This is a genomic window from Frigoribacterium sp. NPDC087798 (assembly GCF_044742985.1).
In the GTDB taxonomy this organism is placed as follows: Bacteria; Actinomycetota; Actinomycetes; order Actinomycetales; family Microbacteriaceae; genus Frigoribacterium.
On the sequence record NZ_JBIUVP010000001.1, the window covers coordinates 549,708 to 961,669 of the forward strand.

Annotated in this window: 356 protein-coding genes, 5 tRNA genes, 2 other RNA genes and 3 pseudogenes (1 of these 366 only partly in view); 139 read left to right on the forward strand and 227 right to left on the reverse strand. The window is 71.1% G+C overall.

What is annotated here, in order from left to right; translation table 11 throughout:
- The 3 genes in view from ACIOSR_RS02580 to ACIOSR_RS02590 are tightly spaced (at most 13 nt apart) and all read left to right on the forward strand, a layout consistent with a single transcriptional unit that may run on beyond the window.
- Nucleotides 1–964, forward strand: the 3' portion of a protein-coding gene (locus tag ACIOSR_RS02580; RefSeq protein ID WP_402751753.1) for a DUF418 domain-containing protein. 143 nt of this gene lie to the left of the window's left edge; the window shows 964 of its 1,107 coding nt (coding positions 144–1,107); its start codon lies off the left edge, out of view; its stop codon occupies nt 962–964.
- Nucleotides 965–977: 13 nt separating this feature from the next.
- Nucleotides 978–1,805, forward strand: a complete 828-nt coding sequence (locus tag ACIOSR_RS02585) for an arginase family protein (protein ID WP_402751754.1) — start codon at nt 978–980, stop codon at nt 1,803–1,805.
- A complete protein-coding gene (locus ACIOSR_RS02590; protein WP_402751755.1) occupies nt 1,802–2,638 on the forward strand; it encodes a crotonase/enoyl-CoA hydratase family protein in 837 nt (278 codons plus the stop codon). The genes ACIOSR_RS02585 and ACIOSR_RS02590 overlap by 4 nt, the downstream gene beginning before the upstream one ends.
- Before the next feature lie 81 nt (nt 2,639–2,719).
- On the opposite strand, the gene ACIOSR_RS02595 is transcribed toward ACIOSR_RS02590, so the two are convergent.
- Nucleotides 2,720–2,890 carry a CsbD family protein gene (locus ACIOSR_RS02595; protein WP_043595102.1) on the reverse strand — a complete coding sequence of 57 codons (171 nt, stop codon included), beginning with the start codon at nt 2,888–2,890 and terminating at the stop codon, nt 2,720–2,722.
- Nucleotides 2,891–3,082: 192 nt separating this feature from the next.
- On the opposite strand from ACIOSR_RS02595, the gene ACIOSR_RS02600 reads away from it, so the two are divergent.
- Genes ACIOSR_RS02600 through ACIOSR_RS02610 form a run of 3 tightly spaced genes read left to right on the forward strand, consistent with a single transcriptional unit; the run spans nt 3,083 to nt 5,654 of the window.
- Nucleotides 3,083–4,483: a dihydrolipoyl dehydrogenase family protein gene (locus ACIOSR_RS02600; RefSeq protein ID WP_402751756.1), complete on the forward strand. Its 1,401-nt coding sequence runs from the start codon at nt 3,083–3,085 to the stop codon at nt 4,481–4,483.
- Complete coding sequence (locus tag ACIOSR_RS02605) at nt 4,480–4,836, forward strand: Fe-S oxidoreductase (RefSeq protein ID WP_402751757.1); 357 nt, start codon at nt 4,480–4,482, stop codon at nt 4,834–4,836. Before ACIOSR_RS02600 ends, ACIOSR_RS02605 begins: the two co-directional genes overlap by 4 nt.
- Complete coding sequence (locus tag ACIOSR_RS02610) at nt 4,833–5,654, forward strand: SDR family NAD(P)-dependent oxidoreductase (protein ID WP_267658653.1); 822 nt, start codon at nt 4,833–4,835, stop codon at nt 5,652–5,654. The genes ACIOSR_RS02605 and ACIOSR_RS02610 overlap by 4 nt, the downstream gene beginning before the upstream one ends.
- 73 nt (nt 5,655–5,727) lie before the next feature.
- Here ACIOSR_RS02610 and ACIOSR_RS02615 read toward each other — a convergent pair whose 3' ends face one another.
- Together ACIOSR_RS02615 and ACIOSR_RS02620 are read right to left on the reverse strand one after the other, a co-directional pair.
- On the reverse strand, nt 5,728–6,684 hold the full coding sequence (locus ACIOSR_RS02615) for a siderophore-interacting protein (protein WP_056045971.1): 957 nt from the start codon (nt 6,682–6,684) through the stop codon (nt 5,728–5,730).
- Nucleotides 6,685–6,696: 12 nt separating this feature from the next.
- Complete coding sequence (locus ACIOSR_RS02620; RefSeq protein WP_123570261.1) at nt 6,697–7,125, reverse strand: SIP domain-containing protein; 429 nt, start codon at nt 7,123–7,125, stop codon at nt 6,697–6,699.
- Between the two features lie 285 nt (nt 7,126–7,410).
- Between ACIOSR_RS02620 and ACIOSR_RS02625 the strand changes: the two genes are divergently transcribed.
- Genes ACIOSR_RS02625 through ACIOSR_RS02645 form a run of 5 tightly spaced genes read left to right on the forward strand, consistent with a single transcriptional unit; the run spans nt 7,411 to nt 12,389 of the window.
- A complete protein-coding gene (locus tag ACIOSR_RS02625; RefSeq protein ID WP_402751758.1) occupies nt 7,411–8,910 on the forward strand; it encodes an ABC transporter substrate-binding protein in 1,500 nt (499 codons plus the stop codon).
- A complete protein-coding gene (locus ACIOSR_RS02630; protein ID WP_402751759.1) occupies nt 8,907–9,860 on the forward strand; it encodes an ABC transporter permease in 954 nt (317 codons plus the stop codon). The genes ACIOSR_RS02625 and ACIOSR_RS02630 overlap by 4 nt, the downstream gene beginning before the upstream one ends.
- Nucleotides 9,857–10,810: an ABC transporter permease gene (locus ACIOSR_RS02635; RefSeq protein ID WP_402751760.1), complete on the forward strand. Its 954-nt coding sequence runs from the start codon at nt 9,857–9,859 to the stop codon at nt 10,808–10,810. Before ACIOSR_RS02630 ends, ACIOSR_RS02635 begins: the two co-directional genes overlap by 4 nt.
- Nucleotides 10,807–11,586, forward strand: coding sequence for an ABC transporter ATP-binding protein (locus tag ACIOSR_RS02640; RefSeq protein WP_402751761.1), 780 nt, complete (start codon nt 10,807–10,809; stop codon nt 11,584–11,586). The genes ACIOSR_RS02635 and ACIOSR_RS02640 overlap by 4 nt, the downstream gene beginning before the upstream one ends.
- The gene (locus tag ACIOSR_RS02645; protein ID WP_402751762.1) at nt 11,583–12,389 is read left to right on the forward strand and encodes an ABC transporter ATP-binding protein; all 807 of its coding nucleotides are present in this window, start codon (nt 11,583–11,585) and stop codon (nt 12,387–12,389) included. The genes ACIOSR_RS02640 and ACIOSR_RS02645 overlap by 4 nt, the downstream gene beginning before the upstream one ends.
- A 30-nt stretch (nt 12,390–12,419) precedes the next feature.
- On the opposite strand, the gene ACIOSR_RS02650 is transcribed toward ACIOSR_RS02645, so the two are convergent.
- The gene (locus tag ACIOSR_RS02650) at nt 12,420–13,844 is read right to left on the reverse strand and encodes an amidase (RefSeq protein WP_402751763.1); all 1,425 of its coding nucleotides are present in this window, start codon (nt 13,842–13,844) and stop codon (nt 12,420–12,422) included.
- A 121-nt stretch (nt 13,845–13,965) separates the two neighbouring features.
- Here ACIOSR_RS02650 and ACIOSR_RS02655 point away from each other — a divergent pair, with 121 nt between their 5' ends.
- Both ACIOSR_RS02655 and ACIOSR_RS02660 read left to right on the forward strand, forming a co-directional pair.
- Complete coding sequence (locus ACIOSR_RS02655) at nt 13,966–14,304, forward strand: multidrug efflux SMR transporter (protein ID WP_056045992.1); 339 nt, start codon at nt 13,966–13,968, stop codon at nt 14,302–14,304.
- A gap of 4 nt (nt 14,305–14,308) precedes the next feature.
- Nucleotides 14,309–14,968, forward strand: coding sequence for a TetR/AcrR family transcriptional regulator (locus tag ACIOSR_RS02660; RefSeq protein ID WP_402751764.1), 660 nt, complete (start codon nt 14,309–14,311; stop codon nt 14,966–14,968).
- A 3-nt stretch (nt 14,969–14,971) separates the two neighbouring features.
- Here ACIOSR_RS02660 and ACIOSR_RS02665 read toward each other — a convergent pair whose 3' ends face one another.
- From ACIOSR_RS02665 to ACIOSR_RS02695, 7 genes are all read right to left on the reverse strand, one after another.
- Entirely contained in the window at nt 14,972–15,565 is a 594-nt protein-coding gene (locus tag ACIOSR_RS02665) for a GNAT family N-acetyltransferase (RefSeq protein ID WP_173151016.1), read from the reverse strand.
- A 32-nt stretch (nt 15,566–15,597) separates the two neighbouring features.
- Complete coding sequence (locus tag ACIOSR_RS02670; RefSeq protein WP_173151017.1) at nt 15,598–16,302, reverse strand: uracil-DNA glycosylase; 705 nt, start codon at nt 16,300–16,302, stop codon at nt 15,598–15,600.
- On the reverse strand, nt 16,299–17,042 hold the full coding sequence (locus ACIOSR_RS02675; RefSeq protein WP_371740329.1) for a Type 1 glutamine amidotransferase-like domain-containing protein: 744 nt from the start codon (nt 17,040–17,042) through the stop codon (nt 16,299–16,301). The genes ACIOSR_RS02670 and ACIOSR_RS02675 overlap by 4 nt, the downstream gene beginning before the upstream one ends.
- Nucleotides 17,039–17,587 (reverse strand): phosphoribosyltransferase, encoded by a 549-nt coding sequence (locus ACIOSR_RS02680; protein WP_402751765.1) that lies wholly within the window; start codon nt 17,585–17,587, stop codon nt 17,039–17,041. Before ACIOSR_RS02680 ends, ACIOSR_RS02675 begins: the two co-directional genes overlap by 4 nt.
- Before the next feature lie 34 nt (nt 17,588–17,621).
- The gene (locus ACIOSR_RS02685) at nt 17,622–18,386 is read right to left on the reverse strand and encodes a YqjF family protein (protein WP_402751766.1); all 765 of its coding nucleotides are present in this window, start codon (nt 18,384–18,386) and stop codon (nt 17,622–17,624) included.
- A gap of 79 nt (nt 18,387–18,465) precedes the next feature.
- Nucleotides 18,466–19,662 (reverse strand): FAD-binding domain-containing protein, encoded by a 1,197-nt coding sequence (locus ACIOSR_RS02690; protein ID WP_402751767.1) that lies wholly within the window; start codon nt 19,660–19,662, stop codon nt 18,466–18,468.
- 62 nt (nt 19,663–19,724) lie between these two features.
- Nucleotides 19,725–20,717: a glycosyltransferase family 2 protein gene (locus ACIOSR_RS02695; protein WP_402751768.1), complete on the reverse strand. Its 993-nt coding sequence runs from the start codon at nt 20,715–20,717 to the stop codon at nt 19,725–19,727.
- A 557-nt stretch (nt 20,718–21,274) separates the two neighbouring features.
- Between ACIOSR_RS02695 and ACIOSR_RS02700 the strand changes: the two genes are divergently transcribed.
- Nucleotides 21,275–21,865, forward strand: a complete 591-nt coding sequence (locus tag ACIOSR_RS02700) for a hypothetical protein (RefSeq protein WP_402751769.1) — start codon at nt 21,275–21,277, stop codon at nt 21,863–21,865.
- On the opposite strand, the gene ACIOSR_RS02705 is transcribed toward ACIOSR_RS02700, so the two are convergent.
- Nucleotides 21,852–22,628 carry an SDR family oxidoreductase gene (locus ACIOSR_RS02705; RefSeq protein WP_402751770.1) on the reverse strand — a complete coding sequence of 259 codons (777 nt, stop codon included), beginning with the start codon at nt 22,626–22,628 and terminating at the stop codon, nt 21,852–21,854. The two genes, ACIOSR_RS02700 and ACIOSR_RS02705, sit on opposite strands and share 14 nt — an antisense overlap.
- A 185-nt stretch (nt 22,629–22,813) precedes the next feature.
- Between ACIOSR_RS02705 and ACIOSR_RS02710 the strand changes: the two genes are divergently transcribed.
- The 5 genes from ACIOSR_RS02710 to ACIOSR_RS02730 all read left to right on the forward strand — a co-directional run bounded on the left by ACIOSR_RS02710 (nt 22,814) and on the right by ACIOSR_RS02730 (nt 28,791).
- Nucleotides 22,814–24,145 (forward strand): bifunctional o-acetylhomoserine/o-acetylserine sulfhydrylase, encoded by a 1,332-nt coding sequence (locus ACIOSR_RS02710; protein ID WP_159825286.1) that lies wholly within the window; start codon nt 22,814–22,816, stop codon nt 24,143–24,145.
- A 102-nt stretch (nt 24,146–24,247) separates the two neighbouring features.
- A complete protein-coding gene (locus tag ACIOSR_RS02715; RefSeq protein ID WP_402752199.1) occupies nt 24,248–25,447 on the forward strand; it encodes a homoserine O-acetyltransferase in 1,200 nt (399 codons plus the stop codon).
- Between the two features lie 175 nt (nt 25,448–25,622).
- Nucleotides 25,623–26,780, forward strand: a complete 1,158-nt coding sequence (locus ACIOSR_RS02720) for a sensor histidine kinase (RefSeq protein WP_056046025.1) — start codon at nt 25,623–25,625, stop codon at nt 26,778–26,780.
- A complete protein-coding gene (locus ACIOSR_RS02725) occupies nt 26,777–28,027 on the forward strand; it encodes a hypothetical protein (RefSeq protein ID WP_056046027.1) in 1,251 nt (416 codons plus the stop codon). The genes ACIOSR_RS02720 and ACIOSR_RS02725 overlap by 4 nt, the downstream gene beginning before the upstream one ends.
- A gap of 86 nt (nt 28,028–28,113) precedes the next feature.
- On the forward strand, nt 28,114–28,791 hold the full coding sequence (locus tag ACIOSR_RS02730; RefSeq protein ID WP_043593728.1) for a response regulator transcription factor: 678 nt from the start codon (nt 28,114–28,116) through the stop codon (nt 28,789–28,791).
- Nucleotides 28,792–28,946: 155 nt separating this feature from the next.
- Here ACIOSR_RS02730 and ACIOSR_RS02735 read toward each other — a convergent pair whose 3' ends face one another.
- On the reverse strand, nt 28,947–30,197 hold the full coding sequence (locus ACIOSR_RS02735; RefSeq protein WP_236556851.1) for an MFS transporter: 1,251 nt from the start codon (nt 30,195–30,197) through the stop codon (nt 28,947–28,949).
- A gap of 252 nt (nt 30,198–30,449) precedes the next feature.
- On the opposite strand from ACIOSR_RS02735, the gene ACIOSR_RS02740 reads away from it, so the two are divergent.
- Nucleotides 30,450–32,510, forward strand: a complete 2,061-nt coding sequence (locus tag ACIOSR_RS02740; RefSeq protein ID WP_402751771.1) for a cell wall-binding repeat-containing protein — start codon at nt 30,450–30,452, stop codon at nt 32,508–32,510.
- 62 nt (nt 32,511–32,572) lie between these two features.
- Here the strand turns inward: ACIOSR_RS02740 and ACIOSR_RS02745 are convergent, their stop codons facing one another.
- Both ACIOSR_RS02745 and ACIOSR_RS02750 read right to left on the reverse strand, forming a co-directional pair.
- A complete protein-coding gene (locus ACIOSR_RS02745) occupies nt 32,573–32,902 on the reverse strand; it encodes a thiamine-binding protein (protein ID WP_056046030.1) in 330 nt (109 codons plus the stop codon).
- Nucleotides 32,899–34,230 (reverse strand): hypothetical protein, encoded by a 1,332-nt coding sequence (locus tag ACIOSR_RS02750; protein WP_402751772.1) that lies wholly within the window; start codon nt 34,228–34,230, stop codon nt 32,899–32,901. Before ACIOSR_RS02750 ends, ACIOSR_RS02745 begins: the two co-directional genes overlap by 4 nt.
- Before the next feature lie 79 nt (nt 34,231–34,309).
- On the opposite strand from ACIOSR_RS02750, the gene ACIOSR_RS02755 reads away from it, so the two are divergent.
- The 4 genes from ACIOSR_RS02755 to ACIOSR_RS02770 all read left to right on the forward strand — a co-directional run bounded on the left by ACIOSR_RS02755 (nt 34,310) and on the right by ACIOSR_RS02770 (nt 37,715).
- Nucleotides 34,310–35,140: an ABC transporter substrate-binding protein gene (locus ACIOSR_RS02755; RefSeq protein WP_402751773.1), complete on the forward strand. Its 831-nt coding sequence runs from the start codon at nt 34,310–34,312 to the stop codon at nt 35,138–35,140.
- 26 nt (nt 35,141–35,166) lie between these two features.
- Nucleotides 35,167–36,009: an amino acid ABC transporter permease gene (locus ACIOSR_RS02760; RefSeq protein ID WP_056046032.1), complete on the forward strand. Its 843-nt coding sequence runs from the start codon at nt 35,167–35,169 to the stop codon at nt 36,007–36,009.
- Nucleotides 36,006–36,809, forward strand: a complete 804-nt coding sequence (locus tag ACIOSR_RS02765) for an amino acid ABC transporter ATP-binding protein (protein ID WP_402751774.1) — start codon at nt 36,006–36,008, stop codon at nt 36,807–36,809. The genes ACIOSR_RS02760 and ACIOSR_RS02765 overlap by 4 nt, the downstream gene beginning before the upstream one ends.
- 213 nt (nt 36,810–37,022) lie before the next feature.
- Nucleotides 37,023–37,715: a YceI family protein gene (locus ACIOSR_RS02770; RefSeq protein WP_123570289.1), complete on the forward strand. Its 693-nt coding sequence runs from the start codon at nt 37,023–37,025 to the stop codon at nt 37,713–37,715.
- A gap of 104 nt (nt 37,716–37,819) precedes the next feature.
- Here ACIOSR_RS02770 and ACIOSR_RS02775 read toward each other — a convergent pair whose 3' ends face one another.
- The gene (locus ACIOSR_RS02775; protein WP_123570290.1) at nt 37,820–38,653 is read right to left on the reverse strand and encodes an ADP/ATP-dependent (S)-NAD(P)H-hydrate dehydratase; all 834 of its coding nucleotides are present in this window, start codon (nt 38,651–38,653) and stop codon (nt 37,820–37,822) included.
- Nucleotides 38,654–38,803: 150 nt separating this feature from the next.
- On the opposite strand from ACIOSR_RS02775, the gene ACIOSR_RS02780 reads away from it, so the two are divergent.
- Both ACIOSR_RS02780 and ACIOSR_RS02785 read left to right on the forward strand, forming a co-directional pair.
- Nucleotides 38,804–39,439 carry an HAD family phosphatase gene (locus ACIOSR_RS02780; protein ID WP_123570291.1) on the forward strand — a complete coding sequence of 212 codons (636 nt, stop codon included), beginning with the start codon at nt 38,804–38,806 and terminating at the stop codon, nt 39,437–39,439.
- Nucleotides 39,436–40,581, forward strand: a complete 1,146-nt coding sequence (locus ACIOSR_RS02785; RefSeq protein WP_267658665.1) for an NADH:flavin oxidoreductase/NADH oxidase — start codon at nt 39,436–39,438, stop codon at nt 40,579–40,581. The genes ACIOSR_RS02780 and ACIOSR_RS02785 overlap by 4 nt, the downstream gene beginning before the upstream one ends.
- A 125-nt stretch (nt 40,582–40,706) precedes the next feature.
- Here the strand turns inward: ACIOSR_RS02785 and ACIOSR_RS02790 are convergent, their stop codons facing one another.
- From ACIOSR_RS02790 to ACIOSR_RS02800, 3 genes are all read right to left on the reverse strand, one after another.
- On the reverse strand, nt 40,707–41,747 hold the full coding sequence (locus ACIOSR_RS02790; protein WP_056046041.1) for a hemolysin family protein: 1,041 nt from the start codon (nt 41,745–41,747) through the stop codon (nt 40,707–40,709).
- Nucleotides 41,744–43,195 (reverse strand): hemolysin family protein, encoded by a 1,452-nt coding sequence (locus ACIOSR_RS02795; protein WP_173151029.1) that lies wholly within the window; start codon nt 43,193–43,195, stop codon nt 41,744–41,746. The genes ACIOSR_RS02790 and ACIOSR_RS02795 overlap by 4 nt, the downstream gene beginning before the upstream one ends.
- Nucleotides 43,196–43,352: 157 nt before the next feature.
- A complete protein-coding gene (locus ACIOSR_RS02800) occupies nt 43,353–44,789 on the reverse strand; it encodes a GuaB1 family IMP dehydrogenase-related protein (RefSeq protein ID WP_402751775.1) in 1,437 nt (478 codons plus the stop codon).
- Between the two features lie 122 nt (nt 44,790–44,911).
- Here ACIOSR_RS02800 and ACIOSR_RS02805 point away from each other — a divergent pair, with 122 nt between their 5' ends.
- The gene (locus ACIOSR_RS02805; RefSeq protein ID WP_402751776.1) at nt 44,912–48,685 is read left to right on the forward strand and encodes a multifunctional oxoglutarate decarboxylase/oxoglutarate dehydrogenase thiamine pyrophosphate-binding subunit/dihydrolipoyllysine-residue succinyltransferase subunit; all 3,774 of its coding nucleotides are present in this window, start codon (nt 44,912–44,914) and stop codon (nt 48,683–48,685) included.
- 675 nt (nt 48,686–49,360) lie between these two features.
- Here the strand turns inward: ACIOSR_RS02805 and ACIOSR_RS02810 are convergent.
- Nucleotides 49,361–49,801, reverse strand: a complete 441-nt coding sequence (locus ACIOSR_RS02810) for a GNAT family N-acetyltransferase (RefSeq protein WP_173151032.1) — start codon at nt 49,799–49,801, stop codon at nt 49,361–49,363.
- Nucleotides 49,802–49,931: 130 nt separating this feature from the next.
- On the opposite strand from ACIOSR_RS02810, the gene ACIOSR_RS02815 reads away from it, so the two are divergent.
- Nucleotides 49,932–50,510, forward strand: coding sequence for a hypothetical protein (locus ACIOSR_RS02815; protein WP_402751777.1), 579 nt, complete (start codon nt 49,932–49,934; stop codon nt 50,508–50,510).
- Nucleotides 50,511–50,574: 64 nt separating this feature from the next.
- Nucleotides 50,575–51,963: a LamG-like jellyroll fold domain-containing protein gene (locus tag ACIOSR_RS02820; protein WP_402751778.1), complete on the forward strand. Its 1,389-nt coding sequence runs from the start codon at nt 50,575–50,577 to the stop codon at nt 51,961–51,963.
- 120 nt (nt 51,964–52,083) lie between these two features.
- Here ACIOSR_RS02820 and ACIOSR_RS02825 read toward each other — a convergent pair whose 3' ends face one another.
- Both ACIOSR_RS02825 and ACIOSR_RS02830 read right to left on the reverse strand, forming a co-directional pair.
- Nucleotides 52,084–52,329, reverse strand: coding sequence for a zf-HC2 domain-containing protein (locus ACIOSR_RS02825; RefSeq protein ID WP_043593711.1), 246 nt, complete (start codon nt 52,327–52,329; stop codon nt 52,084–52,086).
- Complete coding sequence (locus ACIOSR_RS02830; protein WP_082460271.1) at nt 52,326–53,012, reverse strand: sigma-70 family RNA polymerase sigma factor; 687 nt, start codon at nt 53,010–53,012, stop codon at nt 52,326–52,328. The genes ACIOSR_RS02825 and ACIOSR_RS02830 overlap by 4 nt, the downstream gene beginning before the upstream one ends.
- A gap of 96 nt (nt 53,013–53,108) precedes the next feature.
- Between ACIOSR_RS02830 and aroA the strand changes: the two genes are divergently transcribed.
- From aroA to ACIOSR_RS02850, 4 genes are all read left to right on the forward strand, one after another.
- Complete coding sequence (gene aroA / locus ACIOSR_RS02835; protein WP_402751779.1) at nt 53,109–54,524, forward strand: 3-phosphoshikimate 1-carboxyvinyltransferase; 1,416 nt, start codon at nt 53,109–53,111, stop codon at nt 54,522–54,524.
- Between the two features lie 73 nt (nt 54,525–54,597).
- Complete coding sequence (gene rsgA, locus ACIOSR_RS02840) at nt 54,598–55,728, forward strand: ribosome small subunit-dependent GTPase A (RefSeq protein WP_402751780.1); 1,131 nt, start codon at nt 54,598–54,600, stop codon at nt 55,726–55,728.
- Between the two features lie 393 nt (nt 55,729–56,121).
- Entirely contained in the window at nt 56,122–56,883 is a 762-nt protein-coding gene (locus ACIOSR_RS02845; RefSeq protein ID WP_207114183.1) for an inositol monophosphatase family protein, read from the forward strand.
- A gap of 235 nt (nt 56,884–57,118) precedes the next feature.
- A complete protein-coding gene (locus tag ACIOSR_RS02850) occupies nt 57,119–57,259 on the forward strand; it encodes a hypothetical protein (RefSeq protein ID WP_402751781.1) in 141 nt (46 codons plus the stop codon).
- A 130-nt stretch (nt 57,260–57,389) separates the two neighbouring features.
- Here ACIOSR_RS02850 and ACIOSR_RS02855 read toward each other — a convergent pair whose 3' ends face one another.
- Nucleotides 57,390–58,919 carry an MFS transporter gene (locus tag ACIOSR_RS02855; protein WP_402751782.1) on the reverse strand — a complete coding sequence of 510 codons (1,530 nt, stop codon included), beginning with the start codon at nt 58,917–58,919 and terminating at the stop codon, nt 57,390–57,392.
- Nucleotides 58,920–59,065: 146 nt separating this feature from the next.
- On the reverse strand, nt 59,066–60,286 hold the full coding sequence (gene fdhA / locus ACIOSR_RS02860) for a formaldehyde dehydrogenase, glutathione-independent (RefSeq protein ID WP_056046055.1): 1,221 nt from the start codon (nt 60,284–60,286) through the stop codon (nt 59,066–59,068).
- A 329-nt stretch (nt 60,287–60,615) separates the two neighbouring features.
- Between fdhA and ACIOSR_RS02865 the strand changes: the two genes are divergently transcribed.
- The 14 genes from ACIOSR_RS02865 to ACIOSR_RS02930 are packed head-to-tail and all read left to right on the forward strand — an operon-like array spanning nt 60,616 to nt 76,398.
- Nucleotides 60,616–62,055, forward strand: a complete 1,440-nt coding sequence (locus ACIOSR_RS02865; RefSeq protein WP_056046057.1) for a polysaccharide biosynthesis tyrosine autokinase — start codon at nt 60,616–60,618, stop codon at nt 62,053–62,055.
- Nucleotides 62,056–62,063: 8 nt separating this feature from the next.
- Nucleotides 62,064–62,702: a low molecular weight phosphatase family protein gene (locus ACIOSR_RS02870; protein ID WP_277959991.1), complete on the forward strand. Its 639-nt coding sequence runs from the start codon at nt 62,064–62,066 to the stop codon at nt 62,700–62,702.
- The gene (locus tag ACIOSR_RS02875) at nt 62,702–63,676 is read left to right on the forward strand and encodes a hypothetical protein (RefSeq protein WP_402751783.1); all 975 of its coding nucleotides are present in this window, start codon (nt 62,702–62,704) and stop codon (nt 63,674–63,676) included. Before ACIOSR_RS02870 ends, ACIOSR_RS02875 begins: the two co-directional genes overlap by 1 nt.
- Entirely contained in the window at nt 63,673–65,493 is a 1,821-nt protein-coding gene (locus ACIOSR_RS02880) for a polysaccharide biosynthesis protein (RefSeq protein ID WP_402751784.1), read from the forward strand. The genes ACIOSR_RS02875 and ACIOSR_RS02880 overlap by 4 nt, the downstream gene beginning before the upstream one ends.
- Nucleotides 65,490–66,503, forward strand: coding sequence for a glycosyltransferase family 4 protein (locus tag ACIOSR_RS02885; protein ID WP_402751785.1), 1,014 nt, complete (start codon nt 65,490–65,492; stop codon nt 66,501–66,503). The genes ACIOSR_RS02880 and ACIOSR_RS02885 overlap by 4 nt, the downstream gene beginning before the upstream one ends.
- Nucleotides 66,496–67,461 carry an NAD-dependent epimerase/dehydratase family protein gene (locus ACIOSR_RS02890; protein WP_402751786.1) on the forward strand — a complete coding sequence of 322 codons (966 nt, stop codon included), beginning with the start codon at nt 66,496–66,498 and terminating at the stop codon, nt 67,459–67,461. Before ACIOSR_RS02885 ends, ACIOSR_RS02890 begins: the two co-directional genes overlap by 8 nt.
- A gap of 11 nt (nt 67,462–67,472) precedes the next feature.
- Nucleotides 67,473–68,714: a glycosyltransferase family 4 protein gene (locus tag ACIOSR_RS02895; RefSeq protein WP_402751787.1), complete on the forward strand. Its 1,242-nt coding sequence runs from the start codon at nt 67,473–67,475 to the stop codon at nt 68,712–68,714.
- The gene (locus ACIOSR_RS02900) at nt 68,711–69,772 is read left to right on the forward strand and encodes an SDR family NAD(P)-dependent oxidoreductase (RefSeq protein ID WP_402751788.1); all 1,062 of its coding nucleotides are present in this window, start codon (nt 68,711–68,713) and stop codon (nt 69,770–69,772) included. Before ACIOSR_RS02895 ends, ACIOSR_RS02900 begins: the two co-directional genes overlap by 4 nt.
- Nucleotides 69,769–70,863 (forward strand): NAD-dependent epimerase/dehydratase family protein, encoded by a 1,095-nt coding sequence (locus ACIOSR_RS02905; RefSeq protein ID WP_402751789.1) that lies wholly within the window; start codon nt 69,769–69,771, stop codon nt 70,861–70,863. Before ACIOSR_RS02900 ends, ACIOSR_RS02905 begins: the two co-directional genes overlap by 4 nt.
- Nucleotides 70,860–72,011 (forward strand): non-hydrolyzing UDP-N-acetylglucosamine 2-epimerase, encoded by a 1,152-nt coding sequence (gene wecB, locus ACIOSR_RS02910; RefSeq protein ID WP_402751790.1) that lies wholly within the window; start codon nt 70,860–70,862, stop codon nt 72,009–72,011. Before ACIOSR_RS02905 ends, wecB begins: the two co-directional genes overlap by 4 nt.
- Entirely contained in the window at nt 72,011–73,138 is a 1,128-nt protein-coding gene (locus tag ACIOSR_RS02915) for a glycosyltransferase (RefSeq protein ID WP_402751791.1), read from the forward strand. Before wecB ends, ACIOSR_RS02915 begins: the two co-directional genes overlap by 1 nt.
- Entirely contained in the window at nt 73,135–74,370 is a 1,236-nt protein-coding gene (locus ACIOSR_RS02920) for a lipopolysaccharide biosynthesis protein (protein WP_402751792.1), read from the forward strand. Before ACIOSR_RS02915 ends, ACIOSR_RS02920 begins: the two co-directional genes overlap by 4 nt.
- A gap of 29 nt (nt 74,371–74,399) precedes the next feature.
- On the forward strand, nt 74,400–75,125 hold the full coding sequence (locus ACIOSR_RS02925; RefSeq protein ID WP_402751793.1) for a glycosyltransferase: 726 nt from the start codon (nt 74,400–74,402) through the stop codon (nt 75,123–75,125).
- Between the two features lies 1 nt (nt 75,126).
- Complete coding sequence (locus ACIOSR_RS02930; RefSeq protein WP_402751794.1) at nt 75,127–76,398, forward strand: O-antigen ligase family protein; 1,272 nt, start codon at nt 75,127–75,129, stop codon at nt 76,396–76,398.
- A 79-nt stretch (nt 76,399–76,477) separates the two neighbouring features.
- Here the strand turns inward: ACIOSR_RS02930 and ACIOSR_RS02935 are convergent, their stop codons facing one another.
- The 10 genes from ACIOSR_RS02935 to ACIOSR_RS02980 all read right to left on the reverse strand — a co-directional run bounded on the left by ACIOSR_RS02935 (nt 76,478) and on the right by ACIOSR_RS02980 (nt 90,192).
- A complete protein-coding gene (locus ACIOSR_RS02935; protein WP_402751795.1) occupies nt 76,478–77,575 on the reverse strand; it encodes an acyltransferase family protein in 1,098 nt (365 codons plus the stop codon).
- A 45-nt stretch (nt 77,576–77,620) separates the two neighbouring features.
- A complete protein-coding gene (locus ACIOSR_RS02940) occupies nt 77,621–78,874 on the reverse strand; it encodes a nucleotide sugar dehydrogenase (RefSeq protein WP_402751796.1) in 1,254 nt (417 codons plus the stop codon).
- Between the two features lie 75 nt (nt 78,875–78,949).
- Nucleotides 78,950–79,999 (reverse strand): LCP family protein, encoded by a 1,050-nt coding sequence (locus ACIOSR_RS02945; RefSeq protein WP_402751797.1) that lies wholly within the window; start codon nt 79,997–79,999, stop codon nt 78,950–78,952.
- Nucleotides 80,000–80,110: 111 nt separating this feature from the next.
- Nucleotides 80,111–82,711 carry a glycosyl hydrolase 2 galactose-binding domain-containing protein gene (locus ACIOSR_RS02950; protein WP_402751798.1) on the reverse strand — a complete coding sequence of 867 codons (2,601 nt, stop codon included), beginning with the start codon at nt 82,709–82,711 and terminating at the stop codon, nt 80,111–80,113.
- A gap of 159 nt (nt 82,712–82,870) precedes the next feature.
- Nucleotides 82,871–83,686, reverse strand: coding sequence for an ABC transporter ATP-binding protein (locus ACIOSR_RS02955; protein WP_056046094.1), 816 nt, complete (start codon nt 83,684–83,686; stop codon nt 82,871–82,873).
- A complete protein-coding gene (locus ACIOSR_RS02960) occupies nt 83,683–84,600 on the reverse strand; it encodes an ABC transporter ATP-binding protein (protein WP_402751799.1) in 918 nt (305 codons plus the stop codon). The genes ACIOSR_RS02955 and ACIOSR_RS02960 overlap by 4 nt, the downstream gene beginning before the upstream one ends.
- Nucleotides 84,597–85,592, reverse strand: a complete 996-nt coding sequence (locus tag ACIOSR_RS02965; RefSeq protein WP_402751800.1) for an ABC transporter permease — start codon at nt 85,590–85,592, stop codon at nt 84,597–84,599. The genes ACIOSR_RS02960 and ACIOSR_RS02965 overlap by 4 nt, the downstream gene beginning before the upstream one ends.
- Nucleotides 85,593–85,602: 10 nt before the next feature.
- Nucleotides 85,603–86,592 carry an ABC transporter permease gene (locus tag ACIOSR_RS02970; RefSeq protein WP_123570318.1) on the reverse strand — a complete coding sequence of 330 codons (990 nt, stop codon included), beginning with the start codon at nt 86,590–86,592 and terminating at the stop codon, nt 85,603–85,605.
- 34 nt (nt 86,593–86,626) lie between these two features.
- Nucleotides 86,627–88,291, reverse strand: a complete 1,665-nt coding sequence (locus tag ACIOSR_RS02975; protein WP_402751801.1) for an ABC transporter substrate-binding protein — start codon at nt 88,289–88,291, stop codon at nt 86,627–86,629.
- Between the two features lie 587 nt (nt 88,292–88,878).
- Nucleotides 88,879–90,192 carry an ROK family protein gene (locus tag ACIOSR_RS02980; RefSeq protein WP_402751802.1) on the reverse strand — a complete coding sequence of 438 codons (1,314 nt, stop codon included), beginning with the start codon at nt 90,190–90,192 and terminating at the stop codon, nt 88,879–88,881.
- Nucleotides 90,193–90,233: 41 nt separating this feature from the next.
- On the opposite strand from ACIOSR_RS02980, the gene ACIOSR_RS02985 reads away from it, so the two are divergent.
- Entirely contained in the window at nt 90,234–91,118 is an 885-nt protein-coding gene (locus tag ACIOSR_RS02985; RefSeq protein WP_192123291.1) for a LacI family DNA-binding transcriptional regulator, read from the forward strand.
- Nucleotides 91,119–91,348: 230 nt separating this feature from the next.
- Nucleotides 91,349–92,926 (forward strand): hypothetical protein, encoded by a 1,578-nt coding sequence (locus ACIOSR_RS02990; protein WP_402751803.1) that lies wholly within the window; start codon nt 91,349–91,351, stop codon nt 92,924–92,926.
- 281 nt (nt 92,927–93,207) lie between these two features.
- Here the strand turns inward: ACIOSR_RS02990 and ssrA are convergent.
- From ssrA to ACIOSR_RS03045, 11 genes are all read right to left on the reverse strand, one after another.
- Nucleotides 93,208–93,585: a transfer-messenger RNA gene (gene ssrA, locus ACIOSR_RS02995) on the reverse strand.
- A 129-nt stretch (nt 93,586–93,714) separates the two neighbouring features.
- Nucleotides 93,715–94,191, reverse strand: coding sequence for an SsrA-binding protein SmpB (gene smpB, locus ACIOSR_RS03000; RefSeq protein ID WP_056046102.1), 477 nt, complete (start codon nt 94,189–94,191; stop codon nt 93,715–93,717).
- Nucleotides 94,192–94,307: 116 nt separating this feature from the next.
- Nucleotides 94,308–95,222 carry a permease-like cell division protein FtsX gene (gene ftsX, locus ACIOSR_RS03005; protein WP_056046104.1) on the reverse strand — a complete coding sequence of 305 codons (915 nt, stop codon included), beginning with the start codon at nt 95,220–95,222 and terminating at the stop codon, nt 94,308–94,310.
- Nucleotides 95,219–95,962 carry a cell division ATP-binding protein FtsE gene (gene ftsE, locus ACIOSR_RS03010; RefSeq protein WP_043593759.1) on the reverse strand — a complete coding sequence of 248 codons (744 nt, stop codon included), beginning with the start codon at nt 95,960–95,962 and terminating at the stop codon, nt 95,219–95,221. Before ftsE ends, ftsX begins: the two co-directional genes overlap by 4 nt.
- Nucleotides 95,963–96,065: 103 nt before the next feature.
- Complete coding sequence (prfB, locus tag ACIOSR_RS03015; RefSeq protein ID WP_056046106.1) at nt 96,066–97,175, reverse strand: peptide chain release factor 2; 1,110 nt, start codon at nt 97,173–97,175, stop codon at nt 96,066–96,068.
- A gap of 70 nt (nt 97,176–97,245) precedes the next feature.
- On the reverse strand, nt 97,246–97,848 hold the full coding sequence (locus ACIOSR_RS03020; protein WP_267658691.1) for a hypothetical protein: 603 nt from the start codon (nt 97,846–97,848) through the stop codon (nt 97,246–97,248).
- Nucleotides 97,849–97,914: 66 nt separating this feature from the next.
- Complete coding sequence (locus ACIOSR_RS03025) at nt 97,915–99,741, reverse strand: choice-of-anchor G family protein (protein ID WP_402751804.1); 1,827 nt, start codon at nt 99,739–99,741, stop codon at nt 97,915–97,917.
- Nucleotides 99,738–100,715: a hypothetical protein gene (locus ACIOSR_RS03030; protein ID WP_402751805.1), complete on the reverse strand. Its 978-nt coding sequence runs from the start codon at nt 100,713–100,715 to the stop codon at nt 99,738–99,740. The genes ACIOSR_RS03025 and ACIOSR_RS03030 overlap by 4 nt, the downstream gene beginning before the upstream one ends.
- Before the next feature lie 8 nt (nt 100,716–100,723).
- Nucleotides 100,724–101,332 carry a signal peptidase I gene (locus tag ACIOSR_RS03035; RefSeq protein ID WP_402751806.1) on the reverse strand — a complete coding sequence of 203 codons (609 nt, stop codon included), beginning with the start codon at nt 101,330–101,332 and terminating at the stop codon, nt 100,724–100,726.
- Between the two features lie 11 nt (nt 101,333–101,343).
- Complete coding sequence (locus ACIOSR_RS03040) at nt 101,344–102,099, reverse strand: acyl-CoA dehydrogenase (RefSeq protein ID WP_277960124.1); 756 nt, start codon at nt 102,097–102,099, stop codon at nt 101,344–101,346.
- A 228-nt stretch (nt 102,100–102,327) separates the two neighbouring features.
- Nucleotides 102,328–103,494, reverse strand: coding sequence for a cysteine desulfurase family protein (locus ACIOSR_RS03045; protein WP_056046118.1), 1,167 nt, complete (start codon nt 103,492–103,494; stop codon nt 102,328–102,330).
- Nucleotides 103,495–103,572: 78 nt separating this feature from the next.
- On the opposite strand from ACIOSR_RS03045, the gene glgX reads away from it, so the two are divergent.
- The 3 genes from glgX (at nt 103,573) to ACIOSR_RS03060 (ending at nt 106,897) form a co-directional block, all read left to right on the forward strand.
- On the forward strand, nt 103,573–105,618 hold the full coding sequence (glgX, locus tag ACIOSR_RS03050; RefSeq protein WP_402751807.1) for a glycogen debranching protein GlgX: 2,046 nt from the start codon (nt 103,573–103,575) through the stop codon (nt 105,616–105,618).
- The gene (ybaK, locus tag ACIOSR_RS03055) at nt 105,615–106,118 is read left to right on the forward strand and encodes a Cys-tRNA(Pro) deacylase (protein ID WP_402751808.1); all 504 of its coding nucleotides are present in this window, start codon (nt 105,615–105,617) and stop codon (nt 106,116–106,118) included. The genes glgX and ybaK overlap by 4 nt, the downstream gene beginning before the upstream one ends.
- A gap of 137 nt (nt 106,119–106,255) precedes the next feature.
- On the forward strand, nt 106,256–106,897 hold the full coding sequence (locus ACIOSR_RS03060; RefSeq protein ID WP_402751809.1) for a DUF1294 domain-containing protein: 642 nt from the start codon (nt 106,256–106,258) through the stop codon (nt 106,895–106,897).
- Nucleotides 106,898–106,907: 10 nt separating this feature from the next.
- Here ACIOSR_RS03060 and ACIOSR_RS03065 read toward each other — a convergent pair whose 3' ends face one another.
- The 3 genes from ACIOSR_RS03065 to ACIOSR_RS03075 are packed head-to-tail and all read right to left on the reverse strand — an operon-like array spanning nt 106,908 to nt 111,115.
- Nucleotides 106,908–109,025, reverse strand: a complete 2,118-nt coding sequence (locus tag ACIOSR_RS03065; RefSeq protein ID WP_056046127.1) for an ABC transporter ATP-binding protein — start codon at nt 109,023–109,025, stop codon at nt 106,908–106,910.
- Nucleotides 109,022–110,119: an ABC transporter permease gene (locus ACIOSR_RS03070; protein WP_402751810.1), complete on the reverse strand. Its 1,098-nt coding sequence runs from the start codon at nt 110,117–110,119 to the stop codon at nt 109,022–109,024. The genes ACIOSR_RS03065 and ACIOSR_RS03070 overlap by 4 nt, the downstream gene beginning before the upstream one ends.
- 9 nt (nt 110,120–110,128) lie before the next feature.
- Complete coding sequence (locus ACIOSR_RS03075; RefSeq protein WP_402751811.1) at nt 110,129–111,115, reverse strand: ABC transporter permease; 987 nt, start codon at nt 111,113–111,115, stop codon at nt 110,129–110,131.
- A 219-nt stretch (nt 111,116–111,334) separates the two neighbouring features.
- Here ACIOSR_RS03075 and ACIOSR_RS03080 point away from each other — a divergent pair, with 219 nt between their 5' ends.
- Nucleotides 111,335–113,008 carry an ABC transporter family substrate-binding protein gene (locus ACIOSR_RS03080; RefSeq protein WP_159826322.1) on the forward strand — a complete coding sequence of 558 codons (1,674 nt, stop codon included), beginning with the start codon at nt 111,335–111,337 and terminating at the stop codon, nt 113,006–113,008.
- A gap of 30 nt (nt 113,009–113,038) precedes the next feature.
- On the opposite strand, the gene ACIOSR_RS03085 is transcribed toward ACIOSR_RS03080, so the two are convergent.
- The 5 genes from ACIOSR_RS03085 to ACIOSR_RS03105 all read right to left on the reverse strand — a co-directional run bounded on the left by ACIOSR_RS03085 (nt 113,039) and on the right by ACIOSR_RS03105 (nt 116,827).
- Nucleotides 113,039–113,644, reverse strand: a complete 606-nt coding sequence (locus ACIOSR_RS03085) for a signal peptidase I (RefSeq protein WP_402751812.1) — start codon at nt 113,642–113,644, stop codon at nt 113,039–113,041.
- Complete coding sequence (locus ACIOSR_RS03090; RefSeq protein WP_402751813.1) at nt 113,641–114,549, reverse strand: hypothetical protein; 909 nt, start codon at nt 114,547–114,549, stop codon at nt 113,641–113,643. The genes ACIOSR_RS03085 and ACIOSR_RS03090 overlap by 4 nt, the downstream gene beginning before the upstream one ends.
- The gene (locus ACIOSR_RS03095; RefSeq protein WP_402751814.1) at nt 114,540–115,499 is read right to left on the reverse strand and encodes a hypothetical protein; all 960 of its coding nucleotides are present in this window, start codon (nt 115,497–115,499) and stop codon (nt 114,540–114,542) included. Before ACIOSR_RS03095 ends, ACIOSR_RS03090 begins: the two co-directional genes overlap by 10 nt.
- Nucleotides 115,496–116,095, reverse strand: coding sequence for a TasA family protein (locus tag ACIOSR_RS03100; RefSeq protein WP_056046140.1), 600 nt, complete (start codon nt 116,093–116,095; stop codon nt 115,496–115,498). Before ACIOSR_RS03100 ends, ACIOSR_RS03095 begins: the two co-directional genes overlap by 4 nt.
- A gap of 153 nt (nt 116,096–116,248) precedes the next feature.
- Nucleotides 116,249–116,827 (reverse strand): alternate-type signal peptide domain-containing protein, encoded by a 579-nt coding sequence (locus ACIOSR_RS03105; protein WP_173151069.1) that lies wholly within the window; start codon nt 116,825–116,827, stop codon nt 116,249–116,251.
- A gap of 260 nt (nt 116,828–117,087) precedes the next feature.
- On the opposite strand from ACIOSR_RS03105, the gene ACIOSR_RS03110 reads away from it, so the two are divergent.
- Nucleotides 117,088–119,229 carry an alpha-1,4-glucan--maltose-1-phosphate maltosyltransferase gene (locus ACIOSR_RS03110; protein WP_402751815.1) on the forward strand — a complete coding sequence of 714 codons (2,142 nt, stop codon included), beginning with the start codon at nt 117,088–117,090 and terminating at the stop codon, nt 119,227–119,229.
- Nucleotides 119,230–119,239: 10 nt separating this feature from the next.
- Nucleotides 119,240–121,420: a 1,4-alpha-glucan branching protein GlgB gene (gene glgB / locus ACIOSR_RS03115; RefSeq protein WP_402751816.1), complete on the forward strand. Its 2,181-nt coding sequence runs from the start codon at nt 119,240–119,242 to the stop codon at nt 121,418–121,420.
- Between the two features lie 78 nt (nt 121,421–121,498).
- Here the strand turns inward: glgB and ACIOSR_RS03120 are convergent, their stop codons facing one another.
- Nucleotides 121,499–122,506 (reverse strand): tetratricopeptide repeat protein, encoded by a 1,008-nt coding sequence (locus ACIOSR_RS03120; protein ID WP_402751817.1) that lies wholly within the window; start codon nt 122,504–122,506, stop codon nt 121,499–121,501.
- Complete coding sequence (locus ACIOSR_RS03125) at nt 122,503–124,305, reverse strand: hypothetical protein (RefSeq protein WP_402751818.1); 1,803 nt, start codon at nt 124,303–124,305, stop codon at nt 122,503–122,505. The genes ACIOSR_RS03120 and ACIOSR_RS03125 overlap by 4 nt, the downstream gene beginning before the upstream one ends.
- Nucleotides 124,306–124,546: 241 nt before the next feature.
- On the opposite strand from ACIOSR_RS03125, the gene ACIOSR_RS03130 reads away from it, so the two are divergent.
- A complete protein-coding gene (locus ACIOSR_RS03130) occupies nt 124,547–126,430 on the forward strand; it encodes a hypothetical protein (protein ID WP_402751819.1) in 1,884 nt (627 codons plus the stop codon).
- A 73-nt stretch (nt 126,431–126,503) separates the two neighbouring features.
- Nucleotides 126,504–127,562 carry an AI-2E family transporter gene (locus ACIOSR_RS03135; protein WP_123570340.1) on the forward strand — a complete coding sequence of 353 codons (1,059 nt, stop codon included), beginning with the start codon at nt 126,504–126,506 and terminating at the stop codon, nt 127,560–127,562.
- Nucleotides 127,563–127,628: 66 nt separating this feature from the next.
- On the opposite strand, the gene ACIOSR_RS03140 is transcribed toward ACIOSR_RS03135, so the two are convergent.
- The 10 genes from ACIOSR_RS03140 to ACIOSR_RS03185 all read right to left on the reverse strand — a co-directional run bounded on the left by ACIOSR_RS03140 (nt 127,629) and on the right by ACIOSR_RS03185 (nt 136,332).
- Nucleotides 127,629–128,372 carry an alpha/beta hydrolase gene (locus ACIOSR_RS03140; protein ID WP_371740338.1) on the reverse strand — a complete coding sequence of 248 codons (744 nt, stop codon included), beginning with the start codon at nt 128,370–128,372 and terminating at the stop codon, nt 127,629–127,631.
- Entirely contained in the window at nt 128,369–128,668 is a 300-nt protein-coding gene (locus ACIOSR_RS03145; RefSeq protein WP_056046157.1) for a hypothetical protein, read from the reverse strand. The genes ACIOSR_RS03140 and ACIOSR_RS03145 overlap by 4 nt, the downstream gene beginning before the upstream one ends.
- 48 nt (nt 128,669–128,716) lie before the next feature.
- The gene (locus ACIOSR_RS03150; RefSeq protein ID WP_402751820.1) at nt 128,717–129,337 is read right to left on the reverse strand and encodes a lytic transglycosylase domain-containing protein; all 621 of its coding nucleotides are present in this window, start codon (nt 129,335–129,337) and stop codon (nt 128,717–128,719) included.
- 302 nt (nt 129,338–129,639) lie between these two features.
- On the reverse strand, nt 129,640–130,194 hold the full coding sequence (locus ACIOSR_RS03155) for a DivIVA domain-containing protein (protein WP_056047652.1): 555 nt from the start codon (nt 130,192–130,194) through the stop codon (nt 129,640–129,642).
- Nucleotides 130,195–130,257: 63 nt separating this feature from the next.
- Nucleotides 130,258–131,256 carry a phosphatidate cytidylyltransferase gene (locus ACIOSR_RS03160; RefSeq protein ID WP_402751821.1) on the reverse strand — a complete coding sequence of 333 codons (999 nt, stop codon included), beginning with the start codon at nt 131,254–131,256 and terminating at the stop codon, nt 130,258–130,260.
- Complete coding sequence (frr, locus tag ACIOSR_RS03165; protein WP_054145670.1) at nt 131,256–131,774, reverse strand: ribosome recycling factor; 519 nt, start codon at nt 131,772–131,774, stop codon at nt 131,256–131,258. Before frr ends, ACIOSR_RS03160 begins: the two co-directional genes overlap by 1 nt.
- A gap of 77 nt (nt 131,775–131,851) precedes the next feature.
- Nucleotides 131,852–132,571 (reverse strand): UMP kinase, encoded by a 720-nt coding sequence (gene pyrH, locus ACIOSR_RS03170; RefSeq protein ID WP_056046162.1) that lies wholly within the window; start codon nt 132,569–132,571, stop codon nt 131,852–131,854.
- A 151-nt stretch (nt 132,572–132,722) separates the two neighbouring features.
- The gene (gene tsf, locus ACIOSR_RS03175; RefSeq protein ID WP_402751822.1) at nt 132,723–133,550 is read right to left on the reverse strand and encodes a translation elongation factor Ts; all 828 of its coding nucleotides are present in this window, start codon (nt 133,548–133,550) and stop codon (nt 132,723–132,725) included.
- 44 nt (nt 133,551–133,594) lie between these two features.
- Nucleotides 133,595–134,527 carry a 30S ribosomal protein S2 gene (gene rpsB, locus ACIOSR_RS03180; RefSeq protein WP_173151079.1) on the reverse strand — a complete coding sequence of 311 codons (933 nt, stop codon included), beginning with the start codon at nt 134,525–134,527 and terminating at the stop codon, nt 133,595–133,597.
- A 356-nt stretch (nt 134,528–134,883) separates the two neighbouring features.
- Nucleotides 134,884–136,332, reverse strand: coding sequence for a sugar porter family MFS transporter (locus tag ACIOSR_RS03185; protein WP_402751823.1), 1,449 nt, complete (start codon nt 136,330–136,332; stop codon nt 134,884–134,886).
- Nucleotides 136,333–136,465: 133 nt separating this feature from the next.
- Between ACIOSR_RS03185 and ACIOSR_RS03190 the strand changes: the two genes are divergently transcribed.
- Nucleotides 136,466–137,026 (forward strand): murein hydrolase activator EnvC family protein, encoded by a 561-nt coding sequence (locus ACIOSR_RS03190; RefSeq protein WP_402751824.1) that lies wholly within the window; start codon nt 136,466–136,468, stop codon nt 137,024–137,026.
- A gap of 93 nt (nt 137,027–137,119) precedes the next feature.
- Here the strand turns inward: ACIOSR_RS03190 and ACIOSR_RS03195 are convergent, their stop codons facing one another.
- The 9 genes from ACIOSR_RS03195 to ACIOSR_RS03235 form a co-directional block, all read right to left on the reverse strand.
- Nucleotides 137,120–138,034 (reverse strand): tyrosine recombinase XerC, encoded by a 915-nt coding sequence (locus ACIOSR_RS03195; protein ID WP_402751825.1) that lies wholly within the window; start codon nt 138,032–138,034, stop codon nt 137,120–137,122.
- Between the two features lie 50 nt (nt 138,035–138,084).
- Complete coding sequence (gene dprA, locus ACIOSR_RS03200; protein WP_199736206.1) at nt 138,085–139,347, reverse strand: DNA-processing protein DprA; 1,263 nt, start codon at nt 139,345–139,347, stop codon at nt 138,085–138,087.
- Entirely contained in the window at nt 139,344–140,873 is a 1,530-nt protein-coding gene (locus tag ACIOSR_RS03205) for a YifB family Mg chelatase-like AAA ATPase (RefSeq protein WP_402751826.1), read from the reverse strand. The genes dprA and ACIOSR_RS03205 overlap by 4 nt, the downstream gene beginning before the upstream one ends.
- On the reverse strand, nt 140,870–141,235 hold the full coding sequence (locus ACIOSR_RS03210; RefSeq protein ID WP_173151084.1) for a YraN family protein: 366 nt from the start codon (nt 141,233–141,235) through the stop codon (nt 140,870–140,872). The genes ACIOSR_RS03205 and ACIOSR_RS03210 overlap by 4 nt, the downstream gene beginning before the upstream one ends.
- A gap of 153 nt (nt 141,236–141,388) precedes the next feature.
- Entirely contained in the window at nt 141,389–141,712 is a 324-nt protein-coding gene (locus ACIOSR_RS03215; protein ID WP_056046179.1) for a DUF2469 domain-containing protein, read from the reverse strand.
- Nucleotides 141,713–141,785: 73 nt separating this feature from the next.
- Nucleotides 141,786–142,424, reverse strand: coding sequence for a ribonuclease HII (locus tag ACIOSR_RS03220; protein WP_123570348.1), 639 nt, complete (start codon nt 142,422–142,424; stop codon nt 141,786–141,788).
- Nucleotides 142,421–143,170: a signal peptidase I gene (gene lepB, locus ACIOSR_RS03225; RefSeq protein WP_056046184.1), complete on the reverse strand. Its 750-nt coding sequence runs from the start codon at nt 143,168–143,170 to the stop codon at nt 142,421–142,423. Before lepB ends, ACIOSR_RS03220 begins: the two co-directional genes overlap by 4 nt.
- A gap of 67 nt (nt 143,171–143,237) precedes the next feature.
- On the reverse strand, nt 143,238–143,585 hold the full coding sequence (gene rplS, locus ACIOSR_RS03230) for a 50S ribosomal protein L19 (RefSeq protein ID WP_043596315.1): 348 nt from the start codon (nt 143,583–143,585) through the stop codon (nt 143,238–143,240).
- Between the two features lie 160 nt (nt 143,586–143,745).
- Nucleotides 143,746–144,315 carry a hypothetical protein gene (locus tag ACIOSR_RS03235; protein WP_402751827.1) on the reverse strand — a complete coding sequence of 190 codons (570 nt, stop codon included), beginning with the start codon at nt 144,313–144,315 and terminating at the stop codon, nt 143,746–143,748.
- A gap of 38 nt (nt 144,316–144,353) precedes the next feature.
- On the opposite strand from ACIOSR_RS03235, the gene map reads away from it, so the two are divergent.
- On the forward strand, nt 144,354–145,124 hold the full coding sequence (map, locus tag ACIOSR_RS03240; protein ID WP_402751828.1) for a type I methionyl aminopeptidase: 771 nt from the start codon (nt 144,354–144,356) through the stop codon (nt 145,122–145,124).
- A gap of 76 nt (nt 145,125–145,200) precedes the next feature.
- On the opposite strand, the gene trmD is transcribed toward map, so the two are convergent.
- From trmD to rpsP, 4 genes are read right to left on the reverse strand one after another with little or no spacing between them, the layout of a single operon-like run.
- The gene (trmD, locus tag ACIOSR_RS03245; RefSeq protein WP_054145618.1) at nt 145,201–145,893 is read right to left on the reverse strand and encodes a tRNA (guanosine(37)-N1)-methyltransferase TrmD; all 693 of its coding nucleotides are present in this window, start codon (nt 145,891–145,893) and stop codon (nt 145,201–145,203) included.
- Between the two features lie 3 nt (nt 145,894–145,896).
- Complete coding sequence (rimM, locus tag ACIOSR_RS03250) at nt 145,897–146,544, reverse strand: ribosome maturation factor RimM (protein ID WP_402751829.1); 648 nt, start codon at nt 146,542–146,544, stop codon at nt 145,897–145,899.
- Between the two features lie 4 nt (nt 146,545–146,548).
- Nucleotides 146,549–146,785 carry an RNA-binding protein gene (locus tag ACIOSR_RS03255; RefSeq protein ID WP_043596309.1) on the reverse strand — a complete coding sequence of 79 codons (237 nt, stop codon included), beginning with the start codon at nt 146,783–146,785 and terminating at the stop codon, nt 146,549–146,551.
- A 3-nt stretch (nt 146,786–146,788) separates the two neighbouring features.
- On the reverse strand, nt 146,789–147,205 hold the full coding sequence (gene rpsP / locus ACIOSR_RS03260) for a 30S ribosomal protein S16 (protein WP_123570351.1): 417 nt from the start codon (nt 147,203–147,205) through the stop codon (nt 146,789–146,791).
- 303 nt (nt 147,206–147,508) lie between these two features.
- Between rpsP and ACIOSR_RS03265 the strand changes: the two genes are divergently transcribed.
- Nucleotides 147,509–148,654, forward strand: coding sequence for a glutamate--cysteine ligase (locus ACIOSR_RS03265; protein WP_123570352.1), 1,146 nt, complete (start codon nt 147,509–147,511; stop codon nt 148,652–148,654).
- Between the two features lie 91 nt (nt 148,655–148,745).
- Here the strand turns inward: ACIOSR_RS03265 and ffh are convergent, their stop codons facing one another.
- Nucleotides 148,746–150,317 (reverse strand): signal recognition particle protein, encoded by a 1,572-nt coding sequence (gene ffh / locus ACIOSR_RS03270; protein WP_173151088.1) that lies wholly within the window; start codon nt 150,315–150,317, stop codon nt 148,746–148,748.
- Between the two features lie 104 nt (nt 150,318–150,421).
- Between ffh and lipB the strand changes: the two genes are divergently transcribed.
- Nucleotides 150,422–151,105, forward strand: a complete 684-nt coding sequence (gene lipB, locus ACIOSR_RS03275) for a lipoyl(octanoyl) transferase LipB (protein WP_402751830.1) — start codon at nt 150,422–150,424, stop codon at nt 151,103–151,105.
- Nucleotides 151,102–152,088: a lipoyl synthase gene (gene lipA, locus ACIOSR_RS03280; protein WP_173151092.1), complete on the forward strand. Its 987-nt coding sequence runs from the start codon at nt 151,102–151,104 to the stop codon at nt 152,086–152,088. The genes lipB and lipA overlap by 4 nt, the downstream gene beginning before the upstream one ends.
- A gap of 20 nt (nt 152,089–152,108) precedes the next feature.
- Here the strand turns inward: lipA and ftsY are convergent, their stop codons facing one another.
- Nucleotides 152,109–152,990, reverse strand: a complete 882-nt coding sequence (gene ftsY, locus ACIOSR_RS03285) for a signal recognition particle-docking protein FtsY (protein WP_369794381.1) — start codon at nt 152,988–152,990, stop codon at nt 152,109–152,111.
- A 197-nt stretch (nt 152,991–153,187) separates the two neighbouring features.
- Between ftsY and ACIOSR_RS03290 the strand changes: the two genes are divergently transcribed.
- Nucleotides 153,188–154,204 (forward strand): TerC family protein, encoded by a 1,017-nt coding sequence (locus tag ACIOSR_RS03290; protein ID WP_173151094.1) that lies wholly within the window; start codon nt 153,188–153,190, stop codon nt 154,202–154,204.
- Between the two features lie 88 nt (nt 154,205–154,292).
- Nucleotides 154,293–154,874, forward strand: a complete 582-nt coding sequence (locus ACIOSR_RS03295) for a histidine phosphatase family protein (protein ID WP_056046205.1) — start codon at nt 154,293–154,295, stop codon at nt 154,872–154,874.
- 87 nt (nt 154,875–154,961) lie between these two features.
- Here the strand turns inward: ACIOSR_RS03295 and ACIOSR_RS03300 are convergent, their stop codons facing one another.
- The 11 genes from ACIOSR_RS03300 to ACIOSR_RS03350 form a co-directional block, all read right to left on the reverse strand.
- Nucleotides 154,962–158,714, reverse strand: a complete 3,753-nt coding sequence (locus tag ACIOSR_RS03300) for a chromosome segregation SMC family protein (RefSeq protein WP_402751831.1) — start codon at nt 158,712–158,714, stop codon at nt 154,962–154,964.
- Between the two features lie 103 nt (nt 158,715–158,817).
- Nucleotides 158,818–159,831, reverse strand: coding sequence for an Fpg/Nei family DNA glycosylase (locus ACIOSR_RS03305; RefSeq protein ID WP_123570358.1), 1,014 nt, complete (start codon nt 159,829–159,831; stop codon nt 158,818–158,820).
- A gap of 2 nt (nt 159,832–159,833) precedes the next feature.
- Complete coding sequence (gene rnc, locus ACIOSR_RS03310; RefSeq protein ID WP_056046210.1) at nt 159,834–160,586, reverse strand: ribonuclease III; 753 nt, start codon at nt 160,584–160,586, stop codon at nt 159,834–159,836.
- Nucleotides 160,587–160,623: 37 nt separating this feature from the next.
- A complete protein-coding gene (rpmF, locus tag ACIOSR_RS03315) occupies nt 160,624–160,827 on the reverse strand; it encodes a 50S ribosomal protein L32 (protein WP_043593937.1) in 204 nt (67 codons plus the stop codon).
- A gap of 71 nt (nt 160,828–160,898) precedes the next feature.
- A complete protein-coding gene (locus ACIOSR_RS03320) occupies nt 160,899–161,420 on the reverse strand; it encodes a DUF177 domain-containing protein (RefSeq protein ID WP_082452364.1) in 522 nt (173 codons plus the stop codon).
- A gap of 77 nt (nt 161,421–161,497) precedes the next feature.
- Nucleotides 161,498–163,813 carry a transglutaminaseTgpA domain-containing protein gene (locus ACIOSR_RS03325; protein ID WP_402751832.1) on the reverse strand — a complete coding sequence of 772 codons (2,316 nt, stop codon included), beginning with the start codon at nt 163,811–163,813 and terminating at the stop codon, nt 161,498–161,500.
- Nucleotides 163,806–165,134, reverse strand: coding sequence for a DUF58 domain-containing protein (locus ACIOSR_RS03330; protein WP_402751833.1), 1,329 nt, complete (start codon nt 165,132–165,134; stop codon nt 163,806–163,808). The genes ACIOSR_RS03325 and ACIOSR_RS03330 overlap by 8 nt, the downstream gene beginning before the upstream one ends.
- 2 nt (nt 165,135–165,136) lie before the next feature.
- Nucleotides 165,137–166,168, reverse strand: coding sequence for a MoxR family ATPase (locus tag ACIOSR_RS03335; RefSeq protein WP_369794384.1), 1,032 nt, complete (start codon nt 166,166–166,168; stop codon nt 165,137–165,139).
- Nucleotides 166,169–166,197: 29 nt separating this feature from the next.
- Nucleotides 166,198–166,680 carry a pantetheine-phosphate adenylyltransferase gene (gene coaD, locus ACIOSR_RS03340; protein ID WP_056046215.1) on the reverse strand — a complete coding sequence of 161 codons (483 nt, stop codon included), beginning with the start codon at nt 166,678–166,680 and terminating at the stop codon, nt 166,198–166,200.
- Nucleotides 166,681–166,761: 81 nt separating this feature from the next.
- Complete coding sequence (locus tag ACIOSR_RS03345) at nt 166,762–168,972, reverse strand: ATP-dependent DNA helicase RecG (RefSeq protein ID WP_402751834.1); 2,211 nt, start codon at nt 168,970–168,972, stop codon at nt 166,762–166,764.
- A gap of 61 nt (nt 168,973–169,033) precedes the next feature.
- Nucleotides 169,034–170,740 (reverse strand): acyl-CoA dehydrogenase family protein, encoded by a 1,707-nt coding sequence (locus ACIOSR_RS03350; protein ID WP_159826261.1) that lies wholly within the window; start codon nt 170,738–170,740, stop codon nt 169,034–169,036.
- A gap of 150 nt (nt 170,741–170,890) precedes the next feature.
- Between ACIOSR_RS03350 and rsmD the strand changes: the two genes are divergently transcribed.
- Entirely contained in the window at nt 170,891–171,466 is a 576-nt protein-coding gene (gene rsmD / locus ACIOSR_RS03355; RefSeq protein ID WP_173151107.1) for a 16S rRNA (guanine(966)-N(2))-methyltransferase RsmD, read from the forward strand.
- Between the two features lie 28 nt (nt 171,467–171,494).
- Here rsmD and thiL read toward each other — a convergent pair whose 3' ends face one another.
- Nucleotides 171,495–172,514, reverse strand: coding sequence for a thiamine-phosphate kinase (thiL, locus tag ACIOSR_RS03360; RefSeq protein WP_402751835.1), 1,020 nt, complete (start codon nt 172,512–172,514; stop codon nt 171,495–171,497).
- A 24-nt stretch (nt 172,515–172,538) separates the two neighbouring features.
- On the opposite strand from thiL, the gene ACIOSR_RS03365 reads away from it, so the two are divergent.
- Nucleotides 172,539–173,102, forward strand: a complete 564-nt coding sequence (locus ACIOSR_RS03365) for a DUF3515 family protein (RefSeq protein WP_056046223.1) — start codon at nt 172,539–172,541, stop codon at nt 173,100–173,102.
- Between the two features lie 28 nt (nt 173,103–173,130).
- Here the strand turns inward: ACIOSR_RS03365 and ACIOSR_RS03370 are convergent, their stop codons facing one another.
- From ACIOSR_RS03370 to leuC, 6 genes are all read right to left on the reverse strand, one after another.
- Nucleotides 173,131–174,222: a D-alanine--D-alanine ligase family protein gene (locus ACIOSR_RS03370; RefSeq protein ID WP_056047669.1), complete on the reverse strand. Its 1,092-nt coding sequence runs from the start codon at nt 174,220–174,222 to the stop codon at nt 173,131–173,133.
- A gap of 168 nt (nt 174,223–174,390) precedes the next feature.
- A complete protein-coding gene (locus ACIOSR_RS03375; RefSeq protein ID WP_043594016.1) occupies nt 174,391–175,404 on the reverse strand; it encodes an NAD(P)H-dependent glycerol-3-phosphate dehydrogenase in 1,014 nt (337 codons plus the stop codon).
- 73 nt (nt 175,405–175,477) lie between these two features.
- Entirely contained in the window at nt 175,478–176,260 is a 783-nt protein-coding gene (locus ACIOSR_RS03380; protein ID WP_402751836.1) for a lysophospholipid acyltransferase family protein, read from the reverse strand.
- 7 nt (nt 176,261–176,267) lie between these two features.
- The gene (gene murA, locus ACIOSR_RS03385) at nt 176,268–177,635 is read right to left on the reverse strand and encodes a UDP-N-acetylglucosamine 1-carboxyvinyltransferase (protein ID WP_043593953.1); all 1,368 of its coding nucleotides are present in this window, start codon (nt 177,633–177,635) and stop codon (nt 176,268–176,270) included.
- Nucleotides 177,636–178,232, reverse strand: a complete 597-nt coding sequence (gene leuD / locus ACIOSR_RS03390; RefSeq protein WP_402751837.1) for a 3-isopropylmalate dehydratase small subunit — start codon at nt 178,230–178,232, stop codon at nt 177,636–177,638.
- Nucleotides 178,232–179,722, reverse strand: coding sequence for a 3-isopropylmalate dehydratase large subunit (leuC, locus tag ACIOSR_RS03395; protein ID WP_159828509.1), 1,491 nt, complete (start codon nt 179,720–179,722; stop codon nt 178,232–178,234). The genes leuD and leuC overlap by 1 nt, the downstream gene beginning before the upstream one ends.
- A gap of 218 nt (nt 179,723–179,940) precedes the next feature.
- Here leuC and ACIOSR_RS03400 point away from each other — a divergent pair, with 218 nt between their 5' ends.
- The 7 genes from ACIOSR_RS03400 (at nt 179,941) to ACIOSR_RS03430 (ending at nt 188,438) form a co-directional block, all read left to right on the forward strand.
- Nucleotides 179,941–181,440 (forward strand): PQQ-binding-like beta-propeller repeat protein, encoded by a 1,500-nt coding sequence (locus ACIOSR_RS03400; protein WP_402751838.1) that lies wholly within the window; start codon nt 179,941–179,943, stop codon nt 181,438–181,440.
- The gene (locus ACIOSR_RS03405; protein ID WP_402751839.1) at nt 181,437–182,882 is read left to right on the forward strand and encodes a hypothetical protein; all 1,446 of its coding nucleotides are present in this window, start codon (nt 181,437–181,439) and stop codon (nt 182,880–182,882) included. Before ACIOSR_RS03400 ends, ACIOSR_RS03405 begins: the two co-directional genes overlap by 4 nt.
- A 53-nt stretch (nt 182,883–182,935) precedes the next feature.
- The gene (locus ACIOSR_RS03410; protein WP_056046233.1) at nt 182,936–183,580 is read left to right on the forward strand and encodes an alpha-ketoglutarate-dependent dioxygenase AlkB; all 645 of its coding nucleotides are present in this window, start codon (nt 182,936–182,938) and stop codon (nt 183,578–183,580) included.
- 87 nt (nt 183,581–183,667) lie between these two features.
- Entirely contained in the window at nt 183,668–184,699 is a 1,032-nt protein-coding gene (locus ACIOSR_RS03415; RefSeq protein ID WP_402751840.1) for a LacI family DNA-binding transcriptional regulator, read from the forward strand.
- A 129-nt stretch (nt 184,700–184,828) separates the two neighbouring features.
- Nucleotides 184,829–186,187: an ABC transporter substrate-binding protein gene (locus ACIOSR_RS03420; RefSeq protein WP_402751841.1), complete on the forward strand. Its 1,359-nt coding sequence runs from the start codon at nt 184,829–184,831 to the stop codon at nt 186,185–186,187.
- Between the two features lie 131 nt (nt 186,188–186,318).
- A complete protein-coding gene (locus ACIOSR_RS03425) occupies nt 186,319–187,458 on the forward strand; it encodes a carbohydrate ABC transporter permease (RefSeq protein WP_056046238.1) in 1,140 nt (379 codons plus the stop codon).
- Nucleotides 187,455–188,438: a carbohydrate ABC transporter permease gene (locus ACIOSR_RS03430; RefSeq protein ID WP_043593968.1), complete on the forward strand. Its 984-nt coding sequence runs from the start codon at nt 187,455–187,457 to the stop codon at nt 188,436–188,438. Before ACIOSR_RS03425 ends, ACIOSR_RS03430 begins: the two co-directional genes overlap by 4 nt.
- A 231-nt stretch (nt 188,439–188,669) precedes the next feature.
- Here ACIOSR_RS03430 and ACIOSR_RS03435 read toward each other — a convergent pair.
- Nucleotides 188,670–188,745, reverse strand: a tRNA-Glu gene (locus tag ACIOSR_RS03435).
- Nucleotides 188,746–188,847: 102 nt separating this feature from the next.
- Between ACIOSR_RS03435 and ACIOSR_RS03440 the strand changes: the two genes are divergently transcribed.
- A complete protein-coding gene (locus tag ACIOSR_RS03440; protein ID WP_267658710.1) occupies nt 188,848–189,483 on the forward strand; it encodes an MBL fold metallo-hydrolase in 636 nt (211 codons plus the stop codon).
- A gap of 88 nt (nt 189,484–189,571) precedes the next feature.
- Here the strand turns inward: ACIOSR_RS03440 and serA are convergent, their stop codons facing one another.
- The 17 genes from serA to ACIOSR_RS03525 form a co-directional block, all read right to left on the reverse strand.
- Complete coding sequence (gene serA, locus ACIOSR_RS03445; RefSeq protein ID WP_402751842.1) at nt 189,572–191,161, reverse strand: phosphoglycerate dehydrogenase; 1,590 nt, start codon at nt 191,159–191,161, stop codon at nt 189,572–189,574.
- Between the two features lie 160 nt (nt 191,162–191,321).
- Nucleotides 191,322–191,741: a hypothetical protein gene (locus ACIOSR_RS03450; protein WP_402751843.1), complete on the reverse strand. Its 420-nt coding sequence runs from the start codon at nt 191,739–191,741 to the stop codon at nt 191,322–191,324.
- Nucleotides 191,738–192,241, reverse strand: a complete 504-nt coding sequence (locus ACIOSR_RS03455) for a hypothetical protein (protein ID WP_159826235.1) — start codon at nt 192,239–192,241, stop codon at nt 191,738–191,740. The genes ACIOSR_RS03450 and ACIOSR_RS03455 overlap by 4 nt, the downstream gene beginning before the upstream one ends.
- Nucleotides 192,238–193,377 (reverse strand): mannitol-1-phosphate 5-dehydrogenase, encoded by a 1,140-nt coding sequence (locus ACIOSR_RS03460; RefSeq protein WP_123570815.1) that lies wholly within the window; start codon nt 193,375–193,377, stop codon nt 192,238–192,240. The genes ACIOSR_RS03455 and ACIOSR_RS03460 overlap by 4 nt, the downstream gene beginning before the upstream one ends.
- 102 nt (nt 193,378–193,479) lie before the next feature.
- A complete protein-coding gene (ilvC, locus tag ACIOSR_RS03465; RefSeq protein WP_056046250.1) occupies nt 193,480–194,505 on the reverse strand; it encodes a ketol-acid reductoisomerase in 1,026 nt (341 codons plus the stop codon).
- Between the two features lie 72 nt (nt 194,506–194,577).
- Nucleotides 194,578–195,084: an acetolactate synthase small subunit gene (ilvN, locus tag ACIOSR_RS03470; RefSeq protein WP_043593980.1), complete on the reverse strand. Its 507-nt coding sequence runs from the start codon at nt 195,082–195,084 to the stop codon at nt 194,578–194,580.
- Nucleotides 195,081–196,973 (reverse strand): acetolactate synthase large subunit, encoded by a 1,893-nt coding sequence (locus ACIOSR_RS03475; protein WP_402751844.1) that lies wholly within the window; start codon nt 196,971–196,973, stop codon nt 195,081–195,083. Before ACIOSR_RS03475 ends, ilvN begins: the two co-directional genes overlap by 4 nt.
- Before the next feature lie 104 nt (nt 196,974–197,077).
- On the reverse strand, nt 197,078–198,790 hold the full coding sequence (gene ilvD / locus ACIOSR_RS03480) for a dihydroxy-acid dehydratase (RefSeq protein ID WP_056046252.1): 1,713 nt from the start codon (nt 198,788–198,790) through the stop codon (nt 197,078–197,080).
- Nucleotides 198,791–198,843: 53 nt separating this feature from the next.
- Nucleotides 198,844–199,404: a monovalent cation/H(+) antiporter subunit G gene (gene mnhG / locus ACIOSR_RS03485; protein ID WP_371740345.1), complete on the reverse strand. Its 561-nt coding sequence runs from the start codon at nt 199,402–199,404 to the stop codon at nt 198,844–198,846.
- Nucleotides 199,401–199,664: a monovalent cation/H+ antiporter complex subunit F gene (locus tag ACIOSR_RS03490; RefSeq protein WP_054145652.1), complete on the reverse strand. Its 264-nt coding sequence runs from the start codon at nt 199,662–199,664 to the stop codon at nt 199,401–199,403. The genes mnhG and ACIOSR_RS03490 overlap by 4 nt, the downstream gene beginning before the upstream one ends.
- Nucleotides 199,661–200,281 (reverse strand): Na+/H+ antiporter subunit E, encoded by a 621-nt coding sequence (locus ACIOSR_RS03495; protein WP_056046254.1) that lies wholly within the window; start codon nt 200,279–200,281, stop codon nt 199,661–199,663. Before ACIOSR_RS03495 ends, ACIOSR_RS03490 begins: the two co-directional genes overlap by 4 nt.
- Nucleotides 200,278–201,915 carry a Na+/H+ antiporter subunit D gene (locus tag ACIOSR_RS03500; RefSeq protein ID WP_173151128.1) on the reverse strand — a complete coding sequence of 546 codons (1,638 nt, stop codon included), beginning with the start codon at nt 201,913–201,915 and terminating at the stop codon, nt 200,278–200,280. The genes ACIOSR_RS03495 and ACIOSR_RS03500 overlap by 4 nt, the downstream gene beginning before the upstream one ends.
- Nucleotides 201,912–202,424: a Na(+)/H(+) antiporter subunit C gene (locus ACIOSR_RS03505; RefSeq protein ID WP_173151130.1), complete on the reverse strand. Its 513-nt coding sequence runs from the start codon at nt 202,422–202,424 to the stop codon at nt 201,912–201,914. Before ACIOSR_RS03505 ends, ACIOSR_RS03500 begins: the two co-directional genes overlap by 4 nt.
- Nucleotides 202,421–205,423: a Na+/H+ antiporter subunit A gene (locus ACIOSR_RS03510; RefSeq protein WP_402751845.1), complete on the reverse strand. Its 3,003-nt coding sequence runs from the start codon at nt 205,421–205,423 to the stop codon at nt 202,421–202,423. The genes ACIOSR_RS03505 and ACIOSR_RS03510 overlap by 4 nt, the downstream gene beginning before the upstream one ends.
- A 141-nt stretch (nt 205,424–205,564) precedes the next feature.
- Nucleotides 205,565–206,344 (reverse strand): trehalose-phosphatase, encoded by a 780-nt coding sequence (gene otsB / locus ACIOSR_RS03515; protein WP_159826223.1) that lies wholly within the window; start codon nt 206,342–206,344, stop codon nt 205,565–205,567.
- Complete coding sequence (gene otsA, locus ACIOSR_RS03520; protein WP_173151134.1) at nt 206,341–207,840, reverse strand: alpha,alpha-trehalose-phosphate synthase (UDP-forming); 1,500 nt, start codon at nt 207,838–207,840, stop codon at nt 206,341–206,343. The genes otsB and otsA overlap by 4 nt, the downstream gene beginning before the upstream one ends.
- 108 nt (nt 207,841–207,948) lie before the next feature.
- Nucleotides 207,949–208,719 (reverse strand): fructosamine kinase family protein, encoded by a 771-nt coding sequence (locus ACIOSR_RS03525; protein ID WP_123570379.1) that lies wholly within the window; start codon nt 208,717–208,719, stop codon nt 207,949–207,951.
- 18 nt (nt 208,720–208,737) lie between these two features.
- On the opposite strand from ACIOSR_RS03525, the gene ACIOSR_RS03530 reads away from it, so the two are divergent.
- Complete coding sequence (locus tag ACIOSR_RS03530; protein WP_402751846.1) at nt 208,738–209,778, forward strand: magnesium transporter CorA family protein; 1,041 nt, start codon at nt 208,738–208,740, stop codon at nt 209,776–209,778.
- 83 nt (nt 209,779–209,861) lie between these two features.
- Nucleotides 209,862–210,590 (forward strand): annotated as a pseudogene (locus ACIOSR_RS03535) (sugar phosphate isomerase/epimerase family protein); the annotation flags it as partial.
- A gap of 71 nt (nt 210,591–210,661) precedes the next feature.
- Here ACIOSR_RS03535 and ACIOSR_RS03540 read toward each other — a convergent pair.
- Complete coding sequence (locus ACIOSR_RS03540; RefSeq protein WP_173151140.1) at nt 210,662–211,816, reverse strand: SLC13 family permease; 1,155 nt, start codon at nt 211,814–211,816, stop codon at nt 210,662–210,664.
- A 122-nt stretch (nt 211,817–211,938) separates the two neighbouring features.
- Between ACIOSR_RS03540 and ACIOSR_RS03545 the strand changes: the two genes are divergently transcribed.
- A complete protein-coding gene (locus ACIOSR_RS03545; protein ID WP_043593989.1) occupies nt 211,939–212,118 on the forward strand; it encodes a hypothetical protein in 180 nt (59 codons plus the stop codon).
- Between the two features lie 69 nt (nt 212,119–212,187).
- Here ACIOSR_RS03545 and ACIOSR_RS03550 read toward each other — a convergent pair whose 3' ends face one another.
- The gene (locus ACIOSR_RS03550; protein ID WP_082460288.1) at nt 212,188–213,480 is read right to left on the reverse strand and encodes a mechanosensitive ion channel family protein; all 1,293 of its coding nucleotides are present in this window, start codon (nt 213,478–213,480) and stop codon (nt 212,188–212,190) included.
- Nucleotides 213,481–213,619: 139 nt separating this feature from the next.
- Between ACIOSR_RS03550 and ACIOSR_RS03555 the strand changes: the two genes are divergently transcribed.
- Complete coding sequence (locus tag ACIOSR_RS03555; RefSeq protein WP_402751847.1) at nt 213,620–214,357, forward strand: alpha/beta hydrolase; 738 nt, start codon at nt 213,620–213,622, stop codon at nt 214,355–214,357.
- A gap of 62 nt (nt 214,358–214,419) precedes the next feature.
- On the opposite strand, the gene ACIOSR_RS03560 is transcribed toward ACIOSR_RS03555, so the two are convergent.
- The 4 genes from ACIOSR_RS03560 to ACIOSR_RS03575 all read right to left on the reverse strand — a co-directional run bounded on the left by ACIOSR_RS03560 (nt 214,420) and on the right by ACIOSR_RS03575 (nt 218,124).
- Nucleotides 214,420–214,659 (reverse strand): hypothetical protein, encoded by a 240-nt coding sequence (locus ACIOSR_RS03560; protein WP_148053626.1) that lies wholly within the window; start codon nt 214,657–214,659, stop codon nt 214,420–214,422.
- Between the two features lie 250 nt (nt 214,660–214,909).
- Complete coding sequence (locus tag ACIOSR_RS03565; RefSeq protein WP_056046265.1) at nt 214,910–215,824, reverse strand: glycine betaine ABC transporter substrate-binding protein; 915 nt, start codon at nt 215,822–215,824, stop codon at nt 214,910–214,912.
- A 75-nt stretch (nt 215,825–215,899) separates the two neighbouring features.
- The gene (locus ACIOSR_RS03570; RefSeq protein ID WP_200412241.1) at nt 215,900–216,856 is read right to left on the reverse strand and encodes a proline/glycine betaine ABC transporter permease; all 957 of its coding nucleotides are present in this window, start codon (nt 216,854–216,856) and stop codon (nt 215,900–215,902) included.
- A complete protein-coding gene (locus tag ACIOSR_RS03575; protein WP_200412242.1) occupies nt 216,853–218,124 on the reverse strand; it encodes a glycine betaine/L-proline ABC transporter ATP-binding protein in 1,272 nt (423 codons plus the stop codon). Before ACIOSR_RS03575 ends, ACIOSR_RS03570 begins: the two co-directional genes overlap by 4 nt.
- 490 nt (nt 218,125–218,614) lie before the next feature.
- On the opposite strand from ACIOSR_RS03575, the gene ACIOSR_RS03580 reads away from it, so the two are divergent.
- Nucleotides 218,615–220,153, forward strand: coding sequence for an amino acid permease (locus ACIOSR_RS03580; RefSeq protein WP_123570384.1), 1,539 nt, complete (start codon nt 218,615–218,617; stop codon nt 220,151–220,153).
- A 431-nt stretch (nt 220,154–220,584) separates the two neighbouring features.
- Here the strand turns inward: ACIOSR_RS03580 and ACIOSR_RS03585 are convergent.
- Nucleotides 220,585–220,657: transfer RNA gene (locus tag ACIOSR_RS03585), tRNA-Lys, on the reverse strand.
- A gap of 97 nt (nt 220,658–220,754) precedes the next feature.
- On the opposite strand from ACIOSR_RS03585, the gene bcp reads away from it, so the two are divergent.
- Entirely contained in the window at nt 220,755–221,225 is a 471-nt protein-coding gene (gene bcp, locus ACIOSR_RS03590; RefSeq protein ID WP_123570409.1) for a thioredoxin-dependent thiol peroxidase, read from the forward strand.
- Between the two features lie 99 nt (nt 221,226–221,324).
- On the opposite strand, the gene ACIOSR_RS03595 is transcribed toward bcp, so the two are convergent.
- The gene (locus ACIOSR_RS03595) at nt 221,325–221,780 is read right to left on the reverse strand and encodes a hypothetical protein (RefSeq protein WP_402751848.1); all 456 of its coding nucleotides are present in this window, start codon (nt 221,778–221,780) and stop codon (nt 221,325–221,327) included.
- 168 nt (nt 221,781–221,948) lie between these two features.
- Between ACIOSR_RS03595 and ACIOSR_RS03600 the strand changes: the two genes are divergently transcribed.
- Nucleotides 221,949–222,197 carry a WhiB family transcriptional regulator gene (locus tag ACIOSR_RS03600; protein WP_043594001.1) on the forward strand — a complete coding sequence of 83 codons (249 nt, stop codon included), beginning with the start codon at nt 221,949–221,951 and terminating at the stop codon, nt 222,195–222,197.
- Nucleotides 222,198–222,324: 127 nt separating this feature from the next.
- On the opposite strand, the gene ACIOSR_RS03605 is transcribed toward ACIOSR_RS03600, so the two are convergent.
- On the reverse strand, nt 222,325–223,818 hold the full coding sequence (locus ACIOSR_RS03605) for a sensor histidine kinase (RefSeq protein ID WP_173151150.1): 1,494 nt from the start codon (nt 223,816–223,818) through the stop codon (nt 222,325–222,327).
- Between the two features lie 334 nt (nt 223,819–224,152).
- Between ACIOSR_RS03605 and ACIOSR_RS03610 the strand changes: the two genes are divergently transcribed.
- Entirely contained in the window at nt 224,153–224,530 is a 378-nt protein-coding gene (locus ACIOSR_RS03610) for an Rv3235 family protein (RefSeq protein WP_402751849.1), read from the forward strand.
- 82 nt (nt 224,531–224,612) lie between these two features.
- Here the strand turns inward: ACIOSR_RS03610 and secA are convergent, their stop codons facing one another.
- The 6 genes from secA to mtrA all read right to left on the reverse strand — a co-directional run bounded on the left by secA (nt 224,613) and on the right by mtrA (nt 233,482).
- Nucleotides 224,613–227,459, reverse strand: a complete 2,847-nt coding sequence (secA, locus tag ACIOSR_RS03615) for a preprotein translocase subunit SecA (protein ID WP_056046274.1) — start codon at nt 227,457–227,459, stop codon at nt 224,613–224,615.
- Nucleotides 227,460–227,659: 200 nt separating this feature from the next.
- A complete protein-coding gene (gene hpf / locus ACIOSR_RS03620; RefSeq protein WP_056046276.1) occupies nt 227,660–228,364 on the reverse strand; it encodes a ribosome hibernation-promoting factor, HPF/YfiA family in 705 nt (234 codons plus the stop codon).
- Nucleotides 228,365–228,481: 117 nt separating this feature from the next.
- Nucleotides 228,482–229,225, reverse strand: coding sequence for a ComF family protein (locus tag ACIOSR_RS03625; protein ID WP_371740347.1), 744 nt, complete (start codon nt 229,223–229,225; stop codon nt 228,482–228,484).
- 101 nt (nt 229,226–229,326) lie between these two features.
- Nucleotides 229,327–231,027, reverse strand: coding sequence for an LpqB family beta-propeller domain-containing protein (locus tag ACIOSR_RS03630; RefSeq protein ID WP_402751850.1), 1,701 nt, complete (start codon nt 231,025–231,027; stop codon nt 229,327–229,329).
- Nucleotides 231,020–232,783 carry an MtrAB system histidine kinase MtrB gene (mtrB, locus tag ACIOSR_RS03635; protein WP_402752200.1) on the reverse strand — a complete coding sequence of 588 codons (1,764 nt, stop codon included), beginning with the start codon at nt 232,781–232,783 and terminating at the stop codon, nt 231,020–231,022. The genes ACIOSR_RS03630 and mtrB overlap by 8 nt, the downstream gene beginning before the upstream one ends.
- An 18-nt stretch (nt 232,784–232,801) precedes the next feature.
- A complete protein-coding gene (mtrA, locus tag ACIOSR_RS03640; protein WP_056046282.1) occupies nt 232,802–233,482 on the reverse strand; it encodes an MtrAB system response regulator MtrA in 681 nt (226 codons plus the stop codon).
- A 149-nt stretch (nt 233,483–233,631) separates the two neighbouring features.
- Between mtrA and ACIOSR_RS03645 the strand changes: the two genes are divergently transcribed.
- From ACIOSR_RS03645 to ACIOSR_RS03665, 5 genes are all read left to right on the forward strand, one after another.
- Complete coding sequence (locus tag ACIOSR_RS03645; RefSeq protein WP_173151153.1) at nt 233,632–234,846, forward strand: hypothetical protein; 1,215 nt, start codon at nt 233,632–233,634, stop codon at nt 234,844–234,846.
- Nucleotides 234,843–235,481, forward strand: a complete 639-nt coding sequence (locus ACIOSR_RS03650; protein WP_402751851.1) for a DUF4129 domain-containing protein — start codon at nt 234,843–234,845, stop codon at nt 235,479–235,481. Before ACIOSR_RS03645 ends, ACIOSR_RS03650 begins: the two co-directional genes overlap by 4 nt.
- A complete protein-coding gene (locus ACIOSR_RS03655) occupies nt 235,478–236,662 on the forward strand; it encodes a DUF4350 domain-containing protein (RefSeq protein ID WP_402751852.1) in 1,185 nt (394 codons plus the stop codon). Before ACIOSR_RS03650 ends, ACIOSR_RS03655 begins: the two co-directional genes overlap by 4 nt.
- A gap of 70 nt (nt 236,663–236,732) precedes the next feature.
- Nucleotides 236,733–237,686, forward strand: coding sequence for a MoxR family ATPase (locus tag ACIOSR_RS03660; RefSeq protein ID WP_056046296.1), 954 nt, complete (start codon nt 236,733–236,735; stop codon nt 237,684–237,686).
- 2 nt (nt 237,687–237,688) lie between these two features.
- Nucleotides 237,689–238,981: a DUF58 domain-containing protein gene (locus ACIOSR_RS03665; RefSeq protein WP_402751853.1), complete on the forward strand. Its 1,293-nt coding sequence runs from the start codon at nt 237,689–237,691 to the stop codon at nt 238,979–238,981.
- Nucleotides 238,982–239,009: 28 nt separating this feature from the next.
- On the opposite strand, the gene ACIOSR_RS03670 is transcribed toward ACIOSR_RS03665, so the two are convergent.
- Nucleotides 239,010–240,005, reverse strand: coding sequence for a stage II sporulation protein M (locus tag ACIOSR_RS03670; protein ID WP_123570417.1), 996 nt, complete (start codon nt 240,003–240,005; stop codon nt 239,010–239,012).
- A gap of 18 nt (nt 240,006–240,023) precedes the next feature.
- On the opposite strand from ACIOSR_RS03670, the gene ACIOSR_RS03675 reads away from it, so the two are divergent.
- On the forward strand, nt 240,024–240,908 hold the full coding sequence (locus ACIOSR_RS03675) for an RDD family protein (RefSeq protein WP_082460291.1): 885 nt from the start codon (nt 240,024–240,026) through the stop codon (nt 240,906–240,908).
- 30 nt (nt 240,909–240,938) lie between these two features.
- On the opposite strand, the gene ACIOSR_RS03680 is transcribed toward ACIOSR_RS03675, so the two are convergent.
- From ACIOSR_RS03680 to ACIOSR_RS03690, 3 genes are all read right to left on the reverse strand, one after another.
- Nucleotides 240,939–241,190 (reverse strand): metal-sensitive transcriptional regulator, encoded by a 252-nt coding sequence (locus ACIOSR_RS03680; protein WP_233568399.1) that lies wholly within the window; start codon nt 241,188–241,190, stop codon nt 240,939–240,941.
- A 167-nt stretch (nt 241,191–241,357) separates the two neighbouring features.
- Nucleotides 241,358–242,779, reverse strand: a complete 1,422-nt coding sequence (locus ACIOSR_RS03685; RefSeq protein WP_173151163.1) for a phosphomannomutase/phosphoglucomutase — start codon at nt 242,777–242,779, stop codon at nt 241,358–241,360.
- Nucleotides 242,769–242,981: a DUF3499 family protein gene (locus tag ACIOSR_RS03690; RefSeq protein ID WP_056046306.1), complete on the reverse strand. Its 213-nt coding sequence runs from the start codon at nt 242,979–242,981 to the stop codon at nt 242,769–242,771. Before ACIOSR_RS03690 ends, ACIOSR_RS03685 begins: the two co-directional genes overlap by 11 nt.
- A gap of 71 nt (nt 242,982–243,052) precedes the next feature.
- On the opposite strand from ACIOSR_RS03690, the gene ACIOSR_RS03695 reads away from it, so the two are divergent.
- Entirely contained in the window at nt 243,053–243,502 is a 450-nt protein-coding gene (locus ACIOSR_RS03695; protein ID WP_056046308.1) for a metallopeptidase family protein, read from the forward strand.
- 45 nt (nt 243,503–243,547) lie between these two features.
- On the opposite strand, the gene ACIOSR_RS03700 is transcribed toward ACIOSR_RS03695, so the two are convergent.
- The 5 genes from ACIOSR_RS03700 to manA all read right to left on the reverse strand — a co-directional run bounded on the left by ACIOSR_RS03700 (nt 243,548) and on the right by manA (nt 250,715).
- Nucleotides 243,548–244,963, reverse strand: coding sequence for a DUF5719 family protein (locus tag ACIOSR_RS03700; RefSeq protein WP_159825352.1), 1,416 nt, complete (start codon nt 244,961–244,963; stop codon nt 243,548–243,550).
- Nucleotides 244,956–247,787: a glycosyltransferase family 2 protein gene (locus tag ACIOSR_RS03705; protein ID WP_402751854.1), complete on the reverse strand. Its 2,832-nt coding sequence runs from the start codon at nt 247,785–247,787 to the stop codon at nt 244,956–244,958. The genes ACIOSR_RS03700 and ACIOSR_RS03705 overlap by 8 nt, the downstream gene beginning before the upstream one ends.
- Before the next feature lie 167 nt (nt 247,788–247,954).
- The gene (locus ACIOSR_RS03710) at nt 247,955–248,287 is read right to left on the reverse strand and encodes a WhiB family transcriptional regulator (protein WP_173151170.1); all 333 of its coding nucleotides are present in this window, start codon (nt 248,285–248,287) and stop codon (nt 247,955–247,957) included.
- A gap of 185 nt (nt 248,288–248,472) precedes the next feature.
- A complete protein-coding gene (gene galE / locus ACIOSR_RS03715; RefSeq protein ID WP_402751855.1) occupies nt 248,473–249,432 on the reverse strand; it encodes a UDP-glucose 4-epimerase GalE in 960 nt (319 codons plus the stop codon).
- 116 nt (nt 249,433–249,548) lie between these two features.
- Nucleotides 249,549–250,715, reverse strand: a complete 1,167-nt coding sequence (gene manA, locus ACIOSR_RS03720) for a mannose-6-phosphate isomerase, class I (protein WP_402751856.1) — start codon at nt 250,713–250,715, stop codon at nt 249,549–249,551.
- Between the two features lie 155 nt (nt 250,716–250,870).
- Between manA and ACIOSR_RS03725 the strand changes: the two genes are divergently transcribed.
- From ACIOSR_RS03725 to ACIOSR_RS03735, 3 genes are all read left to right on the forward strand, one after another.
- Nucleotides 250,871–252,067 carry an acyl-CoA dehydrogenase family protein gene (locus ACIOSR_RS03725; RefSeq protein ID WP_056046317.1) on the forward strand — a complete coding sequence of 399 codons (1,197 nt, stop codon included), beginning with the start codon at nt 250,871–250,873 and terminating at the stop codon, nt 252,065–252,067.
- A gap of 61 nt (nt 252,068–252,128) precedes the next feature.
- A complete protein-coding gene (locus ACIOSR_RS03730; RefSeq protein WP_402751857.1) occupies nt 252,129–253,448 on the forward strand; it encodes an O-antigen ligase family protein in 1,320 nt (439 codons plus the stop codon).
- Entirely contained in the window at nt 253,445–254,764 is a 1,320-nt protein-coding gene (locus tag ACIOSR_RS03735; RefSeq protein ID WP_402751858.1) for an exopolysaccharide production protein, read from the forward strand. The genes ACIOSR_RS03730 and ACIOSR_RS03735 overlap by 4 nt, the downstream gene beginning before the upstream one ends.
- A 64-nt stretch (nt 254,765–254,828) precedes the next feature.
- Here the strand turns inward: ACIOSR_RS03735 and ACIOSR_RS03740 are convergent, their stop codons facing one another.
- Both ACIOSR_RS03740 and ACIOSR_RS03745 read right to left on the reverse strand, forming a co-directional pair.
- Nucleotides 254,829–255,620, reverse strand: a complete 792-nt coding sequence (locus ACIOSR_RS03740; protein WP_402751859.1) for a polyprenol monophosphomannose synthase — start codon at nt 255,618–255,620, stop codon at nt 254,829–254,831.
- Nucleotides 255,621–255,687: 67 nt separating this feature from the next.
- Entirely contained in the window at nt 255,688–257,070 is a 1,383-nt protein-coding gene (locus ACIOSR_RS03745) for a hypothetical protein (protein ID WP_402751860.1), read from the reverse strand.
- 82 nt (nt 257,071–257,152) lie between these two features.
- Between ACIOSR_RS03745 and ACIOSR_RS03750 the strand changes: the two genes are divergently transcribed.
- Genes ACIOSR_RS03750 through ACIOSR_RS03760 form a run of 3 tightly spaced genes read left to right on the forward strand, consistent with a single transcriptional unit; the run spans nt 257,153 to nt 259,397 of the window.
- Entirely contained in the window at nt 257,153–257,890 is a 738-nt protein-coding gene (locus tag ACIOSR_RS03750) for a glycosyltransferase family 2 protein (RefSeq protein WP_192123187.1), read from the forward strand.
- The gene (locus ACIOSR_RS03755; protein WP_082460294.1) at nt 257,887–258,378 is read left to right on the forward strand and encodes a DUF2304 domain-containing protein; all 492 of its coding nucleotides are present in this window, start codon (nt 257,887–257,889) and stop codon (nt 258,376–258,378) included. Before ACIOSR_RS03750 ends, ACIOSR_RS03755 begins: the two co-directional genes overlap by 4 nt.
- Nucleotides 258,375–259,397 carry a glycosyltransferase family 2 protein gene (locus tag ACIOSR_RS03760; protein ID WP_402751861.1) on the forward strand — a complete coding sequence of 341 codons (1,023 nt, stop codon included), beginning with the start codon at nt 258,375–258,377 and terminating at the stop codon, nt 259,395–259,397. The genes ACIOSR_RS03755 and ACIOSR_RS03760 overlap by 4 nt, the downstream gene beginning before the upstream one ends.
- Here ACIOSR_RS03760 and ACIOSR_RS03765 read toward each other — a convergent pair.
- Nucleotides 259,367–260,656 (reverse strand): lipopolysaccharide biosynthesis protein, encoded by a 1,290-nt coding sequence (locus ACIOSR_RS03765; protein WP_402751862.1) that lies wholly within the window; start codon nt 260,654–260,656, stop codon nt 259,367–259,369. The two genes, ACIOSR_RS03760 and ACIOSR_RS03765, sit on opposite strands and share 31 nt — an antisense overlap.
- A 117-nt stretch (nt 260,657–260,773) precedes the next feature.
- Between ACIOSR_RS03765 and ACIOSR_RS03770 the strand changes: the two genes are divergently transcribed.
- Nucleotides 260,774–262,402, forward strand: coding sequence for a DUF2142 domain-containing protein (locus ACIOSR_RS03770; protein ID WP_402751863.1), 1,629 nt, complete (start codon nt 260,774–260,776; stop codon nt 262,400–262,402).
- A gap of 101 nt (nt 262,403–262,503) precedes the next feature.
- On the opposite strand, the gene ACIOSR_RS03775 is transcribed toward ACIOSR_RS03770, so the two are convergent.
- The gene (locus ACIOSR_RS03775; RefSeq protein WP_402751864.1) at nt 262,504–264,555 is read right to left on the reverse strand and encodes a hypothetical protein; all 2,052 of its coding nucleotides are present in this window, start codon (nt 264,553–264,555) and stop codon (nt 262,504–262,506) included.
- Between the two features lie 181 nt (nt 264,556–264,736).
- Nucleotides 264,737–265,771 (reverse strand): glycosyltransferase family 2 protein, encoded by a 1,035-nt coding sequence (locus ACIOSR_RS03780; RefSeq protein WP_402751865.1) that lies wholly within the window; start codon nt 265,769–265,771, stop codon nt 264,737–264,739.
- A gap of 108 nt (nt 265,772–265,879) precedes the next feature.
- Here ACIOSR_RS03780 and ACIOSR_RS03785 point away from each other — a divergent pair, with 108 nt between their 5' ends.
- The 7 genes from ACIOSR_RS03785 (at nt 265,880) to ACIOSR_RS03815 (ending at nt 274,821) form a co-directional block, all read left to right on the forward strand.
- Nucleotides 265,880–268,435: a glycosyltransferase gene (locus ACIOSR_RS03785; protein WP_056046341.1), complete on the forward strand. Its 2,556-nt coding sequence runs from the start codon at nt 265,880–265,882 to the stop codon at nt 268,433–268,435.
- Nucleotides 268,436–268,517: 82 nt separating this feature from the next.
- Nucleotides 268,518–269,444 carry an ABC transporter permease gene (locus tag ACIOSR_RS03790; RefSeq protein WP_192123173.1) on the forward strand — a complete coding sequence of 309 codons (927 nt, stop codon included), beginning with the start codon at nt 268,518–268,520 and terminating at the stop codon, nt 269,442–269,444.
- Between the two features lie 23 nt (nt 269,445–269,467).
- Nucleotides 269,468–270,712 (forward strand): ABC transporter ATP-binding protein, encoded by a 1,245-nt coding sequence (locus ACIOSR_RS03795; RefSeq protein WP_402751866.1) that lies wholly within the window; start codon nt 269,468–269,470, stop codon nt 270,710–270,712.
- Between the two features lie 41 nt (nt 270,713–270,753).
- Nucleotides 270,754–271,839: a glycosyltransferase family 4 protein gene (locus ACIOSR_RS03800; RefSeq protein ID WP_402752201.1), complete on the forward strand. Its 1,086-nt coding sequence runs from the start codon at nt 270,754–270,756 to the stop codon at nt 271,837–271,839.
- Nucleotides 271,836–272,738 carry a glycosyltransferase family 2 protein gene (locus tag ACIOSR_RS03805; protein ID WP_192123171.1) on the forward strand — a complete coding sequence of 301 codons (903 nt, stop codon included), beginning with the start codon at nt 271,836–271,838 and terminating at the stop codon, nt 272,736–272,738. The genes ACIOSR_RS03800 and ACIOSR_RS03805 overlap by 4 nt, the downstream gene beginning before the upstream one ends.
- Nucleotides 272,735–273,865 (forward strand): glycosyltransferase family 2 protein, encoded by a 1,131-nt coding sequence (locus ACIOSR_RS03810; RefSeq protein WP_402751867.1) that lies wholly within the window; start codon nt 272,735–272,737, stop codon nt 273,863–273,865. The genes ACIOSR_RS03805 and ACIOSR_RS03810 overlap by 4 nt, the downstream gene beginning before the upstream one ends.
- Entirely contained in the window at nt 273,862–274,821 is a 960-nt protein-coding gene (locus tag ACIOSR_RS03815) for a hypothetical protein (protein ID WP_402751868.1), read from the forward strand. Before ACIOSR_RS03810 ends, ACIOSR_RS03815 begins: the two co-directional genes overlap by 4 nt.
- Before the next feature lie 91 nt (nt 274,822–274,912).
- Here the strand turns inward: ACIOSR_RS03815 and rfbA are convergent, their stop codons facing one another.
- The 4 genes from rfbA to ACIOSR_RS03835 form a co-directional block, all read right to left on the reverse strand.
- A complete protein-coding gene (rfbA, locus tag ACIOSR_RS03820) occupies nt 274,913–275,776 on the reverse strand; it encodes a glucose-1-phosphate thymidylyltransferase RfbA (RefSeq protein WP_056046351.1) in 864 nt (287 codons plus the stop codon).
- Between the two features lies 1 nt (nt 275,777).
- A complete protein-coding gene (locus ACIOSR_RS03825; RefSeq protein WP_056046354.1) occupies nt 275,778–276,404 on the reverse strand; it encodes a dTDP-4-dehydrorhamnose 3,5-epimerase family protein in 627 nt (208 codons plus the stop codon).
- 70 nt (nt 276,405–276,474) lie between these two features.
- Entirely contained in the window at nt 276,475–276,705 is a 231-nt protein-coding gene (locus ACIOSR_RS03830; RefSeq protein WP_056046357.1) for a hypothetical protein, read from the reverse strand.
- Nucleotides 276,706–276,720: 15 nt separating this feature from the next.
- The gene (locus tag ACIOSR_RS03835; protein ID WP_402751869.1) at nt 276,721–277,611 is read right to left on the reverse strand and encodes a D-alanyl-D-alanine carboxypeptidase family protein; all 891 of its coding nucleotides are present in this window, start codon (nt 277,609–277,611) and stop codon (nt 276,721–276,723) included.
- 148 nt (nt 277,612–277,759) lie between these two features.
- Between ACIOSR_RS03835 and rfbB the strand changes: the two genes are divergently transcribed.
- From rfbB to ACIOSR_RS03850, 3 genes are read left to right on the forward strand one after another with little or no spacing between them, the layout of a single operon-like run.
- Nucleotides 277,760–278,743, forward strand: a complete 984-nt coding sequence (gene rfbB, locus ACIOSR_RS03840; RefSeq protein WP_402751870.1) for a dTDP-glucose 4,6-dehydratase — start codon at nt 277,760–277,762, stop codon at nt 278,741–278,743.
- A complete protein-coding gene (gene rfbD, locus ACIOSR_RS03845) occupies nt 278,743–279,633 on the forward strand; it encodes a dTDP-4-dehydrorhamnose reductase (RefSeq protein WP_056046364.1) in 891 nt (296 codons plus the stop codon). Before rfbB ends, rfbD begins: the two co-directional genes overlap by 1 nt.
- Nucleotides 279,608–280,747, forward strand: coding sequence for a glycosyltransferase family 4 protein (locus ACIOSR_RS03850; RefSeq protein WP_402751871.1), 1,140 nt, complete (start codon nt 279,608–279,610; stop codon nt 280,745–280,747). The genes rfbD and ACIOSR_RS03850 overlap by 26 nt, the downstream gene beginning before the upstream one ends.
- A gap of 110 nt (nt 280,748–280,857) precedes the next feature.
- Here ACIOSR_RS03850 and ACIOSR_RS03855 read toward each other — a convergent pair whose 3' ends face one another.
- The 7 genes from ACIOSR_RS03855 to ACIOSR_RS03885 form a co-directional block, all read right to left on the reverse strand.
- Complete coding sequence (locus ACIOSR_RS03855; RefSeq protein WP_402751872.1) at nt 280,858–282,150, reverse strand: LCP family protein; 1,293 nt, start codon at nt 282,148–282,150, stop codon at nt 280,858–280,860.
- A gap of 47 nt (nt 282,151–282,197) precedes the next feature.
- Nucleotides 282,198–282,665: a 5-(carboxyamino)imidazole ribonucleotide mutase gene (gene purE / locus ACIOSR_RS03860; protein WP_200412284.1), complete on the reverse strand. Its 468-nt coding sequence runs from the start codon at nt 282,663–282,665 to the stop codon at nt 282,198–282,200.
- Between the two features lie 86 nt (nt 282,666–282,751).
- A complete protein-coding gene (locus tag ACIOSR_RS03865) occupies nt 282,752–283,891 on the reverse strand; it encodes a 5-(carboxyamino)imidazole ribonucleotide synthase (RefSeq protein ID WP_402751873.1) in 1,140 nt (379 codons plus the stop codon).
- Complete coding sequence (locus ACIOSR_RS03870; protein ID WP_056046371.1) at nt 283,888–284,364, reverse strand: hypothetical protein; 477 nt, start codon at nt 284,362–284,364, stop codon at nt 283,888–283,890. Before ACIOSR_RS03870 ends, ACIOSR_RS03865 begins: the two co-directional genes overlap by 4 nt.
- 98 nt (nt 284,365–284,462) lie before the next feature.
- A complete protein-coding gene (locus ACIOSR_RS03875; protein ID WP_402751874.1) occupies nt 284,463–285,767 on the reverse strand; it encodes a UDP-glucose dehydrogenase family protein in 1,305 nt (434 codons plus the stop codon).
- A gap of 28 nt (nt 285,768–285,795) precedes the next feature.
- On the reverse strand, nt 285,796–286,344 hold the full coding sequence (locus ACIOSR_RS03880; protein WP_285062925.1) for a PH domain-containing protein: 549 nt from the start codon (nt 286,342–286,344) through the stop codon (nt 285,796–285,798).
- A 4-nt stretch (nt 286,345–286,348) separates the two neighbouring features.
- A complete protein-coding gene (locus tag ACIOSR_RS03885; RefSeq protein WP_402751875.1) occupies nt 286,349–287,128 on the reverse strand; it encodes a biotin--[acetyl-CoA-carboxylase] ligase in 780 nt (259 codons plus the stop codon).
- A 107-nt stretch (nt 287,129–287,235) separates the two neighbouring features.
- Between ACIOSR_RS03885 and ACIOSR_RS03890 the strand changes: the two genes are divergently transcribed.
- Both ACIOSR_RS03890 and ACIOSR_RS03895 read left to right on the forward strand, forming a co-directional pair.
- Entirely contained in the window at nt 287,236–288,849 is a 1,614-nt protein-coding gene (locus ACIOSR_RS03890) for an acyl-CoA carboxylase subunit beta (protein ID WP_200412272.1), read from the forward strand.
- A complete protein-coding gene (locus ACIOSR_RS03895) occupies nt 288,846–289,127 on the forward strand; it encodes an acyl-CoA carboxylase epsilon subunit (protein WP_402751876.1) in 282 nt (93 codons plus the stop codon). Before ACIOSR_RS03890 ends, ACIOSR_RS03895 begins: the two co-directional genes overlap by 4 nt.
- Nucleotides 289,128–289,401: 274 nt before the next feature.
- On the opposite strand, the gene ACIOSR_RS03900 is transcribed toward ACIOSR_RS03895, so the two are convergent.
- The 4 genes from ACIOSR_RS03900 to ACIOSR_RS03915 all read right to left on the reverse strand — a co-directional run bounded on the left by ACIOSR_RS03900 (nt 289,402) and on the right by ACIOSR_RS03915 (nt 293,765).
- Nucleotides 289,402–290,448, reverse strand: coding sequence for a hypothetical protein (locus tag ACIOSR_RS03900; RefSeq protein WP_173151218.1), 1,047 nt, complete (start codon nt 290,446–290,448; stop codon nt 289,402–289,404).
- Nucleotides 290,445–291,752 carry a sensor histidine kinase gene (locus ACIOSR_RS03905; protein ID WP_402751877.1) on the reverse strand — a complete coding sequence of 436 codons (1,308 nt, stop codon included), beginning with the start codon at nt 291,750–291,752 and terminating at the stop codon, nt 290,445–290,447. Before ACIOSR_RS03905 ends, ACIOSR_RS03900 begins: the two co-directional genes overlap by 4 nt.
- Nucleotides 291,742–292,446, reverse strand: coding sequence for a response regulator transcription factor (locus tag ACIOSR_RS03910; protein ID WP_123570456.1), 705 nt, complete (start codon nt 292,444–292,446; stop codon nt 291,742–291,744). Before ACIOSR_RS03910 ends, ACIOSR_RS03905 begins: the two co-directional genes overlap by 11 nt.
- Nucleotides 292,447–292,523: 77 nt before the next feature.
- Complete coding sequence (locus tag ACIOSR_RS03915; RefSeq protein WP_402751878.1) at nt 292,524–293,765, reverse strand: class I SAM-dependent RNA methyltransferase; 1,242 nt, start codon at nt 293,763–293,765, stop codon at nt 292,524–292,526.
- Between the two features lie 26 nt (nt 293,766–293,791).
- Here ACIOSR_RS03915 and ACIOSR_RS03920 point away from each other — a divergent pair, with 26 nt between their 5' ends.
- The 4 genes from ACIOSR_RS03920 to ACIOSR_RS03935 all read left to right on the forward strand — a co-directional run bounded on the left by ACIOSR_RS03920 (nt 293,792) and on the right by ACIOSR_RS03935 (nt 298,925).
- Nucleotides 293,792–294,481, forward strand: a complete 690-nt coding sequence (locus ACIOSR_RS03920) for a Maf family protein (protein WP_402751879.1) — start codon at nt 293,792–293,794, stop codon at nt 294,479–294,481.
- A 79-nt stretch (nt 294,482–294,560) separates the two neighbouring features.
- Complete coding sequence (locus ACIOSR_RS03925; RefSeq protein ID WP_056046390.1) at nt 294,561–296,318, forward strand: biotin carboxylase N-terminal domain-containing protein; 1,758 nt, start codon at nt 294,561–294,563, stop codon at nt 296,316–296,318.
- Between the two features lie 61 nt (nt 296,319–296,379).
- Nucleotides 296,380–297,213: a purine-nucleoside phosphorylase gene (locus tag ACIOSR_RS03930; RefSeq protein ID WP_123570460.1), complete on the forward strand. Its 834-nt coding sequence runs from the start codon at nt 296,380–296,382 to the stop codon at nt 297,211–297,213.
- 8 nt (nt 297,214–297,221) lie between these two features.
- Nucleotides 297,222–298,925: a phospho-sugar mutase gene (locus ACIOSR_RS03935; protein WP_173152168.1), complete on the forward strand. Its 1,704-nt coding sequence runs from the start codon at nt 297,222–297,224 to the stop codon at nt 298,923–298,925.
- 114 nt (nt 298,926–299,039) lie between these two features.
- Here the strand turns inward: ACIOSR_RS03935 and ACIOSR_RS03940 are convergent, their stop codons facing one another.
- From ACIOSR_RS03940 to ACIOSR_RS03985, 10 genes are all read right to left on the reverse strand, one after another.
- Nucleotides 299,040–299,312 (reverse strand): PTS sugar transporter subunit IIB, encoded by a 273-nt coding sequence (locus tag ACIOSR_RS03940; RefSeq protein WP_402751880.1) that lies wholly within the window; start codon nt 299,310–299,312, stop codon nt 299,040–299,042.
- Nucleotides 299,313–299,343: 31 nt separating this feature from the next.
- Nucleotides 299,344–299,790: a PTS sugar transporter subunit IIA gene (locus tag ACIOSR_RS03945; protein WP_056046397.1), complete on the reverse strand. Its 447-nt coding sequence runs from the start codon at nt 299,788–299,790 to the stop codon at nt 299,344–299,346.
- A gap of 2 nt (nt 299,791–299,792) precedes the next feature.
- Entirely contained in the window at nt 299,793–300,914 is a 1,122-nt protein-coding gene (locus ACIOSR_RS03950; RefSeq protein WP_285062930.1) for an adenosine deaminase, read from the reverse strand.
- A 132-nt stretch (nt 300,915–301,046) separates the two neighbouring features.
- The gene (locus tag ACIOSR_RS03955) at nt 301,047–302,342 is read right to left on the reverse strand and encodes a thymidine phosphorylase (RefSeq protein WP_402751881.1); all 1,296 of its coding nucleotides are present in this window, start codon (nt 302,340–302,342) and stop codon (nt 301,047–301,049) included.
- Nucleotides 302,343–302,424: 82 nt separating this feature from the next.
- Nucleotides 302,425–302,862 carry a cytidine deaminase gene (locus ACIOSR_RS03960; protein ID WP_233568359.1) on the reverse strand — a complete coding sequence of 146 codons (438 nt, stop codon included), beginning with the start codon at nt 302,860–302,862 and terminating at the stop codon, nt 302,425–302,427.
- Nucleotides 302,859–304,148: an ABC transporter permease gene (locus ACIOSR_RS03965; protein ID WP_056046404.1), complete on the reverse strand. Its 1,290-nt coding sequence runs from the start codon at nt 304,146–304,148 to the stop codon at nt 302,859–302,861. The genes ACIOSR_RS03960 and ACIOSR_RS03965 overlap by 4 nt, the downstream gene beginning before the upstream one ends.
- A complete protein-coding gene (locus ACIOSR_RS03970) occupies nt 304,145–305,419 on the reverse strand; it encodes an ABC transporter permease (protein ID WP_402751882.1) in 1,275 nt (424 codons plus the stop codon). The genes ACIOSR_RS03965 and ACIOSR_RS03970 overlap by 4 nt, the downstream gene beginning before the upstream one ends.
- On the reverse strand, nt 305,416–306,936 hold the full coding sequence (locus ACIOSR_RS03975; protein ID WP_402751883.1) for an ABC transporter ATP-binding protein: 1,521 nt from the start codon (nt 306,934–306,936) through the stop codon (nt 305,416–305,418). Before ACIOSR_RS03975 ends, ACIOSR_RS03970 begins: the two co-directional genes overlap by 4 nt.
- A gap of 157 nt (nt 306,937–307,093) precedes the next feature.
- Nucleotides 307,094–308,179, reverse strand: coding sequence for a BMP family protein (locus ACIOSR_RS03980; RefSeq protein WP_159825424.1), 1,086 nt, complete (start codon nt 308,177–308,179; stop codon nt 307,094–307,096).
- A gap of 167 nt (nt 308,180–308,346) precedes the next feature.
- Entirely contained in the window at nt 308,347–309,465 is a 1,119-nt protein-coding gene (locus tag ACIOSR_RS03985) for a mannose-1-phosphate guanylyltransferase (protein ID WP_123570462.1), read from the reverse strand.
- 96 nt (nt 309,466–309,561) lie between these two features.
- On the opposite strand from ACIOSR_RS03985, the gene ACIOSR_RS03990 reads away from it, so the two are divergent.
- The 5 genes from ACIOSR_RS03990 to ACIOSR_RS04010 all read left to right on the forward strand — a co-directional run bounded on the left by ACIOSR_RS03990 (nt 309,562) and on the right by ACIOSR_RS04010 (nt 314,421).
- Entirely contained in the window at nt 309,562–310,704 is a 1,143-nt protein-coding gene (locus ACIOSR_RS03990; protein ID WP_402751884.1) for a glycosyltransferase family 4 protein, read from the forward strand.
- 186 nt (nt 310,705–310,890) lie between these two features.
- Nucleotides 310,891–311,343, forward strand: coding sequence for a succinate dehydrogenase, cytochrome b556 subunit (sdhC, locus tag ACIOSR_RS03995; RefSeq protein ID WP_082460414.1), 453 nt, complete (start codon nt 310,891–310,893; stop codon nt 311,341–311,343).
- Nucleotides 311,344–311,347: 4 nt separating this feature from the next.
- Nucleotides 311,348–311,797, forward strand: a complete 450-nt coding sequence (sdhD, locus tag ACIOSR_RS04000; RefSeq protein WP_056046415.1) for a succinate dehydrogenase, hydrophobic membrane anchor protein — start codon at nt 311,348–311,350, stop codon at nt 311,795–311,797.
- Nucleotides 311,798–311,855: 58 nt separating this feature from the next.
- Complete coding sequence (gene sdhA / locus ACIOSR_RS04005) at nt 311,856–313,664, forward strand: succinate dehydrogenase flavoprotein subunit (protein WP_056046417.1); 1,809 nt, start codon at nt 311,856–311,858, stop codon at nt 313,662–313,664.
- Nucleotide 313,665: 1 nt separating this feature from the next.
- Nucleotides 313,666–314,421 carry a succinate dehydrogenase iron-sulfur subunit gene (locus ACIOSR_RS04010; protein WP_056046419.1) on the forward strand — a complete coding sequence of 252 codons (756 nt, stop codon included), beginning with the start codon at nt 313,666–313,668 and terminating at the stop codon, nt 314,419–314,421.
- Nucleotides 314,422–314,522: 101 nt separating this feature from the next.
- On the opposite strand, the gene ACIOSR_RS04015 is transcribed toward ACIOSR_RS04010, so the two are convergent.
- Both ACIOSR_RS04015 and ACIOSR_RS04020 read right to left on the reverse strand, forming a co-directional pair.
- On the reverse strand, nt 314,523–314,870 hold the full coding sequence (locus ACIOSR_RS04015) for a hypothetical protein (protein WP_056046421.1): 348 nt from the start codon (nt 314,868–314,870) through the stop codon (nt 314,523–314,525).
- Nucleotides 314,870–316,069, reverse strand: a complete 1,200-nt coding sequence (locus tag ACIOSR_RS04020; protein ID WP_200412281.1) for a DUF6177 family protein — start codon at nt 316,067–316,069, stop codon at nt 314,870–314,872. The genes ACIOSR_RS04015 and ACIOSR_RS04020 overlap by 1 nt, the downstream gene beginning before the upstream one ends.
- A gap of 189 nt (nt 316,070–316,258) precedes the next feature.
- Between ACIOSR_RS04020 and ACIOSR_RS04025 the strand changes: the two genes are divergently transcribed.
- Nucleotides 316,259–317,002 carry a hypothetical protein gene (locus ACIOSR_RS04025; protein ID WP_123570465.1) on the forward strand — a complete coding sequence of 248 codons (744 nt, stop codon included), beginning with the start codon at nt 316,259–316,261 and terminating at the stop codon, nt 317,000–317,002.
- A 136-nt stretch (nt 317,003–317,138) separates the two neighbouring features.
- On the opposite strand, the gene ptsP is transcribed toward ACIOSR_RS04025, so the two are convergent.
- Nucleotides 317,139–318,788, reverse strand: a complete 1,650-nt coding sequence (ptsP, locus tag ACIOSR_RS04030; protein WP_082460298.1) for a phosphoenolpyruvate--protein phosphotransferase — start codon at nt 318,786–318,788, stop codon at nt 317,139–317,141.
- A gap of 164 nt (nt 318,789–318,952) precedes the next feature.
- Here ptsP and ACIOSR_RS04035 point away from each other — a divergent pair, with 164 nt between their 5' ends.
- The 9 genes and pseudogenes from ACIOSR_RS04035 to ACIOSR_RS04075 all read left to right on the forward strand — a co-directional run bounded on the left by ACIOSR_RS04035 (nt 318,953) and on the right by ACIOSR_RS04075 (nt 329,204).
- The gene (locus tag ACIOSR_RS04035) at nt 318,953–320,113 is read left to right on the forward strand and encodes a YihY/virulence factor BrkB family protein (RefSeq protein WP_123570466.1); all 1,161 of its coding nucleotides are present in this window, start codon (nt 318,953–318,955) and stop codon (nt 320,111–320,113) included.
- Nucleotides 320,114–320,123: 10 nt separating this feature from the next.
- Nucleotides 320,124–320,969 (forward strand): exodeoxyribonuclease III, encoded by an 846-nt coding sequence (locus ACIOSR_RS04040; RefSeq protein WP_056046429.1) that lies wholly within the window; start codon nt 320,124–320,126, stop codon nt 320,967–320,969.
- A gap of 48 nt (nt 320,970–321,017) precedes the next feature.
- A complete protein-coding gene (gene trpS, locus ACIOSR_RS04045) occupies nt 321,018–322,022 on the forward strand; it encodes a tryptophan--tRNA ligase (RefSeq protein ID WP_082460299.1) in 1,005 nt (334 codons plus the stop codon).
- 2 nt (nt 322,023–322,024) lie between these two features.
- A complete protein-coding gene (locus ACIOSR_RS04050; protein WP_192124730.1) occupies nt 322,025–322,729 on the forward strand; it encodes a GNAT family N-acetyltransferase in 705 nt (234 codons plus the stop codon).
- 38 nt (nt 322,730–322,767) lie between these two features.
- Nucleotides 322,768–323,769 carry a bifunctional diaminohydroxyphosphoribosylaminopyrimidine deaminase/5-amino-6-(5-phosphoribosylamino)uracil reductase RibD gene (ribD, locus tag ACIOSR_RS04055; protein WP_402752202.1) on the forward strand — a complete coding sequence of 334 codons (1,002 nt, stop codon included), beginning with the start codon at nt 322,768–322,770 and terminating at the stop codon, nt 323,767–323,769.
- 17 nt (nt 323,770–323,786) lie between these two features.
- Nucleotides 323,787–324,407: pseudogene (ribA, locus tag ACIOSR_RS04060) on the forward strand (GTP cyclohydrolase II); the annotation flags it as partial.
- A gap of 236 nt (nt 324,408–324,643) precedes the next feature.
- The gene (locus ACIOSR_RS04065; protein ID WP_056046434.1) at nt 324,644–325,990 is read left to right on the forward strand and encodes an MFS transporter; all 1,347 of its coding nucleotides are present in this window, start codon (nt 324,644–324,646) and stop codon (nt 325,988–325,990) included.
- Nucleotides 325,991–326,164: 174 nt separating this feature from the next.
- On the forward strand, nt 326,165–328,114 hold the full coding sequence (locus tag ACIOSR_RS04070) for an ABC transporter ATP-binding protein (RefSeq protein WP_402751885.1): 1,950 nt from the start codon (nt 326,165–326,167) through the stop codon (nt 328,112–328,114).
- A gap of 55 nt (nt 328,115–328,169) precedes the next feature.
- A complete protein-coding gene (locus tag ACIOSR_RS04075) occupies nt 328,170–329,204 on the forward strand; it encodes an enoyl-CoA hydratase/isomerase family protein (protein WP_056046437.1) in 1,035 nt (344 codons plus the stop codon).
- 69 nt (nt 329,205–329,273) lie between these two features.
- On the opposite strand, the gene ACIOSR_RS04080 is transcribed toward ACIOSR_RS04075, so the two are convergent.
- From ACIOSR_RS04080 to ACIOSR_RS04175, 20 genes and pseudogenes are all read right to left on the reverse strand, one after another.
- Nucleotides 329,274–330,326, reverse strand: a complete 1,053-nt coding sequence (locus ACIOSR_RS04080) for a Gfo/Idh/MocA family oxidoreductase (RefSeq protein WP_402751886.1) — start codon at nt 330,324–330,326, stop codon at nt 329,274–329,276.
- Nucleotides 330,323–331,816, reverse strand: a complete 1,494-nt coding sequence (locus ACIOSR_RS04085; RefSeq protein ID WP_402751887.1) for an NAD-dependent succinate-semialdehyde dehydrogenase — start codon at nt 331,814–331,816, stop codon at nt 330,323–330,325. Before ACIOSR_RS04085 ends, ACIOSR_RS04080 begins: the two co-directional genes overlap by 4 nt.
- A complete protein-coding gene (locus tag ACIOSR_RS04090) occupies nt 331,813–332,421 on the reverse strand; it encodes an isochorismatase family protein (RefSeq protein ID WP_159825450.1) in 609 nt (202 codons plus the stop codon). The genes ACIOSR_RS04085 and ACIOSR_RS04090 overlap by 4 nt, the downstream gene beginning before the upstream one ends.
- Before the next feature lie 38 nt (nt 332,422–332,459).
- On the reverse strand, nt 332,460–333,986 hold the full coding sequence (dacB, locus tag ACIOSR_RS04095; RefSeq protein WP_402751888.1) for a D-alanyl-D-alanine carboxypeptidase/D-alanyl-D-alanine-endopeptidase: 1,527 nt from the start codon (nt 333,984–333,986) through the stop codon (nt 332,460–332,462).
- 31 nt (nt 333,987–334,017) lie between these two features.
- Nucleotides 334,018–335,001: a Gfo/Idh/MocA family protein gene (locus tag ACIOSR_RS04100; protein ID WP_285062947.1), complete on the reverse strand. Its 984-nt coding sequence runs from the start codon at nt 334,999–335,001 to the stop codon at nt 334,018–334,020.
- A 68-nt stretch (nt 335,002–335,069) separates the two neighbouring features.
- The gene (locus ACIOSR_RS04105) at nt 335,070–335,798 is read right to left on the reverse strand and encodes a hypothetical protein (RefSeq protein ID WP_402751889.1); all 729 of its coding nucleotides are present in this window, start codon (nt 335,796–335,798) and stop codon (nt 335,070–335,072) included.
- A gap of 197 nt (nt 335,799–335,995) precedes the next feature.
- Nucleotides 335,996–336,071, reverse strand: a tRNA-Thr gene (locus ACIOSR_RS04110).
- 57 nt (nt 336,072–336,128) lie between these two features.
- Complete coding sequence (locus ACIOSR_RS04115; protein ID WP_055971509.1) at nt 336,129–336,791, reverse strand: TetR/AcrR family transcriptional regulator; 663 nt, start codon at nt 336,789–336,791, stop codon at nt 336,129–336,131.
- Nucleotides 336,792–336,919: 128 nt separating this feature from the next.
- Nucleotides 336,920–338,068 (reverse strand): DNA polymerase III subunit delta', encoded by a 1,149-nt coding sequence (locus ACIOSR_RS04120; RefSeq protein ID WP_192124717.1) that lies wholly within the window; start codon nt 338,066–338,068, stop codon nt 336,920–336,922.
- Nucleotides 338,069–338,108: 40 nt separating this feature from the next.
- The gene (topA, locus tag ACIOSR_RS04125; RefSeq protein WP_402751890.1) at nt 338,109–341,030 is read right to left on the reverse strand and encodes a type I DNA topoisomerase; all 2,922 of its coding nucleotides are present in this window, start codon (nt 341,028–341,030) and stop codon (nt 338,109–338,111) included.
- Between the two features lie 159 nt (nt 341,031–341,189).
- Nucleotides 341,190–341,570: an Rv3654c family TadE-like protein gene (locus ACIOSR_RS04130; RefSeq protein ID WP_402751891.1), complete on the reverse strand. Its 381-nt coding sequence runs from the start codon at nt 341,568–341,570 to the stop codon at nt 341,190–341,192.
- Nucleotides 341,567–341,896 (reverse strand): TadE family type IV pilus minor pilin, encoded by a 330-nt coding sequence (locus tag ACIOSR_RS04135; protein WP_402751892.1) that lies wholly within the window; start codon nt 341,894–341,896, stop codon nt 341,567–341,569. The genes ACIOSR_RS04130 and ACIOSR_RS04135 overlap by 4 nt, the downstream gene beginning before the upstream one ends.
- A 50-nt stretch (nt 341,897–341,946) precedes the next feature.
- Nucleotides 341,947–342,051: pseudogene (locus tag ACIOSR_RS04140) on the reverse strand (DUF4244 domain-containing protein); the annotation flags it as partial.
- Nucleotides 342,009–343,700, reverse strand: a complete 1,692-nt coding sequence (locus tag ACIOSR_RS04145; protein WP_402751893.1) for a recombinase family protein — start codon at nt 343,698–343,700, stop codon at nt 342,009–342,011. The gene ACIOSR_RS04145 and the pseudogene ACIOSR_RS04140, both read right to left, overlap by 43 nt.
- Nucleotides 343,697–343,972 carry a hypothetical protein gene (locus tag ACIOSR_RS04150; RefSeq protein ID WP_402751894.1) on the reverse strand — a complete coding sequence of 92 codons (276 nt, stop codon included), beginning with the start codon at nt 343,970–343,972 and terminating at the stop codon, nt 343,697–343,699. Before ACIOSR_RS04150 ends, ACIOSR_RS04145 begins: the two co-directional genes overlap by 4 nt.
- A gap of 84 nt (nt 343,973–344,056) precedes the next feature.
- Complete coding sequence (locus ACIOSR_RS04155) at nt 344,057–344,407, reverse strand: WhiB family transcriptional regulator (protein WP_402751895.1); 351 nt, start codon at nt 344,405–344,407, stop codon at nt 344,057–344,059.
- Nucleotides 344,407–344,967, reverse strand: coding sequence for a hypothetical protein (locus ACIOSR_RS04160; protein ID WP_402751896.1), 561 nt, complete (start codon nt 344,965–344,967; stop codon nt 344,407–344,409). The genes ACIOSR_RS04155 and ACIOSR_RS04160 overlap by 1 nt, the downstream gene beginning before the upstream one ends.
- A 498-nt stretch (nt 344,968–345,465) precedes the next feature.
- Nucleotides 345,466–347,781: an AAA family ATPase gene (locus ACIOSR_RS04165; protein WP_402751897.1), complete on the reverse strand. Its 2,316-nt coding sequence runs from the start codon at nt 347,779–347,781 to the stop codon at nt 345,466–345,468.
- Between the two features lie 1,214 nt (nt 347,782–348,995).
- Entirely contained in the window at nt 348,996–350,102 is a 1,107-nt protein-coding gene (locus tag ACIOSR_RS04170) for a hypothetical protein (protein WP_402751898.1), read from the reverse strand.
- Nucleotides 350,103–350,334: 232 nt separating this feature from the next.
- Nucleotides 350,335–350,940 carry a hypothetical protein gene (locus ACIOSR_RS04175; protein WP_402751899.1) on the reverse strand — a complete coding sequence of 202 codons (606 nt, stop codon included), beginning with the start codon at nt 350,938–350,940 and terminating at the stop codon, nt 350,335–350,337.
- A gap of 116 nt (nt 350,941–351,056) precedes the next feature.
- Here ACIOSR_RS04175 and ACIOSR_RS04180 point away from each other — a divergent pair, with 116 nt between their 5' ends.
- Nucleotides 351,057–351,902, forward strand: a complete 846-nt coding sequence (locus ACIOSR_RS04180; protein WP_402751900.1) for an AbiJ-NTD4 domain-containing protein — start codon at nt 351,057–351,059, stop codon at nt 351,900–351,902.
- 52 nt (nt 351,903–351,954) lie between these two features.
- Here ACIOSR_RS04180 and ACIOSR_RS04185 read toward each other — a convergent pair whose 3' ends face one another.
- From ACIOSR_RS04185 to ACIOSR_RS04200, 4 genes are all read right to left on the reverse strand, one after another.
- Nucleotides 351,955–352,440, reverse strand: a complete 486-nt coding sequence (locus ACIOSR_RS04185) for a hypothetical protein (protein WP_402751901.1) — start codon at nt 352,438–352,440, stop codon at nt 351,955–351,957.
- A complete protein-coding gene (locus tag ACIOSR_RS04190) occupies nt 352,440–353,129 on the reverse strand; it encodes a hypothetical protein (RefSeq protein WP_402751902.1) in 690 nt (229 codons plus the stop codon). Before ACIOSR_RS04190 ends, ACIOSR_RS04185 begins: the two co-directional genes overlap by 1 nt.
- Nucleotides 353,130–353,526: 397 nt before the next feature.
- A complete protein-coding gene (locus ACIOSR_RS04195) occupies nt 353,527–354,579 on the reverse strand; it encodes a type II secretion system F family protein (RefSeq protein WP_402751903.1) in 1,053 nt (350 codons plus the stop codon).
- Nucleotides 354,576–355,658, reverse strand: a complete 1,083-nt coding sequence (locus ACIOSR_RS04200) for a TadA family conjugal transfer-associated ATPase (protein ID WP_402751904.1) — start codon at nt 355,656–355,658, stop codon at nt 354,576–354,578. The genes ACIOSR_RS04195 and ACIOSR_RS04200 overlap by 4 nt, the downstream gene beginning before the upstream one ends.
- Nucleotides 355,659–356,027: 369 nt before the next feature.
- On the opposite strand from ACIOSR_RS04200, the gene acs reads away from it, so the two are divergent.
- Nucleotides 356,028–357,980 (forward strand): acetate--CoA ligase, encoded by a 1,953-nt coding sequence (gene acs / locus ACIOSR_RS04205; RefSeq protein WP_056046458.1) that lies wholly within the window; start codon nt 356,028–356,030, stop codon nt 357,978–357,980.
- 69 nt (nt 357,981–358,049) lie between these two features.
- On the opposite strand, the gene ACIOSR_RS04210 is transcribed toward acs, so the two are convergent.
- Both ACIOSR_RS04210 and ACIOSR_RS04215 read right to left on the reverse strand, forming a co-directional pair.
- Nucleotides 358,050–358,520 carry a RidA family protein gene (locus ACIOSR_RS04210; RefSeq protein ID WP_402751905.1) on the reverse strand — a complete coding sequence of 157 codons (471 nt, stop codon included), beginning with the start codon at nt 358,518–358,520 and terminating at the stop codon, nt 358,050–358,052.
- The gene (locus ACIOSR_RS04215; RefSeq protein ID WP_167599048.1) at nt 358,520–358,678 is read right to left on the reverse strand and encodes a hypothetical protein; all 159 of its coding nucleotides are present in this window, start codon (nt 358,676–358,678) and stop codon (nt 358,520–358,522) included. The genes ACIOSR_RS04210 and ACIOSR_RS04215 overlap by 1 nt, the downstream gene beginning before the upstream one ends.
- A gap of 50 nt (nt 358,679–358,728) precedes the next feature.
- Here ACIOSR_RS04215 and ACIOSR_RS04220 point away from each other — a divergent pair, with 50 nt between their 5' ends.
- The 3 genes from ACIOSR_RS04220 to ACIOSR_RS04230 all read left to right on the forward strand — a co-directional run bounded on the left by ACIOSR_RS04220 (nt 358,729) and on the right by ACIOSR_RS04230 (nt 362,407).
- Complete coding sequence (locus ACIOSR_RS04220) at nt 358,729–361,287, forward strand: transglycosylase domain-containing protein (protein WP_402751906.1); 2,559 nt, start codon at nt 358,729–358,731, stop codon at nt 361,285–361,287.
- Nucleotides 361,288–361,331: 44 nt separating this feature from the next.
- Nucleotides 361,332–362,252, forward strand: a complete 921-nt coding sequence (locus ACIOSR_RS04225; protein ID WP_402751907.1) for a metallophosphoesterase — start codon at nt 361,332–361,334, stop codon at nt 362,250–362,252.
- Between the two features lie 78 nt (nt 362,253–362,330).
- Nucleotides 362,331–362,407, forward strand: a tRNA-Pro gene (locus ACIOSR_RS04230).
- Nucleotides 362,408–362,557: 150 nt separating this feature from the next.
- On the opposite strand, the gene ACIOSR_RS04235 is transcribed toward ACIOSR_RS04230, so the two are convergent.
- The 8 genes from ACIOSR_RS04235 to ACIOSR_RS04270 all read right to left on the reverse strand — a co-directional run bounded on the left by ACIOSR_RS04235 (nt 362,558) and on the right by ACIOSR_RS04270 (nt 371,812).
- Nucleotides 362,558–363,163 carry a thymidine kinase gene (locus ACIOSR_RS04235; RefSeq protein WP_056046465.1) on the reverse strand — a complete coding sequence of 202 codons (606 nt, stop codon included), beginning with the start codon at nt 363,161–363,163 and terminating at the stop codon, nt 362,558–362,560.
- Nucleotides 363,163–363,912 (reverse strand): response regulator, encoded by a 750-nt coding sequence (locus ACIOSR_RS04240; RefSeq protein ID WP_082460304.1) that lies wholly within the window; start codon nt 363,910–363,912, stop codon nt 363,163–363,165. Before ACIOSR_RS04240 ends, ACIOSR_RS04235 begins: the two co-directional genes overlap by 1 nt.
- Nucleotides 363,899–365,071 (reverse strand): hypothetical protein, encoded by a 1,173-nt coding sequence (locus ACIOSR_RS04245; RefSeq protein WP_402751908.1) that lies wholly within the window; start codon nt 365,069–365,071, stop codon nt 363,899–363,901. The genes ACIOSR_RS04240 and ACIOSR_RS04245 overlap by 14 nt, the downstream gene beginning before the upstream one ends.
- Nucleotides 365,068–366,309, reverse strand: coding sequence for a sensor histidine kinase (locus ACIOSR_RS04250; protein ID WP_402751909.1), 1,242 nt, complete (start codon nt 366,307–366,309; stop codon nt 365,068–365,070). The genes ACIOSR_RS04245 and ACIOSR_RS04250 overlap by 4 nt, the downstream gene beginning before the upstream one ends.
- Before the next feature lie 177 nt (nt 366,310–366,486).
- Nucleotides 366,487–367,686, reverse strand: a complete 1,200-nt coding sequence (locus ACIOSR_RS04255; protein WP_402751910.1) for an Rv2578c family radical SAM protein — start codon at nt 367,684–367,686, stop codon at nt 366,487–366,489.
- Nucleotides 367,687–367,764: 78 nt separating this feature from the next.
- On the reverse strand, nt 367,765–369,246 hold the full coding sequence (locus ACIOSR_RS04260) for a malate:quinone oxidoreductase (protein WP_123570488.1): 1,482 nt from the start codon (nt 369,244–369,246) through the stop codon (nt 367,765–367,767).
- 129 nt (nt 369,247–369,375) lie between these two features.
- Nucleotides 369,376–370,428, reverse strand: a complete 1,053-nt coding sequence (locus tag ACIOSR_RS04265; RefSeq protein WP_402751911.1) for an aspartate-semialdehyde dehydrogenase — start codon at nt 370,426–370,428, stop codon at nt 369,376–369,378.
- A 118-nt stretch (nt 370,429–370,546) separates the two neighbouring features.
- Nucleotides 370,547–371,812, reverse strand: a complete 1,266-nt coding sequence (locus tag ACIOSR_RS04270; protein WP_055971466.1) for an aspartate kinase — start codon at nt 371,810–371,812, stop codon at nt 370,547–370,549.
- Between the two features lie 137 nt (nt 371,813–371,949).
- Between ACIOSR_RS04270 and ACIOSR_RS04275 the strand changes: the two genes are divergently transcribed.
- Entirely contained in the window at nt 371,950–372,759 is an 810-nt protein-coding gene (locus ACIOSR_RS04275) for a DUF1206 domain-containing protein (RefSeq protein WP_402751912.1), read from the forward strand.
- Between the two features lie 41 nt (nt 372,760–372,800).
- Here the strand turns inward: ACIOSR_RS04275 and recR are convergent, their stop codons facing one another.
- From recR to ffs, 4 genes are all read right to left on the reverse strand, one after another.
- Entirely contained in the window at nt 372,801–373,400 is a 600-nt protein-coding gene (gene recR, locus ACIOSR_RS04280) for a recombination mediator RecR (protein ID WP_043595550.1), read from the reverse strand.
- 3 nt (nt 373,401–373,403) lie between these two features.
- The gene (locus ACIOSR_RS04285; protein WP_402751913.1) at nt 373,404–375,941 is read right to left on the reverse strand and encodes a DNA polymerase III subunit gamma and tau; all 2,538 of its coding nucleotides are present in this window, start codon (nt 375,939–375,941) and stop codon (nt 373,404–373,406) included.
- Between the two features lie 136 nt (nt 375,942–376,077).
- Nucleotides 376,078–385,041, reverse strand: coding sequence for a choice-of-anchor G family protein (locus ACIOSR_RS04290; RefSeq protein WP_402751914.1), 8,964 nt, complete (start codon nt 385,039–385,041; stop codon nt 376,078–376,080).
- A gap of 401 nt (nt 385,042–385,442) precedes the next feature.
- Nucleotides 385,443–385,539, reverse strand: an RNA gene (gene ffs, locus ACIOSR_RS04295) — signal recognition particle sRNA small type.
- A gap of 54 nt (nt 385,540–385,593) precedes the next feature.
- Between ffs and ACIOSR_RS04300 the strand changes: the two genes are divergently transcribed.
- Complete coding sequence (locus ACIOSR_RS04300) at nt 385,594–386,274, forward strand: SDR family oxidoreductase (RefSeq protein WP_402751915.1); 681 nt, start codon at nt 385,594–385,596, stop codon at nt 386,272–386,274.
- Between the two features lie 120 nt (nt 386,275–386,394).
- Here ACIOSR_RS04300 and ACIOSR_RS04305 read toward each other — a convergent pair whose 3' ends face one another.
- A complete protein-coding gene (locus ACIOSR_RS04305; protein WP_159826145.1) occupies nt 386,395–387,588 on the reverse strand; it encodes an acetate/propionate family kinase in 1,194 nt (397 codons plus the stop codon).
- Entirely contained in the window at nt 387,585–389,726 is a 2,142-nt protein-coding gene (gene pta, locus ACIOSR_RS04310) for a phosphate acetyltransferase (RefSeq protein WP_173151283.1), read from the reverse strand. The genes ACIOSR_RS04305 and pta overlap by 4 nt, the downstream gene beginning before the upstream one ends.
- 85 nt (nt 389,727–389,811) lie before the next feature.
- On the opposite strand from pta, the gene ACIOSR_RS04315 reads away from it, so the two are divergent.
- Nucleotides 389,812–390,303 (forward strand): GNAT family N-acetyltransferase, encoded by a 492-nt coding sequence (locus tag ACIOSR_RS04315; protein ID WP_402751916.1) that lies wholly within the window; start codon nt 389,812–389,814, stop codon nt 390,301–390,303.
- Nucleotides 390,304–390,392: 89 nt separating this feature from the next.
- Here the strand turns inward: ACIOSR_RS04315 and ACIOSR_RS04320 are convergent, their stop codons facing one another.
- From ACIOSR_RS04320 to ACIOSR_RS04335, 4 genes are all read right to left on the reverse strand, one after another.
- The gene (locus tag ACIOSR_RS04320) at nt 390,393–392,252 is read right to left on the reverse strand and encodes a BCCT family transporter (protein ID WP_402751917.1); all 1,860 of its coding nucleotides are present in this window, start codon (nt 392,250–392,252) and stop codon (nt 390,393–390,395) included.
- A gap of 54 nt (nt 392,253–392,306) precedes the next feature.
- Nucleotides 392,307–393,602, reverse strand: a complete 1,296-nt coding sequence (gene nhaA / locus ACIOSR_RS04325; RefSeq protein WP_402751918.1) for a Na+/H+ antiporter NhaA — start codon at nt 393,600–393,602, stop codon at nt 392,307–392,309.
- 59 nt (nt 393,603–393,661) lie between these two features.
- Entirely contained in the window at nt 393,662–394,975 is a 1,314-nt protein-coding gene (locus ACIOSR_RS04330; RefSeq protein ID WP_402751919.1) for a PP2C family protein-serine/threonine phosphatase, read from the reverse strand.
- Nucleotides 394,976–395,084: 109 nt separating this feature from the next.
- A tRNA-Ser gene (locus ACIOSR_RS04335) sits at nt 395,085–395,169 on the reverse strand.
- A gap of 120 nt (nt 395,170–395,289) precedes the next feature.
- Here ACIOSR_RS04335 and ACIOSR_RS04340 point away from each other — a divergent pair.
- From ACIOSR_RS04340 to ACIOSR_RS04350, 3 genes are all read left to right on the forward strand, one after another.
- On the forward strand, nt 395,290–395,811 hold the full coding sequence (locus ACIOSR_RS04340; RefSeq protein ID WP_402751920.1) for a YbaK/EbsC family protein: 522 nt from the start codon (nt 395,290–395,292) through the stop codon (nt 395,809–395,811).
- Between the two features lie 50 nt (nt 395,812–395,861).
- Nucleotides 395,862–396,242 (forward strand): RNA-binding S4 domain-containing protein, encoded by a 381-nt coding sequence (locus ACIOSR_RS04345; protein ID WP_402751921.1) that lies wholly within the window; start codon nt 395,862–395,864, stop codon nt 396,240–396,242.
- A gap of 158 nt (nt 396,243–396,400) precedes the next feature.
- Nucleotides 396,401–397,039: a hypothetical protein gene (locus ACIOSR_RS04350; RefSeq protein WP_402751922.1), complete on the forward strand. Its 639-nt coding sequence runs from the start codon at nt 396,401–396,403 to the stop codon at nt 397,037–397,039.
- Nucleotides 397,040–397,112: 73 nt separating this feature from the next.
- Here the strand turns inward: ACIOSR_RS04350 and ACIOSR_RS04355 are convergent, their stop codons facing one another.
- The 3 genes from ACIOSR_RS04355 to ACIOSR_RS04365 all read right to left on the reverse strand — a co-directional run bounded on the left by ACIOSR_RS04355 (nt 397,113) and on the right by ACIOSR_RS04365 (nt 401,219).
- Nucleotides 397,113–399,035, reverse strand: a complete 1,923-nt coding sequence (locus tag ACIOSR_RS04355; protein ID WP_402751923.1) for a helicase HerA-like domain-containing protein — start codon at nt 399,033–399,035, stop codon at nt 397,113–397,115.
- A 151-nt stretch (nt 399,036–399,186) separates the two neighbouring features.
- On the reverse strand, nt 399,187–399,897 hold the full coding sequence (locus tag ACIOSR_RS04360; RefSeq protein WP_402751924.1) for a phosphatase PAP2 family protein: 711 nt from the start codon (nt 399,895–399,897) through the stop codon (nt 399,187–399,189).
- Nucleotides 399,898–399,989: 92 nt separating this feature from the next.
- The gene (locus tag ACIOSR_RS04365) at nt 399,990–401,219 is read right to left on the reverse strand and encodes a multidrug effflux MFS transporter (protein ID WP_056046500.1); all 1,230 of its coding nucleotides are present in this window, start codon (nt 401,217–401,219) and stop codon (nt 399,990–399,992) included.
- Nucleotides 401,220–401,579: 360 nt separating this feature from the next.
- Between ACIOSR_RS04365 and ACIOSR_RS04370 the strand changes: the two genes are divergently transcribed.
- Complete coding sequence (locus ACIOSR_RS04370) at nt 401,580–402,146, forward strand: TetR/AcrR family transcriptional regulator (protein WP_043592905.1); 567 nt, start codon at nt 401,580–401,582, stop codon at nt 402,144–402,146.
- Between the two features lie 46 nt (nt 402,147–402,192).
- Here ACIOSR_RS04370 and ACIOSR_RS04375 read toward each other — a convergent pair whose 3' ends face one another.
- The 7 genes from ACIOSR_RS04375 to ACIOSR_RS04405 form a co-directional block, all read right to left on the reverse strand.
- A complete protein-coding gene (locus ACIOSR_RS04375) occupies nt 402,193–402,750 on the reverse strand; it encodes an MOSC domain-containing protein (RefSeq protein WP_402751925.1) in 558 nt (185 codons plus the stop codon).
- Between the two features lie 93 nt (nt 402,751–402,843).
- Complete coding sequence (locus ACIOSR_RS04380) at nt 402,844–403,941, reverse strand: sugar-binding protein (RefSeq protein WP_056046504.1); 1,098 nt, start codon at nt 403,939–403,941, stop codon at nt 402,844–402,846.
- Nucleotides 403,942–404,051: 110 nt separating this feature from the next.
- Nucleotides 404,052–405,419: a multiple monosaccharide ABC transporter permease gene (mmsB, locus tag ACIOSR_RS04385; protein ID WP_043592911.1), complete on the reverse strand. Its 1,368-nt coding sequence runs from the start codon at nt 405,417–405,419 to the stop codon at nt 404,052–404,054.
- Nucleotides 405,416–406,966, reverse strand: coding sequence for a multiple monosaccharide ABC transporter ATP-binding protein (mmsA, locus tag ACIOSR_RS04390; protein ID WP_056046505.1), 1,551 nt, complete (start codon nt 406,964–406,966; stop codon nt 405,416–405,418). The genes mmsB and mmsA overlap by 4 nt, the downstream gene beginning before the upstream one ends.
- A 332-nt stretch (nt 406,967–407,298) precedes the next feature.
- Nucleotides 407,299–408,318 (reverse strand): LacI family DNA-binding transcriptional regulator, encoded by a 1,020-nt coding sequence (locus tag ACIOSR_RS04395; protein ID WP_233568360.1) that lies wholly within the window; start codon nt 408,316–408,318, stop codon nt 407,299–407,301.
- A gap of 178 nt (nt 408,319–408,496) precedes the next feature.
- Nucleotides 408,497–409,879, reverse strand: coding sequence for an MFS transporter (locus ACIOSR_RS04400; RefSeq protein ID WP_402751926.1), 1,383 nt, complete (start codon nt 409,877–409,879; stop codon nt 408,497–408,499).
- A 51-nt stretch (nt 409,880–409,930) separates the two neighbouring features.
- Complete coding sequence (locus ACIOSR_RS04405) at nt 409,931–411,754, reverse strand: cell wall-binding repeat-containing protein (RefSeq protein ID WP_402751927.1); 1,824 nt, start codon at nt 411,752–411,754, stop codon at nt 409,931–409,933.
- Between the last annotated feature and the right edge of the window lie 208 nt (nt 411,755–411,962).

Consider the following 411,962-nt stretch of genomic DNA (forward strand, 5'->3'; position numbering starts at 1 on the left):
GTCGGCGATCCTCTTCGCGACCCTCGCCGGCGTCTCGCTCGGTCTGATGTCGGGAGGCGCCCGGCCGACGCCCCGTGGCGGTCGAGGGCGGGTCGTCGGCGGGATCGCCATCCGGGCGGGCCTGCTCGTCGTGCTGGGCCTCGCGTTGCAGGCCTGGAACCCGTACCTCCTGGTGATCCTGCCCTACTACGGTGTGATGTTCGTCCTGGCACTGGGTCTGCTCTTCGCCCCCCGGGCCGTACTGTTGGCGGCCGCCGCCATGCTCGCCGTCGTGGCCCCGTGGCTGGCCTCGTCCGTCCCCGTCGACGCCTACGGCGACACCGCGGTGTCCGGCGCCGCCGGCCTGGCGACCCAGGCCCTGCTCGTCGGCGCCTACCCGGCGCTGGTCTGGACGCCCTTCCTGCTCGTCGGTCTCGTCGCGGCTCGTTCCGACCTGATCCGCACCCGGACCCAGGTCACGCTGATCGTCGCCGGGACGTCGGCCGCGATCGTGGGGTACGCGGCGCGCTTCCTGCCCGGCGCCTCCTCGATCCCCTGGTTCGACCCGGCCGACCACGAAGGCATGCCTGCCGAGATCGTCGGCTCGGGCGGCGTCGCCGCCGCCGTGCTCGGACTGCTCCTGCTCGCCACCACCCCGCGTCGTCCCCTGACGCCCGAGGGTCGGGGACGAGGAGGCGCGGCTGCGGTCGTCCGCACCGTCCTCCGACCCCTCGCGGCCACGGGCGCGCAACCGCTCACCGTCTACACGGCCCACGTGCTGATCACCGCGCCGCTGTTCACCGTGTACCGACTGTCCGACCCGACGGCCGCCTACGGTCTGCCCCTGGGCCACCTGGTCGTCGCCGTCGTCCTCACGCTCGTCTACGCCACCCTCTGGCAACGGTACGTCGGGCGCGGGCCGCTGGAGCGCGCCGTCGGGGCGCTGAGTCGTCCCTGGGCCTGGAGCACGGGCCCCCGCCCGTGACAGACTGACGCCCGTGAGGTTCGTCGTGGTTCCACAGTGGCAGGGTTCTCCGTCGTCGCGCGCGATGCGGCTCGCCGAGGGTGCGTACGCCATCCTGGGAGACCTGCCGTCGACGGCCACCACCCTGGTCGAGGTCCCGGTGGGTGCGGGCGACTCGCTCGGCACGCGGGTGCACCGGCTCTCGTCGGTGCTGACGATCGCCGAGTCGGTCGGACGCGAGCTGCGGACCGACGACTCCCCCGCGATCGTGGTGGGCGGCGACTGCGGCGTCGAGTTCGCGGCGGTCCGCCACGCGGTCACCCCCCGCACCGCCGTGGTCTGGTTCGACGCGCACCCCGACCTCCACAGCCCGCGCAGCAGCGAGAGCGGTGCCTTCAGCGGCATGGTCCTGCGGGCCCTCATCGGTGACGCCACCGAGGACCTCCCGACCATCGGCCCCGGCCCGACGCCCGAGCCGCTCGACCCCGCCCGGGTCGTGCTCGCCGGGGCTCGCAGCTACGACGACGCGGAAGACCGCTACATCGAGAGCCGCCACGTCCCCACGGTGTCGTCGTTGGACTTCGACCCGGCCGAGGTGGTCGCCGCCGTCGAGGCGTCCGGCGCCACCGAGGTGTACCTCCACGTCGACCTCGACGTGCTGGACCCGGGGGTGATCGCGGGCCTGCTCGACCCGCAGCCGTTCGGTCTCGAGCTCGGGGTGCTGATCGAGACGATCACGGCCCTGAAAGAGCGCTTCTCCCTGGTCGGCGCGGGCCTGTGCTCGTTCGCGCCGGTCGACGCCGAGGCCGCCTCCGACGACATGGGCCCGATCCTGCGCATCCTCGGAGCCCTGTCCCGATGAGTGCGGGCCCCCCGAGCGCCGCCCCGGCCGACCCCGCCGCCTCCGCCGCCGACCGTCCGCGCGTCACGGTGGAGCGGGACGGCCACGTGCTGCTGATCGGCCTCGACCGGCCCGAGAAGCGCAACGCGGCCGACCTGCGGATGCTGCGCGAACTGGCCCTGGCCTACGGCGAACTCGACCGCGACCCCGACCTGCGGGTGGGACTGCTCTTCGCCAACGGCGACCACTTCACCGCGGGACTCGACCTCGGCGACGTCGTGCCCGCGGTCACCGCGGAGGGCCTCGACGTGGTCCCCGAGGGTGGTCTCGATCCGTGGCAGGTCCACGGTCGCCAGGTGGGCAAGCCCGTGGTGATGGCCGTGCAGGGGACCTGCCTGACCCTCGGGGTCGAGCTCGCCCTGGCGAGCGACGTCGTGGTGGCGAGCCGGGACGCCCGCTTCGGTCAGATCGAGGTGAGCCGCGCCATCCTCCCCTTCGGTGGCGCGACGATCCGCCTGCCACGACGGATCGGCTGGGGCGACGCGATGCGGTACCTGCTGACCGGCGACCTCCTCGACGCCGAGGAGGCGCGGCGCATCGGACTCGTGCAGGACCTGGTGGACGTCGGGTCGGCATTCGACCACGCCCTCGACCTCGCCCGTCGCATCGCCGCCCAGGCACCCCTGGCCGTGCAGGCCACCCTGGCGAACGCCCGGCTCGCGGTCCGTGACGGCGACGCCGCGGCCGAGGCCCGCCTGCAGCCCGAGCTCGTGCGGCTGCTCGCCTCGGACGACGCCCGGATCGGGTTCGAGACCTTCGTCTCGCGGACCGCTGCCGAGTTCACGGGACGCTGACCGCGCCTCCTCGGTCGTGGGCACACGAAAGAGCCCGCCCACCCCGAGGGGTGGACGGGCCCGAGAACGAGGCGGATCGGCCTACTTGAAGACGTCCTTGACGTCTTCGCCGACCTTCTTGGCGGAGGCACCGGCCTGGTCCTTCTGACCTTCGGCCTTCAGCTCGTCGTCGCCCTTGCGGTCGCCGAGAGCTTCTTTCGCCTTGCCGGCGATGTCCTGAGCGGCGTTCTTGATCTTGTCGTCGAGTCCCATGTGTGCCTCCTCGTAGGTTGACGCGCTCCCCCGCAACGATCGCGGTGGTGCGCTGATGTGAGGGACGCTACCCGTGCCTCCCGGATCTCGCTCGTGCCGTTCAGGAAAGACCCAGCAGGTTTCACGAAACGGCCACGCCCGCCCGGGGACCCGCCTGAGAACGCCGGGCCCCGGGCGACTAGCGTCGGGGCCATGACGACTTATGACCTCATCGTGATCGGAGCCGGCGCTGTCGGCGAGAACGTGGCCGACTACGCCACCCGCAACGGGCTCAAGGTGGGGCTCGTGGAAGCCGAGCTCGTCGGGGGCGAGTGTTCGTACTGGGCCTGCATGCCGTCGAAGGCGCTGCTCCGCTCGAGCGCGGTCGTCCGTGCGGCGAAGTCGCTCGACGGGGCCAAGCAGGCCGTGACCGGTGACGTCGACGTCGCCGCCGTGCTGCGTCGCCGCGACTCGTTCACCAGCAACTGGGACGACTCGGGCCAGGCCGACTGGGTCGAGGGCGCCGGCATCGACCTGATCCGCGGGCACGCCACCATCACCGGCGTCAAGGAGGTGACGGTGAACGGCGAGGTGCACCACGCGACGTACGCCGTCGCCGCGGTGACCGGTTCATCGGCGCTCCTGCCCGACATCCCCGGCCTCGCCGAGGCGAAGCCCTGGACCAGCCGTGAGGCCACGAGCGTCGAGTCGATGCCGCAGAGCGTCGTCATCGTCGGCGGTGGCGTCGTCGCCGCCGAGATGGCCACGGCGTACCAGCAGCTCGGCTCGACCGTCACCCTGGTCGCCCGCAGTGGTCTGCTCGGCGGCCAGGAGCCCTTCGCCGGCGAACTCGTGGCCGACTCGCTGCGGGGTCTCGGCGTCGACGTGCGCCTCGGGGTCTCGCCCTCGACCGTGCTGCGCACCGAGCACGACACGGTCGAGGTCACCCTCGACGACGACTCCACCGTCATCGCCGACGAGATCATCGTCGCGACCGGCCGTGTCCCCCGCACCTCCGACCTCGGCCTCGAGAACGTCGGGCTCACCCCGGGCGACTGGCTCGACGTCGACGACACCATGCTCGTCAAGGGCACCGACTGGCTCTACGGCGTGGGCGACGTCAACCACCGCGCCCTGCTCACCCACCAGGGCAAGTACCAGGCCCGCGCCGCCGGCGAGGTCATCGCCGCCCGCGCCTTCGGAAAGCCCGTGCACGCCGAGCCGTGGGGCGCCCACGTCGCCACCGCCGACGACGCGGCCGTGCCGCAGGTCACCTTCACCGACCCCGAGGTCGCGAGCGTCGGCCTCACGGCCGACGCCGCCGGCAAGCGAGGCATCGACGTCAAGGTCGTGGACTACGACCTCGCCGCGGTCGCCGGTTCGGCGATCCACTCGGACGAGTACAAGGGCCAGGCGCGGCTGGTCGTCGACGAGTCCCGCGGCGTGATCGTGGGCGCGACCTTCGTCGGCCCGGACGTCAGCGACCTGCTGCACGCCGCCACGATCGCCGTCGTCGCCGAGGTGCCGATCGACCGGCTGTGGCACGCCGTCCCGTCGTACCCGACGGTGAGCGAAGTCTGGCTGCGCCTGCTCGACGCCTACGGCCGTCCGTGAAGAACCCCCTGCTCGACTCCCCGATCTCGAGACTCGGCTGCGCCTGGGCGACGGCCGTCGGTCTCGCGGTCGGGGTGCCGCTCAGCGTGGGGCGGGTCCGCATGGTCGGTGACCTGATCGTGTGCAGCGGTCTGCCCCGCTGGGCGTTCAAGCGGGGAGGCACCTGTGTCGGTCGGGTCTACCTGACCCGGGACAACGACGGGCCACGCGTCCTCGAACACGAGGCCGTGCACGTCCGTCAGTGGCGGAGGTACGGCATGCTGATGCCCGTACTGTACTTCCTGGCCGGCAGCGACCCGCTGTCGAACAGATTCGAGATCGAGGCCGGCCTCGAGAAGGGCGGATATCGATGACCCGCACCGTGATCATCACCGGGGCGAGCAGCGGCATCGGCCGCGAGGCCGCCCGCGAGCTCGCGAAGGGCGGCGCCGAGATCGGCGTCGTCGGACGTAACCCGGAACGCACCCAGGCGGTCGCCGACGAGGTGGGCGGGACGGCCTTCCTGGTCGACTACGACCGGCTCGACGACGTCCGGTCGTTGGCCGACCGGTTGCTGGAGCGCTATCCCCGCATCGACGCCCTCGCCAACAACGCCGGAGGTCTCGTCAGCGAACGAGGCCTCACCGCGGACGGGTTCGAGCGCACCCTCCAGTCGAACCACCTCGCACCGTTCCTCCTGACCAGGCTCCTCCTGCCCCGCCTCGTCGAGAGCGGTGGCCGGGTCGTGTCGACGGCCAGCGCGGCCAACCTGCTCGGGCACGTCCGACTCGACGACCTCAACTGGTCGAAGCGTCGATGGGCCGGGGGCTGGCGTCAGTACGGCACGACCAAGATCGAGACCGTCCTGTTCATCCGTGAACTGGCGAAGCGCACGGGCCTCGACGCGTTCTCGTTCCACCCGGGCATCGTGATGACCGGCTTCGGCTCGGATTCACGCTCGATGCGGGTCGCGAACGTCCTGACCAACGGCAACTACGGCATCTCGGCGTCGGCCGGCGCCGTGCCGTTGATCCAGCTCGCCGGGCCCACGACGATCTCGGTCGAGAGCGGCACCTACTTCGACCAGCTGTCGCCGCACGGTCGCCTGCACCGCCAGGCCACCGATCCCCTGCTCGCCGAGGCCCTCTGGGAGCGCACCTCCGAGCTCGTCGGTGTGCCCGCCGAGGTCTAGGCGCGACCACGATACGAGACGAAGGAGGCGCGACCGACGTGGTCGCGCCTCCTTCGTCGTCGAGGGCCTCGCCTCAGGACTCGGACTTGCCGACCCGCCAGTAGCCCATGAAGGCGACCTGGCGCCGGTCGATGCCGACCTCGCTGACGAGGAAGCGTCGGAGCGTCTTGATCGCCCCCGCCTCGCCGGCGAACCAGGCGTACAGGTCGGAGCTGACGGCGGTGCCGCGCGGATCGTCGCCCTGCGGGACGTCCCAGAGGATGTCGTGCTCGATGTCGACCTCGCTCACCTCGACGCCGTGGTGCCAGGCGGTCACGTAGCGGGCGGTCCAGCGGCGGACGGCGACCACCAGGGCCTCGCCGTGACCGGACGTGGCGTCTCGCCTCGGCAGCCAGTGGACGTCGACCCCGGGAGGCGCGACGAGGTCGAGCTCGTCGGCCGCGGTCGGGATCTCGATGAAGACGCACCCCCGGGCGTCGACCGGCAGGGCCTCGACGATGGAGCAGATGGCCGGGGCCGCCGTCTCGTCGCCGGCCAGCAGCACGGTGCGCGCGTCACCCGGTGACCACTCGACGCCGCTGCCGGTGACGCCGCTCGTCGCGTCGGGCCCGATGAGCATGAGCTCGTCACCGACGCGTGCGCGCCCGGCCCAGGCCGAGGCGGGGCCGGTGTCGCCGTGGCAGACGAAGTCGACGTCGACCTCGCGCCTCTCGGGGCGGGCGGCCCGGGCCGTGTAGGTGCGGAAGGCGTTCTGCTGCTCGGGCGGCAGGGCGCGCCACGAGGCGTACCAGTCGTCGGTCGGGAACGTGTCGTAGCCGGTGGCCTCGAGGGGCAGGACGACCTTGATGCGCTGGTCGAGGCCGTCGACGCCGAAGTCGCCCAGGTCGTCACCGGTGAACGTGATGCGCACGAACGACGGAGCGAGGCGACGCACGGCCGCGACCCGGACGCGGTAGGGGCGGTGGGCCGGCTTCGCCGGTCGCTCGACGGTGGCGGCGGACGTGGACGTACCCGGGGACGTGATCGTCATCGAGGGAGCCGGTCAGGCCGCGGCGGGGGTGCCGACGTGGAAGAGCTGGTGCAGGTCGTGCCGCAGGTCGTAGGCGAACGAGGGCGGGCCGCCGATCCAGACGACGTGGTCACCCGTCGCGACGGTCTCGGGTTCGACGTACATCTCGCCGAGCCACGCACGGACCGCCCGCTCGAGGGCCTGGCCGGGGGCGCAGGCGGTGCCGGTGCCGGGCACGCCCGAGCGGCGGTCCCGCGCGAGCCAGGTGACCGTGACGCGACCCGGCGAGGCGAGCGGCACGACGTCGGCAGCGCTCTCGACCTCGACGAACACCTGGCCCCTCGCGCAGATCGGAAGGACCGAGAGCATCTCTCGCAGGACGGGGATCGAGGTCGCGTCGGCGGCGAACAGGACGCGCAGGGCGTCGTGCGGCAGGGGCGGGTTCTGGTCTACGAGGAGCATGACCCCTTCAATATAGGTAAGGCTTGCCTCATCCGCCACACGGGTCTCTCGATTGACAGCGACCTCGCTGCCGTGATGGTAAGTTCTGACGGGTTCGGGAGTCCGTCAGCGACGCCCGGCGCAAGGGGCCGTGCCGTGTCCGACAGCAACACGGTGACGGATCGCGTGGACCGGTTCAGCAGCGACCGGGACTCCCCCGCCGAACGACCGAGGGGCTCTCCCGCGCCCCCGGTCCCTCGTCGCCGTGGACGATCCGCCACGGCCATCCCCGGAAGGCCCCACCAGGTGCGCACCCTCCCCCTCTCCGCCGCCGTCGCCGCGCTGTTGCTGCTCGCGACGGGTTGCTCGTCCGCCTCGTCCCCCGACGGGTCGGGCACCCCCGACCCCGACGCGACCGTCACGGTCGGCCTCGTGCTCGAGCCGAGCGACCTCGACATCCGCACCACGGCCGGCATCGCGCTCGACCAGGTGCTGATCGACAACGTCTACCAGGGCCTCGTCGGCCGCACGCAGGACAACGAGATCCGCGACGTGTTGGCCGCGAGCCACACGGTCAGCGACGACGGCCTGACCTACACGTTCACGCTGCACGACGGCGTGACCTTCCACGACGGGGCCACGATGACGGCCGACGACGTCGTCTGGTCGCTGTCCCAGGTCAAGGACGACGCCTCGCTCGCGAGCCATTCCGACCTCGCCGCGGTCTCGACCATCACGGCGCCCGCCGCCGACACCGTCGTGCTGACGCTCTCGCGACCCGACTCGTCCCTGCTGTTCGACCTCACCGGTCGCGCGGGCCTCGTGCTGCAGGAGTCCGCGACGAACGACCTCTCGACGACGGCGAACGGCACCGGCCCCTTCGAGCTGACGAGCTGGCGACAGGGCGACAACCTGCAGCTCGGGCGCTTCGACGACTACTGGGGCACCCCGGCGAAGGTCGCGGGCGTGACCTTCCGCTACGTGACCGACCCGTCCGCGGCGATCAACGCCTCGATCTCGGGTGACGTCGACGTGCAGACCGCGGTCGACGCGACCCTGTCGACCCAGCTCGACGGCGTGGACGGCATCACCCTCGAGAAGGGCAAGACGACCGACAAGTACACCCTCGCGTTCAACAACGCCGTCGCCCCCTTCACCGACGCGAAGGTCCGCAAAGCCCTGCGCCTCGCGATCGACAACGATGCCCTGATCGCCGCCGTCGGCGGGTCGGCGGTGGACCAGGGGGGCCCGATCCCCGAGCTCGACCCCGGCTACGAGGACCTCACGAGCGTCGACTCCTACGACCCCGACGAGGCGAAGGACCTGCTGGCCGAGGCCGGTCACGACGGTGACCTCTCACTCACCCTCGAGTACCCCAACGTCTACCCGGCCGCCATCGGCGACGTGCTGACGACGCAACTCAAGGCGGTCGGCGTCACGTTGACGGTGCAGCAGGTCGACTTCAGCACCTGGCTCGACGACGTCTACGTGAACAAGGACTTCGAGCTCAGCATGGTCAACCACGCCGAGACGCACGACTTCGCGAACTGGGCGAACCCGGACTACTACTGGGGCTACGACAGCGCCCCCGTGCAACAGCTCTACGCCGAGTCGATCGCGGCGACCGACCCGGAGGTGGCCGACGAGAAGCTCGCCGAGGCGGCGACGATCGTCTCGGAGGACGCACCGGCCGAATGGCTCTACACGGCCACGACGCTGACGGCGATCCACGACGGCGTCACCGGGTTCCCGACGAGCTCGACCACGACCCGCCTCGACCTGGCTGACCTGGCCACGACGGAGTGACCCGCTTCGTCGTCGGCCGCCTGCTCCTCTTCGTCGGGGGGCTGGTCGTCGCCAGCGTGCTGATCTTCGCGACGCTGCGGTTGCTGCCGGGCGACGTCGCCCAGACGATCGCCGGCACGACCGGCTCACCCGAGCAGGTCGCCGCCCTCCGTCAGCAGCTCGGCCTCGATCGTCCCGTCGTCGTGCAGTACCTCGACTGGGCCGGCGGGCTGCTGAGGCTCGACCTGGGCGAATCGCTCGTCACGGGGACGCCGGTGGTCGACGAGGTGCTCGACAAGCTGGCCGTCACCCTGCCCCTCGCGGGGCTCTCCCTGGTCTTCGGATTGCTGATCGGCGTCCCGCTCGGCGTGACGAGCGCGCTCCGCCGTGGCCGCGCCTCCGGGGTCGTCCTCGGCACCGGGGCCCAGCTGCTCGCGGCCGTGCCGGTCGTCTGGGCGGGCATGCTGCTGATCGGCGTCTTCGCCGTGACGCTGCGGTTGCTGCCGACGCAGGGGTTCCCGGCCGACGGCTGGAGCGAGCCCGGGCGGGCCTTGCGCTCGCTCGTGCTGCCGGCCCTCACCATCGGCATCGTCGAGGGGGCCGTGTTGTTGCGCTTCACCCGGTCGGCGGCGCTCGGGGCCCTGGACCAGGACTACGTGCGGACGGCCGCCGCCAACGGCATGACCCGGTCGCGCGCCCTCGTGCGACACGGGCTGCCCAACGTGATGCTCAGCATCGTGTCGATCCTCGGCCTGCAGGTGGCCGGCCTGATCGTGTCGGCCGTCGTCGTCGAGCAGTTGTTCACGCTGCCCGGGCTCGGCCGCATGCTGGTGACCGACGTCGGCCGCCGCGACCTGACCAAGGTGCAGGGTGAACTGATGACGCTGACCACGCTCGTGCTGTTCATCGGCCTCGTGATCGACGTCGTGCACCGGCGGCTCGACCCGCGCCTCCGCGAGGGCGACCGATGAGGCGCGGCGCGTTCGTCCGCGAGCTGCTGCGTCGACCGCAGGGCGCGTTCGGCGCCGGCTGGCTGACCCTGATCGTCCTGTCCGCCGTGGTCAGCCGGTTCTGGACCCCGCTCGACCCCTTCGACACCGACCCCTACTCGGCCTGGCTGACGCCCTCGCTCGGTCACCCCTTCGGCACCGACTCGATCGGCCGCGACATCTTCAGCTACGTCGTCGCGGCGACCGGCACGACGGTCGTGGTCGCCGTCGCCTCGGGCGTGGTCGCCACCGTGGTGGGGGTGGGGCTGGCCGCCCTCGGCTCGTTGACGTCCCGCTGGGTGCGCGAGTCGGTCGCCGTGCTGATCGACGTGCTCGTGGCGTTCCCGACGCTCCTGATCGCCATGGCCCTCGCGGCAGCGTTCGGCGGGTCCCTCACCGTCGTGGTCGTCGCCGTGGGGATCGGCTACGGCGTGACGATCGCCCGGGTCAGCCGGTCCGAGATCCGTCAGGTGGCGCGGACCGACTACGTGCTCGCCGCCCGGGCGAACGGGCTCGGCACCGGGGCCGTGCTGCGTCGCCACGTGCTGCCGAACATCGCGCCCGTCTTCGTCGTCCAGCTCTCGCTGTCGATGGCCACGAGCGTGCTCGCCGAGGCCGGACTGTCGTTCCTCGGCTACGGTGCCCCGGCCGACACCGCCTCGTGGGGGCGTCTGCTGAGCGACCTGCAGAAGTTCATCGGCGTGCACCCGGGGTCGGTCGTCTGGCCCGGGCTCGCCATCACGCTGACCGTCCTGGCGCTCAACCTGCTGGGCGACGCCGTGCGCGACGCCTCCGATCCCCGGTTGCGGTCCCGGCGGACGGGACGTGGCACCCCGGGCTCCCCCACGACGCCGGCTCCGTCCACCACTCCCCCGCGGGCCACCGCCCCGGGCGCCGCAGGCACCCCGACCACCCCGGGGGTCGTCTCGTGAGCCTGGTGATCGACGACCTCACCGTGACCGTCGGCGGCCGCCGCGTCGTCGACGGCCTTTCCCTCGACGTGCCCGACGGTGCGCGGGTCGGACTGATCGGCGAGTCCGGTTCGGGCAAGTCGATGACGACGCTGGCCGTGCTCGGCCTCCTGCCCGACGGTGCCCGCGCGACGGGCAGCATCCGGCTCGACGGACGCGAACTGCTCGGGGCGTCGGAGCGCGACCTCGCCGGCCTGCGCGGCCGCGTCGTCGGCACGGTCTTCCAGGACCCCCGCACGGCCCTCGACCCCGTCGTGACCGTCGGGCGACAGATCGCCGAGCCCCTCCGCCTGCACGGCAGCATCGGTCGCCGGGACGCCCGCTCGCGAGCGGTGGCCGCGGCCGCCGAGGTCGGCCTGCCCGACCCCGAGACCGTCGTGGACCTCTACCCGCACCAGCTCTCGGGTGGTCAGCGGCAGCGCGTCGGCATCGCCATGGCGCTGATCAACAGGCCGGGGCTCGTCCTCGCCGACGAGCCGACCACCGCGCTGGACGTCACCACGCAGGCCGAGGTGCTCGCGCTCTTCCAGCGCCTGGTCGACGAGCAGCGGACGTCGCTGCTCTTCGTCACGCACGACCTCGCCGTGCTCTCGCGCATCACCGACCACGCGGCGGTGCTGTCGCACGGGCGCGTCGTCGAGCGGGGGCCCGTCGAGCAGCTGCTGCACCGCCCCGGGCACGAGGTCACCCGCGGGCTCGTCGAGGCCACGAGGGCGACGACCTGGAGGGCCTCGTGAGCGACCCGACCACCGCACCCGCGCCTCCTCTGCTCGTCGCCCGGGGCCTCACTCGCACCTTCACCCTGCCGCGCCGGTCGCCCTTCCGACCGGGCCCGGTGCGCCACGCCCTGGTCGACGCCGACCTCGAGGTCGCCGCCGGCGAGAGCGTCGCGCTGATCGGCGAGTCCGGCTCGGGCAAGTCCACGCTCGTGCGCCTGCTGCTGGCCCTCGACGGGGCGACGTCCGGCACGGTGACCTTCGACGGGCGCACGGTCGCCCCCGACCGCGCCTCGCGCCTGCGCTGGCTGCGGCGGCAGACGGGCATCGTCCTGCAGGACCCCTACGCCTCGCTGGACCCCCGCATGCGCGTGGGCGACACCGTGGCCGAGCCGTTGCGCGCCCTGCGCGTCGAGGGCGACCACGACCGCCTGGTGGCCGAGATGCTCGAACGGGTGGGCCTCTCGGCCCACGACGCCGAGGCCTGGCCCCATGAGTTCAGCGGGGGCCAACGGCAGCGCATCGCCCTGGCCCGGGCCCTCGTGCACCGGCCGCGGCTGCTGATCGGCGACGAGCCGATGAGTGCGCTCGACGTGACCGTGCGGGCGCAGATCCTCGACCTGCTGCGCGAGCTGCGCGACGAACGCGGGCTGTCGCTGCTGCTCGTGTCGCACGACATCGGACTCGTGCAGCACCTCGCCGACCGGGTCGCCGTGCTGCGAGACGGTCACATCGTCGAGCAGGGCCTCACCGACGACGTGCTGCGTCGACCGCGGCACGACTACACGCGGACGCTGGTCGACTCGGTGCCGACGCTCGACTGAGCCCCGGCTCGTCAGCGGTGCCCACGCGGCTCACCACATCGGCGGGTGCCGACGCTGCCACCGCAGCCGCCGCTCGAGCTGGGCGCCGAGCGCGAGCAGGACGTCCTCGCGCCCCGGTCGCCCGATCAGCTGCACGCCCGCGGGGACGCCGTCGACCTCGCCCACCGGGAGGCTGATCGCGGGCAGCCCGGCCACGTTGACGAACGACGTGAACGGCGAGTACAGGCACTGCTGCTCGAAGTTGCGCTCGGCGTCCTCGGCGTCGTACCAGCCGAGCGGGCGGGGCAGCATCGCCAGGGTCGGCGTCAGGACGGCGTCGAAGGCCGAGAACCGCTCGACGACGGCGCGCTCGAACGACGCGAGCCCGACGAGCGCCGCCGACAGCTCGCGCGCCGTGACGCGTCGCCCCTGCTCGACCAGCCACCGGGTGACGGGCTCGAGCAGCGCCAGGTCGGCCTCGGTCTCGGCCGGGATGCCCGCCGCCCCCGCCTGCCAGATCGTGCGGAACAGCGCCGGGTAGTCGGACGCCGGCAGGGTGGTCTCGTCCACGCCGTGCCCCATCGTCGTGAGCAGGTCGGCGGTCTCGCCGAGGACCCCCAGGAGGCGCGGGTCGACCCGGACGTCGAACGCGTCGTCCCACGGGCTCGTCGTCATGACGGCGACCTGGAAGCGTCCCTCGCCCCGCACGGCCGTGCCGAGGTAGGCGCCGTCGGGTGACGGAGATGCCCAGAGGGCCTGGTGGTGGCGCGGTTCGCGCCCGTCGGGCGACACCATCGCGTCGAGCAGCAGGGCGGCGTCGGCCACCGACCGGGCCAGGGCTCCACCGACCGGCAGGCCCGCGAGGCTCGTCAGACCCGACTGCGCCGGCACGCGTCCCCGGGAGGGCTTCAGCCCGACGAGACCCGTGGCGGCGGCCGGGATGCGGATGCTGCCCCCGCCGTCGGACCCGGGCGCGAAGGGCAACAACCCCGCGGCGACGGCGGCCGCGGCGCCGCCGCTCGACCCGCCCGCGCCCGTCTCGGGCGCCCACGGGTTGCGCGTCGGAGGGCCCACGAGCGTCTCGGTGTACGCGGTCAACCCGTACTCGGGCGTGGCCGTCTTGCCCACGCTGATCGCGCCGGCCTCGTCGAGCGCCTCGGTGATCTCGGCCGACGTCTCGGGCACCCGCCCCCTGCTGAGGCGCGAGCCCGACCAGGTCGGCACGCCCGCGCGGTCGCTGAGGTCCTTGTCGGCCAGGGGCAGCCCCCAGAGCGGCGCGACCGAGGGGCCTCCGGCGGCCAGGGCGTCGGCCCGCGCGAGGGCGGCCTCGCCGGTCACCGTCACGAACGCGCCGACGTCGCCGTCGAGGCGGGCGATGCGCTCCAGGTAGTGGGTGGTCAGCTCACGGGGCGAGACCTCGCCGCGACGCAGCCAGTCCCACTGCTCGTGGGCGCTCAGGTGGTGGAGTTCGAACACCCGTCGAGCCTAGGCCGCGGCTCCGACCACGGATCTCGCTTTCTGGTACATTTGTCCCATTCGTGCTCCCCCGGCCGCAGGTCGCCTCCGGGACCGTCGCACGTCTCGACAGGACACCGTCATGGGTTACCTCTTCCTCGCGCTCGCCATCGTCGGCGAGGTCTTCGCCACGAGCTTCCTCAAGGTCACCAGCGGCCCCGACGCCAAGTGGTGGCAGTACGCGGCGGTCGTGGTCGGCTACGTCTTCGCGTTCGCGATGCTCTCGCAGTCGCTGAGCAAGGGCGTGCCGCTCGGCATCGCCTATGCGATCTGGGCCGGCGTCGGCGTCGTCCTCGTCGCCCTCATCAGCTGGATCTTCTTCAAGGAGCCCCTGACCCTCGTCCAGCTCGGCGGCATCGTCCTCGTCATCGGCGGCGTCACCATGCTCGAGCTCGGCGGTCGCCACGAGGCCGCGGCCTGACCCCGTGACGGACACCACGTCGGGTGACCGTCCAGCCCCGGACGCCGCGGACGCCCCTGCCCCGGACACCTCGGGCGCGCGGGCGTCGGTCGCCCCGGGGCCGGGCGAGCGGTCCGTCGGCCCCGGTGGCCAGGCCCTGACCCCGAAGGGCGAGACCAGGAGGCGCGCCCTGCTCGACGGCGTCCTGGCCGTCCTCGAGGCGGGCGGCCCCTCGGCCGTGACGCACCGCGCGGTGGCCCGCGCGGCCGGCGTCCCGGTCTCGGCGGCCACGTACTACTTCGCCGGACGCGACGACCTGCTGCGGGCGGCGCTGCGCCACGCGACCACGGACTGGGTGCGGTCGTTCGACCGACTCGAGCGCGCCTCCTCGGCGGACCTGGCCGAGACGCTCGTCCGGTACGCGATCACCGAGCGCGGGTCGGCCCGGGCGCAGTACGAGCTGCTCTTCACCGCCATGCGGGACGAGTCGCTGCGCGAGGACGCGGACCTCTGGTACTCGTCGCTCGAGCACGTGCTGAGGCGGACCGGCGTGCCGAGCGAGCGGCTCGACGTCGTGGCCCTCGCCGTCGACGGCCTGATCGTCCGCATGCTCTGGCGCGGCGAGCCCGGCACCGTGGACGCGACCGAACGGGTATTGCGGGAGATCGTCGGCCCGCTGCCCTGAGGTTCAGGCGCGGCGACGCTTCTTGAGCGACTTCTGCATCGTGATCGTGCCGAGCCAGCGGCCGAACTTGAAGCCGACCCGGCCCATGCGACCGACCTCGGTGAAGCCGAGTCGCGCGTGCAGGCCGATCGACGCCTCGGCGTTCTTGTCGGCGATGACCGCGATCATCTCGCGGATGCCCGCGTCCCGGCAGGCCTCGACGAGCGCCTCGAGCAGGGCACGGCCGAGGCCCTTGCCGGTCGAGGCGGCCCGCAGGTAGATCGAGCTCTCGACGGTGTAGCGGTAGGCCGCCTTGCCGCCCCACGGGGTCGCGAGCGCATAGCCGAGGGCCTCGCCGGACGGGTTCACCGCGACGAGGAACGGCATGCCGAGCGTCGTGACGAAGGCGAACTTGCGGCGCCACTCGGCGAGGGTCATCGCGTCCTCGTCGAAGGTGACGGACGAGTTCGCCACGTAGTGGTTGTAGATCTCCTGGACGTAGGGCAGGTCGGCGGGCGTCGCGGGTCGGATCTCGAACGTGAAGCCGGGCTCGACCGGGGCCGGGGGCCGGAGGGCTCGGGGAAGCCGACGCCGGGGCTGGTATTCCTCTTCGAGCACGGGATCACTCTGCCACGCCGGGTGCGGGACCGTCAGGCGGCGGGCGGGAGCGTCCAGTCGACGGGGTCGCCGCCCTGGGCGACGAGCAGCTCGTTCGCCCGGCTGAACGGCCGCGAGCCGAAGAACCCGCGCGACGCCGACAGGGGGCTCGGGTGCGGCGACTCGATCGAGGGGACGTCGCCGAGCATCGGCTTGAGCGCCGACGCGTCACGGCCCCAGAGGATGGCCACGAGGGGCCCTCCCCGCGCCGCGAGCACCTCGATCGCGCGCTGCGTGACCGGTTCCCAGCCCTTGCCGCGGTGCGACGCCGTCTCGCCCGGACGCACCGTGAGCACCCGGTTGAGCAGCAGCACGCCGTGGCGCGACCACGAGGTCAGGTCACCGTGCTCGACGACGGGGACGCCGAGGTCGTCGTGCAGCTCGCGATAGATGTTCGCGAGGCTGCGCGGCACCGGGCGCACGTGCGGGTCGACGGCGAACGACAGCCCGATCGGGTGGCCGGGCGTCGGATAGGGGTCCTGACCGACGATCAGGACGCGCACCTCGTCGAGCGGCTGTCGGAAGGCGCGCAGCACGTCCTCGCCGGCGGGCAGGTAACCGCGCCCCGCGCGCACCTCGGCTCGCAGGTACTCGCCCATGTCGGTGATGCGGTCGGCCACGGGTTCGAGCGCGGTCGCCCACGAGGGGTCGATCTGCTCCGAGAGCGGTCGACGGTGGTCGTGCGCCTCGACGGTCACTCGACCCCGAGCGTGCCGACCGAGACGCCGACGATCTCGCCGTCGTCGTCGAGCTGCGGTTCGACCCGCCAGACGCTGCCGGTGCCGAGCACCGCGAGGGCGCCCTCGCCGACGACCAGGGCGGTGTTCTCGTCGATGGCGACGCCACCACGGACGAGTCCCGCCTCGGTGGCGGCGATGAGCCTGGTCAGGGTGCCCCACTGGGCGGCGTGCACGTCGATGGCGAGGTCGACGAGGCCGAGTCCGTCGGCGAGGGTGACCTCGTCCAGGTCTTCTGCCGCGTCCTCGGGGCAGACCGGGACGTCGCCGATCAACCAGCCGCCGAGCAGGGCGCGGTCCGCGGCGATCATGGCGCCGGCCGAGAAACCGAGGTAGGGCAGCCCGTCGGCCACCAGGAGGCGCACCTGGTCGATCAACGGAGCGACCGCGTCGAGGTAGGCGGGGGTGAGCCCACCCGCCACCAGCAGGCCGTCGACGTCGCTCAGCACGCGGGTGTCGAACTCGTCCCCGGCGGAGACGATGGTGGTCAGGGCCTCACAGCGCCCCCCGGCGGCCAGCATGGCGGGGTAGCCGTCACGGAACTCGGCGGACGGCGAGTCGTCGGCCACGACGATCAGCACGGCGATGCGCGGCACGCTCCGACCGACGGCGGCACCGCGGACGGCGGCCTCGGCGACGAAGAGGTCGTACAGCTCGGTGTCGTCGGGCGACCAGCCGCCGCCCACCAGGTGGATGCTCACTCGCCCGCCCCCGCTCCGACCTCACGCGTGACGGGCGGCAGTGCGCTCCACGGGAAGGTGATCCACTGGTCGGTGCGCTTCCAGACGAAGTCGGGCTCGAGCACGGTGCGGGGCTTGCTGTAGAGGCAGACCGTGCGGACCTCGGAGGCCACCTCGGCGAGCAGGTCGCGCACGAGCACGAGGGTGCGCCCCGAGTCGGACACGTCGTCGACGACGAGGACCTTCTTGCCCCCGAGCGACGGGGCGTCGAGGGTCGGGGGCAGCAGCACGGGCTCGGGCAGCCGCTCGTCGACGCCCGTGTAGAACTCGACGTTGATGGAACCGCACATCTTGGTGTCGAGCGCATAGGCCACGGCACCGGCGAGCACGAGCCCCCCGCGGGCGACGGCGACGATCACGTCGGGCGTGAACCCCGCCTGGACGACGTCGGCGGCCAGGTGGCGGGCGGCCTCACCGAACTCGAGCCAGCCCAGCACCTCCCGCTCGGGAGCCTCGACCTCGGGTCGTGCGGGGGCGGCCTGGCTGTCGTCGGGTGGGGTGACCATGCCGACAACCGTAACGCGCGTAGGGCTCCCCGCGTCACGCCGGGACCCAGGCACCCCCGGGAGGCGCGAAGACCGTGTCGACGCCGTCGGACCACAGCAGCGAGTCCGGCTCGCGGTCGGTGACGCCCGGCAGGCCGCCGTCGGCGACGAGCTCGTCGTCGAGGTCGACCAGCTCGGCCCGGCGCAGCGACCAGGTGTCGTGCCGGTTCGGCCAGTACCGGGTGCGCCCGCCGCGGGCGACGTGCATGCCCCAGCGGGCGGTGAGGAACTCGGCGAGCGGGTCGCCGTCGACCACCTGGTCGGTGGGACGGACGGACAGGCGCGACGACGGGTTCGCCCCCGGCCCGAGCCGGGTGCTGCGGTAGGTCACGACCCCGTCGACCCGGGACTCGCGCATCGACGCCCACCGGTACGGCAGGCCGAGGCCGACGTTCGCCGCGAGCACCGAGACGAGGCGCTGCGCCTCGAGGGTGCGGAACACCACGCCGCGTCGGCCCAGGGCGTCGACCGAGTACAGCCGCACGTTCGTCTCGAGGAAGTCCCCGGCCCAGGGCACCGCGGGCAGCGGCCCGAAGGCGCTGCCCGTCAGCTTGAACGGGATGAGCCCGACCCAGGTCGACCCGTCGAACACGTCGGGCCGCGTGCCGGGCGGCAGCAGCGGGGCGACGCGATCGGGCTCGACCCGCCAGTGTGCGAAGGCCAGGCCGCCCCAGTGCTGTCGGATGAACGCGGGGCGGAGCAACGGAGGTGCGGTGCGGGACACCGGATCGGCTTCGGCCCCCGGCGTGGTCTGGTCCATGTGGCCCACGGTACGGGCGACCGCCTGGGCGGTCCACAGCCTCGGACGAGCTGCCGCCCCCGGCCCTCCCCGGGCCGCCTCAGAGCAGGCGGACGAGTTCGGGGATGCGACCGCGGAACGGGAAGAAGCCCCGGGAGGCGGACGGCCACGCCTCGCCGTCCCACCGCCGCCGGACGGTGACGAGGTCGATCCCCTCGGCAGAGAGGGCTCCGCGCACGGACGTCAGTCGCTCCTGGACGGGACCGACCGGGGCGTACGGCGTCACCACCGTGTCGAGCCCCTCGGACCGCGCCCACTCGACGACGGCGGCGGGCCGTGCGTCGGTGAGCGTCCGGGCGGGCCGACCGTCGGCGTCCCGCGTCCGTGTCGCCGCGTCGTCCCGAGCGCCCGTCGTGAAGGCCACGACGGCGGCGGAGGCGCCCTGTGGGGACCGGCCTCCGGGGTCGGCGGAGACGGCCACGGCCGACAGCCGCGCGACGAGACCGGGGCGTTCGGCGAGCAGGCTCTCGGGCTCGAGGTCCTCCTCGTGGAGCAGCAGCCCGACCCGCCCACCCGGGGAGCCGACGACGTCGGCGGCCTCGACGGGCGTCCGTGGCGGCAACGGCTCCTCGTCGAGGGCCCTGGCCGTGGTGGCGAGACCCTCGGGCGAGAACCGACCGTCGGTGAAGCGCGAGATGTTCGAGGCCGTCGCGAGGTAGGTCTTGCCGGCGGTCTGCAGGCCCGCCACCCAGCGCCAGGACAGGGTGTTCGAGGCCGCGTCCCCGTCGAGCAGGTGGCGGAGGAAGAAGTCGGCGCCCAGGTGCCACGGAAGGCCGAGGGTGAAGATCCAGACGCTGGCGAACCACATGCGCGCGTGGTTGTGGAGGTACCCGGTGTCGACGAGCTCGCGCACCCAGGCGTCCATCGCGTCGATGCCGGTGCGGCCGGCGACCGCCTCGTCGTACCCCGCGGGGACGCCGGCGTCGACGGCGCGGTCGACGGCGCGTCGGTACCGCCGCCACACCTCGGGGTTCTGCTCCAGCCAGCCCTTCCAGTAGGTGCGCCAGAACACCTCCTGCACGAACGTCTCCGCCGCACCGAGCGTGTGACGCTCGAGGACCGCGCCGACGACCTCGCGTTCCGTCACGAGACGGTGGCGGAGGTACGGCGACAGTCCCGAGACGGTGCGGCGTGAGACCCCGAGGTCGTGGTTCCGGTCACGGGCGTAGGCGGAGCCGGCGAGGGGCAGGAACTCGTCGAGGGCCTCGAGGCCGGCGACTCTGGTCGGGACGATCACACGTCCATCTTGCGACCCCGGACCCGTGGGGGCACGGGGAACGCCGTCGCGATCAGGAGACGTCAGTGGCGGACGGTGGCCGAACGCAGCGGTTCGAGCTGGTCGATCGGCAGACCGACGTGCGTTCCGCGCAGCAGCCCGAGCAGGCGACCGGCCACGAGACCGACGGCCGCGGCGGCCAGCACCGCCGTGCCGCGCCGACGACCGACGAACGAACGCCACGCGCCCGAGGCCAGGCGGGCGGCCGTGACGCCCGGGACGGCGGCGGTGTCGGCTTCTCCGCCGAGGGAGCGTCGCAGCGCGGCCTGGGTGACGCCGCGGTCGACGGCGGCGCCGACGACCGCGCTCCGGCGCGTCCGCGAGGGACGCACGGTGCGCGAGACCCTGGCCGACGAGGTCGACACGACCCGCGCCTCCGGCTCGTCCGCGGCGAGGCGCAGGCACAGCTCGACGAACTCGGCGCCGCGGGGCACGCCCTCACGGGCGTCGACACCGCTGGCCAGGCCACCGACCTGGAGCAGGTCCCACCGTCGGAAGGCCACGGTCGCTCCCGCCACGTCGTCGAGGCCGACGAGGCCGTCGGGTCGCGAGCGGGGCGTGCAGTCCACGGCCCAGAGCAGGTCGTCGGGCAGGGCGGACGAGGCCGCACCGGGCCAGGTCGGTTCGGTCCGTCCCACGACCGCGATGACGTCGACCTGGTCGAACGGGGCGGCGAGCGCCCGGGCCCAGCCGGCGTGGGCGACGCAGTCCGCGTCGAGGAACGCGACGACGTCGCCGCGTGCCGACTCGATGCCGGTGTCGCGGCTGCCGGCGAGCCCCGGGGTGCGGGTGTTGTCGACGACGAGCAGGTCGTCGTACCGGTGGCGCAGGTGGTCGCGGAGTCGCGGTGCCCGATCGACGACCACGAGGACGTCGTGCACGTCGCCGTCGCGGAGGACGGAGTCGAGCGCGGCCGTCAGGCCGTCGAAGGGGGTGGATTCGTCGGCGCAGACGACGACGCTCACGCGGGGGGCCGGGGGGACGGAAGGCAGGGAGGTGCGGACGCGGAGGGTCACGGGGGTTCCTCTGGGTTCGTCGACGGTCGCCGTCGCGCCGCAGGGCGTCGCGTTCGGGTGGCGACCCTCGTCGGAGGGTGCGTTCGGGTGGCGTCGTCGGGAGGGGTGGCCCGACGTCGTCGGCCGGCGGTCGATTCGGGCGACCACGGGCAGAGGCACGTCCCGGATTCGGGTTCGGGACGTCCTGACCTCCACAACGGTACGGGTCCCTCCTGGGAAGACGAAGAACGAGGGGGTCCCCCGTTCGAGGGGGCCTCGTCCGGGTGACGTCCGGGTGGGGGCCGGGTGGCGACCGGTCCGCGTCGGCTCCCCCCGGGTGAGGCTCGCCGTCCCGCGCCGTTCTGCGGCCCTCCGGGCGCCGGACGGCAGGAGGCGCGGGCACCGTCGGCAGCGTTCCCCCGGTCGCCGAGCGGGTCGTCCCCCGCCGGAACCACCCGCTGGTGACCCGTGTGACGCGTCGTCCGCCCACCCGTCGCGGCCCCGCCCACCCGGTCGTCGCTCCCCCGCGCGCCGGTAGGGTCGGGGCCTGACCCGCCACCACGAGAGGACGTCGACCAGTGCCCCACGGACCGGGAACGCGCCGTCGCGCGGAACGCACGGCGCTCGAGCGCGCGGTCGACGAAGGCCTGTTGATCGTCCGGGCGGCCCTGGTGGTGGCCGTCACGAACCAGATCATCCGCCGTGCCCTGCAGGAGCGCCTCCCGTTCGACGAGGACGTCGCGACGCGGGTCACCCGCGACGAGATCGACCGCCTGACGGCCGAGCAGACGTCGGCCGCGGTGCGCGTCCGCCGACTGCGTCGGATGACCGGCCGGTCGTATGGCCAGTCCCGTCACCAGTTCGACTACCGTCCCGAGGACGCCGACGCCCTGAAGCTCCGCGAGGCCGCGTCGAAGGGCGTGGCCCGGGCGCTGGCCGCCCGCCGGGAGGACGACGACTTCGTGGCCGAGGTCGTCGCGGACGCCCGGTCGCGAGCGTGGGACGACGTCGGGCAGACGGTCGTCGACCGGCTCGGCTGGGCGGTGCGCCCGGCCGACGACTACGACGACGGGCGCCACGAGCGCCTGCGCGACCTCGTCGAGGGCGACCTCGCGGCGCTGCGCGAGAGCCGCGCGGACGGTGGGGCCGGCTCGGTCAGTCCTTCTTGACCCTCAGCTCGCCCTTGGCGACCTTGTACGTCGCCGCCTGGGCCACGGGCTTGATGGTCACCAGGTCGAGGTTGACGTGGGCCGGCAGCTCGACCGAGTGCACGATCGACTCGGCCACGTCGTCGGCCGTCAACGGCGACTCGACGTCGCGGTAGACCGCGTCGGCGCGGTCCTGGTCGCCGCCGAAGCGCACGAGCGAGAACTCCTCGGTGTGCACCATTCCCGGCGCGATCTCGATGACCCGGATCGGCTCCCCGGCCAGCTCGAGCCGCAGCACGGCCACGAGGGCGTGCTCGGCGAACTTCGAGGCGTTGTAGCCACCGCCGTTCTCGTAGGCGACGTGACCGGCGATCGACGTGACGGTCACGATGTCGGCGCCCCGCGCCTCCTCGGCTCCGTGGCGGAGCGAGGGCAGCAGGGCGGTGACCGCGCGCTTGGTGCCCAGGACGTTGACGTCGAACATGCGCTGCCAGTCGTCGATCGAGCCGTTCTCGACGCTGTCGAGTCCGAACGCCCCACCCGCGTTGTTGACCAGGGCGTGCAACGGTCCGGTCTCCTCGACGTGGGCCCGCAGGGCGGCCACGTCGCCGTCACTGGTGAGGTCGGCCCGGAACCAGGCCGCCCCCGTCTCGTCGGCGAGCGCCCGGAGGCGGTCCTCGCGTCGCGCGACGGCCAGGACCTCCCAGCCGCGCGAGCGGAACGACCGCACCGTCGCCGCTCCGATGCCCGAGCTCGCTCCCGTCACCACGACCCGCTTCGCCACGTCTGCCTCCTGTTGCCTCGTTCGTGGTCGTCGCCCGCTGCGGGCGCACCGCCCCACGCTAGCGGCCCCGTTACGTCCCGTGTCCGGCATCGTGGACGGTCGGGGGCACGGTCCGTACCGTGGCTGTCACCGCAGACCCCCGCCGACGACCCCGGCCCACGCACCCCCGACCGCAGGAGCACACCATGACCGACGCCCAGCCCGCCTGGAAGTTCGAGACGCAGCAGATCCACGCCGGGGCCCAGCCCGACCCGACGACCCATGCCCGCGCCACGCCGATCTACAAGACGACGTCGTACGTCTTCCGGGACGCGCAACACGCGCAGGACCTCTTCGCCCTCGCCGAGAACGGCAACATCTACTCGCGCATCATGAACCCCACCCACGACGTCGTGGAGAAGCGCATCGCCGCGCTCGAGGGCGGGACGGGTGCCCTGCTGGTGTCGTCGGGCCAGGCGGCGTCGACCTTCGCCGTGCTGAACATCGCCGAGGCGGGCGACCACATCGTGTCGTCGTCGTCGATCTACGGCGGCACGTACAACCTCTTCAAGTACACGCTCGCGAAGCTCGGCATCGAGACGACGTTCGTCGAGAACCAGGACGACGCCGACGAGTGGCGCCGCGCCGTGCGTCCGAACACGAAGCTGTTCTTCGCCGAGACGATCGGCAACCCGAAGATCAACATCCTCGACCTCGAGAAGGTGTCCGGGGTGGCGCACGCCGAGGGCGTCCCGCTGATCGTGGACAACACGATCGCGACGCCGTACCTGATCCGGCCGCTCGAGCACGGGGCCGACATCGTCGTGCACTCGGCGACGAAGTTCCTCGGCGGGCACGGCACCGTCATCGGCGGGTTCATCGTCGACGGCGGGACCTTCCCGTGGTCGTCCCACGCGGAGCGCTTCCCCGGTCTGACGCAGCCCGACCCGTCGTACCACGGGGCCGTCTACACGCAGGCCGTCGGCGACGCTCTCGCCTACGTCATCAAGGCGCGCGTGCAGCTGCTGCGCGACCTCGGGGCGTCCAACAGCCCCGACACGGCCTTCTCGTTGATCCAGGGCATCGAGACGCTCAGCCTGCGGATCGAGCGACACGTCCAGAACGCGCAAGAGGTGGCGGAGTGGCTCGACGCCCGCGACGACGTCGCCGCGGTGTACTACGCGGGCCTGCCGACGAGCCCCTGGTACGCGGCGGCGAACAAGTACGCACCCAAGGGCGTCGGGGCCGTGCTGTCCTTCGAGCTCAAGGGAGGCGTCGACGCCGGCCGAGCGCTCGTCGACGCCCTCGAGCTCTTCAGCCACCTCGCGAACATCGGCGACGTGCGCAGCCTCGTGATCCACCCCGCCTCGACGACGCACTCGCAGCTCACCCCCGAGCAGCAGCTCACGACCGGCGTCACGCCGGGGCTCGTCCGCCTCTCGGTCGGCCTCGAGAACGTCGACGACCTGAAGGCCGACCTCGACGCGGGCTTCGCGGCGGCGCGCGCCGTCACCCGGGAGGCGCTCCGCAGCAGCTAGGACGGGCGGCGGCCGGTGGGAGCCTGCGCGGTGGACTCGAGGAGGCGCGGTGTGCGTAACAAACGCACCGCGCCTCCTCGGCTCGTCCAGGATGGACGTCACATGGACTGGCAGAGCACACCCGAGGACACCGTCCCGTCGAGCGTCATCAGCGAGCACACGCGCCTGGCGATGCTCGGCCGGCCGCCGGTCACCGGCGCCTGGCGCGACGGCGACGACCCCGGCGGGCGGTCGTTCGTGACCCTGGACGACCTCGTGCTCGAGAGCGGCGTCACGCTGCCCCGACCGCGGCTCGCCGTCGAGACCTGGGGCCAACTCGACGCCGAGCGGAGCAACGCCGTGCTCGTCTCGCACGCCCTCACCGGCGACAGCCACGTCGCCGGCGCGGCCGGCCCCGGCCACCCCACGGCGGGCTGGTGGAACGGCGTCGTCGGCCCGGGACTCGCGATCGACACCGATCGCTGGTTCGTCGTCGCGCCGAACGTGCTCGGGGGCTGCCAGGGCAGCACCGGCCCCTCGTCCTTCGCGCCGGACGCCGTCGAGTGGGGTTCGAGGTTCCCGCACCTGACGATCCGGGACCAGGTCGCCGCCCAGGCGGCGTTGGCCGACCACCTCGGCATCGAGCGGTGGGCCGCGGTCGTCGGCGGGTCGATGGGAGGCATGCACGCCCTCGAGTGGGCGATCACGCACCCCTCTCGCGTCGCCCGGCTCGCGGTGCTGGCCGCGCCGCCGGTCGTGAGCGCCGACCAGATCGCCCTGAACACGGTGCAGTACGAGGCCATCCGGATGGACGCCGCCTTCGACGGTGGCGACTACTACGACGCCGTCGACGGCCCGTACCGCGGCCTCGCCCTCGCCCGGCGGATGGCCCTGCTCAACTACCGCTCGCCCGACGAACTGAACGCCCGCTTCGGTCGCAGCTGGCAGAGCGAGATCTCACCGTTGGGCGGTCCGGGACGGTTCCAGGTCGAGAGCTACCTCGACTTCCACGGCAACAAGTTCACCCGCCGCTTCGACGCGGGCAGCTACGTGACCCTGCTCGGTGCCATGAACTCGCACGACGTCGGGCGGGACCGGGGCGGCGTGGCGGCGGCGCTGAACCGCATCACGGCTCCGACGCTGGTGCTCGGCGTCGACAGCGACCGGCTCTTCCCCGTGTCCGACCAGCGGGTCATCGCACGACACCTGCGGCACGGCCTGGACGGCGACGGCGTGGCCGTGGTCGAGAGCCCCTACGGGCACGACGGATTCCTCATCGAAGGCGACGCGGTGGGCGCCCAGCTGCGCCGTTTGCTCGACTGACCCCAGTTCGGTGGACACCACGGGGTACAGTTCCGCATCGCGACCGGATCGTTACCCCGACAATCGGCGTTTCGGGCCGTGCACGACCCCCTGAGAGGGGGCTGGGTGTGAAAACATGAGGAGTCGCCAGCCACCCGGCAGCCGTGACGCCACCGTCGGAAGCCACTCACGAATCATGGACATCTTCGCCCAAGAGCGCGATCGTCTGCTCAGCAGCACGACCCGCACCCTGGGGCTCGCCTGCGCGGCGGTCTCGGTCGTGGCCCTGGCGATCCCCGGTGTGACCGACCCCCTGCACCTCGCGGCGATCGCCCCGCTCGCCGCTCTGCTCGTCGTGTCGCTGCTCTTCGTCACCGGGCCGCGCGCCCGCGTCTGGGTCCCGGTCGGGCTGGCCTCGGGCATCGCGGCGACCGTGGTCGCCCTGTTGCCCGCCGGTGGCCCCGACGACGGTCCGCTCGCCACCGCGATCATCCCCCTGGCCGGTGGTGCGACCGCCGCCTTCAGCCTCATGCTCTCGTCCAGTCGCCCACGGCTGACCACGGCGGTCGTGGCCTTCGTCGTCGAACTGACCCTGGTGGCCCTGGCGACCGGCTCGCCGTTCACCTTCCCGGTCGCGGCCGTGCTGCTCGGCTGGGTGTCCTGCTTCGTCACGGGCCTCTGGCTCGGACGCGCCGTGCCCCTGGCGGCACGCCGCATCTACAGCATCGGCAACGCCCACCGGGCCGAACGTCAGGCCAGCGAGACCGAGGCCCAGCGGCGGCAGGGCGCCCGCCTGCTACACGACACCGTGCTGGCCACGCTGACCCTGCTCGCCCACTCGGGGTTCGGCGTCACGCCCCAGGCGCTCCAGGACCAGGCGGCCGAGGACGCACGCCTGCTGCGCCACCTCCGTCTCGGCGGCACGCCGCAGCCGCAGGCGTCGGGCGACTACAGCCTCGAGACGGTCGAGGAGTCCCCGCTCGGTCAGACCCTCGAGTCGGTCAAGCAGCGCTTCGGCCGCATGGGCCTCGAGGTGAGCTGGCACGGCACCGGCCAGGTCCTGCTGCCCACCCACGTGCTCGACGCGTTCCTGCTGGCCCTCGCGGAGTGCCTCGAGAACGTGCGACGTCACGCCGGCGTGACCGAGGCCCACGTCACGATCATCCACGACGACTCGATGGTCCGTGCAATGGTCACGGATGCGGGCGTCGGGTTCGACCTCGCCGGCATCAGCGAAGAGCGCCTGGGCTTCAAGGAGTCCGTCGTCGGCCGGCTGCACGAGGTCGGCGGCAGCGCCCGTCTGTTCTCGTCGCCCGGGTCGGGCACCACCGTCGTCCTGGAGGCACCGCGATGAGCGTCGACGAGAACACCTTCGGGATCGTCCGGGGCCGCCGAGCCGCTCGCGGCCTGCCGATCAGTTCGACCGGAGCGCGATCGCTGCGCCAGGCCCGTGCGGCCGGTGCCACCCTCGGCACCGGGTACCTGGGCGTCGGCGCGGCCGTGGTCGCCGCGCTCCAGGCCGTGTACGGCCTCGCCTTCTTCCTCAGCCACCTCTCGGCCTACCCCGACGTCGCCCCCGTCCTGATCTCGTGGCTGCTCTACGTGGCGACCTTCATCGGCACGGCCGTGCTCGTGACCGTCCGGGGCGAGCGGCTGACCACGGGCGTCTTCGCCGTGATCGGGGTCGTCCTGGCCGTCGTCGTCACGCTGGACTTCGTCGCCATCTGGCCGCTGCACGACGTGGGCGCCTATGCCACGTCGAGCGTCGCCGTCGGCTTCGGCCTGCTGCCCATCGTCACCCTCAGGCCCGTGCGAGAGGTCGTCACGGCCACCGCCCTGCTGTTCGTGGCGTTCGTCGTCATGGTGGCGCTCTCGACCCCCGTGACCAGCGACTCGGGCCCGCAGCAGATCACCGTCGTGGCCCTGGCCGTCCTGCCGAGCGCCATCGCCACCTTCGCGGTGCACCGCTTCCGTCGCATGGTGCAGGTCGAACTCGACCGGGTACTCGTGCAGAGCAACGTGTCACAGCCCCGTTTCGCGGTGGGCATGCTCGCCAGCGACGAACTGGCGCGACTCGACCTCGCGGCCGAGAAGCTGCTCGACGGCGTCGCGAACGGCGACGTGCCCCTGCCCCTGTCGCCCAAGGTCGCGTCGCAGGCCGCGTCGCTCGCCACCGAACTGCGCCTGCACCTCATCGAGGGCCGGCGCGAGACCTGGCTGCACCACGCCGTCACCGAGTCCGAGTACCTCGGCCGGTCGGTCGCGCTGGTCGACCCGTCGTCGCTCGCCGGCCTGCTCGCCCCGGCACAGCGCGACGGACTGCTCCAGGGCGTCTGGTTGCTGCTCGGCGACTCGAAGAGCCGCGCACCGGGCACGACGATCCAGCTGACCCTCGGCCCGGTGACCGCCGCGTCCCAGTCCTTCGCCGGTCGCAGCGTCTGCGTGCCCGTCGTGCTCTCGACCACGGGCATCCGCCGCAACCGCGTCACGCCCGCCACCTGGAACGCCCTCGAGCGTGCCGGTGAGTACGTCGTCTCGACCCACGAGTCGAGCGTCAAGATCTCGGTCAACTGCATCGTGGACAACCCCGCCGAGGCCTGACCCGCCGAGCACCCCGCGTGGCCCGGCCCCATCACCACCCCCGCCCGTAGCATGAACCCCACTCCGTCCTGAAAGAAGGTCCCGACGTGTCAGACCACGACGACCGCATCCGCCTCGCCCTCGTAGACGACCACAAGATGCTCCTGGGCGCCCTCAGCGAGTGGATCCGTGGTGCCGCGAGCGACATCTCGATGGTCGCCGCCGTCGCGTCCTGGCCCGAGCTGCTCACGCACCCCGAGTTCCCGGTCGACGTCGTGCTGCTCGACCTCGACTTGAAGGACAACATCCCGATCTCGCTCAAGATCAACACGCTCAAGACGACGGGCGTCAAGACCGTGCTGATGAGCACCTACTCCGAGCCCAACGTGGTGCGCGAGGCCCTCGCCGCCGGCGCCCTGGGGTACCTCGTCAAGAGCGAGGACGCCGAGATGATCGTCGAGGCGATCCGCTCGGCCGCCAAGGGAGAGTCGTACATCTCGGCCGAACTCGACCTGGCCCTCAACGCCGCCGAGGTGGGTGGTGTGCCGAAGCTCAGCGCGCAGGAACGCCGGGTCATGGCTCTCTACGGCGGTGGCGAGCCGGTCAAGGCCGTCGCCTACCAGCTCGGCATCAGCGAAGAGACGGCCAAGAGCTACCTCAAGCGCATCCGCGAGAAGTACCGCGTCGCCGGCTACGACGTCGGCACCAAGGTCGCCCTCCGGAAGCGCGCCATCCAGGACGGCATCCTCCTCCAGACCGACACGCCGGCCCAGACCAGCTTCTGACGCCCGGCCCCACGCGGAGAACGGCCCGACCCCCTCAGGGGCCGGGCCGTTCGTCGTCTGCGTGACCCGCGCCTCCTCGGGACAGGGCCGTTCGTCGTCTGCCCGACCCGCGCCTCCTCGGGTCCTGTCGTCCCGCTTCGGCGGGGCGAGGGAGGCTAGGCCGAGACCGACTCGCGTTCGGCGGCCGTGACCCGTGCCGCTCCGCGCCGGTCGTCGACTCGCTGCATGCCGAAGCTGATCATGGTCAGGACGACCCCGGCCAGGGCGAGCACGACGCCGACCCACCCGGGTGCCGAGAAGCCGAGGCCCGCCGCGATGACCGCGCCGCCGAGGTACGCGCCGAAGCTGTTGCCGAGGTTCATGGCCGAGTGGTTCAGGGCGGCTCCGATGACCTGGCTCTCGCCCGCGACCTCCATCAGGCGGGACTGGACCGAGGGACCGACGCTCGAGCCGACGAGGCCGACGAAGAACGTGCTGACGAAGATGCCGACGATCGAGCTCGACGTGAGCGCGTAGGCCGAGAGCGCGGCGATGAGGCCGACGAAGCCCAGGTACATGGCGAGTTTGAGCGACCGGTCGGCCAGCCAACCGCCGAGCAGGTTCCCGATGGTCATGCCGACGCCGACCGTGACGAGCACCCAGGGCACGACGCCCTGGGACACACCCGCGCCCTCGGTCACGGCGTTGGCGATGTAGCTGTAGACCGCGAAGAACCCGCCGAAGCCGATGGCTCCGATGCCCATCACGAGCCACACCTGTGGCTGCTTGAACGCCCGCAGCTCGCGCTTCATCGAGGCGGACGCGTCGCCGTCCTGGTGCGGCACGGCGAGGGCGACGGCGGCGAAGGTCAGGGCGAAGATGAGGGCCACGGCGAGGTAGGCGACGCGCCACCCGGCTTGCTGGCCGAGCCAGGTGATCGAGGGCACGCCGATGACGTTCGCGATCGTCAGGCCGCTGAGGACGAGCGCGACGCCCTTGCCCCGGTTGCCCGGCCCCATGATCGACGCGGCGACGATGGACGCGATGCCGAAGTACGCGCCGTGCGGCAGACCCGCGGCGAAGCGTGCGGCCAGCACCCAGCCGAACGACGGCAGCAGGGCCGACGCGATCGTGCCGACCGTGAAGGCGGCGAGGAGCGCCAGGAGCAACTTCTTCTTCGGGAAGTGCGACGACATCGCGGCGATGGTCGGGGCCCCGACGACGACGCCGAGGGCGTAGGCGCTGATCAACCAGCCGGCCTGGGCGATGCCGGCGTCGGCCGACCGCGAATAGAGATCGGGCAGCAGGTCGCCCGCCATGTTCGGCAGGAGGCCCATGGCCACGAACTCGGTCGAGCCGATTCCGAACCCGCCGAGGGCGAGGGCGATCAAGGCGGCCGTGCGACGACGGCGGGAGAGGTGGGTCACGAGCGGGCCTTTGCGGATCGAGAAGAGCCAGAGGAGAAGGGAGGAACGACCTTCGCTCGTCATCGAGCAGGGCATCTGCGGAGGAGCGACACGTCGCGCCTCCCTCCTGATCGTATCGATTCGACCGGCGGTTGCCAACCGTCCGTCGGCACTCCGATCCGTCCGGCGAAACACCCGCATCCAGCGATCTGGCGTCGAGCCGCTCCGTGCCGCTAGATTCGAGCGTTCCGTTCCTTCCCGATGGGTTCTCGCATGTCCACACCCGGCTCCTCCCCCGCCGCCACCCTCCGAGGGCTCGGGGGCTCCGGCGACCCGATCCGGCCTCCCGCGCGGACCCTCGTCGGGGCCCTGACGGTCGTCGCGCTCGTGTTGGTCTCCACGCTGGTCGGCCTGGCGGTTCCCCCTCCGGCGCACGCAGCGACGACGGGGTACGTGACCGGGCACCTGACGGGGACCGATCCCTCGCGCAGCGACTTCATCGCCGAGGCACGGTTGATCCGCCCCGACGGAGCCGAGGTGGGCTCGACCCAGTTCGTCGACCGCACCACGGGCGCCTACACCCTCGAGGTCGTGACCGCCGGTCGCTACACGGTGCTGTTCAAGGACGGCGACACGCGCCGGAGCCAGTACTGGGGTGGAGCCCACGATCTCACCGGAGCCCGCTGGTTCGACGTGGCCGACGGCCAGACCGTCACCGACGTCGACGCCCGCCTGGTCGTCCAGGAGGCCCTGGCGGGGCGTGTGTGGCTCGGCGGGGGTCGTGACGACTTCGCCGCCGTCGGCAACGCCGACATCTCGGTCGTCAACGTCGACACCGGCGACCATTCGTCGGCCCTGACCGACTCGAGAGGCGCCTACTCGGTCGCGGTCGACCCCGGCCGCTACCGCATCCGCGCCTCGGTCAGGCCCTCACCCGACGCGCCGGACCTCTCGACGTCGTGGTTCGGGGGCGCCGCGGCCGAATCCGACGCGACGATCGTGACCGTGGCCAAGGACGCCCGGCTCTCGGGACTCGACCTGCAGGTCGAGAAGTCGGCCGTCCTGACGGGTTCGGTGACCCCGGTCCTGGACGACCCCCTCGACGTCGGCTTCAGCGCAGAAGCGTGGACGACCGACTCGCGAGGTCGTTGGTACCTCGCGACGGGGGCGGCGATCCGGAAGGGGACGTTCGCGTTCCACGGGCTGCCGGCGGGTGACTACGTCGTGCGGTTGACGGGCCTCCCCCTGAACCGCACCGACGACTCCGCCCCCGCCGTCGCGCCCCGCTACGCACCCGGTGTGGAGAACCGCGACGACGCGACGCGTTACCGTGTCGCCAGCGGCGAGACGCGCTCGGTGGGAACGGTCCTCCTCCCGCCCCTTCGTCAGACCACCACCCGCATCTCCGGCCCCGATCGCTTCGCCGTCGCTGCGGCCATGTCCTCACGGTTCACCGAGACCGGCGGCACGGTCGTCGTCGCCAACGGGCTGGGCTTCCCCGATGCGCTGTCGGCCGGACCGGCCGCGGCGCATCTCGACGCCCCCCTCCTGTTGGTCACCCCGACCACCGTTCCCGACGTCGTCGCCGCCGAGCTGAAGCGCCTGCGACCGAAGACGGTCGTCGTCGTCGGTGGTCCCGTCTCGATCTCGCCGGACGTCGAGAAGGCCCTCGGCGTCGTGGCCACCCCGACGAGCGGTCCGCGCTCGACGGTGGTGCGGATCGGCGGCGCCGATCGGTACGCGACGTCCCGAGCCATCGCGCGCTATGCCTTCGTCTCGTCCGACGCCCCTGCCGCGACCACGGCCACCTCACCGGGCCGCGTGCTGTACCTGGCCTCGGGTTCGGGGTTCGCGGACGCCCTCTCGGCCGGTGCCGCGGCTGCGGAGGCCGACGCCCCGCTCGTGATGGTGGACGGCCGGGCGGCACGCGCCGACGACGCGACGCGCGAGCTGTGGGGCGATCTGGGCAGCCCTGCAGCCATCGGCGTGGGAGGCCCGCGGGCCATGTCCCCCGGCATCGCCACGTCCCTGTCGGGCACCGACCGCGGCGGGCAGATCGTCGGCGCCGATCGCTACGAGGTGTCCCACCACACCACACGCGGGGCGTTCGACGAAGCCGGCACGGTCTATCTCGCCACCGGCGTCAACTACCCCGACGCGCTGTCGGGCGCAGCCCTCGCAGCCCGGACCTCGTCGCCACTGTTCATCGTGCCGGGCACGTGCGTGCCGGCATCGATCCTGCACGACCTCGACGTCCTCCAGACCGAGCACGTGGTCCTGCTCGGAGGCCAGCAGGCCCTCTCGTCCCGGGTCGACTCCCTCACGGCCTGCTGACGGCGGCGTCCCGTTCCCCACGCCGGACCGACGCGACGGTGGTCCGGCCCTGCGTGATGCGGTCAGGCGTCGCCGAGTGCGGCTTCGAGTCGTTCGACCTTGCCGGTCAGTTCGCCGGTGCGTCCCGGCCGGATGTCGGCCTTGAGCACGAGGGAGACGCGCGAGCCGAAGGCGCCGACGGCCTCGGTCGCGGCCTTGACGACGGCCATCACCTCGTCCCACTCGCCCTCGATCTCGGTGAACATCGACGAGGTGTGGTTCGGCAGCCCGGACGCCCGCACGACCGCGACGGCGGCGGCCACGGCCGAGTGGACCGAGTCGGGCTCGGAGCCGGCGGACGGCCCGCCCTCGGGAGCGGCACCACTGGGCGAGACGGAGAACGCGACGATCATGCGTCCATCCTCGCGTGTGCGGGCCGCAGGCGCCAGAGCGTCACGACCGTCCACCCCAGCAGTCCGAGCTCGAGCACGGCCCGCACGGTGACCACGGCCACCAGGTCGGGTCGCGCGGCGAGCAGGGCGTCGTACTCGAGGGGGTAGACCACCTGGGTCAGCCCCGCGACGACCACGGCCGCCACCGCCGGCACGACGAACCGCGGCCCGCCCGACCGTGCGAGCACGAGCCCGACGACGACGGGCACGGCGAGCCAGGCCACGAACTGCGGCGAACCGACCTTGTTGGTCACGATCAGGGCGACGACGACGGCGAGCGACAACGGACCCAGGAGGCGCGTGGCCGTCACCCCGCGGCGCACGGCCCGCAAGCCCAGCAGCACGACGCCGAGCACGACCGCGGCCATCACGAGGCTCATCGCCTTCGCGGCGAACCCCACCCCGTCGCCGGCGATCTGGTACGTCAGGATCTCGCGGTCGTAGTAGACGAAGGTGCCGGGCACCCCCGCGGCCGCGCGCCAGAGCCAGAGCACGGCTGCGGGCGACTCGACCTGGAGACCGCGACCGGCCTGCTGGCCGACGAAGCCGAAGACGTTCCACCCGCTGCCGAGCACGAGCGAGACGGACACCACGACCGCACTCGTCACCGCCGCCGCCACGACGACCTCGACCCGACGACGCAGGGCGAGGACGGCGACCACCACGAGAGCGGCGGGCCAGACCTTGACCCAGGCCGCGATCGTGAGCAGGGCGGACGCCGCCGAGGGCCGCGTCGAGACGAGCAACAGCCCCACCAGCGCGATCGAGACCGTGACGGCGTCGATGCGGCCGAGGGCGATCGGCCCGAGGGCGACGAGGAACGCCAGCCACCACCAGGCGGCGACCACGGACCCGGCACGCCGCCGCGCCACGAGCACGACGAAGGCGCCGGCGTTCAGCAGGGACACCAGCACGAGCCACACGGCCCCGTACCCGGAGTCGCCCCCCAGGCGGGCGAGCAGCATCGGCACCGCGGCGAGAAGCGGGTAGACCCACGGGCGGTCGACGCCCACCCAGTCGCCCCCGCCGACGCCCTGCTGCATCCAGGTGCGGTAGACGACGTCGACGTCGCCCAGGGTGCGGTTGCCGCCGACGAGGTTGAGCCGGACGAGCCAGGCGTGCACGAGCACGAAGGCGATGCCCAGCACGACCGGCGACGTCACGAACGACCTCGCCCGGTCGACGAACGTCGTCGGGCCGACGGCGACGGGTCGGGTGCCCGACGTCCGCGCCGCGCGGACGATCGGTGCCCCGGGGGTGGCCGACGCGGGGGGCACGGAGGTCGGCATGCCCACAGGCTAGCCGCCAGCCCCGACGCCGGGCGTCATGCGTCGGCCGACGTCCGCGGTCGCCGCTACGATCCCTCTCATGCGCAGACCCGCCTCCCTCCGACTCGTCGCGACCGCCGCCGCCCTCGTTCTGGCCGGGTCGCTCGCCGCCTGCTCGTCCGACGGGGGCTCTGGTGCCGACGGGGCGGCCGTCCCTCCGGTCACCGACGGCAAGATCACCGTCGCGACGGGTGAACCGGCCTACGGCCCCTGGGTCGAGGACGACGACCCGACCTCGGGCAAGGGCTACGAGGCCGCCGTCGCCTACGCGGTCGCCGAGAAGCTGGGCTACGACGACTCCGACGTGGTCTGGGTGCGGACCACGTTCGACGAGGCCATCGCGCCCGGGCCGAAGACCTTCGACCTCAACCTGCAGCAGTTCTCGATCACCGACCAGCGCAGGAAGGCCGTCGACTTCTCGGCCGCCTACTACGAGACGCGCCAGGCGGTCGTCACCCTGCCCGGCACCTCCGCGGCCGACGCCACCTCGATCGCCGGCCTGAAGGGCCTCGCCATCGGCGCCCAGAGCGGCACGACGAGCTTCACCGCCGCCGAGGACGCCATCGACCCCGAGGGCGGAGTCCAGGCCTACAACTCGAACGACGACGCCAAGGCGGCCCTCGAGGCCGGCCAGGTCGACGCCATCGTGCTCGACGTCCCCACGGCCACGTACTTCGTCGAGGGCGGCGTCGTGCTCGGCCAGCTGCCCGCCACCGACGGGGCGAGCGACCAGCTCGGCATCGTCCTGCCGCTCGGCAGCTCCCTGACCGCCGACGTCACGAAGGCCGTCGACGACCTCCGGGCCGACGGCACGCTCGCCGAGCTGCAGAAGCAGTGGCTGGCCGACTACGACGTGAAAGAGCTGTCGTAGCGCCTCGCACGGTCGCGGCCGGCCCGGTGGCCGTCAGCGACCTCGAACTCGACCGGCGCGCGTTCCGTCGACGACAGTCGACCCGCTCCGTGGTGATCGCCGCCGTCAGCACGGTCGCCTTCGCCGCCCTCGCGTGGTGGGCGGTCACCAGCACGCCCGGCTGGTCCCGAGTGCAGTTCAGCTTCCTCGACGGGGCCACCTTCGCGTCGGCCTGGCCCCGCGTGATCGAGGGCCTCTGGCTGAACGTGCGGGTCCTGCTGGTCGCCGCCGTCGGCGTGGCCGTCGTCAGCACCGTCCTGTCGGCACTGCGCACCCTGCGGGGTCCGGTCTTCTTCCCCGTCCGGGCGCTGGTGCGGGGCTACACCGACCTCTTCCGCGGCATGCCGCTGATCATCGTGCTCTACCTCGTCGGCTTCGGCGTGCCGGGCCTCGGGCTCGGCATCCCACGCCTGCCCGCCGAGTTCTGGGGCACGATCGCGCTGGTCCTCACCTACTCGGCCTACGTGTCCGAGGTCATCCGCGCCGGCATCGACGCCGTCCACCCGTCGCAGCGCCTCGCGGCCCGGTCGCTCGGCCTCAGCCACGCCAAGACCCTTCGCCTCGTCGTGTTCCCGCAGGCACTGCGCAAGGTCACGCCCGCCCTCATGAACGACTTCGTCTCGATGCAGAAAGACGTCGGCCTCATCTCCGTGCTCGGGGCGGTCGACGCCGTCCGCGCCGCCCAGATCGAGACCGCGACCGCGGCGAACTTCACGCCCTACGTGCTGGCCGGGCTGTTGTTCGTGCTGCTGGCCCTGCCGACCATCTGGCTGACCGACTGGCTGTCGGCGCGCCTCCGTCGCCGCGAACAGGCGGGCAGCGTCGTATGAGCAGCTCCACCCCCGACCCCACCCCAGGAGGCGCGGTGCCCGTCACCCCCGCAGCCCTCGGCCCCGAGACGGTGCTGCGCCTCGAAGGGGTCCGCAAGTCCTTCGGCGACACGGTCGTGCTCGACGGCATCGACCTGGACGTCGCGCGGGACGAGGTCGTGGCGCTGATCGGCGCCAGCGGCTCGGGCAAGTCGACGCTGCTCCGCACCGTGAACCTGCTCGAGCAGATCGACGACGGACGCATCGTGCTCGGCGACGACGACATCACCGACCCCCGGGTGCGCGTCGACGCCGTCCGGGCCCGCATCGGCGTCGTCTTTCAGCACTTCAACCTCTTCCCGCACCTGACCGTGCTCGACAACGTCGCCCTGGCCAGTCGCCACGTGCTGCGCCAACCCAAGGCCGCGGCGAACGAGCGTGCCCTCGAGGTCCTCACGCGCGTGGGTCTCGGCGACAAGGCCGGCGCCTACCCCGACCGCCTCTCGGGCGGACAGCAGCAGCGGGTCGCCATCGCCCGGGCCCTCGCCCCGCGACCCGCCGTGCTGCTGCTCGACGAGATCACGAGCGCTCTCGACCCCGAGCTGGTGGGCGAGGTGCTCGACCTCGTGCGCACGCTGAAGGAGGTCGGCACGACGATCCTCATGGCGACGCACGAGATGGCCTTCGCCCGCGACGTCGCCGACCGGGTCGTCTTCCTCGACCGGGGCCGGATCGCCGAGCAGGGTCCGCCCGCGCAGCTCTTCACGGTCCCCCGCGAGGTGCGCACCCAGGAGTTCCTCACGCGGTTCACCGCTCACTGACCGGGATCGACCGGCACCGGCCCCGGCCCCGGCCCCGGCCCCGGCCCCGGGCCAGGGCCAGCTCTGGACCCGGGCCCGGTCCGACTCGGCCCGCTCGGGCGCCCACCGTCTTCACCTGCGCCTCCCAGGTTCTTGCGAAGGAGACACGTCACCATCGGTTCAGCCCCGTGGACTCGCCGCGCGTCACGCCGACCCCTCCGAAGGACGAAGACCATGAAGAAGAAGACCAAGATCGGGCTCGGCGTCGCCGCAGCCGTCGTCGTCGTCCTGGGGGCCACCGCGGCCTTCGCCGGGCCGGCCTTCTACCGCGACGTGATCGTCGGCGAACCCGAGGCCGCGCCCACCGCCTCCCTCACCCCCGGGTCGAGCACGCTCGACCCCAGCCAGCTCGCAGGCGACTGGAGCATCGGTGACGGCAGCACGGCCGGCTACCGCGTCGACGAGGTGCTGAACGGCACCGACGTCACCGTCGTCGGCAAGACCGACCAGGTCTCCGGCACGATCACCGTCGACGGGACGACCATCTCGGCCGCAACCATCGACGTCGACGTCGCCTCGATCGCGACCGACAGCGGCAACCGCGACGACTACTTCCGGGGCACCGCCATGCAGGTGAACAAGTACCCCACGGCCACGTTCACGCTGACCCAGCCGATCGAGGCGGCCGTCCCCTCCGACGGTGACGTGGCCAAGGTCGACGCGACCGGCGAGCTGACCATGCACGGCGTCACGAAGACCGTCACGGTGCCCCTGCAGGCGGCCCTGTCGGGCGACGGCGTCCAGGTGAGCGGGTCGATCCCGGTGACCTTCTCGGACTACGGCGTCGACGCGCCGAGCCTCGGCTTCGTCAAGGTCGAAGACCAGGGAACGGTCGAGTTCCTCGTGGCGGCGACCCCCGCCTCCTGAGTCCCGGGCGCTCGCGCGTCGAGCGCCGCACCACGACCTGAGCGTCGCACCGCCGATCTCGGCGGTGCGACGCTCAACTCGTGGTGCCGTGCGCCTGGGCCGGGCTAGCCCCGGCGCAACAGCTCCGCGATCGTGGCGGGCAGGGCGTCGACCAGGCCGAGCACCGTGAACGGCCCGCCGGCACCCGCCCGGGAGGCCGCGAGGCCGTGGAGCACCGCAGCGGTCGCGGCCGACCGGGCCAGCGCCTCCTCGTCCGCGGCGATCTCGTCGGCGTGCGTCGCGACCAGGGCCCCCAGGACTCCCCCGAGCGCATCGCCCGCGCCGGCGGTGGCCAACCACGTCGGCGCGCTGGCGGCGACGAGGCGCGTGCCGCCGGGCGAGGCGACGTACGTGCGGTGCCCCTTGACGAGCACCGTGCAGCCCCACTCCCCGGCCGCGCGCTCGGCGGCACCGGCCGGGTCGGCGGCCACGTCGGCGACCTCGCGGCCCGAGGCCTTCGCCAGCTCGCGGAAGTGCGGCGTCAGCACCACCGGCCCGGTGGCCTGCTCGCGGAGCGACAGCGCTCCGGCGTCGAGCACGAGCGGCAGCCCCGAGGAGGCGCCGGTCGCGAAGCCGTCGCGCGTCTCGTCGTCGAGGTGGTCCGGGTCCACGCCCGAGCCGAGCAACCACGCCTGCACGCGACCCGGGCTCGTCACGGCCTCGGGCCGACGGTGCAGCACGAAGTCGGAGGCGCGGGCGGGGCCCAGGTACCGCAGCATGCCGACGCCGGTGTGCAACGCGGCCTCGACGCCGAGCACGGCGGCGCCCGGGTAGGCGCTCGAGCCGGTCACGACGCCGAGCACGCCTCGGCTGTACTTGTCGTCGTCGACCGCCGGCACGGCGATCTGGTCGGCGGCGTCGGAGGGGGTCCAGTCGGTGAAGCGGGTGTCGGAGGTCACGCCCCGACGGTAGTCGGCCGAGCCCCGCCCGGCCCCGCCCGGCCCTCCGCGGCCGCGCCCGCCCGACGCGCGCCCACCCGGCCGCGCCCGCCCGACCCGCGCCCACCCAGCCGCGCCCGCCCGACCTGCGCCCGCCGATACGGTGGGTCGATGAGCATCTCACTCCCCGGCCGCACCGTCGTCTTCGACTACGGCGAGGTGATCGCGCGGTTCCCCGACGACGCGTCGCGCCGCCGCCTCGAAGAGCTCGCGGGCGTCGACCCGGACGTGCTCTGGCCCAGCTACGGTCGCCACCGCCACGCCCTCGACCGCGGCACGCTCAGCGCCGGGGCGTACTGGCGGGCCATCGCGGCCGACACCGGCGCCGACTGGACCCGCACCCGCGTGCACGAGCTCTGGGCCGCCGACTTCCCGTCGTGGTTCGTGCCCGAGCCCGGCACGCTCGAGGTGATCGCCGACCTGGCCGACGGCGGCACGCGACTGGCGATCCTCTCGAACGCCGGTCTCGACTTCGCGTCGCCGTTCCGCCACTCGCCCCTCGGCGAGCTGTTCGAGCAGGTCTTCGTCAGCGCCGAACTCGACGACCTCAAGCCGTCGGCCACGATCTTCGAGCACGTCCTCGCCGAACTCGGAACAACGGCCGCCGACACGGTGTTCATCGACAACAGGTCCGACAACGTCGAGGCCGCCCAGGCGCTCGGGATCATCGGGCACCTGTTCACCGGGCCCGAGCCGCTCCGACGCTTCGTCGAGGGGCTCGCGACCCTCCCCACCGAAAGGCGATGACCACACTCGTGACGAACGCAGCACAGACGGCACCCGCCCCCACGACCCCCTCCGACTCCCCCGTCGGTCTCTTCGACCCCATCACCCTGCGCGGCCAGGCCTTCCGCAACCGCCTCTGGGTCGCGCCGATGTGCCAGTACTCGGCCGAGCTCGAGGACGGCGTCCCCACCGACTGGCATCTCGTCCACCTGGGCTCGCTCGCCCGAGGAGGCGCGGGTGCGGTCATCGCCGAGGCCACGTCGGTCACGCCCGAGGGTCGCATCTCGCCGCAGGACCTCGGTCTCTGGAACGACGCCCAGGTCGAGGCGTTCCGCCCGATCACGTCCTTCATCCGCTCGCAGGGTTCCGTGCCCGGCGTCCAGCTCGCGCACGCCGGCCGCAAGGCCTCGACCTTCCGCCCGTGGAGCGAGACGCAGGGCACCGTCCCCGCCGAGCAGGGCGGCTGGACCACGGTCGCTCCGTCGGCCGTCGCCTTCGAGGGCTACGACGAGCCCGTCGCGTTGACCACCGAGGCGGTGAGCGACCTCGTCGAGGCGTTCCGCGTCGCCGCGCGCCGCTCGATCGACGCCGGCTTCGAACTGATCGAACTGCACGCCGCCCACGGCTACCTGCTGCACCAGTTCCTCTCGCCGCTGAGCAACTCGCGCGACGACCAGTACGGCGGGTCGCTCGAGAACCGTGCGCGCTTCCTGCTCGAGGTCGTCGCGGCCGTCCGGGCCGAGGTCGGCGACGAGTACCCGTTGCTCGTCCGTTTCTCGGCCACCGACTGGGCCGACGGCGGCTGGGACGAGGACGACACCGCCACCGTCGCGGCCTGGGCGCACGAGGCCGGCGCCGACCTGTTCGACATCTCGACCGGCGGCCTCGTCGCCGGCGTGAGCATCCCCGTGGGCCTCGGCTACCAGGTGCGCTTCGCCGAGCACGTCCGGACGCAGGGCCGCGTCGAGACCGGGGCCGTCGGCCTCATCGTCGGCGCCGAGCAGGCGAACGAGGTCGTGGCCAGCGGCCAGGCCGACGTCGTGCTGATGGCGCGCGAGTTCCTGCGCGACCCGCACTTCCCGCTCCGCGCCGCGGCCGAGCTCGGGATCGAGCTCGACTACACGCCGCCGCAGTACCAGCGGGCACCGTTCCGCGCGCACTGAACCGGGCGCGGCCGGCCGAGCACGGCCAGCCGCCCGGGGGCCGTGACGGTCCCGGACGACGCGACCCGCGCCTCCTCACCCCTCGGGGTCAGGAGGCGCGGGTCGCGTCGTCTGCGCGGGCTCGCTCAGCGACGCCGGGTCGCGTCCTGGACCTCGCCGATCAGCTCTTCGAGGATGTCCTCGAGGAACAGCACGCCGCGCGTGGCACCGGTCTCGTCGAACGAGCGGGCGACGTGGACTCCGCTGCGGCGCATGGTCGCCAGGGCGTCCTCGAGTTCGGTCCCCTGGAAGATCGAGATCAGCTGACGGATGCGCTTCGGCGGCACCGGGTCGGCGAACTCGTCCTCGTCGAGGTCGATGACGTCCTTGAGGTGCAGGTACCCCGTGGGGTCGCCGCCGTCGTCGACCAGCACGTACCGCGAGAAGCCGCGTTGGGCGACCGCCCGCTCGACGTCGTGCGGCGTGGCGTCCTCGGGCAGGGTGACGAGCTCGGCCATCGGGACGGCCGTCTGCGCCACGGTCTTCTCGGTGAACTCGAACGCCGCGCGCACCGTGCCGGTCGCGTCGGTGATCATGCCCTCGCGCTGCGACTGGGCGACGATCGTCGCGACCTCGTCGACCGTGTAGGCGCTGGTCGCCTCGTCCTTCGGCTCCACCTTGAAGGCCCGCAGCACGGCGTTGGCCGAATGATTGAGGGCCAGCACGACCACGTGCAGGACGCGCGCGATCGCCACGAGCGGCGGGGCCAGCAGGAGGGCGGCACGGTCCGGGAGCGAGAACGAGATGTTCTTCGGCACCATCTCGCCGAACACGACGTGCAGGAACGACACGAGCACGAGCGTGATCACGAAGCCGACGACGCTGACCAGCTCGGGGCTGAGCCCGGTCCAGGCGAGCGGCCCCTCGAGCAGGTGGTGGATCGACGGCTCGGACACGTTGAGGATCAGCAGCGAGCAGATGGTGATGCCGAGCTGCGTCGTCGCGAGCATCATCGTCGCGTGTTCCATGGCCCACAGCGTGGTCTTCGCCGCGCGACTGCCGGCCTCGGCCTTGGGCTCGATCTGCGAACGACGAGCCGAGATGACGGCGAACTCGGCGGCCACGAAGAACGCGTTGCCGGCCAACAACACGACGAGCCAGACGATGCCCCACCAGTCGCTGCTCATCGGGTCACCTCTTTCGTGCGGACCGCGCGACGGTCGTCCTCGACGCCCGTGCGCACCTTCTCGGGCAGCACCTTCGGGTCGCGTCGGCCCGACCGGTCGCGCTCGTCACGCCCGTCGCGGCGGCCCGGCTCGGTCGCCGTGGCCTCGACCACGTCGTCGGGCGTGGGCGTGAAGCGGATGCGATCGATGCGCCGCCCGTCGAGCCGTTCGACGCGGAACGCGCCGTCGTCGGTCTCGACGACGTCGCCGACCTTGGGCAGGCGGCCCAGCTCGCTCATCAGCCAGCCGCCGACGGTCTCGTAGGGGCCGTCCTCCGGCACCTTGACCGAGGCGCGCTCGAGCAGCTCGTCGGGACGCAGCAGACCGGGGAAGGTCAGCCAGTTGCGCGACCGGACGACGTCGACCCGGCTGCGGTCGTGTTCGTCGCTGACCTCGCCGACCAGCTCCTCGATGAGGTCCTCGAGGGTGACGACGCCGGCGGTCCCGCCGTACTCGTCGACGACGACGGCCATCTGGTAGCCGCGACCCCGCACCTCGCCCAGCAGGTTGTCGAGGGTCATCGTCTCGGGGACGCGGACGGCATCGGTCAGCAAGGCGGACACGGGCACGTCGGCCCGCTTCTCGCGCGGCACCGAGACGGCCTGCTTGACGTGGACCAGGCCCACGACGTCGTCGATGCCGTCGTCGGTCACCGGGAACCGTGAGTAGCCGGTGCGTCGCGCCAGTTCGAGGACCGTCTCGGCGGAGTCGCCGCGCGCGACGGTCGAGAGCCGGGGCCGCGGGGTCATGACGTCGGACGCGGTGTGGTCGCTGAACACGAGCGTCCGGGCGAGCAGGGTCGCCGTGTCGCGGTCGAGGCTGCCCTCCGTGGCCGAGCGTCGCACCAGCGACGACAGCTCTTCAGCCGTCCGGGCACCCGACAGCTCTTCTTTCGGTTCGATGCCCATGGCGCGCAGCACGGCGTTGGCCGTGTTGTTGAGCAGGGCGACCGCGGGCTTGAACACCGTGGTGAACAAGACCTGGAACGGGATGACCAGCTTCGCCGTCTTCAGCGGCAGGGCCAGGGCGAAGTTCTTGGGCACGAGCTCGCCGATGATCATCGACAGCAGGGTCGCGACGACGATCGAGACGATCGGGGCACCGACCGCGACGACCCCCTCGGGCACGCCGACCGCGGTGAGCGGCGGCGACAGGAGGCGCGAGATCGCGGGCTCCATCGTGTAGCCGGTCAGCAGGGTCGTCAGCGTGATGCCGAGCTGGGCGCTCGACAGGTGCGTCGACGTGATGCGCAGCGCCCCGATGGTCGGGGCGAGCCCCTTCTCACCTCGGGACTGACGGGCCTCGAGGTCGGACCGGTCGAGGTTCACCAACGAGAACTCGCTGGCGACGAAGAGTCCGGTGCCCACGGTGAGCAGCAGGCCGAAGGCGAGCAGTATCCACTCGTTCACCGGGTTCCGTCACCCCGCTCGGAGGACGTGGCGCCCGAGGTCGGGAGGCGCGGCGTGCGATGGTGCGTGGGTGCGGTCGTCTGAGACGGAGGGTCATCCATAGACGGGAGATCTTACGGCACGTGCACGCTTTCCGTCGCGCGACCTCGGCCCCGTCTCACCAGCTGACGGGGAGCGCCTTGCCCTCTTCGTAGCCGGCCGCCGACTGGACGCCGACGAGCGCTCGCTCGGCGAACTCGGGGACCGACCGAGCCCCCGCGTAGGTGAAGGAGCTGCGGACGCCCGAGGTGATCATGTCGAGGAGGTCCTCGACTCCGGGACGCAGCGGGTCGAGGTAGATCTTCGACGACGAGATGCCCTCGGCGAAGAGCGTCTTGCGGGCCAGTTCGTAGGGGTCGAGGCGCTCGAAGCGACCGCGCACGGCCTTGGTCGAGGCCATGCCCCAGCTCTCTTTGTAGAGGCCGCGCTCGTCGCTCGCCAGCTCGCCCGGCGCCTCGATGGTGCCGGCGAACCACGAGCCGATCATCACCGACGACGCACCCGCCGCGAGGGCGAGCGCGACGTCGCGGGGGTAGCGCACCCCGCCGTCGGCCCAGACGTGCGCGCCGAGGGCACGGGCGGTGGCGGCCGTCTCGAGCACGGCCGAGAACTGGGGGCGGCCGACGGCCGTCATCATGCGGGTGGTGCACATGGCGCCCGGCCCGACGCCGACCTTGACGATCGAGGCGCCGGCCGCGACGAGGTGGCGGACGGCCTCCTCGGTGACCACGTTGCCGGCGACGATCGGCAGGCCCAGGCCGAGGGCCGAGACCGCCTTGACGGCCCGGATCATGCCGTCCTGGTCGCCGTGGGCCGTGTCGATCACGAGCACGTCGACGCCCGCGGCGGCGAGTGCCCTCGCCTTGCCGGCGACGTCGCCGTTGATGCCGACCGCCGCGGCGACGCGCAACCGGCCGTCGGCGTCGACCGCGGGCTGGTAGATCGTCGACCGCAGCGCGCTCTTGCGGCTCACCGTGCCGACGACCCGACCGTGCCGCAGCACGGGCGCGAAGTGGATGTCGGCCGCGACCATGCGGTCGAAGGCGTCGCGGGGGCTGTCGACGTCGTCCGCGTCGAGCGAGGTCAGGGCGCCGTGCAGCAGGTCGCCGAGCACCGCGTCCCGCGGGGCCGTGACCAGGCGCGAGGTGGCGATGCAGCCGAGGTACGCCCCCGTGCCGTCGTGCAGGACGATGCCGTGGCCCTCGACGGCCGGGACGACGGAGAGCGCCTGCTCGACGGTCTGCCCCGCGTCGAGCGAGTACGGCGTGTCGTAGTCGACGGGCTGGTCCTTGACCCAACGGATCGCGGCGTCGAGGTCTTGCAGGTGCATGTCCTGCGGCAACACGCCGAGGCCGCCCCGACGCGCCAGCGTCGCCGCCAGGCGCGGGCCCGTGACCGAGTTCATGTTGGCCGACACGATCGGGATCGTGGCACCGGTGCCGTCGCCCGGGGAGAGGGACACGTCGAGCCTGCTGGTGATCGACGACCGGCTCGGGACGAGGAACACGTCGGAGTAGGTCAGATCGTGCGTGGGGGTCGTCTCGTAGAACCGCATGGGTCCACGGTAATCCCTGTGAGTCGTCCCGCCGAGGACCGGCCGTTTGCGCTTAAGGTGGAGGGGGTGGGCGTCGCAGCCCACGCACTGATCAACAATCAACGGAGAGTGGGCGATCGGCTGTGTCAAGCCACGTGACCGGTACAACTGACGACGGCGCTGCAGCCGAGTTCGGGGCCAACGAGTGGCTCGTCGACGAGCTCTACGAGCAGTGGGTGGTCGACAAGAACTCGGTCGACGAGTCGTGGTGGCCGATCCTCGAGGCCTACACGCCGCCCGAGGGCGGATCAGCCCCCACGTCGCCCACCGCACCGTCCGTCGAGACCGCACCCGCGCCTCCTGCGTCGTCCGCTGCCGCTCCGGTTGCCGAGGCGACGGCACCCGCCGCCGCTGCGACCGCCGGCCAGAAGGCCGCCGCGCGCACCACCTCGGTCGAGCCGGCGGCGAAGCCGATCCCGGCCCAGGTGCCCGACAAGGCCAAGGCGAAGCCCGCCTCGGCCGGCGAGCAGCCCACGCCCGAGGCCGAGAACGTGGTCTCACCGCTGCGCGGCATGGCCAAGTCCCTCGCCACGAACATGGACGCCAGCCTCACCGTGCCCACCGCGACGAGCGTCCGCACGATCCCGGCGAAGCTGATGATCGACAACCGCATCGTCATCAACAACCACCTCAAGCGCGCCCGCGGCGGCAAGGTGTCGTTCACCCACCTGATCGGTTGGGCCCTGGTCCAGGCCCTGAAAGAGTTCCCCAGCCAGAACGTCTTCTACGACGAGGTCGACGGCAAGCCGTCGGTCGTCACCCCCGCGCACGTCAACCTCGGCCTCGCGATCGACATCCCGAAGCCCGACGGCACCCGGGCCCTGCTCGTTCCCGGCATCAAGAAGGCCGAAGAGATGCACTTCGGCGAGTTCCTGACCGCCTACGAGGACATCGTCAAGCGCGCCCGCGACAACAAGCTCGCCGCGGCGGACTTCCAGGGCAACACGATCTCGCTGACCAATCCCGGCGGCATCGGCACCGTCCACAGCGTGCCCCGCCTGATGAAGGGCGCGGGCGCCATCATCGGCGCCGGTGCACTCGACTACCCGGCCGAGTTCCAGGGGTCGGCCTCGAAGACGCTCGTCGAGCTGGGCATCGGCAAGACCATCACGCTCACCAGCACCTACGACCACCGGGTCATCCAGGGGGCGGGCTCGGGCGAGTTCCTCAAGAAGGTGCACGAACTGCTGATCGGGCAGCGCGGCTTCTACGAGGACATCTTCGCGGCGCTGCGCATCCCCTACGAGCCGATCCACTGGAACGCCGACATCAACGTCAACCTGGCCGAGCGCGTCAGCAAGACGGCCCGCGTCCAGGAGCTGATCAACAGCTACCGCGTGCGCGGCCACCTGATGGCCGACATCGACCCGCTCGAGTACCGCCAGCGCACGCACCCCGACCTCGCGATCGAGAGCCACGGGCTCACCTTCTGGGACCTCGACCGCGAGTTCGTCACCGGTGGCCTGGGCGGCCGCACCCACGCCCTCTTGCGCGACATCCTCGGCATCCTGCGCGACTCGTACTGCCGCACCATCGGCGTCGAGTACATGCACATCCAAGATCCCGCGCAGCGCAAGTGGATCCAGGACCACCTCGAGGTGCCCTACACGAAGCCCTCGCACGACGAGCAGATGCGCATCCTCGCGAAGCTCAACGAGGCCGAGGCCTTCGAGACCTTCCTGCAGACGAAGTACGTCGGCCAGAAGCGCTTCAGCCTCGAGGGCGGCGAGTCCACCATCTCGCTGCTCGACACGGTCATGCAACACGCCGCCCGCGAAGGCCTCGACGAGGTCGCCATCGGCATGGCCCACCGCGGCCGCCTCAACGTGCTGACGAACATCGCCGGCAAGACCTACGGTCAGATCTTCCGCGAGTTCGAGGGCACGCAAGACCCCAAGACCGTGCAGGGCTCGGGCGACGTCAAGTACCACCTCGGCACCGAGGGCGAGTTCACGAGTGCCGTCGGCGAGACCATCCCCGTGTACCTGGCCGCGAACCCGTCGCACCTCGAGGCCGGCGACGGCGTGCTCGAGGGCATCGTGCGCGCCAAGCAGGACCGTGGGACGCCCGGGGCCTTCAGCACGTTGCCGATCCTGATCCACGGTGACGCGGCGATGGCCGGCCAGGGCGTCGTGGTCGAGACGCTGCAGATGTCGCAGCTGCGCGGTTACCGCGTCGGCGGCACCATCCACATCGTCATCAACAACCAGGTGGGCTTCACCACCCCGCCGTCCGAGTCGCGCACGTCGGTGTACTCGACCGACGTCGCCAAGACGATCCAGGCTCCGATCTTCCACGTGAACGGCGACGACCCCGAGGCCGTGGCCCGCGTCGCCGAGCTCGCGTTCTCGTACCGTCAGCAGTTCAAGCGCGACATCGTCATCGACCTCGTGTGCTACCGCCGACGCGGTCACAACGAGGGAGACGACCCCTCGATGACACAGCCGCTGATGTACAACCTCATCGAGCAGAAGCGCTCGGTGCGCACCCTCTACACCGAGGCCCTCGTCGGCCGTGGCGACATCACGCAGGACGAGTACGACGGCGCCCACCGGGACTTCCAGGAGCGCCTCGAGCGCGCCTTCGCCGAGACGCACGCCGCGCAGACCGGGTCGATCCCCGTCGTGACGAACGACGACGGCGACGTCGCCGACCTCGAGCGTCCCGTGGCCCAGCAGGACGACGCCCGGGGCGAACCCGAGACCACGGGGGTGTCGCTCGAGCTCGTCCACGACATCGGTGACGCCCACGACAACCCGCCGGCCGGGTTCTCGGTCCACCCCAAGCTGCAGCAGCTGCTCAAGAAGCGCGTCGACATGAGCCGCAACGGCGGCATCGACTGGGCCTTCGCCGAGCTGCTGGCCTTCGGCTCGCTGCTCACCGAGGGCACTCCCGTGCGCCTCGCGGGCCAGGACAGCCGACGCGGCACCTTCGTGCAGCGGCACTCGGTGCTGCACGACCGTGAGAACGGCCAGGAGTGGCTGCCGCTGCAGAACGTCGCCGACAACCAGGCGAAGCTCTGGATCTACGACTCGCTGCTCAGCGAGTACGCGGCCATGGCGTTCGAGTACGGCTACTCGGTCGAGCGGGCCGACGCGCTCGTGCTGTGGGAGGCGCAGTTCGGCGACTTCAGCAACGGCGCCCAGACGGTCATCGACGAGTTCATCTCGTCGGCCGAGCAGAAGTGGGGTCAGCGCTCGAGCGTCGTGCTGTTGCTGCCGCACGGCTACGAGGGGCAGGGCCCCGACCACTCGTCCGCCCGCATGGAACGCTTCCTGCAGCTCTGCGCCGAGGACAACATGACGATCGCGCGGCCGTCGACACCCGCGTCGTACTTCCACCTGTTGCGTCGTCAGGCCTACGCCCGCCCGCGTCGTCCGCTCGTGGTCTTCACCCCGAAGGCCATGCTGCGGTTGCGTGGAGCGACCAGCGGGGTCGACGCCTTCACCTCGGGTCGCTTCGAGCCGGTGCTCGACTGCACGCGGGTCTCCGAGCCCGAGTCGACCAAGCGCGTCGTGCTGCACAGCGGCAAGATCCACTACGACCTCTCGACCGAGCTCGACAAGCGGGGCGTCCAGAACGACGTCGCGCTCGTCCGCCTCGAGCAGCTCTACCCGCTGCCCCTCGACGAGATCCGCCGCGTGCTCGACCGCTACCCGTCCGCCGAGCTCGTCTGGGCGCAAGAAGAGCCCGAGAACCAGGGCGCCTGGCCGTTCGTCGTGCTCGAGCTGCAGAAGCACCTCGACCGACAGATCCGCGTCGCGTCGCGTCCTGCGTCGGCCTCGCCGGCCGCCGGCTCGAACAAGGCGAGCGCTGCGCAGCAGGCGACGCTGATCGCCGAGGCACTCGACCTGTAGACGGTCCTCGCCCGCACGACCGTGGCCGCGCCTCCTGAAGGAGGCGCGGCCACGGTCGTCTCGCGCGTCGGCAACTCAGGAGAAACGTGCCCGCCGGGGACGGCCCCGGGCTGAAGGACGGCACGAGTCCTGACGTGCCGACGCGGATCGATTCGGGGCCGCGGGACGGGCCGACGGACGGCGCTTGCACCGGCCCCGGTCCGCCCGGGTTAAGGTCAGCGCCCCGCTGTCGGCAACGCAGGACTCCTGCTGCCGCAGCGGGCGCAGACACGCCGATGTGCAACCGTTCTCCGGAATTGCCGACACACGCCTGCGACGAACGACACCCGCATCGACACCGCGCCGGCACCGGCACCGGGACCGGCACCGGCATCGGCATCGGCATCGGCATCGGCATCGGCATCGATGGTCGACCCCGGGAGCGGACCCGTGCCGCCCGTCGGCAATTCAGGACTTCTGCGCGCGCAGCACCCCGCGGGGCACGTCACGACGGCACCGGCCAGGAGTTACCGGCGCACGACGCACGAGGCACGACGCGTCACCCGCGACACGGCTGGCCGCGGAGGGAGTCGGCACCGCGGAGAGGGATCGAACCTCAGGGCTGGGCCACCGGCGGGACGGCGCGGCCAGCACCGGGAGGGCGGTCAGCGTCAGGAGGAGACGGGACCGCCGCGGTCAGATGAGCTTCGAGTAGCGGACGCCGGCCTCGTGGTAGCCGCGCTTGCGGTAGAACCGGTTGGCCGAGTCGGTCGCGGCAGCCGAGACGGCGTTGAGAACGCGCGCCTGGTGCCCGCGGGCCCAGGACTCGAAGTGCCCCAGCAGGTACGAACCGACGCCGTCGCGGCGGGCCTCGGCCGACACGACGAGCAGCAGGAGTTCGGCCGTCGGCGCGTCGTCGTTGTACGCCCACACCACGTGACCACCGGCCACGGCGGTGATGCGCCCGTCGTCGCCACGGACGACCCACGTCTCGTGCCCCGCGTCGGCCGTGAGCCGCGTCAGCCGCGCGGACAGGACGTCCGCGTCGAGCGTGTAACCGAGCAGGCCGATCAACGACACGAGGTCGTCGAGGTCGCTGGTGGTCGGGATGCCGAGGGGCTGCACCGTTGCGGTCATGCCACGACGCTAGCGCAGGGGCGAAGAGTGTGACGACCGCCCGCCGGGCCGTGGCGGACGTGCTCTTGCTTTGATCTTGACGAAGTCTTAGTATATTACCTGCAACATATTCTCACAGACAGGATCAGCCATGCACCTCTCCCCTCGTTCGCGCCGTGTCACCGCCCATCTCGCACTTCCCGTGGCCGTCGTGCTGAGCGGCATCGTCGTCGGCACCAGTTCGTACGCCGCATTCTCGGACCGGACCGACAATCCCGCCAACTCCTGGGCCAGCGGCAAGGTGGCCATCAGCGACGACGATGCCGGCGAGGCCCTCTTCGACGTCGCAGGACTGCTTCCGGGCGACTCGGGCTCCGACTGCCTCACGGTCACGACCGACACCAGTGCCGACAGCTCCGTGCGGTTCTACTCGAGCGAGTCGAGTGACGCCGACGCCCTCGCGGACCACCTCGACCTCGTCGTCGAGCGTGGCGCGGCGACGGACGACTGCTCGACCTTCGAACCCGTGGGCGCCCCCGTCCTGGACGGCAGCCTCTCCGACCTGATGGAGGTCACGTCGTTCGCCGACGGCCTGGGGCAGTGGGACGTCCCCGCCGGCTCGACCTCGTCGACGTACCGCTTCAGCTACGAGCTCGACCCCGCTGCCCCCAACACGGTGCAGGAGGCGAGCGCCATCACGACGTTCGTCTGGGAGGCGCAGAACGACTGACCTCGCAGGCGTCGGCCCCCGATACCCGCCTCCCCCGCACGGCCCCGAGACAGAGAGGACCCCGATGCCCCCACGCCTCCGTCGCTGTTCCGGCGACCTCGGTCCGCTCGTGGTGGCGACGACGGCGCGGACCGTCCTCTGGCTGGGCGTCCTGCTCGCCCTCTGGTGCGTCGTGCCCGCCGCTCTCGGCTGGCACGTCACCACGGTGGCGAGCGACTCGATGGCACCGCGCCTCCTGACCGGTGACGTCGTCGCCGCCGCCCCGATCGACGGCGACGACGTCACGCCGGGCCAGGTGCTGCTCGTCGACGACCCCGACCGCTCTGACCGGCTGCGGCTCCATCGGCTCGTCTCGCACGAATCCGGCGGGCTCCGGCTGCGGGGTGACGCCAACGCGGCCCCCGACAGCTCGCTCGTCGACGCCGAGGCCGTCCACGGGGTCGGGATCTTGCGGGTGCCCTGGGTGGGGGCGCCGGGGCTGTGGCTCCGGGGCGGCGAGGTCGTCCGGCTCGTGATGCTCGCGACCGGGGTCGCGGTCCTCGTCGGGCTGGCGCGTCTCGACCATCCGACGAGGTCGGCAACACCGTGTCCCGGCTGCGGACGACCCCGCTGGGAGGTCACCGCTCCGCCGATCGGGACGGCGGCGTCCCGGTCCGCCTCGCCGACCGCCCTCGGAGCAGCGGTGCTCGTCGTCGCTTCCCTGACGGGCATGGTGCCGAGTGGCGCGGCGTTCGCGGGAGTCACCGCGTCGGGCGGTCATGCCTCGACGGCGCACTTCCCGTGCATGGCGGGGCCCCTGCTCGACGACCCCGTCCTTGCTTGGGACTTCGACGAGCCCAGAGGGGACGACTACCGTGACGCCAGTGGGCACGATCGGGCCGGGCGGGCCCTGAGCGGCGCGGTCCGGAACGACGGATCGTGCGAGGCGAACCCCTCGCTCGACCTCCGGGCGGACGACGCCCGCGTGGTGGCCGAGACCCCTGAAGCAGCGCCGTCGACGTTCTCCGTCGAGGCCTGGTTCCGCACCGACCGGCCGGGCGGGCGCATCGTGGGCTTCGGTTCGAGCGACGCCCCTGCCTCGCCGAACAAGGACCGCCAGCTGTACGTCACGGCCGACTGTCTCGTGTCGTTCGGCGTGCAGGGCTCCAACGATTTCCGGTTCGCCGTGGCGAGCCGCAGCCGGGTGGACGACGGCGAGTGGCACCACGCCGTCGGCACCTTCCGCCCCGGGGCCCTCGACCTCTGGCTCGACGGCGTCCACCAAGCCGGCCGGAGCGACAACCGGGCAGCCAAGACGTACGACGGCTCGTGGAGGGTGGGCCGCGAGTCCCTCGACCCGTGGCCCGGCCAGCCTGCCGACTACACGTTCCGGGGTGACGTCGACACGGTCCGGGTCCACGACCGGGTGCTCGACGCTCCGTCCGTCGCCGCGCACCACTCCGCCGGTCGCTGACCAGCGCCTCGACGACCGACGACCGAGGAGGTGCGGGCGGCGTCGACCGTGGAGCTCACGCCCGCGACAGACGAGGCGGGCGGCGATCCGGGTCCACGACCGCGACCGGCGAGGCGACGACTAGCGGTGGGCGGACTGCAGCTCGCGCAAGCGCGCCAACACGGTCGCACGCAGGTCTTCGGGTGCCGTCTCGCGGCAGGCCCGCTGGACGGCCTCGGTCAGCACGACGCCGACCTTGTGCTCGCCCGAGCAGTCGCCGCAGTTCGCCATGTGCTCGCGGATGTCGGCCGCGTCCTCGCGGCACAACTCGTTGTGCAGGTAATCTTCGAGCTCGGCCTTGGCCTTGGTGCAACCACAGTCGGTCATTTCTTTCCGCCCTTCGACGAGCCGACGGGAACGGCGATGCCACGATCGCGTGCGTAGTCGGCGAGGAGTTCACGGAGCAGGCGACGGCCGCGGTGCAGGCGGCTCATCACGGTGCCCACGGGGGTCTTCATGATGTCGGCGATCTCTTGGTACGAGAAGCCTTCGACGTCCGCGAAGTACACGGCCATGCGGAAGTCTTCGGGGACCTTCTGCAGGGCGTCCTTCACGGCGCTGTCGGGGAGGTGGTCGATCGCCTCGGCCTCGGCCGAGCGGGTGGAGCCGGAGGCGCGGGTCGCCGACTCGGCGCCGCCCATCTGCCAGTCTTCCAACTCGTCGATCGTGCCCTGGTACGGGTCGCGCTGCTTCTTGCGGTACGTGTTGATGAACGTGTTGGTCTGGATGCGGTAGAGCCAGGCCTTGAGGTTCGTGCCCTGCTGGAACTGCGCGAACGCCGCGTAGGCCTTGACGAACGTCTCTTGCACGAGGTCGCTCGCGTCGGCCGGGTTGCGCGTCATGCGCATCCCCGCGGCGTAGAGCTGGTCCATGAACGGCAGCGCCTGTTCTTCGAACAGGGCGCGCTTCTCGGCGTCGGCGTCGACCGCCTCGAGGGCGGCGTCGACGTCGGCCTCGGTCGGTTCGACGGCGGCGGTCGGTGTGGGCTCGTGGCCCTCGGGGGTGCTCATCAGGGCCGATTCTAGTTCGGCGACGGTGATTTCCCTCGGTGCGAGTGCGACAGGCACAGGTCCTCCAGGTTCTTGCTGCATTACTGTGGTGAACCGATGCAGGTGTACAGGTATTCCGGGCCCGAGTTCTCTCCCTACGGCGACGGGAAGGTTCCCGAGGTCGACGAGGGGCGCTGGGTCGCGCCCACCGCCTCCGGGCCGTTGCGCGCCTCCTCGTCCCTGCCCGGGTCGAAGTCCCTGACGAACCGCGAACTCGTGCTGTCGGCGCTCGCCTCGTCGCCGTCGACGCTGCGGCTGCCGCTGCACTCCCGCGACACGGCGCTCATGGTCGAGGCGCTCAAGGCCCTGGGCACGACGGTCGCCGAGTTCCCGAACGACTCCCCCTTCGGCCCCGACCTGGTCGTCACGCCCGGCGAACTGCAGGGCGGCGCGACGATCGACTGCGGCCTGGCCGGCACGGTCATGCGCTTCCTGCCCCCGGTCGCCGCACTCGCCCTCGGACCGGTCACCTTCGACGGCGACGCCGGAGCCCGCAAGCGCCCCATGCGCACGACGATCGACGCCCTGCGCTCCCTCGGCGTCGAGGTGAACGACGACGGCCGGGGCGCGCTGCCCTTCAGCCTCTACGGCACCGGCGAGGTCGAGGGCGGCGACGTCGAGATCGACGCGTCGGCCTCGAGCCAGTTCGTCTCGGGGCTGCTGCTGTCGGCCCCCCGCTTCGAGCGCGGCCTCACCCTGACCCACACCGGCGAACGCCTGCCGAGCCTGCCCCACATCGAGATGACGATCGACGCGCTCGCCCAGCGCGGGGTCGAGGTCGCCTCGCCCGCCGTCGGCACCTGGATCGTGCCGCCGACGCCGATCGCAGGGCGCGAGGTCGTCATCGAACCCGACCTGTCGAACGCGGCGCCGTTCCTCGTGGCCGCCCTGGTCGCGGGCGGCACCGTGTCCATCCCGCACTGGCCCGCCGACACGACCCAGGTCGGGGCCGACCTGATCGAGCTGCTGCCGCTCTGGGGTGCGTCCGTCACGCTCGACGGCGACACCCTCACCGTCGACGGCGGCGTGGGCCTCGTCGGCGGCGGCTCGCTGCCCGGCGTGGACGTCGACCTGTCCCGCGGTGGCGAGCTCGCCCCGGCGCTGGTCGCCCTCGCCGCCCTCGCGTCGGGCCCGAGCACGATCACCGGCATCGGCCACCTGCGCGGCCACGAGACCGACCGCCTCGCGGCCCTCGCCGCCGAGATCAACGCCCTCGGAGGCGCGGTGACCGAACTCGAGGACGGCCTGCGCATCGAGCCGTCCCCGCTGCACGCGGGCCAGTGGCGCACCTACGAGGACCACCGCATGGCGACGGCGGCGGCGATCATCGGCCTCGCGGTCGAGGGGGTCGAGCTCGACGACGTCCGGGTCGTCGGCAAGACGCTGCCGCAGTTCGTCGAGTTGTGGGACGAGATGCTCGGCCGGTCCGTCCGCCAGAGCCCCGCCGACATCGACCTGCTCGGCTTCCTCTAGGCGCCGGGCCGACGACGATGAGCGGGGCACGGCGCAGGACGAGCGGGGCACGGTCGACGATGAGCGAGGCACGATGAGCTGGTGGAGCGACGGCGACGACGCCGAGGACGAGGGCGACTACGCCCAGTACGACGAGAGCTCGGTGCGGGTGCGCCCGAACCCCAAGGGCAACAAGCCGCGCACCAAGCAGCGCCCGGCCTACGCGAACGCCGAGGAAGGCGTCGTCTGGACGGTCGACCGTGGCCGCTACGGCGTGCTGATGGACGCCGGCACCCCCGACGAACGCGAGATCACGACGGCGCGGGCCCGCGAGCTCGGCAAGAAGAGCGTCGTGACCGGCGACCGCGTCGGTGTCGTCGGGGACACGAGCGGCTCCGAGGGGTCGCTCGCCCGCATCGTCAAGGTGCACGACCGCTCGACGCTGCTGCGGCGCAGTGCCGACGACAGCGACGCCGTCGAGCGCGTCATCGTCGCCAACGCCGACCAGATGCTGATCGTCGTCGCCGCCGCCGACCCCGAGCCCCGGCCCCGCCTGGTCGACCGCTACATGGTGGCGGCGTTCGACGCGGGGGTCGAACCGATCCTGTGCATCACCAAGACCGACCTCGCCGACCCGGCACCGTTCGCGGCGCACTTCTCGTGCTTCGACCTGCGCATCGTCACGACGACCTCGACCTCGTTCGACGAGGTCGCACCCGAAGGGCAGGTCTCCCCCGCGCTCGACGAGCTGCGCGGCGTCCTCGACGGGCACGTGACCGTCACGGTCGGCCACTCGGGCGTCGGCAAGTCGACCCTCGTCAACGCCCTGACCGGGTCGCGTCGCGAGGTCGGCGTGGTCAACGCCGTCACCGGTCGCGGACGGCACACCTCGTCGTCGACCGTGTCGTTCAAGGTCCCGACCGGCGGCTGGATCGTCGACACCCCCGGCGTGCGGTCGTTCGGACTCGGGCACGTCGACCCCGAGAACATCCTCAAGTCGTTCGCGGCGCACGCGATCCCGGCCGAGGGCGATCCGGTCGACGGCATCCCGCTGGCCGAGGCCCACGACTGGGAGATCGTCGACCGCATCGAGGCCGGCGAGCTCGGCGACGTCGGCCGCGAACGGCTCGAGTCGCTGCAATCGCTGCTCGCGTCCAAGGGCGGCGTGAGCGCCCGCGACCTCGCGGCCGCGGCCGACGACGCCCGCAGCGACGAACTCGGCTAGCGCGCCGCCGCGTCGCACCGCACTCGGTCGCTCGGCGCCGGCCGATCCGCGCTGGGGCCGACCGCGCGACATCGCACCGCGTCTCGTGCAGCACACCTGGACTAGTCGCGGTGACGTGCACGAAACGCGGTGCAGTGAAGTGTGGGGCCTTTCGGTGCGGCGCCGAGCGGGGAGCGGACGCGGGGCGGGCCGGGGGCGGCGGTGAGGTGGGTGCAGGAGGTGCGGCGCGGGCCGGGGCGGCGGTGCGGTGGGTGCAGGAGGCGCGGGCCGGGTCGGCGGACAGGGCGCGGACGAGCAGGGCGGGCTGGGTACGCTGACGGGGTGACCGATGCTGCCGAGCCGACCCGCGCCTCCTCGTCCGACCGATCCACCGGGACCCCCTGGGCGGACGACCTGGCGCTCGCCCTCGAGCTGGCCGACCTGGCCGACGCGATCAGCACCGAGCGGTACCGGTCGGCCGACCTGCACGTGTCGCTCAAGCCCGACCGCTCGCACGTGACCGACGCCGACCAGGCCGTCGAGCGCGCGATCCGCGACCGGGTCGCCGCCGCGCGGCCCGACGACACCTTCTACGGCGAGGAGTACGGCCACGACGCTCCCTCGCACCGTCAGTGGGTGGTCGACCCGATCGACGGCACGGCGAACTTCCTGCGCGGGGTGCCGGTCTGGGCGGCGTTGATCTCGCTCGTCGTCGACGGGGTGCCCGTGGTGGGCGTGGTCAGTGCTCCCGCGCTCGGCCGGCGCTGGTGGGCGACGCAGGGCGGCGGGGCGTTCTCGACCGAGCACGACGGGCCGCTGCGGGTGTCGGGCGTGCGCGACCTGGCCGACGCGTCCCTGAGCTTCAACGGGCTCGAGTACTGGATCGATGCCGGGCGCCTGCCGCAGCTGCTCGACCTGACGAGCCGGGTCTGGCGGACGCGGGCGTACGGCGACTTCTGGTCGTACATGCTCGTCGCCGAGGGCGCGCTCGACGTCGCGGGCGAGTTCGACCTGCAGCCCTACGACATGGCGGCCGTGGCGGTCGTCGTCGAGGAGGCCGGCGGACGCTTCACCAGTGCCGACGGGCGGCCGGGCCCCTGGCACGGCACCGCGATGGCGACGAACGGACTGCTGCACGAGAGCGTCCTCGGGGTCGTGGCCGCGCCTCCTGCCTGATCGGCACCGGCGGCCGAGGTTCATCCCTGCGACGGAGGGCGACTCAGCCCTGCGCTTATGTTCACGCAACGTGCGGGCGGCTTGACTGGTCACACGACGTCACCGGCTCCGCACAGGGGCACCGAGCAGCTCGGGCAGGGTCGTCAGGGGCTCCGCCGCCCGTGTCCCTGCACGGGCGGCCGGGCCTCGCCAACCGCGTCACCGACCGCGTCACCAGCCGATCGAAAGGCCCATCATGTTCGTCACGCCCGCCGTCTCCGTCTCCGCCACCACCAGCACGGTCGCCGGCTCGATCGACCCCGCCTCGATCGCCCTGCCGACCACGCGTCAGGTCGACGTCACGTGCTACGTCGTCGAGGCCTTCGCCCGCCTCTGACCCGACCGCCACCCGACGGTTCGCCGCCCGACGATCCGCCGTCCGACGATCCGCCGCCCGACGGTTCGACGACCCGGGAGGCGCGTCCCCCCGAGGAGGCGCGGGTCGCCTCCCCGACAGCGGTCGCCGGCTACGAGGCCGCGGCCCCCTCGCCCACGCGCCCCTTCTTGCGGGCGCGCAAGTCCATCAGCCCGAGCACGAGCGCCACGGACACCAGGGCGATCGTGACGAAGAAGCCGTTGCGGTAGGCCTCGTGGTAGACGTCGAGGTTCGCCCCGTCCGCTCCCCCGGAGCCGGCGATGACCGAGTAGAACGTCGAGACCGCCGCCGCCGTGCCGATGGCCGTGCCGGCCCGCTGACCGACCTGCCCCATCGATCCGGCGACGCCGCCCATCTCGACGGGCACCTCGGCCAGCGTCAGCGTCTGGTTCGGCGAGATGACGAAGCCGCCGCCGGTGCCGGCGATCAGCATGCCGATGCCCATGGCGTAGGGCGTGATGTCGCGCGGGGTGAGCACGGCCGCGAGCAGCAGGGCGACGAAGCCCACCGCGACCAGGATCAGCCCGAGGACGACCAGGCTGCGGCCGAACCGGTCGACGAGGCGTCCGCCGTAGAACGCCGCGACGGCACTGGTCAGGGCGAACGGGATGGTGACCATGCCGGCGTAGACGGGTTCGAGGCCGAGCCCCTGCTGCAGGTACAGGGTCGTCAGCAGGAAGGTCGCGGGCAGGGCGCAGAAGTAGACCGTCGCGATCAGGGTGCCGTTGCGATACGACGCCAGCGAGAACAGGCTGAAGTGCACGACGGGTGACTTGCCCCGGGCCTTGTAGCGCTGCTCCCACCAGACGAACGCGGCGCCGAAGCCGACGAAGCCGATCAGGAAGAGCCAGCGCAGCGGGTCGTCGCCCTGTCCGGTGGTCAGGACGAACGGCAGCATCAGGGTGAAGATCGTCAGGCCGAGCAGCACGATGCCGAACAGGTCGAGCTCGTTGTGGCCGTTGGAGGCCGTCCGCGTCTTCGGCAGCAGCTTGAGGGCGAAGAAGATGGCGATCAGGCCGAGGGGGATGTTCATCCAGAACAGCAGGCGCCAGCCGTCCTGCGGGCCGCCGATCGCGATGAGCAGGCCACCGAGGGTCGGGCCGAACGCCGTGCTGACGCCGATGATGGCGCCGAAGAAGCCGAACGCGCGACCGCGCTCCTTGCCCTGGAAGAGCTGCTGGATGAGCCCGAGCACCTGCGGCATCTGGATTCCGGCGGCGACGCCCTGCAGGATGCGCGCGGCGACGAGCAACTCGATGGTCGGCGCGAGGGCGCAGAGCAGGCTCGCGACGGTGAACGAGGTCAGGCCGATGACGAACATCATGCGGCGCGACTTGAGGTCGCCGAGACGGCCGGACGGCACGAGCGAGAGGCCGAAGGCGAGCGCGTAGCCGGCGACGATCAGCTGCAGGGCGGTGGGGCCGGCGCCGAGCGACGCCTCGATGCTGGGCAAGCCGACGTTGACCTTCGACAGGTCGAGGATCGTCAGGGCGGCGACGCCGACGCAGACGGCGAAGGCGCGCCACTTCTGGCGTTCTTCGTCGGAGCGGGCGGCGCGACCGGACGCGGGGCGGGCGGCGTCGGCGCCTCCCGGGGCAGGGGTGTCGGATGTCTTCGTCATGGGATCGTTCCGTCATACACCGTGCACGGCCTGCAACGACGCGGGTGCCTGCGGAACGCGAGGGGCGAGGGTGCGCCGACCCGCGCCTCCCGGGCTCTGTCGGTCGGGGGAACCGAGAGCCGAGGAGGCGCGGGGGGCGACGTGGGTCAGGCCGCCTTGATCAGGCCGTTCGGGTTGAGGACGTACTTCGTGGCCGCGCCCTGGTCGAACTCGGCGTAGCCGCGCGGGGCGTCCTCGAGGCTGATCGCCTGGGCGTGGACGTTCTTCGCGATGCTCGTGCGGTCGTGGAGGATCGCCATCATCAGCTGCCGGTTGTACTTCATCACCGGGCACTGGCCCGTGGTGAACGACAGCGACTTGGCCCAGCCGGTGCCGAGGCTGAGCGACAGCGAGCCCTTCTGCGCGGCGGCGTCGATGCCGCCCGGGTCGCCGGTGACGTAGAGCCCCGGGATGCCCATGGCGCCACCGGCCGCGGTGATGTCCATCAGCGAGTTCAGCACGGTGGCCGGTGCTTCCTCGCCCGAACCGCCTCCGTGGCCCTTGGCCTCGAAGCCGACCGCGTCGACGGCGCAGTCGACGAGGGGTTCGCCGAGGATCTGGTCGATCTGCTCGCCCGGCTCGCCCTTGGTCAGGTCGACGGTCTCGCAGCCGAAGCTGCGGGCCTGGGCGAGGCGGTCGGCGTTCATGTCGCCGACGATGACGACGCTGGCACCGAGCAGCAGGGCTCCGGTGGCGGCGGCGAGGCCGACGGGGCCGGCTCCGGCGACGTAGACGGTCGAGCCGACCTCGACCCCCGCGGTGACGGCACCGTGGAAGCCGGTCGGGAAGATGTCGGACAGCATCGCCAGGTCGAGGATCTTCTCCATGGCCTGGTCGGCGTCGGGGAACTTGAGCAGGTTCCAGTCGGCGTAGGGCACGAGCACGTACTCGGCCTGGCCGCCGACCCAGCCGCCCATGTCGACGTATCCGTAGGCGCTGCCGGGGCGGTCGGGGTTGACGTTGAGGCAGATGCCGGTCTTGCGTTCCTTGCAGTTGCGGCACCGGCCACAGGCGATGTTGAACGGCACCGAGACGATGTCGCCGACCTTGATGAACTCGACGTCGGGGCCGACCTCGACGACCTCGCCGGTGATCTCGTGGCCGAGCACGAGGTTCGTCGGGGCGGTGGTGCGGCCGCGGACCATGTGCTGGTCGGAACCGCAGATGTTGGTGGCGACCGTGCGCAGGATCGCGCCGTGGTTGACCTTGCGCCCGACGTTGGCCGGGTTGACGCCGGGGCCGTCCTTGAGCTCGAAGGTCGGGTAGTCGACGTCGATGACCTCGACCTGGCCGGGGCCCTTGTAGGCGACCGCGTGATTCGTTGCCATGGTGATCCTCCTTGATCACGAGCGAGCACGGGACGTGCCCGTCGTCGGCAGGCTATTGCGCGGGTCGGGTGGTGCGCCCGAATCACAGCCAGCGTTCAGGCGGACGATCAGCGACGGGTGTCGCGGTACGGCCCCCCGCACCCCCGTTCGGGGGCCACTTCGCCGGATCGGGCAACATATGTACCCCGTCTGGCCGTCCCGTGTGTGAGTATTGGTCACGGCGCAGAGTCGCGGGGAGCCATCAGGGTGCCGGGAGGCATGGTCCGTGCGACGACTGCCGGGGTGCCTGCCGCGGTGCCCGCACCCGATCAGGACAGGACCTCAGCCACGTGGAACTCCGTGACTACATCCGCATTCTCCGCAAGGGCTGGATCTTCATCGCCGCCCTCACGCTCGTCGGCCTCGCCGCCGGGGCGCTGAGCTCGATCCTGGCCACGCCGACCTACGTGTCGTCGACCCGGCTGTTCGTCTCGGTGCAGGCGCAGGACTCGTCGACCACGGTCGACGCGGTGCAGGGCAGCAGCGCGGCCCAGCAGAAGGTCCGGTCGTACGTCGACGTCGTGACGAGCGACGCGGTGCTCGACCCGGTGATCGACCAACTCGGCCTCGACACCACGGCCGCGGGCCTCGCCTCGAAGATCACGGCCGAGTCGCCCCTGAACACCGTCCTGATCAACATCACGGTCACCGACACCGACGCCCAGCGCGCCGCCGACGTCGCCAACGCGGTGGGCGCCTCCCTCACGGACGTCGTCGTCAACGAGCTCGAGACGCCGACCGGTGGAGGCGCGAGCCTGGTCAAGATCGCGACGATCGTCCCCGGGTCGGTCGCCTCGGCACCCTCGACCCCGCGCACCACGCTGAACCTCGGCCTGGGCCTCCTGATCGGCCTCGCCCTCGGCGTCGGAGCGGCCGTGCTGCGCAGCACCCTCGACACCCGCATCCACGGGTCGCACGACGTCGAGCTCGTCACCGACGCACCCATCGTGGGTGGCATCAGCTACGACCCCGGGGCGAAGAAGCACCCGCTGATCGTGCACGTCGACCCGCGCAACCCGCGCGCCGAGTCGTTCCGCACCCTGCGGACCAACCTGCAGTTCGTCAACGTCGAGTCGGCCAGCCGCTGCTTCGTCGTCACCTCGTCGCTGCCCGGCGAGGGCAAGACGACCACGACGGCCAACCTCGCGGTGGCCCTCGCCGAGACCGGCGCCACGGTGGCCGTCGTCGACGGCGACCTCCGCCTGCCGCGCCTCGCCGACACCCTCGGGCTCGAGGGCGTCGTCGGCCTGACCGACGTGTTGATCGGTCGGGCCGACCTCCAGGACGTCCTGCAGCCCTGGGGCCGCGGCACCATGTACGTGCTGCCGGCCGGCCGCGTTCCCCCGAACCCGAGCGAGCTGCTCGGCTCGAAGGCGATGTCGTCGCTGATCGAGTCGCTGACGACGTCGTTCGACTACGTGCTGATCGACGCGCCTCCGCTGCTGCCGGTGACCGACGCGGCCATCCTCAGCAAGCTGACCGGCGGCGCGATCGTCGTGTCGGCCGCGGGCCGCACGACCCGCAACGAGCTGCAGTCCGCGTTGCGCAACCTCGAGCACATCGGCAGCAAGGTGCACGGCATCGTGCTGACGATGCTGCCGACGAAGGGGCCCGACGCCTACGGTTACGGCAACTACGGGGCGTACTACGGCATGGAGCAGGACGCACCCGAGGCGGGCGTCGGCGACCTGCCCGTGGCCCCGAAGACGAGCTCGCGCTCGGCGAAGTAGGCGGCCCCGTGTCTTTCGTGATCCCCCGCCGCACCTCGACCACCTTCTCGTTGCTGACCGTCTGCACCGGCAACATCTGCCGGTCCCCCCTGGCCGAGCTGTACCTCCGCCGCGGTCTCTCGTCGTGGGACGACGTCACCGTGTCGAGCGCCGGCACCATGGCCGTCGACGACGACGTCATGCCCGACCAGGCCCGGGCCCTCGCCCGGTCCTTCGACCTGGAGCCCGACGACCACCGGGCCCGGTTCCTGTTCGAGCGCGACGTCCGCGATGCCGACCTCGTCGTGGCGCTCGCCCGCGAACACCGCCGGGCCGTCGTCTCGATGCACCCCCGCGCCAGCCGGTACACGTTCACCCTGCGTGAGGCCGCCCGCCTCGCCCGCGACGTGACCGACGCCGAGCTGGTCGACGCCCTGCCCGCCGACGCCTCCACCGTGGCCGATCGACTGCGTGCGACCGTGGCCCTGCTGGCCTCGCGCCGCGGCACGGTCGAGGCACCGGACGACCCGCTGGACGACGACGTCGTCGACCCCTACCGCCGGTCGGACGAGACGTTCACCGAGTCGGGTCGCCAGCTGGTGCCCGCAGCCGACGTGCTCGTCGACCTTCTGACCCGCGCCGCCGCCCTCGACGGGGGTGACCGCTGATGCCCGACGCACGCCGCAAGAGGGGGTCGCGCGCACGCGCCCGCCGCCGCCTGGCCATCATCGGGATCGGGGCCTTCGTCCTCGTCGACCTCGGACTCGTCGCCCTGGCCCTGAACCGCGAACCGTCTGGTCTGGCTGCCGACGCCGAGCCCGCCGCCACGTCGACGCCTCGCCCGGTCGAGACCGAGAGCACGCCGTCGCCCACCCCGACCCCCACCACCGCCGCCGAGGCCGTGACGCCGACGCGCCTCCTGTCGGTCGTCGACGCGGGGACCGCGTGGCGTGCGCAGGCCGCGAGCTGCACCCCCGGCACCGTCGCGTCGCCGCCCGTCGTCGAGCAGACGACGTCGGGAGGCGCCACTTGGTCGGCCACGTCGGTCGCGACCGGTGGCTCCCTCGCCGGTCTGGACCGCCTGCAGGCGACCGACGCGTCGTCGGCCTTCGTCGTCGGCCCGGCCGGGGACGACTGTGCGCCGGCGTTCGCCCAGACCTTCAGCGGGGGTGCCGAGTACCGCGACTACCCCGAGCGACTGGCGGCGTCGTGGTACGTCGCCCGGACCGCGCCCGGCACCGTGCACTCCCCCTCGGGTGACCGTGCGGCCCCGTGCCCGACCGTCGTCGACCTCGCGGTCGTGAGCGACGCCGAGGCCGGGGTGCTGTGCAGCGACCGGACGTTCTTCCGCACCGGTGACGGCGCGACCACCTGGGACGCGGGCACCGTCGTCGACGGCGCCGTCGCCGTCACCGCCGCCTCGGGCTCGTACCTGGTCGCGTCGACCGGTGCCGCCGACTGTGACGGCACCGCCGTCGTGACGCCGCCGACCGCGTCGGGCGCGGCCGCGACGACCGTGGGCTGCGCGCCGGCGTCCTCCGAGACGCCCGGAGCGATCGCGCTCTCGGCCTCGGCGGCGGCGGTCTGGCTCTGGGCCGACGACGTCGTGTCGGTGTCGACGGACGGCGGGGTGACCTGGTGATCGACCGGTTCATGGCCTCGCCGGCGCGACGGACCGCCCTGCAGGTGGGGCTCGACGCCCTCTCGTGGATCACCGCGATCTTCTTCGCCGTGTCGCTGCGCTACGACTTCTGGTACGGCGACGTCACCTGGCGGGCGGTCTTCGGCGTCGCCGCCGTGACGGTCGTCGTCGGAGCGGCACTCGGCTACGCGACGGGGCTGTACCGTCGCCGGTTCGTGCCGGGCAGCTTCGCCGAGGTGCGCACCATCGTCGCGGTGGTCGTCGGGACGGGCCTGATCGTCGGCATCCCCGTCCTCGCGATCGGGACCGAGATCATGTTGGCGCGCAGCACCGTGTTCATCGCCATGCCGGTCGTCTTCGTCTTCATGGGTGCTCTGCGCTACGTGGCCCGGCTCTACGTCGAGACCAAGAACCGGCCCGGCGAGAGCGCCCAACCGACGCTCATCTTCGGAGCGGGTCGGCTCGCCAACCACCTCGTCCGCCGCATGCTGACCGACCCGGCCTCGCCGTACCTCCCCGTCGGCCTGATCGACGACGACCGCACGCGGTCGAGCCTGCGCATCGAGGGCGTGCGCGTCCTCGGGACGAGGCACGATCTCGTCGCCGCTGCCGAGCGCAGCGGCGCGAAGGCGATCATCGTCGGCATCGCGAAGGCCGACGCCCCCCTGCTACAGGACATCACCGACCGGGCCGCCGAGGCCGGTCTCCGCGTGATGGTCCTCCCGCTGCTCGACGAGATCCTCGAGGGCAAGTCGCGGCTCGGCGACGTGCGCGACATCGCCATCGAGGACATCATCGGCCGTCACCCGGTCGACACGCAGGTCGAGTCGATCGCGGGCTACCTGGCGGGCAAGCGCGTCCTCGTCACGGGAGCCGGCGGGTCGATCGGCAGCGAGTTGTGCCGCCAGATCGCCAAGTTCGGCCCCGCCGAGCTGATCATGCTCGACCGTGACGAGACCGGTCTGCAGCAGTCGCAGCTGTCGATCTCGGGCAACGGCCTGCTCGACACCAAGGAGGTCGTGCTGGCCGACATCAGGGACCCGGAGGCGCTGCGAGCGATCTTCGCGGACCGTCGACCCGAGGTGGTCTTCCATGCGGCGGCGCTGAAGCACCTGCCGATGCTCGAGCAGTACCCCGACGAGGCGTGGAAGACGAACGTGCTCGGCACCCAGAACGTGCTCGACGCGAGCAAGGCCGTCGGGGTGACGACGTTCGTCAACATCTCGACCGACAAGGCGGCGAACCCGACGAGCGTGCTGGGGCACTCGAAGCGCCTGGCCGAGCGGCTCACGGCCTGGACCGCCGACGAGACCGGTGCCCGCTACCTGTCGGTGCGGTTCGGCAACGTGCTGGGCAGCCGTGGGTCGATGCTGCCGGTGTTCACCTCGCTGATCGAGGCCGGTGGCCCGCTGACGATCACGCACCCCGACGTGACGCGGTTCTTCATGACCATCCCCGAGGCGTGCCACCTCGTGGTTCAGGCGGGTGGCATCGGTTCGCCCAGCGAGGTGCTCATCCTCGACATGGGCGAGCCCGTCCGCATCCTCGACATCGCCGAACGCATGATCGCCATGTCGGGCCGGGACATCGGCATCGTCTACACGGGCCTGCGCGAGGGCGAGAAGATGCACGAGGAGCTCGTCGGCCTCGGCGAGAGCGACAACCGGCCCGTGCACCCGAAGATCTCGCACACCACCGTGCCGGCGCTGCACCCGTCGCAGCTCGACGGCGTGCACGCCCACGTGGGCCCGTGGACGGCGGAGCTCGCGCGACCCGGCGCCTCGGAGTCACCCACGCACGTCGAGGACCCCGCGTGAGCGTCGGTTTCTGGACCGCAGCTGTACTCTGCCTACTCACCTCGGCGCTGCTCCCCTTCGCGGTGCGACCGCTCCTGTACCGCTTCGCCGTGGTCGACGTCCCGAGCGAACGCTCGTCCCACGTCCGCCCCACCCTTCGCGGGGGTGGGATCGCCCCCGGCATGGGGATCGTCCTCGGCACCCTCGTCCTGGCGGCCGCGGTCCCGGGCGTCAGCGGTCGACTGCTCGTCGTGATCGCGGTCGCCAGCGCAGCCTTCGCCATCCTGGGGTTCGCGGACGACGTGCGCAGCCTCGGTTCCCTCAGCCGTGCCGTCGTCCAGATGGTCATCGCCACCGTGGCCTGCGCCGCGATCGTGACGATCGCCGAGGGCCCGTGGTGGCTGTACGTCCTGGGCCCCGTCGCCGTCGCCGGCTACGTCAACGTCGCGAACTTCATGGACGGCATCAACACGGTGTCCGGCCTGCACGGAACCGTCGTGGGAGCCTCGTTCGTGGTGTCGGGGGCGTTGGCCGGACAGCCCTGGCTCACGGGACTCGGCACGTGCATCGCCCTGGCCTTCCTGGCGTTCGTCCCCTGGAACGTCGTGGGTCGACGAATGTTCCTCGGTGACGTCGGAAGTTACCTGCTGGGCGGGACGATCGCCGTGGCCGCCGTGGCCGCCATCGCCGTCGGTGTGCCTCTGGTCGCCGTCGTCGCACCGCTCGTGCCTTACCTCGTCGACACGTCCAGCACCCTCGCCCGCCGGGTGGCGCGACGCGAGCGCTGGTTCGAGGCACACAACACCCACGTGTACCAAGTGCTGGCGCGTCGCCACGGCCACGTGCCCGCGTCGTCGATCGTGACCGCGGCCACCGTGGCCTGTGCCGCGGCCGGTTCGCTCGCGTTCGTCGGTCCGGTCGGTGCCGTCGCAGCGGTCGTCCTCTTCGCGGTGATCGCGGCCGTCTACCTGTCACTTCCGAGCTGGACCCTGCGGCTCACCCACCGAGAGGCGCGTGTCGAGCATGTCTGATACCCGTGACGCGACGACCTGGGTCGTGATCGGAGCGAGTGGCTTCGTCGGGAGTCGGATCGTCGCCGACGCCCGCTCGCGCGGCATCACGATCGTCGAGCTCGCGGCGCCCCGGCTGGAGGCGGTGCCCGCGTCGGTCGCGGCGGCGCGAACAGCCGCGGCCGGTGCCGTCGACGTCGTGGACGAGCTCGCCGCCGCCTTCCGCGGGGCAGGGGTCGTCGTCAACGCGGCGGGTCTCGCGACCCCCGACGCCGAGATGTCGGCATCCCTCGTCGGCGCCAACGCTGTCCTTCCCCTCGTCGCACTCGCCGCCGCTCGTCGGAGCGGCGCGAAGAGGTTCGTGCACCTGAGTTCCGCCGCCGTCCAGGGCCCGGTGCCCGTCCTCGACGAGTCGACCCGGACGATGCCCTTCTCGCCGTATTCGCAGAGCAAGGCCTGGGGCGAGCAACTGCTCGTCGAGGCGCGCGCCGAGGGCGCCCCGGTCGACGTGACGGAGGTTGTCGTCGTCCGTGCCACCTCCGTGCAGGGGCCCGGTCGCCCCACGACGGACCGTCTCCGACGCCTCGCGTCGTCACCCCTCGCGTCGGTCGCGTCACCGGGCGACGCACCCACACCCGTGACCTGCGTCGCGGCCCTCGCCGAGTTCGTGACGGCGGTCGGGACCTTCGACGAAATCGTGCCCGCCGTCGTCCTGCAGCCCTGGGAGGGACTCACGGTCTCCTCCGTGCTCGAGGCGGCCGGCGGGCGGTCACCCCGACGCCTGCCACGCCTGCTGTGCCGCTTCGTCGTCGCTTCTGCCCGCGTCGTCTCGCGACTGATCGGTGGACGCCTCGCCGGGCCGATCCGACGGGTGGAGCTGATGTGGTTCGGTCAGGGCCAGACGAGCGGTTGGGCCGAGAGCGTGGGCATCCGTCCGACGCCCGCCGTCGCCGACCTGCTCCGCGGGGGTGACGCGTGAGGATCGGCATCTTGACCCAGTGGTACGACCCCGAACCGGGGCCAGCTGCGATCCCGGGTGTCCTGGCCCGCGAGTTCGCGGCGGCAGGGCACGAGGTCCGCGTGCTGACGGGGTTCCCGAACTACCCGACGGGACGTGTGTACCCCGGTCACCGCCAGACGTGGCGGAGGACGAGCACGGTCGACGGTGTCACGGTGACCCGCGTCCCGCTGTACGCGAGCCATGACTCGTCCTCCGTCGGACGAGCGCTGAACTACCTGAGCTTCGCCGTGTCGGCCACGGTCCTCGGGGCGAGGTCGCTGCGTGGCTGTGACATGGTCTGGGTCTACAACTCGCCGGCGACGGTGGCGTTGCCCCTGCTCGTCCACACCCGATGGGGGCGTCTGCCGTACTTCTTGCACGTGCAGGACCTGTGGCCCGACTCGCTCGTCCACAGCGGCATGTTCCCGGACGGTCGCGCCGGACGCCTCGCCCTGGCCGCCGTCTCGAAGACGGTGTCGCTGACGGAACGCCTGGCGCGACGGGTCGGCGTCATCTCGCCCAGCGTCGCGGATCTCATCCAGCGACGGAACCGTCACGTCAGGCCGGACGACGCCGTCTACGTGCCGAACCCGACCGACGAAGGCCTCTTCACGTTCGACGAGGTGCGCGAGCGTCGCGACGGGGAACCGTTCGTCCTGATGTACTCGGGTGCCATCGGGGACGTCCAGGGGCTCGAGAACGTCGTCGAGGCCGTCGGGGCATTGCCCTCGGACGTCGATCTGCGGCTCGTCCTGGTCGGTGACGGCATCGCCCTCGATCGCCTCAGAGCTCTCGCCTCACGAGTCGACGATGGAGGGCGCATCGAGTTCGTCGGCCGGGTGCCCAAGGAACGCGTGCCGGGTCTCATGAAGCAAGCCCACGCTCACCTGGTCTCCCTCGGGGCGTCGGAGTTCCTCGAGCACACGACGCCCAGCAAGATCCCGTCGTTGCTCGCGTCCGGCGCCGTGGTACTCGGCGTCATCGCCGGTGACGGTGCCCTCTTGATCACCGAGTCCGGTGCCGGCACCGTCGTCCCCCCGGGCGACGCTGGCGCTCTGCAGGACGCGCTCATCTCGCTGACCCACCTCACGACGGACGACCTCCGGGGTCGAGGCCGCTCGGGTCGCCATCACTACGACGCCCATTTCTCGGCCGATCGCGCAGCAGCCGCCATCATTGACGCAACGTCACCCACGAGTTCCGACCAGCACGCCACGAAGGACCGATCTTGACCACTGATGCCTCCGCCGATTACGTCGGCAAAAAGATTCTCATCACGGGCGGCACCGGTTCGTTCGGCCGTACCGTCACGCAGAAGCTGTTGAGCCGTGGTGTCGGCGAAGTGCGCGTCCTGAGCCGCGACGAGGCGAAGCAGGACCAGATGCGTCACGATCTGGGCGACGCCAGGGTCCGTTTCTACGTCGGCGACGTCCGCGACCACCTGAGCGTCGAGCGGGCCGTGAGAGACGTCGACTACGTGTTCCATGCCGCTGCCCTGAAGCAGGTCCCGTCGTGCGAGTTCTTCCCCATCGAGGCGGTCAAGACCAACGTGCTCGGCAGCGAGAACGTCGTCCGTGCCAGCGAAGCCGCCGGGGTCGAGTCCCTCGTCTGCCTCAGCACCGACAAAGCCGTCTATCCGGTCAACGCCATGGGCATGAGCAAGGCGATGATGGAGAAGGTCGCGCAGTCACACGGCCTGAACAACCCGAACGCCGTGACAACGGTGTCGTGCGTCCGCTACGGCAATGTCATGTACTCGCGCGGCTCGGTGATCCCCCTGTTCATCTCGCAGCTCAAGGCGGGGAAGGACCTCACGGTGACCGATCCGTCGATGACGCGCTTCATGATGTCGCTGCCGTCGTCCGTCGACCTCGTCGAGCACGCCTTCCGCAATGCCCATCAGGGCGACCTCTTCATCCGCAAGGCGGCGGCTTGCACCATGGGCGACCTCGCCCAGGCGGTCATCAACATCTTCCAGAGCGAGCGACGCGTCTCCGTGATCGGCACCCGTCACGCCGAGAAGGTCTCGGAGGCGCTGGCCAACCGCGAGGAACTCTCGCGCGCCGAGGACATGGGCGACTACTTCCGCATCTCGGCGGACAAGCGCGACCTGAACTACGGCGCGTTCTTCGAGGAGGGCGACCCCGAGCAGGTCGAGTACTCCGACTACGACTCCCACACGGTCGACCGCATGACGGTGACAGATGTCGAGGCGATGCTCCTGGCCCTGCCCGAGGTACGTTCGGAGCTGGCCCTCGCGGGCATCCACCACCCCGAGGTCACCGCGTGAAGATCGCGATGACGGGGGCCGGTGGCTTCCTGGGGTGGCACACCCGCGCCCTCCTCCACTCGCTGGGTGAACCCGTCGTCCATCCGTTCGCCGTCGGCGATCGATTCGATGCTCAGCAGGCGGCGGAGGCCGTCTCGGGCAGTGATCGACTCGTCCTCATCGCGGGCGTCAACCGTGGCACGGATGACGAGGTCCACGCGGGAAACGTCCTGTTCGCCGAGCAGGCCGCCCGGGTCATCCGCGCCGCCGAGGTGGCGCCGGCCTGCATCGTCTTCGCCAACTCCACCCAAGTCGGCAACGGCTCAACCTATGGCGTCGCGAAGGAGGCGGCGGCACGCATCATCCGTGACGCTGCCGCGGACGTCGGGGCACGTTTCGTCGACGTGCACCTCCCGAACCTGTTCGGCGAGCACGGACGCCCTTTCTACAACGCCGTGACAGCGACGTTCTGCCACCTGCTGAGCCGCGGCGAGACCCCATCGGTCGACGTCGACCGCGAGCTGAGCCTGCTGCACGCGCAGCACGCCGCCGAGGCGCTCGTCGGCCTCGACGGGGCCGAGGACGTCCTCGCCCGCGCGACGTCGACGACGGTGTCGGAGTTGTTGGCGACCTTGTCGCGATTCGCCTCGGCGTATTCGAAGGGCGATGTGCCCGTGTTGGCGTCCGACTTCGAGCGCGACTTGTTCAACACCTACAGGTCGTTCGCATTCGAGGCGTCACACGTCATCCCGCTGACCCAGAACACCGACGCCCGAGGCAGCTTCACCGAGGTGATCCGGTCACACGGCGGGTCTGGACAGACGTCGTTCTCGACGACGGCGCCCGGCGTGACTCGAGGTCAGCACTACCACCGGCGAAAGATGGAGCGCTTCACCGTGGTGGCCGGAACGGCCGACATCCGGCTGCGGCGCCTGTTCTCGGACGAGGTGGTCACCGTCACCGTCGACGGTACGGCACCGTGTTCGGTCGACATGCCCACCTTCTGGGCCCACTCGATCACCAACACCGGTGACGACACCCTCTTCACGATGTTCTGGTCGAACGAGATCTTCGATCCGGCCGCCCCCGACACCATTCCGGAGACAGTATGAACACCCCTGCCCCTCGACTGAAGGTCCTGACCGTCGTCGGCACGCGACCCGAGATCATCCGTCTTTCGGCCGTCATCAAGCGTCTCGACCAGCACGTCGACCACGTCCTCGTTCACACCGGTCAGAACTACGACTACGAACTGAACGAGGTGTTCTTCGAAGACCTCGGCCTACCCCGGCCCGACCACTTCCTCGAGGCCGACACGAGCAGCCTCGGAGCCGTCCTCGGCTCGATCCTGGTCAAGACCGAGCAGGTTCTTCTCGCAGAGAAGCCCGACGCGATGCTGATCCTCGGGGACACGAACAGCAGCATCTCGGCCGTGATCGCCAAGCGGATGAAAGTCCCCGTCTTCCACATGGAGGCCGGCAACCGGTCGTTCGACGAGAACGTCCCGGAAGAGACCAACCGGCGGCTCGTGGACCACGTGGCCGACTACAACCTCGTCTACACCGAGCATGCCCGCCGCAACCTCCTCGCCGAGGGCCTGCACCCTTCGCGCATCCGCCTCACCGGCTCGCCGATGAAGGAGGTGTTGGCCCAGAACGCCGACGGCGTCGCCGGCAGCACGGTGCTCGCCGACGAGCATCTGGAGGCAGACGGTTACTTCTTGGTCAGCCTGCACCGTGAGGAGAACGTCGACCATGCCGGTCGTCTGGCCTCCATCTTGCGAGGACTCAACGACGTCGGTGTCCGGTACGACCTCCCCGTCCTCGTGTCGACCCACCCGCGGACGAGGAAACGGCTCGAGGAGTTGGGTGAATCCTTCGAGCGGCTGGTGTTCCACAAGCCGTTCGGATTCCACGATTATCTGGCCCTGCAGGCGTCGGCCCGGCTCGTTCTGTCGGACAGCGGCACGATCGCCGAGGAATCTTCCCTCATGGGGTTCAGAGCGGTGACCCTGCGTGACGCCATCGAGCGTCCGGAGGCCGAGGACACGGGCAGCATCATCCTGACCGGCACCACGTCCTCGGGCATCCAGAGGGCCGTCGACTACGTGCTGCAGGGTTCGTCCACCGGAGCGGTGCCCACCGATTATCAGATCGACGACACCTCTCACCGCGTTCTGGGGAACATCTTGTCGTCCCTTCCCTCTCACCACGCACGGACGGGAATCCGGACTTCGACCCGCGAGGCAGAAAGCAACTGATGACGGAACGCGAACGAAAACCACGCGTGGCTGTCATCTGCCAGGTCATGGCTCATTATCGAGAGGCGGTTCACAAACAACTCGACGAGAGCAGCGAGTTGGACTTCGTGTTCGCTTCAGACCCTGACGGATCTCACTACGCCCTCAAGACGATGTCTCCGGATGGACTCCGGGAACACCTCGTGCTCAAGAACCGCTATTGGGGCCGAGCTACATGGCAGTCCGGCGTCACCCGCATGGCTTTGTCGAAGAGGTACGACTCGTACATCTTCACGGGCGACGTATCGGTCCTGAGCACGTGGGTGGGTGCAATCGTCGCCCGCTTGCGCGGGAAGCCTGTCCTGTTCTGGACAATCGGGTGGCATCGCCCGGAGGGGGGCATCAAATCGCTCGTTCGACTGGCGTTCTATCGGCTAGCCACCCGTCTGATGGTCTACGGCAACACCGCGAAGCAGCTCGGGGCTGCTGCCGGCTACCCGGAGGACCGCATCACCGTGATCTACAACAGCGTCGGGCAGGTACCCATCCGTTCTGACGAGCAGGGCGCAGTTCCGACTCATCGCGTGGTCAACGTCGGCGCCATTGCGAGACTGAAGAGTGCCAAGCGCTTCGACCTCTTGCTTCACGCGGCCTCCGAGCTGACCCGAAGAGGGACTCCCGTACGCGTCACTCTAGGAGGTGAGGGGCCTGAGCACCGCCCTCTCTACGATCTGGCCGCAGACCTCGGAGTCGACCTCACGCTCACCGGCCCGGTCTACGGTGCAGAGGACACGAAGGTCTTCTACGACTCACTCGACGTGACCGTCATCCCCACCTACGCCGGTCTCAGCATCATCCAGAGCCTCGGCCATGGCGTTCCCGTCGTGACGGACGATGACGTCTATGGCCAGGGGCCCGAGTGGGAAGCGGTCACGAATGAGACCGGGGGCATCTTTGAACACGGCGACATCACATCATTGGTGAACGCACTGGCACGTGTCATGAGTCGAGTCACGGCAGATCGATCAGGTGTTGCCGCTGCATGCCTGGCCGAAGTCGAGGAGCGATGGACGGCCCGATCACAAGCGGGCCGGATACTCGAGGCGATCCGAGACGAGTGGGACGTGAAGTCTCCCAGCGCCAAATGAAGACCTCAGGGCTACTGACGAATCGATTTGCGAGACAGTTCACAGCCGTCCTCAGCGGGTATGTCGGAAGCGCAATCATCCGTGCTGTCGCACTCGTTCTCCTCGCGCGGCTTGCTCTGCCGGACGATTTCGGATTCTTCTCGTCAGTGGCGGCTGCCATCGTGATCGCTCAGGCCATGACCGATCTGGGCCTGGCAAAGCTGATCTTGCGGGAACACAGCGCGAGGGTGGATCACGCCCTCGTGTCGGCGGCGTTGCGGACGAATTCATGCCTCTCGGCACTGCTGGCTCTGCTCCTGATCATCATGTTGCTGGGAGCCGGCTTGACCGCCGATTCGCGCTTCCTCTATCTGTTGCCCTTGGCCGTCGCTGCCGCTGCGGAGAAGAACGCGGATACGTTCTTGAGCATCGCCCTTGCCAACCAGCAGGCGTCCGTGAACACGACGAACATCATCGTGCGTCGCACCCTGTCTCTCCTCGTGTTCGTCTCCGCCACGTCACTCGGGCTTGATCCACTTTTCGCCTTTTCGGCTGGAGAGATGCTGGCTGCTTTGGTTTCTGCCGTCCTGGCTCGTCGTTACGCGTCCTCCAGGGTGCAGCCGGCGACCTCAGTTCCCTTCCGACTCGTGTTCCGAGCAGGGTTGCCGTTCTGGCTCAATTCGATGGCCGTCCAAGCCCGAAACTTCGACGTCCTGATGACCTCTGCGGTCTCGGGTACCACCCAAGCGGGGTTCTACGCGTCAGCGACCCGCCTGACGGGCCCTCTTCAGCTCGTTGCGAGTGCGGCGGCGACAGTCCTTCTCCCGTTCGCAACGAGAAGCACGGCCCGGCTCAGGATGGTGCACGCTTCGCTCGTCTTCCTGGCCGTCACGAGCATTGCTTATGTCTCGCTGGCGCTGCTCGTACCGTACGTCGTGCCGCTCGTTCTCGGAGACGCCTACGTTCCATCGATCCTCGTCATCCAGATCGTGCTGATCGGCTTGCCTTTCGCGTCCCTGACCGCGCTGTTGACCTCGGCTCTCCAGGGCTGGGGCCTGGCGAGGATGGCTGCGGTCGTCGCGATCGGCTTCACCATCGTCTGTCTGGCAGGGGTCTTCTCCGGGGCGTCACTGAACGGCGCCATCGGCGCATCGATCGGCTTGACCATCGCCTACGTGTTACAAGCCATCGCAATAGTGCTGCTTGCACTCCGACACACATCCACCGCCCCCACCACGGAAAGTGACCGATGATGATCGAACGCGTTCGTGTGAGCGTGTGCATGGCTACGTTCAACGGTGCCCTGTACCTGACGGAGCAGATCGAGTCCATTCTGAGACAGTTACAGGCCGGGGACGAACTCGTCGTCGTGGACGATGCCTCGACGGACGAGAGCGCTCAGATCGTCGCCTCGTTCGGCGACGCTCGCATTCGCCTCATGGTCAACGAGCACAATGCCGGCCACGTTCGCACCTTCGAACGAGCTCTCGCAGCTGCATCCGGGGACGTCCTCATGTTGAGTGATCAAGACGACGTCTGGGCCGAGGGCCGTGTCGCCTACCTGCTCCATGAACTCGAGGGGGTGGGCATGGTCGCCTCGAACTTCGACCATGTGTCTCTCGCCAGTGGAGAACCTTCCGAGCGCCGACTGAAAGCCTCGTCATCCACCGTGGGCGATCTCGTGGGCCTGGCCCTCGGCAGACGACCCTATTACGGCTGCACGATGGTCTTCACAAGGGAATTCATCACCCTCGCGCTCCCATTCCCGCCGGCGACCCAGGCGCATGACCATTGGCTCGCCATCTTGGGAATCGTGAGTCGCAGCCTGAGGCACGCACCCGAAGTGACCGTCCATCGCCGGCTACACGACGGCAACCTGTCGCCCCGCTCGCGTCGAGCCTTGGGCCCGGTGGTGCACACACGGGTACGAATGGCGTCCCATGTGTTCGACGCTGCGGTGCGCCTTGTGGTCGTCGCTTCCTCGAGGCTCCGACGGGAACGGACTTGACATGACCTTTGTTCTCGCATTCCTCGCCGTTTTCGGGATAGCCACCGCTTTCCTCCTCCCGAAGAGGGCCGTCGCGTTCGCACTCGGCGTCATCTTGCCGATCGACTTCATCTCCGGCGTCAACCCGACGTACCTCGATGCTTCGCGCTACGGGCTCCTCGTCATTCTGTTCGTTCGAACGCGCCGTGACACTTCGCGGGACGGAAACCCGTTCGTCTTGATGTGCTTCGCCGGTCTCGTCTTCATCGGCCTGGCCTCCGTCGCAAAAGGACTAGATGGCAGTCCGGAACAACTAGTTCGTGGAATCATCGGGATACTCTCCGCGCTGGCAGGAGTTCTGCTGTCTCAGAGGCGGGGGCTCCACAAGGACCTCCTGCGCGGTTTCATCCTCGGAATGGCCGCCAGCGCAGCCGACATCGCCCTCCAAGTCGCCGGCCTGCCCTTCTTCGGAATGCCCAGCGCATTCGGTTTCAGGTACTCGGGCTTCAGCTTCAACAGCACGACCCTGGCCCCGTTGCTCGCCATCGCCGCAGTCCTGACCTTGTCCTCGTGGTTGTGGCCGCGACCGCAAGGCGGGGCACGCTTGATCGTGCTGATTTTCCGACTTGTCGTACTGGCAGTTCTCCTCGGTGGCCTCTACGAGAGCCAAGGTCGTGGTGGGGTCCTCTCACTCGCCGTGGCGGTCGGAGCCATGCTCCTGCACAAGAGCCGCCGGAGCCGCATTCGCATCGCGCTCCTCGCGGGGCTCGGTCTCGCTGTCATGGTCCGCTTCAGGTCGCAGCTCGAGACGCTGATCCTGAGGTCCGACTCCTCGGATGTCACGACAGGCCGTGGTGACCTCAACGCGAAGGCGTGGCAGGCGTTCGTCGCAGACCCGGTCTTCGGGGCAACGCCCAACGATCTCGAGTCCCTCAACCCGCACACTCCGTTCTTGACGTTCGCGATCGAGGCAGGCTTCGTCGGGCTGATCGTGGCTGTCCTCCTCACCGTCGCCTTGTCCATCGTTCTGTTCAGGCGCCCGATACCGGGTGGGGGGCATGTGTTCGTCGTTCGTTGCATGGCGATCATCGTGCTCATGACTTCGCTGCTCGAGCCGGACGGCCTCTACGTCGGCTTGTCGAAGGTCTTGTTGCTCTCCATCGTGCTGGGCCAAGGTCTCCTGACACCGCGGGAAGCGCCGACCCCTTCGGACTTCGATGCGTCCCGGCCAGCGAGCCCCTTCGCGACCACCATCGACAAACCCCTCGCAGGGCCTCCCTCCCGTCGTATCTGAGGGCGTGAGGTTCGATCATCGACGGTGATCACCGTCGAGTCACCGGCGAAGCCAAGAGCCTGCTGGCGAGGGCGGCCCGTCAGGACCGGAGTGAATACCGCTTCAGGCGGAGAGCGGGCTTCTCCGCGAACCACCAAGACAGCAACGCCACTGCGACCGTTGCAGCGAGCACCATCGCAACGAGGGCCTCGCCGCTGAGGAGGCGGGCGAAGCCGGTCAGGAGAACCACGTTGATGAACACCTGGTGCCAGAGGTAAGAACTGAAACTCAAGTCGCCGACCCTGGAAGTGAAGCGCCGTAGAACGCGTGGCCCCTTGAGCCCGAGCCAAGTAGCGGAGTAAGCAAGCGGAATCGCCGCGGCAGCATTGACGAGTAGATCTGCCTGCGACGAGATACCCAACCCGTTGATCGTGATGGCGAAGTAGAGCACCACAGCGATCAGAGCGACATCACCGCGCCAAGGAATGCTTCGCCACGTGTGGCCGATGATCATGCCGAGGGCGAAGTAGAAGAGGTACGGGGCAAAGGACAGCCCGAACAGGAGCCAGAGGCGAGACGCCGCCCCGTTGCCACCCACAGCGGCGTAGAGGAGGAGGCTGCCTATGCCAACCACCAGAACGATGGCGATCATCGAACGCCAATTCGTCTTGGCCCGCATCTTGACCAGCAGGGGCACGACGACGTAGAAGGACACCTCGACCGGAATCGTCCACAGGCTGCTGTTGACGATTCCGCCGCCGAAAGCGCCGACAAAGTCCGGGTTGTAGACCGGGACGAAGAAAAGGTAACTACCGACGAGCGCCAGAACCTCCCGTGGGCTGGCTGCGGCCAAGAATCCCGCGGCGGCGAGGATGAGAAGTGTTCCCGCGAGACAGATGTAGAGAGCGGGAGCGATCCGAAGGAAGCGGTTGAAGTAGAACTCGCGCCAGCGGCGGCCGGTGTCGGATGCTTTCTCCGCAGAGGCGTAGATGAGCATGCCACTCAGGATGAAGAAGAGGGGCACTCCGCCCGAGAACCACCAATTGTTCTCCCGAGTGACCCACAGGAATTGGACATCGACGTAGAAGACGACGTGATGCACCACGACGGTCAGCGCTGCGAGCAGCCGGAGGAAATCGAAGTTGTTGTCTCGGGGCAAGCCCTGTGAAAATTTCGCGGCCGACGTGTCGGCAGCCACCGGCACCCTAGGCCACGTCTCGGAGACGGATGCCGGAACAGACCATCAGAGTCTTTCCACTTCTGGCCCCGTGACCACGTTTCTCGCATCGAAGACGGGGACTCCCGACGTCGACAATACGTTCAGTTCGATGTCAGCATGGTTGGTCAAGACGATGACCAAGTCCGCTTCGTCGACCGCGGCCTCGACTGAGGGGACCCGGACGACGCCCGACGGCCATCGGTGGTCTTCGACGTGGGAGTCGAGGCCGCTCACGACGGCACCGAGACCGAGGAGTAGCTCGATGATTCGGATAGACGGCGCTTCTCTGATGTCACCAGTATTCGGTTTGTACGCGAGTCCAACGAGACTGATCCGGGCTCCTCGAACCGACTTCGATCGATCGTTCAGCATGGTCATCACCCGCTGCACCACATAATTCGGCATGTGGTCGTTCACGTCGTTCGCAAGCTCGACGAAGCGGAAGTTCATACCGAGTTGCTTGCGTACCTGCCACGACAGGTAGCTCGGATCGACGGGTAGACAATGACCCCCCACGCCCGGGCCCGGTGTGAACTTCATGAATCCGAATGGCTTCGACGACGCTGCTTCGATGCTCTCCCAGACGTTGACTCCGAGTTGATCGGCGAAGATGGCCAACTCGTTCACGAGGGCTATGTTGACGTGTCGAAAGGTGTTCTCCAGCAACTTCGTGAGCTCGGCCTCCTTCGTACCGGACACTGGCACGGTGGTGTCTACGAGTTCGTCGTAAAAGCCCTGAACGCTCCTCAGCGAAACTGGATTCATGCCCGAGACGACCTTCGGCGTCTCCTTGAATCCCCAGACTTTGTTGCCGGGGTCGATACGCTCGGGGCTGTATCCAACGTAGAAATCCACGCCTGCTCGAAGGCCTGAGCCGCTTTCGAGAATGGGCGACAGGAGTTCTTCTGTGGTGCCCGGGTAGGTCGTCGACTCGAGAATGACCGTGACCCCAGGCCTGACGAATGGCGCCAGTGATGCGGCTGACTTCTCGATGAAACTGAGATCGGGCAGGGAATCCCGCAACGGGGTGGGTACGGTGATGACCGCAAAATCGAAGCCGTCGACGTCTTCGTATTGGGTGGTCGCCAGATAGCGACCACTGTCAAGCGCGCTCGTCAGCGTGGCATCGCTGATGTCATCGACGTACGATGTGCCGGCTTGAAGCAGTTCGATTCGATTGACGTCGAGGTCGATGCCTACGACGACGTGGCCTGCCTCGACCGCCCTCATGGCGACCGGCAGTCCCACGTACCCCTGACCTACGATGACCGTCTTCATTTTCGTGACTCTCTTTTGATCGTGACGCGACGACGCGAACACGTGCGATGCGGCGTGATTGCCAGATGAGTGCTGCTACTGACTGATGGGCAGGGTGTTCAACGAGTCGTTGGCCAGGGCGGCCTTGACGGCGTCGAGGCCGGGTTGGTCGACGTTCACGATGGACTGGCCTCCGACCGAGCCGGTGCCGGCCGTCGGGACGGTGAAGAAGTGCATCTTGGACGCGTCGATCGACCGCAGGCTGACACCGAGCGAAGCGATCGTTCCGATGTCGAATTGCTTGTCGACGGTGAGGTAGGGCGACATCGCCGTGACGAAAGCCGAGACCTTGCCCGGGTCGGTCAGCGTCGACCGGCTCAGGACTGTGTTCGCCAGACCCTTGACGAACGCCTGTTGGTTCTTGACGCGGGTGAAGTCCGCGTCGGCAAAAGCATGACGTTCCCGGACGAAGCGGAGAGCCCGGTCGCCTTCGAGCTTGTTCAGACCGGCTACGTACGAGTACTCACCGGCTGAGAACGCCTGCGGCGAGAACACGTCGACCCCGCCCAGCGCCGTCGTCATGCCCTTGAAGCCTTCGAAGTCGATGATGGCCACGTGGTCGATGCGGACGCCGAGCAGCTGCTCGACGGTCTGCACGGTCAGGGGTGAGCCGCCGTAGGCGAAGGCCGCATTGATCTTGTTCGAGCCGTGGCCGGGGATCGGCACGTAGAGGTCGCGCATGATCGACATCACGTAGACGTTCTCGCGGTCGGCGTCGACGTGCACGAGCATCATCGAGTCGGTCCGCTGGTCCGACGACGACGGGTCGTCGATGGTCGTCGCGTCGGCCCGGGAGTCCGAGCCCATCAGCAGGATGTTCATCGCCCCGTCGGGTGCCGGCGCCGGACGCGTCGACTCCTCGGGGAAGGCCTGCTCGATCTTCGTCGCGTTGTCGTTGAACGAGTTCGCCAGTCGCGACGCGTAGACGCCGCCCACGACCCCGACGATCACGATGACCCCCACCAGCACCGACGCCAGCGTGATCAGAGCGATGACCGGCTTCGAACGACGACGCCTGCGCTTCTTCTGCGGCGTCGGCTCGCCACCGTCGCCCTCGTCCGGCGTCAGCGTGAAGATGTCGCTCATGCGGCTCGCTCCCCTAGCACTCGGTCACGGATCTCGGCCACAGCGCACCTGACTATAACAAGGAGCCGACGATTCCTCGCCGGACCTCCCCGCCCCGGACGACGGCTTCCCTCACCCGACCAACTCGTTCGCGGTACGCAACACCCGTTGCGTGACGAACTCCTTCCCCACGCCCACCACCTCGGACGCCACCGTGAACACGGCCGCCTCGCCCGGCAGCAGCGTCACGAGCATCTCGTCCACCGTCGCGGCTGGGTCGACCTTGTCGACGAGCAGGGCCAGGTCGCGCACGAGCGAACCGGCCGTCACCTCGACCCGGTAGCCCGAACCCTCGACCAGCGCGGTCACCGACGTCGACAGCGACGCCGCGGCGAGCGCCGAGTCCCGCGGCTCGACCGGGAACCACAGTCCACGTGAGACCCCGTCCACCGACGCCACGAGCAACTCCGACTCCGGAGCGCCGAACGCCGCCACGGCCGGGGGCACCGGCACGGTCACCGTGTCGCGAGCCGCCACCGTGAGCGACACCTGCTCCGAGGCGAGGACGCGGCCGTCGTACGCGACGCGACGCACCGTGAGCGGGCCGGCCAGCGCCTCCTCGGTGTCGTTGACCACGACCACCGCGAGGCCGCCGTCCCGGGGCTGGATCGTCACGAGCCGGTCGGCGAACGCGTGCCGCATCGCGTAGAGCAGCGGCTTGCGCTGCCCGTCACCGTCGACGGCGGCCCACGACGTCACCGGCCAGCAGTCGTTGATCTGCCACACCACGGCTCCCCTGCACCGCGGGGCGTGCGAGCGGAAGTGCTCGAGCGCCACCTGCACCGCGTTCGCCTGGTTCAGCTGCATCGCCCAGTGCCACGCCTCGATCTCGTCGGGCAGCCGGTAGTGCGCCAGCAGGCCGTCGGTCAGCTTGTCGTTGCCCTGCATGGCCTTCTGGTGCACGATCATGCCGGGCGACTCGGGCGTCAGCGGCTCGTCGTGGATCGCCCGGGTCATCGCCGACCAGGTGGGCGGCCCCTGCCAGCCGAACTCGGCCACGAAGCGCGGCACGACGTCGCGGTACGTCGGGTAGTCCTTGCGGTTCCATTGCTCCCACAGGTGGACCGACCCGTGGTCGGGGTCGCTCTGCGCCACGTCGAGGCTGCCCGACCAGGGGCTGCCCGCCGCGTACGGACGCCCCGGGTCGAGCTCGCCCACCAGCGTCGGCAGCAGGTCGAGGTAGTAGCCCAGCCCCCAGGTCGCCCCGTCGAGCCGGCGCTCCCAGCCCCACTCGTCGTGGCCCCAGATGTTCTCGTTGTTGCCCGTCCACAGCACCAGGCTCGGGTGGGTCATGAGCCGCGTCACGTTGTCGCGCACCTCGGCCTCGACCTCGCCGCGCAGCGGGTCCTCCTCCGCGTAGGCGGCACAGGCGAAGAGGAAGTCCTGCCAGGTGAGCATGCCGCGCTCGTCACACAGCTCGTAGAAGTCGTCGGACTCGAAGATGCCGCCACCCCACACGCGCAGCAGGTTCACGTTGCCGAACTCGGCCTGCTCGATGCGGTCCCGGTACCGGTCGCGTCCGATGCGGTGCGGGAACGCGTCGTCGGGAATCCAGTTCGCCCCCTTGATCCACAGCGGCTCGCCGTTCATCACCACCGTGAAGCTCGTGCCGACCTCGTCGGGCTCGACCCGCACCTCGACGGTGCGGAACCCGATCCGCGACGACCACTCGTCGAGCACGTCGCCCGCCCGCTCCCCGTCACCCGAGGAGGCGCGGGTCCCGTCGACCCCGTCGCCGTCACCCCCCGAGGAGGCGCGGCCCGCGTCCCCGTCCCCTCCCCCGGTCACCGAGACCGTCACGTCGTACAGCGGCTGCCCGCCGTGCCCCCGCGGCCACCAGAGCTCGGGGTCGTCGACGACCACCTGGACGACGACGGAGTCCGCGCCCGGCTCGACCCGCGCCTCCTGCGTGACGTCGCCGACGGTCGCCCGGACGGTCACCGACTCGGCCGCCGCCCCGGCCGACGCCCCCGCCCGCTCGAGGTCGACGTGCACGTCGACGACGCCGCGCGACCCGTCGACCGTCACGACCGGTCGGACCGACGCCAGCCGCACCGACGACCACGACTCGAGCGTCACCGGCTTCCAGATGCCCGAGGTCGCCGTGTCGAGTCCCCAGTCCCAGCCGAAGCTGCACGCCATCTTGCGGATCGCGTTGTAGGGGTGGTGGTTCACGTGCGGCCGGTAGCCGAGCGCCAGGCTCTGCGCGTCGGCGTAGGCCACGGGCGACCCGAAGCGCACCTCGAGGTCGTTCGACCCCTCGCGGAGCCGTCCGTCGACCCCGACCCGGTAGGTGCGGTGCTGGTTGCGCGTCTCGGCGACGACCTCGCCGTTGAGCAGCACGGTGGCCACGGTGTCGAGGCCCGCGAAGACCAGCTCGTGACGGTCCTGCCCGTCGGGCCGCCAGTCGAACGTCGTCGCGTACGACCAGTCGGCCTGCCCGATCCAGGCGAGCAGGTGCTCGTTCGCGTCGAGGTACGGGTCGACGATCAGGCCGGCGGCCAGCAGGTCGGTGTGCACCGTGCCCGGGACGGTCGCGGGCACGTCGACGGCCGCGATCTCGGGAGGCACGGGGCCCGCGGTGCTGCGCAGGCTCCAGCCGGTGTGCAGGGGGCGGACGGCGCGCTGCGTCGCGCGGGTCGTGGTGCCGGTGGTGGTCTCGGTGGTGCTCATGTCGCTCCCAGCGATCGAGGGTGTGGCGTGGGGTCGGGCCCGCCCACCATGAACCCCGTTTCGAACGAAACACCCGGAAGCAACGGGGTGCAACGTTCGAAACCGGGTTCATGGCCGGGCGGATGGGGCGCGGTTCAGGCGCAGGAGGGGCGGTGCCGGTCAGGCGCGGGCGGCGCGCCGCTCGGCGATGCGCTTCTCGGGGTCGGGCGCGGCCTCGGCGAGCTGCTGCGTGTAGGGGTGCTGCGGGTTCAGGATGACCTCGTCGGGGGTCCCGCGCTCGACCACCTGCCCCTTGTACATCACGAGGATCTCGTCCGAGAAGTGGCGGGCCGTCGCCAGGTCGTGCGTGATGTAGAGCACGCCGAGGTCCTCCTGCCGCTGCAGGTCGGCCAGCAGGTTGAGCACCCCGAGCCGGATCGACACGTCGAGCATCGAGACCGGCTCGTCCGCGATGAGGATGCGCGGCTCGGGCGCCAGTGCCCGGGCGATCGCCACGCGCTGCCGCTGCCCACCCGACAGCTCGTGCGGTCGACGCGCGGCGACGTCGGCGGCCGGGCCGAGCTGCACCCGCCCGAGCAGGTCGCGCACCTTCTCGTCGACCGTCGAGCGGGTCGCCTTGCCGTGCAGCAGCAGCGGCCGCGCCAGGTGGTGCCCGATCGAGTGGAACGGGTTGAGCGAGGCGAACGGGTCCTGGAAGACCATCTGCACGTCGCTCCGGTAGCGCCGGAGGGCCTCGCCGTGCCGGGGCGCGACCGCACCGTCGAGCACGATCGAGCCGCTCGTCGGCCGTTCGAGCTGCAGCAGCATCTTGGCGATGGTCGACTTGCCGCTGCCGCTCTCGCCGACCAGGGCCACCGTCTTGCCGGCCTCCAGCGTGAAGCTGACGTCGTCCACCGCGCGCAGGCGACCCTTCTCACCCCGGCCCCCGCGCACCCGGTAGTCCTTGACGACGTTCCGGAACTCGAGCGTGCTCACGCCGCGCCTCCTGTGCTCGTGGCGACGGACGTCGCCCGTTCGTGCCCCGAGGAGGCGCGGGTCGCGCCGTCCCCGGCCGTCTCGTCGACCCCGCTGCGGATGAACGCCCCGCGGTCGCCCGTGAGGCTCGGGAACGACCCGAGCAGCTTCTTCGTGTACTCGTGCTGCGGGTTCGTGTAGAGCTCGGTGGACTCCCCGATCTCGACGATCTCGCCCGCGCGCATCACGGCGATGCGGTCGCTGATCTCGAGCAGCAACGGCAGGTCGTGCGTGATGAAGATGACCGCGAAGCCCAACTCGTCGCGCAACCGCCCGATCTCGCGCAGGATCTCGCGCTGCACCACGACGTCGAGGGCGGTGGTCGGCTCGTCCATGATCATCATCTGCGGGCCGAGGGCGAGCGCCATCGCGATCATCACGCGCTGGCGCATGCCGCCCGAGAGCTCGTGCGGATACGACCGGAGCCGGTTGCGGTCGACCCCGACGGTCTCGAGCAGCTTGCCCGCCCGCTCGACGCGGTCGGCCTTCTTCCAGTACGGCCGGTGCGTCTTGAAGACGTCCTCGAGCTGCGCCTGGATCGTCGTCACCGGGTTGAGCGCGTTCATCGCCCCCTGGAACACCATCGACAGCTTGTCCCAGCGGAACGCCCGCAACGCCTTGTCGTCGAGCTCGGGCAGCAGGATGTCGGCGCCCTCGGCGTCGTGGAAGACCACCCGACCGCCCGTGATCACGGCCGGCGACCCGAGCAGCCGGTTGATGCCGTAGGCGAGCGTCGTCTTGCCGCAACCCGACTCGCCCGCCAGCCCGAGGATCTCGCCCCGGGCCAGCTCGAAGCTGACGTTCTTGACGGCGTGCACGGGGTGCTCGACGGCGTAGTCGACGCTGAAGTCCTCGACGGTCAGGACGGTGCTCATGCGGTGGCCCCCTCGGTGGTGCCGGCGGCGGCCTCGGCCCGCGCCAGTCGCTTGCGGTCGGCCCGGCTGACGCCGGCCCGGGTCTGGTCGCGCAGCTTCGGGTTGATGATCTCGTCGATGGCGAAGTTCATCAGCGACAGCGCGCACCCCAGCAGCGCGATCATCAGCCCCGGCGGCACGAACCACCACCAGGCGCCGAGTCGCAGCGCGAGCCCGTTCTGCGCGAAGTAGAGCATCGAGCCCCAGGTGAACTGGCCCGAGACGCCGAGCCCCAGGAACGACAGTCCCGCCTCGGCGAGGATCGCGAAGATCACCGCGAACAAGAACTGGCTGGCCAACACCGGCAGCACGTTGGGCAGGATCTCGACGGCGACGATGCGCCAGGTCTTCTCGCCCGACACCCGCGACGCGGCGACGTAGTCGCGCGACCGCAGGCTCAGCGTGATGGCGCGCAGCACGCGGGCGCTGGCCGCCCAGCTCGTGATGACGATCACGAAGGCGATCACCACGAGGCCCTTCTGCGGCACGTAGCTCGACACGATGATGGCGAGCGGCAGGCCGGGGATCACCAGCACGACGTTCGAGAACAGCGAGAACGCCTCGTCGACGAACCCGCCGACGTAGGTGCCGATCACGCCGAAGACGACGGCCAACGCCATCGCGACGACGCCGACCAGCACGCCGATCAGCAGCGAGCCGCGGGTCGCGTACGCCAGCTGGGCGAAGACGTCCTGCCCGGTCTGCGTGGTGCCGAGCAGGTGCTCGCCGCTCGGGGCGCTCAGGCCGACGTCGCTGATGGCCTGCGGGTTCTGGACGACGAACGGAAAGACCAGGCCGAACAGGGCGATGGCGGCGATCATGCCCGCCCCCACCCAGAGCTTGGGCGTCACGTGCGGGAAGACCCGCTTGAGGCCCTTCCGGCCGGTGCCCGCGCCGCTGTCGCCGGTGGGCGAGTTCGGGTCGGCGAGCTGGCCGAGATCGATCGTGGACATGCTCGTCGTCCTAACGCTTGGCGCGCGTGCGCGGGTCGATGAAGCCGTACATCAGGTCGACGATGAAGTTCGTCCCCAGCACGGCGAGGGTGATGACCAGGAAGATGCCCTGCATCAGCGCGTAGTCGTTGTTCTGCGTCGCCGTGAAGAGCGCGTTGCCGATGCCCGGGTACGAGAACACCTGCTCGGTCACGATCGAGCCCGACACGACGAACCCGAGCGAGATCGCGAAGCCCGCGAACTGCGGCAGCACCGCGTTGCGGGCCGCGTAGCTCTGGCGGATGCGCATCGGCGACAGGCCCTTGGCCTCGGCGGTGACGATGTAGTCCTCGCTGAGGGTCGACACCATCATGTTGCGCATGCCGAGCAGCCAGCCGCCGACCGACGAGATGATGATCGTCAACGCCGGCAGCGTGCCGTAGAGCACCGCGCTCTGGACGAACGTCCAGTTGAGCCCCGGCGTCGCCTCGTACACGTTGTAGCCGCCCGACAGCGGGAACACCCGCAGGACGCTGCCGAACACGTACAACAGGATGAGCGCGAGCCAGAAGTACGGCACCGCCTGGAACATCGTCGTCACCGGAATGAAGTTGTCCAGCACCGAGCCACGCTTCCAGCCGGCGAGGGTCCCGAGCCCCACCCCGAAGACGAACGACAGGATCGTCGCGATGCCGATCAGGGCGATCGTCCACGGGATGGCCTGGCCGATGATGGTCGACACCCCGGCCGGGAAGTACGACACCGAGATGCCGAGGTCCCCCCGGGCCAGGTTGCCGAGGTACTGCACGTACTGCGAGAACAGGGGTTCGTCCGAGTCGGAACCGAGAAGGAGGCGCAGGCTGGTCACGGTCGCCTCGCTGACCGGTCCCTTCTGCTGCATCTTGGCCAGCAGGATGTCCACCGGGTCACCGGGCAGCAACCGCGGGATGAAGAAGTTCAGCGTCAGGGCCGCGAACAACGCGACCGCGTAGAAGCCGACCTTCTGCGCGACGTACCTCATCCGCGCCTCCTGACCTTCTCGGTCCCGACCACGATCACTTGAGCTTCAGGTTCAGGACGGTCTGGGCGTTGTCCCAGGTCTTCCACGTCGCCGGGAAGTTCTCGGTGTCGTCGTCGCCCGTGGGCCAGCCGGTCACCTTCGCGCTGTTGAACTCGGTGAGCGTGGACTGCAGCAGCACGGGGATGTACGGCATGTCCGCCACGATCTCCTTCTGGATCGTGAAGTACTGCTCGGTCTTCGCCGCGACGTCGTCGGTCTGCTCGGCCGCGACGATCGCGGCGTCGACGGTCGGGTTCGAGTAGCGGGCGAAGTTGTTGATCGCCTGCTCGCCCACCGGCGAGGTCGTCGTCGAGTCGAAGTTGCCGTTGTAGAGGTAGTACGGGTCGGTCGAGGGGCCCTGGCCGAGCGAGTCCATCGTCAGCTGGAACTGCCCGTTGTTGCGGGCGGCGACCCACTCGTTGTACGACTTGGCGCTCTGCGTGATCTCGATGCCGACCGCGCGCAGCTGCTCGGCCATGGCGTCGATCGCCGCGATGTAGTCCGAGTAGCCGGTGACGACCTGGATCTCGAGCTGCAGCTTCTGGCCGTCCTTGGCGTAGATGCCGTCCGAGCCCTTCGCGTAGCCGGCCGACTGCAGGAGCGCGTCGGCGCCCTCGGTGTCGGCCGTCATCGGCGTCTCCTTCTCGACGTCGGGGCTGATGTAGTCGTCGTCACGACCGAGGGTCATGAAGGTCGGCGAGATCTGCTTGTTCGTGCCCGAGAAGGCCAGGTCGTTCAGCTGGTCGCGGTTCATCGCCTTGTAGATCGCCTGGCGCACGGCCGGGTCGGTCTGCGGGCCCGTGCAGCCGAGGTCGGCGTTCGAGCAGGTCATCAACGTGATCTGCTGCAGCGCGGTGGCGACGTAGCTGACGTCGGGGTTGCTGCCGAGCACCTTGTCGGCCTCGGGGATGAAGATGCTCGACCAGTCGAGGTCGCCGCCGACGATCGCGTCCGTGGCCGAGGTGTTGTTCGCCAGGGCGATGTACCGGATGCTCTTGACCTCGGGCTTGCCCGACTGCCAGTAGTTCGGGTTCGCCTTGTAGACGTAGCTCTGCGGGGTGAAGGTGTCGAGCATGTACGGCCCGGTGCCGATCGGCTTCTCGACCGGGTCGGTCGCGATGTCGGACAGCTTCGAGAAGACGTGCTCGGGCACGATCGCGGCCTGGCCGAGGATGTCCGGGCCCTTGACGAACGAGGTGTCGGCGAAGGTGAAGACCACCGTGTCGTCGTCCGTGGCCTCGACGGTGCCCTCGAAGCCGACGCGGTTCAGCTCGGGCTTGTCGAGCATCGTCTGGAACGTGTACGCGACGTCGTCCGCCGTGAAGTCCTCGCCGTCGCTCCACTGCACGCCGGTGCGCAGGTCGACGGTCAGCTCGGTGCCGTCGTCGTTCCACTCGTAGTCCTCACCCAGCATCGGCTTGGGGTCGGCGCCGGTGAGCACGTTGTAGTAGAAGAGCTGCTCGTAGAGCAGGCCCTGCGAGGTGCTGTCGGCCGTGGCCGAGAACGGGTTGAAGTTGGCCGTGAGGTCGCCCGCCGGGCCCGTGTTGGCGGTGATGCCGCCTTCGTCGCCGCCGCTCGAGGCGGTGCAGCCGGTGAGCGCGAGGCCCGCGGCGGTCGCGAGTGCGATCGCACCGAACCCGACCCGTCGGCGGTTGGTCATGGAGAGAGGCATCGTCGACCCTTCGTCGTGCCAGGCGCCGTCGCCTGGTCCCGGGGTCTTTCTTAGACGACTTACGTAAGCGAGTCAAGAAAGTTGTGAGGACGTGTCGGGATCGTGACCCGCGCCTCCTGCGGTGCCGAGGCGAACCACACCGGCCCGACCCGCGCTCGCCCGGCCCGCACCACACCGCGTTTCGTGCACGGCACCCCGACTAGAGGCGGTGTGCTGCACGGAACGCGGCGCGGAGACGTGCGGGCCTGCCGGGCAGCGGGTGCATGCTGTGCGGCGCACCTTCCCCACGCACCGCACCGCGTTTCGTGCACGGCACCCCGACTAGACGCAATGTGCTGCACGGAACGCGGCGCGGAGACGTGCGGGCCCGCCGGGCAGCGGGTGCATGCTGTGCGGCGCACCTTCCCCACGCACCACACCGCGTTTCGTGCACGACACCCCGACGAGACGCGGTGCGCGGCACGGAACGCGGCGCGGAGACGTGCGGGCCCGCTCGGGCCGCCGACCGGACCCGGTGCAGTGCACGACTCGCGATGCCGAGGAGGCGCGGGCCGGGTCCGGGCACCGTCGCGGGGTCAGCGCGAGATGGCGCGTTGCACGACGAGGGCGGCCGCACCGATCGCGGCCGCGTCGCGCGGGTCGGTCGAGACCTCCACCCTCGTGGTGTGCACGCCCCGCGAGAACGCCGTGCGGGCCAGGGCCTCGACGGCCGCCCGGGCGTAGATCGAGCCGGCGACCGCGACCCCGGGTCCGCTCAGCACGACGCGGTCGAGGTCGAGCAGGTTGGCGAGCGTGACGACCCCCGCGGCGAGCTGCTCGGCGGCGCGCGTGACGAGCCCGTCGGCCGCGGCGTGACCGGCGATCGCCGCGCGGGCGAGCAGGTCGAAGTCGCGCGCGACCCCGCCCGGCGCCCAGGCGAGGCCGAGGTCGTCGAACGCGGCGGCGTCGCGCCGGGCCCGGGCGACGACGGCCCCGGGCGACGCCGCGAGCTCGAGGCAGCCGCGGTTGCCGCAGTAGCAGGGCTCGCCGTCGAGGTCGATCGACACGTGGCCGAGCTCTCCGGCGCCCGAGCTCGCGCCCCGGTGCAGGGCCCCGTCGAGCACGATGCCCGAGCCGACCCCCGTCCCGAGGTAGACGCAGGCGAACGTCTCGGAGCGCGGCACCTGGCGACTCCAGAACTCGCCGAGCGCGGCGGCCGCCGCATCGTTGTCGACGATCACGGGCAGGCCGAGGCGCAGGGCCAGCGCGGCGTGCAGCCCGGCGTGGAGGGCGCTCTCGGTCGACCGGGGCCCGGTGCGCACCCCGTGGGCGAGGGTGGCACGGGGACCGACGACGGCCAGGCCGGCCACCGCCCCGCTCGCGAGGCCGAGGCTGCCGACGACGTCGTGGAAGCCGTCGACGATGCGGACCGCGGCGGCCGTGACGTCGTCGGACGCGGCGGGCCCGGCGTCGACCTGCAGGCGCCCGACGACTCCCCCGCGCATGTCGGTGACGACGTAGGTGAGCGCGTCCTCACCGATCTGCACTCCCATGCCGTAGACGGCACGCGGGTTGATCTCGACCATCGTGCGCGGCTTGCCACCGGTCGACGCGACCCGGCCGGTCTCCCGGACGAGCCCCTCGTCCAGCAACCGCCGGACGATCGTCGAGATCGACGCCTGCGTCAGTCCACTGGCCTGGGCGAGCTCGACGCGGCTGATCGGGCCCGACGACCGCACGAGGTCGACCACGAGTTCGCGGCTGGTCTGCGGCGCGGGCTGGGGCGCGGGCTGCGCGGCGGGATGCGTCGTGGGCTGTGCCGGGGTGGGCGGCGAGGTGTGCGACCGCCACGGCGTCGCGGGCCGGGCAGGGGGGTGCGTCGAGGTCCGGTCGGGGTCGCGGGTCACCACGGGCGTCGCTCCGACCTGTCGGGGGCTGTAGGTTCGGGCGCATGACCGACTCGATCGTCGACACCCGGGTGGCCCCTGCCGGGCCGGGCGACCGCCGTCGTGTCGGTCTCGCCCTCGTCCGCCCCGGCGAGATCTTGGGGGCGGAGCCGTTCTACCACGAACTGATCGCCGGCATCGAACGGGTGCTGCGCCCCCGCGGCCACACCCTGCTGCTGCAGGCCCTCGCCGACCGCGACGCCGAGCTGTCGGCCTACCGGCGGTGGGCGGCCTCGGGCGACTTCGGCGCGGTCGTGCTCGTCGACCTCACCGACGACGACCCCCGACCGGCCCTGCTGCGCGAGCTCGGCCTGCCCGCGGTCGTGCTCGGCGACCCCGCCCTCTCGGGAGACCTGCCCGCCGTCTGGACCGGCGACGGCGTCGCCATGCGCGACACCGTCGCCGCGCTCGTCGCGGACGGGCACCGTCGACTCGCGCACGTGTCGGGCCCGGGAGCGCTGCTGCACACGCAGGTCAGGCAGGAGGCGCTGGTCGCCGCGAGTCGCGCCTCCTCGTCCGTGGTCGAGACGATCGAGGGCGACTACTCGTGGGACGCCGGCGCGGCCGCCCTCTCGCGCCTGCTCTCGGGGCCGACGCCGCCGACGGCCGTCGTCTTCGACAACGACCAGATGGCGCTCGGCGGCCTCGCCGCGGCGCAACGACTCGGGGTCGAGGTGCCGACGCGACTGACGCTCGTGGCGTGGGACGACTCGTCGCAGTGCCAGTTGTCGACGCCCCCGCTCTCGGCGGTCAGCCACGACGTGCAACGCCTCGGCGAGGTGGCCGCGGGCATGCTGCTCGGCGTGCTCGCGGGAGAGGCCGTGGCGTCGGTCGAAGCGCCACCCGCGTCGCTGGTGCGGCGGGGGTCGTCGGGGCCCGCGCCGGTCTGACGCCCCGCCTGCCGAGCCGCCAGCCCCGGCGTCGACTCTCACCCAGGTGAAACAGAGGTGACGCGACAACCACCCTGCGCATTCCGGACAGATCAGTGGGTTTCTCTCAGCTTACGGATAGGTTCGATGGGCACGGGGGGCTCCCTTCGTGCTGCGTGTCTCACCCGGCGCTGGGCCGGGGGCGGACAAGCGATGACGCTTGCACCACCGATCAAGAAAGCACTCACCACGTGATCACCAAGTTCTCCTGGCGCCGTGCGGTGGCCGTCCCGGCCGTCCTCACGCTCGCCCTCGGAGGGGCCCTCCTCTCCACCACGGCGGCCAACGCGGCCGACGGCATGCTGGACATCACCAGCCCGACGGACGGTGGCGCGACGACCTCGCGCGACGTCTCGATCGTGGGTACCGCGGTTCCCGGGGCCTCCATCAACGTCTTCACCGACGACACGCGGACCACGCGTCTCGTGCAGACCACGACGGACACCACGACCGGAGCCTTCAAGGCCGTCCTGCCCTCGTACCCCGTCACCGCCCCCCGCGAACAGAGCGTCTTCGTCGACGGTGTCGTCGGCGGCAGCGGCTTCTCCGACGCGCAGCCCCTGTCGTTCGTCCTGCCGATCGGCAAGTACCTCACCCTCGAGACGCCCGTCGCGAACACCCCGACCGGCAGCCGCGACGTCGTCTTCTCCGGAACGGCGACCCAGGGCTCGACCGTCATCGTGAGCTCCGCCGGCGTCGAGCTCGGCCGCGCCAACCTCGGCAACGGCACGACCTACTCGATCCCCTTCACCTACGCCGACGCCGCCGCCACGGCCCAGACGGTCACGGTCACGGGCATCGTCGGCGGCAGCGGCCTCGAGCCGGTGACGCGTGACTTCACGCTCCCCGCCGTCGTGACGCCCCCGACCACGCCGGTCACCCTGCCCGCCCCGGTCATCACCGCGCCCGCCCAGGGCGCGACCGTCACCGGCACCGAGGTCACCTTCGAGGGCACCGGCACCCCCGGCGCCGACATCGGCCTCGTCGTCACGCCGACCGACTCCGTCAGCACCCTCGCCGACGACCCGGCCGCGCGCATCGTCGTCGACGAGAACGGCGACTGGACCGTCACCGCGGCCCTCGAGCCCGGCGACTACACGGCCGTCGCGGTCCAGGTCCTGCTCGACGCCGCCGGCCAGCCGGTCCTCGACGAGGACGGTCTCCCCGTCGCCTCCGACGACTCGACCCCGGTCGACTTCACCCTCGAGGCCGCGGCCGTCGTCCTCGACGCCCCGGTGATCACCTCGCCCACCCAGGGTCAGGTCGTCGTCGGAGACCAGGTCACCTTCGAGGGCACCGGCACCCCCGGCTCGAACATCCTGCTGGCCGTCGTCCCGACGGACCAGCTGGACGAGCTCGAGGCCGCCGAGAACGGACGCGCCGCCGCTCCGGCCCCCGCCGACCCGATCGTGGTCGACGCCGCCGGCAACTGGACCGTCACCCTCGCCCTGACGCCGAACGACTACACGGCCGCCGCCGTGTCGTTCCTCCTCGACGCCGACGGCGCGCCGGTGCTCGACGCCGCCGGTCAGCCGATCGTCTCGGCCCCCTCGGCCGACGTGGCGTTCAGCCTCGTCGCCGCCGCGACGCCCGCAGCCCTGCCCGCCACCCCGATCGCCACCGGCACCACGGGCCTGGCGTACACGGGTAGCGAGGGCACCGAGGCCGCCATCGGCATCGGCGCCGCCGTGCTGCTGCTCGGCTCGACGCTGATGGTCCTCGCTCGCCGCCGCGCGAAGCTCGCGACCACCGACGTGGCCGGCGAGTAACACCCGCACCACGACGACGGCCCCCGTCGCTGCTTCGGCAGCGGCGGGGGCCGTTCCGCGTCCGGCAAGGGCCGTGCCGCGTCCGGCGGCGGCCACACCCGGCCCCCGGTCCCCTTCGCAGGTGTCGCACCGCCGAGTGAACGTCGCACCGTCCACTTCGGCGGTGCGATGTTCATCCGGCGGTGCGACACGGCGCGGACCGCTCAGGCCCGGAAACACACGAACGCCCCCGCCTCGAGAGGCGGGGGCGTTCGGTGTTCGAGAGGTGTGACGACGACCGGTGGTGGAGATGGGGGGAATTGAACCCCCGTCCATCGCTGAGATTGCACGCATTCTACGGGCGTAGCCAGATGAGGCGTTCTGCTCGGCTCCGACCTTTGTTACTGGCTTCTAGGTCGACGAGCCCAGCCCGAGTGCAAGTCCCGTGTGACCCCCAGGCGTAGTCACACAGCAAGCCATCTAAATGACGTCAGGATCTGGTTAGAAGGCGGTCACCAGACTGACGGACTCCATGTGGCTCTACTGCTTACGCAGCGAGAGCGAAGTCAGTGCGCTTGTTATTGGCACTTATTGTTTTCCAGAGATCGTTTACGAGATAACCCTGGATCCTCGGCCCGCTTCTCGTTCGCACACAGGCGATGTCGAAACCGATCATCCCCATGAGGGGGCCGTCGTCACACGCTCTTGAATTACCAACGCACGTTTCCGTGCGGCCCATCAGTCTACGTCGTTCGACGCGTTCGCGCCACCGTCGGCGACCCGCCCGCCCGTGCCCGACGATCGACCGGTCACTCCCCCAGGTGCTTGCGCGCCGACATCGCCGACTGCGCCTCGCGCGTCGCGGTGCGCTCGCGCAGGGTCTGGCGCTTGTCGTACTCGCGCTTGCCCTTCGCGAGGGCGATCTCGACCTTGGCCCGACCGTCGCTGAAGTAGATCTTGAGCGGGACGACCGTGAAGCCGCCCTCTTTGGTCTTCTGCCCGATCTTGTCGATCTCGTGGCGGTGCAGCAGCAGTTTGCGCTTGCGCCGGGGTGCGTGGTTGTTCCAGGTGCCCTCGGTGTACTCGGGGATGTGCACCGCGTCGAGCCAGGCCTCGCCAGCGTCGACGAACGCGTACCCGTCGACCAGCGACGCGCGGCCCTGCCGCAGCGACTTGACCTCGGTGCCGCTCAGGACGATGCCCGCCTCGTACGTCGTCTCGATCGTGTAGTCGTGGCGCGCGCGGCGGTTCGTGGCCACGACCTTCTCACCGCGTTCTTTCGCCACGCTGGCCTCCTGGTCGTTCGGGTGGGGGGGCTGCCGACAGGCAGCCGTTCAGTATACAGCGAAGGAGGCGCGGTGCCCGTCTGACGGACACCGCGCCTCCTTCACGGGGCCGGCTTCTAGACCTTGAGGTAGCGCCTGATGGCGACGTTCGCGCTGAGGGCTGCGAGCAGGATGCCGACGACGATGACGATCGGCACGACCAGGGCGGCGTCGCGCAGGCCGATGAACGGCGTGCCCTGGAAGGTCACCGCCAGGTAACCCTTGACGAAGAAGTTCACGATCGCGACGATCGCCCCACCGGCCAGCAACGAGCCCACGAGGGCCGCGATCACCCCCTCGAGGATGAACGGCGTCTGGATGAACCGGTTGGACGCCCCGACCAGGCGCATGATGCCGAGTTCTCGACGCCGGCTGAAGGCGCTCAACCGGATGGTCGTGGCGATCAGCAGCACGGCAGCGATCAACATGAGCGAGGCGATGCCGATGGCCGTGTAGCTCGCCGCGTTCAGCACCGAGAAGATCGGGTCGAGGTACCCGCGCTGGTCGACGACGCTCTGGACGCCGGCCAGGCTCGACAGGCTCTCGGTGAGGACGTCGGACTGCGTCGGGTCCTTGAGGTTCACCCAGAAGGTCTCGTTGAGGTACGCCGGCTGCACGAACTCGGTGGCCGGGCTGTCGGCGAACTGCTGCTTGAAGCGGTCGTAGGCCTGGGTCTGGTCCTCGAAGTAGAACTTGTCGACGTAGGGCGTCAGGACGTCGCTGTCGAGCTGGGCGCGGACGCCGTCGATCTGGTCCTTGGTCGCCATCGCCCCGGTGCAGTTGCCGGTCGTGTCGGTGTCGGTGCAGAGGTAGACGGCGACCTGGGCCTTGTCGTACCAGTAGCCCTTCATCTGCGTGATCTGCATCTGCAGCAGGGCCGCGGTGCCGACGAAGGTCAGCGAGATGAACGTGACGAGCACGACGGAGATGACCATCGAGGCGTTGCGACGGAGGCCGCTGCCGACCTCGCTCATGACGAGTCCGAGTCTCATGCGTCGGCCCCTCTCGTGCTGAGGTCCTCGACCCCGATGGCCTGGATGGGCACCGCCTGGGTCTGGTAGCCGCCGTGACGCTCGTCGCGGAGGATGTTGCCCGCGCTGAGCTCGATCACCCGTCGTTGCATCTGGTCGACGATGCCCGCGTCGTGGGTCGCCATGATGACCGTCGTGCCGCCGGCGTTGATGCGCTCGAGCAGGGTCATGATGCCGGCGCTGGTCGACGGGTCGAGGTTGCCGGTGGGCTCGTCGGCCAGCAGGATCGCCGGCTTGTTGACGATCGCACGGGCGATGGCGACGCGCTGCTGCTCGCCGCCCGAGAGCTCGTGCGGCAGACGGTGCTGCTTGCCGACCAGGCCGACCATCTTGAGGACGTCGGGCACGGCCTCCTGGATGAAGCCCTTGCTCTTGCCGATGACCTGGAGGCTGAACGCGACGTTGTCGAACACGTTCTTCTGCGGCAGCAGCCGGAAGTCCTGGAACACGACGCCGAGGTTGCGCCGGAAGTAGGGCACCTTGCGGCTCGAGAGCGTGCCCAGACGCTGCCCGAGGACGTGGATCTGGCCCTGGGACGGCTTCTCTTCCTTCAGCACGAGCCGCAGGAAGCTCGACTTGCCGGAGCCGCTCGCCCCGACGAGGAACACGAACTCGCCCTTGAGGATCTCGAGGGTGACGGCGTTCAGCGCGGGCCGGGGGTTGCCGACGTAGACCTTGGTGACTTCATCAAACCGAATCATGACGGGGATCACCCTAAGTGCGGCCGGCGACGATCGTCGCAGCGACTCGCTGCGGCGGGGCGGCTATGGATGTGCTGGGAGCCGCCGGGCGGGCGACGCCCGGTCAGTCCTGGTCGTCGCGCTTGCGCCAGCGGATGCCCGCCGAGATGAAGCCGTCGAGATCGCCGTCGAAGACGTTCGAGGGGTTGTTGACCTCGTGCTCGCTGCGCAGGTCTTTGACCATCTGGTAGGGCGCCAGCACGTAGCTGCGGATCTGGTCGCCCCAGCTGGCGGTGATGTTGCCCGCCAGCTCTTTCTTCTTGGCGTTCTCGGCTTCTTTCTGCAGCAGCAGGAGGCGCGACTGCAGCACGCGCATGGCGGCGGCGCGGTTCTGGATCTGGCTCTTCTCGTTCTGCATCGAGACGACGGTGCCGGTCGGGATGTGCGTCAGCCGCACGGCCGAGTCGGTCGTGTTGACGCTCTGACCGCCGGGGCCCGAGGACCGGAAGACGTCGACGCGGATGTCGTTCTCGGGGATGTCGATCGACTCGGTCTCTTCCATCAGCGGGATGACCTCGACCGCGGCGAAGCTGGTCTGGCGCTTGCCGGCGGCGCCGAAGGGGCTCATGCGCACGAGCCGGTGCGTGCCGGCCTCGACGCTGAGCGTGCCGAACGCGTAGGGGGCGTCGATCTCGAAGGTGGCGCTCTTGATGCCGGCCTCTTCGGCGTAGCTGGTGTCCATGACGGTGGCGGACATGCCGTGCTTCTCGGCGTAGCGCAGGTACATGCGCAGCAGCATCTCGGCGAAGTCGGCGGCGTCGACCCCGCCGGCCCCGGCGCGGATCGTGATGACGGCCGGGCGCGGGTCGTACTCGCCGTCGAGCAGCGTCTGCACCTCGAGGACGTCCATCATCTTCTGCAGGGCCCTGAGCTCGGCCTGGGCCTCGTCGGCGCTCTCTTGGTCGTCGCCGTCGTTCGCCATCTCGACGAGCACCTCGAGGTCGTCGAGCCGCGCCTCGGTGGTCTCGAGCTTCTCGAGCTCGGACTGCCGGTGACTGAGGGCGCTGGTGACCTTCTGGGCGTTGTCGGTGTCGTCCCACAGGTCGGGGGCCGAGGCCTGCTCGCTGAGCTCGGCGATCTCGGCGACGAGACGGTCTTGCCCGATCACCGCACGGATGTCTTCGAACGTGGCCCGGAGGGCGGCAATCTGCTCAGAGAAATCCAGTGCGATCATGGTCCCCGAGCTTACCCGGCCCGCGTGGGCCGGGCCTGCCCGTGCCCCGCTCCGATCGCTCGCCCGCTCGTCAGCGCCGGGCCACGCCCGCTTCCCGCAGGGCCACGTCGGCGAGGCGGCGGACGACCGCGGCATCCCCCGCGCGCCAGGCGGCCACCGGGTCGGGAGACACGGCGAGGGCGGCCTTCGCGTCGCGGCCGGTGAGTGCCCGCAGCGCGAGCAGGTCCTCGCCGCCCGGCAGGGCGAGCAGCGAACGGACCGAGGAGGCGCGGCGCACGAACGCGATCCGCCCGCGCAGCCAGACCCACAGCACCACGAGGCTCGGCACCCCGGCGACGACGAGTCCGGCGACCAGCGCCGCCCGGGCCACGCCGTCCTGCTGCTGCCGTCCGGCGTCGGCGAGGGATTCTCCGGCCCCGCTGGCCCCGTCGAACGGGGCGCTGGCCGCACCGCCGACCAGGGGCAGCCCTTCCAGCGCGCGCGACGCGTCCTGCATGGTGCCCTGGAAGCCGGCCCCCGCCTCCTCGAGTTGCCTCCCGAGGTCGGCGAAGGTGCCGATGAAGGTCGCGATGCTCACCCCGAGCACGACGAAGAGGACGACGAGGCCGACGGCCACGACGTCTCCGGTCACCTGGCGGGTCCGGACGAGGGGCGAGGCCGAGTAGAGCTGCATGGCCCCAGTCTGACGCGAGGCGGCCCGTGAGGCGCGACCCGCGCCTCCTCGGGTCGGAGACGACGACTACCGGGGCACGGTGCTGACGGGTCCCACCCGCGAGGTCGCGAGGTCGAGCGAGGTGACCGTCGTCGCTCCGGCCGACAGGGCCACCCGCAACGCCCCCACCTGGTAGGGGACGGTCGTCCACTTGTCGGGCGGGACGCCGGTCACGACGCCGCCCGGGTAGCCGGCCTGGTCGGGGCGCAGGTTCACGCGCAGCGACAGGACGGACGGCAGACGGGCGGTCAGGGTGCCGAGCGCCGTGAGCACCGGGGCGAGCGTGGTCGAGAGGGTGCTGCCGAGGGTGGTGATCGGCGCGACGAGCGTGGAGCGGACGAGCGTGGCCACCGACCCGAGCAGCGACCCGGCCGAGCCCGTCAACGCGGCGAGCAGCGGGTTCAGCACGTTGCCGAGCACGGTGGAGAGCGCCCCGCTCAGCACCCGCGTGGTGACCACCGCCGTCGCCGTCGACGGGGACGCGAGCAGCTGCCCCAGCGTTCCCCCCATCGCGACGTCGACGGCGAGCACGTCGACGGGGACGCCGAGCACCGTCGCCCGCAACGTCACCGTCAACGCCACCGACAGCTGCGCCGCCGACACCGCGGACTGCAGCGCCGCCACGACCCGTTGGGTCAGGCCGTCGAGCATCGACCCGACCGTGGTCGTGATCGAGGCCATCGCCGCCGCGCTCAGCACGAGTTCTGTGTTCGGGGCGAGCCCGTTCAGCCCGCCGGGCTGGCCGACCAGCGTGGCCAGGTCGACCGACACCACACCGGTCGACGGGGTGATGGTGACCGTGCCGTCCGTGCTGGTGACCGACCCCGCGAGCACCGGGTCCACCGCCGACTGCAGGGCCAGGCCGGTGAGGGTGACCGAACCCGTGACCCCGCCCAGGCTCAGCAGGTTCGTGAGGCCGTTCACGGTGGCGAGCACGCCGTCCCGGACGGTCCTCGAGATCGTGCCGTTGACGCCCGTCAGGCCGGCGGCGGCCGTGTTCAGGCTCGTGACCGTGCTCGACACCTGACCCGACAGTCCCGCCACCGCCGGGCTGTGCAGCTCGAGGGCGAGACCGGCGATGCCGTAGTCGCGGGTCACCCCCGTCACGCTGCCGTCGCCCCAGATGCGGCTCTCGAGGGCTCGGCAGCCGTCGAGGGTCGCCGTCGACGCCACCGCGCCCACGGTCAGGTCGGCCCGGTCGAGGGCGGTCGAGGCGGGCAGCACCGAGGTGAGGCCGATGCGGGCGGGACCGGGCAGTGACGAGGCGGGGGTCGTCGGCGTCACGCCGAGCCCGCCCGAGTCGCTCACCAGGCCCGCGGCGGCCGCCGCCGTGCCGGTCGGGGCGACCCGCGTGAACTGGTTCAGGGCTCCGGCCGACCCCGCCGGCAGGTTCGTGCCGAGCCCGGTCAGGTCGAGGCCGACGAGACCCGACCCCGCGCTCGCCGACAGGGGATTGCGGAACGTCGTCGTGCCTCCCGCGTCCGTGGTCGGGGCGGGCGATGCCGGCGCCGCGGTGACGACGCCGGAGCGGGTGCGCGTCAGGTCCGCCCCACGCACGGCCGCGACGGTGTCGAGGTCGGTGCCGGCCAGGCTGCCGCGCACGAACCGGCTGGACGCGGCGGCGGCGTACCCGGTGTCGGTGCCGCAGGTGAACCTCGTGGTGCCGACGAGCCCGTACGTGCGCTCGGAGTCGGTCCAGGCGGCGGTCGTCACGGGCGGCGGGGGCACGATGACGGCACCCACGACGGCGACCACGGCCGCCACGGCGACGACGGCCCGTCGCGCGGTGAGCGCCGCGACGAGGCGGGCGACACCCTTGGGGCGACGGCGACGGCGGCCGTGCGTGCCGGTCACGACGTCACCGCCCGGCGTCGTCCGCGGAGGTGCAGCGAGAGGCCGACGACCAGGGCACCGGCACCCGCGATGGCCGGGCCGGACGAGAGGCCGCCGGTGAAGGCGAGCGCGCGCGGGGCGTCCACGCCGCTGAGGGTCACGTCGACGGGGCGTCCGTCGCGGGCGGAGTCGATGACGGGGGCGTCATCGCCGGGGCCGGTGCCGCCGGCGCCGGGGCCGGTGCCGGGCGCCGCCGGGTCCGCCCCGCCCGGGCCGGGACCGGCCGGGTCGCCGGGCACGGCGGTCGTGACGGTCGGCTCGGGCTCGGGCTCGGCCGGGAGGGTCGCGACGGGGTCCAGCGCCGTCGCCGTGATGCCGACGCCGACCCGGGCGCTCCGGCCCATGGACGAGGCGTCGTCGCCGCGCCCACCGGCGAGACCGAGGCTGACGAGCACGAAGACCCGGCCCGAGCCCCCGACCGACCGCACCGGCCACGAGGGACTGCCGTCGACGAACGCGGAGGCGCGGGTCGGGGCGGTCACGGTCCGCGCCCCGGTCGCGCAGAGCGGCGTCGTCTCGACCCGCTGCCACTCGACGTCGCAGGTCTCGACCCCCAGCGTGAAACCGGCCTCGTCGTCGACGAGCGACCCCGAGCTGACGAGCTCGAGGCCGAGTGCCACCCGGTCGCCGGTCGTGACGTCGGTCGCGATCTGCCAGCGGCCCGGGGCCGCGGGCGCGATGTCCTCGGTGCCGGTCAGTTCGTCGGCCAGCACGAGGTGGCCGTCGAGGCCGGTCTCGGGCACGGGTTCGAGGGCACGGGCGGTGCCGGCCTGGACGGTGAGGGCACCGCCGAGCACGAACGCGGCCGTCCCCACGACGGCCAGGAGCGTCGTCGCGGCGCCGTGCCCGCGGATCGTGGGTCCGCGGTGAGCACCGCGGCCGTGGTGCCCGCCGCTCGGCCCGCCGGGCGCGCCGCCACTCGACTCCCCGTCCACGGTCGTCCTCACCCTCGGCGGACGGCGCCGCGTCGCGTCGGCCAGAAGGCCAGCACGACGGCGGCACCGACGACGGCGACCGCGAGCCCGCGGGCCGGCGGGGTCGACGTCGTCGTCAGGACGAAGCCGAGGCCCGGGGCCGAGGCGACGACGATCCGGGCGTCGCGCACGACGTAGGGGTCGCGGTCGTCCGAGTCGTTGGCGTCGCCCCGCAGCACGAGGGAGCGCGCGGCGGCGTCGCCGGGCACGGCGGTCGTCGAGACGACTCGGTGGGTCACGGGGACGTCGAAGCCGGGTCGGGGCACCGTGACCACGTCGCCGGGCCGCACGTCGGCCGCCGCGATCGCCCGGGTGACGACGGCGCCGCCCGCGGGCACGGTGGGACTCATCGAGCCGGTCAGGACGACCACGAGCGAGAGGCCGAGGACCGTCGAGACGGCGAGCCAGAGGAGACAGACCGCGCCGACGAGGCCGACCACCGACAGCAGGAGCGTGCTGACGACGTCGACCGGTCGGCGGCGCGGGCGTCGGCGACGGCGCTCACGGCGATCCGCCCGGCGCGGCTCGACCTCGGGGCCCCGACGTTCTGCCCGGGGCCGGGTCACGGTGTCGACCACCGGTCGGCCCGTCACTCGACGCTGGTCGAGGCGAACTCCCACGCCGGGGCGGCGGTTCGGCCCTGGAGCGTCGAGCTCGCGGACGTGGCGGCACTCGCCGGCAGGGTGACCTCGAAGCAGTAGAACTGCGTGGTGCCGGACGCGGCGGCGAGTCGTTGGGTGGCCGTGGCGCCCGTCGTCGAGAGCGAACCCGTGGCGATGGTCGTCGGCGCGGTGAACGCGGCGGCGGTGCAGGTCGGCGCGGCACCCCCGGCCGTGACCTCGACGGTCGCGACGCGGACGGTCAGGGCGCTGAAGAGCGCTCCCCCGGCATCGGCCACGGTGACGCCGGTGGCGGGCACCGCGGCGCGGACCTGCACGTCCGCGGGGACGCTCGTCGTGGCCGTCGTCCGCAGGGCCACGCCCGAGTAGACGCTCTCGCCCGGGCTGAGGGTCTGCGCGCCCGGCGTGAAGACCGTGCCGCGACCCGGTGCGGTCTCGTAGTCGGAGAAGCCCGCCGTGTAGGGCGAGGTGACGCTCTGCTGCACCTCGAACGTGCCGGTGCCGATGCCGGGGCCGCCCGTGCCGTCCCCGGCGTAGACCCACTCGCTGTCGGTCCAGGCCGCGACGGTGTAGCCGAGTCCGCCGACGACGAGCGCACCGCCCGCGGCGAGCGCCGCGACCTTGCGGAGGCGACGAGGCCTCGGCGCCGACCGGTCGAGCGCCTCGACGTCGTCGCGCGGGACCTCGTCGCGAGGGGTGTCGGAGGCAGAGCGGTGCTGCGACATGGTGGTGCTCCTGATCCGCGTCGCCTGGTGGGGGCGGCGCTCGGGGTGGTGCGATGGACGCCCGTGGTGAGCGGGCGGCGGGCCGGGATGCGGCGGCGGCGCGGGGTGGTGGGGCCCGGCCGGTGAGGCGTGCTCACGTGTGTTGGGGACGAGTACACCACCCCCGCGCGGGGGCGACAACCCACCCGTTCGGGGGTCGCGGTCGGGCTGCCCTGCCCGGCGGGCGGATCAGCGGGCGCCGAGCACCGGGGCGCGGTCGGCGTAACCGGCCGTCGTGGCGCGCGCGACGGCGGTCGGGAGCGCCGCGAGCAGCGCGTCGACGTCGGCCTCGGTGCTCGTGTGGCCGATCGTCATGCGGAGCGCACCGCGGGCCGCGTCCGCCGGCAGGCCCATGCCGAGCAGCACGTGCGACGGTTCGGGGATGCCCGCCTGGCAGGCCGATCCGGTCGAGACGCTGACCCCGGCGGCGTCGAGCAGGAACAGCAACGAGTCGCCCTCGCACCCGTCGAAGGTGAAGTGGGCGTTGCCGGGCAGCCGGTCGACGGGGTCGCCCCGCAGCACGGCCCCGGGCACCGACGCCAGCACCCCGGCGATCAGCCGGTCCCGCAGCGGCTCGTAGGCCCCGTGCGGCTGCTCGGCCGCCACGGCGAAGGCGACGGCGGCCGGGGCGTCCTGCGTGCCCGAGCGCACCTGTCGCTGCTGTCCGCCCCCGTGGATCAGGGGCACGACGGTCGCCGACCGCGACAGCACGAGCGCGCCGATGCCGATGGGCCCGCCGATCTTGTGGGCGCTGACGCTGAGCGCCGCGAGCCCGGAGGCCGCGAAGTCGATCGGCACCTGCCCGTAGGCCGCGACGGCGTCCGAGTGCACCGGCACCCCGTGGGCGGCGGCGAGCGCCACGACCTCGTCGACGGGCTGCATCGTGCCGACCTCGTTGTTGGCCCAGAGCAGGCTGACCAGGGCGACGTCGTCGTGCTCGTCGAGGGCCGCGGCGAGGGCGTCGACGCGCAGCCGGCCCTGTTCGTCGAGCGGCAGCCAGGTGACGACGGCGCCCTCGTACCGTTCGAGCCACTCGACGGTGTCGACGGTGGCGTGGTGCTCGCCGGCGGGGACGAGGAGGCGCGGCCGCGGTCGGTCGGACTGCCTCGCCCACCACAGTCCCTTGATCGCGAGGTTGACCGCCTCGGTGCCGCCCGAGGTGAAGACGATCTCGATCGGGTCGCAGCCGAGGGTCGCGGCCACGCGCTCGCGGGCCTCTTCGAGGACGCGCTTGGCGTTCTGGCCGGCCGAGTGGATGGACGACGGGTTGCCGACCGTGCCGAGCGCCTCGGCGTAGGCGGCGATCGCCGCCGGGTGCATCGGCGTGGTGGCCGCGTGGTCGAGGTAGACGCTCATGTTCGGGTCCTCAGGCTGGGTGGGGCGGTGACGCTCGATGATTTCGGGGCCGACACGCGCCTCCTCTACTGTAAACGCGTGACCGACCCCGACCCCCTGCGCGATCTCGGCATCCGTTCCGGCCCCGACGGGCCGACGCTGCGCGTCTGGTCGGCGTCGGCGTCCCGGGTCGACGTCGTGATCGACGACGCCCCGCACGACCGTGTCGTCCCGATGGTCCGCGACGAACACGACGTGTGGAGCGCCACCGACGGCGCCCTCACCCCCGGGCGGCGGTACTGGCTGCGGGCGGACGGCCCCGCCGGGGGCGGCAACGCCTTCGACCCCTCGCTCGAGCTCCTCGACCCCTACGCGCGCGGGCTCGGTCGCACCGGACGCGGCACGTGGCAGTCGGCCGTGGTCGACGAGTCGTTCGACTGGGGCGGGGTGGCCAAGCCCCGCACGCCGCTCGACCGGGTGGTGGTCTACGAGGCGCACGTCCGCGGCCTCACCCGCCTGGCCCCCTTCGTGCCCGAAGAACTGCGCGGCAGCTACGCCGGCCTCGCCGCCGAGTCGACCATCGCCTACCTGACCGGCCTCGGCGTGACGGCGGTGCAGCTGTTGCCCGTGCACCAGCACGTCGACGAGCAGCGCCTCGTCGCGCAGGGCATCGAGAACTACTGGGGCTACAACACCCTCGGCTACTTCGCCCCTCACGCCGCCTACGCCAGCCGCGACGCGCAGCTGGCCGGCGCCTCGGCGATCCTCCGCGAGTTCAAGGGCATGGTGCGCCTGCTGCACGAGGCCGGCATCGAGGTCTACCTCGACGTGGTCTACAACCACACGGCCGAAGAGGGCGAGGTCGGCGGCCCGGTCACGAGCCTGCGCGGTCTCGACGGCTCCGGCTACTACCGACACGACGCCGAGGGTCGGCCGGTCGACGTGACGGGGTGCGGCAACTCGCTCGACACGAGCACGCCGGCCGCCTCGCGGCTCGTGCTCGACTCCCTCCGGTACTGGGCCGACGAGGTGCAGATCGACGGCTTCCGCTTCGACCTCGCCGCCACCCTCGGACGCGGCGCGGACCACGTCTTCGACCCCGATCACCCGCTGCTGAGCGCGATCGTGGACGATCCGGCGCTCGAGGGCGTCAAGATGATCGCCGAGCCGTGGGACGTCGGCCTGGGCGGCTGGCAGACCGGCGCCTTCCCCGACGGCTGGATCGAGTGGAACGACCGGTTCCGCAACCGGGCCCGCGACTTCTGGCTGACCGACATCGCCGCCGCCCGGTCGCAGGGCGCACCCCCGTCCGGGCTCGGCAGCTTCGCGTCGAAGCTCAGCGGGTCCAGCAACATCTACGCCCACGAGCGCGGTCCGCTGTCGGGCGTGAACTTCGTCACGGCGCACGACGGCTTCACCCTGCTCGACCTCGTGTCGTACGACGGCAAGCACAACCTCAGCAACGGCGAGGACAACCGCGACGGCACCGACGACAACCGCTCGTTCAACCACGGCGTCGAGGGCGACAGCGTCAACCCGTGGATCTCGGACGCCCGCCGCCGCTCGATGCGCAACCTGCTCGCCACCCTCTTCGTGTCGGCCGGCATCCCCATGCTGACCGCCGGCGACGAACGCGGCCGCACCCAGCACGGCAACAACAACGCCTACTGCACCGACAGCGAGCTCACCTGGGTCGACTGGTCCGACGAACCCTGGCACCGGGACCTGCACGACGACGTCGCCACGCTCTCCCGGCTGCGAGCCGAGAACCCCGCCCTGCGCCCGTCGCGGTTCGGCCTCGACGGCGCCTGCACGCTCAGCGCCAACGAGATGTCGTGGCACTCGGCCTCGGGCGACGAGATGCGTCCCGACGAGTGGAACGACCCCGGCGTCCGCACGATGCAGTACCTCGCGACCTCGACGCCCGAGCACGAGGCGCCGAACACGGTCCTCGTCGTGGTGCACGGGGCCGAGACCGCCGTCTCGGTGACGCTCCCCCGGCACCACGGGGTGACGGCGTACGAGGCCCTGTGGTCGAGCGACGACCGCAGCCTGCCGCAGGCGACGGCCCCCGGTGACGACCTGCTCGTCTCGGGGCCGACCGTGGTGGTGTTCCGCGCCACGACGACCGAGGCCGCCTCGTGACCAGCAAGGCGTCCGGAGGGGCGCGCGGCCCCGCCACGCCGGCCACCGTCGCGCTCACCACGGCCGGCATCCCCTTCACGGCCCACACCTACGAACACCACGACACGGCGACGAACTTCGGCGAGGAGGCCGCCGCCGAGCTCGGCCTCTCGGCGGAACGCGTCTTCAAGACCCTCGTGGTCGACGCCGAGGGCACCCTCGTGGTGGGTGTCGTCCCCGTCTCGGGTCGCCTCGACCTCAAGGCGCTCGCGGCCGCCGTCGGGGCCAAGAAGTCCTCGCTTGCCGACCCCGCCCTGGTCGAACGCCGCACGGGCTACGTCGTGGGCGGCATCAGCCCCCTCGGGCAGCGGACCGCCGCGACGACCGTGGTCGACGCGAGCGCCGCCTCCTTCGCCTCGGTCTTCGTCAGCGGCGGGAGGCGCGGGTTCGACATCGAGATCGCACCCGACGACCTCGTGCGCGCCACCGGCGGCTCCTACGCGGCGATCCGTCGCGACTGACCCGCGCCGCGCCTCCTCGGATCTGCCGCCACGCCGCCACGAAGTGAACAATCCGCCACGCGAAAACGTGGCGGGATGTCGACCTCGTGGCGGGATGGCCGAATGCGGCACGGGCGACGCGGGCTAGGGTCGGGCGCATGACCGGCAATCCGGCCCGGGTCGAGGGCACGCTCACCTCGTGGGACGACGACCGCGGCTTCGGGTTCCTCACCCCGGCCTCGGGGCGCGGCCGCGCGTTCGTCCACATCACGGCGTTCAGCCGCGGCACGGCCCGGCCCCGGGTCGGTGACGCCTACTCGTACGAGGTCGACCGCCACGGCGACCGGGGGCCGGCCGCCGTGCGGGTGTCCTCCGTCGGATCGAGCTGGATGGCGCCCCGGGGACGAGCCCCGCGCCCGACACGGGCCGGCCGGGTCGCCCTCGTCGTCGGGCTGCTGCTCGTCGTGGCCGTCGCGGTCGTGGTGGGCGTCGTCCCCTCCGCCGGGCCGTCCGCCCGGATCGACGGGGCCCTCCCCTGGCTCGTCGCCACAGCCGTCGCCCTCGGCCTGGTGACGGCGGCGGTCTACGCACTCGACAAGTCCGCCGCCCGTCGAGGACGTCGCCGCGTGCCCGAACGCGTCCTTCTGCTGCTCGGCCTGCTCGGGGGCTGGCCCGGGGCCCTCGCCGCGCAACAACTGCTGCGGCACAAGACGAGCAAGCGGTCGTTCCAGCTCGCCTTCTGGGGCACGGTCGCCGTGAACGTGGCGGTCGTCACCGCGGCCTCCGCGCTCGTCGGCTAGCGTCCGGGCCTCAGACCAACTGCTTCTCGCGGGCGAAGTGGCACGCGGCCGTGTGGTCGGCCCCGTCGCGTCCGTGCGGCAGCATCGCGGGGACCTCGTCCTCGCAGCGCGACCGCTGGGCCTCGGGCAGCATCGCGTAGAGCGGGCAGCGGCTGCGGAACCGGCAGCCGGTCTGCTTGACGGTCGGCGTGGGCGGGTCGCCCGGCAGCACGATGTGCTCGCGTGCCCGCTCCTTGACGGGGTCGGGCACGGGCACGGCCGACAGCAGCGCCTGCGTGTACGGGTGCAGCGGGTGCTCGAACACCTCGTCGACCGGGCCCGTCTCGACGGTGCGGCCGAGGTACATCACCGTGACGCGGTCGGCCACGTGACGGATGACCGAGAGGTCGTGCGACACGAAGAGGTACGACAGGTCGAGCTTCGCCTTGAGCTCGGCCAGCAGGTTCAGCACGCCGGCCTGGATCGACACGTCGAGCGCCGACACCGGCTCGTCGAGCACGATGAGCTTCGGGTCGGCGGCGAGCGCCCGCGCGATCGAGATGCGCTGCCGCTGGCCACCCGAGAACTCGTGGGGGTAGCGCGTCGCGGCGGCGGGCTCGAGCCCGACGAGGCGCATCAGCTCGGGCACCCGACGCGACACCTCGTCGCGGGGTCGACCGATCGCGAGCAACGGCTCGGCGATGATGTCGCTGACCGGCTGCCTCGGGTCGAGGCTCGCCATCGGGTCCTGGAAGACCATCGACACGGCACCGCGCAGCCTCTTCACCGTCGACCCGTCGAGCTTGCGGTCGAGGGCCGTGCCGAGCAGCTCGATGGTGCCGGCCTCGGGCACCCGGAGGTCCATGATCTCGTGCAGCGTCGTGCTCTTGCCCGAGCCGGACTCGCCGACCAGGCCGAGGGTCTCGCCCTCACGGACGTCGAGGTCGACCCCGTCGACCGCCCAGACGCTGCCCACGCGTCGCTTGAAGACCGACCCCTTGGTGAGCGGGAACGTCTTGACGAGCCCGTCGACGTGCAGCACCCGGTCCCGCTCCGCCCGCGGGACGGCAGCCAGGCCCGAGGTCGGCACGGGCGGCAGGTCGTAGACGTCCTCGGGGTCGGTGCCCTCCCCCACCAGCTGGTCGGCGTGCAGGCAGGCAGCGCGGTGACCCGCCTCGACCGCCGGAGCCTGCTCGAGCGCGGGCTCGTCGACCCGGCACTCGGCCGTCGCCAGGGGGCACCGCGCCGCGAACGGGCAGCCCGGCGCCAGCGACAACAGCGACGGCGGCGTGCCGGGGATCGGCACGAGCGGCTGGTCCGACCGCTGGTCGAGGCGCGGCAGCGCGCCGATGAGACCCACGGTGTAGGGCATGCGCGGGTGGGCGAAGAGGTCGTCGGCGGTCGCCGTCTCGACGACGCGGCCGGCGTACATCACGGCGATGCGGTCGGCGAACCCGGCGATGACGCCGAGGTCGTGGCTGACGAACAGCAGCGCGGCCCCGGTCTCGCGCTGCGCCGTGCGCAGCACCGAGATGACCTGGGCCTGGATCGTCACGTCGAGGGCCGTGGTCGGCTCGTCGGCGAGGATGACGTCGGGGTCGTTGGCGATCGCCATGGCGATCATCGCGCGCTGCCGCATGCCGCCCGAGAACTCGTGCGGGAACGAGTCGACGCGTCGCTCCGGCTCGGGGATGCCCACGAGCCCCAGCAGCTCGATCGCCCGCTCACGAGCCTGCTTCTTCGTGCCGCCGCGGTGGATCAGTACCGTCTCGGCGATCTGCTGACCGACCGTGTACACCGGGGTGAACGCCGAGAGCGGGTCCTGGAAGACCATCGCGATCCGTTTGCCGCGGATCGCCGACATCGCCTTGTCGCCGCGGCCGAGCAGTTCTTCGCCGTCGAGCGTGATCGACCCCGTCACCTTGGCCGTGGCGGGCAGCAGGCCGAGCACGGCCAGGCTCGTGACCGACTTGCCCGAGCCCGACTCGCCCACGATGCCGAGCACCTCGCCGCGGCGCAGCGTCAGGTCGACGCCGCGCACGGCGCGCACGTCGCCGTCCGGGGTCGGGAAGGTCACGGTGAGGTCGTGCACCTCGAGCACCGGAGCCGAGGAGGCGCGGGTGCGGTCGACCGGTTCGGTGAGCGTCATGCGCGCTCCCCCTTCTCGTCGTTCATGCGGGTCGGCGCCGGCGAGCCGACGTCGGCCCCGGGGGCGGGGCTCGCGGCCTCGGAGACGCCGCCGGTGCGCCCGAGCGGCACCGCGCCTCCTCGGCTCTCGGCCGTCCGCCCGCGGGTGGGACGGCGACGACCGGTGCGCCCGGCCGTCGAGGTCGGGTCGAGCGCGTCCCGCAGCCCGTCACCCAGCAGGTTGCTGGCGAGGGCGAAGACGATCAGCGCACCGGCCGCGAAGAAGAACAGCCACGGCTTGGTGGTCGCCGCGCTCTGGTTCTGGGCGATCAGCGTGCCGAGCGAGACGTCGGGCGGCTGCACGCCGAAGCCGAAGTACGACAGCCCGGACTCGGTGAGCACCGCGGCCCCGATGGCGATGGTGGCGTCGATCACGAGGAACGAGGCCACGTTCGGCAGGATGTGCCGCACGATGATGGTGAAGTGGCCGATGCCCATGTACCGGGCGGCGCGGATGAACTCGCGCTCCTTGATGCTGAGGGTGAGCGAGCGCACCACGCGGGCCGTGATCATCCAGCCGAACAGGGCGAGCAGGGCCACCAGGATCAACCAGCCGTACTGCTTGAGGCGCGGCGACAGGATCGCGATGATCAGGAACGACGGCAGCACGAGCAGCAGGTCGACGAAGACCATCACGGCCCGGTCGATCCAGCCGCCGAAGTAGCCGGCCATCGCGCCGAGCATGCCCGCGATCACCGTCGAGAACAGGGCGACCAGCAGGCCGATCAGCAGCGACTTCTGCAGGCCGCGCGCGGTCTGTGCGAAGACGTCCTGGCCGATGTTGTTCGTGCCGAACCAGTGCGCCCCGGTCGGCGGCGACGACAGGGCCGTGTAGTCGATGTAGTTGTAGGCGTACGGCGAGACGAGCGGGCCGACGAAGGCGAAGACGAAGAGCAGCACGATCGTCACGAGCCCGACGGTGGCCCCGCGGTTGGCGAACAGGCGACGGAAGGTCAGCGCTAAGCGGTTCGTCGACTTGGCGGCGACCTCTTCTCGCGACTCGGGCACGACAGCGTCGGAGGGCCCCTCGAGCAGGTCGGGTGTGAACCGGGTCATGGCGCGGCCCTACTTCTGCGCTCGGACGCGCGGGTCGAGCACCGCGTTGAGCACGTCCGACACGAAGCCGGCGAGCAGCACGACGACGGCGCTGTAGAGGGTGTAGGTGACGACGACGTTGATGTCGTTGGCCTGGACGGCGTCGATGAACCAGGCGCCGAGGCCGTTCCAGGCGAAGATCTTCTCGGTGAAGGTCGCACCGGTCAGCACCCCCAGGAACGCGAAGGCGAACAGCGTCGTCATCGGGATGAGCGCGGTGCGCAGTCCGTGCTTGAAGATGGCCGGCCGACGTCGCAGGCCCTTGGCCCGGGCGGTGCGGATGTAGTCGGCCTGCAGCACGTCGAGCATCGTCGCCCGTTGGTACCGGCTGTAGACGGCGATGAGGCCGACGCCGATCGAGATGGTGGGCAGCAGCAGGTGGGCGATGCGGTCCCAGGCGATCGTGCCGAGCCCGCCGGTCAGGTTGGGCGTCGCCTCGCCCGTGAAGGTGATCAGCTGGTACCCCAGGACGTCGTTGAGCTTCGTCGCCCCGATCTTGAGCAGCACCGCCGTGAGGAACACCGGCGTCGAGATCAGGACGAACGACAGCACCGACGACACGCGGTCCGAGAACGCGTACTGCCGGATGGCGTTCCAGGTGCCGACCACGACGGCCAGCACGATGCCGAGGATCGATCCCACCAGCAGGAGGCGCAGGCTGACGCCCAGCCTCGGCCCGAACTCCTGCGCCACCGGCTTGTCCTGGATGGTCTGCCCGAGGTCGCCCGTGAAGGCGCCGGCGACCCAGTGGACGTACCGCTCGCCGAGAGGGTCCTTGTCGTTGACCCCGATCGAGCTGAGCTTCGCGTCGACGATCTCGGTGGACGGACGCGGGTTGCGGTCGGCGTAGACGGAGCGCGGGTTGAGGGTCGCCGAGGCGAGGAAGTAGGTGAGCGACGTCGCGATGAAGACCAGGGCGACGTAGTACACCAGCCGGCGGGCGAGGAATCGAGCCATGGCAGATCACACTAGACGTACCCCGCGGCCCGACCAGCTGGCCAGGTTTCGAGCGTGTAACAAATTCACATGAAAGTTTGCGTGGATTCAAGGCGTCCGTACATTTGGGCACACGCGGTCAGCTCTCGGGAGGTGTCGCGACGCGTGCCCGCACGAGTCGACGACGATGCAGCATCCCCTCTGATCAGCACTTTTCACCACCCTTCAGTTCGGAGTGCCATGAAGATCACGAAGAAGCTCGGCCTCGCGGCCGGCCTCGTCAGCATCGCTCTCGTCGTCACGGCGTGCAGCGGTGGCGGCGGCAACGACGGCGACGGAGCCGCGAAGAACGGCCAGTTGTCCCCCGACGGCGACATCAACGCCACGGCGGCGGCCGATGTCGAGCAGGGCGGGACGCTGACCCTGCCGCTCAGCCAGCTGCCCTCGCAGTGGAACTACGGCCAGCTCGACGGCGCCCTGGCCGACGCCTCGCTGATCGAGAGCGCCGTGCTGCCCCAGCCGTTCCGCATCGACGAGAAGGGCGTCGCGCAGATCGACGAGAACCTCGTCACGAGTGCCGAGGCCACCAGCGAGGACCCGCTGGTCGTGACCTACGACATCAACCCCGACGCGGTGTGGAACGACGGCACCCCGATCACGGTCGCCGACTTCCAGGCCTGGAAGACCGCACTCGACGGCTCGAACCCCGAGTACCTCGTCGGCAGCACCCTCGGCCCCGACCGCATGGCCTCCGTCGAGGCGGGCTCGAGCGACAAACAGGTCGTCGTGACCTACGCCGAGCCGTTCTCGGACTGGAAGAGCATGTTCGCGCCGCTCTACCCGGCGAGCCTCTACAACGACCCGAACGCCTTCAACACGGCCTACGTCGACACCCTGCCCGTCTCGGGCGGCCCCTACGAGGTCGAGAAGATCGACACGACCGCCCAGACGGTCACGATCGTGCCCAACGAGACCTGGTGGGGCGACGCGCCGAAGCTGGACTCGGTGGTCTTCCGCGCCCTCGACAGCGACGCCGACGTCGACGCCTACCTGAACGGTGAGATCGACTTCGTCACGGGCAACTCGTCGGAGCGCTACGACCGCCTGAAGGACGCGAAGGACACCGACATCCGGGCGGCACCGTCGGCTCGCTACACGCACGTCGACTTCAGCACGAAGGGCGTGCTCGCCGACGAGAAGATCCGTCAGGCGATCCAGCACGCGGTCGACCGCGAGGCGCTCGGCAAGGTCATCACGGGCACCCTGCCCTACGAGCTGACCACGCTGAACAACCACCTGTTCCTCAGCACCGACGGCGCCTACCAGGACAACGCGAAGGAGACCGGGAACTACGACGTCGACGAGGCGAAGAAGATCCTGGCCGACGACGGGTGGGAGCTGAACGGCGACGTGCTCGAGAAGGACGGGAAGCAGCTCGAGATCGCCGTGACGATCCCGTCCGGCACGCCCATCTCGCAGCAGCTGTCCGAGGTCATGCAGAGCCAGCTCGCCGCGGTCGGCATCAAGCTGACGATCAACGCCGTCAGCGTCGACTCGTTCTTCGAGGACAACGTCACCCCGGGCAACTACGACATGACGATCTTCGTCTGGGCCGGTACCGGCTACCAGGCGTCCGGCGTCAGCATCTACAACTCGGACGAGCAGGGCCAGAACTACGGTCGCGTCTCGAGCCCCGAGATCGACGACCTGCTCAGCCAGGCCGTCGCCGAGGGCGATCCCGAGAAGGCCGCCGACCTGTACAACCAGGCCGACGAGAAGATCTGGGAGATCGGGCACTCGATGCCGATCATCCAGGCGCCGTACATCTCGTTCCAGAGCCCCGAGCTCGCGAACTTCGGCGCCCGCGCCGGTGCCAGCGACGTGGACTGGACGGTCGTCGGCTTCACGAAGTAGACGCCTCCCCCGGGCCCGTCCGGCCCCCGCTCAGCGCGGGGCCGGGCGGGCCTTCCGCGTCCCCGCCCGCCGTCGCTGCGCCTCCACCAGGCCGGCGGCCACCGAGTAGCCCGCGTAGCCGAGCAGCGCGATCGCCAGCAGCGGCACGATCCACGACCGGGCGTCGCCGTTCACGACCTGGTTGACGAAGCCGAGCCACGGCACCGAGTACCACAGCGTGCCGCGGACCTGTTCGGGCAGCACGAGCGCCTCGTCGGGTTCGGAGTTGTTGTCGCCCTGGGTGACGAACGCCGTGCCGCCGTCCGACGACGACACGATCTCGGTCACCCGGTGACTGATCACCTCGGGGCGGCCGCTCTCGATCTGGTAGGTCACGACGTCACCGATCCGGATCTCGTCGGTCGGGGTCGGCTTCACCACGATCAGCGTGCCCGGGGGCAGCCGCGGCTCCATCGAACTGGTCAACACGGTCAGGGGCGTGGCCCCCGCGACCTTCGGCACAATTACCAACACGGTCGCGAGGCCGAGCACGAGCACGAACAGCCCCGCACTGAGGCCGAGGCCGAGAGCGTGCAGCAGGCCCTTCTGACGCACAGCGGCGCGGCGACCGCTCACGGCGGCTCGGCGGCCGCTCACGGCTGCTCCCCCGAGGGGTCGACCTCGTCCGGGCGACGGCGTCCGACCGCCACGAACGCGCCCGACAGCACCGCGATCGCCGCGATCAGCAGCGGCAGCCAGCTGCCCCGCAAGGGCTCCGGCACGAAGTCGTCGAGCACGTCCAGGGAGTGGACGGGCAGCTCGGTGTCCGCGCCCGACCCGTCGACGGCCCCGCCCGAGGCGCCGTCGCCGACGGAGGGCGCCGTCTCGTCGGCCGCACCGGCCGAGGAGGCGCGGGTCGCCACCGCCTCGATCGTCGCGCTCGAGGCACGGTCGCCTCCCGCGCCTCCTGTGCTCGTCTCGGCGGGGTCCGCCGCGCCGGCGGTCCCGGCCGACGCGCAGCCCGCCGGCACGGCCGACCCGGCCAGCCCCGTGAGCGTGACGAGCACGGCGAAGTCCAGGGTCTGGTCACCGGTGCCCGCGGCGGCGGAGGCGTCGAGGTCGACCGAGACGGTGACCGGGGCCTCCTGCCCGGCGGCGAGGCGGACCGGCGCGAGCACGGGGGTGCACCCGTCGCCGGACAGGGTGACGGGCGGCAGGTCGCCGACGTCGAGGTCGGAGTGCGAGCGGACCGTGACCGCCTCGGCGAACGCGGGCGACGAGGTCGTGACGTCGACGAGGCGGGCGCTGAGCACGGCCGGCGCGCTCGAGAGGTTCTTGACCCAGAAGGTGCCCACCGTGCCGGCCCCGGGGACGAGCCGCAGCCCGTCACCGAAGAGCGCGGAGTCGAGGCGACCCTGCCAGTGCCGGCCGTCGTCGCTCACCATGAGGCGGGGCGCGGTCGAGGCCGTGGCGGGAGCCGCGGCCGTGACGACGCCGGGGCCCAGGACGACGGCCGCGACGGCGACGACGACCGCGACCGCCCGACCGCCGGTCACCCGCACTGGATGTTCCTCGTGCCGTACTGGTCGTAGACCACCGTGACCGTGCCGACGGCCATGAGGTCGGTCGGCTGCCCGTCGACCATCACGCGGATGTCGACGTGGATCGGGCCGTCGCCGAAGGGGTCCCGGGGCAGGTTGTCGCGGGTGAACGCGAAGTGCGGGTAGTCGCCGGTCCGCTCGTCGTTCGAGATCCGGGTGCCGCCGACGAAGGTCGCGTACCGGGTCGCGGTCGCCCGGGTCGACGGGTCGAAGTCGAGCCAGGCGTAGGCCTCGCCGTCGGTGCGGCAGACCGCCGTCTGCGGGGGGACGATCGTGTTGTTCTGGACGATCCGGCGGTCCTGCGGCGTGGCGGCCCACGACCCGGAGGCGAGCGACACCGTGAGGACCGGGTTCACGCGCCCGGTGGGAGAGGACGTCGCGATCGAGGTGCGGAGGCACCAGGTCGCGGCGGCCTTGCTCGCCAACGTCCCGGTGAGGTTCGGCACGGCGGACCAGGTGCCGCTGACGCTGCCCGGGCCGACGGCGGTCGTCGACGTGCAGGCGGACGCGGCGGTCACCGGCCACGCGACGACGGCGATCGACGCGGCGAGGGCGGCGGAGCTGCCCGAGCTCAGGCTGCCGCTCGTCGAGTAGGACGCCGCGACCGTCCCCGAGTTCGTGAACGTCCAGGGCGCCGTGAGCGACCTGGTCGATCCGGCGTAGTCGGCCTGCAGGGCGTCGAGGGTGCCGGCCGTGAGGCCGACGGCGCCGGTCCTGACCTGTTCGGTGACGGTGGCGGACGCCGTCCAGAGGGCGGACGCCGCGCCTCCCGAGGCCAGGGCCACACCGACGATCACGCCCACGACGACGGCGGCCAACGTCGATCGCGTGGTCGTCCGGGGCCGGCGCCCGCTCACGGTGCGGCGCCCGGTCACGGTGCGGCGCCCGCTCACGGTGCGGCGCCCGCTCACGGGGCCACCTGCGTCCCGGTCAGGACGAGCCCGATCGACGAGGTCTGGTTCTGCAGGGTCGCCGGGACGTCCGAGTCGAGCGTGACGACGACGCAGCCGGTGACGGTGACTCCGGCCGGCAACGTGAAGTACCCGCTCCCCGTGTCGAACGCGGCGGGCCGGGCGGAGTAGCCGCCGACGCCGACGACGCAGTCCGCGGCCCTCGCCACGGCGGCGAGCCTGACGGTCAGCTCGCCGGGCAGGGCGGACGCGGACGCCGTGGTGGTCCCGGCCGACACCCGCATGGCCAGGTCGACCGACCCCGTGTTGGTCGCGGTGAACGTCCCCGCGGTCGCGCCGCCGGGGCCGAGCGCGGACGTGTCGAGGGCCTTGACGGCGCCGACCGAGAGGCCCGCCGTCCCCGACCCGACCGTGACGGCCGTCGGCTTGACGGAGGAGTTCCACAGCGCGTAGGTCCCCCCGGTCGCCACGAGGGCGACGGTGACCGCGCCGGCCACGACGGCGGTCGCCGCCCACAGCGAGCGGAGCGGACGGCGGGACGAGGAGGCGCGCTCGACCGAGCGGTGACGCGCGCGTCCGCGGGACGGTCCGGTCAACGTCTCACCCCCTGGTGGTCGATCGTGCGATGCGGCGGCCCGTGGGTCCCTGGGCGGGACGGACGGACGGAAGGGGGCGACCGGACCGCGTCGGGTGCGGTCCGGTCGCCGGTGGGTGACGGGGTGCGGTGGCCGTCGGGCCGCCGACACCCGCTACGCGATGGCGCGCTGCTTCAGCGTGAAGGTCAGCTTGCTCAGGTCGAGCGTGCCGCCCTGGCTGGCGGCGTCGGACACCGTGGAGGGCAGCTCGACGACGAAGGTCACGACGGCCGAGGTGCTGCCGGCGGAGACGGGAGCCACGACGTAGCTGCCGGCCGTGCTGCCCGCGGTCACGCCCGAGGGCAGCGTCGTGCCGCCGGCGGCCGTCGACAGGGCCATCGTGTTGGTTACGTACGGCTTGAGGCTGCCGGTGACCGAGGTCGCGTCGTAGGTCAGGTCGGCGCGCAGGTCGTTGCCCGAGGCGGCGATGGTGATCGGCTGCGTGAACTGCAGCTTGGTGCCCGGGACGATCTTGTAGGCGGCGACCTGGGCGGCCGTGAGGGCCGTGCTGCGACCGTTCGTCACGTCGGTCCAACTGCCCGCCGACGACTGGGTGAGCGAGAGCGTGCCCGAGGCGACGCTGGCGGCGTTGACCTCGGTGCTGGCGTTCCAGAGGGCGAAGGTCCCGGCGCCGCCGAGGAGGAGGGCGATGCCGGCGGCACCGGCGACGGCACCCGTGACGAGCTTGTTCATGTCGGTCCTGTTCCGCGCGCCGAGGCGCGCTCGAGCACCGCCGTGCGCCGTCGGTCGGGTCGACTTCGGGGTGGCGCACGGCGCTGCAGGGGCTGTCGGCTCCGGGTCGGGCGGCCGATCGGTGTCGTCGGGCGCCGGGCTCTCGAGGAGTTCGGGTTCTTCGGGCGGGCAGGCCGCGACGACAGGATCGACATTACGCGGTCCCCCAAAGTGCCGACAGGGGATTCATGCCGATGCATGCACCCAGTTGGGGGGACAAAATGGACCGGAGTGTCTGTCGGCGACAGGGCGGACACGTTTTCGTACCCCGAAACGCCTCTTCCGCACCCCGATCCGCGACCGTCGGCCCTGCGGGGCCCCGGGCCGGGACCGGGCGGGCCAGACCGGGTACGGTCGACAACGTGGCGACAGCATACGAACCCAGAGTCGGGCGGATCCCCATTACGGGCCTCACCCCGACGACCCCCGACCGAGTGTTCCCGACGAAGGCCTTCTCCGGCGAGGTGGTCACCTTCGGGGCGACCGTCTTCCGCGAGGGTCACGACCTGATCGGGGCCGACCTCGTCACGATCGACCCCGAGGGCGCCGAGACCCGACACCGCATGGTCGCCGGCATCCCCGGCACCGACCGGTGGACGGCCCAGGTGCAGCTCGAGGTCGAGGGCGACTGGTCCTGGCAGGTCGAGGCCTACACCGACGACTGGGCCACGTGGCTGCACGCGGCCGAGATCAAGGTGCCGGCCGGTCTCGACGTCGAGGTCACGTTCGCCCTCGGCAGTCGACTGCTGACCGAGGCCGTCGAGAACTACCCCGACACGACCCTGATCCGCGACGCGGCCAAGGCCCTCGCGAACCCCGCCCTCTCCCCCGCCTCGCGGCTCCGCGTCGCCACCGATCCGCGCCTCGCCGCGGTCCTCCTGGTCACGCCGCTCGCGAGCCTCGTCACGCGCAGCGCCCCCGAGGCGCTCCGCGTCGAACGCAGCCGCGCCGGCCTCGGCAGCTGGTACGAGTTCTTCCCCCGCAGCGAGGGCGCCCGCAAGCAGGCCGACGGCACCTGGAAGAGCGGCACGTTCCGCACCGCGGCCCGCCGCCTGCCCTCGATCGCTCGCATGGGCTTCGACGTCGTGTACATCCCGCCCGTGCACCCGATCGGGACGACCTTCCGCAAGGGCCCGAACAACACGTTGACCGCGGGGCCGAACGATCCCGGGTCGCCCTACGCGATCGGTTCGCCCGACGGCGGGCACGACGCGGTGCACCCCGACCTCGGCACGGTCGCCGACTTCCGCTGGTTCGTCGACGCGGCGAAGAACGCCGGTCTCGAGCTCGCGCTCGACCTGGCCCTGCAGTGCTCGCCCGACCACCCCTGGGTCACCGAGCACCCCGAGTGGTTCACGACCCTGCCCGACGGGACGATCGCCTACGCCGAGAACCCGCCGAAGAAGTACCAGGACATCTACCCCCTGAACTTCGACAACGACTACGAGGGCGTCAGCCGCGAGGTGCTGCGCATCGTCCGTCACTGGATCGAACTCGGCGTCACGATCTTCCGGGTCGACAACCCGCACACGAAGCCCGTGCGCTTCTGGGAGTGGCTGCTGTACGAGATCCGACAGACGAACCCCGAGGTGGTCTTCCTCTCCGAGGCGTTCACGAAGCCGGCCATGATGCAGGCGTTGGCGCAGGTGGGGTTCCACCAGTCGTACACGTACTTCACCTGGCGCAACGAGAAGTGGGAGCTCGAGGAGTACCTCGACGAGCTGTCGAAGGAGACGAGCGCCTGGCTGCGCCCGAACTTCTTCGTCAACACGCACGACATCCTGACCCCCTACCTGCAGTTCGGCGGTCCCGCGGCCTACAAGATCCGTGCCGCGATCGCCGCGACGGCCTCGCCGACCTGGGGCGTCTACTCGGGCTACGAGCTCTTCGAGGACGTCGCCCGCCCGGGCAGCGAAGAGAACATCGACAACGAGAAGTACGAGTACAAGCCCCGCGACTGGGCCGCCGCCGAAGAGGCGGGGGCGTCGCTGGCGCCGTACCTGACGCAGCTCAACCGCATCCGCGCCTCCCACCCGGCCCTGCGCCAGCTGCGCAACCTCGAGATCCACTCGAGCGACGACGAGTCGATCCTCGTGTTCTCGAAGTACCTGTCCCGTGCGCACACCCGCAGCGGACGCGCCGACGGCATCATCGTCGTCGCCAACGTCGACCCGCACTCGGCGCGCGAGACGACCGTCCACCTCGACGTCACGAAGTTCGGCTTGCAGCCCGGTGGCACCTACACCGTGCGCGACCTGATCACCGGTCAGTCGTGGACCTGGGGCGACGACAACTACGTCCGACTGGACGCCTTCGTCGAACCGGTGCACGTCCTCTCCGTCGACCTCAACCGAGCCCCGTAGGAGCGACCCGATGACCACCACTCCCCCGACCGAGCCCGACACCTCCTTCGCCCTGGGCGACGACGAGGTCTTCTCGGCCGCCAACGGCACCCACGGCCACCCGCACGCCGTCCTGGGTGCCCACCCCCGCGGCGGTCGCACCGCCGTCCGCGTCGTCCGACCGCTGGCCGACACCGTCACCGTGACCGGCGCCTCCGGGTCGTCCTTCGCCCTCGAGCACGTGGGCCACGGCCTCTGGCAGGGCGTCACGAGCGAGCCCGTCGGCGCGTACACCGTCGAGGCGACCTACGAAGGAGGCGCGGCGTGGGTCTCGGACGACCCCTACCGCTTCACCCCCACCGTCACCGAGTTCGACCTGTACCTCTTCGGAGAGGGGCGCCACGAGCAGCTCTGGAAGATGCTCGGCAGCCACGTCCGCGAGCACGAGGGCGTGACCGGCACCTCCTTCGCCGTCTGGGCGCCGCACGCCCGCGCCGTCCGCGTCAAGGGCGACCTCAACGGCTGGGACGGCGAGCGGCACGCGATGCGCCGCCTCGACGGCAACGGCGTCTGGGAGCTCTTCGTGCCCGGCGTCACGGACGGGATCTACAAGTACGAGGTGCTCACCCCCGACGACGTCTGGGTCGAACGCGCCGACCCCATGGCGCGCACCTCCGAGGTGCCGCCGCTCACCGGGTCCGTCGTCACGAAGGCCGCCCACGCCTGGGCCGACGACGCCTGGATGACCGCCCGGGCCGAGAACGACGTCCACTCCGGACCGATGAGCGTGTACGAGCTGCACGTCGGCTCGTGGCGACCGGGCCTGAACTACCGCGAACTCGCCGACCAGCTCATCGAGTACGTCGGCGAGCTCGGGTTCACCCACGTCGAGTTCATGCCGCTCGCCGAGCACCCCTTCGGCGGCTCCTGGGGCTACCAGGTCACCGGTTACTACGCCGTGACCAGCCGCTTCGGCAGCCCGGACGACCTGCGTTACCTGATCGACCGCCTGCACCAGGCCGGGATCGGCGTCATCATGGACTGGGTGCCCGGGCACTTCCCGAAGGACGAGTGGGCCCTCGCGAAGTTCGACGGTCGCGCCGTCTACGAGCACTCCGACCCCCGCCGCGGCGAGCAGCCCGACTGGGGCACGCTGGTCTTCAACTTCGGCGACTCGCAGGTGCGCAACTTCCTCGTCTCGAACGCGCTGTACTGGCTCGAGGAGTTTCACATCGACGGGCTGCGCGTCGACGCCGTCGCCTCGATGCTCTACCTCGACTACAGCCGCAACGAGGGCGAGTGGCTGCCGAACGAGTTCGGCGGGCGCGAGAACCTCGAGGCGATCAGCTTCTTGCAAGAGGCGAACGCGACGGCGTACAAGCGCCACCCCGGCATCGTCATGATCGCCGAAGAGAGCACGAGCTGGCCCGGCGTCACCCGCCCGACCAGCGAGGGCGGCCTGGGCTTCGGCCTCAAGTGGAACATGGGCTGGATGCACGACACCCTCGGCTACGTCGCCGAGGACCCGCTCTACCGCTCGCACCACCACGGCGAGATCACGTTCTCGTTCGTCTACGCGTTCAGCGAGAACTTCATGCTGCCGATCAGCCACGACGAAGTCGTGCACGGCAAGGGGTCCCTGCTCAACAAGATGCCCGGCGACGAGTGGCAGAAGCTCGCCAACGTGCGGGCCTACCTCGCCTACATGTGGGGCCACCCCGGCAAGCAGCTGCTCTTCATGGGCAGCGAGTTCGGCCAGCCCGGCGAGTGGAGCGAAGAACGAGGGCTCGACTGGTGGATCCTCGACCAGCCCGCCCACCAGGGGCTCCACGGCCTGGTGGCCCGCCTCAACGAGGTCTACCGCGACGAGCCGGCTCTCTGGGCGCACGACTTCGACACCGACGGCTTCGAGTGGATCGACGGCGGTGCCGCGCAGCACAGCGTCGTGGCCTTCATGCGCAAGTCCGGCTCGGGCGAGTCGATCGCCGTCCTGGCGAACTTCTCGGGTGAACCGGTGCACATGCGCTTCGGTCTGCCCGAGGCCGGTCGCTGGGACGAGATCCTCAACACCGACGCCGGGGTCTACGGCGGTTCGGGCGTGGGCAACTTCGGGGGAGTCACCGCCACCGACGAGCCCTGGGCCGGTCGCCCCGCGGCCGCCGACGTCCAGCTACCGCCGCTCGGGGTCGTCTGGCTCAAGCTGCGCCGCTGATCCGACGCCGACACACGACGGAACCCCCGCGCCCCTTCCGGGTCGCGGGGGTTCCGTCATCCGTGCAGGAGGCGCGGCTCAGTACAGCAGCATCGCCAGACGACGACGGGCGGTCGCCACCCGGGGGTCGTCCACCCCGACGATCTCGAAGTACTCGAGCAGGCGGGCCCGGGCGGCGTCACGGCCGTGGGGGTCGAGCGACGGGAAGACGGTCAGCACGCGGTCGAAGGCGTCGTCGATGTGCCCCCCGCTGAGGTCGAGGTCGGCCACGTCGAGCTGGGCGTCGAGGTCGGTGGGGGCGGCCGCGGCCGCCGCACGGACGTCGGCCAGCGACGCGCCCTGCAGTCGCTCGAGCAGCGAGACCTGGGCGAGGCCCGCCACGGCGAGCTGGTCACGAGGGTCCTGCGCGATGGCGGTCTTGTAGGCCGTGATCGCCGCGGCGTAGTCGCCCCGGTCGATCGCGTCGTAGGCGTCCTGGTGGTGCGGGGGCAGCGGTTCCGGCTCGGGCTCGACCTCGTCGGCCTCGCCCACCGGGGCGCCGTCGACGACCGCCGTGCCGGTGACGCCGTTCTGCGCGGCCAGCTCGAGCACCTGCTCGAAGACGTCGCGGACCTGGGCCTCGGGCAGGGCCCCGACGAAGAGCTGCACGGGACGACCGCCGATCACGGCGGCGACCGCCGGGATCGACTGCGCCTGGAAGGCCTGCGTCAGCTGGGGGTTGGCGTCGACGTCGACCTTGACGAGCAGCAGGCGGCCGGCGTACTCGCCGACCAGCTTGTCGAGGACGGGCGACAGCTGCTTGCACGGGCCGCACCACTCCGCCCACAGGTCGACGATCACGGGGACGGTGTTGCTGATCTCGAGGACCTGCGTGAAGGTGGCGTCGGTCGCGTCGAGCACGAGGCCCGGCACCGCGACCTGACCGGCGGACGGGGCCGGGACGCCACCCGCGCCTCCTGCGGGCGCACCGTCGACGGGTGCCCCGGCGGACGGACCCGCCGGGGCGGGGGCCGGCGGACGGTTGACGAGCGATGAGAGGTCGACGGCGCCGCGGAGACCGGCGGGGACGGGAGGGAGGTTGGTCATGGCAGCTCCTTGGCAGAGGTGAGGGCCTGGCTGAAACCGAGCAGGACGATGGGGTCGTCGCTGCCGACGGGCGGGACGGAGAACAAGAGCTCGACGCCGTAGGTCGCCTCGATGCCCTTCGACGACTCATCGAGCCCCAGCAGGGTCTTGACGGTGCCCTCGGGGTTGACCTTGGCACCCGTGGCCGTCGGCTTGACGGTCTCGATCTCGTTCAACGCGACCGAGACGATGGCACCGGCGTCGTTCGTGGCGAAGGCGACGGGGGTCTCGTCGTCGGCCTGGGACGTGTAGTCGATGGACGCCGTGGTGGGCAGGGCCGCACGCTTCGCGTCCTTGTAGGCCTTGCCGATCTTCTCGCGCAGCGTGTCGCCCTCGGTCTGGAACTGGGCGGCGTACTGGCTCTCGTCGCCGTTGCGCAGGATGTCGCCGTAGGCCTCGGCCAGCTGGTCGGGCTGCAGCGTGAGCAGCTTGACGTCGGGCGAGAGCCGGGCGGCGCCGATCGAAGCGGGTGCGACGGTCAACGGGGTCTGCGTCTGCAGGCTGACCGCGTACTCGACCTTGTACGGGTCGCGGGCGCTCTCTTGCTCGAGGGTGAGGGCGACGGGCGCCACGCTCGCGTCGGCGTCCTGCACGACGACGAACGCCGAGCGCGGCCACGAGTCGGCCTGCTGGGGCAGCGTCAGCGTGACGGTGCCGGTGGGGATCGCCAGGGGCGCGGCGGCGGCGGCGTCCTTGGAACGGATCGTGTAGTTCGCCTGACGCTGCTCGAGGGCCGGACCCGTGAAACGGGTGGCGGCGAGGTCGGCGTTCAGCGAGGCGTCGGCCTCGGTCGCCGTGGCCGAGATGCGTTCGACGATGCGCTTCGCCTGGGCGACGCTGATCACCGGGGGCTGCAGCGCGTTGCCCTGGTCGCCGGAGTCCGTGCCGTCGGTCGAGGTGGGCGTCGGGGTGGGCGTGGACGAGTCGGAACCCGCCGCCGGCGCCTGCTGCGGCCAGTAGTCGGCGGTGCACGCCGACAGGGCGAGCGAGGAGACCAGCACGATCGGCGCCACGGCGGCGAACCGACGGATGCCGCGGGCACGACCACGGCCGGGCGCCAGGGTCTCGGTGCCGGCGGCGTCGAGCGCCTTGACCGCCTTGCGACCGGCCCGACGCGACAGGCGGGGTCGTTTCCCGTCACCCGAGCGCCGACGGGGGCCACGCGTCCGGCGGTGGTGCAGGATCGCCCAGACGTACAGGCCGATGCCGATCAGCAGGACCACGAGCCCACCGACGATCAGCGGCCCGGCCAGGGGCGTCGCGGTCGAGAGCGGCCAGGTGATGCGGACGTCGGACGGGGCGGGCTGGCTGCCGTCCGAGACGATGACGAGGGAGACGTCGTCGGGCGCGTCGAGCGAGAAGGTGAGGTCTTTGCCCGCGAACTGGTCGAACCAGAGGTCGGAGTCGGTCGGGTCGGGCACCTCGGTGGTGTCGCCGGCGACCGTGCGGCTGACGAGCCGACCGGACGCCTCGTCGTACTCGACCTCGTTGTAGCTGGCGTCGCCGACCCACCCGAGGACGTCCGACGTGCGGCCGTAGGCGGCGAAGGCGGTGTCGCCGCCCGACACCGAGACCGTCTGACGCCCGTCGCGGCCGTGCAGCGCCGACGCCGGGACGACCGTGACGGTCGCGTCGGAGTCGGCGGTGTCGACCTGGGACGACACGCTCGGCGGCGGTGCGAAGACGGTGCGCTGGGCGAAGCCCAACGCCACCATCACCGCCGCCAGGACGACGACGACGACTGCGACGATGAAACGCACGTTTCTCTCCCTCCGAGCCACCATCCCGGTCGGGGCGCCAGGAACCGTCGTGGTCGACGACGGGCCTCGCACGAGCCTGGCCAGGGGGCCGGGCGCGGCAGCAGAATTTAAGACGGCTCAGCGTATCCGACGAGGCTGAGAGGCACCTAACCCGTGGATCGGGGTCCGTCGAGGGCCTCCCACTAGCATCGTGTCGCGGGCCGCGCTCCCCTGGTCCGAACCCTGCATCGAAGGAGACACCGTGGCTGCTGACGAAGCCGATTTCGGCATCGAACTCCGGGGCTACCGCAAGGACGAGGTCGACCGCGTGCTCGGCGACCTGCGGCGGGAGCTCATCAAGGCCAACGCCGACCGGGCCGACCGGGCGAGCGAGGTCGCGTTCCTCCAGCAGCGGGTGGACGAGATCCGTGCCGAGCTCGAAGAGGCCGGCACCCCCACGTACTCCGGTCTCGGCAGCAAGCTCGAGCAGACCCTGCGTCTGGCCGAACAGCAGTCCACCCTGGTGATCAGCCAGGCCGACATCGACGCCGAGGCCCTGCGCTCGTCCTCGACGGCCGAGGCGAAGCGCCTGCTGGACGACGCGAGCGAACGGGCCACGGCGGTGCTCGACGACGCCCGGGGCCGCGCCGCGGCGCAGGTCGCCGAGTCCACCGCCGACGCCGACCGTCTGGTCGCACGCGCCAAGGCCGAAGCACGTGACCTGCTGCAAGAGGCCCAGCGCGACGCCATCTCGATCCGCGGCTCGGCCGCCACCGAGGCGGCCCAGAACGTCTCGACGGCTCGACGCGAGGCAGCCGCACTGCGTGCCGAGGTCGAGCACGAGGTCGCCGAGCAGCGGGCCGCCGTCGCCCGCGACCTCGCCGAGGCCCGCGACGAGGCCGACACCCTCGCCGCCGACACGCGCGAGGCCCGAGCCGTCTTCGAGAGCGACTCCGGGCGGCAGCGCGCCGACCTCGAGCGCGAGGGCGTCACCGTCCGCGCTGAGCTGGCCCGGCTCGACGAGACCACCCGCGCCGACCTCGACGCCGAGGTCGGTGCCCGCCGCGCCGAACTCGACCGCGAGATCACGGCCGCCCGCGCCGAGCTGGCCGACGACGTCGCGGCCCAGCGCGCCGAACTCGAACGCGACGTCGCCGCGGCCCGTGCCGAACTCGCCCACGAGGTCGCCGAGACCCGGGCGCTCCTCGCCCGCGACGTCGACGCCACCCGTGCCGACCTCACCGACGAGGTCGAATCCACCCGGGTCGAGCTCGAGCGCGAGATCGCGACCGGTCGTGACCGCCTCGCGGCCGAGATCGCACAGGCCCGTGCCGAACTCGAGAAAGAGGTCGGCGACGCCCGCACCGAGCTCGACCGCGAGACCCGGCGCCGCCGCGACGAACTCGACCTCGCCGAGACCACGTCACGCGAACGCATCGCGCGCATCACCGTCGAGACCGACGAGCGCCTCACCCGCGAGAGCGAGGCGCAGGCCGACCGTCTCGACCGCGAGGACGCCGACCGGCGGGCCGAACTCGCGACCGAGATCGAGCAGGCACGCGCCGAACTCGCCGCCGAGACCGCCGAGGCCCGCGCCGCCCTGGCGGACGAGACCGAGGCCCAGCGCGCCCGCCTGGCCGCCGACGACGTCCGGGTCCGCGCCGGGCTCGAGGCCGACCGCGAACGGGCCGTCGCCGACCTGCGCCGCGACGTCGACCAGGGGCGCGCCGACCTCGAGGTCGAGCTGCTGGCCCGTCGCGACGAGGCGGAGGTCGAGCTCACGCAGCGACACCAGCACGCCGTCGCCGAGACCCAGGAGCTGCTCGACGCGGCGGCCGAGCAGCTCGCCGAGGCCACCCGTCGTGCCACCGAGGTCCGGCGCGAGGCCGACGACCTCGAACGCACCGCGCTCGAGTACGCCCGCACCACCCGGACGGACGCCGACGAGACGGCCCACGAGGTGCTCACCAACGCCGACGAACGCTCACGGTCGATCCTGGCCGATGCCCAGCAGCGGGCCGACGACCTCATCGGCGACGCCGAAGAACGCCTGGCCGAGATCACGGCCGAACGCGACGCCGTCGCGGAGTACTTCGAGAACCTGCGTGGCATGATCGGACAAGTCGGCGGCGGTACGTCAGAGTAGGGCGACAGGCCGTGTCGGGCAGTCGGTGCCGCCGTGACCTCGACCGGCCCGTGCCGTCGACAGGAGCCCGCCCGTGAAGATCCACAACCCGTTCCGCATCGGTCTGCTCGCGGGGCTGGGAGTGCTCGTCGCCCTCGTCATCGGGGGTGCCGTCGGCCAGCTCTCGACGATCCTGACCTACGTGGGCGCGGCCCTGTTCATCTCGCTGGGGCTCGACCCGGTCGTCTCGTGGCTCGAGAAGCGTCGGGTGCCCCGGGGCATCGCCATCGTGATCGTCCTCGTGGCCGTGGTGGGCGCCTTCGTGGGCGTCGTCTTCGCGATCGTGCCCGTCATCGTGCAGCAGACCACGAGCCTCATCCAGGCGCTGACGTCGTACCTGCAGAGCGTCACCACCCAGCAGTTCGTCGACAACCTGCAAGAACTCGTCCCCCAGAACGTCTTCGACGTGCAGGACGCGCTCGACTCCATCGTCGACTTCCTGACCAACCCCGACAACGTCGTCACGATCGGCGGCGGGGTCCTCGCCGTCGGCGTCGCGATCGGCAACGGCCTCTTCGGCACGATCGTCGTGGTCATCCTGACGATCTACTTCACCTCGTCGATCAACAGCGTCAAGCGCGCGCTCTACCAGCTCGTCCCGGCCTCGAAGCGGGCCACGTTCGTCGACATCTCCGAACAGATCAGCCAATCGGTGGGTCGGTACGTCATCGGCCAGTTCACGCTCGCGGCGCTCAACGGCATCCTGAGCTTCGTGTTCCTCACCATCATCGGAGCCCAACAGCCGGCGGTCTTCGCGTTCATCGCGTTCCTGGGGTCGATCATCCCCCTCGTCGGCACCATCAGCGGTTCGGCGATCATCGTGCTGGCACAGATCGCGCTGTTGCCCCAGTCACCGGCCACCTGGGTGACGACAGCCGTCTACTACCTGGTCTACATGCAGGTCGAGGCCTACCTGCTGAGCCCGCGCATCATGCGGCGGGCGGTCCGCGTCCCGGGCGTGATCGTCGTCATCGCGGCCCTCGTCGGTGGCACCCTGCTGGGAGTGCTCGGCGCACTCATCGCCATCCCCGTCGCCGCGTCGATCCTGCTGATCATCCGCGAGGTCTACGTGCCACGCCAGAACCAGCTCTGAGACGCGCCACGCCCCGGTCGCTCCGAGCCCGCGTGGTGGCCAGTCCGCCGTCCGGCGGACGCACCGTCAGGAGGCGCGGGGCGGCCAGGTGGACGGCAGCGGCAGGGCACCGGGCGCGACCCGACGGACGATCTCGGTCAGCACGCGACTGGTCTGCTTCTCGCCGACCCAGAGGTGCTTGCCTCCCTCGACGGCGACCACCTCGGCCTCGGGAACGAGGGCGAAGCGACGTCGCGCCTCGTCGGGACGCAGGTAGTCGTCGAACTCGGGCACGACGGCCACCACGGGCCGCCCGGAGTCGTGCCACGCCCCGAGTTCGGCGTCGGACGTGCGGTGCAGTGGTGGGGACAGCAGCACGACGCCGGCCACCTCGACGTCGAGGCCGTGCTTCAAGGCGACTTCGGTGCCGAACGACCAACCCACCAACCACGGGGTGGGCAGACCGCGATCGCCCACGAAGGCCACGGCGGCGGCGAGGTCGGCCGCTTCGGCCACCCCCTCGCCGAACTCACCCTCGGACCGACCTCGCGGAGACGACACCCCGCGGAAGTTGAACCTGAGCACGGCGAGGTCGGCCAGGGCCGGAAGACGGGCCGCGGCCTTCCTGATGACATGGGAGTCCATGAACCCGCCGGCGGTGGGCAGAGGGTGCAGCGCGACGATCGTGCCGACGGGCTCGCGGTCCGCCGGGAGGCTCAGCTCGCCCACCAGGGTCAGACCGTCGCCGGTGTGCAGTTCGACGTCCTCGCGGCGCGCGGGCAGCAGGACGCCCCCGCGGATCTCGAGAGGGTCGGCGTCGGGGGTCGTCACGAGATCCTCCAGCAGTGGGTGTGCCAATGGCGGCGGGCCGCCAGGTCGTCCTCGGCACCGAACAGCCCGTCGGCACGCCAGGCCACGACGTGCGGCGTCGCGGGAGCGATGCCCAAGGAGCAGCCGGGGCAGACGTACTCTTTGACGGCCGACGTCGCCGAGACCGACTGGACGTTGAACGAACGCCCGTGTTTGGTCTCGACCGTCAAGCCGCCGAACGACGCTCGGGTGACGTCGTAGGCCTCGTCGGCGTCACGCCGGTCGCGCGAGCGACGGGAGCGGTTGCTGCGGGGCATGACGACCAGCGTAGCAACGGCCCCCGAGGTCGAGGGCCGTGCGACGGATCAGTACCAGTTGTTGGCGACGGAATGGGCCCAGGCGCCACAGGGGTTGCCGTAGCGGCCGCCGATGTAGTTCAGCCCCCACGTGATCTGCGTGGCGGGGTTGGTCTGCCAGTCGGCACCGACGGAGCCCATCTTGCTACCCGGCAGGGCCTGGGGAATGCCGTAGGCACCACTCGACCGGTTGGACGCGTAGACGTTCCAGCTCGACTCTTTCTGCCACAGCGACACCAGGCAGTCGTACTGGTCGGAACCCCAGCCGCGAGCGGCCACGAGTTCGGCGGCGACGGCCTTGGCGCTGCCCGGGTCGGGGGTACCCGCCACGGGAGCAGACGACGACTTCTTGGCAGAGCCGGACGTCGCACCCGACGGGGCCTCGGGCTTCTCGGTCTCGGCCACCACGACGGGCGGGGGCGGCGGCGGCACGTACTCGGTCACGCCGTAGGCGTCCCGGTCGGCGACGGTCACGGCGGCACCGGCGACCGTGAGGGTCTGACCGGGGGCCGTTAGCACCGACGCAGCGCCCGGAACGGTCGTCGCGGCCTCGGCACCGGCCAAGGGGTTGACGAGCGAGGCCGACACGAAGGCGAACGACGCGCAGAAGCCGACGAGGGGAATTGCCACCCGTCGAGGGAATCCGGTTCGACGAGCGGCCGGTACGGCATCGCGGACGGGACCGGTGAACGCGAGGGAGCCGGCTGCGGGGCGTCGCACGACGCTCTGCGAGGCCGGCACGCGGATGCGCCGGCGGGTCGAGGGTCGTTCGACCGCGGCCGGGTGCTCTCGTCGAGAGGGACCGGGGGTCGGATTCGCTGCGTGCCTGCCCATGAGTCCGTCCAGGGTAACCGATGGGACGCCGGAGGGCCAGGGACGACCCGTCAGCGTGTCGGAGGCTCGGGGGAAGAGGAGAGGCCCGGCCGTGACCGTCAGCGGACGGCCAGCATGACGTCGACCACCGTGTCGAGCACCAGGTCGACCTGGCTCTCGCGGTAACCGCCGCGCTTCGCCCGGAAGACCGAAGCCCGGACGTCGTCGATGCTGAGGGGGCGGCCGTCGGTGAAGTAGCCGTGCAGCCGCCGGGTGAGGCGGTCGACGTCTCGCGGGTGGTAGCCGGTCGTGAGGATGCCCACCCTGTCGAAGCGGTGGCCCTGCGGTCGCTCGAGACGGGCCACGATGTCTTCCGCCCCGGAGCGCGCGGTCGAGAACCAGGTCGACTCGGCGCCCGACGAGACGGCCCGTTCGCGCTCCCGACTGGCGAAGGCGTCCTCGAGACGTTCGAGCGCGGCGTCGACGTGTGCCGTCGAGTACCCGTTCTTGGTCAACCCGAAGGCCGTGCGTCGGATGCGGGCGGAGTCGATGCCGAGGCCGGTCTCGCCGGCGTAGGCCTTCCGGGCCTCGACCAGGAACGCGTCGACCTCGTCGACGTCGTAACCCCGCTTGCCCTTGGGAACGATCGGGAATGTGCTGCTCACGGCCACCATCATGCCGCATGGGCCGATGGCAAGCCGCTGGACGCGCGGCCGGTCAGTACCGGCGGACGGGCGTCACGCGAAGAGGAGGTACAGGGCGTAGGCCGCGGCGGCCGAGGGCAACGTGCTGTCGAGCCGGTCGAGGAACCCGCCGTGGCCGGGAAGCCAGGTGCTGATGTCTTTGATGCCCAGGTCGCGCTTGATGAGGGATTCGGACAGATCGCCGATGGTGGCGGTCACGATGATGACGCCACCGAAGACGAGACCGAACCACCACGGCTCGTCGAGCAGGAAGACCGACAACAGCACGGCCGCGATGAGGCTGGCGGCCACCGAACCGGCGAAGCCCTCCCAGGTCTTCTTGGGACTGATGCGGGGCGCCATCGGGTGCTTGCCGAAGTTCAGGCCGGTCGCGTAGGCACCGGTGTCGACCGCGATCACGACGATGAGAGCCGACAGGGTCCACCACTGGCCGTCGGGTCGAGCAGCCATGAGGGCCATGAAGCTGCCGAGGAACGAGCAGTAGATCTGGACGAACGCACCGGCACCGAGATCACGACCCAGCGCGGAGGCGCCGGCTCGGTGCGACGGACGGGCCGTCTCGACGAGGCGCCACACGGAGACGACGACGATGCCGCCCACCAGAGCGGCCCACTGGCCGCCGGCTCCGCCGTAGAAGGCCGCGGGGACCACGGCCACGCCGGCGAGGACGCTCGGGAGGCGGGGCACGTCGCGCCCGGCGAAGCGCAGGGCACTGGCGAGTTCGAAGCACAACGAACCGATCAGGGCCGCCGCCACGATGATGAAGAACGCCTTGACGAAGATCAGGCTCAACAAGACCGCGGCCCCGAGCAGGACACCCACGGCGATGGCGGCCGGAAGGTTGCGACCGGTGCGCGCCGTCAACTTCTCGTTGCGCGAGTCGAGGCGCGCCTTGCCTGCCCGCAGTTGGTTCTCGATGTCGTGGCGGGCCGCTTGCGCTCGAGCGTCGAAGTCGGCCCGGCGACTACCGAGAGTGCTCTTCTGAGCCGGTGACGAGTCGTCGGGGCCGGCGCCGTCGGGTCGCTGTCTCATCAGACCTCGAGCAGCTCCGCTTCTTTCTTCTTCAACGCGTCGTCGATGGAGTCGATGTACCCCTTGGTGATCGACTCGAGCTCTTTCTCGGCACGAGCGACCTCGTCGTCGCCGACCTCGGTCTTCTGGGCGTCGAGCGCCTCTTTCGACTTGCGACGGACGTTGCGCACCTGCACCTTGGCGTCCTCGCCCTTGCTGCGCACGAGCTTGACGAACTCTTTGCGACGCTCTTGCGTCAGCTCGGGGATGGTGACGCGGACGATCGTGCCGTCGTTCGTCGGGTTGGCCCCGAGGTTCGGGAAGGTCGCGATGGCCTTCTCGATCTCTTTGAGGGCCGTCTTGTCGTAGGGGGTGACGATCATGGTGCGCGCCTCGGGCACCTGCAGCGAGGCGAGCTGGGCCAGCGGGGTCGGGGTCCCGTAGTAGTCGATCGGGATCTTCTGGAACAGAGCGGGGTTGATGCGGCCGGTGCGCACCGTCCCGAAGTCGTTCTTGGCGGCGTCGAGCGCCTTGTCCATCTTCTCGCGCGTCTCGGTGAGTACGTCGTTGATCGCCACTGGTGCTCCTTGTTCGGTTCGCGGTCGAGTTTAGTCGTCTAGTTGCTGACGATTGTTCCGATGCGTTCGCCGCGGATGGCGCGGGCGATGTTGCCCTCGCCTTCCATGCCGAACACGTGCATGGGCATGCCGTTGTCCATGCAGAGACTGAAGGCGGTCGAGTCGACGACCTTGAGCCCCTGCATCAGCGCCTCTTGGTACGTGAGCTGGTCGAGCTTGACCGCCGACGGGTCGTGTCGGGGGTCGGCCGAGTACACGCCGTCCACGCCGTTCTTGGCGACGAGCACCTCGGAGGCCCCGATCTCGAGGGCTCGCTGGGCCGAGACGGTGTCGGTCGAGAAGTACGGCAGGCCGGCGCCGGCACCGAAGATGACGACGCGCCCCTTCTCGAGGTGCCGCTCGGCGCGACGGGGGATGTACGGCTCGGCGACCTGGGTCATCGCGATGGCGGACTGGACGCGGGTCGCAGCGCCGGCCTGCTCGAGGAAGTCCTGGAGGGCGAGGGCGTTCATGACGGTGCCCAGCATTCCCATGTAGTCGGCCCGGCCCCGGTCCATGCCGCGCTGACTGAGTTCGGCACCGCGGAAGAAGTTGCCGCCACCGACCACGATGGCGATCTCGACGTCGGTCGCCGCGTCGGCGATCTCACGGGCGATGGAGCCGACCACGTCGGGGTTCACGCCGAGCTGGCCGCCGCCGAAGGCCTCACCCGAGAGCTTCAGCAGGACGCGTCGTCGTCCGGTGGTTTCCGATGTCATGCGAGTCTCCGTCTCGTCGTGGCCGTAGCCAGGTTAGCGAGTTCGGGCTGGTCGCCGTCCGTCGCCGATGATGCACCCGACGTCGTCACCTCGGCCGGGCATGGGAACGGGGTCCGAGACACGTTCGTCTCGGACCCCGTCACGGTGCTGTCTAGGCGCCGACCTTGATGCGGGCGAAGCCCGTGATCGTCAGTCCGGCCTCGGCGACCACCTTGGCGACGGACAACTTGTTGTCCTTCGCGTAGGCCTGGTCGAGCAGGGCGATCTCCTTGAAGAAGCCGGTGAGGCGTCCCTCGATGATCTTGGGCAGGGCCGCTTCCGGCTTGCCCTCGTTCTTCGCGGTCTCCTCGACGATGGCTCGCTCCTTGTCGACCTGCTCGGTCGGCACGTCGTCGCGCGACAGGTACGTCGGCGCGGCGAAGGCGATGTGCTGAGCGATCGACCGAGCGGTCTCGGCGTCGTCACCCGTGTAGCCCACGACCACGCCGACCTGCGGGGGCAGGTCCTTCGAGGTCTTGTGCAGGTAGATGGCGAACTGCTCGCCCTCGATGCGGTTGACGGTGCGCAGTTCGACCTTCTCGCCCATGAGCGCGGCCTCGTCGTTGACGAAGGCCTCGACGGTCTGGCCGCCGATCGCGGCGGCGTTGCCCTCGGCGGCACTGGAGGCTCTGCCCGCGTGCACCGCCTCGAGGACCTGGTCGGCCAGGGCGACGAACTTCTCGTTCTTCGCGACGAAGTCGGTCTCGCTGGCGAGCTCGATCAGCGTGGCGTACCCCGAACCGGGCTTGGCGGCGACGAGACCCGCGGTGGTCTGACGGCCCTCGCGCTTGGCGACGCCCTTCAGTCCCTTGACGCGGAGGATCTCGACGGCCTTCTCGATGTCGCCGTCGGCTTCTTCGAGGGCGTTCTTGCTGTCGACCATGCCCGCGCCGAGGCGGTCACGGAGGATCTTGACGTCAGCGATGGTGTAGTTGGCCATGTGTCTGACTTCCTTTCGTGGAGTCGGAAGGGTGAAGGAGAGGACTACTTCGAGTCGGCGTCGGCCGGCTCGGCCGCGGTGGCCTCGGTCGCCTCGGCGACGGGCTCGACGACCGGCTCGCCCAGGGGCTTCGCGGCGACCTGCGCGTCGGCGTCGTTCTCCTCGACGGGGGCCTCGGCAGCAGGTGCCTCGGCGGCGGCGTCGGCGGCCTTGGCCTCGCCCTGCGCGAGCAGCTCGGCCTCCCATTCGGCCATGGGCTCGACGGGCTGGTCGGCGTCCTCGGGCTTCTGGTGACGCTGCACCAGACCCTCGGCGGCAGCGTCGGCGACGATGCGCGTCAGCAGGCCGACGGAACGGATGGCGTCATCGTTGCCCGGGATGGGGAAGTTGATCTCGTCGGGGTCGCAGTTCGTGTCGAGGATGCCGATGACCGGGATGCCCAGCTTCTTGGCCTCGTCGATCGCGAGGTGCTCTTTCTTGGTGTCGACGACCCAGAGGGCGGACGGCGTCTTGGTGAGGTTGCGGATTCCGCCGAGCGTCTTGTGGAGCTTGTCGAGCTCACGCTTCTTGATCAGCAGTTCTTTCTTGGTGAAGCCCTGCGTGGTGTCGTCGAAGTCGATGTCCTCGAGCTCTTTCATGCGGGCGAGGCGCTTCGAGACCGTCTGGAAGTTGGTCAGGAGGCCACCGAGCCAGCGCTGGTTGACGAAGGGCTGGCCGACGCGGTTCGCCTGCTCGGCGATGGAGCCCTGGGCCTGCTTCTTCGTGCCGACGAAGAGGATGGTGCCGCCGTGGGCGACCGTCTCCTTGACGAAGTCGTACGCCTTGTCGATGTAGCCGAGCGACTGCTGCAGGTCGATGATGTGGATGCCCGAGCGCTCGGCGAGGATGAAGCGCTTCACCTTCGGGTTCCAGCGGCGGGTCTGGTGTCCGAAGTGGACGCCGCTGTCGAGCAGCTGGCGGATGGTGACGACGGCCATGGTCGTTCTCCTTGTTCCTGGGCGCACCCGCGGGTGCGCCTGCTTGTCGGTTGTCGGGCGACCGGTCGGTCGCCACTGCCTGGTGCCCGGGCACACGTCCGCCGAGCCCACCGTGAGGCGGTTCGGACCGAATGGACGTGGAGGCCGGGAGCGGCGCGAGGCGACCAGGTCGCCTCGACGTCGGTGCGTCCGAGGACGCACAGGGCACGCGAAGTCAGCCTGCTGAGCAGGCTGCATCGCTCATGTTAGCACCACCACGGGCCCGGTGAGGTGGAGGTCGACCCCGGGCGGGGACCCCGACGTGCACGAACGTCCCGCCCAGGATCTGGACGGGACGTTCGTGGATCGTGTCGGACTCAGGCCCTCGCCGACCGCCCCGCATCGGCCTGGACGGCCGAGGTGCCCATCTCCTCGAGCGAGCGCCCCTTCGTCTCGGGGATCTTCGCCAGCACGAAGAAGAACGACACGAGCGCGAAGAACGCGAAGATGCCGTACGACAGCGTGAGGCTGAGGGCGGCGAGGGTGGGGAACGACACCGTCACGATGAAGTTGGCGATCCAGTTGGCCATGCTGCCCACGCCGAGTGCCGTGGCACGGATGCTGTTGGGGAACATCTCTCCGAGCAGCACCCACATGAGCGGGCCCCACGTGGCACCGAACGACACGACGAAGAGGTTGGCCGCGACGAGGGCCACGGGGCCCCAGGCGCCGGGCAGCGACGGGTCGCCGCTCGCCGAGGTGGTCGCCTGGCTGAAGGCCAGGGCGGTGACGGCGAGGCTGACGAACATGCCGATGGAGCCGGTGAGCAGCATGGGCCGACGGCCGACCTTGTCGACGAGCCCGATCGCGATGAACGTGACCGCGACGTTGACGACCGCGGTGATGGTCGAGATGAGGAACGAGTCCTCTTCCTGGAAGCCGACGGCCTGCCAGAGGGTGGTCGAGTAGTAGAAGATCACGTTGATGCCGACGAACTGCTGCAGCACGGCGAGGATGATCCCGACCCAGACGATGGGCTGGAGGCCGAAGCGGGACCCCCGGATCGACGATTTCTTCTCGAGCTCTGCCTCGGTGCGGATCGAGTCCGTGATCTCTTTCAGGCTCGTCTCGACCGTCTCGGCCGGGACGATCGTCTGGAGGACCTTCTTGGCCTCGGCCTCCCGCCCGTCACCGGCGAGGTACCGCGGCGACTCGGGCAGACGCCAGGCCAGGACGCCGTAGACGACCGACGGGACGATTCCCACCAGGAACATCCAGCGCCACGCGGCGAGGCCGAAGAGCGACGGCTCGGATGCGCCGTCCGCCGTGACCGCGAAGAGCTGGTCCGACAGCAGGGCGGCGAAGATGCCGAGGGTGATGGCGAGTTGCTGGAACGACGCCAGGCGACCGCGGATCGCCTTGGGCGACACCTCGCTGATGTAGGCGGGGGCGATGACCGACGCGATGCCGATGCCGAGGCCGCCGATGACACGCCAGAGGACGAGGTCCCAGACGGCGAAGGCCGCGGCCGCACCGATCGAGCTGATCAGGAACAGACCGGCACCGATCAGCATCACCTTGATGCGACCCATCTTGTCGGCGAGGCGGCCGGCGACGTAGGCACCGATGGCACAACCGATCAGGGCCGAGGCGACCGCGAAGCCCGAGGCGAACTCGGTGAGACCGAACTCGTCGGTGATCGACTGGACCGCGCCGTTGATGACGGACGAGTCGAAACCGAACAGGAACCCGCCGATGGCCGCCGCCACGGCCAGCGCGGTCACCCGCCTGTTCAAGCTCTTCGTCGTTGCAGTGGTGTTCGACACCTGTACTCCTTCACGGCTCGAGGAGCAGGGCTCGTGGCCACGACTCCCCCACAAACGATGTGCACGGGGTGTTCGTGCACGGGTGAACCTTACGCCTCGCCGAGAAAGCTTGCGCAACCGGCAAGGTGCCGGTATGCGCTCTCACCTGCGGCCGACGACGCGGCTTCTCGTCACCCTCACGACGGCGGCCCTCGTCACGGTCCTCGCCGGGTCGCTCTCGGTCACGCCCGCGGTCGCGAACCCCCGGACAGCGAACCCCCGGGCAGCGAGCGCAGGAGGCGCGGTGTGGGCCTGGCCGGTCGCCTCGCCCCATCCGGTGGTCCGGCCCTTCGTCGGGCCGCCGAACCCGTGGTCGCCGGGGCACCGCGGCCTCGACGTCGGGACGGTCGAGGGCTCGGTCGTGACGGCCCCGGACGACGGCGTCGTGCACTTCGCCGGGGTGGTGGTGGACCGGCCGGTGCTGTCGATCGCCCACCCGGGTGGGGTGTTGAGCAGCGTCGAACCGGTGGTGGCCGACGTCTCGAAGGGCGACGCCGTCACGCGGGGGCAGACCGTCGGGGTGCTCGAGCGAGGGCACTGCCCCGACCGACCGTGCCTGCACCTGGGGGCGCGGATCGACGGCGAGTACGTCTCGCCTCTCTTGTTCCTGGGCGGGATCGAGCCGTCGGTGCTGCTGCCGACCACGCCCCGCTGAGCACCGGTCGGCACCGGCCGGGCCGACGACCGCAGCACGGTCGGGTGCTCGGAGGGTCCTCGGGCGTCGTGGGCGTCGTCGGGTGGAGCGTCGTCAGGCGCGCGGGTGTGCCGACCGGTAGCTGTCGCGCAGACGGTCGGTCGAGACGTGCGTGTAGATCTGCGTGGTGCCGAGGCTCGCATGACCGAGCAGCTCCTGGACGGCCCGGAGGTCGGCCCCTCCGTCGAGCAGATGGGTGGCGGCCGTGTGCCTCAATGCGTGCGGCCCCGCCGGCCCGCCGCCCGGGAGGTCGGCGAGCAGCCCGGCGACCAGTCGGTAGACGGCCCTCGTTCCGAGCCGCCCCCCGGTCGACCCCACGAAGAAGGCGGCGTCCGTGACCGGGGTGACGAGCGTCGGGCGGGCGAGGTCGGCGTACCGCCCCAGGGCCTCGGCCGCCGGCACCCCGAACGGCACGACGCGCTGCTTCGCCCCCTTGCCGGTCACCCGCACGGTCAGCCGTTCGAGGTCCACGTCGCCGAGGTCCGCCCCGACGAGCTCCGACACGCGCAGGCCCGCGCCGTAGAGCAGTTCGACGACCGCGAGGTCCCGGCGTGCCCCGGGGTCGCCCGTGTCCGCCCGGACGGCGAGGGACGCCAACAGGCCGTCGACCTGCTCGCGCGTGAGGACGCGCGGCAGGCGACTCTCGGGCTTCGGCGAACGCAGTCGGGCACCGACGTCGACCGTTGTGCGGTCGGTCTCGTCGAGCCACCGGGTGAAGGCCCGGACGCTCGCCGACCGCCGGGCGAGGGTGGCCCGGGCGAGCCCGGCCTGCGTGCCCTGCCAGAGCCAGTCGCGAAGCAGGTCGAGATCGAGGTCGCCGACCTCACCCGGGCGACCGAGCCGGTTCTCGGCGAAGGCGACGAGGGAGTCGAGGTCGGCCCCGTACGACCGCACCGTGTGGTCGCTGAGCCCCCGGCCGTCGTGCAGGTGGTCGGCGAACCGTTCGACCTCGCCCAGGAGGCGCGTCACGGCAGCACCCGCCCCTCGCGTCTCGACCCCGGCTCGCGCATGCCGACAGGCTAACCATCGCGGCGCCCCCTCACTCGTCGCCACCCCGAGCCGGAGCGCCGGGCCGCACCCGACAGGTCGAGCTCGGCGAGCACGTCGCGGACCGTCTCGAGCGACAGCCCGCTCGCGACGGCCAGTTCGTCGGTCTCCCGGGTCGCCGTCGTGCTGAGCGCGTCCAGCACCCGCATCGTCTCCGGGTCGAGCCGTCGGCCCTCGTACGAGGCGACGACGAGGTCGGTCGACACCCCCGCGAGTGCGAGGACCTCGTCGGCACCCGTCACGCACTCGGCCAGACCGGACCGGATCAGGGCGTGGCAGCCGACGGACGACGGCGAGGTGACCGGGCCGGGCACGGCCCCGACCGGACGACCGAGCGACTGCGCGTGGGCGGCCGTGTTCAGCGACCCCGAGCGGCCGCCGGCCTCGACCACGACGGTCGCGGCCGTCAACGCCGCGATCAGCCTGTTGCGTTGCAGGAACCGCCACCGCGACGGCTTGCCACCGCACGGAGCCTCGGAGATCACCAGACCCGTCTCGATGACGCGTCGCAGCAGGGCGTCGTGACCGGCCGGGTAGAGGTGGTCGACTCCCCCGGCCATGACGGCCACCGTCGTCGCCGAGGCGGCCAGGGCCGCCCGGTGGGCGGCACCGTCGATGCCGTAGGCGGCACCCGAGACGACCGCGAGACCCCGGTCGGCCACGCCGCCGGCGAGCTCGGCCGACACCTGCTCGCCGTAGGCCGTCGCCGCCCGCGAGCCGACGATCGCGATGCTCGACGTCGGCGCCGGAACGGACGCCGGACCTCGTGCCCAGAGGGCCACGGGAGCGTGATGACCGAGGTCGTCGAGGGCCTCGGGCCACAGCGGGGTGCCCGGCACGAGCAGCCTCGATCCCACCACGGTCGCCGTGCGGAACGACCGGAGGATCACGCTGGTCTCGAGACGGGGCCGCCATCTCGTGAGCGCCCGTCCGAGGTCGAGCCGCTCCACGTCGTCGCGGGTGGCCCCTGCCTCGACCAGGGCCCCCGCGAGCAGACCCGCGCGGGGGTCGTCGTGACCGACCGCCGCTTCGAGCACGAGGCGGAGCCCCACGGTCGGCCCGAGCAGGGACCGGACGACGCCACCCACCGCGTCACCCGGTTCGACCACACCTGTCCAGGCGCCCAGGGCGAACGCCTCGAGGGTCTGTGCCTCGCTGAACTCGTGGGCGCCGGGCAGGAGGGGCCGGACGAGGTCGGCCAGCTCGGCGGGGGTCGCCCGGAGCAGGTCGCTCACAGCGACTGCCGCATGCTCAGGGCCCGGACCACGTGACGGCGGACGGGGGCGGGTTCGTCGTCGAGGTCGGCGAGGGTCCAGGCGACGCGCAGCACGCGGTCGTAACCCCTCATCGTCAGGGCACCGGTCTCGAGAGCCCGATCGATGGGCCTTGAGTCCGCCACGGCCAGGCGGTTCGCCGGATCACGCAGCCAGGTTCCCGGGACCTCGCCGGACGACCGCCAGGGTGTTCCGTCGAGCCGGCGGGCGGCACGGCCGCGCGCCCGGTCGACGCGTTCGCGGGCCTGGCGTGTCGTCGTCGGGACGACGTCGGCCGAGGCTCGGAACTGAGACGAGCTGATGCGGGCCACCCGCAACTGCAGGTCGATGCGGTCCACGAGCGGCCCGGAGAGCTTGCCGAGGTACCGACGCCGCTGATGCGGGGAACAGCTGCAGTCGGAGTCGCGGGAACCGTACTGCCCGCAGGGGCAAGGATTGGCCGCGGCGACCAGCTGGAACCTCGCCGGGAAGCGAGCCACCGACCTCGACCGATGGACGACGGTCTCACCCGATTCGAGAGGCTGGCGAAGGCAGTCGAGGACCGTCTGCTGGAACTCGGGCGCCTCGTCGAGGAACAGCACGCCCCGGGTCGCCCTCGACGCGGCGCCGGGCCTGATGACCCCGCTGCCCCCGCCGACCAGGGCCGCCGCGCTGCAGGTGTGGTGGGGCGCCTCGAACGGCGGCCTCCGGTCGAGATCGCCCGTGACGGCGACCCCGGCCAACGAACGGATCGACGCGACCTCGAGGGCCGAATCGGCGTCGAGGTCGGGCAACAGACCGGGCAGACGGGCCGCCAGCATGCTCTTGCCTGCGCCGGGCGGCCCCACCATGAGGAGGTGGTGGCCGCCGGCCGCGGCGACGACGAGCGCCTCGACGGCGTCGACGTTGCCGATGACGTCCGCGAGGTCGAGTTCGGCCGGCACCGTCGGTTCGGTGCGCGATCGCGTGATGGCCTCGACCGGCTCGGGTTCGAGCCCTGCACCGTGCCAGATCGCTGCCTCGCGCAGGCTCGGCACGGCCACCACGCGGATGCCGGGGACGAGGGCGGCCTCGTCCGCGTTGTCGGTCGGCACCATGACGGTGGCGGCCCCTGCCCGGCGCGCACCCAACACGGCGGGCAGGACTCCGTCGACGGGCCTGAGCCGGCCGTCGAGCCCGAGCTCGCCCAGGTGGACGACGCCCTCGACGGACTCGGCGGGGACGACTTCGGCTGCGGCCAGGGCCGCGATGGCGATGCCGAGGTCGAAGGACGACCCCTGCTTGGGCAGCGACGCCGGTGACAGGTTGACGGTCAGCTTGCGCGCCGGCAAGGCGCACCCGGAGTTGGTCGCTGCGGACCGGACCCGGTCACGGGCCTCGCCCAGCGACGTGTCGGGCAGTCCGATGATCACGAACGCCGGCAGCCCGGCACCCATGTCGGCCTCGATCTCGACGAGGGCTCCGTCGACGCCCAGCAGGGCGACCGCCCGCGTCCGCGCCACGCTCATGCTCCGGCCCCGCGGACGTGGTCGATCCGCTCGTGCCCCGCGCACCGCTCGACCGTGATGCCCACGACGTCGATGCGCAACCCCCGGGGCGTCGAGGTGGGATGCGCCTGGCACCAGGCCCCCGCCAGCCGTCGCAGACGGGCCAGCTTGGCCGGCGTCACGGCCTCGAGCGCGTGGCCGTAGCCGGTGCCCGACCGCGTCTTGACCTCGACGACGACCACCTCGTCGCCGTCCAGGGCGACCACGTCGATCTCGCCTTCGCGGCACCGCCAGTTGCGCTCGACGACCCGCATGCCCTGCGCCTCGACGTACTCGGCCGCGACGTCCTCGCCGCGCCGACCCAATTCGTCCTTCTTCGCCATGTCTGACCTCCTGCCAGCAGGCTGGCGGAGGCACGCCCCTCGGAGGGCGGGCGGAGCATCGGCTGGGGACGCCACCGACCCGGCGGCGGCTGGGGACGAGCCGAGTCGAGACGCAGCGCGTCCCGCGCCAGGAGGTCGCGTGGCGACGGACGACTACTCGTCGAGTGCGAGTTCTTTCGGGAGCTCGAGGTCGCGGCTCGTGAGCTCTTCGACGTTGACGTCCTTGAAGGTGAGCACCCGGACCGACTTGACGAAGCGGTCGGAGCGATAGACGTCCCAGACCCAGACGTCGGTCATCGACAGTTCGAAGTAGAAGTCGTGCTCGGTGTCACGCCGGACCAGGTCGACCTCGTTGGCCAGGTAGAAACGCCGCTCGGTCTCGACCACGTAGCGGAACTGCGACACCACGTCGCGGTACTCGCGGTAGAGCGCGAGCTCGACCTCGCGGTCGTAGTCTTCGAAATCGTCCTCGTCCATCGGAGTCGAGCTTACGCGGCCCTCGGGGCAGCGGTCGCCGTCGTCCCTCTGCCGCCGGCGTAGGCGCTCGGGGTCAGTGCAGCCAGGTGAGGCGGTGCAGCGGCGACGGACCCAACTCGGACAGGGCCCCGTAGTGCGCCGACGAGCCGTAGCCCTTGTTGCCGGCCCAGGCGTAGCCCGGGTGGACGCCGTCGGCCTCGATCATCAGCCGGTCGCGTTCGACCTTGGCGATGACCGACGCCGCCGCCACCGACGCGCAGTCGCGGTCGGCCTTGACCCTGGTCGTGATGCGCGGAGGGGTGGCGAGCTGGGGTGACAGGTAGTCGTGGTTGCCGTCGAGCACCACCACGGACTGCATGATGCCCACACCGGCGTGGTGCAGCGCCGTGAGGGCACGCTTGCCGGCGAGCCCGAGGGCGACGACGATGCCCAGCCGGTCGACCTCGTGCGCTTCGGCGAAGCCCACCGCGTGATGGGACACCCACGACGTCGCCAGCGGGTAGAGGGCCTCGCGTCGCTTCTCGGACAGGAGCTTCGAGTCGCGCAGACCCGCGGGGACGTCGAGGCACTCGACGTGGACCGCCCCGAGCCCGACCGCGACCGGCCCGGCGATGGCTCCCCGACCGACCTCGTCGCAGCCGATCACCCAGGTCGCGCCGGCGGCGTGCAGCTCTCGTTCGTAGTCGAGGGTGGGGTCGACGACGGGGCTCATTCGCCCTCTCGCTCGGTGCCGCGGAAGACGTCGGGGTAGTCGCCGAGCCACGTCCAGCGCTCGGTCGGCCAGCTGATGACGAAGGCGCGTCCGACGACGTCGCTCATCGGGACGAACCCCTTGCTCGGGGTGGCGCCGTTGTAGCGGCTGTCCTTCGAGTTGTAGCGGTTGTCGCCCATCACCCAGAGGGAGTCGGCGGGCACCGTGACCGAGAAGTCGTCGGCCGAGACCCGGGTCTCGCCCGGGGGCAGGTTCACGTAGGGCTCGTCGAGGGGGACGCCGTTGACCGACATCTGGCCGAAGTCGTTGCAGCACTCGACGGTGTCGCCCGGCAGGCCGATGACCCGCTTGATCAGGTGGTCGTTGCTGTCTTGTGCGCCGAGCCCGACCAGCGTGAGGAACCACGAGAAGCCGTCGGACACCGGGTTGCCGGTGGTCGTGCTGATGGGAGCCGTGCCGTCGAGCCAGCCGCCCGGGTCGGTGAACACGACCACGTCGCCCCGCTTGACGTCGACGAGGTCGGGCACCAGCTCGTTGACGATGATGCGGTCGTTGATCTGGAGCGTCTGCTCCATCGACCCGGAGGGGATGTAGAACGACCGGATCAGGAACGTCTTGATCAGGAACGAGATCAGGAGGGCCGCCAGGAAGATGACGAGCACGTCGCGCACGAAGGTGCCGATGCCGCGCTTTCCGCCGTCGTCGCGTCGAGGACGCAGGGCGCGCCTCACTGTGTCATTCGTCATTTAACCACCCGAGCTCCCCGCCATCTTAGATGGCGAGGAGCTCGCGTGATGTCGCTGAGGGGCGTGACTAGTTGTCGCGCTTCTCCTTGATCTTGGCCTTCTTGCCACGCAGTTCGCGCAGGTAGTAGAGCTTGGCGCGACGGACGGCACCGCGGCTGACGACCTCGATGTGGTCGATGACCGGGGAGTGCACCGGGAAGGTGCGCTCGACGCCGACCTGGAAGCTCACCTTGCGGACCGTGAAGGTCTCGCGGATGCCCTCGTTCTGCTTGCCGATGACGACACCCTGGAAGACCTGGACGCGCGAGCGCGTGCCTTCGATGATGTTGACGTGCACCTTGACGGTGTCGCCGGCGCGGAAGTCGGGGACGTCCGAGCGGAGGTTGGCGGAGTCAACCGCGTCGAGGATGTGCATTGTCGTTCGCTCTCTGCAACCGCCACAGGTCGACTGCGTGTCTGGGGCGCGTCACGCGCCCGTCATGATGAAGAAGGTGTGCTCTGGATCGGCAGACTCCCCTGTGGCAGAGTCGTGCGCAGGCACAAGCGCCTATTGTGCCACAGCGCGGGCACCCGTGTCAGCCTCGCGGCGTGATGGTGATGACGGGGCCCTCGTCGCCGTAGCCGGGCCGACGCCCCGCGGCGGCCCCGGTGCCCGACGCGACCCGCTCGAGATCGGCGAGCGACGTGGCCATGCGGGCCCGCGCCTCCTTCGCGAACTGCCACAGGGCCGAGGCGAACAGGCCCACGCCCGCCGCGATCGTGACGACGGCGCAGAGGGCGAACAGGGCGGTCGAGAGGTCGAGGGACGAGACCCCGCCGGCGACCTGCGTGAAGGCCGACGCGGACGCGGACTCGGCGGAGCTGTCGACGATGAAGAACCCCACGCCGAGCTGGCCGAGCCAGGACAGGGCGAGCAGACCCGCGTCGGCCCACGACACGGCCTTCGCCCGCCGGACGCTGCGGCGGCCCACCACCACGCCGGTGGCCACCGCCTGCCCGACGAAGAGCAGGGGAACGAGCAGCAACTGGCCGACGAACTGCAGGCCCAGCGGGACGCCGAAGAACGCCCGACCCAGCAGCACCCAGAGCGGCAACACGAAGACGGCCACCCAGAGGAGGCGGTAGAAGATCCTGCGCGTCGTCATGCGGTCGAGGCTACGAGGGCTTCGTGAAGAATGGCTGCATGATCGAACTGCGCACCCCCGACGAGATCGAACGCATGCGACCCGCCGGAGTCTTCGTCGCCCGCGTGCTCGAGGCGACCCGTGCGGCCGCGCGACCCGGCGTCGACCTGCTCGACCTCGACGCGCTCGCGCACCGCATGATCCGCGAGGCGGGGGCCGAGAGCTGCTACGTCGACTACCACCCGTCGTTCGGGGCGAGCCCGTTCGGCAAGGTCATCTGCACGTCGGTCAACGACGCGGCCCTGCACGGCCTGCCGCATCGCTACCGACTGCGCGACGGAGACCTGCTCAGCCTCGACTTCGCCGCCTCGGTGGACGGTTGGGTCGCCGACTCGGCCGTGTCGTTCGTCGTCGGCGAGCGGGCGTCGCCCGAGGACCTCCGCCTGATCGAGACGTGCGAGGTGGCCCTCGACGCCGGCATCGCGGCCTTGAGGCCGGGCGCCAAGCTCGGCGACGTCTCGGCCGCGATCGGACAGGTCGCTCGCGGGGCGGGTTACGACGTCAACCTGCAGTTCGGCGGCCACGGGGTCGGACGCACCATGCACGGCGACCCCCACGTGCCGAACGACGGGCGTGCGGGGCGCGGGTGGCCCGTCCGACCGGGCCTCGTCGTCGCGATCGAGCCGTGGCTGATGCGCGGCACGGACGCGATCGTGACCGACGCCGACGGCTGGACGCTCCGCAGCGTCGACGGCTCACGGGCCGCACACGTCGAGCACACCGTCGCCGTCACCGAGGACGGGCCGCTCGTGCTCACCGCGCGCGGGTGACCCGGACGGGCCGTCCCCGGCGGACCCTCCCCGGCGGGTCGGACCGGGACGCCCGGACCGCGCAGGCTCGGCCCGATCAGTCGAGCAGGTCGGGCCGTACCCGGCGGGTGCGCTCGAGCTGCTGCTCGCGACGCCAGGTCGCGATCGCCGCGTGGTTGCCGCTCAGCAGCACCGGAGGCACGTCGAGACCCCGCCAGGACGCCGGCTTGGTGTAGCTGGGGTACTCGAGCAGGCCGTCTTCGTGGCTCTCTTCGGTGAGGCTCTCGGGGTTGCCCACGACGCCCGGGACGAGACGACCGATGGCCTCGATCATCGCCGTGACGGCGACCTCGCCACCGTTCAGCACGTAGTCGCCCAGGCTGATCTCGCGCACCGTCGCCCGGGTGGCGGCGTGCTCGACGACGCGCTGGTCGATGCCCTCGTACCGGCCGCAGGTGAAGACCAGGTGCGGAGCGAACGCGAGCTCGCGAGCCGTGGCCTGGGTGAAGGGCGTGCCGGCCGGCGACGGAACGATCATGATCGTGTCGTCGGGCGTGGACGTCTCGCCGAAGACGTGGTCGAGCGCCTCGCCCCAGGGCTCGGGCCGCATGACCATGCCTGCCCCGCCACCGTAGGGGGTGTCGTCGACGGTGCGGTGCCGGTCGTGCGTGAAGTCACGCAGGTCGTGCACCTCGACGTCGAGCAGCTTCTGCTGCCGCGCCTTGCCGAGCAGCGAGATGTCGAGCACCCCGAAGAACTCGGGGAAGATCGACACGATGTCGATGCGCACGCGTCAGCGCTCGTCGTCGGGAGCGGACTCGCCGTCGGAGGCCGGTTCGTCGACGCCGTCGGCGACCGACTGGTCGACGTCGTCGGAGGCCGGCTCGTCGTCGGTGTCGTCGGCCAGCTCTTCGAAGAGCCCCTGCGGCGGGGTCACGACGACCACACCGGCCTCGACGTCGACCTTCGGCACGAGGGCCGAGACGAACGGGACCAGCACCTCGCCCGACGCGGTGTCGACCGCGAGGAGGTCTTGAGCCGGCAGGTGGTCGACCCGGGCCACGGTGCCCACGACGACGCCGTCACGCTCGACGCGGAGGCCGACCAACTGGTGGTCGTACCAGGCGTCGTCCTCGTGGGGCAGTTCGTCGGCGTCCTGGTCGACCCAGAGGATCGCCTTGACGAGCGACTCGGCCGCCGTGCGGTCGTCGACCCCCTCGAAGAAGCCCACCGGGTGGCTGTTGTACCAGCGCAACTCGGTGAGGGTGAGGGTCTGGTCGTGCCAGGCGCTGTCGGCAGGCACCTGGAGGCGGAACACGGCGCCCGGCACGAAGCGCTGCTCGGGGGTGTCGGTGAAGAGTTCGAGCTTGAGGGCGCCCTTGAGGCCGTGGGCCTTGGTGAGGCGCCCCACCCGGAGTTCGGTCTTGCGGTCGGACGGCACGGTTCTAGAGATCGCCGTCGACGACGTCGACCCGGACCCGCTTGCCGTCGGCCAGCGCGGTGATCAGGGTCCGGAGGGCCTTGGCGGTGCGACCGGCACGGCCGATGACGCGACCGAGGTCGTCCGCGTGGACGTGCACCTCGAGGACGTCGCCTCGTGGGGAGTTCTTCTCCACGACCTGCACCTCGTCCGGGTGATCGACGATCCCCCGGACGAGGTGTTCGAGTGCAGGTGCGAGCACCGACTACGCCTCGGTGGTCTCGGCGTCGTCGCTGGACTCGGCGGGAGCCTCGGCCTTGGCCGCGGGCTTCTCGGTCTTGGGCACGAGGACCGGCTTCTTCTTCTCGTCGGCGACGAAGGCCTCTTTCGGAGCCTTGGTCTTGACGGTGCTGACGGCGTCGGCGTCGCCCTTGAACTTGCCCCAGTCGCCCGTGAGCTTCAGCAGCGCGGCGACCTGCTCGGTCGGCTGAGCGCCGACGCCGAGCCAGTACTGCGCACGCTCGGACTCGACCTCGATGAACGAGGGCTCCTCGGTGGGGTGGTACTTGCCGATCTCTTCGATGACGCGACCGTCACGCTTGGTGCGCGAGTCGGCGACGACGATGCGGTAGTAGGGGGCGCGGATCTTGCCCATGCGCTTGAGACGGATCTTGACAGCCACAATTCTCCTGTGTGATGTGATGTGGGCGAGTTGCCAGCCGTGAGCGTGGGGGCACACTCGGCTCGAAAGCTCTGATGGGAGTCGAACGTCGTCTGATTAGAGGGTCGGACGACAGAAGACTCGACCTCCCATTGTTGCAGACGAAAGGCCATCTGCACGAATTGCGTCGCGTCGTGTCCGACACCGCGCCTCCTCGGCGTCACCGGACGTCACGGGCGGCGCAGGCCGGCCCGCCGGACGGCCCCGACCGGCACCCGACTGGCAGGATGGAACCGCCCTGACGCCCATGGGAAGGCCACGCGGATGCGCATCGATTTCACGACCTCAGAACGGTCGACCCTCGGCGTCGAGTGGGAGCTCGCCCTCGTCGACCACGAGTCGGGAGAACTGGCGCCGCACGCCCCGGCGATCCTCGCCGACCTGGCCCACGTCAACGACGGCGGTCCGGAACGGTTGACCACCGAACTGCTCACCAACACGGTCGAGGTCGTCACGGGCGTGCACCGTCGGGTCGCCGACGCCGTCGACGACCTCCGGGGCACGATCGACCTGGTCCGGGGCCCGGCCTCCGTGCTCGGCGCCGACCTCATGTGCGCCGGGACGCATCCCTACAGCCGCTACGCCGACCAGGAGGTGACGCCCGACAAGGAGCGTTACGCCACCCTGATCGACCGGACGCGGTGGTGGGGCCGCCAGATGATGATCTGGGGCGTCCACGTCCACGTCGGCATCGACGACCAGGACAAGGTGCTGCCGATCCTCAACGGCATGCTCACCTACCTGCCGCACTTCCAGGCGCTGACGGCGTCCAGCCCGTTCTGGGTCGGCGAGGAGACCGGGTACGCCTCGAACCGCGCCCTGATGTTCCAGCAACTCCCGACGGCGGGCTTGCCGCCCCAGTTCGCGACCTGGTCCGAGTACGAGGCCATGGTCGCCGACATGACCCACACCGGCGTGATCGACGACCACAGCGAGTTGCGCTGGGACCTCCGCCCCTCACCGAAGTGGGGCACCCTCGAGACGCGCGTCTTCGACGGCATCGCGACGACCGACGAGCTCGCCGCCGTGACGGCACTGGTGCAGTGCCTCGTCGACGACATGTCCGAGCGGCTCGACCGCGGCGAGACCCTGACGAGCATGCAGCCGTGGTTCGTCCGTGAGAACAAGTGGCGCGCCGCCCGCTACGGCATGGACGCCATCGTGATCCAGAACGCGGCCGGCGACGAACGACTGGTGACGGACGACCTGCGCGAACTCGTGACGTCGCTCGAGCCGGCGGCCGAACGCCTCGGCTGCCTCGACGAACTGCACTCGCTCGCGACGATCACCGACCGCGGGGCCAGCTACCAACGTCAGCTCACCGTCGCCGCCGCGCACGGGGGCGACCTGCGCCCCGTCGTGGCGTCGCTGGTCCGCGAGTTCGACGAAGGGCTGTCCGCAGCCGAGTGACCAGCCGCCTGCGGTGCGGCGGGCACACGACGACGCCCGCCCCGCAGCAGGCGGGGCGGGCGTCGAGGGCCGTCAGGAGGCGCGGGTCGGCTCAGCCGCGTCCGAGCATCTTCTGCAGCGACGCGAGTTCTTCGGGTGAGGGCGCCGCGCCACCCGCGGCGGCCCCGCCGCCGCCGAGCCCGAAGCCCGAGCCGCCCGGAGCCGAGGACGCCGACCTGGCACCCGTGGTGAGGGCGGCGTTCTGTGCGGCACGCTTGGCCGGGTTGCCGGCCTTTGAGCCCTTCTTCTTGGGCTGCGCCTTCTTGCCGGCGTACGAGGCCCCGGGGATCGGCCCCATGCCGGGCACCTGGGGCACGCCGCCCTTGGCGACGGTCTTCATCATCTTCGACGCCTGCTCGAAGCGCTGGACGAGCTGGTTGACGTCGGTGACCGTCATGCCCGAACCGCGGGCGATGCGGAGGCGACGCGAGCCGTTGAGCAGCTTGGGCATCGCTCGCTCTTGCTTGGTCATCGACTGGATGATCGCCTCGGTGCGGACGATCTCGCGTTCGTCGAAGTTCTCGAGTTGCTCGCGCATGCCCTTGGCACCCGGCAGCATCCCGAGCATGCCCTTGATCGAACCCATCTTGCGCAGCTGCTGCATCTGCGTGAGGAAGTCGTCGAGCGTGAAGGAGTCGGTCGCGATCTTCTGCGCGACCGCCATCGCCTCTTCTTCGTCGAAGGCCTGCTGGGCCTGCTCGATGAGCGAGAGGATGTCGCCGAGGTCGAGGATGCGGCTCGCCATGCGGTCGGGGTGGAACGGCTCGAAGTCGTCGAGCGACTCGCCCGTCGAGGCGAACATGATGGGGCGGCCGGTGACCGAGGCCACGCTGAGTGCGGCACCACCGCGGGCGTCTCCGTCGAGCTTGGAGAGCACGACGCCGGTGAAGTCCACCCCGTCTTGGAAGGCCTTGGCGGTCGCGACGGCGTCCTGACCGATCATCGCGTCGATGACGAAGAGCACCTCGTCGGGATCGACCGCCTTGCGGATGTTCGCGGCCTGCTTCATGAGCTCGGCGTCGACGCCGAGACGGCCGGCCGTGTCGACGATGACCGTGTCGTACTGCTTGTCGCGGGCGTACTTGATGGCCTGCTTCGCGACCTTGACGGGGTCGCCGACGCCGTTGCCCGGCTCGGGCGCGAAGACGTGGGCGCCGGCCTGCTCACCGACGACCTGCAGCTGCGTCACCGCGTTGGGGCGCTGGAGGTCGGCCGCCACGAGCATGGGCGTGTGGCCGTCCTTCGCGAGCCACTTGGCCAGCTTGCCCGCGAGGGTCGTCTTGCCGGCACCCTGGAGGCCCGCGAGCATGATCACGGTCGGCGGGTTCTTCGCGAACTCGAGCCGGCGCTGCTGACCACCGAGGATCTGCACCAGTTCTTCGTTGACGATCTGGACGACCTGCTGCGCCGGGTTCAGGGCCTTGCTGACCTCGTCGCCGAGGGCGCGGTCGCGGACCGTGTTCGTGAAGGCCTTGACGACGTCGAACGCGACGTCGGCGTCGAGCAGGGCACGACGGATCTCGCGCACGGTGCCGTCGACGTCGGCGGGGCTCAGCTTGCCCTTGTTGCGGAGGTTCTTGAACGTTTCCGCGAGGCGGTCGGAGAGGGTTCCAAAAGTGGCCATGGTGCGCCCATCTTAACCGACCGTCGGCCTCCTGTGCTGCGTGGCCGCGCCTCCTCGGTCCGTCGTTGTTGTACCGAGTGCATCAATGGGCTTAGCCTCGGGGTGTGACCACGACGCGACGCACGGGCCTCACGGGCCCGCCACTCGACTACGACGAGGGCCTGCGCCTGCAGCGCGAGCTGCACGCCGACGTCGTGGCCGGCCGACTGGACTCGGCCCTCGTCCTCTGCCAGCACCCGTCGGTGTACACGGCGGGCACGCGGACGCAGCCCGCCGACCTGCCGCGCGACGGCTCCCCCGTGACCCGGGTGGACCGCGGCGGACGCATCACGTGGCACGGCCCCGGCCAGCTCGTGGCGTACCCGATCGTGCGCCTGCCCGAACCGCTGGACGTCGTCGCCCACGTCCGGGCGCTCGAGGCGTGCCTGATCGCCGTGTGCTCGGGCGTCGGGGTGTCGGCCGTCCGCGTCGAGGGGCGCAGCGGCGCCTGGGTGCGCGGACCGCTCGGCGACGAGAAGGTCGCGGCGGTCGGCGTGCGGGTCGCCGAGGGAGTGACGATGCACGGCGTCGCCCTCAACTGCGACGCCGACCTGTCGTCGTACGCCGGGATCGTGCCCTGCGGCATCACCGACGCCGGCGTGACCAGCCTGACCCGCGCCTCCGGGAGGCGCGTGGCCGTGACCGACGTCGCGGACGCCCTCGAGACCTCCCTGACCGCCTACCTGACCAGCCTCGAGACCGCCGGCCGCGTGCCGGCCCGAACCGACCCCGTGGGAGCCCACCGATGACGACGACCGCCCCCGAGGGACGACGCCTGCTGCGCGTCGAGGCCCGCAACGCCGAGACCCCGATCGAGAAGAAGCCGACCTGGATCAGGACGACCGCGAGGCAGGGCCCCGAGTACCGCGCCCTGACCGAGCTCGTGGTCGACAAGAAGCTGCACACGGTCTGCCAGGAGGCCGGCTGCCCGAACATCTTCGAGTGCTGGGAGGACCGCGAGGCCACGTTCCTGATCGGCGGCTCGCAGTGCACGCGGCGCTGCGACTTCTGTCAGATCGACACGGGCAGGCCGAGCCCGATCGACCGCCGCGAGCCCCTTTCGGTCGCGGAGTCGGTGCGCGAGATGGGGCTGCGCTACGCGACCGTCACGGGCGTCGCGCGCGACGACCTGGACGATGGAGGCGCGTGGCTCTACGCCGAGACCATCCGTCGCATCCACGAGCTGAACCCGGGCACGGGCGTCGAGATCCTCGTCCCCGACTTCAACGGTCGCCCCGAACTGCTCGCGCAGGTCTTCGACGCCCGTCCCGAGGTCTTCGCCCACAACGTCGAGACCGTGCCGCGCATCTTCAAGCGCATCCGCCCCGCGTTCACCTTCGAGCGGTCGCTCGACGTCATCCGGCAGGGGCACGACGCCGGCCTGGTCACCAAGTCGAACCTCATCCTCGGCATGGGCGAGGAACGCGACGAGGTGATCGACGCCCTCGAGCGCCTGAGGGAGGCGCACACCGACGTCATCACGCTGACCCAGTACCTGCGTCCCAGCCCGCGACACCTGCCGGTGGCGCGATGGGTGCACCCGGACGAGTTCGTCGACTTCCGAGAGATCGCGGAGGACATGGGGTTCAGCGGCGTGCTGGCCGGGCCGCTCGTGCGCTCGTCGTACCGGGCGGGCCGCCTCTGGGCGAGGGCGACCGAGGCGCGGGGCGAGGTCGTGCCCGAGGCGCTGCGACACCTGCTCGAGGCCGGGGCCGGGCGCCAGGCCGTGTGACCCGTGCCCGCCGGGGCGCGCTACGCGATGAGGTTCTGGACGAACACGTGCGGCGTGAAGCCCGTGAGGTCGCCGATGCCCTCGCCCTGCCCGACCAGCTTGATCGGGATGCCCGTCTGTTCTTGCACCGCGAGGACGAAGCCGCCGCGGGCCGAACCGTCGAGCTTCGTCAGCACGAGGCCCGTGACCCCGGCGTGCTCGATGAAAGCCTGCGCCTGGGCGAGGCCGTTCTGACCCGTCGTCGCGTCGAGCACGAGCAGCACCTCGGCGATCTCGGTCTGCTTCTCGACGACGCGCTTGATCTTGCCGAGCTCGTCCATCAGGCCCGACTTCGTCTGCAGGCGCCCGGCGGTGTCGATCAGGACGATCTCGATGCCCTCGCGCATGGCGAGCTCGACCGTCTGGAACGCCACGGACGCGGGGTCCTGCCCCTGTTGCTGCGGGCGGACGATGCGCGCTCCCGCCCGATCGGCCCAGGTCGCGACCTGCTCGACGGCCGCGGCCCGGAACGTGTCGGCCGCGCCCACGACGACCGAGCGGTCGTAGTTGCGGAGGAACTTGGCGAACTTGCCGATGGTGGTCGTCTTGCCGACGCCGTTGACGCCGACCATGAGCACGACGGCGGGTCGCGCGCTGAGCTTGAGGGTCGAGTCGAGCTTGGAGAGGCGCTCTTCGAGGGTCTCGCGCAGCATGCGCTTGAGGTCGGCGGGGTCGGTGGTCGAGTAGCGCTGCACCTTCGCCTGCAGGTCGTCGATGATCTGCTCGGTCACGTCCGGGCCGAAGTCGGCGCCGATCAGGGCGGCCTCGAGGTCGTCCCACGTGGTCTCGTCGATCGTCTTCTTGGCGAACATGCCACGGAGGGCACCGGAGAGGGACCAGGGAGAAGCCATGCGGGCCAGCATATTCGGCCCCGGGCGAGACCGCGGACGTGCAGAGGCTGTAAGCTCGCCAGGTTGAAGGGGAGTACTCCCACGCGGTGGCGTCGTCAATACGGAAGAGACCGATCTCGACCCGGTGCACCGGTTCGCAGCCGTCCTGATCAGGACGCGTCGCGAGTGGAGGAGACCTTCGGTACCCGCTGCGTACTGGAGGTACACACATGGACGTCCACTTCTTGACCTGGGCGATCACCATCGCCGGCATCATCGGCCTGCTGTTCTTCGACTTCTTCAGTCACGTGCGCACGCCGCACGAGCCGACCATCCGCGAATCGGCCATCTGGTCGGGCGTCTACATCGGCATCGCCGTCCTGTTCGGCGTCGGGGTCGGCGTCTTCTCGAACTGGACGTTCGGTGGCGAGTACTTCGCCGGCTACATCACCGAGAAGGCCCTCTCGGTCGACAACCTGTTCGTCTTCCTGATCATCATGACGAGCTTCGCGGTGCCCCGCATCTACCAGCAGAAGGTGCTGCTCGTCGGCATCGCCATCGCCCTGCTGTCGCGTGGTCTGTTCATCGCGGCGGGCGTCGTCATCATCGAGAACTTCTCGTGGGTCTTCTACCTCTTCGGCATCCTGCTCTTCTGGCTCGCCTACAGCCAGGTCAAGGGCGGCCACGGCGACGACGAGAAGGACGAGGCGGACAGCAAGCTCATCCGCGCCCTGCGCCGCGTCATCCCCACCTCGCAGGACTACGACGGCCAGAAGCTGACCACCAAGGTCGACGGCAAGCGCCTCTTCACCCCGCTCTTCCTCGTGATGGTCGCGATCGGCCTGACCGACGTGCTCTTCGCGCTCGACTCGATCCCGGCCATCTTCGGCCTCACGCAAGAGGCCTACATCGTCTTCACGGCGAACGCGTTCTCGCTGCTCGGCCTGCGCCAGCTGTACTTCCTCATCTCGGGCCTGCTCGAGCGCCTCGTCTACCTCGCCCAGGGCCTCGCGGTCATCCTCGCCTTCATCGGCGTCAAGCTGCTGTTCCACGCCCTGCACGTCAACGAGGTGCCGTTCATCAACGGTGGCGAGCCGATCACCTGGATCCCCGAGATCCCGATCTGGTTCTCCCTCGGCTTCATCGTGCTGACGATCGCCGTCGCGACCGTCGCCAGCCTCGCGAAGACCCGTCGGGACGCCCGGACGAAGGCCGGCGTCACGGCGAACACCGACGACGACCACTGATCCCCCGACGGGCGGTCCCCACCGGGGCCGCCCGTCGCCACTCCCCCGCGGCACCCCCCGCGGCCGCACCACGGAACGGAACACCCCGATGCGCCTCGAACTCATCCGCCACGGTCAGACCGACTGGAACCTCGCCGACAAGCTCCAGGGCTCCTCGGACATCCCCCTGAACGACACGGGCCGCGGCCAGGCCCTCGAGGCGGCTCGCCTGCTGGCCGGCGTCGAGTGGAGCGCCATCGTGTCGTCGCCGCTCGGGCGTGCCCGCGAGACCGCGGAGATCATCGCCGCCGAACTGGGCATCGAGCTGGGTGACGCCTACGACGAACTCATCGAGCGCGACTACGCGTCGCACGAGGGCCGCACCCCCGAGTCGCCGATCCCCGACCAGCCGAACGCGGACTACCCCGACATCGAACCGCGCGAGTCGGTCGCGGCCCGCGGCCTCGGCGCCCTCGAGATGATCCGCGACACGCGGCTGCCCCTCGACGGTGACGACGCCCACATCGTCGTCGTCTGCCACGGCACGATCATCCGGTTCACCCTCGCCGAGATCCTCGGTCGCGAGGTGCCGCACATCGAGAACGCCGCGGCGAACACGGTCGAGTGGGACGGCACCGCCTGGCACGTGCTGAGCATCAACGGCGGGGTCGTCGACACGCCGATCGACTGACACCCCGGTGCCCCACGGGGCGCGACGAGAACGCAGGAGGCGCGGCCACGCAGGTCGCGCCTCCTGCGTTTCACGTCGGGGCCGGGCTCAGGAGGCGTCGGCGATGTCGCGCTCGGCCGGGGGGCCCGCGGCGGTGCCGCGCTCGGCGACGACGCGCTGGCCGACGACGGCACTGACCCCGTCCTGACGCATCGAGACGCCGTAGAGCGCGTCGGCGATCTCCATCGTGCGCTTCTGGTGCGTGATGACGATCAGTTGGCTCGACTTGCGGAGGTCCTCGAAGATCGTCAACAACCGGCCGAGGTTGGCGTCGTCCAGGGCCGCCTCGACCTCGTCCATGATGTAGAACGGGCTCGGCCGGGCCTTGAAGATCGCGATCAGCAACGCCACGGCGGCCAACGACCGCTCGCCCCCGGACAGCAGCGAGAGCCGCTCGATCTTCTTGCCGGCGGGCTTCACCGTCACCTCGATCCCGGTCGCCAGCAGGTCGTCGGGGTCGGTCAGGTGGAGCGAACCGCTGCCCCCCGGGAAGAGGATCGGGAAGACCCGGTCGAAGGCGGCCTGGGTGTCGGCGAACGCGCTCGCGAAGATGGTCTGCATCTTGTCGTCGATCTCGTCGATGATCGTCAGCAGGTCCGCGCGGGTGCCGGTCAGGTCGGAGAGCTGCTCGGTCAGGAAGAGATGGCGCTGCTCGAGCGCCGCGAACTCCTCGAGGGCCAGGGGGTTCACCCGGCCGAGCCGGGCCAGCTTCTTCTCGGCCACGGCGAGCCGGCGCTGCTGCGTCGCCCGGTCGAAGGGCACGCCCCGAGGAGGCGCGGTGGCGGCCCCGGCGAGGGTCGCGTCGTCGAGGTCGGCGGCACCGTCGGCTCCCCGGGCGGCACGGCCAGCGCCCTCCCCCGCGGCGTCGTCCTCCCCCGCGGCGTCGTCCTCGCCCGCGGCGCCGTCCTCGCCCGCGGCGTCGACGTCGACCAGGTCGACCTCGTCGTCCACGGACGGGCGGGTCACGACGTCGTCGTCGCTCGGCACGAGGACGTGTGGGCCGTACTCGGCGACGAGGACGTCCTCGACGAGGCCGAGCTCGGAGCCGGCCCGTTCGAGCAGCCCGGACAGGTGAAGCGTCTTCTCGTAGATCTCCATCTCGAGGCCGTGCACGCTCTCGGTCACGGTGGCGAGCCGGTCGCGCAGCTCGCGCTCGGCTCCGCGGAGCGCCTGCAGCTCGGTGTTCTGCTCGGCCCGGGCCGCCTCGGCCTCCGCCAGGACCGCGCGCGCCTCGGCCACCGACCGGGCCGCGGCGTCCAGGGTCGGCGGCAGGGCCTCGAGCACCGACGACGTGGCGGCCATCTGGCGATGCCGCACCACCGTCTGACGGGCCTGGAGTTCGGCGGCCGCCCGCTGCTCGTCGAGTTGTCGCTGCAGGGCCTCGGCCCGGGCGATCTCGGCCCGGACCCGTTCGCGGACGGTCTCGAGGGCGATGCGGCGCTCGGTCTCGACGGCGCGCGCCGTCTCGACCTCTGCCAGCAGGCCGTCGCGCGCCGACGCGTCGAGCAGCGGACGCGGGCGGGCGGCGTGTTCGTCGTGGGCGGCCTCGGCGGCGTCGACGGCGCGGCTCGCGGCGTCGACGGCCTCGACCGGCGCGTCGAGCGCGACCGAGAGCCGATCGACCTCGGCCTCGGCGGCCTCGACCCGGGCACGCAGACGACCGAGCTGCTGCCCGTGGGAGGTGACCCGCGCCTCCTCGTCCCGGGCGGCGGCCACTGCCTCTTTCGCGCGGGTGCGCGTCATGGCGAGCCGTTCCCGGAGCTCGGCGAGCCCGGGAGCGAGCCGCTCGATCTCGGTGGCCACGCCGGTGAGCCGCTCGGCGGCCGCATCACGCTCGGCGACGAGCTCGAGACGCGACCGCTCGACGCCCGACCCGCCGCGCAGCACGTAGTCGGTCAGCACCTCGCCGGCCCGCGTGATGACGGTCACGGGGACCGGGTGGCCGGCGAGTGCCCGCCAGGCCGAGCGAGCGACCGCGAGGTCGTCGGCCACGACGGTGGCGGCCAGCAGTCCGAGCACCCCGGGAGGCGCGGTGACGACGGCCGTGGCGACGACGGTCCCGGCCGGGAGGTCGACGTCGAGCGTCGCCCGGGGCCGCTCGGGCTCGGCCACGACGACCTCGACCCGACCGAGCTCGGCCTCGGTGGCGTGCGCGACCGCATCGACGGCGGCCTCGACGTCGTCGGCCAGCACCGAGTCGACCACGCTGCCGAGAGCCGCCGCGACGGCGGCCTCGTAGCCGGGACTCACCTGCACGTGCTCGGCCACCAGGCCGCGGATGCCTGGTCGGGCCGCGGCGACCAGGGCGGCCGTGGCGTCGTTCTGGTCGAGGGCCAGCGAGAGCGCACTGCGGCGGGCCGCGAGGGCGTCGCGCTCACGCTCGGCCTCGTGCAGGCGGTCGCGCCGCTCGTCGATGCTCGCCGTGAGGGTCGACAGCTGTTCTTCGGCCTCGGCCTGGACGGCGGCGTGGTCGACGCCGTCGGCGTCGGCCCGCGGGGACCGCTGTTCGAGCTCGGCGTACTCGGCCCGCCCGGCGTCGCGACGCGCCTCGGCGGCCTCGAGTGCCGCGCGCTGCCGCAGCTGCTCGCCCCGGACGGCGGCGAGCCCCGACCGTGCCGCCTCGAGGGCACCGCGCAGGCGGGTGGCCTCGAGGTCGTGCTGCGAGACGAGGACGCTCTGGGCCTGGATCTCGACGTCGAGGGCGTCGAGGGACGCCCGGGCCGTGGCCAGGTCGGCCCCCGCCTCCCCCACCGCCGCCTCGGCCTGCGAGACGTCGCCGCGCAGGCGCTCGGCCTCGTCGCGGGCGTCGGCGACCATGCCCGAGCTGACGGTGGTCGCCACGGCGGGTCGGTCCCCCTGCTGGGCCAGCAGCTGGAGTCGCTGCTGCGCGAGGCTCGACAGGCTGCGCAGGCGCTCGTGGACCGATTCGAGTCCGAAGACCACCCGGCGGGCCTCGTCGACGGCGTCGCCGACCATGGCCTGCTCGAGGCGGTGCTCGCGCTGCTTGTTCTCGTCCAGGCGGCCCTGCAGGACGAGGCGCTCGCTCTTGCGCTCGGCCTCGTTGCTCGACCGGGCCGTGAGCGACTCGCGGAGGGCGACGACCTCGTCGGCCAGCAGACGGGCGCGGGCGTCGCGGACGACCGCCGCGATGGTCTGCGCCTCACGGGCGATCTCGGCCTGGCGCCCGAGCGGCTTGAGCTGGCGGCGGATCTCGCCTGCGAGGTCGCTGAGGCGCGTGAGGTTCGTCTGCATGGCCTCGAGCTTGCGGAGGGTCTTCTCCTTGCGACGACGGTGCTTGAGGATGCCGGCGGCCTCCTCGACGAAGCCCCGGCGGTCCTCGGGAGTGGCGCGCAACACGGCGTCGAGCTGCCCCTGCCCCACGATGACGTGCATCTCGCGGCCGAGGCCGGAGTCGCTGAGGAGCTCTTGCACGTCGAGCAGCCGACAGCCCTCGCCGTTGATGGCGTACTCGCTGCCCCCGTTGCGGAAGAGCGTCCGACTGATCGTCACCTCGGTGTAGTCGATGGGCAGGGCCCCGTCGGAGTTGTCGATCGTCAGCACGACCTGCGCCCGACCGAGCGGACCGCGGGTCGACGTGCCGGCGAAGATGACGTCCTCCATCTTGCCGCCGCGCAGGTTCTTCGCCCCCTGCTCGCCCATCACCCAGGCGAGGGCGTCGACGACGTTGCTCTTGCCCGAACCGTTCGGGCCGACGACGCAGGTGACCCCCGGCTCGAAGGCGAACGTGGTCGCGGAGGCGAACGACTTGAAGCCCTTGAGCGTGAGGCTCTTCAGGTACATGCGCCGCGCCTCCTCGGGACTCGTGACGGGTGGTGACCCGCGCTCAAGGATAGGGGCGGAGGCCCCGCGGACCGGGGAGGCGGACGCCCTCGGCCGTCGGGGTTCAGCGCGTGCGCACTCGCTGGCAGCGGGGGCAGAAGTGACTCGACCGGTTCATGAAGGCCTCGCGCACGATGAGCGTGCCGCACCGTGGGCACGGACGCCCCTGCTGCCCGTACGCGGCGAGGCTGTGGCTGAAATAGCCCGACTGGCCGTTGACGTTGACGTACTGGGCGTCGAAGCTCGTGCCCCCCTCGCCGAGGGCCTTGAGCAGCACGACCCGCACCTCGGCCAGCAGCACCCGCGCCCGAGCCCTCGACAACGACTCGGTGGGCTGTTCGGGGTGCACCCGCGCGGCCCAGAGGCTCTCGTCGGCGTAGATGTTGCCCACCCCGCTCAGCAGACCCTGGTCGAGGAGCGCCCGCTTCACCGCCGTGCGGCGGTCCAGCAGACGGGTGATCACCCGCGCTTCGTCGAAGGCCGGGTCGAGCGGGTCGCGCGCGATGTGCGAGACCTGCTGCGGGACGCGGCGCACCCAGGCGGCCGGGTCGGCGTCGGTGCCGACGGTCGTCGTGGCGGTCGTGGTGCCGGGTGTGGCCTCCCCCGCGGCCAGGACGTCGGAACCCAGGAGGCGCGGGCCGGCGAACCCCGCCGCGCGCCCGTCCAGGGTGGGCACCGTCTCGTCGAGGGCCATCGAGCCGAAGATGCGCTGGTCGACGAAGGCGAGCCGCACGGGGCCGAGCGACGGGCTCTCGACGTCGAGCCGGATGCGCATCAGACGGTCGGGCTCGGCATCCCGGCTGCGGAGCAACACCTGCCCGCTCATGCCGAGATGCGCGACCAGGGCCAGGGGCTGCTCGTGCCGCTCGACCGGTTCGAAGGGGAACCAGAGGAACTTGCCCCGGCGGACGGCCGAATCGATCGTGCCGCCGACGAGCCGGTCGACGAAGTCGTCGCTCGGACCACGGTGTCGCTTGAGCGACCGCTGGTCGAGCACCTCGACGGCCGTCACCACGGCGCCGGACACCACCGGGTGCAGACCGGCACGGACGACCTCGACCTCGGGCAGTTCGGGCACGGTCAGTCGACGGAGGCGGCGGCCCGACGGGCGGCGGCGACGCCGGCAGCCGACGCGTTGAGGGACGTCCACGCCCCGAGGGCGGCGGCCATCTCGGCCTGCTTCTTGCTGCTGCCGGACCCCTCGGCGACTCCCTGGTCGTCGCCCAGGGCGACGACGGCGTGGAACCGTTTGTCGTGGTCGGGCCCACTGTCGGTCACCGAGTACGAGGGCATGCCCCTGCCGAGGGTCGCTGCTAGTTCTTGCAGGCTGGTCTTGGGGTCCATCGCGGCGCCGAAGCGATCCGGGTCGACCAGCAGAGGAGCCACGAGACGCAGCACGAGCGCCGTGGCGGCTTCACCGCCGGCCTCGAGGTAGGTCGCCCCGATGATGGCCTCGACCGTGTCGGCCAGGATCGAGTGCTTGTCGCGACCACCGGTCAGCTCTTCGCCGCGACCGAGGCGCAGGTGCGGGCCGAGGCCGATGATCCGCGCCACCTCGGCCAGGGCGACGGTGCTGACCAGGCTGGCCCGACGCTTGGCGAGGTCGCCCTCGTCGAGGTCGGGGTTCTCGGTGAAGAGCATGACCGTGACGGCCTGGCCCAGGATCGAGTCGCCGAGGAACTCGAGGCGCTCGTTGTTGCCCACGCCGCCGTGCTCGTACGAGTACGACCGGTGGGTCAGCGCCTGGTCGATCAGGTCGTCGCTGAGCTCGATCTGCAGTCGGGACAAGAGAACAGCCCGGTCGGCACCAGGGCTCGACTCGGGCTGACTCATGCGCTCACCGCGAGGGTGGACGGGTTCACGTCGGTGATCAGACGTCGGCGACCTTGCGGCCCTTGTACTCCATGTACAGGGCGGTGCCGGCGCTGTCCTCGACGACCTTGGCACGGTGCGGGAGGCTGTAGGTGACCTTGCCGTTCTCGATCGTCTTGACGAGCTGGACCGGCGTGGCCTTCCACTGCGAACGACGAGCGTGCGTGTTGGAGCGTGACTGCTTGCGCTTCGGGACGGCCATGGGTTTCTCTTCTCTCTGTCGGCACCCTCGCGGGTGCCTGGGTCTGACGATGGTGGGTGACGCGGTGGTGTTCAGTGCTGCTCGTCGGCCGGGCGCTGGTCGTCGTGACCGGTGCCCTGTGACGTGCCGTCGGCGGGTGCCGATTCAGCCTGGAACCCTGCCAGTGCCGACCAGCGGGGGTCGGCGATCTCGCGGGGCTGGTAGTCGGGGATGTCGTCCACGCGCTCGCCCGTTTCGGGGTCGAGGCCCGGACAATCCGGCCGACAGACCGGCTGGAAGGGCAGTGACAGAACCACTGCGTCTCTGACCACGGGTTCAAGATCCACGTGATCGTCTTGAACCTGATAGTCAAAAGCTTCGTCGACATCGTACGCGAAAAGCTCGGCGAAATCGACTTCGACGGGCTCGGAGATGTCACGGAGGCACCGGCTGCACTCGCCGACCGCCGTGCCCGACACGTGTGCGGACACCAGGATGCCGTCGTGCAGCCCCTCGAGCTTGACGTCGATCGCGATCTCGGCACCCTTCGGCACCGAGATCTGGCCCTCGCCGAGTTTCTCGGGCACGACGACGTCGAGCTCGTGCTCGCGCATCTCGCCCGGACGGTGCACGAGGTCGAACACCGGGACGGTGTAGGGGGTCTGGGTGAAATGAGGCACGAACGAAGAGTTTACGCCGTCGAGCCGGACGCCGCCTCCGTGCCCCTGACGAGCGACCGCGGCGCGATCGTGGCGGTGAGACGCTGCCCCACGGACGAGGAGGCACGGAGCCCGGCGATGACCCGACGCGCGTCCTCCTGCACCTGTCGGGCGGCCGGTTCGGCTCCGAAGCGCTCGGCCTGCAGGGCGTCCAGCAGCGCGACGGACGCGGCCCGCGCCTCCTGGGCCGTGGCCGTCCGGCCGGCGGACGGTGCCGGTGAGGCCGTCGCCGCGGCACCGTCGCCGAGAGCCGCGAGTCGCTGCGCCAGCAGGTCGGCGACGGCCGGAGGGGTCATCGCGGCCGTCACCGGGACGCCGAGGTCCCGAGCGGTGTCGACCACCTCGTGCCAGGCGTGCAGGGCCAGGTCGGGAGGCGACGCCGACAGGCGGCGGCGACGGCGACCGGCCCGCAGCCCCGAGGGGACGACGAGGGCCGCCAGCGCGAGCGCCGCGAGCACCGACAGGGCGATCGTCGGCACGGGACCGCCGCCGGCTCCCTGGCCGGAGGCGGTGGACGTCGGCGTGGCACTCGCGCCCGGGGCCGCGCTCGTCGGGGCGGCCGACGCCGAGGGTGCCGTGCTCGCGTCGGGCGCGGTGCTGGCGTCGTCGCTCGGGACGTCGCTCGGTTCGACGCCGGTCTGCTGCAGGTACTGCTGCGGTGCGCCGAGGCCGACGGTCGGCTCGAAGGGGACCCACCCGAGTCCGGCGAAGTACAGCTCGGGCCAGGTGTGCAGGTCGTCGCTGCTGACCCGGAACGCGGCGTCGTCGCCGACGCCCTGCAGGTCGCCCGGCAGGAAGCCCACGGCCACCCGCGACGGGATGCCCAGCGTCCGCGCCATGACGGCCATCGCCGAGGCGAAGTGCACGCAGTACCCGCTGCGGACCTGCAGGAACGTCTCGATCGCGTCGAGGCCGCTGCCGTCGTAGCCGCGCTCGACCGGGGTGTCCTCCGAGTAGGTGAAGTCGCCGTCGCGGAAGAAGTCTTGCAGCTCGACGGCCGCGTCGAAGGGGTTCGCGGAACCGGCCGTCACCTGCGCCGCGAGGTCGGTGACGGACTGCGGCACCTCGTCCACCGAGAGATAGGGCGCCATGTCGGGCCCCGTGTCGTCGAGCGAGGCGACGACCTGCTCGGGGCTGGGATCGACGGGCCGGCTCGTCACCTCGTACTCGAGGCCCTGCGTGCCCTCGGAATCGCTGCGGACGGTGACGCCGCTCTCGTCGACGAACCGCCACCCGTCGTCCAGACCCTCGATGGTCGCGGGCGGCACCGGCACGGGCAGGTACGGGCTGCGGAGCGCCCCGATCGTGACGTCGGTCGTGACGTCGCGTCGAGCGGTGCCGGGGTCGATGCCGGGAGCGTCGGGCAGCGCGTCGAGCGTGTTGAGCGGGTCGAGCGGCACGTCGGCGGGGCTCCAGGTGCGGCCCGAGAAGTCGACGAGGTCGACGAGCTTGAGGTAGTTGCCCTGCGGGTCGTCGGTCCGGTACGACAGGACGGTGACCGGAGCCCCCCGCCGGAGGTCGTCGCCGAGGTCGATGATCGGGTTGACGCCGGTCGCGAGTCCGGTCCCAGTGCCCGAACCGGTCAACGGAGCCACGCCCGTGAGCGGGACGACGGCCGTCAGCAACCCCGCCACGGCGACCGACGCGGCGGCTCCGACGAGGCCGGCGCGCGAGGGTCGTCGGCCGGTGGACACCATCAGCAGCACCAGGAAGGCCAGCACGGTGGCCACCACCCAGGGCCAGCTCGTGACGACGCCCGGGACGAAGGTCGGCACCGCCAGCACGAGGGCGGGGAAGACCCCGGTCACGACCGGCAGCTGCCCCACCGACGACAACAGGTCGGTGACGACGGCGACGACGAGCACCGAGAGGGCGACCGTGACCAGCAGGCCGTCGTTGACCTCGACGGGGGCCGAGCCCTCGACGATCGCCGCGTTCGCCTGCGCGGACAGCTCGGGGAGGCGCGCGAAGGTGGCCCCCGTCGGCACGACGCCCAGCAGGGCCGTGCCGCCCGAGGCGAAGGCCGTCGTGACGAGGGCGCCCAGCACCGCTCCACCGACGACGCCCAGCCAGGAGGCGCCCCCCAGCGCCCGCACGACGAGGGAACCGCCCAGCACGACGGCGGCCACCACGGCCCCGGCCACCCACCAGCCGATCCCGACGAAGACGGGGTGCAGGCTCGCGAGCGACAGGACGAGCACGAGCCAGAGCAGGGCCGTGGTCTGCCCGCGGACGGCGCCCGTGGGCTCGGCACCGAAGAACCCCGTGCGGGTCGGCGACTCAGTCATCGAGGACTCCCGACGTCGTGATCAGGCGGCCGACGTCGACGCTCGAGTCGGTCTCGACGACCCGCCAGCCCGAGTCGCGCAGCGCACCGGCGACCTCGTCGGGGGCCAGCACGCGGTCGTCGGCCCGAGCACGACCGTCGGCGGGGCGGGTGGGTCGCGAGGTCAGGCCGGCGCCGAGGGGCAGCGCGGCCGTGACGACGACCGCGACCGCCGACGACCCGGGGGCCCTCGAGGCGACGAGCAGGTCGAGGTCGGGTCGGCCCAGCCCGGAGACGACCGCCACGACGGGCTCGCGGGGTGACGGGGCCGGAGCGGGCGCCCCGGGCGCGTCGTCGAGCCGCAGGTCGGCGAGGTCGTCGAGGAACATCGTGGTCGAGTCGGGATCGTGCCGGGCGACGAGCGTGCCGCCGGGTGTCGTCAGCACGGTCGCCGAGCCCGCGTGGCCCACCTCGACCGCGACCGTCGCGGCGAACGACACCGCCCATTCGAAGGCGTCGCTGACGAGAGGAATCGCGGCCGTCGCCGCCCTGACCCCGACCCTGCTCGTCGGGGGCAGGGTCGGACGGGCGTCCGGCCATCCCTCGGCCGCGACGGCGATGACGACCCGCGCACTCGGCAGGCCGTGCTGCTCTTCTTGCCGCACCATGAGCTCGCCGTGCCGCGCCGTGGCCTTCCAGTGCACCCGTCGCATCGGATCGCCCCGGCGGTACTCGCGGGTGACCGGATCGTCCTCGCCGCCGGCCAGGCTGTGCTCGCGCTGACGCCTCGACCCGTCGCCCAGCGCACGGGACTCGCGGCCGAGTCCCACCTCGACGACCTCGGGCACCACGACGAACTCCGCCACGCCGGAGGCCACGACCCGTCGACGGGCCACGCCGTACGACTCGACGAGGTCGACGTGCAGCGGGCCGATGCGGTGTCGGCCGCGCGGCAGGTCGTGGTGGCGGAAGACCGCCGAGGAGGCGCGGCCCGGCACCAACAGGACGGCTGCGGCCTCGGCGTCGGACAGTCGTCCGAACGGCAGCTGCTCGCGGACCCGCACGGTGCCGGAGGTCCGCCCCCCACGAGGGAGGACCGCGACCGTCTCGACGGCGGACCACCCCGCGACGCCCCGGTCGGGAGTGAAGCGACGGGTGACCCGCACGTCGGCCGTGCGGAACAGCAAGGAGATCGTGACGGCCACGATGAGCACGACCAGGGTCGTGCCGGCGAAGACGAGGGCGGGGGCCTGGAGCAGCCAGCCCACGAGCACGACCAGCACCCCGGCGGCGAGCACGCCGACGCCACGGCCGGTCGGCCTGGGGACCCCACCCCGTCCCATGCTCAGCGCGCGTCGGCCGCGTCGCCGAGCGGGACGGCGGTCTGCTCGACGATCTCGGCCACGAGGTCGTAGGCCGCCGAGGCGGCACCGGCACCGGCTCGACCGGCGAGGATCACCCGGTGACCGAGGACGGGACCGGAGAGGGCGTCGACGTCGTCGGGGACCACGTAGCCGCGGCCGTTGAGCGCGGCCCAGGACTTCGCCGCGCGCATGAGCTGCAGGGTCGCGCGGGGACTGGCCCCGAGCCGCACGTCGGGGTGGACCCGGGTCGCCTGGACGATCCGCACGGCGTACTCCTCGACGGCCTGGGCGGTGTAGACGGTGCGGACGGCGGCGATCATGCGCGTGAGCTCGTCGAGCGACACCAGCGGGCGCAGGGTGTCGAGAGGGCTGACCCGCTCGCGTTGCTGCAGCATGCGCAGCTCGCTGCGGGCGTCCGGGTACCCCAGCGAGATGCGGGCCATGAACCGGTCGCGCTGGGCCTCGGGCAGGTTGTAGGTGCCCTCCATCTCGACGGGGTTCTGCGTCGCCACGACGAGGAAGGGCGACGGGAGGGGATGCGTGATGCCGTCGACCGTCACCTGGCGCTCTTCGAGGCTCTCGAGCAGCGCCGACTGCGTCTTCGGCGAGGCACGGTTGATCTCGTCGCCGATGACGACGTTGGCGAAGACCGGACCGGGCTTGAACTCGAAGCCGCCGCTCTGCCGGTCGTAGACCGAGACGCCCGTGATGTCGCTCGGCAGCAGGTCGGGGGTGAACTGGATGCGGGTCACGGTCGCGTCGACGGCCTTGGCGAGCGCTCGGGCGAGCTGGGTCTTGCCGACGCCGGGGACGTCCTCGATCAGCAGGTGGCCCTCGGCGAGCAACACGGTCAGCGCCGTCGAGATGGCGCCGTCCTTGCCGTCGATGACGGTGGCCACGGCCTCGAGGACGCCCCGTGCCCGCTGCTGGACCTCGTCGAGCGACATCGTGGGACCGGAGCCGGCCGCCCGGACGGCGGCGGGCTCGACGGTGGGGTCGTTGGTCGTGGTCATCGCGGCGTCCTCGTCGGGTGGGGTCGGGGTCAGGTCGTGCTGAGGTAGGCGGCGACGGCCGCCGGCACGTAGGGCGACACGTCGCCGCCGAGCGAGGCCACCTGTCGCACCAGCGAGCTCGACACGTGCGCGTGGGCGGGATCGGGCAGCAAGAAGACGGTCTCGACACCGGCCAGACTGCGGTTCATGATCGCCATCGGGGTCTCGTAGGCGACGTCGACCTGCGAGCGGATGCCCTTGACGAGCACGCTCGCCCCGACCTCGGTGCAGTAGTCGACGAGCAACCCGACGCTCCAGCTGTGCACCGTGACGGTGTCGGGCAGCCCCGCCGCCCGGAGCGACTCGGTGAGCAACGAGACCCGCTGCGCCAGGGGCAACAACGCGCTCTTCTCGGGGTTGTGCACCACGAGGACGTGGACCTCGTCGAAGATGTTGGCGGCCCGGGCGATCACGTCCACGTGACCGAGGGTCACCGGGTCGAACGAACCCGGGACGACGGCGATCCTGCTCATCCGGTCACTGTAGCCCGCCGACCCCGGACGGATGCCCAGGGCGAGGACCGGGTCGAGGACGCGTCACGCGTCACCACCGGCTCAGTTCTTGCCCATGGCCTCGCGGCCCCGGTCGTCGAGGCGCCGCGCGATGGCGGCGGCGAGGGCGGGGTGGTCGACCAGGCGGGGATCGGCGTCGAGGACCTCGGCCGCGTGCTCGCGGGCGAGTCCGATGAGGTCGCCGTCGCGGGCGACCCTCAGCAGCCGGAGCGACGAGCGGCCGCCCGACTGGAGGTTGCCGAGCACGTCGCCCTCTCGGCGCAGGTCGAGGTCGACCTGCGCGAGTTCGAAGCCGTCGAGCGTGGCCGCGACCGCGTCGACCCGCTCGCGGGCCACGGTGTCGGCCGCCGCGTGGGTGACGAGCAGGCAGAGGCCCGGGTGGCCGCCACGGCCGACGCGGCCGCGCAGCTGGTGGAGCTGCGAGACGCCGAAGCGGTCGGCGTCGAGCACGACCATGGTCGAGGCGTTCGGCACGTCGACCCCCACCTCGACGACCGTCGTCGCGACGAGGACGTCGATGTCGCCGGCCGCGAAGCGGCGCATGACGTCGTCCTTCTCGTCGGACGACATGCGGCCGTGCAGGGGCTCGACCCGCAGGCCCTGCAGCACGGGGATGGTGGGGACCCGGGCCATGACCCCCTCGACGCTGGCGCGTTCCGGTGCCGGTGCGTCGGAGGGCTCGGCGCCGTCGGGGTCGTCACCGGGCGCGACCTCGGCGTCGGGCGGGTCACCCGGTTCGGCCGTCACCGCGTCGATCGCCGGGCACACGACGAAGACCTGTCGCCCCTTCGCGACCTCTTCGGCCGAGCGTTGCCAGATGCGGCCGCCCCAGGTCGGGTGGTCGGCGAGGGGGACGACGAACGACTCGATCGGCTGACGGCCCTTCGGCAGCTCGGCGATGGTCGAGACGTCGAGGTCGCCGAAGACCGTCATGGCCACGGTGCGCGGGATCGGCGTCGCCGTGAGGACGAGCACGTGCGGCGGCGTGGCGCCCTTCTTGCGGAGCGCCTCGCGTTGGTCGACGCCGAAGCGGTGCTGCTCGTCGACGACGACGAGGCCGAGGTCGAAGAACTCGACGGCCTCGCTGATCAGTGCGTGGGTGCCCACCACGACGTGCGCCTGCCCGCTGACGATGGAGAGCAGGGCCTTCTTGCGCTGGGCCACCGTCATCTGGCCGGTCAGCAGGGTCGGGCGCAGTCGGGCGGCGAGGTCGGGCCCGAGGGTGGCCGTGATCGACCGCAGGTGCTGGGCCGCGAGCACCTCGGTCGGAGCCAGCAGGGCCGACTGGCCACCGCTCTCGGCCACGGCGAGCATCGCCCGGAGGGCGACGAGGGTCTTGCCCGAGCCGACCTCGCCCTGCACGAGGCGGTTCATGGGCACCTCGGCCTCGAGGTCGCGGGTGATCTCGTCGCCGACCAGGCGCTGGTCACCCGTCCGCTCGAACGGCAGGGCCGCGTCGAAGGCGGCGAGCAGGCCGTCGGCGGCCGCACGACGGGGGGTCGCGGCCGATCGACGCACGAGGGCCCGCTGTTGGAGCAGCGCGCTCTGCAGTACGAAGGCCTCGTCGAACCGCAGGGTGTCACGAGCCGTGAGGTGGTCACGATCGCTCTCGGGCCGGTGGATGCGCTCGTACGCCTCGGACACGGGCATGAGGTCGAGCTCGGACCGGACCGACGCCGGCACCGCGTCGTCGATCGGCGGCAGTCCGTCGAGCAGCACCTCGACCGACTTCTGCACCTGCCAGGACGCCACGGAGGCGCTGGCCGGGTAGATCGGGATGGGCTGCTTCGCCCACTTCTGGGCCTGCTGGTCGCCGACCCCGGCGACGGCCTCGTGCGAGGCGTCGAAGAGCTCGTAGTCGGGGTGCGCGAGCTGACGGAGCCCCCGGTAGTCGCCGACCTTGCCCGCGAAGATGCCGCGGGCGCCGGGCACGAGGTCCTTCGCCCGCCAGGCCTGGTTGAAGAAGGTGAGCGTGAGGATGCCCTGGCCGTCGCCGATGCGCACCTCGAGGATCGACCCGCGCCGGGCCCGCATCGTGCGTTCGCGGACGTCGAGCACCTGGGCGACGATGGTGACGGACTCGCCGAGCGGCAGCTGGTCGAGGGCCGTGAGCTCGCCCCGACGGGCGTAGCGCCGAGGGAAGTGCGTCAGCAGGTCGCCGACCGTGCGCAGGCCGAAGGCCTTCTGCAGGGCGGTGGCCGTCCGGCCGCCGAGGGCCCCGGCCAGCGACGCGTCGAGGGGTGAGTCGGGCACGCACACCACGCTAGCGCGCGCCCCCGACAGCGCCCGCCCCCGGCGGACGCGCCGCCCGGCGTCAGAGGGTGAAGGAGTACCCGCCGGAGGCGCGGGTCGCCTTCGCGAGGTCGGCCCCGTGCCCGTCGTCGTTGACCTCGAGGGCCCTCAGCTGCCGCCCCACCCCGCGCGCCGACTGCTTGCAGAAGCCGACGGCGAGGTGACGCTCCGCGTCGGAGTCGGCCCGCGCCTCCTGGAGGGCCGTCGAGGCCCGCGACAGGACGGCCGTCTGCGCGTAGATGCCGCTCGCCGCGTCGGCGAGGCGCTTCTGCACGAGCTGCTTCTCCTGCACCTTCTTGCCGTGCTTGCGGAGGGCGCCCTCGGTGCGCTCGCGCAGCCGCGAGACCTGGTCGCCGAGCTCGGCGGCCTGCTTGGCGAGCGCGGGATGGACCCCGACCGGCCGTTCGGGCCGGATGCGGCGCTGGACGCGGCCGGCGACGTACGGCGCGAGTACCCCGAGCGCCCGCCCGGGGTCGCCGATGCGGAGCGACGCCACGTCGGGCAGCTCCTCGCTGAGGGTCTTGAGCCCGTTGAGGGCGACGAACGCGCGGAGGACGTCGTTGGCCCCCTCGAAGATCGGGAAGATCCGGAAGTCGCGCAGGGCCTTCGACAGCGGGTGACCTTCCATGTACGCCTCGCCGCCGTGCAGCTGGACGGCCCGGTTGAGGGCGTACCAGCCGGTGTCGCTCGCCGCGACCTTGGTCAGGGCGGACTCCAGGGCGAAGTCGGTGTCGCCGCGGTCGACGAGGCCCGTGGTCAGGTACGACATCGATTCGACGCCGTAGATCTGCTGGGTCATCCACGCGAGCTTGTCGCCGACCATCTCGAAGTCCGCGAGCGGTCTGCCGAACTGGTGCCGCGCCTCCGTGTGCTCGAGGCTCAGCTCGAGGAACCGCTTCATGCCGCCCGCGATGGCCGTGCCCATCGACATGCGACCGTTGTTGAGCGTGTTGACGGCGATGCGGAAGCCGTCACCGGGCTCGCCCAGCAGGTTCTCGGCGGGCACGCGCACGTCCTTGAAGTGCACCCGCTGCAGGTGGTTGGCCTTGAGGCCGTGCGTCTCGAACCGCGGGCCGGCGCTCAGCCCCTCCATGCCCTTCTCGACGATGAGCGCGACGTGCCCGAGGTCGCTCTGCGCGAAGACCGTCAGGACGTCCTTGTCGCCGTTGCCGATCCACCGCTTCTCTCCGTTCAGCAGCCAGCTGCCGTCGCTCTGCCGCTCGGCGCGGGTCTCGAGCGCGTAGGCGTCGCTGCCCACGTTCGGCTCGGTGAGCACGAACGCCGCGAGCTTGCGGCCGCTCGCCAGGTCGGGCAGCCAGCGGGCCTTCTGGTCGTCGGTGCCGAAGAGGTGCAGCGGCTTGGTGCCGATCGACTGGTGCACCCCCATCACCGTGGCCAGGGTGCCGTCGACCCGACCGAACTCCTCGTACACGCGGCAGTAGGCGCTCTGGCCGAGCCCGAGGCCGCCGTACTCCTCGGCGACGAAGAGTCCCATCAGGCCCCGCTCGCCCAGCTCGCGCACCAGGTCGTCGCCGATCCACCCCTCGCGTTCCGCCTTCAGCGGGTCGTAGCCGGCGAGCACCTCGCGGGCGGACGCGGACACCGTCTCGACCCGGGACTTCTCGGCCGCCGTCATGTGCGGGTACGGGAAGGCGAGTTCGGAGGCGATGCGCCCCGCGAACAGCGACTTGGTGAACGAGGGCCTCACGGTGCGATCGACGCTGGTCATGGGACCCGATGCTGCCGACGCGGGCGGGCGGCGACAACTCGGTTGTGCAGGTCCGACGACCGGGCGCGGGAGTCGACGGTCGCGCGTTGTCGGGATGCTCGAACCCGACGGGCGACGGGTGGCTGGCGCCGACCTGGCAAGGTTGACCCCATGTCCCGCATCATCTCCGGCTTCGCCGACAACCTCTCGCTCGTCGTCCCCAAGGTCGGGACGCGGCCCACGAGCGACCGGGTCCGCGAGGCGCTGTTCTCGTCGCTGGACGCGCGCGACGAGATCCGGGGTCGGCGCGTCCTCGACCTCTACGCCGGGACGGGCGGCCTCGGGCTCGAGGCGGCGTCGCGAGGAGCCGCCTCGGTCGTGCTGGTCGAGAAGGCCCCGGCCGCCGCGAAGGTGCTGCGTCGCAACGTCGAGTCGGTGCTGGCCCGGGCTCCCCGCCCGCCGCGCGGCACTCCCCCGCGCGTCGACGTCGTAACCCAGCCCGTGCGGTCCTACCTCGAGGGCGGCTCGGCTCTCGTCGACCTCGTCTTCTTCGACCCGCCCTACGAGTTGTCGGCCGCCGACCTCACCGCCGACCTCACGGCCCTGCTGCCCTCGCTCGACGATCAGGCCCTCGTCGTCGTCGAGCGCGCCTCGCGCGACGGCGAACCGGGCTGGCCCGAGGGCCTCACCCTCGACGTGAAGAAGCAGTACGGCGACACGACCGTCTGGTTCGCGCTGCGCGACTGACCCCCCGCAGGAGGCGCGGGTCGGCTCGTCAGCCCTGCGCCCCCGACCACAGGCGGTACGGGTCCCACCCGCCGGCCTCGCCGGGTTCGGAACCGTCGACGGTGACGCGGGGCGCGCCTCCTGCCGGGTCACGGACCGTGCCGACGGCGCGGAACCCACCGGGCAACGCCACGTCGGGCGGGAACGTGGCGAACAGGGAGTGGTCCTCACCACCCGAGAGCGCGAGCCGTGGATCGTCGCCGAGGGCAGGGGCACACAAGTCGACCACGACACCGCTGGCGCGGGCCACCCGGCCGGCGTCGAGGGCGAGGCCGTCCGACAGGTCGAGCATGGCGGTCGCCCCCGCCAGCGCCGCCGAACGGCCGTCGGCCACGGGCGGGGTCGGGGCGAGGTGCCAGCCGACGTCCGGGTCGCGCTCGCGCAGGGCGGCGGCCGCGGCGGTGTCGGGCGACCCGTCGTGGTCGACGCCGAGACGGAACAGCAGGTCGAGCCCCCGCGCCGAGCGGCCGAGCGCGCCCGACACGGCGACGACGTCGCCGACGCGCGCCCCGTCCCGCCGCACGGGCGTGCGCCCCTCGAGGTCACCGAACGCCGTCACCGCGACCGTGAAGGTCGGCGACACCGAGAGGTCGCCGCCGACGACCCCCGCGCCCGGGGCCATCACGGAACAACCCGCGCGCAGACCGTCCGCGAAGGCCTCGAGTTCGGTGACGCCCGTGTCGCCCGGCACCGCGAGGGCGACCACCAGCGCCGTGGGCCGAGCGCCCATCGCCGCGACGTCGGACAGGTTCGACGCCGCGGCCTTCCAGCCGAGGTCGTACGACGTCGACCACGCGCGCCGGAAGTCGGGGCCGTGCACCATGAGGTCGGTCGTCACGACGAACCGACCGTCGGGCGCCGCGACGACGGCGGCGTCGTCACCGGGACCGAGCAGCGTGTCGTCGCCGCGGGGCAGGCGGGGCAGGATGCGGGCGAGGGTGGCGAGCTCGCCGACGCCCTCGACGGTGTCGGCGTCGTCCGGGCGGGGGTCCGTGGAGCGTCGTTCCATGTGCTGAACGGTAGCCTGGATGCGATGTCGAACCCGTCCTCGCGCCTCACCGCGCGCCTCCGTCCCCGCCTTCGCGTCCCGGCCCTCGTGCTCGTCGGGGCCGGTCTCGCGACGACGCTCGTCGGCTGCTCGCAAGCGGTCCCGATGCAGCCCGCCGCCGGGGCGAACGACCCGGCCTGCGCGCAGGTCACCGTCCACCTGCCCGAGGTCGTCGACGACGGGCAGGACCGCCGCGAGACCGACGCGCAGGCGACGGGCGCCTGGGGTTCGCCGACGAGCGTGCTGCTGCACTGCGGCGTCGAGACGCCCGCCGTGTCCGACCTGCCCTGCTACGACATCCAGGGCGTGGACTGGCTCGTCGACCAGGACCCCGACGACGCCGAGACCTCGATCCTCACCACGTACGGCCGTGAGCCGGGCGTGCAGGTGATCGTCGACACCACCAAGGCGAACGGCGGCAACGTGCTGCGCGACCTGGCCGACTCGGTCGGCTACCTGCCGAACGACGGCAAGGAGTGCGTCGGCGCGGGCGACCTGCCGGGCTCGGCCGGATCGGCCGACGACCCGTCGGCGACACCCACGCCGTAGGCCCGGTGGCCGGGACGGACGGGCTCCGTCAGCGCTCGGTCTCGAGGCCGAGGGCGATGAGCTCGTCGATCAGCTCGGGGTAGCTGAGTCCGCTCGCGAGCCAGCAGGCGGGGAACATCGAGATGGGCGTGAAGCCGGGCATCGTGTTGACCTCGTTGACTACCCAGCCGTCGTCGGTCAAGAAGAAGTCGACGCGGGCGAGGCCCGTGCCGTCGATGGCCTCGAAGGCCAGAGCGGCGAGACGCTGCATCTCGGTCAGGTCGCCGGGTGCGAGGTCGGCGGGGCAGACCAGGTCGGCCCCGGGGGCGCCGAGGTACTTCGACTCGAAGTCGTAGAACGTGTCGCCGGCGAGGACGATCTCGCCCGCGACCGAGGTGCGGGGAGGCGCGCCGTCGCGTCCGCCGAGCACGGCGCACTCGATCTCGCGGCCGACGACCGCGGACTCGACGAGCACCTTGTGGTCCTCGGCGAAGGCCTTCCGCATGGCCGCCGGGAGGCCGGCGGGCGAGTCGACGCGCGACACCCCCACGCTCGACCCGGCTCGGGCGGGCTTGACGAACATCGGGTAACCGAGCGCCTCGACGTCGGCGGCCACGCGCTCGGGCGCGGCGTCCCAGTCCCGACGACGCACGGTGCGCCAGGGGGCGACGACCACGCCGGCGGCCTGCAGCACGGTCTTGGTGAAGTGCTTGTCCATGCCGAGCGACGAGGCGAGCACGCCCGCGCCGACGTAGGGCAACCCGGTCAGCTCGAGCAGACCCTGCACCGTGCCGTCCTCGCCGAACGGACCGTGCAGGATCGGGAACACCACGTCCACCTCGCCCAGCAGGCGCGTCGTGCCGTCGGGCTCGGTGACGGTCAGCTCGCGGGTGGTGGACGACTCGGGCCAGTGGACGCGGGTGCCGTTGTCGACGACGGTCGGCAGCGTCTCGGCGTCGAGCTCGAACCGTGCGGCGTCGTCGGGCTGGAGCGTGAACGCCCCCTCGACGGTGATGCCCACGGGCACCACGTCGTAGCGGGAGCGGTCGATCGCCGAGAGGACTCCCCCGGCCGTCGCGCAGCTGATCGAGTGCTCGCTCGAGCGGCCGCCGAAGAGGACGACCACGACGGTCTTCGCCACCCCGGGTGTCGAGGCACCGACGGACGAGGCGTCGTTCGCGGCGACGCGCGGGGTCGTGGTGGGCTCGGTGCTCGCCATGAGGGGCCTTTCGTCGGTGTCACGGCCCGCGGGCCGACCCGCGGTGGGCGGGCTCTGGTCGTCACGCCTCCCGGCACGACCGACCAGCGGTCACTCGCCCTGCGGCTCGTCCGTCTCGGTCAGGTGCGGGGCGATGTTGCGCGGGTCGAGTGTACCGGCGAGCACCTCGGCCACCTGCTGGACGATGGGCATGTCGACGCCGCGGGACCGCGCGAGTTCGAGGATGGGAGCGACCGAGGCCAGTCCCTCGGCGGTCTGGTTCATCTGGCGCACGACGTCGCCGAAGGCGTAACCCTGCCCGAGCAGTCGTCCCGCGGTGTTGTTGCGCGAGAGGGGCGACTCGCACGTGGCGATGAGGTCGCCCAGGCCGGCGAGACCGGCGAGGGTCTCGGCCTTGGCCCCGAACGACACCGCGAACGCGGTCATCTCGGCGAGTCCGCGCGTGATGATCGAGGCCTTGGTGTTCTCGCCGTACCCCACGCCGTCGACGATGCCGATGGCGACCGCGATGAGGTTCTTGAGGACCCCGCCGAACTCGGTGCCGATCACGTCGGTGTTGACGAACGAACGGAAGTACGGGTTGGTGGCGGTGGCCGCGACCAGGGTCGCGGTGTCGAGGCTGTACGACGACACGACCGCGGCCGTGGGCTGCCGCTTCGCGATCTCGAGGGCGAGGTTGGGCCCCGACGCGACGGCGATCAGGTCGCGGTCGATGCCGAGCTCGGCCTCGATCACCTCGCTCATGCGCAACCCGGTGGCCTTCTCGACGCCCTTCATCAGGCTGACGACCGGCACGCCGGACGGGACCATGCCGCGGATCGCGGTCAGGTTGTCGCGGAGCGTCTGGCTGGGGACCGACAGGTAGACCTGCTCGGCACCCGCCAGAGCCTGTTCGACCGAGGGGGTGGCGACGAGGGTGCGGGGCAGGTTGATGCCCGGCAGGTAGTCGCTGTTGCGCTTGCTCTCGGTGATCTCGCGGGCCACCTCGGGACGGCGGGCCCAGAGCGTGACGTCCGCGCCCCCCTCGGCGAGGACCTTGGCGAAGGTCGTGCCCCAGCTGCCCGACCCCAGGACGGCGACCCGGCGCGGGATGGAGTCGCGCATGACGATCGAGATCGCCTCGGTCGTGACCGCCCCTTCCCCGAGGGCCTCGATGGCGCCTTCGCGTGACTCGGAGCTACTCAAAGCGGCCTGTCTCCTTCTGGTGGTTCTTGGTGGGGTTCCAGCGTTCGGGGGGTGCCTTCTCGCCCCGCAGCCGCTCGACCAGCTCGGTGACGGCGTCCATCACCAGGGCGGTGGCGGCCGTGACCGAGGCCTGGTCGAGGGAACGATCGCGGAAGGCCGAGAGGTCGACGGGGTCGCCGATCACGACGGTGATGCGCTTCCGCGGGAAGGCGTGCAGCCGACTCGAGTAGCGACCCATGAGGTGCTGACTGCCCCAGTGCGCCATCGGGACGAGCGGCACCCCGGCGGCGAGGGCGAGGCGCACGGCACCGCTCTTGCCCTTCATGGGCCAGAGGTCGGGGTCGCGGGTGAGGGTGCCCTCGGGGTAGACGATCACGCCACCGCCCCGGGCGACGAGCAGACGCCCGGCCGCCAGGGGGTCGTGGTCGTGGGTGCGACCCGCCCGCTCGACGGGGATGTGCCCCATCGCGTGCATCATGCGACCGAAGACGGGGACCCGGAAGAGGGACGCCTTCGCGAGGAAGCGAGGCACCCGCCCGAGGGACCACATCACACGGCCCACGACCACCGGGTCGATGTTCGTGTAGTGGTTCGGGGTCAGCACGAACGCACCCTCGGCCGGCAGCTTGTCGCCGTCGACGATGTCGATCCGGGCCATCAGGTCGAAGAGCGGTGCCGCCGGGGTCGCGAGGACGCGGAAGAACGCACCCTTCTCCTTGCGACGCCTCCGCGCCGGGACCGGGACGACGGGAGCGTCGGGGTCGGCTGTCGACACCGGCCGATCAGCCCTTGAAGTCGAAGTCGGCGCCCAGCTTGCGCAGCTTCGCGATGAAGTGCTCGTAGCCGCGGCTGATGATGCCGACGTTGCTGATCTTGGACTCGCCCTCGGCGGTCAGGGCCGCGATGAGGTGGCTGAAGCCGCCCCGCAGGTCGGGAACGCGGATGTCGGCACCGTGCAGGGCCGTCGGTCCGTTGATGACCGCGGCCTGCTCGAACTCGCGACGCGCGACGCGACGGTCGTGGTCGGGCAGTCCGTCCTTGTGCACCGTGATGTCGGCGCCCATGTCGTTGAGGGCCTCGGTGAACTGGAAGCGGTTCTCGTAGACCGTCTCGTGCACGACCGAGGTGCCCTGCGCCTGCGTCAGGGCGACGATGAGCGGCTGCTGCCAGTCGGTCATGAACCCGGGGTGGACGTCGGTCTCGACGACGACGGGCTTGAGCTCGCCACCGGGGTGGAAGAAGCGGATGCCGTCCTCGTGGACGTCGAAGTCGCCGCCGACCTTGCGGAAGACGTTGAGGAACGTCATCAGGTCTTTCTGGTCGGCGCCCTCGACGAAGATGTCGCCCTTGGTCGCGAGTGCGGCCGAGGCCCAGCTCGCGGCCTCGTTGCGGTCGTTGATCGCCCGGTGCGTGTAGCCGCGGAGCTTCTCGACGCCCTCGATGAAGATCACGCGGTTCGGCTCGACCGAGACGACGGCGCCCATCTTCTGCAGGATCGCGATGAGGTCCATGATCTCGGGCTCGATGGCGGCGTTGCGCAGCTCGGTGACGCCCTTGGCGAGGACCGCGGTCAGCAGCACCTGCTCGGTGGCCCCGACGCTCGGGTAGGGCAGCTCGATGTTGGCACCGGTGAGCCCGTCGGGCGCGGTGAGGTGGATGCCGTTGTACGACTTGTCGACGACGGCGCCGAAGGCGCGGAGGGCGTCGAGGTGGAAGTCGATGGGCCGGTCGCCGATGCGGCAGCCGCCGAGGTCGGGGATGAACGCCTCGCCCAGGCGGTGCAACAGCGGCCCGCAGAAGAGGATCGGGATGCGGCTCGACCCGGCGTGGGCGTCGATCTCGGCGAAGTGGGCGGACTCGACGTTGGACGGGTCGAGGATCATCTCGCCGCGGGCCGGGTCGGTGATGCGCACCCCGTGGACCGAGAGGAGGCCGCGGACGACGTTGACGTCGCTGATGTCGGGGACGTCCTTGAGGATGCTGGGGGTGTCTCCCAGGAGGGCGGCGACCATGGCCTTCGTGGCGAGGTTCTTGGCACCGCGCACCTCGATGCGACCGATCAGCGGTTTGCCGCCCCGGATGACGATCTCATCGGAGGTGAGCCCCACACGGGCACCTGCTGCTGCTGCGTCTTGGACGAGAGAGTTCACTTACTTCACCGGCAATGTCTTCGGGCGCCAGGCGGCGCGGCGGGATTCGAATTCTGTGATGGCCGCTTCGTCGCGGAGGGTCAGGCCGATGTCGTCGAGGCCTTCGAGGAGTCGCCACTTAGTGTAGGCATCGACTTCGAATCCGACGGTGAGGCTGCCGACCGTGGCGGTCTGCGCCACGAGGTCGACCGTGATCTCGACGCCCGGCTGCCGGTCGATCTCGGCCCAGATGCGCTCGACATCGTCCTCGGCGACGGCCGCCGCGAGGAGCCCCTGTTTGCCGGAGTTGCCTCGGAAGATGTCGCCGAACCGCGAGCTGATGATCACGTCGAAGCCGAAGTCGCGCAGCGCCCAGACGGCGTGCTCACGGCTCGAGCCGGTGCCGAAGTCGGGACCCGCGACGAGGACGCGCGCGCCCTGGAAATCGGGTCGGTTCAACACGAACTCGGGGTCGTTGCGCCACCCGAAGAAGAGGGCGTCCTCGAAGCCGGTCTTGGTGACCCGTTTGAGGAACTGAGCCGGGATGATCTGGTCGGTGTCGACGTTCGAGCGCTTCAGCGGCGCGGCGACACCGGTGACGGTGGTGAACTTCTGCATCAGCGGACCCCTGCCCGATCGGTGCCGTCGGCGAGGACGGGTTCGTCGGACGTGCGGACGGCCGTGGAGGCCGCCGCGTCGTCGTCGGCCTGGAGGTCCCACGGCGAGGACAGCGTCCCGCGCACCGCGGTGGCCGCGGCGACGAGGGGCGACACGAGGTGCGTCCGACCGCCCTTGCCCTGGCGACCCTCGAAGTTGCGGTTCGAGGTCGACGCGCATCGCTCGCCCGGTGCGAGCTGGTCGGGGTTCATGCCCAGGCACATCGAGCACCCGGCGAAGCGCCACTCGGCACCGAAGGCGGTGAAGACCTCGTCGAGCCCCTCGGCCTCGGCCTCGAGGCGGACGCGAGCCGACCCCGGCACGACCATGACGCGCACGCCCTCGGCCTTGGTGCGCCCGCGGATGATCGACGCGAACGCCCGGAGGTCTTCGATGCGGCTGTTGGTGCACGACCCCATGAACACCGCGTCGACCGGGATGGCCTTCATCGGCGTGCCGGCCTCGAGGGCCATGTACTCGAGCGCCCGCGTCGCCGCGGCCTTCTCGTTGGGGTCGACGACGGTCTCGGGGTCGGGCACGGAGTCGCTGAGCGACACGCCCTGGCCCGGGTTGGTGCCCCACGTGACGAAGGGCTCGAGCGTGTCGGCGTCGAGGAAGATCTCGGCGTCGAACACCGCGTCGTCGTCGGTCGGCAGGGTGTCCCAGTAGGCGATCGCCTCGTCCCAGTCGGCACCCGTGGGGGCGTGCGGACGACCCTGCAGGTAGTCGTACGTGGTCTGGTCGGGAGCGACCATGCCGGCCCGGGCACCCGCCTCGATCGACATGTTGCAGATCGTCATGCGCCCCTCCATCGAGAGGGCGCGGATCGCGCTGCCGCGGTACTCGAGCACGTAGCCCTGCCCGCCGCCGGTGCCGATCTGCGCGATGACGGCGAGGATGATGTCCTTCGCGGTGACGCCGGGGCGCAGCGTGCCCTCGACGGTGACCGCCATCGTCTTGAAGGGCTTCAGCGGCAGGGTCTGCGTCGCCATGACGTGCTCGACCTCGCTGGTGCCGATGCCGAAGGCCATGGCGCCGAAGGCCCCGTGGGTCGAGGTGTGCGAGTCGCCGCAGACGACGGTGATGCCCGGCATGGTCAGTCCGAGCTGCGGGCCGACGACGTGCACGATGCCCTGCTCGGCGTCGCCCAACGGGTGCAGGCGGACGCCGAACTCGGCCGTGTTGCGACGGAGCGTCTCGATCTGCGTGCGACTGGTGAGGTCGGCGATCGGCTTGTCGATCGCCAGGGTGGGCGTGTTGTGGTCTTCGGTGGCGATAGTCAGGTCGGTGCGACGCAGCGGCCGATCGGCCTGGCGCAGTCCGTCGAACGCCTGGGGGCTGGTGACCTCGTGCACGAGGTGGAGGTCGATGTAGAGAAGGTCGGGGGCGCCGTCTTCGCCCTTGACGACGACGTGGTCGTCCCACACTTTCTCGGCCAGCGTCCTACCCACGGGCACGCCCCTTCTCCTGTATCGACGGAAAGATGATCCGTGGAGTCTACGCCAGTGCCTCCGGCACGTTTCTCGACGGTCGTGGGGTGAACCCCGCCCCGAGGGCGGCCATTCCCGGCGCACCCGGGGGCTGCGGCGAGCGCGTGGGACGAGGGCTCCGAATAGCATGACGACACCCGTCGGGCGGACGACGGCTGCGCTCGACGAGGAGGCCGACCATGAGCCACCCCGAGCGCGCACGCGACCACCCCGGGGAGGCGCGGGTCGTCGGTCGCTGGCACCGCGCCTCCCCGGGTCGTCGCGTCGCCGCCGTGCTCGGCGCCCTGGTGGTGGCGTCCACGCTCGTGGCCGCCGGGGCGGTCTCGGTGGCTCCGCACTACGGGGACGGCCGTCCGTGGACGGGGCTCGCGGTCGACGACCTCCGACGGTCGCCGGACGCGACCGGTTGGACGCTCGACCTGGCGGCGACGCTCGCCCCCGACGCCCCGCGGCGCTGCCTGAACTTCTGGACCTCCCCCGCGGTCGACGGACTCGTGGCGGTCGGCACCTCGGTCGACCTGGACTTCGGGGACGCCCTGGGGGCGCCGGCCTGCCGCTCGTACGCGTCCGAGGCGAGCACGAGCCTCGTCGGGCTGGTCGAGACGGCCACGGGCACGGTCCGCTGGGTGCACGACCTGGCCCGCGACGTCCCCGACACCGACGCCCTGAGCATCCCCGCGACGCAGGTCGTCCCCTCGGCCGGTCGCGTGCTGGTCCAGACGCAGACGACGGGGGCGACCGTGCTGGCCGCCCTCGACCTGCGCGACGGCTCGCTCGTCGAGTCGACCCGCGGCCGGCGCGACCTGCCGAGCGTGAGCGTCGACTCGCGGGGACCCCTGCAGTTGCGCACCTTCTCGGGCATCGCGGGGTCGGGCGATCGGTACCAACTCGTCGAGGCCTCGCGTCTGGCCGACCCGGTGTGGGAGGGCGGGGTCGACTCGGGCAGTTCTCCGGCGCTGCTGAACGACGGCGCCCTCGTGTCACGGGGCGGTGAGACCGTGTTCGTCGACGCCGCCACGGGCCGGGAACGTCCCTTCGCGGCCTCACCGGACGAGATCGCCGTGCCGCCCGTCGGCTCGCCCGTGACGACCGGGGACGGGCGCCGCATCGTCGCCTTCGGCATCGAGAGGACCAGGGCCGACGGCACCGTCGAGGCGCTCGACGAGGACGGGGAGGCCGTCTGGAGCCGACCCACCTCCGGGCGCCGCCTGGCCGTCACGCCGTCCTGCGTGGTCGTCGTCACCGACGGCGACACGGCCGCGGAATGCCTCGATCCCCGCGACGGCTCGGTCCGCTGGAGGACCGACCTCGGCGCCCCGTTCGCGGTCGAGGCCGTGCCGGGTCAGCGCGCGACCGACGTCTTCGTCGTCGTGCAGCGGTCGGGCGGGTCGCGCCTGCTCGCCCTCGACGGCGCCGACGGGCACACCCGCTTCAGCTCGTCCGTGGGGCTGCTCGACGACCTCGCGGCGGCGGGCCGGTCGGTGCTCTACCTGCAGACGGAGGACGGTCGCTCCTCGGGGCGGGAGGTCGCGGCCCTCGACCTGGACGACGGTCGGCCGCTGTGGGCGACCTCGTCCTCGGGCACCGTGGTGTTCTGGGGCGGTCATCTCGTGCGCATCGACGACCAGGGGGTCGCCCGACGACTCGTGGACACCGCCCGCGTCGGGGCGACGTCGTGAGGGCGGGGCGTCGTCTCGCCGTGGCCTACGCCGCCGTGGTCCTGGCGACGCTGGCGACCACGGTGCTGGTCGCGCCGACGCAGCCCGAGTACGGGTCGGACACGCCGTGGCAGGGCATCGCCGTCGACGACCTCCGGCAGGAACCCGGCACCACCGGGTGGCGCGTCGACCTCCGCGCCTCTCTCGCCCCCGGAGCCCCCGCCGAGTGCCTCCGCTACCGGGCGACGCCCGTCGCGCAGGGGCTCGCACTCGTGAGCGCGGCCGGGGCCTGGACCTACGGATTCGCCAACGACGGCGACTGCGCCACCCCGACCCAGGGGGTCGGCACGCGCATCGGAGCGCTCGACGTCGACCGCGGCACCTTCCGCTGGGTGCACGACGTCGCCGACGACGTCGCCGGGCTCGGCCTGACCGGCCCGGCACTCGTCTCGTCCGTGACGGCGGTGCACGAGGCGGGACTCGTGCTCGTCCGGGCGTCGGTCGACGGCGAGCAGGTGCTGATGACGTTGTCCGTCGAGACCGGGCGACCCGTCGAGGTGGTCGAGACCGGTTCGGCGGGTGACGGGGACCAGTTCCAGACCGTGGGGGCCGTCGTGGTGACCGGTCGGCAGCAGGGCGTCGGCGGCGTCTACCGCTACGACCTGCGCGACGCCCGTGACCTCGACCGCGTGACGTGGAGCGGACCCGCCTCGACCACGGGCGTCGCCCTCGCACTGAGCGACCGGTTGGTCGTCGCGCGGGCCGACGGCTCGGTCCAGGTCGACCTCGCCACGGGTACCGAGCGCCCCTGGGCGGCACGGCTCGACCGTCTCATCGGCTACGTCGTCCACGACGACGTCGTCTACGCCCCCCGAGGAGGCGCGGCCACGGGACGAGGCGACGCCGGCTTCGTCGCGTTGACCGCCGACGGCGAGCGCCTCTGGAGCTCGGACCGGGACGTCCGGGGCGGCTACTCGGTGACGCGTTCCTGTCTCGCCGTCACCGACGTGCGCGCGCAGACGGTGACCTGCCTCGACCTCGCGACGGGAGACGTGCGGTGGACCGACCCGGCGTCGAGCTCGTCCGCCGTCGACGGCCTGCCCGGCCAGACGGACGACCGCGTCTTCGCGACGGCGACCGCCGCAGGCCCGGGGCCCGTGGTGGTCCGTGCGCTCGACGGCTCCAGCGGCTCGGCCGGCGCCCGCCTGTCGCTGCCCGACGGAGCCGTCCTCGCGGCGGCGGGCCGGACGGTCGGCTACGCCCTGGCCTACGGCACCTCGGGCGGGCGGTCGACCCTCGTCGCGTTCGACCTCTCGAGCGGGCGCGCCCTATGGGAGCACGCTGCGGAGCTGCAGGTCTACGCCTGGGCGGGGCGGCTGGTGGACGTGGACGTCGAGGGGGTCGCGCGGGTGCTGGTCTCCCCCGAGCGCCTCGCCGTCCCGACGGGCTCCTCCGGGGGGTGACGCTTCGCCCGCTCGGTTCGAACACGTGTTCGAATCGGGCGTAGGGTGTCGGCATGAGCCTCCCCTTCACCGCCTCGCTGCTGGACGGCCTGTCCGACGGCCCCGACCTCGCGCCGCTTGTCGGGCGAGTCGACCACCTCGACCTCGGCGAGGGCGCCTGGCTGGACGTCGTCCCGGGCTGGGCGTCGAATTCCGACGCCCTGTTCGAACGTCTCGTGACCGACGTGCCGTGGCGAGCCGACCGCCGCCAGATGTACGACCGGGTGGTCGAGGTGCCCCGGCTCGTCTCCTCCTACGACGCGGGCGACGCGCTCCCCGATCCGGTGCTCGCCCAGGCTCGAGACGACCTCAACGCGTACTACGCGCTCGAGCGTGGCGCCCCCGTCGAGCAGCGCTTCGACCGGGCGGGGCTGTGTTTCTACCGGACGGGCGACGACAGCATCGCCTGGCACGGCGACCACGTGGGGCGCACGATCGACCGCGACACGATGGTGGGCATCCTCTCGCTCGGGGCACCGCGCACGCTCGCGGTGCGGTCCCGATCGACCGGCACGACCCGGCGGTTCCCGCTCGGCCACGGCGACCTCCTGGTGATGGGCGGCAGCTGCCAGCGGACCCACGAGCACGCCATCGCCAAGACCAAGAAGGCCGTCGGCCCGCGAATCAGCGTGCAGTTCCGACCGGTGTGGCCCACCTAGCCCGCCTCTGACGGACCGGCCGGCCGCGCGGACCACGGGGCCGTCGCTCGTATGCTGTGCACACGATCGACGACGAGGTGGACGAGTATGCCGGCAACCCGTGACGACGTGGCGCGTCTGGCAGGCGTCTCGTCGAGCACCGTGTCGTACGCCATCAGCGGGCGACGGACCATCTCCGTCGCCACCCGCCGCCGGGTCGAGGCGGCGATGGCCGAGCTGAACTACACCCCCAACGCGTTCGCCCGGGGTCTCGCCGGAGCACGGGGCGGCATCCTCGCCCTGCACTACCCCTACGGACGCCGCGGCGTCACGTCGTCCGAGTTCGAGTACGTGGCGGCGGCCACCGACCGGGCGAGGGAGCGCGGCTACCACCTGCTGCTGTGGTCGAACCCCATCGACGACGTCGAAGGACTCGGCAGCCTCGTCAGCGAAGGCCTCGTCGACGGCGTGATCCTCATGGAGCTCACCGCGCGCGACGACCGCGTCGCCGTGTTGTCGCGGTCGCGCCTGCCGTTCACGAACATCGGTCGCCCCGACGACGTCGAGGGACTCTGGTTCGTCGACGCCGACTACGACTCGCTGGCCCGACAGGCCGTCGACCACCTCGCCGACCTCGGCCACCGACGCGTGTTCTTCCTCGGTCAGAGCATCCGGGCCCCCGAGCGCGGGTCGGGTCCGCTCGACCGCACGACGAGGGCGTTGCGCGGCCCGGCCGACGAGCGGGGCCTGTCGCTCGAGACGCACGCCGCCACCGACTCCGTCCCGGGCGGCCGCCGGGCCTTCGACGCGTTCGCCGCCTTGACGGCCCGCCCCACGGCCGTGCTGGCGTTCAACGAGATGGCCCTCGCCGGCTTCGTGCAGGCCGCGGCGGCGGCAGGCCGGTCCATCCCGGACGACCTCACGGTCGTCGCGCTGAGCATCGGCGACCTCGCCGCCGAGATGACCTCGCCGCCGCTCACGACCGTCAACCCTCCCGGAGCCGACATCGCCGCCGCCGCGGTCGACGACCTCGTCGACCGCATCGAGGGTCGACGCCACGACGCCCCCCACGTCCTCGTCGCCCCCCGTCTCGTCGTGCGGGGCACGTCGGCCGCCGCCCCGTCGGAACGGACTCGCTAGCAGACGCGGTTGCGCGCCTCCTGCGAGTATGTGACACTCATCGTCGACGCGCGTCGACGACGACGTGCGGCGGACGATCACCCCGACAGCACGGGCCGTCCGTTCTTGCGACTCAATGAGGAGACACCAATGCGAGCATCCCTGCACCGCCGCTTCACGGGCCCCCTGGCCATCCTGGCGGCGTCGAGCTTCCTGTTGGCCGGATGCTCCGGCACGGCCGACCCCAACGACCCGAACGCCGGAGGCGCGGGTGCCGGTGACGTCGGAACCGCCGACGGCGTGGTCAACGTCTACGGCACGATCAACGGCGACGAGGCGACCCTGCTCGAGCAGTCGTGGGCCGACTGGGAGAAGGCCAACGACATCGAGATCAAGTACACGGGCGACAAGGAGTTCGAGAAGCAGATCGGCATCAAGGTGCAGGGTGGCGACACCCCCGATCTCGCGATCTTCCCCCAGCCCGGCCTGCTGGCCGACACGGTCGCCTCGGGCAAGGTACAAGAGCTGCCCGCCGACGCCCTGGCCAACGTCAAGGAGGGCTGGTCCGAGGACTGGCAGAAGTACGGTCAGGTCGACGGCAAGCAGTACGGGGCCCCGTTGATGGCGAGCGTCAAGGGCTACGTCTGGTACTCCCCCGCCAAGTTCGAGGAGTGGGGCGTCGAGGTCCCGAAGACCTACGACGAACTCATCGCCCTGTCCAAGACCATCCAGGAGAAGACCGGCGGCCCGTCGTGGTGCGCCGGCTTCAACTCGGGCGAGGCCAGCGGCTGGCCCGGCACCGACTGGGTCGAGGACCTCGTCCTGCGCGAGGCCGGACCCGACGCCTACGACTCGTGGGTCGCGGGAGACACCGAGTTCACCGACCCCGAGATCAAGGCCGCGTTCGACTCGGTCGGCGACATCCTGCTCGACCCGACCCTCGTCAACGCCGGCTACGGCGACGTGAAGTCGATCAACTCGACGGCCTTCGGAGACGTCGCGACCAACGTGGCGAACGGCAGCTGCGCCCTGACCCACCAGGCCTCGTTCTTCGAGGGCTTCCTGACGGCGGCGAACAACGCCAGCGGACAGCCGGCGACGGTCGCCGAGGACGGCGACGTCTGGGCCTTCCTCACCCCGCCCATGAAGGAAGGCGACCCCGCAGCCGTCACCGGCGGTGGCGAGTTCGTCGCGGCGTTCTCGAACGACGACGACACCGCCAAGGTGCAGGCCTACCTCGCCAGCGCCGACTGGGCGAACAGCCGCGTCTCGCTCGGCGGAGTCATCTCGGCCAACAAGGGACTCGACCCCGAGAACGCCGGTAGCGACCTGCTGAAGGGCGCCGTCGAGATCCTGCAGGGCACCGACACCACCTTCCGCTTCGACGGTTCCGACCTGATGCCCAAGTCGGTCGGCTCCGACAGCTTCTGGAAGGGCATGGTCGACTGGATCGACGGCACCGACACCGACACGGTGCTCGACGAGATCCAGGCCGGCTACACCTCGTAACACCCGCGCCACAGGGGCCACCGCACGTCGGTGGCCCCTGACCCCGCGCCCGCTCGCCGCCCCGCTCGCCGCTCCGAGCGGCGGCGGCGACGGGCCGCGTCCTGCTCGGACCCGAACGTGAAAGGACAGAGATGTCCAGTTTCTTCCAGTGGCTGGCGGGAATCCCGCCCCTGGCGCAGATCCCCTTGATCCTCATCGCCTTCACCGCCCTCGTGGCCGTGGTGCTCGTCTTCGTCGAGTTCGCCCCCCGCCGAGGCACGCAGTACACGATCATCCGACTGGCCGTCTGCGTGGTCGTCCCGGTCGTCGTGCTGCTGGCGTTCGGCCTCTACAACTCGGTCATCTGGGTCGCCGCCGTCGCGGCCGTCCTGGGAGGCGGACTGTTCCTGCTCGACTACCGCTCGAAACGCGGTGCCGGCTACTCGCTGCAGCTGATCGCCTTCATGACCCCGGCCGTGTTCTTCCTCGTCATCGGCCTGATCTACCCGACCATCACGACCGCCGGCCAGGCCTTCATGAAGAACGACGGATCGGGCTTCGCCGGGCTCGACAACTTCGTCTGGGTGTTCACGAGCCCCGACGGCCTGACCGCCTTCGGCAACACCCTCGTCTGGGTGCTGCTCGCACCGATCACGGCGACCGCGATCGGCCTCGCCTACGCCGTCTTCATCGACAAGAGCCGGGGCGAGAAGTTCCTCAAGCTGCTCGTGTTCATGCCGATGGCCATCTCGTTCGTCGGCGCCTCGATCATCTTCAAGTTCTTCTACGACATCCGCCAGGGAGAACAGATCGGCCTGCTCAACGGCATCCTCGTCGCCTTCGGCGGCCAGCCCGTCGACTGGCTGGGGCTCGAACCGTGGAACACGCTGCTGCTCGTGATCGTGCTGATCTGGACCCAGGCCGGATTCGCCATGACCGTGTTGTCGGCAGCGATCAAGGGCGTCCCCGCCGAGCAACTCGAGGCGGCGTCGCTCGACGGCACCAACGGGTTCCAGGCGTTCCGGCACATCACAGTCCCCGGCATCCGAACGACCATCATCGTCGTGCTGACGACCATCTCGATCGCCTCGCTGAAGGTCTACGACATCGTCTCGGCCATGACCGGCGGACGCAACGACACGACGATCCTCGCGTTCGAGATGGTCCGGCAGTTCCAGCTCGGCAGCCGTACCGGCTACAGCTCGGCGCTGGCGGTCATCCTCTTCGTGCTCGTGCTGCCGATCGTCATCTACAACGCCCGCCAGATCCAGAAGCAGAGGGAGATCCGATGACTGCCACACCCACCCCCGTCGGGGTCGCCGTCGGCTCGGGCACCGAGAGACAACTCAAGCGAGGAATCGCGAAGATCGAGACCTCGAGCGGCAAGCTGAAGAAGGGCACGACCAGCCGCGGCGCCACCATCGCCGCGTTGATCATCGCCGTGATCTGGACGCTGCCCACGGCCGGGCTGTTCATCTCGTCGTTCCGGCCCGCGAACGACATCAAGACCACCGGATGGTGGACCGTCTTCGCCAACCCGGGGTTCACGCTCGACAACTACGTGAACGCCCTCAACTCGGGCGACAGCCTCACGCTCGGGAAGGCGTTCCTGAACTCGCTGGTGATCACGTTGCCGGCGGCGCTGATCCCGATCACGATCGCCAGTCTCGCTGCGTACGCGTTCGCCTGGATCGACTTCAAGGGACGCAACACGATGTTCGTCCTGGTGTTCGCCCTGCAGATCGTCCCCATCCAGATGGCTCTCGTGCCGCTGCTGCGACTGTTCTCGGACGGTCTGCGCATCGGCGGTCTGTACATCCTGCCGGGGCTCGGGGTGAACGGTCTCGACGGTTCGTTCGCGAAGGTCTGGATCGCCCACACGATCTTCGCCCTGCCGCTGGCCATCTTCATGCTGCACAACTTCATCTCGGAGATCCCGGCCGAGGTCATCGAGGCCGCCCGCATGGACGGCGCCGGTCACGGGCAGGTGTTCTTCCGCATCGTGCTGCCGCTGTCGATGCCCGCGATCGCCTCGTTCGGCATCTTCCAGTTCTTGTGGGTCTGGAACGACCTCCTCGTGGCCACGGTCTTCACGTCCGGTCAGGGCTTGCCGATCACGAAGGCGCTGCAGGACCTCTCGGGGTCGTACGGCCAGTCGTGGGAGCTGCTCACGGCCGGGGCGTTCATCTCGATCATCGTGCCGCTGATCGTCTTCTTCGCCCTGCAGCGGTTCTTCGTCCGCGGCCTGCTGGCCGGCGCCACGAAGGGCTGACCTCGTCGCAGCACGAGAGACCGCCAGGCGACCGCCTGGCGGTCTCTCGTCACGTCGTCCGGTCTTGCGCCGGGCCGTGCCGTGTCGGACCGTGCCGGGTCGGACCGTGCCGGGTCGGACCGTGCCGGGCCGGGCCGGGCCGAGTCGGACCGTGCCGTGCCGTGCCGTGCCGGACCAGGTACCGGAAACGAAGAAACCGCCAGGCGAGAGCCTGGCGGTTTCTGTCGGTGCTGGTGACCCCAACGGGATTCGAACCCGTGTTACCGCCGTGAGAGGGCGACGTACTAGGCCGCTATACGATGGGGCCGTATTTGCAACTCGTCGAGTATGCCACACCGCGCGAGCCCGTCACAAATCGAGGCACCGGCGCGTCGAGATCGACCCGCCGGACGCGCGTACAGTCGCTGTCATGCGCCTCACGAAGCTCGAACACGCCTGCCTGATCCTCGAGAAGGACGGGCGTAAGCTCGTCGTCGACCCCGGGTCGTTCACGGCTCCCCTCATCGACCTGCACGACGTCGACGCCGTCGTGGTCACCCACGAGCACGCCGACCACTGGACGCCCGACCAGCTGACCCACCTGCTCGCCACGAACCCCGGCGTGACGGTATACGGCCCCGCGGGCGTGGCCACGGCCGCCGAGGGCTTCGACGTGCACGTGGTCGGCGACGGAGACACGGTCGAGGTCGGCCCCTTCACGCTGGCGTTCCACGGCTCGCGGCACGCGGTCATCCACGAGAGTCTCCCGGTCGTCGACAACGTCGGCGTGCTCGTCGACGGATCGCTGTTCTACCCGGGTGACCAGTTCACGGTCCCGCCGGTGCCGGTCGACGTCCTCGCGACGCCCGTCGGGGCGCCCTGGCTCAAGGTGGCCGAGGTGATCGACTACGTCGCGGCGGTCGCGCCCCGACTGGCCTTCCCCACCCACGAGCAGACCCTCTCCGGCCCCGGGCTCGCCATGCACTTCGACCGCATGAAGGCGTCCGCGCAGTCGATCGGTGGCGACGCCGTGAAGCTCGAGGCGCACGAGTCGATCGACCTCTAGCCCCACCCGCGAGGGGCACTCCCCCGACGACGAACCGCCCCCCTCCGGCCTGACCGGATGAGGGGCGGTTCGTCGTCGGCCGCCGTGACTACAGCGTGACGTCGATCTCGCGCAGCGTCTTCGCGTCGATGGCCACGCGCACCTTCTCGACGAGCTCGTCGGGCGCGGGGCTGTCGATGGTCAGGACGCTCAGCGCCTGGCCACCGGCGCTCTGGCGGGCGATCTGCATGCCCGCGATGTTGATGCCGGCGTCACCGAACTCGCGACCGTAGACCGCCACGATGCCGGGGCGATCGGTGTAGACCATCACGAGGTGGTGGGCCGCGAGGGGGACCTCGACGTCGTAGCCGTTGATCTCGACGATCTTCTCGACCTGCTTCGTGCCGGTCAGGGTGCCCGAGACCGAGATCTGCGAGCCGTCGCTGAGCGAGCCGCGCAGCGTGATGACGTTGCGGTACTCGTCGCTGGTCGGGTCGGTGAGCAGACGCACGGTGATGCCGCGCTGCTCGGCCAGCAACGGGGCGTTCACGTAGCTCACCGACTCGCTGACGATGTTCGTGAAGATGCCCTTCAGGGCCGCCAGCTTCAACACGCTGACGTCGTACTCGACCAGGTCGCCGCGCACCTCGACGTCGACGCTCGTCAACGGGCTGTCGGCGAGGCCGGAGAACACCTGACCGATCTTCTCGACCAGGGGGATGCCGGGTCGCACGTAGGGGTCGATGACGCCGCCGGCCACGTTGACCGCGTCGGGGACGAGCTCGCCGCCGAGTGCGAGCCGCACCGAGCGGGCCACCGAGACGCCGGCCTTCTCCTGCGCCTCGTCCGTCGAGGCACCGAGGTGCGGGGTCACCACGACGTTCTCGAGACCCAGCAGCTTCTGGTCGACCGGGGGCTCCTTCACGAACACGTCGAGTCCGGCACCGGCGATCTCGCCGGTGGTCAGGGCCTCGTACAGGCCGTCCTCGTCGATGAGGCCGCCGCGTGCGACGTTGACGACGAAGGCCGACTTCTTCATCGCCTTCATCTGCTCGAGGCCGATCATGCCGGTCGTCTCGGGGGTCTTGGGCATGTGGATCGTCACGAAGTCGCTCGTGGCGAGCAGCTCGTCGAGCGACAGCAGCGTGACCCCGAGCTGCTGGGCGCGGGCCGGAGTGACGTAGGGGTCGTAGGCGACGACGTTCACGCCGAAGGCCTGCAGGCGCGCGGTGATGAGGGCGCCGATGCGGCCGAGGCCGACGATGCCGACCGTCTTCTCGTAGAGTTCGACGCCCGTGTACTTCGACCGCTTCCACTGCCCCTGGGCCAGGGCGGAGTGCGCTGCCGGGATGTGACGCGCGAGGCTGAGGATGTGACCGACCGTCAGCTCGGCGGCGGAGATGATGTTCGACGTCGGTGCGTTGACGACCATGACGCCGGCCGTGGTGGCCGCCTTGATGTCGACGTTGTCGAGCCCGACGCCGGCGCGCGCGACGACCTTGAGCGACGGGGCGGCGGCTATGGCCTCGGCGTCGACCTTCGTCGCCGACCGCACGAGGATCGCGTCGGCATCGGCCAGGGCGGCCAGCAGTGCGGGGCGGTCGGTGCCGTCCACCGATCGCACGTCGAAGTCGGGCCCGAGGGCGTCGACGGTTGCGGGTGACAGTTCTTCTGCGATCAACACGACGGGCTTGGCCACGGGGCGGACGTCCTTCTCTGGGTGATGTTCGGTGAGGGGCCGCGACGCGCCGTGGGCGCGGCTGATGACGACTCTATCGACTCGCGCGGATCGTTACGTCCGCATGACGGCGTCCCGGGTGGGCGGCGTCACGGACCCGAGCCGCGCCTCCTGGGCTCGCTCAGACGGTCGTGACGTAGGCCGTCAGGGTCAGCGACACGGCCGCCACGAGACCCAGGGCCGCGAACAGCGCCAGCGTGAACTTCCACAGTTCACGACGGCGCCCCACCACGATCGCCCCGACGAAGGCCAGCGGCGGCACGACGACACCCACGATGAGCGGCACCCACGGGGGTGAGACCACCAGGCCGTCGAGGCCGTTCTCACGGTAGAACTCGTTGTTCTGCGTGAAGACCTGCGGCACGAGCACGAGGTTCGAGATGGCCTCGAACAGGTCGAAGGCGAAGAAGACGGCGAAGACGATCGCCACGGCGAGGTAGAAGAAGAAGGAGGCGCGGCCCGGTTCGCTCGCGTCGCCGGCCGTCACCGAGACGGCGTCGTGCTCGTGGCCGTGGTCGTGCTCGTGGTCGTGGTCGCTCATGCGGAGCCTCCCGTCACGAGGGGCCAGGGGGCCACGAGGAGCGCGCCGAGGGCCATCCACGCGAGGCGACGGCCCGTGCGATCGACGGGGACGAGGACGATGACCGCCACGAACCACGCGATCGGGGCCACCACGGCGAACAGTTCGCCGAGGTTCCACATGAGCGACGAGATCGCATCGGTGAACGGGTTGGTGAAGTCGCCCACGGCGACGATCCAGCCCGCGGCCCAGAGGAGGAACACGCCGCCGAGGACGCCGTGGACCACGAGCGACGCCGAACTCATCACCGCAGGGCCGTCGTCGACGTCGTCCTCGTCTTCTGCGTCCGGGTCGTCGGACTCGTCGACGGGCTCGTCGCCTGCACCGTCCGACCGCCGGGTACGACGCGGACGACCCGTCGGTGCGGGGCCCTCGACGTGGCTGCTGTCGGCCTCGTCACCCCAGGTCAGGGCGTCGTCGGCGTCGCCGCCGGTCGGCACCCGCGGGTCGGCTGGCGTCATGCGGTGAGCTTGGACGAGACCGCCGCGAGCAACGCGGGGAACAGCGGGTGGTCGTCCTGGACGCCGGTCAGCGTGCGCGTCAGCTCGTCGGCGGCGAGGCCCGAGCTCAGCAGCGACTGCAGCTCGACGCTCTCGACGTCGTCGGGCACGGAGAAGTCGAGGGCGGCACGCACGGCGCGGACGAGTGCATCGTAGGGCAGTCCACGTTCGGCGGCCTGGGCCGCGGGACCGACGAACCGCTCGTGGCGGCTGAGCTTGCGGAGGGGGTTGCGGCCGACGCGTTCGGTCGTGTCGGGGAGGTGCGGGTTGGCGATGCGGACGAGGTTCTTCTCGATGTAGGACTGCTGCTCGTCGGCGTCGAGCTCGTGCTTGGCCACGAGCAGGCCCTTCGTCTCGGCGAGGACGCCGCGGACCTCGGCCATGACCTCGGCGTCGTCCAGGGCCTCACGGATGCTCGTGAGCCCCTTGCGGAACCCGTGGTAAGCGGCCGCGGCGTGGGCGGTGTTGACCGTGAAGAGCTTGCGCTCGATGAAGGGCTCGAGGTCGGCGACCCAGGTGACACCCTCGATGTCGGGGCGGTGCTCGCCGAACGGCGTGCTCTCGACGACCCATTCGAAGAACGACTCGATGGTGACGTCGAGCGTGCCCCCGGCCTGCTCGGGCACGATCCGGTCGATGGCACAGTTCGCGAAGACGGCGTTCTCGGCCGGATCGTGCTCGCGCACCGCGGCCGCCAGCGAGTCGGTGGCGTTGATGGCGTTTTCGCACGCGATGACGGAGAGCGGCGCCCGATCGGCGGACCGCTGGGCCAGCCCCTTGGCGATGACCGGCGCGACGAACGGCAGGATGCGGGCACCGACCGCGGTGGTCACGACGTCGGCGGTCGCGATCTCGGCGACGAGGGCCGCCTCGTCGGTGCGGCTGTTGATGGCGCGATAACCGTCGACGACGGTCGTACGGCTGTCTTCACCGACCTCGTGCACCTCGAACGACGACTGCGACTGCAGCGCCCCGATCAGGTCGTCGTTCACGTCGGCGAAGACGACCTCGTAACCACTCGCGTGGAGGAACTGGGCGACGAAGCCCCGACCGATGTTGCCGGCGCCGAAGTGCACGGCCTTCTTGCTGTGAGCCATGCCATAGATCATGCCACGACGTCACCGCGCCGGCGGACGGCGAGAGGGCCCCGCACCGGGTGGTGCGGGGCCCTCTCGGGTGGTTCCGGTGCTGCGTCGAGGTCAGCGCGCAGCGCTGCCGTCGACGTAGTCGGAGTCCTGCTGCTTCCAGGCGAACAGGGCACGCAGCTCTTGGCCGGTGGCCTCGATCGGGTGCTCCTCGCCCTTCTTGCGGAGCTCCGTGAACTCGGGCGCGCCGGCGTCCTGGTCCTCGATGAAGCGCTTCGCGAAGGCGCCCGACTGGATGTCGGCGAGCACGGCCTTCATGTTGTCCTTGACGTCGGGGGTGATGACGCGGGGGCCCGAGACGTAGTCGCCGTACTCGGCCGTGTCGGAGACGCTCCAGCGCTGTTTGGCCAGGCCGCCCTCCCAGATCAGGTCGACGATCAGCTTGAGCTCGTGCAGCACCTCGAAGTAGGCGATCTGCGGCTGGTAGCCGGCCTCGGTCAGGGTCTCGAAGCCGTACTGGATCAGCTGCGAGGTCCCGCCGCAGAGCACGGCCTGCTCGCCGAAGAGGTCGGTCTCGGTCTCTTCGGTGAAGGTGGTCTTGATGCCGCCGGCACGCAGGCCGCCGATGCCCTTGGAGTACGACCAGGCGAGATCCCACGCGGCGCCGGAGGCGTCCTTCTCGACGGCGACGATGACGGGCACGCCGCGGCCGGCCTCGAACTCGCGACGGACGGTGTGGCCGGGGCCCTTGGGGGCGACGAGGACCACGTCGACGCCCTCGGGCGCCTCGATGTAGCCGAACCGGATGTTGAAGCCGTGGCCGAAGACGAGCGCCTTGCCGTCGGCGAGGTTCGGCGCGATGTCGTCGGCGTACACGTGACGCTGCACCTGGTCGGGCGCGAGGATCACGATGACGTCGCCCCAGGCCGAGGCCTCGGCGGGCGTCTGCACCGTGAAGCCGGCCTCCTCGGCCTTGGCGCGGCTCTTCGAGCCCTCCTTGAGGCCGACGACGACCTCGACGCCCGAGTCGCGGAGGTTCAGCGCGTGGGCGTGGCCCTGCGAGCCGTAGCCGATGACGGCGACCTTCTTGCCCTGGATGATCGACAGGTCGGCGTCGTTGTCGTAGACGATTTCAGTCACGGTGTGGTTCTCCTTGGGTGGTGACGGTGGGGTGTCGGGGCGAGGAGGCGCGGTGCGCGACCCCTCGCGGGTTCAGTTCTTGAAGACGCGGTCGGTGATCGACTTCGCGCCGCGGCCGATGGCCAACAGGCCCGACTGCGAGATCTCCTTGATGCCGTAGGGCTCGAGCACGCGGAGCAGCGCCGTCGTCTTGCCGGTGTCGCCCGTGACCTCGATGACGAGGGCGTCGGTCGACACGTCGACCACCGAGGCGCGGAAGAGGGTGACGGCCTCGAGCACCTGCGAGCGGGTCGTGTTGTCGACGCGCACCTTGATCAGCAGGTGCTCGCGCTGCACGGACTGCGAGTAGTCCAGCTCGACGATCTTGATCACGTTGATGAGCTTGTTCAGCTGCTTGGTGACCTGCTCGAGCGGCAGTTCTTCGACGTCGACGACGACCGTGATGCGGCTCAGCCCCTCGACCTCGCTCTTGCCGACGGCGAGGCTCTCGATGTTGAAGCCGCGCCGGGCGAAGAGACCGGCGACACGGGTCAGCAGACCCGGCTTGTCTTCGACGAGCAGGGACAGGACGTGGCTCATGCGTGTTCTCCGGTCATGTCGCCGTCGCGGGTGGTGTCGGAGGCGCTCGTGCCCGGCGCCTCGTCGTCCCACTCGGGAGCGAGGGCGCGGGCGTGCTGGATCTCGGAGTTCGAGACCCCCTGCGGCACCATCGGCCAGACCATCGCGTCGCGGCTGACGACGAAGTCGATGACGACCGGGCGGTCGTTGGTCGCGAGGGCGAGCTCGATGGCCGCGTCGACCTCGTCCTCGGTGCGGACCCGGATGCCCAGGGCGCCGTAGGCGTCGGCGAGCTTGACGAAGTCCGGCACCATGCGCGTCTCGTGACCCGTGTTGAGGTCGGTGAACGAGTGGCGCCCCTCGTAGAAGAGCGTCTGCCACTGCCGCACCATGCCGAGCGACGAGTTGTTGATGATCGCGACCTTGATCGGGATGTCGTTGATGACGCAGGTGGCCAACTCCTGGTTGGTCATCTGGAAGCAGCCGTCGCCGTCGATAGCCCACACCACGCGGTCGGGCTGGGCGACCTTGGCCCCCATGGCGGCCGGGACCGAATAGCCCATCGTGCCCGCGCCTCCGGAGTTGAGCCAGGCGTGCGGGCGCTCGTACTCGATGAACTGGGCCGCCCACATCTGGTGCTGGCCGACGCCGGAGGCGTAGATCGCCTCGGGGCCGGAGAGCTGCCCGATGCGCTGGATGATCGCCTGGGGTGACAGCAGGCCGTCGTCGGGCTGGGTGTAGCCGAGCGGGAACTGTTCGCGAAGACCCTCGAGGTGCTCCCACCAGGCCGCGATGTCGGGCTTGACCCCACCCGTGACCTCGGCGAACGCGCTCGTGAGGTCGGGGATGACGACCTTGGCGTCACCCACGATCGGCACGTCGGCGATGCGGATCTTCGAGATCTCGGCCGGGTCGATGTCGACGTGGACGACCTTGGCACCGGGCGCGAACAGCTCGGCCTTGCCGGTCACCCGGTCGTCGAAGCGCGCGCCGAGCGCGATGATGAGGTCGCTCTCCTGGAGTCCCAGCACGGCCGACACCGTGCCGTGCATGCCGGGCATCCCGAGGTGTTGCGGGTGGGTGTCGGGGAACGCACCGCGGGCCATCAGGGTGGTGACGACGGGAGCCCCGGTGAGCTCGACGAGGGCCTTGAGCTCGGCCGACGCCCCGGCGCGGATCACGCCGCCGCCGACGTAGAAGACGGGTTGCTTGGCGTCGGCGATCATCTGGGCCGCGGCGGTGATCTGCTTGCCGTGCGCCCTCGTCACCGGTCGGTAGCCCGGCAGGTCGACGACGGGCGGCCAGATGAAGGGTGCGCTGTTCTGCTGCGCGTCCTTCGTGATGTCGACGAGCACCGGGCCGGGACGCCCCGTGCTCGCGATCTGGTACGCGGCGGCGAGCGTCGCCGGGATGTCCTCGGGCTTGGTCACCAGGAACGAGTGCTTCGTGATCGGCATCGTGATGCCGACGATGTCGGCCTCCTGGAAGGCGTCGGTGCCCATGAGGGTCGAGAAGACCTGCCCGGTGATGGCCAGCAGCGGCATGCTGTCCATGTAGGCGTCCGCGATCGCCGTCACGAGGTTCGTCGCGCCGGGGCCGGACGTCGCGATCGCGACGCCGACGCGACCGGACGCGGCGGCGTAGCCCTCGGCGGCGTGCCCGGCGCCCTGCTCGTGGCGGACCAGGATGTGTCGGATCGCCGTCGAGGCCATCAACTCGTCGTAGAACGGGATGATGGCACCGCCGGGCAACCCGAAGACGTCGGTAACGCCCAGGTGCTCGAGCGACTTGAGGATGGCGCCCGACCCGGTCAGCACGGGAGGCGCGGTCGGCGCCCCGACGGACGCGCCGGCGCTCGGCCGGGCCGTCCGCGTCGCGGTGCCGGGCGTGGGGGTGGACTCTGCAGGCATCAGTGCCGGTTCCCTGTTCGTGGTCGGTGATCGATGGTGACGGTGCGGGACGCGGCCGTGCACGGGGTGCGACGTCGCGACGGCTCGGCCGGCGGTGGGACGCGTCAGTAGGTGACGGCGCCCTCGGCCGCGGAGCGGACCTGGCGTGCGTACTTCGCGAGGACACCGCGGGTGTAGCGCGGGGGAAGCGGTGCCCAGCCGTCTCGGCGGGCTTCCAGCTCTGCGGCGTCGACGAGTAGGTCGATCGAGCGAGCGGCGATGTCGACCCGAATCAAGTCACCATCGCGCACGAAGGCGATCGGACCGGAGTCGACCGCTTCGGGTGCTATGTGGCCGATGCACAGGCCGGTTGTGCCGCCTGAGAATCGTCCGTCCGTCAACAGTAGTACATCTTTGCCGAGCCCTGCGCCCTTGATGGCCGCGGTGATGGCGAGCATCTCGCGCATGCCCGGGCCGCCCTTGGGGCCCTCGTAGCGGATGACGACCACGTCGCCCGACTCGATGCGCCCCTCGGTGAGGGCGTCCATGGCGCCACGTTCGCGTTCGAAGACCTTCGCCGGCCCCTCGAACACCGACGCGTCGAAGCCCGCCGTCTTGACGACGGCGCCCTCGGGGGCCATCGAGCCGCTGAGGACGGTGAGGCCGCCGGTCGCGTGGATCGGGTTGTCGAGCGTCCGCAGCACCTCGCCGTCGAGCGGCTTCGGCTTGATGGACTCGAGGTTCTCGGCGACGGTCTTGCCGGTGACGGTGAGGCAGTCGCCGTGCAGCAGACCCGCGTCGAGCAGCGCCTTCATGACGACGGGGACGCCACCCATGCGGTCGACGTCGTTCATGACGTACTTGCCGAAGGGCTTGAGGTCGCCGATGTGCGGCACCTTGTCGCCGATGCGGTTGAAGTCGTCGATGGTCAGGTCGACCTCGGCCTCGTACGCGATGGCGAGCAGGTGCAACACGACGTTGGTCGAGCCACCGAAGGCCATCGCCACGGCGATGGCGTTCTCGAACGCCTTCTTGGTGAGGATGTCGCGCGTCGTGATGCCCTGACGGAGCATCTCGACGACGGCCTCGCCCGAACGGTGGGCGAAGTAGTCGCGGCGGCGGTCGGCCGACGGCGGGGCCGCCGAACCGGGGAGGCTCATGCCGAGGGCCTCGGCGACGCTGGCCATGGTGTTGGCCGTGTACATCCCGCCACAGGCACCCTCGCCCGGCACGATGGCGCACTCGATCGCCTTCAGGTCGTCGTCGCTCATGTTGCCGGCCTTGTAGGCGCCCACGGCCTCGAACGAGTCGATGATCGTGACGTTCTTCTCGGTGCCGTCGCTGAGCTTGACCCAACCGGGGGCGACGCTGCCGGCGTAGAGGAAGACGCTGGCGAGGTCGAGCCGGGCGGCGGCCATCAGCATGCCGGGCAGCGACTTGTCGCAACCGGCGAGCAACACCGACCCGTCGAGCCGCTCGGCGTTCATGACGACCTCGACGCTGTCGGCGATCACCTCGCGTGAGACCAGCGAGAAGTGCATGCCCTCGTGGCCCATCGAGATGCCGTCGGACACCGAGACGGTGCCGAACTGGAGCGGGTACCCTCCCCCGGCGTGGACGCCTTCCTTGGCACCCTGGGCCAGACGGTCGAGCGACAGGTTGCAGGGGGTGATCTCGTTCCAGCTGCTGGCGATGCCGATCTGGGGCTTGCTCCAGTCCTCGTCGCCCATGCCGACGGCACGGAGCATGCCTCGCGACGTGGTGGCCTCGACGCCGTCGGTGACGACGCGGCTGCGGGGTTTGATGTCGATCCCGTCCGGGGTGGGCTTCTCTGGCATGGGTCGAGTTTAGGGCGTGACCGCGCTCGTGCCGTCCACCGTCGCCGACGGCCTCAGAGCTCGCCCGGCTCCCCCGCGGCGTCTCCGCTCGACCGCGTCCGCCGACCCTCGTGGTCGCGGGCGTCGTCGTCACCCTCGCTGTCGTCGAGCCCGGACGAGTCCCCGACCCGGTCCATCTCGACAGCCAACGCGTCGGCCGACCCGACGGGCAGGTCGGACACGTCGAGATCGGCGACGTCGCCCTCGGTCGTCTCGGCGATCTCGCCGGCTGCCCGGGCCACGGCGTCGTCGAGTTCGTCCACGACCAACCGATCGCGCAGGAGGTCGCCGTTGCGGTACCCCGCCCGACCGATCATGTGCGCCGAGATGGGTGCGGTGAGCATCTGGAAGACGAGGACGACGAGCAGGGACGCGATCGTCCCCACGGTGTGCTGGTCGAGCGCGATCGCCGCCAGGACCAGGATGAGGCCGAAGATCTGCGGCTTGGTCGCGGCGTGCATGCGCGACAGGGCGTCGGGGAACCTCAGGAGGCCGATGCCTGCCGCGACCGAGAGCAGCGCCCCGCCGATGAGCATGACCGAGGCCGCCACGTCGTAGACCGTCTCGGGGATCACGAGGGATCCTGCTTCGAGACGTAGCGCGCGACCGTGATGGAGCCGAGGACGGCCGTCAGCGCGAGGGCGAGGATGACCGGGATGGTCCGGGTGTGGCCGTTGAAGACCATGTCGGCGGCGAGGACGCAGATCAGGGTGGTCAGCAGCATGTCGGACGCGATCATGCGGTCGAGGATGGACGGCCCCCGCACGATGCGGATGACCGACGCGAGCCCGGCGAACGCGAAGAGCGCTCCGACGACGTAGGCGACGACGGTCACGAGGGACCTCCTTCGTGGGACGAGGAACGGCTGACCGCTTCGTGGACCTCGGCCGCGGCCGGGGTGCCCTCCGCGATGCGACGGCGGTCGTCGTCGCTGCCGAGCACCCGGACGAGGCGGGCCTCGACGACCAGGACGCCGTCGCGGACGCCCTCGACACCGGCGAGGTCCTCGACCGCGAGGGCGTGCAGGTAGAGGATCGACCGCTCGCGGTCGGCCTCGACCACGAGCGACCCGGGGACGAGCGAGATCGCCTCGGCGACGAGGGTCATGATGAAGTCCGACCTCGTGTGCAGCTGCACCGCGACGATCGCGTTCGAGGTCACGCCGCGAGGTCGGACGGCCTGCCAGGCGACGATGACGGAGGCGCGCACCAGGTCGACCACGAAGTGCGCCAGGAAGACCACGGCGTACCAGAGGTTGAACCGGCCGCTCAGTTCGACCGGGGGCAGGAAGAACACCCGGGTCACGAGCAGCGCCACGGCGACGCCGGTGACGAAGGCCAGGACGGTGAACTGGTTCCACAGGGCCATCCAGAGGACGACCAGTCCGACGAGCAGGGGGAGCTGCCGGGCGAGGCTGCGGCCGACCTCGCCGCGGGTGGGACGGCCGGTCACGGGGTGCTCCCCTCGTCTGCGGAGTCCGAGGCGGGTTCGGGCTCGGGCGACGACGGGTCGGACGTCGTCTCGCCCTGACCGCCCGGGAAGACCGTCTGCACGTAGTCGTTCGAGCCGTAGACCCGGCCGGCCGCACGTTCGGCGACGCCGTAGAGCGGGCCGGCGGCGAAGGTCAAGGCGAGCGAGACGAGCACCATGCCCGCGGTCGCGCCCACCATGGTGCGGGGGTTGGTGCGACGTCGCTGGACGGCCACCCGACCCGGGGCCTCCTCGAGGTGCTCGGTGAAGGGCGACTCGTGGTCGTCGACATCGGCCTTCGGGCGCCAGAACGCGAGGTTCCAGGCACGCATGAGCGCGTAGAGCGTCAGCAGCGACGTGAGGGCCCCGGCTCCGATGAGGACGTACACGAGGGGATCGTCGAGCCGGGCACCGGCCTCGAAGAGCGCGACCTTGCCGATGAAACCGGAGAACGGCGGGATGCCGCCCAGGTTGAGGGCCGGGATGAAGAAGAGGACGGCGACGATCGGTGCCGCCTTGAGGAGACCGCCCAGGCGGGTGATCGACGCCGTGCCGCCTCGCCGTTCGATCAGGCCCGCCCCGAGGAAGAGCGTGGTCTGGACCGTGATGTGGTGCACGACGTAGTAGATCGTGGCGGCCAGGCCCTCGACGGTCCCGAGTGCGATGCCGAAGATCATGTATCCGATGTGGCTGACCAGGGTGAACGAGAGCAGACGCTTGATGTCGGCCTGGGCCACGGCCCCGAGGATGCCCACGATCATCGTCAGCAACGCGATGATCAGCAGGTAGACGTTGACGTTGCTCTCGACGAACAGCACCGTCTCGGTGCGGATGATGGCGTAGACGCCCACCTTGGTCAGCAGGCCGGCGAACACGGCGGTCACGGGGGCGGGAGCGGTCGGGTACGAGTCGGGCAGCCAGAACGACAGCGGGAAGATCGCCGCCTTGATGCCGAACGCCGTGAGCAGCATGACGTGGATGATCGTCTGCACGTCGGGCGGGATGGTGTCCATCTTCTGGGCGATGTCGGCGATGTTGACCGTGCCGAGCGCTCCGTAGATCATCGCGATGGAGGCGAGGAACAGGACGGACGACACCAGGCTGACGACGATGTAGACCACGCCGGCCCGGATGCGCTGCTCGGTGCCGCCGAGGGTGATCAGCACGTAGCTGGCCACCAGGAGGATCTCGAAGCCCACGTAGAGGTTGAAGAGGTCACCCGCGATGAAAGCGTTGAACACGCCCGTGGCGAGGATGAGGTAGGTCGGGTTGTAGATCGAGACGGGGGCCTCACCGTCACCGTCGGCCTGGCCCTGCCCGACCGAGAACACGAACACCGCCAGCAGGACGATCGACGAGATGCTGAGCATGAGCGCCGCGAGTCGGTCGACGACGAGCGTGATGCCGAACGGCGCCTGCCAACCACCCACCTGCACGGCGATCGCACCCTGCGTGTCGACGACCACCAGCAGCACCAGGCTGATGACGACGACGAGCGCCAGGGCGACGATCGAGACCACGGCCTGCGACCGGGGCCGCCGACCGGCGATCATCGCCGCCGCGGCTCCGAGCAGCGGGATGAGGACGACGAGCGGCACGAGGTAGCTGGTGGTCATGCTCGGTGCCCTTTCTCGTCGTGGTGGGGCCGGTCGTCGCGCAGCGGCCGGTCGTCCGTCGGCACGGCCGCTTCGGCACGGCTGCCGAACTCGCTGTCGCCACCCGCCTCGTCGTCACCGTCGCCCTGTTCGGACTCTTCTTCGGCCGGGACGCCGCGACGCCCGATCTCGAGGTCTTCGGCGTCGTCCGCGAGGGTGTCGCCCTGGGCCAGCCGCCATGACCGGTAGATCAACGCGAGCATGAAGGCCGAGATGCCGAAGGTGATGACGATGGCCGTCAGCACGAACGCCTGCGGCAGCGGGTCGGCGAAGTCGGCCGGATCGGCCTGACCGTCGACCACGGGGGCCGCGCCGCGACGGCCGGACATGAGGAGGATGAGGATGTTCGTGGCGTTGCCGACGAGCAGGAAGCCCAGCAGCACACGGGTCATGCTGCGCTCGAGCAGCAGGTAGACGCCGCAGGCGTACAGCGCGGCCATGACGACGATCAGGACGAGGGAGACGCTCATGCGCGGCCCCGCTCGGTCGGGGGCGTACCGGCGACGGACACGGGGAGCGCCTCCTCTTCGGGTTCGGACACCTCGCTCGCGTGGCCGAACGCGTCCTCTTCTTCTTGACGGTCGACCTCGGCTCCGAGGCTCCGGAGCACGTCGAGGACGAGCCCGACGACGACCAGGTAGACGCCGACGTCGAAGAAGGTCGACGTGACGAACTCGACGTGGCCGAGCAGCGGCACCTCGGCCTCGACCCAGGTCGAGGTCAGGGCGTCGACGCCGAAGAAGAGCGGGACGAGTGCCGTCGCGGCGACCGTCAGGAGACCGGCCCCGAGGAGCTTGCCGGCATCGAGGGGCGCGGCCGCACCGAGTTCGTACCGACCGCCCGCGAGGTACCGGGCCACGAACGCGAAACCCGCCACCAGACCGCCGGCGAAGCCACCACCGGGCAGGTTGTGACCGGCGAAGAGCAGGTAGATCGAGACGACGATGATGGCGTGGAAGATCAGGCGCACGACCACCTCGAGCAGGATCGACCGGTTCTGCGGGGCGAGTTTGCGCCCGGCCAACAACCAGGCGCGCCGGTCGCCCTCGGTGCTGTCGCCGATCTGCGCCGTCGCCCCGCCGACGGGCACGACCGGCGCCGGCTCGCGCACGGGCCGGACCCGTGCCAGGAACCGCTGGGCACGCGTACGCCGCTCGGGCCGGGGCAGGACGTCGGCGCGGGAGGTCAGGAAGACCAGGCTCGCGACACCGGTCGCGGCGACGATGAGGACCGCGATCTCGCCCATGGTGTCCCATCCGCGGATGTCGACGAGCGTCACGTTGACGACGTTGCGGCCGTGACCGCCGTCGACGGCGAGGTCGGGGAAGGCGCCCGAGACCGTGGGGATCGAGCGTGCCCCGAGGGCGACGACGGCGATGGCGGCCATGACGGACCCGACCGAGATGCCGATGACGGCCCGGATCGCCCGGTGGGTGCGGCCGTTTCGCTCGCCCAGACGGGCCGGCAGCCGACGCAGCACGAGGACGAACGCGATGAGGGTGATGGTCTCGATCAGCGCCTGCGTCAGGGCCAGGTCGGGGGCCCCGTGCAGCGCGAAGAGCGCGGCCATGCCGTAGCCGGTCACCCCGACCAGGACGACGGCCTGGAATCTCTTGTTGGAGAGCGCCGACGCGATGGCGCCGATGATCATCAACCCGCCGATGGCCAGCTGCGCCGGGTAGTCCCAGAGCACGGCGGTGGTCGGCCAGTCGCTGTTGAGCGCCAGCGTCACCACCGCCGAGGCGATGAACACGACGAGGATGGTGGCGAGGTAGAAGGGCAACGAACCGCGCTGCGTCGTGGCGGTCGTCCGCGACGCCGTCCGGTCGATGGTCGCCATGATCCGCACGTACCCGTCGGAGGCGCGGGGCAGGAACGAGACGGCCTTCTGCACCTGCGACACCCGGTCGCGCTGCCAGAAGAGGAGGGCCCCGACCCCGAGCGAGACCGCCGTGAAGCCGAGGGCGGGCTCGAGACCGTGCCAGAGCGCCAGGTAGTAGGGGCCGTGCTCGCCCGGGGCCGAGGGGAGCGTGTCGGCATAACGAGCGAAGACCGGACCGACCTGGTACGAGACGAGGCCGAGCACCAGGCCGGCGACGGCCAGGACGATCGGCGACGCCAGGAAGTCGACGTGCTCACGGACGAAGTCGACCGGCTCGACGCCCTTCTTGCGACCGAAGGCCCCCCAGAGGAAGCGCAGGCTGTAGGCGGTGGTCAGGATCGACCCGACGACGACGCCGACCAGGGCGACGACGCCCCAGGCCGACCCGGTCACGGCGTCGTCGTAGAGGGCCGTGAGCACGGCCTCCTTCGCGACGAAGCCGAAGGTCGGCGGCACGCCTGCCATCGAGGCGAGGGCGAGGAGCGTCACCACGAGGAGGACGGGAGCCTGACGACCGAGCCCGCAGAGCTTGCGCAGGTCTCGCGTGCCCGCCCGGTGGTCGATGACCCCCACCACGAGGAAGAGCGTCGACTTGAACAGGGCGTGGGCGACCAGCAGGGCGAGCCCGGCGAGGGCTGCGTCGCGGGTGCCGAACCCCACCACGATCGTCAGGAAGCCGAGTTGGCTCACCGTGCCGTAGGCCAGGACGAGCTTGAGGTCGTGCTGACGGAGCGCGCGGTACCCGCCGAGGACCATCGTGACCACCCCGACGGTGACGATGATCTCTTGCCAACCGGGCTGGTCGTGGTAGCCGGGGGCGAGACGGGCGACGAGGTAGATGCCGGCCTTGACCATCGCGGCGGCGTGCAGGTAGGCACTGACCGGCGTCGGAGCCGCCATCGCGGCCGGGAGCCAGAAGTGGAACGGCACGAGTGCCGACTTCGACAGCGCCCCGACGAGTACGAGCACGACGGCGACCGTGACGACCGTCCCGGTGGGTGGCTGCTCGACGAGCTGGGACAACGAGCTCGTGCCGCCCTGGACGGCGAGGATCACGAGGCCGACGAGCATCGCGAGCCCGCCCGCGGTCGTCACGATGAGCGCCTGCAACGCGGCCCCGCGGCTGGCCTGCTTCGCCGTGTAGTGCCCGATCAACAGGTACGAGAAGACGCTCGTGGCCTCCCAGAAGACGAACAGGACGAACACGTCGTCGCTCGTGACGAGGCCGTACATCGCCCCGGCGAACGCCACCAGCACGGCGGCGAACCGTGCCCGACCGGCCTCGTCCCGCTCGAAGTAGCGTGCACAGTAGACGAGCACGAGACCGCCGATGCCGGTGACGACGAGCGCGAGGACCCAGGCGAGGACGTCCATGCGCAGGGTGAGCGAGATGGCGAGCTGCGGAATCCACGGCACGGCCTCGGTGGGCACCTCGCCCGACAACACGGCGGGCCCCTGGAGGGCCGTGAAGGCGAAGGCCGCGAAGGGGACGACGGACGCCCAGAGGAAGAGCGAACGGCCGAGTCGTCCGCCGACGCAGGCCACGACGACGGCCGCCACGGCGAACGCTGTCAGGACTACGATCACGAGGACCTCCGTCGGCTGGCGACCTCGTCGGACCGGCTCGGCTGAGCGGCGGCGGGGAGTCGCGGCGGAGTGTCCAGACTACCTTGCAGTCACCTGGGAATGCTCAGACCCGGCCATCACACCCGTTCAAGGCATGCGCTCTCAGGCATGACCGAGATGCCCACGCAGGCCGGCCAGTTCGACGAGCAGGTCCGCCACGGCGGCGGGGTCGGCGACGCGATGCATCGCCCCCGTCTCGCCCGGGCCGACCTTGATCGACAGGTCGCCCTCGCCGAGTGCCCGGAAGCCGTCCTCGTCGGTGACGTCGTCCCCGGCGTAGAGGACGCCCGTGGCCTGGACGGCCTCCCGGAGCCGGTCGATGCCGTCGTTCTTGCCGGTCGCCCGGACGGCGAACTCGAGGACGTTCTTGCCGACGCGCTCGTGCATGCCGCCGAGCGCCTCGACGGCCTCGCGGGCCGCCGCGTGGACGGCCTCGGTGGTCGCGGCGTCCGCGAGCCGCGTGTGCAGGGCGAGGCCTGCGGGTTTCTCTTCGACGAAGACGCCCTCACGCCCCTCGGCCACACCGTGGACGGCGTCGGACAAGCGCGCACGTCCGGCCTTCTCGTCGTCGCTCAACGAGGTCTCGTGACCGTCGACCCGCACCTCGATGCCGTGCGAGCCGACCAACAGCACCTCGTCGGGGGTCTGGCTGACCTCGATCAACGAGGCGAGGTCGCGCCCGGACACGAGGGCGACGGTGGTCTGGTCGAGTGCCGACAGGCGCATGATCGCGTCCATCGCCGCGGGCAACGCCCGGGCCCGCAGGGGCGCGTCGACCTCGGGCGCCAGGGTGCCGTCGAAGTCGAGCGCGACGAGGAGGCGCGGGGTCGTCGCGAGACGACCGAGCGCGTCGCTCAGGGCCAGGGGGTCGGAACCGGTCACGAGACGTCACCGTCCGTCGTCGCCGAGGCCGGGGCAGGCGTGATCTGCTGCCCGGGTCGTACGTTCTCGAGGGCCTGCAGGAAGGACGCCGACCACTTGGCCACGTCGTTCTCGAGGACGCGACGGCGCAGGGCCCGCATGCGGGTGGTGCGGTCGCGCTTGGGCATCTCGACGGCGCGCATGATGGTGTTCTTGAGGCCGCCGATGTCGTGCGGGTTGATCAGCAGGGCGCTCTTGAGCTCGTCGGCCGCGCCGGCGAACTCGCTCAGCACGAGCACGCCGTCGTTGTCGCGCCGCACCGCCACGTACTCTTTCGCGACCAGGTTCATGCCGTCGCGGAGGGCCGTGACCAGCATGATGTCGGCGGCGAGGTACAACGCCACCATCTCTTCGCGAGGGTAGCCGTGGTGGTGGTAGCTGATGGCCGTGTGGCTCATGGTGCCGTAGTCGCCGTTCACGCGGCCGACGGTGAGCTCGATCTCGTCGCGCAGCAGCTTGTAGGTCTCGACCCGCTCACGGCTCGGGCTCGCGACCTGCACGAGCGTGGCGTCCTCGACGCTGAGCCGACCGTCGGCGAGCAACTCGCCGAACGCCTTCATGCGGTGCCGGATGCCCTTCGTGTAGTCGAGACGGTCGACGCCGAGCATGATCGTCTTGGGGTTGCCGAGGCCCTCGCGGATCTCGCGGGCCCTGGCCTGCACGTCGGGGCGCGCGGCGAGCTCTTCGTAGCTGGCGGCGTCGATCGAGATCGGGAAGTGCTTCGCCAGCACCCGGCGGACCTTCGTGCCCCGGCGCGAGACCGGCGCGGACTCGTCGTCGACCGGGACCTCGATGTAGGGGCGCGTCGTCGAGTACCCGAGCAGGTGGCGGACGGCGCGGGAGAAGTTCGACGCGTCGTCCGCCCGCTGGAAGCCGATGACGTCGGCACCGAGCAGGCCCTCGACGATCTGCTGCCGCCAGGGCAGCTGCGAGAAGATGCCGAGCGGCGGGAACGGGATGTGGTTGAAGAACCCGATGGTGACGTCGGGCCGGGCCTCGCGCAGCATCTTCGGCACGAGCTGCAGCTGGTAGTCCTGCACCCAGATGGTGCCGCCCTCTTCGGTGATCTCGGCCGCGCGGTCGGCGAACCGCTGGTTGACCTGCACGTAGGACTCCCACCAGACCCGGTGGTAGGTCGGGGCGGCGATGACGTCGTGGTAGAGCGGCCAGAGCGTGTCGTTGCTGAAGCCCTCGTAGTAGCGCTGCACCTCGTCGGCGCTGAGCGGCACGGGGACGATCTCGATGCCGTCGGACTCGAAGGGCTCGAACTCGAGGTCGGGTTGGCCCGCCCAGCCCACCCACGCCCCGTCGTTGGCCTTCATGACGGGTTCGAGGGCGGTGACGAGACCCCCGGGCGAGTGCTGCCACGACGCCGACCCGTCGTCGGCGATGACCCGGTCGACGGGGAGGCGGTTGGAGACGACGACGAAGCCGTAACGTTCGGGGGTGTCGGGCATGGGGTGGGTCGGCTCCTGTCGCATCGCCCGCACGAACGCGGGACGGCCAGATTATCAGCGGTGCCCCAGACGGCTCCTGGCGACCGGCGTACCCCACCCGGACGATCGTCAGACGAGGCGCAGGGTCGCCTCGGCGGCCCGCACGAGGGACGCCCCGTAGCTCGGTCCGTGTCCGGCGGCGTGCACGGCCAACGGGTGGAGCTGGTGCAGTGGCACGCGACCCCGCCACCCCTCGCCCAGCGGCGAGCGCGCCTCGTAGCCCGCCAGCACGTCCTCGAGGTGCGGGCAGCCGAACAGGGCCAGCATCGCCAGGTCGGTCTCGGGATGACCGCCGTGGGCGGCCGGGTCGATGAGCACGACTCCCCCGGCGTCGAAGAGCACGTTGCCGGCCCACAGGTCCCCGTGGAGGCGGGCCGGGGGCAGGTCGTCGTCGAACGCGCCCTCGGCGACGAGGCGGCAGGCTCGCTCGACGACCTCGAGGCCCGCCCGGTCGAGACCGCCCGCCCGGACGGCGACGCGGGCGTAGGGCAGGACCCGCTGCTCGGCGTAGAAGACCCCCCAGGTCGCCTTCGGTCGCACCGTCATCGGACGGCTGCCGATGAAGCACGGCCCCGCCCACCCCCGAGGAGGCGCACCGAACGCCTCCGCGCCGCTCGCGTGGGTCACCGCGAGGGCCTCACCGAAGGCCCGTGCGGCCTCCGCCGTGGGACGGACCTCGTGCACGGGATCGAGGTCGATGCGCCCCGGGGACGCGGCCTGGACGCCGACCGTGCGCGCGCCTCCTCGGGGCGTGGCCTCGGCGAGCCAGGCGAGACCGGCCGCCTCGGCCTCGAAGAAGCCGGCGGGGGCGTCGGCACGCTGCTTCGTGTAGGAGGTCACGGGAATAGCATGCGCCCCATGACCGACACCCGTCGCCCGCGCACCGAGGGGCCCCGCGGCCCCGCCGACGACGGCGCCCGTCCCGACACGACCATCGTCACGCGCGCCTACCGAGGGGGCCAGCTGATCGCCCACGACTTCCCGCTGCACGAGGTGAGCGACCACCTCGAGACGGACGGCTGCCACGTGTGGATCGACCTCACCGACCCGACCGCCGGCGACCTCGCCTCGCTCGAGGACGAACTCGGACTGCACGAGCTCGCCGTCGAGGACGCGCTCCAGGACGGACAGCGACCCAAGGTCGACCGCTACGACAACCATCTGTTCACCGCTCTCTACGACGTGCGGTTCGACCGGGCCAGCGGCGTGCTCGACACGAGCGAGGTGAAGGCGTTCATCACGGAGCGCGCCCTCGTGACGATCCACCATCCGGAGTTCGACGTCACCCGGCTGCAGGCGACCTTCGACCAGAACCGCGACCTGGCGTCGCACGGCGTCTCGTACTTCCTCTGGGGTCTGCTCGACTGCGTCGTGGACCGGCACTTCGACGCCACGGACGCGCTGGACGACGAGATCGAGGGCATCGCCGACGACCTCTTCGACCCCGCACCCCGGACCATCGACGTGCAGAAGCGCTCGTTCGCCCTGCGGAAGAGCCTCGTCCAGCTGCGCCGGGTCGCGTCGCCGATGCGCGAGGTGCTGAACACGCTGCTGCGCCGCGACCTGAAGGAGGTCGACTCCGCCATGCACCCGTACTTCCAGGACGTCTACGACCACGTGCTGCGCGTGGCCGAGCAGAACGACTCCCTGCGCGACCTCGTCTCGACCATCCTCGACACGAACCTCAACCTGCAGTCCAACCGCATGAACCTCATCATGAAGAAGGTGACGAGCTGGGCGGCCATCATCGCGGTGCCCACGGCGATCACCGGGTTCTACGGGCAGAACGTGCCGTATCCGGGGTTCCAGTCCGCCGCCGGCTTCGTCACCTCGTGCGTGCTGATCGTGGCGATCGGCGGCCTGCTCTGGTGGCAGTTCAAGCGCCGCGACTGGCTGTAGCCCGCCGTTCCCGCACTGTTCACCGCGGGGTCGACGCCGCCGAGACGCCCCGGTCGTAGCCTGGCCGCGTGATCACGGTCGGAATGAGCACGTCCTGCGTCTTCCCGCTGTCGACCGACGAGGCCTTCCGGCTCGCGCGGCTCACCGGCTTCGACGGGGTCGAGGTGATGGTGACGGCCGACCGGGCGACCCGACGCCCCGAGCTGATCCGCGCGGCGACCGCCCGGTGGGGCCTGCCCGTGCTCTCGGTGCACGCCCCCGTCCTGCCCGTCGCGCACTTCGCCTTCGGTCGTGACCAGGTCGACAAGCTGCGGCGCTCGGCCGGACTGGCCCGCGAGCTGGGCGCCACGACCGTCGTCGTCCATCCGCCGTTCGTCTGGCAGCGGTCCTACGCGGCGCGGTTCGTCGACGTCGTCCGCGAGATCGCGACCGAGACGGGCGTCACCCTCGCCGTCGAGAACATGTTCCCCGTGAGGTTCGGGCCGGCCGGGTTCGACCCCTACCGCCCGGGACACGACCCCTCGTCCCTCGACGTGGAGGCGGCCACCCTCGACTTCTCGCACGCCGCCGTCGCCGGGCGCGACGCTCTCGACCTCGCCCTGGCGCTCGGGCCGAGGTTGCGCCACGTCCACCTGACCGACGGCGTCGTCTCGTCCCGCCCCGGCGGGCTGCACGACCAGCACCGGGTGCCGGGTCTCGGCACGCAGCCGGTCGCCGAGGTGCTCACCCACCTGGCCCGGTCGGGGTGGGCCGGCACCGTCGCCGCCGAGGTGCACACCGACGGGGACGAGGAGGCGCGGCTCGGCCAGCTCCGGCGGACGCTCGCCTTCGCGCGCCGTCACCTCGCGACCGCACCCGCGTCGGGCCCGAGCGCCCGGGACCCTCAGACGAACAGCACCGTCGCGACGACCGCGAGCGGCACGGCGACCGCCGCCACCCCGAGGCCGGCGAGCACGAACCGCCCCCACGCGACCTCGACGCCCATCGACGACAAGCGCGAGTGCCAGAGCAGCGTGGCGAGCGAGGCCCACGGCGTCACGAGGCAGCCGATGTTGACCCCGACGAGCACGGCGACGAGCCGCAGCGGCGACCCGGCCACCGGCTCGAGGGCGAGGTAGGCCGGGAGGTTGTTGGCCACGTTCGCGGCCACCGCGCTGCCGCCCGCCAGTCGCAGCAGGTCGGGCAATTGGTCGCCGGTGCCCACGACGGCTCCGAGCAGGTCCGCCAGGCCGAGCGAGTGAGCGGCCTCGACGACGAGGAACAGCCCGCCGGCGAAGAGCAGCGTGCCCCACGGCACCAGCCCGAGTCGGAGGACGCCGCGGCGGCGGACGGCCGTGGTGACGACGAGCACGAGCGCCGCGACGGCGGCGGGGATCCAGACCTCGACGCCCGAGACCAGGGCCGGCACGAGCAGCCCCGTCGCGACCGCGGCGACGCCGAAGAGCACGCGGTCGGCCACGGGCTCGGACGCCGGCGCCTCGAACCGGCCGACCAGCTGACGGCGGTAGCGCAGTCCGATGGCCACGACGGGGACGACGACGCCCACCACGGCGGCCGGTGCGACCAAGGCGGCGAATTGCACCGGGGCCGGTGATCCGAGCTCGTGCAGCGCGAGCAGGTTGGTGAGGTTCGAGACCGGCAACAGCATCGAGGCGCAGTTCGCGAGCCACACCGTCGTCAGCGCGAACGGCATCGGCGGCAGGCCGGCGTGCCGGGCCACGATCACGACCACCGGCGTGAGCAGCACCGCCGTCGTGTCGAGCGAGAGGAACACCGTGCAGAGCACCGCGAGCGCCACGACCAGGAGCCACAGCACGAGCACCCGCCCTCCGGCCAGCCGGGCCGAGGCGGACGCCAGCCACGAGAAGAGTCCGGCCTCCGCCGCGAGCTCCGCGACGATCGTCAGGCCGACGACGAAGCCGAGCACGGGCGCGACCCGTTCGACGAGCGCGAGCAGTTCGTCACCGGTCAGGACGCCGGTGAACACGGCCACGAGGCCGAGCGACACGAACACGCCTCCGAGCAGGGCAGTGCGCACGGCATTCTCCTTCGACCGCAGGACGCACCGGCACGGGACGCCGGGCAGCTCAACCTACCCCCACCCGGACTCGTGCCACGTCACGCGGTACCGTGGTCGAAACGAACCCTGGGAGCCCCACCGTGCGCAAATTCCTCTTCAACGGCGCGATCATCAGCGCGATCTTCTCCGGCATCAGCCTCCTCAAGAGCCTGAGCGCCGGCCCTCGTGACTGGCGCCTCGCCCTCATGGCGATCAGCTGGGCGGCGTCGACCGCGATCGCCGTGGGCAACGTCATCGAGGCCGCGAACGACGACGACTGACGTCTGCCGAGACACCGAGGAGGCGCGTCCCGCTCTGGCGGGGCGCGCCTCCTCGTCCGTGTGGTCGCGTCAGCGACGCCCGTCGACGCCGGGCGTCGGCCCGGCCGGATCGCCGTCGGGACGGCCGGTCGGCAGGCCACCGGGTCGTCCCGCGACGTGCGGGTCGTGTTCCGCCTCGGCGCCGAGCGAGGCCTGGTACTCGGCGACGTCGTGGATCGGGATGGCCGCCGTGAAGAGCGCCGTGCGTTCGGAGTCGGCGTTGTCGCCGCTGAACAGGGCGGAGGCCTCCGACGTCGACCGGTGGGCCCGTCCCTTCGGCGCCGGTTCGGCCTCGACCATCTGCACCCGCGTCCGCGGGATCGACTGCGGGCTCTTCGCGTGCAGCCAGGCGATCAGGTCCTCGCGGACGAGGCAGCGCAGGTCGAACAGGGTCGGTGCGTCCTTGGCCGTGACGAGCACCCTCACCCGCACGTAGCCGGCCTGGGCGTCGGTGACCTGGAGCACCTTGGTGCGTCCGTCCCAGAGGTCCGTCCCCGCGAGGATCACGTCGAGCTCCTTCCGCATGGCCCCCGGGTCGACCCGCCAGTCCAGGTCGAACTCGACCGCTCCGAGCAGTTCGCTGTTGCGCCGCGTCCAGTTCTCGAAGGGCGTGGTCGTGAAGTAGGTCGACGGCAGCACGAGACGCCGGTCGTCCCAGACGTGGACGACGACGTACGACAGGGTGATCTCCTCGATCAGGCCCCACTGCCCCTCGACCACGACGACGTCGTCGATGCGGATGGCGTCGCTGAAGGCCAGTTGGATGCCCGCGAAGACGTTCGCCAGGGTCGACTGCGCCGCGAGGCCCGCGACGACCGAGACCAGCCCCGCACTCGCGAGGACGCTCGCACCGACCGCCTCGACCCCCGGGAACCCGAGCAGCACGGTGCCCGCGGCCAGGATCACGATCAGGGCCACGGTCAGCCGTCGGAGGATGAGCACCTGGGTGCGGACCCGACGCGCCACCCGGTTGTCGGGGGTGTCGACCCGGTAGCGCGACAGGCCGAGGTCCTCGAAGAAGATCGCGAGGGCACCCACGAACCAGGCGACGACGACGATGACGGCGCAGCGGAAGGCTTGTGACACCCACCCCTCCCCCGGGTAGTCGGCGGGGAGCAGGGCGTCGAACGACGTGGTCAGCGCGACGACGAGCAGCACGACGAGCAGCGTGGCGCGGAAGGGGCGGCGCATGCGCGTCACGAAGGCCTGCGCCCACTCCTTGCGCTTGGCGACCACGCCGACGACCAGGCCGACGACGGCCGAGATGACGAAGGTGAGGACGACGGCGGCGACGAGCGAGATGACGAGTTGTATCCAGGGCATCCCCCGAGCCTGTCGCATGACGCACGGCTCCGTCCCGGCTGGCCCCTGGGACGATGGAACGGTGAGACGATCCACAGCTTCCCGTCACGAGTCCGCCCCGCCCTCTCCTCCCCGGCGTCACGCCTCCCCGCGACGACGCGTGCTCAAGGGAGTGGCCCTCGGGCTGTTCGCCGTGGTCGTCCTCGCCGCCACGGGGTTCTTCGTCTGGGCCAAGACGCCGATGTCGGCGACGGCGTCCTCGCTCGAATCGGTGTCCGCCGACGAACGGGTCGAGGTGACGAGCAGACCCGACACGGTCGTGATGCGACCGACCGAGACGGCCGCCACCGGCCAGGGTCTCGTCTTCGTCGCCGGTGCCCGGGTCGACCCGCAGGCCTACGAACAGACCTTCGCGGGGCTCGTCGCCACCGGCGTCACCGTCGTCGTCGAACGACCCACGCTCGGGTTCGGCATCTTCGACCCCCGCCCGCTGTCGACCTTCACCGACCTCGCCCCCGAGGTCGACGCGTGGGCGGTCGGCGGTCACTCGCTCGGCGGGGTGCGTGCCTGTCAGTACGCCGCCGACGACAGGTCGGTGGACGCCCTGGTGCTCCTCGGCTCGTACTGCGCGACGACCGACCTCTCGGACGACGACGAGTTGGCCGTCCTCAGCCTCGGTGGTTCCGAGGACGGCCTCAGCACCCCCGCGAAGATCGCGACCTACCGCGACATGCTGCCGGGCAGCGCGTCGGTGGTCGAGATCGACGGGTCGAACCACGCACAGTTCGGCAGCTACGGCGAGCAGTCCGGAGACGGTTCGGCCACGATCTCGGACGAGGAGGCGCGCGAGCGCATCACGCGCCAGCTCACGTCGTTCTTCGCGGGCGTCGGCGTCTAGCCCCTGAGCGCCCGTTGCGCCCTACCGGTGGCGCCGCACGGACGGGCGGGCCCGGCGGCGGTTCAGATCGAACGCTTGCGCTGCCGCAGGGCCTCGAGGGCGAGCCCCTCGGAGGGGTACCGCCCGACGACCTCGCCCCAACGGGGGTCGGCGCCGCGCAGGGCGACGAAGGCGCCCTGCTCGGCCCGGACGTGGCCGAGCACGCGGTCCGGGGTCGACACCTGGACGAGGTCGGACGAGACGGTGCGCGTGATGACGCGGGCCATTCTCCTCAGGACGTCGGTCGGTGCGGTGGTGCTCACGGGTGGTGCCTCTCGTGGTGCTCGTGCGGGTGGTGCGACGACGTCTCGGTGACGTCCGTCGACGACGCTACCTGCGCCTCCCGGGGTGTGACCTCGGGGTTCGCTGTGCGTCGGGTGTCGTCCGGCTGTGGTTTCACCCGGCTCCGTCACCCACCCACCGGGCCCCGCCCCGGCACCCCGCCGGGCGCCCGGTACGACGACGCCCCGGACGAGCGGGGCTCGGCCGGGGCGACGTCGTCGACGGATCGGATCAGCTGGTCAGGCCGTCGACGTAGTCCTGGTTCTCGGAGATCCACTTCTCGACGACGGGGGCGTAGTCGTCGCCGTCGACCTCGTCACCGTTGAACATGGCGTTCTCGAGCGAGGACAGGGTCTCGGTGTCCATCTCGAAGCCCTGCAGCCACTCGGTCAACTGCGGGAAGTCCGCCGTGAAGCTCTTGCCACCGAACGAGTGGATGCCCTCGGCGTCGCCCAGGGTGCCCTCGGGGTCGGCGAGGTCCTTGATGGGGAACGCGTCGTAGGCCCAGTGCGGGCTCCACAGCGTCACCGCGATGTTCTCGCCCGCGTCGGTCGCACTCTTGAGCTCGGTCAGCATGGCGGCGGTCGACGAGGTCTGCAGCTGCAGGTCGCTCAGGCCGTAGGTGGGGATGGTCTCGTCCTGGACGGCGGCCGTGAGGCCCGCGCCCGGCTCGATGCCGACGATCTTGCCCCCGAACAGGTCCGCGTTGGCCGCCAGCTCGTCGAGCGAGTCGATCGGGGCGTCCTCGTTCACGGCGACCGCGAGCTTGGCGCCGTCGTTCCAGGCGCCGAGATCGGTCAGGTCGTCGCCGTACTGCTCGATGTACGAGGCGTGGGTGGTCGGCAGCCAGGTGTCGAGCACGACGTCGTAGTCGTCGGTGGTGAGCCCGCTGTAGACGGGGGCCACGTCGGCCGGCTCGAGGTTGACCGTGTAGCCCTCGTCCTCGAGGACGGTCTTCCACAGCCACGAGGCCGCGATGCCCTCGTCCCAGCCGTTGAACACGGCGAGATCGACGACGGCCTGGTCGCCGTTGTCGAGGGTCTCGCCCTCGGCCGACGAGCCGCTGCCGGGAGGCGAGCAGGCGGCCAGTCCGAGGACGGCGGTGGTGCCGAGGGCGATCGATGCGGCGATGGTGCGCTTCTTCATGTGTTCCTTTCGGGTGGTGCAGGAGGCGCGGGTCGGGTGGGTACGTGCTGCTCCCGTCCCGCAGGTGGTCGGGGTCTAGGCCGAGGCCGTCGCGGGTTCGCGGCGGTCGGCCGGGGGCAGGGGCTGCTCGGCCTCGGCGCGGTCGGGAGCCGGGGTCGGCGGGACGGACCGGCGGTTCTGCGCCCGGGCCAGCCGTCGGGCGTGACGGTCGGACCCGAGGGCCGCCGTCATGCGGTCGAGGACGATCGCCAGGATGACGACCGAGATGCCGGCCTCGGCACCCAGCCCGACGTCGATGCGGTTGAGGCTCGCGACGATGTCGCCGCCGAGTCCCCCCGCGCCGACCATGCCGGCGATGACGACCATCGAGAGCGAGAGCATGATCACCTGGTTGACGCCGGCCATGATGCTGGGCTTCGCGAGGGGCAGCTGGATCTGACGCAGGATGCGCCACGGTGACGAGCCGAACGCCTGGCCGGCCTCGACCACCTCCTTGTCGACGCCGCGGATGCCGAGCTCGGTCAGGCGGACGCCCGGGGCCATGGCGAAGACGATGGTGGCGACGATGCCGGGCACGACGCCGACGCGGAACAGCAGCAGGGCGGGGATGAGGTAGACGAACGCGGGCGTCGTCTGCATGAAGTCCAGCACGGGCCGGATGATCTGCGACGCGACGCCCGACTTCGCCGCGAGCACGCCGAGCGGGATGCTCAGCGCGATGGCGAGCGTGCTGGCGACGAGCACGAGGGCGAGGCTCGACATCGCGTTGTCCCACTGGTTGACCGTTCCGATGAACAGCAGGCCGACGGCCGTGCCGAGCGAGAACTTCCAGCCCTTCGCGACGAAGGCGAGGGCGGCGATCACGATCACGACCGCCCAGAAGGGAGGTGCGCCGAGGAAGTACGCGACCCACTCGTAGAAGAACGTGAAGACCAGGCGGACGACGTCGAAGAAGCCGCCCAGGTGGGTGGTGATCCAGTCGACGACGTCCGAGACCCAGGAGCCGAAGGGGATGCGGAGGTACTCGTTCATCGGGTGGCTCCTTCGAGGGTGGCGTCGAGCTCGACGTCCGAGATGCGGGTGACGGGCTCGAGCACGGGGATGGGCGAGGTGGTCGTGTCGACGTTGCCGAGCGCCGCGAGCAGGGTCACGCGGGGGATGACGCCGAGCAGGCGGTCGGCGTCGTCCACGACGGCGATCGGCAGCGGACTCTCGACCGCCAACTCGAAGAGGTCGACCAGCGCGGCCTCGGGCCCGACCTTCGAGAACTCCGCGTTGACGATGGCGGCGAGGTCGGTGTCATTGGCCTTGACCTGGCGCATGACGTGCCGGTCGCGCACCCAGCCGAGGAGCTTGCGGTCACGGCCGGTGACGAACAGGGCGGCGGTCTGGAGGTCGCGCAGGGAACGCAGGGCGCCCCGGGGGCCGACCGTGAGCGGGACGACCGCCCGGGCGGGCTCCATGACGCTGGCCGCCGTGAGGACCCGCGCCCGGTCGACGTCCTGCACGAACTGGGCGACGTAGTCGTTGGCGGGGTCGGTGAGGATGTCCTCGGGTGTGCCGATCTGCACGATGCGGCCGTCGCGCATGACGGCGATGCGGTCCCCGAGGAACATCGCCTCGTTCAGGTCGTGGGTGATGAAGACGATCGTCTTGCCGAGCTTCGCCTGCAGCTCGACGAGCTGCTCCTGCATCTCGCGGCGGATCAGCGGGTCGAGGGCCGAGAACGCCTCGTCCATCAGCAGGATGTCGGTCTCGGCGGCGAGGGCGCGGGCGAGGCCGACGCGCTGCTGCATGCCGCCCGAGAGCTGGCTCGGCAGCTCGTCCTCCCAACCCGCGAGGCCGACGATCTCGGTGACCTCCCGGGCCTTCGCCAGGCGAGCCGCCTTCGCGACCCCCTGGACCTCGAGGCCGTAGGCGACGTTGTCGATGACGGTGCGGTGCGGCAGCAGCGCGAAGTGCTGGAACACCATCGACACGTTCTGCCGACGCACCTCGCGGAGCCGCTTGGCCGGGACGTCCGAGATCGCAGAGCCCGCGACCTCGACCGAGCCGGACGTGGGCTCGAGCAGGCCGTTGAGCATGCGGATGAGGGTCGACTTTCCCGAGCCGGAGAGCCCCATTACGACGAAGATCTCGCCGGGCCGGACGTCGAACGAGGCGTCGATGACGGCAGCGGTGCCGAGGCCCGCGGCCTCGGAGCGGGAGGCGCCGGCCTCGAGTCGGGCGACGGCGTCCTTGGGTCGGCGGCCGAACACCTTGTACAGGTTCCGGGCACGCACGGCAGGCGTAGTGGTCACAGGTGTCTCCAGGCGCGCCGAGGGGGCACCGGCCGCTCGGGCCGGTTCGCCGTCGGCGGCGATCGGGTCGGGCGAACGGGTCGACGACGCGTGCGGACCGTGTCGGCTCAAGCCCACCGTGGAACCACGGGGCGAACCTGTCCTCCGCCGGGTCGGTCATGGGACCGGACCCTCGCGCCACCAGACCGTACGACGACCGGAACCCGAACTGATCGGACCATCGGTCGGCGCGTCCTGATGATGACGGGCCCGGTCTCCCGGGCCTCCACGACCGTAGCCGACATCCGTCGTCCATCCGAATTGCGAACCGGCGCGACGGCGCCGCGGGTGTACCCCGCGCACCCTGCGTCCCGGCGTGTCGCCCATGCCTGCGGGCCTGGTGATCGTCACCCATTCGTTACCCGCATGTGAATCGGCACCGCGCCTCCTGGGGGTTCGCCCGTCTCGCGGCGGTGATGCGGGCGAAAGCGATAGGGGCTACGGTCGACCGATGACGAGTCCCACGAACGGGGGCGGCGACGCCTCCACCGAGACGCACCTCCCGCAAGACTTCTCGCACGAGCAAGAGGGTTTCCAGCACGGGCTCAAGCCGCGTCAGCTGCAGATGATCGCCATCGGCGGGGCAATCGGCACGGGGCTCTTCCTCGGCGCCGGCGGTCGACTGGCCTCGGCCGGTCCGGCTCTCGCGATCGTGTTCGCGATCTGTGGCGTCTTCGCGTTCTTCATCCTGCGTGCCCTCGGCGAGCTGGTGCTGCATCGCCCCTCCTCGGGGTCGTTCGTCTCGTACGCCCGCGAGTTCTTCGGCGAGAAGTTCGCCTACGCGGCCGGGTGGATGTACTTCCTGAACTGGGCGATGACGGCCATCGTCGACGTCACCGCGGTCGCCCTGTACCTGCACTACTGGTCCGCGTTCACCGCAGCACCCGACTGGCTGCTGGCCCTGGTGGCCCTCGCCGTGGTGCTCTCGGTCAACCTGCTGGCCGTGAAGGTCTTCGGCGAGATGGAGTTCTGGTTCGCGATCATCAAGGTCGCCGCTCTCGTGGTGTTCCTCGTGGTCGGCGTCGTGTGGCTCGCGGCGGCGTTCCCCGTGACGCACGACGGTGCCGCGGTCGACACCGGCTGGGGCCTCGTGGCGTCGTCGGGCATCCTGCCGAACGGCCTGCTGCCGGCCGTGATCGTGGTGCAGGGCGTCGTCTTCGCCTACGCCGCGATCGAGCTGGTGGGCACGGCGTCGGGCGAGACCCAGAACCCCGAGAAGGTCGTGCCGCGCGCGATCAACACGGTCATCATCCGCATCGCGGTCTTCTACGTCGGGTCGCTGGTGCTGCTCTCGCTGCTGTTGCCCTATACGGCGTACAAGGCGGGCGAGAGCCCGTTCGTCACGTTCTTCGGCAGCATCGGCAGCCCCGAGGTGGGCGACGTCGCGGGGTCGATCATGAACTTCGTGGTCGTGACGGCCGCGCTGTCGAGCCTGAACGCCGGGCTGTACTCGACCGGCCGCGTGTTGCACTCGATGGGCATGAACGGCTCGGCCCCGAAGTTCACGACGAAGATGTCGAAGGGCGGGGTGCCGTTCGGCGGCATCCTGTTGACCGCGAGCATCACCCTCCTGGGCGTCGTGCTGAACGCGATCGTGGGGGCGAACACGGCGTTCGAGATCGTGTTGAACATCGCGTCTCTGGGCATCCTGACGGCGTGGGGCACGATCATCCTCTGCCAGATGCGACTGCGTCAGTGGGCGAAGCAGGGCAAGGCCAAGGAGCCCTCGTTCCGGCTGCCGGGGGCGCCGGTCACGAGCTACCTGACGCTGGCCTTCCTGGCCGCGGTCGTCGTCCTGATGGCGATCGACTGGCCGATCGGGTCGTTCACGGTCATGTCGCTCGTCGTGATCATCCCCCTGTTGATGCTCGGGTGGCACCTGCAGCGCGACCGCATCCTGGCTGCCGCCCGCCTCCGTGAGGGCATGACGGGCCCCTACCCCGTGACCGGCCGCGACGCCGCCTCGCAGGTCCCCCGCGACGGCCAGTAACCCCGCCCACCCCACCGACGCAGGAGGCGCGGGCCGCCCCGCCCGCGCCTCCTGCCGTCTCCCCCCGCTGACGACCCACCCGACGTCACTCCCCCGTGACGACCCAACCGACATCACTCCCCCGTGACGAGCGAAGCGACGTCACCCCCCGTGACGAGCGAAGCGACGTCACCCTCCGTGACGAGCGAAGCGACGTCACCCTCCGTGACGAGCGAAGCGACGTCACCCCCGAGCAACGTCGACCTGGCGGGCCCGGCTTGCTCCCCGTCCGTGACGAGCGAAGCGACGTCACCCCCGAGCAACGGTGACCTGGCGGGCCCGGCTGGTTCCCCGTGCGAGGTGGGCCGCGGTCCGCGGAGCGGACCAGACCCATACGACGAAAGAATCCCCCGCTTCTGCGACTGCAGAACACGGGGGACCCAATTCTTTCGTGCACCCCCTCGGACTTGAACCGAGAACCCACTGATTAAGAGTCAGTTGCTCTGCCAATTGAGCTAGAGGTGCGTGCTGCGATCTCTCGCAACGACGGTCAACACTAGCATGAGATCCGACCCACTCAGAACCATCGGCGCCGTCCGTGGCGCCCGCAGATCGGAGCACCATGTCCACTAAGCTCGAGAAGGGCGCTGCCGCGCCGACGTTCACCCTCGACGACGAGAACGGTTCGCCCGTCTCGCTGGCGGATTACTCGGGGCAGAAGGTCATCGTGTACTTCTACCCGGCGGCGTCGACGCCTGGCTGCACGACGGAGGCGTGTGACTTCCGCGACAACATCAACTCGCTGAAGTCGTCGGGCTACCAGGTGCTGGGCGTCTCGAAGGACGAGCCCGCCGCCCTGCAGGAGTTCAAGGACGAGCAGGGGCTGAACTTCCCGCTGCTCAGCGACCCCGAGCTGACGGTGCACCAGGCGTACGGCGCCTACGGCGAGAAGAACAACTACGGGCGCATCGTGACGGGCACGATCCGTTCGACGTTCGTGGTCGACGAGCAGGGCGCCGTCGAGCTGCCGCTGTACAACGTGAAGGCGACGGGGCACGTGGCGTCGCTCCGCAAGAAGCTCGGCCTCGACTGACCCCTTCGGCGACGAGGAGCGCAGGAGGCGCGGCGCCGGTCTCGAGGACTGGCACCGCGCCTCCTGCGTGTCGTCTCGCGACGGCGGCGGGCGGGTCGGTCAGTAGACGTGGGGGTCCGAGTCGCGGGCCGAGGTGGCCGCGACGACCGACGGCACGAGCAGCAGGACCACGACGGCGACGGCCGGCGCGAGGAGCGCGAGGCCGATGGTCGGGTTGGCGAAGACGCCCTGCAGGCTGCCGATGCCGACCGCGAACTGCAGCACCTGCCACACGATCGCCGCTCCCCTGATCCAGGCCCGGCCGCGCAGGGCGCCGACCATGATGGACCCGAGCCAGGCGGTCGCCAGCAGGGTCAGGACGAAGATCGCGACGGCCGACGGGTACGAGTCGGGACGGGCGACGAGCAGCTCGACGAGCAAGAAAGCCGCCGTTGCGGCGACCAGCAGGAACTCGGCGGAGAGCAGCACGATCACGACCCAGAGCAGTGCGGGTCGACGGGTCTCGGCAGACCGACCGGTCTCGTCTCGGGCGCCGTCCGGGCCTGCTGTGGTCACGTGTGAGCCTCCGAAAAATCCTTGATTTGGCCGTACCAGTATGCGACCATATTCGAGGTCGAAGTGACGCGCACATTGCGGTGCGCGCCTCCCGAATTCTTCTCTTTCCCCATCCCGAACCAGGCGCTTCGACGTGCCTGGTTCTGCACTTTTAAGGAGTACCCATCGATGGATTGGCGCGACAAAGCCGCTTGCCTGCAGGCTGACCCGGAGCTCTTCTTCCCCGTCGGCAACACGGGTCCCGCCGTCGACCAGATCGACAAGGCCAAGGCCGTGTGCGGCCGCTGCACCGTGACCGAGACCTGCCTGCAGTACGCGCTCGAGACCTCGCAGGACTCCGGCGTCTGGGGCGGTCTGAGCGAAGACGAGCGTCGCGCGCTCAAGCGTCGCGCGGCCCGCGCCCGCCGCGCCAGCTGATCGACCGTCGACCGCCCGCTGCGGTCGACCTCCGGCCCTCGGGGCCGATGACGAAGCCCGGCACCTGATCGCAGGTGCCGGGCTTCGTCGCGTCCGGGGCGGGGTCGTCGCCGGTCTCCGCTGTGGCTCAGGGCTGGGTGAGCCAGCGGAACGGGATCTCGATGGTGACCTCGGTGCCGTTGCCGACGAGGGTGTGCCAGTCGATGGTGCCACCGAGTTCGCCCTGGATCAGCGTGCGGACGATCTGGGTGCCGAGCCCCGAGCCGACCTTGCCCTCGGGCAGCCCGACCCCGTTGTCGCGCACCTTGACCGTCAACTCTTCCGCCCGACGGTCGGCGACGATCTCGACCTCGCCGTCGCGACCGTCGAGGCCGTGCTCGACGGCGTTCGTCACGAGTTCGGTCAGGGCGAGGGCCAGGGGCGTCGCGTACTCGCTCGGCAGGGCACCGAAACTGCCCGTCATGGTGGGGCGGACCGTCGTGTTGTGACTCGACGCGACCTCGGCGATCAGCATGAGGACCCGGTCGAAGACGGTGTCGAAGTCGACGTTCTGGCTGAGCCCCTCGGACAGCGTGTCGTGCACGACGGCGATCGACTGCACTCGGCGCATGGCCTGCGTCAGTGCCTCACGGGCGACGTCGGTGTGGGTACGACGTGCCTGGATGCGCAGCAGCGAGGCGACGGTCTGCAGGTTGTTCTTGACCCGGTGGTGGATCTCGCGGATCGTGGCGTCCTTGGTGATCAGCTCGCGCTCTTGGTGACGCAACTCGGTCACGTCGCGACAGAGGACGATCGCCCCGACGCGCTCACCACGGTCACGCAGCGGGATCGCGCGCAGCGACACCGTGACCCCGCGCGCCTCGATGTCGGTGCGCCAGGGCGCCCGGCCCGTGACGACCAACGGCAGGGACTCGTCGATCACGAGCTTGCCCGCGAGCAGGCCGGTGGTGACCTCGGCCAGCGACTCGCCTTCGAGCTCGCCGGCGAACCCCATGCGGTTGAAGGCCGACAGGCCGTTGGGGCTGGCGAACGTGACCATGCCGTCGACGTCGAGGCGCAGCAGCCCGTCGGAGGCGCGGGGTGCGCCCCGTCGCGGACCCGTCGGCGCCCCCAAGTCGGGGAAGTCGCCGGCGGCGATCATGGCGAAGAGGTCGTTGGAGCACTGGTTGAAGGTCAGTTCTTGACGGCTCGGGGTGCGCGCCTCGCTGAGGTTCGTGTGCCTCGTGATGATGGCGATCGGTGCGTCGGTCACGTCGGGCCGGCTGGCCCCCAGGCGACGGAGCACGGGCACGGCCCGGACGCGCGTGGGCGTCTCTTCGTACCAGTCGGGTGCGGCCGAGTCGACGATGCGGGTCGTCGTGAACGCCTGCTCGATCTGCTCGCGCCACTCGGGCCGCACCTCTTGTCCGACGAAGTCGCGGTAGAAGAGCGTGGCCGAACTCGAGGGCCGGGCGTGGGCGACGGCGACGAAGCTGTCGGTCTGCGTGGGGACCCAGAGGACGATGTCCGCGAAGGCGAGGTCGGCGAGCAGCTGCCAGTCCCCCACCAGCAGGTGCAACCACTCGACGTCCACCTCGCTCGAGAGGCCCTGGGCGAGAACGAGATCACTGAGCGTCGACACCCGCCCAGTCTAGGTCGACGGTCCGTCCGGCGACGTCGGCCACTCCCCGGCGGGAGGACCCGACCACCGCTTCTCCACAGACCGTCGAGTCGGTCTGGTTTTGCAATCTCACATGTCATATCTTCTAGTCATGCCCGGACGCACGTGAACAGGAAGACTGCCCATGCCCTCGAACCACCACGCCCTCGCCCTCGTCGAGCCCCAGGGGCCCACCGCACCACCTCGGCCGCACCTGAGACCCGTCCCGCCGCTCGCGGCGCCGGACCCGACCGACCCCGGCCCCGGCGCTGCGCCGGCGGAGGGTCGACCGTCCGGTCCCCGACCTGCCGTCCGCATGGTCCCTCGCGCCGGCACCTCGTCCGGGTCCCCCTTCCCGGACGATCCGGACCTGCTCGTGGAGAACCTGGTCCGCTGCGTCGTCGAGATCCTGGCCGGGGCACGAGAACTCGACCAGGTCTCGCGGTGGGTCACCGAGGACGTCTACCGCACCCTGCACAAGCGGGTCGTCCTGGCCGCCCGGGCCCGGTCTGCACACGGCATGCGTGCTCGGCGACCGGTGTTCACGATCGGCGGCATCCGGTCGAGTTCGCCCGCCGACGGGGTGATCGAATCCGTCGTCGTCGTGCACGGCCGCGCTCGGAGCCGAGCGGTCGCCGTCCGACTCGAGACCTACGACAGCCGGTGGAGAGCAGCGGCCGTGCACGTGCTCTGACGGTCGGCCTGGTCACCGCGGACGGACGACGCGCCCCCGAGCCTGGCTCGGGGGCGCGTCGATCGTCGTTCGGACGACGGGATCAGCGGGTCTTCTTACCGGCCGCCCGACGCTCGGCCCGGTTCACCGGAGCCTCGCCGTCGCCGGTCTTCTGGCCGAAGGCGCCGACCTTGCCGTCGTCGGCCTGCCGTGCCGCCGGGCCACCGGAGGCGCGAGCCGCCGCGATCTCGGGCGAATCGGAACGCTCGGCTTCGTCCTGAGCCTTCTGGGCCTTCGCGGTCGCACCCTTCTCGAGCTGACCGCGCTGGTTGCGCACCTCGACCTCGCCGTCGATGTTGGGAGCCGAGTAGGCCAGCTGGGCCTGCGGTTGCTTCTCGGCCTCGAGCCCCTTGGCCGCGATGACCGGTGCCTCGGTGGCGCCGACCTGGCCCTGCACCTCGACCTCGAGGTTGAACAGGAAGCCCACGGTCTCTTCGCGGATCTGGCCCATCATGCTCTGGAACAGGGCGTAGCCCTCGCGCTGGTACTCGACGAGCGGGTCTCTCTGGGCCATCGCGCGGAGACCGATGCCGTCCTTCAGGTAGTCCATCTCGTAGAGGTGGTCGCGCCAGCGACGGTCGATGACCGACAGCACGACCCGACGCTCGAGTTCGCGCATGGCGGGCTCGCCGAGGGTCTCGGTGCGCGCCTCGTAGGCGACCTTGGCATCGGAGAGGATCTCCTGCCCGAGGAACGCCCGGGTCGCCTTGCCCTTCGAGCCGGCCTCGGTGATGACCTCGTCGATGGTGATCGAGATCGGGTACAGGGTGCCGAGTTCGGTCCAGAGGGCGTCGAGGTCCCAGTCGTCGGGGCTGCCGTCACCCGTGTGCTGGTCGATGACCTCGTTGACGACGTCCTCGAGGAACTTCTGGCTGCGGTCCTTCAGGTCGTCGCCCTCGAGGATGTGGCGACGGTCCCCGTAGATGGCCTCGCGCTGACGGTTGAGGACGTCGTCGTACTTGAGGACGTTCTTGCGGATCTCGGCGTTGCGCGACTCGACCTGCGACTGGGCCGAGCGGATGGCCCGCCCCACGATCTTGTTCTCGATCGCGAGGTCGTCGGGCACGTTGCCGCGACCCATCAACGACTCGGCGGCGCCCGAGTTGAACAGGCGCATCAGGTCGTCGGTCAACGACAGGTAGAAACGGCTCTCACCGGGGTCGCCCTGACGACCCGACCGACCGCGCAGCTGGTTGTCGATGCGACGCGACTCGTGGCGCTCGGTGCCGAGGACGTACAACCCGCCGGCGTCGATGACCTTGTCGGCCTCTTCTTGCACGGCGGCCTTCTGGGCGGCGAACACGTCGTCCCACGCGGCCTCGTACTCGTCGGGGGTGTCCACCGGGCTGAGCCCCTTGGCGTTCATCTCCGCGACGGCGAGGAACTCGGCGTTGCCGCCGAGCATGATGTCCGTCCCGCGACCGGCCATGTTGGTGGCGACGGTCACGGCGCCGGCGCGACCGGCCTGGGCCACGATGGCGGCCTCTCGAGCGTGGTTCTTGGCGTTGAGCACCTCGTGCTTGACGCCCTTCTTGGCGAGCAGTCGCGAGAGGTACTCGCTCTTCTCGACGCTGGTCGTGCCGACCAGCACGGGCTGGCCCTTCTCGTGCCGCTCGACGATGTCTTCGACGACCTGGTCGAACTTGCTCGTCTCGTTCTTGTAGACGAGGTCGGTCTGGTCGATGCGTTGCATCGGACGGTTCGTCGGGATGGGCACGACGCCGAGCTTGTAGGTGCTCATGAACTCGGCGGCCTCGGTCTCGGCCGTACCGGTCATGCCGGAGAGCTTCTTGTAGAGGCGGAAGTAGTTCTGGAGGGTGACCGTCGCGAGGGTCTGGTTCTCGGCCTTGACCGTCACGCCCTCTTTCGCCTCGATGGCCTGGTGGATGCCCTCGTTGTAGCGACGACCGCTGAGGATGCGACCCGTGTGCTCGTCGACGATCAGGACCTCGCCGTTGATGACGACGTAGTCCTTGTCGCGCTTGAACAGCGCGTCGGCCTTGATGGCGTTGTTGAGGAACGAGATGAGCGGGGTGTTCGCCGACTCGTACAGGTTGTCGATGCCGAGGTAGTCCTCGACCTTCTCGATGCCGGGTTCGAGGACCCCGACGGTGCGCTTCTTCTCGTCGACCTCGTAGTCGGTGCCCGCGACGAGGCGCCGGGCGACCGTGGCGAACTCGGTGAACCACCGGTTGGCCTCGCCCGACGACGGGCCCGAGATGATCAGCGGCGTGCGGGCCTCGTCGATCAGGATCGAGTCGACCTCGTCGACGATCGCGAAGAAGTGGCCACGCTGCACCATGTCCTGCGCCTGCCAGGCCATGTTGTCGCGGAGGTAGTCGAAGCCGAACTCGTTGTTGGTGCCGTACGTGATGTCGGCGGCGTACATCTCGCGACGCTCGGCCGGGGTCTGGCCCGACAGGATGCAGCCGGTCGTCATGCCGAGCGCTCGGAAGACGCGCCCCATGAGCTCTGACTGGTAGCTGGCGAGGAAGTCGTTGACCGTGATGACGTGCACGCCGCGCGACGCGATGGCGTTCAGGTACGCCGCCGTGGTGGCGACGAGCGTCTTGCCCTCGCCGGTCTTCATCTCGGCGATGTTGCCGAGGTGCAGGGCCGCGCCACCCATCAGCTGCACGTCGAAGTGCCGGAGGCCCAGGGTGCGCTTGGACGCCTCGCGGACGGCGGCGAAGGCCTCGGGCAGGAGGTCGTCGAGCGATTCACCCGACGCGTACCGCTCGCGCAGCTCGACGGTCTCGTTGCGCAGCTCGTCGTCGGTGAGGGTCGTGAAGTCGTCCTCGAGCTCGTTGACCGCCTTGGCGTAGGCCTTCAGCTTGCGCAGCGTGCGGCCCTCGCCGACGCGGAGGACCTTCTCGAGGACGTTGGCCACTGGTGTGCTCCCATGTGTTCGGTCGAACCCGCGGAACGCTCCGCGGTCTCGCTGAGGTGATCCGCATCGGAGCACCGAGGTGTCGAAGGTCCGTCCTGGACCGGCCCACGATCGTAGCAAGCGTAGTGGCCGACCCCCTGGGAGGCGACAGGGACGTGCCCGCGCCTCCCGGGGTGTCGGCCACCCGGTGGGTCAGGAGGTCAGCTCGCCAGACCCGCCCGCAGGGCCGTCGCCGTCTCTTGCAGGTCGGGCGAGTCCTGGTCGAGCCCGATCACGCCGTAGTCCCAGCCCTTGCGGCGGTACACGACGCTCGGACGCTCGGTCTCGGCGTCGATGAAGAGGTAGAAGTCGTGGCCGACGAGCTCCATGTAGTAGAGCGCGTCGTCGACCGACATGGGCGTCGACGCGAAGACCTTCTCGCGGATGACCACGGGGCAGTACTCCTCTTCGAGTTCGTCGGCGGGGGCCTCGTCGCCCACCACCGTCACGGCCCCGGTGCGGACCTGGTCGAGCGTCTCCGCCGCGGCGGGGGTGACGCCCACGCCGCTGAAGTCGGCCGTGGCCGCCTCGCGCAGCGACGTCGGTCGGTGTTGCCCGCGATGGATCTTCTGCCGGTCCTTCGCCCGGCGCACCCGTTCGAGGAGCCGACCGATCGCGAGGTCGAACGCCGCGTACTTGTCGGCGGCCGTGGACTCGGCCCGCACCAGGGGGCCGGGGCCGATCAGGGTGATCTCGACCCGGTCGTCGCCCGCCTGCCCGCCGGACTTCTCGTGGTGCCGCGACACCTTGACCTCGAGGGCGAGGGCCTTCGTGGCCAGCGCGGCGACCTTGTCTGCCTTCTCGGTGGCGTACTCGCGGAAACGATCGGTGATGCCGACGTTTCGACCCGTGACGGAAATTTCCATGACGACCTCCTGTGGCTATCGACGTGCCGCCTGTCAGCCAGGCGGATGTCCTTTCACGCCTTTCGCCCCACCGTAGCCACCCGGACACCCCCGTGTCACGCACCGTTCACCGTTCGCTCAGGGGCGACCGGCGCCCGAGCCCGACGGGGTGGCGGCCACGCACGCCGCACCGACCACGATCGCGCCCCGGGCGACCAGCGCACGACGCGCCTCCTGGAGGGTGCCCCCGGTCGTCACGACGTCGTCGACGAGGACCACCCGCGACCCCGTGAGATCGCGGGTGGCGCGGAGGCTGCCCTCGCGGTCCCTCAGACGCTGCTGTCGGTCGCGGCCCTTCTGTCCGCCACCGGCCCGCGCCGTCGGCACGAGGACGCGCGAGCCCACCACGAGACCGAGCCGACGCAGCACCAGGTCGACCGGGTCGTAGCCCCGCCGACGCCGCCCCCGTCGTGACGCCGGCACCGGGACGACCAGCAGCGACCGACCGCCCGGGCGCGCGTCCCCGTCGGGTGCCCCCTCGGCCGTCACCTGACCGGCGCAGGACCGGAGAGCGGCACCGAGAGCCGGGGCGAGCACCTCGGCCAGGCGCACGCGTCCGCCGTTCTTGAAGGCCAACACGACGCCCCGCGCCTCGAAGGCGTAGACGAGTCCGGCGAAGACGGTCAGCCCGTCGGGGAGGTCGATCCGCACGACCTCGGGGACGAGCCGGCCCCGGCAGTCGCGGCACAGGCCGACGTCCGGGACGTGGCAGCCCGCGCACGAGACGGGCGACACGACGGACAGCGCCTCGCGGGCGGCCCGCGCCAGGGCGGACCGCGCATCGACGGCGGGACGGGAACGAGGACGCGGCGACCGGGGCACACCGACAGCGTGGACTCCCCCGGGTGCGCACGCCGCGCCTCCGTCGTCGGAGGAGGACGACCGACCCCCCACCTGCCCTGGGGAGGAGGCGACCCGGGGCGTCAGCGCTGGGTCGCCACCAGGTCGGCCGTCAACCCCGTGGCCTGCCAGCTGCTGCCCCGGGGTTCGAGCACGTCGCCGTCGGCACCCAGCAGCAGCAGTCGGTCGAAGCCGTTACCCCCGACGATCGCGACCGCCTCGCCCGACGGACGGCCGGCGCTCGAGGAGTCCCCGCCGACCTCGGACATCGTCACCCGTGACGACTCCCCGACGGTGGTCAGGACGGCGACGGTCAGTTGGTCCGCCCAGGTCGCGTCCACGGGGGCGCCGTCCGGAGCCGACAGTTCGAGGGTCGGACCCAGCCGGAGCGGGACCCCGTCGGCGTCCCGCACGACGGCGGCCACGAGGAGGCGCGACTCGCCCTGGTCGTCGAGCAGCAGCAACGCGCGGGTGCCGTCGCGCGAGATGCGGAAGGTCGTGACGCTCGGCCCCGCCGGCAGCGACGTCACCACCGGGTGGGGCGTGCCGTCGAGGGCGTACGCCGTGAGGCTCGTCGGGTCGTCGGCGACGAGCGACCAGACGAATCCCGCGTCGTCGAGCGAGGGGGCGACGAGTCCGGTCCGGGCGTCGACCAACCGGGCTCCTCCCTGAGAGGTGACCGCGTACGCGCCCGACGAGGTGCCGACGGCGGCGGTCGTCTGGTCTGCGGACAGCTCGACCGACCGGGGGCGGAGCGCCTCCACCGGGTCCGAGAGGCCCGGGAGCTGGCTCGTGGCGCTCGTGGTGGCGAATCCCAGCACGCCGTCGGCCAGCACGAGGGGCCGGGCGTCGACCGCGGGGTCGCGCACCGGCACGGGCTGCTGCATGGCCGGCACGGTCAGAGGCGCGCCCTCGACGCTGAGCTCGACGGCGGTCACGGTCGCGAGGGTCGAGAAGCTCGCCAGCAGCTGCGCCTGCATCCGGGCCCGGGCGGCGGGGGTCGCCTCGAGGGCGTCGGCGGTGAGGTCGACGCGGGCCGTCCCGTCGTCGACCGTGATGGCCGTCAACGACAGCTGGGTGCCCTCAGGGAAGGCCGAGACGACGGCACCCTGCAGCCAGTCCGACGGTCCGTCGAGCAGGGCCGTCGCGAGGCGCGTGCTCGTCGACGACCGTGCGAGGAACCACCGCTCGTCGGGCACGAGATAGGTGAAGGTGGGGTCGTAGAAGTAGGCGGCGTGCGACCGGAAGACCGAGTCGAACGTGGCCGGCGAGAGGACGATGCCGTCGGGGGCGTCGCTGATGCGCCACTCGCCGCCCTCGCGGACGAAGGAGAACGCCAGGGACGTCGTCGTGGAGGACGTGGCCGGCGTGTAGTGCCCCGCCGAGTCGACCGTCGCCGAGCCCACGAACGCGTAGTCGAGCGTCGACCCGCCGACCCGCGAGGTCGACCCGACCCCGGGCCTGATGGTGACGCTGGCCCGCGGCTCCCACTCGTCGGCGAAGCCGGTGCTGAGGAACTGCCGGGCCACCCCGTAGTTGTCCTGGGACCCGGTGCCCGCCGAGAGGAAATCGCGCAGCAGTCTCTCTTGCGAACTGCCGGCGACCGGCCCGTTGGGCCGGAACACGAAGTCGCTGACGACGTCGTCGCTGACGGTGTCGCCCTGCTGCACCTGACCGGCGTCCGGGATTCCGACGCACCCGGTCAGGGTGATCGCGGCGCCCACGAGGACCGCCAGCACCACGGACCGGCGGCCCCACCGGGCGTTCCGTCGTGGATCAGTCATCGTCGGCACCCCCCGATGACGGCGACGGGATCGGCACGCCCGGCGTCTCGGCCACCGGGACCGAACCCGACCACGGTTCGCCCGTCACCGGCACGGTCGTCTCGCCCCGACGGTCCGGCGGCACGACCGGCAGGGGCGCCCCCTCGATGCGACCGCCCGCCACGCGGGGCAGGGTGACGACGAACCGGCTGCCCGAGCCCGGCTCGGACCATACCTCGAGCCGGCCGCCGTGCAGTGCCGCGTCCTCGAGGCTGATCGCCAGGCCCAACCCGGTGCCCCCGATGGTGCGCTTGCGAGAGGGATCGGCCCGCCAGAACCGGTCGAACACGCGCGAGGCATCGGCCGGGCTCATGCCCACACCGTGGTCGCGGACGGCCACCGCGACGGCCGTGGCGTCGCTGTCGACCTCGACCTCGATCGGCCGCCCCTCGCCGTGTTCGATGGCGTTGCCCAGCAGGTTGCGCAGGATGCGGCGCAGCCGCCGCGGGTCGATCTCGGCCTCGAAGTACCCGCCCCGGGCGACGACCGAGACGACGCTGCCGGACCCGTCGGCGAGCGGCCCGAACTCGTCGACACCGTCCTCGACGAGACGGACGACCGTGACGGGCTCGGTGTCCAGCTCGACGGCACCGGCGTCGAACCGCGAGATCTCGAGCAGATCGGCGAGGAGCAGCTCGAACCGGTCGACCTGGGTGTGCAGCAGCTCGGCCGTCCGGGCGGCCGAGGGCGTGAACGACGTGCGCTGGTCGTAGAGGACGTCGCCGGCCAGCCGGATCGTGGTCAGCGGCGTGCGCAACTCGTGCGAGACGTCGCTCACGAAGCGTTGCTGGACGCGCGACAGCTCGGCCAGCTGCGAGATCTGGCGTTGCATGGCGTCGGCCATCCCGTTGAAGGAGCGCCCGAGCGTGGCCACGACGTCCTGCCCCTTCTCGGGGATGCGTTCTTCCAGGTGGCCGGCCGCGATCTTCTGGCTGGTCTCGGCCGCCGTGCGGATCGGCCCCACGACCAGGCGGACGACGAGGTAGGTGATCGCCGCGATCAACAGCACGAGTGCCAGCGAGCCGATGCCGAGGGTCCGTTGCATGAGGTCGAGCGTGGCCTGCGCGTCGCTGAGGTCGTAGACGAGGTAGAGCTCGTACTGGCCCGCGGTGGGCACCTGCAGGGTCGAGCCGACCGCGATGCCCGGCGAGCCCCCGCCCTGCGAGGTCGGAGGGAGCGACACCGACTGCATCGAGAGACGCTCGTCGTCCGCCGCCACCGCCTCGCGGAGGGCCGGCGAGATCACGGAGTCGGGGAAGTCGGGGCTGGCGATGTTCTGGATGGTCTGCGGGCTGTTCTGCCCCGGCGTCCGGAGGATCGCGATGCTCGTCCCGCCCGGGCTCGAGGTCGAACCCAGGATGGCGGTCTGGGCCTCGTTCTGCAGCGCGTCGAGCTCGACCTGGTTGGCGTCCTCGGTGGCGGTGGCCGAGTCGAAGATGTTCTGCGCGAGGAGCGTCGCCCGGACGCTCTCGGCCTCGACCTGCTCCCGGCGCTGGTCGTAGAGGCTCGTGCCGATCGTCACCGAGATGAGCGTGCCGATCACGGTCACGGCGACGGTCGACAGCACCACCGTGAGCGCGACGGTGCGGAACGACAACGACGACCGCCAGAAGCCGACCACCCGGGTCGGCCACGTGCGCCACGCCGGCGCCCGCCACGACCACGGACGGCCCGAGCGGACGGGCCCGCCCTGGTCGGGCCCCGCGACCGTCGACACGAGCGCCACCCGACCGGGCTACGAACCCGCGCCGGCGCGGTACCCGACGCCGCGCACGGTCGTGACGATGCGGGGCGCGTCCGGATCGTGCTCCACCTTGGCGCGAAGCCGCTGCACGTGCACGTTCACCAGACGGGTGTCGGCTTTGTAGTGGTAACCCCAGACCTGTTCGAGCAGCATCTCGCGCGTGAAGACCTGCTGCGGCTTCGAGGCAAGCGCGAGCAGCAGCTCGAACTCGAGCGGGGTCAGGGCGATCGGGGTGTCGCCGCGCCGCACCTCGTGCGCGGCGACGTCCAGGCGGAGGTCGCCCACCGTGAGTACGTCGTTCGTGGGCTCGGTGGCCGGGCGGAGCCGGGTGCGGATGCGCGCGACGAGTTCTTTCGGGTTGAACGGCTTGACCACGTAGTCGTCGGCCCCGCTCTCGAGACCGCGGACCACGTCGGCCGTGTCGCCCTTCGCCGTCAGCATGATGATCGGCACGCCGCTCTCGGCCCGGATGAGGCGACAGACCTCGATGCCGTCGAGGCCGGGCAGCATCAGGTCGAGCAAGACGAGGTCGGGTGAGGCCTCGTGGAACGCCTCGAGGGCGGCCGCGCCGTCGCCGCAGAAGTGGGGGTCGAACTCGTCGGCGCGAAGGACGATGCCGATCATCTCGGCGAGCGCCGGGTCGTCGTCGACCACGAGGATGCGCGGGTTCATGTTCTCCGTCTGGGCTGGGCCGCTCGGGAGGCGGCACGTCAGGACAGATTAGTGCAGGAGGCGCTCGTCGGCTGGCAGCGCCCGGTCCGGTGTGGAAACATGAACACACTCGTGAGGACGACCTCACGGTCAGGACGACCAGGGGGACCATGAGCGATCCGAACGCCTGGAGCACACCGGGGGGCGACACGTCCCCGCCGCGCTGGGGCGAGCGCGTCGACCCGACGTCACCCGGCCCCGTCCCCGCCGGGCCCGTCCCGGGGGCCGCCCCGGGCGGCAGCACCCCGCCGGCTCCCGGCTGGGCTCCGCCGCCCAAGCCGGGCCTCGTCCCGCTGCGCCCCCTCACCTTCGGCGAGATCCTGGGTGCCTCGTTCCAGGTCTTCCGCCGCAACCCACGGACCACGTTCGGCACGGCCCTGCTGTCGCAGGTCGTCCTGCTCGTGGTGACCGTGGTGATCACCGGCGGCAGCGCCTTCCTCGCCTTCGGACGCGTCGAACAGGCCCTCCCCCGGGACCGGGACGCGGTCCTTGCCGGCGCCGTCGCCGTCGTCGCCGCGTCGGCCCTCGTGCCGATCGCCCTGCAGGTGATCGTCACGGCCCTGTTGCAGGGGCTCTTCGTGCTCGAGACCTCGCGACAGACGCTCGGGGAGAAGCTCCGACTCGGCGGCCTCTGGGCGATGGCCAAGGGCCGCGTCGGCACGCTCGTCGGGTGGTCCGCCCTGCTCACGGTCGCCTACGTCGTGGCGCTGGCGCTCGTGGCCGGCGTCGTCGTCGTCGGCGTGGCCGTCGGCTCCGGGCCGAGCATCGCCGTCGGCGTCGTGCTCGCGGTCCTCCTCGGCCTGGGCCTCCTCGTCCTCGGCGTGTGGCTCACCGTGAAGACTGCCCTCGTGCCGAGCGCCATCATGCTCGAACGGATGACGCTGGGCGCGGCCGTGAGGCGCTCGTGGTCGCTGACCCGCGCCTCCTTCTGGCGGACCTTCGGTGTGATCGCCCTGGTGTTCCTCATGGTCCAGGTCGCGTCGCAGGTCGTCGCGACGCCGTTCTCGGTGCTGTTCAGCGTGCTGACGGGCACGCTCGCGCCGACGGGGGACGTGACCGACCCGACCTTCCTGGCCCTGACGGCGGGCACCTACGCCGTCACCCTCGGCATCACGGCCGTCATCGGCGCGATCGGGTCCGTGCTGCAGGCGGCGTCGGCCGGCCTCGTCTACGTCGACCGACGCATCCGCACCGAAGGGCTCGACCTCGAACTCGTGCGCTACGTCGAGCGCGGCGGGCGGGCGGTCGGAGGACAGCCCGACCCGTACCGCACCCCCGAGGCCCCGGTCCCGCCGACGACGCACCCGGGAGCACCGCGCTGGTGAGCCCGCTGCCCTTCGCCGCCGGGCCTCCCCTGACCCCCGACGCCGACGACGCCCGGCGCGAGGTCCTGCGCGAGCTCACCGGGCCCGAGTACGTGGCGGCGCAGCCGTCCTGGCTCGACCGTGCGACGCAGGCGTTCTGGGACTGGCTGGGGTCGATCCGGTTCGGAGGGACCGAGGGGGCGCCGGCGGTCGCGCTGATCGTGCTGCTCGCGGTCGTCGTGGTGGTCGTCGTGGTCGTGCTGCTCGTCTACGGGGTGCCGCGACTCAACCGCCGGTCCGCGCGTGACCTCGCCCTCTTCGGCGACGACGACGTCCGTGACGCCGACGCCATGCGGGCCGCGGCCCGGGAGGCGGCCTCCCGGGGCGATCTGACGCTCGCCGTCGCCGAGGCCTTCCGGGCGATCGCCCGTTCGCTGGCCGAGCGGGGCGACGTCGCGGTCTCGCCCGGCACCACCGCACGCGACGTGGCCCGCCGGGCGGGCGACGTCTTCCCCGACCTCCGGGCCGACTTCGCGGACGCCGCCACGGCCTTCGACGGCGTCCGCTACCTCGACCGCCCGGGCACCGACGAGGACTACCGGGCCGTCACGGAGCTCGACCGGCGCGTCACCTCGTCCCGGCGGGTGCCCGCGTGACCGCCGCCGCACCGTCCGAGGCGCCCGCCTCCGTCTCGACCCCCACCGTCGCGGCGTCGGTCCGACGTGCCCGGTTCTGGGTCGCACTCGCCCTCGTCCTGGCCCTCGGCGTCGGGGCGGCTCTCCTCGTGGGCTCGGGCTCGGGAGAAGGCCGCGCCCTCGGCCCCGCGAACGCCGCCCCCGGCGGGGCCAAGGCACTCGTCGAGGTGCTCGGTCGCCAGGGCGTCGACGTGACCGTCACGACCACCCTCGACGAGACCCTGGACCGACTCGGGTCCGGTGGCGGCACGCTCCTCGTCGACGACGCCTCGGGGTTCCTGGTCGGCGACCAGTGGGGGCGTCTCGTCACGGCGACCTCCCACCTCGTGCTCCCCGCCCCGGGACCCGCCGCGCTCGACGCCGTGGCCGCGGGCGTCGCGTCGACCGGCCCGGTCGACGAGGGCACGGCCGGGCCCGCCTGCTCGTCACCGGCCCTCGCGCAGACGTCCCGGGTCGACGTCGCGGGCGTCGCGTACGACGTCGACGCCCCCGGCGCCGTCCGCTGCCTGCCGACCGACGACGGCTACGGGCTCGTCGAGCTGGAGGACGGCGACACGCGCGTGTCCGTCCTGGGAGCCACGGACGCCCTGACCAACGGCTCGATCGGGACGCACGACGACGCGGCCTTCGCACTCGCGCTGCTCGGCGGGTCCTCCGAGCTGACCTGGTACCTGCCCTCGGCCGGCGACCTGCCCGAGGGCGAGGGCACTCTCGCCACGCTGACGCCGTCATGGGTGACGCCGTCGCTGGTCGTGCTCCTCCTGGCCGGAGTGGCCGCGATGGTGTGGCGGGGTCGACGCCTCGGAGCTCTCGTCGTCGAGCGGCTGCCGGTCACCGTCAAGGCCTCCGAGACCACCGAGGGACGCGCCCGCCTCTACGAGCGCTCCGGGCAGCGCCGCCATGCCCTCGACCAGCTCCGCATCGGCACGCTCGGGCGACTCGCGCGCACGACGGGTCTGTCCACGACCGCGTCGGTCGACGAGATCGTCGCCCGGGTGGCCGCACTGATCTCGGCCGACCCCCGGGGCCTGCGGCACGTTCTCGTCGACGCCGACCCGGTCGACGACCGCGAGCTCGTCGCGCTGAGCGACAGCCTGCTCGACCTCGAGGGTGCGGTCCGACGGGCGACGACTCCGTCGTGACCCGCCCCGCGCCTCCCCCGCCTCGTCCGATCGCCCCCGCATCGACCCCCACCCCGGAGAAGACCACCAGATGAGCTCAGAACTGCAGCAGACCTTCGCCCGAGTCCGAACCGAGGTGGGCAAGGCCGTCGTCGCCCAGGACGGTGCCGTGACGGGCCTGATCGTGACCCTGCTGGCCCAGGGTCACGCCCTGCTCGAAGGCGTCCCCGGCGTGGCCAAGACCCTGCTCGTGCGCGCCCTCAGCCACTCGCTCTCGCTCGACACCGCCCGCGTGCAGTTCACGCCCGACCTTATGCCCGGCGACATCACCGGATCACTCGTGTACGACGCGAAGTCGGGCGAGTTCGAGTTCCGGGCGGGGCCGGTGTTCACCAACGTCCTGCTCGCGGACGAGATCAACCGCACGCCTCCCAAGACGCAGTCGGCGCTGCTCGAGGCCATGGAGGAGCGCCAGGTCTCGGTCGACGGCGTCAGTCGCGCGTTGCCGACCCCGTTCCTGGTCGCGGCCACCATGAACCCCGTCGAGTACGAGGGCACCTACACGCTGCCCGAGGCCCAGCTCGACCGCTTCCTGATGAAGCTCACGCTCGACCTGCCGCCGCGCGAGGCCGAGGTCGAGGTGCTCGGCCGTCACGCCGCCGGCTTCTCGCCCCGCGACCTGCGAGCCGCGGGCGTGACCCCGGTCCTCGGGCCCGACGACCTCGCCCGCGCCCAGGCGGAGGTGGCCCGGGTCGGTGCCTCCCCCGACGTGCTCGCCTACATGGTCGACCTGGCCCGGGCCACGCGCGAGAGCCCGTCGGTCAAGATCGGCGTGAGCCCCCGAGGGTCGACGGCCCTCCTCGCCGCCTCGAAGGCCTGGGCGTGGCTGACCGGCTTCGACCACGTCACGCCCGACCACGTCCAGGCCATGGCCCTGCCCGTGCTGCGACACCGCCTGCAGCTGCGGCCCGAAGCCGAGCTCGAGGGCGTCGACGCCGACGCCATCGTCCGCTCGGTGCTGCAGCAGGTCCGGGTCCCGCTCTAGCCATGGCGATCACCGGTTGGTTCGTGGCGCTCGTCGCGCTCGGCGTCGTGCCCGTCGTCCTGACGGGCAGCGGGTGGGCGATCGTCGGCTGGCTCGGCGTCGTCGCCGTGCTGACGATGCTCGACATGGCCCTCGCGGCGTCGCCCCGGTCGCTCACCGTGCGGCGCGAACTGCCGGGGGCGATCCGTCTCGGCGAGAGCGCACCCGCCCGGCTGACCGTGGTGAACGACGGCCGACGCACGCTGCGCGGACTCGTGCGCGACGCATGGCAGCCGTCCGCCGGAGCGACCCCGACCCGCCGTCGCCTGTCCCTGCGACCGGGGCGGGCCGCGACGCTCACCGTCACGCTGACCCCGTTCCGCCGGGGCGAACGCCGCGCCGACGGCGTCACCGTCCGCACGGTCGGTCCCCTGAGGCTCGCCGGTCGACAGGCGACGCACGAGGTGCCGGGCGCGGTCCGCGTGCTCCCGCGGTTCTCGTCGCGCAAGCACCTGCCGTCCCGTCTGGCCCGTCTCCGAGAACTCGACGGGCGCACGAGCGTGATGATCCGCGGCCAGGGCACGGAGTTCGACAGCCTGCGCGAGTACGTGCGAGGGGACGACGTCCGCTCCATCGACTGGCGGGCGACCGCACGCCGCGACGACCTCGTCGTGCGCACCTGGCGGCCCGAGCGCGACCGTCGGGTGGTCGTCGTGGTCGACACGGGGCGGACGTCCGCGGCCCGCATCGACGACGAGCCGCGGCTCGACACGGCCTTCGAGTCGGCACTGCTGCTCGGGGCGTTGGCCTCGCGGGCGGGCGACCGGGTCGACGTCGTCCTCTTCGACCGCCGCGTCAGGGGTCGGGTGCAGGGCGCGACCGGGCCCGCCCTGCTCTCGTCGATGGTCGAGACCATGGCCCCCGTCGAGCCCGAACTGGTCGAGACCGACTGGGCCGCCGTGCCGGCCCTCGTCCGCTCGGTCACGTCCCGTCGGGCGCTCGTGGTCCTCGCGACCACCGTCGACAGCCCCGGCGCCTCCCGCTCCTTGCTGGCGGCGATCCCCCAACTGACCCGCCAGCACCTCGTGGTCGTCGCGTCGGTCACCGATCCGGCCCTCGACGAGACGGTGGTGCGACGGAGCACCCGCGACGAGGTCTACCGGGCCGCCTCGGCCGAGCGGACCCGACTCGACCAGGGCCGGGTCGCCGCCGCCCTGCGTCAGGTCGGCGCCGACGTCGTGACCGGAGCGCCGGCCGACCTGCCCCCCGCCCTCGCCGACCGCTACCTCGCGCTCAAGGCGGCCGGCCGCCTCTGACGCAGGCTCGGTGGCCGACGACGCGGGATCAGTCGGCCACGAGTTGTGTGGCCCCGGCCTCGAACTCGTCGAGGTCGCCGGTCTGTCCCGCCCGGTGGGCCCGTCCGCCGAGCAGCCACTGATAGGCCAGGAACCCCAGGAGGGCCACGGTGCCGATGCCGATCTTGATCGGCCAGGGCCAGGCCTGCCGGGTGACGAACCCCTCGATGACGCCCGAGACCAACAACGAGAGCATCAACCCGACCGCGATGGTCACGAGCGCGCGTCCGTCCTGGGCCAACGCCTGCCCCCGGGTGCGGGCACCGGGTGCCACCCACGACCAGAAGATCATCAGACCGGCCGCCCCGGCGACGAAGATGCTGTAGAGCTCGAGCTGACCGTGCGGAGCGATGTACAGGAAGAACTGGTCCAGCCGCCCCTGGTCGGCCATGAGCCCGGCCGAGATCCCGACGTTCATGGCGTTGCTGAGGATCGCGTAGGGCACCCAGACCCCGGTGATGCCGAACGCCACGCACTGCGCGGCGATGTACGCGTTGTTCGTCCACACCTGGCCGGTGAACGACGTCGAGGCGCTCTCGGAGTAGTAGTTCACGAAGTCCTGCTCGGCGAACTGCCGGCGGAACTCCTCGCTGCCGAACGAGGCCAGCAGCGCGGGTGTGTTCGCGGCCCAGGTCGCGAACACGGCCGCGACGACCACCGTCACGAGCGTCAACACGAGCGACAGCCACCGCACGCGGTAGAGGGCGGCCGGCAGCTGCGCGACGAAGAAGGTCGGCAGTTGGCTGAACAGGTTGCGACCCGCGCCCGTGAACCGCAGGCGTGCTCGCGACAGGGTCATGGAGAGCCGGTCGGCCACGACCGAGTCGCCGGTGGCGGTCTTCAGCGCCGACAGTTGCCCGGCCCCCGACTGGTACAGGCGGACGAGTTCGTCTGCCTCGGGCCCGCTCAGTCGCCCGCGCCGGGCGAGGCGCTCGAGCTCGGCCCAGTCGTGGCCGTGGGCGGCGGCGTAGGCGTCGATGTCCATTCTGCTTAGATACTAGGCATGTCCCGCACGAAGGCACGAGGCGCCTCCCCGGTGGTGCTGCGACCCGACCAGGTCGAGGCCTTCACGGCGGGTGGGGACGAACTGGTCACGGGCGAGGCGGTCGCTCTCGACCTCCGACCGACGAGCTTCGTGTTGCGCGCGGCCGGGGTGCTCATCGACTACCTGGCCTACGCCCTGCTGCTCGTCGGTGCGTTGGTGCTCGTCTCGTTGCTGAACGACGGCGGGGTGCTCGACGACGCCCTGTCACAGGCGTTCCTCGTGGCGTCGATCGCCATCTGCTTCATCGTCGTGCCGACGGTGGTCGAGACCGCGAGCCACGGGCGGTCCCTGGGCAGACTCGCCGTGGGCGCGCGCATCGTCCGCACCGACGGAGGGGCGATCGGCCTGCGCCACGCCCTCACGCGGGCGCTGGTGGGGCTGCTCGAGATCGTGTTCACCAGTGGCGGCCTGGCCGTCGTCGTCGCCCTGCTGAACGGCTCGTCGCGGCGTCTGGGCGACCTCATGGCCGGCACGTACAGTCGCAACGAACGCGTGCCCAAGGCCGCTCACGTGGTCTACGGCGTGCCGGCGCACCTGCAGGGGTGGGCCGAGATCGCGGATGTCGGGCGCCTGCCCGACGGCCTGGCCCGTCGCATCGCGTCGTTCCTGCAGCAGGCGCCGCAGCTCTCCCCGGCCAGTCGGCGACGCGTCGCCGACGAGTTGGCGGCCGAGACCACGCCCTACGTCTCGCCCGTGCCGTCCGGCGACCCGGAGTTCCTCCTGGCCGGCGTCTCGGCGCTCCGGCGTCGGCGTGAGTCCGCCGCCCTCGCTCGCGAGTCCGCGTTGCTCGACCGCCTCACCCCGGCGCTGACCGAGACGGTCCGGGGCTTCCCCCGGCGCTGACCCGCGTCGCCGCCGGCCCCGGCCTCCGCGTCAGGACCGGACGAGCCTCGCGATCGCCGCCGAGGCCTCGCGGACCTTGGCGTCCGCGACGTCGCCTCCCTCTCGGGCCGCCTGGGCGACGCAGTGGGCGAGGTGGTCCTCGAGCAACTGGAGCGCCACGGTCTCGAGGGCACGGGTCGCCGCACTGACCTGCGTCAGGACGTCGATGCAGTACGTGTCGTCCTCGACCATGCGCTGGATGCCCCGTACCTGGCCCTCGGCGCGGCGGAGGCGCTTGACGATCTGTTCCTTGTCGCCGCTGTAGCCGACGTGCGTCGCCGTCGCGTGCTCACCCTGCTGCGCCACCCGCGCCTCCTCGTGTGTCGTCCGGTCACGCCGTGTCGACCGGTCCCGCCAGGATACCCCCAGGGGGTAACCGCTCCGCCCGCTCGGCCGCACCCGGCCGACCGTCAGCCGCGGATCAGCCCGAGCACGTCGTCGCGGACGCGCTCCATGCCGGCGGGCGTCGCCGCCTCGGCGTTGAGGCGCAGCAGCGGCTCGGTGTTCGACGGCCGGACGTTGAACCACCAGAACCCGTCGTCGGACGAACCACTGACCGTGAGGCCGTCGAGCTCGTCGAACTCGCCGACCCCGGTGTAGGCCTCGACGATGCGGGCGTACGCCGCCGGCACGTCGGTGACGGTCGAGTTGATCTCGCCGCTCGCCGCGTAGGGCGTGTACCGGTCGGTCAGGGTCGAGAGGGGCTCGGCCTGCGACCCGAACTCGGCCAGGACGTGCATGGCGGCCAGCATGCCGTTGTCGGCGCTCCAGAAGTCGCGGAAGTAGTAGTGCGCCGAGTGCTCGCCCCCGAAGATGGCCCCGGTCGCCCTCATCTCGTCCTTGATGAGCGAGTGGCCGACGCGGGTGCGCACCGGCGTCGCGCCGGCCGCCTCGATGGCCTCGGGCACCGCGCGGGACGTGATGAGGTTGTGGATCACCGAGATCTCGACGTCGGGCTCGGCGGCCCGGACGCGCGCGATCTCGCGGACGGCGACGATCGCCGCCACGGCCGACGGGGTCACGGCGTCACCCTTCTCGTCGACGACGAAGCAGCGGTCGGCGTCGCCGTCGAACGCGAGGCCCAGGTCGGCCCCGTGCTCGAGGACGGCCTTCTGCAGGTCGACCAGGTTGGCCGGGTCGAGGGGGTTGGCCTCGTGGTTCGGGAAGGTGCCGTCGAGTTCGAAGTACAGCGGGACGATCTCGATCGGCAGCTCAGGCAGCCCGGCGGCCTCGCCCAGCACGGCCGGGACGGTGAGCCCGCCCATGCCGTTGCCGGCGTCGACGACGACCTTGATGGGCCGGATGCCCGCGAGGTCCACGAGACCGCGGAGGTACGCGGCGTAGCCCGGCAACGCGTCGTGCTCCCGCACGGTGCCCGGCTCGGCGACGGCCTCGATGCCGTCGGCCAGGAACGAGGAGGCGCGGTCACGGATCGAGGACAGCCCCGTGTCGAGGCTGATGCCCTGGGCGCCGGCCCTGCTCATCTTGATGCCGTTGTAGGTGGCCGGGTTGTGGCTCGCGGTGAACATGGCCGCCGGGGCGTCGAGCGAGCCGGAGGCGAAGTACGACTCGTCGGTCGAGCACAGGCCGAGGGCGACCACGTTCGCACCCCGGGCCCGGGCCCCGCGGGCGAAGGCCTCGGCGAAGCCCGGCGAGGAGTCCCGCATGTCGTGACCCACGACCAGGTCGTGGCCGGCGCCGTCGATCTCGTCGGCGAAGGCCGCACCGAAGGCCTCGACCACCTCGTCGGTGAGCTGGGTGCCCACCAGTCCCCGGACGTCGTAGGTCTTGACGAAGGCGGTCAGGTCGACGGGGGCGTTCTCAGAGGTCATGACCCAAAACTACCCGGCGCAGGACCTCCCAGCCCTGCGGGACCGACAACGAGCCCGCGTGGCGGGCGCACAGGTCGTAGCCGTGCGGCTCGACGCGGTCGCTCAAGGGCCCGACCACGACCATCGAGTCGGCGTACACGTAGGTCAGCGTGGCGACGGCCTCGTCGTGGCACGTCACCTTGCTGCAGGGTCGACCGTTCATCTGCCCGACAGACTATCGCGAGGGTCCTCGGGGGCCGACCCGCGCCTCCTGGGCGGGCCTACGATGGGTTGATGAGCAGGCCCCGCCGCGCACGCGTCACCGACCGTTCCCGTCGGCGCGACCGTCATGGACGCGGGCTGCGGTCGTCCGCCGCCGGGCCTCACCTGCCCTTCCTGCGGACGAGGGTCGACCTCTTCGACGACATCGTCGCCGCCACCGCCGACTACCTCCGCGAGGCGTGGCCCGACGAGCTCGCCGACACGTCGTTCGAGGTCGCCGGCCTCCCCGCCGAACCGGACCGCACCCGGGTCGAACGGTGGTCCGTCGACCGGGCCGCCGGCCGGGTCGTGCTGTACCGCCTGCCGATCGAACGGCTCGCCCCCTCGCACGACCGGCGGGGGGCCGCCGAGGACGAGTGGAACCACCGGGTGCTCGTCGAGGGCTACGTGTTCCGGGCCGTCGCGGACCTCCTCGGCAAGGACCCGTGGGAGCTCGCTCCCGACCGCTGGCGCGACGGCTGACGCGCGACGGGGTCGTCGGGGTCGTCGGGGTGTGTGCCCCCGACGTCAGGGGTAGACGGTCACCGGGGTGGACGCCGGCAGCGGCGAGGTCACCGGCCAGGCGGCGACGGCTCCGGGGGCCGAGAAGCTGACGCCCGCGCGCAGGTCGTCGGCGTTCCCGAGCCGGACGGCGTCGCCCCGTTGCACGTCGACCCCGACCGTGGACCCACCGGGTACCTCGACGTCCCGCTCGTCGCCGTCGCCCACCGTGACCTCGGCCGTGACGGCGTCCTGGCCCGGGTTGGCGAGCCAGAGGCGTCCGCCCTCACCGTCGGGCACGACCACCTCGGTGTCACCGGAGAGACGGGGCGACGAGGCGGCCCAGCTGAGGTCGACGCCTCCCGCGTCCGCGGCGACCGTGGAGGTCCGGGCGGCCACGGCCACGGCCGTCGACGACCGGACGGTGGCCGTGTAGACGCCGTCCTCGAGCCCGTCGATCGGGACGTCGGTGACGCGCCCGCCTTCGACCCGGGTCTCGAACGAGGTGCCGGTGCCGTCGTCGGTGGCCAACGAGACGCTCAGCTGCGAGGGACCCTGTCCCGGGACGAGGACGCGCAGCACCGACTGGAGGTCGGAGGACGACGGGTCGGCGAGTGCTCCCTCGAGGTTGGCGGAGTCGCGGACGACGATCCCCGTGACGACCGACTCGCGAGACGGCGCGGCCGAGCCGGTCACGATGTCCACCCCACCCGGTTCGAGGGTGCGGACGACGCTCTGCTGGAGCGTGGCGACGATCTGCCCGCCGCGACTCGACACGTGGACGGCCGGCGAGACGAGTCCGGTCGCGAAGCCCGAGAGCGGCACCACCTTCTGGCTGCGGGGCGCGACGACGATCCCGTCGATTCCGGGGCCCTGCACCTCGCCGGTCTCGGAACGGATGTCGAGGTCGACGGTGGCGTTGACGTCGCTGGGGTTGACGAGGCTGATGAGCGACACGCGTCCCGTCTCGGTCGAGCCGCCGATCAGCCAGGTCGAGCTGGTGGGCTCGGTGCAGGGTGCCGAGGCGAAGCCGCGCAGGTCGCCCTCGTCGACCGACTGGCTCTGGGCGGCCGCGACGAGGGGCACGTCGGCGCCCTCGACGGGTGCCGTGACCACGGACGGTCGCGAGTCGCTGCCGTCGGCACCGGCGAGCTCGTCGACGTCGACGTCGCCCTCGCTCGACTCCCGGGCCACGGCCGCTCGACCCACCGAACTCGCGGTCGTGGCCTGCTGCCCCTCGGCGTCCGAGAGCTGCAACAGGGCACCGGTGCAGACCCGCTGCTGGTCGACCGGCACGGGCGTCACGAGCTGCCCCGCCGGCACCGTCTCGAAGGAGGGGAGGCGGACGACCGTGGCACCGCCGACGACCGCGGCGGCGACGGCCAGACCGACGACGCCGACCGCGACGCGTCCCGTCGTGGAGAAGACCGATCGCTTATTCATCTCGCTCCTCGTCGAAGGTCGTGGCGGGCTGCTCGGCCTCGGGCGTCCCGGCCCGGGATCGACGTCGTCTCGGCGACGTCGGGATGGCGAGCAACAGGGCGGAACCGAAGACGAGTCCCCAGCTGATCAGGACGATCGGTCGCAGCGGTCCCGCAGCCGGACGCGCCTCGCGCTCGTCCTGCGCCTCCACGTAACGCCAGAGGAGGCCGTTGGACGTGTCGCCCACCGGCAGGAAGTCGGCGTCGGCGTCGAGCGCCTCGCCCGCGCGCTGGCCGAGCCGGTCGGCGTCGCCGTCGTCGTCGGTGGCCGTCAGCAAGACGAACCCGACGCCCAGCCGACGCAGGTCGTCGGTCGGGTCGAAACCGCTGCGGCTGACGAGGTTGCCGGCCAGGACGGTGAGGTCCTCGTTGACCGAGGTGAGGCGTGGGGCGGTCGAGTCGAGCGTCGACTGGTCGTCGAGCGTCGCTCCTTGACCGTGCTCGAGCGACACGGCGAGCGAGCCGTCCGACTGGGGCGTGAGGACGAGCGTCCCGACGTCGGGTGTCGCCTCGGCCTCGGCGGTGACGTAGGCCGAAAGGATGCGCCCCGAACTCGGACGGACGTCGGCCACGGGGCCGAACGACGCGATCACGGTGGGGGCCGCTGCGGCGACCGCCAGCACGGCGACCAGGGTGCCGACCGGCGGGGCGACCCGGGGCAGTCGGTCGAGGGTCACGGCCGCGGCGCCGACGAGCCCCAACAAGTAGAGGCTCAGTCCGCTGCCGGCCCAGATCGTGGTCGTGTCGCTGCCGACGCCCGTGACGGACACGTGGGTCGCGGCGACGGCCGTCAGGTAGCCGAGCAGGGCGAGCGACAGGGCGGGGACCGCGCGGCGCTGCGAGCCGACGAACGGCGAGGCCACGGCGAGCAGCGCCAGCGGGGCGATCGCGACGGCGACCAGGACGGCGAGCGTGGCGGACGAGAAACCCGTCCCGGCGATCAGTGCCGTCCAGCCGTTGAGGCCCGTCTCGGGGGACGTGAGCAGCAGCTGCAGCGGTGAGGCCGGGTCCGACCTCGTGGGGACACCGGGGTCGGCGAACACGGCCCACCACGTGCCCCGCTGCAGCTGGGCGACGACGAGGGGGGTGAAGAGGGCCAGCGCGGGCAGCGGCACCGCCACGAGGCGATGGGTGCCACGAGGGCGGCTGACGATCGACCCGAGCCAACCGACGAGGAGGGCCGGCACGAGCGAGGGAGCGGCCGCCGCGACGACGGCGAACAGCAAGGAGGCGGTGGCCCCGGCCGTCCACGACCTCGCGGCCCCGATCATGGCCCAGACGAGGAACGGCAGCGCCACGTGCGCGAGGACGGCACCGAGGTGACCGGACTGCAGACCCGAGAGCAGCGGGGACGAGAGGGCGTAGAGCGCGGCGGCGACGGCCGGCACCCAGGTTCGGCGGGTCACGCGACGGGTGGCGAACCACGCGCCCAGCGCGGAGAGCGGCAGGGCCACGAGGTAGACCCCGAGGACCGCGGTGGACGGCGACCAGGGCGTCAGGCTGCCGAGGACCGCGACGAGCGCGGCGAACGGGTCCGAGGGGCCGAGGAACCCGGTGCCGATCTCGCGCCAGCCGTAGCCCACCGACGACCAGAGCTGACCCACCGAGGTGCTGAGCGGCAGGAGTCCCCCGCCCGTGACGGCCGGGTTGCCGAGCAGCGGCAGGAACGCCACCACACCGACGACGGCGGCGACCAGCACGACCCAGAGGCCGCCCGAGTGGACGAAGCTCGCCCGGGGGTCGGGTGCGTCCTCGACGCCGGCGACCTGTGCGTCACGCTCGGTGACCCGTCGTTCTCGGAGCATCGCGCGGGACGCGCGCAAGGGCTCCACCGAGCTCCAGCCGACGCTCTTGGTCCGGGCGAGGGCCCGACGAGCCGATCGTACGTGCGAGCCGCCGAAGGCAGCCCGGAACGCGGTGGCGAACTCGCCCACCACGGCTCCCGGGTTCTTCGTGAGCAGGTGCCAGACGCTGCGCACGACCGCCAGCGGCACCAGGCTGAGCCAGTGCAGCGGCAACAGGGCGGCCGCCGAGTAGACGAGGCGCCGGTGCAGTTGGGCGGCACGGTGCAGGCGCGCCCGGCGGGCGTGCCCGACGGGCCCGTGGCCGAACTCCTCCGGCGGCCCGGCACTGTCGACCTTCGCGTCGGGGACGAGGACCACCCGGTGACCGGCGAGGCGGGCACGGATCGAGAAGTCGAGTGCGGCGTCGACGTGCGGCAGCGCGGGGTCGAAGCCGCCCAGGGCGGTCCAGACCGTGCGACGGACGAGCATGCCTCCCGCCGCGACCCCGAGCACGTCGTCCGTGACGTCGTGCTGGCCCTGGTCGAGTTCGTTCTCGACGCGGGCGAGCGAGGCGCCGTACCGGGTGACGGTCTCGCCGAACTCGGCGATGACACCGGGCTGGCCCCACCGCATCAGCTTGGGGCCCGCGACCGCGACGGAGGGCGACACCTCGACGGTCGTCATGAGGCGCTCGAGCGCCTCGGGCGCGGGTGCGTTGTCGTGACCGAGCAGCCAGACCCACTCGTCGGGGTCCCCGTCGCCCGGGTCGGAGAGCCTCACGCCGTGCGCGGCGGCGGCCCCGAACGTCTTCGCGTCGGGAAGCGAGGCCAACTGGGCGGCACCGCTCAGCGACAGCCGACCCGCGGCCGAGTCCTTGCCGCCCGTGTCGACCACCACCAATGCCTCGGGGGGCCGCGTCTGACGCGACAGTCCGTCGAGGGTTCGGTCGAGGTAGGTCGCTCCACCAGGGGCGACGAGGATCGCTGTGACTCTCGGCTGCATGACTCGTGCAGCCTAGGTCGCACCGGCGCGGGCACCGGCTCGGCGCGCCGACGCGACGGGCGAGACGTGCCGACCCGCGCCTCCTGGTCCCGACGATGTCGGGCCATCACGACGGAACGGCACCGACCCGGAGGGGTCGATGCCGTCGAAAGCCGAGGAGGCGCGGGTCAGGCCCGCTTGCGGAGCTTGCGACGCTCGCGCTCGGACAGCCCGCCCCAGATGCCGAAGCGCTCGTCGTTCTGCAGGGCGTACTCGAGGCACTGGGCCCGGACGTCGCAGGAGGCGCAGATCTTCTTGGCGTCGCGCGTGGAGCCGCCCTTCTCGGGGAAGAACGCCTCGGGATCGGTCTGGGCGCAGAGCGAGTCCGCCTGCCAGGCCAGCTGGTTCTCGTCGTCGGCGACGATGGTGCGCGACGACGATCCGATGCCGGGGACGCCCAGCTGGATCGGGTCGACGTGCCAGTCGTCCGGGACGCCGGCGCGGTTCTCGTGGATGCCCACAGCGCATCTCCCCTCGTGTCGATCGCCCGTGAATGTACGCGACAAGGTAATTACACCGGTGTCATTACCCATCCGTCAAGTCGAGGGCCAATAAACCCTCCACCCCCCGATCAGGGGCAAGGGAGCCCCGGCGTGTCGGGGGACGTTTCGACGGGAACGGGTGATGTCGGGTACGTGGCGGACGGTCAACCGCGAGGCGCGGCCTGCCAGGCGCTGGTGACCATCTCGAGCAGCGTGTGCCGCATCTCCCAGTCGAGGTCGCGCGCCGCCAGGCTGCCGTCGGCGACGATCCGGTCGGGGTCGCCCGGACGACGCGGGGCGATCTCGGGCGTGAAGTCGATGCCGGTGCCCTCGCGCATCGCGGTCATGATCTCGGCGACCGAGACGCCGCCGCCCGAACCGAGGTTGTAGGCCGGCTCGACCGGCTCGCCCGCGTCCAGTCGGCGGGCCGCCGCGACGTGCGAGACCGCCAGGTCGGCGACGTGGACGTAGTCGCGGACGCACGTCCCGTCGGGGGTGTCGTAGTCGTCGCCGTTGATGCGCGGGACGCGGCCCTCGACGAGCGCGGCGAAGACGAGCGGGAAGAGGTTGTGCGGGCTGGCGTCCCAGAGGTCGGGCCGACCCGAACCCACGACGTTGAAGTAGCGCAGGCTGGTGTGGCGCAGGCCCTCGGCCACCCCCTGGTCGCGCAGCAGCCACTCGCCGATCAGCTTGCTCTCGCCGTAGGGCGACGCGGGTGCCTTGGGCGTGTCCTCGGTGACGAGTTCGGTCGGCGGCGTGCCGTAGACGGCCGCGCTGGACGAGAACACGATCCGGTCGACGCCCCGGCTCGACATCGCCTCGAGGAGGCGGGCGGTCCCCGTGACGTTCTGGTCGTAGGTGTGCAACGGCCGCTGGACCGAGACCCCGGCGTACTTGTAGCCCGCGACGTGGACGACGCCGGTCACGCCGTGCCGGTCGATGGTCTGCTCGATCAGCTCGCGGTCGAGGAGGGAACCCCGGACGAACGGGACGTCGGCGGGCACGAAGGCCTCGAGGCCGGACGAGAGGTCGTCCAGGACGACCGCGTCGATGCCCGCCCCCGTGAGCTCGCGGACGACGTGAGAACCGATGTACCCGGCACCGCCGGTGACCAACCATGACATGGGGCCAACCTACCGGGTGCCCCACGGGTCACGGGTGCCACTCCGAGTGCCGGGTGGCGTGCACGGAGCCGGACGTCACGCGGAGCGGACGGCTCCGCCCGGCCGCTCGGCCCGGCTCAGGCCGGCGTCGCCACGTAGGCGGTGCCGCCGCCGGTCATCGCGAGTCGGACCTCGTCGGGGGTGACGAACGCGGACTCGCCACGACCGAGCCGGATGGTGCCGTCCTGACCCTTGACGTGGACCTCTCCGGCGGTGACCAGGACGATGCTCGGACCGCCGATCTCGACGACGGCCCCCGGACCCTCGGCGTCGACCCGCAGCATGGCGAAGCCCGTGCCGGGAGGCGCGAAGCGCTCGACCCCCCGGGCGACCGTGGTCGGGTCGAGACGGGGGACGGGCAGTGGTTCGAAGTCGAGGACCTTCAGCAGCTCGGGGACGTCCACGTGCTTGGGAGTCAAGCCGCCGCGCAGCACGTTGTCGGAGGGCGCCATGAGCTCGACGCCGAAGCCGCCCAGGTAGGCGTGCACGTTGCCGGCGGGCAGGAACAGCGCCTCCCCGGCACGCAGCGTCACCCGGTTGAGCAACAGCGAGACGACCACGCCGGGGTCGCCGGGGTAGCGCTCCGCCAGGTCGACGACCGTGGCGATGCCCGCGCCGTCCGCCCGGTGGACGGCGGCGAGTTCGCTCACCGCCGCGATGGCCGCGGACGAGTCGTCGTCGCCCTGGAAGAGGAAGGCCAGGGTCGACCGCAGGGACTCGCCCAGGTGTCGGCGGAGCAGGTCGAGGCGCCCCGAGCCGTCGTCGAGGAGGTCGAGGTCGGCCAGGGTCCGGGCCGGCTCGCGGAACCCGCAGAGGGCGTCGAAGGTGTCGCTCAACGCCACGATGATCTCGGGCTTGGCCGAGGAGTCCTTGTAGTTGCGCTCGGGGGCGTCGAGCGGGATGCCCGCGGCGTCCTCGCGCGCGAAGCCCTCGCGGGCCTGCTCGGGGGTGGGGTGCGCCTGGATGGACAACGGGCCGTCGGCCGCGAGCAACTTCAGCAGGAACGGCAGGTGGTCCCGGTCGCGGCCGAGCGCCCTGCCCGGCTCGGCGGCGAACCAGTCGGCGAGGGTGTCGGCACCACCCACGACCGCCGGGGCGACGACGACGCTCGGCGAACCCGGGTGCGCACCGAGCCACAGCTCGGCCTCGGGGCGGCCGCTCGGCCGACGACCGAGCAGGTCGGCGATGGCCGTCGTCGAGCCCCAGGCGTAGTCGCGGGGCGTGTTGGTGATGGCGAGGAACATGGCTTTACCTGCTTGTCGGAGGTCGTGCTTGGTCGCCCCCTACAAAGCGGTGAGGTCGACGACGCCGGGGCGTTGATCAAAGCTACCAACCCCTTGGCGGCGGCTGGGGCGCTGCCTAGGCTCCTGTCGTCCCGACACGAAGCAATGGAGCACGGATGTCATCAGCGACCCTCACCTCGTTCACCTCCCTCGTCAGCGACTTCTACGGTTACGAGGACCTCCTCTCGGACCGCGAGAAGGGCGTGCTGGCCGACCTGCGCCACTACCTCGAGACCGAGGTCAAGCCCGGGGTGAACCGCCACTGGGCCGACGCGACCTTCCCGCACGAGATCGTGAAGGGCCTCGCCGGCCTGGGCCTCTTCGGCATGCCGTGGGAGGAGACGCGCCCGTTCGAGAACTCCGCCGTCTTCCGCGGCTGGGTCGCGCTCGAGCTCGCGCGCGTGGACGCGTCCGTCGCGACCTTCGTCGGCGTGCAGAACGGACTCGCGATGGGCTCGATCGGCGTCGGCGGCTCGCCCGAACAGCGTGCCGAGTGGCTGCCCCGCATGGCGAGCGGTGACCTGGTGGGCGCCTTCGGCCTGACCGAACCACTGTCGGGGTCCGACTCGGCCCAGGGACTCCGCACGATCGCCACCCGCGACGGCGACGACTGGGTGCTGAACGGCTCCAAGCGGTGGATCGGCAACGCCACGTTCAGCGACATCACGATCATCTGGGCCAAGAGCGCCGAGGACGGCCAGGTCAAGGGCTTCATCGTCCCGACCGACACGGCCGGCTACACGGCGACCAAGATCGAGGACAAGCAAAGCCTCCGCATCGTCCAGAACGCCGACATCACCCTCGAGGACGTGCGCGTGCCCGAGAGCCACCGACTGCAGCAGGCCGATTCGTTCCGCAGCACGGCGGCCGTGCTGCGCCTGACGCGGGCCGAGGTCGCCTGGGCGGCCGTGGGCAACTCGATCGGCGCCTACGAGGCCGCCCTGGCGTACGCCAACGAGCGCGTGCAGTTCGGCAAGCCGATCGCCAAGCACCAGCTGATCCAGGACCTGCTGGTGAAGTGCATCGGCAACATCACCGCCTCGATCGGCATGGTGGTGCGGTGCTCGCAGATGCTCGACGAGGGCACCCAGCGCGACGAGCACGCCTCGCTCGCCAAGGCCTTCACCACGGCCCGCATGCGCGAGACGGTGGGGTACGCCCGCGAGGTCATGGGCGGCAACGGCATCGTGCTCGAGTACGACGTGGCCCGGTTCTTCGCCGACGCCGAGGCGCTGTACAGCTACGAGGGCACCCGCGAGATGAACACCCTCATCGTGGGCCGCAGCATCACGGGCCAGGCGGCGTTCGTCTGATCCGGGAGGGGCGGCCCCCGGTCGCTCCTCCGCGCCTCCCCCGTCGTCTAGCCTGGTGCCCATGACCACGACGTTGCCCGCGCGGCCCGCCCGGACGGTACCGACGCGCGGAGCCACGACGTTCGCGACGCTGGCGTTCCTCGTGTTGTTCGGTGGCGACGTCCTCCGCAACGGCACCGGCTGGTGGGGCTGGGGGGCGGCCTGCATGGCGATGGTCGTCGCCGCCGTCGTCCTCGTCGTGCGGCATCCGCCCCGGGTACGGACCCTCCCGCGCCTCCTCGTCCTCTTCCTGCTCTTCGCCGTCGTCTCGATCGCGTGGTCGCAGTACCCCGCGGGCTCGGCGATCGGCATCGTCCTCACGCTGATGACGAGCGTGGGCGCCCTGGCGGTCACCGTCGTCGCCTCGTGGCCGACCATCGTGACCGCCCTCGGACGGGCCTTGCGCATCCACGTCGTGGCCTCCCTGCTCTTCGAGGTCGTCGTCGGACTGGTCGTCCGCCAGCCGGTCTGCCCGGTGTACCTGGACTGCACGGATCGGCCGGCGGCGTGGTTCTGGTCGCGCGACGTGCTCTTCGAAGGCGGTCGCATCCAGGGGCTGCAGGGCAACAGCAACATCCTCGCGATCATCGCCCTGCTCGCCCTGATCGTCACGGCGGTCCAGGCGGCGGACCGGTCCATCGGTCGCGGCACGGCGGTGGTCGGTCTCGTCACCTCGCTGCTCGCGCTGGTGCTGACCCGGTCGGCGACCGTCGCGGTGGTCGCGGTGGCCGTCGGCCTCGTGTCGCTGCTGGTGGTGGCGACCCGACGCCGTGAGCCCGGCCGCCGGGGGCCCGTCTACGGCGTGGCGGCGCTCGTCGTGCTGGCGGCCGTCACGGTGGTCGTCCTCGCCCGCGGCCCGCTGCTCGCGCTGCTGGGGAAGAGCGGCGACCTGACGGGTCGCACCGACATCTGGTCGGCCGTCTACGACCTCGGCGTCCAGCACCCCGTCGTGGGCTGGGGTTGGGTCAGCTACTGGTTCCCGTTCGTCGAACCGTTCACCGACCTCGCCGAGCGCAACGGCGTCGTGTACCTGCAGGCGCACGACGCGTACCTCGACGTCTGGTTCCAGCTGGGCTGGATCGGCCTCGCCCTGTTCGGACTCACGATCGTCGGCGTCGTCTTGAGATCGTGGTGGTGGGCCGTCGACCGCCGCATGCTCTCGCGCGGGGTCGCGGCCCCGTGGTCGGCCCTCGACCTGTTGCCCTTGCTGCTCGTGACGGCCCTGCTCGTCCACGGGTTGACCGAGTCCCGGCTGATCGTCGAGTGGGGCTGGGCCACGTTCGTGGTCGTCGTGCTCGTGACGCGCCGCGACCCCTTCGGCTGGACGGGCCACGACCGGTGACCTCCGGCCACGGCCACGGGTTCGACCGCAGCCGCGATCCCCTACGCCGGTACCTCTCGGCCTGGATCGGCTTCTCGGCCGGCGGGCACTTCTCGCAGGCCCTCTCGGTCGCCATCGTGCTCTACGCGTTCTCGACCCAGTCGGTCCGCGCCCTGATGGGGTGGCCGGGCTCGCTCGCCGTCCTGGGCACCCTCGTGGTGCTCGCGACCCTCTCCCTGGTCGGAGGCCGACACCACATCGAGTGGCACGGCATCCTGCCGGTCTCGCTCATCGCCCTCTTCGGCTTCATGGCCCTCAGCGTCTTCTGGAGCGAGTACACCTGGGTCACCGTCGGCGGTGTGGCCTACGCCGTCGGGTTCGGCGCCCTCGGGCTGTACCTGGCCCTGGGCCGCGACCTGGTCCAGGTGGTGCGGGCCTTCGGGGACGCGCTCCGCATCCTGCTCGTCGTGTCGCTGTCGCTCGAGGTGCTGAGCGGGCTGCTGATCGACCAACCGATCGCGTTCCTCGGAATCCAGGGAAACCTCGCCGCGGGCGGTCCGATCCAGGGCATCTCGGGCACGCGCAACTACCTGGGCTTCCTGGCGACGCTCGCGGTCATCACGTTCGCCGTCGAGTTCCTCACCCGGTCGGTCCCTCGGCGGCAGGCCGTCGCCTCGGGCGTGCTCGCCCTCACGGCGCTCGGTTTCGCCCGCTCCCCCGCGACGGCGGTCGCGGTCATCGTCCTGATCGTGGCGGGAGTGGCGCTCGACGCGCTGCGCCGGGCCCCCGAGTCGAGACGGTCGCTCCTGCAATCGGTCTTCGCGGTGATCGTGGTGCTGGGTGGTGGGCTGGCCTACGCGGGTCGCTCGCGCCTCCTGGACGCGGTGGACGCGACCAACGACCTTTCGGTGCGGTCGCTGCTCTGGGCGCGCATCCGCGAACTGGCGGCGGTGCACGACATCGTCGGCTGGGGCTTCGTCGGGCAGTGGCCGACCGGGATCTTCCCGTACTCGACGATCATCGCGCCGAGCGGCCGACCGCACGAGACGGGGCTCAACGCGTTCTTCGACATCTGGCTGCAACTGGGCCTGGTCGGCGGGTTGCTCCTCGTCGTGGCCGGCACCCTGGCGTTCGTGCGCAGCTGGATCACGGCGTCGGGTCACCCGATCGTGGCGTACGTCTGGCCGGCGCTCGTCCTGGTGCTGATCGGGGTCACCGCCGTCGCCGAGAGCTTCGTGTTGTTCGAGGGAACCCTGATGACCTTCGTCGCCATCGCGACGATCGCCGCCCGCAAGCGGTCGTGGCGGTCACGGCTGCCGCAGGCGAACCGCCGGTAGGAGGCGCGGCTCGGTCGGGTGCCGTCGCGGACGTCGGTCGCCGGTCGCGACCCGGCGCGCCGCTTCAGTCCTCGAGGACCCAGCGCGGCCCGGGGCGGTTGCCGAGCAGGGTCTGCAGCCGGCGTCGGAAGCCCCACTGCGTGACGCGCAGCATGGCCTCGACGACGATGGCCTGACTCATCTTGGACTCGCCGAGCTCGCGTTCGCGGAACTCGATGGGCACCTCGACGACGCGCCCCCCGCCGTCGAGGACGCGGAGGGTCATGTCGACCTGGAAGCAGTACCCCTTCGAGTCGATGCCCGTGAGGTCCATCGCTTGCAGCGCCTCACGGGTGTAGGCCCGGAACCCCGCCGTGACGTCCTTGAGCTGCAGTCCGAGGGCGAGGCGGGCGTAAAGGTTGCCGCCCCGGCTCAGGACCTGGCGCGAGACCGGCCAGTTGATGACCGAGCCGCCGGGAACCCACCGCGAGCCGATCGCGAGGCTCGGCGTGCCGGGGCCGGACGCGCTGACCAGGGCGATCATCTCGGGCAGCTTCTCGGGCGGGTGCGAGCCGTCGGCATCCATCTCGACGACGACGTCGTAGCCCCGCTCGAGGCCCCAGCCGAAGCCCATGACGTAAGCGGAACCGAGCCCGAGCTTGCCCGTGCGGTGCATCACGTGGATGCGGGGATCGGTGGCGGCCATCGTCTCGGCCAACTCACCGGTGCCGTCGGGGCTGCCGTCGTCGACCACGAGCACGTCGATCTCGGGGGCCGCGGCGAACAGGCGCCCCAGGATGAGCGGGAGGTTCTCGACCTCGTCGTAGGTGGGGAGGACGACGAGGGCGCCGGCGCCGGTGTGCGCGGAGGAGGTCATGCGATCGGGTGGCTTTCGGTACGGGGGCGGCAGGGTGCGTCCATCATTCCACGGCTGCGCCAGGGCCTCATCCGCGCTCGTCGAGCGTCGAGCAGTCGGCTGCCACGAACCAGCCGGTCGGGGCGATCGGCACGAGGGCCTTGCCGTCGTCGAGCACGACGTCCCCGCTGCGGCACTGGTCGACGACCTGGTCGTAGTTCGACTGCCACGGGCCGTAGTCGCTGCGGAGCACGTGGTCGAGCTGTGGGTGCCACAGGACGGCCCCGGCGAAGGCGGCGAGGAGGACGGCGCCCGCGACCGTCGTCACGGCGCGGCGCCGCGCGAGGAATGCGTCCGCGGCGAGGGCGACGGCGGTCAGGAGCAGCATCGACGGCACGAGCGCGTACCTCAGGTAGCCGGACGTCGCGAGCCAGCCCGGGCCGTTCAGACCGTATTCGGTGAGCCCGCTCGCGTTCGCGACGATGCCGGCGGCCCAGAGGAGCGGTGCGTAGACGACGAGACCCAGGACCAGCCAGAGACGTCGACGCCGCCCCGCCACGGCGGCCCAGCCGGCGCAGAGGACGATGCCCGCCAGCACGAGTACCGCGATGCCCCAGGACGTCTCGACGAGCAGGTCGGAGGCCGTTCCGGATGACGCGACGAAGGTCGACATGACCGGCTGAGCCAGGAAGCTGAGGACGAGGTCGGTCAGATCGGGTGCGGGGTAGGTCGACGCCGGACGGGGGAAGGCCCACGAGGTCCACAGCTGCACGGCCACCCCCACGAGCAGGGCACCGGACACCGGCCACGAGCGTCGGTGCCGGACGGTGACGAGGACCAGGGGAACCAGCAGGACCGACTGGACCTCGGTGAGCGCGCAGACGAGGACGACGCCCGCCTGCAGGCCGCCGCCCCACCAGGTGCGCGGCACGTGCAGCACCGCCCAGAACAAGAGCCAGAGCAGGTACCAGTGCAGGTTGGCCAGGTTGCCGGACACCTCGATCGGGGCGATCGGGGCGAGCACGGTCACGGCGGCGATCGCCACCCGGGCGGCCGAGGACACGACGTACTGACGACTGAGGACGAAGACGAGCGCGGTCACGAGGCCGGCCACCCCGCAGCAGACCGCAGCGATCACGTGGGCCACGTCCCCGAGATCGCCCACGAGAACCGCCAGGTCGGTCGCCAGGCGCGCGCCGAGGTGCTGATAGCCGGCGTAGGGGGTCACGAGGGACTCCCAGGGGCCGAGGTCGAGCCGCTGCGAGAGGAAGATCGGGCCGTCCTCCGCCCAGAGGGTCGACCTCGCCGCCTCGGGGAGGCGCCACCACGACACGAGGGCCGCCACGACACCCAGCGCGGCAGCCGTGCCGACGTCGAGGACGAGGCGGGGCGCTCGTCGCGCGTCGGCGGCATCGTCGTCGACGAAGTCCGCCGACCGGTCGGTCGTGGTGTTCGGAAGCGCTCGGGTCACCGGACGATTCTGCTGCATCCCCGTCCGGGCGCGCTCCCCCGGCGCGCCGGGTGCCGGCCGGGTCGACTGTTAGCATCACTGCATGGTCTCGTTGGAGAAGACGCTCATCGTCATGCCCGCCTTCAACGAAGAGGCCGCGGTCGGAGACGTCGTCCGAGAGGTGTTCGGCGCCCTGCCCGGCATCAGCGTGCTCGTCGTGAACGACGGATCGCGGGATCGCACCGTCGAGGTGGCCCGTGCCGCGGGCGCGACCGTCCTCGATCTGCCCTTCAACCTCGGTGTCGGCGGGGCCATGCGTGCCGGGTTCAAGTTCGCGCGGGCCAACGGCTTCGAGAACGTCGTGCAGGTGGACTCGGACGGGCAGCACGATCCGGCAGGGGTCCCGCTGCTGCTGAAGGCCCTGGAGTCCCACGACGTCGCCATCGGCGCCCGGTTCGCGGGCGAGGGCGACTACGAGGCGCGCGGGCCGCGCCGCTGGGCGATGGTCGTGCTCGCCACGGTCGTGAGCCGCATCGCCCACACGCCCTTGACCGACACCACCTCCGGATTCCGGGGGGCCGGCCCGCGGGCCGTCGAGATCTTCGCCGAGCACTACCCTGCCGAGTACCTCGGTGACACCGTCGAATCACTCGTGCTCGCCGCCCGGGCCGGCTGCCGCCTCACCCAGGTGCCGGTGTCCATGCGGGTCCGGGCCGGCGGCATCCCGTCACACGATCCCGCCAAGGCCGCCGTGTACCTCGGACGAGCGTGTCTCGCCCTCGTCATCGCGCTGTGGCGGCCGCCCCTGTCCCTGCGCAGCGACGCGGGGGTCGCCGCGTGAGCGTCACGACCTACGTCTTCGGCATCGTCTCGGCCCTCTTGGTGCTCGTCGTCGTCTTCGAGTTGTTGCGTCGTCGCCGCGTCCGCGAGCGCCACGCCCTGTGGTGGATGGTCGCGGGCACCCTCGCGCTGCTCATCGCCGTCTTCCCGCACGTCCTGACGGGCCTGGCCGGACTGCTCGGCATCGCCGTGCCCACGAACCTCGGGTTCTTCGTCTGCGTGGTCGTCCTCTTCCTCGTCTCGGTGCAACACAGCGCCGAGCTGACCATCCTCGAAGAGAAGTCGCGCACCCTGGCCGAACACGTGGCCCTCCTCGACGAGCGCGTCTCCCGTCTCGACCGCGCTGCGGACAGGAAGGCCTCGGCGGACGACGTGGGTGCCACCGGCCGTGGCGTGACGACGTCGCACCCCGAGGGCGATGCCACCGGGCACGAACCCGACGCGGGCCTGCGGACCGACGAGCCCACCGACCGGGCCGGCCGCTCATGACCGCGTCGCCCCGCGTCACGGTGGTGACGCTCGCCTATGGTGACGAGGCCGTGCTGGACCGAGCCGTCCGTTCGGTGCTCGACTCGACCGGCGTCGACGTCGACCTCGTGTTGGTCGACAACGGGTGCACGAGCGACGCCGTCCGCGACCTGCCCGATGATCCACGGCTGCGGATCGTGACCCCCCACGAGAACCTCGGCTTCGCAGGCGGTGTCAACCACGGTGCCCGCTTCGCGGAGGGCGAGTTCCTGGCCCTGGTCAACTCGGACGCCGAGGTCGCACCGGACGCCCTCGCCAAGCTCGTGGCGGTGGCCTCCCGCCCCGGCGTGGGCATCGCGACGGGCAGCATCCGGCTGGCATCCGATCCCGGACGCATGAACTCGGCAGGCAACCCCGTCCACGTCGTCGGCCTCAGCTGGGCCGGCGGCATGAACGAACCGGCGAGTGACCACGCCGCCCAGACCCTCGTGGCCTCCGCCTCCGGTGCAGGCCTCGTCCTGCGTCGCGACCTCTGGACGCGCCTGGAGGGATTCGCCGACGAGTACTTCGCCTACCACGAGGACGTCGATCTCAGCTGGCGCACCTGGCAGGCGGGACTGACCGTCGTCTACGTCCCTGACGCCGTGGTGATCCACCACTACGAGTTCAGCCGGAACCCCCTCAAGATGTTCCTGCTCGAGAAGAACCGACAGATCTTCCTGCGGACCGCCTACGGTCGACGCCTGCGCGTCGTGACCTGGCTGCCCGTCACCGCCCTCGGACTCGTCATGACCCTGGTGGCCCGGAGCCAGGGGTGGGCTGCCGAGAAGAAGCGGGCCGATGCCTGGGTCCGTGACAACGCCGCGTGGATACGACAACGACGTCGGTGGGTGCAGAGCCGGAGGGTCGTGTCCGACCGAGACCTGGCCCCGCTGCTCTCGGCCACCCTGGACCAGCAGGTGTTCCCGCTCCCCGCCGGCGCCGGCCTCCTGCAGGCGTCGATGCGCCTCTACTGGAGGGTTGCGCGCTCGCTGCTCTGATCCACGTCCGGTGACGACGCCGACGGGCGACGGCCGACCGACAACAGGACGACGACCACGAGGTTGACCGTCGAGCCGACCAAGAAGCCGATGCTGCCGGACGACACTCCCGCAGTCGGGCCCGACGCGACCATCACCGTGACGCCCGCGACGAACCCGGCCACCGAACTGAGGGCCACCTCGCGGGACCGACCGGCGGCGAGCATGAGGGCCGCCGGGATGAGCGCGACGGTGAAGACGTAGACACCCAGCATCAGGAATCGCAACAGGGGTACCGCCGCGTCGCCCTCGGTCGGGTAGAACAGCGGCAGGTACCACGGAGCGAGCAGGACCATCGCTCCGAAGAGGAGAGCCGCCCCCCCCGCGAATGCCAGGAACAACGACAACGGCCCACGGTGGCGCAGCGACGAACTCGTCGCCCGGTGGGCGAACGCGGGGATCACGATCTGACTGACGGCCTGGCCGAGCATGGACGCGGGAGTGGCCAGCGTGAAGGCTGCTGCGAAGAACCCGGCCGCGTCGCCCGGAGCCCAGACCTGGGCCGAGATCATGGCCAGTTGGAGCAGGCCGTTGGTCGTCAACCCGGCCACCACGTTCCATCGGGCGAAACCGAGGACGGGCGAGACCTCGAGCTCGGGTCCCGCCAGACGGTTGCCACGGGGCAGGCAGGCGACGGCGAAGACGAGGTAGCCGACGGTCAGGGGGACCAGCACCCAGGTGCCCTGACCGGTGAGGCAGACCACGATCAACAAGCCGAGCGCGCCTGCGGCCGAGACGGAGTCCCAGAGCGCGACACGGGCGGCGCCGTGACGCCCCAGCCGACCGCCGCGGGCGTAGGCGTAGAGCCCGTAGCCGACGACGAGCCCGGCGGCGGACACGGCCACGAGAGGAGAGTTGCCGAGAGCCATGGCGACGGGCACGGTGGCCACGCCCAGGAGCAACGACGAGGCGAGCATGGTCCGTCCGAGGACACGGACGAGGGCGGCATCGGAGACGCGGCGGTGCAGGGCGAGGGCGAGGAAGCGCGAGGCGGTGTTCCCGGCCGCCGTCGGCCAGAGCAGGGCGACGAAGATCGACAGGGACAAGAGGGTCGAGGCGTGCCCGAGTGCTTCCGTGCCGAAGGTACGTCCGATCAAGACCGTGTAGACGAGACGGCTGACGCCCTGAGCGCCGATCCCGACGGTCGAGAGAAGGGCCGCCGAGGCCATCGCACCGTTCTTCCGCTCCACCGTCGTCGCGGTCGCGCCCTTCACACTCATGGCGTCAGCCTACGGTCAGCCAGATCGAGGTAGCGCCCACCATCGATATCATCGTCGGGGCCGCCCGTGCAGTTCACGCCCTCGGGGTGCCTGCCGATCCCGCGATCTGAGGACCACATGAACGTCGACACCCGCACCGCCTCACAGCCCTCCCGTTCGAAGGGCAGGTCCCGGCGCCCCCTCACCACCGTCCTGCTCTCCTTCGTGGCGTTCTGCCTGCTCGGCGGTACCTGGGCCATGGCCAACCCCCTGATGTCGCTCCCCGACGAGCCGGCGCACACCATCCACGCCGCAGCCGTCGTTCGGGGTGAATGGTCCGGCACGCCCACCGGCAAGGGTGGATGGACAGACGTCGAAGTCCCCGAGTACATCGCGATAGCCCACGATCTGCCGTGCTTCGCCTTCCGCAACGCCGAGTCGGCCCAGTGCCAGATGCTCGTCCCGGACTCCGAGGTCGAGACCACCGTGACGACCTCGGCGGGTTCCTACGACCCCGCTTACTACGCCGTCGTGGGCCTCCCGTCTCTCGTCCTCGACGGGAAGGCCTCCTACTACGGCATGAGGGGCGTGAGCGTGATGCTCGTCTCCGCGTTCCTGGCCCTCGCCGTCGTCGCCCTGTCACAGCTCAGGCGACGGGGGTTCGCCCTCCTCGCCCTCGCCGTCGCGATCACCCCCAAGGTCCTCTTCCTGGCGAGCGGCATCAATCCCAACAGTCTCGAGATCGCCTCGGCCGTCATGCTGTTCTCCTGGCTGAGCCTGCTGGCCCAGAGATGGCGTGAGGACGGCGTCCCCCCGGTGCGCATCGCCATGGTCGCCGTCGCGGCCGTCGCCCTCGCGAACAGCCGCAGCATCGGCCCGCTCTACGTCCTGATCATCGTCCTGGCGACCCTGTTCGACCTCGAACTCGTCAAGCGCCTCCTCCGATCCCGCGCCTTCTGGGTCGGCGTCGTCGCGATCGGCGTCGGGACCGCCTTCAGCCTCGCCTGGACGGTCCTCTCGGCGAGCCTCAGCGTGTCCACCGAGAGCGCGGGCACAGGCACGGGCTTCGGTCTCGCCTTCCGGACCATGGCGTTCCTGACGTTCGAGAACCTGACCGGCTACGTCGGCATCTTCGGTTGGCAAGAGGTCCCCGCACCCTTCACCACCGTGGCCATCTGGGGCGGGCTGATGTTCGCCTTGGCCGTCGCCGGGCTGTTCCTCGGCCGGGGCCGACCGCGTCGCACCGTCCTGCTGCTCATCCTGGCGTTCCTGTTCATCCCGCCGCTCATGCAGGGCTACGCAGCGGCCGACTACGGCTACATCTGGCAGGCACGCTACCTGCTGGCGATCGTCTGCCCTCTCGTCATCGCCGGAGGCATCGCCCTCGACGACGCCTTCCCGACTGCGTTCACCCTGCCTGGTGCCCGCCGCCTCGCGGGCTTCGTCCTGGTCATCCTCGCCATCATGCAGTTCCACACCTACGTCTGGAATCTCCAGCGCTACGTGCTGGGAATGCCCGATGGCTGGTCGCGCATGTTCACCGATCCCGAGTGGCTGCCACCGGGCGGGTGGTACATCTGGGCTGCGGTCCTGCTCGTGACCCTCGTAGGCGGTGCCGTGCTCCTCGGCCGGGCGGCGTTCTCGCCGACGGACGACGTTCCAGCGACCGACGCCCCGTCGCTCGGAGCCTCGGATCGTGCCGACACGCGGCTGGAGGAACCCGCCGTCGATGATCGCGCCTCCTCGGTGGGGCCCCCCTCCGCCTGACGCCGCGAGGCGATCCACCCCGGCCGGGTGGAAGCACGAACGGGTGGCAGCCTCGTCGGCTGCCACCCGTTCGTGGTCTCGCCCCAGGGGGCCTCAGACGGTCAGGGAATGGTCACCGTCCGGCAGCCGAGGTTCAGCTGCCCCACGCCCGACGAGTCCTTGGCCGTGCCGCACACGGTCCGAGAACCGGGAGCGGCGGGGACGACCACCCCGAAGCCGTGCAACGGACCCGAGGTCGGGTACGACCGCGCGACGTCGGGACGGCTCTGGTCGGCGACGACCGTGGCGGCGGCGGCACCATCCACGGTGAACGCGACGGGCAACGGCGCAGCCGTGTCGGGATCGACCACCCAACCGTTCACCCGGACCCCTCCGGTCGTCCCGAGGGCCGACTCGAAGTTGCCGACCGGCAGCGCGCCGCCGACCACGACGGTCCGGCATCCCAACGTCGTGTTGCTCGTGCCCGCGCCCTGGTTGATGGCGTAGACGCAGACCGAGTGGGACCCGGCCGACGCCGTCACGGTCGAGCTGAAACCGTGAGCTGCTCCGTAGGCGGGGTAGTTCCGGGCGATGTCCGGGCGAGCGTTCGACGCGGTCGTGACGCGTCCGACGCCGTCGACGTACACGTGGACGGGGATCGACGCAGTGGTGTCACCGTCGAGGGCCCATCCGGCGACCGTGATGGCGTTCGCCGAGGTCGAGACGACGTCGAGCGCTCCCACCGGTGTCGAGCCGACCGCCGTGACCGTCTTGCAGCCGAGGTTCGAGTTGCCCCCCGCGCCCTGGTTGATGGCGAAGAAGCACACCGAGCGCGCGCCCGCCGAGGCGGGCAGATCAGCCGTGAAACCGTGTGCCGCCCCGTTCGCCGGGTACGCGCGCCCGATGTCGGGTCGTTGCCCGGAGGCGCGTAGGGGGTACCCGACGCCGTCGACGTAGGCGTGGACGGCGATGGAGGCGGTGCTCTCGGGGTCGAGGGCCCATCCGTTGACGCGGACTCCGGTAGGAGCGGCGACGACCGAGTCGACGGCACCGACCGGGGACGCCGACGCGATCGTGACGGTCCGGCAACCGAGGGTCGTGTTGCCGTTGCCGCGCAGGCCGATGGCGTAGACGCAGACCTCGTGGGCGCCGGGGGACGCCGGGACGGTGCCCTGGAAGCCGTGGTTGTTGCCCTTGGACGGGTACGCAGCACCCACGTCGGGTCGCGACCGGTCCGCCGTCAAGGGGTACCCGGTCTTGTCGACGTACACGTGCACCCCGATGGGCGCGGGCAGGTCGCGGTCGAAGGCCCACCCGTTGACCGAGACGGACTCGAGACCGGTCGTCAGCGAGTCGAGCGCGCCCTGCGGACCGTTGCCGCCGGTCGTCGAGCCGAACCAGTCGGTGAAGTACACCCAGAAGTTGCGGTTGCCGTAGGCGGAGCACGAGTCGCCCGTCCCGTTGAGGTTCGCGAGCGCCGGGGCGTTGGGCGTGTAGGGCGTGTAGTAGTACAGGTTGGCGGTCGCCTGGTTCTTGATGAAGACGGACTTCGATCCGCAGGCGGCGTTGGGGTTGTAGAGCACGGTCCGATTGCCACCGGGTGCGTACTGCGTGAAGTAGTTGCTCGTCCCGGCCGGGTTGGCGTACCGCTTGAACTGCCACGACGCCTTGTAGAGCTGGTTGTAGACCCCGGCGAACGACGGATCGCAGCCACCGTTGGCACTGTCCGGGCAGGCGTACCCCATGGCACGCTCGAGCCGGGCATCGGACGGGGCCCTGGCGATCGAACCCGAGACCAGGCTCTGCTCCTTCTGCAGCGTCACCAGCAACACCTGCGGGTTGATGCCGCAGGCCTGGGCGACCTTGGCGATGATCCGCGAGACCGGCTCCTGGCTCGCCCCCTGATAGGCGTTGCACATGGCGTCTGCGGGACGCGACGCCGTGTCGAGGCGCTTCACGTTGAGGCAGTTCGAGTTCGAGCAGCTGCCGATCCGGGACGCGAGGAAGGACTGCACCTGCGATTCGGACATCGCCCCCGAATTGAAGAACACCTGGTCCGTGATGATGTTGCCCGGGTCGAAGTCCGCCCCCGAGAGAGCCTGGGCCGGCGGCGAGGACGCCCCCCATGACAAGCCGGTCAACAGACCGGCGGCGACGGCGACGGCCGCAGCCATCGCGATGATCCTTCTGGACACGGGTGGCCTCCCTGGGGCACGCGGTCGAGGCGCCTCCCCACCGCCGCCCCCTGGCGGCGTACCTCGTCGTTCGAGCGGGAGACCGGATGCGAAGCCCGACCAGTCCTCCGACTTTAGCCTCCCGTACCCCGACCGGAAGGCCCTGTCCCCCGAAGACGGGTCAGTGGTCGATCGACCTCAGCGACTGCTCGACACGCCGACGCTCACCCCTCGTCACGCCCGAGCGCCGACGCGAGACGAGCGCCCCGGCGACCGCCGACGGCAGCCCACGGCACACCGAGCCCCAGTCCCGACGTGACAGCTGGGCCCCGCTGGGGCGGGCCAGATCGATCAGGAGGCGCGCGAGGGTCCGCAGCGTCACCCGCGCCACGAACCCTGCCGAACCGTTGCGGACGACGACGAGCAGGCGGTTCCGCATGCTCTGTCGCCGCACGAGGGCACCGCTACCGGCCGAGCTCGCCGCGTGTCGATGGATCGTCCGGGCCGAGTCGGCGTGCACGATCTCGAGGCCCGCGAGCCGGAGCCGCCACGAGACGTCGAGGTCCTCGTAGTACATGAAGAGCCCCTCGTCGAAGCCCCCGACGGCCTCGAGGGCCGTCCGCCGGACGAAGGCCGCCCCTCCCGAGAATCCGAAGGGGTCGGCAGGATGGTCGACGACGTCGTCGGAGGGCTGCAGCCAGTCTCGATCGCGACCGTTGCCGTCGGGGGCGAGTTCGACACCGGTTCCGTTCAGCAGGCCGACGGCCTCGGGAGCCGACGACCGGAGCCACGCCGTCCCGCGGCCGTCGACCAGCGCACCCTCGTCCCGAGCGGTGGCGCGTACGAAACCGCCCTCGAGCGTCACGGTGGCCGAGGCGGCGGCCACCCGAGGTCCGCCGGCGCGCAGGGCTGCGAGGCCCGCCTCCACGAAGCCGGGTTCGGCGACCGCGTCGTTGTTCAGCAGCACGACGACGTCACCGCGCGAGGCCTCGATGCCTCGACGCACCCCACCCGCGAAGCCGGCGTTGGTCGCCTCTTCCACCACGACGAGATCGGGAACGAGGCGCCGGAACGGTTCGGTGCCGCCAGGCGACGCCTCGTTCTCGACGAGGACGATCTCGAACGAGGCGCTCGCTCGCTGGCCGACGAGCGACTCGAGGCAGCGCAGCGTGAGTTCGGGTTGACGCCAGTTGACGACGATCACGGATGCGTCCATCCGACCATTCTGACAGCGCCGGGGGCGGGTGCCGGTGACGCCCTCGTATAGTGGGAGCGCACTCGCGGGGCCCACCGGCCCGCACCACCGTCCTTGGGAGTACCCACCGTGCCTGTTTCCACGTCGAGCGTCGTCTCGGTCGTCATCGTCAATTTCCGCGGGACGGACGACACCCTCGAGTGCGTCGCCCGCCTCACCGAGGTGGATTGGCCGACCGACCAGCTCGAGATCGTCGTGGTCGAGAACGGTTCGGGCGACGACAGCCGCCAGCGTCTCGAGGCCGAGCTCGGTGGCCACGCCAACGTCAAGATCGTCGTCTCGAAGGACAACCTCGGGTTCACCGGTGGCAGCAACCTCGGCGCCAAGAAGGCCAAGGGCGAGTTCGTGGCGTTCCTGAACAACGATGCCAAGCCCCACCCCGGATGGATCCGTGAGGCGCTCGACCAGTTCAACGTCAGTCCTCGGGTCGCGGCAGTCGGCAGCAAGGTCCTGGACTGGGACGGCAAGGCCATCGACTTCGTCCAGGGCAGCCTCACCTGGTTCGGCATGGGTTACAAGGACCGCGTCACCGAGGTCGACGACGGCCAGTTCGACACCCCGAAAGACCTGCTCTTCGGCACGGGCTCCGCCTTGTTCGTGCGCAAGTCCGTCTTCGAGCAGGTCGGTGGCTTCGACGAGAAGCTGTTCATGTTCTACGACGACGTCGACCTCGGCTGGCGACTGAACATCCTGGGCTACCGGGTCCGATTCGCACCGCAGTCGATCGTCTTCCACAAGCACCACGGCTCGATGAAGAGCTTCGGCGAGCACCGAGAGATGTACCTGCTCGAGCGCAACGCCCTGATGCTGCTCTTCAAGAACCTCTCGGACGAGAGCCTTGCGAAGTTCCTGCCCGGTGCCCTCGCGTTGCTCGCCCGCCGCGCCGTGGCCAAGAGCGGCCTCGACTCCGAGATGTTCGACATCCGCCGCTTCGTCGGGGCGGCCGACGAGTTCGACCCCGAGACCCCCGTGTCGAAGGACACCATGGCGGGCCTCTTCGCACTCGACCAGTTCGTCGCCGAGCTGCCCGATCTGCAGGCCGCGCGAGACGACCTGCAGGCACGCCGGACCAAGACCGACGGAGAAGTCTTCCGGCTCTTCGGCGACATCTTCAAGCCGCTCTTCGGCGACCCCTACTACCTCGAGGGTTTCCGCTCCATCGTCGACGCCTTCGACATCCGCGAGCACACCCAGCGGACGAAGGTGCTCGTCATCACGGGTGATGCCATCGGCGACAAGATGGCCGGGCCGGCCATGCGGGCCTGGAAGATCAGCGAGGCCCTCTCCGAGCACAGCGACGTCCGGCTCCTCACCTGGAACGTCGCGGCCCGCAAGTCCGACCTCTTCGAGGTGGATCGCGTCCGCCTCCAGAACGAGCACGAGATGAAGGCGCACGAAGAGTGGGCCGACGTCATCGTCTTCCAGGGCCACGCCCTGCACCACTTCACGACCCTCAAGAGGTCGAAGAAGATCATGGTCGCGGACCTCTACGACCCGATGCACCTCGAACAGCTCGAACAGGGCCGAGAGTGGGGCCTCGCGCAGTGGAAGAACCAGGTCGCCTCGGCCACCGACGTCCTCAACGAGCAGCTGCTCCGAGCCGACTTCTTCCTCTGCGCCTCCGAGCGTCAGCGTCTCTTCTGGCTCGGGCAGCTGGCCGGCCTCGGGCGCATCAACCCCGAGAACTACGCGGCTGACGAAAACCTCGAGAAGCTCATCGCGATCGCCCCGTTCGGCATGGACTCCACTCCCCCTGCGCACACGCGCAAGGCCATCCGGGGCGTCGTCCCGGGCATCGGCGAAGACGACAAGGTCGTCATCTGGGGCGGCGGGATCTACAACTGGTTCGACACGCTCACCCTGATCCGTGCCATCGCCCTGCTCGCCGAACGGCGCCCGGACGTCCGCCTGTTCTTCCTCGGGGTGGCCCACCCCAACCCCGACGTGCCCGAGATGGCCATCGTCGCGCGGACCCGCCAGCTCGCCGCCGAGCTGGGAGTCGCCGGCAAGAACGTGTTCTTCAACGAGCAGTGGGTCGCCCTCGACGACCGCGCCAACTACCTGCTCGAGGCCGACGCCGGCGTCAGCACGCACTACGACCACATCGAGACGACGTTCTCCTTCCGGACGCGCATCCTCGACTACATGTGGGCGAACCTGCCCATCGTCACGACCCGGGGTGACAGCTTCGGCGATCTCGTCGGCGCCGAGGGGATGGGTGTGGCCGTCCCCGAGCGTGACGTCGAAGCACTCGCCGACGCGCTCGAGTCCGTTCTCTACGATCCCGAGGTGACGGCGGCGACCCGGGACGCGGTGTCCCGGGTTCGCGAGGACTTCACCTGGGAGAAAGCGCTCTCCCCGCTCGTGGAGTTCTGCCGTGACCCGCACGTCGCACCGGACCGTGCCCTCGAGAGCACGGCGGTCACGACCGTCAAGGCGCTGCGCGGCAAGGTCGCCAGGTCGAGCGAGGAGAAGTTCCACGAGATCGCCAACCGCCGTCACGGCGTCGCGCGCGACATCGCGCTCGCCCGCCACTACGTGACCGACGGAGGCGGCATCGAGGTGCTGCGCAGCAAGGTGCAGAACCGTCTGGCGACCATGCGCGCCAGCAAGTACGGCAAGTAGGCTCCCGCCCTCCCGTGAACCGGTCCGCCTCAGCCGACCGGGGTATAGTGCTTCAGTTTTGACCACGAAGGGGTCCACGCCCATGACCACCACGACACCGAGCAGTACGTCGGGCGAGCGCTTCGAGCGCCTCGCGAAAGAGCCCATGGTCGTCGCGGGCCAGCCGTCGAAGGTCTTCGGCGGCACCTTCGGCATCGTGCGTGAGATCTACTCGCACCGGCAGCTCCTCGACCTGCTGATCCGACGCGACCTCAAGTCGCGCTACAAGGACAGCGCGCTGGGGTTCCTCTGGACCCTCATCCGCCCCATCACCCAGCTGATCATCTACTACGTCGTCCTCGGGCAGATCCTCGGCGCCGCGCGCAACATCCCCGAATTCGCGGTCTACATCTTCTCTGGCCTCACGATCTACGGCTTGTTCAGTGAGATCATCGCGGGCTCGACGTCGTCGATCGTCAGCAACGGTGGCCTGATCAAGAAGGTCTACACGCCTCGAGAGATCTACCCCCTGGCGAGCATCGGCTCGGCCCTGTTCAACTTCGGCATCCAGATGGTCGTACTGATCGGGGCCACGATCGTCACGGGCAGCTTCCCGGCGCACCTCGACATCCTGTACTTCTTCCCGTCGGTGCTCCTCATCCTGATCTATGGCACGGCGTTCGGACTCCTGCTCGCCGCCTTGAACGTCTACCTGCGCGACATGCAGTACCTGGTCGAGGTGTTGTTGATGCTCGCGATGTGGGCATCGCCCATCGTCTACGCCTGGACGATGGTCTCGAACGCCCTGACGGGTGGCCGTGAATGGCTGCTCGGTCTCTACACCGACAATCCGATCACCCTCGCGGTGCTCGGATTCCACCGTGCCTTCTGGATCGCCGGCGACGACTCGTCGTACCCGGCCGACCTGTTGCTGCGCATGGGCGTCGCCGCCTTGATCGGGCTGGTGCTCGTGTACGCGTTCCACCGCGTCTTCGCCCGCCTGCAGGGCAACTTCGCCCAAGAGCTCTAGACCCGAACGGACGTCCCGCACCCATGAGCACCGATCAGTTGTCGACCCCTCTGGCCTCACCCGATTCCCCCGCCGGCTCGCCCACCGTGGTGTCGATCGAGAACGTGTCGAAGAAGTTCGTCATCCGCAAGGACAACTCGCTGAAAGAGCGTCTCGTCACCCTCGGACGCGCCGGTCGTCGGCACAGCGAGGAGTTCTGGGCGTTGAAGGACGTCTCGCTCGAGATCCCCGCCGGCAGCACCATCGGTCTCCTCGGCCCCAACGGCTCCGGCAAGAGCACCCTGCTGAAAGCCATCGGCGGCATCATCGAGCCCACGTCCGGGTCGATCAAACGTCGTGGTCGACTCGCCGCCCTGCTCGAGTTGGGCGCCGGCTTCCACCCCGACCTGACCGGCCGGGAGAACGTCTTCCTGAACGCCTCCATCCTGGGTCTCAGCCAGGCCGAGACCGAGGACCGCTTCGACGACATCCTCGCCTTCTCGGGCATCGGCGACTTCATCGACACCCAGGTCAAGTTCTATTCGTCCGGCATGTACGTGCGGCTCGCCTTCGCGGTCGCCATCCACACCGATCCCGACGTCCTGCTCGTCGACGAGGTGCTGGCCGTCGGTGACGAAGCCTTCCAACGCAAATGCCTCGACAAGATCCGCGAGTTCCAGCGACAGGGCCGCACGATCATCCTCGTCAGCCACTCGCTCGGGCAGGTGCAAGAGCTCTGCGACCGGGCGGTCGTCCTCTCCCGAGGCGAGGTCAAGTTCGCCGGGTCGGCAGCGGACGCGGTCAAGAACTTCCGCGACATCCTCGAGGGTCGGCGAATCGCCGAGGCAGAAGCCGCCGAACCCGAGGTCGAGGCGGCTCCCGGCCGCGTCACCGCGACCGAGGTCTTCGTCGAGGGACGCGCCGCCGGCGAAGAGCTTCAGCCCGGAGACACCCTCGTGGTCCGCATGCACTACAGTCACAGCACGCCCCTGCCGACGTGGCATTCGGGGTTCAAGATCGAGACGAACCTGGGCACGCAGGTCTACGGAACCGACAGTCGTCGGATGGGTCTCCGACACGCCCCCCTCGACGGGACGGCCAGCGTCGAGTACCGCCTCGACGACATCCAGTTCGGAGGCGGGCCCTACTTCGTCCACAGCTTCCTCGCCGCGGCCGACGGGTCACACATCGCCATCCAGCGTCAGGCCGCGCGGTTCGTCATGGCCGACGACGAGTACGCGGCCGGTGTCGTCCGCATCCCGGCCACCGTCCGAGAGCTCGAATCCTGAGCGGACGCGGCCCGGGGACGGTCCTGCTCGACGCGACGTCCATCCCTCCGACCAAGGGCGGCGTCGCGCGATACATCGCCGGGCTCCTGACGGGTCTCGGCGAGACGGGAACGGTCGTCACGGTCGTGGTCAAGCCCGACGATCTCGACTGGCTCCGCGAGCAGGCACCGACCCACCGCTACGTCGTGGCGCCGTCGCTGGTGTCCCGTCGGCCGATGCGGCTCGCCTGGGAACAGATCGCCCTCCCGGTCCTGGCCCACCGCCTCGGCGTCCAGACCCTCCACTCGCCCCACTACACGTTCCCGATTGTCCTCAGCCGACGCACGGTGGTCACCCTGCACGACGCGACCTTCTTCGGCAGCCCCGGCGACCACTCCACGGGCAAGCGGCGTTTCTTCTCCGTGTGGACGAAGGCTGCTCGACGTTGGGCACGAGCGGTCGTCGTGCCCAGCGCCAGCACGGCGGCCGAACTCGACCGTCACGTCGGCCCGTCGAGGGCACCCGTCGTCGTCGCGCACCACGGGGTCGACCGGGCGGTCTTCCACGCTCCGTCGACCGACCAGGTCCGGGCGTTCGCCGAGGTGAACGGGCTGACGACCGACCCGGGGTGGATCGCCTTCCTCGGGACGGTGGAACCCCGCAAGAGCGTGCCGTCCCTCATCGAGGCCCACCGCCTCCTCGGGCCCGACGCTCCTCCGCTCCTCGTCGCCGGTGGTCTGGGCTGGGACGCGGACGCCGCGCGGACCTTGACCGAGGCGGGCAACCGTCCCGGAGCAGCGCTCCGGCACCTCGGCTACCTCCCCCTCGACGACCTCTCCGCCTTCCTGGGCGGGGCGAGCGTCGTGGCGTACCCCAGCACGGGCGAAGGGTTCGGGTTGCCCGTGCTCGAGGCGATGGCTACGGGCGCCGCCGTCCTGACGACGCGGTCGACGGCTCTGCCCGAGGTCGGTGGCGACGCCGTCGCCTACGCCGAGGCGACCGTCACCTCGCTCAGGACGGCGTTGTCGGCGTTGCTCTCCTCACCCGACGAGCGGTCCCGCCTCGGTGCCCTGGCACGAGAACGTGCCACACTCTTCACCTGGGCGCGGTGCGCGCTCGCGCACGACGAGGCCTACACGACACCATGACCACCCCCACCCGTTCCGACGAGCCCACCGTGGCGATCGTCACGGTCAGCTACAACTCCGGCCGCTACCTGAGCGCTTTCCTCGCGTCGACCGAGTCCGCCTCGGCGGAGCCGACCCGTCTGGTCGTCGCCGACAACGCGTCGAACGACGTCGACGCGGCCCGGACGACGACCGAGGGCGCCGGTGGTCGTTTCGTCGAGGTCGGGGCGAATCGCGGCTACGGCACGGCGGTCAACCGGGCCGTCACCCACCTGCCGAGTTCGGTCCACCACGTCCTGATCTCGAATCCCGACGTCGTCCTCGCCCCCGGCGTCGTCGACGTCCTGCTCGACACCCTCCGCTCCGGCGACGACATCGCCGCGGTCGGCCCGGCGATCGTCGAAGCCGACGGTGAGCCCTACCCCTCCGCTCGACAGATCCCCTCGTTGCGAACGGGCCTCGGTCACGCGCTGTTCGCGAACCTCTGGCCGACGAACCCCTGGTCTCGCTCGTACCGGCGCGAAGGCGAGCACGAGGCCCGGCGCGACACCGGCTGGCTCTCCGGTGCCTGCCTACTCGTGCGTCGCGACGTGTTCGACGAGTTGGGAGGGTTCGACGAGCGCTACTTCATGTACTTCGAAGACGTCGACCTGGGCTATCGCATCGGCCTCTCCGGCCGCCGGAGCGTCTACGAGCCCGCCGCCACCGTCGTCCACGTCGGCGCCCACTCGACGCGCGAGTCGTCGGACGCGATGCGACGTGAGCACCACCGCAGCGCCTACCGTTTCCTCGCGTCGAAGTACCGCGCGTGGTACCTCTGGCCCGTCCGCGCCGCACTCCGCGTCGCTCTCGAGGCTCGCTTCCGGCTCGGCGGGCTCCCCCGCCGGGCGTCCACCCCGAACCCGACGGGAAAACGATGACGCTGGCAGTCACCGCCATGGTCCGCGACGAGGCGGACATCATCCGCCGATGGGTCGATTACCACGTGGCTCAGGGCGTCGACGTGATCATCGTCACCGACAACGCCTCGACCGACGGCACCACAGAGATCCTCACCGAATTCGAGGCCGCAGGAACGATCGTCCTGCACCACGACCCCGAGCACCGGAAACAACAGGGTGCCGTCGTGACGCGCATGGCCCGAGAAGCCGCGACCGTCCACGGTGCCGACTGGGTCGTCAACGCCGACGCCGACGAGTTCCTGATCCCCCGGGACCGCTCGCTGCGGTTGGCCGACGTGTTCGCGCGACTCGACACCGGCCTGGGCTCGTTCTCGGTGCCGGTCGTCAACATGGTCGGGCCCGTCGCGCTCGACGGTCCCGGCATCGACCGGCTCGTGTGGCGTGACGAACGCACCAACGACGAACTCCGGGCGGTCGGCGTGCTCGCCCAGCCGACCACCAACGCGGTCCACGTCGCCGACGCCGACGTCACCGTCGCACAGGGCAACCACGTGGTGAGCATCGCCAGCACAGGTGCACCTGCGCAGGGGCTCGAACTCGAGGTGCTCCACCTTCCGTGGCGCTCCTGGACGCAGTTCCGGCGCAAGGTCGAGAGCGCAGGACTCGGGTACCTCGCCAGCCCTCATCTGACCCCCAGTCCCAATCACCACGGCATGCGCGACTACCGTCGCCTGCTCGACGGCACGCTCCTGTCCTACTACGCCGCCCGGCACGTGACGGATGCCGAGGCCGCCGAGGGTCCGTTCCGCCTCGATCGCTCGCTCGTCGAGTTCCTCGCGGTGGTGCCGCCCTCCGGCCCCTACCCGCCCGACGTCCCGTTCACCGAGCCGGTCGACCGGTACCTCGGCGGGCTCGGCCGTTCGCTCGTCGGCCGCGACGAACAGATCTCCCGGCAGGAGGCGCGGCTCGACCAGGCCGCGCAGGCCCTGTCGGACGCCGATGACGAGGCCGCTCGACTCCGTCGACACGCCGCCGGGTTGGAGGACGAGCTCGCTCGCACGCGTGCGGAGGTCGAGGCGATGAAGAACCGCCGGATCGTCAAGCTCGTCGACGGAGTCCGCGAACGAACCCGACGCACGAGATGAACCGTCGGTTCCGCCGCGCGTCCCGAGCGGTCGCCCGGATGCTGCGCGTCGAGCGCGTCTACGACCGTGGCCTCCGATCCGCACGCGTGGCGGCCGAACGACGACGAGACAGCCGTTGGCAGGCCGTCATCGGCGAGTTCCTGCAAACGGGCGTCTCGGTGTCGAGCAGTGGCGCCTGGGGCCGCCCCGACTCGGCCGGCATCCCGATGGTCATGTGCCTGTGGAACCGACCGGACCGGCTGCCTCACGTGCTCGACATGCTAGCGGCACTCGACGCCGAGCGTCCGGTCCGCCTCCTCCTGTGGAACAACAACGCGGCCGACGCGGCTCGCTACGCAGAAGCCGTCCGTGGCGCCGCGACCGGGAGCCTGGTCAGCGTGGATCTGGTCCAGAGCCCGGTGAACATCGGCGGTCTCGCCCGCTTCGTCGCCGCCCGTCTGTTGTGGAACGCCGGGTACCGCGGACCGGTCGTGATGTTGGACGACGACCAGGACGTCTCATCCCGTTTCGTCACGGATCTCCTGGCGGACTACGAGTCCCGATCCGTGGTCTCCTGGTGGGCCTTCAGTCAGCACGGATCGTACTGGGCCCGCGCCGAGATCGCTCCGGGCTCCCCCGCCGACCACGCCGGCACGGGCGGCACGGTGTACGACTGCGAACTGGTGTCGGACGACGCGTTCTTCGCTCGCCTCCCCCGCCGGTTCGCGTTCCTCGAGGATCAGTGGATGTCGTTCTTCGCACACGCCAAGGGCTGGCGTGTCGTCAAGGCGCGTACCGACATCAGCCTCGTGTCCGAGGAGTTGAACCAGTACCACGCCCTCAAACCCTTGAAGGACGTCTTCTACCATTTCCAACGACAGGTGGGACCGGCCTACGTCGTGGGCAGCGTCCGTCGGTCCGGCTGGGGCGACGGTCGGCTCCGGTCAGGTGGAGCGGCTCCGTCTCGAGCCAGCTGAGGCGTGAGGCCGGCCACACGACGACCGACGACACGAGACCGACCGGAACCCTCCGGTCGGTCTCGTGTCGTCGGTGGTCGGCGAGCCGACGTCAGTCGGCGAGGAGCTTCTGCAAGTAGAGACCGTATCCGCTCTTGGCGAGCGGAGCAGCCAACGCGGCCAGGTGCTCGTCGTCGATCCACCCGTTGCGCCAGGCGATCTCCTCGATGCAGCCGATCTTGTGACCCTGGCGATCCTCGATCACCCTGACGTATTCGGACGCCTGCATCATCGACTCGAAGGTGCCGGTGTCGAGCCACGCGGTGCCGCGGTCGAGGACCTGTACCTGCAGTTCGCCGGCCTCGAGGTAACGCTCGTTGACGGTCGAGATCTCGAGCTCTCCCCGAGCACTCGGCTCGATGGTCTTCGCGATCCCGACGACGGCGTTGTCGTAGAAGTAGAGACCGGGGACGGCGAAGTTGCTCTTCGGTGCCAGGGGCTTCTCCTCGATGGAGACGGCCTTGAACGCCTCGTCGAACTCGACGACCCCATAGGCCTTGGGATCGGCGACGTGGTAGGCGAAGATCGTCGCGCCCTGGACGTCGGCGTTCTTCTTGAGGTTCGAGCCGAGTCCGACGCCGTGGAAGATGTTGTCGCCGAGGACCAGGGCGACGCTGTCGTCGCCGATGAAGTCCTCGCCGATGACGAATGCCTGGGCCAGGCCGTCGGGCGATGGCTGAACGGCGTACTCGATGGTCATGCCCAGCTGCGACCCGTCGCCGAGCAGTGCCCGGAACTGGTCGTTGTACTCGGGCGTGGTGATGACGAGCACCTCGTGGATGCCTGCCATCATCAGGGTCGACAAGGGGTAGTAGACCATCGGCTTGTCGTAGATGGGCATGAGCTGCTTGGAGATGCCCTTGGTGATCGGCCAGAGACGCGTGCCGGACCCGCCGGCGAGGATGATGCCCTTCATGTCATTCGCCCTCTCCGGCGGCGTGTGCCGCATCCAAGGACGCATAGTAGGCGCGCATGTCGTCCCACGTCGGCAGGAGCCCCGCGACCGCCGCCTCGGCCAGCGTCGGCGCAGAGGTGTCCTTCGGTGAGAGCAGGGGCTCACCGGCACCCTCGGGGAAGACGAGGCCGATCTCGGGGTCGAGGGGGTCGATCCCGTGTTCGCGCTCGGCGTGGAACGTGTCGGAGACCAGGTAGCTGACCGTCGCATCGTCGGTCAGCGCGACGAACGCGTGCCCCAGGCCCTCGGACAGGTAGATGGCGCGCCGGTCGACGTCGTCGAGGAGCACGGAGTCCCATTGGCCGTAGGTGGCGGAGCCCACCCGGATGTCGATCACGTAGTCGAGGACCGCACCATGCGTCGCGGTGACGTACTTGGCCTGGCCGAGCGGGACGTCGGCGAAGTGGATGCCTCGGACGACACCGCGCTTCGAGACGGAGGTGTTGGCTTGACGAAGCTGGACGGGGTGCCCGACCACCTCGGCGAGCTTGTCGAAGCGGTACCACTCGAGGAAGACGCCCCGGTCGTCACCGAACTGCTTCGGGGTGATCTCGTAGCTGTCTGGGATCTTCAGTTCGCGGATCTGCACCGGGGCAGCTTACCAAGAGCCGGCGCGGGGCACGGAAGCGCCGATCGCGGCTCGCGCACTGCAGCCCCGGTCACCGCCGCGAGTAGTCCGCGTTGGTCTTGAGCTCGGAGCGTGGGATGGACAACGACGCGAGGATGTCGTAGAACCCCTGGCCGTTGATGTCTCGTGGTGCCATGCCGACGGCACGCAGGGCAGTGACCGTCGACTCGGTGGTCACGTGCCGCAGCATGCGTGGCGCCACGACGCAGACGTAGCCCCGGCCGACCTCGGGCAGGTTGTCGTAGCAGTGCAGGACGAGCATGTTTTCTCCTAGAGGTCAGGGACGCCAGTAGTCGGCGTTGGTCGTGAGCGCAGAACGTGGGATGGACATCGCGTCGAGCAAGCCCTCGAAGTCTCGTCGGGAGACCACGTCGAAGTAGGGGATGCCGACGGCTCGGACGGCGTTCACCTGCCCGATCGTGGTGAAGTGACGCAAGGACCGCATGCCCAGGAGAGCCGTGTAGCTCGTCCCGACCCCGGGCATGGACTCCGGGACGCGGACCGCGACGAGCCCGGACGTGTCGCGGACCGCCGATGCAGGACCCGGGTACGCCGCCACGTAGTCGAAGTGCCAGGCCTCGGGCCGGGAGAACGTGTTGCCCGTCGGCGCCCAGCCGTATCGCCCGCAGTTCGCGTCCATCCACCGCTTCGCCGACGACCCCGCCGCGTCGACCCCGGCGCCGAAGTCGCAGGAGATGCCCCAACCGTGGTTCGAGGTGCCCGGATAGGCGGCCAGGTTGCCGGTGCCCGCCTGGTAGCGGTTCCAGTAGTCGACCTGACGGTCGTACGAGCGGTAGCCCTCGGTGATCTGCAGGGGACGGCCGACGGCCGCCTGGAAGGCGAGGCCCATCGCGAAGTACTGCCGAGCGGCGTCGTCCCGCAGGAAGCCCGATCCGCCGACCGACGCGGGCACGGGGACCAGGAGGCCCGACGGGATGCGGCCGTTGGCCTGGCCTCCCCACGCCTGGGTCGCGGCCTGCGCGAGAGCCGACTCGATCGTCTGGACGCCGTCGGACGTCTCGCCGAGCGTCGTGGCGGCCCGACCGGACTGGGTCGAGAGCAGTCCCGAGGCACCCGCACCGGCGACGGCCGCGAGGCTCAGGAGCCCCCGGCGGCCGAGGACGGGGCCCAGGTCACGTGCCGAGGGCACAGAGGTATCAGGGCGCATGGAACGACGTTTGCACGCCGGCCTGCCATCGGTCTACCCCCAGAGGCAGGGGGCACGTCCGCGTCGAGGGTCTCCGGACCACTCGGTCAGCCGTCCCCGTCGGCTAAGATCGACCGACTCTTCCGCGACCGACCTGCAAGGAACACCTGTGAAAATCCTCGTCACCGGCGGAGCCGGCTTCATCGGCTCCAACTTCGTCCGCCGCACGCTCGAAGACGCCTACCCGGGCCTCGAAGGGGCCGAGGTCGTCGTCCTCGACGCGCTAACCTACTCGGGCAACGAGGCCAACCTGGTGAGTGTCGCCGACTCCCCCCGTTACACGTTCGTCAAGGGCGACATCCGTGACGGCGCCCTGCTCGACACGCTCTTCCCCGAGGTCGACGCCGTCGTCCACTTCGCCGCAGAATCCCACGTCGACCGCTCGGTCCGCGACGCCTCGATCTTCGTCGAGACGAACGTGCTGGGAACGCAGCAGCTGCTCGACGCCGCCCTGCGCAACGACCTGAAGCGCTTCGTGCACGTCTCGACCGACGAGGTCTACGGCTCCATCGCCGAGGGCTCCTGGGCCGAGGACCGTCCGCTCGAACCCAACTCGCCCTACTCCGCCTCGAAGGCGGGAAGCGACCTGCTCGCCCGCAGCTACCACCGCACGCACGGCCTCAACGTCTCCATCACGCGCTGCAGCAACAACTACGGCCCGTACCACTTCCCCGAGAAGGTCATCCCGCTCTTCGTCACGAACCTGATCGACGACGTCCACGTGCCGCTCTACGGCGAGGGCAACAACATCCGCGACTGGCTGCACGTCGACGACCACACCCGTGGCATCGCCATGGTGCTCGTCGGTGGTCGCCCCGGAGAGATCTACAACATCGGCGGCGGCACCGAGCTCACCAACAAAGAACTCACCGAGATGCTGCTCGAGGCGACCGGCAAGGACTGGTCCTACGTCGACCGCGTCCAGGACCGTCTGGGCCACGACCTGAGGTACTCCGTCGACATCTCGAAGATCCGCGACGAGCTCGGCTACGAGCCCCAGGTGCCCTTCGAGAAGGGTCTCGCCGACGTCGTCCAGTGGTACCGCGACAACCGCGAGTGGTGGCAGCCGCTCAAAGAGCGCGCCGCCCTCTGATGGCCGCCGCCCAGAACTCCAAGTACCTCGTCACCGGGGCCCGCGGCATGCTCGGCACCGACCTGCTCGAAGCGCTCTTCGGGCGAGACGTCACGGTCCTCGGCCGCGCCGACCTCGACGTGACCGACCGGGATGCCGTCTTCGCCGCCGTCCAGGGACACGACGTCGTCATCAACGCCGCCGCGTACACCGCCGTGGACGCGGCCGAGACCGACGAAGAAACCGCATTGGCCGTCAACGGCACCGCCGCCGGTCTGCTGGCCGAGGCGACGGCATCCGTCGGGGCGAAGCTCGTCCAGGTCTCGACCGACTACGTCTTCGACGGCGACGCCGCATCGCCCTATGCCGAGGACGCCACGATCGCGCCGGTCAGCGCCTACGGCCGCACCAAGGCCGAGGGAGAGAAGCTCGCCCTCGCCGCCAACCCGGAGGGCACCTTCATCGTGCGCACGGCGTGGCTGTACGGTGCCCACGGGGGCAACTTCGCGAAGACGATGGTCAAGCTCGCGGGATCGCACGACACCGTCAAGGTCGTCGACGACCAACTCGGCCAGCCGACCTGGACGGCCGACCTCGCGGCCCAGATCGTCGCGCTGCTCGACTCCGACGCTCCGGCCGGCGTGTACCACGGCACCAACTCCGGCAGTACGAGCTGGTTCGAGTTCGCCCGGGCCGTCTTCGACGAAGCCGGACTCGATCCGGCCAGGGTCCTGCCGACGGACAGCTCCACCTTCGTCCGTCCCGCACCGAGACCGAGCTACAGCGTCCTCGGCCACGACGCATGGGCACGGGCCGGCTTGACGCCCATGCGTCCGTGGAGAGAAGCGCTGGCCGAGGCCGCGAGCAGGGGAGTGTTGCAGACCGATGACCACGCTGCGAGTAGTCGTTGACCAGATCCTGGCTCCCATCCCCGGAGGCATCGGGCGCTACACGGAAGAGTTGACCCGAGCCCTCGTCGAGACGGCCCCCCGCGGCTGCGACGTCGAGGGTGTCGTGGCGGCCCACCCACAGGCCGACTACGACCGGTTGACGGATCTGCTCCCGGGGCTGTCCCGTGTCGCCAAGTCGCCACTCGGTCGCCGTGAGTTGTCGCTGGCGTGGCAGGGCGGCGTCGTCGGCCTTCCCGGCCGGGGGATGGTCCACGCGACCAGCCTGCTCGCTCCCCTCTACCGTCACGACCGCGCACTCGACCCGGGAACGCAGACCGTCGTCACGATCCACGACACGGTGCCGTGGACCCACCCCGAGACCCTCACCCCTCGTGGCGTCCGCTGGCACAAGGCGATGACCAAGCGGGCCTTCAAGCACGCCGACGGCGTCGTCGTACCGACGCACAGCGTCGCTCGCGAGCTCTCCGAGCTGTTCCCCTTCGGCGACCGCCTGCGCGTCATCGGCGGCGCCGTGAGCCCCAAGCTCGCCGTCCCCGCGGACGCCGACGAGGTCGCCGATGCCCTGGACCTTCCCGAACGGTACGCCCTCAGCGTCGGCACCCTCGAACCGCGCAAGGGCCTCGAGCCCCTCATCCGGGCCCTCGCACACCCCGACGCCCCCGACCTGCCTCTGCTGATCGTCGGCCCCGAGGGATGGGGAGACCTGAAGGTGGCCGACCTGGTCGCCGCGGCAGGGCTCCCCGCCGACAAGGTCCGCACGATGGGCTTCGTGTCGGACGAGCAGCTCGCCGTCCTGTTGCAGCGCGCGTCCGTCTTCGTGTTCCCCAGTCTCGCCGAGGGGTTCGGGCTGCCCGTCGTCGAGGCGTTCAGCCTGGGCACGCCCACCATCGTCTCGGATGCCCCCGCCCTCCTCGAGGTCGCAGCGGACGCGGCCGTCAGCGTGCCGCGGGAAGACTCCGCCGGGTACCCGGAGCGTCTCGCCCAGGCCATGTTCCAGGTCGTCTCCGACGTCGAACTGTCGACCCGTCTCGGCATCGCCGGGATCGACCGAGCGCGCGCCTTCAGCTGGCGGGACTCGGCCGACAAGGTGTGGCAGCTGCACGCCGACCTCTGAGGAACCCTGAGGCGAGGGTCACGACGCGCGTGACCCGCGGGGCAGCGGGGCGCCTCCTCACCCGGTCGGCTTCCGCCGATCGGCTTCGACGCCCGGCCTGAGACGGGTGGTCAGGGTGCGGTGACGGACGTCGTGGCCTGCGCCACCGCGGCGCGCATCGCGTCGTAGTCCGGGTAGACGTTGTCGTAGGTGGGCGGCACGAGTTCGAGGCTCGTGATCTGCTGCGACTTCGCCTTGACGGCCAGGTCGACGAAGGCGGCCAGGGCACCCTGCGGGATGTCGGTGTCGACGGTCTGCACACCGGCCGACGCGACTGCCTGGAACTTCGAGAGCACCGTCGCCGGCTGGAACTGGGAGAGGAGCGCCTGCTGCACCTCGCGCTGACGAGCCATGCGGTCGTAGTCGCTCGTACCGTGCCGTGCCCTGGCGTACCAGAGGGCGTGGTACCCGTCGAGCTTCTGATCGCCGGGCTCGATCCAGCCGTCGACGTTGATCGGCTGACCGTTGCCGTCGACGCCCCCGTTGATCGGGATGCGCTGCTGCACGTCGACCTGGATGCCACCGAGCGCATCGATGAGGTCGACGAAGCCCTGCATGTCGATGAGGGCGTAGTACTGCACCGTCAGGCCCGTGATGCCCTCGACGGCGTCGCGCATCGCCTCGACCCCGGCGTTGCTGCCCCTCGACTCGGCATCGGGGTAGAGGTCGGGATGCTCTTCCCCGTAGGTGTACAGGAAGCTCACGAGGCAGTCGTCGCCGCAGTCGTAGCCGTCGGGGTAGTCGCCGTACAGCGGTGATCCCGCGACGAAGGGCGCGTCGTACAGGTTCCGCGGGATTCCCACGATGGTGGTCGCACCGGTCTCGGCGTCGATGCTGGCGACCGAGATGCTGTCGGGACGCAGCCCCGTGCGGTCGGCCCCCGCATCACCGCCGAGCAACATGATGTTGTAGCGACCGTCCACAGGAGGTGCGGCGTCGGCCCTCGATGTGAAGAGACTGTTCAGCAGACCGTGCTGCACCCCGGCGAGGTAGGCCCCGTAGGCGGCGGGCCCGACGGTCACCACCATCAAGAGCACCATCGCTCCGGCGAGGAATCCCCGCGCCGAGGGGGCCGTCCGGACGATGCGGGCCAAGCGCAACGTGTCGACGGTCAGCACCACCCACAACACCGCGTAGTACGCGAGGAAGACCTGGACGATCGTGAGGGCGACGACGTTGGTCGCGATCTCGATCAGGGGCGAGCGGAAGGCGAACGCCAGGACGATGACGACGACCGCGACCGCCCAGAAGACGAGGGTGGAGGCGAGCCCCCATCGCCCGAGTCGGCGGCTGCCCGCGAGCACCTGGGCCGAGCCGGGCACGACCACGTTCAGCAGGACGAGCACCCACGCTCTCTTCGTCATGAAGGGCTCGGAGGTGGCGTCGGGGTGACGCACGGGCAGGGACGTGCTCACAGTGATCGGCGCAGGTCGGCGTTCTTCTGCTCGACCAGACCGGCGAGGGACTCGGCGTGGCGGGCCAACCGCTCGGCGACGGCCGGGTCGTGCGTGCCGATGATTCGGGCCGCGAGCAGGCCGGCGTTGACCGAGCCACCGATCGACACGGTCGCGACGGGGATGCCCGCCGGCATCTGCACGATCGAGAGCAACGAGTCCAGACCGTCGAGCTTGGCCAGCGCGACGGGCACGCCGACCACGGGAAGGGTCGTCACCGAGGCGATCATGCCGGGCAGGTGCGCTGCTCCCCCGGCCCCGGCGATGACGACGGACAGTCCTCGACCGGCGGCGTCTCGACCGAAGGCGATCATCTTGTCGGGCGTGCGGTGCGCCGAGACGACCTCGACCTCGTGCGGGATGCCCAGCTCGGACAAGATCGTCGACGCGCCCTGCATGGTGGGCCAGTCGCTGTCGGAGCCCATGACGATGGCGACCTTCGCGGGTACGGCGGGGTCGTTCGGGCGCACGTCGGTGCTCTTCGGGTCGGACACGGACTAGAGGATAGCCGTCAGTCGGTGAAGAACTCGACAGCGGCGCGCGCCCGGAAGACGGCCTCGTCGAGGTCGTCGCCGACCACGGTGACGTGACCGACCTTCCGCCCGGGCCGCGGCTCCTTGCCGTAGTCGTGGACCTTGACCGCCGGCTGGTCGGCCATGAGAGCGGGGAGTCGGTCGGCCATCGACCCGGTCGCCGGTCCGCCGAGCACGTTCAGCATGACGCTCCACGGGCGGTGGCAGCCCGTGTCGCCCAGGGGCAGGTCGAGTACGGCCCGGAGGTGCTGTTCGAACTGGCTGGTGGTGGCCCCGTCGATCGTCCAGTGGCCGGTGTTGTGCGGCCGCATGGCGAGTTCGTTGATCAGCAGGCGATCGTCGGTCGTCTCGAAGAGCTCGACGGCCAGGACCCCGGTGACGTCGAGCCGCTCGGCCACCGTCCGGGCGATCTCGTCGGCCAGGTCGGCCAGGCGACCGGCACTCGAGGGCGCCGGGGCGAAGACCTCGGAGCAGACCCCGTCGCGTTGGACGGTCTCGACGAGAGGCCACGGGACGATGTCGCCGCTCGGCCGACGGGCCACGAGCTGCGACAGCTCACGCCGGAACTCGACGAGCTCCTCGACGAGGAGCGCGCCTCCGTTGCCGTCCTCGGCCAGGGCTCCGAACCAGTCGTCGGCTTCGTGCGCGGCCGAGACCACGCGCACGCCTTTGCCGTCGTAACCGCCCCGCGCGGTCTTGACGACCGCCCGGCCTCCGTGGTCGGCGAGGAACGCCTCGAGCTCGGAGGCGTCGTGGACGGCCGCCCAGTCCGGGACGGGCAGCCCGAGCTCGGTGAGCCGCTGACGCATGACGATCTTGTCCTGCGCGACAGCCAGCGCGGACGGCCCGGGATGCACGGGCACGCCCGCGTCGACGAGGGCGGTCAGGACCTGCTGGGGAACGTGCTCGTGGTCGAAGGTGACCACGTCGACCGTGCGGGCGAAGTCGAGGACGACGTCGACGTCGTGGTAGTCACCCACCTGTGTGGTCGCCAGCCTGGCCGAACTGCCCTCGGCCTCGGCGAGGACGCTGATCTCGATGCCGAGGTGCACGGCGGGCGGGATCATCATGCGGGCGAGCTGGCCGCCACCGATCACGCCGACACGAAGAGCCGTCATCGGACGACCGTCCCGCTCAACTGCGGTGAGTCCGGAGTTCCACCGACCGTGCACCGGTACGTGACGTTGGCGACACCGACGTCGCCTCCTGTGTAGAGCCCGGCGACGTCGATGGTGCGCCCCCCGGGCCCCTGCACGAGGGTCTGCGACGAACGGTCGTTCCAGGTGTAGTCCGCGCCCTGCGACCTCGTGGCCTCGTTCCGACAGGCGTCGTAGGCGCGGGCGTCGGTCCAGCCGTCCGCCTGGTCGGACGGCACGGGGACAGGCGTCTCGACGGTGTCGTTCGGGTCGTCCGTCGGCGCCGTGGGGGCGACCGTCTCGGCCCCCGTGTCGGGAGCCGACGGTGATGCGGTCGACGTCGGGCTGAAGCTCGACACCGTCGGCGTCGGGTCGTCGTCGCCGCTCGTGCACGCGGAGAGGGTGAGGGCCAGGGCCCCGGCGGTCAGCATGGCGATGAGGGCCCGGTTCGTCATGCGGTCATCGTATCGGTGGCATCCGGCCGGGCGGCGTCGACCTGCCGGACGGGGCCCGGCACCGGCACGAGATCGCGCAGCCACAGCTCGTCGCGAGGCTACGGCCGCCCGAGCCCCCGGAAATCGAACCCGGCCTCGCGCCACTCGGCGGGGTCGAACACGTTGCGCGCGTCGACGATGCGTCGCCGGGAGACGAGGGCGACGACGTCGGCCGGACGCAGCGCCTTGAACTGCGCCCATTCGGTGAGGACCAACACGAGCTCGGCGTCGCGGAGGGCGGTGGGGACGTCCCCGACGTAGGTGAGGTCGGGAGCCAGCCGGGCGGCGGTCTCGTTGGCTTCGGGGTCGTGGACGACCACGCCGGCCCCGGCGGCGTGCAGTCGTCGGGCGACGTCGAGGGCCGGCGAGTCGCGGACGTCGTCGCTGTCGGGCTTGAACGCCACCCCGAGGACGGCGACGCGCGCACCGCGCACCTCGCCGAGCAACTCGCCCGCGAGCTCGACGACGCGGTCGCGGCGGCGCAGGTTCACGGCGTCGACGTCGGCGAGGAAGTCCAGGGACTCGAGCCCCAACTCGCGCGATCGGGCCCGGAACGCTCGGATGTCCTTCGGCAGGCACCCGCCGCCGAAGCCGAGGCCGGCGTTGAGGAACCGGCGGCCGATGCGGGCGTCGTGCCCGATCGCGTCGGCCAGCTGCGTCACGTCCGCACCGGTGGCCTCGGCGATCTCGGCCATCGCGTTGATGAACGAGATCTTCGTCGCGAGGAACGCGTTGGCCGAGACCTTCACCAGTTCGGCCGTCGCGTACCCGGTCACGAGCCGGGGCGTGCCCGTCGCCAGAGCCGTCGCGTAGACCTCGTCGAGCACGGCCGTCGCCCGCTCACCGGCGTCGCCCTCGGGCACTCCGTAGACGAAGCGGTCGGGCGCGACGGTGTCGGCCACGGCGAAGCCCTCGCGGAGGAACTCGGGGTTCCAGGCCAGGTCGGCCCCGGAGGAGGCGCGGACCAGGTCGGCGAGTCGGCTCGCGGTGCCGACGGGAACGGTGGACTTGCCCACCACGAGGTCGCCGTCGGCGAGGTGGGGCAAGAGCCCCTGGACCGCGGCGTCGACGTAGGTGAGGTCGGCCGCGTCGCTGCCCGGGGTCTGCGGGGTGCCGACGGCGACGAAGTGGACCTGCGAACCGGCGGCGTCGGCCGGGTCGGTCGAGAACCGCAGTCGCCCCGAGTCGAGGGCCCGGCGGAGCGCCTCGGGCAGTCCGGGTTCGAAGAACGGGGCGTGACCCGACGAGAGAAGGGCGATCTTGCCCGGGTCGACGTCGATGCCGACCACGTCGTGCCCGAGGTCGGCCATGCACGCGGCGTGCACGGCTCCGAGGTAACCGCAACCGATGACTGAGATTCGCATTGTAATATCCTATATCACGCGAGCCGGATCAGATGACCCGGTCGTCGCCCCATGAAGTGGTGTCGGCGTGTCCGACGGACTGCTCGTGTTGGCGACGCTGCGCGACGCTGTTGAGGTTCGACTCCATCAGGTCGTGCAGGGTCGATTGGACGAGGTCGGCCGACGGCACGTCCCAGAGGACGAGCGGACGGTCGAGGCCGGTGTTGATCAGGACGTCTCCGCTGCGGAAGGCGCTCTGGACCGAGTTCTTGCGCACCGTGAGGTCGTAGCCGCGGCTGTGGAGCAACTCTTGACGAGTGCGCACGAACAGCCCCTTGCGCACGACGAGGCGACGCGAGGTGATGACGTAGCGCTTGCCGAGCCAGATCAGCACGGGCACCAACCAGAGCAGAACGATGAGGGCGACGGCCGCACCCAGCACGACGTAGTTCTGCCAGGCGACGTCGAAGCGACCTCCGAAGTAGCCGGTGGCCGCGCAGATGCCGACGAGCCCGAGGGACGGCCAGAACAGCACGCGGGCATGGGGACGCAGCCGCGCGACGACGTACTCGGTCGGCTGTGGTCCGTCGCTGCTCACAGGCTCATTCATACCGCAGATGCGTGACGTCACCCGAAGCGACGGCCGTCAGCCCGCCGGTCGAGGCGGAACGCACGACCAACCGGCCCGCCTCGTCGACGTCGACGGCCTCGCCCACGAGAGCCGCGCCTCCGGGGAGTTCGACGCGGACGTCGCGCCCCAGCGTCGCGCAGTGCGTGCGCACCAGCGACAGGGCGCCGCTCGCCACGGCGTCGCCCCGGGCAGCGGCGAGGTCGGCGACGAACCGGGCCAGACCGGAGACCCAGGCCGACAGCACGGCGTCGGCGAGCTCGTGAGCCGTGCCCCGCGCACCGTGCAGACCGAGCGACGTCGAGGTCGGCGTCGGCAGCTCGTCGGCCGGCACCGTGAGGTTGACCCCGGCCCCCACGACCACGGCGCTCGCGTCGGGCCTCAGCTCGGCGAGCAGGCCGCAGACCTTTCCGCCGGCCACCTGCACGTCGTTGGGCCACTTCAGCGTGACGTCGCCACCCGGGAGCAGGCCCTGGACGGAGGCGCGCATCGCGACGCCGGCGAGGAGCGGCACCCAGCCGAGCGCGTCGACCGGCAGGTCGCCCCGGTGCAGCAGGACGCTCGCCGCGAGGGAACGACCGGGCGCGGTCTCCCACCGTCGACCGAGTCGGCCCCTCCCGGCGGACTGGTCGAGGGTCAGCCAGGTCGCCAGGTGCGGCTCGTCGACGGCGGCCAGCAGGTCGGCGTTGGTCGATCCGGTGGACTCGAGCACCACGAGACGGGGGCTGACGGACGCGCTGAGGGGGAAGTCCATCGGGTCAGCCTAGGCGGCCTCGGTTGACGACTCCTACGACGTCCGACGGCGTCCACGCGTGGAAACCTCCAACGGATGGCTGCGGGTCGGTCAGTAGAGTGAAGCGCGTGACTCCTGACTCCGCGCCACCCACCGACGCCGCGCCCGACCTGCACACCACCGCGGGCAAGCTCGCCGACCTCAAGGCCCGCTATCACGAGGCCGTGACGGCCAGCGGCGAGGCCGCGATCGCGAAGCAGCACGCCAAGGGCAAGAAGACGGCCCGCGAACGAATCGACGAGCTGCTCGACCCGGGTTCGTTCGTCGAACTCGACGAGTTCGTCCGGCACCGCACCCACGCCTTCGGCATGGAGGCCAAACGGCCCTACGGCGACGCGGTCGTCACGGGCACGGGCACGATCCACGGCCGCCAGGTCGCGGTCTACTCGCAGGACTTCACCATCTTCGGCGGCTCGCTCGGCGAGGTCGCGGGTGAGAAGATCATCAAGGTCATGCAGCTGGCCCTCAAAACCGGGGTGCCCATCATCGGCATCCTCGACTCGGGCGGAGCGCGCATCCAGGAGGGCGTCGTCGCCCTGGGCAAGTACGGCGAGATCTTCCGACTGAACACGGCCGCCTCGGGCGTCATCCCCCAGATCTCGCTGATCATGGGCCCCGCGGCCGGAGGCGCGGTGTACTCCCCCGCGCTGACCGACTTCGTGATCATGGTCGACAAGACCAGCCACATGTTCGTCACCGGCCCGGACGTCATCAAGACCGTGACGGGCGAGGACGTGGGCTTCGAAGAGCTCGGCGGAGCCCTGACCCACAACAAGGTCTCGGGCGTGTCGCACTACCTGGCGAGCGACGAGGACGACGCCCTCGACTACGCCCGCGCGCTGCTCTCGTACCTGCCCGACAACAACCTGGCCGACCCGCACGTCTTCGACGTGCCGGTCGAACTCGAGACCACCGACCACGACCGCCAGCTGAACACGCTGATCCCGGACAGCCCGAACCAGCCCTACGACGTCATGACCGTCATCGACCACGTCGTCGACGACGGCGAGTTCCTCGAGGTCCAGCCGCTGTTCGCGCCCAACATCGTCGTGGGCTTCGGCCGGGTGGAGGGCCGTCCGGTGGGCGTGATCGCCAACCAGCCGTCTGCCATGGCCGGCACCCTCAACATCGAGGCCGGCGAGAAGGCCAGTCGTTTCGTGCGCTTCTGCGACGCGTTCAACATCCCGATCCTCACTCTGGTCGACGTGCCCGGCTACCTGCCCGGCACGGACCAGGAGTGGACCGGTGTCATCCGTCGCGGAGCCAAGCTGCTCTACGCCTACGCCGAGGCCACGGTCCCGCTCGTGACGGTGATCACCCGCAAGGCGTACGGCGGCGCCTACATCGTCATGGGGTCGAAGCAGTTGGGTGCCGACATCAACCTCGCGTGGCCCACGGCCGAGATCGCCGTGATGGGCGGTCAGGGCGCCGTCAACATCCTCTACCGCAACGAGATCAAGGCGGCGGCCGAGGCGGGCGAAGACGTGGCGGCCGTGCGCACGCGACTGGCCAACGAGTACACCTACAACGTGGCGAGTCCCTTCCTCGCCGCGGAGCGGGGCGAACTCGACGGTGTCGTCGAACCGGCCGCGACCCGCGTCGCCGTCATCAAGGCACTGCGGGCCCTCAAGACCAAGCGGGCGACCCTGCCGCCGAAGAAGCACGGGAACATCCCCCTGTGAGTGGTCGCCACGCCGCCGACTCCCCCGACCCGGCGGACTCCCCCACCGACCCGGTCGAGCAGCCGACGGCTCCCCTCATCAGGGTCGTCGCCGGGGACCCGACGCCGGACGAACTGGCGGCCGTCACGGCGCTGCTCGCCGCCGTCGCGGCCGGCCGGGCCGAATCGGCGACGACGACGTCCTCCCGACCCACGACGTCGGGCTGGACCCGATCGGCCCGGGCACCCCGTCCCGTCATCACGGCCGGAGAAGGCCGCTGGCGGGGTTTCGAGGGCTGACGACCCCGGAACGGGGGTAGACGCAGTCATCTTCCCCCACCTGTCCCCCTAAATGACGACTGCACCCGGGGCCCCGACCCACCATGCTTGCTCTTGCTAGGTGTCTCTCTCGGAGTCACACCACCAGCAGGACCACATGGGTAGTGGATTCCTGCCGGGGGGAGTCAGGGCGACATTCGGGTTGCCGCCCTGACTCAGGGTCTCGGAAGGGCCGGACGATCGTCCGGCCCTTCCCACTTCCACCCGCCCCGTTGCGAGGCTGCCTGGTGGGTGATCAGGGCGCCGAGCGAGGGATCTGCAGCCAGAGCTGCACCTCGTCGGCGTCGTCGTCCTCGTCCGCGTCGGCCGAGACACCCCGGCCGAGGGCGCTCGACGACAGGTCCGGCGAACCGAGCCCGACGACCGTGACGGCGTCGTCCCCCCCGCCCTGGACGGTCCGGACGATGATGCGATCGGCGAGCGAGCCGCGGAGGGCCTCGGCGAGCACGGCATGGACCCGCCGCAGGTCGGTGGGCCCGAGGTCGTCGAGGCCTCCCTCGTCGAGGAGGCTGACGACGGCCCCGCGACGGCGCGCCGCCATGACCTCGTGACGCACGTCGTCGTCGAGGAGGCGGCGTCCCCGGATCTCGTCCCGGATCGCCCCCTCGAGGTTCAGGCACTCCTGTCGCTCGTCCGCGGTCAGGTCACCGTGCCGATCGACGATGGTCTGGAGCATCGGCCGTGCCGTCCGGCCCGTCTGCAGCAGCCGGTACTGCCGCTCGTTCACGTGGGCTTCCTGCGCGGCCTGCCAGTCCGCCGCCTCGTGCTCGGCGAGGATGAACTCACGCGTCTCGCGCCCGGCACGCGTCAGCGTGCTCGACATCGCGTGGCTGAAGGCGACCCAGACCACGCTGCCGACGATGCCGAGGTCGGCGATCTGTTCGGCCCCGGCCCAGAGCACCCCGTGAGCCGCCATGAATCCGACCCCGAGCCAGGCGAACCCCTGGCGGCGTCTCGTCGACACGATCACCATGAGCGTGCCCACGGCCGCCACGTACCACGTGGCGTAGCCGTTCTTCACCGAGCTGTCGAGCTCCGAGGTCACGACCAGCGGGAGGACGATGCTGACGGCGAGGCAGAACGAGGCCAGCCACACGGGCATGATGACATGGCGACTGGGCCACAGCACGGCCACGGTCGCCGCGGCGTACAACACCATGCACGCGACGACGGGAAGCGGATCGGTGAACCGGTCCAACGAGGCCACGGCGAGGACCAGATGGTAGGCCGAGAAGACGGCGGCGAGCGAGACGATCAGCCACCGCGGCACGGAGACCCTCACGCGACGCCCTCCGGGATGCCCGTCTCGTCGGCGCGGTCGGGCGAGGGACGGGGAGCCGATCCTCCCTCGAGGAGGGCGCCGACCGGCCACTGCAGTCGCACGAGGGTTCCGCGCCCTGGTGCCGAGTCGATGGTCGCGAGTCCGCCGGCGTTGTTCAGCCTCTCGTGGATCGACACCCGGACACCCAGACGCTCGGTCGGCACCGTCGCCGGCTCGAAGCCCTTGCCCGTGTCGCCGACCTCGACGGTCGTGAGGCCGGTCGCCTCGCGGGTGACGTCGACCCACCGCCGGACACCGGGCGCGTCCCCGGCGTGCTGGGAACTGTTCACCAGGGCCTGCACGGCGGCGGAGTAGAGGGCCTCCGCGGCGGTGGACGGGATGCCCTCGCCCTCGATCGGGCCCCGGCGCAGCTCGACGGAGACGCCCAGGTCCGACACGGCGGCTTCGATGCGGTCGACCATGCCCGTGACCGTCGTGTCGGACTCGTCGAACGGAGTCGTGCTCGCCGCCGCCGAGAGGTGGGACATCGCGTTCCGGGCCATGTTGGTCGACAGCTCACGCTCTTCGGGTGACCAGGCCCTGGCCGCCTGGATGAAGGTCGTGAGGACGCTGTCGTGCACGATGGCGTCGACCTGCACCCGTTCGAGCTCGGTGGCGTGCTCGCGGATCGCCTCGGAGTACCGCGCGACCGCGGTCGCCTGGGCCTGGTCGACGTTCGCGGCCGCCTGGCGCAGGATCACCACGAGGATCAGGACCGCACCGCCGAGCAGGATCGCGTAGACGGAGTCGAGGGTCGCGCGCTGCGGGGAGACCGCTCCGCCCGACGGCGTCAGGCGGATGAAGCCGTAGACGGCGGGGGCGACGAAGAGGTAGCCGGTCGCGATCCAGGTGGAGAACGCCGACGCGGCCGAGGCCGTGGCGACGGTGCACAGGTACCAGAGCCAGGGCACGCTCGCCTGGACCTCGCTGGGGTCGTCGACGGCGAGGGGCCAGGTGACCAGCGCGATCAGGTAGGCGATCGCGACGAAGGCCTCGACCGTGGTCACGCCGCGCTGCACGAGGCTCGCCATGACCAACGCCAGGAACCCGCCGAACATGGCCAGGCCGATCACCCAGGCCCAGGCGAGCTGCATGCTCCCGACCTGACCGATCATCCCGGGCAGGGCCTGCAGGCCGAACACGAGACCGGCCGCGGCGATGATGCGCCCCAGCACCTTGTCGAGCAGGGCACGACTGATCGGGTTGCGCGGGGGCCGCAGGGGCCCGAGCGGGAGCGGGCCGGTCAGCCGACCCTCACCGGCCATCGCCACCGTCCGCGTCGAGCCCCGGCAGGATGCCGTCCTCGACGGCGCGACGGAGGAGGTCGACCTTGGTGGGTGCCGGGCGTCCGACCTCGACGTACTTGACGCGGATGCGGTCGAGGTACTCGCGGGCCGTCGAGTAGCCGATGCCGAGCTGTTGGGCGGCCAGCTTCAGCGGCAGACCCGAGGCGTAGAGGTGCAGGATCTCGCGCTCGCGACGACCCAACTGGGCCTTGGCGAAGTCGCGGTCGGCATCGATCGCGCTCGCCCACTCGAGGTTGTTGAGCACGTCGCCGCGGGCGACCGTGGCGACCGCGGCCATGACGGTCTTCGTGGCGGAGGACTTCGGGATGACGCCGGCCGCCCCCGCGGCGAGCGCCTCACGGACCGAGGCGACCCGGTCGGCGATGCTGTGCACGAGGACGGCCGACCCCGTCGCCTGGACGCGCTTGACGTTCTCGGTGACGGTCGAGCCGTCGCCGAGCGACAGGTCGAGGACGACGACGTCGACCTCGCGACCCGCGAGGTTCTCGACGAACTCCTGCACGCCGGCGGCGGTGAGGATCACCTCGAAGCCCTCGTTCTGGCACGCGGCCTGGATGCCGAGCCGCACCGACTCGTGGTCGTCGACGACGGCGACCCGCACGGGTGCTGTCTGGCGGGTGGCGATGGGGGTCTCGGTCGTGATGTCTGACACGGTGATCCTTCGGTCGGCGTGTGCCCTGGTCCCTGAATCCCGGGCGTGCACGGGGTACATCGTAACCGGACGGCGGCTCAGGCCGGCAGCAGGCGCACCACCGTCTCGACGTGGTGCGTGTTCGGGAAGAGGTCGTACGCCTGCAGGGCGTCGAGCGCGTAGCCCCGCTCGGCGAAGAGGGCCACGTCCCGGGCGAGGGCGACCGGGTCGCACGCGACGTAGACGACCTGGGCCGGGCGGAGGGCCGCGATCTCGGACACCACGTCGCGCCCGGCGCCCGAGCGGGGCGGGTCGAGCACGACCGTGGCGGCGGCGAGGCGCTCGCGCTCGGCGTCGCTCGCCTGCGACGCGGTCTGGCGCAACCAGCGCTCGACGCGTCCTGTCACGGCCGACGCGCCGATCCACTCGGCCAGGTTCTCGGACGCGTGCTCGGTGGCCCGCTCGTCGCTCTCGACGCTCGTGATGCGCGTCCCCGCACCGAAGCGGTCCCCCACGGCGGCGGCGAGGAGTCCGACCCCGCCGTACAGGTCGAGGTTGGCGCCCTTCGGGTCGAAGCGCTCGGGGTCGATCATGGTCTGCACGGCGGCGGTGAGCGTGGCCGCTGCCTCGCGGTGCACCTGCCAGAAGCCGCCGTCGTCGAGCCGGAACTCGCGGTCGCCGACGACCTCGGTGATGGTCGAGCGGGCCTGCCGCCCGATGATCAGACGCGCGCCTCCGCCGCTCGGGGCGACGACGTCGACGTGTTCCTCGCCGGGGAAGGCGTCACCCAGCGGCGCCACCTCGGCGACCTCCGGCGACGCGAGCGGCAGGTCGGGCACGTGCACGACCCGGTGCGACCGAGCCGCGTACTGACCGGGACGCCCCTCGGCGTCGAGGTGAAGGCGCAGGCGCGTGCGCCACCCGGTGCCGCCGCGCTCGTCGTCGCCGGGCAGGGCCTCGACCGAGACGCGGCCGTCGGCGTCGGCGATCCCGCCCATGCGGGTCAGCGCGTCGACCACCACGCGTCGCTTCAGCTCGCGCTGGTGGCCGAGCTCGACGTGCCCGAACTCGGCGCCGCCGGCACGGTCGGTCGGATCGACCTCGAGGGCGGCCGCGCCCCACACGTGGGGTCGACGGTGCTCGCTCGCCTCGAGGACGCTCACCGTGTCGGCCCGCCAGAACGCCTTCTTGCGGTCGTCGGTGATGCGCGCCACGACCTTCTCGCCGGGCAGGGTGTCGGTCACGAACACGACCCGCCCGTCGAGTCTGGCCACCGAGATGCCCCCGTGTGCGATGCCCGTCACGTCCAGTTCGACCTCGCGGCCCAGCATGTCTCCCATGCGTCGAGTCTGACAGGCTGGGCGGCATGACCGTCCCGCTCTACCTGGCCAGCACCTCCCCCGCCCGTCTCGCCCTGCTGCGCGCCGCCGGCGTCGAGCCGGTGCTGATCAGTCCCGGTGTCGACGAAGAGGCCGCGGTCGCGGTCGAGTCGACACGGCTCGGCCGAGCGCTCACGGCGGCCGAGACGGTGCAGCACCTCGCCAGGCTCAAGGCCGAGGCCGTGCTCGACACGGTCGTCGACGGCCGCCCCCTCGACGGGTTGGTCCTCGGGGGCGACAGCGCCTTCGAGTTCGACGGCGAGGTGCACGGCAAACCCCACGAGCCCGCCCTGGCGCTCGACCGGTGGCGCCGCATGGCCGAGATCGGCCACGGCACCCTCTGGTCGGGTCACTGGCTGGTCGACCACCGCGGTGGCGCTCCGCGCGTCACCGCCGAGACCCCCTCAGGAGGCGCGGGCCAGGTCGCGAGCGCGTCCCTCACCTTCGCCGACGACCTCGACCCGCGCGAGCTCGCGGCCTACGTCGAGACGGGCGAGCCGCTCGAGGTCGCGGGGGCCTTCACGATCGACGGTCGGGCATCCGCGTTCATCACGCACATCGAGGGCACCCCGAGCGCCGTCGTCGGACTCTCGGTGCCCGTGCTGCGGTCGCTCGTCCGGGGCTTCGGCGTGCCGTGGCACGAGCTGTGGACCTCGCCGACCGCCGGCTCCTTGTAGGTTGTGCCTCGCGCCTCCTCGTCCTTTTTGTGCACGTCAGCCAAAGGCGGACGGGGAGGGCGCAATAGGGTGGGGAACTATGCCGCGTATCAGCAAGGTCCTCATCGCCAATCGTGGAGAGATCGCCGTCCGCGTGATCCGGGCCGCGCGTGACGCCGGAATCGGCTCGGTGGCGGTCTACGCCGACCAGGACCGCGACGCCCAACACGCCCGCCTCGCCGACGAGGCCTACGCCCTGGGCGGGACGACGAGCGCCGAGACCTACCTGGTCATCGACAAGATCCTCTCGATCGCCCGCCGCTCGGGTGCCGACGCCGTGCACCCCGGCTACGGCTTCCTCGCCGAGAACGCGGACTTCGCCCGGGCCGTCCAGGCCGCGGGCCTGGTCTGGATCGGCCCGTCGCCCGAGGCCATCGAGCAGCTGGGCGACAAGGTCTCGGCCCGGCACATCGCCGAGCGCGTCGGCGCCCCGCTCGCCCCCGGCACCCTCAACCCCGTCTCGGGCGCCGACGAGGTGCTCGAGTTCGTCGACCAGCACGGCCTCCCCGTCGCGATCAAGGCGGCCTTCGGCGGCGGCGGACGCGGTCTCAAGGTCGCCCGCACCCGCGAAGAGGTCCCCGAGCTGTTCGACTCGGCCACCCGCGAGGCCGTCGCGGCCTTCGGACGCGGCGAGTGCTTCGTCGAGAAGTACCTCGACCAGCCCCGCCACGTCGAGACCCAGTGCCTGGCCGACGCACACGGGAACGTCGTCGTCGTGTCGACCCGCGACTGCTCGCTGCAGCGCCGTCACCAGAAGCTCGTCGAAGAGGCCCCCGCACCGTTCCTCACCGACGAGCAGACCACGAAGCTGTACGAGTCGTCGAAGGCCATCCTCCGCGAGGTCGGCTACGTCGGTGCCGGCACCTGCGAGTTCCTGATCGGCAAGGACGGCACCGTCTCGTTCCTCGAGGTCAACACGCGCCTCCAGGTCGAACACCCCGTGTCCGAAGAGGTCACCGGCATCGACCTCGTCCGCGAACAGTTCCGCCTCGCCGAGGGCGGCGTGCTCGACTACGACGACCCCGAGGCCCGCGGCCACTCGTTCGAGTTCCGCATCAACGGCGAGGACGCCGGTCGGGGCTTCATGCCCGCACCCGGTCCGATCCACGTCTTCAAGGCCCCGGGCGGTCCCGGCGTCCGCGTCGACAGCGGCGTCCAGGCCGGCGACGAGATCAGCGGGTCGTTCGACTCGCTTCTCGCCAAGCTGATCGTCACGGGTTCTTCGCGCGAGGACGCCCTCGAGCGTTCCCGTCGCGCCCTGGCCGAGTTCGAGGTCGCCGGCCTGCCGACCGTGCTGCCGTTCCACCGTGCCATCGTCGACGACCCCGCCTTCGCGCCGGCCGACGGTGCAGCGTTCTCCATCTACACCCGCTGGATCGAGACCGAGTTCGACAACACCATCCCCGCGTGGAGCGGCGAGGCCGAGGCCCCCCGGCCGGCCGACGAACGCGACACCGTCGTGGTCGAGGTGGGCGGAAAGCGCCTCGAGGTCTCGCTGCCGGCGGGCCTCGGGTCGCGCACCGCGCCTCCTGCGGTCGCGCCCAAGCGCCGGGGCGCGCCCCGGTCGTCGGTCGTCACCGCGACCGGTGCCGAGGTCAAGGCTCCGATGCAGGCCACCGTCGTCAAGCTCGCGGTCGAGGCCGGTCAGCAGGTCGTCAAGGGCGACCTGGTGCTCGTCCTCGAGGCCATGAAGATGGAGCAGCCCGTCGCCGCCCACCGCGACGGCACCGTCTCGGGCATCGCGGCCGTCGTCGGCGAGACGGTCTCGTCGGGTCACGTCCTGCTCAGCATCGACTGACCCCCGCGCCGGGCCCGGCGGCGACCGGGGACGCGCGTCGGCAGACCCTAGAGTGGACGCCATGTCTGAGACCACCACGCACCCGCTCGACGACCGCGCCGCCGACCCCTTCGAGGTCGCCCGCACCGCCGCCGCCGAGATCGCCGAGAAGACCGGCGTCGCCCGACACGACATCGCCCTGACGCTGGGCAGCGGTTGGGCCAAGGCCGCCGACCTGATCGGTGAGACCGTCGCCGAGGTCCCCGCGACCGAGATCACCGGCTTCGCCGCGTCGGCCGTCGTCGGCCACACGAGCTCGATCCGCAGCATCGCACTGCCCTCGGGCAAGCACGCCCTCGTCATGGGCGCCCGCACCCACTACTACGAGGGCCACGGCGTGCGTCGGGTCGTGCACGGCGTGCGCACGGCCGCCGCCACGGGCGCGACGACCATGATCCTGACGAACGGTGCCGGGGGCATCAAGGAGACCTGGAAGCCCGGCACGCCGGTGCTGATCAGCGACCACATCAACCTCACGGCGGACTCGCCCCTCGAGGGCGCGACGTTCATCGACCTGACCGACCTCTACTCGACGCGCCTCCGCGACGTCGCCCGCGGCATCGATCCCGAGCTCGACGAGGGCGTCTACACGCAGTTCCGCGGCCCGCACTACGAGACGCCGGCCGAGGTGCAGATGGCCAAGGCCATCGGCGGGCACATCGTGGGCATGTCGACGGCCCTCGAGGCCATCGCCGCGCGCCAGTCCGGCATGGAGGTGCTCGGCATGTCGCTGATCACCAACCTGGCCGCGGGCATCCAGAAGACGCCGCTCAGCCACGCCGAGGTGCTCGAGGCCGGGCGCGACGCCGAGGCCAAGATCAGCGACCTGCTCGCCCGCATCGTGGCGGCCCTGTGAGCGGCGACGTGACGGGGTCCGGCAGCGACGGCTCCCCGGTCTCGTCCGACCTCGAGCGGTTGATCGCGTCGGCTACCGCCTGGCGCGACCAGGACCCCGACGACGAGACGCGCGACGAGCTCGACCGATTGCTGACCCGGGCCGGCTCCGACGACGCCGACGCCTCGTCCGAACTCGCCGACCGCTTCGCCGGTCGCCTGCAGTTCGGCACGGCCGGCCTGCGCGGCGCCCTCGGCTCGGGTCCGAACCGCATGAACCGCGTGCTCGTGGCGCAGGCCGCGGCCGGCTTCGCGGCCTTCCTGCGGGGCCGCGAGTCGAGCCCCTCCATCGTCATCGGCTACGACGGGCGCAAGAACTCCGACGTCTTCGCGCGGGACACGGCCGAGATCATGGCCGCCGCGGGCGTCGCGGCCACGATCCTGCCCCGCGCCCTCCCGACCCCGGTGCTGGCCTTCGCCGTGCGCCACCTCGACGTCAGCGCAGGCGTCATGGTGACCGCGAGCCACAACCCGGCGCAGGACAACGGCTACAAGGTCTACCTCGGCGGTGTCGACGCCGGCTCGCAGATCGTGTCCCCGGTCGACGGCGAGATCGCCGCCGAGATCGAGAAGGCCGCGCAGTCCCCCGTCACGCGACTGGCCCGTTCCGACGACTACCGCGAGGCCGGTGACGACCTCGTCATGGAGTACGTCCGTCGCACCGCCGCGGTGGCCGGCACGGCGGCGAACGGTCGTCAGCCACGGGTCGTCTACACCGCGATGCACGGCGTCGGGTGGGAGGTCGCACGCCGCGTGTTCGCGACCGCCGGCTTCACCGAGCCGATCCCGGTCGGCGAGCAGAGCGCCCCCGACCCGGCGTTCCCGACCGTGGCCTTCCCCAACCCGGAAGAGCCCGGCGCCCTGGACCTCGCGTACGCCACGGCCGGCCGCGTCGAGGCCGACCTGGTCATCGCCAACGATCCCGACGCCGACCGGCTCGCGGTCGCGATCCCCGTCGACGGTGGCTGGCGTCGACTCAGCGGCAACGAGGTCGGCTCGCTGCTCGGCTGGCGCGCCGCAGAACGGGCACGACGGGACGACCGCGACGGCACCCTGGCCGCGAGCATCGTCTCGTCGCCCGCCCTGCGCGAGATCGCCCGGGTACACGGACTCGACTACGTCGACACGCTCACGGGATTCAAGTGGGTCTCCCGCGTCGGAGGGCTGCTCTACGGCTACGAAGAGGCACTCGGCTACCTCGTCGACCCCGACGTCGTCCGCGACAAGGACGGGATCTCGGCCGCGGTCGACCTCCTCGCCCTCGCCACCGAGCTGCACACGGCCGGGTCGAGCCTGGCCGAGCACCTCGTCGCCTTCGACGAGCGGTTCGGCGCCTACGCCTCCTCGCAGATCTCGATCCGGGTCGAGGACCTCGCCACCATCACGGACCTCACCGACGGTCTCCGCCGGCGCCCGCCGTCGACGATCGGCTCGCACCGCGTCGACCGGGTGGACGACTTCCGGGACGGGTTCGGAGCCTTCCCCGCGGGCGACATCCTCCGCTACTGGCTCACCGACGGCTCACGCGTCATCGTCCGCCCGAGCGGCACCGAGCCGAAGCTCAAGGTCTACATCGACGCGTCGAGCACCGAGGGCGACGCCGTCGCCCGTCGAGCCGCCGCCGAGGCGGCCGTGACCGATCTCGACGCGGGCATGCGCGACCTCCTGGCCTGACGGTCGGGGCGGTGACCGCCCGGACGACGAGAGAGACCCCGGAGGCGCGAGCTGCGCCTCCGGGGTCTCTCTCGTCGTGGCCGGTGCGGTTCGCCCCGGTGCCGCACGCCGCGGTCAGCCGAGCGACTTCTGCAGCTTCTCGGTGAGCTCCGCCTGGTCGAAGTGGTTCTGGATGACGATGACGTCGGCGAACGTGGAGCCGATGGCCTCGACGAACTCGGCCGACGTGAGGATCACCTGCGCATCTTCACCGACCGTCGCGATCGAGCCGATGTCGGCCGCGACCACGTCGGCCTCGATGTCGAGCTTGGCCAGGACCCGCTCGGCGTTGACCTTGAGGATTCCGCTGCTGCCGATGCCGGCGCCGCAGATGGTGACGATCTTCATTGTGGGGAGGTCTCGATCCGTGGGAGGGCGATCAGGCGGGGACGCCCATGAGCCGCCGCACCTCGTCGACCGAGGAGGCGGCCGCGAGGGCGGGGATGACGGAGGCCTCGTTGAAGACGTTCGCCAGGTCGGCGATCGACTCGAGGTGGCCGCCGACGGTGACGATCGCGAGGCCGAGGACCACGCTGACCGGGTCGTTGTGCGGGTGCCCGAACGGAACGGGCTCGGCCAGGGTCACGACGGCCAGGCCGTCGCGGACGACGTCGTCACCGGGCCGTGCGTGGGCCAGGGCGAGACCGGGGGCGATGACCACGTAGGGGCCGTGTTCGTCGATCATGCGGACCATCTCGTCGCCGTAGCCCTCGCGGGCGGCACCGGAGTCGACCAGGGCACGACCGGCCACTCGGACGGCCTCACGCCAGTCGACGACCTGGGCGCCGATGACGACGGCCTCGTCCGGCAGCGGCGGGAGTGCCATGGTCAGGCCCCCTCGAAGCCGGCGGTGATGCGGTCGGCCAGCGCCTCGCGGTCCTCGAGGGGCAGGAAGCACGACGCGGCGGCGTTGAGTTGGAAGGTCTCGTGGTCGTCGAGGTCGTAGTCGAAGGCCTGGCTGAGCAGGGCGAGCTCTTTGCAGAGGCTCGTGTCGCTCATCAGGCGGTTGTCGGTGTTGACCGTCACGCCGTAGCCGAGCTGGTACAGCAGGTCGAAGGGGTGGTCGTCGAGGTCCGTTCCCCAGGCGGCGATGGCACCGGTCTGCAGGTTCGACTGCGGCGACAACTCGAGCGGGATCTCGCGGTCGCGCACCCACGACGCGATCGGCCCGATCTCGACGGTGGAGGTCGACCCCTTGCTCGCGACGACCCGGATGTCTTCGGCGATGCGGACCCCGTGGCCGAGCCGGAGGGCCCGCCCGTCGATCAGCGCACCCCGGATGCTGTCGAGACCGTCGGCCTCGCCCGCGTGCACCGTGACGGGCATGAACTCGCGGGCCAACAGGTCGAAGGCGACCCTGTGGTCGGCGGCCGGGTACCCCGCCTCGGGACCGGCGATGTCGAAGGCCAGCACGCCGTTCTCGCGATGGCGCACGGCGAGCTGGGCGATCTCGAGCGATCGCTCGCCCTGGCGCAGCGCACTCAAGATCTGCCCGACCGAGATCTCGTAACCGTCGTCGGCCAGTGACCGCACGGCCGACGCGAAGCCCGCCTGCACGGCCTCCACCGCCTGGTCGAGGGTGAGCCCCTGCCGTTGGTGTTGCTCGGGGGCCCAGCGCACCTCGGCGTGGACGACGCCGTCGGCGGCCAGGTCGAGGACGAACTCGTGCGCGACCCGGGTCAGCTGCTCGCGGGTCTGCATGACCGCGACCGTGAGCTCGAAGGTCGCGAGGTAGTCGACGAGGGTGCCGGAGTCGGCGTTCTCGACGAACCAGCGGCGAAGCGCCTCGGGTTCGGACGCGGGGAGATCGATGCCGGCCTCGACCGCGAGGTCGACGATGGTCTCGGGCCGGAGTCCGCCGTCGAGGTGGTCGTGCAGCGAGACCTTCGGCAGGGCCGCGAGGCGCGGGCCCCCGTTCGGCAGCCGGTAGTCCTTGTCGGGAGCGCTCATGCCCTCAATCTACTAGCGCTCCGGGCGGCGACTCTGGACGCGCGCCACGAGAGAGGTGCGCTCTCCACGAGAACCGGCACCGCGCCTCCTGGACGGAGGCGCGGTGCCGGTGGGACGTGCTCGGGCGGGTCGTCAGCCGATGCGCTCGGCGACGATCGTGCGCGCCGCCGGAGCCTCGTCGCCGATCGTCCACGCCCCGTCGACGGCCTCGAGGGCACGCTCGAAGCGCTCGGGTTCGTCGGTGTGCAGGGTGAAGAGGGGCTGGCCCTCGGTGACCCGATCGCCCGGCTTCGCGTGCAGCTCGATGCCGGCGGCCGCCTGCACGGGGTCCTGCTTGCGGGCGCGACCGGCGCCGAGGCGCCAGGCACCGATGCCGAAGGGCAGCGCGTGCTGCTCGGTCAGGTGACCGCTGCGCCCGGCGGTGACGACGTGCGTCTCGCGGGCGGTCGGCAGCGCGGCGTCGGGGTCCCCGCCCTGGGCACGGATCATGCGCTTCCAGGCGTCCATGGCGCGTCCGTCGTCGAGGGCGGCCTCGACGTCGGCGTGGGGTCGACCCGCGAGGGTCAGCATCTCGCGGGCGAGTGCCACCGTGAGCTCGCGGATGTCGGCGGGGCCGCCTCCGGCGAGGGTCTCGACCGACTCGCGGACCTCGAGGGCGTTGCCGATGGTCAGCCCGAGCGGCACGTTCATGTCGGTCAGCAAGGCGGTGGTCGCGACGCCGGCATCGGTGCCGAGGTCGACCATGGTGCGGGCCAGCTCACGCGACCGCTCGATGTCCTGGATGAAGGCGCCCGACCCGAACTTGACGTCGAGGACGAGGGCGGCGGTGCCCTCGGCGATCTTCTTGCTCATGATCGACGACGCGATCAGCGGGATGGCCTCGACGGTGCCCGTGATGTCACGGAGCGCGTAGAGCTTCCCGTCGGCGGGGGCGAGGCCCGACCCGGCGGCGCAGACGACGGCGCCGCTGTCGGCCATGATCTCGCGCATGCGGTCGTTCGAGATCGAGGCCTGCCAGCCGGGGATCGACTCGAGCTTGTCGAGCGTTCCCCCGGTGTGGCCGAGGCCCCGGCCCGAGAGCTGGGGCACGGCGACGCCGAACGAGGCGACGAGCGGAGCCAGCGGCAGGGTGATCTTGTCACCGACGCCACCGGTGGAGTGCTTGTCGACGGTCGTCTTGCCGAGCCCGGCGAAGTCCATCGTCTCGCCCGACCGGATCATGGCCATCGTCATGTCGCGGATCTCTCGGCGCTCCATGCCGTTGAGGAAGATCGCCATGGTCAGCGCCGACATCTGCTCGTCCGCGACGTACCCGCGCGTGTACGCGTCGATGAGCCAGTCGATCTGCGCGGTGCTGAGGGCGTCGCCGCCCCGCTTGACGCGGATGAGGTCGACGGTGTCGAACGGTTCGACGGCGTTCTGGGTCACGGCGGGGCTCCTAGCAGTGGTGCGATGGGTGGTGCGAGGGCGCGACCACGGGGTCGCGACCGGGAGGGACGAGGAGGCGCGGTCAGCCCTGCGAGGCGCGGTACGCCTCGAGCTGCCGCGGTCCGAACGCGTCGGGGATGACCTCGTCGATGGTCTTGAAGCCCGAGACGGTGTCGAGGACCATGGCTTCGTCGGAGTGTTCGTAGAGCAGCTGACGGCACCGCCCGCAGGGCATCAGGACCCCGCCGTTGCCGTCGACGCAGGCGAAGGCGACCAGACGGCCCCCTCCTGACATGACGAGGTCGGACACCAATGAGCACTCGGCGCAGAGGGTGATGCCGTACGAGGCGTTCTCGACGTTGCAGCCCGAGACGATGCGACCGTCGTCCGTGACGGCTGCAGCACCCACGGGGAAGTTCGAGTAGGGGACGTACGCCTTGCGCATGGCGTCGCGAGCCGCTCCGCGGAGGGCGTCCCAGTCGGTCTCGGCGAGCACGGACTCGCTGCTGCGGCCCGTCACGACTTGATGTAGGGCTTGCCCGAGGCCGCGGGGCCCCGGGACTGCCCGACCAGGCCGGCGACCGCGAAGATCGTCACGACGTACGGCAGCATGAGCATGAACTCGCTGGGCACCGGCGAACCGATGGCCCCGAGCACGTTCTGCAGGTTGCTCGCGAAGCCGAACAGCAGCGCGGCGAGCGTGGCCCGGATCGGGTCCCACCGACCGAAGATGACCGCGGCCAGGGCGATGAAGCCCGCGCCCGCCGTCATCTCTTTCTGGAAGTTGCCGAGCGAACCGAGCGTGAAGTACGCCCCGCCGAGGCCGGCGATCGCCCCCGCGAGGGAGACGTTCCAGAACCGGGTGGCGTTGACCTTGATGCCGACGGTGTCGGCCGCCTGCGGGTGCTCGCCCACCGAACGGAGGCGCAGCCCCCACCGCGTGCGGAAGAGACCGTAGAACACGACCGCGATCGCGATGTACATCAGGTAGACGATGATCGTCTGACGGAAGAAGACCGGCCCGACGATCGGGATCTGGCTGAGGACCGGGATGTCGAGCTGCGGGAACCGCACGCCGCGGTTCAGCGACTCGGACTTCGACAGCACCTGCGAGTACAGGAAGCTGGTGAGGCCCGTGACGAGCACGTTGAGCACGACGCCGACGATGACCTGGTCGACGATGTAGCGGATGCTGAACACCGCCAGGACCATCGACACGAGCACGCCCGCGATCATCGCCCCGACCAGGCCGACGTAGGCCGACCCGGTCGCCGAGGCGACCATGGCCGAGACGAAGGCGCCCGCGAGCAACTGCCCCTCGATCGCGACGTTGACGACACCGACCCGCTCGCTGATGACGCCGCCGAGGGCACCGAAGATCAGCGGGGTGCTGAGTGCGAGGGCGCCGAGCAGCAGACCGGGCACCGGGATGGTCTGACCGGCGCTCGCCCACGTGAGGAAGCCGAGCAGGAAGAGGACGCCGAACACGGCGATCAGCCAGATCGGCACCTTCTCGAAGCGGACGGCGCGCAGCACCGCGACCACCGTGATGACGGCCAGGAGCACCGTCAGCACGATGCCGGTGCCGGCCGCCGGCAGGACCGCGTCGGGCAGGGCGAAGAAGTCCGTCGTCGTCGACAGGCGGAAGGTGCTCTCGCCGTCCCGGGCGAGGCCGAGGAACAGCACGGCGGCCACGACCGTGAAGATCGCGAACGCGATCGGGGCCTTGAGGCTGCGGGAGGAGGCCCGCGCCAGGTCGGGCGACGGCGCGGCGGGGACCGCGGTGTCGGGGGTGAGCGTGCTCACTTGGTGACCACCGCCTCCTTGTTCGAGGCCTTGCGCACCGGGCGGAGGCCCGGGGCCGGCAGACGGAAGATCGCTCGGACCAGCGGGGGCGCGGCCACGAACAACACGATGAGGGACTGCACGACGAGCACGATGTCGATCGGCACGCCGTTGGCGGCCTGCATCGAGTACCCGCCGGCCTTGAGCGCGCCGAAGAGGACGCCGGCGCCGAACACTCCCCACGGCCGCGAACGACCGAGCAGCGCGACCGTGATCGCGTCGAAGCCGATGCCGGCGTCGATGCCCGAGGTGAAGCCGCTGGTCAGCGTGCCGAGCACCTGGGTCGACCCGGCGACGCCCGCGAGCGCACCCGAGATGAGCATCGCGTAGAGGTAGATGTTCTTGACGTTCATGCCGGCCGTGCGGGCTGCGTGCGGGTTCTCGCCGACGGCACGGAACCGGAAGCCGAGCGTCGACCGGTTGATCAGCCACCAGACGACGGCGGTGATCACGATGACCAGCACGAAGCCCCAGTTGAGGTTGTACCGGGCGCCGAACAGGTCGGGCAGGATCGCCGTGTCGAGCGTGGCGGGCGACTTGGGGTTCGCGCTGCCCGGAGCCTGCAGCAGGCCCTGCGTCCGCAACATGAAGGCCAACAGGTAGAAGGCGATGTAGTTGAGCATGATCGTGAGGATCACCTCGTGGGCGCCGGTGCGGGCCTTGAGCAGGCCCACGATGCCGCCCCACAGGGCACCCGCGGCGATGCCGGCGGCGAGGGCGAGGGGAAGGTGCACGGCGAGCGGCAGGTGGAAGGAGAAGCCCACCCAGCCGGCGGCGGCCGAGGCCATCAGCATCTGCCCGCGGGCACCGATGTTGAACAGGCCCACGCGGAACGTGACCGCGACGCCGAGGCCCGCGGCGATGAGGGGCACGGCGTAGTTCAGCGTCTCGGTCAGCGGACGGATGCCCGCCGCGAAGCCGTCGACCCGGAAGTTGTAGATCGCGCCCTGGAACAGCGACGAGTACGACCCGCCGACCGCGGTCCAGAACGCCTGGAAGAAGTCGGCCGGGCGCGAGAAGAAGTAGCCCAGCGTGCCCTGCACCGTGGTGTCGGTGAACCCGATGAGGAGGCCCGAGACGACGAGCGCCAACACGACGGCGAGCACCGAGATGGCGGCGTTGCCGGTCGTGATCTCTCTCAGGAGGCGCGAGCCGCGTCCCTCGGTCGACTCCGGTGACGACGGGGCGGGTGGCGTGCCCGGGCCCGTCGTGGTGGTCGTGGCGTCGCTCACGCTGCCTGCTCCGTTCCCTGCGGCATCTCGCCGGCCATCATGAGCCCCAGCACGTCGCGAGGGGTGTCCGCCGGCACGATGCCGACGATGGTGCCGCGGTACATCACGGCGATGCGGTCGGCCAGGGCGGCGACCTCGTCGAGCTCGGTCGAGACGACGATGACGGGCACCCCCTGGTCGCGGGTCTCGACGATGCGCTTGTGCACGAACTCGATCGACCCGACGTCGATGCCGCGGGTGGGCTGGGCGGCCACGAAGAGCCGCAGGTCGCGGCTGAGCTCGCGCGCCAGAACGACCTTCTGCTGGTTGCCGCCCGAGAGGCGGCCGGCAGGCGTCGTGATGCCCTGGGTGCGGATGTCGAACTCCTTCACCTTGGCCACGGCGAACGCCGCGAGCTCGGCGAGCTTGAGCGAGCCGCGCTTCACGAAGGGACCGGACTGCGAGCGGTCGAGCATGAGGTTCTCGGCCACGGTGAACTCGCCGACGAGGCCGTCCTGGTTGCGGTCCTCGGGGACGAAACCGACGCCCGCGTCGAGGACCTGGCGCACGCTGCGGCCCGTGATGTCGCGCCCGTCCAGGGAGACCCGCCCTTCGACCCGGGGCTGGAGGCCGAGGATGGCCTCGGTGAGTTCGGTCTGGCCGTTGCCCTGGACGCCGGCGATGGCGAGGATCTCGCCCCGGCGGACCTCGAACGAGACGTCGTCCACGACGACCTGTCCGATGGGGTCGACCACCCGGAGGTTCTCGACCACCAGGGCGGGCTCGCCGGCTTCGGCGGGGGACTTCTGGACGGTGAGCTCGACGGCGCGACCGACCATGAGCGAGGCGAGCTCGGCGTTCGAGGCGGTCGGTTCGGCCTCGCCGACGACCGTGCCGAGTCGGATGACGGTGATGCGGGTGGCGACCTCGCGCACCTCGCGCAGCTTGTGGGTGATGAAGACGATGGCGGTGCCGGCGTCACGCAGCTGACGCATGATCACCATGAGCTCGTCGGTCTCCTGCGGCGTGAGCACGGCGGTGGGCTCGTCGAACACGAGCACCTTGGCGTCACGGGACAGGGCCTTGATGATCTCGACGCGTTGCTGCACACCGACGGGCAGCTCTTCGACGAGGGCGTCGGGGTCGATGTCGAAGCCGAACCGGCTGCTGATCTCTCGCACCTTGGCGCGGGCCGCGGCGAGGTCGAGCCGGCCGCCGGACCTGGTCTCTTCGTGGCCGAGCATGACGTTCTCGGCGACGGTGAAGACGGGCACCAGCATGAAGTGCTGGTGGACCATGCCGATTCCGGCGCCCATGGCGTCGCCCGGACCCGAGAAGTGCTGGACGGCGTCGTCGAGCAGGATCTCGCCCTCGTCGGCCTGGTAGAGCCCGTAGAGCACGTTCATCAGCGTGGACTTGCCGGCACCGTTCTCGCCGAGCAGGCAGTGGATCTCGCCGGGCTCGACGGTCAGGCTGATGTGGTCGTTGGCGGTCAGCGCGCCGAATCGCTTGGTGATGCCCCGCAGTTCGAGCTTCATCTCAGGTGGCTACCTCGGGTCTAGGCATTCGGGTGGGGACGGGCGGCACCGGGTCGGCGGCCCGCCCACGGGCGTTGAGAGGGCCGGGAGCGACGGGGTGACCGTCGCTCCCGGCCCTGGGTCAGTCGATGCTAATCGATGACGGGAGGTGCTTTCGTCAGCTGGTGAGCGCCGACGGGGACTCGACCTCGATCGAGCCGTCGATGATGCCGGCCTTGATGGTGTCGAGCTCGTCCTGCAGACCGGAGTCGACCTTGTCGGCGTAGTCGTGGAACGGGGCGATGCCGACGCCGTCGTTCTCGAGCGTGCCCACGTAGGGCGTGCTCGAGAACTTGTCCTCGCTGGCCTGCGTGACGACCGCGTCGGTCGCCTGCTTGATGCCCTTGAGCACCGAGGTGAGGAAGAGGTCCTTGTTGGCGCTGTCGGTCTCGTAGGTGTCGCTGTCGGCACCGACCAGGACGACGTCCTTGCCGGAGTCGCGGATCGCCTCGGCGGCGCTCTGGTAGATCGGGCCACCGACCGGCAGGATGACGTCGGCGTTCTGGTCGATCAGGGTCTGGGCGCTCTGCTTGGCCGTGGTGCCGGCCTCGAAGCCACCGGTGAAGGTGCCGTTCTGGGCGTCGACGTCCCAGCCGACGACCTTGACGTCCTCGCTCTTCTGCTCGTTGTAGTACTTCACGCCGTCGGCGAAGCCGTCCATGAAGATGGTGACGGTCGGGAACTGCATGCCGCCGAAGGTGCCGACGACGCCGGTCTTCGAGTAGCTCGCCGCCGCGTAGCCCGCGAGGAACGCGGCCTCGGACGTGTTGAAGGTGATCGGCTGCACGTTGTCGGCCGTGATCGACGAGTCGTCGATGGTGGCGTAGTTGATGCCCGAGTTCGCCTCGGCCGCCGACTTGGTGGCGTCGGCGAGCGCGAAGCCGACCGTGACGATCAGGTTGCAGCCCTGGTCGGCGAGGTTCGACAGGTTGGCGTCGTAGACCGTCTCGTCGGCCGACTCGACCGTCTTGGGCGTGGACCCGATGGTCTTCGCGGCCTCGGTCAGGCCCTCGTAGCCGAGCTGGTTGAACGACTTGTCGTCGAAGCCGCCGGCGTCGGAGACCATGCAAGGGACGAAGTCGCTCGAGGCGCCGCTGGTCGAGCCAGAGCCGCTCTCGGGGGCCGAGGCACAGCCGGCCAGGATGACGGCGGTGCTCGCCAGGGCGAGGCCGCTGAGCACGGCCTTGCGCGCAGTTGTAGTCAAGTTGTCCTCCAGGGTGCAGCCCGGCACGAAGCGCGCCGGGTGGGTATGGCTGACAGGTTACCTACTGTGACGAGCGCCTCCGACCGACGGGTGGTAGTGATGCCGAGGCGTTACACAGTCGCGACCACGACGTAACGAGCACGAAACGTCCACGGTCCCGGAGCGGGTCAGAGGACGTCGCTGCGACCGCTCAGCTTGAGGGCGTCCACGACGCCCTTGACGCGTTGGGCGTTCGCCGTCGTCGTGACGAGCAGGGCGTCGGGGGTGTCGACCACGATGATGTCGTTGACGCCGATCAGCGAGATCAGCCGGCCGCTGTTGCCGACGACGATGCCGCTCGAGCTGTCGGCGAGCACGCGGGCGTTCTCGCCGAGGATGGCCAGGTCGCTCTTGCGACCGCCGGCGTGCAGCTTGGCGATGGACGCGAAGTCGCCGACGTCGTCCCAGTCGAAGTCGCCCGGCACGACGGCAAGCCGGCCCGCCGCGGCGGCTGGTTCGGCCACGGTGTAGTCGATGGCGATCTTCTCGAGGCCGGGCCACACCTTGTCGACGACGGCGCCGCGCTTCGGGGTGTCCCACGCCGCCGCGAGCTCTTCGATGCCCTCGAGCAGGTCGGGACGGGTCTCGCCCAGCTGCTCGAGCAACCGGTCGGCCCGCGAGATGAACATGCCGCCGTTCCAGAGGTAGTCGCCGCCGGAGACGTAGCGCTCGGCCGTCTCGAGGTCGGGCTTCTCGACGAACGACTCGACCGTGCGGGCGCTCGGTGCGCCCTCGATGTCGAGCGGTGCGCCGACGTGGATGTAGCCGAACCCGATCGCGGGTTCGGTGGGGGTGATGCCGATCGTGGCGATGTAGCCCTCGTCGGCGGCGACGATGGCCTCGCGGACGGCCCGACCGAAACCGCGGGTGTCGGCGATGACGTGGTCGGCGGCGAACGAGCCGATGATGACGTCCGGCTCACGACGACGGAGGACGGCGGCCGCGAGGCCGATGGCCGCGGTGCTGTCCTTCGGCTCGCTCTCGAGGACGACGTTGTGGTCGGCGAGGCCGGGAAGCTGCGACTCGACCGCGGCTCGGTGTGCCCGCCCGGTGACCACCATGATGCGTTGGTCGCCGTTGAGCGGGGCGAGGCGGTCCCAGGTGCCGCGCAGCAGGGTCGACCCGCTGCCGGTGAGGTCGTGCAGGAACTTGGGCGCGTCGGCGCGGCTGAGCGGCCAGAGACGGGACCCGATGCCACCCGCCGGGATGATGCTGTAGAACCGGTCGAGGCTTTCCTGGATCGTCATGAGTTCACCTTATCGACGCCCCTCCTCCATGCCTCCGATCCCCTCGCGCCACCGTCGCCGTCGAGGCTCGCAGCACGAGCAGTCCGAGGAGGACCGATGCGAGTCGTGATCGTGACCGAGAGCTTCCTACCCACCGTCAACGGGGTCACCACGAGCGTGCTGCGCGTGCTCGACCACCTGGCCCGACGCGGACACGAGGCCATGGTCATCGCCCCGGCCGGCCGCGGGACCACGAGCTACGCCGGCTTCCCCGTCCACCGGGTGCCGTCCGTGGCCTACCGCCAGTTCCCGGTCGGTCTGCCGAACCCGCAGGTCGCGGCCGCCATCGCCGGGTTCCGACCCGACGTCGTGCACGTCGCCTCGCCGTTCCTGCTCGGCGCCCAGGCCATCGCCGCGGCGGCACGCCTGGGCGTGCCCTCGGTCGCCGTCTTCCAGACCGACGTCGCCCGGTACGCGGGGACCAACGGCCTCGGGCTCGGCTCGACCGTCGCCTGGCGGCTCGTCCGCCGCATCCACGACCAGGCCACGACGACGCTGGTCCCCTCGCGCGCCTCCTTGCGGGACCTCGAGACGGCCGGCGTGGGCCGGCTCGCGACCTGGGGGCGAGGAGTCGACTCGGCCCTGTTCCACCCGAACCGCAAGTCGGGCGACGCGGTGCGCGCCCTGCGGGAGTCCTGGGGCGCATCCGACCAGGTGCTCGTCGGCTACGTGGGCCGACTGGCCCCCGAGAAACAGGTCGAGCGGCTGGCCGCCCTGCGCCCCCTGCGGGAGGCCCGCCTCGTGGTCGTCGGGGGCGGCCCCTCACTGCCCGCCCTCCGCCGCCGCCTGCGACAGCTCGACCCGGTGTTCACCGGCCCTCTGCACGGCGAGCACCTCGCGGACGCCTATGCGGCGCTCGACGTGTTCGTGCACACCGGCTCGACCGAGACCTTCGGTCAGACCGTCCAGGAGGCCCACGCCAGCGGACTGCCGGTCGTGGCCCCGGCCGCGGGCGGGCCCCTCGACCTGGTGCGGCACGGGGTCGACGGGTTCCTCTTCGAGCCCCGCCACGACCACTCGCTCCGCCGGAGCGTCCGCACCCTGGTCCTCTCGGACGAGCTGCGGGCCCGCTTCGGCGAGGCCGGCAGGCGGGCGGTCGTCGGACGCACGTGGGAGACGCTCGGCGACGAGCTCGTCGAGCACTACCGACGGGCGATGGCGAGCGTCCGCGACGGGGCGGAGCGCGCCTCCGTCCGCTGATCGCGGGGCCGGGCCGACGGGTCCGTCTTGTCTCGACGTCGAACGACTTCGGAGGGGCGGGGCCGCGTCCGCACTCGGCGGGAACATAGACTGGACAGGTTCTGAGAACGCCACCAGCGGACACGGCTGTCCCTCGTACCGATCGAGCGAGAGCGTCGTCCGCCCCATCCGCGAGGAGAAGTGCTCATGGCCGAGCAGTCGACGCGAACGGTCGCATCACCGGCAGGCAGACCGGGTGCACCGAAGATCAGTGCGCCCAAGGCGCCCGGGAAGATCGCCGGCACCCTCTACCGGGGCCGTGAAGGCATGTGGTCGTGGGTCCTCCACCGCATCACCGGCGTGAGCATCTACTTCTTCCTGCTGGTGCACATCCTCGACACCGCCCTGGTGCGGATCAGCCCCGAGGCCTACAACGCGGTGATCGGGACCTACAAGAACCCGATCATGGGGCTCGGCGAGACCGGCCTCGTCGCCGCGATCCTGTTCCACGCCCTGAACGGCCTGCGGATCATCCTCATCGACTTCTGGGGCCCCGGCACCAAGTACCAGCGCGTCATGTTCTGGGTCGTCATCGGCCTCGCCGTGGTCCTGTTCGCCGGCTTCGCCCCGCGCCACCTGATGAACGTCTTCTCGGAGTAGAGCCATGACCACCCAGACCGTCGAAGCCCCGCGCTCGGCCCGTGCGGCCCAGCGCTCCACCAACTACGAGAAGTGGGGCTGGATCTACATGCGTGCCAGCGGCCTGCTGCTCGTCGTGCTCGTGTTCGGCCACCTGTTCATCAACCTGCTCGCGAGCGAGGGCGGCGTCAAGGCCATCGACTTCGCCTTCGTGGCCGGCAAGTGGGCCAGCCCGTTCTGGCAGGTCTACGACACCCTCCTCCTCTGGCTCGCGCTGATCCACGGCACGAACGGCATGCGGACGATCGTCAACGACTACGTCTCGAAGCCGACGGTGCGCAAGGTCCTGCTCGTCACGCTCGTCACCTCGACCGTCGTCCTGCTCGTCCTCGGCACGCTCGTGATCTACACGTTCGACCCGTGCCCCGCGAACGCCCCGGCCGACCTGCTGCCGTCGTTCTGCACCGCCGGCTAGCCACCCGGCCCACCGTCCACTCCGGCCACCGGCCGCACGTCCCCCACCGGAAAGAACCGTGACCACACCCTCCCCCGCCCCCGCCAGCACCGTCGTCGACGGCGTCCACTACCACCAGCACGACATCGTCATCGTCGGGGCCGGGGGTGCGGGCATGAGGGCGGCCATCGAGGCCGGCCCGAACGCCAGCACCGCGGTGATCTCGAAGCTGTACCCGACCCGTTCGCACACCGGTGCGGCCCAGGGCGGCATGGCCGCGGCCCTCGCCAACGTCGAGGACGACAACTGGGAGTGGCACACGTTCGACACCGTCAAGGGCGGCGACTACCTCGTCGACCAGGACGCCGCCGAGATCCTCGCCAAAGAGGCGATCGACGCCGTCCTCGACCTCGAGAACATGGGGCTGCCGTTCAACCGCACCCCCGAGGGCAAGATCGACCAGCGTCGCTTCGGCGGCCACACGGCCGAGCACGGCAAGAACCCCGTCCGGCGAGCCTGCTACGCGGCCGACCGCACGGGTCACATGATCCTCCAGACGCTCTACCAGAACTGCGTCAAGCACGGCATCAACTTCTTCAACGAGTTCTACGTCCTCGACCTCATCATGGGAGAGATCGACGGAGAAGAGCGCCCGGCCGGCGTGATCGCCTACGAGCTCTCGACCGGCGACCTGCACGTGTTCCAGGGCAAGGCCGTCATCTTCGCCACCGGCGGCTTCGGCAAGATCTACAAGACGACGTCCAACGCGCACACCCTGACCGGCGACGGCGTGGGCATCATCTGGCGCAAGGGCCTGCCGCTCGAGGACATGGAGTTCTTCCAGTTCCACCCGACCGGCCTCGCCGGGCTCGGCATCCTGCTGAGCGAGGCCGCCCGCGGTGAGGGCGCGATCCTGCGCAACAGCGAGGGCGAGCGCTTCATGGAGCGCTACGCCCCCACCATCAAGGACCTGGCGCCCCGCGACATCGTCGCGCGCTGCATGGCGACCGAGATCCGCGAGGGCCGTGGGGCCGGACCGCACAAGGACTACGTCTACCTCGACATCACCCACCTCGACCCGGCCGTGATCGACGCCAAGCTGCCGGACATCACGGAGTTCGCCCGCACCTACCTCGGCGTCGAGCCCTACACCGAGCCCGTCCCCGTGCTGCCGACCGCCCACTACGCCATGGGTGGCATCCCGACGAACGTCAAGGCCGAGGTGCTCCGCGACAACACGACGGTCGTGCCGGGCCTCTACGCCGCCGGCGAGTGCGCCTGCGTCAGCGTGCACGGCTCGAACCGCCTCGGCACGAACTCGCTGCTCGACATCAACGTCTTCGGCAAGCGCGCCGGCAACAACGCCGTCGAGTACGTGAAGGACGCACCCTTCGTGCCGCTGCCCGACGATCCGGCCGGCTTCGTGCGCGGTCTCGTCGAGGACGTCCGCAACGCCACGGGCACCGAGCGCATCGCGACGCTGCGCAAGGAGCTGCAGGACAGCATGGACCGCAACGCCCAGGTGTTCCGTACCGAAGAGACCCTCGACGAGGTCACCCACGTGATCGCCGACCTCCGCGACCGGTTCAAGAACATCTCGGTGCAGGACAAGGGCAAGCGCTTCAACACCGACCTGCTCGAGGCCATCGAGCTGGGCTTCCTGCTCGACCTCGCCGAGGTCGTCGTCTACTCGGCTCGGTCGCGTCAAGAGAGCCGCGGGGGGCACTTCCGCGAGGACTACCCCACGCGCGACGACGAGAACTGGCTCGTCCACACGATGGCGTACCTGACGGGCGACGCCCACTCGTCCCTGGCCGGCGACCACATCCGCCTCGACACCAAACCCGTCGTGATCACGAACTACCAGCCGATGGAACGGAAGTACTGACATGAGCACCGCTGTCCTCGAGAACAAGCCCCAGGGCGCCGACGCCGTCCCCACGTTCACGGCGACCCTGATCATCCGTCGGTTCGACCCCGAGGTCGACGACGAGCCCCGCTGGCAGGACTTCGACGTCCAGGTGCTGCCGACGGACCGAGTGCTCGACGCCCTGCACCAGATCAAGTGGGAGCAGGACGGTTCGCTGACCTTCCGTCGTTCGTGCGCCCATGGCGTCTGCGGCTCCGACGCGATGCGCATCAACGGTCGCAACCGGTTGGCCTGCAAGACGCTGATCAAGGACCTCGACATCTCGCAGCCGATCTACGTCGAAGCGATCAAGGGCCTTCCCCTCGAGAAGGACCTCGTCGTGGACATGGAGCCCTTCTTCCAGTCGTACCGTGAGATCCAGCCGTTCCTCATGGCCTCGTCCAAGCCCGAGAAGGAGCGCCTGCAGAGCGCCACCCAGCGCGAGCGCTTCGACGACACGACCAAGTGCATCCTCTGCGCCGCCTGCACGTCGAGCTGCCCGGTGTTCTGGACCGACGGCCAGTACTTCGGTCCGGCCGCCATCGTCAACGCGCACCGCTTCATCTTCGACTCGCGCGACGAGGGTGCGCAGGTGCGCCTCGACATCCTGAACGACAAAGAAGGCGTGTGGCGCTGCCGCACCACCTTCAACTGCACCGAGGCCTGCCCGCGCGGCATCCAGGTGACGCAGGCCATCGCCGAGGTCAAGCAGGCCGTCTTGCGCGGACGGGCCTGACACCGAGCCACCGCCACGAGAGAGGGCCCGACCACCACGTGGTCGGGCCCTCTCTCGTACGACGGGTCGCGGCGGCGCATGGACGCACGTCGACGACCTGGTCAGTCGTCCTCGACGATGCAGGCGGCCTCGAGGCCGAGGGCGAGGCGGAGCGCGACCGACACCCCGGTCTCGCCTTCGTCGCCCATCGGGGCGACGGCGTCGATCCAGAACACCGGGAGGGGCACCGAGGGCGGGTCGGGCAGCAGACGGTGGACCTCGTCCGCCTCGGTCAGTTCGGCCGCCTGGTAGACGGTGAGGAGCGGAACCCCACCCGCCCCGAACACCTGGAGAGCGTCGCCGCCGTCGATCTCGCGCACGCCCAGCGAACCGTCGACGGCGTGGGCCGCCGTGGCGAGGTCGAGCTGGTCGTAGACGTGCGGACTCAGGATGGTGATGTCGCGGGGCATCAGCTCTCGTCCTCGGCAGGACGCGGACGCTCGGTTCCGGCCTGGGACTCGATGCCTGCCTGGTCGCCGGACCGGCTGCCCGTCCCGGCATCGGTCTCGGTCATGGCCTCGGCCTCGGCCGTGCTCTCGTGCAGCAGGTCCAGTTCGTGCAGGTCTTCCTCCCACGCCTGGAGCAGAGGGCTGGCCACGAGCTGGGCGAGCCTCTCGGGGCCGACGGCCTCCAGCGTGCGGTGCAGAGCGTTCCAGCCCGACGTGGCCTCGTCACCCAGCGGCACGACGTAGGCGGGCAGGCGCGGTCGGCCGACCACGACGACCGGACGCTCGGCGTCGAGGGCGGAGCGTTCGAGGCCGAGCCGACGCACGGACGGTGCGCCGATCAAGAGGGCGACCGGGTTCGGCGGGGGGTAGGTCACGGCCCGGACGCACCGATCGGACTCGCCCTCGCGGGCGATGACGAGTGCGAAGGTCGGCAGGGACGACTCGGCGATGTGGCCGAGAGCGTCGGTCAGCCGGGCGATGGCGTCGTCGAGCGTCCCCTCGGTCACGTCGACCGTCAACGCCGTGGTCTCCTCGATGCCCTGGTCGGTGACCCGTGCGGTGATCGTCGCCGAGAGGTGCGGCCCCTCGACGACGACCCGGACGGTCTCAGGAGCCTGGTGACGGGCGTGTTGGGTGAGGACCCAGCGGTCCCAGGCGTGGCCCAGGGGCTCGGTCGCCCCCCACCGGGTCGGGACGGCGCCCGAGACGGCCGCTCCCAGGGTCTCGACCGCGCCTCCCAGGCTCGTGTCGTGGGACGCCCTGTGGAGCACCGTGAGGTCGACGCTGAGCTGGCAGGTGGTGTCGACGGCGTCCTCGATGAGGGGCAGCCACCCGGCGGACGGCGCGGCGGGTACCGAGGCGTCGGGCTCGGTGGCCGCGGCGTCGACGTCGGCGTAGGGCAGGCCCGTGAGGCCGTCCCGGAGACGGTCCTCGTCGTCGTGCACGGCCCAGACGCCCCCGGCGGCGACCAGGGCGGCCCGGAGGCCGACGGTGAGGCGCGACCGTTCGCTGGTGACGAGCACGACGCGTCGACTCGTCGGGGGTCGACCGAGGAGGTCCGCGAGCGGACGACTGAGTCGGACGACGCGGGCCCTGCTGTCGACCCGGACGGCGCGCGACGAGATCGCGTCGACCAACGGGTGTCGGATTGGGGTGCCCACCCGTCGATTCTGCTCCGTGGCGGAGGGCCGTGACCGGATGCACGGCGGACTCGGACCAGCCCGGCCCGAGACGGCCCACGCGGCCTAGGCTGGGTCCCCGTCATCGCCAACGACCCTCGAGAGGCCTGCCATGAACGACGCCCGACGCCTCGACCGACGGCCCTGCAGGCCCGGTCCGCGAGCGATCTCGTGAGACGACGCCCGTACCGCAACGGCGAACGCCCCCTCGACCAGCGGGAACGCCGACGAGCCTTCGCGGCAGCCGTCCGGACGAGGCCGCCCCTCCGACCCACCGCCGACCGGGAGTTCGGTCGGGCCCTCGCGCGCCTCGACGAGCTCGTCGAGAAGGTCCTGCTCTCGGGCGACCACGACCGCTTGCTCGACGAGACGCGGGTGTCGACCTGGCCTCGCGAACTGGACGCCGTGGCCGCGGTCGTGGTGGACCGGCTCGATCCGCCGCCGTCGGTCGACCGCGCGGCGGTGTCCGCCGCCGTCGCGGACAACCTGGAGGCGCGCTTCGGCCTGCGTGCGGGAGCCTCCCCGACCGAGAGGTCGGTCGTCCTCTGGCAGTCGGTGGCCGGTGCCGACTCGCGGCTCGCCGAGAACGGGTGGGAGCGTGACGTCCTCTCGGACGACCGGGAGGCGCTGGCCGAGTTCTTCGCCTCGGACGGCGATCCGGTGCGGGCACGTCTCACGCGGTCGTCGGGTCGCCTGCACCTCGAACTGCGGGGCACGAACGCACCCGTCGGCGACCGGTCGTCGTCGTACGCGGTGCTGTCGAGATCGAGCGCGCTCGTCCTCGTCGACGATCCTCGTGGCCTCGTCTCGGTGCTCGACGAGAGCACGGCCGGTGCGCTGCGCGACGTGGTCGTGGCCTGGGGCGAACTGGCCGACCACCTCGACGAACGACGCGCTGAGACCGGGGCACGCTGAAGCCGGACGGTCTTGAGGCCGGACCGTTCTGAGGCCCGACCGTCCTGAGGCCGGAACGCCCCGAGGCCCGACGGCCCCGAGGTCGGACGGACGACGAACGACGCCGCCCCCGGGAGGGGCGACGCCGTCCCGACCGTCAGACGGTGACGGCTTCGGCTGCCTGTCGCGCGCCCGCGGCGGTGGTCGCCGCGACGGCGGCGGCCGCGAGCTCGCGAGCCTGGTCGAGGGTGTACCGGGAGAGCTCGAGGCGCACGTCGGCCAACGCGGCCGGCGTCATCGAGAGCGTGGTCGCCCCCAGACCGACGAGCACGACGGCCAGCAGGGGGTCGGCCGCGGCCTCGCCGCAGATGCCGACCGGCTTGCCGGCTGCGGCACCGGCGTCGCCGAGCGACTTGACCAGACGCAGCACGGCGGGGTGCCAGGGGTCTTGATAGGCGGCCACGGAGCCGAGCATGCGGTCGGCCGCCATCGTGTACTGGGTGAGGTCGTTCGTCCCGACGCTGACGAAGTCGGCGCTGGCGAAGATCTGGTCCGCGAGCACCGCGAGCGAGGGGACCTCGGCCATCACGCCGACCGTCTTCAGGCCGAGTTCTCGGCCGAGGGCGACGAAGTACTCGGTCTCTTCGGCGTCGCTGACCATGGGCGCCATGACCCACAGGTCGGCGGTGGTCGCCGCCTGTGCCTGCGCCAAGGCGGTGAGCTGGTCGCGCAGGATGTCTTCTTTGACGCGCAGGGCGCGGAGGCCGCGCAGGCCGAGCGCGGGATTCTCCTCGTGGGCGTCGTTCAGGAAGCTGAGCGGCTTGTCGGCGCCCGCGTCGAGGGCGCGCACGACGACCTTCTTGCCCGGGAAGGCCTCGAGCAGGGCGGTGTAGCTCGCCGTCTGGCTCTCGACGGTGGGCGCGGTGGAATTGCCGAGGAAGAGGAACTCGGTGCGGAACAGTCCGACGCCTTCGGCACCCAGTTCGATGGCCCCGGCCGCCTCGGCCGGCGCGCCGAGGTTCGCGAGCAGCGGGACGGTGTGGCCGTCGGCCAGCGCGCCCTCGGTGAGCGGCGCGGCAGCGGCGGCGGCGCGGTCGGCGATGCGCTTCTCGGCGTCGGCGACCTCGTCCGCGGACGGGTCGACCGTGACGACGCCGGTCGCGGCATCGGCCACGACGATCGTGCCGTCGGCGAGGTCGAGCGCACCGGTCACCCCGACGATCGCGGGGATCGACTTGGACCGGGCGAGGATGGCGGTGTGCGACGTGGGTCCGCCGTCACGCGTGACCAGGGCGAGCACCTTGTCGAGGTCGAGCAGGGCGGTGTCGGCAGGGGCGAGGTCGGGCGCGACCAGCACGAACGGGGTGTCGCTCTCGGGCACCCCGGGAGCCGGGACGCCTCGCAGCGAGGCGATGACGCGCTGCGCCACGTCGCCGAGGTCCGTCGCGCGTTCGGCCATGTAGCCCCCCATGCCGATCAGGAGGTCCTGGAAGGCGGCGAACGCCTCGTGCACGGCGCGTTCACCGGTGCGACCGTCGTCGATGCGGGCCTTCACGTCGTCGGTGAGGGTGGGGTCCTGGGCCATCAGCGACTGGGCGTCGAGGACGTCCTTCGCCTCGCCGCCGGCCTTCTCGCCGCGGGCCGTGAGGTCGGCGGCGACCGCGGAGAGGGCGGTGAGCACGGCGTCGTACTCGAGAGCCGCGTCGGCGGTGCGGGGATCGGTGCCCGGCTCGGGCAGCGGATCAGGCATCTTCTTGACGGGGCCGACGGCCACTCCACGTCCGACGCCAACGCCCTGTAGTGCCACGGTGAACCTCTTCGAGTCTCGATGGTGGGGACGTGCGGCAGGACGCCGGGCACGCCCACGGTCGGTCCATCGTAGACGGAACGTCCGGACGTCCGGTCAGCGCCGATCCCGGGCTCGACCGAGGTGGCCGGGCCGCGTCGCCCGGCCACCCCTACCCTGGACGCATGCGCGCGCCGTGGACCCGAGAACCGACGCCCGACCCGGCCGAGGCGACCCGCGCCTCCGCGGCGGGCCGCCCGTCCGGACGCGCCCGGCGGGCCGGCTCACGTGTCGTGGGGTCGCGGCCGACCCGGGTGCTGGCGCGGCACGTGACGGCGAAGGGGCCGCTGCTCGCGGCCGGGTTGACCTACCAGGCGCTCTTCGCCCTGTTCGCGGCCCTGTGGGTGGGCTTCTCGGTCGCGGGGTTCGTCGTCTCGGGCGACCAGGTGCTCCGTGACGAGTTGATCGTGTTCATCCGCTCGGCCGTCCCCGGGCTCATCCAGGACGTCGACGGCACGGGCGTCGTCGACCCCGAGTTGCTGCTCGACGCGTCGGTCTTCGGTTGGACCGGCGCGGTCGCCCTGCTCGGCCTGCTGGTGTCGTCCGTCACGCTGCTCGGCAGCATGCGCGACTGCGTGCGCATCGTGTTCCGGGCACCGCAACCGGTCACGCCGCTCGGCCGACTGATCGTGCGCGACCTCGGCCTGGCCCTCGCCTTCGGGGCCGCGGTCGTCGTGTCGGCGACGCTGTCGCTGCTCAGCACCACGGCGGTCTCGGGCCTGTTGTCCGGGGTGGGCGTCTCGACCCGGTCGATCGCGGGCGAGGCGACCCTGCGCGTGGTCGGCATCGTGCTCGTGTTCGTCTTCGAGACCGCGGTGCTGGCCGTCCTGTTCCGCGTGTTGGCCGGGCTGCACATCCCCTTCCGTCGACTGCTCGCGGGGGCGATGCTCGGAGCGGCCGGGTTCGTCTCGCTGACCGTGGTCGGCGGCGTCGTGCTCCGCGCCACGGGGTCGAACCCCCTGGTCGCCTCGTTCGCGGCCGTCGTCGGACTGTTGATCGTGATCAACCTGCTGTGCCAGGTCCTGCTGCTCAGCGCCGGCTGGATCGCCGTCGGCATGGACGACCTCGGCGTGCTCGCCGACCCGCATCAGGAGGCGGCCCGCCTCCGCCGCCTCGAGGAGGAACGGCGAGCCCAGGAGGCGCGGGCCCGGTCGCGGGGCGGTCGTCTGGTGGACGGCGCCCGCGGGCTGCTCTCGCGGTCGCTGCGGGCCGTCCGCCGGGGTGACCCGTCCGACGCCCCGGGCACGGGGTCTCCCGACGACCCCGGTGACGGTGCCCGCCGCTAGTCTGGAGCCCATGTCCACGCGCCTCCGTCTCGCCACCGTCAACGTCAACGGCGTCCGTGCCGCCTTCCGCAAGGGCATGGGCGACTGGCTCTCGGCTCGCGACGTGGACGTCCTGACGCTCCAAGAGGTGCGCGCCTCGACCGACGACCTCGAGGGCCTGCTCGGCCCCGAGTGGAACGTCGTGCACGACCCGGCCACCGCCAAGGGGCGGGCCGGTGTGGCCATCGCCAGCCGGGGCAAGGCCCACGTGCACCGCGTCGAGCTCGGCCCCGACGACTTCGACAGTGCCGGGCGGTGGCTCGAGGCCGACTACGAGATCGACGGCACCGTCGTGACCGTCGTCAGCACGTACGTCCACTCGGGCGAGGTCGACACCCCCAAGCAGGACGAGAAGTGGAAGTTCCTCGACGCCATGTCGGCGCGGCTCCCCGAGCTCGCCGCCCACAACGAGCTCTCGGTGGTGACGGGCGACCTCAACGTGGGCCACCGCGAACTCGACATCAAGAACTGGAAGGGCAACGTCAAGCGCGCCGGTTTCCTCCCCCGCGAACGCTCGTACTTCGACCGGTTCCTTGGGCCCGCGGGCGAGCAGGTCGTGACCGTCGACGGCACCGGCGGAGAAGGCCTCGGGTGGGTCGACGTGGGTCGACGCTTCGCCGGCGAGGTCGAGGGGCCCTATTCGTGGTGGTCCTGGCGAGGTCAGGCCTTCGACAACGACGCCGGTTGGCGCATCGACTACCAGCTGGCCACCCCGGCGCTGGCCGAGACCGTCGAGCACTACGTGGTCGACCGGGCGGCCGCCTACGACCAGCGCTGGTCGGACCACGCCCCGGTCGTCGTCGACTACCGGCTCTGACCCGCGTCCCACCCCTTCTCTTCTCGCACCACCCCGACCGAGGACCTCATGACCAAGCCCCGTCTCTTCTCCGGCATGCAGCCGTCCGCCGACTCGCTCCACGTCGGCAACTACATCGGCGCCCTGCAGCAGTGGAAGTCGCTGCAGGCGACGCACGACGCCCTGTTCTGCGTCGTCGACCTGCACGCCATCACCGTCCCCCAAGACCCCGCCGCGTTGCGTGCGCAGATCCGCGGCACCGCCGCCCAGTACATCGCCGCGGGCATCGACCCGGCGGAGTCGACGCTGTTCATCCAGTCGCACGTGCCGGCACACACGCAGTTGGCCTGGGTGCTCAACACCCTGACCGGCTTCGGCGAGGCCAGCCGCATGACGCAGTTCAAGGACAAGGCGGCCAAGCAGGGGTCCGACGCGGCCTCGCTCGGCCTGTTCGCCTACCCGACCCTGATGGCCGCCGACATCCTGCTCTACCAGGCCGAGACGGTTCCCGTCGGAGACGACCAGCGTCAGCACGTCGAGCTCACCCGCGACCTCGCCACCCGGTTCAACTCCCGTTTCGGCGAGACCTTCGTCGTGCCCGAGGCGGTGATCCAGAAAGAATCCGCGCGCATCTACGACCTGCAGTCACCCGAGTCGAAGATGAGCAAGTCGGCGGCCACCGACTCCGGAGTCGTGTGGATGCTCGACGAACCGGGCCGCACCGCCAAGAAGATCAAGTCGGCGGTCACCGACGCCGAGCGCGAGATCCGCTTCGACCGCGGGGCCAAAGCGGGGGTCTCCAACCTGCTCACCATCCTGTCGTCGTTCTCGGGCGCCAGCGTGGCCGACCTCGAGGAGCGCTACGCGGGTCGCGGCTACGGCGACCTCAAGAAGGACGTGGCCGAGGTCGTCGTCGAGACCTTCGCGCCCGTCCGCGCCCGAGCCCTCGAACTCCTCGACGACCCGGCCGAGCTCGACCGCATCCTCGCCGTCAACGCCGATCGGGCGAACGAGATCGCCCAGGCCACGATCGACACCGTGTACGACCGCATCGGCTTCGTCCGCAAGGCCTGATCGTGCTGCCGTTCGTGCTCGCGTCGCCGACCCTCGAGTTACGGGTGCCGAGCGCGGCCGACGTGCCGGCCATCGTCGACGCCTGCCGCGACGAGACCCTGCAGCGCTTCACCACGGTGCCCGTGCCGTACGGACGGTCCGACGCCGAGTTCTTCCTGCGACGCATCGTGGACGACGGGTGGGCGACGGGACGCGAGTTCACCTGGGGGCTGCGCCGCCCGGGTTCGGGTCTGCTCGAGGGCGTGGTCAGCGTTCGGCTCCGGTCGTCCGACGTCGGCTTCTGGACGGCCCCCGCCTCGCGGGGTCAGGGGATGATGACCGAGGCGCTCGGCCTGGTGGCCGACTGGGCGTTCGGCGCCGGAGGGCTCCGAGAACTCTTCTGGGAGGGCTACGTGGGCAACGACGCCTCCGCGGCCGTCGCCCGCCGGACGGGGTTCACCTACCAGGGCGTCGGTCCGGGGCTCCACCCGGACCGTGACGGAGGCCACCCCCTCTGCTGGAAGGCCCGCCTACGACCGGGCGACGCTCGGTCGGCGCGAGCCGGTTGGCCCGACCTGGGGCGCCCCGGGGTCCGTCCCGGCGGCTCGGCGGAATACCCCGTGGCCGACGGCGTTGACTCCCTCACCGATGCCGTCGACGGCGTCGCCCGCCCGTCCCCCACCGCGCACGCCCCGGCGCGCGACCGTTCCGTCCCGGAGGCACAGTGAGCATCGATCCGATCGACCACGACGTCCTCGAACGCGCCATGCGCCGGGCCGTCACGCTCGCGCGACGTGGGCCGGCCCGCGGCGTCAACCCCCAGGTCGGTTGCGTCCTCCTGCGTCCCGACGGCAGCGTCGCGGCCGAGGGATGGCACCGGGGCGCCGGCACGCCACACGCCGAGGTCGACGCCCTCTCGCACCTCTCCCCCGGCGAGGCGCGGGGTCTGACCGCCGTCGTCACGCTCGAACCCTGCGACCACGTGGGCCGCACCGGTCCGTGCAGCGTCGCCCTGATCGAGGCGGGCGTCTCCCGCGTCGTCCACGCCGTCGCCGACCCCGGCGCGTCCTCCGGAGGCGGGGCCGAGCGGCTGCGCCGCGCCGGCGTCGAGGTGGTCGACGGCGTGCTCACCGACGAGGCCACCGAGATGGCTCGCCGCTGGTTGGTGACGGCCCGGACGGGCCGACCGTTCGTGACGCTCAAGTGGGCGTCCAGCCTGGACGGTCGCACGGCGGCGTCCGACGGCAGCAGCCGCTGGATCACCGGGACGGCGTCACGGCAGCACGTTCACGAGCAGCGAGCGGCCCACGACGCGATCCTGGTGGGCACGGGCACCGTGTTGGCGGACGACCCCAGCCTGACCGCCCGCGGCGACGGCGGAGAACTGCTCCCCGACCAGCCCCTGCCCGTCGTCGTCGGCACGCGCACCGTGCCGGCCGACGCCGCCCTGCGTCGGCACCCCCGCGACATCGTCGAGACGGGGACGCACGACCTCGAGGCCGTGCTCGACGACCTCGGCACCCGCGGGGTCCGCAGCGTGTTCGTCGAGGGCGGACCGACCGTGGCCAGCGCGTTCGTCCGGCTCGGGCTCGTCGACGACTACGTCGTGTACCTCGCGCCCACGCTGCTCGGCGGCCCCCGGACGGCCCTCGACGACCTCGGCGTGGACCACATCGACGGGCAACGACGACTGCGCGTCACCGACGCGCACCCCCTCGGCGACGACCTGGTGGTCGTCGCCCGCGACACCCCCAGGAGCCCCGCATGACCACCACCCCCGCCGCATCGTCCCAGGTGTCGTTCGAGGTCGAGACCACGGTCCCCACCCGTCACGGCACGTTCCGCATGAGGGCCTACCGCGACACCCTCACCGGGGCCGACCACGTGGCGATCATCGCGAGCGACCCGACCGGCCTCCCCCCGGCGGACGGTGCCCTCGTGCGCGTCCACTCGGAGTGCCTCACCGGTGAGGCGTTCGGCTCCCTCAAGTGCGAGTGCGGGCCACAGCTCGACGCCGCGCTCGACACCATCCGGGACCACGGCGGGGCCGTCGTCTACCTGCGTGGACACGAGGGTCGGGGCATCGGCCTCGTCGACAAGCTCCGGGCCTACCGCCTGCAAGAGGACGGACTCGACACCCTGGACGCCAACCTCGCCCTGGGGCTGCCGGCGGACGCCCGGGACTACGGGGCGGCGGCCGACGTGCTGCGCGACCTGGGGCTCGGCCGCGTCAGGCTGCTGAGCAACAACCCCGAGAAGCGGCGTCAGCTCGGCGAGCACGGCATCGAGGTCACCGAACTGGTGCCCCTCGTCGTCGGCGTCGGTGCCTTCAACGAGGGCTACCTCGACACGAAGCGCGACCGCATGGGCCACGAGCTGCCCGGCCACCTCGGCTCCGACGACTGAGTCCGCGGCGGCCCCCGCTCCCGCGGCGGCTCCCGCTCCCGCAGCCCCGACGTGCGTCCCCACCGGGGTACACGCCGGGGTACGATGGACGACGGCTGTCACGAGCGGCCACCGTCTCACCCGGCCGAGCGATCCGCAGATCCCTGCACCGCGCCTCCGTCCGACCCGTTGCGCCGCACCATGCGCCCGGTCGTCGACGTCCGCCGGGACCTCGACCCCTGCCTCGGAGTGCCCCCGTGTCTGCCCCCACCGTCGACCCGTCGACGTCGTCCGTCCCCGCCACCAACAAGCGCTCGCGCGTCATCGTCGCGAGCCTCATCGGCACCTCGATCGAGTTCTACGACTTCTACGTCTACGCGACCGCCGCGGTGCTCGTCTTCCCGACCATCTTCTTCGCCAACGACGACCCCGCCGTGGCCCGCCTCGCCTCGTTCGCGGTCTTCGGCGTCGCGTTCATCGCCCGGCCCGTCGGGTCGATCGTCTTCGGCCACTTCGGCGACCGCATCGGCCGCAAGGGCACCCTCGTGGCGTCGCTGCTGACGATGGGCATCGCCACGGTGCTGATCGGGTGCATCCCGGCGGGCACCACGCCCGGTTGGGCCGTCGCCGGCCCGGCCTGCCTCGTCGTGCTGCGCTTCTGCCAGGGCCTGGGCCTCGGCGGCGAGTGGAGCGGTGCCGCGTTGCTCGCGACGGAGAACGCCCCGGCGAACCGCCGCGCGATCTACGGCACGTTCCCCCAGCTGGGTGCGCCCATCGGCTTCATCATCGCCAACCTGCTCTTCGTGCTGCTGAACACGACCCTCACCGAGGAGCAGTTCATGGCCTGGGGATGGCGCCTGCCGTTCCTGGCGAGCGCGGTGCTGGTGATCATCGGCCTCTACGTCCGGTTCAAGTTGATCGAGACGCCGGCGTTCCAGAAGGTCGTCGACTCGGGCAACGTCGCGACCCTCCCGCTCGCCCGCGTGTTCCGGTCGAGCTGGCGCCCCCTGCTGCTCGGCACGTTCATCATGCTGGCGACCTACACGCTCTTCTACCTGATGACGACGTTCACGCTGACCTTCGGGACGGCCGACGCCGCGGGCGACCCGGCCGGCCTGGGCATCCCCCGGACGCAGTTCCTCTGGATGCTGATCCTCGGCGTGGTGTTCTTCGGCGTCTTCACCCTCGTGTCGGGGCCCTTGGCCGAGAAGTACGGTCGCCGCGCGATGCTCATCTGCGTGACGGCGGGCATCCTCGTCTTCGGCTTCACGTTCGCCCCGCTGTTCGCCGCGGGGGCCCTCGGCGCGCAGGCGTTGCTCATCATCGGCTTCGTCCTGATGGGGCTGACCTTCGGACCGATGGGGGCCGTGCTGCCCGAGCTGTTCCCCACGAGCGTGCGCTACACCGGTTCGGCGATCAGCTACAACGTCGCGAGCATCCTCGGTGCCGCCGTGGCCCCGTTCATCGCCGTCGCGCTCTGGACGGCCGCGGGCGGCAGCACCTGGCTCGTGGGGCTCTACCTGTCCTCGATGGCGGTGTTGACCCTGATCGCGCTCGTGCTCAGCCGTGAGACCCGCGACGTCGACTACGACACGGCCGGCTGACCGGACGCGACGTGCCCTGCCGCCCGGCCCGCGCCTCCTGAGCGGAGGCGCGGGCCGGTCTCGTGACGCAGGTGGAAGTCACCGGGACGAAGTACGGTCGTAGTCGGCGGAGGCACCGCCCGCGACACCGACCGCCGCACCCCGCGACGCCGGTCACCTGGCACGAGAGGCATCATGAGCTCCGACACACGCGCGCGCACGACGACGTCCGACGGGAAGGAGGCGCGGGTCGACCCACCGGCCGCGCCCCGGTCGCGGTGGGGTCGCCGTCCGCAGCCAGAGGGTCCGCGTGCCACGTTCCGTCAGCTGTTGCCCTACCTGTTCGAGCACAAGAAGGTCATGGCCGTCATCATCGTGCTCAGCGTCCTGGGTGCCGCGGCGTCGCTCGGTCAGCCGTTGCTCGTGCAGCAGGTCATCTCGGCCGTGCAGGAAGGCGTGACGCTCGGTCCCCTCGTCTGGGCCCTGGTCGCGCTGGTCGTCGTGGCCGGGCTGATCAGCGGGTTCCAGCACTACCTGCTGCAGCGCACCGGCGAGGGCGTCGTCCTGTCGAGCCGCCGTCGCCTCGTCGGACGCATGCTCCGGTTGCCCGTCAGCCAGTTCGACACGCGCCGGACGGGCGACCTCGTGTCGCGGGTCGGCTCGGACACCACCCTGCTGCGGGCCGTGCTCACCCAGGGGCTCGTCGAGGCGATCGGTGGCAGCCTCACCTTCGTCGGCGCCCTGGTCGGCATGTTCCTGATCGACCCCGTTCTGCTCGGACTGACCGTGCTCGTCGTCGCCGTCTCGGTCGTCGTCGTCGTGCTGTTGTCCGGACGCATCCGCGTGGCGAGCCGGCAGGCGCAGGAGAAGGTGGGTGACCTGACGGCCGCCGTCGAACGCGCCATCAGCTCGGTCCGCACGATCCGCGCCTCGGGCGCCACCGAACGCGAGATCGTCGCCGTCGAGCGAGACGCCGAGGGCGCCTACCGACGGGGGCTGCAGGTCGCGCGCATCTCGGCCCTGGTCGTGCCGATCTCGTCCGTCGCCCTCCAGGCCTCCTTCCTCGTGGTGCTCGGCGTCGGAGGTTACCGGGTGGCCAGCGGTGCCATCGAGATCGCCTCGCTCATCTCGTTCGTGCTCTTCCTCTTCCTCATGATCATGCCGCTCGGCCAGGCTCTCGGCGCCGTGCTCAGCGTCAACCAGGCCCTGGGGGCGCTCGGACGGATCCAGGAGATCCTCGACCTGCCGAGCGAGACCGACGGCGACGAGCGCCTCGCGGCCGAGGTCGCGACCCGTGAGGCGGGCGCCGGTGGTCTGGAGGCGGACGACGGCATCGCCGTCCGGTTCGACGACGTGCACTTCCGCTACCCCGACTCGCCGGTCCCCGCCGGGCCGGCGACGGGGGGCCCGCAGGTCTCCGGCGACCCGGTCCACGTCTCGGGCGAAGGCCCCGCCGACGACGACCTCACGGTGTTGCGAGGCGTGAGCTTCTCGGTGCCCGTCGGCAAGCGCACGGCACTCGTCGGCCCCTCGGGAGCAGGGAAGAGCACGATCCTGACGCTCATCGAGCGTTTCTACGACCCGACCTCGGGTGCCGTGCGCGTGGGGGGCGCCGACGTGCGCACCCTCGACCGGCGCGACCTGCGGTCCCGCATCGGCTACGTCGAACAGGACGCCCCGGTCCTCGCCGGCACCATCCGCGACAACCTCACCCTGGGTTCGCCCGAGGCGACGGACGACGACTGCCGTCGGGTCCTCGAGGCCGTGAACCTCACCGCCGTCCTCGAACGCGGCGACCAGGGCCTCGACGCCCAGGTCGGCGAGGACGGGGTGATGCTCTCCGGAGGCGAGCGCCAGCGCCTGGCCATCGCCCGCACGCTGCTCAACGCGCCGCCGATCCTCCTGCTCGACGAGTCGACCTCGAGCCTCGACGGCCTCAACGAGCAGCGCCTCCGCGAAGCGATCGACGCGGTGGCCGAGAACCGCACGCTCATCGTCATCGCCCACCGGCTGTCGACCGTGGTCGACTCCGACCAGATCGTCGTCGTCGACGCCGGGCGGGTGGTCGGTGTGGGCACCCACTCCGAACTGGTGGGGACGACGCCGCTGTACAAGGACCTGGCGAAGCACCAACTCCTCGTCTGAGGCCGGGCTCCGCGCGCGACGGGGCGCGGCCACGACACCGTGCGACGATGGCCCGATGAGCGATGTCGCCCCCGCGGTCCTGACCCACGTCGAGCGCGGGGTCGGTGTCGTCACCCTCAACCGCCCGGAGAAGATCAACGCGGTGACGCTCGAGATGCTCGGGCTCGTCGAGCAGGCGCTCGACGCCTGGGAGGACGATTCGCGGGTCTCGGCGGTGCTGTTGCGGGGCGCCGGGCCACGGGGGTTCTGTGCCGGGGGCGACATCGCGTGGATCCACGCCGCCGCCACGACGGACCCTCGGCGCAGCGTGGACATGTGGCGGCGCGAGTACCGTGGCACGCTGCGGCTGTCGCGCTGGTCGAAGCCGATCGTGTCGCTGCTCGACGGCATCGCGATGGGTGCCGGCATCGGGCTCGGCGGTCACGTCACGCTCCGCATCGTCACCGAACGCAGCTCGGTGGGCATGCCGGAGACCCGCATCGGGCTGACACCCGACGCGGGCGGGAGTTTCTTGCTGTCGCGAGCCCCGGGCGAGCTCGGCACCCACCTCGCGCTGACGGGCCGCGCGATGACGGCTGCCGATGCCCTGCACACGGGCTTCGCCGACCTGTTCGTCCCGTCCTCCGAGCTGACTCGAGTCCTGCCGGCACTGGCCGAGGGCGGCCCCGACGCCGTGCGGGCGCTGGGCACGACGGCGGGGCCGTCCGAGCTCGCGGATGCCGCCGGGTGGATCGATCGCGCCTATCGCGGCGACGACGCCGGGACGATCGTGTCCCGCCTGCACGAGCTCGCCGAGGAGGGTCTCGCCGACGCCGGAGCCGTGGTCGACGACCTCGTGGCGGCGTCGCCCACGTCGGTGGTCCTGACCCTCGAAGCCCAGAGGCGGGCGGCCCGTCTACCCGACCTCGAGGCCGTGCTGGGGCAGGAACTCGGCATCGTCACCTCGCTCGCCGCATCACCGGATCTCGTCGAGGGCATCCGGGCACGCGTGATCGACAAGGACCGCCGGCCCCGGTGGTCGCCGTCGACCCTCGCCGAGGTCGACGTCGAGGCGACGCTCGCGACGGTCGACTGGTCCACGCGGCTCTGACCGGGAACGAGTCGACCGCCGCCCCGCTCGCCGCGGCCGGCTGCTCGCGGTTCGCCGCGAGCCACCGGCTCAGAGGCGGACCACGCGTCCCTCCCCCGCGGAACGGCGGGCGGCCTCGATGACCTCGAGTGCCCGGACCGCGTCCCAGGGGTCGACCGGGAGGTCGCCGTCGCCTCGGAGCGCCCGGGCCAGTCGGGAGTAGAACTCGGGATAGCGCCCCGGATCGGTCGACTCGTCGCGACGCGTGCCGCCCGTGACGACGACACCACGACGATCGCCCGCGTCGACCCCGTAGGTGGGATCGACCGGCGGCAGTCCGGACGACAGTTGGGCCTCTTGCGGGTCGAGGCCGTGCACCTCGTACGCGCCGGCCGACCCCAGCACCCGGAACCTCGGCCCGGGGAGGGCTGCGACGTGGCTCATCGTGAGCCGCGACCGTCGACCCCCGTCGTGCTCGAGCGATAGATGCACGTCGTCGTCGGCCGAGCCGGTGGGGCGGCGGGTCGCGATCTCGGCGTGGACGGACCGGACCGGCCCCAGGAGGCGCATGACCTGGTCGACGAGGTGCGGGCCCAGGTCGAACAGGATGCCGCCACCATCGGCGGGTGTGGCCCGACGTTTCCAGCCGACGCGGTTCTCGAGCTTCCACGGCTCGAAACGCGACTCGACCGTGTGCACGTCGCCCAGCTCACCCGACCCCGCGAGACGCGTCGCCGTCAGGAAGTCGCCGTCCCACCGCCGGTTCTGGTAGACCGTCAGCGGCCGCCCCAGCGACTCGGCGAGCCCGACGAGCCTGCGGGCGTCGTCGGCAGAGGTCGCGAGCGGCTTGTCGACCACCACGGCGGCCCCGGCTCGCAGGGCGCGCACCGCGGTCTCGACGTGGGTGTCGTTCGGGGTGGCCACGACGACCAGGTCGAGTTCACGACGCCAGAGCTCGTCGACGTCTGCGACGACCTCGGCACCGGGATGCGCCGCGACGGCCTGCCCCGCACGGTCGGGGTCGCGCGTGACGACGGCATCGACCTGCCAGGCCGGGTCCGCCGCCAGGAGCGCGCCGTGGAACACCCGTCCTGCGAGCCCGTAGCCCACGATGCCGACGCGCAGCGGCTCGACGGCGCTCATGCGGCGGCGAACGGGTCGGGGGTGAGCACGTAGACCGTCTCGAGGTACTCGTGGATGCCCTCGGCACCGCCCTCGCGGCCGAGGCCCGACGACTTGACGCCGCCGAACGGGGCCGAGGCGTTCGACACCACGCCGACGTTCAGCCCGAGCATGCCGGTCTGCAGCCGCTCGGCCAGCCGCTGCCCTCTGGCGAGGTCCCGCGTGAAGGCGTAGGCGACGAGCCCGAACTCGGTGTCGTTCGCGAGGCGGACCCCCTCGGCCTCGTCTCGGAACGTCGAGACGGCCAGGACGGGGCCGAAGATCTCGGTCGTCAGGATCTCGCTGCCGGGGGCGACGCCCGACACGACGGTCGGCTCGAAGAACGTGCCCGGACCGTCGACGGGGTGGCCGCCGGTCTCGACCACCGCGCCGTGGGCGACGGCGTCGCGGACCAGGCGGTCGGCCTTGTCGACGGCCCGGTCGTCGATCAACGGGCCCACGGAGACCCCGTCGTCGGTCCCCGCGCCCACCCGGAGCCCGCGTACGCGCTCGACCACCCGGGCGGTGAACTCGTCGGCGACCGACTCGTGCACGATGAACCGGTTGGCGGCCGTGCAGGCCTGGCCCACGTTGCGGAACTTCGCCTGCATCGCGCCCTCGACCGCGGCGTCGAGGTCGGCGTCGTCGAAGACGACGAAGGGGGCGTTGCCCCCGAGTTCCATCGAGGTGCGCAACACCTGCTGGGAGGCCTGCGTCAGCAGCGTCGAACCGACCGGCGTCGACCCCGTGAAGCTGAGCTTCCGGAGGCGCGGGTCACGGATCAGGGGCTCGCACACGTCGTTCGCCGACAGGGTCGTCACGACGTTCACCACCCCGTCGGGAACACCCGCCTCGGCGAGCAGGGCGGCGAAGGCGAGCGTCGTGAGCGGCGTCAGCTCGGCCGGCTTGACGACCACCGTGCAGCCGGCGGCGAGGGCGGGCGCGATCTTGCGGGTCGCCATGGCGAGGGGGAAGTTCCACGGGGTGATCAGCAGGCAGGGGCCCACCGGGCGGTGCAGCACCGTCGTCCGGCCGGTGCCCTCGGGGTTGGTGCCGTAGCGACCCGAGACGCGCACGGCCTCTTCGGAGAACCAGCGGAGGAACTCGCCGCCGTAGGTGACCTCGCCGAGCGACTCGTCCAGCGGCTTGCCCATCTCGAGCGTCATCAGGAGGGCGAAATCGTCGCGCCGCTGCATCAGCAGGTCGAAGGCGCGACGCAACACCTCGCTGCGGTGGCGGGGGGACGTGGCCGCCCAGTCCTCTTGCGCGGCGACCGCGGCGTCGAGGGCCCGCAGGCCGTCGGCGGGAGTGGCGTCGGCCACCGCGACCAGGACCTCGCCCGTGGCCGGGTCGACGACGTCGATCGTCTCGCCGGAGGACGACGGGCCCCACGAGCCCCCCACGAAGAGGCCGGTGGGCACGGCCTCGACCACGCGACGACGCTCGGCGGCCGTCACGACCGGGCGGCTCACGCCGGGACCCCGGTCGAGCCGTCGACGACGTCGGACGACGGGACCGTGCGCACGCCGGCCGCGCGCAGCTCGGCCAGGGCGGCCTCGCTCGGAGACGGGGCCACACCCGCCACGAGGTCGGTCAGCACCGTGACCCCGAGCCCGGCGGTGACGGCGTCGAGGGCCGAGGCCCGGACGCAGTGGTCGGTCGCCAGACCGACGACGTCGACCTCGTCGACGCCCGTCGCGGCGAGGACGTCACCGAACGGCCGCCCGTCGTCGACGAGCCCGTCGAACAACGAATAGGCCGGCCGACCGTCGCCCTTGAGCACGTGGACGTCGACGAGGGCGGTGTCGAGGTCGGGGTGGTAGTCGGCACCGGTCGACCCCTGCACGCAGTGGACCGGCCACGAGTCGACGAAGTCGGGCTCGAGGCTGAAGTGGCCGCCGTTGTCGCCGTCGGCCGCGTGCCAGTCGCGGCTGGCGACGACGAGGTCGTACCGGTCGCGATGGGCGCGGAGGTGGTCGGTGACCGCCTGCGCGACGTGGGCGCCGCCGGTGACCCCGAGCGCGCCTCCTTCGGTGAAGTCGTTCTGGACGTCGATGACGAAGAGTGCTCTGGTCATGCCACCATTCTCGCGCGCCGCACCGACAGCGGCACGCCTCAGCCGTTGGCCAGGTTGTCGCCGCAGTTGTAGACGGCCGTCGTCAGGGTGTCGAGGGCGGCCCGCGCGTCGTCCTGCACGGAGCCGATCGCGTAGAAGGCGAAGGTGAGCTTCGTGCCGTCCGCCGCGTCCACCGTACCGGCCAGGGTGTAGGCCGTGTCGATCCAGCCGGTCTTGGCGTGCACGGCACCACGGGCCACGGCGTTCGCGCCCGTGAACCGGGAGGCGAGCGTGCCCGTCTTGCCCGACACCGGCAGCGCGTCGTAGACGACGCCGAGGCCGTGCTCGCGGTTCAGGACCTGGATCATCAGGCGCGCGACGAAGGTCGAGGGCACGGCGTCGTTCTCGCTCAGGCCGGACCCGTCGATGATCGTGAGCGAGGACGTGTCGAGACCGTAGGTCGACGAGAGCACGGACTTGTAGAGGGCGGTGAGCGACGCGGCCGACCCGTCGGCACCGGACGCCTTCGACGAGACGCGAGCGAGCATCTCGGCGAGGGTGTTGTCGGAGGTCGGCAGCAGCTGCGAGATCAGGCGGCTGACCGGCTGGGACGACACCTGGGCGATCACGGTGCCGCTCGTGGCGGCGCCCTGGGTCATGGTGGCGGAGTCGGCGCCGACGACGCCCGCGGCGACGAGCGCGGAGCGGAAGGCGTCGCCGGCACGGGCGACGGGGTCGGTGCTGCGCGGACTCGTCTGGGCCGCGGGGTTCGCCCGGTCGCCGTCGACCATGAGGGCGGTGACCTCGGAGTGGTACCCGATGGTCTGCTCGGTGCGCTTCCAGGACGGGTCCCACTTGTCGGAGGGGTTCCAGAAGGTGGCGTCGAGCGTGATCTGCGTGAGGGGCTGCTCGCCGAGCGACGCCTTCACCTGGGTCGCGAGGTCGGCCACCGTGGGGGCCCCGGCGTACACGCTCGAGCCGGTGGCGCTGAGCGTCGCGTCACCGCCGCCGACCAGGGACACCGCACCCGTCCCGGCGTCGCCGGTCACCCGGGTCGTGAGACGCGCGTCGGGCCCGAGGACCGACAGGGCGACCGCGCTCGTCAGGGTCTTCAACACGCTGCCCGTGCGAGCCGGGGTCGAACCGTTGCGGTCGAAGAGGACCTCGCCCGTGGCGGCGTTGACCACGCTGCCCTCGAACTGGGCGAGACGGGCGTCGGACGCGGCCCCGGTGACCGAGCAGGTCCGGAGGCGCGTGGCACCCGGGATCTCGGCGGGAACCGAACGGGCAGGGTCGACCGAGGGGGTCGGGGTCGGGGTGACCGTGACCGCCGGCTCGGGGCTCGACGCGGCGGCCCGTGCCGTCCCGGCGTCGGGCGCGGTGGCGGCCCCGGCGGCCACGGCGCCGCCGCCGAGCAGCGCGAAGGCGAGGACGCCCGCCGTCACGACGACCCCCCGCGGACGCGAGGAGACCCAACGCCGCACCGCGCCCGGCCCCGTGGACCGGGCCGCGTCGCCGGAGCCGACGCCGTCGCCCCCCGTGGTCGACTCGGGACGGTCGTGACGTGGCTCACCCTGATCGCTCATCGAGGACATCATACGGAGCCTCGTGCCCACGTCATCCCTCGGAGGGGTACCGCACGCCGATCTGTCGGCGGACCTCGTCCATGGTGCGCATGACGCCGACGACGTCGGCGGCGGTCAGCAGCGGACTCTCTCGCTCGCCCGCCGCCACGACCCGTTCGAGTTCGAGCGCCTGGTGGTGCATGCCCCTCAGCCCGTTCTCGTCGGCCTCGTAGCGTTCGACCACGGCGTCGTCCTGATCACGCACCGTGAAGCCCCCGGGCGCGTAGAACGTGTCGTCGACGTCGATGCGACCGGCGGTGCCGAGCAGCGTCGCCGTGTTGCGCCCCGAGGTGTCGAGGGCGGCGTACAGCTGGGCCGTCGCACCCGACTCGTGACCGAGCTGGATCGCGACGCGGGCGTCCACGCCCTGGTCGCTCAGCGTGGCGGCGGCCGACACCGTCGAGGGCGCCCCGAGCAGGTCGTCCGCGAACGACACCGGGTACACCCCGAGGTCGAGCAGGGCCCCGCCGCCGAGGGCCGGGTCGTTGATGCGGTGGTGGGGATCGGTGGGCAGCGACTGGACGTGCACGGCCGTCAGGAGGCGCACCTCGCCGATGACCCCGGAGCGCACGACCTCGCGCAGTCGCGCGCTCTGCGGCGTGTACCGCGTCCACATCGCCTCGAGGACGACCACGCCGGCCTCGCGAGCGGCCGCGAAGACCCTCTCGGCCTCCGTGGCGTTCACGGTGAAGGCCTTCTCGACGAGGACGTGCTTGCCGGCCGCGATGGCCAGAAGGGCGTTCTCGGCGTGGAACGGGTGCGGGGTGGCGACGTAGACCACGTCGACCTCGGGGTCGGCGACCAGGTCGTCGTAGCTGCCGTGAGCCCCCGGGACCCCGGCACGGTCGGCGAACTCGCGCGCCTTGGCCAGGTCTCGCGACCCGACGGCGGAGACGGTCGACCCCGCCCCCTGCAGGTCGGACGTGAAGGTGGCGGCGATGCCGCCGGCGCCGAGGATTCCCCATCGAAGTGTCATGCGGACTGTCTACCAGTCACCGCCGACGGGGAGGCCCGCAAGGGTCGAGGCGCCGTCCCGCGGTTCGTTCAGCAGGCGTACCAGCGACTGGCCGAACGGATGAAGTCCGGGCTGTCGTCCGGCGCTCCCCCGTGCACGGCGGCGAACCCGACACAGGCGTGCGCGAGGTCCCCGCGGAAGTCCGGTCGGTAGACGGCGTCGCGGTGCGGGGCCGAGGCCCACCACTTGGCGGCGGCGACGTCGCCCGTGGTCGACGTGCCGCCCGCGAGGTTGCCGTCGCAGCCGACCGGGGGCACCCCGTCGCTGCGGACCACCTCGCCCTTGTGCCCCCAAGCGCTCAACGGATCGGGGCTCGGGTCGCCGGCGACCCAGAAGAGGTACTGCTCGAGGCACGCGTCGTACCGCACGTTCGCGGCCGGCAGCAGCCCGAGGCACGCCGCCTGGCGCCGCTCGTCGTACGCCGTCCGGAACGCGTCGAGGTCGGCGGCGGTGGTGCCCGTGGCGCCGCTCGCCGCGTCGGGGGCACCCGTCGCGCCGCTCCCGGCATCGGCGCCGGGCTGCGCGGGCGAGGGGACGGAGGCGCCGGTGGCGTCGTCGACGCACCCCGCGCCTCCTGCGTCCTCGGCCGTGGGGCCCGCCTCGGATGCGGGGTCGCCGCTCGCGAGGACCACCGTCGTCGGTCCGTCGGCCACGCCGGCCGTCGCGAGGGCCGAGGAGTCGCCTCCGGCCCAGACGACGAGGAGGATGCCCGCCAGGACGGCGGCGAGCAGCGCGGTGCAGATCACTCGGAGGGGCATGCGGGCCACCTCCTTCCGGCATCAGGTGGTCGTCGCAGATCGACCGTAGGGCGACGGGACGACGCCCGGGGGCCGTTCGGGGTACAAGTCGACGACGCCCTCACCACTATTGGGGGCGGAGGGACCGGGACCGGGGCCTCGAGACGGCACGCCCTCGGACGAGAACAGCCCCGGGTCGTGGTGACCCGGGGCTGTGGTGGAGCCGCTTATCAGAATCGAACTGATGACCTTCTCATTACGAGTGAGACGCTCTACCGACTGAGCTAAAGCGGCGGTGCCGGCCTCGGCCGGTTGCCCGTGCCTCGCGGCACGATTAGATACTGTACAGGATCAGCGGACCTCACGCGTCACGAGACGACCGAGCTCGACGAAGCTGGCCTCCATGCGGGCGCGCAGGCTGTACCGCATGTCGCTGAGGTGGTCCACGTCGTCGTCGTCGATCCACTCGGCCCAGGCATGGCGGAGGGTGGCGATGCTGACCAGCGACACCAGGTGCGCGCGGCTGAGCAACGAGGCGTCGACGGCGTCGTCCGCCACTCCCTCGTCGGCCGCCATGCGTTGCGCGACGACGGTCGTCAGTCGCTCCTCGAAGACGCGCGTCGACGCGATGCGACGGGCCAGCAGGTCGGGGTGCGCCCGCAGCACCCGGCGACGCAGGACGACGAGCTCGCGATCGACCGTGGCCGACTCGACCGCGTGCGTCAGCAGCTGGATCAGGCTCGACAACACGGGCTCGTCGCGTTGGGCCACGAACCGCTCGAGGTCTCGACCGTCCGGCAGCGCGGGCGGATCGCCGACGACGGCTTCTTCCTTGGAGGGGAAGTAGTTGAAGAAGGTCCGCGGCGAGACGTCGGCCCGGCGGCTGACCATGTCGACCGTCACCGCGTCGAGCCCGTGTTCGACGATGAGGTCGAGGACGGCGACCTGGATCGCTCGTCGGGTGGCCAGACGTTTGCGCTCGCGCAGACCGGGGGCGGCGTTCGGGTCGCTCATCAGGCCATCATCGCTCATGCCGCCGGGGAAAGGGGTGGACGCCCCCTCGCCGATCCGGCGCTCGCGCCGGTGCCGCCGGGCCGGTGCCGCCGGGCCGGTGCCCCCGGCGCCGGTGTCGCCGGCGCGGGTCAGCGGGTGGCATGACGGCTGACGACCACCAGCATGGCTTCGAGCGCCATGGCCGGCGACACGTTGGCCTCGATGCGGCGGCGGGCCAGGGCGATCGCGTCGAGGACGGCCAGGGTCGCGGCCGGCGTGGAAGCGGTCGCCGCGGCGTCGAGCTGTGCCCGGATGGCCTCGTTGATGGGCTGCTCGTCGACGCCCAGCTGCAGCAGCAGGACGTCTCGGTACAGCGAGAGGAGGTCGACCATGATGCGATCGATCCCGTCGCGGAGGCTCCGGGTCGCTCGCCGTTTCTGGTCGTCCTCGAGGGCGCGCAGTTGGCTTCGCAACGCCGGAGGCACGGTGCCACCCGGCTCGACGCCCAGGGAGCGCAGCGCGCTCGCCCGTTCTTCGGCGTCACGCTCTTCCGTGATCGCCTTGGCGTCGTCGCCGGCCACTGCGAGCAGGGTCGCCGCCGCGATGACGGCGTCCGAGACGCTGCGGATGCCCAGGGCGGTCTCGAGGGTCTGGCGACGTCGCGACCTCGCCGAGGCGTCGAGCGCCAGGCGCCGCGCCATGCCGATGTGGCTCTGGGCCTCCCGGGCCGCCACGAGGGCGATCTCGGGCTCCACCCCGTCGCGGTCCTCGAGGAGCGCGGCGACGTCGGCCACGGCGGGCATGCGGAGGCGCACGCTGCGGACGCGGGAGCGGATCGTCGGGATGAGGTCGGCCTCACTCGGGGCGCACAGCAGCCAGACCGTCCGGGGTGGCGGCTCCTCGAGCGCCTTGAGCAGGAGGTTCGAGGTGCGCTCGGTCATGCGGTCGGCGTCCTCGATGACGACCACCCGGTAGCGACCCACCGACGGCGAGAACTGGCTCGCCGCGACCAGGGACCGGACCTCGTCGATCGTGATGATGATGCGTTCCGTGCTGAGGACCGCGAGGTCGGGATGCGACCTCGCGGCGACCTGCCGGAGGGTCGCCTCCTCGTCGGCCGGCTCTCGTGAGAGCAACGCGGCCGCGAAGGCGTAGGCGAGGTTGGAGCGACCCGAGCCGGGCGGGCCGGTGATGAGCCACGAATGGGTCATCGAGGCGTTGCCGGGCTGGGTGGAAGCCGCCGCGGTCAACGCCTCGATGGCGTCGGGCTGACCCGTGAGGTGTTCCCAGAGGGGCATGGTCAGCGTGCGCCCTCGACTCGAGGGCCTACCCCGCCGGTCACTCGGCCGCCGGGGCCTTCGGGGCCGACGTCTTCGCGGCCGGCGCCTTCTTCGCCGCGGCGGTCGTCTTGGCGGTGGCCGTCTTCGCGGTGGTGGCCTTCTTGGCCGGTGCCTTGGCCGTGGCGGCCTTCTTGGCGGGTGCCTTCTTGGCCGGAGCCTTCTTGGCGGCCGCCTTGGGTTTGGCCGGACCCTTGGCCCGCTTGTCGGCGAGCAGCTGGACGGCGCGGTCGAAGTCGACCTCTTCCACCGTCTCGCCCCGCGGGATGGTCGCGTTCGTCTCGCCGTCGGTGACGTACGGGCCGAACCGGCCGTCCTTCACCTTGATGGGCTTGCCGCTCACCGGATCGGCCTCGAACTCCTTCAGGGAGCTGCTGGCCTTGCGGGCACCGTACTTCGGCTGGGCGTAGAGCTCGAGCGCCCCGGGCAGGTCGATCTCGAAGATCTGGTCCTCGCTCGTCAACGACCGGGTGTCGGTGCCCTTCTTGAGGTAGGGGCCGTAGCGCCCGTTCTGCGCCTGGATCTCGTCGCCGCTCTCGGGGTCGGTGCCGACGGTCCGGGGCAGGTCGAGCAGCCGCAGCGCCGTGTCGAGGTCGACCGTGTCGACGCCCATGCTCTTGAAGAGCGACGCCGTACGTTCTTTCGGAGCGGCGGCCTTCTTGGCGGGGGCCTTCTTCGCCGGAGTTTTCTTGGCCCCGGTCGTGGTCGCGGCGGCGGACGACGGCTCGGTCACCTCGCCCGTGGCGGGGTCGGCCGTGATCTCGTCGGTCGCCGACTCGGGGGTCCGTTCGGTCACGTACGGGCCGAAGCGGCCGTCCTTCGCGATGACCTCCTTGCCCGTCTCGGGGTTCAGCCCCAGCACGCGGTCGCCGACGACGGGGGCGTCGATGAGCTCGCGCGCCTTCTCGGCCGTCAACTCGTCGGGGGCGAGGTCCTCGGGAACGTTGACCCGACGGGGCGTCTCGGGGTCGTCGCCCGGCGCCTCGAGGTAGGGGCCGTAGCGACCGATGCGCAGGGTCACTCCGTCGGCGAGCACGATGGAGTTGATGTCGCGCGCGTCGATCTCGCCCAGGTTGTCGATGACCTTGCGGAGACCGCGGTGCGACTCGTTGCCGAAGTAGAAGCCGTTCAACCAGTCCACGCGGTCGGCGTCGCCGCCGGCGATGAGGTCGAGGTCGTCCTCCATGCTGGCCGTGAAGTCGTACTCGACCAGGTCGGCGAAGTAGTCCTCGAGCAGACGGACCACCGAGAAGGCGATCCAGTTCGGGACGAGGGCCGTTCCGCGAGGGGTGACGTAGCCACGGTCGACGATGGTCGACATGATGGCGGCGTAGGTCGAGGGGCGTCCGATGCCGAGCTCTTCCAGGGTCTTGACGAGGCTCGCCTCGGTGTAGCGCGGCGGTGCCGACGTGTCGTGGCCCTTCGCCTCGACCTCGTCGAGGTCGAGGGCCTGACCGGCGGTCAGCGGGGGCAGCTTGGCCTCGGCCGGCTCGGCGGCGCCGTGGCGGTCCTCGTCACGACCCTCTTCGTAGGCGTTGAGGAACCCGCGGAAGGTGATCACCGTGCCGGACGCGGCGAACTCGGCGAGCGTCCCGGCGGCGGCGCGGGGCGCGATGCCCTCGACCGGTCCCGAGGTCGTCGCCGAGACGACGACCGAGGCGGTCGAGCCCTTGGCGTCCGCCATCTGCGAGGCGACCGTGCGCTTCCAGATGAGGTCGTAGAGCTTCCAGTCGTTGCCCCGGAGGACGTTCTGCATCTCGGACGGCGTCTTGAAGGTGTCACCCGACGGACGGATCGCCTCGTGCGCCTCCTGGGCGTTCTTGCTCTTGCCCGTGTACAGCCGGGGCTTGTCGGGGACGGTGTCGGACCCGTAGAGCTTGGCCGCCTGGCTGCGCGCCGCACCGATCGCCTGCTGCGACAGCGCCGGCGAGTCGGTTCGCATGTAGGTGATGTGGCCGTTCTCGTAGAGCGACTGCGCGACGCTCATGGTCTGTCGGGCCGAGAAGCGCAGCTTGCGCGCTGCCTCCTGTTGGAGGGTCGACGTCGTGAAGGGAGCTGCCGGACGACGGGTGTAGGGCTTCGAGTCCACCGAGCCGACGACGATCTCGACGTCCGAGGAACCCAGCGCCTCGGCGAGCGCCCGCGAGGCCGCCTCGTCGAGCGCGACGGCATCGTTCTTCAAGCGGCCCCGGTCGTCGAAGTCGCGCCCCGCGGCCACGCGTCCTCCGTTGACGCGGACGAGGCGTGACCCGAAGGCGACCTTCGACTCCCCCTCGGCCGCGACGGGCTCGAATGTCGCGGTGAGGTCCCAGTAGGAGGCGGAGACGAAGGCGAGGCGTTCACGCTCGCGGTCGACGACGAGACGGGTCGCCGCCGACTGCACGCGCCCGGCCGAGAGGCCGGGGCCGACCTTGCGCCACAGCACGGGCGAGACCTCGTAGCCGTAGAGGCGGTCGAGGATGCGACGGGTCTCTTGCGCATCGACCAGGGCGGTGTCGAGGTCGCGGGTGTTCTCCTGCGCCTTCTGGATGGCGTCCTTCGTGATCTCGTGGAAGACCATGCGCTTGACCGGCACCTTGGGCTTGAGCTCTTGCAGGAGGTGCCACGCGATGGCCTCGCCCTCGCGGTCCTCGTCTGTCGCGAGGTAGAGCTCGTCGGCGTTCTTCAGCGCGCGCTTGAGGTCGGAGACCGTCTTCTTCTTGGCGTCGGAGACGACGTAGTAGGGCTCGAAGCCGTTCTCGACGTCGACGGAGAACTTGCCCATCGACCCCTTCTTCAGCTCGGCCGGGAGGTTCTTGGGCTCGACGAGGTCGCGGATGTGACCGACGGAGGCGAGCACCTCGTATCCGTCGCCGAGGTACTGCCCGATCGTCTTGGCCTTGGCGGGCGACTCGACGATGACCAGTTTCTTCGTGCCTGGCACGGGACTCCTTGGGTGGTGGTGCGGCGACCCGGTCCGACGGACCGGGCGAGGGGCTGCAGGGCGAGGACGGGGTGCTCGATCGCTCCCACCGACCCCGAGGAACGTCGGGAGCCGTGCAGCCGACAGCCACACCATACACACCCGACGCCCGGGCCCCCTTCACGGGCCGCCGCCCCGGGACGGGGCCGTCGCGGGCGGCGGACCGGCGGTCGCCCGGGCCCCGACGTCGAGGGGACCGAAGGTCGTCGAGACCTCCACCGTGACCTCCGCACCCGCGACGACGCAGGCCGAGAGAGAGACGCCGTTCGCCTCGGCGGTCGCGGCGGCGCGGTCGCAGGCGGCACCGACGACGGCCCCCGACAGGGCGTCGGCTGCGGCGAGCGCCGACGCGTCGGCCGCCCCGGCCGTGCGCGACCGGACCGCGAGGGCCGAGTGCGATCCGACGAGCGCGACGGCGAGGACGGTGATCGTCACGAGCGCGCCGGCCGCCAGCACGCTCGAGCTGCCGCGGTCGCTCCCGAGGAGCTGGCGGACGGTCATCCCCCGGCCCGCGGTGCGCAGCTGCGGGAGGCCAACGCGACCTCGCCGACGAGACCGAGCCGTACCTGCCGGCGGAGGTCGACGCAGACGAGGTCGGCGGTGACGGACTCGGACACCGCCGCGCCCGGCGCGAGCCGGGCGAGGGTCGGGCCGACCGAACCACGGTCGCCCCGGGCGGTCTGCCGGGCGACCACGGCTGCGGCGTCGGCGAGGCGGACCGACTGCGAGGTCACGCCCAGGCTCGCCGCGACGAACGAGACGACCAGGATCAGGGCGGGCATCGTCATCGCGAACTCGACCGTCGCGCTTCCCCTCTCGTCGTCCACTCGACGGAGGAGACGGACGAGGCGCGCACGGACCCCGGTCGTCACGGCGATCACCCGACCGACAGGGCGGACCGGACCAGGTCGGAGAGGATGCTCCGGACCTCGTCCGACCTCATGATCGTGACGAGCAGGCCGGCGAAGCCCACCGCGGCCATGACCCCCCGTTCTCGGTTTCTCCGGTCTCGCGCATGAACAGGCGTGCGTCGAACTTGCCAGAGATGTGGACATACTCGGGTCGGGAGGTCGTGTAGACACCGGCCATCTGAACCTCGATGCCTAGGATTTCGATGATCTCTCGCCGCTGCTCTCTGCCCATGTCGCGCAGCCTTCCCTTGGCCCTCTCCGCGAGTTGCACGATGTCCGTGAGGTTCTGAGCCTTCTGGCTTTCCGAGGCCAGCAGGAGGGCGTAGGCGGCCTTGCGCTCGCGCAATTCAGCCAGCTCGCGGCCGAGCGCGGCAGAGGCCTGCCGGAGGGGTTCGGGGTCGTCGGCCAACAACATCTCTCGCGTGGCTCGGGCCAAGGCCCGTTCCATTCTCCCGATCTGGGTGTCGACCCCGGAGACCGCCTCCGCGGTGCCCGTAGCTGTGGCGTCGGCCGGGACCTCGAGCCACTGCCGCGCCAGTGCTTCCAGTCGGGCAGGGTCACCCAAAAGGGCCTCGACTTGCGACCAGACGCGGGCGTCGAGGTCCTGCACCTGAACCTGGACACACGAGCATTTGTCCTGCCCCTTGATGTGTTTGCGGCCCGAGCATCTGTACACGTCGTAGTCCTTCCCCGCGATGCTGACGCCGTAGTAGACCGCGCCGCATTCGCCGCGCAGCCGGGTGGCCAGCATCTGCCGGGTTTCGGGCCGTGCATGACCGCGCGTCGAGCGCCGTGCAAACTCCCGGACGATCGCGGCGTGTTGTCGCTTCGTCAGGGGCGGGTTGCCGATCTGCACCTCGATGGGGTCCCCGTAGAGCGGCTTGCCGTGCCGGTCAAGCTTGGTGTGGTGACTCCGCTTGTACATTGAACCGGTCTCGGCGGCTCCCCAAACGACTACACCGCTGTGCATGGTCTCGTTGGCAAAGGTGCGACGCAGCACGCCCGGGTCCCACTTGGTCGTGCAGGGCAGCCCCTTCTCGGCGGACTCGTGCGCCCGGCGGGTCAGCAGTCCTGCGTCGTTGAGTCGGTCGGCCACCTGCCCGGCGGTGAGGTGCTTTCGTACCAGCAGGTCGTAGACCACAGTGACGATATGGCGCTCGCGGTCATCGGGCACTGGGTGGGCGTTGCGGGCCGTGCCCTCAAGCTTCCAGCCAAATGGGGGTTTGCCCCCAGGCCAGTTACCATTCATCGCCTTGGCGCGCTGTCCGCCAACTGTGCGCGCCACGATGACATCGCGCTCCATCTCGGCGAAACCAGCCAGCATCGTGCGCATCAGTCGCCCTTGTGGGGTCGACATGTCGATCTGCTCCTTCACGATGAGCAGGGGGATGCCGAGCGACTGCAACCGGTCGGTCTCGGCAATGGCGTGGCCAGCGTTCCTTGCAAACCGATCAAGCTTGGCGACGACTACGGCGTCGACCTTGCGGGTTTGCGCATCGGCGAGCATGCGCCGCCACGCTGGGCGCTCGTCGGAGGTACCAGACAGGCCTTCGTCGGCGTAGACCTCGCCGAGGGTCCACCCCGGGTGCGCCATGATCGCGGCCTCACAGATTGCCCGCTGTTCGGCTAGTGACGTGTTGTCGACCTGGTCTGCGGTTGAGACCCGGAGGTACACCGCCGCCCGGACGGCGGGCGCGCTGGTCGCAGGTGCAGCCTTCATGCGTTCCGCTCCTCCAACTGGCGGGCCTTCCACGCCTTGACTGCGGGTCGGGCTGTTGCGGCGGCGTCCGTGGCGGCCCTGGCCCAGGTGCGGTCCTCGGCGGTGCCGGTCTCCCCGAACTTGTGCCTTGCGCGCAGCGCCCAATCAGCGGCGCGGTCCGCCCAGGCCGCAGCCTCGGTGATCCGGCCCGCGTCGAGTGATTGCAGGGCCGCGTCGGCCGCGTTTTGAGCGGCGTCGGCGGCTACGGCGGTGTACGAGTTGGGGGTGATCAATACTGACATTGTGGGCTCCCATCCAGAATGTTGTACGTCAAGTAAATCAGTTGCAATAGGTTTCGCGGAAGTATTCGAGGACCACTACCGGGCCACCAGTCCGCGGGGCGACGCGGGCTTCATTCCGGGTCGGGTGTTTCCGAGGACCATTTGCTGGCCCGCCCAGACACCGCAGGGCTCGGGCCACGCTTCGATGTACGCGGCGCACTGCTCGAGGACCGGGCAGGTGTAGCACTTCTCGGCGGCGGCAGCTTTCTGCGCGGGCACGTCGGAGGTCCAACCTCCGCTGGGGTCTTCGACGCACGGCACCGGACGGTCCGAGCTTGCGACCGCGTCCAGGAGATACGCGTGGGCCGCAGTGCGCCCGTCGCGCGCCTCCCGCTGGGGTTCCGTCAACCTGTCGACTCCTGGGCGGGCTTCGGGCCTGCTCGGCATCACGAGTCCCGCGACGAGGCGTCGAGCGCTTCCGCACTCGGGAGGGTCCGGGCCGTCAGGTAGGCCCCGGGTATGAGGCTCGCCACCAGGTGGAAAATCTGCAAGCGTTCTGGGCTGATCAGGCCCACCTGCCCCTGCAAAAAGTCATGCAACTCGCCCGTCCGAGTGAGCCGTTTGAGGATTGCCGCCTCCGTTGCGATGGACTTCGCGAGGCCCACCTGGACTAGCAAGCTTTCAAAAGCCGCTGGGGTGTCAGCGGTCTCGTAGTCGCTGTCGGCAGTCAGCTCGACGACCGGCGGCTCCTCGCCGTCCGAGATGACACGCTCGCCTGCATTCGACACGCCCAGGTACAGCCGGTCTTGGGGTTTCCAGACACCGGTCCGGTCCACGGCCGCGTCAGCACTGCCGAACCAGAAAACGACACGCCCCCGGTCGAACGTAAGAGACATCCCGGGTCGAAAACCGGAGACCTCGTAACGTCCTGCCCACAGGAACGCGTCGGGAAATTGGGTGGGGTTTTGACGCCCCCCGGGGAAACCTGCATCGGGCGTGGGGGTCATGCGCTCCTCCTCGGAGTTCTGCTCGTGCGTCATCGGGTCTTGCGCTCAGGGTCGAATCGCTTCTGGGCCATAAGGCGGTGGGGGCGGCAGAGGCCGTTGCGCCACACGTCGCGGGAGCAGTCCTGGACGAAGCAGTGCGCGGGCGGCTGGGCCGGTGGGGGCAACTCTGAGATCTCTTCGAAATTGCGACTGATCCACTCGGGGGTCTGGTTCTGGCTAGTCATGCGGGGCCTCCTACGGCCGGGTCGAGAGTGCGGAGAGGGCGAAGCCGGGATGGCCCGAGGCTGTGCGTCTCGCGCGTGAGGGCGGACTGGGACAGTGGGCCGTCGTGTTCTGCGCTGGGCGAGAGCGCCGGAGACGTCGTATTGACGCCTCGCGTGGGGGTATGAAATCGAATCAATAAGGGAAAGAAGACCCCCCTGAGGGGCCGCCTTATTGCCTTTACTTCCGCGATTTCAGTAGTACGCGCGAGATGGAAATGAGCAGTGCGGGCACCCATCAGAAGGTCTGCCCCGCACCCAGGCCGGAGAGAGGTTGGAGCCCGCTCGGCTTCCGATACAGTCCCTTGCTGGCCTTCTCAAGATCTCCGCGCTCGCAGGCCCGCCCAAGGCGCTTGCTCAGCGCCACCAGTGCCCTCTTGGTGGCCGGGTCTTTGGCGTTCGGATCGAGGTTCTGCTGGCGGGCGATCTCGACCCACGACACGGGCTCGTCTTGATCGCGAACCCATGACACGACCTCGGCAGTCTCGTCAGTGACCGCGTGCCGCCCGTCGCGCTTATTGTTCTCGGACTCGAGCAAGTCCTGCACGCTTTTCGGTGATTCCCCGATGTACCGGGCCTTGGACACGAATTGCTCGCGGACCTCCCCGCGAGAGTCGACGCCCTGCACTGCTGCCCCCGTGACTTCGTAAAGGAGCGACCGGCCACGAGAGTCCGAATAGTTGGACTTGTCGACGGTGACCACCCGGTACTGCGATTCCTCGTCGATTGCCATGACGAGCAGCGACCGGAGGGCGTCTCGCCAGACGTGCGAGCCTGAGACCTTCTCGCCAGCCACCCCGTGGCCCTTTTTGAAGTGCATCACGACGATCACCGCGATATTGAGTTCGCGGGAAATGGCCGCAATCGGGTCAAGGGCGCGACGCACGTCCGCCTGATCGTTCGGGTTGCCGTCGACGAAGCTCAGGATCGGGTCGAGGACCAGGAGCTTGGCCCCTGTCTCCACCAGTTGCATCCTGAGGGCCGGCAAGTCCTGGCTCAGCTGCATGACCGTGTCGACGGACTGGCCATCCTCGAGACGAGTGGTCGGTTGCGCCACATGCACCTTGGACATGTCAGCTCCGGCCACGCTGAGGCGCGGGGCGAGTTGCCGGGCGATGTCATCTTCACCGGCGACGATGAGGACTGGGGAGGGCCGGCCGTTTAGGTCGCCCTCGAAGGTTCCCCGGGTGATACCGGCGGCCAGGTAGGCGACGAGGGTGGACTTCCCGATCCCTGCCCACCCAGCGAGCCCAGTGAGTGTGCCGAGCGGCACCTGGTCCATAACGGCCCACTCGGTCGCGACGTGCACGACGTTCTCGAGGCTGATCAGTTGCAACTCGCGGGAGGCCGTCTGGCCTTTCGGGGAACCTTTACTGCTCTGGAGGCGTCGGAGCCCCTCCCGGATCGCTCGCTTTACCGCGGGTCGGTTGACAGGCCGGTCGTACCCGCCCTCGGCGTAGGCCCACATGCCCCGCTCGAAGGCTTCCGCATCGGGTGCGACCGACGCCTCCATCTCCGCGACGACGTCAAGTGGGAGGTTGCGGCGCACTTTGGCCCCGACGGTCGCGTGCGCCGCGGCGATCTTGGCTTGCACTTCGCGAGCCGTCCAGGCGTTGTCGGTCGGCGCGTGCGCCTCAATAAGCGCCTTGGCCTGGGCCTGGGTGAGCCCCGATCCGGGCGTATTCGCAATCTCGAAGAGGTTGCACGCCGCCTTGTGTGTAGCAGCGTCCCAGCCTGCGCCCGGCCTCCAGGGGGACAGCAGGTTGCGAAGGGTCTCGATCTCTCCCCGGACCGCTGCCTGGATGTACAGCGGACCTTCCGTGTGCACAGCCTCCAGCGGACCTGGGAGGGGGTTTCGCTGGGGTCTGGTGGCACCCTGTCTAGTTGTGCGCTCCGCGGGTGCCTGACGCGCCCGGGCACCCCCTTGTTTCGCCCGGACGAGGTCTGCGATGAATGCGGCGGAGGGCGCGGGCTCGGATGCCGCGACGGACTCGAGCGCGGGTTCCACTTCCCAGCGGTAGGACGACATCTCGCCGGTCGTTTTAGAGATTTTGCGCGTCGGAGGCAGGTAGAGCATGCCCCGGCCTGAACCGTCCGGGCGGCCGCCCTTGAGGTCGACTCCTGGTACGAAGCCATCGGCACACCCGACACCTACCAGGGCGATCAAGTCATGGGTCCCACCGGAGGCCGTCCTTGACCGACCGAAAGAGCGCGGGAAGTGACCGTCTGCGGTCCACTGGTTAGCGGCCGTGTCTCCGCCGTTCTGCTTGTCGACGTCGAGGCCGTCGAATATGACTCCGGTAACTGCAAACAAAGCGTCGCCCTCGCGCCACGTGTCGAGGACTGAGGGGTCGGTGCCCGTGTCGTGTTCCCAGCCTCTACGGGGGACGAAGTCTCCGCGACCGTTGGGCCTGGCCACGCCTATGGGAACACCTTTAGACATCAAGTCCCGTGCCACCCGGAAGCCATCCTGGACTTCCATGGCCCGGGATGCGCCGGTCGACATGAGGCTGGCCACCCTGGCGGCGTGGTTGTTCTCGAGTTGCGGGCTCATCGAGCCACCGCGGGGGTGTCAGTGTCATCGAACAGGGCTGCCAGTAGGCGTTCCCATTGGTCGTCCGGGATAGTCTCGGATGGGTTGCTGGCGCGGTGAAGCATGATTGGCGTCCTTGAGGGGAACGCGTGTGGGGTGGCCTCCGGCTCTGACGCTTAACAGGCTAAATGTTCACACGCATTATTACCCTCCGGAATTCCGCCGGAACAGCACTACTTATGCGAGTGGCTCTAGTTGCCCGTGGCTCCTGCTCACTTCGTGAGGGGATCGCCTGCTGCTGCAACCATCCAACCCCAGGGGGACGTACTCGCACAAGTTCCGCCCAAACATGCCTCAGCCCCCGGCCCGAAAACCAGGGGCTGAGGAGGGCGGGAGCCCTGCGCCGCGCCAGCGACTACGCCCAGAAAATCAGGCCGCGTCGGCCAGCACAAGTACTCGCGGGCAAGCGGGAGTACCGGAGCAGTCGGGCCTAAATTGCCTGCGCCTTGCAGTCGGCGAAAGTCCTAGTTCTCGTCGTGGCCGCTGTCCAACCAGATGTCCTCCGCCTGAGAAACACCCTCGCGCTACAAAGCTGGAATTCACCATCGACCAGGTGGTCTTCGCCGAAAAAGCATCCGCAACTCTTGCCCCCGGATTGGCCCGAGCCGTCGACAATCTTCGCATGTTTACAATGCTTCAGGCCAATGGCAATTCCACCCGCTGCCTAGCGATGACCTTATCGTCGTTACACTACATGTAGAATTCGCTATGGCCGTAGAGTATAAGCTGCGGAATAAAGAGATATTAACGACCGCACGACATATGCCAGCTGGTACGCCACGGCTCCTGCCCCAATGCCGCTCGCCCAGGCGGAAGCTTCAGAAGTACCGGCCACCAAAACGACACCCGCAAGCCAACTCGAACTCAGAACTCCTGCAAGGACAGTCCAGAGCAGCAGAGTCCGCATGGTGTCCAGGACTTCGCGTCTTTCGTCATCAAATATGACGTTCGGATCTGAGCGAGCATCGATACTTTTCTCCCAGAACTTGAGAGCCATCGTGAATGACAATCCGGTCATGATGGAAGTAGCAGTGAGCAAGGCGCCGAGACCGGTAGAGCGTATGTCTAGGTCATTGACCGTAAGCGCTACCAATACGGCGATGAGCAAAGCGAGGAACGCCTGGCCCATTTGCGACGAACGACGATCTTCAGCCCCCGGCGCTAGCCCGATGTGATCACGGACTATTTGGAGCGGGGTTATCTGTGACATTCCATACCACCTTCCATGAAGCCGGAACCTTCACGGAACCAGTTGCACTCGGCTTGACGCAAGATGCGGACGTCGTGTCAAGGACCCCGAAGGAACCTTTTACGTCCTCGATGGCCTCTTTGCAGACCCGAACAAAGTCCACATCAGAGGGGCGGTAGAGCGCCGCGGCTGACTTCTGGCCACCACCGGTGGCTGGTGCCAGTTTAGCCTCCAGGGCGTAGAGAAGTCCGGGACCCTCGTCGATTCCCAGGGTGAACGTTCGAGTATTGCCGGAGGGAAGCGTCACATTGAGGTTGGCTTGCGCCTTCAGATTCTTCATCTTGTCACCTGTGAGGTTGATGCCATGTTGACTCAACCCTGGGTCGATGACGCCAAAGATTTTGCTCGCATCAAGCCCAGACGATCCAGCGTAATTATCGAGCCGCCGCTTCGCCCCGAACTTATATTTCATTGAGAGCACGCCATCTGCACCATTTGTGTCCATAAACTTTCCGCTAGGGTCCGTGGGGCGCAGAAATTGGTATTCAATGCTGTTGAGCATGACGTTGGTGTTGGCTATATCAGCCACGGTCGTGAGCGGCTTGATGTCGATCATGGCCTTGGGCAGAGCGTTCTTCAGCGTGTCGGTCAGCAGCTTTGCAATAAAGCTTGATACTCCGCCGGTACCAATGCGTTCTGTTAGCATGATAGCGTACTTCCCACCCTTGGGAAACACAAACATGGTTCGAAAGTCGATGTCTTCGATGTGATCCGGACTGCGAGTAAAGGCTAGGGCTCCATTAGCCATAATTTTCGACTGGATACCTGCACTACCCCGGGTGACGACAGAATATAGTACGTTATCACCCTTGCGAAGATCTCCAAGGCGATACGTCGTATCCTCCTTTTTGGCAAAGCTGTACTCGATAGCCTTCGCGCCCCTCTTTAGAGGAGCTTTCTTCAAAGTCTGCGCAATTAGGTCCAGAAGGTTGGCTTTGTTGCCGTCGACGTCGGCTAGCGGCCGCGTGTCGGCCCCTGTGCCGCGAGTAGGTCGAACGCTAATGCGGTACGGAACGACTTGGTACGTCGCCACACTTATCCCCCTTGTTACTTCTGAGCACTGTCTGGAGCAATGTAGCGGACATGCCCGCCGTAGATTGTGCCGAGTTTCTGAGCCTCCCTCTGAACGCTAAGGAAAGGCCTGTCGCACGAGAAGCAATCGCTGCCAATTAGCACGTGATGCGACTGTGGCGGGAGAGCTTCTTGCCGAATATCTTCCTAAACCTGACTTAGGGTTGTGAGCGCCATATGTCGCTGCAACGGATTCAACGCGACGAGTTGATCAAACTTATGAAGGATGCCACGGCGACAACGATTGAAATAATTGCCAAGTAGAAAGACAGGACAAACGTAAATCTAGAGCGTCTAGTCTTCCTGACCTCTGAAGCCGGTGTCAGGCGTACGACATCGATATCGATGAGACTACTCCGTACGGCCAGTGGGGGCGAGGGCTTGCCTTCCGTCAAGAAGGATATTCGGACGGCGGAGCCCTTAGTGATGAGCTGAGCAGGTACAGCAAATCCTCTCGGCGTCTCACGGACTTCAATGTCGCCCTCAGTTTGAAACGAGCCCGCGAGAATCTCCAATTTAGTGTCAAACGTGATATCATCTCCGCCGTCGAATGATGCAGAGGATATGTCGGCACGGCTCTTTGACTCTATTACGAATGTCGAGAAGTGGGGATCTAGAACCATCTTTCCGTCGTAAAAGACGGAAAGTCGTGACGAGCGGAGAACAACCATCGGCCGCCACATCCCTTCATAGGTCAGCGATCTCTTGGGCGACTGCCGTCTGAAGATGACGACCGGCACGACAATGGCGCCGAGGCCAATAAAGACCGTGACGACAGAAAGAATACTCACCAAATCCACGGGTTGACATTAGCCCAACCGGAAGCTTTCCATTCACACGCGCAGCAAGTGATTCCGGAGCTTCTGAGGGCGCAAGAGGGGCTATAAAAGGGCGGCCCAGCACTAAGCTGCAGCGCGTGAGCAGCTTCTCCGAGCGCATGGGCTACAAGCAGGCGCGATCCCTCGTCCAGACTGATGACCTCGACGATGAGACCCGCATGGGGCTCTGGAACGCCCTGGTCCATCTACCCGTGCACTTCGACGCAACGGCAAACCATGAGGACGAACGGATGATTGTCACGTGGTTGTGGATGAAAGCGTTCGGAAGGGCACGGGACGAGATGCCCCGATTCTCGTCGACCGTGTGGGACCTTGTGAAGGATCGTGTACTCCGGGGCCCCTTCAATGAGTGCATGGACGTCATCGAGGATGTCATGGACGCGACGTCGCTAGGCCGTCAAAACCGATTTCTGGACTTTGTGCCTGGTCTCGCAAATGCGATCAACGTCCAATTTGAGCGCATGCTAGTCGGGTACAGGCTCATCAACGGTCACATCTTGCCGCTCGATCACGAGCTCGAAATTTCCTCTGTAACTGAAGCGACCGGGGACGGTACGCCCGCGGCGGCGCGGGAACACCTGAGCACGGCTCTGACTCTTCTTTCAGACAGACGGAACCCTGACTACAGAAACTCGGTGAAGGAATCCATCACCGCAGTTGAGTCGCTGGCTCGAAAAATTACTGGTGCCCGCACGTTGGGTGAGGCTCTGACCAAGCTCTCCGCGTCCGGCATCGAGACGCACAGTGCGCTTGTCAAAGCTTGGAGCGGATTTTATGGATACACGTCCGACGCTGGCGGCGTGCGACACGGAAGCCAATCAGTTGAGAAGGTCGATCAAGCACTTGCGAAGTACATCTTGGTGATCTGTTCCGCTTTTGTTACTTGGCTTTCGGAAGAAGCGAGAATCGCCGGCAAATTGTAGGCATGCCCAGGGGCCAGGGCTAGTCCCGCCCTGGCCCCGACGCTAATAACGATTACGAGTCTGTGAGATCCCTTCTCGCGGCATCAGCGCCAGATTTCTCGAACGGATTCTCCTGGGTCTCAGCCACAGCCTTAGCAAGCTCCATAAAGGCACCCATCGCCGACTTCATTTCGTTCATCTCCGATGTGTCCGGCCCATCGAGCTTTGCGAGGTTGGCGTATGACCGGCTGAGAGCATCGAGTCCCTGCGCGACAGCTGCGAACCCTCGAGCTTGTTCTTCCTGTGCGAGACGCAGGCGCGCCTCTTCCATGTCGGACAGCAGCCGAGAGCCCAAGGCCTTGCGGCGGGCCTTTGCATCAATGCTGACCACCTGTGTGGCCTGAGCCGTCTTGGACCGGTCGAAGGACAGGCGCTCGTCCTTCGCGATACGGGTGACCGTGGTGGGCGACACCCCTACAGCCCGCGCGATCTCGTTTCGCCCGACCTCCTGCCGGACCATGGCGACCACCGAGGCGCGTTTGCCCTCGTCCAGGGGCATCAGACGGCCGAGGGAGCGGCGGGGCTGGCATCGGCTTGGCGCACCCCGTTCTGCACGACGGCGTCGAACTCGAGGGAATCCGAGACCGCATCGTGGTCGTCGGGCGATGCGCTGTATAGCGCGGTCAAGGCGGTCACGGAGACATCGGTAAAAGGAGTCGCGGCTTGGTCAATGATCTGTGCCCAAGCGGAGTCGTGGACGGCCGCCTTGTACAGTTCGCCTGCCGCCTGCGCCGCGGGGTTGCCAAGGGCCGCCAGCCGCTCCAAAGCCAGGCCCGTGACCTCGGCGAGCGCATCGTCTGGTTCCTCAGAAGTCATGATCAGTCGGGTGGGCATCTGGTCCAGGATCGCGGTGATCCGCAGCGGCGAAGCCTTCTCGATCATCTGCGCCAGGTTGTGCCCGGCGTTCAGCATCGCTTCGACCTTGGTCCACTCGTTGCCGATCAGGGCCACCGCGTCGGCATTGCTCGGGGCGAGCCCGTCGATAGCCTCCTGACGTTTGCGCTTGACCTCGTCGAACCCCTGGCGATCGGCCTGGGGGGCGACCTTCCGCAGTTCCTCCCTGGCCGCGGCGAGGCGGCGGGAACGCTCCTGCTGGAGGGCCGCCGGGGTGAGGTCGTCGTTGCCGTAGGCGACGGCGGCGCGCTCGGCGGCCTTGAACTTGCGGAATGCCTCTGCAAGGACGGTCATGGTGTTGCCTTTCGTTAGTGCCCGAGGGCGTCGACCTCATCCGCGGATGCCGACGAGGGGGTCGTGGTTTTACGCGGCAAGACGGAAGTCGAAGGCGGGAAAGCCCAGCACGGGGCGGGATGATCACGATCGCGTACTCGGCCGTGGCGGCACCGTCGTCGGCCCGGGCGACGCGACGCGCGACCGAGGCGAGGCGGCCGAACGGGGCGAGGCGGCCGGCCGGGGAGGCACGGCGAGCTGGGGACGGAGGGCCTGACGTGGGGACGGCGGGCGACGGGGTCTCGGCAACGGTCATGATGTTCCTCTCGTGGGTGTCGGCACCTCATCGGTGACGTTCCGAGCCTGGCGGCATTCCGCGGACGGCTCGCAGACGTCGCACCGTGCTGGGGACGACCGATCACCAGGAACCCGCTGTGGACGACACGAGCGAGACGACCAGCGGCACGACCCCGATGACCAGGAACGCCGGCAGGATGCACACGCCGAGCGGCAGCATCAGGGTGACGCCGAGGCGGCCCGCGGCGGCCTGGGCGGCCGTCCGGGCCTCCAGCCGCAGCTCGCGGGCCTCGGACCGCAGGAGCAGCCCCGCCGGTGCCCCCGCACGACGGGACAGGTCGAGCACCGCCTCGCTGCGACGCCGCTCGACCCGGTCGGCGGACTCGCCGACCGGGCCCGCGCCTCCTGGTGGCTCGGTGACCGCGGCCTCGATCCCGCACGAGACGATCGCCTCGTCGACGGTGGCGAGGCCCGCCGACCACGAGGCTCCCCCGGACAACGCCACGGCGAGGAGTTCGGGGCGCAGGCCCGGCACCCTCGACGACGGGAGGGCGCCGCGCACGAGTCGGGCGTTCCACCGACGGGCGACCATCACGAGTCCTCCGGCGACGCCGACGCACGCCCAACCGATCGGGGTGCCGACGAGCACCGCACCGGTGTCGAAGCCCAGCCCCAGGGAGAAGAGGAGGCCCACCGGCGGGAGGGCGAGGACCACGTTCGCGGTCGCCCGTGGCCCGCTCAGGGCGACCTGGACGTCACGGCGCGCCTCGTCGGCCGCCCGGAGGGCCGACACGAGGGAGTGGAGGCAATCGGCCATCGGGGCCCCGCTCGTCTCGGCCACGCGCCAGGCGCAGGCGACCTGCCTCCAGGTGCGGTCGTGCCCGTCGGGGTCCTGGGCGCCCTCGAAGGGGCGGGTGTCGAGCCAGGACACGAGGCTCGTCGACACCGCGACGCCGTCGCCGCCGTCGAGCGCGACCGCCTCGGCGAGCCGTCGGATCGCGCCCGGGGGTTCGACCGCGCCGACGTGGCCCCAGGCCCTCGCGGGCGCGACCCCTGCACCGATGAGGACGGCGAGGCGTTCGACCAGGACGGCGGCCGGCGTGAGTCGTGACCGCCGCGTCCTCCGGCGTCCGGGGCCCGGACCCCCGGAACGACGGCCCGGACCACCGGTCACCCCCGTGATCCCGTCCGCGCGACCAGGCGTCCCTCGGGCGTCACGGCGAGATGGCCGATCTCGGCGAGCCTCCGACGACCGTCGCGTCGCTCGAGGTGGAACACGGCGTCGATCGCGCTGACGGCCTGCCGGGCGAGCGCGTCCACCCCGAGCCCGGCGAGTGCCCCGAGAGCCTCGAGTCGTGCGGGGACGTCGTCCAGACCGTTGGCGTGGACCGTGCCCGCGCCTCCGTCGTGCCCGGTGTTCAGGGCCGAGAGCAGGTCGCGGATCTCCGGCCCCCGGACCTCGCCCACGACGAGACGGTCGGGTCGCATCCGCAGCGCCTCGCGGACGAGACGGGACAGGTCGACTCCACCCGCTCCCTCGAGATTGGGTTGCCGCGTCTCGAGCGCCACGACGTGTGGATGGCGTGGCCGCAACTCGGCGACGTCCTCGATGGTGACGATGCGGTCGGAGACGGGAGCCTCGGACAACAGTGCGGCGAGGAACGTGGTCTTGCCGGCGCCGCCCGACCCGCTGACCAGGACGTTGGCACGGCGCTCCACGCAGCCGGTCACCGCCTCGAGGGCCCCCGCGGGGAAGAACCCCCGACGATCGAGGTCGAGGAGCGACATCGACTCGACCCGGGGCACCCGGATCGAGATCGCCGTCCCCGCGACCGCCAGCGGAGGCAGGACGACGTGGACCCGGAGACCGTCACCCAGGCGCACGTCGACGCACGGACTCGACTCGTCGACGTGGCGTCCCCCGAGCGAGACCAGGCGCACCGCGACCTGCCGAGCCGAGGCCTCGGAGAGATGGACGCTCGTCTCGGGCTCGGCCCCGTCGCCGCGATCGACCCAGACGCCCACGCCGCCGGTCACGAAGACGTCGGTGACGGCCGGATCGTCGAGGAGGCGCCCCAGGGGCCCGAATGCGGAACGCTCGGGTCGCGCAAGGCGTCCTTGTACCCCGAATCGAGCGTCTGTACCCCGGTCCATGCCGAGCGCCGGAACGGGAGGCAGGGTGAAGCGGGACGGAGGGTGACGGAGGGTGAGGGACGGGTGACCGGCGGTGTCGAGCTGAGGCGCGGAGGACATGGTCCCGACCGTAGGGAGCGCCCGGGCGGCACAGACAGATCGGTAGAGCACCGTGGGGACGGATCGTCGATGAACGCCCTTGGGGACGAGCCGTCCATCCACCCGGGCGACCGCCGGGTTAAAAGAGAGGGGCGGCACCGGTTGGGGGGAACCGGTGCCGCCACGTGCGCCGGGCGATTGGGGGGAATCAGCACGACGCACGTCGGAATTGAATCCGACTCGCCAAGTGTACCCCAGGTCGGCTCCGGAACACCACGTCGTCCGGCCGCCACGCGCGCGCGGCCCGCCCTTGCCCGGTGGGACCTCCGGAGTAAGGTCGTCGGCGCGGCTCCGAGCCGCGGTTCACGCAACGACGCGAGAGGACTTCCGATGCTCGACGGCACCGACGACCGACCCACCGAAGGACGCACCTTCGCCCCGCCTGCCGACTTCGCCCGGACGGCCGTCGCCGGCTCGGACCTCGCCGGACGAGCCGCCGCCGACCGCCTCGCCTTCTGGGGCGAGCAGGCCCGCGAGCGGCTCACGTGGGACCGGGTCCCGACCGAGACGCTCGACTGGTCGGACGCGCCCTTCGCCCGGTGGTTCGCCGACGGAACGCTGAACGTCGCCTACAACTGCCTCGATCGTCACGTCGAGGCAGGGCACGGGGATCGCGTCGCGCTGCACTGGGAGGGCGAGCCCGGCGACGCCCGCTCGGTGACCTACGCCGAGCTCACCGACGAGGTCAAGCGCGCGGCGAACCTGCTGCTGTCACTCGGCGTACAGGCGGGCGACCGCGTCGTCGTCTACCTCCCGCAGATCCCGGAGGCCGTGGTGACCATGCTCGCCGTGGCCCGGATCGGGGCGGTCCACTCGGTCGTCTTCGGCGGCTTCAGCGCCGAGAGCCTGCGCGCGCGCATCGACGACGCCGGTGCCCGCCTGGTCGTCACGGCGGACGGAGGCTGGCGCAAGGGAGCGGTCTCCCCGCTCAAGGCCGCCGTGGACGAGGCCCTGGCGGTGGACGGCGACTCGACGGTCGAGCACGTCCTCGTCGTCCGACGAGGCGGCAACGACGTCGACTGGACCGACGGCCGCGACGTCTGGTGGCACGACGCGATCGAGACCGTGGACGCCGAACACGTCGCCGAACCGTTCGAGGCCGAGCACCCGCTCTTCATCTTGTACACGAGCGGCACGACCGGGAAGCCCAAGGGCATCCTGCACACCTCCGGGGGCTACCTCACGCAGGTCGCCTACAGCCACTCCGTCGTCTTCGACCTGCACCCCGAGACCGACGTCTACTGGTGCACGGCGGACGTCGGCTGGATCACCGGGCACAGCTACGTCGTCTACGGCCCGCTCGCCAACGGTGCGACGCAGGTGCTCTACGAGGGCACCCCCGACTTCCCCGCACCGGGCCGCTGGTGGGACCTCGTCGAGAAGTACGGGGTGACGATCTTCTACACCGCGCCGACGGCCATCCGGGGCTTCATGAAGTCCGGGAGGGAGATCCCGGCGGCCCGCGACCTGACGTCCCTGCGCCTCCTGGGGTCGGTCGGCGAGCCCATCAACCCGGAGGCCTGGCTGTGGTTCCGCGAGGTGATCGGCGCCGGCCGGACGCCCATCGTCGACACGTGGTGGCAGACCGAGACGGGTGCGCAGATGATCTCGGCGCTGCCGGGTGTCACCACCACCAAGCCCGGATCGGCCCAGACCCCCCTGCCGGGCATCTCGGTCGACGTGGTCGACGACCACGGCACCCCGGTGGCGAACGGCGAGAGCGGCCTCCTGGTCGTGTCCGAGCCGTGGCCGTCGATGCTGCGAGGCATCTGGGGTGACCCCGACCGCTACGTCGAGACGTACTGGAGCCGCTTCGGCGACCGCTACTTCGCCGGCGACGGTGCCCGCCGCGACGAGGACGGCGACATCTGGCTGCTCGGCCGGGTCGACGACGTGATGAACGTCTCGGGTCACCGTCTGTCGACCGCCGAGATCGAGTCGGCCCTCGTGTCGCACCCGATCGTCGCCGAGTCGGCGGTCGTCGGTGCCGCCGACGAGACCACCGGTCAGGCGGTGGTCGCCTTCGTCATCCTGCGGAACAAGGCGAGGACGACGCAGACCCCCGAGGAGGCGGTGGCCACCCTGCGCGCGCACGTCGCCCACCAGATCGGCGCGATCGCGCGACCGCGCACCGTGGTGCTCGTCGACGAGCTGCCGAAGACGCGCTCGGGCAAGATCATGCGCCGCCTGCTGAGGGACGTGGCGGAGGGCCGCGAGGTCGGCGACACGACCACGCTGGCGGACACGTCGGTCATGTCGGTGATCACCGCCGAGATGCGCTGACCCCGGCGCGACGACGGCCCCTCCTCGTCGAGAGGAGGGGCCGTCGTCACGCCCGGACGAGGAGGCGCGTCAGCGGACCTCGAGGACGAGTTCGACCTCGACCGGCGAGTCGAGCGGCAGCACCGCGACCCCCACGGCGCTCCGGGCGTGACGCCCGGCCTCGCCGAAGATCTGCCCGAGGAGGTCGGACGCGCCGTTGATCACCCCGGGCTGGCCGGAGAAGCCGGGGTCGGAGGCGACGAAACCGGTCAGCTTGACGACGCGGACGACGTCGTCGAGCGAGTCGAGCACCGTCGCCGCGGCGGCCAGGGCGTTGAGCACGCAGGTCGCGGCCAGCGCCTGCGCGTCGGCGGGCTCGACCAGCCCGTCACCGTCACCCACCTTGCCCGTGGTCGGCAGCCGGCCGTCGACGAACGGCAGCTGCCCCGCCGTGTAGACGAGCGACCCCGTGCGGAGTGCCGGGACGTACGAGCCCTCGGGTGCCGCGACGGGAGGGAGGACGAGACCGAGCTCGGCCAGTCGCTCGTCGACCGTCGTCATCAGGCGTCCTGCCGGGGGCGCTTCAGCCACGCGACGGGACCACCCTCGGGCCCCTGGGTCACCTGGACGAGTTCCCATCCGTCGGAGCCCCAGTTGTTGAGGATCGCCGTGCTGTTGTGCACCAGCAGGGGCGTCGTCGTGTACTCCCAAAGGACCATTTCGGCTTCCGTTCAGCTTGAAAATCGGCGATGTCGCTTACCCTGATCCTATGTCTGCCCAAAAATCGAAGCCCACGTCAGCCATCGGGGCACTCTTCGGATTCGTCGGCTTCAGCGTCCTGGCCGGCCTCCTGGTGACCATCGGCGTGACGCCGGCCATCGCGGTCGCCGGCATGACGGCCTCGAGTTCGATCGGCGTCTTCGAGTCGATCCCCGAGTACATCGAGATCGGCAAGCTGCAGCAGCGCAACACGCTGTACGCGACCCAGGGCGGGCAGCAGGTCCCCTTCGCGACCCTCTACAGCGAGAACCGCGTCGAGCTCTCGTGGGACGAGGTCAGCCCGAACCTCAAGACCGCCGTCGTCGCCGGCGAGGACCGTCGCTTCTACGAGCACGGCGGCGTCGACGTCACCTCGCTCGTGCGCGCGGCCGTGGGCTCCGCGGGCGCCGGCGAGCTGGGCGCCAGCGGTGGCGGCTCGACCCTGACGATGCAGCTCGTCCGCAACATCCGCATCGCGCAGTCGCAGCAGCTGCCGACGGCGGACGAGCGCGACGCCGCCTACAAGGAGGCGACCACCACGACCCTCGACCGCAAGCTGGAAGAGATGAAGTTCGCGATCGGGCTCGAGAAGAAGTACAGCAAGGACGACATCCTCCTGGCGTACCTCAACATCGCGTACTTCGGCGACCAGACCTACGGCGTGCAGGCCGCCGCCCAGCACTACTACAACAAGAGCGCGGCCGACCTGACGGTCCCCGAGGCCGCGAGCCTCATCGCGATCGTCCAGTACCCGGACTCGCGCAACATGTCGACGCCCGAGAAGTACCCGGCCAACAAGGCCCGGCGCGACGTCATCATCAAGTCGATGCTCGCCGAGAAGGACATCGACCAGGCGACGGCCGACGCCTCTCTGGCCACGCCCGTCGAGAGTTACGTCGTCCTCACGGCGCCCACGCAGGGCTGCGGCGCGGTCACGGTCCCCTCGGCCGCCTACTTCTGCGACTACGTGAAGAAGAGCATCAAGGACCTCGCCGTCCTGGGCTCGTCTCCTGAGGAACGCCAGGCCAACTGGAACACCGGTGGTTACGACGTCTACACGACGCTGAACCTCGACCTCAACGAGAACGCCAAGGCGCAGGTCGACAAGTACGCTCCGGCCAGCGAGGCCAACTTCCAGCTGGGCAGCGTGGTCGACAGCGTCGAGGCCGGTACCGGCCGCGTCGTCGTGATGGCACAGAACACCACGTTCTCCGAGACGTCGAGCCCCGACCGCACCCTCACCTCGGTGAACTACAGCACCGACCGGGACTACGGCGGATCGATCGGCTTCCAGCCCGGTTCGACCTACAAGCCCTTCACCCTCATCGACTGGCTCGAGCAGGGGCACGGCATCTACGAGAGCGTCAACGCCAAGCCGCGGACGTTCAACATGACCATCGACGGCAGCCGGGGCAACAAATACGCCCCCAAGAACGACGCGGGCGAGCAGCCCGGCCAGATGAGCGTCGCGGACGCGACGGCCAAGTCGATGAACACGGCCTACGCGGCCATGGCCGAGAAGCTCGACATCGCCGACATCAACGGCGTCGCGAAGAAGCTCGGCGTTCACCGTGCCGACGGGGGCGAGATGCACGACTTCGCGTCGTCGATCCTCGGCACCGCCGACGAGATCGCGCCGCTGACCATGGCGACCGCGTACGCCGGGATCGCCGCGGGCGGCGTCTACTGCTCGCCGATCATCGTGGACAACATCAAGGACGACAAGGGTGTCGACCTCGGCGGCCAGCCGCAGTCGTGCAGCCAGGTCGTCGACCCCCAGGTCGCCGCGGCCGCCGCGGTGGCCATGCAGGGCCTCTGGCGGAACGGCACCGGCGTCGGCGGCCTCCCGGCCGACGGCTACCCCGAGATCGGCAAGACAGGCACCACCGACCTCAAGGACCAGATCTGGATCATCGGCGCGACGTCGAAGATCGCCACGGCCGTGTGGCAGGGCGTCGCGGACGGCCCCAAGAAGAGCCTCCGCAGCTACAACTCCCCCAACCTGGCCGGGTCGAGGAGCTACGCGACCGAGCGCGTGCAGTACTTCAAGGCCGTCCAGAGCGTGAACAACACCGTGTACCCGGGAGGCGCGTTCGGCGAGGCCTCGGGCGCGGTGCTCCGCGGTTCGGGCGTCGCCGTGCCCGACATGGCCGGCACGACGCCCTCGGCCGCCCAGGCGCTGCTGAGGGGCGTCTCCCTGGTCTACGCGGATGGCGGCACCCAGCCGTCGGCCCTGCCCGCGGGTCAGGTCATCGGCTCGGACCCCGCCGTGGGTAGCGTCGTGTCCAAGGGCACGACCGTGAAGGTCTTCACCAGCGACGGCAGCGGCGCAGCCGCGGTCCCGGACGTGACCCGGCAGAAGGTGGGCGACGCGGTCAAGTCGATCGGCGGAGCCGGATTCGACGCGTCCAAGGTGTCCATCGCGGGGTTCACGCCCGGAGACGGGAAGAACGCCTGCCAGGTCGCCTCGACGAATCCTGCCGCCAACACGTCCGTCGCGAAGGACTCGGCCATCGGGCTGACCGTCTACGGCGACAGGGACGGCAACGACCCGGGCAACTGCGCGTGAGCCCACGGAGCACCGGCGGGCCGAGCGCCCTCCAGACGACGGCCGTGACCGCAGCAGCGGGCGCGGCCGTCGGCCTCGGGGCGCTGGCCTGGGGCGTGTTCGTCGAACGCAACCGGTTCACCGTGCGGCACGAGGTGTTGCCCGTCCTCGAGCCCGGCTCCCGGACGCTGACGATCCTGCACCTGTCCGACCTGCACCTGGCACCCTGGCAGGCCGAGAAGCAGGAATGGATCCGCGGCCTCGCCGTGCTCGAACCCGACCTCATCGTCAACACCGGCGACAACATCGGCCACGAGGACGCCCACACCGCACTCGAGTACGCGCTCGAGCCCTTCCGGGGCATCCCCGGGGTCTTCGTCAACGGCTCCAACGACTACTACGGACCCTCCCCCAAGAACCCCCTGGCCTACTTCGGCGGACCGAGCAAGGCCCACCGCACGCCCGTCGGCCTCGACGTCGACCGGATGCAGTCGTTCTTCACCGACCAGCTCGGCTGGCTCGACCTGAACAACAGGGCCCGTGCGCTCGAGATGCGAGGCTCGCGACTCGAACTCTTCGGGGTCAACGACGCCCACCGCGGCTGGGACCGCCTCGACCGCATCCCCGGTGCCCTCGACGACCTCCGCGAGAACGTGGGCTGGCAGGACGACCACGGTGGACCCGAGCCCATCAGCATCGGCGTCACCCATGCGCCGTACCAGCGCGTGCTCAACTCGTTCGTCAACAACGGCGCCGACGTCATCTTCGGTGGTCACACCCACGGCGGACAGGTCCAGGTGCCCGGCTACGGTGCCCTCGTCACCAACTGCGACCTGCCGCGCAGCAAGGTCAGCGGTCTGACGACCTGGAGCCACGCCCGCAAGACCGCACACCTCGAGATCTCGGCCGGTCTGGGCACCTCGATCTACGCCCCCGTGCGGTTCTCGTGCCGCCCCGAAGCCGTGATCGTGACCCTGACGGCCTGAGCACGACCGGAGTGACACGAGCAGGCCCGAACATGGGCTATTCTTGTCAGGTTGCTTCACGTGAGAACGCGAAGACATCGGGGTGTGGCGCAGCTTGGTAGCGCGCCTCGTTCGGGACGAGGAGGTCGTGGGTTCGAATCCCGCTACCCCGACCACAACAAATGGCTCCACCTTCGGGTGGAGCCATTTGCTTCTCTGTGCTCGTTGGTTCGCCCTGCGGGTGACACGAATCGGCGCCACCTTCGGGTAGGGCCGGTTTCTTCTCGTGTTCGCCGCTTCGCCGGTTCACCCTCGGGCGACACCGGTCAGGCGAGGCGGCCGCCGGACTCGGCGAGATAGCAGGCACCGCAGAGCGACTCGTACGTCACCTGCTGACCGTCGATGGCGACCTGGTCGCCGTCGAACACGAAGCGGTCACCGACCGTGCGCGCCGTGAAGACCGCCTTGCGACCGCAGCGGCAGATCGTCTTGAGCTCTTCGAGCGAATGGGCCACCTCGAGCAGTCGCCGGCTACCGGGGAAGGCCACCGTGCGGAAGTCCGTCCGGATGCCGTAAGCCAGCACGGGGACGTCGTCGAGGATCGCGATGCGCAACAGGTCGTCGATCTGGTGCGGCGCCAGGAACTGCGCCTCGTCGACGAGCAGACAGGCCAGGCTCGAACCCGTCTCGGCCCGGACGGCGTCACGGCGGGCCGAGAAGACCTGGCGGACCTCGTCGTCGGGGGCGAAGGTGACGTCCGCGGCCCGGGTCACGCCCAACCGAGAGACGATGGCGTCGTCACCCTTGGTGTCGACGCCCGGCTTGGCGAGCAGGACCCGCTGACCGCGTTCTTCGTAGTTGTAGGCCGCCTGCAGCAGAGCCGTGCTCTTGCCGCTGTTCATCGCGCCGTAGCGGAAGTAGAGCTTGGCCACTACTGCAGGTAACCGTCTTCGGCGGCCCGACGGATGAGCTCGGACTTCTTGCTGGCCGGCCGGTTGGCCTTGGCGTACTTCTCGCGGACGCGCCGGAGGAACGTCTTCGCCGTCTCGTACTGCACGTTCATCTGCGCGGCGACCTCGTTGGTGCTGAAGCCCGAGACGTACAACCGGAACGCCTCGGCCTCACCGGCGCTGAGCTTGGGTCGGGTCTGGTTCGCGGCGCCGGCCGGCAGGGGACGCCAGTCGCGCTGCGGGGAGTTGTCGCGGGCCACGCCCATGACCTGGCGGGCCGCGTCCATCACCTCGCGCATGGGCAGGGTCTTCGACAGGAACGCCGACGCCCCCGCCTCGAGGGCACGCTCGCGCGACTCGCGGGTGTCGAGACTGGACAGCACGACGACCTTGGCCCCGGCGGCCCGGCAGGTGCGCACGCGGGCCTCGATCGACACGGGCTCTTTCAACTGGAAGTCGAGGAAGACGAGGTCGGTCGGGAAGTTGTCGCTGTGCACCAGCTGCAGCCAGGTGTGCGCCGTCAGGACGAGGTCGAAGTCGTAGGCGTTGACGTTGATCCAGCTGCTGAGGCTGTCGAGGAGCACCTCGTGGTCGTCGAGGATCGCGAGCCGGACACGACGAGCGGGCGGTGCCTCGGAACCCGGGCCGACGGTGGCCCAGGAAGGTGATGCGACGGGCCTCCCGAAGCCCGGACGGTGGGACGAGCGGCCGCTCGGCTCAGTGCTGGTCATAAGAAAACCTTAGTGTCAGAAGCGACGGCGCCCGATCGACCCGCAGGTCGCCCGAGACGAGGCGCAGCACGGTCAGACAGGGGGCGAGCGACCGTCGTGCGGCGACGGCCGAGGCCCCGGACGCGAGCTCGATCGTGATGCCGACCCGCGCCTCCTCGGCCTCGAGCACGACCCGGAGCGAGCGGACGTCGGCGGCCTCGACGTCGTCCACCGTCGCGACGAGGGCCCAGAGGGCGGTGCGGTGCCCGGGGCCCAGGAGATCGGCGAGCCGGTCGGGGTCGACGACCTCGGCGGGCACCCGGCGGCCGGGTGCGGCGAGACGCCGGGCCAGCCACGTCGCGTCGGCGTCGGCCACCAGGGAGGCGCGCAACGCGTCGGCCACGCGCCGGGCCTCGTCGGCGTCCCCCTCGACGATCCGGCCGGATTCGACGAGCCGCGCGAAGAACGGCACCACCTCGCGGTTGAGGACGGTGACGCGGTCCTGCTGGACCGACCGGGCGAGGGTCACCCTGAGGTCGTCGGTGCTGGCCCTGCGGAATCCCGTGGCCCGCGAGATCCACCCCTCGACATGGGCCACGAAGACCCCCGAGAAGGTCGCCGACGCGGCGGTCAGGGCGAGCAACGGGGTGAGGGCGACGACGACGTACGACGCGGTGGGCACCGGTGTGACGAAACCCGGCGCCTCGACCAGGACCACGAGGGCGAGGACCACGGCCACGGCGCCTCCGGCAGCGAGGATCTCGCGTGCCGAGCGGTACGGGGCCACCCCGAGCAGGAGCACCCCGGAGACGATCCCCGCCCAGTCGTCCCGGACGAAGGGATTGCTGCCGGAGGTGGCCAGGGCGGACAGGACGCCCGCGGCCGCGCACGCCGCGGCGACGCACCAGAGCGCCCGGGGCCCGAAGGGTGCCCGCAAGGGGGCGGCCGACACGACGAGTGCGACGCCACCCGCGGCCACGGCGAAGAGTGCACCGACCGCGGCCCACGGCGAGGACACGTCGGAGGCCCGCAGCAGCGTGCCGACCACGGCGACGAGCAGGGCGGCGAGGGCCGCCCCGAAGGTGATCGGTCGGGCCGCCAGGGCGCCGAGGGGGTCGACCTGCTGGGGTGATCGATCGGAGGCGCGCCCGAGGGCACGAGGAGGGGCGGGGAAGGTCACGCGGGCACCCCGTCCTCGGTGGCGACGTCGCGGACCGCGGGCGCCGCCACGGCGATCGGGACCCGCAGGACGATCGACGTCCCGCTGCCGGGGGACGACCAGACCTGCACGTGACCGTGGACGCGGGCGAGTCGGCCCTCGACCGACGCCGTCAGTCCGAGACGGTCGGGGGCCACCGCCGCCGTGTCGAAGCCGACTCCGTCGTCGATCACCATCACGGTGAGGTCGGTGCCGTCGCCGAAGACGACGAGCTCGGCCCGGTCGACCCCGCTGTGGCGGCTCACGTTCACGAGGCACTGTGCGACCGCCAGGCCGAGGGCGTCCCCGGTGACGGGGTCGAGGCGACCGACGGCCGAGACGTCGCCGGTCACGGCCACCTCGAGGCCGCCCGATCGCGACTGCTCGACGGCCGCGTGCAGTCGGCTGGCCTCCCAGCCGTCGGCGGCCGTCACGGCGGCCTCGGAGGGCACCGACCCCGGTGAGAGCCAGTCGCGCCCCACGAGGAGCTCGAGATCGGCCGCGATCGACCGCGCGGTGTCGGGCGACAGAGGACCGGGGCGGGCGGTGGCCACGGCCGCGAGGTGCCCGAGGATCGTGTCGTGGACGAGGGCCGCGGCCTGCTGCTCGATGTCGACACGGATGCCCTGCACCTGCTGCTCGAGTGCGGACCGGTGCAGCCGCGGCTGAGCCGACCGCGCGCGTCCCCGCGACGCCTCGGCGTGACCGGTCACCACCGCGACCAGGACGAAGGCCAGCAGGGCGGTCACGTCGAGCCGCAGGGAGGCCCCCGTGTGCCAGGTCGCCAGCTGCGTGGCGAGCTCGCCGGCCGCGTAACCCGCCGCTGCCCAGAGGAGTCCCCGGCGGGGCCCGACGGCGGTGCTGCCGACCATGATGAGGGCGATCTTGGGCAACGAGAGCGAGAACGCGTCCGACGCCTGCACCGCCGCGACCTGCGAGAAGAGGGTGACGGCGTACCAGTAGAGGGCGGCGGTCCCGACGATCAGGTAGGCGAGGTGGGCCGTCGTGGAGCGCTTGCGCTCGACGACGACGAGCAGGACGACCATCGGGAGGAGCGAGACCAGAGCGGGCCAGAGCAACAGATCGGGCGTGGCGGCCTGTTTCGTGAGCAGGAGGGCAGCCGCCGCCGCGAGGACGGTGGCCGCGATCGCGTGGCAGGCCCTCGACACCGAGTCACCGAGCGCCGTCGGCGCCAGGTGGGCGGGGAGGCCGAGCAGCATGGGGCCTCCTCGGCTCGTTCGTGGTCAGGACAGATCATGACAGAAGCCGGACCTGGGCTGTACCCCGACATGTGGGGCCAGTGCGGGTGTCGCGCAGGCAGACCCGCTCTTCTTGTGCCCCGTTCTGGTCGAACGGGGCACGACACCCCGTGCCGATGACCTCCGGCCCTCGGAGGCTCAGAAGAGTCGCGGCTGTGATCGGGCCCCACCCGGCAGTTCATGGGCGATGAGGGCGCGCGGGACCGCGGAGTCACCGGCACCGGCACCGGCACCGGCACCGACGGTCAGGTCGGGGATGCCCGTCAGGCCGCCCGTCCCGGCGGCAGGGGCCGCGCCGGTGCCGTTGAGGCCCATCAGTCGGAGGGAACGCGCGCTGTCGTCGAGTGCGGCGGAACGCATCGACCCCGTGGCCGGGTCGGCCTGCCCCTTCTCGAGGCCGTACTCGCGCAGCAGGGGCCGTAGCCGGGCGGCCAGCCAGGAGCGGTACCCCGTCGGGGCGTAGGTGTTCTGGGCGTAGAGCGCACGGTACTTGCCCACGAGTTCGGGGTGCTCACGCTCGAGCCAGGCGAACCACCACTCTTTGACCCCGGGCTTGAGGTGCAGGGCGCTGTACATGACGCTCGACGCGCCTGAGTCGCGGACGGCGGCGAGCGCGGCGTGCAGGTGGTCGAGGCCGTCGGTGAGGTACGGCAGCACGGGCATCATGAACACCGAGCAGGACAGCCCCAGCTCTCGGGCCGCGGAGACGGTGGCCAGGCGGGCCGCCGTCGTCGGCGTGCCCGGCTCGACCGACTGCTGCAGGTCGTCGTCGTGGACGGCGATCGACATGGCCAGGTCGACGGGCACGTGCTGCGCCGCTTCGGCGAGCAGGGGGAGGTCGCGCCGCAGCAACGTGCCCTTGGTCAGGATGCTGAAGGGCGTGCCCGAGTCGGCGAGGGCGGCGATGATGCCGGGCATGAGCCGGTACCGGCCCTCGGCGCGTTGGTAGGGATCGGTGTTCGTGCCGAGCGCGACCGGGTGGTGCTGCCAGGTGGGGCGGTGCAGCTCACGCGCGAGCACCTCGGCGACGTTGACCTTGACGACGATCTGCCGGTCGAAGTCGTCGCCGCCGTCGAGGTCGAGGTACTCGTGGGTGGGGCGGGCGAAGCAGTACACGCACGCGTGGCTGCAGCCCCGGTAGGGATTGATCGTCCACCCGAACGGGAGGGCCGAATCGCCACCCGGCACACGGTTGAGGGCACTCTTCGCGACCATCTCGTGGAACGTCACCCCCGCGAACTCGGGCGTCGTGACGGAGGTGATCAGGTTGTTCAATCGCGCCAGACCGGGCAGCGCCGAGGCGTTCTCGGTGTCGACCGCTTGCTCGGACCATCGCATTCCCCCATTCGAACACATGTTCGAACCAGGGTCAACCCGAGGCCCGCAGCACGGGGACGCGAGGCCCGGGGCGAGGCGTCAGGCGTGGATGTGCAACGCCTCGGCGGTCGCCCCGATGGTCGACGCGGCCCGGCGTTCGTCGGACGAGAGGTCGTCGCCGTACGTAGGGATCATGGCGTTGAGCCGGGGCTTCCACGCCGCGATGCGGTCGGGGAAGCACCGCTCGAGCACGCTGAGCATGATCGGCACGGCCGTGGACGCCCCGGGGGACGCACCGAGCAGGCCCGCGATGGTGCCGTCGCCCGCCGTGATGACCTCGGTGCCGAACTGCAGCACCCCGCCCTTCTTGCGGTCCTTCTTGATGACCTGCACCCGCTGACCGGCCGTGATGCGGTACCAGTCCTTCGGGTCGGCGTCGGGCATGAACTCGCGCAGCGCCTCGAACTTTGTCTGCTTGCTCGCCGCCAGTTGCCCCACGAGGTACTTGACGAGCGAGAGGTTGGCGAGCCCGGCCCGGATCATCGGGTAGAGGTTGTGGGCACGGATCGACGCGAAGAGGTCGAACATCGAGCCGTGCTTCAGGAACTTCGGGCTGAAACCGGCGTAGGGCCCGAACATCAGGCTGGCCTGCCCGTCGACGACGCGCGTGTCGAGGTGCGGCACCGACATCGGGGGCGAGCCGACGGCGGCCTTGCCGTAGACCTTGGCCTGGTGTTTGCCGACGATCGCGGGATCGTCGCAACGGAGGAACTCGCCGCTGACCGGGAACCCGCCGAAGCCCTTGATCTCGTCGATGCCCGACTTCTGCAGCAGGTGCAGCGCCCCCCCACCGGCACCGACGAAGACGAAGCGCGCGTCGACGGTCGTCGGCGTGCCACCGACCTGCTTGCGGAGGGCCACCCGCCACGTGCCGTCGGCGAGCTTCGTGAGGTTCGTGACGCGGTGGTCGACCTCGAGGATCGCCCCCTCGCCCTGCAGGTAGGTGAGGAGGAGGCGCGTGAGGGACCCGAAGTCGACGTCCGTGCCGGCGGCGATGCGCGTCGCCGCGATCGGCTGCCCCTTCGCCCGTCCCGGGATGAGGACCGGTGCCCACGACCGGATGACGGACGCGTCGGTGCTGAACTCGAGCCCCTGGAACAGCGGGTGCTCGCGCAGGGCCTCGTGGCGCTTGCGGAGGTACTCGACGTTCTTCTCGCCCCAGACGAAGCTCATGTGCGGGGTCGAGTTGATGAAGGCGTCCGGCTGGGGCAAGGCCCCCTCGGCCACGAGGAACGACCAGAACTGCCGCGACACCTGGAACTGCTCGTTGACCTTGACGGCGCTCGACGTGTCGATGGTGCCGTCGGAGCGCTCGGGCGTGTAGTTGAGCTCGCAGAGGGCGGAGTGGCCCGTGCCCGCGTTGTTCCAGGGGTTGCTCGACTCGAGGGCGACGTCGCCCAGCGCCTCGTAGATCTGGATCGTCCAACTCGGCTCGAGCTGTTTGATCATGGCACCGAGGGTGGCACTCATGATGCCTGCCCCGATGAGGGCTACGTCGACGGGCTTCTTCGCATCGGTCACGACGTCAGTCTAGGCCCGGCCCCCTCGGCGACCCCGGGTGGCCGCCGGAGCACGACACCCCGGTGTCTCGATGTCGAGAGACCGGGGTGCGACGCATCACCGGCCCCTCGGGCGACCGGCGTCGACGGATCAGGCGACGGCGCGTTCGGCGGCGACGAGCTCGGCGATCTGCACGGCGTTGAGCGCCGCACCCTTGCGGAGGTTGTCGTTGCTGATGAAGAACGCGAGCCCACGGTGACCGGGGACGCCCTCGTCGTGCCGGATGCGGCCGACGAAGCTGGGGTCGGCTCCCGCCGCCTCGAGCGGGGTCGGGACGTCGGTGAGGACCACCCCGGGGGCGTCGCGCAGGAGTTCTTCCGCGCGCTCCGCCGTGATGTCCGAGGCGAACTCGGCGTTGATCGAGAGCGAGTGCCCCGTGAAGACCGGCACCCGGACGCACGTGCCGCTGACCAGCAGGTCGGGGCGCTCGAGGATCTTGCGGCTCTCGTTGCGCAGCTTCTTCTCTTCGTCGGTCTCGTTCGTGCCGTCGTCCACGATGCTGCCCGCGAGCGGGATGACGTCGAAGGCGATGGGACGGACGTACGTGACCGGCTCGGGCAGGTCGACCGCGCGACCGTCGTGCACGAGGCCGATGGTGTCGCCCTCGATCGCGGCACGGGTCTGCTGCAGCAGCTCGTCGGCGCCGGCGAGTCCACTGCCCGACACCGCCTGGTAGGTGCTGACGATCAGGCGCTGCAGGGTGGCCTCGGTGTCGAGCACCTTCAGCACGGGCATGGCCGCCATGGTCGTGCAGTTGGGGTTGGCGACGATGCCCTTGACCGCCTCGCGGAGGGCGTGGGGGTTGACCTCGCTGACCACCAGGGGCACCTCGGGGTCCATGCGCCAGGCGCTCGAGTTGTCGATGACCAGTGCCCCGGCCCCGGCGAACCGTGGCGCGTGGGCCCGCGAGCCCGTCGCGCCCGCCGAGAAGAGGGCGATGTCGAGACCCGCGGGGTCGGCCGTCTCGACGTCCTCGACCACGATGTCGACACCGCGGAACGGCAGGGTCGTGCCCGCCGACCGGGCGGTGGCGAAGAAGCGGATCTCGGCGATCGGGAAGTCGCGCTCGTCGAGCAGCGTGCGCATGACCTTGCCGACCTGTCCGGTCGCGCCGATCACGCCGACGCGCAGTCCTTCGGCCATGGGTGCCTCCTGGGGTTCGGTGGTGCGGGGTTCGGTGGTGCGGGTCCTGGCCCGGTGGGAGCCGGGTCGGGAGGCGCGGTGCGGTGGCCGCGCGCGCCTCCTCGGGTGGTGGGTCGCGTCAGCGGCCGGTGCCGCCGTGGACGACGGCGTCGACCTCGGCGTCGAGGCCGAAGGCCGTGTGGACGACGCGCAGGGCGTCGTTCAGGGTGTCGGCCCGGGTGACCACCGAGATGCGGATCTCGCTGGTCGAGATCATCTCGATGTTGATTCCGGCCTCGAAGAGGGCCGTGAACAGCCGCGCCGAGACGCCGGCGTTGGTGCGCATGCCCGCGCCGACGAGGGCCAGCTTGCCGATCTGGTCGTCGTACTGCAGGGACTCGAAGCCGATCTCGGCCCGGTCGGACTCGAGGGCCTGGAGCACGACGGCACCCTCGGACTTCGGCAGGGTGAACGAGATGTCGGTGCGGCTGGTCGACGCCGCCGACACGTTCTGCACGATCATGTCGATGTTGGCGCCGGTCTTGGCGACCGTGCGGAAGATCTGGGCGGCCTTGCCCGGGACGTCGGGGACGCCGACGACGGTGATCTTGCCCTCGCTGAGGTCGCCCGCGACCCCGCTGATGATGGGTTCTTCCACGTTCTCTCCCTCTTTCGGGTTGACGACGAGCGTGCCCTCGTTGTTGTTGAACGACGAGCGGACGTGCAGGGTGACCCCGTGACGCCGGGCGTACTCGACGGCACGGATGTAGAGCACCTTCGACCCGGCGGCGGCGAGCTCGAGCATCTCTTCGCTCGTGACGCGGTCGAGCTTGCGGGCCTTGGGCACGACGCGGGGGTCGGCCGTGAAGACGCCGTCGACGTCGGTGTAGATCTCGCACACGTCGGCGTCGAGCGCCGCGGCGAGGGCGACGGCGGTCGTGTCGGAGCCGCCACGACCGAGGGTCGTGATGTCGCCCGTGGACCGGTTGAACCCCTGGAAGCCGGCGACGATCGCCACGTACCCGGCGTCGAGCGCGTCGCGCACCCGTCCGGGCGTCACGTCGACGATGCGGGCCTTGCCGTGCTGGGCGTCGGTGATCATGCCGGCCTGGCTGCCCGTGTACGAGCGGGCCTCGACGCCCAGGCTGCGGATCGCCATGGCGAGCAGGGCCATGCTGATGCGCTCGCCCGCGGTGAGCAGCATGTCGAGCTCGCGACCGCCGGGCAGCGGGCTGACCTCGTTGGCCAGGTCGAGCAGTTCGTCGGTGGTGTCGCCCATCGCGCTGACGGCCACGACGACGTCGTTGCCGGCCTTCCGCGTCTCGACGATGCGCTTGGCGACGCGCTTGATGCTCTCGGCATCGGCGACGGACGACCCGCCGAATTTCTGCACGATCAAGCTCACGGTGACTCCTGAGAAGGGGGACTGGGCGCGCCGGAGGACGGCTCACGCCTGCGTCCGGCGATTCTATTCGGTGTCGAGAGCGTGTGACGTACGTCGGTCGCGGGGCGTCATCGGCGCCTCTCCCCTACGGTGGACCGATGCCCGACACCACCGAACAGGCCCGCGGCGCCGCCAGCCGCCTCCAGGACAGCCGCGCCCTCACGACCGCCGCCCGCGTCGGCTTCGCCATGAACGGCCTGCTCCACGTCGTGATCGGCGTGATCGCCCTCGGCGTCGCGTTCGGAGGTGGAGGAGAGGCCGACCAGGGCGGTGCCCTCGGGCAGTTCGCGTCCCGCCCGGGCGGGGTCTTCCTCCTCTGGCTGATCGTCGTCGGGCTCTGGGGCCTCGGCCTCTTCCAGTTGCTGGAGGCCGCTCTCGTCCGCGGGACGGACAAGGACGCCTGGGCCGAGCGCGCGAAGGAGGGCGGCAAGGGCGTCGCCTACCTCGCCGTCGGGTTCACGGCCTTCACCTTCGCCCGGGGCTCGTCGTCGGACAGCTCGGGGCAGACCCAGACGCTCAGCGCCCGGCTGCTCTCCGCACCCGGGGGCGTCGTGCTCCTCGTCGTCGTCGCGCTCGCCATCGTGGCGATCGGGGCCTACTTCGTCGTGAAGGGCGTGAAGCAGAAGTTCCGCGAGGACCTCACGCTGCCGGGCGGTGCGGCGGGAAGGGGCACGGTCGCCCTCGGCGTCACGGGGTACGTGGCCAAGGGGATCGCCCTGGGCGTGGTGGGCGTGCTGTTCGCGGTCGCGGCCGTCACCTCGGACCCGAGCGAGGCCACGGGGCTCGACGGCGCGCTGAAGGCCCTCGCGGCCCTCCCGTTCGGCGTGGTGGTGCTGACGGCCGTCGCCCTGGGGCTCATGGCCTACGGTGCGTACTGCGCCGTGCGGGCACGGCGCGCCCGCCTCTGACGGGCAGGCGCGCGCCGGACGGGTTCAGGAGGCGCGGGTCGTCATTCGGAGACGAGCCGGCGGCCCTCGAAGGCGCGGCCGAGCGTGACCTCGTCGGCGTACTCGAGGTCGCCGCCCACGGGCAACCCCGAGGCCAGTCGCGTCACCCGGAGACCGAAGGGCGCGAGCATCCGGGAGAGGTACGTCGCGGTCGCCTCGCCCTCGAGGTTGGGGTCGGTGGCGATGATGACCTCTTGCACGGTGTCGTCGGCGAGACGCTGCACCAACTGGCGGATGCGCAGATCGTCGGGACCGATGCCGTCGATGGGACTGATCGCCCCGCCGAGCACGTGGTACAGACCGCGGAACTCGCGGGTGCGCTCGATGGCCTGGACGTCCTTGGCCTCTTCGACGACGCAGATCGTGGCGGGCGAGCGACGCGGGTCACGGCAGATGTTGCACGTCTCTTGTTCGCTGACGTTGCCGCAGATCTCGCAGAAACGCACCTTGGTCTTGACGTCGACGAGCAGCTCGGCGAGGCGTGACGTGTCGAAGGATTCGTTCTGCACGATGTGGAACGCGATGCGCTGCGCCGACTTGGGCCCGATGCCGGGGAGGCGACCGAATTCGTCGATCAGCTCTTGGACGATGCCTTCGTACACGCGCTACTCGCTTCTCTGAGGCGTGACCCGGGGGGCGATCGTCTCTTCTTCGATGAACTGGGCCCCGAGGATCTCGCGCACGACGGCCTCGCCGTAGCGCGACCCGGTGGGGATGCCCCGGCGCGGGTCACCGGTCGCCGCGCGACGCTCGGCCACCGACGGACCCGCACCGGCGGAGGCGGTCGGTGTGCTGGTGTCCGCTGTGGAGGGCGACGGGGCGGCGGCGGCGGGGCGAGCCGGGGGCACGTCGACCTCGGGCGGAGGAGGCGCGGCGTCGACCGTCGGGACGCCGCCGGGCGGTTCTTCGGTGATGTGCTCGGGTTCGTCGGGCTCGGGGGGCGGGGTCTGCGGGATGGGGGCGACGTCCCACCCGGTGACGGGGGTCGAGCCGCCGGACCGCGCGGCGGCCTCGGACGCCGGAGCGCCGGATCGCCCGGCGGACGCGGGCGCCGCGGCACCGGACCGCGCGGCGGTCTCGGGCGCCGCGGCCGGAGCGGGGGCCCGGGACGGGCTCGGGGCCGGCGACGCGGAGGCCTCGGGCGCCGACGGCGTCGCGGCGGGGGCCGTGGCCCGGCCCGTCTCGGACGGCGCCGCCCCCGGAGACGCGGGCCCGGACGGCTGGCGTCCTGCCTCGGGCGCCGGTGTGGTCGACCGGCCGGTCTCGCGCGGCGCACCCGACAGGGCGGGAGGGGCGGCGGCGTCGGCGGGTGAACCCGTGGGGGTCGGGCCCGCGGGCCCGTCGCCCTCGACACGGGCGATGTACTTCACCTTGACGCCGAGGACGTCGACGATCGCGCGTCGCAGGTACTCGCTGACACCCTCGGCCGCGCCCTGCGGCCGCTTGAAGCTCTCGACGTCGTTGGCGCTGGGGAAGGCCAGCGTCAGCACGTCGTCGACGAAGTCGACGACGGTGGCCGTGACGACGACCATCCAGGCCGTGCGCCGCGCCTTCTGGACGACCTCGACGATCTCGGGCCAGCTGTCACGCAACTGCTGGAGCGTGACGGGAGCCGCGCCGCTCCCGGACGCCTGGCCGGTGTCGGGGGTCTGTGCCCACGCGGCCGAGTGCGGTGCGGACGGAGGCGCGGGTTCGGTCGGCGTCGCGGAGTCGGCCTGGTCGGCCCGGGGGGCAGAGGTCGACGGAGCGGCCGTCGCCCAGGACGCCGTCGCACTCTCGACGGCCGACGGGCCACCGGCCGCCTCGGTCGACGGCGTGGCCTCGACGGGCGAGGCGGACGGGGCCGACGCGGACGGGGCCGACGCGGCGACGGGAGGCGTCGATCGACCCGCCGTCCGGACCTCGGCCGGCCGGGCAGCCGCCTGCGTCGACGGGGCAGCGGACGGACCGGGCACGGCGGACGGACCGGAGCCGGAGCCCTCGACCCCGACGCGTCGTTCGAGGCGCTCGACCCGGGCGAGGGCGCCCCGGCCGGTCTGGTCGCTCTCGGGGACGAGGACGCGCGCGATCATCAGTTCGAGGTGCAGCCGCGGCGAGGTGGCCCCGGTCATGTCGGTGAGAGCGCGGTTCACGACGTCGGCCGAGCGCGACAGCTCGGCGGCGCCGAAGGCGTGCGACTGGTGCACGAGACGGTCGAGCTCGTCAGCCGTGACGCCCCGCAACACGGCCGAGGCACCCTCGACGGTCGCCCCGACGACGATGAGGTCGCGCAGGCGTTCGAGCAGGTCTTCGACGAACCGCCGAGGGTCTTGCCCGGTCTGGACGACGCGGTCGACCGCAGCGAACGCCGCGGCGCCGTCACGGGCGCCCAGCGCCTCGACGACGTCGTCGAGCAGCGATGCATGGGTGTACCCGAGCAGCGCGACGGCGCGCTCGTACTGGATGGCGCCGTCCTCGCTGCCGGCCATCAGCTGGTCGAGGAGCGAAAGGGTGTCGCGCACCGACCCGCCGCCGGCACGGACCACGAGCGGGAGCACGCCCGGGGCGGCCTCGACCGACTCGCTCTCGCAGAGTTCGTGGACGTACTCGAGCATCTGGGCCGGGGGCACGAGGCGGAACGGATAGTGGTGGGTGCGCGACCGGATGGTGCCGATCACCTTGTCGGGCTCGGTGGTCGCGAAGATGAACTTGACGTGCTCGGGCGGTTCTTCGACGACCTTCAGCAGGGCGTTGAAGCCCTGCGGGGTGACCATGTGGGCCTCGTCGAGGATGAAGATCTTGAAGCGGTCGCGAGCCGGGGCGAACACGGCCCGGTCACGGATGTCGCGGGCGTCGTCGACGCCGTTGTGGCTGGCCGCGTCGATCTCGATGACGTCGAGCGAGCCGCCGCCGTCGCGTGAGAGCTCGACGCACGACGCACAGACGCCGCACGGGGTGTCGGTCGGGCCCTGGGCACAGTTGAGGCAGCGGGCCAGGATGCGCGCGGACGTCGTCTTGCCGCAACCGCGCGGCCCGCTGAAGAGGTAGGCGTGGTTGACGCGGTTGGTGCGGAGTGCCGTGCGGAGCGGATCGGTCACCTGCGTCTGCCCGATGAGCTCGGCGAAGTTCTCTGGCCGGTAACGGCGATACAGGGCGGTGACCACAGAGCAAGAGTAGTCGGGGCGACCGACAACGGTCGACGGCGGGAGTCGCCGTCGAGGGCCCCTCGCGGCGCCCCGGGCGCACGAGAGGGCCCGTCGTGTCGACGGGCCCTCGGGTGCGGCTCCCGGCCGGGGTGGACTACTCGGCGGACCCCCTCGCGCGACGGCGGACCCTGGTCGCCGACACGAGGCCGAGGCCGATCAGCAAGGCGAAGGCCGCGAGCGAGAACCAGCCGAGGGCGTCCGACCCCGTGTACGCCAGGCCCGAGACGGAGCCGGTCGGGACCGCTCCCCCACCGGTGCCGGTGCCGTTACCGGTGCCGGTGCCGCCACCCGATCCGGGCAGACCCGGGAAGCCGGGGGTACCAGGGGTACCCGGGGTCCCGGGCGTCCCGGGCGTCCCGGGAGTTCCCGGGTCGCCCGGTGTGCCCGGGGTCCCGCTGGCCGCCGCGACGGTGAACCCGGTGGTGACCGGGGCCGACGTGGCGCCCGCGATCGTCTCGGTCGCGGCGACCACGTGGGGTCCGACGGCGACGCCCGCGAGGACGACCGTCCAGCTCCCCGTCCCGGGGTCGGCCTGGACGACCTGCGCGGTGCCGTCGTCGAGCTGCACCGTCACCGTGGCACCGGGTTCCGCCGTCCCGACGACCGTCACGGGCGTCGTGCCGCCGGTTCCGGCCTGCAGGACCGAGCCGGCCACCGGGCTGGTGATCACCACGGGGTCGACCGAGGCGATCAGGAGGTCCTGGCTCACCGTGGTCGTGCCCGCGTCCGCGGTCTGCGTCGCCGTGACGACGTAGGCGCCGACCGGGACGTCCGTGAAGTCGACCGCCCAGGTGCCGTCGGCCCCGACCGTCGCCGACTGCGTCGGCCCGCCGCCGAGGTCCACCGTGACGAGCGCACCGGGTGTGCCGGTGCCCGTCACCGTGACGTCCTCGAGGCCGTTCCCGTCGACGTCGGCGATCAACGCGCCGGGTGCCGGCGAGGTGATGACGACGGCGTCGGTGCTCGCGGCCGGCGAGACCGTGAACACGACGGTCTCGGGGGCCGACACCGCGCCTCCCACGGTCTGGGTCACGGACAGGGTGTGCTGCCCCTGCTCGACCCCCACCAGGGTGGTGGACCAGGCGCCGTCGGCGTCCACGTCGACCACGACCGGGAGGCCGCCGTCGATGCTGACGGCCACCGAGGCGTTCGGCTGAGCCGAACCGCCGACCAGGACGTCCGCCGTCCCCGCCGTGCCCGCCGGCAGGATCGAGCCCTGTTCGGGCGAGGTGACCACGAGCGGCGCGACCTCGGCCGCGGGGGCGAGGGTGACGTCGACCGACGCGCTGCCGGTGACGACGCCGCCGACCGTCTGTTCGACGATCACGGTGCGGGTGCCGACCGGGACCGCCGGCAGGGTCACCGACCAGGTGCCCCCGTCGGTGACGGTGGCCGTCTGCGTGATGCCGCCGACGGAGACGGTGACGGTGGCTCCGGGCTCGCCCGTTCCGGTGACCGGCAGGTCGACCAAGCCGTCACCGTCGGTGTCGACGACGAGCTGTCCGTCGGCCGGCGAGGTGATGGTGGGCGCGGCGGCGGGGTCGGCCGGGACGGGCACGACGACCACCGAGACCTCGACGGGAGCGCTCGTGGCGCCTCCGACGGTCTGCACGGCCGAGACCGTGTGCGTCCCGGTGCCGAGCACGACCGGCACCTGCCACGAGCCCGAGGCGTCGACCGTCGTGGTGACGGGGTCTCCCCCGTCGACCGTGACGGCGACGGGTGCGCCCGGCTGCCCCTGGCCACGGACGACGACCGGCGCGGTGCCGGCGTCGCCCGCCTGGTACTGCTGGCCGTCGGTCGGTGCCGTGATCGTGAGCGTCGCGGCGGCCTCGACCACGACCGTGGTCGTGACCGGAGCCGACTCGACCCCGCCGACGGTCTGCGTCGCGGACACCACGTGCTCGCCCACGCCGACCCCCGCGAAGGTGGTCGACCAGTCGCCGTCGTCGTCCACGTCGACCGTGACGGCCGTGCCGTCGTCGAGCGTCACCGCGACGGTCGCGCCGGCCTGGGCCGAACCGGACACCGGCAGGTCCACCGTCGAGGCGGCGGACGGCACGAGGAGGCGCGTGCCCGTCGCCGGGTCGGTGATCCGGATCGGGTCTGCCGCGACCACCGCGAACGGCTGGGTCACGGGGACCGTCGTGACGGTGCCGTACTGCTGCACCACCGAGATCGGTCCGGCACCCACCGGCACCGCGTCGAAGGTCGTGGTCCACGCCCCCGTCGTCGGGTCGGCCGTGACGGCCTGGGTCAGGTCGCCACCGAGCGAGACCGTGACGGTCGCGCCGGGCTGGGCGGTGCCCGACACCGTGACCGGCGTCGTCCGGCCGTCGAGGACGACGACCGTGGCACCCGGGGCGGGCTCGGTGATGGTGACCGGGGTGCCGACCACCACGTCGAGCTGCTGGGTGGCGGGAGTCGTCGAACCGGCCGGCACCGTCTGCGTCACGACGACCGGGTACGAGCCGACGGGCACGTCGCCCACCGTGACGGTCCAGGTGCCCTCGGGGGTCACCGTCGTCGTCTCGGAGAGGTCGTCGCCCACCGCGACCACGACCGTGGCGCCGGGCTGACCCGTGCCGGTGACCGTGACGTCGGTGGCGTCGTCGGTGTCACGGACGACGATCGACGACCCGGCGGGCGGCGAGGTGATCGTCACCGGGGCGGCCACGACGACCGACACGTCCCGCGTGATCGGGGTCGACACGGCGCCGTCGACGGTCTGGGTGACCGAGGCGGTGCGGTCGCCGACCGGGACGCCGTCGACCGTGACGCTCCAGGCGCCGGTCGTCGGGTCGGCCACGACGGTCCCGACCAGGCCGTCACCGAGGTCGACCGTGACGGTCGCTCCGGGCTGGGCCGTGCCGGACGCGACCACCGGGGCGGTGTCGCCCGCGGCGAGCACGACGACCGTCGTGCCGTCGGTGGGCCGGTCGACGACGAGACCCGCTGCCGCCGCGACCGTGAACGGTTGCGTCGCCGCGGCCGAGGTCGCGCCTCGGATCGTCTGCGTGGCGGTCAGGGTGTAGTCCCCGACGGGGACTCCGTCGACGGTCGTCTGCCAGTCACCCTCGGGCCCGACGGTGGCGCCGGCCGTGAGGCCCGTGCCGAGCGAGACGGCGATGGTGGCGCCGGGCTCACCGGTGCCCGAGACGACGACCGACGTGGTGCCGGCCGGGTCGAGCAGGGAGACCGTCGCACCGGGGGCGGGGGTGACGATCGCAGGCGCGGCGGGGGCCACGACGATCGACACGTCCCGCGTGACCGGGGTCGAGGTCGAGCCGTCGACGGTCTGCGTGACCGCGATGGTGCGGTCGCCGACCGGGACGCCCGGCACGGTGACGCTCCACGCGCCGGTCGTGCCGTCGGCCGTGACCGTGCCGGTCAGGTCGTCGCCGAGGTCGACGGCGATCGAGGCGCCCGGCTCGGCCGTGCCCGACACGACCAGGTCGGTCGTCGCGTCCGGCGTCGCCACCGCCACGACGGTCCCGACGGCCGGGGCCTCGATGACGACCGCGGCGGCGGAGACCACCGAGAGGGGTTGGGTGACGGCGGGCGACACCGAGGTGCCGAGCGCCTGGGTGGCGGTGAGCGTGCGCTCGCCGACCGTGACGCCGGCCACGACGACGCTCCAGGCGCCGGTGGTCGGGTCGGCGATCGTCGAGGCCACGAGGTCGTCGCCGAGGTCGACGCGGACGGTCGCCCCGGGTGCGGCCGTGCCGCTGACCGTGACGGCCGTCGAGGCGGTCGGGTCGGCGACGGTCACGACGTCACCGGGCTCGGGCTGCAGGACCTCCAACCCGGGACCGACCACGATCCGGAACCCGGCCGCGACGGGGGTCGAGGTCGTACCGGCCACGGTCTGCGACGCCGTCACCTGGTAGACGGCGGTCGGCAGGTCGGCGAAGAGGACGGACCAGTCGCCGGACGTCGGGTCGGCGGTCGTGGTGACGGCCGCTCCCCCGTTCAGTCGGACCGAGACCGGGGCGCCCGGGGACGCCGTGCCCGAGACGGGGACGTCCACGGTGCCGGCCGGGTCGAGCACCGTGAACACGGTGTCGTCCGGGTCGACGATGACGACCGGGGCGGCCGCGCGGATCTCGAACGAGCTCTCCTGCGCCGGCGAGGTGGTGCCGCCGATGCTCTGCGTCACCGACAGGTCGGCCGCGCCCACGGGCACGCCCGGGACGTCCACGGACCACCGGCCCGTGGCCGCGTCGGCCGTCGTCGTGGCGGCGAGGTCGGCGCCCGTCGCGGGATCGAGGACCACGTCGACCGTGGCTCCCGCCGCGGCGGTGCCGGAGACGGTCACCGTGGTCACGACCTCGGGCCCGGCCACGTCGACGACGGAACCGTCGGCTGGGGTCAGGACGACGAGGGGGTCGCCGGCGAGGATGCGGACCACCCGGGTCTCGGGAGCCGAGACCGAGGTGCCCACCGTCTGGGTGGCGGTGACGGTCCGCGTGCCCACGGGCACCCCGGCGAAGGACACCGTCCAGGCACCCGTCGTGGTGCCGGAAGTGACCGTGTCGGTGAAGCCGTCGCCGAGGTCGACGCGGACGACCGCGCCCGGCTCGGCCTGACCCGACACGACGAGCGTCGTGGTCGAGGACGGGTCGGCGAGGAAGATCGGGACGCCGTCGGCCGGGGCGACGATGGTCAGCGGGGCGGCCGGGTCGATCGTCACGACGCGCGTGTCGGCCTGCTGGACGGTGTCCCGCACCGCCTGTGAGGCCCCGAGGACGCGCTCTCCGACGCCGACGCCGACGAGCGTGACCGCCCAGGCCCCGGTCACGGGGTCGGCGAGGGTGCTGCCGACCTCGGCGCCGTCGAGGGTCACGGTGATCCGTGCGCCCGGCTGGGCGGTGCCGGCGACCGGGACGTCCTGCATGGCCGCGGGCGAGGCGACGACGTAGCGGATGTCGGCGGCGGGCGTCGTGATGACCACGTCGGCCCCGGAGGCGATCTCGAAGGCCCGGGTGACGGGCTCGGTGGTCGTCGTGCGACCGACCGTCTGGGTCGCGGAGGCGACCTGGTCACCCACGGGGACGCCCGGGACCGTGACGGACCAGAGCCCGTCGGGCCCGGCGGTCGTCGGGACGACCACGCCGGCCAGGGTGACCTCGACGGACGCACCGGGGTAGGCCGTCCCGGTCACGACGACGGCGGTGGTGCTGTCCGCGCCGGCGACCGTGACGACGTCGCCGTCACCGGGTGCGGTGATGGAGAGGTCGGCCTCGGCCGAGACGACCGAGAAGTCCGTCGGCCCGGCCTCGAGGAGGTCGGGGCCCTGCTGCTGGCTCGCGCCCACGACGTGGTCGCCGACGGCGACCCCGGTCAGGACGAGGGACCAGGTGCCCTGCGCGTCGGTGGCGACCGGGGCCTGGTCGACGCCGTCCACCGTGACGGTGACGGGCAGACCGGCCACGCCGGTGCCCGCGATGGTGACCGGAGCGGTCCCCTGGTCGTCGGCGACCACCAGCTGGGTGCCGGGGACGGGCGCCGTGATGACGACGTCGCCGCCGACGCTGACCAGGACGTCCCGCGTCTCGGCGTCCGAGGTGGAGCCGTTGATGCTCTGGGTCACCGAGACCGTGTGCGGACCGACCGGGACGCCGTCGACCGTGACGGACCACTGGCCCGAGACCGGGACGACCATCTGGCCGACGAGGCCGTCGCCGAGGTCGACCTCGACGGTCGCCCCGACCTGGCCCGTGCCCGAGACGACGACGGGCGTCGTGTCCTGCGGTCCGGGGACGAAGTACTCGGCGCCGTCGAGCGGTGCCGTGACGGCCAGGGGCGTGCCCTGCGCGATCGTCAGCGGCTGGGTCACCGGTGCCGAGGTGGTCCCGCCGAGGGTCTGCGTCGCACCGAGCGTGCGGTCACCGGCGGGGACGTCGGGGATGACGGCGGTCCAGGCGCCCGTGGCGGGGTCGACCGTGGCCGGCACCTCGAAGCCGGCGCCGAGGCCGACCGTGACGGTCGCCCCCGGGTCGGCCGTGCCGGTGACGGTCACGTCGGCCGTGGTGCCGCCGACGATCGGGATCGTGGCCCCGGGGGCCGGCGTCGAGATGGCGACCGGGGTCCCGGCGACGATCGACACGACGCGCGTCTGCGCGGGCGACACGGTGCCGCCGACGGTCTGCGTCGCCGAGATCGTGCGCTGACCGACGGGAACGCCGGCGACGTCCACCGACCAGGCGCCGGTCGAGGCGTCCGCCGTGATCCGGCCGGTGAGGCCGTCACCGAGGTCGACGCGGACGTCGGCGCCGACCTGGGCGGTGCCCGAGACGGTCAGCGTGGACAAGGAGGCGCTGTCGGCGACGCGCACCGTGGTGCCCTCGGCCGGGGCGAGGATGTCGAGCGGTGCACCGGCGGCGACCGTCAACGGCTGCGTGACCGGCACCGAGACGACGCCCGCGACCGTCTGCGTGACGCTGATCGTCCGGGGCCCGACGGGCACGGACGACACGGTGGCCGACCAGGCGCCCGTGGCGTCGGCCGTGGTCGTGGCCACGTAGCCGTCGCCCAGGTCCACGCGGACGGGGGCGTTCGGCTCGGCGGCTCCCGTCACCGTGACCGGGGTGGTCGAGGTGGCGTCGGCGACCGTGAGGGTCGCACCGGGCGCCGGCGTCGAGATCGTCACGCCGGTCGCGGCCACGAGGGTGAAGTCGGTGGTCTGCGGGGCGGACACCGCGCCTCCCACCGTCTGCGTCGCGGTGGCCGTGTAGGTGGCGACCGGCAGGGCCGGGAAGGTCACGGACCAGGTGCCGTTGGGGGCGACCGTCGTGGTGAGGTCGCGGCCGCCGCCGAGGGTGACGGCGACCGGGGCCCCGGCCTGTCCGGCACCCGAGACGGTGACGTCACGGGTGGAGTCGTCTCCGGGCAGACGGTACTGCGTGCCGGAGGTCGGGCTCGTGATGGTCAGGCCCGTGCCGGCGACGACGCTGAAGGCGCGCGTCACGGCGGCGGAGACGTCTCCACCGAGGGCTTGGGTCACCGACGCGGTGTAGCCGCCGACGGGCACGCCCGGGACGGTCGTCGACCAGGTGCCGTCCGCGGCGACGAGGGCCGTGGCCGTGCGGCCGCCGCCCAGGTCGACGGCGACGGTGGCCGTGGGGGTCGCGGTGCCCGAGACGATCACGGGGGTCGTGGAGTCGGCGTCGAGGACCGTGAAGACGCGTCCGGCGGTGGGCGTGGTGACGACGAGCGGCTGCTGCGCGACGACGGTGAAGTCCCGCGTGACGGGGCCGGTGGTCGCGGTGCCGAGGGCCTGGGTCACGGAGGCGCTGTAGGCCCCTGCGGGCACGTTCGCGACGGTCACGCTCCAGCTGCCGTCCACGGCGACCGTGCCGGTGCCCGTGAGACCGGCACCGAGGTCGACCGTGACGGCGGCGCCGGGCTCGCCGGCACCGGTCAGCACGACGCTGCGCGTGGCGCCCGGGGAGGCCGGGACGACGAACACCTGCCCGGCGGTGGGCGTGGCGATGCTGAGGGGGGCGAGGGCCGCGGCGCGGACGGTGGAGGTCGCGAGGTCGACCCGGGACGCGTTCACCAGCGGGAGGACCGAGAGGCTGACCGCGTGGACGGAGCTCGAGCCGGCGTCGGTGCCTCGGCCGTCACGGAAGCCCGCGCCGTCCTGGGCGTTGATCGTGACGCGGACGAGTTGGTTGAGCAACGTCGTGAGAGGCGCGAGGGTCGTGACGACCGCGGCGGTCGTGGTGCGCAGGCTGGTCGTCGTGGCGGCGAGCGCCGTGCCGTTCACCAGGGGCGAGTAGAGGCCGCCCACGGTCGGCAGGAGGGACGTGGTGACGAGGGTCGTGACCGCTCCCGTCAGCACGCCCAGGCCGAGGGGTGCGGTGACGACCGTGGCGGCGGCCGGGGTCGTGCCGTCGATGAGCTGACCGACCGTCGTCGTCGTGGTGGCCCCGAGCGTCAGGTTCGCCCCCGCGAGACGCACGGGGACCTGCAGGTCGACGGTCAGCGCGGTCGACCGGATGGCGGCGTTCGCCGCGGCGACGAGGTTCGTCGGGAGCTGGTTCTGCAGGATGTCGGTCAGGCCGGCCGTCACGGCCGTGAGCGTGGCCGGGCTGAGCAGGTCGCTGTTCGCCGGCAGCCCGTTCAGTGCCTGCAGGTCGATGACGATCTCCCCGGTCGACGGGGTGAGGGTCACGATGCCCGAGGTGAGCGGACGCGCCAACTCGGTGTCGAGGGTCGACGTCAGGTCGACCCCGCCGCGGACGACGACGGTGGGCTGGCCGGCACTGGCGAGGGGGAGGGCGTTGACGAGGCCGACGAGCGGTGCGGTGACGGGGGCCACGGCGTTCGTCAGCGCGGCGGAACCGCCGACCGCGTCGACCGTCGACCCGAGACCGGTCACCGTGGTGCGGAGCGAGGAGGTGACGCCCGCGACCGCGGGGCTGGTGAGGGTGTAGCGGGCACCGGCGACCTGGTAGGCCGTCGTGGGCGTGGTGGCGGTGGCGCCCCGCTGCTGGGTGATCTGCGACGAGAGCGCGCCGAGCTGCAGGGTCACGTCGCTGAGGACGCCCTGCGTGGCGGGCACCTGGGCGAGCAGCGGCTGGAGGCGGAGGGTGGTCTGCTGGGCCGGGCTGCCGTCGCCGACGGCGATCGAGCCGTCCTGGGCGATGAGACCGGCCGAGGCGGTGGCGCCGGTCGCGGTGGCGTTCGCGTACTGACCGTCGACGCCGAGGGTGAGCAGCCCGTTGCCCCCGAGGAGGCGGATGCCGTTGCCCAGACCGACCGTGAGCGCGTTGACGGCGGTGAGGTTCAGCGGGTTGCGCGACGTCGGCGGGTTCTGCGTGGTGCCGAAGGCCGAGTAGGCCCCGCCGAGTGCGGCGACCTGGTCGAGCGCGACGATGCCCGTTCCGCCGACGAGCGACGCCTCGGCCTCGCTGCGGTCGGTCGTGGCCGCCTGCGCGGGGACGACGACGACGAGCGCGCCGACGACCGCCGCGACGACGGCGGCCGCCGTCGCCTTCAGTGCGCGGGACGCGTGGGAGCGCCGGGGACGCTCGATCGTCTGGCTTCGCATGGGTGTGCCTCTTCCTGACGGGACGAGCCCGCCGCCTGATCCGAAGAACTCCCGCTGGTGAGGCGGGAGGTGCTGCTGTTCTGTTGTGTCGTCGCCGCGTCGCCGCCCGGGGACGACGGCGAGGCGAACGGGACTACCGCGCGGTGCGCGGGCTCGTTCGCCTGGTGCGGGTGCTGCTGACGTGCCGTGGTGAGGGGCTCATCGGTCCTGATCCTGATCGTGTGGTGCGGGTGCGACGGCGCCGTCGCGCGTGGTCGCACCGTGGTGAGGGGTGCGGCCGGAGCGGTGGTTGATCGCTCCCGACGAGCTGGTTCGGTCTCGTCGTGATGCCGAGCATAGGGGGCATCGCGCGGATCGCGCACCCCACGAAGGGGGGCCACGGGGCCTTCGGCCCCCAAAAGAGAAATGACCCCTCACGCACCCGTCAGAGCCCGGTTACCCTTGCTGCATTTCTGCCCTGGGGGAATTGGCCTGGATGACGCCACGTGAGGAGCCTCGACGAGTTTAGCGGCAACTGAGTGGTCGCCGCGACCCGGGGTGTTGCCTGGGGGCATGAGAATCGTCATCGCCGGAGGACACGGCAAGATCGCCCAGCTCCTCGAACGCCGACTCGCCGACGCCGGGCACGACCCCGTCGGCATCGTCCGCAACCCCGACCACACCGCCGACCTCGAGGCCGCGGGGGCCCGTGCCCTCGTCCTCGACCTCGAACGGACCGACGTCGACACGCTCGCCGGCCACCTCGACGGGGCCGACGCCGTCGTCTTCGCCGCGGGCGGCGGCGGCGGCAGCGGCGCCGAGCGCAAGCTCACGATGGACCGCGACGGGGCCGTCCTCCTGGCCGACGCCGCCGAGAAGGCGGGCGTCACGCGCTACGTCATGGTCTCGGCCATCGGTACGGACGACTTCGACCCGGCGCGCGCCGAGCTGCCCGCCGCGAACGACGACGACGTGTACCAGGTGTACATGCGTGCGAAGAGCGAGGCCGACGCCGACCTCCGCCGTCGCGAGGGCCTGGACTGGACGATCGTCCGCCCCGGTGGCCTGACCGACGACGACGGCACCGGCCAGGTCACGGTCGGCACGACCGTCGAGCGCGGCAGCATCCCCCGCGCGGACGTGGCCGAGATCATCGCCACGGCGCTGATCGAGGGCACCGCCGTCAAGACGCAGTTCGAGGCCGTCTCGGGCGACGTCACCGTCTCGGACGCGCTGGCGACCATCAAGTACTGACCCGCGCCTCCTGGTCGTCCCCCGACCACGGAGTGACGGACGAGAGCCCCGGAGGCGCGACCAGCGCACCGGGGCCCTCCCCCGTCTGAGGGTCGGTCGGGTCGTGCACCCGCCGACGCCTCAGCTGAGGGCGGCGGCCTGTCGGGCGATCTCGAGTTCTTCGTTCGTGGGGACGACGAGGACGGACACCCTCGACCCCTCGGGCGAGATGTACCGCGCCTCGCGGGACGCGAGTTCGTTGCGGTCGTCGTCGACGTGGATGCCGAAGAACTCCAGGCCCATGAGCGTCCGACGACGCAGCAGGGCGTTGTTCTCGCCGACCCCTGCCGTGAAGACGACGGCGTCGAGTCCCCCGAGCTGGGCGACGTAGGCACCGATGTAGTGCCGCAGGCGGTGCCGGTAGACGGCCAGCGCCGCCTCGGACACGGCGTCGCCCCGGGACGCGCTGTCCTGCACGTCGCGCATGTCGCCGCTGCCGGTGAGGCCGAGCAGCCCGCTGCCCTTGTTGAGCAACGTCTCGAGCTCGGCGAAGTCGAGTCCCGCCTCACGGTGGAGGTGGAACACGGCCGCGGGATCGATGTCACCCGAGCGCGTGCCCATGACGAGCCCCTCGAGGGGCGTCATGCCCATGCTCGTGTCGATGGACCGCCCGCCGTCGATCGCGGCGGCCGAGGCGCCGTTGCCGAGGTGCAGCACGATCGTCTTCAGCTCGGCGAGGGGGCGACCGAGGAACTCGGCGGTCTTCTCGCTCACGTACTTGTGCGACGTGCCGTGGAAGCCGAAGCGACGAACGTGGTGCTTCTTCGCCAGCTCGGCGTCGATCGCGTAGGTGTAGGCGGCGGGGGCGAGCGTCTGGTGGAACGCCGTGTCGAAGACCGCGACGTGGGGGACGTCGGGGAAGGCCTCCCGGGCCGCGCGGATGCCCTGCAGGTTGGCCGGGTTGTGCAGCGGGGCGAGGGCCGACAGGCGGTCGATCGCCTTCTCGACGTCGGGCGTGACGACCGTCGCGCGGTCGAACTCTTCTCCGCCGTGGACGACGCGGTGGCCCACCGCGACCGGCGGGTACTCGGCGAAGGACGGGCCGTGCGCCTCGAAGGCGGTCAGCATCGCGGCGAAGCCCGCGGCGTGGTCGGCGATCGGCTGGGTGTCGTTGCGGGTCTCGTCGCCGGTGACCTCGTTGCGGTGACGGGTCGACCCGACGTCCTCCCCGATGCGCTCGACGAGACCGCTCGCGAGCGTGCGCTCGCCCTCGAGCTCGATCAGCTGGTACTTGAACGACGACGAGCCGGAGTTGACGACGAGGACGGTGCTCACGAGGAGGCTCCTTCGGTGCTGGTGACGGCGGCGGCGGCGGCCTGCGTGCCGGCCTGGATGGCCGTGATGGCGACGGTGTTGACGATGTCTCCGACGAGGGCCCCGCGGGACAGGTCGTTGATCGGCTTGCGGAGGCCCTGCAGGATGGGGCCGATCGCGACCGCACCCGCACTGCGCTGCACGGCCTTGTACGTGTTGTTGCCCGTGTTGAGGTCGGGGAAGATGAACACCGTCGCCCGACCGGCGACCTCGGACTCCGGCATCTTGGCGGCGGCCACCGTCGGGTCGGCCGCGGCGTCGTACTGGATCGGCCCCTCGACGAGCAGGTCGGGTCGGCGTTCGCGGACGAGTGCCGTGGCGGCGCGGACCTTCTCGACGTCCGCACCCGAGCCGCTGTCGCCCGTGCTGTAGCTCAACATGGCGACGCGGGGCTCGATGCCGAACTGCTGTGCGGTCTGCGCCGACGAGATCGCGATGTCGGCGAGTTGCTCGGCGGTCGGGTCGGGGATGACGGCGCAGTCGCCGTAGACCAGCACCCGGTCGGCGAGCGCCATGAGGAACACGCTCGACACGACGCCGACGTCGGGCAGCGTCTTGATGACCTCGAAGGCGGGCCGGATGGTGTGCGCCGTGGTGTGCTTGGCGCCCGACACCATGCCGTCGGCGAGGCCGAGCTTCACCATCATCGTGCCGAAGTACGAGACGTCGGTCACGGTGTCCATCGCCTGGGAGACCGCGATGCCCTTGTGGGCCCGCAGCTTGGCGTACTCGGTCGCGAAGAGCACCTGCAGGCTGGGGTCGAACGGGTCGAGCACGCGGGCGGTGGCGAGGTCGAGACCGAGCTCGGCGCCCCGGGCGCGGATGGCCGTCTCGTCGCCGAGCAGCGTGATGGCGGCGACGCCGCGCTGCAACAAGGTGGACGCGGCCCGCAGCACCCGGTCGTCGTCGCCCTCGGGCATGACGATGTGCTTCTGCGCCCCCCGCGCCCGCTCGAGCAGCTGGTACTCGAACATCAGGGGCGTCACCACCCCGGACGGGCTGACCTGCAGGAGGCGCAACAGCTCGGCCCCGTCGACGTGCGTCTCGAAGAGGGCCAGGGCGAGGTCGTACTTGCGGGGCGAGTCGGCGGCGAGGCGCCCGCGGGTCTGCGTGATGGCGAGAGCCGTGTCGTAGGTGCCGGTGCTCGTGGTCGCGATCGGCAGCGGGCTGTCGAGCCCCTCGAGCAGGCGCTCGACCTGCGGGGCGAGGGCGAACCCACCGTTGAGCACGATGCCGGCGAGCGACGGGAAGGTCTCGGAGGCGTGGGCGAGCACCGTCGCGACGAGCACGTCGGAGCGGTCGCCCGGCACCACGACGACGGCACCCTCGGTGAGTCGCGGCAGCACGTTCTCCATCGACATGGCCGCCACGACGACGCCGAGCGCCTCTCGGTCGAGCAGGGCGTCGTCGCCGCGCAGCAGGGTCGCACCGGTGGCCTGCAGCACGGCGCGCATCGTCGGGGCGACGAGGACGCGGTCCTCCGGCAGCGTCCAGATCGGGACCCGCCCGGTGGGTGACGCCTCGAGGGCGTGGCCGATGCCGTCGACGACCTCGTCGAGGTGGTCGGGGTCGACCCGGTTGGCGACGACGGCCAGCAGGCTCGCGTGCTCGGAGCGCAGCTCGGCGGTGGTCAGTTCGGCGACCTGGCGCATGTCGGCGCCCGAGCGCCGCGTCTGGCCGTCGGCGCTGCGGCCGCCGAGCACGAGCAGCACGGGCGCGCCGAGGTTGGCCGCGATGCGGGCGTTGTACGACAGCTCGGTGGGGCTGCCGACGTCGGTGTAGTCGGAACCGATCACCACGACCGCGTCGCACTGCCGCTCGACGGCGGCGAAGCGGCTCACGATGGTGGCGAGCGCGGCGTCGGGATCGGCGTGCACCGCGTCGTAGCTGACGCCGACGCACTCGTCGTAGGCCAGGTCGACGCTGTCGTGCGACAGCAGGAGTTCGAGCACGTAGTCGCGCTCGTCGGTCGAGCGGGCGACGGGTCGGAACACCCCCACCCGGCCCACCTCGTGGCTGAGCGTGTCGAGCACGCCCAAGGCGATCGTGGACTTGCCCGTGTGGCCTTCGGCAGAGGTGATGTAGATGCGTGTCGACACGCTCGCCAGCCTACGGGCGGCAGCCTTCGAGCCGCCGGGGAAGCGTGCTGGCGGAGGCCGCGAGACACCTCCTAGGCTCGTCGGCATGCAGATCCGCACCGCGACCGAGGCCGACCTGCCCGGCGTCCTCGAGATCCACGCCGACGCCGTGGCGCACTCCCGGGCCATCTGGACCGACGTCACGCCGACCCTCGAGGGTCGGCGCGAGTGGCTGACCAGCCATCAGGAGGCGCGGCGCAGCGCGATCGTCGCGGTGGACGGCGACGAGGTGCTCGGCTACGGCAGCTACGGGCCGTTCCATGCCAAGGACGGCTACCGGCACACCTGCGAGAACTCGGTCTACGTGCGTCCGGGGCAACAGGGCAAGGGACTCGGACGAGCGCTGATGGCCGAACTCGTCGAGCGGGCCACGCGGGACGAGCTGCACGTCATGGTGGCGCTGATCGAGGCGGGCAACGAGGCGTCGGTGCGGCTGCACGAGTCGCTCGGCTTCGAGGACGCCGGCGTGCTGCGCGAGGTCGGCACGAAGTTCGGCGAGTGGCTCGACCTGCGGTACATGGTCCGCCGACTGGCCTGACCCGGGCGCGACGGGACCGACGGGGTGCCGGGACGACGACGGGCGCCGCCTCCGAGGAGACGACGCCCGTCGTGGGCGGAGCGGTGGGGTCAGCGTCCGGTCGAGCCGTCCTGTCCGGTGTCGCCGGGCGTGTCGAGCCGACCGTCGATGGCCGGGTCGGGCGACACGACGTCGACCTGGAGCGGAGGCTCGGCGACGACGGCCGAGGCGGACGTCGCCCGGCTCGCCGGGGAACCGTCACGGCCACCCCGGACCCGGCGTTTGACCGCCTCCCAGGGGCGGGCGAGTCGTGTGCCACCGGCCTGGGTCGGGGCGTCGACCTCGAGACCGTAGTACGCGCCGACGTGCTCCAGGAGGACGTCGCGCTCGGCCTTGTCGTACGCACGACGTTCGCGGGTGAAGGCGATGATCGTCGACCAACAGGTCAACAGCAGCACGATGCTGAACGGCAGCGCCGTCGTGATCGCCGCGGTCTTCAGGGCGTCCAGACCGCCGGTCAGGAGGAGCGCGACGGCGAGCAGGGCGGCCACCAGGGCGAAGAACACCCGGAGCCAGTTCTTCGGCTCGATGTCGCCGCCCGACGCGATCATCGCCATGACGAGCGATCCGGAGTCGGACGAGGTGACGAAGAACACGCCGATGAGCAGGATCGCGCCGAACGTCAGGACCGTCCCGGCGGGCAGGCCGCCGAGCAGGGCGAAGAGCGACCCCTCGACGTCGACCGAGCCGTCGGCTCCGACGAGGCCACCCGAGCCGTCGGTCTGCTGGTGGATGGCCGCACCACCGAGGACGGCGAACCACAGGAAGGTGAGGGCGGTCGGGACGAGCAGCACGCCGAAGACGAACTGGCGGACCGTGCGGCCCTTCGAGATGCGGGCGATGAAGATGCCGACGAAGGGCGCCCACGACATCCACCACCCCCAGTAGAACGTGGTCCAGGCGCCCTGCCACTCCTCGCCGGCGGCGCCCTGCTGGGCGGTCACGTTGAAGGACAGGCCGACGACGTTCTGCAGGTAGGCGCCGATGGACTGCACGAAGTCGCGCAGCAGGAACTGCGTGGGTCCGACGATCAGGATGAACAGCAGCAGGGCGGCCGCGAGGATGAGGTTGAAGTTCGAGAGGATCTTCATGCCCTTGGTCACACCGGTGACGAGCGACACGATGGTGACCGCCGTGATGACGGCGATGATCGCGATCTGGCTCACGATGCTGCTGTCGGCGATGCCCGCGGCCTCGAGGCCGGCGCCGATCTGGATGACGCCGAGACCGAGCGAGGTCGCGACGCCGAACAGCGTGCCGACGAGGGCGATGACGTCGATAAGGTTGCCCCAACCCCCGCGGACGCGGTTGCCGAGGAGGGGCTCGAGGGCCCAGCGGATGGAGACGGGACGCCCCCTCCGGTGGATCGCGTAGGCGAGGGCGAGTCCGAGGACGACGTAGATGGCCCAGGCGTGCAGCCCCCAGTGGAGGAAGGTCTGGGTCAGGGCCTGCTGCGCGAGCTGGTCCTCGGTGCCGGTGACGCCCGGTCGTGGCGAGGCGAAGTGGCTGAGGGGCTCGGAGACGCCGTAGAAGACGAGGCCGATGCCCATGCCCGCGGCGAAGAGGAGCGCGAACCACGAGCCCGTCGAGAACTCGGGCTCGTCCTTGTCCTTGCCCAGCTTGATGCCACCGAACCTGCTGAATCCGAGGAACAGGCTGAAGCCGACGAAGAAGGCGGCGATCAGGACGTAGTACCAGCTGAAGTTGCGGACGATGCCGCTCTGCAGGCCGAGGAACAGCGCCTCGGCCGAGGCGGGCGCGATCAGGGTGTAGGCGACGAATCCGAGGACGACGACGGCGGCCGGCCAGAAGACCCAGCGGCGCAGTTGAGGGGTGGTCGAGACGGTCTCCGTCAGGGAAGCGGGATGGTCGGCGGGGGGCCCGGAAGGGGGCGGAGTTGTCGTGGCCATGCCTCCATGGTGACGGTTGAGGGGCCCGCCGTCCCAATCACGACGTCGTCGGGGTCACCGATCCTGGTGACGGTAGTACCGGTTGCGGGGTCGCAGGACGGCCGTCGCGAGGACGGCGGCGAGCACCGACGCGACGAGGATGGCCACCTTGGCGTCGTCGTCGTGCGCGCTGCCGAGCCCGTAGCTCAGTTCGGCGACGAGCAGGGAGACGGTGAAGCCGATGCCCCCGAGGAGGGCGACGCCGGTGAGGTCCACCCACTTGATGCTCCGGTCGAGTTCTGCCCGGGTGATCCTGGTCGTGATCCAGGTCGTCGCGAGGATGCCGACGGGTTTTCCGAGGACGAGGGCGGCGATGATGCCGATCGTGACCGGACTCGAGAGAGCCGTCCTGAGGCCGTCGAGGCCACCGAAGGCGACGCCTGCGGAGAAGAACGCGAACACGGGGACGGCGAAGCCGGTGGAGATGGGCCGGAAGCGGTGCTCGAAGACCTCGGAGAGCCCCGGTCCCGCATCCGGGCCGCCACTGGCTTGGCTCCGGATGACGGGGACGGCGAAACCGAGGAGGACGCCGGCGACGGTGGCGTGGACCCCGGAGGCGTGGATGAGCCCCCACACCAGGACGGCGACCGGCAGGAGGATGAACCAGTTCGCGGCGGGGTGCAGGCCGAAGAACCGTCGGAACCTCTGGGTCAGGAACACGTACGCCGCGAGCGGCACGATGGCGAGTGCCAACGGGACGACCTCGATCGTGCTGGTGTAGGCGAACGCGATGATGCCGATGGCGATGAGGTCGTCCACGACGGCGAGGGTCAGCAGGAAGATGCGCAGCGCGCTGGGCAACCTCGAGCCCACGATGGCGAGGACCGCGACGGCGAAGGCGATGTCGGTCGCGGTGGGGATGGCCCACCCCCGCACCGCCTCCGGGTCGGAGGCGTTGACGGCGGTGAAGATCAGGGCGGGGACGAGGACTCCGCCGAACGCGGCGGCCACCGGCACGATCGCCTTGCTGACCTTCCGCAGCTCTCCGGCGACGAACTCCCGTTTGAGCTCCAGCCCGACGAGGAAGAAGAAGATCGCCAGGAGCCCGTCCGCGGCCCACTCCCCCACGCTCAGGTGCAGCCCGAGACCCTCCGGGCCGAACTCGAAGTCCCGGAGTGCGAAGTACGCCCCCGAGAGCGGTGAGTTCGCCCACACGACCGCCAGGACGGCGGCGACGACGAGGACGACCCCACCCACGGTCTCCTTCCGGAGGATCTCGCCGAGGCGGGTGGACTCCGAGGTCGTCTCTTCGGCGAAGAGTCCGGGAGCGACGGCGGGAGGCGGGGAAGAGGGCAGGTCGTCGTGTGGCATCGTCGTCCTGTCTTACCAGACGACGCCGGGGCGGGCACGGGACGAGGCGACGGCGCCCGTCACGCCCGTGTCAGAGCCGGGGCGAACGTCGCCGCGACGACGGTGACGTCGTCGGCCTGCTCGTCGTCGCCGACCAGCTCGGCGACCTTCTGCACGATGTCGCCCGGGTCACCGGACGAGATGAGCAGCAGTTGGAACTGGCTGAAGGCGTGCAGTTCGTCCGGGAAGAGGTCGAGGACCCCGTCGCTGATGCAGACGATCGTGTCGCCTGGGTGCAGCTGGTCGGCGTAGGACGTCCAGCGGTCCCCGAGGCCGATGGGGAGGTCGGACGACTGCAGCCGCTCCACGAGACCGGTGGCGCGCCGGATGAGCGCCAGCCCGTGTCCGCCGTCGGCCCAACGGATCTCGCCCGACGGCGTGATGCGGGCGTGGAAGCACGTGGTGAACTGGACGTCGCCGTCACCGCTCGCGAGGCCCGTCGTCGCACGACGCAGGGCCACGGCGGGGTCGAGATCGTCCGACGAACTGCGGATGACGGAACGCACGGCGGCGGCGATCATCCCCGCTCCGACGCCTTTGCCCATGACGTCCCCCACGGTCAGGGCGATGCCGTCCGGGGTGGGATACCAGTCGTAGAAGTCGCCCCCGACGGCGCGGGCGGGGATGCACCTCCCCCGGACGGCGAACATCTCGGGAAGGAGGCTCGTCTTCGGTGGCAGGAGCGACTGCTGGATGGTCGCGGCCCGGTCGAGCTCCCGTTCGACCGCGTGCTGCTGCGCTCGGGACAGCTCCACCTTGCGGCTCGCCTGCCGGGCGAGCTCGTTGATGGCGAGGCCGATGGTGGCGTAGATGGCCAGGGAGAAGACGATGCGGATGAACTCGCTGGGCGCGCGTCCGCTCGGCTCGATCACGAACGGCAGCATGAAGGTGACCGCCGATCCGATCAGCAGCCACACGATGCTGAGCCGCCCCGGCCACACGGCGATCCAGACGATCGGCAGCAGGATGATGGGGATGAAGACGGACCCGCTGTCACCCGTTCCGTAGCGGAGCAGGCCCACCGCGACGAAGTCGGCGGCGGGGATGACGATCTCCCAGGTGAGCAGGCGGGGACGCCGGGAGACCACCGAGGCGAAGACGACGCCGCAGAACGCGGCGAAGACGCCGGCCCACATGCTCGGTGCATCGCTGACGGGCAGCCACGGGATGAGCGTGCTCACGACCGCGGCGAGCAACACGAAGAGGAAGACGAAGCCCTGCTTGAGCAGGGCGACGTGACGTCGCGAGCCGGCCGACATGACCCGCGCGAGGAGGCCGGAGTCGCCCCAGACGCTGGGGCGCAGGGTGTCGTTGCCCAACTGACTGACGCTCATGACCCAAGGCTAGGGCGACCGGGCCTCCATCGGGGAGAAGGCGATGCCCCAGAACGTGGGGCGAGGACGAGAAACGGCCCCTCCCGGGGAGGGAAGAGCCGTCTCGATGCGGAGGATAGGGGATTCGAACCCCTGAGGGCTTGCACCCAACACGCTTTCCAAGCGTGCGCCATAGGCCACTAGGCGAATCCTCCAGGGCGGGCACACGGTGAACCGGCGCACGACCGAGACCAGCGTACCGGACTCCGCGGGGCCCGGGGGACGCCCCCGTGTCGCTGCTGACCTTGAGGCTCCCTCATGGCTACCGTCGGGGCATGACCGACGCGCACCGCCCCTCCTCGGAGCACCCCGACGCCGCCCTGCCGCCGCGGGCCCGCGCCGTCGTCGCCGCCCTCCGTGCCGCCGGCGCCGAGGGCGAGGTCCGCGAGTTCGACGAGTCGACGCACACGGCCGCGCAGGCCGCCGCCGCCCTCGGCTGCGAGGTGGGCGCCATCGCCAGCAGCCTGGTGTTCCACACCGGCGGGGAGGCCCTGCTCGTGCTCACCAGCGGCGCCCACCGGGTCGACACCGACCTGGTGGCGTCGACTCTCGGCCGGGGCCCGATCATGCGGGCGAACGCCGACCAGGTGAAGCGCGCGACCGGCCAGGTCATCGGCGGCGTGGCCCCGGTCGGCCACCCCCGCCCGGTGCGGACGCTCGTCGACACCGCGCTCGAGACCCACGACGTGCTCTGGGCGAGCGCCGGCACCGCGAACACCGTCTTCGCCACGACGTTCGCCGAGCTGGTGCGCGTGACCGGGGGCACCCCGGCGCGCGTCGCCTCCGACGACCTCTGAGACCGGCCCCCTCGGTCGTCGACGTCGGCGGCCACCCGTAGCATTTCCCCATGCCGCCCCTCACGTCCGCCCGCGTCGACGCCTGGCTCTGGGCCGTCCGGCTCTACAAGACCCGCTCGGCCGCCAACGCCGCCTGCCGGGCCGGTCACGTGCGGGTGAACGGCGAGCGCGTCAAGGCCGCCCAGGGCGTCCGTCCCGGCGACGAGGTCCGGGCGCGCATCGCGGGCTTCGAGCGGATCGTCGTCGTCAAGACCTGCCTCGTGAAGCGCGTCGGTGCTCCGGCCGCGGCCGAGGCGATGACCGACCTCACTCCCCCGCCGCCGCCGCGCGAAGAGGTCGCCGCCGTACCGGTCCGCGACCGAGGCGCGGGCCGCCCCACCAAGCGCGACCGTCGCGAGATCGAGCGCCTCAGGGACCGCGCAGAGAGCTGACACTCGCTCGACTCCCCCGATCGCGGGCTCCCCGCACTGGGGTGGGACGCCCCGGTATCTGTGCGAACGCATCGTCTACGCTGAGGGCACGGCGCTGCCCCGACAGCAGCAGCCTCGGGTCGGGGGACTCGGGGTCACGCCGACCCCGGGGGGACGACATGAACACGACCGACGCGGCGATGCCGACCGAGCGGGGCACCGTGACGGTGCGGCCACGGCGCGAACTCGCACGGAGCGCCACGCTCACCGGCGTCTTCAGCCTGTCCCCCGTGCTGATCGCGGTGCTGTGGCTGACCCTGCCGAGCGGTCACCAGAGCGGCGTGCTGGCCGTCACCTGCGGCGTCGTGGTGATGGGACTGCTCATGTACTGGCGCTACCGCCTCTCGTACGCGGCCGTCACGCGCAGCGAGTTCGTCAAGCGGGGGTGGTTGCCCGGGTTCGTCCGGCTGCGGCGCGACGAGGTCGACTCCCTCGTGCTCGTCCGCACCTACCGGGACCACTCGACCGAGACCGTCACGCAGCTGCTCGCCCTCGACGACGAGGGGCGACGCCTGTTCCGGATGCGGGGCACGTACTGGTCGGAGGCGTCCGTACACGCCGTCGTCGACGCACTCGGCATCCCGACGACCGTCCTGCCCCGGGCCCTCACCCGCCGCGAGTTCTTCGCGGCCTACCCCGACAGCCCCTACTGGTACGAGAGCCGCCCGTGGATCGGGGTCACCATCGCCTGCGGCCTGTTCGCACTGGCGACCGGCACGCTCGTGGTGCTCTTCCAGGCGTTCGGCAGCGACGCCTGACGCCGTGCCCGCACGCTCGGGCCGATGCACCGCCGCTGGCCTGCACCGCCTCGGGGCTGCACCGACCCGGGGCTCAGCGGCGACGCAGCGTGCCGAAGATGCCCTTGACGACCTCGCGCACGACCGCCTTGCCGGCACTCGACCCGAGGACCTCGCCGAGCAACCCGCCGGTCGATCCGGACCCCGACGAACGGGACCCCGAGGAGGCGCGGGTCGTCGTCCCGCGCCCGGCACGCGCCTTCGCGGCCGCCCGCTCGGCTCGCTCGAACTCCTTCTGCTGACGTTCGTACTCGGCCTGGGCGGCCTTCCTATCGCGCTCGGCGGCGGTGACCGCCTGGGCGTCCGCCTTCTCGCGGGCCGCGGCCTCCTTGAGCTGGGCGTCGATCGTCGCCTGACGTGCCGCGGCGTCGGTCCGTTCGCGCTGGTCGAGCGCGGCGGCCTCGAGCTTGCGGGCGAGGATCTCCCGGGCCGAGTCGCGGTCGATCGACGCCCCGTAGGCGGCGGTCAACGGCGACGCCGCGACCGCCGCGGTCATGACGTCGGCCGGGGTCGGCGACATCGAACCGCGCGGGGCACGGAGGCGCGTCCACGCGACCGGGCTGGGAGCCCCCTTCTCGTTCATGACCGTCACCACCGCCTCCCCGGTGGCGAGGCCGGTGAGCACCGCGGCGAGGTCGTAGTCGCTCGTCGGATACGTCGACACCGTCGCCCGCAGGGCCTTCGCGTCGTCGGGCGTGAAGGCGCGGAGCTGGTGCTGGACGCGCGAGCCGAGCTGGGCGAGCACCTCGCCCGGGACGTCCTTCGGGGTCTGGGTGACGAAGACGATGCCCACGCCCTTGGACCGGATGAGCCGGACGGTCTGCGTGATCTGCGCCAGGAACTCCTTCGAGGCGTCGACGAACAGCAGGTGCGCCTCGTCGAAGAAGAAGACGAGCTTCGGCTTGTCGAGGTCGCCCACCTCGGGCAGGTCGTTGTAGAGGTCGGCGAGCAGCCACATCAGGAAGGTCGAGAACAGCGCCGGCTGGTCGTGCACGCCGGGCACCTCGAGCAGGCTGACGACGCCACGACCGTCCTCGGCCGTGCGGAGGAACTCGGCGGTGTCGATCTCGGGCTCGCCGAAGAACGCGTCGGCCCCCCGGTCGGCGAACGTGATCAGCTCGCGGAGGATCACCCCGACGGTCTGTCTGCTCAGCCCGCCCAGCCCCTCGAGCTCGCCCTTGCCCTCGTCGCTCGTCAGCCAGGTCAGCACGGCCCGCAGGTCGGACAGGTCGAGCAGCGGCAGACCGGCCTGCGCGGCGTAGTGGAACACCAGGCCGAGGCTGCTCTCCTGCGTGTCGTTGAGGCCGAGCACCTTGCTGAGCAGCAGCGACCCGAAACCGCTGACCGTCGCGCGGACCGGCACGCCGGTGCCCTTGCCGCCGAGGGCGAAGTACTCGGTCGGTGCCGCCTGCGGCGACCAGTCCTGGCCGATCCCCCGCGTGCGGGCCAGCAGCTTCTCGTTCGCCTCGCCCGGCGTCGCGATGCCCGACAGGTCGCCCTTCACGTCGGCCGCGAAGACCGGGACCCCGGCCGCCGAGAGCTGCTCGGCGAGCACCTGCAGGGTCCTGGTCTTGCCCGTGCCGGTCGCACCGGCCACGAGCCCGTGCCGGTTGAGCATCGCGAGCGGGATGCGCACGGGCACGTCGACCCGGGCATCGCCGTTCACGAGGGCGCCGAGCTCGAGGGCGGGACCGTCGAAACCGTAGCCCGCGCGGACGAGGTCGACCGCCGACTCGTCGAGCGGCCCGCCGGGCGGGACGGGCAGGCCGTCGACCGGGGTGCCGGCGACCGGCTCGGGTTCGGTCAGCCCGGCGTCCGCCGCGGCGTCGGCGACGTCCGCCTCGGCCGCGAGCCGCTCGGCCCGCGCGAGTGCCGCCTCCGCGTCCTGCTTCGCCTTCTCGGCGGCGGCGACCGCTGCGGCGGCCTCCGCCCTGGCCTGCTCGAGCGCGTCCGTCATGCGGCCAGCCTAGGCACCCTGGGCACGGTGGTCCGGGCGAGTTCGGCCACAGCGGGCGACACCGCACGCCCGCCTCGTCCGGACCCGCCCGTGATCGACCGCGCGAGCGGCACCGAGAGCGCCCCGGTCGTCGACCCCGCGAGCGGCACCGTCAGGCGTGGCGCCCCAACCAGATCCAGCCGCGACCCCGCACGCGCTCCTGCTCGTCGAGCAGCCGGTGCGCGACCGGAGCCCAGAGGACGACCGCGACCCCGGCACCGATCAGCAGCCCGCCGATCGTGTCGGTCAGCCAGTGCGCCCCGAGGTAGGTGCGGCTGAGCAGCATCAGCACCGTGTAGGCCGCGCCCGCGACCCACACCCAGACGCGTCGCAGGATCACCCCGAGAACGACGGCCAGCGTCGCGGCGTTGGACGTGTGGCCCGAGGGGAACGAGCCGTAGTCGCTCACCACGAGGATGTCCTCGGGACGGGCCCGGCCGAACGTGTGCTTGACGACCTGGACCACGCCCGCGCTGAGCGCGCAGGCGGCGATCCAGTAGAGCGCGGCCCACGGGCGACGGCGCAGCAGGAAGAGCGCGGCGACGCCCAGCGGGACGACGAAGACGCCGACCACGCCCGCGCCGATCGAGTTGAAGATCAACGAGGGGACGTCCCAGAACGGGCTGCGGTGCTCGACCAGTTCGCCCATGAACCGCTCGTCGACGCCGATCACCCCCGACCGGGCCGTGATCACGACGCCGAGCAGCAGCACGACGCCGATGGCGCCGAGCGCGCTGAACACCCACCAGCGGCGCTGCACGCGGCGGGCCACCCGTTCTTCGGACGGCGAGGCGGGCTTCGGGGCGAGCGGGTCGGTGCGCATCCCCAGACGGTACCGGGAGGCGCGGATCGGCGACCGGGAGGCACCGGTCGTCGACGCTCGACGCTCGACGACGGACGACCGGGAGGCGCGGGTCAGCGACCCAGCGCCGGCACCGTCCGCGGGCGCACCAGCAGCCACAGGCTCGCGATGGCCACGCACGAGGTGGCGACCATGACGCTGCCCATCGGCACGGCGGACCCGATGCCGAGGAACCCGACCACCGGCGAGATGAGCCCCGCCAGGCCGAAGTTCAGCGCGCCGAGCAACGACGCCGCCGTCCCTGCCTCCTTGCCGTGGTTGGCGAGCCCGAGCACCTGGACCTGCGGGAACGAGAAGCCGCAGGCCGCGATGAAGAACCACAGCGGCACGAGGATGCCCACGAGCCCGGCACCGAGCGAGTCGAGCACGACGATCGACGCGGCGGCGAGCAGCAGGACGATCGTCGAGCAGGCGAGGATCCACTGCGGCCCGACCCGCCGGGCCAGCCGCGAGCTGATCTGGACGCCGGCGACGATCCCGAGCGAGTTGATCGCGAACAGGTAGCCGTACTGCTGGGCGTTCAGGCCGTAGACCTCCTGGAAGAGGAACGACGAGGCCGAGAGGTACGAGAACAGGCCCGAGAAGACCATCGCCCCGATCAGGGCGACGCCGACGAAGATCCGGTCGCTGAAGAGCACCTTGTAGCGCTGTCCGAGCGTCGTGTGCCCGGCCTCGTGCCGCCGGGCGGGCGGCAGGGTCTCGACGATCAGGAAGATCGCGGCGATGATCACGAACGCGCCGTAGGCCACGAGGAACACGAAGATGCCGCGCCAGCTGGTGAAGGCCAGCAGCTGCGAGCCGATGACGGGCGCGACGATGGGGGCGAGGCCGTTCACCAGGGCGAGACGCGACAGCATGCGCACGAGCGGCAGCCCACCGAACAGGTCGCGCACCGTCGCCATGGCGACGACGCCCCCGGCGGCGGCACCCATGCCCTGCAGCACCCGGAAGACGGCGAGCAGCTCGATGGTCGGCGCGCTGGCGGCGCCGATGCTGGCGAGGATGTGCACGGCGGTCGCGACGATCAGCGGCGTGCGACGGCCGACCTTGTCGCTCCACGGCCCGACCAGCAGCTGCCCCACCCCGAAGCCGATCGTCGTCGCCGTCAGCGTCAGCTGGATGACGCCGCTGTCGACGGAGAAGTCCCGGCTGAGTTCGGGGAACGCCGGCAGGTAGAGGTCGATCGTGAACGGCCCGAGCGCGGTGAGCGCGCCGAGCACGACGACGTAGACGAGCCGCTGGCGGCGGGTCAGGGAGTCACCCGGGTGGACGACGGTGGTCACGAGGCAGGTCCTGTCTGGGGGGTCGCGGAGGGGCGGTCACGGAGGGAGGGCACGGGGCGGTCACGGATCGGGGCACGCGAGGAGGCGCGGCCACGACGACGAGGCCGGCTCGCGGCTCGAATCGATGCGACCGAGCCGTCGCGCACGACCACCACGGGATCGCAGGGGGTGGGAGGAGGGAGGGGAACGGCGTCGCTGCACGACACCCGTCGGTTCTCAGCCTAACCCTGCCCTGGACCTGCGCGACAGCCCTTCCGCCTCGGCGGCTCGCGCCGTGACGTGTCGGCGCGTCGGCCCGGTCTAGGCTCGACCTGGCCTCGGACGCGATCGTCCCGTCCGAGCACCCGAGGAGGAACGTCCATGGTCGACGCGCGCATCGTCCAGACCACGAAGGCACTGCACGCCGCCGTCGTCGAGCTCGCCTCGACCCGGCCCGTGTCGAGCATCTCGGTCGCCGACGTCACCCGGGCCGCGGGGATCAACCGCGCCACGTTCTACAGCCACGCGACCTCGCCCGGCAGCCTGCTCACCGCGGTGCTCACCCCCGAGCTCGACGCGATCCGCGACGAGGACCACGCGCTGCGGCTCGACGGCCGGGCCGACGGCCCCGACGCGACGCGGCGCGCGATGGAGAAGGTCGTCGACCACGTCGTGCGGTACCGCGAGATCTACCGTCTCGCCCTGCCCGACCCGCTCGACGCGTCGATCCACCAGGCGCTGGCCCGCCACTTCGAGGAGTCGAGCGTGCAGCACCTCGCCGGCCTGCCCGCCGGCAGCCTCCCCGAGGGGCTCGCGGTGCACATCGCCGCCGGTCACCTGGCACACGGGCTCGTGGGAGCCGTCGAAGCCTGGCTCGGCGGCAAGCGGACGAGCCGACGCGCCCTGCTCGACACCATGAACCTCATGCTGCCCACCTGGTGGGGTTGACCCGCGGCGCTCCCCGTGCCGACGGGTCGGCGCGACGCCCGGCCGCCTAGGAGGCGCGCAGCAGTCCCGGCCCCACGCGCAGCACCCCGTCCGTGAGCGGTTCGCATCGGACTCCCCCGCGGCCCCGGAGCGCGCGGAAGGCCCCCGCACCGAACACCACGTCCATCCACGCGCACGGGTTCGCCGCCCGGTTCGCCCGGAAGGCCACGGGTCCGTCGCCCGTGTCGAGGTCGAACTCGCGACCCACGAGCGCGTCGACGTCGATGCCGCGCACGACCACGTTGCGACGCGTCAGGGCGGCGTCGAGCACCGTGCCCTCGGGCAGACCGAGCTCGCGGGCCAGGTGCCCGAGCTGCTCGGCAGCGAACAGGGTGACCGAGGCACCGCGGTGCGCCGGGGCGTTGAAGTAGCGGTCGCCCACGATGCCGAGGTGGGCGCGCACGGTGACGGCGTCGTGCGACTCGGGGCCCGTGGTCGGGGCCGGGGCCGGGCCGTCGGCGGGGCGGCCGACGTAGCGGGACCGGGGCGAGGCGAGCAGCGACTCGACGGTGACCGGCGTCGCGGACGCGGCCCGCGCCTCCTGCGCTCGTCGGTCGGTGTCCACGGACGCACGATACCGCCCGCCGACGACGACGGCCGGGCACCCCGTGCGGGGTGCCCGGCCGGTGCCGGTGCTGCCCGAGGGCAGCGGGGGGTGCTACTTGGTGAGCGGCTCGAGCGTCGTGTCGTTGGCGTACGCCTCGGCGGCGTTGTCCTTGGTCACGATCTGCGGGGGCAGCAGGTAGGCCGGGACGACCTTGCTGCCGTTGTCGTACGACTCGTCGTCGTTCGTCTCGGCCTTGTCGCCCTTGCTGAGCGAGCTGACCATCGCGACGGCCTGCTTCACGAGGTTGCGGGTGTCCTTGTTGATGGTCGAGTACTGCTCGCCGGCCATGATCGACTTGACCGACTCGACCTCGGAGTCCTGACCGGTGACGGTCGGGATGTCCTTGCCGGCCTGCTTCACCGAGGTGATGATGGCGCGGGCCAGGGTGTCGTTCGGGCTCAGGACGCCGTCGAGCTCCTTGTCACCGTAGGTGCTGGTGAGCAGCGAGTCCATGCGACGCTGGGCGTTCTCGGGCTTCCAGCCGTCGGTCGCCGTCTGCTTGATGTCGGTCTGGCCCGAGGCGACGACGAGGGTGCCGTCGTCGATCTTCGGCTGCAGGACGCTCATCGCGCCGTCGAAGAAGACCTTCGAGTTGGCGTCGTCCGACGAGCCGGAGAACAGCTCGACGTTGTAGGGGCCGTCGGCCTTCTTCGCGGCCATGCCGTCGAGCAGGGCCTGGCCCTGGAGCTCGCCGACCTTGAAGTTGTCGTACGCGACGTAGTAGTCGACGTCCTCGGTGTTGAGGATCAGGCGGTCGTAGGCGATGACCACGGCGCCGGCGTCGTGGGCGGCCTTGACCTGGGTGCCGAGCTGGCCACCGTCGGCCGCGCCGATGATGATGACCTTCGCGCCCTTGGTGACCATGGACTGGATCTCGTCCTGCTGGTTGGCCACGGTGCCGCTGGCGGCCGCGTACTGCACGTCGGGCTTGAACCCGGCGTCGGTGAGGTCCTTGGTGAACAGGTCGCCGGCGAGGACCCAGTTCTCGCTGGTCTTGGCCGGCAGGGCCACGCCGATGGTCGAACCGGACTCGAAGCCCGAGGCCGCGTCGCCCGAACCCGCGTCGGTGCGGGCCGAGTTCGAGCAGCCGCTCAGGATCAGCGTCGTTGCTGCGGCGACCGCGAAGGTCGTCAGCGCGAGTTTGCGCATGCTGTGTCTACTTTCTCGTTGTGAGGGGTGATGCCGTGTGGTCGCCCGCGGTGCGGACTCCCGGTGGAGGCGCGCCCGGCCGTCGATGGACGGGCGCGCGGGTGGTGGGTCTAGTTGGGCGTCGTGGCCTTGGGACGCTGCACGTCCGAGATGTCGCCGTTCGGGGTGAGGGCGGGCTCGGTCGTCTCGGCGTCGCGACCGACGCCGTTCTGGGCGCCCGGGGGCAGGTCGGAGGCCGCGATGCCGTTCTTGTCGCGACGCAGGCCCCGGGTGAGGAACCCGGTGATGGACGGACGACCCTGGCTCTTGTTGTAGACGTCGACCGCGACCGCGATCAGGAGCACGAGGCCCTTGATCATCTGCACCTTGTCGGAGCCGACGCCCATGAGCTGCAGGCCGTTGTTCAGCACGGCGATGACGAAACCACCGACGATCGAGCCGGTCACCGTGCCGATGCCGCCGGCGACGGCGGCGCCACCGATGAAGACCGAGGCGATGGCGTCGAGCTCCCAGTTGAGGCCGTCCTGCGGGCCGGAGGCACCGGCACGGGCGACGTAGATCATGCCGGCCAGGGCGGCGAGCACGGACATGTTCATCATGACGAAGAAGTTGATGCGCTTCGCCTTGACGCCCGAGAGCTCGGCGGCGTGCGAGTTGCCACCCACCGCGTAGATGTGCCGACCGAAGATCGTGTTCTGCGTGACGAAGCCGTAGACCAGGACGAGCACGCCGAGGATGATGCCCGAGATCGGGAACGACGTCCCGACGCGGCCGCCGGCGAAGAGCGTCGCGGCGTAGGCGATGATCGCGACCAGCACGACCAGCTTGACGGCGCTGACCCAGAGGGGAGCCCGCTCGGAGCCCATCTTCTGCTGGATGCGACGCAGGCGGAACTCGTTGTAGACCACGGCGACGATGATGACGAGGCCGAGCAGCAGGGTCGCGTTGTTGTAGCCGGTGTTCGGACCGAACTCGGGGAGGTAACCCGCGCCGATGACCGTGAAGCCCTCGGGGACCGGGATGGTGTCGGCGTTGCCGACGAACTGGTTGGCACCGCGGAAGAGCAGCATGCCGGCCAGCGTCACGATGAAGGCGGGGACGCCGACGTAGGCGACCCAGAAGCCCTGCCAGGCACCGATGACCACGCCGACCACGAGGCCGAGCAGGATCGCGGCACCCCACGGAAGACCCCAGCTGTCCATCGCCTTGGCGACGACGATGCCGCTGAAGGCGGCGACCGAACCGACCGAGAGGTCGATGTGACCGGCCACGATGACCATCACCATGCCGATGGCGAGGATCAGGATGTACGAGTACTGGCTGACCAGGGCGATGAGGTTCGTGGGCTGCAGGGTGAGCCCGTCGGTCAGCACCTGGAAGATCAGGATGGCCACGACGAGCGTCGCGATCATGCCGAACTGGCGCGCGTTCGACGTGTTGCCGCCGAACACCTTCTTCAGGTCTTTGATGCCACTCATGCGGCTTGCTCCTTCTTCTTCGAGGTCATGGTTCGCATGAGCGTCTCGGCGTCGGCCTCGGAGGCCTCGATCTCGTTCGTGACGGAACCCTCGAAGATCGTGTAGATGCGATCGGAGAGCCCCAGCAACTCGGGCAGTTCGGACGAGATGACGATCACGCCTTTGCCCTGGGCCGCGAGCTGGTTGATGATGTTGTAGATCTCGAACTTGGCGCCCACGTCGATGCCTCGCGTGGGCTCGTCGAGGATGAGCAGGTCGGGGTCGGTGAACATCCACTTCGCCAGGACGACCTTCTGCTGGTTGCCGCCGGACAGCTTGGCGACCCCTTCGTCGACCGTGGGGGTCTTGACGCGCAGGCTCTTCCGGTAGTCCTCGGCGATCGAGTGCTCTTCGTAGGTGTTGACCACGGAGGCCTTCGAGATCTTGGTGAGCTTGGCCGCGACCGTCGAGCGCTTGATGTCGTCGAGCAGGTTGAGCCCCAGCACCTTCCGGTCTTCGGAGACGTAGGCCAGGCCGTTGTCGATCGCGTCCGAGACGTTCTTGATCTCGATCTTCCGGCCGTCCTTGACGATCTCGCCCGAGACGAACTGACCGTACGAGCGACCGAAGATGCTCATCGCGAGTTCGGTGCGACCGGCGCCCATCAGGCCGGCCAGGCCGACGATCTCGCCCTTGCGCACGGTGATGGACGAGCCCTTGCAGACGAAGCGTTCGGCCGTCTGCGGGTGGCGCACCCACCAGTCCTTGACCTCGAAGAAGACCTCGCCGATCTTCGGGGTGCGATCGGGGAAACGGCTGGCCAGGTTGCGGCCGACCATGCCGCGGATGATGCGGTCCTCGTTGACGCCGTCCTCTTTCACGTCGAGCGTCTCGATGGTCTTGCCGTCACGGATGATCGTGATGGAGTCGGCGATGGCCTCGATCTCGTTGAGCTTGTGGCTGATCATGATCGACGAGATGCCCCGACCCTTGAGGCCGCGGATGAGGTCGAGCAGGTGCTGCGAGTCGGCCTCGTTGAGGGCCGCGGTCGGCTCGTCGAGGATCAGCAGCTTGACGTTCTTGTTCAGCGCCTTGGCGATCTCGACGAGCTGCTGCTTGCCGACGCCGAGGTTCTTGATGGCGGTGTCGGGGTCGTCCTTGAGGCCGACGCGGGCGAGCAGGTCGATGGCCTTCGTCTTCGCCGCGCGCCAGTCGATGGCCCCGAAGCGGGTCGGCTCGTTGCCGAGGAAGATGTTCTCGGTGATCGAGAGCTCGGGGATCAGCGCCAGCTCCTGGTGGATGATGACGATGCCCTGCGACTCGCTCGAGCGGATGTCGCGGAAGCGCATCTCGGCACCCTGGTAGACGATGTCGCCCGTGTAGGTGCCGAACGGGTAGACACCCGAGAGGACCTTCATCAGCGTCGACTTGCCGGCGCCGTTCTCGCCGCAGATCGCGTGCACCTCACCGGCGCGGACCTGCATCGACACGTCGTCGAGCGCCTTGACGCCCGGGAACTCCTTCGTGATGGAGCGCATCTCGAGGATGACGGGAGAGTCAACGCCCATGCGGGGCACCCCCGGGGATGTGGCTGCTCGCGAGCTGTTCGCTCTGCGTCACGGCACTGGGCACGTCGTCCTCGACCTTCGACCTCGTCGTCGTCCGCCGGTGATGTGCACCGACGGGCATCCTGTGATTCGTCGCCGCCGTGCCGGGCCGTCCGTCGAGCCTGGCGAAGGGGCCGGACCCGCCGAATGTGACCGTTCACACTGCGACTGGAGCAAAGCTAATCCCGAGAGGGTGTGCTGTCAAATGCCGATGCCGATCCGTTATCGAACGCGGGCCGACCGACGCGCGCCGCGCCTCCTGACGGCTCGTCCCGCCGTGCGGTGACGGGCCGTCAGAGGAACCAGGGGCGCGAGGTCGACCCGCGCACCACCAGTTCCGGAGGGATCAAGGTGCGATCAACGACCGTGCCGCCCTCGAGCTCGGCCACGACGAGTTCGACGGCTCGTCGGCCGATCAGGGCGAAGTCCTGACGCACGGTCGTGAGCGGCGGCCACAGGTGCGGTGCGGTCGGCGAGTCGTCGAAGCCGACGACGCTGACCTCGCGGGGTACGTCGACGTCGGCCTCGCGGAAGGCGTGCAGCAACCCCACGGCCATCAGGTCGTTGGCCGAGAACACGGCGGTGAAGTCGCGGCGACGCAGCAGCTCCTGCCCGGCCGTGTAGCCGAAGTCGGCGGTCAGGTCGCCGAGGATGGGCGGCTCGATGGACAACTCGGCCTCGCCCATCTCGAAGAGGAAGCCCTGCATCCGCTCGTCGGCCTCGATCCAGTCCTGGGGTCCGGCGACGTGCACGATGTGCCGGTGGCCGAGGTCGATCAGGTGCCGGGTCGCGAGGCGCGCCCCTTCGAACTGGTCGACCGAGAGGCTGTGCGCCCGGGCCCGCTGCGTCGAGTCGAGCGCGACGATGGGGACGTCGAGGTCGAGCTCGTCGATCACGTCGAAGAACTTGCGTTGCGGGGCGATGACGATGATCGCCTCGACCGCCTGGTTGGTGAGCAACTGCAGGCTCGCCCGGACGTCGTCCGACACCGTCGTCGTGCTCGCGATGCTCAGCCGGTAGCCGGCCGTCCGGGCCGCGACCTCGATGGCGTTGACGATCGTCTGCGGACCGAAGTGGACGTTCTGCAGGGTGAGCACGCCGATGGCCTTCGACCGGCTGGTGACCAGCGCCCGCGCGGCCTGGTTCGGTCGGTAGCCGATCTCGTCGATGACGTCGAGCACCTTCTGCCGCGTGCTCGGCCGGATGCTGGGACTGTCGTTGAGCACACGCGAGACGGTCTGGTACGAGACCCCTGCGAGAGCGGCCACGTCGCGGATGTTGGGAGCACGAACCTTGTCGATGTCAGGCTTCACCGTCGCTCCGTCGCTCTGTGACCGGGCGATGTGACCGTACACATCGTCGTCCGGAGACCATTATGCATTCCCCGGAGGTCGCCGACGTCCCGGACGGGGGTCACCGCCCCGTCGCGACGCCCGACGCCGGCACCGGCATCGCCGGAGCGGCGGCACCATCGGCGGGCAGGAGGCGCGGTCACCGTCCCCGGGGCACCGCGCGGCTGCTCAGGGCGAGCGCGAGCACCGCGACGCCCGTGCCGACGGCGAAGCAGGCGACGAAGGCGAGGGGGCTGGACGCGCCGCCGAGCACCCCGAACGCGGCGCCGGTCAAGGCCAGCGCGACGGCCGAACCGGTGGAGTCGGCGATGGTCAACGCCGAACTGTTGAACCCGCGCTCGGACTCGGTCGACAGCGCGAGGACGAGCACCGAGAAGCGCGGGTACATGAACCCCATGCCGAATCCCGCGACGGCCCAGGTGGCGATGAGGAAGGCCGGGGGCAGGTGGAACAGGGGGGTCAGCGCGGCGACCACGACGCCGAGGAGCACGAGGACGATGCCGATGCGGATGCCGTCGCGCTGGGCCACCCGGTCGCCGAGCCTGCCCTGCACCCAGCTCGCGAACGCCCAGCCGAGCGCCCCCAGGGTCAGCGTCACGCCGGAGGCCGAGGCGCTGAAGTCGTATTCGGCCGAGAGCATGTACGGGATGTAGACCTCGCTGCCGAGGAACGCCGCCCCCACGAGACCGCGCAGCAGCACCAGGGTGGGCAGCCCCGGCGCGGCGCGCAGCGTGCCCGGCGGCAACAGGGGCCGGAGCGCCACGGCGAGCACGACCACCGCCACCACGATGACGACGACGGTCAGCCAGGTCGGGAACTCGGAGACCAGGTTGAGGGCCAGCACGCCGAGGGCCGCGCCGACCGACCAGAGGATGCGACCGATGCTCCAGGGCACGCGCCGCCCACCCTCCGCCACCTCGGGCGGAGGGACGCGACGCAGGCTCGGCAGGACGGCGAAGAACGCGGGCACGGCGAGGCCGAGTGCACCGAGGAAGACCCAGTGCCAGCCCACCGTCTCGGCCACGACGCCCGCGACGAGTGGCCCGACGAGACCCGGGACGACCCAGGCCGCGGCGAACCCCGCGAAGATCGACGGGTGCAGGCCCGGCGGGTAGAGCCGGGCGACCATGACGTAGAGGCCGACGATGACCGCGCCGGAGCCGACGCCCTGCACCAGACGGCCGACCAGCAGCACGACCATGTCGGGCGCGGTGCCGACGACGAGCAGCCCGACGGCGAACAGCAGCATCGAGGCGATGACCACGACGCGCGGCCCGCTGCGGTCGGCCCAGTTGCCCGCCGCCACCATGCCGACCAGGCCGGACGCCAGGGGGGCCGCGAAGCTGAGCGAGTAGAGCGCCTCGCCGTCGAGCTCACGGCTGATGATCGGCATGATCGTCGTGACCGCGAGCGACTCGAACGCCGCGATGCCGATCAGGGCGCACATGCCGAGGGTGGCCAGCCGGTACCGACCGCTGAGCACGCCCTCGGGGCGGGTGCTCACGGCAGCGGCGTCGGTCATGTCGTCAGCCTAGGCCGAGCCACCGACGGCCACGGGTGACCGGGTCCTCGCCTAGAGACCTCTCTCGACCTCGGCACTGACCGACACGGGTCCACCCAGGACGACGACGCCCTCGGGGTGCAACGCGGCCAGGCGTCGGCTGATGCTGGCGGGCAGGGCTTCCGGCCTCGTGAGCAGCACGGGTCCCCCGAGCCGCCCCGCGGCCGGCGCTCCTGCCAGCGCATCGGGGAACGCGAACGCGTTGGCCAGGAAGACCGTGGGAGCGCCGCCGGGGAAGGCGAATTCGGCGATGCGCGCCGACGTCTCGAACCGGTCGGCGCCGGAGAGCCGTTCGACCGGCGCGATCCCCGCGAGACGGGCAGCCACCGCGGGTGAGACCGCCACGTCGCCGCCGAGGACGACGATGCGAGAGGGACGCAGCCGCGCGAGTTCGCCCTCGATCGCCGTGGGCAGGACGGACGGTGCGGTCAGCAGCATCGGCCCCTTGTCCGGCCCCGCCGCCACGGCACCACCCGACAGCGCATCGGGGAAGTTCGTGCCCGCGGCCACGTACGCCGTCCCACCCCTCGAGGGCGGGAACGTCGCCGCCGACACGGCCGCCGAGGTGGCGTACCGATCATCGCCCGAGAGGCGTGGGACCTCCCGCCCACCGACGTAGTACCTCAGCTGCGCGACCACGTCGTCGTTGACGGCGGCCTTGCCGCCGATCACCACGATCTCGCGAGGGTTCAGCTCGGCGAGGGCGTCCCGTGTGTCGTCGGGAATCCCGTACGAGACGACGGGCAGCACGGGCCCGCCCCGGTAGCCGGCGGCCGCCCCCGCCGACAGGGCGTCCGGGAAGTTCTCCCGACTGGCCACGTACACGACGGGTACCGATCCCCGCACCCTCGCCTCGCCGTCGACGGTGACGGACGGGGTGAAGGTGCTCGCCGCGATCGAGCCCGCCGTCGCGAAGGCGTTCGCCCCCGCCAGACGCCCGACAGCAGGTGCGGTGGGCCGGGTGAGGGCCGCGAGGTCGGCTGCCGAGCCCCGGAAGACGTCCTGGTTGCCGGGGAAGGGCGACGCGTCGACCTGCGACCACTGCCAGAACGTCCACGTGGCGAACGACGACGTCGGCGGCGTCACGGGCGTGTTCGTCGTCGACGACGGGTAGTACGCCACGAACAAGCGATCCTTGGGGAAAGCCCTGCTGTCGCCCGTGCAGGTGCTCCAGAAGTCCTGGTTCGTGTAGATGATCGGCTGGACGCCCTGATGCGCCACGACGGTGCCGATCCATCCTTGTATCCAGGTCACCATCTCGGCCGGTTCGAGGCCCCAGCACCGTCCGCCCTGGCGGTCGGGTGCGGTGGAGACCTCCATGTCGAGAACCGGTGGCAACGTGCCGGGCTGCCATGCGGTGGAGTTGTCCAGGAAGAACTGCCCCTGTGCGGCCCCGGACGAGTAGAAGGGCAACGCGTAGTGGTAGAACCCGGCCGTCAGCCCTGCCGCCCGCGCTCCGGCGAACTGGGCGGACCGGTAGCGGTTCGTGCTCCCGGTCGGGGCGCCGTTCGTGTACGTGCCGGGCACTCCCTCGCTGGCCTTGACGAAGGTGAACCGGGCCCCCGCCCTCGCGGCGGCCGCGAAGTCGGGGGCCGGCTGATATGAGCTCACGTCGAAGCCCTGGAGACCGGACGGCGGCGAGACCGCGAGCGCACGGGTGATGCCCTGCTCTGCGGCGGTGGAGCCCAACTCGTGGTCGGACGCGGAGTCCTGCTGCCGGAGGCTCGGTGACGAGGGCACGTCGGCCCGGGCGACGGTCGTGCCGGTCACCAGGAACGAGGCGACGATGGACGCGACCCCGACGGCGGACCAGACACGGCGGTTGGAACGGAACACACGACCCCCTGATGGACGACGGCACGACCTTCGTCGCCCCCGTCGAGATCATAGGGTGCGGCGTCGCCGATGGCGAGGCCCGGTCACGTACAGGAGGCGCGGGGGGGGGCCCCCCCCCCCCCCCCCCCCCCCGCCCCCCCGCGGGGGCGGCCCCCCCCCCCCCCCCCCCCCGCCCCCCCCCCCCCCGGGGGGGGGGGCCCCCCGCCCC

Bases quoted from the DNA above. Each gene is read 5' to 3' on its own strand.
- ACIOSR_RS03155 (WP_056047652.1), bottom strand. From the start codon at position 130,194: ATGGTGGCCGTGAGCAGCACATTCCCGATCGTTCCCAAGGGCAAGCGG.
- ACIOSR_RS02825 (WP_043593711.1), bottom strand. From the start codon at position 52,329: ATGACCGACTGTGGTTGCACCAAGGCCAAGGCCGAGCTCGAAGATTAC.
- ACIOSR_RS04200 (WP_402751904.1), bottom strand. From the start codon at position 355,658: ATGTCCTCCGCGCCTCAGCTCGACACCGCCGGTCACCCGTCCCTCACC.
- ACIOSR_RS02945 (WP_402751797.1), bottom strand. From the start codon at position 79,999: ATGAGCGACATCTTCACGCTGACGCCGGACGAGGGCGACGGTGGCGAG.
- rnc (WP_056046210.1), bottom strand. From the start codon at position 160,586: ATGAGTCAGCCCGAGTCGAGCCCTGGTGCCGACCGGGCTGTTCTCTTG.
- ACIOSR_RS02790 (WP_056046041.1), bottom strand. From the start codon at position 41,747: ATGAGCAGCGACTGGTGGGGCATCGTCTGGCTCGTCGTGTTGTTGGCC.
- ACIOSR_RS03760 (WP_402751861.1), top strand. From the start codon at position 258,375: ATGACCGCGTCGCCCCGCGTCACGGTGGTGACGCTCGCCTATGGTGAC.
- ACIOSR_RS02710 (WP_159825286.1), top strand. From the start codon at position 22,814: ATGACCGACGCCCAGCCCGCCTGGAAGTTCGAGACGCAGCAGATCCAC.
- rplS (WP_043596315.1), bottom strand. From the start codon at position 143,585: ATGCACATCCTCGACGCGGTTGACTCCGCCAACCTCCGCTCGGACGTC.
- frr (WP_054145670.1), bottom strand. From the start codon at position 131,774: ATGGACAAGGCGCTCGACGCCGCCAAGAACGACTTCGGGACGGTGCGC.
- ffh (WP_173151088.1), bottom strand. From the start codon at position 150,317: ATGGCCACTTTTGGAACCCTCTCCGACCGCCTCGCGGAAACGTTCAAG.
- ACIOSR_RS03265 (WP_123570352.1), top strand. From the start codon at position 147,509: ATGCGCATCGATTTCACGACCTCAGAACGGTCGACCCTCGGCGTCGAG.
- rfbA (WP_056046351.1), bottom strand. From the start codon at position 275,776: ATGAAGGGCATCATCCTCGCCGGCGGGTCCGGCACGCGTCTCTGGCCG.
- ACIOSR_RS03665 (WP_402751853.1), top strand. From the start codon at position 237,689: ATGGCGATCACCGGTTGGTTCGTGGCGCTCGTCGCGCTCGGCGTCGTG.
- ACIOSR_RS03110 (WP_402751815.1), top strand. From the start codon at position 117,088: ATGGACCGGAGTGTCTGTCGGCGACAGGGCGGACACGTTTTCGTACCC.
- ACIOSR_RS03145 (WP_056046157.1), bottom strand. From the start codon at position 128,668: ATGCCCCGCAGCAACCGCTCCCGTCGCTCGCGCGACCGGCGTGACGCC.
- ACIOSR_RS02960 (WP_402751799.1), bottom strand. From the start codon at position 84,600: ATGAGCACCGTCCTGACCGTCGAGGACTTCAGCGTCGACTACGCCGTC.
- ACIOSR_RS03810 (WP_402751867.1), top strand. From the start codon at position 272,735: ATGACGCTGGCAGTCACCGCCATGGTCCGCGACGAGGCGGACATCATC.
- ACIOSR_RS03780 (WP_402751865.1), bottom strand. From the start codon at position 265,771: ATGGACGCATCCGTGATCGTCGTCAACTGGCGTCAACCCGAACTCACG.
- ACIOSR_RS03330 (WP_402751833.1), bottom strand. From the start codon at position 165,134: ATGGGACGGGGTGGGGTCCCCAGGCCGACCGGCCGTGGCGTCGGCGTG.
- ACIOSR_RS03930 (WP_123570460.1), top strand. From the start codon at position 296,380: ATGTCTGAGACCACCACGCACCCGCTCGACGACCGCGCCGCCGACCCC.
- ACIOSR_RS02965 (WP_402751800.1), bottom strand. From the start codon at position 85,592: ATGTCCACGATCGATCTCGGCCAGCTCGCCGACCCGAACTCGCCCACC.
- ACIOSR_RS03530 (WP_402751846.1), top strand. From the start codon at position 208,738: ATGACCGACACCCGTCGCCCGCGCACCGAGGGGCCCCGCGGCCCCGCC.
- ACIOSR_RS03190 (WP_402751824.1), top strand. From the start codon at position 136,466: ATGCGCTCTCACCTGCGGCCGACGACGCGGCTTCTCGTCACCCTCACG.
- ACIOSR_RS02655 (WP_056045992.1), top strand. From the start codon at position 13,966: ATGGGTTACCTCTTCCTCGCGCTCGCCATCGTCGGCGAGGTCTTCGCC.
- ACIOSR_RS03770 (WP_402751863.1), top strand. From the start codon at position 260,774: ATGAACGTCGACACCCGCACCGCCTCACAGCCCTCCCGTTCGAAGGGC.
- ACIOSR_RS04015 (WP_056046421.1), bottom strand. From the start codon at position 314,870: ATGCCCCGCGACATCACCATCCTGAGTCCGCACGTCTACGACCAGCTC.
- ACIOSR_RS03975 (WP_402751883.1), bottom strand. From the start codon at position 306,936: ATGAAGCTCGAACTGCGGGGCATCACCAAGCGATTCGGCGCGCTGACC.
- ACIOSR_RS03105 (WP_173151069.1), bottom strand. From the start codon at position 116,827: ATGAACAAGCTCGTCACGGGTGCCGTCGCCGGTGCCGCCGGCATCGCC.
- ACIOSR_RS02830 (WP_082460271.1), bottom strand. From the start codon at position 53,012: ATGAGCACCCCCGAGGGCCACGAGCCCACACCGACCGCCGCCGTCGAA.
- ACIOSR_RS02785 (WP_267658665.1), top strand. From the start codon at position 39,436: ATGACCACACTCGTGACGAACGCAGCACAGACGGCACCCGCCCCCACG.
- ACIOSR_RS03805 (WP_192123171.1), top strand. From the start codon at position 271,836: ATGACCACCCCCACCCGTTCCGACGAGCCCACCGTGGCGATCGTCACG.
- ACIOSR_RS02750 (WP_402751772.1), bottom strand. From the start codon at position 34,230: ATGCCGACCTCCGTGCCCCCCGCGTCGGCCACCCCCGGGGCACCGATC.
- trpS (WP_082460299.1), top strand. From the start codon at position 321,018: ATGACCAAGCCCCGTCTCTTCTCCGGCATGCAGCCGTCCGCCGACTCG.
- ACIOSR_RS03455 (WP_159826235.1), bottom strand. From the start codon at position 192,241: ATGACGCCAGCCGACCCGCGGGTGCCGACCGGCGGCGACGCCGACGAC.
- ACIOSR_RS02850 (WP_402751781.1), top strand. From the start codon at position 57,119: ATGTTCGTCACGCCCGCCGTCTCCGTCTCCGCCACCACCAGCACGGTC.
- purE (WP_200412284.1), bottom strand. From the start codon at position 282,665: ATGGGCTCCGACAGCGACTGGCCCACCATGCAGGGCGCGTCGACGATC.
- ACIOSR_RS02770 (WP_123570289.1), top strand. From the start codon at position 37,023: ATGAAGAAGAAGACCAAGATCGGGCTCGGCGTCGCCGCAGCCGTCGTC.
- ACIOSR_RS04240 (WP_082460304.1), bottom strand. From the start codon at position 363,912: ATGACCAGCACTGAGCCGAGCGGCCGCTCGTCCCACCGTCCGGGCTTC.
- ACIOSR_RS02925 (WP_402751793.1), top strand. From the start codon at position 74,400: ATGGCTACGTTCAACGGTGCCCTGTACCTGACGGAGCAGATCGAGTCC.
- ACIOSR_RS03045 (WP_056046118.1), bottom strand. From the start codon at position 103,494: ATGAGCGTCTACCTCGACCACGCGGCCACCACGCCGATGCACCCGGCG.
- ACIOSR_RS02820 (WP_402751778.1), top strand. From the start codon at position 50,575: ATGCCCCCACGCCTCCGTCGCTGTTCCGGCGACCTCGGTCCGCTCGTG.
- ACIOSR_RS03420 (WP_402751841.1), top strand. From the start codon at position 184,829: ATGCGAGCATCCCTGCACCGCCGCTTCACGGGCCCCCTGGCCATCCTG.
- ACIOSR_RS04380 (WP_056046504.1), bottom strand. From the start codon at position 403,941: ATGCGCAAACTCGCGCTGACGACCTTCGCGGTCGCCGCAGCAACGACG.
- ACIOSR_RS03450 (WP_402751843.1), bottom strand. From the start codon at position 191,741: ATGAGCGACCACGACCACGAGCACGACCACGGCCACGAGCACGACGCC.
- mmsA (WP_056046505.1), bottom strand. From the start codon at position 406,966: ATGGGCGTTGACTCTCCCGTCATCCTCGAGATGCGCTCCATCACGAAG.
- ACIOSR_RS03945 (WP_056046397.1), bottom strand. From the start codon at position 299,790: ATGGCACTCCCGCCGCTGCCGGACGAGGCCGTCGTCATCGGCGCCCAG.
- ACIOSR_RS03160 (WP_402751821.1), bottom strand. From the start codon at position 131,256: ATGAGACAGCGACCCGACGGCGCCGGCCCCGACGACTCGTCACCGGCT.
- ACIOSR_RS03885 (WP_402751875.1), bottom strand. From the start codon at position 287,128: ATGGACTTCCCCCTCAGCGCGTCCGTCAGCCCCCGTCTCGTGGTGCTC.
- ACIOSR_RS04040 (WP_056046429.1), top strand. From the start codon at position 320,124: ATGTCCACGCGCCTCCGTCTCGCCACCGTCAACGTCAACGGCGTCCGT.
- ACIOSR_RS04265 (WP_402751911.1), bottom strand. From the start codon at position 370,428: ATGGCCGAAGGACTGCGCGTCGGCGTGATCGGCGCGACCGGACAGGTC.
- ACIOSR_RS02975 (WP_402751801.1), bottom strand. From the start codon at position 88,291: ATGACCAACCGCCGACGGGTCGGGTTCGGTGCGATCGCACTCGCGACC.
- ilvN (WP_043593980.1), bottom strand. From the start codon at position 195,084: ATGAGCCACGTCCTGTCCCTGCTCGTCGAAGACAAGCCGGGTCTGCTG.
- ACIOSR_RS03815 (WP_402751868.1), top strand. From the start codon at position 273,862: ATGAACCGTCGGTTCCGCCGCGCGTCCCGAGCGGTCGCCCGGATGCTG.
- glgB (WP_402751816.1), top strand. From the start codon at position 119,240: ATGACCACCACTCCCCCGACCGAGCCCGACACCTCCTTCGCCCTGGGC.
- ACIOSR_RS04215 (WP_167599048.1), bottom strand. From the start codon at position 358,678: ATGGTCCTTTGGGAGTACACGACGACGCCCCTGCTGGTGCACAACAGC.
- ACIOSR_RS04160 (WP_402751896.1), bottom strand. From the start codon at position 344,967: ATGACCCCCACGCCCGATGCAGGTTTCCCCGGGGGGCGTCAAAACCCC.
- nhaA (WP_402751918.1), bottom strand. From the start codon at position 393,602: ATGCCACACGACGACCTGCCCTCTTCCCCGCCTCCCGCCGTCGCTCCC.
- ACIOSR_RS03460 (WP_123570815.1), bottom strand. From the start codon at position 193,377: ATGGCTCACAGCAAGAAGGCCGTGCACTTCGGCGCCGGCAACATCGGT.
- ACIOSR_RS03940 (WP_402751880.1), bottom strand. From the start codon at position 299,312: ATGAAGATCGTCACCATCTGCGGCGCCGGCATCGGCAGCAGCGGAATC.
- ACIOSR_RS03320 (WP_082452364.1), bottom strand. From the start codon at position 161,420: ATGCGCGAGCACGAGCTCGACGTCGTCGTGCCCGAGAAACTCGGCGAG.
- ACIOSR_RS03425 (WP_056046238.1), top strand. From the start codon at position 186,319: ATGTCCAGTTTCTTCCAGTGGCTGGCGGGAATCCCGCCCCTGGCGCAG.
- ACIOSR_RS04320 (WP_402751917.1), bottom strand. From the start codon at position 392,252: ATGGCCACGACAACTCCGCCCCCTTCCGGGCCCCCCGCCGACCATCCC.
- ACIOSR_RS02685 (WP_402751766.1), bottom strand. From the start codon at position 18,386: ATGGACCAGACCACGCCGGGGGCCGAAGCCGATCCGGTGTCCCGCACC.
- ACIOSR_RS04400 (WP_402751926.1), bottom strand. From the start codon at position 409,879: ATGACCGACGCCGCTGCCGTGAGCACCCGCCCCGAGGGCGTGCTCAGC.
- ACIOSR_RS04355 (WP_402751923.1), bottom strand. From the start codon at position 399,035: ATGACGGACGCGCTCGAGCAGGCCAGGGCGGAGGCCGCCGCAGCGGTC.
- ACIOSR_RS03580 (WP_123570384.1), top strand. From the start codon at position 218,615: ATGACGAGTCCCACGAACGGGGGCGGCGACGCCTCCACCGAGACGCAC.
- ACIOSR_RS02890 (WP_402751786.1), top strand. From the start codon at position 66,496: ATGTCTGATACCCGTGACGCGACGACCTGGGTCGTGATCGGAGCGAGT.
- ACIOSR_RS04075 (WP_056046437.1), top strand. From the start codon at position 328,170: ATGAGCGATGTCGCCCCCGCGGTCCTGACCCACGTCGAGCGCGGGGTC.
- ACIOSR_RS04185 (WP_402751901.1), bottom strand. From the start codon at position 352,440: ATGCCCCTGGACGAGGGCAAACGCGCCTCGGTGGTCGCCATGGTCCGG.
- ACIOSR_RS02720 (WP_056046025.1), top strand. From the start codon at position 25,623: ATGGACATCTTCGCCCAAGAGCGCGATCGTCTGCTCAGCAGCACGACC.
- ACIOSR_RS03350 (WP_159826261.1), bottom strand. From the start codon at position 170,740: ATGACCAGCGTCGATCGCACCGTGAGGCCCTCGTTCACCAAGTCGCTG.
- ftsE (WP_043593759.1), bottom strand. From the start codon at position 95,962: ATGATTCGGTTTGATGAAGTCACCAAGGTCTACGTCGGCAACCCCCGG.
- ACIOSR_RS03675 (WP_082460291.1), top strand. From the start codon at position 240,024: ATGTCCCGCACGAAGGCACGAGGCGCCTCCCCGGTGGTGCTGCGACCC.
- ACIOSR_RS02915 (WP_402751791.1), top strand. From the start codon at position 72,011: ATGACGGAACGCGAACGAAAACCACGCGTGGCTGTCATCTGCCAGGTC.
- ACIOSR_RS02745 (WP_056046030.1), bottom strand. From the start codon at position 32,902: ATGATCGTCGCGTTCTCCGTCTCGCCCAGTGGTGCCGCTCCCGAGGGC.
- ACIOSR_RS04120 (WP_192124717.1), bottom strand. From the start codon at position 338,068: ATGCCCCTCTGGGAACACCTCACGGGTCAGCCCGACGCCATCGAGGCG.
- ACIOSR_RS03725 (WP_056046317.1), top strand. From the start codon at position 250,871: ATGTCATCAGCGACCCTCACCTCGTTCACCTCCCTCGTCAGCGACTTC.
- galE (WP_402751855.1), bottom strand. From the start codon at position 249,432: ATGTCATGGTTGGTCACCGGCGGTGCCGGGTACATCGGTTCTCACGTC.
- ACIOSR_RS03915 (WP_402751878.1), bottom strand. From the start codon at position 293,765: ATGGGAGACATGCTGGGCCGCGAGGTCGAACTGGACGTGACGGGCATC.
- ACIOSR_RS03950 (WP_285062930.1), bottom strand. From the start codon at position 300,914: ATGAGCGCTCCCGACAAGGACTACCGGCTGCCGAACGGGGGCCCGCGC.
- ACIOSR_RS04165 (WP_402751897.1), bottom strand. From the start codon at position 347,781: ATGAGCCCGCAACTCGAGAACAACCACGCCGCCAGGGTGGCCAGCCTC.
- ACIOSR_RS02950 (WP_402751798.1), bottom strand. From the start codon at position 82,711: ATGAGCACCACCGAGACCACCACCGGCACCACGACCCGCGCGACGCAG.
- mtrA (WP_056046282.1), bottom strand. From the start codon at position 233,482: ATGAACCCGCGCATCCTCGTGGTCGACGACGACCCGGCGCTCGCCGAG.
- ACIOSR_RS02740 (WP_402751771.1), top strand. From the start codon at position 30,450: ATGTCCACACCCGGCTCCTCCCCCGCCGCCACCCTCCGAGGGCTCGGG.
- ACIOSR_RS04345 (WP_402751921.1), top strand. From the start codon at position 395,862: ATGCCGCCCCTCACGTCCGCCCGCGTCGACGCCTGGCTCTGGGCCGTC.
- pyrH (WP_056046162.1), bottom strand. From the start codon at position 132,571: ATGACATCGGAAACCACCGGACGACGACGCGTCCTGCTGAAGCTCTCG.
- ACIOSR_RS04250 (WP_402751909.1), bottom strand. From the start codon at position 366,309: ATGCTGCTCGGCCTCCCCGCCCACCTGGCGCCGACGGCGCTCGGTGAC.
- ACIOSR_RS03630 (WP_402751850.1), bottom strand. From the start codon at position 231,027: ATGACTGATCCACGACGGAACGCCCGGTGGGGCCGCCGGTCCGTGGTG.
- ACIOSR_RS03750 (WP_192123187.1), top strand. From the start codon at position 257,153: ATGGTCTCGTTGGAGAAGACGCTCATCGTCATGCCCGCCTTCAACGAA.
- ACIOSR_RS03120 (WP_402751817.1), bottom strand. From the start codon at position 122,506: ATGACCAACCTCCCTCCCGTCCCCGCCGGTCTCCGCGGCGCCGTCGAC.
- ACIOSR_RS04255 (WP_402751910.1), bottom strand. From the start codon at position 367,686: ATGCGATGGTCCGAGCAAGCGGTCGACACCGAGAACGCCTCGGCGCTG.
- ACIOSR_RS03730 (WP_402751857.1), top strand. From the start codon at position 252,129: ATGACCACGACGTTGCCCGCGCGGCCCGCCCGGACGGTACCGACGCGC.
- ACIOSR_RS03565 (WP_056046265.1), bottom strand. From the start codon at position 215,824: ATGAAGAAGCGCACCATCGCCGCATCGATCGCCCTCGGCACCACCGCC.
- sdhC (WP_082460414.1), top strand. From the start codon at position 310,891: ATGGCCGAGCAGTCGACGCGAACGGTCGCATCACCGGCAGGCAGACCG.
- ACIOSR_RS03855 (WP_402751872.1), bottom strand. From the start codon at position 282,150: ATGACGAAGAGAGCGTGGGTGCTCGTCCTGCTGAACGTGGTCGTGCCC.
- ACIOSR_RS04080 (WP_402751886.1), bottom strand. From the start codon at position 330,326: ATGAGCGCCGTCGAGCCGCTGCGCGTCGGCATCGTGGGCTACGGGCTC.
- ACIOSR_RS02610 (WP_267658653.1), top strand. From the start codon at position 4,833: ATGACCCGCACCGTGATCATCACCGGGGCGAGCAGCGGCATCGGCCGC.
- ACIOSR_RS04300 (WP_402751915.1), top strand. From the start codon at position 385,594: ATGAGAATCGTCATCGCCGGAGGACACGGCAAGATCGCCCAGCTCCTC.
- rsmD (WP_173151107.1), top strand. From the start codon at position 170,891: ATGTCCCGCATCATCTCCGGCTTCGCCGACAACCTCTCGCTCGTCGTC.
- manA (WP_402751856.1), bottom strand. From the start codon at position 250,715: ATGTTCCTCGCCATCACCAACACGCCCCGCGACTACGCCTGGGGCTCG.
- ACIOSR_RS03660 (WP_056046296.1), top strand. From the start codon at position 236,733: ATGAGCTCAGAACTGCAGCAGACCTTCGCCCGAGTCCGAACCGAGGTG.
- ACIOSR_RS02780 (WP_123570291.1), top strand. From the start codon at position 38,804: ATGAGCATCTCACTCCCCGGCCGCACCGTCGTCTTCGACTACGGCGAG.
- ACIOSR_RS04010 (WP_056046419.1), top strand. From the start codon at position 313,666: ATGAGCACCGCTGTCCTCGAGAACAAGCCCCAGGGCGCCGACGCCGTC.
- ACIOSR_RS03765 (WP_402751862.1), bottom strand. From the start codon at position 260,656: ATGAGTGTGAAGGGCGCGACCGCGACGACGGTGGAGCGGAAGAACGGT.
- ACIOSR_RS04360 (WP_402751924.1), bottom strand. From the start codon at position 399,897: ATGCGCACCGACCCGCTCGCCCCGAAGCCCGCCTCGCCGTCCGAAGAA.
- ACIOSR_RS03700 (WP_159825352.1), bottom strand. From the start codon at position 244,963: ATGAATAAGCGATCGGTCTTCTCCACGACGGGACGCGTCGCGGTCGGC.
- ACIOSR_RS03430 (WP_043593968.1), top strand. From the start codon at position 187,455: ATGACTGCCACACCCACCCCCGTCGGGGTCGCCGTCGGCTCGGGCACC.
- ACIOSR_RS03795 (WP_402751866.1), top strand. From the start codon at position 269,468: ATGAGCACCGATCAGTTGTCGACCCCTCTGGCCTCACCCGATTCCCCC.
- ACIOSR_RS03600 (WP_043594001.1), top strand. From the start codon at position 221,949: ATGGATTGGCGCGACAAAGCCGCTTGCCTGCAGGCTGACCCGGAGCTC.
- aroA (WP_402751779.1), top strand. From the start codon at position 53,109: ATGCAGGTGTACAGGTATTCCGGGCCCGAGTTCTCTCCCTACGGCGAC.
- ACIOSR_RS04220 (WP_402751906.1), top strand. From the start codon at position 358,729: ATGTCTGCCCAAAAATCGAAGCCCACGTCAGCCATCGGGGCACTCTTC.
- ACIOSR_RS03400 (WP_402751838.1), top strand. From the start codon at position 179,941: ATGAGCCACCCCGAGCGCGCACGCGACCACCCCGGGGAGGCGCGGGTC.
- ACIOSR_RS03865 (WP_402751873.1), bottom strand. From the start codon at position 283,891: ATGACGGCTCTTCGTGTCGGCGTGATCGGTGGCGGCCAGCTCGCCCGC.
- ACIOSR_RS02590 (WP_402751755.1), top strand. From the start codon at position 1,802: ATGAGTGCGGGCCCCCCGAGCGCCGCCCCGGCCGACCCCGCCGCCTCC.
- ACIOSR_RS03925 (WP_056046390.1), top strand. From the start codon at position 294,561: ATGCCGCGTATCAGCAAGGTCCTCATCGCCAATCGTGGAGAGATCGCC.
- ACIOSR_RS03020 (WP_267658691.1), bottom strand. From the start codon at position 97,848: ATGCAGCTCTACTCGGCCTCGCCCCTCGTCCGGACCCGCCAGGTGACC.
- ACIOSR_RS03325 (WP_402751832.1), bottom strand. From the start codon at position 163,813: ATGACTGAGTCGCCGACCCGCACGGGGTTCTTCGGTGCCGAGCCCACG.
- ACIOSR_RS03875 (WP_402751874.1), bottom strand. From the start codon at position 285,767: ATGCGAATCTCAGTCATCGGTTGCGGTTACCTCGGAGCCGTGCACGCC.
- ACIOSR_RS04155 (WP_402751895.1), bottom strand. From the start codon at position 344,407: ATGCCGAGCAGGCCCGAAGCCCGCCCAGGAGTCGACAGGTTGACGGAA.
- ACIOSR_RS03705 (WP_402751854.1), bottom strand. From the start codon at position 247,787: ATGCAGCCGAGAGTCACAGCGATCCTCGTCGCCCCTGGTGGAGCGACC.
- ACIOSR_RS03610 (WP_402751849.1), top strand. From the start codon at position 224,153: ATGGTCCCTCGCGCCGGCACCTCGTCCGGGTCCCCCTTCCCGGACGAT.
- ACIOSR_RS03075 (WP_402751811.1), bottom strand. From the start codon at position 111,115: ATGGCTCGATTCCTCGCCCGCCGGCTGGTGTACTACGTCGCCCTGGTC.
- map (WP_402751828.1), top strand. From the start codon at position 144,354: ATGATCGAACTGCGCACCCCCGACGAGATCGAACGCATGCGACCCGCC.
- ACIOSR_RS03070 (WP_402751810.1), bottom strand. From the start codon at position 110,119: ATGACCCGGTTCACACCCGACCTGCTCGAGGGGCCCTCCGACGCTGTC.
- ACIOSR_RS03375 (WP_043594016.1), bottom strand. From the start codon at position 175,404: ATGCGCGACTCCATCCCGCGCCGGGTCGCCGTCCTGGGGTCGGGCAGC.
- ACIOSR_RS03570 (WP_200412241.1), bottom strand. From the start codon at position 216,856: ATGAACGAGTACCTCCGCATCCCCTTCGGCTCCTGGGTCTCGGACGTC.
- rfbD (WP_056046364.1), top strand. From the start codon at position 278,743: ATGGCCGCCGCCCAGAACTCCAAGTACCTCGTCACCGGGGCCCGCGGC.
- ACIOSR_RS03335 (WP_369794384.1), bottom strand. From the start codon at position 166,168: ATGACCACGACCAACGACCCCACCGTCGAGCCCGCCGCCGTCCGGGCG.
- dacB (WP_402751888.1), bottom strand. From the start codon at position 333,986: ATGAGCGATCAGGGTGAGCCACGTCACGACCGTCCCGAGTCGACCACG.
- rpsB (WP_173151079.1), bottom strand. From the start codon at position 134,527: ATGGCCGTCGTCACCATCCGCCAGCTGCTCGACAGCGGCGTCCACTTC.
- ACIOSR_RS04350 (WP_402751922.1), top strand. From the start codon at position 396,401: ATGAACACGACCGACGCGGCGATGCCGACCGAGCGGGGCACCGTGACG.
- rsgA (WP_402751780.1), top strand. From the start codon at position 54,598: ATGAGCTGGTGGAGCGACGGCGACGACGCCGAGGACGAGGGCGACTAC.
- ACIOSR_RS04290 (WP_402751914.1), bottom strand. From the start codon at position 385,041: ATGCGAAGCCAGACGATCGAGCGTCCCCGGCGCTCCCACGCGTCCCGC.
- ftsY (WP_369794381.1), bottom strand. From the start codon at position 152,990: ATGCTGGCCCGCATGGCTTCTCCCTGGTCCCTCTCCGGTGCCCTCCGT.
- thiL (WP_402751835.1), bottom strand. From the start codon at position 172,514: ATGGAACGACGCTCCACGGACCCCCGCCCGGACGACGCCGACACCGTC.
- ACIOSR_RS03985 (WP_123570462.1), bottom strand. From the start codon at position 309,465: ATGACGATCCAGGAAAGCCTCGACCGGTTCTACAGCATCATCCCGGCG.
- ACIOSR_RS02715 (WP_402752199.1), top strand. From the start codon at position 24,248: ATGGACTGGCAGAGCACACCCGAGGACACCGTCCCGTCGAGCGTCATC.
- ACIOSR_RS04145 (WP_402751893.1), bottom strand. From the start codon at position 343,700: ATGAAGGCTGCACCTGCGACCAGCGCGCCCGCCGTCCGGGCGGCGGTG.
- ACIOSR_RS03475 (WP_402751844.1), bottom strand. From the start codon at position 196,973: ATGCCTGCAGAGTCCACCCCCACGCCCGGCACCGCGACGCGGACGGCC.
- ACIOSR_RS02620 (WP_123570261.1), bottom strand. From the start codon at position 7,125: ATGCTCCTCGTAGACCAGAACCCGCCCCTGCCGCACGACGCCCTGCGC.
- ACIOSR_RS03790 (WP_192123173.1), top strand. From the start codon at position 268,518: ATGACCACCACGACACCGAGCAGTACGTCGGGCGAGCGCTTCGAGCGC.
- ACIOSR_RS03775 (WP_402751864.1), bottom strand. From the start codon at position 264,555: ATGGCTGCGGCCGTCGCCGTCGCCGCCGGTCTGTTGACCGGCTTGTCA.
- ACIOSR_RS02800 (WP_402751775.1), bottom strand. From the start codon at position 44,789: ATGCGGTTCTACGAGACGACCCCCACGCACGATCTGACCTACTCCGAC.
- ACIOSR_RS03080 (WP_159826322.1), top strand. From the start codon at position 111,335: ATGAAGATCACGAAGAAGCTCGGCCTCGCGGCCGGCCTCGTCAGCATC.
- ftsX (WP_056046104.1), bottom strand. From the start codon at position 95,222: ATGAGACTCGGACTCGTCATGAGCGAGGTCGGCAGCGGCCTCCGTCGC.
- ACIOSR_RS03670 (WP_123570417.1), bottom strand. From the start codon at position 240,005: ATGGACATCGACGCCTACGCCGCCGCCCACGGCCACGACTGGGCCGAG.
- ACIOSR_RS04070 (WP_402751885.1), top strand. From the start codon at position 326,165: ATGAGCTCCGACACACGCGCGCGCACGACGACGTCCGACGGGAAGGAG.
- ACIOSR_RS03905 (WP_402751877.1), bottom strand. From the start codon at position 291,752: ATGGCCGGTGAGGGTCGGCTGACCGGCCCGCTCCCGCTCGGGCCCCTG.
- lepB (WP_056046184.1), bottom strand. From the start codon at position 143,170: ATGACGAATGACACAGTGAGGCGCGCCCTGCGTCCTCGACGCGACGAC.
- ACIOSR_RS03920 (WP_402751879.1), top strand. From the start codon at position 293,792: ATGACCGTCCCGCTCTACCTGGCCAGCACCTCCCCCGCCCGTCTCGCC.
- tsf (WP_402751822.1), bottom strand. From the start codon at position 133,550: ATGGCCAACTACACCATCGCTGACGTCAAGATCCTCCGTGACCGCCTC.
- ACIOSR_RS04105 (WP_402751889.1), bottom strand. From the start codon at position 335,798: ATGCCCCTCCGAGTGATCTGCACCGCGCTGCTCGCCGCCGTCCTGGCG.
- ACIOSR_RS02875 (WP_402751783.1), top strand. From the start codon at position 62,702: ATGCCCGACGCACGCCGCAAGAGGGGGTCGCGCGCACGCGCCCGCCGC.
- ACIOSR_RS02970 (WP_123570318.1), bottom strand. From the start codon at position 86,592: ATGAGGTACGTCGCGCAGAAGGTCGGCTTCTACGCGGTCGCGTTGTTC.
- ACIOSR_RS04275 (WP_402751912.1), top strand. From the start codon at position 371,950: ATGCCCGACACCACCGAACAGGCCCGCGGCGCCGCCAGCCGCCTCCAG.
- fdhA (WP_056046055.1), bottom strand. From the start codon at position 60,286: ATGGCAACGAATCACGCGGTCGCCTACAAGGGCCCCGGCCAGGTCGAG.
- ACIOSR_RS02810 (WP_173151032.1), bottom strand. From the start codon at position 49,801: ATGACCGCAACGGTGCAGCCCCTCGGCATCCCGACCACCAGCGACCTC.
- ACIOSR_RS02755 (WP_402751773.1), top strand. From the start codon at position 34,310: ATGCGCAGACCCGCCTCCCTCCGACTCGTCGCGACCGCCGCCGCCCTC.
- ACIOSR_RS03215 (WP_056046179.1), bottom strand. From the start codon at position 141,712: ATGGACGAGGACGATTTCGAAGACTACGACCGCGAGGTCGAGCTCGCG.
- ACIOSR_RS02600 (WP_402751756.1), top strand. From the start codon at position 3,083: ATGACGACTTATGACCTCATCGTGATCGGAGCCGGCGCTGTCGGCGAG.
- ACIOSR_RS03505 (WP_173151130.1), bottom strand. From the start codon at position 202,424: ATGAGCGTCTCCCTCGTCCTGATCGTCGTCATGGCCGCGCTGTACGCC.
- ribD (WP_402752202.1), top strand. From the start codon at position 322,768: ATGCGCCGGGCCGTCACGCTCGCGCGACGTGGGCCGGCCCGCGGCGTC.
- ACIOSR_RS03205 (WP_402751826.1), bottom strand. From the start codon at position 140,873: ATGAGCGTGGCGCGGACGCGGGCGGTCGCCCTGCTGGGCGTCGACGGA.
- ACIOSR_RS03850 (WP_402751871.1), top strand. From the start codon at position 279,608: ATGACCACGCTGCGAGTAGTCGTTGACCAGATCCTGGCTCCCATCCCC.
- wecB (WP_402751790.1), top strand. From the start codon at position 70,860: ATGAACACCCCTGCCCCTCGACTGAAGGTCCTGACCGTCGTCGGCACG.
- rpmF (WP_043593937.1), bottom strand. From the start codon at position 160,827: ATGGCCGTCCCGAAGCGCAAGCAGTCACGCTCCAACACGCACGCTCGT.
- ACIOSR_RS03550 (WP_082460288.1), bottom strand. From the start codon at position 213,480: ATGCCCTGGATACAACTCGTCATCTCGCTCGTCGCCGCCGTCGTCCTC.
- ACIOSR_RS02815 (WP_402751777.1), top strand. From the start codon at position 49,932: ATGCACCTCTCCCCTCGTTCGCGCCGTGTCACCGCCCATCTCGCACTT.
- ACIOSR_RS02635 (WP_402751760.1), top strand. From the start codon at position 9,857: ATGAGGCGCGGCGCGTTCGTCCGCGAGCTGCTGCGTCGACCGCAGGGC.
- ACIOSR_RS03695 (WP_056046308.1), top strand. From the start codon at position 243,053: ATGAGCAGGCCCCGCCGCGCACGCGTCACCGACCGTTCCCGTCGGCGC.
- ACIOSR_RS03835 (WP_402751869.1), bottom strand. From the start codon at position 277,611: ATGCGCCCTGATACCTCTGTGCCCTCGGCACGTGACCTGGGCCCCGTC.
- leuD (WP_402751837.1), bottom strand. From the start codon at position 178,232: ATGCAGAAGTTCACCACCGTCACCGGTGTCGCCGCGCCGCTGAAGCGC.
- ACIOSR_RS02765 (WP_402751774.1), top strand. From the start codon at position 36,006: ATGAGCAGCTCCACCCCCGACCCCACCCCAGGAGGCGCGGTGCCCGTC.
- ACIOSR_RS03685 (WP_173151163.1), bottom strand. From the start codon at position 242,779: ATGACCTCTGAGAACGCCCCCGTCGACCTGACCGCCTTCGTCAAGACC.
- ACIOSR_RS02940 (WP_402751796.1), bottom strand. From the start codon at position 78,874: ATGAAGACGGTCATCGTAGGTCAGGGGTACGTGGGACTGCCGGTCGCC.
- ACIOSR_RS03440 (WP_267658710.1), top strand. From the start codon at position 188,848: ATGCGCCTCACGAAGCTCGAACACGCCTGCCTGATCCTCGAGAAGGAC.
- ACIOSR_RS02920 (WP_402751792.1), top strand. From the start codon at position 73,135: ATGAAGACCTCAGGGCTACTGACGAATCGATTTGCGAGACAGTTCACA.
- ACIOSR_RS03220 (WP_123570348.1), bottom strand. From the start codon at position 142,424: ATGAGCCCCGTCGTCGACCCCACCCTCGACTACGAACGAGAGCTGCAC.
- ACIOSR_RS04130 (WP_402751891.1), bottom strand. From the start codon at position 341,570: ATGACCGTCCGCCAGCTCCTCGGGAGCGACCGCGGCAGCTCGAGCGTG.
- ACIOSR_RS03365 (WP_056046223.1), top strand. From the start codon at position 172,539: ATGTCGAACCCGTCCTCGCGCCTCACCGCGCGCCTCCGTCCCCGCCTT.
- ACIOSR_RS04315 (WP_402751916.1), top strand. From the start codon at position 389,812: ATGCAGATCCGCACCGCGACCGAGGCCGACCTGCCCGGCGTCCTCGAG.
- ACIOSR_RS04190 (WP_402751902.1), bottom strand. From the start codon at position 353,129: ATGACCGTCCTTGCAGAGGCATTCCGCAAGTTCAAGGCCGCCGAGCGC.
- ACIOSR_RS03040 (WP_277960124.1), bottom strand. From the start codon at position 102,099: ATGTCGCAGCACCGCTCTGCCTCCGACACCCCTCGCGACGAGGTCCCG.
- ACIOSR_RS03740 (WP_402751859.1), bottom strand. From the start codon at position 255,620: ATGACCTCCTCCGCGCACACCGGCGCCGGCGCCCTCGTCGTCCTCCCC.
- ACIOSR_RS03290 (WP_173151094.1), top strand. From the start codon at position 153,188: ATGGACGTCCACTTCTTGACCTGGGCGATCACCATCGCCGGCATCATC.
- ACIOSR_RS03990 (WP_402751884.1), top strand. From the start codon at position 309,562: ATGCGAGTCGTGATCGTGACCGAGAGCTTCCTACCCACCGTCAACGGG.
- acs (WP_056046458.1), top strand. From the start codon at position 356,028: ATGCTCGACGGCACCGACGACCGACCCACCGAAGGACGCACCTTCGCC.
- ilvD (WP_056046252.1), bottom strand. From the start codon at position 198,790: ATGCCAGAGAAGCCCACCCCGGACGGGATCGACATCAAACCCCGCAGC.
- ACIOSR_RS03645 (WP_173151153.1), top strand. From the start codon at position 233,632: ATGAGCGATCCGAACGCCTGGAGCACACCGGGGGGCGACACGTCCCCG.
- ACIOSR_RS04370 (WP_043592905.1), top strand. From the start codon at position 401,580: ATGGTCGACGCGCGCATCGTCCAGACCACGAAGGCACTGCACGCCGCC.
- ACIOSR_RS04210 (WP_402751905.1), bottom strand. From the start codon at position 358,520: ATGACGACGGTCGACGAGCGACTGGCCGAGCTCGGTCTCGTCCTCCCT.
- otsA (WP_173151134.1), bottom strand. From the start codon at position 207,840: ATGCCCGACACCCCCGAACGTTACGGCTTCGTCGTCGTCTCCAACCGC.
- ACIOSR_RS03300 (WP_402751831.1), bottom strand. From the start codon at position 158,714: ATGTACCTGAAGAGCCTCACGCTCAAGGGCTTCAAGTCGTTCGCCTCC.
- ACIOSR_RS03065 (WP_056046127.1), bottom strand. From the start codon at position 109,025: ATGACGCTCACCGAACCGGTCGACCGCACCCGCGCCTCCTCGGCTCCG.
- prfB (WP_056046106.1), bottom strand. From the start codon at position 97,175: ATGATCGCACTGGATTTCTCTGAGCAGATTGCCGCCCTCCGGGCCACG.
- ACIOSR_RS03410 (WP_056046233.1), top strand. From the start codon at position 182,936: ATGAGCCTCCCCTTCACCGCCTCGCTGCTGGACGGCCTGTCCGACGGC.
- ACIOSR_RS04330 (WP_402751919.1), bottom strand. From the start codon at position 394,975: ATGAGCGTCAGTCAGTTGGGCAACGACACCCTGCGCCCCAGCGTCTGG.
- ACIOSR_RS02680 (WP_402751765.1), bottom strand. From the start codon at position 17,587: ATGGTCACCCCACCCGACGACAGCCAGGCCGCCCCCGCACGACCCGAG.
- hpf (WP_056046276.1), bottom strand. From the start codon at position 228,364: ATGGAAATTTCCGTCACGGGTCGAAACGTCGGCATCACCGATCGTTTC.
- ACIOSR_RS03235 (WP_402751827.1), bottom strand. From the start codon at position 144,315: ATGACGACGCGCAGGATCTTCTACCGCCTCCTCTGGGTGGCCGTCTTC.
- ACIOSR_RS02855 (WP_402751782.1), bottom strand. From the start codon at position 58,919: ATGACGAAGACATCCGACACCCCTGCCCCGGGAGGCGCCGACGCCGCC.
- coaD (WP_056046215.1), bottom strand. From the start codon at position 166,680: ATGAGCAGGATCGCCGTCGTCCCGGGTTCGTTCGACCCGGTGACCCTC.
- mmsB (WP_043592911.1), bottom strand. From the start codon at position 405,419: ATGAGTGGCATCAAAGACCTGAAGAAGGTGTTCGGCGGCAACACGTCG.
- ACIOSR_RS04090 (WP_159825450.1), bottom strand. From the start codon at position 332,421: ATGACCAGAGCACTCTTCGTCATCGACGTCCAGAACGACTTCACCGAA.
- ACIOSR_RS02930 (WP_402751794.1), top strand. From the start codon at position 75,127: ATGACCTTTGTTCTCGCATTCCTCGCCGTTTTCGGGATAGCCACCGCT.
- lipA (WP_173151092.1), top strand. From the start codon at position 151,102: ATGACGACGACCGCCCCCGAGGGACGACGCCTGCTGCGCGTCGAGGCC.
- ACIOSR_RS03830 (WP_056046357.1), bottom strand. From the start codon at position 276,705: ATGCTCGTCCTGCACTGCTACGACAACCTGCCCGAGGTCGGCCGGGGC.
- ACIOSR_RS02985 (WP_192123291.1), top strand. From the start codon at position 90,234: ATGACCGACTCGATCGTCGACACCCGGGTGGCCCCTGCCGGGCCGGGC.
- ACIOSR_RS02725 (WP_056046027.1), top strand. From the start codon at position 26,777: ATGAGCGTCGACGAGAACACCTTCGGGATCGTCCGGGGCCGCCGAGCC.
- ACIOSR_RS04035 (WP_123570466.1), top strand. From the start codon at position 318,953: ATGCGCGCGCCGTGGACCCGAGAACCGACGCCCGACCCGGCCGAGGCG.
- ACIOSR_RS03415 (WP_402751840.1), top strand. From the start codon at position 183,668: ATGCCGGCAACCCGTGACGACGTGGCGCGTCTGGCAGGCGTCTCGTCG.
- ACIOSR_RS03500 (WP_173151128.1), bottom strand. From the start codon at position 201,915: ATGACCACCAGCTACCTCGTGCCGCTCGTCGTCCTCATCCCGCTGCTC.
- ACIOSR_RS03690 (WP_056046306.1), bottom strand. From the start codon at position 242,981: ATGAACGGTCGACCCTGCAGCAAGGTGACGTGCCACGACGAGGCCGTC.
- ACIOSR_RS02615 (WP_056045971.1), bottom strand. From the start codon at position 6,684: ATGACGATCACGTCCCCGGGTACGTCCACGTCCGCCGCCACCGTCGAG.
- ACIOSR_RS04340 (WP_402751920.1), top strand. From the start codon at position 395,290: ATGACCGACGCGCACCGCCCCTCCTCGGAGCACCCCGACGCCGCCCTG.
- ACIOSR_RS04100 (WP_285062947.1), bottom strand. From the start codon at position 335,001: ATGACACTTCGATGGGGAATCCTCGGCGCCGGCGGCATCGCCGCCACC.
- bcp (WP_123570409.1), top strand. From the start codon at position 220,755: ATGTCCACTAAGCTCGAGAAGGGCGCTGCCGCGCCGACGTTCACCCTC.
- ACIOSR_RS03060 (WP_402751809.1), top strand. From the start codon at position 106,256: ATGACCGGCAATCCGGCCCGGGTCGAGGGCACGCTCACCTCGTGGGAC.
- ACIOSR_RS03295 (WP_056046205.1), top strand. From the start codon at position 154,293: ATGCGCCTCGAACTCATCCGCCACGGTCAGACCGACTGGAACCTCGCC.
- ACIOSR_RS02595 (WP_043595102.1), bottom strand. From the start codon at position 2,890: ATGGGACTCGACGACAAGATCAAGAACGCCGCTCAGGACATCGCCGGC.
- sdhD (WP_056046415.1), top strand. From the start codon at position 311,348: ATGACCACCCAGACCGTCGAAGCCCCGCGCTCGGCCCGTGCGGCCCAG.
- ACIOSR_RS03210 (WP_173151084.1), bottom strand. From the start codon at position 141,235: ATGGCGAAGAAGGACGAATTGGGTCGGCGCGGCGAGGACGTCGCGGCC.
- ACIOSR_RS03870 (WP_056046371.1), bottom strand. From the start codon at position 284,364: ATGACGAACCGGGCCCTCATCGCCATGCTGACCGCCGGGGCCCTGGCC.
- ACIOSR_RS04115 (WP_055971509.1), bottom strand. From the start codon at position 336,791: ATGAGCGACCCGAACGCCGCCCCCGGTCTGCGCGAGCGCAAACGTCTG.